We start from the raw sequence: 450646 nt of genomic DNA, 5'->3' as shown, positions 1-450646 counted from the left end.
CACCCCGAGCGCTGACGCGCGCCCGCGCGTCGGGCCGCGCCGGTCAGGCCATGCCCTCCGCGGTCTGCTCGAGCTGCGACTTCGGCCGTGCGCGCTGCGTTGCGAGTGCGGTGCCCGCCGCACCGCAGACGATGACGATCGCGATCACCTCGGTGGTCGAGAAGGTCTCCGAGAGCACGAGCCAGCCGAACACGGCTGCGATCACGGGGCCGAAGCTCGTGACGATGGCGTAGATGCGCGGCGAGATGCGGCGAAGGATCCAGGTGTCGAGGCTGTACGGCAACGCCGACGACAGCACGCCGACGCCGAGCAGGAGGCCCACGACGGCCCAGTCGATCGTCGCGGGATCGAAGGTCGCCGCCGCGAACGGCACGAGCAGCGCGAGGCTGACGATGCTCGCGACGGTGAGTCCTTCGAGTCCCGGCAGGCCGTGCGCGACCTTGCGCGTGAGCAGGATGTAGCCGGCCCAGGCCGCCGCGGCGGTCAGGGCGAGCGCCACGCCCCACGGGTCGATGTCCGCGGCATCCGACGCCCCGGGCCCGATCAGCAGCACCACGCCGGCGCCCGCGGCGAGTGCGCAGACCACGTCGAGCATGCGACGTGAGCTCGCGAGCGCGATGGCGAGCGGCCCGAGGAACTCGATCGTCGCGGCGATGCCGAGGCCGAGCAGGTGCACCGACTCGTAGAACGTGACGTTCATGACGGCGAGCACGACGCCGAGCGCGACCGCAGGCCAGAGCCGGCGCCATGTGAGCTCGGCGCGCTTCGGCCGGTAGAACGGGAGCACGGCGACGACCATCACGAGCTGGCGCACGGCGACCACGACGAACGATCCGACGATCGGGATGACGAGTCCCGCGAGCGAGGATCCGAAGTTGATGGAGACCTCGGTGCCGAGCTGCACCGCGGCTCCGGCGAGGTTCCTGCTGCCGGCCGCGCCAGGCGCGGGCGCGGGCGCCGGTGCGGGCGTCGTCTGGTCGGTCACCATACGACGATACGCGTCGATGAGCGGGCCTCAGAATCCGGCGAGGCGGGCCCGGGCCGCGTCGAGGTCGGCGCCCGTGCCGGGAGCGAGCACCTCGGCGACCACGAAGCCGTCGCGGCGCACGAGGTAGACCCGATCGGCCCGCAGCCGGGCACGTCGGGGCCTGCCGGTGTCGCGGCTGAAGACGTGCGCCTCGACCCCGAGCTCGGCGGCGATGCGCCGCACCGCCCGCTCGGGCACGCCGTAGCCGTGCACCTGCCACTGCATCGAACGCAGGGCGTCGAAGTTCTCGCCCGTCCACCGCAGCCGAACGCCCACGGCCCCGGCCCCGTCTCTGCGGGTGCCTGCGGCATCCGGCACCGGGTAGCGGATGCGAGTCTGCGAGAGGTAGCCGAACACGCGCCGACCGCCGACGAGCAGCGGCGCGAGTCGTACGACCACCGGTCCGACGAGCGGCACGACCCGGCCGCGCAGGAATCGCGCAGTGGGCGAGGCGGAGGTCACGACGGCGAACGCGCGATCCGTCGTCGCGACGAGCACCTCGCCGACCGGTCGACGCTCCGCCTCGTAGCGGTCGAGCCGGGCGTCGGGCATGCCGCCGACCACGACGTCGGCGAGCGCGCAGGCGAGACCGTGCGCCTCCTGCAACCCCGTGTTCATGCCCTGCGCACCGATCGGCGAGTGGATGTGGGCGGCGTCGCCGACGAGGAAGCATGGCCCGTCCCGGAAGCGCGCGGCGAGGCGGTGGTGCAGTCGATAGGTCGTGAACCACGCGGATGCCGCGTACCGCACGCCGAACTCCCGGTCGAGCATTCCGCGCACGAGCGCCTCCGGCAGGTCCCCGTGCTCGTCGCGGTCGCGATCGCGCACGACCCCGAGCAGGCGCGCGCGACCGGGGCCCATCGGAAAGGCGAGCAGGAAGTGCTCGGCCGTGATGCGCACGTTGATCGCGTCGCCGACGAGGCCGGTGACGCCCGAGGCATCCGAGACGTAGAAGGTGTGCTCGTTCGTCGCGCCCTCGAAGGCGATGCCGAGCGTCTCCCGTACGACGGAGTGGGCGCCGTCGGCCCCGATGCAGTACCGGGCGCGCACGACGACCGGCCCGTCGGGCCCGGCGAGCGTGGCAGTGACGGCCGGCGAGGCCCGATGCGATGCGACCTCGAGCCGCTCGAGGCGATGACTCCAGTGCACCTCCTGCCCGAGTTCGACGAGCGCGTCGACGAGCAGCCGCTCGTTGCGGCTCTGCTCGAACACCGTGATCTCGCGGTACGGCGTGACCCCGACGCCGAGCGCGCGCAGGCGGATGCGCCCGAACGGCCGCCCCCGACCCGCCCCCGGCACCACGGTCGTCGCCGTCGAGCGCTCGGCGAGCACGCGGTCGACGAGCCCGAGCTGGTCGTAGAGCTCCATCGAGCGCGCCTGCACGGCGAGCGCGCGCGACTCGCGGGTCGGTCCGTGCTTGCCGTCGACGATCGTCACGTCGACGCCGAGCTTCGCGAGGCACACGGCGGCCGTGAGTCCGCTCGGGCCCGCGCCGACGACGAGCACGTCGGTGTCGATGCGCCCTGCTGCCGCGCCCATGCCTCAACTGTCGCACCGCGCCGACCCGGATGCCAGACTCGAACCGGGGAGGCGTGCATGGGCGACATCGACATCGACACGGGCACGGGCACCGGCAGCACCGGCGAGGACGCTGCGGGCGAGAGCCTGCTCACGGTCGTCATCGCCCTCGTCGCGAACGCCCTCATCGCGATCGCGAAGACGGCAGCGGCGGCGATCACGGGTTCGGCGTCGATGGTCGCCGAGGCCGCTCACTCCTGGGCCGACACCGGCAACGAGATCCTGCTCGTCATCGCCGAGCGCCGCTCGCGGAAGCCGGCGGATGCGCGGCATCCGCTCGGCTTCGGCAAGGACGCGTACATCTGGTCGATGTTCGCCGCGTTCGGGCTCTTCACCGCCGGTGCGGTCGTCTCGATCCAGCACGGCATCACCGAGCTGCTCGACCCCGAGCCGGCGAGTGACTTCGGCATCGCCTACGTCGTGCTCGCCATCTCGTTCGTGCTCGAGGCGATCTCGTTCGTGCGGGCGTACCGGCAGGCCCATGCAGCGGCGCGCGAACGCAGCCTGCACACGATCGAGCATGTCGCGAGGAGCTCGAACCCGACGCTGCGGGCCGTGTTCGCCGAGGATTCGGCCGCGCTCATCGGCCTCGTGCTCGCGTTCCTCGGCGTGCTGCTGCACCAGGTCACGGGCTCCCCCGTCTACGACGCGCTCGGCTCGATCCTCGTCGGCGTGCTGCTCGGGGTGGTCGCGGTCGTGCTCATCGGCCGCAACCGGGCGTTCCTCCTCGGCGAGGCGATCGATGACGAGTCGCGCGACGGTGTGCTCGCCGAACTGCTCGAACGCCCAGAGGTCGATCGCGTCACCTTCCTGCACATCGAGTACACGGGCCCCGACACGGTCTTCGTGATCGCGGCGGTCGACCTCGAGGGCAACCGGGGCGAAGCGGATGTCGCGGCCGAACTGCACGCACTCGAAGACGCCCTCGAGCAGCACCGGCAGGTGGGTCGTGCACTCCTCACCCTCGCCGATCCCGCGAGCCCGCCGCTCCTCCCGCGCCCCCGCTCGCTATCGTGAGGCAAGACGCGCGTGCGCACCGTGCCGATCGGAGTCCTCATGTGGTGGAGCAGGAAGCGAACCGGGTCGAAGGCCGCGACGAACGCGACCGATGCCGAAGCCCTCGGCGCCGAGGTGCCGGGGGGTGAGCACCGCAACGCATTCATCCTGATCGGCCTCGGCGGGGCTGCCGTCGCCGCGTTCGGCATCGCCGCACTCGCGGGCATCATCGCCCCCGTGTTCTTCGCGCTCGTGCTCACGATCTGCGTGCACCCGCTTCGGGTGTGGCTCGAAGACCACGGCGTGCCCCGCGGCATCGCGACGGGCTCGGTCATCGCCGCCGTCACGTTGCTGCTCGTCACCTTCGGCTACGCCGTCATGGTCGCGTTCGGGCAGTTCGCGACCCTGCTGCCCGAGTTCGCCGGCGAGATCAAGGCCTGGGGCGCCGACTTCGCGCAGTGGCTCGTCTCGATCGGCATCAACGCCGACGAGGTGCACGCGCTCTTCTCCGACTTCCAACCCGGCACCGTGATCGGGTTCGTCGGCGGACTCGTCGGCGGCCTCGCCGGCTGGACGTCGACCCTCGTCGTGCTCTTCACGATGCTGCTGCTGATGGCCATGGACGCCGGCTACCTGCCGACGCTGCTGCGCCAGCTCCGGCCGCATCGTCCGCTCGTCGCGACCTCGCTCGTCAACTACGCGAGCAACGTGCGCCGGTACATGGTCGTCACCACCGTGCTCGGCGTGGCGCAGGGTCTCGTCAACTGGGTCGCGTTGACCATCATCGGCGTGCCCGGCGCATTCATCTGGGGGCTGCTCGCCTTCCTCTGCAGCTTCATCCCGAACATCGGCTACTTCATCGCGATCATCCCGCCGATCGTCTTCGGTGCGCTCGTCGGCGGCTGGCCGATGGTGATCGCGGTGATCGTCGTCTACGGGCTCATCAACGCCGTGATCCAGTCGGTCATCCAGCCGCGCGTCGTCGGCAACGCCGTCGCGCTGAGCCAGACGATCACGTTCTTCTCGGTGCTCTTCTGGGCGGTCATCATCGGACCGATCGGCGCGATCCTCGCGATTCCGCTCACCCTGCTCGTGCGCATGGTGCTCGTCGACTCGAACCCGAACTCCTTCTGGATCAGGCCGATGCTCGGCGAGCTCGACGAGACGAAGGCCCTCATGGCCGAGTCGGATGCCGCGGCGAAGGCCGCTCGCAAGGCCAAGCGCTCCCCCGTCGCGCCCTCGGCCGAGTAGCGCCCGCCCGGGGGCGCCACCTCACAACCGGATGGCGCCCAGCGACTCGAGCTCGCGCCACCCGGTGACCGCGACGGTCGACGGCATCACGTCGGCCGCCACGAGCTCGGGCATGACGAGGCCGGTGAGGCCCGCGACATCCGACACCGGCACCTGGAAGGTGCGGAACGGGCCGAGCGGTGGCGCCTCGCCGGGAGTCGGGGCGACGACCTCGCTCGTATCGACGAGCGGTGCCTGATCGACGACGAACGCCGTCGTCGCGAGCCGGCCGCCCGTGTTCCACGCGACGACCTTCCAGAATCGAAGGGGCACCCGGATGCCGCGATACGGCGGATCGCCCGCGCCGAGCACGGGCGCCGTGAAGACGCTGAGCCGCAGCCCGTACGCCTCGGCGTGCGCGAGCACGTGGTCTTCGAGGCCGAGCCACAGCTCTTTCGACTGGTTGAAGCCCGACGCCTGCGGCGCGGCGTTGGGATAGCGGAACGTCTCGGCGTTCGCCCGGGCCGCGATCTCGGGCGCGCCCCACACGGGGTCGCGCCGGCGCACGAGGTGGCCGCGATCGAAGTCGTTGCGGGCGTAGATCTCGGGGCCCGCCTGCCAATCGGCGGGGATGCGCTCGTCGAGCCTCCAGTCGTCGCCGCGAGGCAGGTCGATGAGCGACGGCCCGTCGACGTTGACGCCCGTGACCCGCGCAAATCGCCGCACGGTGTCGAGCACGACCGAGAAGTGGAGGTACTCGAGTTCGACGGCCGCGGAGGCGTCTGCCTCGCCCACTCGCGGCATCGCCGCCGGCACTCCGAGGAACTGCGCGTCGAATCCCATGCCACGAGTCGACCACGACCTGCCGACACTTCCGCAATGGGGAGGCCTCCACCCCCGAGTGGCCGGGACCCGCACATCGGCGCACCTAGGCTTGGCCACCGAAGGGGGAACATTGACTGACGATTCCCGGGGCGAAGAGCCCCAACAGACCATTCCCGAGACGGCTGACGCGGCACCCGCGCCGGCGGTGGTGTCCGAGCCCGCTGCTCCCGTGTACGCACCCGTCGCAACGGCACCCGTCCAGCCTGCTGCCGACGGTGCGGTGCCCCCGGCCAAGAAGGGCCTCGGCACGGGCGCGATCATCGGCATCATCGGCGGCGGGCTGTTCGTGCTCATCGCCCTGATCGTGGCGATCGTGATCGCCATCAGCGTCGTGCGAGGCGTCGCCGGCGGCGGAACTCCCTTCGCAGGTGGCGGCAGCGCCGAGGAGACCGCCGAGGGCTTCCTCACCGCGATCGCCGACGCCGACGCCGAGACCGCGCTCTCGTTCGTGTACGAGACGGAGTCGTCGAGCCCGCTGCTGACCGATGAGGTGCTCGCCGCGTCGCAGAAGCTCGCGCCCCTCACCGACATCGTGATCGGCGAGCCCGAGGTCACGGGCGGCTACGGGCAGGTGCCCGTGACCTACTCGATCGGAGACACGTCCGTCACCACCGACATCTCCGTCTCGCAGATCTCCGACGAGTGGAAGATCACGGGTGGCACCGGGCAGCTGGCCGTCCACCAGCTCGACGGCCTCGAGCCGACGATCAACGGGGTCCCGGTGAGCGGCGAGTACGTCGATGCGTTCCCGGGTGCGTACGAGTACGGCGTGACCGTCGACGGGTTCGCCCTCGAGGGCGAGAAGATCGTCGTCGTGACCGCGCCCAGCGAGTACCCCGACACGAGCGGGATGACCGCAGTGCTCTCGCCCGAGGCCGCCGCCGCCTTCCGGCAGGCCGTCTCGACGGCGATCGACGCGTGCATCGCGTCGACGACGCTCGATGCCGGCTGCGGGCTGGCGATCCCGGCGACGCTGAGCGACGGGACCCAGCTCACCGAGGGCACCATCACTCGTTCACTGTCCGCCGAGACCCGGGCGACGATCGCGGCCCTGGAACCCGAGGTCAGCTACGACGTGCCCACGCTCGTGAGCGGCGGATACCTCGGCTCGGTCGAGGTCACCGCCCAGTGCACGAAGGACGGTTCGACCGGCACGTGCTCGGTGCTGTTCGGCCCGTCGATCGGCACCCCGTCGATGAACTTCGCGACGGATGGCGCCGTCATCGAGTGGGACTGACCCGCTGACCCACTGACGCGCCGCACCCCGGCGCTCCACGCGAACGCGCGCATCGACCGACCGGTCGGTGCGCGCGTTCGCGTTCCGGCGCTACAGGAGCCAGTCGAAGAGCTGCAGCTCGACGGCGGCCGCCCGCGCGAGCAGGAACCCGATGATGCCGACGATCCATCCGGTCGTCTCGGCGGCGTTCTTCTCCATCCAGGCGCCGAGCCGCGCGAGCGGCCGCTCCATCGCCCGCGCAGCCATGATCCGAAGACCGAGCAGCACGAGGGCCGGCAGCACCATGACGACGCAGTAGCCCACGAGCACCAGGAACCGGGTGGCGGCGTCGAACTCCGACGTCGAGAGCAGCCCGATGCCGACGAGGTAGGGCAGCATCGACGCCACCTCGACCGCCGCGGCCGCCACCGCGAGACCCATGAGGGGAAGCAGGCTGCCCGCCTCGTCGCCCACGTCGGTGACCGCGCGCTCACGCCACCGTGCGAAGCGGCCGGGGCCCGAGCGCTTGCGCTTGCCGCCGATGAAGAACGAGCCGATGAGCAGGGCCGCGCCGACGATGAGCTGCGCCCAGAGGAACCCGGGGGTCGCGGCGAGCGTCATGAGCTGCGGGAGGGCGGTGGCCGCGATCGTCAGCAGCACGACGCCGACCAGGAGGTAGAAGCCGGCGACCGTCGCGAGGTAGATGAGGATGCGACCGGGCCGCAGCCGGCCGGGCGCCAGGAGCAGCCACGTGGGGATGAGCAGGGTGCCGAAGCTCGTGGAGTCGACGAGCGCCAGCAGCGCGAGTGCGCCGAGAAGGGCGGGGCCGGTGAGGGCGGCCCCGCTCAGTAGGTCAAGGTCCATCCGTCCAGCCTGTCGGATGCCGCACGCGTGCGGATCCCCCGCATGGCGGATGTCGGTTCGCCGCGGGCGACCCGATCAGGCGTGCGCGGCCGGCGCGGCGAAGACGTTCAGCACGATCACGCCCGCGATGATCAGGCCGATGCCGAAGAGCTTCGGCATCGTGAGGCTCTCACCGAGGAACAGCACGCCGATCGCCGCGATCGCCGCGGTGCCGACGCCCGACCAGATCGCGTAGACCATGCCGATCTCGAGCTCGCGCACCGCTTGCGCGAGCATCGCGAACGAGACCCCGTATGCGGCGAGCACGCCGACCGTCCACCACGGCTTCGTGAAGCCCTCGGTCTTGCCGATGAAGCTCGTCGCCGCGACCTCGAAGACGATCGCGAGGGTGAGGAACAGCCAGGCCATGGTGGATTCCGTTCTCGAGTGGCGGCATCCGACACTAGTGCAGAATGCTCACATGGACCTGCTCCTCGCGGGCGTGCTCGCACTGCTCGCCATCGCCGCCGCGACGGCCGTCGCACCGAAGCTCGGCGTCGCCGCGCCGCTCCTGCTCGTGCTCGTCGGCCTCGGCGTGGGGCTCCTGCCGGCGGTGCCGTCGTTCGAGATCGATCCGGAGTGGATCCTCGCGGGAGTGCTGCCGCCGCTCCTCTACTCGGCCGCGGTCTCGATGCCGGCGATGGAGTTCCGCCGCGACTTCGGTGCGATCAGCGGGCTGTCGATCGCGCTCGTGGTCATCACCGCCGTGCTGCTCGGACTGCTGTTCGCGTGGCTGATCCCCGGCCTCGGCCTCGCGTGGGGCATCGCCCTCGGTGCCATCGTCAGCCCCACCGATGCGGTCGCGACATCGATCGTGAAGCGCCTCGGCGTCTCGCCGCGGGTCGTCGCGATGCTCGAGGGCGAGAGCCTGCTGAACGACGCCAGCGCCCTCGTGCTGCTCCGGGCGGCGATCGCGGGCGCCGCGGCATCCGTCTCGATCTGGGGAGTGGCCGGCTCGTTCGTGTACTCGATCGTCGTGGCAGCCGTCATCGGCGTCGCCGTGGGCTGGGTCAACCTGCAGGTTCGCGCGCGCATCGCCAACCCGACGGTCAACACCGTCATCTCGTTCACGATGCCGTTCCTCGCCTCCATCCCGGCCGAACACCTCGGCGCCTCGGGCCTCGTCGCCGCCGTGGTCGCCGGACTCGTCACCGGCCGGGGTGCTGCGCGCTACCTCAGCCCGCAGCACCGATTGTCGGACGTCCAGAACTGGCGCACGATCGAACTCGTGCTCGAAGGTGCGGTGTTCCTCGTGATGGGACTCGAGCTCACGGCGATCGTCACCGACGTGGAGGCCGCCCACGCGGGTGCCTGGAACGCGGTCGGGCTCGCGGCGATCGCGCTGATGGCGACGGTGCTGATCCGCGCCGCCTTCGTCGCCCCGCTGCTCGCCGCCCTCTCGCGTCGGGCCAAGCGGGCCGCGACCATCAAGGGCGTGATCGCCGATCGTGTCGCAAGCGGAACGGCGAGCTTCGGCAGCGGCCCCGGAAGCGGGCGCGAACGCGGGCGCGCGGCCGTCGAGACCCAGCACCTCGAGCACCGGGCGTCGCGAGGCGAGGCACGACGCAGCCGGCAGCCCTCGGCGGCGACGACCGAGCGGTTCCGCACGATGTGGCGGCGGCGGGTCGCCGACATCGACTACCTGCTCGCCCAGCCGCTCGGCTGGCGCGAGGGCACGATCGTGGTGTGGGCCGGCATGCGCGGCGTCGTGACGCTCGCCGCCGCCCAGACCCTGCCGGCGGAGACCCCGAGCCGCTCGCTGCTCATCCTCATCGCGTTCGTCGTCGCCGTCGGCTCGCTGCTCGTGCAGGGCGGCACGCTGCCGTGGCTCGTGCATCGGCTGCTGCCCGCGCGCGACCCCGGCGAGAGCATCGCGGAGCGGCGCGATCTCGAGCGGGTGCTCCGCACGGCGGCGATGGCCGAGATGGCGGCCGATGACGACCCTGCGGTGCGGGAGATGGCCGAGCGCATGCGTGCGGCCTGGCAGCTCTCGAACGCCGAGGGCGCGAGTGACGACGACGAAACGGATGCCACGGCGGACGCGGATGCCACGGGCGAGTCCGGCACACCCGCCGACGCGAAGGCCGGCGCCCTCGCCCCGCCCGCGGGATCCGGCCGGCGCATCGACCCCGAGCAGGTGCGCCTGCTCCGGCTCCGCATGATCGACGCGGAGCGCACCGCACTGCTCGACGCCCGCGACGACGGCATGTTCAGCGCCGCCGCGCTCAGCGCCGCCCTCGAAGACCTCGATGCCGAGCAGATCAGCGTCGAGCTGAAGGGTTCCGAGAGCGCCTGACACCCGCCCCGACTCAGCGTCCGCCGGCTGAATCCTCGCGCATCGATCGAGCGATGTCCTCAGCGGTGAGATCGGCGTTGACGGCCCCGGCGATCAGCGACCCCGCGCCGAGCGACACCGAGACGTTCGAGCGTCGGTCGATCACGTTGCCGACCGCCCAGACGTGTTCCACGCTGGTACGGCCGTCGGGGTCCGCCACCACCCAGGAGCCGGCCTCATCATCGAGCGTTCGCGCACCCAGGTCGCGCAGCAGCCGGTCTCTCGGGTGCAGCGTCGTCGCGGTGAAGATCGTCTCGACCGCCACCGAGCGGTCGCCCAGCTCGACGGCCTCGACCCGCCCATCGCTCGAGCGGACCGCTCGCACCGGGCCCCGCTCGATCCGGATGTCGCGCGCCTCCAGTGTTCGCACCGCATCCGCCCCGGGCTCGCCGACGTCGTTCGGGAAGTAGACGATCCGGTCGGACCATTGGCGGAGCTGATGCGCCTGGTCGACGCCGTGGGGCCCGGCGGCGATGACGCCGATCGTGTGGTGGCGACGTTCCCACCCGTCGCAGTAGGGGCAGACGACGACGCCGCGACCCCACTGCTCCTGCAGTCCGATGATGTCCGGCAGCCGGTCCCTGAGCCCGGTGGCGACGATCAGCCGCCGCGCGGTCACGACCTCCGACGGTCCGTCGACCTCGATGCCGCCACGGCGCGCGCGAGCGGACTCGACCCGCCCTTCGACGACGACGCCCCCGTACTGCTCGACCTCGACGCGGCCCCGCTCGAGCAGCCGCGTCGGCGGCAGCCCGTCGTGGCCGAGCACGCCGTGCATGTGCTCGGCGACGCCGTTCCTCGGGTCGCCCGCATCGAACACGATCACGCGGCGGCGCGCCCGGGCGAGTGAGAGCGCCGCGCTCAGCCCGGCCGGACCACCGCCCACCACCGCGACGTCGAACGGATCGGCTGCCATGCTGCGTACCCTACGCTCACCGGGCGACGGACGCCTCCGCTCCGCCCGGGCGCCTCCTCACCCCGCTGGGCGCACGCGGAGCGTCGCGAGGATGGCGGCGGCGACGTCGTCGCGGCTCCGTTCGGGCTCGAAGACGAGCCACTCGAGCCCCGACATGAGCACCGCCCCGAAGACGCCCGACGCCATGATGCTGCTGCGCCCGGCCGCGGCATCCGTCTCGTCGATCGCCTCGGCGAACACGGCGAGCGCTTCGTGCCGGAGTGCGAACAGGGTCTGCTGCCAGGCGCGGTCGGTGCGGAAGATCTCGGAGGCCATGAGCCTCGCGAGCGCGCCGTTCTCGGCGACGATGTCGAGCAGCCGGATGACGAGCGCATCGACCGCGTCCCATCCGCGGAGCTCGCCCTTCGCGCTGCGGAGGGACTCGGCGAGCGCGCCGACCCCCTCCTGCAGCAGGGCCTCGAAGAGCTGGTCCTTCGAGCTGAAGTTGTAGTACAGGCTGCCCTTGGCGACGCCGGCGAGCTCGGCGACCTCGTCCATGGTCGTGCCGGTGATGCCCTTGGTGGCCGCCAGCTCGAGCGCGGCGTCGAGGATGGCGCGCTTCGTGGTGTTCGCGCGTGCCATGGTGTCTCCTCGTCGTTCGCTCGGGCCGGCGGTCGGGCCTGGCCGGCTAGATCGCCAGCTCGGGGTGCAGTCGGCTGACGCTCCACATGCGCTGCTTGCCGGCGCTCCAGGCGCTGATGGCGAGCGAGCCCACGAGGATGCCGGCCAGCACGAGCACCGAGAGCCACAGTCTAGAGTCCACGCCGCCGGTGATGAGCTCGCGCAGGCCGCTCACCACGTAGGAGGCGGGCATGTACGGGTGCAGCCACTGGAAGAAGGCCGGCGTCGTCTCGACGGGGTAGGTGCCGCCGGAGGAGCTGAGCTGCAGCATGAGCAGCACGAGGCTCACCACCCGGCCCGCCGCGGTGCCGAGCACGATGATGAACATCTGCTGCAGGGCGAGGAACGCGAGCGTGACGAGATAGATGAACGCCGAGGTGCCGAGCCAGTACGCGGGCTCGAGGCCGATGCCGTAGACCAGCACGAGCACCATGATCACGACCTGGCCGAGGCCGATCGCCATCGCGGGCAGGAAGCCGGTCATCACGGCGCGGAGGCCCGTGGCCGAGGCGGCGAGCGCCCGGGTCGGCAGCGCACGCAGGATGAGCCAGGTGATGAGGCCGCCGACGAAGGTCGCGAGCGCGATGAAGAAGGGTGCGAAGCCCTCGCCGAAGCTCTTCGACTCGTTCTGCCAGCTCTGGTCGAGCTGCACGGGCGCGGCCATGACGTCGGCCTTCGCCTCGATGTCGGCCGTTGTGAGCTGCGGCGCCGCTGCGGCGCCCTCGCCGAGCTTGTCGGCGAGCGTGCCCGCACCGTCGGCGAGTTGCGTCGCTCCAGAGGCGAGTGCGGTGCCGCCGTCGGCGAGCTGGCCGGTGCCGCTCACGAGGTCGTCGGTGCCCGAGCTGAGCCGGTCTGCACCGCTCGCGATGGTTCGGGCTCCGGATGCCGCTTCGCCCGACTTGGTCGAGAGGGTCGATGCGCCATCGCTCACCTGGGAGGCGCCGGCCGCGAGCTCGGCGGCCTTCGGCGCTCCGGCGGAGAGCCCGGCGGAGAGCTGGTCGACGGCCCCGGCGTACTGGCTGCTGAGGCCCGCGTATCCCTGCACGGTCGGCAGTGCGGCCTGCGCCGCGCCGTCGACACCGGCGGCGATCGCCTGGATCTCAGCGAGACGCGCGGTCACGTCGACCGTGGCGCCCTGCTCGCCGGCGAGATCGGCCTCGAGGCTCGCGATCTTCGCCGAGAGCAGTGCGGTGCCCTGCGTGAGTTCGCCGGTCTTCGTCGCGATCCCGCTCGCGCCGTCGGCGAGGCCGTGCGCCTTCTGGGCGAGCACGGCGGAGCCCTTCGCGGCGTCGGCCACCTTGCCCGAGAGCTCGGCCGCGCCATCCGAGACGCGGGTCGCCCCGGCCGAGAGCGTGCCGGCGCCCGAGGCGAGCTGTTCGAGGCCGTCGGCGAGGGTGCCGGTGCCGTCGGCGAGCTGCACGGCGCCCGCGTCGAGGGCGCCGGCACCGGTTGCGAGGTCGCCGAGGCCGACGACGAGGCGGCCGGCACCGTCGTTCGCGGTCGCGAGGCCGTCGGCGAGGGTGGTCGCGCCGTCGGCGGCCGAGCGGATGCCCGCGCCGGCGTCGTTGAGCCCGATGAGCATCGCGTCGGCGGTCTGCTGGCCGACCTGCTCGGCCACGGTGTCGCGCAGCTGGACCATCGCCTGCTGGCCGAGGGTGGAGGCGAGGAAGCTGTTGGAGTCGTTGTAGTCGACCTCGACGGTCGCGGGCTTCGGGTCGTCGGAGCCGACCGAGACGGCGCTGGCCGAGAAGTCGGCCGGGATCGTGACGGCGAAGTAGTAGTCGCCGTCGGTCACGCCGGTCGTGGCGTCCGCGGCATCCGTCACCTGCCAGTCGAGGTCGTTCCGGCTCGTGAGCTCATCGACGAGGTCGTCGCCCGCGGTGATCGCCTCGCCGTCGCGACTCGCCCCGGCGTCCTCGTTCACGAGTGCGACGGGGAGGTTCTTCAGCTCGTCGGTCGGCGCCCAGAACGCCCAGAGGTAGAGCGCGCCGTAGATGAGCGGGATGAAGAGGAGCACGACGAGCGCGATCTTGGGCAGCGTGCCCTTGCCGAAGCGGCGGAGCTCCGTGCCGGAGGAGAGGAAGGCGAACATCAGGCGTGCTCCAGGATGAGGTCGATGGCGTCATCGGAGTCGGCGGGTGCCGGAACCTCGGGCGCGATGGTGGTGAGGTCGAAGGCGAGCGGGGCGATGCCGAGCTCGTTCCAGATGGCGGTGTCGGGCGCGGCGGCGGAGGCCACGACGGCGGTGCCGGCCCGGGTGATCGAGTGGAGGCGCTGCCACAGCACGCGCCGGGCCGCGGGCGACTGCACCTGCTCGATCTGGTCGAAGAAGAGCACCTCGGGCTCGCTCATCATCGCGAGCGCGATGCGCAGCAGTACGGTCTGCACCTCGTCGAGGTCCCAGATGACGGTGTCGGTCGACGGCAGGGGCACATCGCCGAAGACGGGGGCGAGCACGCGGCGGAGCTCGGCGTCGTCGGTTCGGCGCACAATCGCCCACCAGGGCGCGAGCCACGCGGCGCGCTCGCGAACGGCGGCGCCGACCGTCACCGACTCCTCGAGCGTGTCGATGCCCTGGAATCCGGCGATCGCGGTCGCGCGCTGCACGGGTCGGGCACGGCGAGGCAACTCGTAGCCGAGCACCTCCGCAGTGCCGCTCGACGGCTTCATACGGCCGGCGAGGGTGAGCAGCAGGCACGTGCGACCGCTGCCGGCCGGGCCGTGCAGCACCGTGAGGCCGCGGTCGGCGACGAGGTTCACGGGGCCGTAGACGGGGCCGCGCTTGGAGTGGAGGGCGAGTTCGTGCGCCCGCACGATGATCGACACGATGCATCCTTCTCAATTTGTACTGACCAGTCAGTTTAGATCGAGAAGGCGGAATCTGCAACCCCGAGGCCCCGGCTGCGGGTCAGACGGGTCGGCGGGTGCTACTCGAGCTCGCGCAAGCGCGCCGCCACGCCGCCGCCCTGGTTGGTGCGCCGCTCGGAGCCGACGGCGATCGCGAGCAGCACGGCACCCGCCGTCGCGAGCGTGATCCACCACGGCATGGCCCCGACGGCGCGGTCGACCTGGGCGGAGAACACCACGATGTTCTCGATCGGCAGCACCGCGAGCCCGAGCACGAACGGCGCGGCGAGCTTGCGCGACGAACCGACGAGGATCGCGACGAGGGCCAGCGCGATCACGAGGATCGGCCGGTACAGCTGCGGATCCGTTCCGGTCGCGAGCACCGACGGCAGGAAGGTGAGCACGATCCCGGGCGCGAGCAACCGCCAGCTGCCGCGGAACCCGATCGGCCACGAATTCAACGATGGATGCGACGGCGCCGCGGCCGCCGGACGCATCGCGATGAGGCCCGCCGCCAGCACGGCGAGCCCGAGCGGCAGCGAGAACACCTCGACGCGGAGGTCGCGTTCGCTCCAACCGGTGACCCCCGTCGCCCAGGCGAGCCCGTAGGTGAACCAGAACGGCGGCAGCACCGGGCGGGCGCGGCGCGCGAGCGACACCGTGACGAGGGCGAGCGCGAGCAGCAGCACCATCAGCACCCACAGCGTCCAGATCGCGAACCACTCGCGCCGGATCGCCGTGACCGGCCCTGCGACGAGGAACACGAGCGCCGGCGCGAGGAGCCATCGCGTCTCGCGGAGCCAGATCTCGAGCGGAGTCTCCGCTGCCGGCGGCTTCGGCGCACCGTCGTGCAGTCGCCGCACCGAGGCGATCGCGAGCAGCACGCCGACGACGCTGATGCCGAGCACCGGCAGCATGACGAGGTCGGGGTCGGCGATGGCGACCACGTCGCGCTCGAGTCCCCACCGCATCGCCTGGATCGGCGCTGCGGCCGCGGCGACGAGCGCCCCCGCGAGGGCGGGCGTGCGAAGCATCCGCGTGTCCGAGCCGGCGGGCAGCCGGGTGAGCACGCGGCCGGAGACGAGCAGCACGACGGATGCCGCGAGGAGCGTCGCCGTGCGCCACGGGAACGCCCCCGGCTCCGACCCCCAGGCGGCGAGCAGCACGAGCGACGGCACGAGCGCGCACGCGAGCCCGGTCGCCGCGAGGGCGAGCCCACGTCGCCCGCGAGCGACGAGGATCGCACCGACGACGATCGCAGCGATCGCGGGCGGCAGCGTGTACGGCTCGACGACCATGATGCCGAGCATCGCCCACACGCACCAGAGCGCCCCGGTCCAGCTCGCCGCGGCGAGCCACCAGCCGTAGCGACGGCCGGCGACGATCCGCGTCGCGGCGAAGCCGAGTCCGAGCACCACGAGCACGGCCATCGCCGTGCCGAGCCCTGCGGCATCGCGCACGAGGGCGAGCAGCACCGCGATCGCCGCGGTCACGAGCGAGGAGATCTCGATCCAGAGGCGCACGGATGCCGCGGTGGCGGCATCGTGGCCATGGCGGACGAGTACCGCCCCGATCGCCTTCGTCGCCGGCAGCACGACGGCGACGATCGCGGCGATGACCGGCAGCACGACCGGCGAGCCGCTGACGTCGAGGAACTGCGAGCCGAGGCAGACGGCGACGACCGCGAGCGACGGCACGAGCAACGCGGCCGCCGCCGAGCGCACCAGACGGTTCAGGCCCGGGCGGCGGGTGAGCACGAGCGCGAGCGCGAGCAGGAACATGACCGCGGTCGACAGCGCTGTCCACCCGTTCGGCTCGCGCAGCACCGTGGCGACGCCGATGAGGAACGGCACGGCGGTGACGACGAGGATCGCGTACCAGGAGCGGGCGTCCACTCGTCGCACGAGCGTCGCCGCGAGCGCGCAGAGCGCCGCCGCGGTCGTCGTGAGGCAGAGCACGGCGATCGTCACGACGCCCAGGCGATCGAGCGCCGTCGCGAACACGACGAGGGCGTACGCGTAGGCGGCGCCGACGTGCACCACCCGGGCACCGGGCGCGATCGGTCGGACGACCACCAGGATCGCGGCGACGATCACGACGCCGACCGGCACCGTGATGTTCGGGTCGTTCCAGCTGAGGAGCGCAGCGACGACGAGTGCGGCATGGGCCAGCACGATGAAGGGAACGCGAACGCTGAGGCGGGCCCTGCTGAACCGCGATATCGGAACGATCACCATTGCGGTCGCGAGCACTGCCGCCGCGATACCGACCAACGCTCCACCGAGGGGGGTGAATGCCGGCCAGCCGACGAACGCCGCGGTGCCGAGCGCACCCGTCCAGAGGGCGAGCACGAGCATGTCGATCGGAAAGCTCGTGCGGTGGGCAGCGGGCTCGGTGCGGCGCGCGAGCGCAGCGAGCACGGCCGCGCCCGAGGCGGCGGCCAGGAGCCCGAGCACCGCAGCGAGCACCTGGTCGGGTGCCGGGCCGCCCGCGCCGACCGGGACGATCGGGTCGGACCCCGGCGAACGGAACGGGGCGAGCCCGTCACCGAGGAAGGCGAGCACGACGGAGCCGAGGGCTCCGAGGGCGATCGAAACGGCGGGCAGCGCGACCGCGAGGCCGACGGCCAACGCGCCGCTCTGCACCTCGCGGGCACGCACGACGCCGCCGGGGCGGATGGCACCGGATGCTCCGATCGCCACCGCACCGGCGAGCGGCATGAGCGCCGTCTGCCACACTGGGTCGAGCGTCGACGGGGCGAACGACGCCGCGACGAGCGCCGCCGTGCCGAGCGCCCCCGCGATGAAGCTCCAGCTCCGTGGGATCCCGTACCGGGTCGCCACGGCCGCCAGGGCGGCGAGCAGCGCGAGGATCGCGGCGCGAACGAGCACCGGTCCCTGTGTGTTCGCGGCCGGAAGGAACACCAGCTGCACGAGCACCACGACGGTCGCGAGCAGTTGCACGACCGTGAGCGTCAGGCGATCGGTGCGGAGTTCCGCGCCGAATCGTGGCGCAGCGACGCGAAGGAGCTGCTGCGCGCCGAGGGCGACGCCGATCACGCCCAGATGACCCCACGCCGTGCCCCAGCCGCCGGCGGCGTAGCCGAGGAACGCCGGCACGAAGGCGAGGCCCACGAGCGCGATCCACCACCAGGTGCGGATGCGCGCGCGCCAGGCGATCGCGAGCATCGCGGCGGCCGCGATCGCCGTGCCGAGCGCTGCGAACGCCCACCCGCTCACCTCTGCGGGCGCGAGCTCGGTGAACGCCCAGACGTCGAGGGCGAGGAAGACCATCCCGAGCGCGCCGATCGCCTCGGCCGAGAACTGCACGCCTCGTCGGCGGAGCATCCAGGCGGTCGCGAGGAAGATCACGGTGACGACGGCGATCACCGTCGTGCGCATGGCGAACCCGACATCGGGGTTCAGGAACGTGAAGACGATCGCGGCGACCGCGAAGAGGCCCGCGCCGGCGACGGCGAGCACCGATTGCACGCTCACCTGCGACGTCGAGGTCGACGTCGAGGCGTCAGGCTGCGGGGCTGATGCGGCCGAGACTGCGGGTGCGGGATCCGCTCGCGCCTGCTGCCGGCCGGCGGCGGACGTCGCGGTGCGATCGGCCCACGACGCGGTCGGCAGTGCCGCGATGAGCCGCGCGCGCTCGTGCACGGCCTCGGCAGCTCGCTGCGACGCCTCCCACAATTCACGCCCCTCGGCGCCGCGCAGGTCGGCGGCGCACTCCGGGCAGATCGCGCGGTCGCCGAGTTGCGCATCGCACCGCGGACAGTTCGTGGAGGCGAGCAGATATCGTGCGGCCTGCTCGTTCCATGCGCTCACCATTGGCGCAGTCTATTGACGCCGGCCGCAGAACCGCCCGCGATCGGCGCGGCCCTGTGCACAGCGGCACCTGCTGCGACGAGCACCCTGCCGCGGATCAGGCGGGTCGGGGCGCTACTCGGCGTCGGTGAACGCTCGCGGCGGCGCCCCGCGCCACGGGAAGGCCGGCGCTCCCCCGACCTCCACCTCGACGCCGAGCAGGGCGCCGTCGGCGTCGGCCGGATGCGGCAGCCCGATGCTCGCCGTCGTGATCACGAGCAGCCGGTCGACGAGCGCGACGGCCGTCGGCCGCTTCGACGGCAGCCCGATCGTCTCGAGCAGCACGCCCTGCGGCGAGTAGCGGCGCACCTCGGCGGCATCCCAGACCGCCACCCAGAGCATGCCCTCCAGGTCGATCGCCAGGCCGTCTGGGTTGCCGCCCTCGACCCTGCACACGGTGCGCCGGTTGCCGAGCCTGCCGTCGGGCGCGACGTCGAAGGCCTCGATGCTGCGATGCGGGAGCGTGTCGATGTAGTACAGGGTCTCGCCGATGCGATCGAACGCGAGCCCGTTGGAGACGGTCACGCCGTCGAGGCGCTCGGTCGCCACGCCGTCGGGGTCGATGCTCCAGAGCGAGCAGTGCGGCGCCCTCGGCATCGACTGGCTGCCCACCCAGAAGCGGCCGAACGGATCCCCGCCGCCGTCGTTCATGTAGTCGTCGCCCGAGGCGATGTCGACCGCGATCGGCGAGACGACCCCGTCGTCGCCCACGTGCACGACGCCCCGGTCGACGGCCACCGCCCACCCGGCGCCGGCCTCGGCGAGCGGCACGGGCGCGCCGATCCTCCTGCCGACCGTCACAGCGGGCCCCGGCACGACCGTTCCCCCGTCGAACCGCCCGCGATGGAACGAACCGGTCGCCATGTCGATCCATCCGAGACCGCCGTCGCGCCCGTCCCAACGGGGCGACTCGGCCTGGACGTACCGCTCGGCGGAGATGATCTCGACGGTTCGTTTGGGAGTTGAGCGCGACATCCGTGTCATCCTTCGGTGGTGGAGGTACCCGATATGTGGCAGGCTATCTCACAATATGAATGTCAGTTGCGAGACTGGCGAAGCAACGACGCTGAAGTGAGGAACTGGCCGATGGCCCCGATGCTCCATGGCTTGATGCCGATTCTTGCCACCCCGTTCGACGAATCCGGCGCGCTCGACCGCGCCAGCCTGCGACGACTGGTCGAGTTCCAGCTCGCCTCCGGCGTCGACGGCGTCGCCGTCTTCGGCATGGCGAGCGAGGGCTTCGCCCTCACCGCGGCCGAGCGCCGCACCATCCTCTCCGATGTCGTCGAGGTCGTCGCGGGCCGCGTGCCCGTCGTCGCCGGCGTCAACGGCACCTCGACGGCGACCTCGATCGAGCAGTCGCTCATCGCCCAGGAGGGCGGCGCCGATGCCCTCATGGTGCTGCCGCCGTTCATGGTGAAGCCGCCGGCCGCGAGCCTCGTCGACTTCTACGGCGAGGTCGCCGCGGCCACCTCGCTCTCGGTCATGGTGCAGGACGCCCCCGGCGTGACCGGCGTCGCCATGGCCCCGTCGCTCATCGCCGAACTCGCCCGCCTCGACGGCGTCGACTCGGTGAAGATCGAGGCGCCCCCGACGGCCCCGAAGGTCGGCGCGGTCGTCGATGCGATCGGTGACGCCGACTTCGCGGTGCTCGGCGGGCAGAACGCGCAGTTCTGCCTCGAGGAGTACGCCCGCGGCGCGGTCGGCACGATGCCGGCCTGCGAGTTCGCCGACCTGCTCGCGCCCGTGCTCGAGCAGTTCATCACCGGGCGCGTCGACGAGGCGCGCGCCGGGTTCCGACGTATGCTCCCCCTCGTGCTGGTGGGTCTGCAGGGCGGCATCGCGTGGGCGGTGCACAAGGAGGTGCTCGTGGCGCGCGGCATCATCGACCACGCCACCGTGCGCTACCCGGCCGCCCGCCTCGACGCCGGCAGCCGCGCCGCCGTCGACCTCGTCATCGAGGAGCTCGACCTCCCGCCGCTGCCGACCGCGGTGCGCGTGTGACCCGTCGCGGCGTCCTGCTGATCGGCGGCGGCTCCGACATCGGGCTCGCGATCGCCAGGGCCTTCGCCGAGCAAGGCGACGCGGTCGTCGGAGTGGGGCTCGAGGCATCCGCCGACCCCGTCTTCGAGCGGTACCTCACCGCCGACTGCAGCCGAGCGGATGCCGCGGCGCACGCCGTCGCCGACGCCGAGCAGGCGCTCGGCCGCCTCGACGTCGTCGTGCTCGCCGCCGCACGCATGCCGATCGGCCGGGCCGACGCCACGAGCGACGACGACTGGCGCGGCGCCCTCGGGGCGACGCTCGACTCCGCGTTCTTCGTGTCGCGTGCCGCGCTGCCGCGACTCGGCCCCGGTTCGTCGATCGTCGCCGTCACCTCGGTGAACGCCTCGCTCGCCGCACCGGGCCTGCCGGCCTACGCCGCAGCCAAGGCGGGGGTCGAGGGGCTCGTGCGGCAACTCGCGCTCGAGTACGGCCCTCTGGGCGTGCGGGTCAACGCCGTGGCGCCCGGCAGCATCTCGGCGACCGAGACCGGCGAGAGCGAGGGCTACCCGCTCGGCCGCATCGGCCGCCCAGATGAGGTCGCCGGCGTCGTGGCCTTCCTCGCCTCCGACACCGCGTCGTTCGTGACCGGCACGACGATCCCCGTCGACGGCGGCCTGTCGATCTCCTCCCCCGCCGCCTGGCTGAAGCCCGCACTGCGCGACCGCTGGCTCTGACGACGGGCTCCGCCGGCCGCCGGCCCGCAGCCTGATCCACCACCGGTTCCGAGCCTGATCCGCCACCGGTTGAACCGCCGCCCGCCGGCCGGTGCATATCGCACTCGGCCGGCGGGTTTCCGCCGTCAGTCCCCGACGCGAACGAACTGCGCGGCGCTGACGCGGTGGAACGCGGTATTGCGGACCTCGAGGCGCACCACGCCCACGGCGCCGGCGCCGTAGCGGAACGTGCCGAGCTGGCGCCATGCAGCCGCCCCCTCGGTCTGGTTCACGACGACCTCGGTGCTGCCGCCCTCGTGCTCGACGACGTAGGCGGCCGAGGTCGTGGTCGTCGGGTTCGTCGGGTACCAGACGGAGACCCGGTACTCGCCGGGCTCCGGCAGGTTCACCTGCCATGTGACGGTGCTGCCCACGGAGTCGACGTCGCTGTAGCGGGTCCGAGTGCCGTTCCAGCCGGTCAGTCCGCTCGGGAACCACAGGCCGGTCTCCAGGTAGCCGGGCCACGGCGACTGCGTGTGGGCGATCAGTCCCTCGTCGGCGACCCGCACCAGCACGCCCCGGCGGAGGGTCCCGTCGAGACGCGCCTCGAACCGGCTCGTCGATCCCGGCGTCACGGCCGATCCGGCCGTCACCGTCCAGGTGTGGGTCAGGTCGGAGCGCGGGGGCACCTCGATCACGACGTCCTTCTGGCCGACGCTCCATCCGGTCACGCCGAAGAGCGCGAGCGTGGCGCGGAGCGGTGTGACGCCGGTGTTGATCACCAGGGCGGTCAGCCGCGCGGTCGCGCCCGGTCCGGTGACGATGGCGGTGTCGGTGGTGAGCGACACCAGCCGGCGGCTGTCGATCACGTCGATCGCCGCCGGGCGCAGCACCACTGGCTCACCGTCGGCGACGGGCACGGATGCCTCGATCCGGACCTCGCCGGGCGTGGAGCCCGGCGCGATGATCGCCGCGGCGTCCACCCTGGTGGTCGCCTGCGCGGGCACCGAGACGGTCGGAACGCCGCCGTCGAGCTGCCAGCCGTCGGGCAGGGTCAGGGCGACGTCGCCGGCGAACGGCTCATCGGTGGCGTTGCGCACCTCGATGACGAGGGGCACCCGGTCACCGGCCGTGCCGGTCGCCTGGGCGACCACGTCGCCGGCGATCCCGGAGTCGGCGCCGCTGATGCGGCCGGGCAGGCGCAGGGTGACCTCGTCGGTGGTCGCCGAGCCGACGGTGATCGCGTAGCTGAACTCGTCGGCCGACGAGTCGACGGGGATCGTCCACTCGTAGGGGTAGCCCTTCGCCGCCGCCTGCTTCGCCGGCCCGTCGCCGATGCGGTAGCTGAGGGCGGCCGGCTCCTCCGTGTCGATCTGCACGTAGGCGTCGTAACCGGCGCGGTCGGGACGTACGAGCAGCACCCCGCGGGCGAGGCCGTAGTCGGTCGCCGGATCGGAGTCGACCTCGTGGAAGCTGTCGGGGCCGTGGTCGACGATGTCGTCGAACGGCAGTGCCGGTCGTTCGACCGTCACTCCCCTCACGACCAGTGCGACGAGCCCGTGGCCGGGCACGCGGACCTTGATGCGGCCTCGGGCGGCGGTCTGGGTCGAGCGGGTGCCGTCGGCGGCCACGACCTCGACCACCGGCGCATCCCCGGTCGAGAGCCCCGTCAGCTCGCCGGTGAGGTCGACGACCACGGACTGCGCGTCGGCCGCGGAGTTCGTGAGGCTGACGTACAGGGCGTCGTTGCCGACCCCGGTCATCCAGTTGACCAACGGGTTGTCGAGCGAGATGAGGCCGGCCGGGAAGTAGGGCCAGACACCGCCCTCGCCGAAGAAGGTGCCGGGGGCGTGGCCGAAGGCGAAGAACTTGAAGTAGGCGAAGTCGGCCTCGAACACGTGCGGGAAGTCGATCGCACCCGAACTGCGGTAGAAGCTCTCGTTGATGAGGTAGTCCATAGCGAGGCCGAGTTGGGCGGGCGCGTGGTGGAAGTAGTACCCGGTGATCCCGACCGGTCCGCTCGTGGCGAAGTCGGGCTTCATCTGCGCCACCTGGAACTGCCGGCTGTAGTACCCGGGATACGTGGTGAACCTGCCGATCACCATGTTGTGCGCGACGTCGGCCAGCATCGAGTCCCCGGTGTGGTGCGCGAGTCGCAGCAGCGCTCCGGCCCAGCACGGGTTGAAGACGTACCCGCCGCCCGGATCGGTGAGCGAACTGACCCCGAGCTTGAACGATGAGAGCGCTTCGAAGGTGAGGCCGGTCGGCGAGACGTACCAGGCGGGCACGGTCTCGGTCGCGACGTCGGTGGTCGGATACTCGGGCAGGGAGCTCCGCGACTCCCAGTCGTACTGCTGCGTGACCACGTGCCCCTCGGGCACCGTGACCCGCTGGTTCGGCACCGGGCGCACCGCGGTCTGGGTGATGAACCGCTGCGCCTCGCGATGCGCCCCCTCGAGGAAGAGGGCCTCGCCGGTCAGCTCGAACAGCACGAGCAGGTCGACCCAGTACTTGGAGAAGCTGTAGGCGAATCCGCCCGGCGGCTGCCCGTTGCCGCGATACGGCGTGAGGATCTCCTCCTGCACGTAGCGCCGGCCGATCAGGGTCGCCTCGGCGAGATAGGCCGGGTCTCCGGTGAGCTGGTACGTCGCCAGTGCGGTCGCGAACGGCGCCCGGCTCTGCCCGACGACGCCGGCCTTGGTGGCCTGCACCGCGAGGCGCTGGATCCCCGCGTTGCGGCCGTGGGTGAGCTGGGAGAGTGCCGTCAGGTTCACCGCGTCCGTGGGGATCCGGCCGATCCGGTACTGCGTCTTGTCGTTGTAGACCGAGCCGCCGATCACGGGCGAGTGTCCGATGCCCTTGCGCGAGAGCTGGTACTCGATGGCCGGGCGGGCGCGCCGGTCGTAGAGCGTGCCGTCCGCCGTGCCGGTCAGGTAGTGCGCCGAGAGCAGCACGCCGCTGGCCGCGGTGCGCACCGCATCCTCGTTCTCCACGTCGACGAACCCCTTGGCGCGGTTCCACCAACCCGAGTACGAGGGGATGTAGTCGACCGAGTCGTCGCCGTCGGGCTCGATGGCGATGAGCTCCGTCATCGCATGCACGGCGTCCGTCAGCGACCGGTCGTAGACGTTGCTCCGATAGGCGGTCAGCCCGTACTCGCCGCGGCACAGCTCGGTGTAGGTGTCGTACAGCGTTCTGGCGTGAGCCGCCAGCCCGAAGGCGAAGCCGCGTCGCTCACCGGCGGCCATGGCCGTTCGAAGGCCCGGCTGCGGCGCGTACACCGACGGCACGATGTCGAGGCTGTCGTTCCGGAGGCTCATCCCGTAGGGCTGGCGATCCGACATCAGTTGGCGCTCGTGCACGAACTCGGCCACCTCGGCGGGCAGGTACACCCCCGAGGTGACGGCGACGTCGGCGATCGCGTACTGGGTCAGCGCCATCGGCGCGAACAGCTCCCATGCGCCGAGCGGGGCCGAACCGTCGACCACGGTGAGCGCGTGCTGGTACGAGCCGCAGAGCACCTCGCTGAGGTCGTCGAGCGTCTTGGCGTCCTGGCTCTGGTAGCCGACGAGGTAGTCGCCGGCCGTCTTGGCCTTCAGCACGTAGTGCGCCTCGGGATGATCGCCGTCGAGCCGCCAGCGCACGATGAGCTCCACGTCATCGGTGCTGGTTCGCAATTCGATCGCCCGCCCGTTGAGGCGCCGATACGAGGTGAATCCCAGCCAGGCCGGCTGCAGCGGCCCGTACAGTTCAGGTGCGCTGCCCGAGGGGAGCGTGCCGGCCAGTACGACCCACTGCTCGTCGAAGCGGTGCTCGGGATCGGTCAACGACAGCCATCCGCCGTCGTGCTTGATCTCGAGATCGCGGACGATCGTCTCCCCGCCGTCCCACCGGGCCTGGAAGAAGGTCATGCGGTGATTGCGCCCGACGAGCCGCGCGATTCGCGTCAGGGCGAGGTTCGGCTTGTCGAGCCGGCGCAGGGCGTCGGCGTAGGCGCCGTTCGTGGCGCTGAACCCGGGATCCGCCGCCGCAGCCTCCGGGTGGCCGCCGAGCACCGCAGGCAGCACGCCCGCGGCCAGGAGCAGCTGGAGCGCTGAACGCCGGCTCCACAGCCCCGAGCCGGGGCCGGCTCCAGAGTCGTCATCGATCGCAGCATGGTCATTGGCCTGGCTCGTCGTTGAATCCATAATGCATATGATGCATTCGATATGCGAGAGTGTCAACGGTCATGCTGTCAGCGGTGCCGATAGCGTCGACCATGCACGCGTCCTGAGAGGAGCACACGGTGACCCCGAACCGATCCGAGGAACTGACGGAGTACTCGTTGACGGCGCTCCTGACGCCGCCTGCGCAGCCCGAGGAGCCCGTCGACTTCGACGAGTTCTGGCGGGGCACGTTCGATGAGTTCGGCACTGGCCCCGTCGCCTGGAAGCCCGTGCGGGACCTCGACGCCACCGCGACCCACCTTGTGACGGAGATCCGGTTCGAGTCGTCCGCCGATGAACAGGCCGTGGCGTTCCTCATGGTGCCGCGCGCCGAGTCATCCGTGCGCCGCGGCCTCGTGATCGGACACGGCTACGGCGGCCGCACCGCCCCCGACGTCGAGCAAGTGCCCGCCGACACCGCCGCTATCTTCCCGGCCGCTCCCGGCACGGCGCCGAACACCTCGAGTCGCTTCCCCGCACTGCCCGATGAGCACGTGCTCGCGGGCATCGCGCACCGCGACACCTACTCCCACCGCTTCGCCGCAGCGGATGTCTGGCGAGCCGCGACCGTGCTGCTCGACGCCGCACCGGCGGCCGCCGAGCAGCTCGACTTCAGCGGCGGCAGCTTCGGCGGCGGCATCGGGGCGATGGCCCTCCCGTGGGACGCCCGCTTCCGCCGCGCCTCGCTCGACGTGCCGAGCTTCGGACACCACTCGATCCGCCTCACCCGTCGCTGCACGGGCAGCGGCGAGGCCGTGCGCCGGCACCTGCAGCAGCACCCCGACGCGCGCCCGGTGCTCGGCTACTTCGACGCCGCCGTCGCTGCACGGCGCATCGAGGTACCGGTGCACGTCGCGGCGGCGGTGCTCGATCCCGCCGTCGACCCGCGGGGGCAGTTCGCCGTCTACCACGCGCTCACGTGCCCGAAACGGCTCACCGTGCGACCGAACGGGCACCTCGACGGGCCCGTCGCGGAGGTCGGGGAACGGATGGCGCGCAGCGCCGCCGCCGACTTCCTCGCCCTCCCGGCCGACCGCCTCAGCTGAACCGCACACCCCGAAGCGGCACGGCATCGCACGCGAGCGGATGCCGCGGGCGCGCCGAACGCCGGCCGCCTGCGGGTCCCTCCGCGGGCGGCCGGCGTCGAGGCGCTACGAGTTCGAGTCGAGCAGGTCCTGGACTTCCTTCTTCAGGGAGTTGAGGCCCGACTGCACGTCGACCTGGCCGGCGAGGATGTTCGCGACTCCCGCGCCGATGGCGGTGTCGATCTGCGCGGTCACGGGCACGCGGTCCCATGCGGCGCCGCGTGCGTGCTCGGAGACCTCGGTGCGGAACGTGGTCTGGTACTTGTCCGCGGCGAGCGACGGAATCTGGTCTGCGACGGACTTCGCGGCCGGCGCGACTCCCGACTGCTCGTACAGCGCGGTCGCGGCATCGAGGTTCGTCGCGGCGTAGGTGATGAAGTCACGGCTCGTGAGCTCGCCCTCGCCGGCACTCGCGAACAGGCCGCCACCCCACGCGCGGTTGTACGAGGGGTTGCCGTCGGCGGTGGGCCGGGTGATCGCGCTGATGTTGTCGATGATGTTCTGCGCGGCTCCGTTGGTCTTCACGAAGGTCGAGGCGAGCGGGGCGTCGTCGTAGAGGGCCGCGCGCCCGCTCGCGAACAGGATGCGCGCGTCGCTGCGTGCCACGTTCGTCTGGGTGAGGCCGTCGTCCTGCAGCGACTTGTACCAGGTGATCGCTTCGACGCTCTCCTTGTCGCCGATCGTGCACTCGAAGTCGTCGGTGACGACGGGGCTGCCCCAGCCCCACATCCAGTGCGCGGCATCCTTCAGGTCGGGGTTCTTCGTGACCGCCGCGTAGGGGATCAGCGAGGAGTCCTGCGACTTGATCTTCTCGAGCGCGGTCGCGAACTGCTCGACCGTCATGCCCGACTTGATGCCGACGCTCTTGGCGATCTCGCCGTTCGTGATGATGCCGATGCCCGACGCCGTGAGCGGCAGCACGAGGAGCTTGCCGTCCATCGTGTACGAATCGAGCACACCCTGCGGGATGCCGAGCCCCTTGGCGAGGTCGGTGAGGTCGGCGAGCACGCTCATCGGTGTGAGCACCTGCCACCCGCCCGACTGGCCGACGCCCATGAGCTTGCCGGAGCGGCCGGTGAGTGCGAGCTGCGTCGCCGCCTGGTCGTAGGGGTAGACGACGGGCGAGACCGTGACGCCCTCTTCCGCGGAGAAGTCCTTGAGCACCGCTTCCCAGGCGGGCCGGAGCGCCTCTTCGCCGAGGGAGTTGCCGTAGAAGTTGATGGTCTTGGCCTTGGTCGCCGCGTTGGCGCCGGCACCGGCGCCCGGCGCGGCCGGGGTCGCACAGCCGGCGAGCGCGAGCGCGCCGAACGCGGCGAGTGCCGTGCCGCCGCCGAGGAAGGCGCGGCGGCTGAGCTGCGAGGTCGTGAGGTTCATGGGGACTGCTCCTTCGTCGGAATGTGTGTTCGGTGCGGTGCGGTGGATCACGGGGCTACCCCTTGACGGCCCCCGACGCGAGGCCGGAGACGAAGTAGCGCTGGAGGAGGATGAAGATGATGGCGAGCGGCAGCGAGGTGATGAGGGATGCCGCCATGAGCGCCGGCCAGTCGGCCGTGCCCTCGCGGATGAAGGCCTGGGTGAGGCCGGCCGGCAGGGTCTGCTTGTCGGGCCCGGCGAGCGTGAGCGCGAAGAGCAGGTCGCTCCAGCCGCGCATGAAGGCGAACATCGCCGCCGTGATGAGACCGGGCACCACGAGCGGGAAGACGATCTGGAACATCGTCGCGATGCGCGAGAGGCCGTCGACCTTGGCTGCTTCGAGGATGTCGTCGGGCAGGCCGTCGATGATGCCCTTGAGCAGGAAGACGACGAGCGGCAGCGTGAACGTGGTGAACGAGATGATGAGCGCCGTGTAGGTGTACAGCAGGCCGGCCGAGCTCAGCATCAGGTACAGCGAGATCAGGAGCAGCGCCCCGGGGATGAGCTGCCCGATGAGGAACATGAACATGATCGCGTTGCGCCCGCGGTAGCGGAACTTCGAGAGCGAGTAGGCCATGATGCCGCCCACGAGCACGGAGAGCACGGCCGTACCCGTCGAGACGATGAAGCTGTTCGCGAGGTTCTGCAGCAGGGCGTCGTTCTGGAAGAACCCGACGAAGTTCTCGAGGGTCGGGTCGACCGGGAAGAGCGGTCGGTCGAGCGCGAACACCGCCTCCTTCTTCATGAACGCCGTCGACGTCAGCCAGTAGATCGGCAGGAGGCCGAAGAGGGCGAGCAGGGTGAGCCCGATGCGCCCGGAGATCGACAGTCTCGGGCGAACGATCGCCTCTCCGATGTCGCGGCCGTGACTCATCGCTTCTCCAGACGTCGGTTGAGCAGCAGGTATGCGCTCGAGATGATCGCGAGCAGGATGAGCCAGAGCACGCCCATTGCGGAGGCCTTGCCGAGCTCGTAGCTGCCGAACGCGAGTTGATAGAGGCTGACGGCGAGCGTCGTGGTCGAATCTCCGGGTCCGCCGCCCGTCATCACGAAGATCGTGTCGAAGTTGCCGAAGTTGTAGATGAACTCGAGCGTCGCGACGAGGGCGACCGGGCCGACGATGTGCGGCAGCGAGATGTAACGGAAGCGCTGCGAGCGCGTCGCACCGTCGATCGTCGCGGCCTCGAGCTGCTCGCTCGGAAGGGTCTGCAGCACCGAGAGGGCGACGACCATGATCCAGGGGAACGAGTGCCAGGTCTTCGCGATGACCACCGCGGCCATCGCGCCGGTGGGGTTGCCGAGCATGCTCACCTCGGGCAGGCCCACCATGGTCAGCAGGTGGTTCAGCACGCCGTAGCTGTCGTTGAAGATCCACGCCCAGAGGAAGGAGACGACGACGCCGGGCAGGAGCCACGGCAGCATGAGGGTGCCGCGCAGGATGTTGCGACCGCGCAAACGCGCGTTCAACAGCACGGCGAGCGCGACGCCGAGGAGCACGGGGAAGATCGTCGCGAGCGTCGCGAAGGTGAGCGTGGTGCCGAGGCGCGCCATGAACTCGCCGAAGATCGCCGTGTAGTTGTCGAAGCCGACGAACGTGCGGTCGGGGCGCAGCAACGATTGGTCGTAGAGGCTCGTGCCGATGCTCGAGACGAGCGGATAGATCGCGATCACGAGGAAGAGCAGGACCGCGGGGAGTGCGATCATGAATCCGAAGGTGCGATCCTTCGCGCCGAGGGTCGAACGCCGCCCGGATCGCGGCTCGGTCACCTCGCGTGTCGAGGGTCGTTCGAGGATGGCTTGCTGCATTGCGTTCACTTCCCGAGAGATGGCGACCCCTCATCAGGGGCCCCTGTGCGTCGTCGTCACAAGTGGTCAACGCTGACGTGCGGCCAGTAAACCACAATGCGGATTCGAAATCCACAAAATGCATAACTCACCCATATTTGGATTGCCTCGGCCGATTCCGCTCACTACACTGACGGCAACGGCGCAGCCCGAGCGGCTCGGAACGACGCGCGGCAACTGCATGGAGAAGGAGAGTCCCGATGGCATCGGAATCGGTCGGCGGCACACAGACCGTCGAACGGGCTATGTCCCTGCTGGCGTGCTTCACCGAGGAGGCCGGCGAGCTGCGGGTGTCCGAACTCTGCGCCCTCACCGGGCTCGGCCAGTCGACCGTGTCGCGCATGATGTCGGCGCTCGACCGCATGCGGTTCGTCGTGCAAGACGATCGGACGGGGCTCTATCGGCTCGGTCCGGCCGCCGTCTCGCTCGGCACGATCGCGCTCAACGGCTCCCCGGTCTTCCGCGCCTCGCGCCAGATCGCCCAGAACCTCGCCCACCGGCTCGGCATCGGCGTGAACGTCGCCGAACTCAGCGGCTTCACCTTCACCTATCTCTGCAACTTCGAGGGCGCGCTCGCGCCGAAGTCGTTCGCGATGGCCGGCCGCACGGCGCCGCTCCACGCCACGGGGCTCGGCAAGGCCCTGCTGTCGGGCATGCCGTCCGCGCTCGTCGACGAGTACTTCGCGAACACGCCCCAGCGGTTCACCCCGCACACGATCGTCGATCGCGACGCCATGGAAGTCGCCCTCCAGGAGATCCGCAGCCGCGGCTACGCCACCGAGATCGAGGAGCTCGCCTTCGGGCGGGCCTGCATCGCGGCACCCGTTCGCAACCGCGCCGGCGAGATCGTCGCCGGCCTCTCGGCGAGCGGCCCGCTCTCGGTGCTCGACCTCCAGGTCCCCCACCAGGAGATCGCCCTGCAGGTGATCGAGGCCGCCGACGAGATCTCCGTCGCCCTCGGCTACAGCCCCTCCCACTCCGCGACGGCGTTCGCGTCTCTCTGAAGCTCGCCTGAACCCGAACTGAACCCAGCCTGAAGTCCCGCCGCGGCATCCGTCGACGGCGTTCGATCATCCACGTCACCGGAGACCCAGTGAGAATCGCGCGCGTCCAAACGTTCCCCCTCTTCATCTCGAAGGAGGATGCCGACGACTCCTACGCGGGCGAGGCCGCGGTCGAGCACCGCGGCTACATGATCAGGCCGCCATGGCGGAGCCTCTACTCCCCCGGCTACGAGACGCTCATCGTGAAGATCGAGACCGACGACGGCCTGGTGGGTTGGGGCGAAGGACTCGCCCCCGTCGCCCCCGAGGTCGCCGCGGCGATCGTCGACCACCTGCTCACTCCGCTCATCATCGGCGAGGACCCGCGTTCGGTGCGCACGCTCTGGCACCGGATGTCGGAGTCGATGCGCGAACGCGGACACCTCACCGGACATCAGGCCGACGCGATGGCCGCCGTCGACATCGCACTGTGGGACCTCTGGGGCAAGGCGACCGGGCTCTCGGTGTCCGAGCTCGCGGGCGGACGGTTCGCCGAAGTGCTGCCGACCTACGTGTCGGGCGTGCGCGGCGCCGACGACGCCGAGATCGCCGAGAAGACCGCGGTGCTCGTCGAAGCAGGCGTGCGCCGGTTCAAGATGCACCTCGGTACCGACCTCCGCACCGACCTCGCGACCTACGACGCCGTGCGCGGCGCGCACCCCGACCTCCAGGTCGCGCTCGACGCGCACTGGAGCTACCGCCTCGGCGAGGCGAAGGCCCTCGGCCGCGAGCTCGACGAGCGCCACGCCTGGTTCTTCGAGGCGCCGCTCGCTCCCGAAGACGTCGAGGGCCACCGCGACCTCGCGGCATCCATCGAGACCCCGGTCGCGGTCGGCGAGGCGATGCGCAGCCGATTCGAGTTCACGGACTGGCTGACCCGCAGGGCCGTCGGCCTCACCCAGCCCGACATCGGACGCACCGGCATCACCGAGGGCCTCGCGATCGCGGCCATCGCCGACGCCTTCCACGCGCAGGTGGCACCGCATCACTCGGCCGCGTTCGGCATCGCGATGGCCGCCGGCCTGCACGTCGCAGCGAGCTCGCCGTCGCTCCTCGCGTTCGAGTACCAGCCGCTCACCCTGCCGGTCGCGAACCGGATCCTCACGACGCCCCTCGAGGTCGCCGCCAACGGCGACTTCACGGTGCCGACCGGCCCCGGGCTCGGCGTGAGCGTCGACGAGGACTTCGTGCAGGAGTTCGTGCGCCGCTGACCGGTGTCCCTTGCACCCTCGGGGGCAGCGCGCCGCCCCGCTCTCGCGGCGCGCTGCCCCCGCTCGGGTTCGACCGCTGCCCTCACTGCGATGATCGAGCGTGTGCGCGATCTTCGTCGCACGAATGGGGGAAACATGAACGACGTCCGACCGGGAACCGTGCTTCCCGTGCCCGACCGCCCGTATCAGGGACCGGTCGCGTACGACGCGAAGAAGCTCGACGAGAGGTTCCCGCCCATCGAGCCGGCGAGGCCGCCGGCCCAGGCGCCGAACGTCCTCGTGATTCTGCTCGACGACGTCGGCTTCGGGGCATCCAGCGCCTTCGGCGGCCCGATCCGCACGCCCACCGCCGAGCGCCTCGCCGGTGAGGGCCTGCGCTACTCGCGCTTCCACACCACCGCGCTCTGCTCGCCGACCCGCGCCGCGCTGCTCTCGGGCCGCAACCACCACGCCGTCGGCATGGGCCACATCACCGAGACCGCGACGCCCGCGCCCGGTTACCGCTCGACGCGGCCGAACACCGCAGTGCCGCTGCCCGAGATCCTCCGGCAGAGCGGCTACAACACCGCGCAGTTCGGCAAGTGCCACGAGGTGCCCGTGTGGGAGTCGGGCCCGACCGGCCCCTTCGACCACTGGCCCGCGCAGAGCGGCTTCGAGCGCTTCTACGGCTTCATCGGCGGCGAGACGAACCAGTACACGCCGGCGCTCATCGACGGGCTCACGACGATCGAGCCGCCGACCGACCCCGACTACCACCTGATGCCCGACCTCGCCGACAAGGCGATCGACTACGTGCGCCAGCAGCAGAGCCTGACGCCCGACAAGCCGTTCTTCGTGTACTTCGCGCCGGGAGCGACCCACGCACCCCATCACGTGCCGAAGGACTGGATCGCCAAGTACGAGGGCGAGTTCGACCTCGGCTGGGACGCGCAGCGCGAGCAGACCTTCGCCCGGCAGAAGGAGCTCGGCGTCATCGCCGCCGACTCCGAGCTGACGGCGCGCCCCGAGGGACTGCCCGCCTGGGACGACGTGCCCGACGAGCAGAAGCCGGTACTGGCCCGGCAGATGGAGGTCTACGCGGCCTTCCTCGAGTACGCTGACCACCACACCGGCCGGCTCATCGACGCGCTCGAAGAGCTCGACATCCTCGAGGACACGCTGATCTACTACATCATCGGCGACAACGGCGCCTCGGCCGAGGGCGGCATCAACGGCGCCTACATGCTGACCACGGCCTCGAACGGCGGCGGCCAGTTCGAGACGGTCGAGTTCTGGAAGGAGCACCTCGACAAGGTCGGCGGTCCCGAGGCGTACAACCACTATTCGGTCGCCTGGGCGCACGCGATGTGCACCCCGTACCAGTGGACCAAGCAGGTCGCCTCGCACTACGGCGGCACCCGCAACGGCACGATCGTGCACTGGCCGAGCCGCATCGCCGCCAAGGGCGAGGTGCGCGAGCAGTGGCACCACGTCATCGACCTCGCGCCGACCGTGCTCGACGTGGCGGGCCTCGCGGAGCCCCACACCGTCAACGGCGTCACGCAGGAGCCGATGCACGGCGTCTCGATGGCGTACAGCTTCGACGATGCATCCGCCGACGAACGCCACACGACGCAGTACTTCGAGCTCATGGGCAACCGAGGCATCTACCACCACGGCTGGACCGCCGTCACGAAGCACCGCACCCCGTGGGACGTCGTGTCGAAGGCTCCCGACTTCTCGCTCGACGTGTGGGAGCTCTACGACACGACCACCGACTGGACGCAGGCCAAGAACCTCGCGGATGAGCAGCCCGAGAAGCTCGCCGAGCTCCAGCGGCTCTTCCTCATCGAGGCGGCGCGACACAACGTCTTCCCGATGGACGACCGCGCCGCCGAGCGCATGAACCCCGTGCTCGCCGGCCGGCCGACGCTCGTGAAGGGCGACCGCCTGCGGCTCTACCCCGGCATGGTGCGGCTCGGCGAGAACGTCGCGATCAACGTGAAGAACCGTTCGTTCTCGGTGACCGCCGAGGTGCTCGTGCCCGACGACGGCTCGCTCGAGGGCGCGATCGTGGCCCAGGGCGGCCGCACCGGCGGCTGGTCGTTCTTCGCCGAAGACGGCAAGCTCGGCTTCCACTACAACTACTGCGGACTGCAGCGGTCGACGGCACTGTCGGATACCCCGATCGGCGCGGGTGAGCACCAGGTGCGGGTCGAATTCGCCTACGACGGCGGCGGCATCGGCAAGGGCGGCGACGTGTCGCTCTTCATCGACGGCAAGGCGGTCGGCACCGGGCGCGTGGAGCACACGCACGCGCTCTACTTCTCGTTCGACGAGGGAATGGACGCGGGCTGCGACACGGGCATGCCGGCGTACGAGGGCTACAAGGTGTGGGGCGGCGCGTTCAGCGGCACCCTGGAGTGGGCCGAGGTCGCACTCGGCGTCGACGACCACAACCACCTCGTCGATCCCGAGGAGCACCTGCAGGCGGCGTTGCGTCACCAGTAGTCTCCATTGCGTTCGCGCGCCGCTTCCTGCACGAAAGCGGCGCGCGACGCAGGAATCGTGAGGCTTTTTTGCGGTTCCGCCGAGGTATGTGAAACTTTCCCGTGGCCCGCCGGCTCCCCGGCTCGGCCGAGCCGAAAGGGACATCCGGATGCACCGCACAGAACCCGCCCGCGACGCGAACGAGCCGCGCGACCCCGCGACCCGCATGCACTCGACGAGCGACGAGACGAGCCACCTCGTCGACCTCGTGCTCGCGTACTCGCGCCGCCGCATCCTGAGCGACGACACCCCGCTCGACAAGCCCGTCACCGAGCCCGAGCTGCGCCGCCTCGCCGGCCGCACGATCGACGAGCAGGGCATCGGCGCCGCCCGTGCACTCGCGCTCTTCGAGCACGTGCTCGCCCCGGCGTGCATCACGACCGATCACCCGCAGTACCTCTCGTTCATCCCGACGGCGCCGACGAAGGCCGCGACGGCCTTCGACCTCGTGGTCTCGGCGAGCGCCCTCTACGGCGGCTCATGGCTCGAGGGCGCGGGCGCCGTCTACGCCGAGAACGAGGTGCTCTCGTGGCTCGGCCGCGAGTTCGGCCTGCCCGCGGGCGCCGGCGGCGTCTTCGTGCAGGGCGGCACGCTCGGCAACCTCTCGGCACTCGTCGCGGCCCGCGAGGCCGCGCGCCACCGGCTGAGCGACGGCGCAGCGGATGCCGCGGTGCCCGCGCCGCCCGGTGGTCGCTGGAAGATCGTCTGCAGCGCCGAGGCACACTCCTCGATCGCATCGGCCGCCCGGGTGATGGACGTCGACGTGGTGCCCGTGACCCCGGCCGGCGACGGCATGCTGCGGGGCGACGAAGTGCGTGCGGCGCTCGAGGAGCACGGGGCATCCGTCTTCGCCGTCGTCGCGACCGCCGGCTCGACGAACTTCGGCATCGTCGACGACCTCGCCTCGATCGCCGAGCTGAAGCGCGACTTCGACTTCTGGTTCCACGTCGACGGCGCCTACGGCCTGGCCGGCATGCTCTCGCCGCTCGCCCGGCACCGCTTCGCGGGCGTCGAGCACGCCGACTCGGTGATCGTCGACCCGCACAAGTGGCTCTTCGCACCCTTCGACGCGTGCGCCCTCATCTACCGCGACCCCGAGCAGGGTCGCCGCGCGCACACGCAGCACGCCGAGTACCTCGACACGCTCACCGAGGGCGGCGACTGGAGCCCGTCGGACTACGCCGCGCACCTCACGCGCCGCGCGCGCGGACTGCCGCTCTGGTTCTCGCTCGCGACCTACGGCGGCACGGCCTACCGCGAGGCGATCTCGACCTCGATCGCGCTCGCACAGCGCATCGCCGACGAGATCGACTCGCGCGAGGGGCTCAGCCTCGTGCGCTCACCGCAGCTGTCGGTCGTCGTGTTCGAGCGCGACGACTGGACGAAGGCCGACTACGACACGTGGTCGGCGCGCCTCCTCGACGAGCAGCGAGCGTTCGTGACGCCGAGCTCGCATGCCGGCCGGCCGAACACCCGCTTCGCGATCGTGAACCCGAACACGACATTCGAGCACCTCGTCGCGATCCTCGACACGATGGGCTGAGCGGGCCGGGAACGCGCCGGAACGCCTCGGGCTCGCGTGGGGCTCGTGCGCGTCAGACGCGCGCGACGGCGATGTGCGCCGCGAGCGCGCTCGTCGGCGCGACGTCGGCGAGCGCCGCGGCGCCGTCGAGCGGGTGCGCATCGCCGAGGCGGATCTCCGCCTCGGGGATCTCTGCGCGGATCGCCGCGACAAACTCGCGCCCGAGCACCTCGCCGAGGAACAGGCCGCCGACCCCGCGCACGTGCGAGTCGGGAGCGCCCGCTTCCCCGACCCGGCGGAGTCCTGCGAACGCGGATGCCGCGAGCTCCCGCGCCCCGTCGGTGATGATCCGCTCGGCGACCGCGTCGCCGGCGGCGGCGGCGTCGGCGACCGCCCGCGCATACGACGCGATGCGCTGCACGCGGCCGAGGTCGGCCTGCAGCTCGATGTACGCCGCTTCGAGGTCGGGGAAGTCGGCCCGCACGACCTCGGTCAGCGCGGTCGCGGCGCCACGGCCGTCGTGGGCGCGCATGACGGCTTCGAGCCCGGCCCGTCCGAGCCAGTACCCGCTGCCGGCGTCGCCCATGATGTAACCCCACCCGTCGACCCGGGCGATCTCGTCGGCGCCGACCGCGAGTGTCACGACTCCCGTGCCGGCCGCGACGACGACGCCGCGCTCGTCGCCGAGCGCACCGAGGTAGGCGGTGATGGAGTCGTGCGCGAGGTGCACGCTGCGAGCGCCGATCGGCGCAGCGGCGGCGAGCAGGTAGCCGGCGTCGAACTCGTCGTCGGTCAGTCCCGAGACCCCGAGCCCGATGCGTTCCGCCGTTCGGCCGCCCTCGTGCGCCTGCTCGATGATGCGCGCGAGCTGGGGCAGCAGCGGCAGGTCGGTGCGGATTCCGGGGGCCGACCATTCACCGGAGCCCGAGGCATCCGTGTGCCTGACCTTGATGCCCGACTGGCCGGCGTCGATCGCGAGAGTGCTCGTCGAATTCACGGCTGCGACGCTACCAGCTCACGGGCGCGCCGAGCCGTGGTGCGACTCCTACGCCGATCCGCCGGCGATCGGTGCGTCCGAGTTCGTGGGGTCGTCGGGCCCCACGGATGCCTCGGCGAGCAGCAGTTCGGTCTGCACGCTCCGCCACCGCGCCGTCGCGTTCAGCGCCCGCGCTGCCGAGAGCAGCAGCACGATGAGACAGACGAGTGCCGTGAGCAGTGCGAGGGCGAAGAGCACCCAGACGATCGGGTACATCCAGGAGATGCTGTAGCTCACCACGTCATACATCCCTCGACCGTAGCGGCGATCGACAGCCGGGCGGCCGCCCACGCGCAACTGTGGAGAACTCGCGCTCTACGGCGAGACGGGCACCGGCGCCGAGAGGTCGTCGATGATGCGGTCGATCTCGGTGAGCGCGTAGCGGGCGAGCTCGCGCTGCGCGACATCCGCTGCGCTGCCCGGCTCCTCCTCGAGGTCGCCGATCACGATGATGTTCTCGTCGTTCAGGGTGTTGGCGGGCGCCGTGTAGTTGAAGCTGCCGACGATGATGAGCCGTTCGTCGATGACCATGAGCTTGTGATGGAGCTTGCGCACGCCGGTGTTGCGGCGGTTGGCGAAGAGCTCGACGTCGCCGTGACCGAGGTCGCTCGTCGCCGCCCACTTCGCGGCGCCCTGGTCGCGGTCGAGCACGCCGCGGATGCGCGAGACGAGGGGTCGCAGGCGGATCATGGTGTCGTCGATGCCCGACGACTGGGCGAAGGTGAACATCGCGAAGTCGATCGAGTCCTTCGCCTTCAGCATCTGCTTCATGATCTCCATCTCGGGGCCGTGCCGCGGGGCGAACAGCGGCTTCACCCGCACCTCGGGCAGGTCGAACTCCTTCGGCCTCGGCTCGACGCGCTCGTGCAGGTCGCCGAAGGTGCCCGAGCGCATCCGCTCGAACTCGCGCAGGTACTCGGTGGCGGCGAGCTGGCCGGTCAGCACGACGACGTGGTTCAGGTTCTGGCCGGCCCCGATGCCGACCTCCTCGTTCTTCCCCGTGTCGGTGAGCGTGAAATTGGTCGAGCCGGTGAGCACTGCCGCCCCCGGCTTGCCCGAATCGCGCACGATGAACTTCTGGTGGAAGATCTTCGGATTCAGGTCGCTGATCACGTCGACGCGGGCTTTCAGCAGGGCGCCCATGATGACGCGGTTCTCCTCGTGCGCGCCGGTGACGCCCCACGGGTCTTCGAGGGCCTTCTCCTCGGTGAGGTAGTCGCCCTCGAGGATGACCCGCACCCGCACCCCGCGCAGCTTCGCCGCGAGGATCGCCTGTGCGATCGGCCGCGAGTCGATCTCCTGCACGGCGATGGCGAGGTTGTGCTCGGCACCGTCGATGAAGTCGCGGATCGCCTGGTCGAGATCGTCGGGGCCGCCGACCGCGGTCGGCCCCATGTAGAGCTCCACTCCCCCGATGCTGACCGACATGGCGCGCTCCTCTCATGAGGGAATCTCAGGAATATCGTCGCCCTCTCGATCCGGGGCGGCATCAGTGCCCGCCCGGAGCGACGGCGCACCGCCGCAGCTCCCACCGCCGCCGCTACGCTGGCCAACCATGAGCGCATCCATCGTCATCTCGGGACCGGCCGCCTGGAACCGCATCGTGTACCTCGAGCATCTGCCCGAGCCGGTGCCCCACATGCAGTTCGCGCTCGACGACTACGAGACGATCGGCGGCACCTCGGCCGGCAAGGCGCTCGGACTCGCGGGCCTCGGCCGCCCCGTGGTGCTGCACACCCTCATCGGCGACGACGTCGAGGGCCGCCGGGTGCAGAGTGCGCTCGAGGCATCCGGCATCGAGCTCTCGAGCCTCGCCGCCGCGCGCACCGAGAGCCATCTGAACCTCATGACCCGGCAGGGCGAGCGCGTCTCGCTCTACCTCAGCGCGCCCGCCGACCCGGGCGCGCCACCGTCGGCCGAACTGGCGCAGGCGATGGCGGATGCTCCGGCGATCGTGCTCGACCTCTCGGAGCGTTCGCGCGGGCTCATCGACACGGCGCGCGCCGCCGGCAGGCCGATCTGGACCGACATCCACGACTACGACGGCAGCGCCGACTTCCACCGCCCGTTCATCGACGCCGCCGACTGGATCTTCATGAACGCCGACCGCATCGGCGACGACCCGCGACCGTTCATGGAGCAGTGCGTGCTCGACGGGGCATCCGTCGTCGTCTGCACACTCGGCGCGCAGGGCGCGATCGCGGTCTCGCGCGGCGACGGCGACGGCGATCGGATGTCCCTGACCGAGGTCGCCGCCGTGGCCGTCGAGGTGCTCGACACCAACGGGGCCGGCGACGCGTTCATGGCGGGCGTGCTCGACGCGCACCTCGGCGGAGCCGCGCTCGGCGAGGCCCTCGAGGCGGGCGCCCGGCACGCGGCGACCGTACTGACGACGCGGCACCTGCACCCGGTGCTCGACGAGGTGCTCGCGGTCGCCTGAGCGACTCGCCGTCCCGCATTCGAGACGTCGCCGCCGGTTCGAAGCAGCGCCACTCCCCCTCCACAGGCGCTGCACGCCGGTCGTTCTCCACAGGCAGACAGGCTGATCAGAGTGGATTTCCGGTGATCCGAAATGTCGGTGGTCACCCATAGTGTCGATGACATGGAGCGCAGCCTCGCATCACTCGTCGCAGAGCTCGCCGATCGTGTCGGCGACCTGCTCGATGCCGCGAGCGTGCCGTCGGCACTCGCGGGCGCGCATGATCGCGACGTGCTCGCTGCCGTCACCGAGATCGAACGTCTGGGCCGCTTCACCGACGCCCTTCGCGTTCATGCCGCAGGTGAGATCGAACACCGTTCGCGTATCTCACTCGGTCGCGAGGGGCTCGCGGTGAAGAAGGGGTGCACGAGCGCCGTCGAACTCCTCGAACGCCTCACCCGGGTGTCGTCCCACACCGCGCGCGCTCGCCTGAAGCTCGGTGCAGCGGTTCGACGTACCTCCACACTGCTCGGCGATTCGATGCCGCCCCGCTTCGAACGCGTCGCCGAGGGCCTTCGCACCGGTGAACTCGGCATCGACTCGGCATCCGTCATCACGAAGGCACTCGACGCAGTTCTTCCTCGCCACGCCAACGGCGATCTCGACGGGGTGCGCGCCGCCGAGCACGAGCTCGTCTGCGCCGCGATCGGCGTCGCTGCCGCGCCCGGAGCCGCGGACGCCTCCCCCGCGACGGCCACCGAGACGCGCATGCAGGCCGCCGTGTGGGCCGAGGTCCTCGACCCCGATGGGGCCGAACCGACGCACCGGCAGTGGGCGAGCCGCGGCTTCGAACTCCTCCCGGCTCGCGACGGCCTCGTGCCCGTGCGGGGCGCGCTGCTGCCCGAAGTCGCCGGCATGGTGCGGCGCGTGTTCGACTCGATCACCAACTTCCGGCAGTCGACCGGGTTCATTCCCGTCGACGATCAGACCGTGACGCCGCTGGCCGGCGCCGGCACTCGCGCCGAGCAGTCCGGCAGGGCCGAGCACGGGGCGCCCGAGGCATCCGATCGCAGAGACCCACGCTCGCGCGCCCAACGCCAGCACGACGCGATCGCCACGGTGTTCGACATCGCGGCACGGGCCGATGAGCTTCCGACCCTCGGCGGCGCGTCCCCGACGATCGTCGTCACGGTGCTCGCCGACGACCTCCGCACCGGGCACGGCGTCGGTCACGTCGACGGCATCGACCAACCGATCTCGATGCGAGCGGTCGAGCAGCATGCGAGCGCGAACGGCATCCAGCGCGTCACGCTCGCCGCCACCGGTCGGGTCGTCGGCATCGGCACGTCCGAGCGATGCTTCAACCGCGCCCAACGCCGTTCCCTCGCCGCACGAGACGGCGGCTGCGTCATTCCGGGCTGCGACACCCCCGCATGGGCGACCGAGGTGCACCACGTCGTCCCCTGGTGGCACGGCGGCGCCACTCACACCGACAACGGCGTGCTGCTGTGCTGGTTCCATCACCGCAGCATCGACAGCTCGGGGTGGCGCATCCGAATGGCCAACGGTGCGCCCGAGGTGATGCCGCCGCCGGGCATGGGACCGCAGCAGTGGCGTGCGTCGACGGTGTCGCCGGCTCGGCGTGCCGCTGCGCTCGCCCGTCGACGGGCCGGCCCGACCGACACCACCCACACGGCCGGCGCAGTCGCAGTCGCAGTCGCCTGAGCGTCTGCGGCCCCGATGACCAGACGACGGAGTCAGGGCGGTGGTGACCAGGCGACGTGGCAGGGCGATGCGCCTGCGACGACGCTTCATGCGGCCGAACGTCGCCGGGTGTACCGTGTGCCCTGCGAAAGCGAGGAGCACACCATGGTTCTGAAGCATCAGCGCAGCGGCGTGGCCGAAGACGACGTCTACTGGCACGAGTCGATCGAAGGCACGACGATCGGTTCCGACGTGTCGCTCATCCTCACGTACAGCTCGAAGGTCGGCTCAGGGCCGCGCCTGCACCTGCATCCGTATTCGGAGACCTTCGTCATCCGGCACGGGCGCGCCCTCTTCACCGTTGGCGACGAACAGCTCGAGGCAGTCGGCGGCCAGGTGCTCGTCGTGCCGGCGCAGACGCCGCACAAGTTCGTGATCATCGGGCCCGAGGCCATGATCTCGACGCACATCCACGCCAGCCCGACGTTCATCACCGAGTGGCTCGAGTGACCGAAGTCGACCAGTCGGCCGGCCTCGCCGGCCAGCCGACCCTGTACGACCCGACTAGGCCGCGACGCGCTCCGCTCGCGCAAGGTTCGCCACGAGCTCCTCGCGGTTCTGCGGCGTGACGTACGCCGGCTGGTCGCGTTCAACGCGCCAGCTCTCGGCGAGCGTGCCGACGACGACCGAGTCGAATCCGAGGTCATCGAAGAGCGCGGTCACCAGCTCTGCAGCCTCGTCGAAGTCGCTCGCGGTCGACAGCGCTCGGCGACCCGGCGTTCCGGCGGGAGCGCCATCGGTGAGGATCGCCGCTGCGGCGATGTTGTTGAAGCCCTTCACGACCTTCGACTCGGGCAGGTGCGCCTGCAGCAGCCCCGAGACCGTCGCCTCACCCGAATCGAGTTCGGCGATGCGGCCGTCGCGCTCCCAGTAGTAGTTGTTCGTGTCGATCACGATCTTGCCGGCGAGCGGCTCGACGGGGATGTCGCGGTACGACTTCAGGGGCACACTCACGATGACGAACTCCCCGGCCTCTGCGGCCTCGGTCGGAGTGCCGGCCGTCGCGTTCGGGCCGAGCTCCGCCACGAGCTCGACGAGCGTCTCGGGGCCGCGCGAGTTGGCGATGGTCACACGGTGGCCGAGCTCGACGAGCTTTCGGGCGAGCGTGCCGCCGATGTTGCCGGCGCCGATGATTCCGATTTCAGTGGGAGCGAGGTTCGTCATGTCGGATGCAACGCGTGCGCCGCGATTTGATTCCGGCGGATTCGAATCAGGTCACGCCGGCTCGATGTTCGCGTTGTCGCGGAACACGTTGCCCGGATCGACCTCCGCCTTGATCGCGCGCAGTCGCTCGAGGGTGGCAGGCGGGTAGGCGGCGGAGACCGCGTCAGGCCCCGCCTCGGTCTCGAAGCTCACGTAGGCACCCGAGAAGTGCGGCGCCATGAGCTCGTTCCAGTGCTCGCTCGTCCGGTGCCGGCTCGAGCCGAAGGCGACGACCGAGAACTCGGCCGATCGGTGCGCGAACGCCGTGGCGTCGGCGGGCACGTCGTGCACGGCGCCGCCGACGGCGCGCAACTGGAAGAAGTAGGTGGCGCCGCTCGCGATGAAGCGCGCGGCATCGGCCGCGAACGACGGGGTGATGCGGCCGATGATGCCCGTGCGCGCCGTCGGCTCGCCCTCGGCGCCGTGGCTGCCGTCGGCGGCGTTCGCCATGATCGACTCGTAGCTCGTGAGCCGCACGTCCTGGCCGATGAGCGGAGCGACCTCGGCGAGGGGCTGCAGGCGAGCGATGACCGTGTCGGGGTCGTCGGAGTCGATCACCGCCATCACCTGCGCGACGGGCGGTTCGCCCGGGCGGGCTCCGCCCATGAGCAGGAAGCTCGTGACGTCGCGCGGCGACTCGACGACCCAGTCGCCCCATGCCTGGAGGAACCCGGCGGTGTCGCTCGCGTCGAAGGCGAGCTGCGCGAACCCGAGCGGCCCGACCTCGTCGACCTCGAACTCGAAGGCGGTGACGATGCCCATGTTCGCCCCGGCGCCGCGAACGGCCCAGAAGAGATCGGGATGCCGCGTGGCATCCGCTCGCACGACGGAGCCGTCGGCCAGCACCATCTCGACCGCACGAACGTGGTCGATCGTCAGCCCGTGCTCGCGCACGAGCCAGCCGATGCCGCCGGCCGTCGCGAGCCCGCCGACGCCCACTCCGCCGTAGTCGCCCGAGGAGAGCGCCCAGCCGTGCGGGGCGAGGAAGGCCGCGACATCCTGCCAGCGCGCGCCGGCCTCGACGCGAACGAGACGGTTCGCCTCGTCGAGCACCTCCATCGCATTCAGTCGGGAGAGGTCGATGACGATGCCGCCGTCGTTCGTCGAGCGACCGCTGATGCCGTGGCCGCCGCTGCGCACGCCGAGGGGGACATCGGGGTTCGACCGCGCGAAGTCGACCGCCTCGGCGACCTGGGGCGCATCGGCCGGGCGCAGCACGAGGCCGGGCGCTCCGCCGCGCATGTACGTCGACTTGACGCGCACGTAGCCGGCATCGCCCGGCTCGATCGCGTCGGCTGCGAGCGAGGCGGGCACGGCGTCGTAGTCGATGCCGTCACGCCGCTTCGCGCGGACCGTGGAACTGCGAACGATCGAGCTGCGCACCGGGGCGCCTGCCGCTGCCGGCGACCGCACTGTGATCGTGTCGGCGGATGCCGCGGCATCCGTCGTACGCAACTCCCGCGCCGCCGCTTCGCGAAGGGCCGGCGCGACCTCCTCGGCGAAGTGCACGATGGTGGCGGGGTCGTCGCTCGCGAGGATGAACGTGCCGACCCCGTCGTCGACGACGTAGGGCAGCAGCTGCTCGACCCACTGGCTTGCCGGACCGTTCAGGAACCCGGCACCCGCGCCGAACCGGCCGCCGACGTTGACGAGGCGCCGGATCTCGCGGGGGTCCCGGCCTGCGGCGATCGCCGCTTCGTCGATGCGGGCGTTGCCCGCCGCGTAGTCGCCGGGCTGCATGTACCCGAGCGAGGGGAGCCAGCCGTCGCCCTTGCGGCCGATGAGCCGGAGCATGCGGGGCTTCAGCGCGCCGATGATGATCGGGATGTTGTGGGCGGGCGCGGGCCCGCGCTTCGCGCCGTCGACCCGGTAGTAGGTGCCGTCGACCTGGAAGCGGGCACGCTCGCCCTGGTCCCAGATGCCGCGGATCACGTCGATGCCCTCGGAGAGCGCGTCGACCGCCTGCCCCGGCGTGAGCTTGCGGCCGCCCATGGCCTCGATCGCATCCCAGAATCCGCCGGCCCCGAGGCCGAGCTCGAAGCGCCCGCCCGAGAGCAGGTCGAGGCTCGCGGCGGCGCGGGCGAGCACGGCCGGCGGCCGCAGCGGGAGGTTCGTGACGTTGGCGGCGAGGTGGATGCGCTCGGTGCGCGCGGCGACCCAGCCGAGCAGCGTCTGCGTGTCGTGGAACGCGGGCTGGTACGGGTGATCCTGGAACGTGACGAGGTCGTAGCCCGACGCCTCGCTGAGCTCGGCGAGTCGCACGGCGAACTGCGGCGGGTCGTTCTTCGGCGTGATGAACGTGCCGAACTGCAGGTCGTGGCCGTAGTGCATCGTGCTCCGATCGGTCGTGGGCGCACGGGCATCCTGCGCCACTCCCCCATCCTGCGGCACGGACGACATCGATGCACGAAAGAGGTAAGCTACTTACCTATGGTAAGCCAGCATGAACCGGATGCCGCGGCCGTCGCGATGCTCGACGAGCGGCGCGCCCGCCTGCACGACCTCGGCCACATCGACGAGGCGGAGTGCCGGCGCTTCCAGAGCACGGTCGAGTTCGCCGGCCGCAAGTGGAACGCCGCGATCCTGCTCGCTGGCGTACGTGGAGCCCGCCGGTTCTCGGAGTACCGGGGCGCAGTCACTGGCATCTCCGATCGACTGCTCGCCGCGCGTCTCAAGGAGCTCGAGGACGAGGGCATCGTCGAGCGGCACGTGCGCGCGACGACCCCGGTGACGATCACCTACACGCCGAGCGCTGACGGCCTCCAGCTGATCGAGCTGCTGCAGCCGCTCGTCGAGTGGAGCCGCGCTCGGCCGGCCGAGACGGAGCGCTCGGCCGGCTGAAGGCCGGCTACTTCTGGTCGGACTCCGGAGCGGCCTTGTCGGCAGCGGCGGGCGCCTCGTCGACGACGGGCTCCGAGACGACGGTCTCCTCGACGACGACCTCCTCGACGACGGCCGGCGCATCGGCGACCGGCGCGACGGCGGCGGCTTCAGCGGCAGCCTCTGCCTCGGCGCGGTCGAGCTCCGCCTCGAACGCGGCGTCTTCCGCAGCGACGAGTGCGGCGGCCTGCGCCGATGCGGCGCGGGCGCTCCAGCCGAGTGCGTGCACGGCGAGGGCGATGACCACCGACAGCGCGCCGACGGCGAGCAGCAGGCCCGCGATCGTCGTGTTCGACTGCGCGCCGAGCAACCCGGCGACATCCTGCGAGCCCGAGGTGTAGAACTCGACCTGGGACGCGGTCGACGAGTTCAGGAGCCAGTAGCCCCCGCCGATCAGCGCCACTGCCGCGACCCAGAGCAGGATCAGCGGCACGTTGACCTTGGAGGCAGTTGTATTCACGGTGTTCGTCCTTCGTCATCGGGAGAGGCCGGTTCGGCCTCAGGGCACGGTATTTGCTGAGCCTATGCGTGTCCTATGCGTCAGGGGAACATCCCCCGGGAGACCGATTGGTCGCGACGCGACCGATCAGATCGCCCGATGGTCGACGAAGGCCATGCGGGGTCCGCGCCGGGGCCGACCGGGCACCCCCGCGGCGCCGAGCAACCGCACGACGCGATAGCGGTGGCCGCGCCACGGCTCGAGCGTCGCGAGCATCTCGTCATCGCTCATGTCCCGCCCGGCGAGGGCATGCCCGATGAAGTTCGAGAGGTGGTAGTCGCCGACCGAGAGCGCATCGGCGTCGCCGAGCGCACGCTGGGCCACCTCGGCCACGGTCCACGGGCCGACGCCGGGCATGAGGGTGAGGCGAGCCGCGGCATCCGCCGGGGTCATCGCGACGACGGCCTCGAGCTTGGGCGCGTAGCCGGCCGCGTTCTGCAGGGCGCGCGCCCGCTTCGGGTCGACTCCGGCCTGATGCCACTCCCAGCTCGGAATCGTGCGCCACACCTCGGGCGACGGCACCACGCGCATTGGCCGTGGCGTCGGGCCGGGGGCCGGGGCACCGAAGCGGGTCAGCAGTCGGCGCCAGGAATCGTGCGCCTGCAGCGTGATGACCTTCTGCTCGAGGATCGTCGCGGCGAGGGCCTCGAAGACCTGCCCCGTGCGCGGGATGCGCAGGCCGGGGTTGCGCCGGTGCGCGTTGTCGAGCAGCGGCAGCCGCGGCTCGAACCCTGACGGGTCGTCGGCATCGCCGAGCAGCGCGGGCGCCTGCGCCGCCGCCGCGCCTGCGCCGGGGCCCCACGCCTCGCAGCGCAGCGTGTCGGAATCGGGCTGGGTCAGGCGCAGGGTCGCGTCGCCCTCGACGGTGCGCGTCGTGCGCCACACGGCGCCGCTCGCGTCGAGCACGAACGCCGGGTCGCCACCGCCGCGCCGCAGCGCGCCGAGCGTCTGCCGCAGGTCGGTCGGATGCCGCGGCCGCCAGCTGAGGGCATGGTCGGCGATCACGGCTCCAGTGTGCCCCACGCACCTGACAGCCGCGATGCCGACGATCGCGGCCGCTCCGGGTGCGGGGGCCCTGTCGCCTACTCGGCGACCGGGGCGGCTGCCGCGAGCGGCGAGGCGGCGGGCGCCACGATGCGGCTCCGGAGCGCGAGGAAGAGCAGCACCATGCCCGCGGTGAGAGCGATGTGGCCGAGACCCGCGATGCCGGCGATCGCCGACGTCGACTCCTCGCCCATGACCGTGAGCGAACCGTGCCAGATGAGCATCGCCGAGGTGACGATGACGCCGGCGTTGTAGACCCAGAAGAACCACTCGAAGAGGTGGCTCTTCGAGATCGTGAAGACCTTCTCGATCACGAGCACGATGAGCAGCACGATGAAGCCGAGCGTCAGCAGGTGCGTGTGCGCGAGGCCGAGCTGGGTGAACTGCCCCTCGGGGAAGTCGTTGGCCTTGGTGAACTCGCGGTAGAAGAGTCCGGAGCCGACACCGACGATCATGTACGCGAACGCTGCGTAGAACAGTTTCTGCATGGCGGTTCCCTTCGAAGGTTGGCGAGGTGGTCGAGCCTCACCTCGATACTCCTCTCATGGAGCGCACCGACGCATCGAACGAAAGGTTGAACCCTCAGCCCGGTCGGACGACGACCGTCTGCTCGCGGTCGGCCGCGTCGATCGTGAACCGGAGGATGCGGAGCACCGGATCCCACGAGACGACCTCGCCGCCCTCGACGACGCCGCCGTCGGGGAACCCACCGGCCGGCAGGTACACCTCGCTCGGCGCAGAGCCGGCGCCCGCATCGCGGTCGGGAGTGACCACGATCTCGAGGGAGTCGGGCTCCGAGTTCCAGGTGCGCAGCTCGCCGGCGATCGCCCGGGGGTACGGCCGGTCGAGCAGCGCGATGAGGTTGCGCGGCGTGCCGTCGACCTCGTACGGGCCCCATGAGCCCGGGTCGCGCGACCAGTACGCGATGCCGATGCCCGAGGCATCCGATGTCGAATAGACGAGGTCGACGTAGTCGAGCGCGCCCGGGAGCGTGGTGTCGAGGCCGAACTCGCCGAGGATGATCGGCACGCCGCCGAGGGCCTCGGCAGTGCGCAGCGTGTTCGAGCGCCAGGCGGCGATCGTGGACTCGACGAGGTCGCGGGAGGTGCCGCTGAACCCGTCGCCGAGATCCATCGGCAGGGGGTAGAGGTGCGGGCAGAACGCGATGCGCGGGTCGCCCTCGCGCGGGTCGTCGATCGCGCCGATCGCGCTCGGCAGCCCCCAGTTGAATCCGAGCGCCTGGGGTTCGAGGCAGGCCCAGGTGTCGTCGTCGACCTCGCGGATCGCGTCGACGGACTTCTGGTAGAGCGCCGTGAGCGGCCCCGCCTCGAAGGCCGGCCCCTGCACGGTGCCGCCGTACGGCTCGTTCATGAGGTCGTACGCGACCACCACGTCGTCGTCGGCGAAGCGCTCGGCGACGGCCCGCCAGGCACCCGCGTAGTGATCGGTGAGCTCGGGGTGCTCGCCCGTCGTGTTCCAGAAGTTGTCGAACGCACGGATCACCCCGGGCTCGAGGTAGTAGAGCTCCCACTGGTCGTGGTGCGCGACCGGGAAGCCGTCGAGGTAGGTCGCCCATTCGGGCGCGCCGTTGCCGTTGTCGCCCTCGGGCGTGATGCCCGTGCCCCACAGGTCCTGGTGCATGTCGAGCATGACGTGGTAGCCGCGCTCCTCGTACCAGCCCACCCGCTCCTCGACGTCGTCGAGGTACCCCTGGTCGTAGACGCCGGGGCTCGGCTCGACCTTGCGCCACGAGATGAGGAAGCGCACGAAGTTCGTGCCCATGTCGGCCTGCTCCTGCACGAGCTGGTCTTCAGTGAAGTCGGGCATGCCGTCGGGCACGATCTTCGCGCTGCTCGCGGTCGAGAACCCGTGCTGCACGAGCGCCCGGCCATCGGAATCGGTGATGAACGAGGCGGCCTCCGCCGGCCCAGGAGTGCGCATCGCCGCGGCCGCTCCGCCCACCACGAGCAGCACTCCCAACCCTGCAGCGACGGTGCTTCGAGCGGCGAACATCCGGTCCTCCTTGACGTATGTGAGGGGGAGGCTATCATCGATCGCATGCCGACTAGGACAGTTGACCCACATCGCTCTCGCCGTGTGGAGTGGTCGGTGCTGGCGACGCTCGGCGCGCTCGCGATCCTCGTCGGCGTCTGGCCGATCACCGGGGTGCTCACGACCTGGGTGCCGCTGCTCGCGGTGCCCGCCGCCGCCGGACTTCCCTACCTCATCCCCGCACTCCGGCTGGTGCCGCTCGGCGACACGACGTGGGCCTTCTGGTTCGCGGACGTCGCGGGCGTCCTCGTCATGCTGCTCACCGCGTTCGTCATGCTCCGCGCCCCGAAGCGCCGCGCAGCGCCGAGCCCCGGCCGCGCGTTCGGCCGCGGGGTCTGGGTCACGATCGTCGCGGTCGTCGCCGGCAACCTCGTGCGCGGCGTGTTCGCGAGCTTCATGGTGCACGCCGACCTCGGCACCTACCTCGGCACGCTCGCGGCGAACGTCGTGGTCTCGGCGATCACGGGCGCGCTGATCGGCCTCCTGGTCGGCGCCGTCGCGGCGATCGTCGCGGCGACCGGGCGGCGCGGCTCCGACGGCGCAGGCGGCGACAGCGACAGCGACGAAGCGGATGCCGCAGCTGACGCCGAAGCGCCCGCCGTCGCAGACGACGCCGACGCCGACGCCGAGGCATCCGTCACCGTCTGACGCACGCCGCTCGCGTCAGCGCGGTGCGAACGCCGCGTGGAAGATGGCCCACGCCCGCCGGGCGACCCGCCGGCGGTCCTCGGCGCCGGTGCGCGCGAGCAGGTCGGCGAGCATCGACACCGCGAGCAGCACGTCGGCGTCTTCGACGGCCTCGCCGATGCGGCCCGCCGCGCGTTCGCGCACGACGACCGCGCCGACAATACCCGCGAGCCGCGTACCGAGGTGAGCGACCCGTTCGTCGTCCTGGTGCTGCCAGATGAGGTCGATGAGCGCGGTCGACACGACCGCTTGCCCGATGATCGCCTCGAGCAGGTCGTCGAGGGTCGCGCTCTCGGGCTCGACGGCGGCCTCGAGCTCGTCGATGTTCTCGTCGAAGACCGCGACCGCGAGCGAGAAGCGATCGGGGAAGTGGCGGTAGAGGCTGCCCTGCCCGACGCCGGCCCTCTTGGCGATCGCGTTGAACGGGCCCTGCAGGCCGTCGGCGGCGAAGACCTCCCGCGCGGCGGCGATGATCGCGCGGCGATTCCCGGGGCCGGCGCTCGGCCCTCGGTTGGCCTTGCGGGCCTCGGAAGTTCCCTTCCCACGTTCAGGCACGGGTGCTACCTTACTACCGGACAAGGATGTCCGGTATGGGCTTCGCACCACATCGAAGAGAAGGAACGACACACCATGAGCACCCCCAAGACCCTCTCGGGCGACGACTCCATCAAGACCTGGCTCGAGCACCCCGTCGGCGGGCCCATCATCCGCGACCTGCTCGCGCAGGCGGGTCAGAACCCCGACGTGCTGAAGCCCGTGCAGCGACTCGCGATCAAGCGACTCGTCAAGCTCAGCAAGGGCCAGTTCAGCCAGGAGATGGTCGATCAGCTCGTCGCGCGCGCGGCGGCCGGCGAGGTGCCGGCGGGCGCAACGGATGCCCCCGTCGAGGCACCCGAGCCCACGACCGAATCGGCCGACGCCGTCGATGCCGCCCCAGAGGTCGAGCGCCCCGAGTGGGTCGAGCGTCTCGACCAGGGCCGCTTCACGGGCAAGACCGTCATCGTCACGGGCGCCGGCTCCGGCATCGGCCGGGCCACGGCATCGCGCGTCGCCCGTGAGGGCGGCCGGGTCATCGCCGTCGACGTCTCGCAGGAGCGCCTCGACGACTTCGCCTCCGAGCACGAGGGCGCCGAGATCGTGACCCTCGTGGCCGACATCACCGACGACACGAAGGTCGCCGAGATCGTCGCCGCAGCGGGCGACCGCATCGACGGCCTCGCGAACATCGCCGGCATCATGGACGACATGACGCCGATCGGCGAGCTCACCGACGCCGTCTGGAAGCGCGTCTTCTCGGTCAACGTCGACGGCACGATGAAGCTCATGCGCGCCGTCGTGCCCGTCATGGTCGCGCGCGGCACCGGTTCGATCGTCAACACCGCCTCCGAGGCGGCACTCCGCGGCTCGGCAGCGGGCGTCGCCTACACGGCGTCGAAGCACGCGGTCGTCGGCCTCACGAAGTCGACGGCGTTCATGTACGGCCCGAGCGGCCTGCGCGTCAACGCGGTCGCCCCGGGCCCGACCATCACGAACATCGAGGCGAGCTTCGCCTCTCCGCTCGGCGCGGAGCGCGTGCAGCTGGCGATGACGATCCTGCCGGACGCCGCGGAGGCCGAGGCCCTCGCCGCGTCGATCACCTTCCTGCTCAGCGACGACGGCGTGAACATCAACGGCGTCGTGCTCGCGAGCGACGGCGGCTGGTCGGCGGCATGACCGCGGCAGCGCGCGACGAGCGCGACGTCCTCGTCGTCATCGGCGTCGGCGGGATGGGCGAGGCGATCGCCCGCCGGCAGGGCACCGGCCGCACCGTGGTACTGGCCGATTTCAGCGAGGCGTCACTCGACCGCGTCGGCGGGGCACTGCGCGGCGACGGCTTCGAGATCGTCACGCAGCTCGTCGACGTGTCGTCGCGGGGTTCCGTCGCCGACCTCGCGGATGCGGCGGCCGAGCTCGGCCGGGTGACCCAGGTCGTGCACACGGCCGGGCTCTCCCCGGTGCAGGCGCCGCGAGACGCGATCCTCGCCGTCGACCTGCTCGGGACGGCGATCGTGCTCGACGAGTTCGAACGCGTCATCGCCCCGGGCGGTGCGGGCCTCGTCATCGCGAGCATGGCAGGTCACTTCCTGCCGCCGCTGCCGCCCGAGGTCTCGCATGCCCTCGCAGCGACGCCGAGCGACGAGCTGCTCGGGCTTCCGGTGCTCGCCTCGATCACCGAGGCCGCGGCGGCCTACCCGTTCGCCAAGCACGCCAACCACTTGCGGGTGCGCGCGGCGAGCGCCGGATGGGGTGCGAAGGGCGCTCGCGTCAACAGCATCAGCCCCGGCGTCATCTCGACACCGATGGGCCAGCAGGAGCTCGCCGGCGAGTCGGGCGGGCAGATGCGCGCCATGATCGACGCGTCCGGCACCGGCCGGGTCGGCACCCCGTACGACATCGCGGATGCCGCGGCGTTCCTGCTGGGCCCCGATGCGAGCTTCATCACGGGCACCGACCTGCTGGTCGACGGCGGCGTTGTCGCCGCGGTCAGCACAGGGCGGCTCGACGTGCGCCGACGGTAGGCGACCGCTTGCGCGACTGCGGGGAGCGGGCGACTGCTCCCCGCAGTCATCCTGCGGAGGGGTGACGGCTCCGGCCAGCCCCCGTACGATTCCGAGGATGGGAACCCCTCGACCGTCGAACTCGGAACTCGTCGACGCCGCGCTCGACCACCTCGATCGCCTCTACGTCTTCCCCGAGGCGGCCGCCGCTGCGGGTGCCGCCGTTCGCGAACTTGAGCGGTCGGGAGCCCTCGCCGACCTCGACGAACCCGAGTTCTGCACCCGGCTGACCGACGAACTGCAGGCCCGCACCCACGACAAGCACCTGCGCGTGCGGACGCGGCAGACCGACGAGAACGCAGGGCGGAGCCAGGAAGAGGTCGTCGCCGCCCTCATCGCGCGATTCCGCAGCGACAACTGGGGCATCGCCAAGGTCGAGCGACTCGCCGGCAACATCGGCCTCATCGACCTCCGGATGATCGTGGACGCATCGCTCGCGGGGCCGACGATCGCTGCGGCGATGGAACTCGTCTCCCGCACCGACGCGCTCGTCTTCGACCTGCGGTCCTGCCTCGGCGGGTCGCCGAACGGCGTGCAGTCGTGGATCAGTCACCTCACGCCCGACGACGAGACGCAGCTGAGCTCCGTGGTGGAGCGCGAGAGCGAATCGACCCGCCAGTACTGGACGCTCGCCGACGTGCCGGGCCCTCGCTACCTCGACCGAGACGTCTTCGTCGTGACGAGCGGAGCGACCTTCTCGGGCGCCGAGCAGTTCGCCTACGACGTGCAGGCGATCGGCCGCGCGACGATCATCGGCGAGACGACGGGCGGCGGCGCCCACCCCACCCGCTTCATCCCCATCTCGGACACGATCGAGATCACCGTGCCGTTCGCCCGCGCCGTCAACCCGGTCACCGGCTCGAACTGGGAAAGCGTCGGCGTCGTCCCCGACATCGCGGTCGAACAGGGCGATGCGCTGCAGGCCGCCCTCGACGAAGCCCGCCGCCGAAGCGGCGAGCGAGCCGACGCCCCCGCCTGATCCGGCCGCTCCGCCCGTCGGAGCGAAACCCGGAGCCGTCGGCGCTCGCGCGATCCGCGCTCGCCCGCGGCATCCGCTCGGCACCGACTACGCTGCTCGGATGCGCTTCGGAACGCTCGACTTCACGCCCGCCGCAGACTCCCCCGATCTCCTCGGAGCGCCCACCGCCGTCGCGATCGCCGCGATGCCGGCAGCGGATGCCGCGGGCGTGCTGGTCTCGGCGATCGATCCGGGCCTCGCGGACACGGCCGCGTTCTGCGCGCACCACGAGATCTCGATGGGCGACGGTGCGAACTGCGTGATCGTGCAGGCCCGGCGCGGCGAGCGCACCTGGTACGCGGCCTGCCTCGTGCGCGGCGCCGACCGGCTCGACGTCAACGGCGCCGTGCGCCGGCACCTCGACGCGCGCAAGCTCTCGTTCGCCCCGATGGACGCCGCGGTCGAGCTCTCCGCCATGGAGTACGGCGGCATCACGCCGATCGGCCTGCCCGCCGACTGGCCGATCCTCATCGACGAGTCTGTCGCGGCGCACGAGCGGCTCATCATCGGCAGCGGCATCCGCGGTTCGAAGCTGCTCGTCTCGGGTGCGCTGCTCGCGAGCCTGCCGAACGCAGAGGTGCTGCCGATCGCGCAGCCCTCGGCGTAGCGCGCGGCTCGGCGCCGCCCGCGCAGCCGGCGGGACCGCTCAGCCGTGCGTCTCGGCGCTGCGACGGCCGCGACGCCGCACGATGAGCAGGGTCGCGACCGATCCTCCGATCGCGACGAGGAGCGCCACGACGGCGACGCCCAGGTAGCGCCACTCGGATGCCTCGCTGTAGGGGAACGTGTCGGCCCAGTCGAGCCCGACGCGCACGATGACCGCGCCGACAACCCAGCTCAGCAGGATGCCGCCGATGACGAACAGTGCGCGACGCATGCCCTCATCGTAGGAGCCTGCGCTGTCGGCACCGGGCGCTAGCCTCGTTGCGGTCCGCGATCACGGGCCGCAGACAGAGGACGCCATGCCGAAAGAAACTCGACCCAAGCCGCCCCGCATCGACGAGATCGTGCTCGCCGACCTCGTCGACGGCGAGATCGCCGAACTGGCCGCGGGAGACCGGGTCGAGGGCCGGCGCTATCGCGGCGGCGACGTCTCGGAGCGCGACCTCACCGGGGTCGCCATCGGCGAGTGCGAGCTCGTCGGGGTGTTCGCCCACGACACGCTGCTGCGCGGGGCGGTGCTGACCGAGACCGTGATCGAGCGGCTCGAGGCCCCGGTGCTGCGCGCGCCTCGCGCGACCCTTCGCGACGTGCTCGTCTCGGGCTCCCGCATCGGGTCGGTCGAGTTCTACGACAACCACTGGCAGTCGGTGCGCTTCGTGGGCTGCAAGCTCGGCTTCGTGAACCTGCGGGGGGCGGAGGTCCGCGACATCCGCTTCACCGACTGCACCATCGAAGAGCTCGACCTCGGCAACGCCAAGGCCGAACGCGTCGCGTTCGAGCAGTGCGACGTACGATCGCTCGACGTGACGGGTGCGAGGCTCGGCGACGTCGACCTGCGGGGGCTCGACCTCGCCGCGATCGCCGGCATCGAGGGCCTGAAGGGCGCCACGATGGACGGCATGCAGGTCGCGCTGCTCGCGACGACGCTCGCGAGCCACCTGGGCATCCACGTCGTGGACTGACCTCCGAACCGGCGGCCGTCGCCATCGATGCGGTGTCGTGATGGACCGGCTCTTCCCCGGGCCGCCGTTGGGAGCTAGGGTTGGCCGAACTGGGTCAAGCGACCCAGTTGGAGACAGCGAGGTTCCCGATGCACGACGCCCCCACGATGCAGCCGAACGACCAGGCGGATCGCTCGACCCCGGAGGCCGCCGCCGACCGTCCCGGCGGCCGTCGCGCCGCCCGTCGTCCCATCGTCGCCGTCGTCGCGATGCTCGCCCTGATCGTCGTCCAGGCCGTTGCCGACCCCACCGGACTGCTGGCGCTCGTCGGCTGGTCGGGTGCGATCCCGCAGGCGAGCGCCGGCATCTGGCCGTTCGCCCCGTACCTCGTCTTCGTGCCCGTCGTGCTCGGCGTCGTGTGGTGGGTCGCCGTGCGCGCGGGCGACCGGTTCTGGACGCTCACGGCGGGCGTCGTGCTCGCGGTGCTGCTCGCCCAGGCCGCGGCCTGCTTCGTCATGACGTGGGATCTCGCGGTGGCCGCATGGGCGGCCGGCTTCGTGACGGCGAAGGCCGTGCCCGCAGCCCTCATCGTCGCAGCGCTCGCGCGCTGGCTCGGCGGCCCGACGACCCGACAGTCGTACGACCGCGGGTCGATCTGGCCGGCCGCGGTGATCTTCGCCGTCGCCTCGCCGCTGCTCGCCGGCCTCTGGTGGACGGGGGCCGTCTACGCCGACGGCATCCCGGTCGCGCGTCTCGACCGCGGCATCCTCTCGATGGTCGTCGCGGTGGTGCTCATCGCCGGCGCGACCGCGCTGTGCCTGCGCTGGATGCGGGAGCGCGTGCCCGGCGTGCTCGGCGGCTGGCTCGCCGCGCTCGTCGCCGGCGGCCTCGTCGGCATCGTGCAGGCGGTCGTCGCGTTCCTCGTCGACGGCGGGTTCGCGGGCGACATCTGGCCGCTGATGGCGGGCTACGTGACGGTCGCCGACGGACTGGCCTTCGGCGCCTGCCTCGGCTGGATCGTCGGCGTGAGCACCGTCGTCTTCGATCGTGTGCGCGCTGCACGCACGGCTCGCGCCGCACGGGCGCCCGAGCTCGCGGCCGCTGCGGTCGCGGTGCTCGCCCTGGGCGCGGTGGCCGCGACCCTCGCCGTGCCGAGCGCCGAGGCTGCGGCCGCGACGGCCGGCACGACGACCGAGACCTCGCCCCCCGAGGGGTTCCTCCGGGCAGAGGGCTCGATCATCACCGACGGCGCCGGCAACCAGGTGCTGCTGCGCGGCGCCAACGTCAACCAGCTCGTCGACTTCTACCAGCACCAGCCCGACGTGCCCGCGACCCGACCGCTGACCGAAGACGACTACGCCGGCATGGCCGAGTACGGCTTCAACGTCGTGCGCCTCAACATCTCGTGGTCGGCCCTCGAGCCCGAGCGCGGCACGCTCGACCCCGAGTACCTCTCCCAGATCGAGGACGCGGTGGAGTGGGGTGCCGAGCACGGCATCTACACCGTGCTCGACATGCACCAGGACGGCTGGTGGAACGGCCCCACCGAGGAGGGCACCGCGTGCCGCCCCGGCACCGACGAGATGTGGGGCTTCGACGGCGCACCCGAGTGGGCGACGATCACGGATGGCGCGCCGCGCTGCCAGTTCACCGGTCGCGACATCTCCCCCGCCGGCGACCGGGCCTTCCAGAACTTCTACTTCGACACCGATGGCGTGCAGACCGCCCTCGCCGAGACCTGGGGCGAGCTCGCCGCGGAGTTCGCGGACGAGCCGATGGTCGCCGGCTTCGACCTCATCAACGAGCCCGGCTTCGGCGAGACCGCGCCCGTGACGACCTCGCACCAGCTCGGGAGGTTCTACGACCTGGCGATCGACGAGATCCGCGACGCCGGCGCCCCGCAGATCGTGTTCTTCGAGCCGAGCATCCTCTGGTCGGGGCTCGGCTTCGACACCGGCCCCACTCCCGGCTTCACGGAGGACGACAACATCGTCTTCTCGCCGCACCTCTACGCCGAGTCGATCACGATGGACCGCGACCTCGGCATTCCACCGATCGTCGGCATCGAGCGGCAGTTCGCACTCGCACAGCGCGTCGCCGACACCTACGACGCACCGCTCTGGTCGGGCGAGTACGGCTACTGGGGTGGTGAGGAGAGCTTCTGGGGCGAGGACGCCGACTCGCTCTCGCGCCTGAGCCGCTACGCCGACACCGAGGACGAGCGCATGCTCGGCAGCGCGTACTGGGTGTGGAAGCAGGCCTGCGGCGACCCGCAGAACGGCATCGGCCCCTACGGGAACGCCCTCATGATGCAGGAGTGCGAGACCGGCGGCGAAGCCCCGCCCAAGACCGGGCTCCTCGAGATCCTGAGCCGCGCCTACCCGCAGTCGGCGCCGGGAGCGCTCACGTCGCTCGAGGCCGAGGGCGGCGTCGTCGACCTCGCCGGCACGGCAGCGGGTCGCAGCTGCGACCTCGAGGTGTGGGTCCCCGGCACCGCGAAGCCCGACGTCGAGGTCTCCGGCATCACGAAGGTCGAGACGACCGAGGTGCCCGGCGGATGGATCGTGACGGGCTGCGTCGACGGCGACTACGCCCTCTCGACCAGGGGCTAGCCTCGGAGGCATGACCACCGAGTACGCGCTGAGCGGGCACGACGACGGCCGTCGCGCCTCGCTCACGGCCATGATCGCGGCGGAGCCCGACCGGCTCCGCCGCCGGAGCATCTCGCTCGGCGTCGCGCCCGATGACGCAGAGGATGTCGCGCAGACCGCCCTGCTCCGGGCCTGGCGCTCGATCGACCGCCTGCACGCGTCGGAAGCCGGTCAGATGTGCTCGTGGCTCGATGCCATCGCCCGGAACGCTGCGGCGGACCTCGCCCGCCAGCGAGCCCGTCGCCCCGTGGCCGTGCTCGACACCGACCTGCCCGATGGCGCGAGCGTCGCCGGCGACGTCGAGATGCGCGTGATCCTCGACGGCGCCCTCGGCGCGATCCAGCGCCTTCCCGATTCCCTTCGCGAACCGCTGCTCCTCAGCGTCGTCGACGAGCTCTCGGCCCCCGAGATCGCCGGACGCCTCGGGATCACGCCGGCCGCGGCGCGGCAACGCATCTCCCGTGCGCGGAAGTCGCTCGCCGAGTGCCGGGAGTCCGGCATGGCCGAAACTCCCTGACGTTCTCCCCGACGGGAAGGCCGGCCCTGTTCCCCCAGCGACCGGCCCTCCCGTGAGTCGCGTCAGGCGGTGCCGAACGGGTTGTCGACGCCGTAGCGCCATCCGTGCTGCTCGTCGTGCACTGCGACATCTGCGGTCGTGCCGGCCAACGCGATCTCCGAACCGTCGGGGCCGGTGCCGGTGATCGTCCAGTCGGCGATCGCGAGCCCCGTGTCGCCGCTCTGGAAGACGTGCCGAACCGTCATCGTGATCGGAAGGTTCAGGCCGAGGAACTGCTCGAGCGCGCCGCGCACACCCTCCTCGCCCCGTACGGGATGCCCCGGCGCCGGCACGAACACGACGTCGTCGATGTTGAGCGCCATCAGGCCGTCGAGGTCGCGCGCGTTGAACCGGTCGGCGAACGCGAGGTTCAGCTGGTCGAGTGAGGTGACGGGAGTCGCCATTCGGAGAGGGCCCTTCTTCGTGAGGCCGGCCTCGTGCAGGCCTCTACTGAGAAAGACGTCGCGGCACGCGAAGTGTGACATGCGGCTCGAACAGCGAAGGCACCGCTCCGGCGATGCTCCGGCGACGGGTCAGCAGGAACGCGCCAGCGCCGAGGATGAGGAGTGCGACCACGAGGGTTGCGACGGCATCGATGCCGAGCGCCGGGATCGCATCCTCGACCAGGGCTGACCAGGCGGGCGACGGTGTCGCCTTCGCACCCGAGGTCGGACCCGAAGACGACACGGCCTCGATGCGGCCGTCGTGACCGACCGTGAACCAGAGCTGCTGCGCGAGCACGGCACCGTCATCGACTGCGGTCGCAGTGAACGTGTGAGCTCCCGCATCCAGCTTCGGGAGCTTCGCCGTGCCTCGGAACCCACCGACGGCATCCGCTGCTCCGGTGAGGACCACGACCGGGGTCGACCTGACGGTCGCTTCGATCGGAGCACCGCTCAGGAGGTTGTCCGCGGCGACGCGGATCTCAGCCCCTTCGGCGATGTCCCCCTCCCCGAAGCCGGCGAGCACGGCGAGTGAAGCCCTCGGGAGGACCGCACCCGAGAACGTCCTCGTGCTCGTCTTGCCGGCGTTGCCGGCGATCACGGCGAACGAGAACGCCCCGGCTTCGGTCGGAGTGCCGGAGAGCACACCCGTCGCCTGGTCGAGCGTCAACCCGGCAGGCAGCAGTTCAGGAGCCGAATCGAACTCCGTCGCGTGATCGGCCTCGAATGCGAACGAGAACGGAGATCCGACCTGCAACCTCGGCAGGCTGGTGGTCACCCATGCCGGTGCAGGCTCGGCCACGGTGACGGTGAACCCCTGGACAGAGGTCCCCCACTGCCCGTTGGCCTGGACGGAGAAGCTGAACACGCCTGCGGCGTCAGGGGTTCCCGAGAGGGTTCCATCCGCGGAAAGGGTCAGCCATCCAGGCAGAGGCGATCCGGTGATCTCGTAGTCGGATGCGTTCATCGCCTGGACGGCCGAGTTGTACGGCGTCCCGACGGTTGCATCCGGCACTGTGGTTGCGACCCACGATGGTCTCCGGTCCACGACCGTGAGCTCGAATCGCTTCGAGAATCGGGTGCCGTCTCGTTCCACTTGCGCTTCGAAGAGGAACAGTCCGAGCTCCGTCGGTGTGCCGGTCAGGATGCCACCTGTTGACAGCGTGAGACCAGCTGGCAGAGTGCCGTCCTTCAGCGTGACCTTCCCGCCTGCAGCTCCGAGAGGAATGTCGTTCTGGACCCCGAAGATGGCTTGCTGCCTGCTCGAGGTCGCATCGAAACCGAGCACGCTGTCGTACACGGTGATCGTGAGGAAGGCGGTCACCCAGGGCCCGCTGACGCCGACAGCGCTGACGGTGACGTTGTAGACGCCGACCTGTGTCGCTGTCCCAGTGATCCTCACACCGTCGAACGTGAGCCCATCGGGCAGACCGCCAGCGCCATATGCGGTCGCCCCCGCGAACAGCGGTGGCGAGGTGAACGGAACCCCCGCGACGACGGACAGATCACCGAACCACAGAGGAACGGCCGGGCCTGGGTCGACCACGAGGTTGACGTTCGTGGTTGTGCCGCCGCCTCCGTAGGTGAGGAGGGAGATGTAGGCCCAATACGTTCCGGCCTGCAACGGGATGCCTGAGATCACACCCGTGTTCGGGTTCATGGTCAGGCCCTCCGGGAGCGACCCCGAATCGATGGTCGCTGTCGCGATCAACCAGGGGTTGCCGTCCTTGCCTGCCGGGTCGTAGCTGTACGGCACCCCGACGGTCGCGACAGGGGTCGGGAACGCCTGCGCTGGAGCGGCGACGACTCCGACACTCAGGACCGCTGCGGTTGCAGCCGTGGCCAGTACCTGGAACAGGCGCCGGCGCCGGCGGCGGGTCGATCGGGTGGGCGAACCCATGCCTCTCCTTCGTCGTGCGGGCAGGATCATTCACTTCATGCGCGGCGGAACGCGCAGCGGAGTGGCCGGCACGGTTTCGACGGTGCCGAGATGAGACGAACGCCCTCCGCCGAGGTCGTCATCCGCGTACGAAAACGGCCCGGGTCTCATTGAGACCCGGGCCGATTCGATCGTGGTGCGCGAGGGGGGACTTGAACCCCCACACCCTTGCGAGTACTGGCACCTGAAGCCAGCGCGTCTGCCAATTCCGCCACTCGCGCACGTGTGGTCGCACCGCAGTGCGTCCAACCACGAGAGACTAACATCTCGCGGCCGGCAAAGCCATTCGAGCACAGCGGATGCCGCGCGCCGCACGCCGAGTCGACGGACGAACGCCGCGACACGCCGCCGGCCCACGGCGTGTCGCGCGTTCTCTCCTGCGACTCGGCGTGCGCGGCCCGTCGCGGACCCGCCGACGCGCCTCGCGTCCGAGCCGCCGCGCGAAGCCCGCGCCTCCACGATTCCTCCGAGTCCGGCTCGCACCTCGCGCTCCGCCGACGCGCCTCGCGTCCGAGCCGCCGCGCGAAGCCCGCGCCTCCACGATTCCTCCGAGTCCGGCTCGCACCTCGCGCTCCGCCGCCACCCGGGAATACCATCGATCTGCGGGTTCCGTTGCCCCGACCGTCGCGACGAAAGGACCGCCATTTGACCTCCCCCATCGACTCCAGGCAGGCCCTCAGCGGCATCCGTGCCTATCTGTTCGACCTCGACGGCGTGCTGACGCCGACGGCGACGGTGCACATGCACGCGTGGGCGCGCCTCTTCACCCCCTACCTCGAGCAGCACGGCGCCGCGCCGTACTCCGAGGCCGACTACTTCTCGTACATCGACGGCAAGCCCCGCTACGACGGCGTGCGCAGCCTGCTCGAGAGCCGCGGCATCCGCGTGCCCGAGGGCGAGGTGACCGATCCGCCCGAAGCCGACACCGTGCACGGCCTCGGCAACCGCAAGAACGAGGCCTTCAACGAGACCCTCGCGGAAGAGGGCGTCGCGGCGTACCCGGCGAGCGTCGCGTTCCTCGACGCCGTACAGGCGAGCGGATGCCTCGTCGCCGTCGTCTCGAGCTCGAAGAACGCCCCATCGGTGCTGACGGCGGCGGGGCTCGCCGACCGCTTCGAGGTCGTCGTCGACGGCGCCGTCGCCGCGCGCGACGGCATCCCCGGCAAGCCGGCGCCCGACACCTTCGCTCGCGCGGCCGAGCTGCTCGGCGTGCCGACCATCGCTTGCGCCGTCGTCGAAGACGCCGAGTCGGGCGTCACGGCCGGCGCCACGGGCGACTTCGGCGTCGTGATCGGCGTCGATCGAGGCGTCGGCCGGGCAGCACTCGAAGCGCTCGGCGCCGACATCGTCGTCGACGAGCTCGACGAGCTGATCCCCCTGATCCCCGCCGACGCGAACACGAACGCGAACGCCGCCGAGGCCGAGCGCGCCGGCGCACACACGACCACCCCACGAGAGGACAGCGAATGAGGTTCGCCGACCACGACCCGCTGAACCGCACGCGCTTCCCGATCGACGAATGGGCGCTCGTCGAGACCGAGTTCGGCGACGCCGACATGGGCCGCACCGAGACGATCTTCGCCGTCGGCAACGGGTACCTCGGCCTCCGCGGCAACGTGGAGGAGGGCCGCGACGGCCACATGCACGGCACGTTCGTGAACGGGTTCCACGAGACGTGGCCGATCCGTCACGCCGAGGAGGCGTTCGGCTTCGCCCGCGTCGGCCAGACGATCGTGAACGCGCCCGACGCGAAGGTCATCCGCCTCTACGTCGACGACGAGCCGCTCGTGCTCACGGTCGCCGAGCTCCTCTCCTACGAGCGGCGGCTCGACTTCCGTCTCGGCGCGCTCAGCCGCTCGATCGTCTGGCGCACGCCGTCGGGCAAGCGGGTGCTCATCACGAGTCGGCGCATGGTGAGCTTCACCGACCGCCACCTCGCCGTGCTCGACTACGAGGTCGAGCTGCTCGACGCCGATGCCGCGGTGACGATCTCGAGCCAGATCCTGAACCGCCAGGACGGGCGCGACGAGTACCGCTCCGGCGTGCCGGAGGCCGTCGGCAGCTTCGACCCGCGCAAGGCCGAGCTGTTCAACGACCGAGTGCTGCAGCCGCGGGTGAATCGCGCCGAAGGCGGCCGCTACATCCTCGGCTACCAGACCACGAACTCGGGCATGACGATCGCAGTCGGCGCCGAGCACCAGATCGCGACCGAGAACCAGTTCAGCGAGTCGAGCTCGATCGGCGACGACCTCGCGAAGCACATCTATCGGGTGCACGCCAAGCAGGGCCGTCCGATCCGCGTGACGAAGACGATCAGCTACCACACGGCCCGGACCGTGCCCACGCGCGAACTCGTCGACCGATGCGACCGCACGCTCGACCGCGCCGCCGAGCTCGGCGTGGCCGAGCTGTTCGAGCAGCAGCGCTCGTGGCTCGACGACTTCTGGGCACGATCCGACGTCGAGATCGAGGGCCAGGCCGCGATCCAGCAGGCCACCCGATGGAACCTCTTCCAGCTCGCGCAGGCGACGGCGCGCACCGACGGCGACGGCGTCGCGGCGAAGGGCGTCTCGGGTTCGGGCTACGGCGGCCACTACTTCTGGGACACCGAGGTCTACGTGATGCCGTTCCTCAGCTACACGGCACCGGTCGTGGCGCGCAACGTGCTGCGGTTCCGGCAGCGGATGCTTCCTGCCGCCCGCGCCCGCGCACTCGAGCTGAACCAGCTCGGGGCGCTGTTCCCGTGGCGCACGATCAACGGGCAGGAGTCGAGCGCCTACTACGCGGCCGGAACCGCGCAGTACCACATCGACGCCGACATCTCCTATGCGCTGAACCAGTACGTACGCGCGACCGGCGACCAGGACTTCCTCGCCCGCGGCGCGATCGACATCCTCGTCGAGACGGCGCGCATGTGGGAGGACCTCGGGTTCTGGCGCTCCAACGCCGACGACGTGTTCCACATCCACGGCGTCACCGGGCCCGACGAGTACACGACGGTCGTCAATGACAACCTGTACACGAACGTGATGGCGCGGGCGAACCTCGCCGCAGCGGCGTCCGCCGTCGACGACCTGCAGGTACAGGACCCTGCCGCGTACGAACGCCTCGTCGAACGGCTCTCAGTGACGCCGGCCGAGGTCGCGAGCTGGCGGCGTGCAGCCGCCCATATGCACATCCCGTTCGACGAGCAGCTGGGCATCCACCCGCAGGACAGCGCGTTCCTGCAGAAGGAACTGTGGGACCTCGAGGCCACGCCCGACGACCGGCGCCCCCTGCTCCTGCACTACCACCCGCTCGTCATCTACCGCTTCCAGGTGCTGAAGCAGGCCGACGTGGTGCTCGCCCTCTACCTGCAGGGCGACCGCTTCTCGACCGAGGCGAAACGCGCCAACTTCGAGTACTACGACCCGCTGACGACGGGCGACTCGACCCTGTCGGCGATCGTGCAGTCGATCATCGCGGCGGAGGTCGGCTACCACGAGCTCGCGATGCGGTACTTCCGCTCCGCGCTCTTCGTCGACCTCGCCGACCTGCACAACAACACCGCCGACGGCGTGCACGTCGCCTCCACCGGCGGTGTCTGGAGCGCGCTCGTCTCGGGCTTCGGCGGCTTCCGCGACCACAACGGGGTCTTCGCATTCGATCCGCGGCTGCCCGACGGCTGGCAGCGGCTGACGTTCCGCATCACGCTCCGGGGCACACGGCTGCGCGTCGCCCTCGACCCCGATGCGATCTCGTTCGCCGTCGAGGACGGCGGCGAGGCACGGGTGCGGGTGCGCGGGGCCGAGGTGGTCGTGAGCACGGGTACGGATGTCTCGGTGCCGCTCGACGGCCACGGTCCGCGCCTCTACGGCGCTCCGACGATGCGGGATGTCACGGGCTCCCGCCGCGCCGACGGAACCCTGCTCACCGCGTCGATCCCGACCCTGTCGCTCGACGTCGACGAATCCGACTCGGCGATCCAGGTGGACTGATCACGAGTCTTCCCAGCCCTTCGGGCTACCATGTCACAAGTCATGACGGCGTCGGTGAGAAACGACGGCGTCGGCGCAAATCTGGAGCGGGAGACCTGTGGGCCTACTGGACAACTTCGAGAAGGGTCTCGAGCGCGCCGTCAACGGCGCGTTCGCGAAGACCTTCCGCTCGGGGCTGCAACCCGTCGAGATCACCTCGGCCTTGAAGCGCGAGATCGACACGAAGGCTGCGGTCGTCTCGCGCGACCGCGTGCTCGTGCCGAACAGCTTCGTCGTGCGCATGGCACCCGACGACTACGCGCGCATGTCGGGCCTCGGGCCGGCCCTCATCGACGAGCTCGTCGACCTCGTGCAGAAGCACGCCGCGAGCCAGCACTTCCAGTTCGCCGGCGGCATCACGCTCTCGCTCCACGCCGACCCCGGCCTCGCCGTGGGCATGGTGCAGGTGGATTCGCAGAACGTGAAGGGCGAGGTCGCCTGGACCCCGGTGCTCGACGTGAACGGCAAGCGCTATCCCATCATGAAGGGCCGCACCGTCATCGGCCGCGGCAGCGAGGCCGACGTCACGCTCGACGACTCGGGCGCGTCGCGGCGCCATGCAGAAGTGCAGTGGGACGGCAGTCGTGCACGCGTGCGCGACCTCGGCTCGACGAACGGCACCCAGCTCAACGGCTCCCCCGTGAAGGACGCCATCCTCGAACCCGACTCGGTCATCGCGATCGGCCGCTCCCGCATCACGTTCCGTGTGCTGGCGCAGGCATCGAACGGGAGCCCCGGCTCCCGCGGTCGCACCGACCCGGCCACCGAACGCCACGACATGGGCGGGTTCTGGGGGCCCGGCGAATGAGCGAACTCACCCTCCTCGTGCTCCAGCTCGGCTTCCTCGTGCTGCTCTGGGTGTTCATCTTCGCGATCGTCTACGCGCTGCGCAGCGACCTGTTCGGTCAGCGCGTGCGCAAGCTCCGACCCGAGGTCGCGGGGGCCGCCGCCTCGGCACCGGCGGCGGCATCCGCGTTCCCGAGCGCCCCGGTCGCAGCGGCAGCGCCGACCGCTCCCGTCTCGCATGCCGCGCCGAGCGGCGGCGGATCCGGCGAGCTCGCGTCGAGCGAGAACGCCACCAGGCTCGTCATCACGAGCGGCACGAAGAACGGGGCCGAGTTCCCCCTCGGCCACGACGAGATCACGATCGGCCGTTCGAGCGACTCGGCCATCATCATCCGCGACGACTACACCTCGACCCACCACGCGCGTCTCATGCAGTGGAACGGCCGATGGATGCTGCAGGACCTCGATTCGACGAACGGCACCTTCCTCAACGGCTCCCGAGTGACCGTGCCCACCCCGATCCCGCTCGGAGCCACCGTGAAGGTCGGAGCGACGACGTTCGAGCTGCGGCGGTAGCCATGGCGAACATCAAGGCGAGCGCTGCGGTCTCGCACGTCGGACGGATCCGCTCGAACAACCAGGACTCCGGATACGCCGGCCGACGCCTGTTCGTCGTGGCCGACGGCATGGGCGGGCACGCGGGCGGTGACGTCGCGAGCGCGATCGCCACCCGCCGCATCGCCGAGGCCGACATCGACTACGAGAACACGACCGAGGCCTCGGCATCGCTCGAAGGCGCCTTGATCGCGGCGAACCGTCAGCTCGCGGCGACCGTCGCCGACCACTCCGAACTGACGGGTATGGGCACCACGGTCAGCGCCGTGCTGCTCGTCGGCGACCGCGTCGTCATCTCGCACATCGGCGACTCCCGCATCTACCTGCTGCGGTCGGGTGAGCTCAGCCAGATCTCGACCGACCACACATTCGTGCAGCGACTCGTCGACGCCGGACGCATCACGGCCGAAGAGGCCATGGTGCACCCCCGCCGCTCGGTGCTCATGCGCGTGCTGGGCGACGTCGAGGCCTCGCCCGAGATCGACGCGCTGGTGCTCGACACCCGCGACGGAGACCGCTGGATGCTCTGCTCCGACGGCCTCTCGGGCGTCGTCTCCTTCGACGACATCCACGAGCTCATGTCGGCTGACGCCGGCGCCAAGCAGGTCGCCGATCGGCTCGTCAAGGCTTCCCTCGACGGCGGTGCTCCCGACAACGTCACCGTCGTGATCCTCGACATCGGGGAACCGCCCGCGCCGGCGACCCCGCCGCTCGTCGTCGGGTCGGCCGCGGCCCCGCCGGCGTTCGGCCAGGCATCGGAGCCGGTGCGGCCCCGCGGCATCCGACTCACGCCCTTCCGTCCGCACCCGGTGCAGGAGACGCACTTCGAACCGGATTCCGAGGACTTCTTCGACGAGATCATCGAAGAGGACGCGCGACGCCGACGCCGACGCCGCTGGGTGTGGAGCTTCTGGATCGTGCTGCTGATCGGGGCGATCGTTGCGACGTTCGCGCTCGGCTACCAGTGGACGCAGACCCGCTTCTACGTCGGCGAGTCCGACGGACGGGTCGCCATCTACCAGGGCATCCAGCAGAACCTCGGGCCGATCTCGCTGCACGAGCTGTACACCGAGACCGAACTCGACGTCGCCGACCTCCGCACCTACGACCAGCAGCGCGTCCAGCAGACGATCAGCGCCGGTTCGTACGCGGAGGCGTATCGCATCGTGCAGCGTCTGGAGGAATCCGTTGAGTGACCTCCAGTCCCAGGCCCTCACCGGCACGCCGCCCGAGGGCATCCGACGCATCCGGATCCCGCAGAAGCTCCGCAACCTCGAGTTCTGGCTGCTCGTCGTGGCGTGCTTCATCAACGCCTCGTCGATCGTGCTCGTGCAGCTCGGGGCGCTCGGGCGCGTCGACACGCAGCTCGTGCTGCTCGGCGCAGGACTCTCGCTGCTCGTGTTCGGCCTGCACGTCACGATGCGCTTCACGGCCCGTGATGCCGACCCGTTCCTGCTGCCGATCGCGACGGTGCTGAACGGCCTCGGCATCGCCATGATCTATCGCATCGACATCGCAGAGGGCGATGCCGGTTGGGAGAGCGCCGCAGTCAGGCAGATCGCCTGGAGCGCGATCGCGATCATCTGCGCGATCGCGACGATGCTCGTCATCCGCAATCACCGCGTGCTGTTCCGCTACACCTACCTCGCGGGGCTCCTTGCGATCATCCTGCTGCTGCTCCCGCTCGTGCCGGGCCTCGGGCGCGAGGTGTACGGGGCACGGGTCTGGATCGGAATCGGCGACATCGCGACCTTCCAGCCGGGCGAGATCGCGAAGATCGCGCTGGCCGTGTTCTTCGCCGGCTACCTCGTGCGCAACCGCGACTCCCTGTCGATGGTCGGCACGAAGTTCCTCGGCATGCAGTTCCCGCGTGCCCGCGACCTCGGCCCGCTCCTCATCGTGTGGGCCCTGTCGATGGCCGTCATCGTCTTCCAGCGCGACCTCGGCACCGCGCTCCTCTACTTCGGCCTGTTCCTCGTCATGCTCTACGTCGCGACGAGTCGGCTCTCGTGGGTCGTGCTCGGTCTCAGCCTGTTCATCGGCGGCGCGATCATCGCGAGCCAGACGCTCGACTACGTCGGCAATCGCTTCGCGAACTGGCTCGACCCGTTCAGCGCCGAGCGCTTCGACGCCGAGATCGGTGGCAGCTATCAACTCGTGCAGGGCCTCTTCGGGCTCGCCAACGGCGGGCTGATCGGCACCGGCTGGGGCCAGGGCCGACCCGACCTGACGCCCGTGCCGCAGAGCGACTACATCATCGCGAGCCTCGGTGAGGAACTCGGTCTCGCGGGGGTCTTCGCGATCCTCGCGCTCTACCTGCTCTTCGTGGCGCGCGGCTTCCGCATCGGCTTCGCCGGTCAAGACGACTTCGGCAAGCTGCTCGGCGTCGGGCTCGCGTTCGTCGTCGCGCTGCAGGTCTTCATCGTCGTGGGCGGCGTCACCCGCGTCATCCCGCTGACCGGCCTCACGACCCCGTTCCTCGCGGCGGGTGGTTCATCGCTCGTGGCCAACTGGATCATCGTCGCGTTGCTGCTGCGGCTCTCCGACACGGTCCGCAACCATCCGAGGCTGGTGATCGACGGATGAATCGAGAACTCAAGCGCGTCTCCATCGTCGCGTTCCTCATGTTCCTGACCCTGCTCGTCTCGTCGACGATCATCCAGTACGTGCAGGCCGATGCCCTCGCCGCCGACCCGCGCAACTCCCGCACGCTCTACGAGAGCTACTCGATCGAACGCGGCCCGATCCTCGTCGGCGGCGAGCCGATCGCGTACTCGCAGCCGTCCGACGACGACTACAGGTTCCAGCGCGTGTATGCGAACGGCCCCCTCTACGCGCCGATCACCGGATACCTCCCCGTCAACGGAGAGGCGACGGGGCTCGAGCGCTCGCTCAACGAGTACTTGAGTGGGCAGTCGTCGAGCCAGTTCTTCGACTCCCTCAATCGCCTCATCTCCGGACAGGACCCGATGGGCGCCTCCGTCGAGGTGGCGATCGACCCGGTCGCGCAGCAGGCCGCATGGGACGCGCTCGGGGACTACACGGGCGCGGTCATCGTGACCGAGCCGTCGACGGGTCGCATCCTCGCGATGGTGACGAAGCCCACGTTCGACCCGAACACGCTCGCCGTGCACAACTCGGCCGAAGTCACGGCGACCTACGACGGGCTCCTCGCCGACCCCGCCGACCCGCTCTTCAACCGCGCGACGGGCGGAGACATGAACCCGCCCGGTTCCGTGTTCAAGCTCGTCACCGTCGCCGCGGCACTCGAGTCGGGCAAGTACACGCCCGAGAGCCAGCTGCCGAACCCGTCCTCCTTCACGCTGCCCGGCACCGACTCCGTGGTGCGCAATACCGAGGGCGGCAACTGCGGCGGCGGCGAGACCGTCAGCATCGCGACCGCCCTGCGGCTCTCGTGCAACATCCCGTTCGCCGAACTCGGCATCGAGCTCGGCGACGCCGCCATCCGCGAGCAGGCCGAGAAGTTCGGATTCAACGACGAGTTCCTGATTCCGACGATCACGGAGGCGAGCGTCTACCCGCGTGCGCTCGACGACGCGCAGACGGCGCTGACGGCGTTCGGCCAGTACGAGGTCCGCGCGACGCCCATGCAGATGGCGATGGTGTCGGCCGCGATCGCCAACGGGGGCATCGTGATGAACCCGAATCTCGTCGATCAGATCACCGCTCCCGACTTCACTCCACTGCAGGAGTTCGAGGCCAAGGAGTTCGGCCGTGCGATCAGCGAGGAGACGGCGAACACGATGGTCGGCATGATGGTCAACGGCGTCGAGAACGGGGCCGCGAGTAATGCAAGAATAGACGGCGTCAGCGTGGCCGGTAAAACGGGTACAGCGGAGAACGGAGAGAGTGACCCCTACACTCTCTGGTTCACCGGTTTTGCCCCCGCCGACAATCCTCAGTATGCAATCACGGTACTCGTTGAGGATGGCGGGGGACTTGGCCAGGAGGGGTACGGCAATCTCATCGCCGCACCCATCGCAAAGCAGGTACTAGAGGCGGTGCTGAACAAATGAGACCGAGCGCAGGGCTCACCTTCGGAGGGCGCTACGAACTGCAATCCCGCATCGCGATCGGCGGGATGGGCGAGGTGTGGCAGGCCACAGACCTCGTCATCGGCCGACAGGTCGCGATCAAGATCCTGAAAGACGAGTACCTGGGTGACCCGGGCTTCCTCGAGCGCTTCCGCGCCGAAGCCCGTCACGCCGCACTCGTCAACCACGAAGGCATCGCGAACGTCTTCGACTACGGCGAAGAAGACGGCAGCGCCTACCTCGTCATGGAGCTCGTGCCCGGCGAGGCCCTGTCGACGATCCTCGAGCGTGAGCACGTGCTCTCGACCGACAAGGTGCTCGACATCGTCGCGCAGACGGCCGCTGCACTGCAGGCCGCGCACGCCGCGGGGCTCGTGCACCGCGACATCAAGCCCGGCAACCTGCTGATCACGCCCGACGGGCGTGTCAAGATCACCGACTTCGGCATCGCGCGCATCGCCGACCAGGTGCCGCTGACGGCAACCGGCCAGGTCATGGGCACGGTGCAGTACCTCTCGCCCGAGCAGGCATCGGGTCACCCGGCCTCGCCGACCACCGACATCTACTCGCTCGGCATCGTGGCGTACGAGGCCCTCGCCGGCCGTCGCCCGTTCACCGGCGAGTCGCAGGTCGCGATCGCGATGGCGCAGATCAACGAGACGCCGCCCGACCTGCCCGTCACGGTCTCAGAGCCGGTGCGCAACCTGGTCTACGGATGCATCGCGAAGAACCCGGCCGACCGGCCCCAGTCCGCCGCGCACCTCGCGCGTGCTGCGACGGCCCTTCGCCGGGGCGACGTGCAGGCAGCTGCCGCCGCCGTGCCCGCCGTGCTCGGCGCGGCCGGAGCCACCGCCGCGACGATGCTCATGCCCACGGCCGGCGCCACCGCCGCGACGACGGTGCTGCCGTCGGCCGCGGGTGCGCCGATCGACGGCGAGGAGCCCGTCGAGGAGGAGAAGAAGAAGCGCAGTCCGTGGACGTGGCCGCTCATCGTGCTCATCGCGTTGCTCGCGATCGTGCTGATCGGCACGATCATCGCGCTCGCACTCAACGGCGGAGAGAAGGAGGCGCCGTCCACGACACCTTCGACGCCGCCGTCGAAGACGGCCACGACGCCGCCACCGCCGCCCACCACCGAGGCCCCCACGAACGCGCAGGTCAACCGCGAGGACTACCTCGGCCTCACGGTCGACGAAGCGAGCGCGAAGCTCGGGGCCCTCGGCATGGTCGCGAACGCCGTCGAGGGCAACCCTGCCGCAACGGGCGACGAGGCGGGTCGCGTCTACGACGTCAACCCGACGGGCAACATGAAGATCGGCTCCGAGGTGACGATCACGTACTACGCCGCCCCTGAGACGCCGAGTGCGCCGACCTCCGCGCCGACCGCGAACCCGAACCCGTTCACGCCGTCGGACGACGTCAACGCGAAGGTGCCGGTCACCATCTCGTGGACCGCCCAGCAGTGCCCCTCGGGGCAGGAACTGACCGGCTACTCGGTACAGGTCACTGGCGACGCGACGGCACCCGGTCCGGTTCCGGCGGGAACGACGAGCGCGCAGGTCCTGGCAGGGCAGCAGGAGTTCCAGGTGACGTTCCTGTACTTCTGCGGTCCGGTGAGTTCGCCGGCCTCGCCGGCGCTCACGGTGAAGCCGGTCGTCAACAACTGACCCCGGCTGCGGGACACGAGAAAGGGCATGGAGCTGCACGGTGAACGATGAAGGACGAGTGCTCGCGGGTCGATACCGCGTCGGCGCTCTCATCGGGCGCGGCGGCATGTCCGACGTCCATGTCGGCACGGACACCCGGTTGGGGCGCCAGGTCGCGATCAAGCTGCTGAAGCCGCAGCTCGCGACCGACCCCGCGTTCCGCATGCGCTTCCGTCAGGAGGCGCAGTCGGCCGCCCGCATGGCGCACCCGACGATCGTGCGCGTCTTCGACGCCGGTGAAGAGACCGTCGTCGACGCAGCGGGGCAAGAGGTGCAGCTGCCGTTCATCGTCATGGAGTTCGTCGAGGGGCGGCTGCTGAAGGACATCATCCACGACGGGCCGCTCGAGGCGTCCGCCGCGGTGCGTGTCATCGATGGCGTGCTGACGGCCCTCGAGTACTCGCATCGAGCTGGAGTCGTGCACCGCGACATCAAGCCCGGCAACATCATGATCACGACCACCGGTCAGGTGAAGGTCATGGACTTCGGCATCGCGCGTGCCGTCTCCGACTCCTCGACGACCGTGGCGCAGACCACGGCGATCCTCGGCACGGCGTCGTACTTCTCGCCCGAGCAGGCGAAGGGCGAGACCGTCGATGCCCGCACCGACCTGTACTCGACCGGCGTGGTGCTCTTCGAGATGCTCACCGGTCGCCCGCCGTTCCGCGGCGACACCCCGGTCGCCGTGGCGTACCAGCACGTCAGCGAGCGCCCGGTCAAGCCGAGCGTCGTCAACCCGAAGGTCTCACCGGCCCTCGATTCCGTCGTGATGCACGCCCTGGCGAAGAACCGAGACCAGCGCTATCAGACGGCCGCCGAGTTCCGCACCGACGTCGACACCGCGGCAGCCGGTCGGGTGCCGGTGCACCGCGAGCCCGATCAGGCCACGATGCTCTTCGGGGCGCCGACCGGCTCGCTCTCGAGCTCCGAGCTCGCCCTGCGCCAGCTCGCCGAAGACGAGACGATGACGAGGACCCAGCGCCGCCCTCCGGCGATCTGGATCTGGTCGGGCATCATCGGCGTGATCGTGATCGTCATCGCCGTCATGTACTGGGCCTTCAACCTGGAGCCGAGCGCCGAGTTGCCGTCGAACGTCAAGGAGATCCCGGTACTCACCGGCGGCACCTACGAAGAGGCGGTCGACGCGCTGCAAGAACTCGGGCTTCCCGCCACCCCCGTCGAGAAGACCGACGATACGGTGCCGGCAGGCGAGGTGATCGGCACCGACCCGCCTGCAGGCGAGAAAGTCGACAACGGCACCGCAGTGACCGTGTTCGTCTCGACCGGCAGGCAGGCGGTCGCCGTACCCGACCTCCGGAACAAGACGCTCGAGCAGGCGAAGGCCGACCTCACCGCACTCGGCCTGGTGCCCGGTGTCGAGACCCGGGAGTCGTCGGCGACGGTTCCCGGTGACACGGTGCTCGGCACCACGCCCGAGGCAGGCGCAACGGCCGAGATCGGCTCCACGGTCGACTTCCGCATCTCGAGCGGCATGGTCACCCTTACCGACGTGACCGGTCAGACACTCGAAGCGGCGACCTCGTACCTCGCGGCCGAGAACCTGCAGCTCACGGCAGTGCCCAAGCCCGACCCCTCATGCAAGGCCGAACCCGGCTCGCCGGTCACCAAGCAGTCGCTGGCGCCCGGAGACGTGCCCCAGCACTCCACGGTCGAACTCACCTACTGCGCGGGCTGACGACGACATCGCGGGCTGACCGAGTCGGTCAGCTCGCCGTCGCCCGCACGAGCGGGCTGAGGCCGACCGCGCGTTCGCGCGCCTCGGGCAGCCCGGCGACCGCGAGCCAGTTGCCGAGCATGCGGTAGCCGCCCTCGGTCAGCACCGACTCGGGATGGAACTGCACCCCGAAGATCGGGGCGCTCTCGTGGCGCAGGCCCATGATGACCCCGCCCTGGGTGCGACTCGTCACGACGAGTTCGTCGGGCACGGTGCCGTCGACGACCGCGAGCGAGTGATAGCGCGTCGCCGTGAACGGCTGCGGTACTCCGTCGTAGAAGCCGCTGCCGTCGTGGGTGATGAGCGAGGTCTTGCCGTGCATGAGCTCCTCGGCGTTCGTGACGACCGCGCCGAACGCCTCGGCGATCGCCTGGTGGCCGAGGCACACGCCGAGGATCGGCTGGCCCGATGCGAGGGCCGCCTCGACGATCGGGATCGACACGCCGGCATCCGAGGGCTTGCCCGGCCCGGGCGAGATGAGCACGGCGTCGTACTCGGCGATGCGCGAGGGCACGTCGGCGACGTCGAACGAGTCGTTGCGCACGACGTCGGTCTCGGCGCCGAGCTCCTGCAGGTACCCGTTCAACGTGTAGACGAAGCTGTCGTAGTTGTCGACGACGAGCACACGTGTCGAGGGTCGTTGCATGTCAGTTCACTCCACCGTGACGTTGATCGGGTTCAGGACGCCGTCGACCCACGGGAACACCCATGTGAAGAGAGCGAACACGGCCGCTGCGACGAGCAGCAGCACGAGGATGATGCGCAGCCACACGGGGCCGGGCAGCACCCGCCAGAGTGCACCGTACATGGCTCAGCTCCCCCACTTCGCGACGATCGGCGCGATCTCGGCAGGAGCGCCCGCCGCGCTCGGCTGCCAGGACTCGAGCACGCCGTAGGCGATGATGCGTTCGGCGGTCGAGAACAGCGGGTTGCAGCTCGTGAGCGTCACGATGCGATCGGTCGGCGCGAGGTCGGGGTGGTGCGGAACCGGCGCGAGCACATCGACCGTCTCGGGCGTCACGTACTCGAAGTCGCGGAAGCGGTAGGTGAACCATCCGTCTTTCGTCTGGATGTAGATCGCATCGCCGAGCTGCAGCTGCTCGATCTCGTGCATGCCGCCGCCGTAGGCGCTGCGGTGCGAGGCGATCGCGAAGTTGCCGACCTCTCCGGGCCGCTGCGTCTGCGGATAGTGCCCGACACCGAGGTCGAAGCTGTTGAGCACGTCGAGGCCGTATCCTTCGGCGATGTTGCGCTGCGAGTCCTCGCCGAAGCGGGGCACGTACATGACCGCGAACGCGTCGCCGTTGGCGTACTCGCTCGTGTCGACCACAGGGTCCCCGTAGTCAGCCGGGTCGGGCGGAGGAGTGGTTCCCTGCGCCGCGCGAGCCTGCGCCTGCCATTCGCTGCTGAGCTCGGATGCCGCGGAGGACTGCTGACCGGCCATGATGGCGTCGTTCCACCAGAGCTGCCATCCGAGGAACAGGAGGATCAGCACGCCCGCGGTGAGCAGCAGCTCCCCGAGCACTCCGACGATGCTGACGCGCGGGCGACGACCGTCCGAGGAGCGGCGCGCGCGTTGCGCATCGGCCTGGGACTCGGACATGAGGGCGATTCTAGCCCGCCGAGCAGGGAACCGAATGTGTCCGCAGGCGTTCCCTCGGCTAGAATCACCCGCATGGCACGTACGAAATCATCGAAGCCCGCGCGCGCAGAACAGGCGAGCGGCGAAGAGGCTCCGAACCCGGTGTGGTTCAAGCCCGTCATGTTCGGCTTCATGCTCGTCGGGCTCGCCTGGATCATCGTGTTCTACGTGAGCCAGGGCGCGTTCCCGATCGCCGATCTCGGCTCGTGGAACATCCTCATCGGCTTCGGCATCGCCTTCATCGGCTTCCTCATGACCACACGCTGGCGCTAGCCGGCGCGACAGACACGCAAGAGGGGCGGATGCTGCGGCATCCGCCCCTCTTGTCGTACCTGCCGTTCGCCGTGGCACGTGCCGCCGCGATGCAGAGTTCTCCACAGGGTGTGGAGAACTCGATGACCCCGTGTCCCCCGTAATGACGACAATTACACGGGTGTAACTCTCCCCAGCTGTGGAGAGCGCTGTGGATAACTTCGAACGGCGTCAGACGATCGGGAAGAAGACGTAGCGCAGGCTCAGCAGCACGAGCACGGCGCCCACGGCGATCAGGAGCCACAGCTGCAGGCGCTGCTGCGACCGCTTGCGCGTCTCGACCAGGATGAAGCCGATGAGCGCACCGGCGGCGAGACCGCCGAGGTGCGCCTGCCAGGCGACGTTCATGCCGGGGATGAAGCCGATGACGAGGTTGATGCCGAGCAGCACGAACAACTGCGTCGCCTGCCCGCCGAGCCGGCGCTGGATGACGAGGAACGCGCCCATGAGACCGAAGATGGCACCGGATGCCCCGACGACCGGCACGTTCGGCGGTGCGAGCCAGAGCACGCCTACCGAGCCGGCGAATCCGGCCAGGAGGTAGAGCGCGAGATAGCGCCACCGGCCGAGCAGACCTTCGAGCAACTGGCCGAAGATCCACAGGGTGTACATGTTGAGCAGCAGGTGCAGGATGCTGCCGTGCGCGAACACCGACGTCATCATGCGCCACGGCTCGAGCAGGCCCGGGTGGGAGTAGACGCCCGCGTAGCGGATCGAGTTCGTGACGGCGAGGCCCGGAATCAGCTGCAGGAGGTACACCGCGACGGAGATGCCGATGAGGGCATACGTGACGACGGGTGCACCGCGGCCGGCCGCCGAGCGCACGCGCGTCAGCACGGCCGGTTTCGTGCGCGGGGCGCTGGCCCGCTGCTCGCGCATGCACTCGGGGCAGATGACCCCGACCGGGGCCTGGGTCTGGCACTCGGGGCAGATCGTGCGCCCGCACCGTTGGCAGAGGATGTAGCTCTGCCGATCGGGATGCCGGTAACAGAAGTTCGCCCGATCAGGCCCCGAGTCGCTCACCTGTCGGTCAGACCTGCTCGACGGTGATGCTCTCGATGACGATGTCCTCGAGCGGCTTGTCGCGACCGTCGGTCGCGACGGCGGCGAGCTTGTCGACGACGGCCTGGCTCGCGGCGTCGGTCACCTTGCCGAAGATGGAGTGCTTGCCCTGCAGCCACGTGGTGGGGCCGACGGTGATGAAGAACTGCGAGCCGTTGGTGCCGCGGCCCATCTGGATGCCGGCGTTGGCCATCGCGAGCACGTAGGGCTCGGTGAAGTCGAGCTCGGAGTTGATCTCGTCGTCGAACTGGTAGCCGGGGCCGCCGACGCCCTGACCGAGCGGGTCGCCGCCCTGGATCATGAAGCCGGGGATGATGCGGTGGAAGATCACGCCGTCGTACAGCGGGGCGGTGGACTTCTCGCCGGTGGCAGGGTGGGTCCATTCGATCTCGCCGGTGGCGAGGCCGACGAAGTTCTTGACCGTCTTCGGGGCGTGGTCGCCGTAGAGGTCGACCTTGATCGGTCCGTGGTTGGTGTTGAGCGTCGCGACTGCGGTAGGAATCGGCATCCTCATATTCTGTCACGGGTGGATTCGTCAAGCGGCATGCCGGATTCGGACTCCCACCTCGCTTCCAGCCGTTTCGGTGGCAAGATGGAGTGGTTCGCTGCACATCGATGGAGGTCGAGATGAGCCTGTCACGCAAGCGCCGGAAGGAACTCAAGCGACTGCAGAGCAACGCTGGGGAACTCTGGGAGAACCAGCAGCACGTGCTCGAGCACGCCAATGCCGTCGCCCGCGAGGCCAGCCGTCAACTCGGCCACCTCACGCGCGAAGAGGTCGTGCCACGCGTTCGCACGGGGTACGACAGCTATGTCCGTCCCAACGTCCAGCGGGCCGGCACCGTCGCGCGCGCAGCCGGTGACACCATGGAGCGCACGGTCGGCAACGCGCTCGGCTCGGTGCTCTCGATCGGCGACATCGCCAACGACGCCCGTGTGCGCCGCGCCCTCGAGCGCGTCTCGCCTCGTGCGGCCGTGGTCGTCAAGGAGAAGAGCGGCCCGGGCTTCGGCACCTACCTCGCGATCGGCGCAGGAATCATCGCCGCCGCGGGCGTGGCCTACGCCGTCTGGCAGACATTCCGGGCCGACGACGAGCTCTGGGTCGCCGACGACGAGCCGACTCCGGGTCCCGCCACCGCGGCCTGACCCGCGCGAGTTTCCGATGGCCCCGCCTGATCCAGGCGGGGCCATCGTCGTCTCCGCACGAGCTCTCGGTCAGTGCAGACCCTGAATCTCGACGAATCTGTGAAAACGCCTTGCGGTCGACGTGAAAGTCCCGCTAGTGTCGGAAACCGTTGCCGAACACGCATGCAGAGAGGAGTTGATACCCATGATGAAGCACATCTTCACGCCAGCATTTACTGCGGCCCACACGGGAGTCCTCCTCGCGCCTCGGGCCTGCTAGCAGTTCGCCCCGACGACACGCGCGTTCGCGCCTGATCGTCCACTCCGCCCTTCGGGCGTGACCATGCGGCTTCGGCCGCGCATCCTGTCTGCGACCCTCGTCGCCGGCCGTCTCCTGCGAGACGAGCGGATGTCCCGGCTCACGCCCTGCCCGCGGAGGCGCGCCCGGCACTCGCCACGAGTCCCTCGCGCGCCACCACGCCCGGATGGGCTGCGGAGCCGCCGTTGCGGCGCCCGCGGACCGACATCCGGAATCACGTCGGCTCGACCCGTCTCGACACTCGACCGGGTCGGCCGCTGCACCACCCGCACCACACACGCACGACCCACCAGAAGGAATCACCGTGAATACGAGCACCATCTCCGCCGGTCGCACCGCACAGATGCAGACCGTCACCCTCCGCGCCGACGCGCGACAGCTCAGCGACCGCCTCGCGCTCCGCGCAGGGCACGCGCTCCTCGCCTGGAGCCGACGTCGCGACGAGCAGCGCACGCACTCGGCGACCGCCGAGCGCCGCAGGAACGAACACGCCGCAGCACGCCTGCAGGCCGACGAGTTCCGGCGCATCACCCTGATGGCACAGCCGCTGATCTGAGCCACCATGCGCACCAACGACAGCACCACACCAGCCAGGCCCCCGCAGGTCGGCATCGCGACGCTCGCGATTCGCCGACCCGCGGGGAGCTCGGCCACCCGCGGCCGTGTCGCGAACGGTTCGGCCACTCGGCCGGAACGTCGGCGACACGGCCGCGGGCGCGTTCACACCGACCCCGCGAGGCGCTGAGCGGCGCTCTGCGCCCAGCTCTGAGCCCGCTGCTACTCCCGAGTGGACGGCGGCACGCCGTCGGCCGGCTCTGCCGCATTCAGTCGCAGGGCGACGTCGAGCAGGCTCACGCGCTTCAGGCGCGGCACCTCGTCGAGGTCGAACCAGCGAGCCTCGTCGCTCGATCCGCCGACCTCGTTCCGGAGTCGGCCGCCGACCACGGCCGCGCGATAGATGACGCGCATCGCGTAGAGCGGCACGGCTCCCGAGTGACGCTTCGACGCCGGCACCACCATGGTGTCGATGCCGAGCAGGCGATCGACGGATGCCTCGTAGCCGGTCTCCTCGAAGATCTCCCGCCGAGCGGCCACGACCGGGTGCTCGGCACCTTCGATGCCGCCGCCGGGCAACGTCCATCCGGAGCGACCGTGCTCGTTCCAGTGCGCGAGCAGAATTCGGCCCTCGCGGATGATGACCCCGTACGCAGCGATGCGGATGTCCATCAGCACACTGTAGCGGGGCCATCGACGTGCCCGCCGTGCGCCGCTATGGTCGAGGCACCCGAGTGAACGGAGCGCCATGATGACCGTGCCGTCCAGGATGATCGCCGCATCGCCCGAAGTCGACCGCTATCTCGACGGCCTCCCGCCCGACCTCGCAGGCACGCTCTCGCGGCTCCGCGACGGCATCCGGGAGGTCGCGCCCGTCGGTGCTGTCGAGAACATCAAGTGGAACGGGCCGAACTACGCGCTCGACGGCGTCGATCGCGTGACGGTCGGCACCGACCCGCGCGGCAAGGTGCGCATCGTCATGCATCGCGGTGTGAAGATCGTCGACTCCGACGGATTCAGCTTCGACGACGACACCGGGCTCGTACGCTGGGCGGCGGTCGACCGCGGGGTGATCGCGCTCGACCCGGCAGAGATCGACGCGCATCGCGACGAGATCATCGTGTTGATCGATCGGTGGCTGCAGCTGTGACCGCGCCGGGTCGATCGTCGATGCGTCGATCTGGAGTGCGGCGCTCGAGCGAACGAACACCGACGGGAAACTGTGGAGCCTAGGAGATTCGAACTCCTGACATCCTGCTTGCAAAGCAGGCGCTCTACCAACTGAGCTAAGGCCCCGGGCGGATGCCGAGGCATCCGTTTCTTCATGTTGAGTTATTCACAGTGGGGATACGAGGACTTGAACCTCGGACCTCTTCGTTATCAGCGAAGCGCTCTAACCGCCTGAGCTATATCCCCGAATTTCGGCCAGAGGAAAGACTACCGGACGTGCCGGAAATCTCCGAATCGGGCCGAGGACGGCGTCAGTTGTTGGTGAATCCGACGAGGATGCCGCCCGTGATCTTGACGCTCAGGTTGTAGAGCACGGCGATGATGGCGCCGAGCGCCGTCGTGACGACGAGGTTCAGGAGCGCCGCGACGACCGCGAAGCCCATGACGTTGCCGAGCGACAGGATCGAGGTCAGGTCGCCGCCGGCGCCCGCCACGTCTTGCACGAGCTCGTTGACCTTGTCGAAGATGCCGGTCGAGCCCAGCACCGTGTAGATCAGGAAGGTGGCGACGATGCTGACGACCGCGAGGCACACGGCGACGAGGAACGACAGCTTCACCGCCGACCAGAAATCGATGTAGACGAGCCGGAGGCGCACCTGCTTGGCAGGGGTCTTCCGGTTCGACTTGCGGGCCAGCTTCTCGGCGACGCTACTCATGTAGGGTTACTCCTCTCGCGCGGGCTCGGCCGCTTCGGACTCGGCGGCCTCCTCCACGAGATTCCGTTCGGAATTCTTCGCGATGGCGATGATCCTGTCGTCGTTCGCGAACTTCGCGAACACGACGCCCATCGTGTCCCTGCCCTTGGCGGGAACCTCGGCGACGTCAGAGCGTACCACCTTGCCACTGGCAAGAACCACAAGGACCTCGTCGTCGCGACCGACGATCAGCGCGCCCGCGAGGTCGCCTCGATCCTCACTCAACTTGGCCACCTTGATGCCGAGTCCGCCGCGGTTCTGCAGGCGATACTGGTCGACCGCGGTGCGCTTGGCGTATCCGCCCTCGGTGACGACGAAGACGTACCTGGCGTCGTCGTCGGAGGCGCTCGCCTCGGACTCGTCGCCTTCGGCACCGTCGGTGAGCGATGCGGCGACGACGGATGCCTCGAGCAACTGGTCGCCCTCACGGAACGACATGCCCTTCACACCCGAGGTCGAACGGCCCATGGGCCGCAGCGCCTCATCGGTCGCCTCGAAGCGCAGGGACATGCCCTTCTTCGAGACGAGGAGGATCTCGTCGTGCACGCCTGCGAGCATCGCCGAGACGAGCTCGTCGCCCTCGCGCAGGTTGATCGCGATGACACCGCGCGAGCGGTTCGTGTCGTACGCCGTCAGCTCGGTCTTCTTGACGAGGCCCTCGCGCGTGGCCAGCACGAGGTACTGGGCCACGCTGTAGTCGCGGATGTCGAGGATCTCGGCGATCTGCTCGTCGGGCTGCATCTCGAGCAGGTTCGCGACGTGCTGGCCCTTCGCGTCGCGGCCGGCCTCCTGGATCTCGTACGCCTTCGCCCGGTAGACGCGGCCCATGTTCGTGAAGAACAGCAGCCAGTGGTGCGTCGTGGTGACGAAGAAGTGCTCGACGACGTCATCGGCCCGCAGCTGCGCGCCCTTGACGCCCTTGCCGCCGCGGTGCTGCGAGCGGTAGTTGTCGCTCCGCGTGCGCTTGACGTAGCCGCCGCGCGTGACGGTGACCACCATCTCCTCTTCGGGGATGAGGTCTTCGACCGACATGTCGCCGTCGAAGCCCGGCATGATGTGCGTGCGACGCTCGTCGCCGTACTTCGCGACGATGTCGGCGAGCTCGGTGGAGACAATCGTGCGCTGGCGTTCAGGGCGGGCCAGGATGTCTTGATAATCGGTGATCTCGGCCTGGATCGACTCGGCCTCGTCGATGATCTTCTGGCGCTCGAGCGCCGCGAGACGACGGAGCTGCATCGCGAGGATGGCATCGGCCTGGATGTCGTCGATCTCGAGCAGGTTCTTGAGCCCGTCACGTGCATCGTCGACCGTCGCCGAGGCACGGATCAGGGCGATGACCTCGTCGAGCGCGTCGAGCGCCTTGAGGTAGCCGCGCAGGATGTGCATGCGGGCCTCGGCCTCGCGCAGCAGGTACTGCGTGCGACGAACGATCACCTCGATCTGGTGGTCGACCCAGTGCGCGATGAATCCGTCGATCGAGAGCGTGCGCGGCACGCCGTCGACGATCGCGAGCATGTTCGCGCCGAAATTCTCCTGCAGCGAGGTGTGCTTGTAGAGGTTGTTCAGCACGACCTTCGCGACGGCGTCGCGCTTCAGCACGATCACGAGTCGCTGGCCGGTGCGGCCCGAGGTCTCGTCGCGGATGTCGGCGATGCCGCCGACCTTGCCGTCCTTCACGAGGTCGGCGATCTTGATCGCGAGGTTGTCGGGGTTGACCTGGTAGGGCAGCTCGGTGACGACGAGGCAGGTGCGGCCCTGCAGCTCCTCGACCGAGACCACGGCGCGCATGGTGATCGAGCCGCGGCCCGTGCGGTAGGCGTCGTTGATGCCCTTGACGCCGAGGATCTGCGCGCCGGTCGGGAAGTCGGGCCCCTTGATGCGCTGGATCAGCGCCTCCTGCAGCTCCTCACGCGAGGCCTCGGGGTGCTCGAGGTACCACTGGGCACCGGATGCCACTTCGCGCAGGTTGTGCGGCGGGATGTTCGTCGCCATGCCGACGGCGATGCCGACGGAGCCGTTGACGAGGAGGTTCGGGAATCGCGCCGGCAGGATCGACGGCTCCTGCGTGCGACCGTCGTAGTTGTCCTGGAAGTCGACGGTCTCCTTCTCGATGTCGCGCACCATCTCGAGCGCGAGGGGGGCCATCTTCGTCTCGGTGTATCGAGGGGCGGCCGCACCGTCGTTGCCGGGCGAACCGAAGTTGCCCTGGCCGAGCGCGAGCGGGTAGCGCAGGCTCCACGGCTGCACGAGGCGAACGAGGGCGTCGTAGATCGCCGTGTCGCCGTGCGGGTGGAACTGGCCCATGACGTCGCCGACGACGCGGGCGCACTTCGAGAAGGCGCGGTCGGGGCGGTAGCCGCCGTCGTACATCGCGTAGATGACGCGGCGGTGCACGGGCTTCATGCCGTCGCGCACGTCGGGCAGCGCACGCCCGACGATGACGCTCATCGCGTAGTCGAGGTACGAGCGCTGCATCTCGAGCTGCAGATCGACCTGGTCGATCTTGCCGTGGATGCCGGGGCCCTCGACCGTGTCGTCGCCGCCGGGGTTGATCACATCAGATGTCAAGGAAACGCACGTCCTTCGCGTTCTTCTGGATGAAGTTGCGGCGGCTCTCGACGTCTTCGCCCATCAGGGTGGAGAAGATCTCGTCGGCGGCGGCCGCGTCGTCCATGGTGACCTGCAGCAGCGTGCGGGTCTCGGGGTTCATCGTGGTCTCCCACAGCTCCTGGTGGTTCATCTCACCGAGACCCTTGTAGCGCTGCACGCCGTTGTCCTTCGGGATGCGCTTGCCGGAGGCGATGCCTGCGGCGAGCAGCGCGTCGCGCTCCTTGTCGGAGTAGACGTACTCGTGGTCGGAGTTGGTCCACTTCAGGCGGTACAGCGGCGGCTGCGCGAGGTACACGTAGCCGAGCTCGATGAGTGGACGCATGTAGCGGAACAGCAGCGTGAGCAGCAGGGTCGTGATGTGCTGGCCGTCGACGTCGGCATCGGCCATGAGCACGATCTTGTGGTAGCGCGCCTTCTCGGTGTTGAAGTCCTCGCCGATGCCGGCGCCGAACGCCGTGATCATCGCCTGCACCTCGTTGTTGGCGAGTGCGCGGTCGAGTCGGGCCTTCTCGACGTTCAGGATCTTGCCGCGCAGCGGCAGGATCGCCTGCGTCTCGGGGTTGCGGCCCTGCACGGCGGAGCCGCCGGCCGAGTCGCCCTCGACGATGAAGATCTCGGAGATCGACGGGTCCTTCGACGAGCAGTCCTTGAGCTTGCCGGGCATGCCGCCCGACTCGAGCAGGCCCTTGCGCCGGGTCGCCTCGCGCGCCTTGCGCGCCGCAATGCGGGCCGTGGCGGCCTGGATCGCCTTGCGGATGATGTCGCGCGCCACCGTGGGGTTGCGCTCGAACCAGTCGCCGAGCTGGTCGGAGGTGACCTTCTGCACGAACGACTTCGCCTCGGTGTTGCCGAGCTTGGTCTTCGTCTGGCCCTCGAACTGCGGCTCGGAGAGCTTCACCGAGATGACCGCGGTGAGGCCCTCGCGCACATCGTCGCCGGAGAGGTTGTCGTCCTTCTCCTTGATGATGCCCTTCTCACGGGCGTACTTGTTGACGAGGGTCGTGAGGGCTGCGCGGAATCCCTCTTCGTGCGTGCCGCCCTCGTGGGTGTTGATCGTGTTCGCGTAGGTGTGCACCGACTCGGTGTACGACGTCGTCCACTGCATGGCGACCTCGAGCGCGATCTTGCGATCGGTGTCCTCGGACTCGAAGGAGATGATCTCCTCGTTCACGAGGTCGGACTTCTTCGAGCGGTTGAGGTACTCGACGTAGTCGACGAGGCCGCGCTCGTAGAGGAACGTGTCGGTGCGGGGGCCGGGAGTCGAGGCATCCGCTTCGCTCGCCGCCGTGTCTTCGGGGTCGATCTCGACATGGCCGCTGCGCTCGTCGGTGAGGGTGATGCGCAGGCCCTTGTTGAGGAAGGCCATCTGCTGGAAGCGGCTGCGGAGCGTCTCGTAGTCGAACTCGACGGTCTCGAAGATGTCGGGGCTCGGCCAGAACGTGATCGTCGTGCCGGTCTCGTCGCTCGCCTCGTCTTGCGAGAGCGGTGCGTCGGGCACGCCGACGGTGAACGACTGGCGCCACACGTGGCCTTGGCGGCGCACCTCGACGTCGAGCTTGGTCGAGAGCGCGTTGACGACGGATGACCCGACGCCGTGCAGCCCACCGGAGACCGCGTAGCCGCCGCCGCCGAACTTGCCGCCGGCGTGCAGCACCGTGAGCACGACCTCGACCGTCGAGCGGCCCTCGGTCTTGTGGATGTCGACCGGGATGCCGCGGCCGTCGTCGATGACGCGCACACCGCCATCGGGCAGGATCGTCACGTCGATGGTGGTGGCATGGCCCGCAAGCGCTTCATCGACCGAGTTGTCGACGATCTCGGAGACGAGATGGTGCAGGCCTCGTGGGCCCGTCGAGCCGATGTACATACCCGGCCGCTTGCGAACCGCTTCGAGCCCCTCGAGTACCTGGATCTCATCAGCACCGTAAGCCGGTGACTGCTGGGGGTTCGTCGGTTCCGCTGTCATGTGTGAATCGGGCTCCTGACCGTCATTCTGGCGACTCTCGATCCTATCAAATCGAGGGTCGACACAAGCCTCGAAGCGCCGTCTGGGGCGATTTCACGTTCCCAGTGACCGAATTTGCCTGCCTAGCCGTAGGTATCGCGCGGACCACGCCCTGGAACCGATCTGGGACCCTTTTTCCAGGTGGGGGCATCGGGGCCCTGAAAGCGGATCGTGTCGACCCCCGCTCCGGGGAATCTCGTCGTGATCTCGGTGACGAGCTGCGTGCGCATCATGCGAAGCTGCGTCGCCCATGCGGTCGACTCGCAGCGCACCTGCAGCACGCCGCCCTCGATCGCGATGGGTTCGGTGTGCCGGGCGGTCTCCTCACCGGCGATCTCGGCCCACGATGCCAGCACGTCGTGCTGCGACAGCGGCCCGCTCCATCCGAGCTGCGCGCTCAGCGAATCGATGGTGTCGCCGAGCGGCTTCGGGTCGCGGCCCGGGCTGAAGGGCTCGCTGCCGGATGCCTCGCGAGTGCGGACCCGACCAGGACGCCCGGTGCGTGTGCGGGGCTCGCCGCCGAAGATCTCGCGGAAGTGCTGGTAGACACGGGACGCCTCAGACATCGGCGACCTCGGGCTCGCTCGGAACCTCGGGCTCGTTCGAGATCTTGGGCTCCGCGGCCGCCGGTGATGTCTCGGCCTCGCCGTCGACGATTCGGCCGGCCGCGATGTGCACGACGCGAGCCGTCAGCGGAGCCGGAACGTCTTCGAGCACCGCGGCCGTCACGAGCACCTGCTCGAAACCGGCGATCGCATGGGCGAGGCGTTCGCGCCGCAGGCGGTCGAGCTCGGCGAAGACGTCGTCGAGCACGAGCACCGGGTCGCCGGTCATCGAGTCGCGGCGCAGGAGTTCGGCCGAGGCGAGGCGCAGGGCGAGTGCGAACGACCAGGACTCGCCGTGACTCGCGTACCCCTTCGCCGGCAGTCCGTTCAGGAGCAGCACGACGTCGTCGCGATGCGGACCGACGAGGGTGACGCCGCGCTCGAGCTCCTTCGGGCGAAGCATGCGCAGTGCCTCGGCGAACCGCTCACGAGTGCCGATCGCCGACTCAGCGGCCCCGATCACCTGTTCGGGATCGGAGTCGGGGTCGGCCCCGTCGATGGAGAGCAGCGGTGTCATGCCCGGCCCGTGGTCGGCGTCGACGATCGCACGGTACGCCGCGGCCAGAGGATCGCGGAGCTCGTCGACGAGCGCGAGTCGCTGATCGATGAGTTCGGATCCGAACGCGACGAGTCGCTCGTCCCAGATGTCGAGGGTCGTCAACTTCTCGACGGCGAGTCCGCGCGCCCGCGCGCTCTTCAGGAGCGAGTTGCGTTGCTTGAGCACTCGCTCGTAGTCGGCCATCACTCCCGAGAGGCGCGGCGTGCGCTGGATGAGCAGCTCGTCGAGCATTCGCCGGCGCACCGAGGGCTCTCCGCGAACGATCGCGAGGTCTTCAGGGGCGAAGAGCACGCTGTGGGCGTAGCGCGGCAGTTCTCGAGTCTTCACGGGCGAGCGATTGAGCTGAGCCCGATTGGCGCCCTGACGGTTGAGCTGCAGTTCGACGAGCAGCTCGCGGTCACCGTGCGAGAGCAGCGCCCGCACGATCGCGGCGTCTGCGCCGGCCCGGATGAGCGCCTGATCGCCCGAGACCCGGTGCGACCCGAGTGTGGCGAGGTAGCCGATCGATTCGACGAGGTTGGTCTTGCCCTGGCCGTTGCGCCCGACGAGCACCGTCGCGCCCGGCCCGAGTTCGAGTTCGGCCCGCTCGTAGTTGCGGTAGTCGGTCAATGAGAGCCGGGCGACATGCACGCTGGGCTCCCTTCAGCAGCGGGGCATCCGGATGCCCCGGAGCCGACGGATTCGCAATTGACCACGCTACCCCGCACCGCCGACGACGGGCTGGGCCCGCGGCGACGGACTAGCGCAGCAGCAGGTTCGGCTGCAGCAGGTAGCGGTAGCTGTCGGCGCCGGCCTGTTCGCGCGAGGACTGGCTCGTGATGAGCACGGGGCCCGGCTTGTTGGGGTTCTCGGTCTTCGTGAACGAGACGCGCACGAACTCCGAGTGCACGGCGCCGAGGCCGTCGAGCAGGAACTGCGGCTTCAGCGAGACGACCGTGTCGTCGCCCGTGAGGATCGCGTCGATCGACTCGGAGGCCTGGGCCTGCTCGCTGCCGATCGCCTCGAGGGTGAGGCCGTCGGCCGTGAAGCTGTAGCGGAGCGCCGCCTCGCGCTCGAGCACGAGGGCGACACGACGGGTCGCCTCGATGAGCTCAGCGGTGTTCACCACCGCGTAGTTGTCGACGGTCTCGGGGAAGAGCCGGCGCACGGGCGGGAAGTTTCCCTTGATGAGGAGCGACGTGACGGTCTTCTTCTCGGCGCTGAATGCGATGAGCTCACGGTCGTCGCGGCTCGTGATCGAGACCGAGATCGTGCCGGAGTGGCCGAACGTCTTGCCGACCTCTTGCAGGGTGCGGGCGGGAACGAGCGCCGTGACCGACTCCTCGCTCGCGACGGAGCCGCCGTCCCAGTCGAGTTCCCGCACGGCGACGCGGTAGCGATCGGTGGCGACGAGGCTGAGGTTGTTCTCGCGCACCTCGAGCTGCACGCCCGTGATGACCGGGGTGACGTCGTCGCGGGACGCGGCGACGGCGACCTGTGCGACGGCTGCAGCGAATTCCTCGGCGGGAACGACGCCCGACTGCTCGCCGATCTCGGGAATGGAGGGGTACTCCTCGACCGGCATCGACAACAGGGTGAAGCTCGCGGAGCCGCAGCTCACGGAGATACGGCTCTCTTCGGTCGCCACGCGCACGGGGGCGTTCGGCAGGCGGCCCGCGATCTCGGCGAGGAGACGACCGGAGACGAGCACGGTGCCGGTCTCTTCGACGTCGGCCTGGATCTCGGTCTGCGATGAGACCTCGTAGTCGAACGAGGAGAGCACGAGACCGTCGGCGTTCGCCTGGATCAGCACGCCCGAGAGGATCGGCAACGTGGTGCGCTGCGGCAGCAGCTTGACGGCGAATGAAACGGCCTCACTGAAGACGTCGCGGTTGACCTGGAACTTCACGGTACTCCCGTCGTGGATGTCGCTGGGTGGCTCCCATGCTATCCGCAGAGATCGCCCGAACGCGGGCGAATCGATCACGAACCGAGTCGCGAAGACCAGTTCGAGGTGCGCCGATCCACAAGGTTGTGGGAATCCCCACTTAAACCCTTAACTCTTAACAGTGTTAACCGCTGTGGAAACTGTGGATGGTGTTCGGAGACCCGCGGAACGACGCTGATCCGGGGGCATCCGATCTGTGCACAGTGTGTGGGTTCGTGAGCGGATGCCTCACTCCGATGCCGAACGCATGACACCGTTCTGCACAGGCGAGCACCCTGTCTCAACAGGCGCTGGGCGGTTGCTCGTTAACAATCCACAGGTTCTCCACAACTGTGGGAATCGGTCGTCAGAGGCCTGCACAAGGGCTGCAGACCTCGTTTCGGGGGTCTCCGCCGTCGCCGGAGGGCGCGACGAACACCGCCCGGAACGGACGGCGGTTCGCGCACTCGGGCGACGGCTCAGCGGTAGCGACTGACCTGCTTGATGCGCGCGGTGAGCTCGGTGACCTGGTTGTAGATGGAGCGACGCTCCTTCATGAGTTCCGAGATCTTCTTGTTGGCGTACATGACCGTCGTGTGGTCGCGGTTGCCGAAGAGCTGCCCGATCTTCGGCAGCGACAGGCTCGTGAGCTCGCGGCAGAGGTACATCGCGATCTGCCGCGCGGTGGCCACGGCCTGCGATCGGCTCGAACCGTAGAGGTCATCGACGGTCAGCTTGAAGTAGTCGGCGGTGGCCGTGATGATGTCGACCGGCGACACGACGTTGTCCGAGTCATCCGTGATGAGGTCTTTCAACACCGTCTGCACGAGCGGCATGTCGACCGGAGTGCGGTTGAGGCTCGCGAACGCGGTGACGCGGATCAGCGTGCCCTCGAGTTCGCGGATGTTCGACGAAACCTTCGACGCCATGTATTCGAGGATGTCGTCGGGCACCTGGAGCCGCTCGGACTGCGCCTTCTTGCGGAGGATCGCGATGCGGGTCTCGAGGTCGGGGGCCTGCACGTCGGTGATGAGACCCCACTCGAAGCGACTGCGCATGCGGTCTTCGAACCCCGTGAGGTGCTTCGGCGGCACGTCGCTCGTGATCACGACCTGCTTGTTGTGGTCGTGCAGCGTGTTGAAGGTGTGGAAGAACGCCTCCTGCGTCTCCGCCTTGCCCTGCAGGAACTGGATGTCGTCGATCAGCAGGATGTCGATGTTGCGATACCGCTGCTGGAAGAGGGAACCGCGGTTGTTCGCGATCGAGTTGATGAAGTCGTTCGTGAATTCCTCAGAACTCACGTAGCGCACGCGGATTCCGGGATACAGGCTCATCGCGTAGTGGCCGATGGCGTGCAGGAGGTGCGTCTTGCCGAGGCCCGAGTCGCCGTAGATGAAGAGCGGGTTGTACGCCTTCGCCGGCGCCTCGGCCACGGCGACCGCAGCCGCGTGGGCGAAGCGATTGGACTGGCCGATCACGAAGCTCTCGAACGCGTACTTCGGGTTGAGCCGGGTGTCGCGCGATGCGACGGGGCTCGTGTTCTCGAAGACCGACTGCGGGGATGCCGGCAACTCGACCGGATCGATCGCGTCATCGACGAATGGAGACTGCGGTTCGGGAGTCCTCGCCTCTTCGAGTTCGGGATTGACGACCACGTAGAACGAGGTCACGGGTGACGGAGCCTCGACCACGCTCATCGCCGAGAGCAACGAGACCCGCATGCGCTGATTGAGCATGCTCGCGGTGAAGTCGTTCGGCACCTCCAGATAGAAGGTGCCCGCCGCGATGCCCTTGGGTTCGACCAGGTTGAGGAAGCCCTGGAGCATCGGGGTGATCGCGTCGTCGTCTGACAGCCGATCGAGGATCGTCGCCCACGTATCCGTGATGGGCTGCTCTGTCATCGTTCCCCGCAATCATTCGGTGGCCGTCGTCTGTCCGCTCATCGATCCCCCGATCGACGGAGCAAGCGGCGCGACGCGCGTGTTCTCTGCGTTGTCCACGGCCTGTGGGGAGATTTCGGAAGAAGCCCGAGAATCCGCGCACCAAGCTGGGGATAACTGGTGTCAAACGCTATCCGAGGAAGGCGCTCCCGACAAATGCCGATTGAGGGATTCGACAGGGCGGGCGTGTCGTTCCACAGGCGATCCTGAGGTTCGAGCGATACTGTCTCTTTTGAACTGCGGCCGTTTCCGTGTCGGTTCGGTTTGACCCCGAGCCTTCGAGGCCGTAGTTTTAATCAGTTGACCCCAGCCCGTCAGGGCACCCAGTTTTCCCGCCTTCACGCAACCAGCGATTTTCGGCGAGGAGATCCGAACGCCGGAGAAGAAGAATGAGCAAGCGTACTTTCCAGCCGAACAACCGTCGTCGCGCCAAGAAGCACGGCTTCCGCCTTCGCATGCGCACCCGCGCCGGCCGTGCCATCCTTTCGGCACGCCGCGCAAAGGGTCGCACCGAGCTCTCCGCGTAGTTCTTCGGTGCTCGCCAAAGCCAATCGCATCACGAGCGCCGACGACTATCGAGTCATCGTGCGCCGTGGGGCGAAGGTCGCCGGTGCCCACACCGTGAGCTATGTGCGCTCACGGGAGTCGGGCACCGACGCACGCTTCGGCTTCATCGTCTCGAAGAAGGTCGGCGGCGCAGTCCGCCGCAATCTCGTGCGTCGACGCCTGAAGGCCGTCTGCCACGAGGCACTCGGCGACGGCATCTCCGATGTCGACGTCGTCGTGCGAGCACTGCCGTCGGCATCCCTCGCCGACTGGAACGAGATCCGCACCGAGGTACTCGGTGCACTCCAACGCCGACGCGCACGTGCGTCGGCCGCAGCAGCGCAGGAGAAGGGCGACTAGCGTGAAGAACGCCGTCCTGTTCGCCGCGCTGATCCCCCGCAATGCCGGGGTCCTCCTCATCCGCGGCTATCGCGCCGCGATCTCGCCGTTGTACGGCGATGTCTGCCGGTACTACCCGTCCTGTTCGGCCTACGGCCTGGGTTCGGTGCAGCAACGCGGCCTCGTCATCGGATCGCTGCTCACGGCATGGCGCATCCTCAGGTGCAACCCCTGGTCGGCCGGCGGCATCGACGACGTTCGCGCCGCAAAGCACTCCCGCTATCGCGTCACCCGGTTCGGGTGGGTCATCCCCGCCGGTTGGGCGGATGCTACGACATCCGCTGCGCTCGACGCGACCGCTCACGCTCACGCCCACGCCTCCGATTCCGCCGGCCACGATGCATCCGTCGGTCCTGCGGTCGCAGTCGTTCCGGCTCCAGACTCGCGCCGCGATGACGCGGCGCTCGCGCTTTCCTCCCCCGACCTGTTCCGAAAGGACTGACCCACCCAATGCCCGATATCATCAGCCTGGTCCTCTGGCCCATCAAATGGGTCATCGAGCTGATCCTCGTCGCGTTCCACTCGATGTGGACGTTCTTCGGGCTCAACCCCGACGCGGGTGTGACGTGGGTGCTGTCGATCGTCGGCCTCGTCATCGTCGTGCGGGCCGCGCTCATCCCGATCTTCGTCAGGCAGATCAAGAGCCAGCGCCGCATGCTCGAGGTGGCGCCGCAGCTCAAGAAGATCCAGGACAAGTACAAGGGCAAGAAGGACCAGTTCTCCCGCGAGGCGATGTCGCGCGAGACCATGGACCTCTACAAGAAGACGGGCACCAACCCGCTCTCCTCGTGCCTGCCGCTGCTGCTGCAGATGCCGATCTTCTTCGGTCTGTTCTCCGTGCTCAACGACGCCCAGCACGACAAGGCCGGCGTCGGCGTGTTCACGCAGGATCTCGCCAACTCGTTCGCGAACTCCGAGATCCTCGGCGCACCGCTGAAGGGCACCTTCATCGGTGCGATGAACGGCGAGTACCCCTGGCAGGTCATGGTCATCGCCGCGACGATGATCGTGCTCATGACCGCGTCGCAGTTCATCACCCAGCTGCAGATCGTCTCGAAGAACATGTCGCCCGAGACCAAGGCGAGCCCGATGTTCCGCCAGCAGCGCATCATGCTCTACCTGCTCCCCCTCGTGTTCGCCTTCTCGGGTGTCGCATTCCCCATCGGCGTCATGTTCTACTGGCTCGTCTCGAACTTCTGGACCATGGGTCAGCAGTTCGTGGTCATCCGCAACATGCCGACGCCCGGCAGCGAGGCCGCGAAGGCCCGCGAGGAGCGCCTCGCCCGCAAGGGCAAGCTCGTCGTCGAAGAGAAGAACCAGACCGAGATCGAAGCGCCTGAGGCGAAGAAGACTCAGCGCCAGCAGCCCGTGAGCAAGGCTCGCGCGAAGAAGCAGGGGAAGTAACCCATGACCGACGTACAGCACGACGCCGCAGAGCGCTCCACCTCGCAGCTCGAAGAGGAAGGCGACATCGCGGCCGACTACATCGAAGAGCTCCTCGACATCATGGACCTCGACGGCGACATCGACATCGATGCTCGCAACGGTCGCGCCTATGTCTCGGTGAACGCCGGTGAGGGCGCGAACCTCAACCTGCTTGCGAAGCCCGAGACGGTGAGCGCCTTCCAGGAGCTCACGCGCCTCGCGGTGCAGACCAAGACCGGCGCGTTCTCACGCTTGATCCTCGACATCGGCGGGTCGCGTGACGCACGTCGCGACGAGCTCGCCGGGCTGGTCGAGCGCGCAGCGGAGCGCATCGAGGGAGGGGCCGCTGAGGCATCCCTCCCCCCGATGTCGTCGTACGAGCGCAAGCTGGTGCACGATCTCGTCGCCGAGCGCGGCCTCCACTCGGAGTCGCGCGGCGAAGGCTCCGACCGTCACACGGTCATCACGCGCGTTGGCTGACGTTTCACGTGAAACGATGATCGACGGAGTCGAACCCGAGCCGGCCGCCGCAGTCGAGCTCTTCGGCGAGCACATCGAGGGCGGACGAGCGTTCACGGACGCACTCGCGCGCCACGGCGAGGAACTCGGGCTGATCGGTCCGCTGGAGCTGCCGCGCCTGTGGACCCGCCACATCCTGAACAGCGCACTGGTCGCACCTCTGTTGCGACCCGGGCGCGTGGGCGACGTCGGGTCCGGCGCCGGCCTGCCGGGTATCGTGCTCGCGATCATGCGGCCGGATGTCTCGTTCACCCTCATCGAGCCGATGGAGCGTCGAGTCGCATGGCTCGAGCGCCAGGCCGACGAGCTCGGCCTCTCGAACGTGACGGTCGTGCGTGCGCGCGCCGAGGAGTCCAAGCTGTTCGACTCGCTCGACCAGGTGACGGCACGTGCGGTGAGCGCACTTCGCACCCTGATTCCGGTGACCGCTCCCCTGTTGCGGCCCGGCGGTGAGCTCGTGCTCATGAAGGGCGCGGGGGTCGACGGCGAGATCGGTGCGGCCGAGAAGGTCATTCGCAGGTACCACCTGCATGACGTCGAGGTCCTCGTGCTCGGCGAAGGCGTCGTCTCCGAGGTCACGCGGGTGTTCCGCGCGACTGCGGGCTGACGCCACTCCCCCCCGGGTGTGCCGTTCTCGATTCACCCCGTGATTGCGGCGCTTGTCGTTCGTCGGTGCGCCCAGGTGCGATCGCACCTGGGTTGCTCGCCGCGGGGATGGAGGGCTGCGCTCACCTCTCACAGCTCGCCGCTGCGGTAGACCTGAGCGGTTGCCGCCGGTGTTGTGCATGATCGTCATTCCGCTGGGGCGCTCGATGGCGGATCGCTCGGCGTACCGCCCAATCTTCAGGCGGTGCGTCGGTCCGGTTCGATCGCGATTGGCGCTGCGCGCGACGACTGCGCCGCCGAACGGGCCATCTCTCGGCCTGCGCAGCCTTCGGTCGGAGGAGTCCGGTTGTGCTTCTTTCGATGCTCAGAGAGCCACGTTCGGGGGCGGACAGTCGCCGCGTGGTTCGGCGTGATCGGCGACCCGCTTCGTGACCATTCGGGCCGCCATCCCTTTCGGTGTTTCACGTGAAACCCCGTGCACTGCGACCGCTGAACTGGTGAGCTGCGGTCGGCTGGGGGCGGCGTCATCGTCGCTCACCGAATGCGTACCCGGCGCGTAGGCCCACGGCGGACGCGCACGGACATGCGGCGTTGCAGGAGGACGCGCCTTCAGCTCGCAGGTGTCACGCTCGAGACACGGTGTGGCAGTTCCTCCGTCAGGTCCGTTGGCGACCGAAGACGGAGTCGGCGGGGGCGCCGCGACATCCTCACGGTCTTCCCGTCGCGAACCGATCCATCCTCGGCGGATGGGAAGGCATCGCGCGGTGGTCGGTGCCGCCGTCGGGCTGAGCGGGCCGAGGGGTTGCCCATCGCACGAGATGCATCCCGGTGGTACGGCAGGTTCGCGCGGGCTTCCGCGCGAGGCGCTCGCGAGTGCGATGGTGCAGTGATCGAGATCGCTGGAGGCGTTCGATCGAGAAGGGTCGTTCGGCCTGATCGTCGGCGACGCGCCCGCGCTTCCAACTCGCGGATGCGGATGAACCGCACGCACACACCTGTCGCAGCTCGCGCGGGCGACTTCACGGTGGACGGCCCCCGATCAACGATTCGATCCCGTATTCGAACCACGCGGCACGAAGGCCGTTTCGGCGCCGCCTCCGCTCTGATGTCCCGTGGGTCGACGCGTCCAGTCCATGCGTCCAGCGAGTACTCCACCGTGGGCGGAGACGGGCTGGTCGCCTCCGTTCGGCTCGCGCACACCACCGCGGTGTCTTCCATCCCGACGATGTCATCGCATTTGATCCGGTGCCCGAGAGTGCCCTCTCTTCTGGGACCACACTCCCCACCGCACTCGGACGTCCTCAGCGTGCGGCCATGGACGGGGCAGGCTCTGCTCGATCCGGCGGTCCGTGCGGGCCAACGTCCGCGAACCACGCGACTGCACCGGGCGGATTCGCCGACATCGCTGAGCTGCGCTCCCGTACCGATGGCGACTGGTTCCCACGGGTGGCCGGCCTTCCGCACAGTTGGGGGATTCCGCCATCGGGTCGGGCCTCCCCCATCGAGTCCGTGCACCTCGACACTGAGTCACCACCCTGCAGTCGTCGGTGTCACAGACCGTTGACTCCTCTCTCGGCGTGAGTGATGGATCCCGCCCCCCGGGTCTCATCCGCCATATCGCGCGCTGGCATCCTGCGGTGGTCGATGCCACGGAGCGCTCATCGGGTTCAGTATCTCTTCGTCCTCGAGCTCGGGTTCAGATGCGGGTCGTTTGCGAACCCCGAGCTCGGATGCCCTGTCCGCCTTCTCGTCGATTCGTGTTCGGGAGAGACCTTCTGGATTGCTCTCCAGGGAATCGCAGTCCGACTCGCTCACCGCCCGGCAGTCGCTGGCTCATCGAAAGCCTTCGTTTCCATGACTCGGGTCGCGAGGTTGTGCGTTCGCATGGCTCCGTAGCTCATCGTTCGCGAAGGATCGGTGGCGGCTCTGGTTCATCACGATGGGAGCAGTTGGTGACGCGAGACAGGACTCCCCCGACGTGATCGTCCACGTCCGATCTGTGCCTGCTGCCCGAGCGTCGCTCTCCGTGACCCGGTCGGACTCGTCGGCACGGCGAGAGTCAGCGCAGGGGTCCGTCGTATGCAGCCGGGTCTCCGAGCTTCAGCGGGTCTCCGAGCCTCCCACGAAGGTCGACGCACGCCGAAGGGGGCTGAGGCGAACGGCTCGCCGCGGTCGATGCTGCCGATGGTTCGCCTGAGACCTCGCGGATGTCGGGTGTCGTCGGAGGCGAGCGGGATGACGGACGCGTGGCTGACTCTTCGCGTGAAGCGTCGGTGTGCCGAGCGAGCTGGAGCGAGCCGGATGACCGGACGGGTGGTGGACGTTTCACGAGAACATCGGCGCGTGTCGAACGTGGTCGAAGGCGAACTGGACGATGAGATGGGGCCGGGTGTTTCACGTGAAACGTCGCTGGCGTCGATCGAGCCGGAGGCGACTGCATGCCAGGCTGGTTGGCGGATGTTTCACGTGAAACGTTGGTGTGTTCGAGCGGACTGGCGGTGAGTCGCTTCGTGGGGTCGACGGGCAGGACGTTTCACGTGAAACATCGATCGGCTGAGGTGTTGCAGGAGACCTGGTCTCTTGCGCCGCGCACCAACGCGATGGGCTGCACGACGAGCGCGCGTAGGTGCGGCCAGTGCGCACGAGCACCTGGGCGAGACCCGGCGTTCGCGATGGCCCCGATGGGTCCGGGTCGACACTCAGTGATCTGGTTGCTGTCGCAGTGCCCAATTCAGACGCATCGCGTCGGCGAGCTGCTCGGATCGCTCGGACACGGCGCTGCGCTGCGTCCGTGCAGGCACCTGTCGATCCTGCTGTCTCCGCGGTGCTGAAGAACTGGCGCGTCCCCGTCGGGCGGAGGCGCGCTGGACCCGCCCAGCTGTGCCGGCCCTGTCGTCGCGATGAGAACATCGAGGCGCTTCCGGATCCTGCATCGCTCCACCAACGGATCGGAGCGCCTCGCGCGCCGGTGCTCGGTGAGTGCAACGGTTTGTGGATCGCTCGGGCATCACTGCTGCCGATGAGTTCATACACGCGTTCGTCGATCCAGGGTTGCGGCTGCAATGGCAGATCAGGCGGAGAGCTCCGGCGAGTCACGTCTGCTGTGCTGCCGGCACCGCCGGGTCATGCGGCTGCCCGATCCGCGTCATGACAGCTCTCGATCCCATTGCCGCGACTGGCGAGACAGCCACGATGAGCGCAGGCCTTGCCGTCATGTTTCACGTGAAACACTGCGAACCGGTCCCCGGGTCCCCGCCGGACGGAGGATGCTCGGGTCGATCGCGACTGGCTGCACGAGCGAACCTGTTTGACGCGCCGACACCGACCCGGCGCCGGGTGCGCGAACGGAGAGATCCCATCATCGAGTCGCAGCACACGAGCGGCTCCACTTCTGCTACGCAGAATCGCACGACGGAGTGACAATCGTCGGCTCGCCACTCATGCATCCCACCTCCTCGCGACGGCGGGGCTTGCAACTGGGCGCGTTTCAGGTGGTCGCGCCGATGTTGTTGCATGCCAGACCGCTGGACCTTCGGTCGCGTCGCGCTCGACGGGCATGCGTCCGATCGTTGCAGGCGGCCGCCACGTTGAGGATCTGGCGTGGAACGACAGCTCGTCCGGGAGCACTGCATGGGTGGTCGTGGAGCGTCCACTCTTCCACAGGACGATCGGTCCGGATCTGGCGGAGTTCGCTCGTGTTTCAACTTGAGAGTCGGTCGCGGCGGTTAGGCTTGACTCTCGGATCGAGGACTCCGCAGACGCGGCGATTCTCTCGAAAACCAAGGATTTGGAGCGTCGGCATGGCACAGGGCGGGGGACGTGGATGGTTTCACCGCAAGCGCCCTCAGCCCTCCCCTGACGAGCCCGCCGGTGGTACGACGCATTCGAAGTCCGCGCCGGCCACGCCGGCTGACGCATCGGATGGACTCTCGCGCCAGGCCGACCCGGCTGTCGATCTGCAGCGGCTCGCCGACTGGAGTCCTGAGTCTCGATCGAGCGCGACGCCGGCCGGTACGAGCGCTGCTTCCACTGCCGCACCCCACAGCACCGACGATGGGGCAGGCTCGATCGAGAGTGCAACGGTACGCATCGCCCATGGCGACGGCGCACAGAACACGGCCCATACGGCAGTCGCCGACGAGGTTGCAGTGGCTGCGCCTGCCGCAGCAGGCACCACGACAACGACCGGTGAACCTCCAGCACCTCGTGGAATCGACTGGGACGCCGAGACAGCTGCCGCTCTCCGAGCGGACGCCGATCCTGCAGGCGACCCCGCGGAGCACCATCCCGGCGGGCCCGACCGGCTTCTCGAAGACCTGATCCGCGAGATTGTCGGAGATGCAGCCGCCGACACTGCGTCGGCGCTCCATCCCGCACGTCCAGGTGAGTCCGCGGCTCCTGCCCAGGAAACGCCCGCTCCGACCACGCCTCCTCCGACGATGAACGTCACCTCGACGACGCCCGTTCCGACGATGAACGTCACCTCGACGACGCCCGTTCCGACGATGGACGCCACCTCGACGGCGCCCGCTCCGACCACAGCGCCCGCTCCGACCACAGCGCCCGCTCCGACCACAGCGCCCGCTCCGACCACAGCGCCCGCTCCGACCACAGCCGTTCCAAGCACTCCTGCTCCCGAGGCCGCAGTCCCCCAGGTTTCCCCCTTGGGGAACGACCAGAGCACGGGCGAGGTCCCGCCGGAACGCAGCGCCCTGCCACTTCAGCAGGCACTCTCGGTCCCATCGACCTCACTGTCTGTCGAGTCGACTCTTCCGCAGCACGGCGCCCGTTCGATCGTTCAACCCCCGGCCCCTGAAGCACCCCCCGCACCAACCGAAGCCCCCGATGTTTCACGTGAAACATCGTCAGATCACGGAGGAACTCCCCTGGCTTACGAACTCGCCGATGAGACCCGTCGGCGCACCGCACTCGACGAAGCGGTACTGCCGCTTCCGCCATCGACCCGCGTGCTGACGATCTCCAATCAGAAGGGCGGGGTCGGCAAGACCACCACCGCCGTGAATCTCGCCGCTGGGCTCGCCCGCGCAGGTGCCCGAGTGCTCGTCATCGACCTGGATCCTCAGGGCAACGCCTCGACAGCACTCGGTGTCGACCACCGATCAGAGCGCAAGAGCGTCTACGAGGTACTCGTCTCCGACGTCTCGCTCGCGGAGGTGGTGCAGCCCTCGACCGAACACGAACTGCTCGACTGCGTCCCCGCGACCATCCACCTCGCCGGCGCTGAGATCGAACTCGTCTCCCTCGTGGCGCGCGAGCAGCGACTGCGTCGAGCGCTCGATGCCCACCTCGCTTCGATGGATCGCCCATACGATTACGTCTTCATCGACTGCCCGCCGTCACTCGGACTCCTGACGATCAACGCATTCGTCGCAGCGCGTGAGGTGCTGATCCCGATCCAGTGCGAGTACTACGCGCTCGAAGGCCTGTCCCAGTTGCTCAGCAACATCGAACTGATCGAGAAGCACCTCAACCCCGAGCTGCGTCTCTCGACCATCCTGTTGACGATGTACGACTCGCGCACCAACCTCGCCCAGCAAGTGGCGCAAGAGGTTCGCGACCACTTCCCTGTTCAGACGCTCGAGACGATCATCCCCCGATCGGTTCGCGTCTCGGAGGCTCCGAGCTACGGCCAGAGCGTGATCAGCTACGACTTCGGATCAACCGGATCCCTTTCGTATCGCGAGGCGGCGGCAGAAATCGCTCGTCGCGGAGCGGCAACACCCGAGGAGTCGAACTGATGGCAACCAAACGAACCGGCCTCGGACGTGGGATCGGCGCGTTGATCCCGAGCGGTGAAGACAGCACTCGGGCGCGCCCGGTCGATGTGTTCTTCCCTGAATCAGACGCTCAGCAGACCACCGCGGTCGCTGTCGTCGAACCGGCTGCATCGGCGGAGGGCCTCGTCACGGTACCCGGCGCCCATCTCGCCCGACTTGATCCGAACGACATCCTGCCCAATGCGCACCAGCCGCGCAGCGTCTTCGACCCCGACGACCTCGCAGAGCTCGTGCACAGCGTGCGTGAGTTCGGTGTGCTGCAGCCGATCGTCGTTCGCCGTCATCCCGAGCTCGCCGGCAAGTACGAACTGGTCATGGGTGAGCGTCGTCTTCGCGCCACCAAGGCCGCCGGCCTCGACACGATTCCAGCAGTCGTCAAGGACACCGCGAACGAAGACATGCTGCGTGACGCGCTGCTCGAGAACCTTCATCGCTCGCAGCTGAACCCGCTTGAGGAAGCGTCGGCCTATCAGCAGCTGCTGGCCGACTTCGGCATCACCCAGGAGCAGCTCGCTTCGCGCATCGGCCGCTCGCGTCCGCAGATCTCGAACACGCTCAGGCTTCTGCGTCTCCCCGAGCCGGTCCAGCTTCGGGTCGCGGCTGGCGTGCTGAGTGCAGGTCACGCGCGCGCGATCCTGTCGATCGGTGACGACGTCGCCGAGATGCAGCGATTCGCCGACAAGATCGTGAATGAAGAACTGTCGGTTCGTGCGGCCGAGGCGGTGGCGACGAAGGAGCCGAAGGTGTCTCGCCCGAAGCCCGCTGCCGGCAAACGACAGGACTTCCTGGAGGATCTGGCCAGCCGCTTGGGCGATCGGCTCAACACTCGCGTGAAGATCGCTCTTGGTGCTCGAAAAGGCCAGATCACAGTCGATTTCGCAACCGTTCAGGATCTGCGTCGGATTCTCACCGAGTTGGGCGAGAATCTCGACGGCGTGTGATCACTGATCGCCCGGAGAATCCGTTCTGACGAACTGAAATCAATCGATTCGAGGGGCACGAGGAGTGCGCGCATCGCCTTTCCGAACGTGAAGAGGGTCGGCCCATTCGGGCCGACCCTCTTCACATCGACGTCCTCAGTTGGAACGTGCGTGTGCCGCTTCCACGAGTGCCCCGTAGATCGCAGCGGCACTCGTGCCGGATGCCTCGATGGCGAGCGGGACGAGCGACGTCTCGGTGAGACCGGGGATGACATTCGCTTCGAGGAACCAGGGGCGACCGTCGTCGTCGACGATGAAGTCCACGCGGGAGAGGTCGCGAAGGCCGAGTGTGCGATGTGCGAGCACCGCGGCGTCCGACACCGCCGACACCGTTTCCTCGCTGAGTCTCGATGGTGCGTAGAACGTCGTCTCACCGGCGTTGTATCGGGCTTGGAAACTGTAGACACCCGCGGTCGGTTCGATCTCGACGGCCGGAAGCGCGCGAGGGCCCTCCCCCGTGTCGACGACGGTGACCGCGATCTCGGTGCCGTGGATTCGGCGCTCGACGACCGCGATGTCGGCGTAAGTGAACGCCTCGACCATCGCTCGAGGAAGATCGTTCGTGTCCTCGACGATCGTGACCCCCTGAGCCGAACCGCCGGATCCCGGCTTCACGACGAGCTCCCCCTCGAGTGCCGAGCGCACAACCTTCAGCACGCTCGATGCGCCGAGCTCCCTGAACGCCTCATGCGAGAGCACGATCGACTCGGGAACGTCGACCCCGGCGGCGGCCAGCAACGAGCTCGCGACGGGCTTCGACCAGGCCCGCCGAGATGCGGCACCCGACGATCCGACCGTCGGCACGCCGATCGCCGCGAGGAGTTCGAGCAGCGACCCGTCTTCACCACTCGACCCATGCAGTGCGGGGAATACGACGTCGGGTCGCTCGTTCGTGAGGAAGGGCAGCAGCCCCGCATCAGGATCGCGGAGCACGACACGGTGGCCCGCGGCGGTCAATGCGTCGGCGACGCGACGCCCCGAACGCAGCGAGACATCGCGCTCGTGTGAGATGCCGCCGGCGAGAACGACAACGTAAAGCCCAGAAGAATCGCTCATGATCAGGGGTTTCTCCACTACTTCAGGTCGGACGGCGGTGCGGAGTCGTACCCCGCGCTCGGAGGCAGTTGCAGCGGGCCGGTGCCCGCGAAGGTGTCGAGCAGGTCGAGTTCGCCGTTGATCACGGTCGCGAGGCGACGGATGCCGAGTCGGATCGCACCGGGCGTCGGATAACAGAACGACAGTCGCATGGCGTGCCGACCGCGACCGTCGGCGAAGAATGCCGTACCGGGCGTATACGCCACGAGCTCCTTCACCGCTCGAGGAAGCATCTGCTTGGAGTCGAGCACGTCGGGCATCGTCACCCAGACGTAGAACCCGCCGTTCGGGTTGGTCCAGTTGAGCTGCGGAAGGTACTCCCCCAGCGCCTCGATCATCGCGTCCTTGCGTTCGCGGTACACGCCGCGGAACGTGTCGATCTGCGCGCGCCAGTCGGCGGTGGCGAGGTACTCCGACACCACCATCTGACTGAACGAACTCGGCGACAGGATCGCCGACTCCGCAGCGAGGATGAGCTTCTCGCGGATGGCGTGCGGGGCGAGCGCCCACCCGACCCGGAACCCGGGCGCCAGCGTCTTCGAGAACGAGCCGAGGTAGATGACCCCTTCGGGGTCGAGTGAACGGAGGGCGTTCGGCGCGGGTTCATCGAAGTGCAACAGCCCGTAGGGGTTGTCTTCGAGCACGAGGATCTCGTTCGAACGGCAGATCTCGAGGATCTCGGGTCGCCGATCGGCGGAGAGCGTGACGCCGGCCGGATTGTGGAAGTTCGGAATCGTGTACAGGAACTTGATTCGACGGCCCTGACCTCGGAGCGCGGCGATCGTCTGTCGTAGCGCCTCGGGGATCAGGCCGTGCTCGTCGGTCGCGACGTGGGCGACGTTCGCCTGGTAGGAGCGGAAGATCCCGAGCGCTCCGACGTAACTCGGCGATTCGGCGAGGATGACGTCTCCGGGATCGATGAAGAGCTTCGCGACGAGGTCGAGCGCCTGCTGGGAACCCGTCGCGGTCACGACGTTGTCGACGCTGCCATGGATGCCCTCGATCGACATCACCTCGAGAATCTGCTCGCGGAGTTCCGGAATTCCCTGACCAGAGCCATATTGCAGCGCCACGGCACCGCGTTCGCGCATGACCTTCTCCATCGAGGAGGTGATGAGGTCGTGCGGCAGCGCCGACACGTACGGCATGCCGCCGGCCAGCGAGACGACCTCGGGTCGTGAGGCGACGGCGAACAGGGCTCGGACTTCGGAGGCGGCCAGCCCGGCGGCTCGCTCGGCGTAGTTCGCGTACCAGGGGTCGAGATTGTTGCCGGTCCGCTGGGGGACGCCGTCAGATGTCACTGCGCTGCTTCCGTTCTGTTCAGGGTTTCCATGGTAGTTGCTGGGTTCCGGGTGGTCGTTCGGGGACGGGCGGCTGCGACATCCGCTCGCTTTCGGGGCCAGAAGCCCGGAGACGCGAAAGACCCGCCCGGCTTTCGCCGGACGGGTCTGAAGTTCGACCGCCGACTACGAGATGTAGGCGGCGAGGTCGGCCTCGAGTGCGGGCTTCGGCTTGGCGCCGATGACGGTCTTGACGACCTCGCCCTTCTCGAAGACCTTGAACGCGGGGATCGCGGTGATCTGGTACTTCATCGCGAGGCCGGGGTTCTCGTCGACGTTGAGCTTGACGATGTCGAGCTTGTCGGCGTGCTCCGTCGCGATCTGGTCGAGGATCGGGCTGACGGCGCGACACGGGCCGCACCACTCGGCCCAGAAGTCCACGAGGACGGCCTTCTCGTTGTTGAGGACCTCCTGCTCGAAGGTGGCCTCGGTCACTGCACGTGCAGTCATTGCGTTCTCCTTTTGGTGAAGCCTTCGGTGATCGGATGCCGCGAGTCAGCGCTTGCGGCGACCGTGATGTGCTCGCGAGAGCGACACCTGGTCAGTTGACGACGGCGAACTCACCCTCGAGCACGGCCTCTGCGGCGTTCTCGTTGCCGAGTGCCGCGAGGTAGTGCTCGGCGTCGAGTGCGGCGGCCGCGCCGGAACCGGCGGCGGTGATCGCCTGGCGGTAGTGGGGGTCGATGACGTCGCCGGCGGCGAAGACGCCCGGCTGGGACGTCTTCGAAGTGCGTCCCTCGAGTGCGATGGTGCCCTCGGGGGTGAGGTCGAGCTTGCCGTGCACGAGGTGCGTGCGGGGGTCGTTGCCGATCGCGACGAAGAGGCCGTCGAGGTCGAGCCCGCGCTCGTCGCCGGTCACGGTGTCGCGGAGGGTGACTCCGGTGACCGCCTCGGTGCCGTGGATCGCCGCGATCTCGGAGTTCCAGATGAACTCGATCTTCTCGTTGTCGAAGGCACGCTGCTGCATGATCTTCGACGCCTTGAGCGAGTCGCGACGGTGGATCACGTAGACCTTGCTGGCGAAGCGGGTGAGGAAGGTCGCCTCCTCCATCGCGGAGTCGCCTCCGCCGATGACGGCGATCTTCTTCTCACGGAAGAAGAAGCCGTCGCACGTGGCGCACCACGACAGGCCGTGTCCCGAGAGGACTTCTTCTTCGGGGAGTCCGAGCTTGCGATAGGCCGAACCGGTCGCGTAGATGACCGCGGTCGCCTCGTGCTCGTCGCCGTTGCCCAGCTTGACCCGCTTGACCGGCCCGTCGAGTTCGAGCTCGACGACGTCGTCGTAGACGACCTCGGTGCCGAACCGCTCGGCCTGTTCCTGGAGCTTCGTCATGAGGTCGGGGCCCATGATGCCCTCGGGGAAGCCGGGGAAGTTCTCGACCTCGGTCGTGTTCATCAGCTCGCCGCCGATCTCGACCGAGCTCGCGATGAGCAGGGGGTTCAGCTGCGCGCGAGCGGCGTAGATCGCAGCCGTGAAACCGGCCGGTCCCGAACCGATGATGATGATGTCGCGCAAACCCGCTCCCGTCGTTGCTGGTGATTCGTAGCATTCAACGAATCGGATGCCACGAGATGCTCAACACAGTCTAAGCGGCGACTATTCCGCCGGACGTCGCCGGTACAGCGTGTGACGGATGCCGCGTTGAGGCGGATGCCGCCTCGTGCACGCTCTGCGCGACTGCTAGCGCCGCCGGAGCTTCATGATGACGGCTTCGGCGAAGCCCCGGAATTCGGGGACCCGCGCGAACCAGAGGGTTGCGAAGTAGAGGAGTGCCATCGTGCCGCCGATCACGATCATCGAGATGATCGCGCCGACTCGGGTCTCGAGAGCGAAACCCCCATCGGTGGTGCCGCCGAGGAGCACGAGCAGACCGATGCCCGCAGCCACCGGGATGATCGCCGCTGCGATGAATCGGAGATAGGACCCGAGCACGTGCCGAAGATCGATGCCGCGGAGCTTGCGCCGCAAGAGCAGCGCGGCGAGGATCAGCTGGGCGGTGCCGGCCACCGTGGTGGTGAGGGCGATCGCGAGGGCGATCTGCGAGGTCGGCAGGGTGCCGGCGTACAGTGCGCCCGCGGTGAACAGCACCACCTGGAAGAGCGTGAAGAAGAAGGGCGTCTTGGTGTCGTTCAGCGAGTAGAAGGTGCGTTGCACGACGAACAGTGCAGAGAAGCCGATCAATCCGATGAGGTAGGCGATGACGATGTTGCCGAACGCGGCGATGTTCTCGAGGTCTCCGAGTCCGTACACCGCGCCGAACGGATATGCGACCACCATGATGACCGCCGTCGCGATCACGATGATCGACCCGATGCCGCGCAGGGCGCTCGACAGGTCGGCTCGCACCCGGTCGACGTCGGCGATGGCAGCGTGCTCGCTCATGCGGGTGAAGTAGGCCGTCGCGATCGAGACGGTGATCACCGAGTGCGGCAGCATGAAGATCAGCCAGGCGTTGTTGAGCGCCGCGACGGATGGGTCGCCGGTGTCGGCCGCGCCGCCGCTGACCCCGGTCTCGACGATGCCGGCGAACGTCGTCAGCAGCAGCATTCCGAACGTCCAGCCCGCGATCTTCCCGGCGGCGCCGAGGCCCACCCCGCGCCAACCGAAGTCGGGACGGAACCGCAGTCCGATGCGCTTCCAGAACCAGAAGAGGGTCAGCGCCTGGAGCGCCACACCGACTGTCGTGGCGCCCGCGAGGAGGGCGATCATGCCGGCGGTCCACTCCGACGGTGACCTCGAGCCTCCGGGATCGGCTCCGAAGATGAACGCGAAGACGAGCATTCCGCCGATGCCGACCAGGTTGTTGATCACCGGTACCCAGGTGAACGGTCCGAACGAACGCTTGGCGTTCAACACCTCGCCGAGCACCGAGTAGAGCCCGTAGAAGAAGATCTGGGGGAGGGACCAGAACGCGAAGAGCGTCGCGAGCTGGCGGGTCTCGTCGTCGAGTCTCGGGCCGTACAACAGCGTCAGGAGTGGAGCGGCGAGCGTGGCGATCACGGCGACCGCCGCGAGGATCACGAGCGCGACCGTGACGAGTTTGTTGATGTACTTCTCGCCGCCGTCGGCAGAGCGGCTCGCCCGCACGATCTGCGGCACGAGCACCGCCGAGAGCACTCCCCCGCCGACGATCGCATAGATCGTGTTGGGGAGCTGCGTCGCGATCGCGAACGCGTTGGCCCCCGAGCCGACCATGCCGATCGTCGCGGTGAGCACGATCGTCTTCACGAAACCGAGGATGCGGGAGACGATCGTGCCCGAGGCGAGGAATGCGCTCGCGCGCCCGATGCGGTCTTCAGCCATCGCGGCGATCGTCTCCCTGCTCGTCGGGTTGCTCGGTGTTCGTGGCATGGACGCCCTCCTCGGACTCCTCGCCACCGGTTGCACTCGAGGTCTCCGCGGCATCCGCTTGGTCGTTCTCCGCGGCCTCGGCGCGACGCTTGCGATGGCGGCGGATGTTGCGCCAGATGCCGACTCCGAAGAACACGACGACGATGACGCCGATGATGGCGGCCCCGAGGCCCTCCCAGTCGGCCTGCACGTTGACCGGGATCGAGACCGGGCTGCCGATCGGAACGCCCTCGGGCGAGGTGAGCGACACGGTGAGCGTCACGTCGCCATTGCCGATGCCTGCCGCGACCGGAACCGTCGTGGTGCTCCGTGATTCGGGGTCGATCTCGACGGTGATCTGATCTTCGACCACGAGGCGGCCGTTCGACGGCGTGACGTCGACGACGACGGTGACGGGGTACGGCAGCGCGTTGAGGATCGTGGTGGGTACGCCCGTCTCGGACGACACCACGTTGATGGGGCTGCTGGGCACGACCGAGACCGCGTCGAGTGTTCGGCGCTGCGCGACGAGCCATTCGCCGACCGCGGCGTCCCACGCCGGTCGATTGTCGAGCCAGGCCACGTCGAGCAGAGCGAGTGCGTCGCGCTGCGTCGGTCCGGTCAGATCACGGGGGTCGTCGAGCACGGTCGCGAAGGCCGCAACGTTCGCATCGGTGCGGAGGATGCGGTCGACGTTGTCGATCCGCTGCTGGTCTTCGGGTTCATCGACGAGCGCACGGTCCACCGGCGGTGCGCCGATCGCCTCGGTGAGGGAGGCGGCGGTGACGCGCGGGTTCGCGGCGAGCTGGTCGAGCGTGGCGCTTACGCGTGCCGACTGCGCTCCGGCGCCGCGCCCGAGCGTCGCCAACAGAGTCGCGGGCTGGTCGGGAGCATCGCCGTCGAGCAGTGCGAGTTCCGCCCCGAGCAGGCCGGCCGCCGCTCGCCATTCCGTGTCGGTGAGGGCCTCGGACGCCGCGCGCAACGGCGCGTTCAGTCGGGCATCGGCGGCGACGGCGGTGGATCCGTCGACGGTCGATGCCGCGTTGGCCCACTGGTCATCGGTGGCGACGTTGTCGGGGGCCAGGATCGACGTGGTCAGCCCGGCCGCATCCAGGAACGCGAGGTCGCCCGTTGCGATCGTGTCGTCAGCCGGCCAGGCGATGTCGGAACGGGTGTACGGCCAGGCGAGCAGCTCTTCGGCCGTCGGCAGCTCGCCCGTCGCCGGCTCCGTCGGAACGGGGGTGGGGCTCGGGGTGGCGTCGCCCTCCGCGACCTCCACTGAACCGGTGAAGTCGGCGGGGTCGAGGACATCGGCGAACGACGTCGGACCGAGCAGCGCCGACACGCCGAGCTGCGCCTGAGCCGCGACATCCGCATCTGCATACGCGAGAGGGAATATCTCGTTCGGGAGTCCGGCGAGGCGCTCGAGCCACGCCGTCGCAGTGCTCGGCGCCGAGGTGCCGAGCACGCGGATCGACGCGATGATGCGCGGGTCGATGCCGATCGCGACCGGGCGCCCCTCGACGGCGTCGAGCTGACGCGAGAGGAGGCCGAACGGCGAGGTCCAGGTGGCCAGATCGTCCGCTCCGAGCAGGCCGCTCGCGGATGGCGGCACGGTCAGGGGAACGGCGAGGGCGACCGACGTCGCACCCGTGATCGGTGCGGCCGCATTGGCGAAGGCATCGGCGGACGAGGAGACGAGCGTGTCGCCCACGATGAGCTCCGCACCGAATCCGAGCACCGGGGAGGTGTCGATCCCGTCGATGGCCTCGGGCGGCAGCGTGATCGACACGACCTCCACGGCGCCGGGGGCGATCGTCGTCGATGCGATCTCGGCGACGTCGACACCGTCGATCGCGGTGGCCTCGGGGACGGCGCCGTCGGCCGCGGATGCCTCTGGGTCGGGTGCTTGTGCGAGCCACGCGTCGAGCTCGGCCGTCTCGTCGATCGCACTCGCCGATCGGAGGAGGCGGAGCGTGCCGGCCTCGACGGGTTCCGACGTTGAGTTCTCGATCTCGACCTCGAGGGCGACGGGCGCATCGGGAGCGACGCTCGTGGTGACCGTCGGCGCGACCCGGAGGATGACGCCGCTGCTCGAGCGCGCTTCGGTCTCGGCCGACCGGGCGCCGGGCGCAGCGAATGCCGTCAGGGGTGCCGTCACCAGCACTGCGGCCGCCGCGACCGTCGCGCCGAACGCCGCGATGCCGCGCCGGCGGGACCGGGTGGACTGCGGCGACGAGGGCGACCGCCGGGCGCCATCCGTCGATTCGACCCGTGAGCACCGGCGGCGCGCAGGGTTCGACTCGGGCACCATGCTGGCGATTCTACGGCGTGGCGCCCGCGCATTCGCCCGGCATCCACAGGCGCTTCGGATGGTGCGCGGACCGGGGCATCCGTCGGCTGGCGCTTAACATGGGGGCATGCAGAGTGTCGCGGCAGCCCTCGACCGGCTGGGCGAGCTGGCGGCTTCGCCGACCGTTTCACGCCTTGCGGCGGCGTTCGAGGCGGCCGGCCACGAACTCGCGCTCGTCGGCGGCCCGGTGCGCGACGCGTTCCTCGGCCGTCCCGTCAACGACCTCGACTTCACCACGGATGCCACGCCCGACGAGATCCTCGCGATCGTCAAGCCGATCGCCGAGGCGCACTGGGACATCGGACGTGCGTTCGGAACGATCGGCGCGAAGATCGCCGGCGAGACCGTGGAGATCACGACCTACCGCGCCGATGCCTACGACGGCGCATCCCGCAAGCCCGAGGTCGTGTTCGGCACGAGCCTCGAAGACGACCTCACCCGCCGCGACTTCACCGTCAACGCCCTCGCGCTGCGCCTGCCGAAGCTCGAGCTCGTCGACCCGTCGGGTGGTGTCGAAGACCTCGTGGCGCGAGTGCTGCGCACGCCGGCCGCTCCCGAGCAGTCCTTCGGAGACGACCCGCTGCGGATGCTCCGTGCCGCCCGGTTCTCGGCACAGCTCGGCTTCACGGTCGACCCCGCGACCGCCCAGGCCATGACCGACGTCGCCGCCGAGATCGACCGCATCTCGGCCGAGCGGGTGCGCGACGAGCTCACGAAGCTGCTGTTGTCGCGAACGCCGCGCAGCGGCATCCGCTGGCTCGTCGAATCGGGACTCGCCGAACGCGTGCTGCCCGAACTGCCGGCGCTCTCGCTCGAGCGCGACGAGCACCACCGCCACAAGGATGTCTACGAGCACAGCCTCACCGTGCTCGACCAGGCGATCGAATACGAGATCGAGCGCGGGGTGCTCGACTCCCCCGACCTCATCGTGCGCCTCGCTGCTCTGCTGCACGACATCGGCAAGCCCGCGACCAGACGATTCGAGGGCGGCGGAGCCGTCAGCTTCCACCACCACGACGTGGTCGGCGCGAAGCTCGCACGCAAGCGCCTGCGTGCGCTGCGCTTCGACAACGACACGATCGCCGCGGTCTCGCGGCTCATCGAACTGCACCTGCGCTTCTTCGGCTACACCGACGGAGCGTGGAGCGACTCGGCCGTGCGCCGCTACGTGCGCGACGCGGGCGACCAGCTCGAGCGCCTCCACATCCTCGCCCGCGCCGACGTGACGACCCGCAACCGCCGCAAGGCCGACCAGCTCGCCTTCGCATACGACGACCTCGAGGAGCGCATCGCGGTGCTCGCCGAGGAAGAGGAGCTCGCCGCGGTGCGCCCAGAGCTCGACGGCGCCGACATCATGCGGCTGCTGAGCATCCCGCCGGGGCCGATCGTGGGCGAGGCCTATCGATACCTGCTCGAGGTGCGCCTCGATGAGGGCCCCATCGGCCCGGATGCCGCGACCGAGCGCCTGCTCGCCTGGTGGGCGTCGCGCGACGCCTGACGCGGGGCCTGTGCACAGGCGAGCCGGACCGGAGCCGGTAGTCGGTAGCATCGGCGCGGACACCGCACCGACCACCGGGGGAACACACGCATGACCGCGACGACCATCGACCGTTCACATCTCGCGACGTACACGAAGGCGCGGGCTCGCCTCAACGTGCTCTGGGCCGTGGTGCTCGTGATCGGCGTCGGGTTCTGGTCGTTGGTCTTCGTCGGCCCGGTCATCGCGCAGGCGACCGAGCGCACCGCGCAGGTCTCGGCCGTCGCCGTCGAGGAGACGACGGTGATGCAGACGCAGGGCTCGCGTCGGAACCGTCACATCGAAGAGGTCAGGGCGCTCGTGGTGGAGTTCGAGTTCGCCGGCACGCAGTACCGCGAGACGCTCGCGACCGACGACGAGAAGCTCGGCGACGTGACGGTCCACCTCAACACGAGCACCGATCGGGTGGCGTTCGAGGCGCCGAAGGCCATCGACTTCTGGGGCTGGTTCTGGGGTGTCGCCGGCGGGCTCGCGCTCGCGGGCGGCGTCATCGCGCTCGTCAGCTCGGTCGTGGGCACCGTTCGACTGTCGCGATTCGACCCGTCGTCGCGCGCGCCCGAGTTCGCGCTCGACGTCACCAGTGCGACCGTGCGGGTCGTCAACGAGAAGAAGGCCGCGACGCCGAAGAACACCGCGATCGACATCACGACGGTGGTCTCCTCGGCCAACGACGGGATCCCGACCGGCACCGAGCTGGTGCTGACGGCGAAGGCGGCCGCCGCGCCTGGCGTGCCGCAGGCGGGCGCACGCCTCGAGGGCATGTTCGTGAAGCCGGGCGCGAAGAGCGGTCTTGCAGTCGTTCGATCCGGTGCGGATGCCCCGTGGTGGCCGGTCTCCGCCGGCGAGAAGGCCCCGCAGGCCTGAGGCCCCGACGCTCGAGCAGGTGCCGGGCGGTCGCGCGGTGCCGAATGGCGCGGGTGCGGGGCATCCGCTATGCTGTCTAGGTTGCCCGTGTGCCGCGAATGTGCGGCCTCCACGGCGTGACGTATGCACAACCCTCCTGCTGCAGAGATCCTGTAGCCGTTTGAGTCCGAAGGAGGTGGGTTAGTCATGCACCAATACGAGCTGATGGTTATCCTCGATCCCGAGATCGATGAGCGCACCGTTGCTCCCAGCCTTGACAAGTTCCTCAACGTCATCCGTAATGATGGCGGCACCGTCGACAAGGTCGACATCTGGGGACGTCGTCGTCTGGCGTACGAGATCAACAAGAAGAACGAGGGCATCTACGCCGTCGTCGACTTCACCGCCGAGTCCAAGACCACCGATGAGCTCGACCGCCAGCTGAACCTCAGCGAGGCCGTCATGCGCACGAAGGTCCTCCGCGCCGAAGAGGCGATCGCACAGGTCGCCGCTCACGCGAAGGCCCAGGAGGCGAAGGCCGCGAAGAAGGCCGCCGCTCAGGCGAAGGCCGGCGCGAAGGCTGCGGCTCCTGCTGCCGCTGTCGCCGCCGCTCCCGCTGCTGCCGTCGCCGCGGCTCCCGCCACGGCCAAGAAGGACGACTAGTCCCCATGGCCGGCGAGACCATCATCACCGTGGTGGGCAACCTCACTGCAGATCCCGAGCTGCGTTACACGCAGAACGGCCTCGCGGTTGCCAACTTCACCATCGCTTCCACTCCTCGTACGTTCGACCGTCAGGCGAACGAGTGGAAGGACGGTGAAGCGCTGTTCCTGCGCGCGAGCGTCTGGCGTGAATTCGCCGAGCACGTGGCCGGTTCACTCACCAAGGGATCCCGGGTCATCGCTTCCGGGCGTCTCAAGCAGCGTTCCTACGAGACGAAGGAAGGCGAGAAGCGCACCACCATCGAGCTCGAGGTCGACGAGATCGGCCCGAGCCTGCGCTACGCCACCGCGTCCGTGACACGCGCACAGTCCAACCGTGGTGTCGGCGGCGGCAACAGCTCCTTCGGGGGCGGCGCCGGTGCCGACGAGCCGTGGGCACCCAGCGCCCCCGCAGCAGCCCCTCAGGGCGGCGGCGGAGACGTCTGGAACACCCCCGGCACGAGCTACGGCGACGAGACCCCCTTCTAGGCCCGGCCTGCTCGACAGGCACTGAGGCCGGTGAACGGATGCCGCAGGCATCCGCTCGCTCGAATCGTTTTCAATAGACAGGAAAGACAATGGCTGGAAAGTCGAGCGGCGATCGCCGCAAGCCGACCCGCGGGAAGGGCGCGAAGAACGCCGCCCCGGCGAAGTCCATCAAGGTCGGTGTCATCGACTACAAGGACGTCGCGACCCTCCGCAAGTTCATCTCCGAGCGTGGAAAGATCCGCGCCCGCCGTATCACCGGTGTCTCCGTGCAGGAGCAGCGCCTGATCGCCCGTGCCGTCAAGAACGCACGCGAGATGGCCCTTCTGCCCTACTCGGGCTCTGGCCGCTAAGGAGCACGACAATGGCTAAGGTAATTCTCACGCACGAGGTCACCGGCCTCGGCACGGCCGGCGACGTCGTCGAGGTCAAGAGCGGCTACGCTCGCAACTTCCTCGTCCCCCAGGGCTTCGCTGTGGCGTGGTCCCGCGGTGGCGAGAAGCAGGTCGAGCAGATCAAGGCGGCTCGCGCCGCTCGCGCCCTGCACTCGCTCGAAGACGCTCAGGCCCTCAAGGCCAAGCTCGAGTCGACCAAGGTCAAGCTGGCTGTCAAGGCCGGCCAGGGCGGGCGCCTCTTCGGCTCCGTCAAGACCTCGGATGTCGCGGCTGCGGTCTCGACCGCCGGTCTCGGCGAGCTCGACAAGCGCAAGATCGAGATCACGGCCCCCATCAAGGCGGTCGGCGATCACGAGGCCACGGTTCGTCTGCACGACGAGCTCTCGGCGACGATCACCCTTCAGGTGGTCGCAGCGAAGTAGTTCGCAGCAACGCACGAAAACGGCGGTTCGGGCTTCGGCCCGGCCGCCGTTTTCGTGTCTTCGCGTACACCTGCCGCGGTACTGCGCGCAAGTCGACATCGGTGTTTCCTGTGATGGTTGTACACAGGTCGACCCACAGGTGGAGTGGACTTCAAAAGAAGTTTTCCCCCACAGGTGTGAGTAGATAAAAATGCAGGTCAAGCTTGAATTCAACTCGTGTAATTCACCGAGTTTCCACAGTTATCCACAGGCGTAGTGCACACATTCCACGGCGTTTCGCCCAGTTTGTCCCCAGAGTTATCCACAGGCCGGGTTGTGTTGTGCACACCGGCTTCCCTATCGTGAAGCAGCGTCCATTCCACCCCATGCGAAATCCCGGTCCATCAGCCATGTCGGCGGCCTCCGGGACACTGGGTCATGGGCGCGGGTCGCTCACCCGTCTGAGCCGAACCGGAGGTCATGAAGTTGTCGATCGCGCACATCGGGCTCGCTGAACCGGTCGACGACGGTGACGCCCGACGGGGCGAGCGCGTTCCTCCCCACGACCTCCTCGCCGAGCAGAGCGCGCTCGGCGGCATGATGCTCTCGAAAGACGCCGTCGCCGACGTCATCGAGACCGTGCGCGGCGTCGACTTCTACGTGCCGAAGCACGAGGTCGTCTTCAACGCGATCCTGACGCTCTACTCGCACGGCGAGCCCACCGACGTCATCGCCGTCACCGACGAGCTGACGAAGACGGGCGACCTGCAGCGCGCCGGCGGCGTCGAGTACCTCCACACGCTCACGAGCATCGTGCCGACCGCGGCGAACGCCGGCTTCTACTCGTCGATCGTCGCCGAACGGGCGATGCTGCGCCGTCTCGTCGAGGCCGGCACCCGCATCGTGCAGATGGGCTACCAGGGCGAGGGCGAGGTCACCGACCTCGTCAACAACGCCCAGGCCGAGATCTACGCCGTGACCGGTTCGGTCGAGACCGAAGACTACGTGCCGCTCTCCGAGGCCGTGACCGTCGCCATCGACGAGATCGAGGCGGCGAAGCACACCGACGGCAAGTTCACCGGCGTGCCCACGGGTTTCGCCGATCTCGACGACCTGACCAACGGATTCCACCCCGGCCAGATGATCATCGTCGCGGCGCGACCGGCCATGGGAAAGTCGACCCTCGCGCTCGACTTCGCCAGGGCCGCGTCGATCACGAACGGGCAGCCGTCGGTCTTCTTCTCGCTCGAGATGGGCAAGAGCGAGATCGCGATGCGTCTGCTCAGCGCCGAGGCATCCGTGCCGCTGCAGATGATGCGAAAGGGCACCGTCGACTCGCGCGACTGGACCACGATCGCGGCGACTCGCGGCCGCATCAACGACGCCCCGCTCTACATCGACGACTCCCCCAACATGACGCTCGTCGAGATCCGCGCGAAGTGCCGCCGTCTCAAGCAGAAGGTCGGGCTGAAGATGGTCGTCATCGACTACCTCCAGCTCATGACGAGCGGCAAGCGCGTCGAGAGCCGCCAGCAAGAGGTCTCCGAGTTCTCGCGTGCGCTCAAGCTGCTCGCGAAAGAACTGCAGGTGCCCGTGATCGCACTGTCGCAGCTGAACCGTGGTCCCGAGCAGCGCGCCGACAAGATGCCCGCCATCAGCGACCTGCGCGAGTCCGGCTCGATCGAGCAGGACGCCGACATGGTGATCTTGCTGCACCGCGAGAGCGCCTACGAGCGCGACAGCCCCCGGGCCGGCGAGGCCGACCTCATCGTGGCCAAGCACCGCAACGGCCCGACCCGCACGATCACCGTGGCGTTCCACGGGCACTTCTCGCGCTTCGCGGACATGGTGCAGGGGTAGCCGGCTTCTCGAGTGCAAGCTCCACGCCGCACAGCGTGTCGGACGTCGAGTGAGCGCAGTTGGAGGCTTCGGCGATACTGGTGGGCGTGGAGTACGTGTCCAGGGTGCCCAGCCCGCCGTTGGACGGGCTGATCGGCGACCTCTACTACCTGGAGGGCGCCCCGCCGTACTCCCGGCTGATGCTGCCGGCGGCGCCTGCGCCGTTGCTCATCGTCAATCTCGGGGCGCCGTTTCTCATCCGCGCGGGCACCGACCTGGAGGCCGTGGAATACGCCGATGGCTGCGCGGTCACCACGCCCACCCGTGCGTGGGAGTTCGGCTACCCGACCCCGACGCGGTCAGTGGGCGTCCACTTCAGGCCGTGGGGGCTGGCACCGTTCCTTCCAGTGCCCGCGGCCGAGTTGTGCGACCGACCGGCGACGGTGGAGCAGATCTGGGGCCGGTCCGCTGTCGCCGAGTTGCGCCACCGACTGACCTCGGCCGACGCACCGCACGAAATGCTGAAGTTGCTCGAGGAGGAACTGATGCGACGACTGCGCGCGATCAACGGCCTGGACATCGTCCGCCACATGAGCAGCGCCATCGCGGAAACCCGCGGAGCGGTGCCGATCAGCGACCTCGGCGCGGCAGCCCGCGCCAGCAGCACCTACTTGGCGAAGCGGTTCAAGGAGATCATCGGCGTCACACCGAAGCGGCTGGCGCGCAGCTACCGGTTCACCGCCACCGTGTTGGCGATCGACGTGGCCGCACCTCTCGACTGGGGCGACGTCGCCGCCGACGCAGGCTACTTCGACCAGGCCCATTTCGTCCACGAGTTCCGGGAGTTCACCGGGCTCACGCCGACCCGGTATGTCGAAGTCCGGCAACGCTTCCTCCGCGAACATCCCGACCACGCGCTGGAGGGCTGGCCGCTGCCGGCCGATTGATTTCTTACAAGAGCGACGACTCACGACACACGAGACTTGGGACTCCGAACAGAGGAGGAACCCATGGGGAACGTGGTCATGAATGCGTCGGTCTCGGTGGATGGCTTCATTGCGGCTGAGAACGACGATCCCGGTCCACTGTTCGAATGGCTGGTCAGCGGTGACGTGCCGTTGGACGACAGCGGCGTACTGAACGTGTCGCAAGCGTCCTACGACCACATCCGACCGTACTGGGACCAGATCGGGGTGACGATCGCCGGCCGCCACGTGTTCGACATCACGGACGGTTGGGACGGGAAGCCGCCGAGCGGGATCGACCACGTCGTCGTCGTGACGCACCGGCCGGCGCCCGAGGGCTGGGACCTCGACGCGCCGTTCCACTTCGTCGACGGCATCGAGGCGGCCGTGACCATGGCGAAGGAGCTCGCGGGTGACCGCACAGTCGAGGTCGCCGCCGGCGACGTCGGCGGCCAGGTGCTCGCCGCAGGCTTGGTCGACGAGGTGCGCATGGACGTCGCACCCGTCGTGCTCGGGTCCGGCAAGCGCTACTTCGGTTCCGTCGACTCGCAGCACCTGCTGGAGGATCCCGACATGGTGATCCAGGGCAACCGGGTGCTTCACCTGCGCTACCGAGTGCGCCGTTGACGTCCGTCGCCATGCCGGAAGCGCGGCCGTGCCGACCTTGTCGAAAGTCGGAGCCGGTCGGCAGACTGGCAGCACTGACGCGAGGAGGCTGCCATGGCCGTGACGACATCGCACGTGATCAAGCCGCTCAGTCCCGAGACCTTCCCGGCGTGGCTGGCGCTCGCGCAGAAGCACAACGGGGTCTGGGGCGGGTGCTACTGCTCGTACTTCCACGACGACACGGAGCACACCGTCAAGGATGAGTACGACCGGCCGACGTTCAAGCAGCGACTCGTGGAGGAGGGCGTCGCGCACGCCGCGCTCCTCTTCGACGGCGACGACGTGATCGCGTGGTGCGAGTACGGCAGTCCGGTCGAACTGCCGAACATCTACCACCGCAAGCAATACGACGCAGGCGAGACCAGGCCGGCACCATGGCGCATCACGTGCTTCTTCGTCGACCGCGACCACCGACGATCGGGAGCGGCACGAGAGGTGCTGGATGGCGCACTCGAGCTGATCGCGCAGGCCGGCGGTGGCGAGGTGGTCTCGTTCCCCAATGAGCTCGTCCCCGGAAAGAGAACGTCGTCCTCATTCCTCCACAACGGCACGCGGGCCATGTTCGAGAAGGCGGGGTTCACGTTCGAGCGTCGTATCGGCAAGAGCAAGACCGTGATGCGCAAGACGGTCCCACCGGCCCGCGGCTGACGCCGAGTCCGCACGGGCCGTTCGACGGCGTCACTGCGAGATCTCGGCTCGATCCGCTCACGGCTGTACTTCGGAGACGGCGTCGCGTTCCTCGGACTCCGAGAGCGTTCATGGGTCTCATGCTCGCTCCACCCCTCCATCAGCACCACGTCAAGACGCCGCCAGTGAGCCCTCAGTGAGCCGTCAGTGAGCCGCCACTGGGCCGCCACCCCATTCTCATCGGTCTCCGGGCGGCCCGCAGGCCATTCCGCTTCCGGTCATGAGGCGTCGCAGTTGCGGCCTGACGAGCAGATCGACGTTGTCGGTGCGCTGCTCGATCGAACCGAGTCCCAGCGGCAGCGAGCGCACCTCCGGGTCCAGGATCCCGGCCATGAGCTGCTCCACGATCTCCGGCGCCGGATGCAGGTATGGGCGATCCCAGAAGGGGACCGTCGCGAGCAGTGCATCGCTCAATCCGAGTCGCTTCTGGCGCGAGAGCAGGACCTCGAGCGCGGCTGCCGCACCGTGCTCCCTCGACGCGTGATCGACGCCGGAGACCATCGCATCCACTGCGGGCCGCAGATCCTCCGCACCCGGCAGCGTGCTCCACAGCGTTCCGAACCACTTCGAATAGGGTGGCCAGCGCCGCTCGAGCAGGAACGTCAGATGCATGACGATCTGTGCCAGACGGGCGCTGATCACCCCGGAACCGACTTCGTCGCCCACGTCAGCGGCTCGACCCATGAACGGCATCTCCTGAGCCAGTCGAGCCCAGTCGCACGCGACCACGTACCGCCAGACGTCATCGGGATACCAGGAGAGCGCATCGCGAGCGCGGCCGAGCTCGCCATTGCCATCGAAGAAGACCGGCCCGGAGGTCACTTCGAGCGCCGCCTGGCCCGTGATTGACAGCCAATCGCCGGTCGTGGGATGCGCGCTCGGATCGAACCCGATCGTCGCGGACACGAACCGGGAAACGGTGAGGACGTCGACGTGATGTCGAGCGGCTCGTTCACCGGTGAATGCGAATCGGATCGGAAGACCCCGGAACGTCGCGGGGAGCTCCTCGTCGAGCGCGTCGACGGTCGCGTCGATCTGATCCTCCGCGGCAACGAAGACGCTCAGCCGAAGCCCCCAGTCGTGGTCCCGAGAGGTGTCGTCGTCCAAGCCGAGCGCATCGGAGCCGCCCCCGAGGCGTCCTGCAGCGAACGATCCCTCCGGCAATCGCGATTCGAGAACGGGTCTGACCAACTCGGTGAAGAACGCTCTCGACAGTTCGATTCCGGTGAAATCGCGGCTGGTCACGCTTGCAGTATGCCAGCGACCCGACCGGTGACCGATCGTCGTCGGCGACGATCGGGACTCGAGAGGCCAGTGTGGCGGAGGAGTTCGCCATTTCCGGTGAGATCCAGTTCGCCGGGCCGAGGGCGGCCAGCCGTTGTGGACGAACGTCTTCGCATCTAGCCGCGCGGGAACATCGAGCGTACCGTCGAGCCATGGCGAAGATCATCGAGAACCTGGCGGAATCCGTGCCCGCATGGGGCGCGAAGGTGGCATACGGCGAGAAGACCACGGTCGACGGGCGCGAACTCGTGCCCGTGGCACTCGTGGCGTTCGGCTTCGGTGGGGGCGAGGGCTCCGGCGACATGCCGGCATCGGAGAAGACCCCCGCCGGACGGGGTGAGGGAAGCGGCGGCGGCGGCGGTGGCTACTCCGTGCCGATCGGGGCGTACATCGGCGGCCCCGACGGGCTGAAGTTCCGACCCAACACGATCGCACTCGCCGTGGTCGCAGTGCCCTTGGTGTCCGCGCTCGGTGCGGCGCTGGCCGTCATCGTCGGTGCGGCCCGGTACGCCCGCAGGCGCTGACCGTCGGACCGACCGGTCATCCGGGCGGCTGCCATGACGGGGCCGCTACGGAGGAGGCGGCACCCGCAGGCGTGTACGGAGGATCCGATGACGACCGAGCTCTCGGCCCGGTTGTGCAGCCGTGGAGGACTTCGTGCTGGAGTCCGGTACTCCGCTCTTCGACGTCGCGTTCGCCTGCCGTGTCGGTGCACTCGACGGCCGCCATCCGAGGCTGTACGCCCCAGCCCTTGCCAACATCCGCAGCGCGCTCGTCTCGAATGGGACGCTGTACGTGGACACGGGGTCGCCGCTGAACGCAATCCCGCTCGGCTGAGCATCGGCCGGCGCCGACCCACGGTACCCGAGCCTCACTCGCGGTGCCCGTGACGTCACTCCCTGGTAGCACGAGGCCGATACCTCGGAGTGATGCGCCGCCGGCAGGGGTGTTCGTAGCGTCGAGAGGTGGACGTTCTCAACGACTTCATCCTGCAAGCCACGGCCTCGCCGTGGCTCCTCCTCGTCATGTTCTCGACGGCGGTCATCGACGGCTTCTTCCCACCCATTCCGAGTGAGATGGTGCTCGTGGCCGCCGCGGCGGTCGCTGCGTCTGCCGGCGACCCCGCCACCGTGCTGCTGCTGTGTCTCGTCGCCGCGGTCGGCGCCACGATCGGCGACAACATCGCGTACGCGATCGGCAGTGCCGTGGGCACGACGCGGTTCCGCTGGATGCGAGGCCCGCGGGTCGCCGCGGCCTTCGCTCGAGCAGAACGCGCGCTCGTGCACCGCGGCACGCCGGTCATCCTCGGTGCGCGCTACATCCCGGTCGGCCGAGTGGTCGTCAATATGTCGGCCGGTGCGCTGCGCTACCCCTGGCGCCGATTCCTGCCGATCAGCGCCGTCGCCGGCGTGACCTGGGCCATCTACAGCGCGTGCATCGGAATCCTGGCCGGACAGTGGCTCGAGGGCAAGCCGTTGCTCAGTGCCGTGCTGGGGGTGGCTTTCGCGCTCGTGATCGGACTTGTGATCGACCGCGTCGCCGCGGCCCGCCGGCGACGTGAGGCGGTCGCCACGGAGGGTGCCGCCGCCGACGTACTCGTCAGGGCGAGCCGGGCCTGAGCAGCAGCGCTACGCGCTCACATCGGGTGTGTCGGATGCATCCATGCTGACGAACCCGACCGCGGCGAAGTAGCTCTTCGAGAAATCGACTTCGGCATCGCCCAGCTGCGTGTTGTCGATGACGTACGCGATGTTGATCGGGAAGTCCTGCATGGCGAGGTGGATCGTCTCGCCCGCCACACGGGCGCACAGCACCAGCCCGAACACGACGAGGTCGGCCGATCCGTCGTCGTGCACCCTGATCATCTGCGGGTCAGCCGCGCTCGGGTCGACGCCGGCCTGATGGAGGGCGGCCACGGTGGTGTGGAAGTGGATCGGCTTCTTCGCGATGGCCAGGCTGTAGTCGGGCCGGTCGGAGCCCGGCAGAATCCGTACCAGCTCGGCGTACACGGGCAGCTGCGCCGCGAGATCCGCCGGCGCCGAGTCGACGCCGGTGATGACGATCTTGGGGCGCACGTTGGGCTGGGTCACGCTCGAAGCCTAGCTTCGCCGGCGCGCCGTCGAGCGATCGGCCGCCCTGTCCGGGAAGGGCGCCGACGCCGACGAACGAGCGGCCCCGTCGTCGCGTCCGCACGACGGAGTTGGCGGTCGCGGGAACACGGGCTTACACTGACTGCGCGATATGAGAATGGTCTGTTCCAATATCGAACACGAACGGTGATGCCCAAGGCCCCACCGAGACGTGCCCACAGAGCAGTGAGGAGAAGCTGTGCAGTTCCACCACTACGGCTACGTGTCCGGTGACCCGCGAGTGCAGCCCGCGGCCGGCATCGGCATCGATCGCCCACAAGAGCTTCCCGACGAGGTCGACGTGCTCATCGTCGGCGCGGGTCCGGCCGGCGTGGTGGCCGCGGCGCAGCTCGCCCAGTTCCCCGGCGTCTCGACGCGCATCGTCGAACGTCGCGGCGGCCGTCTGGAGATCGGGCAGGCCGACGGCATCCAGGCGCGCAGTGTCGAGACCTTCCAGGCGTTCGGCTTCGCCGAGCGCATCATCGCCGAGGCGTACCGCATCACCGAGATGGCGTTCTGGAAGCCGTCGCCCGAGAATCCGCGCGAGATCCACCGAGCCGCCGTCACGCCCGACGACCCGGCCGGCATCAGCGAGTTCCCGCACCTCATCGTCAACCAGGCCCGCGTGCTCGACTACTTCGCCGAATACGCGCGCAACTCCCCCGGCCGCGTCACGCCCGACTACGGGTACGAGTTCGTCGGCCTCGAGGTCGCCCGGCCCGGGGCCGACGGCTCGCTGCCCGAGTACCCCGTCACCGTCACGCTCGAGCGGGTCACCGGCGTCGGCGTCGGCGCCGGCGATGCCTCGCACGCCGCCGCGCTCGACGGAGAGCTCACCGGTGAGCGCCGCACGGTGCGCGCGAAGTACGTCGTCGGCGCCGACGGCGCACGGAGCAAGGTGCGCGAATCGATCGGCGCGAAGCACCTCGGCGCGCAGTCGTTCCACGCGTGGGGCGTCATGGACACGCTCGCCGTCACCGACTTCCCCGACATCCGCACGAAGTGCTCGATCCAGTCGGAGGCCGGGAACATCCTGCTGATCCCGCGTGAGGGCGGGCAGCTCTTCCGCATGTACGTCGACCTCGGCGAGGTCGCCGCCGACGATCACGGTGCCGTGCGCAAGACGACGCTCGACGAGATCATCGCGAAGGCGAACGACATCCTCTTCCCGTACGCGCTCGATGTGAAGAACGTGCCCTGGCACAGCGTCTACGAGGTCGGCCACCGTGTCACCGACCGGTTCGACGACGTGCCCCTCGAAGAGCACGGCACTCGCACGCCGCGCGTGTTCATCACCGGCGACGCCTGCCACACGCACAGTGCGAAGGCCGGCCAGGGCATGAACGTCTCGATGCAGGACGGCTGGAACATCGGCTGGAAGCTGGGGCACGTGCTCGACGGCCGCGCCTCCGAGGAGCTGCTCGAGAGCTACCACGACGAGCGCCACGTCGTCGCGAAGGATCTCATCGACTTCGATCGGGAGTGGTCGAAGCTGATGGCCACGAAGCCCGAGGACCTCGGCGACCCGGCCGAGCTCGAGGACTTCTACGTGCGGACCTTCGAGTTCCCGGCGGGGTTCATGACCCAGTACGCGCCGTCGATGATCGTCGGCTCGCCCGAGCAGCAGGCCCTCGCGACCGGGTACACGGTCGGCAAGCGGTTCAGGTCGGCGCCGGTCGAGCGCGTCTGCGACGGCAACCCGGTGCAACTCGGCCATCACCACCGCGCCGACGGTCGCTGGCGCATCTACGCCTTCGCGGATGCCGCGGCTCCCGCTCAGCACGGTTCGGCACTCGCCGACTGGGCGAAGTGGCTCGCGGAGGCATCCGACTCGCCGCTGACCGTTCACACGCCCGAGGGCGGCAACTTCGACGACTTCTTCGACGTGAAGGTCGTCTACCAGCAGCCGCACCTCGAGGTCGGCCTCGGCGACGTACCCGCGGTGTTCCTGCCGAAGAACGGCCCGTTCGGCCTGACCGACTACGAGAAGGTCTACGCGACCGACCCGGCGAGCGACATCTTCGAGGAGCGCGGTCTCGCGCGGGGCGGCGCGGTCGTGGTCGTGCGCCCCGATCAGTACGTCGCGCAGGTGCTGCCGCTGTCGGCGACCGGAGAGCTCGCCGAGTTCTTCCGCGGGGCGATGCTCGCGCGCTGAGCCGTCGCGTCGGGGTCTGCCGACTCGAGCGGGTCAGGCCCCGTACGCGCGCGTGACCGCCTCGGCGGCGAGCCGCAGCCGCTCGGCGATCTCGGCCTCGGGCCGAGCGAACGAGACGTGGATGACCGCGATCGACGCCGGCGGCTGCCCGGGCAGCGCGAGCGGCACGGCAACCGATGCGAGCGACGGCAGGACCTCGTCGTGGCTGAGGGCGTACCCGCGGCGCCGACTCTCGGCGATCTCCGCGCGGAGGCGGTCGGGCACCTCGGCCGGCCAGGCGCTCTCGGGCAGGCTCAGCAGGATCGCCTTGCCGGGCGCGCCGCGCGTGATCGGATGCCGGTGGCCCGGGCGGTACGACACGACGGCGACCGACTGGCGCGGCGAGGCGCTCACGAGCGTGACCGCCTCCTCGGCGTCGGCGAGCACGGCGAGCAGGCAGGTCATGCCGAGCTCGTCGGCGACCGCGTTGAGCTCGGGCACCGCGATGTTCTGCAGGTCGCGCGCGACGCCCGACGCGAGGGCAGCGAGCCCGGTGCCGAGGGCGAGGCGCCCAGCAGCGTCGCGCGTGACGAGGCCGTGGTGCTCGAGGGTGCGCACGAGGCGGTAGGCGACGGATCGATGCACGCCGAGCGCCGCGGCGACCTCGTCGATCGAGAGTGCGCGGTCGGCGTCGGCGAGCACCTCGAGAATCCGGATGCCGCGGCTCAGCGTCTGCGACCCGGCCCGGGTGGCATCGTCGGTGACCATCGGCCCGCCCTCCTGATGCCGGACGGCACCAACCCTGATCGTCCGATACTAGAACGCCGCGCTCGATCATCGGACGAACAGAATTCCGCGGCGCGAAAGAACCGCAGTTCCTTCGCCTCCGATTCGGGCGAATTCCTCCCATTCATCGCCACCTGCGTTCTACGCTGAGCGAGCGCAAGCGACCGGGCTTGCCGCTTCGATGGTGAAGCTGAGCGCTTCGATGGAGAAGACGAATGAGGAGTACCGCATGACGCGCATCGGGGTCGTCACCGAGCAGAGACCCGAGACCCGCGTCGCCGCCACACCGGCGACCGTCACGCAGCTGATCGCCCTCGGGTACGAGGTCGTCGTCGAAGCAGGAGCCGGAGCGCGATCAGCGTTCCCCGACGACGCGTACGTCGCGGCGGGCGCCATGCTCGTCGACGGCGCCGCCGCCTTCGCGAGCGAGCTCGTGCTGAAGGTGAACGCGCCGACCGAGGGCGAGATCGCACTGCTGAGCCCGGGTGCCACGCTCATCGCGCTGCTGGCGCCCGCATTCAAGCCCGAGCTGCTCGAGGCGCTCGCGGGCCGCGGCGTGACGGCGCTCGCGATGGACGCCGTGCCGCGCATCTCCCGCGCGCAGTCGATGGACGTGCTGAGCTCGATGGCGAACATCGCCGGCTATCGCGCCGTCGTCGAGGCGGCGCACGAGTTCGGCCGGTTCTTCACGGGTCAAGTGACCGCGGCCGGCAAGGTGCCGCCCGCCAAGGTGCTCGTCGCGGGTGCCGGTGTGGCCGGCCTCGCCGCGATCGGCGCCGCGTCGAGCCTCGGCGCTATCGTGCGGGCCACCGACCCGCGGCCCGAGGTCGCCGACCAGGTCAAGTCGATCGGCGGCGAGTACCTGAAGGTCGAGGTCGAGGTCGAGCAGTCGACCGACGGCTACGCGAAGGCGACGAGCGAGGACTACGACCGGCGCGCAGCCGAGATCTACTCCGAGCAGGCGGCCGACGTCGACATCGTCATCACGACCGCGCTCATCCCGGGCCGCGCGGCACCCCGCCTCATCACCGCGGCCGACGTCGCGAGCATGAAGTCGGGCAGCGTCATCGTCGACATGGCGGCGGGCATGGGCGGCAACGTCGAGGGATCCGTCGCGGGCGAGCGCATCGTCACGCCGAACGGCGTCGTGATCCTCGGCTACACCGACCTCGCGTCGCGCCTGCCCACGCAGGCGTCGCAGCTCTACGGCACGAACGTCGTCAACCTCGTGAAGCTCCTCACGCCCGCGAAGGACGGCGAGCTGGTGCTCGACTTCGACGACGTCGTGCAGCGATCGGTGACGGTCGCGAGAGACGGCGCCGTCACCTGGCCGCCACCCCCTGTGCAGGTTTCAGCAGCTCCCGGAGCCGCGGCATCCGCTTCGGCAGCGACCGGCGCGAAGCTTGACGCGGCCGCCCCCGAACCCAAGCGCCCGATGTCGCCCGTGAAGAAGGTCGTGCTCGTCGCGATCGGCATCGCGGCCCTCTTCGCCGTGAACGCGATCGCGCCGGCCCCGCTGCCGCAGCACTTCACGGTGCTCGTGCTCGCGGTCGTGGTCGGCTTCTACGTGATCGGCAAGGTGGCGCACGCGCTGCACACGCCGCTCATGAGCGTGACCAACGCGATCTCGGGCATCATCATCGTCGGCGCCATGGTGCAGATCACGAGCGACGCGCTCGTCGTGCAGATCATCGCGACCGTCGCCGTGCTGCTGGCCAGCATCAACATCTTCGGCGGTTTCGCCGTGACCCGACGCATGCTCGCGATGTTCGCGCGCGGAGCTGCCGACAACGCCAAGACTGGAGCCGAACGTGGCTGATCTCGTGACCGCCGCAGAGGCCACGACCCTGCTGACCCCGGCATCGATCGCCGGAGCCGCCTACATCGTCGCAGCACTGCTGTTCATCATGAGCCTCGCGGGGCTCAGCCGGCATGACACCGCCAGAGCCGGTGTCGGCTACGGCATCGCCGGAATGACGATCGCGCTCATCGCCACGGTGTACGCGACCTTCGCCGACGCCTGGGGCTCGCCGCAGGCGACGACCGGCCTCATCCTGCTCGTCGTCGCCGTGCTCGTCGGCGGCGCGATCGGCCTCTGGCGGGCGCGCGTCGTCGCGATGACCGGCATGCCCGAGCTCATCGCCCTGCTGCACAGCTTCGTCGGCCTCGCGGCGGTGCTCGTCGGCTGGAACGGCGCCCTCGAGGTCACCGGCATGAGCGGCGCCCTCCTCGACATCCACCATGCGGAGGTCTTCATCGGCGTCTTCATCGGCGGGGTCACCTTCACGGGTTCGATCGTGGCCTTCCTGAAGCTCTCGGCCCGCATGTCGTCGGCGCCCCTCATGCTGCCCGGCAAGAACGTGCTCAACCTCGGAGCCCTCGTCGCCTTCGTCGTGCTCACCGTCTGGTACGTCATCACCCCCGAGCTGTGGCTCCTCGTGGTGGTGACGGCCCTCGCCCTCGCGCTCGGCTGGCACCTCGTGGCATCCATCGGCGGCGGCGACATGCCGGTCGTCATCTCCATGCTCAACAGCTACTCGGGCTGGGCGGCGGCCGCGGCGGGCTTCCTGCTCAACAACGACCTGCTCATCGTCACCGGTGCGCTCGTCGGCTCCTCGGGTGCCTACCTCTCGTACATCATGTGCAAGGCCATGAACCGCTCGTTCATCTCGGTGATCGCGGGCGGCTTCGGCATCGCGGCGCCGACCGCGTCGAGCGACGGCGAGGAGGCCGGCGAGATCCGCGAGGTCACGGCACCGGATGCTGCGGAGCTGCTGCGCGACGCGGGGTCGGTGATCATCACGCCGGGCTACGGCATGGCCGTCGCACAGGCGCAGTACCCCGTGGCCGAGCTCACGAGCCGACTGCGCGAGCGCGGCGTCGACGTGCGCTTCGGCATCCACCCCGTCGCCGGCCGCCTGCCCGGGCACATGAACGTGCTGCTCGCGGAGGCGAAGGTGCCGTACGACATCGTCGAGGAGATGGACGAGATCAACGACGACTTCGCGAAGACCTCGGTCGTGCTCGTGATCGGCGCGAATGACACCGTCAATCCCTCGGCGGCCGAAGACCCGGGCAGTCCCATCGCGGGCATGCCCGTGCTGCGGGTGTGGGAGGCGTCGAACGTCATCGTCTTCAAGCGCTCGATGTCGGCGGGCTACGCCGGGGTGGCGAATCCGCTCTTCCACCGCGACAACGCGCAGATGCTCTTCGGTGATGCGAAGGCGCGGGTCGAGGACATCCTGCGGGCGCTGTAACCGGGTCGGGCGGTGAGCCTTCCCTCACCGCCCGACGGCGCCGGTTCACCGCCCGGCGAGCACGTCGAGGTAGTGCTGGTTGAACATCACGCCGAGGATGTTGCCGAACGGGTCGACGACCGACGCGGTGGTGAATCCGGGGCCGCGCTCCATCGGCGGCTGGTACGGCGCGCCGCCGAGTGCGAGCAGGCGTTCGTACGTCGCCATCACGTCGTCGACGGCCCAGTAGATGATCTCGCCCGCCGGGACATCCGATGCGGTGGGGCGGTAGGCCGCGTCGATGATGCCGAGCTCGTGCTGGAAGTCGCCGACGCGGAACTCCACGTAGCCCGGGCGGTGGAAGTACGGCTCGGCGCCGAGCATCTCGGTGTACCAGGCGGTGGCCGCCTCGAGGTCGGCGGCGTAGTAGCTGACGGTGGCGAATCCCCTGAGCATGAGCGGCTCCTTTCGAGCGGTTCCCCGGCGGTTCCGAGGTGATGAATACAGTCTCGAACGCAGAAGTGCTCACCTTCTGACTACTTTTCCGACGACAATGGAATCATGCGCGCAGACCGCCTCGTGGCAGTGCTCCTCACCCTGCAGGCGCGGGGCCGGGTGACCGCCGCTCAGCTCGCCGACGAGCTCGAGGTCTCGATCGCGACCGCCCGACGCGACCTCGAGGCGCTGTCGGCTGCCGGCATCCCGGTGTATCCCCAGGCAGGCCGCGGCGGCGGATGGCAGCTGCTCGGCGGCGCCCGCACCGACCTGAGCGGCCTGTCGTCGAGCGAGGCGCGCGCCCTGTTCCTGCTGGTCGGGCCCGCGGCATCCGTCGACTCGGAAGCCAAGGCCGCGCTGCGGAAGCTCGTTCGCGCCCTGCCCGAGACCTTCCGCACGCACGCCGAGGCCGCAGCGGAGGCGGTCGTCATCGACCCCGGGGAGTGGGGGCGGCCGACCCCTGCTCGACCCGCACTGCTCCCCGTCCTCGAAGCGGCGATCGTCGACCGAGTACGACTCCGCATCCGGTACGCCGCATGGAACCGGGAGCCCGCAGATCGCACCGTCGACCCGTGGGGACTCGTGCAGAAGCAGGTGCACTGGTACCTGCTCGGCGGGGTCGACGGCATCGAGCGCACCTACCGCGTCGATCGGATGCTCGACGCGGCGCGAACCGAGGAGCGTGCCGAGCGCCCCGACGACCTCGACCTCGCCGAGATCTGGGAGCGGGTCACCGCCGCGGTCGAACGGCAACGCGCCGCCGCGACCGCGACGATCATCGTCGACTCCGGCATCGTGCCGCTGCTGCACACGCAGTTCGGCCAGCGCGCGATCGACGCGACGCCGCTCGATCCCGGGCGCTCCCGCGTCGTCGTGACCGCCGCGACCGAGGTCATCATCGCGCGCGGCCTCGCCGGCTGGGCCGAGTACCTCGAGGTCGTCGAGCCCGAGTCGCTCCGGGGCGAGCTGCACCGGCTGGGCGCAGCCATCGTCGCCCGGAACGCGCCCGGCGGCGATGCTGCGCGGGCCCCGGACTCGGCGCCCGCGCCGCCAACGTAGGATGGATCGGTACCCCAACCGATGTGAAAGAGGTCAAGTGGCCATCGCAGCCGCTCCCGAAGGCGCCCGTTATTGGGTCGTCCCGGTCGTCCGCGGCATCCTGGCACTCGTGCCCGCCGCCGCAATCACCTTCTCGCAGAACCACTCCCCCGAGTTCGGGCTCCTGGTCTTCGGCCTCTGGGCCGTCGTCTCCGGGCTCGTCACCGGTGCGCTGTCGCTGCGATTCACCGAGGAGCGCGGCATCCGCTCGTTCTTCGTGATCGCGGCCGTCGTGACCGTCGCCGCCGGCCTGCTGGCACTCACCGTGCCGGGCGGGCTGCCGTTCCTGCTCTATCTCGTGAGCGTGTGGGCCGCCATCACCGGCGTCCTCGAACTGTTCGCGGGCCTGCGTGCGCGCGGCCGCACTCCTGCGGCACGCGACTGGATCGCCGCGGGCGCGTTCACCGCGATCCTCGCGCTCGTGTTCCTCGCGATTCCGCTCGACGCCGTCACCGCGGTCGGCCTGCTCGGTGGGTACCTCGTCATCCTCGGCGTCTACCTCCTGATCGGAGGGTTCTCGCTGAAGTGGGCCACCAGCCCAGCGGATGCCGCGCCCGACGCCCCCGGAACGGAGCAGACCTCGTGACCAACACCCCCGGTGAGTACAAGCCGAGCCGGCGCGACGTGCTCCGCCCCATCGAGTACGTCGGCGGCGCGGCGATCGCCGCGATCTTCACGGGCCTGGTCGTGCTGATCACCGCGCGCGAGCCCGTGCTCGCGCTGATCATCGCCGGCATCGCCTTCATCGTCGTGCTCATGACGCTCGCCTTGCTCTCGATGGCGATCAAGCCCAACGCCGAGGAGACGGCCGAGATCGACGGTGAGGATCCGGCCGGGCCGACGGCTCCCCCGTCGGAGCCCCCGACCTCGCCGGAGAACTGAGCCGAGTCGCGCTCGCACCTCGGCGGGGCCGATCCCCGCACCCCTCGGGTCAGCCGCTGATCGCGCCTTCGCCCGAGTTCCGCGCGGCCCGGGCCCGTCGAAGCGCACCCGGAGCGTCGATCCTGCGCTGGAATCGCCAGCTGTCGAAGGGCGCGGCGCCCGACCGCTGCGGACTCCGTCATGATCGGCGCCGACTTCCACGGATTCCGCGACGAGAACCTGGTCATGGCACCAGGGAGGCGTACCAAGATTGGGACTCCACCCAACGGGCGGTGAGCTGCAAAGGAGCATTGTGACGTCGATGACACGGGCGATCCAGTTGGGTCGCAAGGAGAAGCCGAAGCGCGGTTCCCTCCTGCTGCTCATCCCGGGCATCGCCTCGGTGGTGCTCCTCGGTATCCTGCCGCTGTTCATCGTCGCGCGGAACAGCTTCGCCGTCGCGGACGACTACGGCGGCATCACCGACGGCCTCACCTTCGAGAACTACGCGAAGTTGCTGGACCCCGTCTACTCCAAGACGTTGATGTACTCGCTCGGCCTCGGGCTCTTGAACACCGTGGTCTGCCTCGTCATCGGGTACATCACCTCCTACTACATCGTGTCGCGGCCGGCGGGCAGGCAGGGCTTCCTTCTCCTGCTCGTCATCATCCCGTTCTGGACCGACTTCCTCGTGCGCACCTTCGCGTGGATCACGATCCTCGGCTCCGGAGGCCCCATTGCGGGAGTTCTCGGCCTCTTCGGCATCGCCGGGTTCTCGCTGATCCCGAGCAACGTCGCCGTGGTGCTCGGCCTGCTGTACTCGTTCCTGCCGACCGCGATCTTCCCGATCTACGCGTCGATGCGCTCGATCGACGGCTCACTGAAGGAAGCCGCGACTGATCTCGGCTGCAGTTGGTGGGGCGTGCACCGTCGGGTGATCCTGCCGCTCTCGAGCCCCGGCATCCTGGGTGCCGCCCTGCTCACCTTCATTCCGACCATGGGCGTCTTCGTGATCCCGGTGCTCCTCGGAGGCGGCAAGGACCCGCTCGTGGGCAACCTGATCGTGACCCTGTACACCGAGTTCCGCAACCAGCCCATGGGGGCGGCGGCGTCGATGCTCCTCCTCATCCTCATGCTCATCTCGATGGCTCTGGTCGGACTCCTGCTCAAGCGTTCGTCGACCAAGAAGGGGGCGTAACGGTGGATCGCATCGTGAACGGCATCGCCCGTGGCGTCTTCGTCTTCCTCTACATCCCGATCATCGCGGTGATCGTCTACTCGTTCAACGCGGCGGGCACGAACACCCGCTTCGAGGGGCTCACCCTGCAGTGGTACGTCGAGCTCTTCCAGGACGCTGCACTCATGCAGACCCTGCAGACGAGCGCGATCGTGGCGGTCATCACCGCGACCGCCGCGACGGCCGTCGGCATCATGTTCGCGCTGGGCCTGGCTCGGTACCGCGGTCGCGGCAAAGCCGGCCTGATGGCCCTCATCGCCTTGCCGCTGATCGTGCCCGAGATCGTGCTCGGGGTGGCGCTGCTCAGCGTGTTCAGCACGACGAAGGTCCCGCTCGGCATCCTCACGCTCGTGTTGGGGCACCTGATCGTGTCGCTGCCCCTCGCGACGCTCGTGCTGATGAGCTCGGCGGCGATGCTCGACCCGAGCCTGCCGGAGGCCGCGACCGACCTGGGATGTTCGCCGTGGCAGACCTTCACTCGGGTGTACTTCCCGCTCCTGCGCCCCGCGGTCATCGCGGCCTGGCTGCTGAGCTTCACCACCTCGTTCAGCAACATCGTGATGTCGACGTTCCTCAGCGGCGTCGGTTCCACGACGCTGCCACTCAAGATCTACTCGAGTCTCAAGACCGGACTCACGCCGAGCATCAACGCTCTCGGGGCGCTGCTCATCCTCCTAACCCTCGTGATCGTGCTCCTCGTCGGCGTAAGCCAGATGCGTCGCATCCTCGTCGAGGCGCGCGGCTAGTCGTCCCGCAGTCCGTCCTGCACCCAGCATTCCCCAACCGAAAGGAACAGCAATGAAGAAGCTGACCACAGCAGCCGTCGGCATCGTCGCCGCCCTGGCGCTGACCTCGTGCAGTAGCGGGGGCGCCGATGGCCCGTCGACCGAGCTCAACGTCTACGCCTGGGCCGAGGAGATCCCCCAGTCGGTCTTCGATGCATTCACCGAAGAGACCGGCATCAAGGTGAACGTCGACAACTTCGACAGCAACGAGACGATGATCTCGAAGCTCGCGGCCGGAAACTCTGGCTACGACATCGTCGAGCCGAGCCAGTACGCCGTGCAGCAGCTCGTTGGCCAGGAGCTCCTCGAGCCGCTCGACAAGTCCAAGATCGAGGGCCTCGAGAACCTGGCACCGAAGTTCGCCGACCCGAGCTACGACCCCGGCCTCGAGTACTCCGTGCCGTGGGTGTGGGGCACGACCGGGCTGCTCTACAACTCGGCCTGCACCGGCGGCGAGGAGATCACGAGCTGGAAGTCGCTGTTCGACCAGAAGTGGAAAGGCAAGGTGAACATGCTGGACAACATGCTCGCCGCCTACATCGTCGGCCTGCAGGTCAACGGCTACGGTGCCGACAGCGCCGATGAGCAGGAGATCGCGAAGGCGACCGAGTCGCTCATCGAGCAGAAGGAGATCCTCGCCGGCTACAACTCGACGAACTACGGCGACCTGGTCGCGAGCGGCGACGTCTGCATCTCCGAGGCGTGGGGCGGCACGAGCACCGCGAAGCTGCTCGAGCAGAACCCCGACGTGCACTACGTGTTGCCCGAGGAGGGCGGCAGCCTCTGGGTCGACGGTCTCGCGGTCGCGAAGGGCGCTCCGCACCAGGATGCTGCGTACGAGTTCATCAACTTCCTCCTCCGACCCGAGATCGCCGCGATGGCGACGAACGACGGCGGACTCGCGAGTGCGAACGCCGCGGCGCAGGAGCACGTCACCGATCAGGGCATGCTCACCAACTCCGCGGTCTACGCGACCGATGAAGAGGTCGCCAATGCTGACTTCATCGTCGATCCGGGCAAGGCCATGAAGTTCTACCAGGACGGTTGGACCCGGGTGAAGGCCTCCTGAGGCCGGGTTTCAGCGAACAGCGAGAGGGATCCATGAACACGCAGACCACATCGATCGCAGCAGCGGCGGTCGAGATCCGGGGCCTCTCGAAGGAGTTCGCCGACCATCTCGCGGTGCATCCGCTCGACCTGCAGATCGGGGACAACGAGTTCTTCTCGATCCTGGGGCCGTCGGGGTGCGGGAAGACCACGCTGATGCGGATGATCACGGGGTTCGAGGCCCCCAGTTCCGGTCGCGTGCTGCTGGGCGGCGCGGACGTCACGGACGTGCCGACCCGCAATCGGGATCTCAACATGCTCTTCCAGAGCTATGCGCTGTTCCCGCACCTCACGGTGTTCGAGAACGTCGCGTTCGAGCTGCGGGTGCGGCGTGTCGCCAAGGAGGAGGCGAACCGCCGCACCCGGGAGGCGCTCGAACTCGTGAAGCTCGGTCACCTCGGGGACCGCAAGCCCGACCAGCTGTCGGGCGGGCAGCGCCAGCGCGTCGCGCTCGCTCGCGCCGTCGTCTCGGGCCCGAAGGTCGTGCTGCTCGACGAGCCGCTCGGAGCGCTCGACCAGCAGCTGCGCAAGGAGATGCAATACGAGCTCAAGCGGATGCAGCGCGAGGTCGGCATCACATTCATCTATGTGACGCACGATCAGGAGGAGGCGCTCACGATGTCGGACCGCATCGCGGTCATGTCGGAGGGCGTCGTGCAGCAGGTCGGCGGGCCGGAGGACATCTACAACCGACCTGAAACCCGCTTCGTTGCCGGGTTCATCGGCAGCTGCAACCTGCTCGACGTGACCGCGCCCGAGGGCTCCGAGGGTGCCGAGGTAGACGTGGTGCTCCCGGGCGTCGGCACGGTGCGCGGGGTGCTCGGCGAGACCGTCACCCACGAGCGCGCCGGCACCCTGCTGCTCCGCCCCGAGCGGATCGAGGTGCGCCGGGACGGCGAGGGTGTCGAAGGGGTCGTCGAGACCCTGACCTTCCTCGGCGAGGAGTGGCACCTGCACCTGCGCGTGGGCGCCCTGCTCTTCAAGGCCTCCCTCTCGAGCCTCGTCCGCGAGCGCGACCTGCCCGGACTCGCGACCGGAGACCCGCTCCGACTCTCCTGGCGTCCGCAGGACGCCCGGATCGTCGTCCGCTGATCAGACCCCACCGACCAGAAACGAATTCGAGGAGCCTCGCATGCGCGTAGCCGTCGTCCAGACCTCACCCGGGATCGACCCGGAGGCGAATTTCGCCACAATCCGCCGCTTCACCGCGGAAGCCGCCGCCGGCGGCGCCCGGCTCGTCGTCTTCCCCGAGGAGTCGATGCTCCTCGCGGAGGACGACCTCAAGCCCGAATTCCCACAGCTGCTGCCCGAGATCTGGCCCGCGTTCGAGACCTTGATCGCCGACCTCGCGCGTGAGCACGGCATCACGATCATCGCGGCGGGATACGAGCCGAATCCCGCGGGCAGCCCCTTCAACACCATCGTCGCCGTCGGCCCCGATGGCGACGAGCTGGCCCGGTACCACAAAATGCACACCTACGACGCGTTCGCCTACCAGGAGTCGGCATACGTGACGCGCGGCAACGAGCTCCCCCCGATCATCGAAGTCGAGGGTGTTCGGGTCGGGATCGCGAACTGCTACGACGTGCGGTTCCCCGAGCTCTTCCGCAGCCTCGCCGATCGCGGGGTCGACGCGATCGCGCTCTCCGCGGCGTGGGTATCCGGGAAGGGCAAGGAGGAGCACTGGACGGTGCTCACGCAGGCCCGCGCGATCGAGAACGTCAGCTGGTTTCTCGCCGCGGGAACCGTCGGCCCGGACTCGGCCGGCCTCAGCCGCATCATCGACCCGCTCGGGGTCGTGGTCGCCGGGTTGGACGCGCACGAGGAGGGCATCGCCTTCGCCGAGCTCGATGCGAAGCGCACCGCGACCGCCCGTCGCATGCTGCCGGCGCTCTCGAACCGCCGGATCGACCTCGCCTACAACGTGAACTAGCAGAGAGAGAGACCATTGTTCTTCCGCACCGGGAACATCCCCACTCAACTTCCGGCATCCCTTCGCGAGAAGCTCGAGCGCCTGAGCTTCCCCACGATCGGCCACTACCTCGAGGAGGGGTTCGTCGACCCCGAGATCCGGCGGTTGGTCGCGGCCGGCGGCCGCGTGATCGGCACGGCCTTCACCGTGCGCACGACGGCGGCCGATTCGACCGCCCTGCATCACGCGGCGGGCATGATCGAGGCCGGTCAGGTGCTGGTGGTCGACACCGGCGGAGACCGTCGTCACGCTCCGCTCGGTGAGGTCGTCGCGGCTCAGCTCGTCGCCCGGGCCGCCGCCGGCGCCGTCGTCGACGGTGTCGTCACCGACGTCGACGAGATCACGGGACTCGGCCTGACCGTGCACGCGCGCGGCACGAGCATGCTCACCACCAAGCTCCAGGGCATCGACGCCGGCGGGGTCAACGTGCCGGTCACCTGCGGCGGCGCGGTCGTGCGGCCCGGCGACGTCGTGCTCGCGGACGCGAACGGCGTGCTCGTGGTGCCGATCGAGGTCATCGAAGCGCTCGTCGACCTCGCCCTCGAGGACGACGCGGAAGAGCCTGCGCTGATCGAGGAGCTCCGAGCCGGTGCGCCGCTCGGCAGCCTCACGGGCGCGAGCGACACCGTCGCCGGTCTCCTCGCGAGCACGACGCCCCAGTAGCGCGCCCGATGCTCCGACCGGCGACCCGTGTCGCCGGTGTTCCAACGCGCCCGGATTCAGCTCCGCGCACCGCTCTACCCATGAAAGGCACTCGAATGCTCCTCAAAGCCGCGATCAACGGAGGCCGCCCGGTCTCCGAGCACCCGGCCGTCCCCCGCACCACCGAGCAGATCGTGGAGGCGAGCCGCGCCGCCATCGCGGCCGGTGCCGACGTCGTGCACGCCCACGTTCTCACTCCGGAGGGCGAGCAGACGATCCACCCCGACGCGATCGGCGCGTGGGTCCGGGCGATGCGCATGGCCGACCCCACGGTCATCATCGGCACGACCACGGGCCTGTGGACGGTCGAATCGCACGCCGAGCGGATGTCCCACCTCCGCGCCTGGCCGGCCGACGCGCTGCCCGACTTCGCTTCTGTCGCGTTCTGCGAGGACGGCGCCGCCGAGGCGGCCGAGCTCGTGCTCGAGCGCGGCATGATCCTCGAGTCAGCGGTCTGGACGATGGACGACGTGCCCGCGCTGTTGGCGTCGTCGACCCTCGACCGCAACGTGCGCATCCTGATCGAGCCCGAGACGGAGGACCCGGACGAGGCGGTCGCGCAGTGCCGACAGATCGCCGCCCTCCTTCGCGAGGCGGGCGTCGATGCGCCGATCCTGTACCACGGCTACGACGAGACGGTCTGGCCCGTCGTCGAGGCCGCGATCGCCGACGGTTGCGAGACCCGCATCGGCTTCGAGGACGGTGTGCTGCTGCCAGACGGCGGGATGCCCGCCGACAACGCCGATCTCATCCGGGCTGTGCGCACCCTCGAGCGCCGCTGAGTCGAGCATTGTGCCGGCCGGGAGGCGATAGCCTCGATCCGAGGGAAACGGCTGGCACAATGATCGACGAACTCGACAGAAAGCTCATCGAGCTGCTCGCTCGCGATGGCCGGCGCCCGTTCGCCTCTCTCGCCGAGGAGCTCGGCGTCTCCCAATCGACGGTGCGCGCTCGCGTCGCGAAGCTGCAGGAGGACGACGTCGTCACGATCGTTGCACTCTGCAATGCTCTGCTGCTCGGACACCAGGTCGTGCGTCTCCTCCTCCGCATCCGCAATCTGACGCCGAGGGCGGTCGCCGACAGCCTCGTCGGCATCAGCCAGATCAACCATGTCGCGCTTGTCGCCGGTTCGCACGATATCTACCTCGAGGCGACCTGCCGCGACCAACCGCATCTCATCGACCTGCTCGACGAGATTCGGCGCCACCCGGGCGTCGCCTCGATCCAGCCGATCATCGTGACTTCGCTCGCGAAGGACTACAGTGGCGGCGGCCTGCGCGGGACGCCAGGTCAGGGCGGCGACGCCGACCGCTGATCAGCCGTGCTGCTGAGAGAGTGGGGACGGCTCGCGGAATCCCTGCCAGAGGTAGGTGTCCTTCATCACCTCGAGCACGGTGAGCGTCTCGAGGTCTGAGATGCCGCGGATGCGGCGGAGATCCTGCAGCACGATCCGGCCGAGCGCCTGCGCATCGGGCGCGACCACGTCGAGGATGATGTCGTAGTAGCCGAGCGTGCAGGCGACGTACCTGATGTACGGGTGCTCGGCGAGCTGCTCGGCGACCTTCGCGACCGGGACTTCCGACACCCGAATGCCGACGTGCGCGGCGATGCCGCCGATCTTGGTCTCGTCGTACATTCCCGCGACGTAGATCACACCGAGCGACACCAGGCGGTTGTATCGCTGACGGACCGTCGGCTCGGAGTAGCCGATCCGGCGACCGATCTCCGAGAAGGACCGACGGCCGTCGACTCGGAGCTGGTCGATGATCTCCCGGTCCACATCGTCGAGGAGCGGGTCACTCGACTGACGGGCGGCTTCCACTCGGTCAGCGTATCGGAGGACCCCGCGCGGTGAACCCACCGCTGCTCGTGAGGCTGCTCCGGACCGGCGGTTGACGAAGTCGGGCCTGAACCCGGTGGAACACCGGATCCAGGCCCTTGCAGCGTCGTGCTGGACTACCAGATCAGCATCGGCACCGGTACCGCGGATGCATCGGCGAACTGCCCCGTGCCGTCGAACGTCGCCCGGAGCACGTGCACACCCCGGTCGAGTTTCGGCAGCTTCACGCTGAATCGTCCCTTGTCGCTCGCCGCGATCTCGACCGTGGCGAGAACGCGAGAACCCTCGGTGATGGTCAGCGTGCCGACCGGCTTCGAACCGTCGCCGGCGAAGACCTGACCCAGGTATTTCACCTGCGACCCGGACTTCGCGATGAGCTTGCTCGGCAGGCCGATCACGAAGGTGTCGACGGTGGCGCCCTCTTCGATCCTGACGGTGATGCCGACCTCTTCGGAGACGTTGCCGGCCGCGTCGGTGGCTCGTGCCGTGACCGTGGTGACACCGGGCTCGGTGATGATGATCGGCTCGGTGTACGCCTGCCATCCGGCTCCGGTCGAGTACTCGATCGCGGGGGCCGTGTCGATGTCGTCGGTCGCCGTCGCCGTGACGGTGACGTCTCCGGTGAACCACCCCGAGGCCGGCTCCGACGGCGAGGTCGCGAGCGTCACCTTCGGGGCTTCCACGTCGCCCGGCTCAGCTGCCGGGTGGGTCTTGAACGCATCCACGATCATGTAGTCGCCCGACTTCATCGTGCCCGTGATCGTGTGAACACCCGGAGCGAGATCGCCGATCGAGAGCACCGTCTGCTGGTGCAGCCTGCTGGCGTTGTGGAAGGACTGCGTGGTGAAGGGCTCCCCGTCGATGGCGATCTCGACGTCGCCGAGGTCGGTGTTGACCTGGGAGATGATGTCGATTCCCGTTCCATTGAACGCGAGCTCCCACGAGTCGCCGAGATTCTGCGTCGCGTCGATGTCGTCGAGCCAGGCGCTCGCGCCGCCGCGCCCGGCATCGCGCCAGATCCACGATTCCCGGGTCGGAGCCGCAGCAGTCCGATAGACGACGCCCGAGGTGTTGTTGAGGATCTCCGCCTCGGTGGGCTTGACGAGTTCGACCGCGACGTTCGTCGAAGCGCGGCGCACGTCGAGCGCGATCGATGCTCCAGCGGGCAGGGCGTTGTAGGCCTGCCAGAAGGAATTGCGCTGCTCGGTGACCTCGATGCCGTTGATCGAGCGCACGAGGTCGTCGGCCTGCAGACCGGCCACCGCGGCGAGGCTGCCGGCCGGAACCGAGTTGAACTTCACGCCCTTGTAGTCGCTGATCGCGTACGACGACTGTTCCGCCTTGGTGGTGATGTTCGTGATGGAGGAACCCCAGATCGTCTCCACGTACTTGCGTCGTGCGAGCTCGACGGGGTCGGGGCCGGTCGTGCCCGTCGGGAGCACGGCTTCGGGGGGCAGTGCACCACCGGGGGCGCCGAAGCCCGTCATCGGGATGTTCTGGTACCCGAGCGACAGGGCGGGCGAGGTGTCCGCGACCGTGAAGTCGTAGTTCGCCGTCGGGTCGCCGTCGACGAACACCGGGTCGCCGACCGCCGAATCCCGGTCCATCCCCGCGGCGTACCACGACGTGGCCGTGTTGATCGATGCGCCATCCGACGACAGCCGCTCTGAGGCGCCGCCCTTCGGTCGGACGTCGATCGCTGCGCCGGCGTTCCAGAAGAGGTTCTTGCCGATCGTGTACTTCGCGCTGACGGGGTCGTTCAGGACGTTGTTGTACGGGAGGCCGCCGAGGGTGACGTTCTGCTCGATGACGTCGCCGCCCGGCATGTAGCTCACCTGCTCGAAGGTCGATCCGTCGAGGATGAGGTTGTTGCGCAGGGTCCGGTCGAATCCGTCGCGGAGCTTGACGCCGCCCTTGAGCAGGACGTTGTTCGTCATCACGAAGTTGGATGAGCCGTCATCGAGGTCGATCGCCCAGTCGCCATCGTGCCAGAACCGGTTGTGGTCGATCGTGATCGGCTCGACGACGTCGAGCTTCATCATGGCCCGGGCCTGTTCGGCAGTCAGCGCCCCACCGGTGTTGCCCATGAACGTGACGCCGTCGGCGAGGCTCGCGAACGCGTTGTTGGCGGCTCCGGTCTTCCAGAACCGGCTGCGGCCCCACGAGTTGATCGAGCCGTTGTCGCCGGTCTCGCGCACGCAGTCGAAGATGTCGTTGTCCTGGATGAGGTGCCCGCCCCACGTGTTGTCGGAGAAGTTCAGGCACGCGCGGGGGCTGTCGGACAGCGAGTTCCCACGCACCGTGACGTCGAGGGCCATCGCGATGTTGACCGACGAGGTCTGCTTCTCGTACCGGCCGTTGTTGCGCATGACGTTGCCCTCGATGAGCACGTCGCGCGGGTAGTCCTCGGTCTTCGGTCCGCTCTCGAGGTCGGTGATGCGAGGGGTCGTGAAGTAGTTGTCGGCGTAGTCGCGCACCGCGTCGGGCGAGCCCGCGACGTGGACGTCGGTCGCGCCGTTGTTCTCGAACCGGCTGGCGGTGATCGCGGTGTCACTGTTGTAGCCGTCGAGGAAGATGCCGTTGCCGCCGAGATCGGTGAACGAGGACTTCGTGAACGTCACGCTCCGACTGTTCTTCACAGTGGCCGCGCCCTTGCGCACGACGGACCAGTCTCCCCGGGAGAGGTTGACGAACTCGTTGTTGAACAGCGTGCGGTGGGTTCGTTCGAAACTCAGGTTCTCGAACGTGATGTCGTGGATCGGGTCGGCCGCGGACGCGCCCGTCAGGGTGACGAGTTCGTCGAGCTCGCCGACCTCGATGGTGGTGGTCGTGAGGTCGACGCCGGGCGCGGGCTTCAGGTAGAGCTTGTCGGCGGCGCGGTCGAGGAACCACTCGTTCGCGGCATCGAGCTCCTCGCGGATGTTCTCCACCATGACCGCGTCGGCCTTCAGTGGCTGGGATGCGTTGCAGTCCTGCGGGCGGTTGTTGTCGCCGACGAAGCTCAGGTCGAGCGCATCGCCGGTTCGTCCGGCGATCGTGAAGGAGACACTGCCCCAGTCGTGGCAGTGCATCGCGCGAACGTAGCCCGTGGCCGGCTCGGCCCAGTCGGCGGAACGCGAGTTCAACGTCGACAACGTCGTCGTTCCCTCGAGGCGGGGCGCATCGTCGTCCCAGTTCGGGTACCGGGCCATGACCTGGCGGACATCGTCGACGAAGAGCTCGTCGAAGTCGATGCCCGCGGGCACATCCGTCACCATGACGCTCGGATCGGCCTCGGTCGGGCTCCACTCGCCCACGAGCTCGCGGCCGCCGTTGAGCGTGGCTCCCTCGCCGGCGCCGATCCAGCGCACCGGGGCTCCGGCGCTGCCCGAGTCGGCGTTCGTGAGGGCCAGCGTCGAATCGAGGTAGTAGTCGCCTTCGGCGAGTTCGACCGTGATCGGGCCGCCGCCGGTGACGGCCTCGCGAACGAGTTCCTGCGCCCGGGTCAGCGACTTCACGGGCGTCGCAGCGGACGTACCGGCAGCGGCGTCGTCACCGGTCGTGGCGACGAAGACGGTGACCGCTTCCGCCGCGGAGGCGGGGAGAGCGGGGAGTGCTGAGAGGACGAGTGCGGCCAGGCCCACGCCGGCGATCGTTGGATGAAGGACACGTCGTAATGGAGCGGCGTTCGCCCCGCGGGCAGGTTGGTCAGTCACGAGAACTCCCTTGTTCGTTGTGCACCAAGCTCGACATCGAATTAAACATCCGATCTCTAGCGGCCACGCTAAGAACGTTCTGTGAGAAAGTCAACCCTCCTCGCGGATGATCCTCTCGAAACCTCCGATGTCATCCGCGCGGATGTCGGGGAGCCGCTGGAGTCGCCGCGACCGTGGGGGCATGCTCGCGCGGGTGTGCGCACCCGAGGGAGGCGCGCATCCCGCGACGCGGGTTGAGCCGGAGGTCAGCCGAGGCGGTCGACGAGTTCCGAGGCGATGCCGGTGTAGGAGCCCGGCGTGAGCGCGAGCAGTCGCTGCTTCGCCTCGTCGCCGATCTCGAGCGCGTTCACGAACTCGGCGAGCTCGCCTGCGCCGACCCGCTTGCCGCGGGTGAGCTCCTTGAGCATGGCGTACGGGTCGGCGATCGTCGAGCGACCGGCGACGACCTCTGCTCGGATCACCGTCTGGATCGCCTCGCCGAGCACCTCCCAGTTGCCGTCGAGGTCGGCGGCGAGCACGGCGAGGTCGAGGTCGATCTCGCCGAGGCCACGCTGGATGTTGTCGAGTGCGAGCATCGAGTGTCCGAAGCCGACGCCGATGTTGCGCTGCGCGCTCGAGTCGGTGAGGTCGCGCTGCATGCGGCTCGTCACGAGGGTCGCGGCCAGCGAATCGAGCAGGGCGGAGGAGAGCTCGAGGTTCGCCTCGGCGTTCTCGAAGCGGATCGGGTTGACCTTGTGCGGCATCGTCGACGATCCGGTCGCGCCGGGCGCGGGGATCTGGCGGAAGATACCGAGCGAGATGTAGGTCCAGATGTCGGTGGCGAGGTTGTGCAGCACGCGGTTGGCATGCGAGATCTTGCCGTAGAGCTCGGCCTGCCAGTCGTGCGACTCGATCTGGGTGGTGAGCGGGTTCCACGTGAGGCCGAGCGACTCGACGAACTCGCGGGAGACCTCGGGCCACGAGACATCCGGAGCTGCGACGACATGCGCCGAGAACGTGCCGGTCGCACCGGAGAACTTGCCGAGGTACTCGGTCGCCTCGATCTGGCGCTCGATGCGCCGCAGGCGGTGGGCGAAGACCGCGAGTTCCTTGCCCATGGTCGACGGCGTCGCCGGCTGGCCGTGGGTGCGCGAGAGCATCGATGCATCGCGGTGCTCGCGGGCGAGCGCTTCGATCGTCTCGATCACGGCGCGGTACTTCGGAAGCCAGACGCCCTGCACGGCGTCGCGCACCGTGATCGCGTAGGAGAGGTTGTTGATGTCTTCACTCGTGCAGGCGAAGTGCGTGAGCTCGGCGATCGCGTCGAGGCCGAGGTCGCTGAGGCGGCGGCGCACGTAGTACTCCACTGCTTTGACGTCGTGCCGGGTGGTGGCTTCGAGGCCTGCGAGCTCGTCGATGTCGGGCTGGCCGAAGTCGGCCACGACCTGGCGCAGGCTCGACTTCTGGTGGTCGGTCAGCGGCGAGGTGCCGAAGAAGCCGCGGTCGGTCTGGGCGATCAGCCATTCGACCTCGACGTGCACGCGCGCCCGGTTGAGGCCGGCCTCTGAGAGGTGCTCGCCGAGCTCTCCGACCGCCGAGCGGTAGCGACCGTCGAGGGGGCTGAGCGGCTGGGGAGGCAGCGAAGTCATCGGATTCCTTGTCTGAGTGCTGGTGCGAGTTGCCGGAAGAGCGCCGACGTCGACCGTTCAATCATCTCAAGGACTCGATCGAACATCGGTTCGTCGGAGTAGTAGGGGTCGGGGACGTCGTGCAGCTCGGTCGATTCGGGCTCGAATTCGAGGAGCATCCGCACCTTCTCCTGCTCGGTGGGGCCCGGCGCCCAGTTCCGCAGGATGCGCGCCTGTCCGCGGTCGAAGGCCACGACGAGGTCGAGCCGCGGAAAGTCGGTCGCCTCGAACTGGCGGGCGCGGTGGTGGCGTCCGTCGTAGCCGGCGCGTTCGAGCGCGTCGATCGTGCGCCGGTCGGCGGGCTCGCCGACGTGCCAGTCTCCGGTCGCTGCCGACTCGATCGCCAGACGGTCGCCGAGCCCGGCCCGTTCGGCGTGCGCGCGCAACACCACCTCAGCCATCGGTGAGCGGCAGATGTTGCCGGTGCACACGAATGAGACCCGGAACGGCGGCGCGTCGTCCCCCGCGGAATCCGCTCGCGTCATGGGTTCCATTGTGGACGACATCGGGCGATCCCACAGCACCAATTCGGGGGCGGTACGCTGGGCGGTCGAGCGTGGCGGAGAGACGGGGGTGGGCACGATGACGGATGCCCCCGAGCCCGACATCGTCGTCGACGAAGCTCTCGCGGAGGCGCTGGTGGCGTCGCAGCACCCCGACCTCGCCGGACGGGTCGTGCTGGTCGCGAACGGCTGGGACAACGCGATGTTCCGGCTGGGCGAGCACCATCTGGTGCGGTTGCCGCGCCGCACGATCGCCGCGGACCTGGTGCTGCACGAGCAGCGCTGGCTGCCCTCGATCGCCGAGCGCGTCTCGGTGCCGGTGCCCGCACCCGAGCGGATCGGACGCCCGGCCCCCGAACTCGGATTCGACTTCCCGTGGAGCATCCTGCCGTGGTTCGACGGCGTGAGCGCGGCCGACGTGGAGCCTTCGGCGCGAGCCGGGGCTGCGACTCCGCTCGCGGCGTTCGTCGCAGAGCTCGGCGTCTCCGCGCCCGCAGAGGCCCCGCGCAATCCGTATCGCGGCGTGCCGCTCGCCGAGCGCGACGAGGTCGTGCGCGGAAGGCTCGAGCGCGGACTCGCAGTGCGGCCCGAGAGAATCGAGGCGCTCCGCGCCGTCTGGGACCGTGGAATGGCCGCGGCGGAATGGTCGGGACCGCCGGTGTGGCTGCACGGCGACCTGCATCCGGCGAACCTCGTGCTCGCGGCATCCGGACGCCTCGCGGCCGTGGTCGACTTCGGCGATGTCTGCGCCGGCGACCCGGCCTGCGATCTCGCGACGGCCTGGCTCGGCTTCGACGCGCTCGATCGCGCCGTCTTCCGCACGGAGGTCGATCGCCTTCGCGAGACGGATGCCGCGATGTGGGACCGCGCCCGTGCCTGGGCGCTCGTGCTCGGCAGCGCGATCGTCGACACGATCGGCACCGGCGGGCGACTCGGCCGGGTGGGCGTGCAGGCGCTGGACGCAGTGCTCGTCGACTGAGGCGACACTCCTCCTCCACAGGTGCGACCGGCGTCGCCGGTGCATGCAATGGCCGACGCGAGGTCGATCGGGTCAGCGGCTCCGCGACGCTCGTCGCATGCTCGATTCCGATCCGTACGCACTGGCTGCGAGGGGCACCGCGGTGACGCTCGCTCGCATCGACGACGCGAGGGCGCATCTCCTCATGCTCCGGTCGTTGCTGGCCGAGGTGCAGGAGTCCGTGCACCGGCTCGTGCCTCCGACGACCGGGGCCTGGAGGTCTGCCGCTGCCGATGGGTACGTGCGTGGTCTCGACGACCTCCGCGCCCGCGTGCTCGCCGCTCGCGATGGGCTGGTGGATGCCGAGGCGGCCCTCGTCGACCGCATCCGGCGCATGGAGCTCCAGCTCGAAGCGCAGCGCGCGACACTCGTCGAGCACACCGCCCCGGCCACGCGAATCGATGCCGCGTGGACGACGCACTGACCCTGAGCGGCGGCGGATCGACCGCTGTCGCGACCGATGAGCTCTTCGCCGATGCCGCGCGCCTGAGCGGCACCGAGGCCGTCGTGGCGGACTGGCACGAACGCGCGCGCGTCATCAGCCGCGGCCTCATCGAGCTCGACCTCGCGGAACCGGCGGCCGGGCCCTCGGACATGTCCTCCCCGACGTGGAGCATCGCGATGGCGAGAGCTCGACTGCGCGAAGCCACCGACGTCGCCGGGCGACTTCGAGAGGCGCTGATCGGGAGCGCCGAGCGCTACGGCGCCACCGAGGGTGCTGTGGCGGCGCTCTGGCGGATCGCCGGCGGACCGCTGGCATGGATGGTGGGCGGCGTGGTGGTGCTCCCCGGGGTCCTGATCGGTGGCGGTGCGCTCGCCGGCATCATCGCCGGCGCGAACGGACTCGGCTGGCGCACGCCGCTCGAGACGTGGCTCGCCGACCAGAAGGGAGTGCTCTCCGACCCGGTGTTCGTGCGTGCGGTGCGCATCGCGGTGGACTCGGCCGACGAACTCGTCGCCGGCGGCTTCCGCGTGCCGGCGGGACTCGGCGTCGGCGTCGGCGCCGAGATCCGGGCGCCCGAGTCCGCGTCGATCGCCCTCGGAGTCGCCGGGCTGTTCGGCGCCACGCGCGGCAGCCGGTTCCTCGTCGACGGGCCCGTGCGAGTGAGCCGCCCGATCCCCGACGGGCGCACCGATCAGAGCGCGGGCGCTCGCGCGGCTCGCACCGAGGCGCATCCGCTCGAGGGGCCCGTCACCGCACCCGCCGGCGTCGCCGACCTCGTCGACCGCATCCCGCCCACCGACGCCGGAGCGCAGGTCCGGGTCGAGCGCTACGGCGACCCGACCGATCCGCGGTGGATCGTCTACCTCGGTGGAACGGTCGACTTCACGACGACCGCCGGAGCGGAGACCAACGACATGACGAGCAACCTGCACGGCATCGCCGACGACTCGGCGCTCGATGCCCTGCGCATCGCCGGCGCCGACTCCGCGGCGCTCGAACGCGCCGCCCGTCTGGCCCTCGTCGAGGCCGGGGCGCAGTCGGGAGACCCGCTCCTGCCCGTCGGGTACTCGGGCGGCGGCATCGCGGTTGCTGCGCTCGCCGGAGACCCCGAGCTGAACGTCGTCGCCGCGGTGAACGTCGGCGGCCCGGTCGCGTCGGCGGAGCTCCGTGACGGGGTGCCCCTGCTCTCGGTCGAGCACGAGGAGGACCTCGTTCCCGCGATCGGCGGGTCGGGGCATCCGTCGCCCGACCGGCTCACCGTCTCGCGGAGCGTGCTCGAGGCGGGCGTCGTGTACGACGACGCGGTACCGGCCCACCGGCTCGAGCGCTATCGGGAGACCGCGGCACTGATCGACGCCTCCGACGAGGCGCGGCTCGCAGCGTTCCGCGAGCAGGTCGCGGAGTTCACCGGCGGTGGCGCAGGCGAGATGACCCGGTGGGTCGCGAGCCGGGAGCTCAGCCCTTCGACACCGGACGCAGCACGAGGCCGATGAGCCAGCTGATGAGGCCGAGCACGAGCGCTCCGAGCACGCCCCACCAGAAGCTCTCGACCACGAGGCCGAAGCCCATGAGGTCGCTGATCCAGTCGACGAGGAGCAGCAGGAGGCCGTTGACGATGAAGGAGATGAGGCCGAGGGTCAGCACGTACAGCGGGAACGCGACGATCCTGATGAGGTTGCCGATGAAGGCGTTCACGAGACCGAAGATGAGCGCGACGAGCAGGTAGGTGAGCACCGTCGCCACCTCGGTGTCTTCATAGGGCACGACGCTGACGCCCGACACGATGAGGGTCGTGAGCCAGAGGGCGAGCGCGATGACGATGACCTTGACGATGAACCGCATGGCACCACTCTGTCAGACGAGGCCGTCGAGAACGAAGGAGTACGGTGGAAATCGTGACCGCACCGGAGCCCACGGGGGCGCGCGTACGCCTGCGCCCCGAGATCGCCGCCCTTCCGCCGTACCGCCAGGGGCGCCCCGCGCCCGCCGACGGCTTCAAGCTCTCGAGCAACGAGAACCCCTTCGGCCCGCTGCCCTCGGTGGTCGACGTCGTCGCCGCAGCCGCGCACGACATCAACCGGTACCCCGATGCCACGGCGCTCGCCCTCCGCGAACGACTGGCCGAGCGCTTCGGCGTCACCGCCGACGAGGTGCTCGTCGGCGCCGGTTCGGTCGCGCTCCTCGCCCAGTTCATCCTCGCGGCGGCGGCTCCCGGAGACGAGGTGCTCTACTCCTGGCGCTCGTTCGAGGCCTACCCCGGCCTCGTCACGGTCGCGGGCGCCACGAGCGTGATGGTGCCGAACCGCGCCGATCACGGCCACGACCTCGACGCGATGGCCGACGCGATCACCGATCGCACGCGCGTCGTCATCGTCTGCTCCCCGAACAACCCCACAGGCGTCGTCGTGACCGCCGCCGAGTTCGAGGCCTTCATGGCGAAGGTGCCCGCCGACCGGCTCGTGCTGCTCGACGAGGCCTACGCCGAGTTCGTGCGAGGCGACGGCAGCGCCGCCGACGCCGTCGACGGCAGCACCCTCATCGGCCGTTACCCGAACCTCGTTGTGCTCCGCACCTTCTCGAAGGCCTACGGACTCGCGGGGCTGCGGGTGGGCTACGCGATCGGCCCCGTCGAGCTGCTCGATGCGGCTCGCGCGACCGCGATCCCCCTCGGGGTCACGGCTGCCGCGGCATCCGCTGCCATCGCATCGCTCGAGCCGGCCGCCGAGGCCGAGCTGCTCGAGCGCGTCGGCGCGATCGCCGACCGGCGCGACCGCGTGCACGCCGCCCTCGTGGCGCAGGGCTGGCCGGTGCCGATCGCCCGCAGCAACTTCGTCTGGCTGCCCGCCGGGGATGCGACCGTCGACGTCGCCGAGCGCCTTTTCGACGCCGGAATCGTGACGCGCGCCTTCGCTCCCGATGGCATCCGCATCTCGATCGGCGAAGAAGAATCTGTGGAGATCCTCCTCACGATTCTGGGTGAGCTTGTACCGGGCTCACAAGAAGGGCACCCGCAGTAGCGGGTAGCGTGGAACGGTGGCAGCCCGCGAAAGAGAGTTCACCGCACCGACGGTCCAGCTCCTGACCCCCGAGGGCGACCTTCGTCCCTCCCCCGAGGCCGAGGCCTACCTCCCGCTCGTCGAGGCGTTGAGCGATGCCGAACTGCAGCGCTTCTACCGCGACATGGCGGTCTCGCGCCGCGTCGACGTGGCGGGTGCGAACCTGCAGCGGCAGGGCCAGCTCGCCCTGTGGGTGCCGAGCCACGGTCAAGAGGCGGCGCAGGTCGGCTCAGCGCACGCGGCCCGACCGCAGGACCATCTCTTCCCGTCGTACCGCGAGCACATCGTCGGCATGATCCGCGGGCTCGACCTCGCCCGCATCTTCGCGCTGCTGCGCGGCGCCACCCTCGGCGGATGGAACCCCGAGGAGAACGGCAACTTCCACCTCTACACGCTCGTGCTCGCGTCGCAGACGCTGCACGCGACGGGCTACGCCATGGGGCTCCAGTTCGACGGCGCGACCGCGACGGGCGACCCCGAGACGGATGCCGCGGTGCTCGTGTACTACGGCGACGGCTCGACCTCGCAGGGCGACGCGAACGAGGCGCTCGTCTTCGCCTCGAGCTACCAGACCCCGCAGGTCTTCTTCATCCAGAACAACCAGTGGGCCATCTCGGTGCCCGTCGCGCGGCAGTCGCGCAGCCCCCTGTCGTTGCGCGGCGGCGGCTTCGGCATGCCGGGCGTGCGCGTCGACGGCAACGACGTGCTCGCGAGCTACGCGGTCACCCGCCAGTCGCTCGAGGAGGCGCGCGCCGGCGACGGCCCGAGCCTCATCGAAGCCGTGACGTACCGCATGGGCGCCCACACCACGGCCGACGACCCCACGAAGTACCGCACCGACGACGAGGTGGCCTACTGGGAGGCACGCGACCCGATCACGCGCTACCGCACGTGGCTCGAGGGCCGCGGGGCATCCGCTTCGTTCTTCGCCGACGTCGACGCGGAGGCGAACGACATCGCCGCCGACCTGCGCCGCCGCGCGCTCGAGCTGCCGGCGCCGACGCGCGAGGCGATCTTCGAGCACGTCTACAGCGAGCCGCACCCGCTCATGGTCGAGCAGGCCGCATGGCTCGAGAACTTCGAGACCTCGTTCGAGGGCCCGGCAGGGGGCGCGGCATGAGCGCCCGCACCGAAGAGGAGAACCACGTGACGGATGTCGCGAGCGACACGCCCTCGACCGGCGAGGCGCCAGTGCGCGGCGTGCAGACGCTCTCGATGGCCAAGGCCATCAACGCGGGCCTCCGCGAGGCGCTCCGCGTCGACGAGAAGGTGCTGCTCATGGGCGAGGACATCGGCCCGCTGGGCGGCGTCTTCCGCGTGACCGAGGGGCTCTCGGCCGAGTTCGGCGAACGGCGCATCCTCGACACCCCGCTCGCCGAGTCGGCGATCGTCGGCACCGCGATCGGCCTCGCGATGCGCGGCTACCGCCCGGTGATCGAGATCCAGTTCGACGGGTTCATCTTCCCGGCGTTCGACCAGATCACCACCCAGCTCGCGCGCCAGACGGTGCGCCACGACGGCACCCTCTCGATGCCCGTCGTGATCCGCGTGCCCTACGGCGGCCACATCGGCTCGATCGAGCACCACCAGGAGAGTCCCGAGGCGTACTTCGCGCACACCCCGGGCCTGCGAGTGGTGAGCCCGTCGAACCCGCACGACGCGTACTGGATGATCCAGGAGGCGATCCGCTCCGACGACCCCGTGCTGTTCTTCGAGCCGAAGAGCCGCTACTGGCCGAAGGGCCCCGTCGACCTCGACCACGCAGGCCTTCCGCTGCACGCGAGCCGCGTCATGCGCCAGGGCACCGATGTCACCGTGGTCGGCCACGGCGCGATGATCGCGACGCTGCTGCAGGCGGCCGACATCGCCGAGACCGAGGGCCGCAGCATCGAGGTCGTCGACCTGCGCTCGCTCTCCCCCATCGACTACGGGCCCCTGCTCGAATCGGTGCACCGCACGGGGCGTCTCGTCGTCGCACAGGAGGCGTACGGCAACGTCTCGGTCGGCTCCGAGATCGCTGCGACGGTCGCCGAGCGGGCCTTCTACTCGCTCGAGGCGCCGGTGCTGCGCGTGTCGGGCTTCGACACGCCGTTCCCGCCGGCCGCGCTCGAGACCGAGTACCTGCCGAGCCCCGACCGAGTGCTCGAGGCGGTCGACCGCGCCCTGGCGTACTGACACGGAGCGGCGCCGCGCCGCGCTGACATGACGATGACGGCATAGACCGACTGCGAGGGTAAAGAGTATGAGCGAGATCCGATTCCCCCTCCCCGATGTCGGCGAGGGCCTCACCGAGGCCGAGATCGTGCAGTGGCGGGTCGCGCCCGGCGATCGCATCGCCCTCGACCAGGTCTTCGTCGAGATCGAGACCGCGAAATCGCTCGTCGAACTGCCGAGCGCATTCGAGGGCGTCGTCTCGGAACTGCTCGTCGAAGAGGGGAACACGGTCGACGTCGGCACGCCGATCCTGGTCATCCAGACGGATGCCGCTGCGCCCGCCTCCGGCGCCCCGACTCCGCCCGACCCCGCCATCGTGGCCTCAGCGCCTGCGAGCACGGCGCCTGCGGTCCCGGCGCCCGCCGCCGAAGAGAGCGGCGCGGTGCTCGTCGGGCACGGCAGCTCGGGGCCGGCGGCGACGCGGCGCAAGCGCCATGTCACACCCGATGGAGCGCACGGTCATCTCGCACCCGTCACCGCTCCCCCGGTGACGCCGGCGAACCCGAGCCCCGCGGCCGCGGTCGGGGCCGCGGCATCCGCTGCCGTCGTTCCATCGCGGCCCGCGCCGCAGCTTCCGGTCATCGCGAAGCCGCCGATCCGCAAGCTCGCGAAGGACCTCGGCGTCGACCTGTCACGCGTCGCGCCCACGGGCCCGATCGGTGACATCACTCGGGACGACGTCATCCGCGAGGCCAGCCAGGCGAGCGTCTTCCGCAACATCCAGACGCCCGAGCGGCCCGAGGGCCGCGAAGAGCGCATCCCGGTGAAGGGCGTGCGCAAGGCGATCGCGAGCGCGATGGTGCAGAGCGCCTTCCAGGCGCCGCACGTGAGCGTGTTCGTCGACGTCGACGCGAGCCGCACGATGGAGTACCTGAAGCGCCTGAAGGCCTCCCCCGATTACGCGGGCGTGCGCATCTCACCGCTCCTGATCATGGCCAAGGCGATGATCTGGGCCGTGCGCCGCAACCCGACCGTCAACGCCCAGTGGACCGACACCGAGATCGTCGTGAAGAACTACGTGAACCTCGGCATCGCCGCGGCCACGCCGCGGGGACTCATCGTGCCGAACGTCAAGGAGGCGCAGGCGATGACGATGGTCGAGCTCGCCACCGCGCTCGAACAGCTCACGCTGACCGCGCGCGAGGGCAAGACGCAGCCCGCCGAGATGCAGAACGGCACGATCACGATCACGAACATCGGCGTCTTCGGCATGGACACGGGCACCCCGATCCTGAACCCCGGCGAGGTCGCGATCGTCGCGCTCGGCACGATCAAGCAGAAGCCGTGGGTCGTCGACGGCGAGGTGCGACCGCGATTCGTCACGACGATCGGTGCCTCGTTCGATCACCGCGTGGTCGACGGCGACGTGGCCTCGCGATTCCTCGCCGACGTCGCGTCGATCATCGAAGAGCCGGCGCTGCTGCTCGAGTAGGCGCTCGCGCCTCACCCGCCTCGCAGCGGCTACAGGTGCAGGTCGTAGGTGATCGCCTCGGCCGTGCGCGAGGACTGGGCGAAGCCGGCCCCCTCGAGCGCACGACGGGCCGGCAGGTTCGGCACCTCGGCCTCGGCGCGCAGAACGATCACGCCGGCCCTTCGGGCGAGCTCGACGACGGCCGCGACGGTGTGCGTCGAGAGCCCCTGCCCGCGCACGGCGGGCACGAGCCCGAACGCGAACTCGACGGCGCCGTCGTCGCCGGGCGGACCGAAGAGATTCACTCCCCCGATCGCCGGGCCGTCTTCGCCTCGTCGGACGAGGTAGGGGCCGTAGGGCGTCGGATCGCCGTTCTGCTGCACCATGCGGAGGTACTCGGCGAGCAGTTCGGGCTCGTCGGTGAAGGCGTACGCGCCTTCCCATCCGTCATGGGGGTCCACCTCGCCCGAGAGCACGCGCTCGGCATCGGCGACGGTGAACGGATGCAACGTGAGAGGAGCTGTCGTCGTATCCACGTGCTTCACTCTCCCACGTCGGTCGGACACTCGCCAGAGCTGTCCACAGGATGTCGCCGGAATACGGGGAGCATCGGCGGATGTTCACGAAGTGTGTCCGATTCCGTCGCTTCATGGTTTTGACAATCATTATCAATAAGACGTACGGTGGGATCATGACCAACCGAAGCAGAGCCCTCCGCCGGCTGCCCGCGACACTCGCCGGCGGTGCCGTGCTCGCGACAGCGGCGTTGGCCCTTGCGGGGTGCTCGGCGCCCGCGGCATCCGGTGCATCAGGCGACGGCCCGAAGATCGTCGCGACGACGACCCAGGTCGGCGACTTCACTCGCGAGCTCGTGGGTGACAGCGCTCCGGTCACCCAGCTGCTCTCCCCCGGGCAGAGCGCCCACAGCTTCGATCCGTCGGCGGCGCAGCTGCTCGCGCTGTCGCAGGCCGACGCCCTCGTCGTCAACGGGGGCGGCCTCGAGAGCTGGCTCGACGACGCCGTGCAGGCCTCGGGCTTCGAGGGCGCGCTCATCGACGCGAGCACGGGTATCGAACTCCACGGCACCGACGACCACGACCACGACCACGACGACGCCGCCGACGATCACGACGAGTCGGCCGAGCACGACGACCACGATCACGGCGCGGGCAACCCGCACATCTGGACGGATCCCGAGCTCGCGGAAGAGATGGTCGAGAACATCGCCGACGGGCTCGCCGCCGTGCCGGGTGTCGACACCGCCGTCGTCGCGCAGAACGAGACCGCCTACCTGGCGAAACTCGACGCGCTCGACGACTGGATCGCCGAGAACGTCGAGACCGTGCCGGTCGCCGAGCGACTGCTCGTGACGAATCACGACGCCTTCACCTACTTCGTCGACGCCTACGACGTCACCTTCGTCGGCAGCGTCATCCCGAGCTTCGACGACAACGCCGAGCCGAGCGCCGCCGAGATCGATGCACTCGTCGATCGCATCCGTGCGACCGGTGCCACGGCCGTGTTCTCCGAGGCATCCATCTCACCGAAGGCCGCAGAGACCATCGCCGCCGAGGCCGGCGTCACCGTGTACTCCGGACCCGACGCCCTCTACGGGGATTCGCTCGGCGTCGAGGGCAGCGACGGCGCCACCTACCTCGGCAGCCAGCTGCACAATGCGCGCCTCATCCTCGAGTCGTGGGGCGTCACGCCTACCGCGCTGCCCGAGGCGCTGCAAGGATGACAGCCATGAACGACTCCCCCGTGCTGCGCCTTCGCGGCGCCGCGTTCACCCACCCCGGCGGCACGGGCGTCAGCGGCCTCGACCTCGACATCGCGCCGGGTGAGGCCGTCGCGCTCATCGGGCCGAACGGCGCGGGCAAGTCGACCCTGCTGAAGGGGATCCTCGGGCTCGTGCCGCGCACCGCCGGCACGATCGAGTTCGGCACCCGTGCCTCGGACGGTGACCCCGCCGCTTCGCATGCCGCGAACGGCATGGTCGGTTTCCTGCCGCAATCGGCGGACCTCGACTCCGACTTCCCGATCAGTGTCGAGCAGGTCGTGATGCAGGGCCGCTACCGCGGACTCGGGCTCCTCCGCTGGCCGGGCCGCGCCGATCGCGCCGCCGTGCGGGATGCGCTCGAGACCGTCGGACTCGCCGAGCTCGCGAAGCGCCCGTTCGGCGAGCTCTCGGGCGGGCAGCGTCAGCGGGGTCTCCTCGCCCGCGCGCTCGCCTCCGATCCCAGGCTGCTGCTGCTCGACGAGCCGTTCAACGGGCTCGACCAGCCCAACCGAGACGCGCTCGTCGAGACGGTTCGAACGCTCAAGACCCGCGGCGTCGCGGTGCTCGTCTCGACGCACGATCTCGATCTCGCCCGACGCGTCTGCGACTCGGTCGTGCTCGTGAACGGCACCCAGCTCGCGAGCGGACCGGTCGACGACGTGCTCACCCTCAGCAACGTGCAGGAGTGCTTCGAAGGCGTCGAGGTCGAGATCGACGAGCACACCCTCGTCGTCCCCGGGCACGAGGGCCACTGAATGCCGCACGCGACATATAACGGTTCGATCCGGCCGGGCGGTGACGGATGCCGCTGACCGACGCGCTCTTCGGCGCATTCGCCATCCCGTTCATGGGCCGGGCGCTCCTCGTCATGCTCGTGCTGGCAGTGGTCGCGGGGTTCGTCGGCGTGCTCGTGAACCTCAGGGGGCTCGAGTTCATCAGCGACGGCCTGACCCACGCCGTGTTCCCCGGCCTCGCCATCGGTCTCGCGGTCGGCGGCAGCGCCGGGCTCCTGCCGGGCGCTGCGATCGCCGCGCTTGCGGGCGCACTCGCGCTGACCTGGCTCGATCGCGCGGGCATCACCTCCGATGCGGCGATCGCGATCGTGCTGACCGCGACGTTCAGCGTCGGCGTCATCGTGGTCTCGCGCAGCGACGACTACGCCGGAGAGCTCGAGGCGCTGCTCTTCGGCCGCGTGCTGACGATTCCGCCGGCGGAGGTGCTGCCGCTCGTGGTCGTGAGCCTGCTCGCGCTCTGCATGGTGCTGCTCACGTTGAAGCAGCAGCTGTACCGCGCCTTCGACGCGAAGGGCAGCCGCGCGGCCGGCGACTCGGCCCTCGTGCTCGACCTCGTGCTCAACTCGGCGATCGCCCTCGTCGTGGTCGCCGCCGCCAGCACGATCGGAACACTGCTCGTGCTCGCGCTCCTGATCGTGCCGGGCGCGGTGGCCCGGCTGACGACCGGGCGGATGTGGTGGCTGTTCCCCGTGGCTGCGGTCTTCGCCGCGGTCGCGGCATGGCTCGGCCTGGCCCTCGGCTTCGCGATCTCGGTCGGCGCCGGCGTCGACGTGCCGGCCGGCAGCACGGTCGTCGCGGTCTTCGTGGTCGGGTACGCGCTCGTGCTGCTCGTGAGCAGCGCGGTCGGACGCTCCCGCACCCGATCGGGCCGGCTCGATCCCGTCGCAGCGGGGGAGGGGCGCTGATGGGGTATTTCGAGCGGGCGCTCATCGCCGCGATCATCATCGGCGCCGGCGCAGGACTCGTGGGCAGCCTCGTGGTCGTGCGGCGTCGTACCTTCTTCGCACAGGCCCTGACGCATGGCACCTATCCCGGCGCCGTGGCGGCCGCCGCCGTCGGCGTGAGCGTGCCGGCAGGCGCTGCTGTGGCATCCGTCGTCCTCGTCGCCGTGATGGCGGGCATCGCCCGCGTGCGGCGGCAGGGCGCGCAGGTGGCCGCGGGCATCGTGCTGACGGGCGGCTTCGCCGCGGGTGCCCTGCTTCAGGCGCTGATCCCCGGCCTCCCGGTACGAGCCGAATCACTGCTCATGGGCTCGATCCTCACGGTCAGCGACGGAGATATTCTGCTCGCGGCATCCGTCGCGATCGTCGCGGTCGTCTGCATCGCCCTGTTCGGCAAGGAGATCGCCTTCTCGACCTTCGATCCCGCAGGATTCCGCGCCGCCGGCTACCGCGAGTGGCCGATCGAGCTGCTCGTGCTCGGCCTCACCGCCGCGTCGGTCGTCAGTTCGCTCCCAGCTGTCGGCGCCATCCTCGCGATCGCGCTGATCGCGGCGCCTGCGGCCGCAGCCCGGCTCATCGTGCGCTCGTTCCGGGGGCTGCTGTTCGCCGCACCCGTCATCGGTGCGGCGGCGGGCGTGCTGGGCGTGGTCTCGTCCCGGATGTTCGAGATCGCCGCCGGGCCGGCGATCGCCCTCGCGGCTACGGCGTTCTTCCTGCTCGCTCTGGGTATCTCCAAGCTTCGGGGACTACCGTTGAACCGAGTCGCCATACCGGTGGAGACCGCGGAGGACGCACGGATCGCATGAAGCGCAACACCTGGCAGCGAGAGGCCGTTCGCGAAGCACTCGACGGCACCGAGGGGTTCATCAGCGCGCAGGCGCTGCACTCGACCCTTCATTCGAGCGGGTCGCCGATCGGCCTGGCGACGGTGTACCGCGCGCTCGGCGACCTCGCCTCGAGCGGCGAGGCCGACTCGCTGCAGTCGCCCGAGGGCGAGGCGCTGTATCGCGCCTGCAGCACGACGGGGCACCATCACCACCTGATCTGCCGCAACTGCGGGCTGACCGTCGAGATCGCCGCCGACGAGGTCGAGGCGTGGGCGAAGGCGGTCGCGGCCGAGCACGGGTTCACCGGCGCGGCGCACGTCGTCGACGTGTTCGGCCTCTGCGCCAATTGCACCGAACTGCAGGCCGCGGGGGAGTAGCGCGTCAACGGGCGCAGCGAAATCCCTGATCACAGCGGTATTCACGCGGCACGATTTGGGTTTGTCGTGACGACCTCGATACGGTGGACGTGGTCCTGCAAAGACCGAATCGCCCAGTCCGCGCTTTTGCATTCCGAGATCGGCATGCAGAATCGTATGGTTCGGCGGCGTGGCATCCGGCCCCGATGGTCGGCTGCATGGAAGTCGTGTTTCGCCCGCGGTCGCAGCAAAGACCGGGGCTTGAGTCCAGACATCCGGATCGCCGTGAACCCGGCCGTGACCCACGAGTCAGCCCTGCCCGATTCCTGACCGCGCACGTCTTTCGTGCGCGGTGTTCGGCGTGCGCTCCGGGAGCCTGTCCATGTCCGAAACACCAGCACTCGAGTCCGGAGCACCAGCGCTCTCGGTTCGTCGCCTCACGAAGTTCTTCGGGCGCAAGCCCAGGGAGGCGCTCGAGCGCCTCCGTGCCGGCGCGGGCCGCGCCGAGCTCTCATCGCTCGGCACCGCCGCAGTGATCGACGCCGACTTCGATGTGCGGCGGGGCGAGATCTTCGTCGTCATGGGACTCTCGGGCTCGGGCAAGTCGACGCTCATCCGCACGCTGAACGGCCTGCTCGAACCGACCGACGGCACCGTCACGGTCATGGGGGAGACCATCACGGGCATGTCGCCGAAGCGGCTCCGCGAGGTGCGCCGTCGCCACGTGTCGATGGTCTTCCAGCATTTCGCGTTGCTGCCGCACCGCAACGTGCTCGAGAACGCCGCGTACGGGCTCGAGATCCAGGGTGTTGGCGCGACCGAACGGCGTGAACGCGCCGAGCACATCCTCGAACGCGTCGGCCTCGGCGGTTGGGGCGACAAGATGCCCGCCGAGCTCTCGGGCGGCATGCAGCAGCGCGTCGGGCTCGCCCGGGCGCTCGCGTCGGACACCGACATCCTGCTCATGGATGAGGCGTTCTCGGCACTCGATCCGCTCATCCGCAAGGAGATGCAGGAGCAACTCGTCGAACTGCAGCAGGAGCTCGGCAAGACCATCGTCTTCATCACGCACGATCTCAACGAGGCGATGTTCCTCGGCGACCGCATCGCCGTCATGCGCGACGGGCGCATCGTGCAGCTCGGCACCGCCGAGGAGATCCTCACCGACCCCGCCGACGACTACGTGGCCCAGTTCGTGCAGGATGTCGACCGCTCGCGCGTGCTGACGGCCGGCAACGTCATGGAGGCGCCGCGTGCCGTCGTCACCGCCTCGGCCGGTCCGAGGGCGGCGCTGCGCTCGATGCGCGACCTGCAGACCTCGATGGTCTTCGTCGTCGGCGGCGGCCGACGCCTGCTCGGCGTCGTGCACGACCGCGACGTGCTGCGCCTCGTGCAGCGCGGGGAGCGGTCGCTCGAGCCGGCCATCAGCGACGACCACCCCGTCGTCGGCGCCGACGAGCACCTCTCCGAACTCTTCGAGAGCGCCGTCGAGAGCCAGCTGCCGCTCGCGGTCGTCGACGACCAGGGGCGCCTGCTCGGCGCCGTGCCGCGCGTCACCCTGCTCGCGGCGCTCGGCAACGTCTCGTCGAACACGGGGGAGCATGCCGTCATCGAGACGCCCGCGACGATCCCGGTCGACGTCATCACCGCCACGCTGCACCGAACCTCTCGGCCCGACACGGCGATCGCCGATGCGGCCGACGCGACCGCCGTCGCTGCGGCGGCGGCCGAGGCCGCCGACATCCGGGCCGAAGCCACGCGAGCGGAAGCCGCGGGGGAGAGGAGCCCGGTGTGAACAACTTCCGCCTTCCCCTCGGCGACTGGGCCGACGCCGTCATCCACTTCATCACCGACGTCTTCGGCGGGTTCTTCACGGTCGTGCGGAACATCTTCGCCGGCTTCTACGACCTCGTCGACTTCGCCCTGCAGACGGCGCCCTTCTGGGTCGTCATCGTGGTGCTCGCGGCGATCGCCTGGCTCGCGAAGGGCTGGAAGCTCGCGACAGGCACCGCGCTCGGCCTCCTCGTGATCGTCGGCGTCGACCAGTGGGACAACGCCATGTCGACGCTCGCCCTCGTGCTCGTCGCCTCGCTCATCGCCGTGGTGATCTCGGTGCCGCTCGGCGTGCTCGCCGCCCGGTCCGACGTGGCGTCGAAGGTCATCCGCCCGATCCTCGACTTCATGCAGACGATGCCCGCGATGGTCTACCTGATCCCGGCGCTCATCCTCTTCCGCGTCGGCGTCGTGCCCGGCATCGTCGCGACGATCATCTTCGCGATGGCGCCCGGCGTCAGGCTCACCGAGCTCGGCATCCGCGGCGTCGACAAGGAGGTCGTCGAGGCCGGCCAGGCCTTCGGCTCCTCGCCGTGGCGCATCCTCCGCCAGATCCAGCTGCCGCTCGCGATGCCGAGCATCATGGCCGGCGTCAACCAGGTCATCATGCTCTCGCTCTCGATGGTCGTCATCGCGGGCATGGTCGGCGCAGGCGGGCTCGGCGGCCAGGTCGTGCAGTCGCTCACCCGCATCGACGTCGGTCTCGGCTTCGAGGCCGGGCTCTCCGTCGTGATCCTCGCGATCATCCTCGACCGCGTCACCGGTGCGCTCGGCACCCCGCGCAAGCCGGGGCGGCGACGCAGGCAGGCACCGACGACGGATGCGGCGGAGCCGCTCGGTCCCGAGGCCGAACGGCTGCCCGCGGCATCCGCCACCGCCTGACCCGCGACGAACGACTCGCCGTGCGGGACTCGCGCGGCGCTCCCCAACACCCGTGACACAGCACACGGGAGGAAAGGAACACACATGAAGAAGCGCACGCTCACCGGAGCACTCGCACTCGGAGCGGTCTCCGCGCTCGCACTCGGCGGCTGCGCCGCCGGTGCGGAGGCCGAGACCCTCGAGAACGGCGACGAGAAGTCCGTCACGATCGCCGTGTTCAACGGCTGGGACGAGGGCATCGCCGCGAGCGAGCTCTGGAAGGCCGTGCTCACCGAGCAGGGCTACGACGTCACGCTCGAGTACGCCGACCCCGCGCCGGTCTACTCCGGTCTCACGACCGACGACTACGACGTGACCCTCGACACCTGGCTGCCGATCACGCACGCCGACTACATCGAGCAGTACGGCGACGACCTCGTCGACCTCGGCGCCTGGAACGAGGACGCGAAGCTCACGATCGCCGTGAACGAGGACACCCCGGTCGACTCGCTCGCCGACCTCGCCGCCAACGCCGAGCTGTTCGACAACCGCCTCGTGGGCATCGAGCCGGGCTCGGGCCTCAACCGGGTCACGACCGACGAGGTCATCCCCGCCTACGGTCTCGAGAAGATGGACTACCTGACGAGCTCGACGCCCGCGATGCTGGCGGAGCTGACCGCCGCGACCGAGAACGGCGAGAACGTCGCCGTGACGCTCTGGCGCCCGCACTGGGCCTACGACGCGTTCCCCATCAAGGACCTCGAGGACCCCGAGGGCGCGCTCGGCGACGCCGAGGGCATCCACTCGTTCGGCGGCAAGGGATTCGAGGCGTCGCACCCGACCCTCGCGGGCTGGCTGAAGGACTTCACGATGGACTCCGAGCTGCTCTTCTCGCTCGAGAACGCGATGTTCAACGCCGACGGCTCCGACGACTACGCGCCGGCCGTCGAGCAGTGGATCGCCGACAACCGGGACTTCGTCGACACGCTGACGAAGTAGCTCGCGGCCCCGACGCGAACCGGCGGGTGAAGAGAGGGGGCGGATGCCGCGGCATCCGCCCCCTCTTTCACCCGCCTCTCTCGTCTCCGAGCGTCGAGGGCCTAGCCTCCGGGCGTCGACGTCCCGCCGCCCGCAGCGCTGGGCGGGGCCGCGGCCTCAGATTGCTCCGCTGCGGCGGGCGGGTTCACGAGCACGTCGTCGAACGTCGTCTTCTCCTCAGCGGTGCGCTGGTCCCATGACGGCTTCCGCGCCGCATAGAAGATGAGGGGCGGCACCCCCAAGGCGAGCACGACCACTCCGACGAGCACGGGATAGGTCCAGCCGGGCGCACCGCCGCCGAACCCCTCGGGCGGGATGAAGCCGAGGATGAACGCCGCCAGGCAGGCGATGAACCCGATCGTCGCGATCACGTACATCGCAGGAACCCGGTAGGTGCGCACGACGTGCGGCTGCTTCGCCCGCAGGCGCATGGCCGCGGCGAACATCATCATGTACATGATGAGGTAGAGCGCCGCCGCCATGTCGACGAGCAGGATGAACGCCGTGTTGATGTTCGGCACGAAGAGGAACAGCGATGCGAGCAGCGTCACGACGATGCCCTGCACGGTGAGGATGCCGACCTGGACGCCCGCCTTGTTGCGCTTCTGCAGGAACACCGGGAGGTATCCGCTTCGTGCGGCCGCGAGGAGACCGCGCGACGGCCCTGCGATCCAGGTGACGACCGAGGCGAATGCGCCCAGCGCGATGAGCAGCGACAGCACCGGTGTCAGCCATGACATTCCGAAGGCGTCGAAGTACGCCTGGAACGCGAGGTTGATGCCGGTCGTCAGCCCCAGCTTGTCGGACGGCACGACCAGGCCGATCGCGATCGTCGGCACGATGAAGATGCCGAGGATCAGGATCGACGCGATGAGCACCGTCTTCGGGTACTCCTTGCCCGGGCTCTTCAGATCGTTCGCGTGCACCGCGTTGACCTCCATGCCGGCGTAGGCGAGCACGTTCGACACGATGAGCACGATCGAGGCGAGTCCGGTGAACGGCGGGATCACCGACGCCGCCGTGAGCGGAATCTGGCTGGTCTGGCCCGTGGAGACCCAGATGACGCCGAAGATGATCAGCAGCAGGCCCGGGAAGATCGTTCCGGCGAGACCGCTCCAGGAGCCGACCTTCGCGAAGAGGTTTCCGCCCTTCAGCGTGATGAAGGTGGAGAACCAGTACAGCACCAGGATGACGATCGCGGTGTAGAGCCCCGAATTCGCCAGGTTCGGGTCGAGGAACACGAACGCGAGCGACGCTGCGATGAACGCGATCTGCGTCGGGTACCAGACGACGTTCTGCACCCACTGCAGCCAGATCGCCTGGAACCCCCATTTGCCGCCGAACGCCTCGCGAACCCACGTGAACACGCCGCCCTTCCATCCGGTCGCGAGTTCGGCGGCGACGAGCGCCGTCGGGATGAGGAAGAGGATCGCGGGGATGACGAACAACGTGATCGACCCGAGCCCGTAGCCGGCCATGGCCGGAAGGCTCCGCAGCGAGGCGACCGCGACGACGGTGAGGATCGCCAGCTGCATGAGCGACATGAACTTCTGCGAGGTCACGCCCGGTGCGCCGATGGCCGGCTTGTGCGGAACCTTCTCGAACGGATGCGGCTTCACGTGTTCGGGCGACGGCGCGATGGTGCCGTCGGCCCGCCGCGGTGCCGGTGACCCGGGCGAGGCGGCAGCCGAGTCCTTGATGTCGGTCATGATCGCCCCCTAGTGGGTGAACGAGGACACTTGGCCCTCGATCGGCATCGGCGACTCGAGGGCATCGAGGAACTCGGTGGCCTCCTTGATGTCGAGGAGCAGCGACTCCGCGAGGTTCCGGCTGAGTCCGTTGCGCACGACGATGCGCTGCACCACGAGGTCGGAGAGGTCGTCGGGCATGGGGTAGGCGGGGATGAGCCAGCCCTTCAGGCGGAGGCGCTCTGACAGGTGGTACAGGTTCCACTTGTCGGTGTGGCCCTTCTTGAGCTGCCACGCGAAGACCGGGATGTCCGTGCCGTCGTTCCAGAGCTCGAACGCGTCCATCTTCGCGATCTCGCCCGAGAGGTACACCGCGACATCCTGCGACGCCTGCTGCACCTTGCGGTACCCGTCCCACCCGAGTCGGAGGAAGAGGTAGTACTGCAGCAGCACCTGAGCGCCCGGTCGCGAGAAGTTCAGCGCGAAGGTGGGCATGTGGCCGCCGAGGTAGGTGACGTCGAACACGAGGTCCTCAGGCAGGTCGCCGACCGTGCGCCAGACCACCCAGCCGAGGCCCGGGTAGACGAGCCCGTACTTGTGCGCCGAGGTGCTGATCGACACGACCCGGTCGACGCGGAAGTCCCATTCGAGGTCGGGCTGGAGGAAGGGCGCGATCATGCCGCCGGATGCGCCGTCGACGTGGATCTTCACGTCGAGCCCGGTCTTCTCCTGAATCGCGTCGAGCGCCTTGGAGATCTGGGCGACCGGCTCGTACATGCCCGTGTAGGTCACGCCCATGATCGCGACGACGCCGATCGTGTTCTCGTCGACGTACTTGTCGAGGTCGTGGCCGTCGAGCACCTTGTGCTCGTCGCTGATCGGAACGTATCGGGCCTCGACATCCCAGTAGTTGCAGAACTTCTCCCAGCACACCTGCACCGCGCTCGAGAGCACGAGGTTCGGCTTCTCGGTCGACTTGCCCTCGGCGCGACGGGCGATCTGCCAGCGTCGCTTCAGCGCGAGTCCGCCGAGCATGCACGCCTCGGACGAGCCGATGGTGGAGGTGCCGATGGCGCCCTCCGCGCTCGGCGCGTTCCAGAGGCTCGCGATCATCTTCCAGCACCGGGTCTCGATGGCCGCCGTCTGCGGGTACTCGTCCTTGTCGATCATGTTCTTGTCGGCGGTCTCCGCGTAGAGCTTCGACGCGAACGAATCCATCCAGGTGCCGACGAACGTCGCCAGGTTCAGGCGGGCGTTGCCGTCGAGCATGGCCTCGTCATGCACGATCTGGTAGGCGGTCTCGGGCAGCGACTCGCCCTCGGGGAGGCGGTCCACCGGGAAGTCCGTGGCCTCGCCCTCTCGCGCGAAGATCGGATTCAACTGCGTGCGATCCGCGATGCCGGAGAACGCGTGACGCGATCGATCCGGAGTGATCGGAGTGCTGTCACCGCTGCCCGAGTGCGATCGTGGCTTGTTGTCGGTCATTGTTGATCCCCCGTGTTCTGCTTCGTCGTGCATGAACATGGGCGCGTCAAGGACGACAGCGCAGGGTGTCACCCCCCAGTGGACGGCCCAAACCCCGAGTGTGGCCCGAACCCCGATGGGCGTCAAGGGTGCGTGGCTACAGTGGGATCGGGCGGATGGCGCCCGGCACCCGGGACGAGAGGCGCATGGCCATGACCGACGGAAGCGCCGCGCACGACCGACGCGCACCGGATGCCGCCTCGGGTGCCGACACGACTCCGCTGCGCCTCCGACGCGAGGCATGGGGATTCGCGATCGGTTCACTCTGCTTCATGGCGGGGGCCTTCCCCGCCTACGCGGACTGGGCCGGCGCCGTGATGGTCGGCATCACGTTCTTCGTCGGATCGCTGTTCTTCACCGCTGCCGCGTTCATCCAGCTGAGCCTCAGCGGCCGCCGTCCGCCGCGGAGCCGCACCAACACGGCCGACCGTGCCGACTGGTGGTCGGCTGCCGTCCAGTTCGCGGGAACCCTCTGCTTCAACGTGAGCACCGGCGTCGCCCTCGCCGCCGCGATCGCCGCGCCCGAGAAGCTCGGCGCGGGGTGGCGGCCCGATGCGTTCGGCTCCATCGCCTTCCTCGTGTCCAGTGCGCTGGCGGTCGTGGCGACGAGGCATCGACTCGCGCTCTGGGACACGCATGCCCGTACCTGGCACGGCACGTGGTTGAACATGATCGGTTCGGTGGCATTCGCCGTGTCGGCCGTTGGCGCCTACGTGTCGCCGGTCACCGGCGACTTCGTGAGCCAGTTCTGGGCGAACCTCGGAACACTGCTGGGCGCGCTCTGCTTCTTCGTCGCGGCGGTGCTGTCGCGCCGCCCGCTCCAGCGGCATGAACGGGTCGTGGGCCCGGTCTGGGGCGACTGACGCAGGATCGTCCGTGCCGGCTGCGGCTGCGGCATCCGCTCGGTTCGGTCGCTGGCGCCTCGTCTGGTAAGCTGGCTCGTTGGCTGGGCACTTCCACTGCCCATGCCGCGACAATCCCCATCGAAACCACGCGAGAAATCGCGGGCTTCCGCATGGAGAGGGTCAGCAGACAAGAGACCTTGGGAGGGGCATCCGCCCCTCGGTATTGGAGGAAACCAATGGCAGCAGTGTGCCAGGTGACTGGAGCCGTTCCCGGCTTCGGGCACAACATCTCGCACTCGCACCGCCGGACGAAGCGCCGCTTCGACCCGAACGTGCAGAAGAAGACCTATTTCGTGCCGTCGCTGCGTCGCAGCATCACCATCAACGTGTCCGCCAAGGGCATCAAGGTGATCGACGCTCGTGGCATTGAGGCAGTGGTCAAGGACATGCAGGCACGTGGGGTGAAGCTCTAATGGCGAAGGCACAGGACATCCGGCCGATCATCAAGCTTCGGTCGACCGCCGGCACCGGGTACACCTACGTGACCCGCAAGAACCGCCGCAACAACCCCGACCGCCTCGTGCTCAAGAAGTACGACCCTGTAGTGCGCAAGCACGTCGACTTCCGAGAGGAGCGCTAAGACATGGCGAAGAAGAGCAAGATCGCACGCAACGACCAGCGCAAGGTCATCGTCGAGCGGTACGCCGCGAAGCGTCTCGAGCTGAAGAAGGCGCTCATCGACCCGAACGGCACCGACGAGAGCCGTGAGGCCGCTCGCAAGGGCCTGCAGAAGCTTCCCCGCAACGCGTCGCCGGTTCGCCTGCGCTCGCGTGACGCCATCGACGGCCGCCCCCGTGGTGTGCTCACCAAGTTCGGTGTCTCGCGTGTCCGCTTCCGCGACATGGCGCACCGTGGCGAGCTGCCCGGCATCACCAAGTCGAGCTGGTAGGCAGTAGCTTCACGCTTCACCGGAAGGGGCGTCCAGGGTTTCCCTGGGCGCCCCTTCCGTCGTGTGCGCGGCATGATCGGCACGGACTCGCAGCCTCGCGGGTCCTGACCGGCGGGGAGTTCTGCCCATAGCGGACGCACGTCTCCGCTTCGTACCGTGGGAACGCCGCCACTCTCGGCGCTCACGGAAGGATCTCGATGCACCCGCAAACTCCTGAATCCCCGCCGGCCCAGCGCCGACGACGGTACCTCGGAATACTCGGCGCGCTCGCGATGCTCGTCGGGCTCGCCGGGGTCGCGTCGCCCGCCGCTGCGGCCGAGTCCGAGACGACCAGTTCCATCGCCGGCGTCGTGACCGGGGAGGCCGGCGCGCCGCTCGAGGGCGTGCGCGTGCAGCTCTTCCTCTGCGACCCCGATTTCGACCCGCTGGAGCAGCGCGACTGCTGGAGCCTGCTCTGGGGCGAGGGCAAGGAGGGGGTGACCGCGGCCGATGGGACCTTCTCGATCGAGAACCTCGCCCCCGGCACGTATCGGGCCTCGATCAACCCGCAGGTGCAGACCGCGCAGTACGTCTACGAGTACTGGGACGCCGCCGGCGCCTTCGAGACCGCGACCGACATCACCGTGACCGCCGGCGAAGCGGCGACCATCGAGCCGACCCTCGAGCTCGGCGCGACGGTGTCGGGCACCGTCGTCGATGAGGCCGGCCAGCCGGTCGCCGGGGGGTTCGTCTACGCCTACCTCTCGTCGGACCTGACCGGGACCCGCGGCGGGGCGTCCGTCGCCCCCGATGGCAGCTACACGATCACGGGCCTGCCGACGGGCGAGTACGTCCTGAAGGCCGGACCCGGCTGGGGGAGCGAGTCCGAGCTCGTCGACGAGTACTGGCAGGACGTGTACGACGAGGATGCCGCGGCTCGCGTCGCGCTCGTCGGCGGGCAGTCGTTCGCAGCCGACTTCGAGCTGAACGCCGGTGCCGTCATCGAGGGCACCGTGTCCGCCGATGGCGCTCCGGTCGAAGGCATCGAGGTCGCCGCCTCCTACGCGGGCTCGTCCGACGACTACATCGCGACCGTGAAGGCCGTGACGGCCGCCGACGGCACCTACCGCCTCGCGGGCCTCGAAGCGGGCGAGTACGTCGTCGGCTTCTCCGATTTCGACGGTGAATGGGCGCACCAGTACTGGCAGGGTGCGGTCGACCGCGCATCGTCGACCCACCTCGACCTCAGCCCCGGTGATGTCGCCGAGGCCGTCGACGCGAACCTCACCGCCGGCGGCGCGCTCGCCGGAACCCTGACCGAACGTGCTGAAGCCGGCGGCGTGCCGTCGGCGCAGGCCTCCTTCGACGTGCTCCGCAAGAACTCGAGCGGCGTGTGGGAGACGGTCGTCTCCGAACAGGCCGACGCTTCCGGAGCATACGAGGTGTCGGGCCTGGCTCCCGGCGAGTACACCGTGATGTCGTACGGCTCATGGAGCGCGAACTGGGCGAAGACCTACTACGGCGGCGGCTTCTTCCATGACGAGGCGGCCGTGGCCGCGGTCACCGCGCAAGGGGTGACTCCGGGCGTCGACGTCGAGGCTGCGCCGGGCGTGCAGATCGCCGGCAGCATCATCGACGAGCACGGGGGACCGGCGACCGGGGCGAGCCTGCGTCTGCTGTTCGAACGCGCCCCCGGTGTGTGGGCGGAGCCCGAGCAGATCAGCGGAGCCGGCGACGACATCTCGTTCCGCATGGGCGGCCTGCCCCCGGGCGACTACATCGTCGAGTTCGCCGACCGGAGCGATGCGGCCGTGCCCTATGCCACCCAGTTCTGGGAGAACGCGTCGACCCGCGAAGCGGCCACCGTGCTCGAGGCGCCGAACGGCGGCGCGTTCACGGGCATCAACGCCGTCATGACGCGGACGGCACCCGAGCCCGAGCCGGCGCCGACCCCGACGGTGCACGGAGTCGCACAGGTCGGCCAGGCGTTCACCGTCGACGCGGGCGACTGGGGCGACGGCGCGGAGCTCGCCTACCAGTGGCTCGCCGACGGTCAGCCGCTCGCTGACGCGACGGGCACCGAACTGGTGCCGGGCGACGCCCTCGAGGGCGTGACGCTCGCGGTCACGGTCACCGGCACGCGCCCCGGAGCGGAGCCCATCTCGGCCACGTCCGAGGCGACGGCGCCCCTTGCGCCGCGATTCGCCGACCTGACGGCCGGCGGTCACACCACCAATGTGCGGTGGGCGGGTGGCACCGGGGTCATCGCCGGGATCCGCGGCGACGACGGCATCGTGCGGTTCGAACAGAAGGCTCCTGCGACGCGCGGCGTCACCGCGATCGCGCTGTACCGGCTCGCCGGCTCGCCCGAGTTCGAGGTGCCCGCAGTGCCGACGTTCGCCGACGTTCCGGCCGATCACGTGGCGTTCACGGCGGTCGAGTATCTCGTCAGCGTCGGCGGCACCGCCGCCAGCGGCAGCTTCGGCCCCGACGACAAGCTGACGCGCCAGCACCTCGCCGCATTCCTCTACCGGGCGTCGGCGCCGTCGTTCACCGCACCCGCCACGGCGACGTTCAGCGACGTCGCGGTCGGGTCGACGTTCTTCCGGGCGATCGAGTGGGTCGCCGCCGAGCGCCTCACCACGGTGAGCGGCGCGTTCCGCCCCGCGGCGACGACGTCGCGCGAGGAGCTCGCGACCTTCCTGAAGCGCTGGTCGGCGATCGACGACTGAGCAGCGTCCCGGCTGCGGCCGGACCGAATGGGAGCTGGAGAGAACGAGAACGAGAGCAGAGCGGATGCCCCGCACCGGGGCATCCGCTCTGCTCGTTCGTCTGCCGGCTCGCGTGCGCGACGCAGGCGGGATCCGGATGCCCGCCGACGGGCCTCGGCGCCGCCTCGGTGACGTGTTCGGCGCTCCCAGAGGTCGGAATTCGCTCCCAGCGGACGCGACACGCCGAAGCGAAGGTGTCGGAAAGTGCCGGAAATCCGCGGGATTCCGCGGAACTCTGTTACATTCGAGGCGGCCTGATCGGCCACGGGGGCGGTTGAACGATCGTTCCCGGGAACTCATAACTGCTGTACCGAACAGCGAACGTCCGAGGAGGACATTCAATGGCTGACAAGTCGCTCAACAAGACCGAGCTCGTCGCGAAGGTCGCAGCGTCGACCGGACAGAGCCAGGCTACCGTCGACGCCGTTCTCGGCGGCCTCTTCGAGGCGCTCGCCGAGTCCGTGGGCTCGGGCACGAAGGTCTCCATCCCGGGCTGGCTCGCCGTCGAGCGCACGCACCGTGCAGCTCGCACCGGCCGCAACCCGCAGACGGGTGCCGAGATCCAGATTCCGGCCGGCTACTCGGTCAAGGTCTCGGCTGGTTCGAAGCTCAAGGCTGCTGCGAAGTAACTGCGACTTCCCGAAGGGGCGTACGGCGCGAGCCGTGCGCCCCTTCGTCTGTTCAGACGGCACGGGCTGCGCCGTCGTTGCTGGTTCCCGTGATTCCTGAGCCCGCTCTGGGCGGACGCACGGGCTGCGCCGTCGTTGCTGGTTCCCGTGATTCCTGAGCCCGCTCTGGGCGGACGCACGGGCTGCGCCGTCGTTGCTGGTTCCCGTGATTCCTGAGCCCGCTCTGGGCGGACGCACGGGCTGCGCCGTCTAGGCTGGTTCGGTGCCCCGCTCCGTGCGAGTGCTCGGCCCCGCCGCACTCATCGTCGTCGCCATCGCCGCGACGTTCGCCGGCCTCGCCTACGGCGGGGGAGCGGCCGAACAGCTGATCCAGGACCCGGGCCCCATCGCCCGATACGGCGTTCCCATCGCGAAGCTCTTCGTCAACCTCGGCGCGGCGGGCATGATCGGCGCGCTCGTGCTCGCCGTCTGGGCGCTGAGCCCGAAGCGGCGAGAGTTCGACCTGGCACTCGACGTTGCCGCGGCATCCGCTGCGGTGCTGACCGTCGCGAGCGGCGCGACCGGTCTCTTCACCTTCCTGCTCGTCACGGGCGTGCCATTCGACCTGAGCGATGCGTTCGGGCAGAAGCTCGGCCAGTTCGTGACGACCATCGAGCTCGGGCAGGCCTGGCTCACGACGATGCTCGTGGCCGCCGCCGTCACGGTGCTGTGCTTCGCCGTGCGCAACCACACCGCCCTCGTCTTCGTGGCGGTGCTCGCGGTGGCCTCGCTCGTGCCGCTGGCCCAGCAGGGCCATGCGGCGGGTGCCGCCGGTCACGCGGCGGCCGTCACCGGGCTCGGCCTGCACCTCGTCTTCGCCTCGGTCTGGCTCGGCGGGCTCGTCACGATCGTGCTGCTGAAGGGCGAGCTCGGCGCGAAGCGGCTGCCCGTCGTGCTCGCGCGGTACTCGACCGTCGCGCTCATCAGCTTCATCGTCGTGGCGCTCTCGGGCTACGCGAGCGCTGCGCTCCGCATCGGCGACTGGGACCAGCTCCTCACGCCGTACGGCGGGCTCGTCGTCGTCAAGGTGGTCGCCCTCGTCGCGCTCGGCCTGTTCGGCGCCGCGCAGCGCCGGTTCCTGATCGGTCGGATGTCGCGTGGCGACGGGAGCCGCAACGGCTCGTTCTGGTGGCTCGTCGTCGCCGAGCTCGCCTTCATGGGACTCGCCTCGGGCGCCGCCGCCGCGCTCGCCCGCACAGCCACCCCGGTCTCCGAGGAGCAGGCGGGCTCGCTCGCCCGCACGCCCGCGGAGATCCTCACGGGTGAGCCGCTGCCGCCGTGGCCCGAGACGTTCCGCTTCTTCACCGAGTGGAACCCCGACCTCATCTGGCTGCTCGCGTGCGGCTTCGGCATCTTCTTCTACGTCGCGGGCGTGCGACGGTTGCGCAAGCGCGGCGACCGCTGGCCGATCTACCGCACGGTGCTCTGGATCTCGGGGCTGCTGCTGCTCGCCTACATCACCAACGGCGGCGTGAACGTCTACGAGCAGTACCTCTTCTCGGCGCACATGCTCGCGCACATGGTGCTCACGATGGCCGTGCCGGTGCTGCTCGTGCCCGGTGCGCCCGTCACGCTCGCGGCCCGCGCCATCCGCGCCAGGAAGGACGGCAGCCGCGGCGGCCGGGAGTGGATCCTGCTCGCCGTGCACTCGAGGTTCGCCGGGTTCATCGCGAACCCCATCGTCGCGGCCCTGCTCTTCGTCGGGTCGCTCTGGGTGTTCTACTACTCGCCGCTGTTCCGCTGGACGATGCTCGACCACATCGGGCACGAGTGGATGATCGTGCACTTCCTGATCACCGGCTACCTGTTCGTGCAGTCGCTCATCGGCATCGACCCCGTGCCCTACCGCCTGCCGTACGCATTCCGGCTGCTGCTGCTGCTCGGCACCATGGCATTCCACGCGTTCTTCGGCCTCGCGATCATGTCGAGCACCGGGCTGCTGCTCGCCGACTGGTACGGGGCGATGGGCTGGGGCACCGACGCGCTCGTCGACCAGCAGCTCGGCGGCGGTATCGCCTGGTCGATCGGAGAGATCCCGACGGTGGCGCTCGCGATCACGGTCGCCGTGCAGTGGGCGCGCAGTGACGAGAAGGAGTCGAAGCGCCGCGACCGGCACGCCGACCGCACCGGCGATGCCGAACTCGAGGCGTACAACGCGCAGCTGGCCGCGATCGCCGAGCACGACCGGCCGCAGTAGCGCCGCTACTTCAGCTGGATGGCGATGGTGTCGTCGGGCGTGATGACCGCCGCGAGGGCCAGGGTGAACGGGCGGTCTTCGTCGAGCGTGTAGTGATGCCCGTCGAAGAGCGACTGCACCTCGACCGTGATGTGGGCGACGCCCTCGGTGGGCGGCATGTCGAACGACGACTCGCCCGGCGTCAGGGTGACCTGGGGGGAGCTGACGATGCTCCATTGCGGTTCACCGGTCACTCGATCGTCGATCTCGATGCCGAAGGGGCACTCGGCCGGCTGCAGCACCGGTTGTGCGGCGCACTTGGCGAGGAAGTCGTCGACCTTGAACTGCACGCGCTCGACGAAGGCCGGGGTCGGCTGGGCGTCGACGGTGACGGCCGTGCGCGTCGAGACATCGGCCTGCAACGGGACGGGCACGGCCTCGAGCAGCTCCGAACTGTACGAGAACTCGTAGACGGCCGGCGCGATCGCGATGTACGGCGTCACCTGGGTGAAGGCGGCGAGTTCTTCGCCCGTCTTCAGCGCGCGCGCGTCGAGCGTGAGCGAGCCGACCGTGAACGTCGGGTTGTGCGCGGCGGTGACGTCGATCACGGCGAGCGGGCTGACAGCGAACTCCCAACGGTTCAGCACTCCGTAGAGCGGCTCGATGGGTCGCACGTCGAACGAGGACTGCACGATCGCGTCGGCGAGCCGGTAACTGGCGGTCACGGTGTGCATGCCGTCGGCCCGTGCGACGTCGCTCATGATGCGGATGTCTTCGGGCCCCGACTCGATGACGCCCGTTCGCAGCATCGCGGTCGAGACGTCGGCGGGCAGGCCGAGTGCCGCGAGTTCGGCTTCGTCGAGGGCGACACCGGGGGTCGTGGATGCCTCGGCGATGTCGTCGTTCGCGATGGCCGTGAGGTAGCGCTCGATGAAGCTCGACGAGCCGTAGATCGTCTGGTTCAGGGTGCCGAGCGCGGCGATGAAGGCGCCGACGAGAAGCACCGCGAGCCCGAGCCACCCGGCTACGGACAACGGCGAGATTCGACTGCTGCGCACTCCGGAGCTCCCCACCCGCACCAGTGTATGCGGCGCCGGCTGCGGGAACTGGGGGCGAGCTCCGAACGGCATGGCCTCAGCGCGGCTCGGCCCAGTGCCGAGGCGGTTACAGTGGGATCGCCGCGACCTCCGCCCCGCGGCATCCGCTCGCCGAATCGAAAGCGCCCCAGTGCAGAACGTCACCCTCAGCCGTGAACAGGCCGCGGTGTTCCAGGCCATCGAGGGAACGCGCGAGCACGTGTTCGTCACGGGTCGCGCCGGCACCGGGAAGTCGACCCTGCTGAACCACCTGAACTGGAACACGCAGAAGCAGATCGTGATCTGCGCCCCCACGGGTGTCGCGGCGCTGAACGTCGGCGGACAGACGATCCACTCGCTGTTCCGGCTGCCGATCGGGGTCATCGCCGATCACGACATCGAGCAGAACGACACCGTCCGCAAGATCCTGAACGCGATGGACACGCTCGTCATCGACGAGGTCTCGATGGTCAACGCCGACCTGCTGGACGCGATGGACCGGTCGCTCCGTCAGGCCAGGCAGCGCCCCTTCGAGCCGTTCGGTGGCGCACAGGTCGTGCTGTTCGGCGACCCGTACCAACTCGCACCCGTGCCGGGCGACGCCGACGAGCGCGCCTACTTCGCCGACACCTACGACTCGATGTGGTTCTTCGACGCGAAGGTGTGGCGAGAGACCGATCTGCGCATCTTCGAACTCGGCGAGATCCATCGCCAGCACGACGACGAGTTCAAGCACATGCTGAACGCGGTGCGCCACGGCATGGTGACCGCCGAGATCGCCGGGGTGCTCAACAGCGTCGGTGCGCGCCGGCCGCTGCCGGAGCACGGCGCCATCACGCTCGCGACCCGCAACGACACCGTCAACCGCATCAACCGCACGCAGCTGCACCGCCTGCCGGGGCAGTCCCAGGGCAATGAGGCCGAGGTGAACGGCGACTTCGGCGGCCGGGCGTTCCCAGCAGACGAGAACCTCGAGCTGAAGCTCGGCGCACAGGTGATGTTCCTCCGCAACGACACCGCGATCGGCCCCGAGGGCCAGCGATGGGTGAACGGCACGATCGGCACCGTCACCTCGCTCGACCGCGCGGTGCGCGTCGACGTCGACGGTGAGGAGCACGAGGTCGAGCAGGTGACGTGGGAGAAGTACAAGTACACCTGGGATCCGATCCGCAAGAAGCTCGAGAAGCAGATCGTCGCCGAGTTCACGCAGTTCCCGTTGAAACTGGCTTGGGCGGTGACCATCCACAAGTCGCAGGGTGCGAGCTACGACGCGGCGATCGTCGACCTCGGCCAACGGGTCTTCAGCCCCGGGCAGACGTACGTCGCACTGAGTCGTCTCACCTCGCTCGAGGGGCTCTACCTCGAGCGACCGCTTCGCCCGAGCGACATCATCGTCGACCGCGACGTCGAGCGCTTCATGTCGAGGGCCGATCGCGAGATCACAGCGCAGCAGCGCTGACTCGAGCCGTGCAGCTCAGGTCGGCCGCCCTCCGCTTCCGGCGCCACGACCGGCCCGAGACCGGCTTCGCCGCTTTACCGGGTTACACTTTCACCGGACACACGGCTGAGGGGAGCTAGGTGGCTGGCCAGATCAAGGTCGCACGGAGGCGGGCAGTCGTTGCCGTCCTCCTCGTCGGCGTGCTCGGAATGTCGGGCTGCACCGGCGGTTCCGTCGACCCGTTGGCGGAGCTCGACCCCGTCGGGTCCCCGTTCGGTGACGAGCTCGCCGGCCAATTGCAGGCGGTGCTCGACGAAGCCGTGGCGCTCAGTGGTTCGAGCGGCGGCATCGCCGGCGCGTGGTCGCCGTGGGCGGGCGAGTGGACCGGCGCGACCGGAACCGTCGACTTCGACGAGAAGTCCGAACCGGTCACCACCGACACCGAGTTCCGACTCGGAACCCTCACGAGCGAAGTGACGTGCACCGTGCTGCTGCGTCTCGTCGACGAGGGTCGAGTAGCCCTCGACGACCAGGTCGACGACTACGTCGACTGGGTGCCCGGCCTCGACGGCATCACGCTCGGGCAGCTCTGCGCGCACACCTCGGGAGTCGCCGACTACTACCCGGGGCTGCAGAGCCATTTCGTGGCGAACCCCGAGCGCATCTGGCCGCCAACCGAGCTGCTCTCGAGCGGGCTCGCCCTTCCGCGCACCGGGACGCCCGGCGAGCACTGGTCGCACTCGCGCACGGGCGTGCTCCTGTTGTCGATGGCCCTCGAGCGCAGCACCGGACGCGCCTGGGGCGATCTCGCAAAACAGTACGTCTTCGATCCGCTCGGGATCGAGGACACCACGCTTCCTGCGCCGACCGACACCGAGCTCGACGGTGCACTCGGCGCCTACTCGGCGGCGCTCGCCGCGAACGGAACGGCCGACTGCGCCGTCATCCGCGACGACACGGAGCAGTCGAGTTCGATGGGCGGTGCCGCGGCCGGCGCGGTCTCGAGCCTCGACGACACCCGCCGGCTGAGCGCAGCGTTCGCGACGGGCGCCCTGCTCGACGAAGGGACGGCGCGAAAGCAGTGGACGCCGATCCCGCTGGGCGGCGACGCGCCGGCCTGGCAGAGCTGGGGGCTCGGAGGAGCCGAGTTCGGCCCGATGCGCGGCCTCGCCGGCGAGTCGCCCGGCGCGCTGACGGCCGCGTTCACCGATCCCGACAGCGGGCTCACCATCGTCATCGCCCTCAACAACTCGACGTCGGGCGGCGATTTCGTGCGTGAAGCGGCGTTCGCGCTCGCCTCGCTGGCGTCGAAGGCGCCGGCCGCTCCCGAGCACGAGCAGCCGCTCGTCGAGCTGCCGTGGTCGTTCGAACAGGCGACGGCCAAGATGCACGAGCTGGCGAAGTGCCCGACACCGGAAGCGGCGCCCGAGCCGGCGCCGGAAGCAGCGCCCGCGGGCTGAGGCCGGTAGTCGCGGCAAACGCGCGGTCCGCCGTCGCCGAGCTGCGCTTCTCTCGACGTGGCAGGTGAGGAATGTTCACGGCAGCGCTAGGCTGACCGCATCCGCGCTCCGTGCCGGATGCGCGCTCCGATGCCGGACGAAGGAGCTGAGCCGCCATGTGCCGTTGGCTTGCCTATGCGGGAGAACCGCTTCAACCGTCACTCGTGATCCTCGACGCGCAGCATTCGCTCGTCGCGCAGGCGCTCGATTCACCGCTCGGCGCCGAGACCGTGAACGGCGACGGATTCGGGTTCGGCTGGTATCCCGTCGGCTCGACCGAGGGCAGCCTCCCGTCGATCTATCACAGCGTGGAACCCGCGTGGAACGACGAGAACCTGCGCGAGATCACCGACGCGGTCGAGAGCCCGCTGTTCTTCAGTCACGTTCGCGCGGCCGCCGGTCCGCCGATCCAGCGCACCAACTGCCATCCGTTCCGGTACCTCAACTGGCTCTTCATGCACAACGGGGTGATCAACGGATTCCACGAGCTGAAGCGGGATCTCACCTTCGCGGTCGACCGCTCGCTCTATCCGCACATCCTGGGCACCACGGACTCCGAGGTGCTCTTCCACCTCGCGCTGACCTTCGGTCTCCTCGAGGACCCGATCGCCGGCATGCGGAAGGCCGTGCAGTTCGTCGAGGAGATCGGTGGGGCGCACGGTATCGAGCATCCGATGCAGGGCACCGTCGCGCTCGCCGACGGTGCGACGATCTGGGCGTTCCGGTACTCCACCGAGGGCCGGTCGCGCACGCTCTTCCACTCCGTCGACGTCCCGACGCTCCAGGAGATGTACCCGGATGTCCCGCGCCTGAAGCTCTTCGGCGAGAACGCGCGAGTCGTGGTCTCCGAGCCGCTCAACGACCTGCCCGGCGCATTCCTCGAGGTGCCCGAGTCGTCGGTCGCGGTCCTCGGACCCGACGGGAACCACTACGAGCCGTTCATGGCGGGCGCCATGCCGGCCTGACGGGGGACGAAGAACAGAACAGGGGGAGCCGCATGACGCCGCACCACGGGGCATCCGAGACCGCTGCACCGGGCGCCGGGGCCGTTGCGCCGTCCGAAGCGCTCCCGGATCCCACCGACTTCGCGGCCAGGGCGGAGTGGGGGCGTGCGGCGCGCCGACGCTCGCCGCGTGCCGAGCACGCCGACTGGGTCCCGGCGGTCGACCGCCCAGATCCGGTGGCGCTGCTCGAGGAGCAGGCGGCGAGCCGCGTGCCCGAGCTCGTCCCGATCCGCCACGCGCGCATGCTGGTCTCGCCGTTCACGTTCTACCGCGGGGCGGCCCTGATCATGGCTGCCGACCTCGCACACACGGCCGACTCGGGCATCACGGTGCAGATCTGCGGCGACGCGCACCTGTCGAACTTCGGCATCTTCGGCACTCCCGAGCGCAAGCTCGCATTCGACATCAACGACTTCGACGAGACGCTGCCCGGCCCATGGGAGTGGGACCTCAAACGTCTGGCGGCGAGCTTCGAGATCGCCGGCAGGTCCCGTGGCTTCTCCGAAGCGGAGCGGCGCACGACGACGGTCGAGGCGGTGCGCGGCTACCGCGAGCGGATGCATCGGGCCGCCGAGTCGCGGGTGCTCGAAGCCTGGTACGACCGACTCGACGCCGACACGCTCGCCGAGTGGGTGCGGGCCGAGCGGCAGGCCGGCAAGGCCGAGAAGGAGCAGGTGAAGCGCACCGATTCCATCATCGCGAAGGCCAGAACCCGTGACAGCATGAAGGACTTCTCGAAGCTCGTGCGCGTCGTCGACGGTCGGCTGCGCATCGCCGCCGATCCGCCGCTCATCGTGCCGATCGAAGACCTCTCGCCGCTCGGCCGCACGCACGCCGACGACGAGCAGGCCATGCGCGAACTGCTGAGCGGATACCGCATGACACTGCCGCTCGCGAGGCATCCGCTCGATGAGTTCAGGTACCTGCACATGGCACGCAAGGTGGTCGGCGTCGGCAGTGTCGGAACCCGGGCCTGGATCGTGCTGCTGCGCGGTCGCGACGACGAGGACCCGCTCCTGCTCCAGGCGAAGGAGGCGGAGGCGTCGGTGCTCGAACGCTTCGTCGCGCCGAGCGCGTACGACCATCACGGAGAGCGAGTCGTGCGGGGGCAGCGGATCATGCAGGCCGCGAGCGACCTGTTCCTCGGGTGGCAGCGCGTGCAAGACGGCGGCGGCGAGATGCGCGACTTCTACCTGCGTCAGCTGCACGACTGGAAGGGCGCGTTCGACATCGAGAACGGCGTGCCGTCGGGAGCGAAGCTCTACGCGAAGGTCTGCGGCGAGACACTCGCGCGGGCCCACGCCCGCTCGGGCGACCGGGTCGCGATCGCCGGCTACCTCGGCGAGAGCGATCGCTTCGACGAGGCCGTCGCGGACTTCGCGGTCGCGTACGCCGACCAGAACGAACGCGACTACCGGTCCTTCGTCGCGGCGGTGGAATCGGGACGGCTCCTGGCGGCGCCCGAGGGGTGAGCGCGTGGCGGGGCAGCGCGCGCTCGTGAACGTCGCCGGGGAGCAGGCACGGCGTCGTCGTCCTTGACGCGCCGGATCGTCGTCGGCGAAGCTCTCGGAGGGGGACCGCTCGCACCGTCGAGCGGCGATGAGGGCGTGCGCGCCCTCGGAACGGGGGATCGATGAGGAATCGCCATGCCATCGGAGCTGGAATCGCGGTGACGGTCGTCGCCGCGTTGTCGTGTTCGGCAGCGGCGGCACCCGCGCTCGCGCTCGACCTGGACGGACCGGGCACGACCTCGGTGCCCGTCGAGATCGTCGAGTCGCCCGGCATCGGTCCGACGCCGACCATCACGATCACGGTCGGCGGCGCCGAGCTCACGCTCAACCTCGACACCGGGTCGAACGGCCTCGTGCTGCGGCCCGGGGTGGTCGTGCCCGACGCGGTCCCGACGGGCATCACGCACCACGCGAACTACGTCTCGGGCGGTGTCACCGGCGCGGTCGAGCTCGCGACGATCGAGTTCGGCGATCTCGCCATTCCGAAGGTCCCCTTCCTGCTCGGCAACGAGCTCACATGCCCCGACTGGGAACCGCAGCCATGCACGCCGCCCGAGCGGTGGCCGCTGCACCCGTCCGCCGTCCAATCCGACGGCATGCTCGGCATCGGCCAGGCGGGCGAGGCCGCCATCCTCGAATCGCCGCTCGGCTTCGCACTCGGCAGCGCGGGCGAGGGCTTCACGCTCGATTTCACGGATCCGTCGAACTCCCGGCTCGTGATCGGCCCGGTTCAGGTTCCCGACGGGTCGACCTGGGTGCATCAGGAGCCCGGCACCGGCCGCTACGCGAACGGGATGCCGCGCTACCAGAAGCCCGTCGGGATCACCTGGACGATCGGAGACGTCCGCTCGCACCACACGACCGTCTTCGACACCGGCGAACCGATCGCGCACGTCTTCGCCGACGTCTACGGCACGCTGCCGCAGCAGGCGCACCTGCTCGATCCCGGCCAGTCGGTCGCGCAGGCCGGAGCCGATGTCGCAGCGCCGTTCAACTCGTTCACGACGACGGCGATGGACGAGCCGGGCGGGGTGGTGAAGCTCGACACCACCACCGACAACGGCGGGCACTACAACACCGGGCTCGGCTTCTTCCTGCACCGTGCCGTGCACTTCGACTCGGTGAACGGGCGCATCGTGTTCCTCGCCGAAGCGCCGGCACCCGCCACTCCAGCCCCTGCGCCGGCAGCGGCCGGGGCCGAGCCCGCGCTCGCCGAATCGGGCCCGCCGCTCGACCCGCGTGCGGGCGTGTGGCTCGCGGTGCTCGCGCTGGGCCTCGGCGTCGTCGTCACATCGTCGCACCGGGTGCGACGCCGCCCGCGATCGGACGGCTGACCGGAGCGCGCTCGGGAGGGGGGTTACCACCCGGACGGATCAGGGGGACTGCTCGATGCCGGCGGCAGATCGCGATGGTCAGGATGGCGGCCATGAGCATCGGGAACCGGACCACGACCGCAGCAGCACCCCAACCGTCGGTATCGAAGGGGAAGCCGGCCCCGCCCGCTATCGCGACGCGTGCGGGGTGGACGTGGCTGCTGCTGTCATCGCTCGCGATCGCCGTCTACGCCGTCGTGCCCTACCTCACCGCGTCGCTCGCCGCGCTCTCGGAGGACGGGGTGGGCCTCGCGTCGAACTACGACGGCCGGCCCTGGTTCGTGCAACTCGCGTTCATGGTGCACATCATCGCAGGCGGCGTGGCGCTCGTCGTCGGGCCGCTGCAGTTCTGGCGCGGGCTCCGTTCGCGGCATCCGCGTGTGCACCGATGGACCGGCCGCGCCTACCTCATCGCCGTGCTGATCGCCGGCGTCGCCGCCCTCGTGATGGCTCCGTTCAACTCGGCGGGCCTGGTGGGCTTCTTCGGGTTCGGCGCCCTCGCCGTGCTGTGGATCGCGACCGGCCTGCGCGCCTATCGCGCGATCAGGGCGGGGGATGTCGCGAGCCACCGTGCCTGGATGATGCGCAACTTCGCGCTGACGTATGCGGCGGTCACGTTGCGCCTCTGGATCGGCGTGCTGCTCGGCGTGCAGGCGCTGCCCGGCGGCGAGTTCGAGTTCGAGGCCGCGTTCGACAACGCCTACGCCGCGGTGCCGTTCCTCTGCTGGATCCCGAACCTCATCGTGGCGGAGTGGCTGATCCGACGCCGAGGGCTTCCGTCGTACGCCCTGCCGGGGTGAGCCGCGTGGCCTCTCCCGTGCGGGGCGGGGGCTGCGCTAGGTTGTGACGGAAGGACCGAGGGCGCCGTCACGGTGCCGATTCTGCGCGCCGGGGATCCGGCACTGTCGAAGGGGCGATCACCATGTACTTCCTCAACAGCGTCTGGGACTGGTTCTGGTTCTGCTTCTGGATCTTCGCCTACGTCGCGTACCTGTTCGCGCTCGTCTACATCCTGATCGACATCTTCCGCGACCACAGCCTCAACGGCTGGTTCAAGGCGCTGTGGGTGCTCTTCCTCGTCTTCGTGCCGTTCGTCACGGCGCTGGTCTACCTGATCGCGCGGGGCAACGGCATGGCCGAGCGCTCCGCCCGCAAGCAGGTCGAGTACCAGGAGTACTCCGAGGAGGAGATCCGCGCGACGTCGTTCGCGAACCCGGCCGACGAGATCGCGAAGGCGCAGGCGCTTCGCGAGCAGGGGCTCATCACCGATGGCGAGTTCGACGCGCTGAAGAACAAGGCGCTCGGCGGCAAGTTCTGACCCGAGCAGTCCGGTTCGGGCCGGCGCCGTTCGCGCCCACCGGCGTCAGGCGATCGGCTCGATGAGGGTCGGGTCGCCGGGGTCGACGGCTCGGGAGTTGTTGACCCTCCGGTCGACCTCGTAGTTCGAGATCGATCGGGCCACGCGCTCGGATTCGGCCGTCATGAGTTCGAGCATCTCGGCCTTGCCGGCTTCGTCGAGCTTCACGGGCGCGAGGTACTCGTTCCAGGCGTCGCGCTCGAGGAAGACGGGCATGCGGTCGTGCACCTCGCCAGAGGCATCCCGAGCCTCGCGCGTGATGATCGACGTCGAGACCTCCCACTCGTCGCCCACCTTGCGCGCGGTGTAGATGCCCGCTGCGGCGAGCAGCGGTGCGTCGCCGTGCAGGAACCAGGCCTGCTTGCTGCCCGGCTCGCCCGTCCACTCGTAGTAGCCGCGCATGGGCACGAGGCAGCGGGACGAGGCGAAGGCGCCCTTCCACAGGCCGTTGGTGGCGACCGTCTCGATGCGCGTGTTGAACTGCGGGCGCTTCGACTCCTTCATGAACGAAGGGCGGAAGTTCCACACCGCAGGGTCGACCGAACGCCTGACCTCACCGGTCTCGCTGTTCTTGCGTTCGCGCACGATGGGCACGACCTCGGTCGGTGCGATCGAGAACTGGGGCCGCCAGTCGCGGTAGTCGCCGCCCTCGGCGACGAACTCCTGGATGAGCTCGTCGATCTTTGCGTCGTTCGCGAATCGTCCGCACATGCTGCCAGTCTGCACCAGGCCGCCGACACGCGGCCAGCGATCGCCGTCGTGCGGCAGGGCGAGGGCCGCCGGGCCGGTGAAGGGGTCTCACCGGCCCGGCCATCGATGACCTACGCGGGTAGGGTCGCGGTTCCATCGATGGCGCACGCACGAGCGCACGCGTCACTTAGAGGCGGAGAGCCGATGGCCCCCTCCTGCTCTCCGTCCGTCCATCACGACCGGTAATGAGGAGGCTGCGAACCCGAATCGCAGTCGCCGCCGATCGTGGTGGTGCATCGAGGCTATCACCAGATTCACCCCCGTTGGGGGGTAGGCGCGCGAGTGGCGACTTTCGCGTGTCGAGGTGGGAATCTGCAGCCGGTGATCGGGGCCATGCCGGTCGTGGAGCGGATGACGGGAATCGAACCCGCGCTATCAGCTTGGGAAGCTGAAGTTCTACCATTGAACTACATCCGCATGCGGCATCCTGAGGATGCAGCGATCACCATCGTATCAATGCTCCCGATGCGCTCCGCCACCCGGTCTCCGGATTCCTCCCGATCATGTGCTGCGAGGGGCATCCACGATGCGGCATGCTCGACCCATGGGGGAGCATCGGAGTCGTCTCATCGCCATGGCCGGCGTGTTCGCGGCCGTCGTCGCGTTCACCGCGTGCTCGACGCCGCCTTCGGAGCGCGGCCGCCTCGAGCGGCTGCTCGACGAACAGGCGATCTCTGCGGCCGGTGACGCGGGGTTCATCTCGCAGTCCACTGGTCTCGACGAACCCGCCGATGGCATCGCCGAGTACGCGCGCCGCATCGCGTTCGATCTCTCGCGCACGGGTGTGGAGCCGGCGCAGGGCGCCGGATGGCAACCGGGCTCGCCCGACCACGCCGATCCGTTCATGCTCGTCGGCATCGAATCGTACGATGACGCCTCCTGGCAGGAGCCGGTGGGCGCCCTCGTGCTGGGAAGCCGGCTCACCGAGGCATCCGTCGAGGGCGCGCCGCAGCGCGACTACTGCATCAGCCTCGAGTTCGATCGCTGGGGGTTCGTCGACGGCGGCGCGAGCACCGTCGACTGCTCGAGCCCGCTCGTCGCGGTCGCGCCCCCCGCGGACGCTCGCGCGGTGATCCCCGAGCAGGCCGAGTCGGTCGCGATCGCCGTGCTCGCGGCATCCGCCGCTGCACCGGCCGATGAGATCGCTGCCGCCGTCGCCGCGCAATTGCCGCAGGAGCCCGACGGGCCGCCGATCGCCGAGGTGCAGGTGGCGCGCGACGGCGACCGCGTCGGACTCGCGATGCGCGACGCCCACGACTGCCTGCTGGTGCGCAGCGAGAACGGGGTCGCCGAGCGCCTGTACGTGCCGGATGTCCTGCTGCAGCCGGGCGAGCTCGGATGCGGCGCCGAGACGGCGCTGATGCCCGACGAGGCGTTCCGCTCGCCGCACTGAGCGCCTCGGGTCGGCTCGCCCCCGGCCGCCCGGGGTCGGACCGCGTTGCTACGCTGGCAGCGTGCTGCTCTCAGATCGTGACATCCGGGCCGAACTCGACGCGAACCGCATCGGGCTCGAGCCGTACGAACCGGGCATGATCCAGCCCTCGTCGATCGATGTGCGCCTCGACCGGTACTTCCGTCTCTTCGACAACCACAAGTACCCGTTCATCGACCCGGCCGAAGACCAGCCCGAGCTGACGCACCTCATCGAGGTGCGGCCCGACGAGGCGTTCATCCTGCACCCGGGCGAGTTCGTGCTCGCCTCGACGTACGAGGCGGTCACCCTGCCCGACGACGTCGCCGCGCGCCTCGAGGGCAAGAGCTCGCTCGGCCGCCTCGGCCTGCTCACGCACTCGACCGCCGGCTTCATCGACCCGGGCTTCACGGGCCACGTCACGCTCGAGCTGAGCAATGTCGCGACCCTGCCGATCAAGCTCTGGCCGGGAATGAAGATCGGCCAGATGTGCTTCTTCCGCCTGTCGTCGCCGAGTGAGCGGCCCTACGGCTCGGCCGAGTATGCGAACCGCTACCAGGGTCAGCGCGGGCCGACCGCGTCGCGCTCCTTCCACCGGTTCCACCGCACGGATGTCGGTGTCACCGACGCCGGCTCGCGGGGAGACTGAGCCCTCGGGCGGTCAGAGAAACAGCAGCACGGCCGCGACGATCATCACCGTCGCCGTCGAGGCGTGGACGCCGAGGGCGATCGCCAGCCGGCCGTGGTTGCGGATGATCATGAGCGCATCGCCGATCGGGATGAGCGCCTCGATGAGCAGGATGACGGCCGCCGCAGCCGGCCCGAAGAAGACGAGCATCGCGACGACGACGAGCCCCGACACGATGTCGCGCGGCCCCTTGATGTGCTGCCACGGGGTCGTCTCGGGCGTGATCGCGCTCGTGAAGCCGAAGCCCTGCGCGGTCGCGGCCGGCACGATGAGGTACGAGATGCCGACGTAGACGATGCCCACTGCGACGACGAGCGCGAGGGCCGCGCCGATCCAGGTCGCCGGGGTGAACTGTGCGAGATCCATGTGATTCCTTTCGTTGAAAGATTTATTGCGACGCTAGCATTCCTTTCGATCGAGCGATAGTCTCGGTTCGTGGCAACGAGTGAACGCATGGCGCGGCGACGCGAGCAGCGGCGGGGTGCGATCCTCGCGGCGGCCCGCGAGTTCGCTGAGGCCGAGGGCTGGCCGGCGGTCACGTCGCGCCGCCTCGCCGATGCGATCGACTACACGCAGCCGGTCATCTACTCGCATTTCGAGTCGATGGACGCCGTGATCGACGCGGTCGCGGTCGAGGGCTTCGGTGAGATCGCCGACGCGCTCGCCCGGGCTCGTGCCGGCGCGCCGCACCCCGAGCAGGCGCTCGAGGCGGTCAGTCGCGCCTACCTGGGGTACGCCGCGGCGCATCCCGCCATGTACGACGCGATGTTCGTGCGCGGAACCGGGCTCGCATTCGCCGACGCGCGCACCCTGCCGCAACTCGTCGCGGGCTTCTCCGAGATCCGCGCGGCGGTGCAGCCGTTCACCGAGAACCCCGACACGCTCGCCGAGGTGCTGTGGGCGAGCCTGCACGGTTTGACGATGCTGCAGCGCACGCGTCGCGTTCCGGGCGACGGCGAGGATCGACTGGCCGCGCTGCTCGCGCTCATCACGAGCTGACGAGCTGACGAACCGTCTGGGGCCGGTCGTCCGCGGCGCCGCTCGTCAGGCGGCCGCGCGCGTCGCTTCGGGCTCCACGCTCGATACGTCACTCGAGACCAGGAACTCCATCACCGCGTCGAGCGTGGCGTCGGCGCGGAGCACCCGGTTGTGCCCGAGCCCCTCGGTCGCGAGCAGTCGGGCATGGTCGCGGTTCGCCGCGAGCAGCCGCTCGGACTCGGCGAACGGCACCCGCCGGTCGCCCCGGTCGTGCACGAGGAGCAGCGGCGTGGCGCTTGGCAGCGGATGCCGCACCGCCGAGTAGCGCTCGAACGGGTCGGGCTCTCCGGTGAGGACGCGGTCGGCGAACCGTGCCGCGAGGGCGTCGCGGGTGCGAGCGTCGAGGCCGAGCATCTCGCCGAATCCGTCGACGAAGATGCGCGGATCGGCCGCGCCGGCGATGCCGACGACCCGCGTCGTCGGAATGCCGTCGTGCGTCGCCACGAGCGCCGCGAGCGACCCGAACGAGTGCCCGACGAGCGCATGCCACGGCCCCTCGCGGCGGGTGAGCTCGGCGATGACGTCGAGGTGGTCGACGAGGTAGGTGCCGCGGCCGGGGGAGTCGCCGTTGGCTGGGGCGTCGAAGGCGAGCACGCGGAAGCCCTCGCTGCGGAGTTCGCGGATGAGCGGACCGAATACGCTCGCGCGCGACTGCCACCCGTGCGCGAGCAGCACCGTGCGTTCGCCGGCGCCCCATTCGTAGGTGACGACGTCGACGCCCGTTCTGCGCAGGCCCGGGATGCGCACGCTGCCGCGCCGGGCCGCCCGATGCGTCGCGAGGTCGGTGCCGGCGACCGGCGTGCGGCGGCCGACGCGCATGAAGAGCGGCAGGGCGAGGGCCGCGCCGAGATCGGGGGAGACGCGCGATGCGGCGCGTACTCCGGTGGCGATGGCGGATGCTGCTGACATCGTGCTCCTCGGATCTGCTCGGTAACAATACGAACGGTCGTACGCATACTATACGAACGATCGTGCGTACAATCAAGGCATGATCGAGACCGATGGGCGACGGCTGAAGGGCGATGCGTCGCGTCGCCTCGTGCTCGAGCACGCCGTCGACCTCGCCTCGGTCGACGGCCTCGACGGGCTCTCGATCGGTCGCCTCGCCGAAGCCGCGCACGTCAGCAAGAGCGGGGTCGCCACCCTGTTCGGCACGAAGGAGCGCCTGCAGCTCGCCACCGTCGAGACGGCGCGCCTGCGCTTCGTCGCGAGCGTCATCGAGCCGGCGCGGGTCGAGCCCCGAGGCATCCGTCGTATCGTCGCCCTGCTCGACGGCTGGATCGCCTACTCGCGCGGTCGCGTGTTCGCGGGCGGATGCTTCTTCGCCGGTGTCACCTCCGAGTTCGACACCAAGCCGGGGCCCGTGCGCGACGCGCTCGCCGCGGCCCTCACCGAGTGGAACGGCTACATCGCCGCCTCGTTCGGCTACGCCGTCGCCCAGGGCGAGGTCGGCACCGACGAGGACCCGCAGCAGTTCGCCTTCGAGGCGACCGCGTTGCTCGATGCCGCGAACACGCGCTCGCTCCTCAGCGGCTCGAACCAGCCGTACGTCTTCGCCCGCCGCGCGCTCGCCACGCGCCTCCGCGCCGCCGGGGCGGATGCAGTGGTCGTGGCACGGCTCGCCGACGTCGACGACCTCGCGGCCTGACGACCTCGCGGCCTGACGACCTCGCGGATCGGTGGTCGAGTCGCCCGGTCTCAGGCCGACGCGAACACGAGCGCGAGCGTCGTGTCGCCGCACGGGACGACGAACTGGCCGCCCGGCAGCACGCTCGCCGATGCCTGGCCCTGGTGCTCGTGCAGCGGCGCGAGCACCGAGGCGAGCCCGTCGAGCCGGAGCAGGGCTCCGGTCGCATGCCGCGAATCGGTCGAGGCGACGATGCGGCCCGACGCGTTCACGAGCGTGCACGGATGCCCCGACTCCCGCAGCACCGGCAGCAGCTCCTGCTCGAGGCGGGCGACGTACGCGTCGGTGCCCACGACTCCGGCCATCTCACCATCGACCATGACGGGGGTCGTGATCGTGACGGTGTAGTCGTCGGTGCAGAGGTAGTCGACGTAGGGGCCCGTGAGGTGCCGGGTGCCGGTGCGTGCCGGCGTGCGCCACCACTCGAGCGTCGTGTAGTCGCGGAACTGCTCGGCGTCGGGATCGCTCACCGCGTCGAGGCGGCGCACGCCCCCGTCGGCGGCCGCGCGGAAGGTGTTGGTGCCGCTCAGCCACCACGCGAGGTGCCACGGTGCATCGGAGAGGAATCCGGGCGCCGCGACGAAGCCCGCACCCGTGATCAGCGCTCTGGAGTCGTCGAGCGCCGGGCGCACGAGCTTCGCGATGACGGGGTCGAGCGCGGCAGCGGTCGGATCGGCCGCGACGGCGAGCCGGGCTTCGAGCACGTCGCGCCAGGTGTCGATGAGCGCGAACAGCGGATCGATCGTGGCGGCGATGCGGTGGGCGATGGTGTCGGCTGCGTTGGCGACGGTGGTGGTCATTTCCTCACCCCTTCCGGTCTACGGCACCCGGTGCCGGTTGCGGGCCCGGCTCGGGGGACTCGAGCCGAGCCTTCTCATCGATGAGCCACTCGGTGGCGGATGCGATGTGGTCGGTGGTCGCGCGGCGTGCGCGTGCGGGGTCGACCCCGCGGATCGCCTCGATCACCTCGACCCGTGCCTGCCTACTGCGGTCACGATACGCCTGTTCGCGCAGGCACAGCCAGAGCAGGGGGCCGGATTCCGCCTGCAGGCGGAGCTCCTCGTGCACGAGCCTGGGTGACTGGCTCACGGCGGCGATCTCGAGCTGGAACCTGCCCACCGCCCTCCGAGCGCCGCCGGGGGTGGCGAGGTCGGCGCGGGCGTCGATCTCGACGAGGCTCGCGAGGTCGTCGTCGCTCGCACGATCGGCGGCGACCTCGGCCGCCATGCCCGCGATCGCGGCGTAGTGCAGCGAGAGGTCTCGCAGTTCGATGCGGCTGAGCGCGCGCACGCGCGCGTCGATCATGCGCATGGCGGCGTCGCGGTCGTGGGTGACGAAGCTGCCGCCGTCGCGGCCGCGGCGGGTGAGCACGAGTCCCTTGTCGCGAAGGGCGACGAGCGCCTCCCGGGCGGTGACCACGGCGACGCCCAGGCTCTTCGCGAGCTCGGATTCGCTCGGCAGGCGCTCGCCGTCGCGGAGCACGCCCGCGACGATGGCATCCGTCAGTCGCTGTTCGACGAGTTCTGCGCGGCCGGCGCCCTCGAGGGGGGAGAACACGACCGCATGCGTCGCATCGGAGCGGCTGGTGGCCTGCGGCATCCGACCTCCCGTGCTCGTGTCGCTGCTGATCTGTGACACGACCGTAACACGAGGGTCTGGACATTTACATCTGGAGTCATATGATTTGGAATTGACGAACATCTGGAACCAGATGATTGAACCAGTCAGCATCGAAGGAGATGTCATGACCCAAGCGCAGCCGGCGATCCGACTCACGGGGCTCACGAAGGAGTTCGGCGCCGTCACGGCCGTCGACAATGTCGACCTCGAGATCGCGGCGGGCGAGTTCTTCTCGATGCTCGGCCCCTCGGGCTCGGGCAAGACCACCGTGCTGCGGCTCATCGCCGGGTTCGAACAGCCCACTGGCGGGGCCATCGAGCTCTTCGGCGAGGATGTCACGAAACGCGCCCCGTTCGACCGCGACGTGAACACGGTGTTCCAGGACTACGCGCTCTTCCCGCACATGAGCGTGCTCGACAACGTGGCCTACGGGCTGCGCGTGCGCGGCCTCGGCAAGAAGGAGCGCAACGAGCGCGCACGCCGCGCGCTCGCGAGCGTGCGGCTCGAGCAGCTGGCCGACCGCAAGCCGTCGCAGCTCTCGGGCGGCCAGCGCCAGCGCGTCGCCCTCGCCCGAGCCACCGTCGTCGAGCCGAAGGTGCTCCTCCTCGACGAGCCGCTCGGCGCCCTCGACCTGAAGCTCCGCGAGCAGATGCAGGTCGAGCTCAAGCAGATCCAGCGCGAACTCGGCATCACTTTCATCTTCGTCACCCACGACCAGGAGGAGGCGCTCACGCTCTCGGACCGCATCGCCGTCTTCAACGCCGGCCGGATCGAGCAGCTCGGCACCCCTGCCGAACTCTACGAACGGCCGGTCTCGCGCTTCGTCGCCGACTTCGTCGGCACCTCGAACCTCTTCGATCCCGAGCACTCGCTCGCCCTGCTCGAGCGCGTCGGCCATCACTCGCTGCGCCCCGAGAAGATGACGGTCGGCGCCGAGGCCCAGCACGGCGAGGGCGTCCGGAACGCGCCGGGCACCATCGTCGAGGCGATCTACCTCGGCAGCGGCGTCCGGCTCGTCGTCGACCTCGACGCCGGGCCCCGCGTGAGCGTCCTCGAGCAGAACGTGCGCGGCCGCGCGCACGACGACGAGCACGGCGACCGGGTCGTCGTCTCGTGGCACGACGGCGACGTGGTCGCGATCGACGGTACGGCCGTCGGCCCGCAGAACCCGACCCCGACCGCGTCGATCGGCGCGATGCTCCCCGGCACCGCCGGCTGACGCATCCCGACTGCACCACCAAGAGAAACAGGAGAGAACCATGATGCGAATGCGGAACGCGCGACGAGGCGCGACCGTCGGACTCGCGATCGCCTCGATCGCGATGCTCACCGCCTGCGGCACCTCGGGCGGCGGAGGCGGAGGCGGCGACGAGGCCGCGACCGAGCTCGGCGAGATGGAGGGTCAGCTCTCGGTGCTCGCATGGCCGGGCTACGCCGAGGACGGCGCGAACGACCCGGCCGTCGACTGGGTCACGCCTTTCGAGGAGGACACCGGCTGCGAGGTCACGGTCAAGACGTTCAACACCTCCGACGAGGCCGTCAACCTGATGAAGACGGGCGACTACGACGTCGTGTCGGCCTCGGGCGACGCCTCGCTGCGACTCGTCGCGGGCGACGACGTACAGCCTGTGAACATGGAGCTGACGCCGAACTACGAGAACGTCTACGACTTCCTCAAGGACAAGGCGTGGAACACCGTGGACGGCGAGAACTACGGCATGCCGCACGGCTACGGCGCGAACCTGCTCATGTACAGCACGGACGTCTTCACCGAGGCGCCCACGAGCTGGGGCGTCGTCTTCGACGAGTCCGACGCCTACGCGGGCAAGGTCACGGCCTACGACTCGCCGATCTACATCGCCGACGCGGCCATGTACCTCATGGCCACGCAGCCCGACCTCGGGATCGAGAACCCCTACGCGCTCGATGAGGAGCAGCTCGCGGCCGCCGTCGACCTGCTGAAGACGCAGCGGGCGAACATCGGCGAGTACTGGTCGGACTACCTCAAGGAGATCCAGGCGTTCACGACCGGCGACAGCGTCGTCGGCACGACGTGGCAGGTCATCCAGAACGTCGCCGCGGCCGAGGGCGCACCGACCGACGTCACCGTCCCCGAAGAGGGCGTGACGGGATGGTCGGACACGTGGATGATCTCGTCGGGCACCGAGAACCCGAACTGCTCGTACGCGTGGCTCGACTACATCGCGAGCCCCGAGGCGAACGGCCAGGCCACCTCGTACTTCGGCGAGGCGCCGTCGAGCGACGAGGCGTGCGACTTCCGCGAGGACTGCGAGGCCTACCACGCCGGTGACGCCTCGTACGCGGAGAACATCTGGTACTGGACCACGCCGATCGAGGAGTGCATCGACGGACGCACCGACGTGCAGTGCACCGACTACTCGGCATGGACCGAGGCCTGGCAGGAGATCAAGGGCTGACGCAGCCCGACCTTCGGGGCGGCCCGTCCGCCGGGCCGCCCCGTTCCCGCTCGACACGACAGGACACGCATGACGACGAACACCCGGGCGACCGCGCCCGCACCGGCGCACCCCTCGGTTCCGCGCCCGCGGCGCACGCCCGCGCGCGCGGCATCCGTCTTCCTCAGCACCCACCCGCGCACCAGGCTCGCGCTGCTGCTCAGCGCCCCGCTGTTCTGGCTCGGCGTGGTCTACATCGTGGCGCTCGTGCTGCTGCTCGTCACCGCGTTCTGGTCGGTCGACAGCTTCACGGGCGAGATCACGACCGAGTTCACGCTCGACAACATCGTCGAGGTCCTGACCGGGTCGCTGTACCAGACCGTCACGCTGCGCACCCTCGGCGTCGCGCTCGCCGTCACGCTCATCGACGTGGCGCTCGCGCTGCCGATCGCGTTCTACATGGCGAAGGTCGCGAGCCCTCGGATGCGGCGGGTGCTGCTCATCATGGTGCTGACGCCGCTCTGGGCGAGCTACCTCGTCAAGGCCTACGCGTGGCGCTCGGTGCTCTCGCAGGACGGCATCCTCGACTGGCTGGTCGCACCGTTCGGCGGCCAGACGATCGGGTACGGGCTGCCGGCGACGATCATCACGCTGTCGTACCTGTGGCTGCCGTACGTCATCCTGCCCATCTACGCGGGGCTCGAGCGGGTGCCCGACTCGCTGCTCGAGGCATCCTCGGACCTCGGTGGACGGACGTGGCCGACCATCCGCCTGGTCGTCTTCCCGCTCGTGCTGCCCGCGATCATCGCGGGCACGATCTTCAGCTTCGCGCTCTCGCTCGGCGACTACATCACGGTCAACATCGTGGGCGGGGCGAGCCAGATGCTCGGAAACCTCGTCTACACGAACGTGGGTGCGGCGAACAACCTGCCGCTCGCCGCCGCGATCGCGCTCATCCCGATCGTGATCATCTTCGGCTACCTCTTCCTCGTGCGCCGCACCGGCGCCCTCGACAACCTCTAAGGGACGAACGCATGCGATTGTCGCGGCCATTCCGCATCACCCTCGGCGTCATCACCACGGCGATCCTGATCATCATCTACGTGCCGCTGTTCGTCGTGCTCGTGAACTCGTTCTCGACGTCGACGTCGCTCACCTGGCCCCCGCCGGGATTCACGCTCGAGTGGTGGGGCAAGGCGTTCCAGAGCGCCGGCGCCCTCGACGCGGTCGGCACGAGCGTCGCCGTCGCGCTCGTCGCGACGGCCGTCTCGCTCGTGCTCGGCACGCTCATCTCGCTCGCGCTGCAGCGGTTCGAGTTCTTCGGGCGCGAGGCGATCAGTCTGCTGGTGATCCTGCCGATCGCCCTGCCGGGCATCATCACCGGTATCGCGCTCAACAACTTCTTCCGCACGATCATGGGGGTGCCGCTCTCGATCTGGACGGTCGTGATCGCGCACGCGACCTTCTGCATCGTGACGGTGTTCAACAACGTGATCGCGAGGCTCCGCCGGCTCGGCCTCAACCTCGAGGAGGCGTCGGCCGACCTCGGCGCCGGGGTCTGGACGACGTTCCGACTCGTCACCTTCCCCCAGTTGCGCTCCGCCCTCCTCGCGGGCGGCCTGCTGGCCTTCGCGCTGAGCTTCGACGAGATCATCGTGACGACGTTCACTGCGGGCTCGGGCGTGACGACACTGCCGATCTTCATCCTGAACAACATGTTCCGACCGAACCAGGCGCCGATCGTCTCGGTGATCGCCGTCGTGCTCGTGCTCGTGTCGATCATCCCGATCTACATCGCGCAGCGCCTGTCGGGCTCGGAGGCCGAGCGGCGCTGAGGTCGGGCGACGGATGCCGCGACAGACGAGGGACCCGCCGGCGGCGGTCCCTCGTGGTGTGGAGCGGTCCTGGTCAGGCGCGGTTGCGACCGCGGCCGTGGCCTGCGGGGCCGTGGCCCTCGTGACCGTGGTCGCCGTGCTCGCGCGGGTGGCCGTGCTGGCCGGCATCGCCGTGCACGTGCACGTGGACGTGCATGTCACTGCCGGCGGCGCCATGGCCGTGGCCGCAGCGGCCGTGGCTCTCGCCGTGGCCGCGACCTGGCCAGTCGCGGTGTCCGCGACCGTGCCAGTCGCCGTCGCGCGGGCCGAAGCCCTCGCCGTGGCGGCGGCCGAAACCCTCGCCGTGCTGACGGCGGCCGAAGCCGCGGCCGTGGCGACGCGGCATCCGCTCGCCTTCGACCCAGCCGAGCTCGCCGGCGATCGCCTCGAGCGAGGCCATCGTGGTGGCGAAGTCCTCGGGGCTGACGGCGCCGGCGACCTTCGCCCGCAGCGTTGCGACGCGCTCCTGCAGTGAGGCGCGGGCGGTCTCGCCGGCCTCGGTCAGGCGCCAGGCGCCGGGTTCGCCTTCGACCCAGCCGCGCTCGACGAGGGGCTCGACGCGCTCGGGGCGCGCTGCGAGCCGCTCGCTCATGCGCGGGTCGGTGACGGTGCCCGCCACGAGGTTGAGTCGCCGCCAGTCGCGGCGGGTGATGCCCTCTTCGGCGAAGAGCTCCCGCATCGCCTCGTCGAGGCGGCGGTCGATGACCCGGAGCCAGAAGCCGAAGGGGCGGGGGCTCGTGGAGTCGTCGGAGGTGTTCTGAGTGTTGTCGGGGGTGGTCATGGGTGTTCCTTTCCTGACGCGGTGCGCGTCGGTGTCGCGGGCGGCACTGGAGGCTCGCCCGCAGAGGGCGGGTGCGCTCGGGCGGCGTTCGCTCAGAAGGCGTTCGCACGGACCCGGGTGGAGCACCCGATCAATTGCATGCACTGTAGCATGTATATGTACAATGACATACATGAACGCATCGAGTCAAGTCCCTCCCGGAGGACACTCAGGGTCGGATGCCGCGGGCTCCGCCCCGAACGACCCGATCACGCTGATCGAGCAGGCCCTCGTGACGATGCGCCGCGATCAGGAGCGCCGACGGCTGCAGCGCAGGGCCGAGCACTTCGGCCAGGAGGGGCACGACGGGCACGGCGGCGACCGCGGGCACGGCCACGGGCGTCGCCCGGGGGAGCACCCTGAGCACCCTGAACACGATGAGCACGGCGACCCGTTCGGGCACGACCGTCGCGGCCACCGCGGCGGCCCCGACGGTTGGGGAGGCCGGGGCCGCGGGCGCGGCCCGGGCGGCGGACCCGGCCGGCACGCTCTCGCGCACGCGGCGCGCTTCCGCCTGCTCGACGCCCTTGCGGGCGCAGAGCACCCGCCGTCGGTGAGCGAACTCGCCGAGGCGATCGGCGTCGACCAGCCTCGCGCGAGTCGGCTCGTGCAGGCGGCGGTCGAGGCGGGCCACGTGCGCCGCGAGGCGGACCCGTCGGACGCCCGGCGGAGCGCCCTCGTGCTCACGGCCTCCGGCCGGAAGCTGCTCGAGAGCGCCCGCGACACGCGCCGCAGCGCGGTCGAGACCGCGCTCGCTGCATTCACGCCCGAGGAGACCGCCGAGTTCGCGCGCCTGCTCTCGCGCTTCATCGAAGCGTGGCCGCGCGACTAGACGCGCGGCTGCATCACCCGGCTCCGAGCTCGGAAGCGGCAGGCGGCAGGGGTCTCGAGATGTCTTCGGTCGCGGCGGCGCGGAGTTCTCTTCCCGAGCTCACCAGCACGTGGCCGTCTACCGCGAGGTCTTCCGGGATCGAAGCCGCCTGATCGTCCCTGACGATGCACACTCGCCCACCAATGGGCAGCACGACCCAGTCGCCGGCCACCGCTGCGTCGAAGATCACGTTCCAGGCAAGTTCACCCGCGATGCGAGTGAACATCAGCGAATGCAACGGCATCTCACTGGCGCCGTAGACGTCCGCCGAGCCGTCGGCAGTCACGACTCTGGCACCGCCAGTATCGAGCATCGGCCCGAGTACGAGCTTCCCGACCGACACGCTTCGGTCCGCAGGGGCATCCGAGAAGTCCTGCAGATAGACGTCGAAGCTCACGGTGTCATCATGATCGAATCCGGAGCCGTTGGGTAGATCGGCTCCGCCCCCTCACCTGACTGCGAGCTCCTCGGGCACCTCGACGGCGGGGAACCCGGCCGCCTCGACCCGGGCCGGGTCGTGCCGCAGGCACGCCACCGATCGTCGCGGGTCGTCGTCGACGACGTCGGGACGCACGAGCTCGGGCGTCACCGTCGTGCACGCGTCGAACGCGAACGCGCAGCGGTCGCGGAACGCGCACCCACCGCCGAGCTTCGAGAGATCGGGCGGCGAGCCGGGGATGCCGGTCAGCTCGCGTCGCGGTCCGCGGAGCGGTGGGAACGAGTGCAGCAGCGCCGACGAGTACGGATGCCGCGGCCGCTGGTAGACGTCGAGCGCCGCGGCATCCTCGACGATCTCGCCCGCGTACATGATGGCGATGCGGTCGGCGATCTCGATCAGCAGCGACACGTCGTGCGTGATGAAGATCACCGAGAAGCCGAGCCGCGCGCGCAGCTCGGCGATCTGCTCGACGATCTGGCGCTGCATCACGACGTCGAGCGCGGTCGTCGGCTCGTCCATGATGAGCACCTGCGGGTCGAGGGCGAGCGCCATCGCGATCATGACGCGCTGCCGCATGCCGCCCGAGAGCTGGTGCGGGTACGAGCGCAGCCGGTCGGGCGAGATGCCGACGAGTTCGAGCAGCTCGGCCGAGCGCTCGAGCGCCTCGGCCTTCGAGATGCCCGGTCGATGCGCCATGATGCCGTCGGCGATCTGCCGGCCGATGCGGAACACGGGGTTCAGCGAGTTCATCGCGCCCTGGAAGACGATCGCCATGTCCTGCCAGCGCGATGCGCGCAGCTGCGCGTCGTTCAGCCGCAGGATGTCGGTCTTCGTGCCGTCGCGGTCGGTGAAGAGCACCTCGCCGCCCGTGATGAGCCCGGGCGGCGGCAGCAGCCGGGTCGCCGCGTACGCGAGCGTCGACTTGCCGCAGCCCGACTCGCCCGCGAGCCCGAGCACCTCGCCGCGGCCGAGCGTCAGCGACACCTGCCGCAGCACGTGCACGGGGTCGTCGTCGTAGCCGTAGTCGACCGACAGGTTCCTGATCTCGAGCACGGGGTCGGATGCCGCTGCGGCACGCGTGCTCGCGGAGGCATCCGTCATCGTGGACGGGTCGAATGCGCCGGCGGCGGTCATGCGCGGTCCTCCTTCGCTTCGTGCACGACGGGCGTGAACCCGATGCGGGGGCGGATGCCGCGCTTGCGCAGCGTCTTCGCGTTCATGCCGGTCGAGCGCAGGCGCGGGTTCACGAACTCGTCGATGCCGAAGTTGATGAGGGTCAGGCCCATGCCGAGCAGGGCGATGCAGAGCCCGGCCGGGATGAACCACCACCACGCGCCGCGCTGCAGGGCGAGCTGGCTCTGCGCCCAGAAGAGGATCGTGCCCCAGTTCCAGTCGCTGCCGGAGCCGATGCCGATGAAGGCGAGCGTGATGAGCGAGAGCACCGCGAACGTCACGGTGCCGACGAAGCCCGAGGCGATGATCGCCGTGAGGTTCGGCAGGATCTCCCGCGTGATGATGCGCCAGGTGCCCTCGCCGTTGGCCCGCGCCGCCTCGACGAAATCGCGGCGGCGGAGCGAGAGGGTCTGGGCGCGCAGCACGCGCGCACCCCACGCCCAGCCGGTCACGGCGATGACGACGGCGACCGTCAGGCCGCCGGCGCTCGGCAGCTGGCCGGCGATGATGATGATGAGCGGCAGCTGCGGGATCACGAGGAACACGTTCGAGAGCGCCGAGAGCGTCTCGTCGCCGACACCGCCGAGGTAGCCGGCGGCGATGCCGACGATCACGCCGATGACGGTCGCCAGGATGCCGGCGACGAAGCCGACCACCATGACGCCCCGGGTGCCGACGATGAGCTGGGAGAGGATGTCCTGGCCGAGGTGGGTGGTGCCCATCCAGTGCTCCCACGACGGCGGCTGCAGCAGGTCGTCGCTCTGCGCGCTCGGGTCGTAGGGGGCGATCCAGGGCCCGATGATCGCGATGAGCGTGAAGAACCCGAGGATCACGAGACCGGTGACGGCCTTCGAGTTGCGGAGGAACAGGAACTTCGTGGGTCGTCGCCTGCCGGGTGTGCGTGCCGCCGAGACCACGCCGGTCTGCGGAGCCTGCGACGGGATCGCGAGCTCGTTCGTCTCTTCGACGATGCTGGAGTCGATGGTCATCTCAACCCTCCTGTCGGGTGCGCGGATCGAGGACGACGTAGATGAAGTCGGCGATGATGTTGGCCACGAGCACGGCGACCGTGATGACGAGGAAGCAGCCCTGCATGAGGGGGTAGTCCTTCGCGTTCACGGCGTTGAAGAGCAGGAACCCGATGCCCTGGTAGGTGAACACCATCTCCATGATGAGCGTGCCGCCCACGATGAAGCCGAGCGAGAGCGCGAAGCTCGAGACCTGCGGCAGCACCGCGTTGCGGGCGGCGTAGCCGAACATCACGCGGCGCTCCGAGAGGCCCTTCGCGTGGGCGACCGTCACGTAGTCCTCGGAGGAGACGGTCACGACCATGTTGCGCATGCCGAGGATCCAGCCCGAGATCGACGAGATCACGATCGTCAGCGCTGGCAGCGTGCCGTAGTAGATGACCGAGCTCACGAACTCCCAGTTCCAGCCGGGGATGAGCGAGCGGTCGTAGCTGCCGCTCGCCGGGAACCAGCCGAGGGTGACCGAGAAGACGAAGATCGCGATGAGGCCGAGCCAGAAGTAGGGCACCGCAGAGAAGAAGGTCGAGATCGGCAGCAGTGAATCCGCCCAGGTGCCGCGGCGCCAGCCGATTCCCGTGCCGATGAGCGTGCCGATCGCGAAGCTCAGGATCGTCGCGATGCCCACGAGCCCGACGGTCCAGGGGATCGCCTGCGCGATGACCTCGTTCACGGGCATCGGGAAGAAGGCGAAGGAGACCCCGAGGTCGCCGTGCAGCAGCAGGTTCCAGTACTCGACGTACTGGTCCCAGAGCGACGACTCCTCGTCGAGGCCGAACATCGCGTAGAGCGCCTGCATCGCGTCGGTCGAGATCTTGCCCTGGTTCTTCGCGATGAGGGCCTTGACCGGGTCTCCCGGAAGCAGCCGGGGGATGAAGAAGTTGATGGTGACGGCGGCCCATGCCGTGATCGCGTAGAAGAACAGGCGTCGAGTGACGAACTTCACGGCGCCACCTCCGTGTCGGTGTCGAGCACGGCATCGAGCGCGTCGGCGTCGAGGTGCGGGCGCTCGCCGAAGGCCTCGAGCACCGATCCGAGTTCGGGTCGGTCGGGGCGGTCGGCGTAGCCCCAGCACGCCGCCTCGCGGCCCTCGCCGACGGCGACGAGCGGCGGCACCTCGGTGCGGCACAGCTCGGTCGCGAACGGGCAGCGCGGGTTGAAGCGGCATCCGCTCGGGGGAGTCACGAGGCTCGGCGCCTCGCCGCGTGCGCCATGGGCGCGGGCCTCGAGGTCGTCGGGGTCGGGGGCCGAGCGCACGAGCAGCTGGGTGTACGGATGCTTCGGGTCCTGCGTGACCGACTCGCTGTCGCCGCTCTCGACGATGCGGCCGGCGTACATGACCATCGTGCGGTCGGCGAAGTAGCGGGCCGAGGCGATGTCGTGGGTGATGTAGAGGATCGCGATCTGCAGTCGGTCGCGCAGGTCCTTCAGCAGGTTCAGGATGCCGAGGCGGATCGAGACGTCGAGCATCGAGATCGGCTCGTCGGCGAGCAGCACCTCGGGGTCGGCTGCGAGAGCGCGGGCGATGGCCACGCGCTGGCGCTGGCCGCCCGAGAGCTCGTGGGGGTACTTGTCGATGTACCGCTCGGCGGGGGTGAGCTGCACGCGCTCGAGCAGTTCGTCGAGGGCGTCCTCGAGCTCGGCTCCGCGCAGTCGGCCACGATGGATGCGGAGGCTGCGGCTCAGCGTGTAGCGCACGGTGTTGACCGGGTTCAGCGAGCCGAACGGGTCCTGGAAGATCATCTGCACGCGCCCGACGTAGCGGCGGAAGGCGCGGCGGTGCTTGGCGGTCGCGTCGTCGCCGTGCAGCAGGATCTGCCCGCCGGTGACCGGCATGAGCTGGGCGAGGAGTCGCGCGATGGTGGACTTGCCCGAGCCGGACTCCCCGACGAGGGCGACGACGCGGCCGCGGTGCAGCTCGAGGTCGACGTCGTCGACGGCGTGCACCGCGCCTCGCGAGCGGATGCCGCCGATCGGGAAGTGCTTCTGCAGTTTCACCGTCTGCAGGACGGGGGCTTCGTTGCTCATCGGATCACCTGGGGCTCGGGAAATCGGTTCGGGTCGACGCGGGTGCCGAGCCCGTCGGGGAGACTCCCTCGACGGGCTCGGCGTGCTCGCCTCGGGCTACTTCGTCGGCTCGAGCTTCGAGAGGATGAGCGCCGCCTGCGGGCCCGTGGGCTGCGGGTTGGCGTAGGGGTCCTCGTCGGTCGGGAAGCCGGTGTAGTTGACCGTAGAGTACTGAGCCACCGCCGGGCGCGACCAGAGCACGAGGCCCGGGGCGTCATCGACGAAGGCCTGCTGGATCGTCGCCATCGCCGCGTCGCGGGCAGCGTCGTCGGAGGCGCCCTTGAACGCTGCGAGGGCCTCGGTCACCGCGGCGTTGTCGTAGCGGCCGAAGTTCCAGTTCGCAGTCTCGCCGAGCGGCACGTACGAGGCGCCGTCCATGATGTTCGAGTAGAGGTTCCACGGCGTCGAGCCGTTGTCGACCCAGTGCAGCGTCGCCTGGAAGTTGCCGAACGGGATGATGTCGTTGAACCAGGTGTCCTGCACCGCGGGCTCGACGCTCGCGGTGGCCCCGAGCTCCTCGGCGCCCGCCTTGATGATGTCGAGCGCGCTCAGGTAGTCGCTCCAGCCCGCAGGATTCGTGAGCACGAACGACACCGCCTCGCCATCGGGGTCGATGAGCTTGCCGGCCGAGTCCCACGTGTAGCCGGCGTCGGTGAGCACCTGCTTCGCGGCGTCGACGTCGACCGAGAGCTCCTCGCCCTGGAACTGCGGGGCGATGAACTCGTCACCGGTCGGCTGCGGCAGGCCCGTGACGTTCGAGATCGTCGGCCAGACGCCGTAGCCGGCCTTGGTCGAGATCTCCTCGCGGTCCATGGTGAGGTTCAGCGCCTGACGGAATGCGACGTTGTCGAACGGCTTCGTCTGGTTGTTCAGGAACAGCACGTCGGCACCGAAGCCGCCGCCGGCGACCTGGTGGAAGTGCTCGGGGTCCTTCGCGATGAAGGTGTTCTCGTAGTCGGGGATGAAGGTCCAGCCCCACTGCGCCTCGCCGGTCGTGAGCGCGGTCGTCAGTCCGTTGTTGTCGTTGAAGGTGTCGTAGCGCAGGGCGCCGACCTTGGGCTCTCCGCCCCAGTAGTCGGGGTTCGGCTTCAGCGACACCGACTGCGAGGTGAACGTGTCGAGCAGGAACGGCCCGGTGCCGATCATCTCGTCGTCGGTGAACTCCACCGGGTCGTCGACCTCGGCCCAGATGTGCTCGGGCACGATGAGCAGCTTGTAGAGCTTGTCGCGGTTCACGTACTGCGAGGTCGTGAAGTTCACGGTGACCTGGTTGCCGTCGACGGTGATGTCGCCGTACTGGTCGGGGAAGTCGGTGTTGAGTGCGGGCGTGTCCTTGCGGAGCTGGATCGAGAAGCCGATGTCGTCGGCGGTGAAGTCCTCGCCGTCCGACCACTTGACGCCCTCGCGAGCGGTGATGATCGCCTGGGTCGAGTCCTCGTTCCACTCGACCGAGTCGGCGAGCCAGGGCGTCGGGTCGTCGGTGGGGTGCAGCTCGTTGATCTGCATGAGCGACTCGTAGACGACGAACGCGTAGCCGAGCGAGAGCGAGGCAGAGCCGGTGGCGAGCGGATTCTGGTTCGGTGCCTGCGGGCCGTTCGGCATGCCGACGGTCAGCACCTTGGTCGAGCCGCCGCTGTCGCCGCCCGAGTCCGCGCTGCAGCCCGTGAACGCCAAGCCGGCGACGACCAGTACGGCGCCGGCGGCGAGGATGCTCTTTCTCATGAGAATGCCTCCTTGCATTTCTGTTGTGTGTGGTGCCTTGGATGGTGCGTGTGTTCGTGCGCGCCTCAGGGGTGAACCTGCAGCACGGCCTCCAGACGGAGATCTCTGCTGGAACGCCCGACGCGCACGCGGTACTCGCCGCGCGGCAGGCTCCAGTCTCCGCGTTCGAGATCCCAGATCTCGAACGCGCGACGCGGAATGGGGATGGTGACGGTGACGGATGCCCCCGCTGCGGCGTCGATGACCGCGGAACCGGCGAGCCAGCGCACCGGCCGCTCGATGCCGTCGTCGGGGCCCTCGAGGTAGACCTGCACGACCTCGCGGCCGTCGCGCCCGCCGACGTTCGAGACGGTGACGGATGCCTCCGCATGCGCGCCCGTGTCGGCCGGGGCGACCGAGAGCGCCTCGTACTGCCAGCTCGTGTAGCCGAGGCCGAAGCCGAACTCGCGGGCGGGCGTGCGCCCGAGCCGATCCCAGCCGCGGTGGCCGACGTGGATGCCCTCGGTGTAGTCGAGGTAACCGCCGACCGGCAGGCCGTTCGGCACCGGGGCATCCGCTTCGTCGACCGGGAGGGTCCACGGCAGGCGACCCGAGGGTTCGATCGCGCCCGTGAGCACCGCCGCGAGCGAGGTGCCCGCCTCCTGGCCGGGCAACCACCACCACAGCACGGCCGGCACCTCGTCGAGCCACGGCAGGATGACGGGTGCTCCCGCGTTCACGACCACGACGGTGCGGGGGTTCGCGGCGGCGACGCGGCGCACGAGCTCGTTCTGACGGCCGGGCAGGGCGAGATTCGGCCGGTCCCATCCCTCGGACTCGGTCTCGGAGTTCGTGCCGATGACGACGATCGCGAGGTCGGCGGAGGCGGCTGCGGCGACGGCGTCGTCGATCTCCTCGGCGACCGACCTGCCGGGCGTGCGCGAGCGGAGGTGCACGCGCACGAATCGGCCGTACGACTCGGCGTCGATGATCTGCAGCTCGGCGACGATCGTGACGGATCGCGTCTCATCGGTGTCGATGACGGCGGTGCGGCTCGGCGGGTTCGCGTACGAGGAGTCGAGCACCACCTCGGAGCCGACCCTCCGCTCCGATTCGCCGATGAGCTCGCCGTCGACCAGCACGCGATGCGCGCCCACCGGCGCGATCTCGATCTCGTGCCGGCCGGCCCCGGGCAGCTCGAGCTCGGCGACGAGGCGCACGCTCGCGGCATCCGGTCGCTCGACTGGGAACCAGATGCGCGACGGGTCGGTGACGGCGAACTGCTCGAGCACGTCACCGTCGCCGCCGAGCAGCTCGACCATGAGGCCGGGCTCGCCCGCCGGTGTCGTGAGCCGGTCGAGGGGCACGAGTGGTGCGGTCGCCTCTGCCGTGCCGCCGCGATGGAGCGTGACGGATGCGCCGGGCAGCGCCTCGACGAGAGCGGCGAGCGGGTCGGCGACGAGCGGGGGCGTGACGAACGCGCTGCCGCCGCCCTGGGTGAAGGGCTTCACGGCGTTCGGGCCGATGAGCGCGACGGATGCCCCGGCCGCAACGGCGAGCGGCAGCAGGCCGCCCTCGTTGCGCAGCACGACGGTCGAGCGGGCGGCGAGCTCGGTGAGGAGGCCCCGCACCTCGGGGGAGTCGGGAGCGGGGAAGTCGCCGGTGGGCGCCGACTCGACGAGTCCGGGCGTGCCGCTCAGGGCGCCGACCCTTGCGGCGAGCGTCACGATGCGCTCGACGTGCTCGTCGATCGCGGTCTCGCTCACCCGGCCGGCGCGCACGGCGTCGACGAGGGCGTCGCCCCACGGGCCGAGCGGGCCGGGCATCACGAGGTCGAGGCCGGCGTTGGCCGGGGCATCCGTCGTCTTCGTCGCGAGCCAGTCGCTGACGACGACGCCGTCGAAGCCCCACTCGGTGCGGAGGATGTCGGTGAGCAGCACCTCGTGCTCGGTCGACGTTGCTTCGACGCCGCCGACGGCGAGCCCGTTGTAGGCCGCCATGAGGGTCCAGACACCGGCCTCGACGACCGCCTCGAAGGGGGCGAGGTAGACCTCGCGCAGCGTGCGCTCGTCGATGCGGGCGAGGTACTCGGTGCGCTCGGTCTCGGACTCGTTCGCGATGAAGTGCTTGATGCAGGCGGCGACGCCCGCGGCCTGGATCGACTCGACGAACGCGACGGCGAGGCTCGCCGCGAGCGTCGGGTCTTCGGAGAGGCACTCGAAGTGCCGCCCGCCGACCGGGGTGCGCTGCAGGTTCACGACCGGCGCGAGCACGACGTCGACGCCCTTGCGGCGGGCTTCGGACGCCATGAGCGTGCCGATGCGGCGCTGGATCTCGGGATCCCAGGTCGCGGCGGTCGCCGAGGGGGCCGGCAGCTGCGCCGACGGCAGGCTCGAGGTGTCGTCGCCGCCGCGCACGCCGATCGGACCGTCGGAGACGGTGATCGTGCGGAGGCCGAGTTCGGGCAGCGAGTGCAGGGTCCACGTTCCGGCGCCGGTGAGCAGTCGCACCTTCTCGTCGAGCGGAAGACTGCGGGCGATCGCCGCGGGTGAGAGGGGGGCCGCCGTGTCGGCCGGTTCGGTCACCGTGTGGTTCGGGCTCACGCCTGCACTCCGTTCGTGTCTCGTCGTCGAGGGACTGCGGCCATGCTGACATACTTACTGACCTGTAAGTAAGTTGGAGTGGTAACGTTTCGATAACACCAGACGGTGAGCAGTGCCGGCGTCGCCGTGGAATGCTGCAATCGAGCGAGACGCGGGGCTGCGAGGCATCCGCACAGGAGGGAACCCCGTGGCCACAGCCCATGACGACGCGCGCGGCAAGCCGGCCGCCGAGCGCGCCCTGCGTCCGCAGGCCCGTACCACCGAGCGCCGCGAAGCCGTGCTGAAGGCCGCGATGAACGTCTTCGGTGCCCGCGGGTACAACAAAGGCGCACTCGTCGAGGTGGCCGAGCAGGCCGGCATGACCCATGCCGGTGTGCTGCACCACTTCGGCAGCAAGGAGGGGCTGCTCGTCGCGATGCTGAAGTACCGCGACGGCGAGGAGGTCGCCGGGGTGCCCGCCCGCGCGCAGACCGAGGGCCCGGCGTTCCTGCAGCACCTCGTCGACACGGTCGAGGAGAACACGCACCGCCGTGGCGTCGTGCAGGCGTACTCGGTGCTCTCGGGGGAGTCGGTCACCGACGGGCATCCGGCGCACGAGTACTTCGAGATGCGCCTCGACGTGCTGCGCGAGAAGATCGCCGGCGTGCTCGGCGAGGTCACCGGCAACACCGACCCCGACGAGCTCTCGGACTCGGCCTCGGCGCTCATCGCCGTCATGGACGGCCTGCAGGTGCAGTGGCTCCTGAACCCCGACGCCGTCGACATGCCCCGCATCGTGAGCCGCACGCTCGACGAGATCGTCGCCCGCCTGCGGGCGCGGGCGGGCGACTGATCGCTACTTCGCCGGCGCGCTCGCCTTCACGGGGATGAGGAGCGCGAGCCCGAGCGCGATCACGAGCACGATGCCGAGGATGCCGAAGTACGGCTCGCCGCCGATCGTGACGAAGAGCGCGAACGCGGTCGGCGCAAGGAAGCTCACCGCACGGCCGGTCGTGGCGTAGAGGCCGAAGACCTCGCCCTCCCGGCCGGCGGGGATGAGCCGGGCGAGGAAGGTGCGGCTCGCCGACTGCGCCGGGCCGACGAAGAGGCAGAGCGCCAGGCCCGCGGTCCAGAACACGATCTGCCCGCCGTCGTGCAGGAAGAACACGATGAGCCCGCTGATGACGAGGCCGATGAGGGCCGCCATGATCACCGGCTTCGCACCGAGCCGGTCGTCGAGCGCGCCGACCGCGATCGTCGAGATGCCCGCGACGACGTTCGCCGCGATCGCGAAGATGATGACCTCGCCGGCCGAGAAGCCGAAGACGGATGCCGCGAGCACGCCGCCGAACGTGAAGACGCCCGCGAGCCCGTCGCGGAACACCGCGCTCGCCAACAGGAACCAGACGGTGTTGCGCTGCTCCTTCCAGAGCCGCTTGATGTCGCGGCCGAGCCGCGCGTACGACGCGAAGAAGCCGATCTTCTCCCGCTCGACCGCCGCGGGGTTGCGGTACTCGGGCACCGCGAAGAGTACGGGCAGGGCGAAGAGGCCGAACCACAGGGCCGAGACGAGCATCGTCACGCGCACGTCCATGCCGTTGTCGCCGGTGACGCCGAAGAGGCCGACCTCGGGCTGGATGAAGCCGAAGTACACGACGAGCAGCAGCACGATGCCGCCGACGTAGCCCATGCCCCAGCCGAAGCCCGAGACCTTGCCGATCGATCGCGGCGTCGAGACCTGCACGAGCATGGCGTTGTAGTTGACGCCCGCGAACTCGAAGAACACGTTGCCGGCGGCCACCAGGAACAGGCCGAGCAGCAGGTACTCGGGGCCGGGCTGCACGAAGAACATCGCGACCGTGATGGCAACGACGATGTACGTGTTGACGGCGAGCCAGAACTTGCGGCGACCGCTCGTGTCGGAGCGCTGGCCCGTGATCGGCGCGAGCAGCGCGATCAGCAGGCCCGCGATCGCGAGCGCCCAGCCGAGCTGCGCCTCGACCGTGCCCTTCGGGCCGAACGACTCGCTCGTGAGGTACACCGTGAACACGAACGTCGTGACGACCGCGTTGAACGCCGCCGATCCCCAGTCCCAGAGGCCCCACGCGAAGATGCGCCCCTTGCGCGCGCCGGCTTCGGCGACCGCCTCGACCTGCCCGGTCGCGACCCCGATCGTCGCCGCGGCCCCGTCTGGCGGGGTGAGGTGGGACGGCGGGAAGTTGCGGGGCGCTTCGGGTGAGCGCGACGCGTCGGGATCGGTCATGGCTGCAGTCTCGTTCTCTCAGGTGAACAGCGGGTGGCGGATGCCGCGGCCGGGCGCTGCCCGGTCGGCACGCTCACGCGAGCCGGGGTCCTCATCGACCCGAGGGCACTGTATCGCTGCTGTGCACCCGACCGCTCGCGGCTCGCGGCCTGCGGTGCCGCGAGCCGGTGCGCTCCTACTGCAGCTCGAGCACTTCCTGGAGGATCGGGTTGTAGCTGCCGAAGTGCAGCACACCGGACTCGAGCTGCACCGACGGCTGGTAGTTCGAGTCGTAGTCGGCAGGAGCGAGGTAGGTGCCGTCGCCGCGCTCGGTGTCCTCGACCCAGCCCTCCGCCTGCAGTTGATCGAGCCATGCCTGACCCTCGTCGCCCACCTCGAGTCGCGCGTACCAGACGGCGACATCGCTGTTCGGCTTGGTCCAGACGCAGACGAGCGCTCCCGCATCCGCCATGCGCTCCATCACCGGCCCGAGCAGGAACGGTTCCGCCTCGAGTTCGTGGCCTTCGTCGCTGAGGCGCGCGTATTCGGCGTCGGTGAGCACGGTGTCGCAGCCCGCTGCCGCGGCCGGAGGATCGACGGTGGCGTCGGTGGCGGGGGCCGAGGGTTCGACGCTCGCCACGGTCTCCGCAGCGGCGCCGGAGGCGGACGGATCGGCCGCGCCCGCGCCGCAACCGGTCAGGACGAGGACGAGTGCGCCGGCGGCGATCGCCGCGAGGAATTCGGTTCGAGAAGCCATGCCCAGAGAATAGGAACATATCTTCCTATTCGCAACGGGTGTGCTCGATTCGTGACCCGCATTCAGGGGTAGCCCTGAGACGACCTCGCGACCGACCGCCCGCCGCTCAGCTGTAGACCTCGGCGATCAGCTCGCCGAACAACTGCTCAGCGTCGCACTCGAGGCGCTGTCGGGTGAACCAGTCGCAGACGTTCCGGCAGTCGCGGTGCAGCAGGTCGAAGCCCTGCGGATTCGACACCACATCGACGACCTGCGGCAGGTCGATCGCGACCATCCGCCCGTCGTGCACCAGCAGGTTGTACGGCGAGAGGTCGCCGTGGGCGAGCCCCGAGCGCGCGAGCGTGCGCATGAACTCGACGACCTGGTGGAACAGCTCGCGCAGCTCGTCGGGCGTCGCGCGCACCTGCGCGAGGCGAGGCGCAGCGACGCGGCCGTCGCCGATGAACTCCATGAGCACCTCGGTGCCGCTCACCTGCACCGGGTACGGCACCGCCGCCCCGAGCTCGGTGAGCCGCTTGAGCGCCTCGAACTCGGCGTAGGCCCACTGCACGCGGGCGACCTCGCGTCCGAACGTCGTGCCCTTCGCGAGTGCGCGGGCGTCACGGCTGCGGCGGGTGCCGCGCCCTTCGGTATAGACGGTCGAGCGGTGGAAGTCGCTGTGCTCGGTGCCACGGTACCGCTTCGCGGCGAGCAGCACGTGCGCGCCGAGGGTGCCGGGTTCGGCATCGGGCACGGCGCGTTCGATGAGGTAGAGGTCGGCCTCCTTGCCGGTCTTCACGACACCGAGTTCGGTGTCGATCGCCGCGGCATCCGTGACGAGCCACGCGGGCCGCGGCTGCGGGCCGCGTTCGAGCGGCGTGGTGGCCGGCCAGGTCGACCAGCGTTGGCCCTCGCCGGGTTCCGTGGTCTGGAAGGCGAGGTCGCCCGCGTCGAACCGCGGGGTCGTGAAGGCGATGGATGCCGTGTGCGCACGCACGACGGCGGATTCGTCGAGAGACGAGGTGATGTGCAAGGTGGATCTCCGAAGGTCGCGGAGGCCACCGGGCCGCTCAGCGGGTGGAGGCCTCGCAAGTGAAGGGAACGTGGAGGTTCACGACAACGACAGCCATGATCGACTCCTTTCTTCACCGGATGCACCGGAGCGGGTGCTGCGCGAAACGGCAACTCCGGCAGTCTAGGTGCGTTCATGCTCCACGTCCAGACCCGAGTTCGTCGCTGTGCCGGCGCGGGCGGAGTAGGGTCGGCGCCATGCAGGGCGACGTGGGGCACGAGGCATCCGCCACCGTGGTGCTCGTCGAGGGCGACAGCGACCGGCTCGCGGTCGAGGCGCTCGCGGCGCGGCTCGGGTGCGATCTCGCCTCGGCGGGTGCGCGCGTCGTCTCGATGCACGGCGTGACCAACCTGCACCGCCACCTCGGCGAGATCGCCGGACGGCACCGACCGCCGCGCGTGCTCGGGCCCTACGACGCCGCCGAGATCGGGTACGTTCGACGTGCCGTCGACGACGCCGGGCTCGGTTCTGCGGGCACGCTCGATGAGCTCGCCGCGCTGGGATTCTTCGCGTGCGAGCCCGACCTCGAGGGCGAGCTGATCCGCGCGCTCGGCGTCGATCGCATGCAGCAGCTGCTCGCCGAGCATGGTGAGATCGTGCGCTTCCGAGGGTTCCAGCACCAGCCCGCCCAGCGCCTGCGGCCGACGGATGCGCAGCTCCGGCGGTTCCTCGGCACCCACGCCGGGCGCAAGGCGCAGTTCGCACCGCTCATGATCGACGCACTCGACGAGCCCCGCATCCCCACGGCCATGCGGCGACTCGTCGAGACCGCGGTCGAGCGGGCGCCCGCCGCGCGCCAGTCAGCGCCGCGTCGCTGACAGGGCGACGCGCGGTGTCGGGACAGACTCCGTCACACGCGCCCCGACGCCGCGACCACGCTCGGATCGGCGACCTCGACGGCGATCAGCGACTTCGGCTCGACACCGTCGCCGGGAGCGGGAGTCCGCCAGATCCGAACCGGTGCACCGATGCCCGGAACCTGCGGTTGCAGCAGTCCACGGCTCGTCGCCGATCGCGGGCGCCACTCCGCGCGGAACATCGCCTGCTCGGCGCCCGACACCGTGAGGTCGAACGACGAGACCGTGCCGTCCTCCGAGAGTCGGATGTCGCGGGCGAGCACGACTCCGTGCTCGGCGTGCGCGCCGTCGCGCAGCATCGCCCACTCCGCCTGCATCGCACGCTCCTTCTTCGCCCCGGAGATCGATCCGACGAGGAGTGCCCAGAGGATCACGGGGATCGCGGCGAGCAGGATCGTGAAGACCGCGTCGAACCACCACCCGGGCGTTGCTCCGGACCAGAGCAGCATGAGGGCCGCGACGACGCCGATGGTCGCGACTACGTTCGCGACCGCGAACACCGAATGACCGACCGGGCCCAGCCGAGCTGGGAGTCCGAGCGACTCGGGCACGCTCTCGGAGGCGTCGAGTCGCTCGAGCAGGTGCACGACGTGGCCGGCGGTGTCGGCGGAGGGCGGCTTCGGCATGGCCGCATCGTAGCCCCAGCAGGGAAACACGTCGTGAACGGGCTCTTCCGTCGAGGACCGTGATGTGGTTCAGTGAGCCATGGACCCCAACGCAGCCGCCGGGGGGCGGTTCAACGGCAGACTCGCCATCCTGCTCGCGATGGCCATGTTCGTGCTGGTCGTCGACACCTCGCTCATGAACGTGTCGATCTCGGCGGTGGTGCGCGATCTCGACACCACCGTGAGCGGCGTGCAGGGCGCGATCGCGCTCGAAGCACTCGTCTCGGCGGCGTTCATCCTCATCGGCGGCAAGACCGGCGACCTCATCGGGCGCAAGCTCGCCTACATCCTCGGCCTGCTCGGCTATGCGATCGGGGCCATCGCGATGGTCTTCGCACAGGACCTCACCGCGATCATCATCTTCTGGGCGTTCATCGGCGGCATCGGCGCGTCACTGCTGCTGCCAGCGATGCAGTCGCTCATCCACGGCAACTTCGAGGGCGCCCATCAGACGCGGGTGTACGCGCTGGTCGGGGCATCCGCAGCTATCGCCGCCGCCGTCGGGCCGTTGCTCGGCGGGTTCATCACCACCTTCCTCTCCTGGAGGGTCGGCTTCGCCCTCGAGGCGGTCATCATCGCGGTCGTACTCGCGGGCATCGGGCTCGTGAAGGACGTGCCGTACCACGGCGATCGATCGATCGACCTGGTCGGGGCACTGCTGTCGATCGTGGGCATGGGCGGCGTCGTCACCGGCATCCTCGTCTGGCAGGAGGGCGGCGGGTACGTCGGCCTGATCATCGGCATCGGGGTGCTCGGCCTCGGCCTCCTGGTGTTCTGGCTGCGCAGCCGCAAGCGTCGCGGCAAGCCCACGCTGCTCGACCCGACGCTCTTCGATTCGAAGATGTTCCGGTCGGGCGCGAGCGGGCAGCTGCTGCAGCAGATCGCCCTCGGCGGCACGATGATCGTGCTGCCGATCTACCTGCAGATGGTCTTCGAGTACAACGCGCTGCAGGCGGGGCTGTCGATCGCACCGCTCTCGCTCAGCATGTTCGTCGTCGCGCTGCTCGCCGGCCGGGGACTCAAGCGCCGCCCGGCGAACATCATCCTCTGGGGGTTCGTCCTCGTCGTCGTGGGCATCGTCATCCTCGTGCCGATCGTGCCCATCGCCGACTCGGGTTGGTATCTCACGATCCCGCTCATCATCGCGGGCTGCGGCCTCGGCCTGCTCGTCTCGCAGCTGAACAACTACACGCTCTCGCCGATCTCCGACGAGCGCGTGAGCGAGGCGGCGGGCGTGAACTCTGCAGCAGGCTCGTTCGGCCTCTCGTTCGGGCTCGCCTTCGCCGGCGCGATCATGCTCGCGACGCTCGCCTTCACGTTCACCGCGAGCGCCGAGGCGAGCTCGGTGCTGAGCGCCGACGAGCAGCAGCAGGTCTCCACCGTGCTCGAAGAGGACGCCGAGATCATGACGAACACCGGCCTCGAGTCACTGCTCGTCGATCAGACGCCCGAAGTGCAGGAGGAGATCCTGCGCATCAACACCGACTCGCGTTTCATCGCCCTGCAGGTCGCCCTGCTGGTGCCGATCCTCGCGGGGCTCCTCGGTGTCGCGAACGCACTGCGGATGCGACGGCTGCCTGATCCGAAACCCTCCGCATCGGCCGAGGGCGCGGCGCTCGGCTGAGGCGCGGTCGGGCCTCGCCGAGGGCTCTGCCGCAGGCTATGCCGCGGGCGCGAGCATCGACGCGAAGGTGGGAGCGCTGACGAAGGTGAGCGACGCGTCGGTGAGCACGGCGATCGGGCTGATGCCGCTGCCCGGTTCCACCGGTCCGACGTAGGCACCGGGCACCGGGTCGTCGGTGAGGACGTATCCCGTCTCGCCGAGCGTCTCCGCCCAGGCGGCCCCGTCGGAGGGGGTGACGCCGACCTCGACGACGGTCAGCTTGATGTCGGTGCTCGGCTTCACCCAGGCGCAGGCGATGCCGTCGGCCTCGACCATCCGAATGGCGAGTGCATCGAACACGTGGGGCGTGGGGCGCGGCTCGACGCCGTCGTCGGCGAGCTTCTGGTACGCCTCGGCCGAGAGCACCGTTTCGCAGGTTGCAGCCGGAGCCGCAGTCGGCGTCGGTTCCGGTGGCGACGTCGGAGCCGATGTCGGCGAAGACGACGCCGACGGAGCAGCGTCGACGTCGGCCGCCGTGCAACCGCTGAGCAGGACGACGGCGAAGGCGGCGAGCAGAGCGCGGCCGGCGGAGAGGCGTCGGGTCATGGATGAGAGCCTATTCGTCGAGGGTCTGTTGCTCCGGAGCCGGGGCCGGGTTCCGTCAGCTGCCCGGTCCGCCGGCGATCGCGGCGATCGATCGCAGCGTCTTGCCGGGCTCGGCGAAGTACGTGACACCATCGACGTGCGCGATCGCCGGCTGGAGGTCCTCATCGAACTCCGGATACCGAACCAGCGCCTCGGGCAACGGGCGATCGACGGCGGTCCATCCTGAAGGCGCGAGCCCTGCGACGCGGGCGTTCCACAGCTCGTCCGATTCTGCGAGGCGAGCGATCCAGACCCGTTCGTCGCCCGCTGTCCAGAGGCACTCGAGTGCGCCTTCGGCGACGAGGTCGGCACCGGCGGGTGGTGGATAGCTCTCCGCGTCGGGACGAGCTTCGAAGCCCCGTTCGTCGAGGGCCGGGTACGTCTCCGCCGTCAGGATGTTCGCGCAATCCAGTACCGGGTCGGGTTCATCGGCAGGTTCTGTCGTGGGAGAGGGCTTCGGCTCGACCATCTCGGGAGACGCAACGGGCGTCGTCTCGGAGGTCGTCGCGCCTCCCGCGCTCGCGCACCCGGTCAGGAGCAGGATCGAGATGGCTGACGTGAGGATCGCGCCAGTCATAGGGGCTCGGGTCATGCCCGGAGCATACGTGGGCGAACCGGCACGAGTCCATCCCGGTCGGGCCTGATCGGGGGCCAGGTCGGCCCTTTGCCAGCAGGACGGGTGCGGTCGGCGGGCGCGCCGACCAGCGCTCCGATACCGAGAACGAGGCACAGCGGGCGGTAGCAGCGTGCGTCGAGCCTGCGGAACCGATCGCTCGGGTCGGGCAGGCCGAGTGCCCGACCTGCCACGACGCCACCGACTGCCGCTCGCGTCAGGAGTGCCAGCCCCGCAGTGCGCCGGGCGAGCACGGCGATCGGACGATCCCGGAGCGCTCCGCCGACGATGAGGCCGGCCGCCGTCGCCATCGCTGCGACCGTCGCGGTCGCGACGGGCGCCGGTGGGGCGGAGGTCGATCCGACCGTCGCGTCCGCCAGCTCGGCGCGGCTCTTCGCGGGCCAGCTCGAACCGCTCGCCCAGGCGGCGTGCAGCAGGCCGACGCCCACGAGTCCGACGGCCGCGACCGCCCTCGACGCCAGCCGCACCCCGGAAGCACCTCGCACGAGTCCCACCATAATCGCCTGCTGCTCCGGCGCGCGGTGGGCCCCGCTGTTCGAGGCGGCTGCCCGACGGCGTCGTCGCTACGGCGTCGTCCAGGTGGCCGGCGGCTTCACCTGGTCGTACAGCCAGATCTGGAAGAAGGCGTCGAGGTCCGCTCCCGAGGCCTCCTCGAAGACGGCCTGGAACTCGTCGGCCGTCGCGGCCGAGTCGTCGTAGCGCTCGAGCCAGAGTCGGGTGCCGGCGAAGAACGCCTCGTCGCCGAGCTCGACGCGGAGCGCGTGCAGCGTGCCGGCGCCGCGGTCGTAGATCTGGCCGGCGAAGAGGCCCAGTGGGCCGGGATCGCCGATCTGGAGTTGCCAGTACGAGGCCGGACGGGCCTGGTTGTACCAGTTGTCGTAGGCCTGCTGCGCGGTGGTGCCGCCCGTGTGCTCGGTCCACATCCGCGTCGCGTACGTCGCCCAGCCTTCATTGAGCCAGATGTCCTGCCAGCGTTCGGGGCTCACGGCGTCGCCGAACCACTGGTGCGCGAGCTCGTGCGCGACCGTGCCCTGGCTCGCCTGGCTCGAGTAGACCGGGCGGGTCTGCGTCTCGAGGGCGTATCCGACCGAGTCGTTGTCGACGATCGCTCCGAACGAGGTGAACGGATACGGGCCGAATCGACTCTCGAAGAAGTCGATCATCGCGACCTGTCGACCGAGGCTCGCGTTCGTGGTCGCGAGCCGGGTGGGGGACAGCTTCGTGTCGACGGCATCGATGATCGGCACACCGCTCGACGAGACGGAGGTGCGAAGTTCGAAGTCGCCGACCGACGCGGTCGTGAGGTAGCTCGCCTGCTGGTCGGGGGCGTCCCAGAACCACGTCGTCCATCCGCCGGCCGTCTCCTCGGGTCGGGGCTGCGTGCCGTTCGCCACGGCGACCTTGCCCTCCGGCACGGTGATCGCGAAGCTGTAGCTCGCCTTGTCGGTCTGGTGGTCGCTCACGGGGTACCACGTCATCGAGCCTTCGGGCTCGCTCACGACCATGGCGCCATCGCGCGTGGTCACCCAGCCGTAGAGCGCCTCCTCGATGTCGAGCGGCCGCGTGGTCGGCCCCCCGTATTCGACGACCACCCGTGCGCTCTGGCCCGCCTTGAGTTTCGGGCGGGGCTGCACCGTGAGCTCCCAGACGCGTTCTGCGTCGTTCTGGACCTGCCAGTAGGCGGCTCCCTCGACCACTGCTCCGGTGGCCGGAGGGGCGACGAGCTTCGCGGTCTTGCCGTTCACCGTCAGCGAGCTGACCGTCATGCCGCGGAGGTCGAGGTTGAACCGGTCGAGGTCCTGCGTGGCGACGAGGTCGATCGTTGCGGTGCCCTCGAACTGCCCCTCGAGGGGTGCGGGCGCGGCCGCGGGCGGCGAGTACGTGACGCCGAGGTCGTAGTGCTGCACGTCGTAGCCGCCGTTGCCGGCGTTCGGGAAGTACGCATCACCGGCCCCGGGTGCGCCCGCCGTGTAGCGCGGCCCACCCGCTGCTCCTGGCGCTGCGACCGCTCCGGTCGCCCCGAGCCCTCCGATCACCGCGAGCGCGACCGTCAGGCCGCCGACCAGCTTCATCCGTCTCCCGTTCACGATCGTTCCCCTCATCGTCTCCACGTGGCGCTTGCGCGAAACTCTAGGGATGCGCGGACGAGGCCGGTAGCCCCCGGCGCGGAATACTGGACGCCTGCTGTGAGTTGAGTCAAGTACACTCAAGTTTCACCGCCTCGACTTGACACGTTCACGGGGCGCTGAGAAGCTTGAGTCGGCAAGGCTCAAGTCTTGCCTCAGGTACTTCGGTTGCGGGCCAGGAAGGGTCGAACCGGTATCCGGCCAGCTGATCCACAGGCCGTGCGGCACTCGCGTGCGGCCCGGACCGCTGGCGGAGAGAAGGAGAACACACATGTCACGTGCAGTAGGAATCGACCTCGGCACCACCAACTCGGTCGTCGCGGTCCTCGAGGGCGGCGAGCCCACGGTCATCGCGAACGCGGAGGGTCTGCGCACCACTCCGTCGGTCGTCGCATTCACGAAAGACGGCGAGGTGCTCGTCGGCGAGACCGCGAAGCGCCAGGCCGTCACCAACGTCGACCGCACCATCGCGTCGGTCAAGCGCCACATGGGCACCGATTGGAAGACCGACGAGATCGACGGCAAGCAGTACACGCCGCAGGAGATCTCGGCGCGCATCCTGCAGAAGCTGAAGCGAGACGCTGAGCAGTACCTCGGCGACACCGTCACCGACGCCGTCATCACGGTCCCCGCGTACTTCAACGACGCCGAGCGCCAGGCCACCAAGGAGGCCGGCGAGATCGCGGGCCTCAACGTGCTGCGCATCATCAACGAGCCCACCGCGGCCGCGCTCGCGTACGGCCTCGACAAGGGCAAGGAAGACGAGCTCATCCTGGTCTTCGACCTCGGTGGCGGCACGTTCGACGTGTCCCTCCTCGAGGTGGGCAAGGACGACGACTTCTCGACCATCCAGGTGCGCGCCACCGCGGGCGACAACCGCCTCGGCGGCGACGACTGGGACCAGCGCATCGTCGACTGGCTCATCAAGAAGTTCAAGGAGTCGACGGGCGTCGACGTCTCGAACGACAAGATCGCGAAGCAGCGCCTGAAGGAGGCCGCCGAGCAGGCCAAGAAGGAACTCTCCTCGAACCTGAAGGCGTCCATCCAGCTGCCCTACCTCTCGCTCACCGAGAACGGCCCCGCGAACCTCGACGAGACGCTCACGCGCGCCGAGTTCGAGAACATGACGAGCGACCTGCTCGACCGCACCAAGAAGCCGTTCGAAGACGTCATCCGCGAGGCGGGCGTCAAGCTCTCCGACATCGCGCACGTCGTGCTCGTCGGTGGATCGACGCGCATGCCCGCGGTCAGCGAGCTCGTGAAGAAGGAGACCGGCCAGGAGCCCAACAAGGGCGTCAACCCCGATGAGGTCGTCGCCGTCGGCGCCGCCCTCCAGGCGGGCGTCCTGAAGGGCGAGCGCAAGGACGTTCTGCTCATCGACGTCACCCCCCTCAGCCTCGGCATCGAGACCAAGGGCGGCATCATGACGAAGCTCATCGAGCGCAACACGGCCATCCCCACGAAGCGCAGCGAGACCTTCACGACCGCCGACGACAACCAGCCGTCGGTCGCGATCCAGGTCTTCCAGGGCGAGCGCGAGTTCACGCGCGACAACAAGCCGCTCGGCACCTTCGAGCTCACCGGCATCGCGCCGGCGCCGCGGGGCATCCCGCAGATCGAGGTCACGTTCGACATCGACGCCAACGGCATCGTGCACGTGTCCGCGAAGGACAAGGGCACGGGCAAGGAGCAGCGCATGACGATCTCGGGCGGCTCGAGCCTCCCGAAGGACGACATCGAGCGCATGGTGCGCGAGGCCGAAGAGCACGCCGCCGAAGACAAGGCGCGTCGCGAGTCGGCCGAGACCCGCAACCAGGCCGAGCAGCTCGTCTACTCGATCGAGAAGCTCATCAAGGACAACGACGACAAGCTCCCCGCTGACGTCAAGTCCGAGGTGCAGGGCGATGTCGACGCGCTGAAGACCGCGCTCGCCGGCGACGATGACGAGGCCGTGAAGTCGGCCTTCGAGAAGCTCAACGCATCGCAGGGCAAGCTCGGCGAGGCGATCTACGCCCAGTCGCAGCAGGCCGACGCGAGCACCGCGGCCGGCGAAGACGCGAACGCGTCGGGCGCCGAGGGCGACCAGTCCTCCGACGAAGACGTCGTCGACGCCGAGGTCATCGACGACGAGGAAGAGAAGAAGTAGCCATGGCAGACGAGAAGGAGACTCCCGAGGTCCCCGATCCCGACGCCGGCGCCACCGACGAGGTGACGGATGCCGCGGCATCCGTCACCCCGGAGGGGGCCGACCTCGAGGTCGACGACGACGAGGTGCTCACGGTCGACGACATCCTGAACGCGGCGAACGCCGAGGTGCAGGAGCCGAGCGACGAGCACCTGGCCGATCTCAAGCGCATCACCGCGGAGTACGCCAACTACCGCAAGCGCACCGAGGCGAATCGCGAGCTCGAGCGCGAGCGCGCCGTCGGCGCGGCCGTGGCCGTGCTGCTGCCAGTGCTCGACGACCTCGACCGTGCCGAGAAGCACGGCGACCTCGAGGGCGACGCTCCGTTCGCGACCATCGCCGCGAAGCTGCGCGGCTCGGTCGAGAAGCTCGGCCTCACCGCGTTCGGCGAGGTCGGCGAGGCGTTCGACCCGCAGCGTCACGAGGCGATCTTCCAGCAGCCCTCGGACGACGTCGAGATCGACACGATCGCCGACGTCGTCGAGACCGGGTACACCCTCGGCGGCACGCTGCTCCGCGCAGCGAAGGTCGTCGTGAAGACCCCGCAGTAGACCCGACTCGGCCGGCCCGCGGCATCCGTTCGCGGATGTCGCCGGCCGGCCGACACGGTTTTCCGACAGACTCAAGACAGACTTCAGACACACACGAGAGAGGAGGTGCCGGTGGCCAGTCAGGATTGGTTCGACAAGGACTTCTACAAGGTGCTCGGCGTCTCCAAAGACGTGAGCGACGCGGAGCTCAAGAAGACGTACCGCAAGCTCGCGCGCAAGTACCACCCCGACTCCAACCCCGGCGACGCTGCCGCCGAGGCGAAGTTCAAGGAGATCAGCGAGGCGCACTCCGTGCTCGCCGACCCCGAGCAGCGCAAGGAGTACGACGCCGTGCGGGCCATGGGGTCCGGCGCCCGATTCACCGCGCCGGGCAGTGCCGGCGGCGCCGGCGGCTTCGAAGACGTCTTCGGCGGCATGTTCGGCCAGGGCGGCGGAGGCCGCAGCCAGTCGTACACGTTCCAGCAGGGCGGCGACTACGACGACCTGCTCGGCGGGCTCTTCGGCGGCGGTCGCTTCGGCCAGCCGACGGGCGGCTACCGCGGCGCCGGCGGCCCGACCAAGGGCCGTGATGTCACGGCGTCGACGACGCTCGACTTCGTCACCGCCACCAAGGGCGACCAGATCACCCTGCAGACCTCCGAGGGCAAGCCGATCACGGTGCGCATCCCGGCGGGCGTCGCCGACGGGCAGAAGATCCGCCTGCGCGGCAAGGGGATGCCCTCGCCCGACGGCGGCGAGCCCGGCGACATCGTGCTGACCGTGACCGTGCGGAAGCACCCCGTCTTCGAGCGCGACGGCCTGAACCTCCGGGTCACCGTGCCCGTCACGTTCGCAGAGGCCGCGCTCGGCGCGACCATCCAGGTGCCGACGCTCGGCGGCGATCCCGTGAAGCTGCGGGTCGCCCCCGGCACGCCGAGCGGTCGAGTGCTGCGCGTCAAGGGCCGCGGCGTCACGACATCGAAGGGCACCGGAGACCTGCTCGCGGTCGTGCAGGTCGCCGTTCCCTCGCACCTCTCGAAGGACGCGGAGGCGAAGCTCGAGGAGTTCGCCGCCCTGCTCCCCGACGAGAACCCCCGCGACGAGCTGCTCGCGAAGGCGAAGGGCTAGGCGATGGAGATGAACGAGAGGAGCCCGCTCTTCGTCATCTCCGTCGCCGCCGAGCTTGCGGGCATGCACCCGCAGACGCTCCGCCAGTACGACCGGCTCGGGCTCGTCTCACCGACCCGCACCGCGGGCAAGTCGCGCCGCTACTCGATGCACGACGTCGTGCAGTTGCGCGAGATCGCCCAGCTCTCGAGCGAGGGCGTGAGCCTCGAGGGCATCCGCCGGGTGCTCGGGCTCGAAGACGAGGTGGCGACGCTGCGCGCTCGCGTGCGCGAACTCGAGGGCGCGCTCGCCGACGAGATGCTGAACCGCCCCGGCCGCCGCGTCTTCGCAGCGGGTTCGGCCGGCGAGGTCATCTCCCTGAAGGCCGGCACGCGGGTGCGCCGCGAGAACGCGGTCGTCGTGTGGCGTCCGCTCGAGCGGGACTAGTCGGGCTCAGCGGGCCTGCTCGGTTCAGCGACCCCAGGCGGAGGCCGGAGCCTCGATGACCTCGTAGGGTCGTGAGCTCCAGTGGGTGCCGTAGCCGTAGTGGCTCGAGGCCCACGCCGAGGCCCAGATCGCCTGCGCGGTGGCATCGGCCGAATCGCCCTGAGCGAGTGCGGCGTCGACCTCAGGGTATCGACCCGACTGCAGGTTCTGGGCGGCGTAGAACGCGGCCTCGATGAGCGTCGGATAGCTGCCGAGGCCCGAGCCGCCGCCCGAACCCTGCCCGTTGTTCAACGGGTTGTTGCGGTTCCACCAGTTGTCGGCGCCGTTCTCCTGGCGCATCCAGCGCATCATGAAGGTGACGTTCTCCTCGGTCACCGGCCAGGCGCCCTCGACGAGCACGAGCTTGGCCCAGTCGACGTTCGTGCCGCCGGCGACGAGGGTCTGGGCGCCGGTGGTCGCGACATAGGACTCGTGCGAGACAGTCGGGGCCGTGACATCCGATGCGACCTTGAGGTCTTGCACATCGCCGAGGTGCGGAGCGCTCGCAGACGCGAACGACGCGAGACCGCCGGGCTGCGGCAGCGGCGCGAAGGCGAGTCCGGCGAGCAGGCCGAGCACCGAGAGCACTGCGGCCGCTGCGAGCGATCGGCGCGGCTGACGTGCACGCGACGGCACCGGCCGCCGGGGACGCGTCACGGGCGTCGCGACCTCATGTCGCGCCGCCCGTCGTCCCCCGGTCCGTGCGTCCTGCATGCGGCACCGAGGGTAGCAAACCCCGCCGAGAGCCGCACCCAGTGAAGAAATCGGTGGTGATCGACCCTCAGCGGATGCCGGCCGCCGCGGCCACAGGGGATGCAGCCTGACGGCGCGCGAGCCGGCGTCGCCGGAACCACTTGTCGCCCTCGACCACGACCAGGAGGACCAGGGTCAGCCCGATGCACTCGAGCCACTGCCAGCCCGTGAGCGACACGGTGCCGAGCATGCGCTGGAACAGCCCCAGCTCGGTCGAGACGACGATGAGCACGACCGGCCAGATCAGGATCTTCGCGACCGCAGCGATGGGCGGGAGCAGGCCCGACTCGGGCGTGCGGCGCATGAGCAGGGCGCTCAGCACGGTGGAGAGCCCGAGCACGACGTACGCCATCGTCATCGACGCGGTCGGCTCGACCGGGCTCGGCACGTCGGGCCCCCACACGAGCGGCACGAGCGCGATGAGGAAGATGACCGCGCCGTAGACCAGCCACTCCACGAGCGACACCCGGTTGACGACGCCGACCTTCGGATCGCGCGGCGGGTGGTTCATGATGCCGGGCGGATTCGCGTCGGCGGCGATCGCGATCACCGCGAACAGGGCCACGAAGAAGTTGATGAACAGCACCTGGGCCGGGAACAGCGCGACGCCCTCCGCGATCGAGAACGCGCTCGCGGCGAGGAAGAGCATGATCAGGCTCAGCAGCTGCGTCATCTGGAAGCGCAGGTACGCGGTGATCTTCGAGTAGACGATGCGGCCGAGCTCGACGGCGTGCACGAGCGTCGCGAAGTTGTCGTCGGTGAGCACGAGCTTCGCGGCCTGCTTCGTCACCTCGGATCCCGAGCCCATGGCGACGCCGATGTTCGCCTGCTTGATCGCCGCCGCATCGTTCACGGCGTCGCCCGTCATCGCGACGATGGCGCCGTCGGCCTGCAGGAGCCCGACCAGTCGCAGCTTGTCGTCGGGCGTGACCCTGCCGAAGACGTGCAGGTCGGGGAGGCGACGCGCGAGTTCCTCGTCGCTCATCTGCTTGAGGTCGGCGCCGCTGACGGCCCCGGTGCCGAGACCCAGCTCGGCGCCGATCGCGCCGGCCGTGACGGCGTGGTCGCCCGTGATCATGCGCACGTCGATGCCGGCCCGGTGCGCCACCTCGACGGCGGCCTTCGCCTCGGCTCGCAGCGGGTCGACGATGCCGACGATGCCGAGGAGTGCGAGATCGGACACCCACGACATCGGGTCGGCCGCGACCCTGCCCTCGTCGGCGTCGTCGAGGAATCGGGCGGCGAAGGCGAGCGTGCGAAGGCCGGTGGCCGACATGCGCTCGAGTTCCGCCGTCGCCGCGTCGGATGCCACGGGCACGATCTCCCTCGTCTCGCTCAGCATCGTGACGCAGCGCCCGAGCACCACGTCGGGCGCGCCCTTCACGATGAGCACGAGCCGCCGCTCACCCTGCACCGGGATGCGCTGCAGGGTGGCCATGAACTTGTAGTCGGAATCGAACGGCACCTCGGCGAGGCGCGGGTAGTCCTTGCGGGCCTGATCGGCGTCGATGCCGAGTCGCGCGGCGAGCACCACGAGCGCGGCCTCGGTCGGGTCGCCCACGACGTCGCCTTCCGGCGACACCTTCGCGTCGTTCGGCAGGCTGATCGCGAGTCCGAGGGTGGGCGCGTCGAGCGGCTCGTCGGACGTGCCGAGCACCTTCCCCTCGAACGAGTAGCCCTCACCGACGACCCGGTAGGTGTTGCCGCCGAACCAGGCGGTGCGCACCGTCATCTTGTTGAGCGTGAGGGTGCCGGTCTTGTCCGAGCAGATCGCGCTCGTGGCGCCGAGCGTCTCGACGTCGTTCAGCGACGTGACGATCGCACGCTCCTTCGCGAGCCGCGAGGCTCCCCAGGCGAGCAGGCTCTGCACGAACACCGGCAGGCCGGTCGGGATCGCGGAGATCGCGACGGCCGTGGCCAGGAACAGCAGCTCGTCGAGGCTCTGTCCCCGTGCGAAGCCGATGATCACGATCACGAGCACGGCGCTCCAGGCGATGATGCCGAGCACCTTCGTGAGCCCGTCGAGCTCGAGCTGCAGGGGCGACTTCTTGTCGCCCACCTGCGTGAGCAGCGAGGCGATGCGGCCCATCTGCGTGCGCATGCCCGTCTCGACGACGACGACGCGCGCGGTGCCGCGAGTGACCGACGTGTTCTGGAACACCATCGACGTGCGATCGGCGAGTGCGGTCTCGGCGGGGTTCTCGGCCGGGCCCTTGGGAATCGGCAGCGACTCCCCGGTGAGCGAGGACTCCTGGGTCTCGAGGTTCGCTGACCTGAGGATCCGGCCGTCGGCGGGCGCGAGATCACCCGACTCCAGCTCGACGATGTCGCCCGGGACGAGTCCCGTCGCGTCGATCTGGAGCAGTGCGCCATCGCGGATGACCCGTGCCTTCGGGGTCTGCAGCTTCGCGAGCGCATCGACGCTGCGGCGCGCCTTGACCTCCTGCTGCGTACCCGTGATCACGTTGAACAGCACCAGGATCGCCACGATGATCGCCGTGGTCACCTGGCCGATGAGGAGCGACACGATCGTCACCGCGATGAGCATCAGGGTCATGAGCTCGAGCACCTGGCTGAGCGCGATGCGCCAGACGCTCGGCGGCGGAGCGCTCTGGAGCGCGTTGGGCCCCGCTTCGGCGAGTCGCCGCTCGGCCTCGGCCGCGGTGAGCCCGCGGGTCGCATCGGTCTTCGCCTGCACGATCACGTCGTCGGGGGCGAGGGCCCACCATTCGACGGCGTGGTCGTCGGTCGTGCTGTGCTGAGCTTCGATGGTCATCGCGAACCCCCAGAAGTCATATCGACACTCGACAGGCTAGTCCGGCGGACACCGTGAGCGGGAGAGGGAGTCGACATCGATTCGACGCGTCGTACGCTGGGGTGATGCCCTTCGAGTTCGGTGCCCTGCGGCGCCACCCCGATGTCGAAGGCCCGGGACTCGAGGCATCGGATGCCGCGGACCGCCTGATCCTCGACGAGGCCGCGGCGCTCATCGGTGCCGCGGGGCCCGGCGAGGTCGTCGTCATCGACGACTCCTACGGGGCCCTCGCCCTCGCCGCTGCCGACGCCGGCGCACGGGGCATCCGCGTGCACCAGGATCTCGTGACGGGAGAGCGGGCGCTCGCCGAGAACGCGCGCCGGCTCGGCCTCGGGAGCGAGGTGCGTTCGCTGCCGCTCGGCCCCGCGCTCGTCGCGGGCGCGCGGGTCGTGCTCATGCGCCTGCCGCGCTCGCTCGACCGGCTCGACGAGGTGTCGCAGCTCATCTCGGAGCACGCCGACCGCGGGGTCGTCGTGGCCGCCGGCGGCAGGATCAAGCACATGTCCCTCGCGATGAACGACGTGCTCGGTCGCAGCTTCGCGCGGGTCGACGTGAGCCGCGCCCGGCAGAAGTCGCGCGTGCTGCTCGCGCGCGAGCCCGTCGTCCCGCCGCGTCCGCCGGCTCCGGTCGCCGTGCACTGGCCGCGCAGCGCCCGGCACGACGACCTCGGCCTCACGGTCGTCGCCCACGGCGGCGTCTTCGCCGGCACCGGTGTCGACATCGGCACCCGGTTCCTGCTCGAGCAGTTGGGCGACGCGGTCCCGGATGCCGCCACCGCCGTCGATCTCGCGTGCGGCACGGGCGTCGTGGCGGCATGGCTCGCACGAGAGCGACCCGCGCTGCGGGTCACGGCGACCGACCGGTCGGCATCGGCCGCGGCATCCGCTCTGCTGACGGCCGATGCCAACGGAGTCGGCGACCGCGTGCACGTCACCCGCGCCGACGGCCTCGAAGCGCTCCCCGATGCGAGCGAGCGCCTCATCGTGCTGAATCCGCCGTTCCACAGCGACGCGGCGATCTCGACCGGCATCGCGGCGCACCTCTTCACCGACGCGGCGCGCGTGCTCGCTCCGGGTGGCGAGCTCTGGTGCGTGTGGAACTCGCACCTGGCCTACCGGCCGCTCCTCGAACGGGTCGTCGGGCGCACTCGGCAGATCGCCCGGAACCCGAAGTTCACGGTCACGGCCTCGCGGCGGGCGGCGTGACCGACGAGGCACCTGTCGTGACCGCCCGGGCCCGAGCGGTCGGCCGGGAGGACGCTCGACAGCTCACGGCCGTCGAACAGGCCCTCGACCGCGGTGCGCATCGCCTGCTCGCCGGAGCATCGGAACGCGGCATCCGTGCCGGCCTCATCGAGTTCCTGGTGTTCGGGGCGAAGCAGGCCTGGGCCTGCATCTTCGGCGCTGCGCTGCTCGCCGTGATCGTCGCCGCGCGGCTCTGGTACCCCGACGACGCGGCGCTCGCACGCAACGACGCCCTCACGATCGCCGCGGTCGTGATCCAGGTCGTGATGGTCGCGACGCGACTCGAGTCGGGGCGAGAGCTCTGGGTGATCGTGCTCTTCCACATCACGGGCACCGTCATGGAGCTCTTCAAGACCGACGTCGGCTCGTGGTCGTACGACGGCGACGGGGTACTGCGCATCGCCGGCGTGCCGCTCTTCACGGGCTTCATGTACGCGGCCGTGGGTTCGTACATGGTGCGCGTGTACCGGCTCTTCGACCTCGGGTTCACGCGGTACCCGCGGCGCTGGCTCACAGTCGCGGTCGCAGCGGCGATCTACGCGAACTTCTTCACGCACCACTTCATCGTCGACCTGCGCTGGGTGCTCGTCGCGGCCGTCGTCGTGGTGTGGTGGCCGACGGTGATGCACTTCCGGGTGTGGCGGCGCACGCCGCGCATGCCGGTGCTCGTGAGCTTCCTGCTCGTCGCCCTCTTCATCTGGTTCGCCGAGAACATCGGCACGTGGGCGGGTGCATGGCTCTACCCCGACCAGCTCGACGGCTGGCACCTCGTGTCGCCGTCGAAGCTCGTGTCGTGGTTCCTCCTGATGATCATCTCGGTGGTGCTCGTGACGCTCGTGTACCCGCCTCGCCCGCCGGTGACGGAAGCGCCCGGCGGGGTGCGGACGCGAGCACATCGTGTCAGGCTTGGAGAATGACATCGACGCTCGAGCAACTCGACACCGACGGCGCCCTGCGCGTCGAGGTCGAGCTGCCGTGGCGCACGGTCGTGTGGGACGACCCGGTGAATCTCATGACCTACGTGAGCTACGTCTTCCGCAGCTACTTCGGCCTCCCGCGCGCCGAGGCCGAGCGGCTCATGATGCTCGTGCACACCGAGGGCCGCGCCATCGTGGCGACCGGGAACCGCGAGGCCATGGAGCGGCACGCGCAGGCGATGCACGGCTACGGCCTGCAGGCCACCGTCGAGCGGACCGAGCCGTGATCGTCGCAGGGCTCGGCGGCGGCGAGGGCGTGCGCATCGTGCTCGAGACCGAAGAGGCGATGCTCCTCTCGGAGCTCGCCGACCAGGTCGACTCGGTGCTGCTCCTCGGCGAGGCCGACGACCCCGCGCTCGGTCGGCTGCTGCCGAACGCGTACCCCGACGACCACGAGGCCGGCCACGACTACACCCGCTACACGCGGGACAGCCTCGTCGACGGCAAGCGGCAGGCGGCGCAGCGAGTGCGCGACGCCACCGCCGTCGAGGAGCACGGCGGGGTCGTGCAGATCGAGCTCGACCAGTCGGAGGCGTGGGGCTGGCTGACCTTCCTCACCGACCTGCGTCTGATCCTCGCCGAGCGGGTCGGCATCGTCGACGAAGACGAGGCCGACGCCGACGAGACCCGCGACGACTACCTGCGGGCGGCCTACGAATGGGCGGGGTTCGTGCAGGGCTCGATGCTCGAGGTGCTCGACCCCATCAAGGGCTGAGCGTGTCCGAGTGCGGGTCGCTCTCGAGCGACGGACCCGATCGCTGGCATGCTGATGCCGAATCACCGTCGCCGCCGGCGCAGCCGGGACCCGCGCGTGGTGCACATCTCGAGGAGCGCCAGTGAGCCGCAACACCATGACCATCGACTCCCCGGCGACGCCCGTCTCGATCGCTCCCACGTCGATCGGCCGGGTGCTCCGCCACCCGGCGGCCAACGCCGAGTCGCTCGAGTCGATCGCCCTGCTCATCGGGGCTGCCGTCTTCGTCGTCGGCGGACTCGTCGCGTGGTTCGTGTTCATGGGCAAGGACCTGCCGATCGCGGGCCAGGGCTCGCTCGGCGAGTTCGTCGCCTTCGGCTCCGCGATCGTCACCCTCATCGCCTTCCTGCTCGGCCGGCTCGCACTGCGCACCCGCAGCGCCGCGGGCTTCGCCGACGCCGCGCTCCCCGGCCTCGACGCGCCGGGCGCGCGCATCCACTGGTTCGACCTCACCGCCATCGCGCTGGCGCACGCGTTCATCGCGCTGCTCGGCTGGATCGGCCTCGCCGACCTGCTCGAGCAGAGCTTCCAGGGCGCGGTGGTCTTCACGATCCCCGGCGCCGTGCTCGCCGGCGTCGGCATGGCCGTCACCGCGTACGCCGTGTTCCTCTCGGCGGCGCACCTGACGCCGATGCTGCTCTCGTTCGTGCTCGCCCTGTTCCTCGTGGTGGGCGCGCTCGCGAGCATGCTGAGCTCGAGCGATCCGCTCTGGTGGCAGATGAACCTGAGTGCGCTCGGCATGACGAACGACATCTCGGCTCTCGCCTTCAACCTGACCCTCATCATCGCCGGCGTGATCGTCACGACGATCGCCCGCTACGCCACCGCCGCGGTGCCGACGACGACGCATGCCGAACTGCGCGGCCGCAACATCGTGCGCGTCGGCATGATCCTCATCGGCATCTTCCTCGCGTGCGTCGGCATCTTCCCGGTCGACCGGTTCTTCGTGCTGCACAACACGGTCGCCACCGGAATGGCGGTCGCCTACGCGGTGCTCGTGATCGGGCTGCGGTGGTTCATCCCGTCGATGCCGAAGGTCTTCATCCTGCTCGGCTACGTCTACGTCGGCGTGATCGTCATGCTCGCCGTCTTCTTCGCGACGGGCTACTACAACCTCACCGCGGTCGAACTCGTCGCAGCCGTGCTGATCTTCAGCTGGATCATCGTCTTCCTCCGCAACACCGGCGCCATGCACGGGCAGTCGACGGCGGATGCCGCGGCGACGCCGATCCCGGTCGGGGCATCGGCGTCGTCGCAGCAGTAGAGCGCCGAACGCTGCGCGGTGCTCAGCGGAGCCCGCGGAAGAAGGTGCGGACGTCGTCGACCAGGAGATCGGGGACCTCCATGGCCGGGAAGTGGCCCCCTCGATCGAACTCGGACCAGTGCACGACGTTGTTCTCGCGTTCGGCGATCGTCCGGATCCCGAAGTCCCCGGGGAACACGGCGACTCCTGACGGGACGCCGCTCGGCGCGGTCTCCTGCCCCCAGCTGGCGCGGCCCTCGCGATAGAGCCTGGCGGCCGACGTCGCCGTGCCGGTGAGCCAGTACACGCTCACGTTCGTGAGCAGCTGATCGAGGTCGACGGCGTTCTCGGGCAGCTCGGCCGCGGGGTCCGTCCACTCCTTGAACCGCTCCACGATCCAGGCGAGCTGTGCCGCAGGCGAGTCCGAGAGCCCGACGCCGATCGTCTGCGGCCGGGTCGACTGGATGACCGCGTAGCCGGTGCCCTCCTCCATCTGCCGCTGCATGGCGGCGAGCCGCGCCTGCTCCGCCTCGCTCATCGCAGCGAACTCAGCCGGATCCCCAGAGGGGAACCCGAGGCTGCCGTTCACGTGCACGCCGAGCACGTGGTCCGGCGCGATCCTCCCGAGCATCGGCGAGATCACCGCACCGGTGTCGCCGCCCTGGGCGCCGTATCGCTCGTAGCCCAGCCGGCTCATGAGCTCGGCCCATGCGCGAGCGATCCGCGACATGTCCCAGCCGGTCTCGTGCGTGGGCCCCGAGAACGCGAAGCCGGGCATCGAGGGTGCGACGACGTGGAACGCGTCGGCAGGGTCGCCGCCGTGTGCGCGCGGGTCGGTGAGCGGCCCGATGATCCGCAGGAACTCGACGATCGAGCCCGGCCACCCGTGCGTCAGGAGCAGCGGCATGGCGTCGGGTTCGGGCGAGCGGACGTGCAGGAAGTGGACGTTCTGGCCGTCGATCGTCGTCGTGAACTGCGGGTACGCGTTGAGCTCCGCTTCACGCTCGCGCCAGTCGAACGTCGTTCGCCAGTAGTCGGCGATGCCCTGCAGATAGCCCGTCGGCGTGCCGTACGACCATCCGACGCCCGGCAGTTCGTCGGGCCAGCGCGTCGCGGCGAGACGGCGGTTCAGGTCGTCGAGCTCCGCCTGGGGGATGTCGATGCGGAAGGGCCGGATCCCGGTGCTGTCGTGAGTCATGTGAGCGACGTTACGGAGTCATCCGGTCAGTTCTCGTCCGGTATTCGACTTCTTCACCTGGTGCGCACCGCGGACGCGAAGAGGGTCGGATGCCGAAGCATCCGACCCTCTCAGCTGCAGGTCTGGAATCAGACGGTCTGCGTGGGGTGCGCGAGCGCCTTGGCCTTCAGGAGCTCGAACTCCTGCTGGGTGATGCTGCCCGAGTCGAGCAGGCCCTTGGCCTTCGCGATCTCATCGGAGGGGCTGGCTGCCGCGCCGGCGGTCTGGCGGATGTACGCGTCGGTCGCCGCCTGCGCCTGCTTGTACTCCTTCTGCGAGCGCTCGGCCATGCCGTTGCCGCGTGCGATCAGGTAGACCAGCGCGGTGAGGAACGGCACGAAGATCAGGAAGATGATCCACACCGCCTTCCACCAGCCGTTCAGCTTCTGGTCGCGGAACAGGTCGCCGATGATGGCGAACAGCGCGAACAGGTAGGCGATGAACGCGAACGCCCAGAGGAACCACCAGATCAGGTCCCAGAAGCTTTCCCAGAAACTCATGTGTGTGCAGCCTTTCACTTTGCGCGCCCCCCAATGAGCGCCGCTGAGGCGAACCTATCGCTTGGCGTGGGCGCGCGTCCATATGCCGCGCGGGCGGCGGCTCGCGGCCTGACCCGTGCATCCCACGGCGTGCATCCCCACGGCGCGGCCGGTGCAGCGGTAGCCTCGGCACCGGGAGGGGACGTGGCGGACTGGGTGGGATCGCTCGACATCGACGGATGGAGCCTCGGCCTCGCGCTGCTCACGGCGATCGCGACGTGGCTGCTCGCGGTGCTCGCCCGCAAGGGCACGCGCAGGCTCCTCGCCAAGGTTCCCGCCCTCACCCCTGCGCTCCAGACGCTCATCGTCCGGGTCGTGAACTACGCCATCATCCTGCTCGGTGTCGGAATCGCCTTGAGCTTCTTCGGCGCCTCGATCCAGCCGCTCATCGCGGTCGCGCTCATCGTCGGGGTCGTGCTCGTGCTGGTGCTGCGCGGCATCGCCGACAACTTCGCCGCCGGCGTCGTGCTGCAGACCCGTCGACCGATCGCGATCGGCGACGAGATCGAGAGCGACGGGACCGTCGGGATCGTGCAGGAGCTGAACGGCCGGTCGGTCGTCGTGCGGACGGCCGACGGGCAGACCGTACACCTGCCGAACGCGAACGTGCTGCAGAACCCCCTCGTGAACAACTCGGCCCACGGCGCCCGCCGGAGCACCGTCGAGGTGCGCGTCGCCGCCGCAGCCGACGGGCCCTCCGCCGACGAACTCGGCACGGTCGCGATCGACGCCGTCAGGGCCGCGGCGGGGGTGCACCGCCACGAGCCGCTCGTCGTGCAGACCATCGCCCGCACCTCGACGCGCTCCGTGCTGCACCTCCAGTTCTGGCACCACCCCCTGCACGGCGTCGCCGTGCGCTCCGCGGTCGTCGACGCCGTCGCCGACGCGCTGGCATCCCGTTCGCTCGACGCCGTGGTGACGAGCGACGTGCCGACCGCACCCCTCACCCCCGCAGACAGGATCTGACCGTGAGCCTCGCCATACCGCCGCGCGACCCCGAGGTCACGCCGAAGCGCCTCCTCCTCCTCGCCATTCCGGCGCTCGCGATCGGCGTGGTCTCCGCGCTCATCCTGTTCGGGCTCGACCGGCTCGCCGCCGTGCTGCAGTCGGCACTCTGGGATGCCCTCCCCGACACGCTCGGCGTCGATCCCAACGGCTGGTGGATCGTCGTCGTGCTCACGCTCACGGGTCTCGCCGTGGGGCTCGTGCTGCGCTTCGTGCCCGGCCACGGCGGGCCCGACTCGGCGACGACCGAGCTCGTCGAGGAGCCGCAGCCGCTGCGGAACCTCCCCGGGCTCCTGATCGTGACGGTGCTGGCGCTCGCCGGTGGAGTGAGCCTCGGCCCCGAGAACCCGATCATCGCCGTGAACACGGCCCTCATGGTCTCGGTCATCGCGCGGCTCATCCCCTCGGTGCCGAAGCAGCTCACCGTGCTGCTCGCCGCCTCGGCCACGATCGGCGCGCTGTTCGGCACCCCCGTGGCCGCCGCACTCGTCTTCACGGGCATCGTCGCGGCGCTGAAGTCGGGCGGCGCGCTCTGGGACCGCCTCTTCCTTCCGCTCGTCGCGGCCGGTGCCGGCGCGTTCACGATGCGGCTCGTCGGCGCACCGCTGTTCACGTTCAGCCTGCCGCCGTACGGCGCACCGCAGGCGCTCGACCTCCTCACCGGCGCGATCGTCGCGACCGCCGCCGCGATCATCGGCCTCGCGATGCTCGCCGCCTTCCCGATCATCTACCGGGCGATGCACTCGCTCCGGCATCCGGTGCTCATCGCCACGGCCGGCGGGCTCCTGCTCGGGCTCCTGGGCCTGCTCGGCGGCCCGATCACGATGTTCAAGGGCCTCGAGGAGATCGGCGACCTCCTCAACGACCCCGACGCCTACGACGCGCCGCAGCTCGCGGCGATCGCGGGCATCAAGATCCTCGCCCTGCTCATCGCCGCGAGCTCCCTCTTCCGCGGCGGTCGCGTGTTCCCCGCCACGTTCATCGCCGTGGCGCTCGGCATGCTCGGGCACGCGCTCATCCCGTCGCTGCCGCTCGGCCTCGCCGTCGGCTGCGCGATCGTCGGCGTGCTGCTCGTCGTGACGCGCGACGGGTGGATCGCGATCTTCGTCGCGGTCGCCGTCGCCGGCGACATCACGATCCTGCCGATGCTGTGCGTGATCGTGCTGCCGGCCTGGCTCCTCGTGACGGGTGCCCCCGAGTTCCGGATCGCCGCTCCGAAGAAGGGCCCCGAGCCCATCGCGACTCCTGCGCCCACCGGCGCCGACTGACGGCGCCGCGACGCGGCGGGAGCCGAGCGGTGCTGCGAGGCATCCGCTCGCTAGTGTCGTTCTGAGCAGACGGAGGGGGACCGGTGCAGAAACCGCTGGCAGGACTCAACAGGAAGAACATCGCTCGCGAACTGACTGCGGGCGTCACGCTCCTCGCGATCGCGATCCCGCTGAACATCGGCTACGCCCAGATCGCCGGCCTGCCCGCGACCGCCGGCCTGTACGCGCTCATCGTGCCGACCATCGTCTACGCCCTCCTCGTCTCGTCCCGCCAGCTCATCGTGTCGCCGGACGCCGCGGCCGCCGCGCTCGTCGCCTCGTCGCTCGGCGGACTCGCGACCGCCGGCAGCGCCGACTACTCGACGCTCGCCCTCGCGCAGGCGATCATCTGCGGCATCCTCTTCGTGCTCATGTCGGTCTTCAAGCTCGGCTTCATCGCGAACTTCCTGTCGAAGCCGATCCTCGTGGGCTTCGTCGGCGGGCTCGCACTCGACATCCTCGTGAGCCAGATCGCGAAGATGCTCGGCGTGAAGATCGACTCGGGCGGGGAGTTCACCGACAAGGTCGTCGGGCTGGTCACCGGGCTCGGCACGGTCAACGGGTGGTCGCTGCTCATCGCGGCGCTCTCGGTCGCGGTGCTCATCGTCGGCCAACGGTTCCTGCGCCTCGTGCCGTGGGCGCTCGTCGTGCTCGTCGTCGCGACGATCGCGGTCGTCATCGGGGGGCTCGACGGTGCCGGTGTCGACGTGCTCGGGGAGGTGCCTGCCGGCCCACCGGCGCTCACCTGGCCCGTCATCGACTGGTCGATGTGGCTCATGCTCGTGCCCTCGGCGATCGCCCTCACGATGGTGACGACGGCCGAGGGCCTGCTCGTCTCCCGCTCCTACGGCGAGAAGCGCAACTACCCGACCCGGCCGAACCGCGACCTCTTCGCGTTCGGCGTCTCGAACGTCGCGGCGGGTGCGAGCGGTAGCTTCGCCATGGGCTCGTCGACCTCGCGCACGGCGGCCATGGACCAGGCGGGCTCTCGCACGCAACTGCCGTCGCTCGTGCTCGCGGTCGGCACGCTCCTGCTCCTGCTCTTCGGCACCGCCCTGCTCGCCGACATCCCGTCGCCCGCGATCGGCGCGATCGTCGGCGTCGCGATCCTGCCGCTGCTCGGCATCAAGGACTTCAGGATGCTGTGGAAGGCCGACCGGTTCGAGTTCGCCATCGCGGCGGTGTGCTTCCTCGTGACGCTCCTCATCGGTTCGATCCCCGGCATCGTCGTCGCGTTCGTGCTGGCCCTCATCAACCTCGCGAAGCGCGCGGCGAACCCGCCGATCGACGTGCTCGCGGCCGGCGACTCGCCCGCCGAGTCCCTCCTCGGTGAAGCACCCGTCGGCACGATGACCGCGCCGGGCATCATCGTCGTCCGCCTCGCTGCGCCGCTGTTCTTCGCGAACGGCTCGGTGTTCGACGACGCCGTGAAGAAGGCCGTCAAGGCGGTGCCAGAGGGCTCGGTGCGGCACATCGTCATCGACATGGAGGCGGTCACCGACGTCGACGTGACCGGCGCCGAGAGCTTCACCGCGCTCGTCGGCTGGCTCGACGCCAGGAGCATCGAACTCGAGTTCAGCCGGGTGCGGCCCGACGCGCGAGCGCGCCTCACCGACCTCGGCCTGCTCGGCGAGCACCGCATCTTCGACACCAACCGCTCGGCGATCGCGGAGCTCTCGAACACGCCGCAGCAGCGGTAGACGAACGGCGGCGGCAGCGTCGCCAGACAGGAGTACACAGATATGGGCGAGGTCATCGGCGGCATCCTGCCGCTCGCGCTCGGCATCGCGATCAGCCCGATCCCGATCATCGCGGCGATCCTCATGCTGCTCTCGCCGAAGGCGAAGGGCACGAGCGTCGGCTTCCTCATCGGCTGGGTGCTCGGCATCGTCGTCGCGGTCGTCGTGTTCACGCTGCTCGCCTCGATCATCCCCGAGCAGGACCCGGATGCCTCGAAGCCGATCGCCGGCGTGATCAAGCTCCTCCTCGGCGCCGGCCTGCTCTTCCTCGCGTTGAAGCAGTGGCGCGGGCGCCCGAAGGACGGTGAGGCGGCCGCGCTGCCGAAGTGGATGTCGGCGATCGACTCGATGACCACGGTGCGCGGTGCGGTGCTCGGGTTCCTGCTCTCCGCGGTCAACCCGAAGAACCTGCTCATGGCCGCCGGAGCCGGGGTACTCATCGGCACGGCCGGCCTGAACGGCGGCGAGATCACGCTCGTGATCGTGGTCTTCGTGGTCATCGCCGCGAGCTCCGTCGCGGTGCCCGTGATCGCCTACCTCGTCGCCTCCGAGAAGATGGCCGCCCCGCTCGAGTCGCTCCGCGGCTGGCTCGTGCAGAACAACGCGACCGTCATGGCGGTGCTCCTCCTCGTCATCGGCGTGGTGATGATCGGCAAGGGGATCGGGAGCTTCTGATGACGGATGCCGCCGAGCCGACCCCTCCCGCCGAACCGGTGCCGAACGGGGCGCCGGTCGAGGCGTCTGCCGTACCGGCTGCCGCTGTCGCAGCCTCCGACGACGCCCCGCAGCGACCCTCGATCGAGCCGATGCCCGCCCGCGGCACCGAGGGCGGGCTCGCCCACGGCACGCGGGTGCTCATCACGATCGCGGCGGCGGCCATCGTCTTCGCCGGGGTGTGGTTCGCCCGCGACATCCTCGCCCCCGCCGCCGTCGCCGCGGTCGTGGTGATCATCTCCCATCCGGTACGCCGCCCGCTCGAGCGGCGCGGCTGGCCGAGCTGGCTCGCGACGACCGCGGTGATCGTGGTCGCGTACCTGATCCTCGCCATCCTCGGCACCCTGCTCGTCGTGGCATCCGCGCAGTTCATCGGCATGCTGCCCGACTACGCCGACGAGCTGGCCGCGACCGTGCAGGCCGTGTACGACTGGCTCACATCGCTCGGCATGACGAGCGAGGCGGCCGAGTCGGCCGCCGCCGCGATCGACCCGAAGACGCTGCTCGCCTTCGCCGCCGGCGTCGCCGACGCCGTGCTCGGCGCAGCGACCGCCTTCTTCTTCGTGCTGGCCTACGTCATCTTCATGGCGGCGGATGCCTCGAGCCTCAGTCGTCGCGACCGGGTCTTCGGCACGGCGGCGGCCGACGTGATCGGCGCCCGGTACTTCTCAGGCGTGCGTCGGTACTACGTCGTGAACGCGAGCTTCGGACTCGTCGTCGCCGTGCTCGACGGTCTCTTCCTCTGGTGGGTCGGCGTGCCGATCCCGATCGTCTGGGCGATCCTCGCCTTCGTCACGAACTTCATACCGAACATCGGCTTCGTGATCGGCCTCATCCCGCCGGCGGTGCTCGCGCTCGTGGTCGGCGGCTGGCCGCTCGCCCTCGCGGTGGTGGCCGCGTACTGCGTCATCAACGTCGTGCTGCAGGTGCTCGTGCAGCCGAAGTTCGTGAGCGACGCGGTGGGTCTCAGCCTCACGCTGACGTTCTTCTCCGTGGTGTTCTGGACGCTCGTGATCGGCCCCATCGGGGCGATCCTCTGCATCCCGCTGACGCTGCTCGTGCGGGCGCTGCTGCTCGAGCCCGACGAACGATCGGGTCCACTTCGCCGGCTGTCGGGAGACCCGCACGCGGGACCCGCTCCAGTGGGCTGACGAACGGCCGCGTGCAGATCGGGCGTCGGACCTTGCCAGGTCCGACGCCCGATCGGTGTTCCGGGGGCGGCGCTACTCTCGCGCGAACGCCGCGAGCGCCTCGAGTTCGAGGTCGAGGTACTGCTCCTCGCTCACATCGACCGCGACGCCGAGCAGGGTGCCGCCCGTGAACGGGAACGGGTTCGTGTACTGCTCGCTCACCGCGTCGGCGCTGTCGTATCCGACGCAGAGGCCGTCGCCGCAGAGCGTGAACTTGCCGACCTGCGCACGCATCGGGCCCTCGGCCACGACCTGGTCGTCGACGTAGAGCCTGCAGGTGCCGATCGACTCGCCGTGCTCGCCGGCGCGCTCGCGAACGAACTCCATGCCGAGCGCGTGCTTGCCGGGCGCGAGCGTCGCCGACGTGAACGTCTGCTCCGGCGGGATGCCGAGGAAGTTGTACACGTAGTTGAGCCTGCCGTCCTTGATGAACAAGGAGTGACCGCCGAAGCGCGAGCCGTGCGCGAAGATCACGCCCTGCGTGCCCGCTTCGACGACGACGTCGGCGATGATCTTGAACGAGCGGCCGCGGACGTTCACCGCGACGGACTCGGGCACCGCCCCCGTGTCGGGGTAGTACACGTAGCGGGTGCGCGGCGGCTCGGACTGCGGCCGCTCGATCGTCAGCTGGTCGCGTGCCGAGCGGTCGTCGAGCGGCAGCACGTGGTTCTTCTCGGCCTCGACGAACCAGGCGTCGATGAGCTCCTGCAGCTTCTCGGGGTGCTCGTCGGCGAGGTCCTTCGACTCGGAGCGGTCGGACTCGACATGGTAGAGCTCCCAGCGGTCCTCGTCGAAGCGGCCGTGACCGGTGAGCGGGGCGTGGATGGCGGCGGCCTTCCAGCCGTCCTTCCAGATGCCGCGCGTGCCGAGCATCGCGTAGTACTGCACCGGCTTCTCGGTCGGCCCGTCGGGTGCTGCGTCGAAGCTGTACTTCATCGAGACGCCGTCGAGCGGGCGTTGCGCGACTCCGCGGAACACCTCGGGGAACTCGATGCCGATGATGTCGAGGATCGTCGCGACGATGTCGGTCGAGTGGTGGTACTGGTTGCGGATCTCGCCCTTGGCGGTGATGCCCGCCGGCCAGTGGATGACCATCGGGTCGCAGGTGCCGCCCGAGAACTGCGAGTAGCGCTTGAACATCTGGAACGGGGTCGAGAACGCGGCGGCCCAACCGGTGGGGTAGTGGTTGTACGTCTCGGGTCCGCCCAGCACGTCGATCTTCGACAGGTTCTCGGCCAGGTCGTCTGGGAAGCCGTTGAAGAACTTGTTCTCGTTGACCGAGCCGTCGGGCGAACCCTCGCCCGAGGCGCCGTTGTCGGCGCAGTAGAAGATGACCGTGTTCTCGAGCTGGCCGGAGGCCTCGAGGTAGTCGACGACGCGTCCGATCTGGGTGTCGGTGTACTCGCTGAACCCGGCGAAGACCTCGGCCATCCGGCTGAAGAGCCGCTGCTCGTCGGCCGAGAGCGACTCCCAGGGCTTCACGTAGTCGGCGGCGTTCGCCTGGTCGTCGGGCATCGGGTTGAAGGGCGTCAGCGCCGTGCCCTCGGGCATGACGCCGCGCTCGACCATGCGTTCGAGCACCCACGTGCGGTACGCGTCGTAGCCGTCGTCGAACTTGCCCCGGTACTTCGCGATGAACTCCTCGGGCGCGTGGTGCGGGGCGTGGTTCGCGCCCGGACACAACCAGGTGAACCACGGCTTGGACGGGTTCGACGACTGCTGGTCGCGGATCATGCGGATCGTCTGATCGGCGAGGTCCTTGGAGAGGTGGTATCCCTCCTCGGGCGTGGCGGGCGGCTCGATGAACCTGTTGTCCTCGACGAGATCGGGGTACCAGTTGTTCGTCTCCCCGCCGAGGAAGCCGTAGAAGCGGTCGAAGCCCATCGCGAGCGGCCACTGCGCCTTGCTTCCGCCGGCCGAGACGTCCTCTTCGGGGACGTTGTGGTTCTTGCCCACCCAGAACGTCGAGTAGCCGTTCTGCTGCAGCACCTGCCCGATCGTCGCGCACTCGGCGGGGATGTGCCCCGACAGGCCCGGGAAGCCGTTCGTGCCCTCCATGATGTTGCCCATGCCGTTCGCATGGTGGTTGCGTCCGGTCAGGAACGTCGACCTGGTCGGCGAGCACAGCGCCGTCGTGTGCCACTGGGTGTAGGTGAGGCCGTTCGCGGCGAGGCGGTCCATCGTCGGCATGTCGATCCGTCCGCCGTAGGGCGACCACGATGCCATGCCGGTGTCGTCGTACAGCACGACGAGCACGTTCGGCGCGCCGTCGGGCGCCTTCGGCAGCTCGTACGGCGACCAGTCGGGGACCGAGTCCCGGACGTCGAGCTTGATGGTCCCCCTGAATTCACCGGACATGCATTTCCCCCTCGGTACTGCGGCGGCTCCGCCGCATTCCTCGACGCTACCCGGGCACGTCCGGGTTCGGAAGCACGCGATTCGATTTCCGCTCTGGATTCGCCTGCGTCGCACGCGTAGTCTGCAAACACGTGAGATTGGGGAGATCATGGCGGAGTTCGAATACGGCCCGGTGGAGCTGTATCTGGTGGGGTTCGAGGGCGATCGGCCCGACCCGGGCACGCTCGAGGCGATCGGCGAACTGGTCGAGGGCGGTGAGATCCGGCTGCTCGATTTCCTCGTGATCTCGCGCGAGACCGACGGGTCGGTGCTGATCACCGAGTTCGAGCAGGTGAGCGACGAGTACGGCTTCGGCACGGTCGAGCTCGAGGCGATCGGCCTCGTCGCCGAGGAAGACGCCCATGAGCTCGCTCAGGGCATCCCGCCGGGAACCTCCGGCGCGCTGCTCGCGATCGAGCTCGTGTGGGCCAAGCGCTTGGCATCGAAGTTCGCCGCGTCGGGCGGCCTCGTGCTGCAGACCGAACGCATCCCGGCGCCCGTCGTCAACGCCGCGCTCGCCGAAGCAGAAGAAGCAGAAGAGGAGTAGGAAGATGCCGCTCAGAAGAATGGGACGCCCCGGGCTGATCGGCATGGCCGCTCGCACGGCCGTCGTCGCCGGCACCGCCACCGCCGTCAGCGGCAGCGTGCAGCGACACCAGCAGCAGAAGGCCCAAGACCAGTACGAGCAGCAGCAGTACGAGGCGCAGCAGCAGCAGGCGCAGATGGATGCCGCGGCGCAGCAGGCCCTTTCGCAGCAGCAGGCGGCGATGGGAGTCGCGGGGCAGCAGGCGGCTGCGGCGCAGGCAGCACCGGCGCCCGCGGTCGACATCGTCGCCGAGCTGCAGAAGCTCGCCGCGCTCCAGCAGCAGGGCATCCTCTCGCCAGAAGAGTTCGCCGCCGCCAAAGCGAAGCTCCTCGGCTGACCGGCCAGGGTCTGCGAGCCTCGTGCGATTTCCGTCGCGGCATCCGCTCGGCTGCCGGCGCTGAATCATGACCGTCACCCTGAGGGGTCTGTCCACCGCGGTGCCGGCGACGGTGCTCGTGCAAGACGAGGTGCGCGACGTGTTCGCGGCCCAGCCCGGCCTCGGCCGGCTGGGCCAGCGGATCGTCGCCACCTCGTTCAACGTCTCGGGCATCGAGCGCCGGCACTCGGTGCTCGACGAGCTGCGCTGGGATGCCCACCCGGAGAACCCGGTGTTCTTCGACAACGAGTCGGGCGAGCTGCTGCTGCCGGGCACCAAGGTGCGCAACGAGTTGTACGCCGAGCACGCGACCCGGCTCTACGTCGAGGCGGGGCGCGCGGCGATCGAAGCGACGCCGGGCATCGAGGCATCCGATGTCACGCATGTGATCACCGTCTCGTGCACGGGCTTCTACGCGCCCGGCCCCGACTTCATGATCGCCCGCGATCTCGGTCTGAATCCCGGCGTCGAGCGCTACCACCTCGGCTTCATGGGCTGCTACGCGTCGATCCCGGCGCTGCGCATCGCGTCGCAACTGGCCACGGCCGATGCCTCGGCGGTCGTGCTCGTCGTCTCGGTCGAGCTCTGCACGCTGCACCTTCGGGCGTCGAACGACCCCGACACGATCGTGGCGTCGTCGCTGTTCGCCGACGGCGCCGGTTCGGGCATCGTGACCGCCCGGCCCACCGAGCCGGGGGAGAAGGCCTTCGACCTCGATCGCTTCGCCACCCGCATCACGCCGGTCGGCGAGGGCGACATGGCGTGGAAGATCGGCGACCACGGCTTCGAGATGGTGCTCTCGAACGCCATTCCCGCGATCATCGACGAACACATCACGGGTGCGCTCGAGCCGCTCTTCGCACACGACGACGAACTCGCAGCGGCGCTCGCGAACGATGGGTCGAGCGAGGCGATCGAGCACTGGGCGATCCACCCCGGCGGTCGGAGCATCCTCGACAAGGTCGAGTCGCGGCTCGGGCTCACCGAGGCGCAGCTCGTTCCGGCGCGGGACACCCTGCGCGACTACGGCAACATGTCGAGCGCGACGGTGCTGTTCGTGCTGCGGAACATCCTGCACTCGGATGCCGCCGCCGACGGCGACCGCGTCGCCGCGATGGCGTTCGGGCCGGGGCTGACCGTCGAGTCGGCGCTCCTGACCGTTCGGCGGTGACCGTGTCTCCCGAGTCGCGGGTCGGCCTCGGTGCGCGCGACGCGGATGCGCGGGAGCTCATGGACGGCCCCGACGCCGACCCCGTGATGCTCGCGAAGACCTACGAGCGCTTCCGGCTCGTGAACGCCGTGGTGTCGGGGGAGCGTGCCGTGTACCTCCGCTGGATCCGGCCGCGGCTCTCGCCGGTGTGGCGCACCAGGCTGCTCGACATCGGCGCAGGCAGCGCCGACCTGCCCCGGCGCCTGCTGCGATGGGCCGAAGCGGACGGGCTGCGGCTCGAGATCACCGCGATCGATCCCGACGCACGGGCGATGGCCTGGGCATCGGCCAGGCCGCCGACACCGGGGCTGACGCTCCGCCGTGCACTGAGCAGCGACCTCGTCGACGAGGGCGAGCAGTTCGACCTCGTCGTCTCGAACCACGTGCTGCACCACCTCGACGGCCGCGAGTTCGGCTCGCTGCTGCGCGACAGCGAGCTGCTGCTCGGGCCCGGCGCGCTCGCGGTGCACGGCGACATCGAGCGCACGCGCCTCGGCTACGCGGGCTTCTGGCTCGGCACGCTGCCGTTCGCGGGCAACCTCCTCGCGGGCTCGTACATCCGGCCCGACGGGCTCACCTCGATCCGCCGCAGTCACACCGCGGCCGAGCTCGCCCCGGTGCTGCCCGACGGCTGGGCCGTGCGGCGGGCGTTCCCGTCGCGGCTCGAGGTGGTCTGGGGCGCGAATGCCTGAGGCATCCGTCGGCCCGACCGCCAGCGTCACCGACGGCGTCATGCGCGACGTCGCGGTCGTGGGCGGGGGGCCCGTCGGGCTGCTGCTCGCGTGCCTGCTCGCCCAGCGCGGGCTCGACGTCGTCGTGCTCGAGCGCCGCACCGAGCGTTCGGGTCGCTCGAGGGCGATCGGCATCCACCCGCCTGGACTCCGCGCCCTCGGCCGGGTCGGGCTCGAGGGCGAGGTGCGCCGGGCGGGCGTCGAGATCCTCGACGGCCGGGTCACCTGCCAGGGCAGCGTGCTCGGGTCGATGTCGTTCGCCCGGGCCGGCTCGGTGTGGTCATTGCCGCAGCTCGAGACCGAGGCGATGCTCGAGCGACGGCTCGGCGAGCTCGCGCCCGAGGCGCTCGAACGCGGCGTCGAGGTGCGTGCGCTGCGCGATCGCGGCACGCACGTCGAGGTCGGGGCCGACCGGGGCGGCGCGGCGGTCACGGTGCTCGCGCGCTACGTGGTCGGGGCCGACGGCGTGCGCAGCGGCATCCGCGATCTCGTGGGCATCGACTGGACCACGATGCCCGGCCGCGCGCACTACGTGATGGGCGACACCCGCGACGACACCGGCGAGACGTCGACGGCGCTGCTGCACTTCGAGCCGGCGGGCGTCGTCGAGTCGTTCCCGTTGCCGGGCGGCCTGCGGCGCTGGGTCGCGTGGGTGCGCCGACCGCCGCGCGACCCGGGCGCCGCGCAGCTCGCGACGATCATCGCGTCGCGCGTCGACGGGCGGTTCGACGTCGAGGCCGCCGCCGAGCCGAGCGTGTTCGAGGCCCGTCAGCACCTGGCCGAGCGGATGCACCGGGGCCGCGTCGCGCTCGTCGGCGATGCCGCGCACGAGATCAGCCCCATCGGCGGCCAGGGCATGAACCTCGGATGGCTCGACGCCGTGCTCCTCGACCGTGAGCTCGAGCATGCGATCCGATCGGGTGCCCCCTACGAGGCGTTCGAGCGCTATGAGCGGGCGCGGCGCGCGTCGGCGTCGCGGGCGATCCGTCAGGCCGCGTTCAACATGCGCATGGGCGCGCCTGCGGCGGGCGCCCGTCTGCGCGTGCGCAACGCCGCAGTGCGCACGCTCGCGGTACCGCCGCTGCGCGCGCTGCTCGCGCGGGCGTTCACGATGCGCTGGCTGTAGCGGGCGTCGCATCCCTGCCCGGTTTCACGGACGTCCTCCGGGGCTCAGAGCACGACGCGAGTGAGCTTGAAGACCGGGATCAGGCGCTCGGTCTTCACCTGATAGTCGGCGTAGGGCGGGTAGGCCTCGACGGCCCGTGCCCACCAGGTCTCGCGCTCTTCGCCCTCGAGTTCGCGTGCGTCGTAGTCGTGCTTCTCGCCGCCGTCCTGCAGCTCGACGTGCGGGTGCTTCCTCACGTTCCAGTACCAGACCGGATGCTTCGGCGCCCCGCCGAGCGAGGCGACGATGGCGTACTCGCCATCGTGCTCGACGCGCATGAGCGCGGTCTTGCGGAGCTTGCCCGACTTCGCGCCGACCGTGGTGAGCACGATGATCGGCATGCCCCTGAGGGTGTTCGACGTCTCGCCGTTCGACGCCTCGAACGCCTCGGCCTGCTTCCGCGCCCACGCGGAAGTGCTCGGCTCGTACTCGCCTACCAATGGCATGGATCCTCCTCGATGTCCCTCGACGATAACCCGGTGCCGTGCCGGGGCATTCCGACGGGGCATCCGCTCAGTGGCCGAGCGCGCGGATCGCGAGCCAGGCCGCGGTGCGATCGTCGGGGTTGCCCATCGAGAGGCCGGTGAGCTCCTCGACCCGGTGGATGCGGTTCGTGAGCGTCTGCCGGTGCACGCCGAGTTGCTCGGCGGCCACACCCCACGAGCCGTGCTCGGCGAGGTAGACGCGCAGCGTGCGGGTGAGCTCGCCGTGCAGGCCGTCGTCGCCGCGCAGCGGATCGAGCACCTCGGCGAGGTGGGCGGCATCGCCGGGGTCCAGACGGTCGAGCACGAGCGCGACCGTGGGCAGCGCGCGATAGCGCGACACCGTTCGACCGTCGGTGACGGCGATGTCGAGCGCCTGCCGCGCTTCGGCCGCGGTCCGGCCGAGGGCGTCGGATGCCGCGGGGGAGCCGAGCCCGAGGCGGAGCGGGGTGCGTGCATCGGCCGTCACGTCTTCGACGCGGCGCACGAGGTCGTCGACCCGATCGTCGCGGAGGAACCCGAGCAGGTGACCCGGTTCCACGGTGATGAGGTGCACGCTGCCGAGTTCGTCGAGCCAGCGCGTCACGAGTCGCTCGAGGTCGACGGACTTCGACCTGGCCGTGAGCGCGAACCCGGTGAGCGAGCTCTCGTGCACGCCCCACCGGCGAAGCAGCGCGGCGGCAGCGGGGCCGCCCTCGAGCAGGGTGTCGATCATGACCTCGCGACCGAGCCGCTCGGTCGTGGTGCGGTCGTGCGTGCGCAGGATGAGGTCGAGCAGCGCGGCCGCCTGCGAGGCGAGGTCGCGGCCGCGGCTCATCGACGCCTCGCGTGACGAGATGACGAGGTAGGCGCTGAGGTCTTCGCCCGTGCCGACGGGGTGCACCTGCAGGCCGGGATGCCGCACCCGCACCGGTCGGCTGAACGCGACGGCGACCGCGTCCTGCACGTGCAGCCCGCCGGCGCCCGCGGTCGAGATCACCTGTCCGTGCGGGTCGAGCAGCACCGCCCAGCCGTCGATGCGCCGGGCGAGTTCGGCGACGACCGCGCCGACGCCGCCGCGCCGCGCGACCTGGGTGAGCACCTTGGTTCCCGTGGTCACGAGACGGTCCTCCGCGGCCTGGTCGGTCGCGAGCAGGGCGACGAGCAGCGGGTGCAGCACGGTGTCGGATGCCTCGGCGCCGACGATCGCCGTGGCGCCCGTCGACTCGACCGCGCGCCGGAGCGCCCGCGTCGCCCCGTGGCTGACGAGCACGGCGCCGCGCAACGCATCGGAGCGGGGGCCGCCCGCGGTGATGGCGTTCGCGAGCCGCTCGGCGCCGGCGACGACGAGGGTCGCGAAACCGGGGTGGCCGACGACGCTGAACTCCTCGAGCCGGAGCGCCGCGTCGACGGGCGTCGCGGGCCGGACGCCGTCGCCGATGAGCTCGCCGCCGAGCACGCGGGCGATCGAGAGCACGTCACGAGCCATGCCTTCGAGTGTACGAAATGCCGCGTCATCCGCTGACCTCTCGACATTCTTCACAGTGACTCGAGGCATCGAGCCTGCCTAGCATCGGGCGTACCCCAGCACTGATCCAAGGGAGCATCATGAAAGCCATCGTCTTCCGCGCACCGGAGACGCCGATCGAGGTCGCCGATGTCGAGCTCGCCGCCCCCAAGGCCGGCGAGGTCCGCGTCAAGATCGCGGCGGCGGGCGTCTGCCACTCCGACCTGCACGTGAAGCGAGGGGAATGGGACGCCCCGGCTCCGCTCGTCATGGGTCATGAGGGGTCTGGCGTGGTCGTCGAGCTCGGAGAGGGCGTCACCTCGCTCGCCGTCGGCGACCACGTGGTGCTCTCGTGGGTGCCGCCGTGCGGCGAGTGCCGCTACTGCCGTTCGGGTCACGAGGCCCGCTGCCAGAAGGTCGCCACGGTCGTCGCGCCGAAGGGCGTGCTCTTCGACGGCACCTCGCGCCTCTCGCAGGGCGATGCGTCGCTGCACCACTACCTCGGCGTCTCGTCGTTCGCCGAGGAGGTCGTCGTGCCGGCATCCGGCGCCGTGAAGGTGCGCGACGACGCCCCCCTCGACGTCGTCGCGGTCGTCGGCTGCGCCGTGGCGACCGGAGTGGGCGCGGTGCTGAACACCGCCGCCGTCGAGCCCGGCTCGACCGTCGTCGTCATCGGATGCGGCGGGGTCGGCCTGAACGTCGTGCAGGGTGCCCGACTCGCGGGCGCCGAGCGCATCGTCGCGGTCGACGTGCGCGCCGACAAGACCGCGCTCGCCGTGCAGTTCGGCGCCACCGACCAGATCGACGCCTCGCAGGTCGATGCGGTGGACGCGCTCTTCGCCCTCATCCCCGACGGCGTCGACTACGCGTTCGACGCGATCGGGCGCACCTCGACGACCGAGCAGGCGATCCGCATGCTCGGCCTCGGCGGCGCAGCTGTGATCGTCGGCCTGCCGCCGACCGGTGCGAAGGCCTCGTTCGAGCCGCTCGTGCTCGCCGAGGCCGACCAGCGCATCCTCGGCTCGAACTACGGGTCGGTTCGCCCCTCCATCGACATCCCCGCGCTCGTCGACCGCTACATGGACGGCCAGCTCAAGCTCGACCCGCTGATCTCGGCGCGCCGCCCGCTCGCCGAGGCCGCCGAGGCGTTCGACGACCTCGAATCCGGCGAAGCGCTCCGCACGCTCCTCATCCCCTGACCGCTGCTGCACCCGACTCACTGGAGAGTTCCCCCATGACCACCCCCACCACCGAAGCGCCGGCCGCCCGAGCCGACGCCCCGACCGACGCCGGGCTCCGCCGCGGTGTCATGAGCGGACCCGAGCTCGCGGCCCAGGCGATCGCCAACATCGCCCCGAGCGCCGTCATCGCGTTCACCGCCGCCGGCATCTTCATCGGCGCCGGCAACGGAACGATGCTCTCGTTCGTGCTCGCCACGATCGTGATCCTCGCCGTCGGCTACTGCGTCGCCGTGTTCGCCAAGAAGCACGCGTCGGCGGGATCGCTCTACACCTACGTCGCGAAGGGCCTCGGCCCGTTCGGCGCGTACCTGGCGGGCGTCGCCCTGCTCATCGGCTGCTGGGGCATCGCCGCCGGTTCGCTCGGCGGCTCGGTCTCGTACTTCAACCAGTTCCTGCTGCTCATCGGCGTGCCGTTCGAGGGCGTCGCCGCGCAGATCACGCTCGCGATCGTGCTCGGCGGGCTCGCGACGCTCTTCACCATTCGCGGCATCCGCCTCTCTGCGCGCGTCTCGCTCGTGCTCGAACTCGTCTCGGTCGCGATCATCCTCGTGCTGCTGGTGCTCGCGCTCGTGTGGGCCGGCCCGAACGCATGGGACCCGGCGCAGTTCTCGCTCGAGGGCGTGCCGTTCCAGGGCGTCGCAGCGGGAATGGTGCTCGGCATCCTGGGCTTCGTCGGCTTCTCTTCGGCCGATGCCCTCGGTCGTGAAGCGAAGAACCCGTACAAGGCGATCCCGCGGGCGATCATGTGGAGCGCACTCGGCGTGGGCGTGCTCTACGTGTTCTCGGCCTACACGCAGATCGCGATCCTCGGCGACGACCTCGCCACGGTCGCGAGCCCGCTCGAGGCGATCTCGGCGCAGATCGGCATGCCCGCCTGGTTCGGCCCCGTGCTCACCTTCGGCGTCGGCGCCTCGTTCTTCGCCGTCGTCGTGGCCCCGCTCAACGTCGTCGGCCGCATCATCTACGTGATGGGCAAGGAGGGGGTCGTCGCCGAGCGCTTCGGCCGCACCCACGAGCGCCACCTGACGCCGCACCGCGTGCTGCTCGTCGCCGGCCCCGCCGCGATCGTGCTCGACATCGTGCTGCTCGCGATCGGGGTGCACCCGATGGACATCGTCGTGTGGGTCGACACCTACGGCACCTACGGCTACATGGTCGCCTACGCCCTCGTCGCGATCGCGTGCGTCGTCTACACGCGCCGCGAGCAGATGCGCAACGGCCTCGTCTGGGTGTGCGCCACGGTCGCCGTCGTCGCAATGGTCTACGTGTTCTTCGCGAACGTGTGGCCCGTGCCGGCATGGCCGCTGAACGTCATCCCGTACCTGTTCCTCATCACCATGATCGCCGCGCTCGCCTGGTACCTGCACCTCGCCAAGCGCCGCCCCGAGGTGATCGCGAACATCGGCAACACCGAGACCGACGCGCTCGAGGGCGTCGGCTAGGTCGCCGAGCGTATCCCGGGGCCTCGCCGCCGTCTCAAGCCCGGCGGCGGGGCTTCGGTGCAGACCCCGCGCCTCCCTGGGCTCCCCTACAGCCATCAGGGAGGCGCGGTTCTGTCGTTGCGGCGCGGCCTCAGGCTGAGAGTTGCGGCCGCGGCATGTCGTGACGCGTCTACAGCTCGAACTCCGAGCGGGTGAGGGAGTTGCTCTCGCGTGACGCCTCCACCAGGAACGTCACCGTGTCGGGGAGGTAGCGATCCTCGCCGTACTCGATCGGGGCACCGCCTGACGTGTAGCTGACGCGCCGGACTCGCAGCAGGGGACCCGCGCGGCGCACACCGAGAAGCTCGGAGTCGGCGCTGGACACCGGCACGACGTCGATCGCATGCTCGGCATGGGCGGTGACCACATCGAAGTCGCGGCTGAGAGCGTCGACGACGGATGCCTCGTCACCGGGTATCGCGGCGACCCGGTCTGCAATCCAACTCGGGTAGCAGGTGCGTTCGAGCATCACCACGCGTCCGTCGAGGCTGCGCGCCCTGGCGACCCGGAGTACCCGGCTGTGCAGGCTCACGCGGAGCCGGCGCGCTTCGCTGCCGGTGGCCTCGCCGAACTCGGAACTGTGGACCTGACCGCCGGGCGTCATCCCCTTGCTCCGTGCCCACTGCGCAAAGGAGCGCAGCTCATCGAACGACTGGTTCTGGCGAGCTGAGCGCACGACCCAGCCGGAGCCCTGCACCGGCGTCACCAGCCCCCTGGTCTCGAGCCCGGCGAGCGCACGTCGAACGGTGCCGCGAGTCGCACCGTAGCGCTGCGCCAGCTTCGTCTCCGACGGAAGTGTCGTACCGGGGATGAACTCCCCGTCGACGATCCGGGTCAGAAGATCGCTCATGATCTCGCGATGCGAGCGTGCGGATCCGGGTGGCACGGTCTCAGAGTAGGTCACTCGATCCAGCACGGAGCCCTCCCGGTGGACAACCGTTCACAGCTGTCCCCCCATCTCGGACGAAGAATCGGGACTGTTCAGATCTCATTCACCGGTTCGTCGCCCCCTGCACACCGACGGGAACGGGAATCGTTGGGTGATCCCGACAACGCACCTCTCCTCCGCCGCCGAGACCGCCGGGCCGGCCGCCGTGCTCTTCGATCTCGACGGCACCCTGGTCGACAGCGAGCGGCTCTGGCTCGAGGTGGTGCGAGGTCGCCTCGACAGCGCTGGACGATCGGCCTCGCCGGCCCTCCTCGCCGAGTTCGAAGGGCTCACGACGAGCGAGGCCGCTCGTCGGGTCATCGCCCTCACCGGCGAGAGCGCCTCCGGCGATCGCGTGGCCGAGGAGCTCGAGAGGTCGGCGATCGAGGTGTTCAGCGGGCGCTTGCCGTGGATCGCCGGGGCACCGGAGGCGCTGCGGAGTCTGCGTGAGGCGGGGATCTCGCTGGGCCTCGTGACGAGTTCGTCCCGACGGTGGGTCGCGGCGGTGGAGCGGAGCGTGCCGCTCGGGCGCTTCGATGCCGTCATCACGGCCGATGACGTGCAGCGCACGAAACCGCATCCGGAGCCCTACCTGCGCGCGGCTGAGCTGCTGGGTGCGGAACCGGGCGCCTGCATCGTGTTCGAGGACTCGGCGGTCGGCGCCACGGCGGCGACCGCCGCGGGATGCCGTCTCGTCCAGGTCGGCCCCGACCGCCATCGCGACCCGGGCTGCTCGGCAGACCACCTCTCCGACCTGCGCCCCGTGACCGCGCTGTGGGTGCGCGGCCTGTTCGCCATGGACGCCGCGCTCCGCTGACGTCCGCTCATCTCCCCTGACCATCCACCGATTCCCAGCACACACGAAGGAACCCCATGTCGCTCTCCCACCGCCCGCCGCGGGTGCGAACCCGTCCCGCGAAGATGTCACGCAGCGTCAGCGCAGGCGCGATCGTCGCGACCGCCGCGATCGCACTGCTCCTGCCTGCCATGCCCGCGGCCGCCGCGCCGGGCAGCGCGACGGGCGACGTACAGCCGATGACGCAGCAGCGCATCGATGCCGCCAACGATGCGTACAACGGCGCCGACACGAGGCTCGAGTTCATCACGATGTCCGACACCGAGCTCGGCGGCACCGCGACCGCCGACAAGACCTCGGAGGAGGTGGCATACGACGGGGTGAAGCAGCACTTCCAGAGCATTCGCGCCTGGGCCGATGAGAAGGCCTTCGACACTCAGGTGGTCGTCGACAACGGCGACGTGGTCGGGGCGAACGACCCGGAGTACTCAGCACACCTCGCCGGTGACAGTGAGAAGGTCGCCGGCTGGTACCGAGCGGTCGAACGAGTCATTCGCGAGAGCTTCCCCGAGTCGCAGGCGCTGTTCACCCAGGGCAACCACGACATCGCCGATCTGATGGGCGAGACGTTCGATTCGGCCAGGGCCGACAATGCGCCGGCCGATGCCCCGGCGTGGTTCTATCCGAACGCCGACACCGGGTACGTCAGCAACTTCCACACCACGATCAGCGGGATCGACTTCATCGGTCTCGACTACAACGGCACGAGCACGTTCGGGTACGGCGGGCAGCGAGCCGGGTACCAGGCCTTCCTCACCAGCGCGCTCCAGGAGATCGCCGCCAAGCCCGACTACGACCCGAGGAAGCCGATCTTCGTCTCGATCCACAGCGGCTACGGGGGCACCTCGCTCGGCGGCCCGTTCCACGGCGAGTACGACCTCGCCGGTCCCGACGTGCAGCGCATCCTCGCCGACTACCCGCAGGCCGTGCTCGGTTCGGCGCACACGCACTTCTCGTCGAACCCCGAGACGAGCATCTACCAGAAGGACTTCACGGTCTACGAGAACGCCTCGATGAACTACATCTATCAGGACGTCCCCTCGGACTTCGTCGGAGGCGGCTACTTCGGCGGCAACCAGGGCGACGCCGAGGGCGGGGTGCCGCAGAAGAGTGCGAACTTCATCAGCGTGCTGACGGACGGCACCACCGTGATCCGCCGCTTCGACGTCACCCACCAGCGCTGGATGGGCATGCCGTGGGTGATCGACACGACCAAGGGCAAGGACGGCTTCACCTACACCGACGCGCAGCGCAGCACCGTGGCGCCGTGGTGGGATGCCGCCGCGATCACAGCGACCGATGTCACCGAGAGCTCGCTCACCCTCAGCTTCGACCAGGCGAAGGATGACGAACTCGTGAACTTCTACGAGGTCGAGATCACCGATCAGGCCGGCACCCCCGTGCCGTTCAGCGTGAACCAGGTGCCCGACTTCGGGAACAACCCTCCCAAATCCCTCACCGGGACGTTCAAGGCGTACTCGCGGTTCTACATGACCCCGAGCACGATGGGCTTCGACATCCACGGACTGAAGCCGGCCAAGAACTACACGGTCAAGGTCACCGCCTTCGACGACTTCCAGAACAAGTCCCAGCCGCTCGCCGGCACCGTGCGCACCGCGGGCGAGCTCGTCTTCCCCGAGTTCCCCGAGGCGCCGGCTCCTGCGCCCGAGGGCGAGTTCCTCAGCCTCGCGTTCGAGGGCGACCTCCGTGACACCGGTGCGGCCGCAGACAGCGCGCCGACCGCGACTCCGGTCGGCTCGGTCTCGTATGTCGACACCGACCGCGTGGGAGCATCCGGCAAGGCCGTGCGCATCGGCGGCGGTGCCGGCAGTTACGTCGACCTCGGCTCTCGCCCGGAGTTCGATCTCGGTGCCGACAAGGACCTCACCATCAGCTTCTGGACGAAGGTCACCGGAGTGAGCGGGTACGGCTCGATCATCAGCAACAAGAACTGGTCGAACTGGTACCGCTCGGGCATCAACATCGCCCCCGAGGGCACGAACACGGGCAAGATCGAGTTCACCCTCGGCGACGGCACGAACGGCGTCTACTCGACCGGTACGGTCACCGACTACCGCAACAGCTGGCATCTGATGACCGTCACGGTGGACCGTTCGCGGAACGTCGCGAGCACGTACATGGACGGCGTGGCGACGAATGAGACGAGCATCGCGGGGGTCGGCAGCATGACCAGCGGTCTGCACATGCTGGTCGGCGTCGACGGCGGGAAGAACTACGGCATCGGTCTCGACATGGACGAGCTGCGGATGTGGGACAGCGCGCTGAGCGCAGACGAGATCGCCGGTCTCTTCGCGGCGGACGACTCCACCGCAGAGACCGAGGCACTCGCCCAGGCGGTCGAGTACGCGAAGGAACTGGCGAGCGCGAACGAGGTCGCAGCGTCGAACGGGCGCGTCTTCGATGCGGCGCTCGGTGAGGCGCTCGCGACCGCGACGAGCAACAGCGAGGTGCTTCTCGGCACCGGGGCGGGCGCGGAACGGCAAGCCGCCGGGGCTCCGACCAAGGAGCAGCTGCGTGTGAGCTTCGACGCCCTGCGGTCTGCGGTCGTCGCCGTCGAGGGACAGCCGGTTCGCTTCACGTACGAGACGGAGGTCGGCAACGGCACCGTCTCGCCCGCCGAAGGCGTCGCAGATCTGGGCGGTGTCGTGCGCCTGTCGCTGACCCCGGCGAGCGGCTTCCAGATCGCAGATTCGGCGATCAGCGTCACCGGGGTGGAGAGCTTCGCGATCGACGGCGAGGAGCTGGTGCTCACGGGCGTCGAGAGCAGGGTGATCGCCTCGGTGGTGTTCGCTGCGGTTGACGCGGGCGGCGATGGAGGCGCCGGCGGCGGAGACGCAGGCGGCACCGGATCGACCGGGGGCGACAACACCGGGAGCGGCAGTGCCGGCTCGACCGGATCGGACGGGCTCGCGACCACCGGTTGGGATGCGGCGAGGAGCTGGGCTCTCACCGGCTTCGCCGTGGCGCTGCTCGCCGGGGCGGCCGGACTGTTCTGGCTGCGCAGGCGCACGCACGGCGCGTAGCCGGGCACAGTCGCCGTTCCCTCGGACGGCGACGCCACGAACCCCGCGCCTCCTCGCCGTGACCCGGCGGGGAGGCGCGGACCATTTTCAGGCCGCACGCCGGCCTGACCGCCCGGCCTGATCGCCGCCGGCCGGGCCCGCCCGAACGGCTCGCCCCTACGGGTGCGGGCGCTCGAACTGGCGGCCGTGCACCTCGGCGGGCGTGATGCGCACCCACCGGTCCTTCGTCTCGGGAGCCCAGGGCTCCACGCCGAGCCGCTCGGCCTCGGCGATCTCGGACTGCCGATCGAACTCGACGGCCTCGCCCTTCACGACGACGCTGAACGCCTCACGGTCGTCGGCGCCGTCGACCTCGAAGGCGACATGGTGGTGGATCGTGAGTTCGAGCAGTTTCGTGCCCGGAGAAGTGCGGAAGACGATCGTGCGGTTGTCCGCGACCACGTGGTTCACCGGGAAGATGTCGATTTCGCCGCCGGCGGCCGCGGCGATTCGGCCGTACGGTGCGTCGGAGATGCGCTGCCAGCACTCCGCCTCCGTCAGGTGACGGGTCGGTGGGCGTTCGTCGAGTTGGTCGTCCATGCTTCGAGTCTGCTCCTGTCGTTCCCGAACCGCGAGAGGGGCGTGCCGAGGTCGGGCGTCGGGGCCTGCGATCGCGGCCTGCGCGTCGGGCCCGCGCCGCCGTCGACCGTCGCGGTCACCGGTTCGCCGGCTCCCAGCCGAGGCTCGGCGCGACGTGCTCGGCGAAGGCCGCGATCATCCGCAGATTGAATTCGACGCCGAGCTGGCTCGGAATCGTGAGCATGAGCGTGTCGGCCTCGCGGATCGCCGCGTCGCGGAGCAACTGCTCGACGAGCTTGTCGGGCGTGCCGGCGTAGGTCTTGCCGAACGTCGATCGCATGCCGTCGATGTAGCCGACGCCGTCGCCGTCCTGGCGGCCGCCGAAGTAGAGCTCGTCTTCGGCGGTCGTGATCGGGAAGATCGAACGGCTCACCGAGGTGCGCGGCTCGCCGGGGTGGCCGGCCTCGCGCCAGGCCGCGCGGAACGTCTGGATCTGCTGCGCCTGCAGCTCGTCGAAGGGCATGCCGCGGTCTTCCGTGAGCAGGGTCGACGACATCAGGTTCACGCCGCGGCGCCCCGCCCATTCGGCCGAGTCGCTGTTCCCGGCGCCCCACCAGATGCGCGATCGCAGGCCGGGGGAGTACGGCTCGATGCGCTGCAGGCCGCTCGCGCCGCCGCCGAACGGCGACGAGGCATCCGCTTCGGCGATGCCCTTGCCCTCGACGGCCTCGAGGAAGCGGTCGAAGTGCTCGCGGGCGATGTCGGCGCCGCGCGGGTCCTGCGAACCGGTGTAGCCGAACGCCTCGTAGCCGCGCACGACCGTCTCGGGTGATCCCCGGCTGACGCCGAGTGCGAGTCGACCGCCCGAGATGAGGTCGACGGCCGCGGCCTCCTCGGCGAGGTGCAGCGGGTTCTCGTAGCGCATGTCGACGACGCCGGTGCCGACCTCGATGTGCCGCGTGCGTGCGGCGATCGCGGCGAGCAGCGGCATCGGCGACGCCTGCTGGCGCGCGAAGTGGTGCACGCGGAAGTACGCGCCGTTCACGCCGAGCTCGTCCATGCCCTGGGCGAGGTCGATCGCCTGCAGCATGGAGTCGCCCGCCGAGAGTTCGCGGCCGCCGCCGAGCGGGCCGTAGTGTCCGAATGAGAGCGTTCCGAAGCGTTGCACGACTGGTGGAACGACCGGGCGATGGAGTCTATTCCTGTGCATGGATGCCGCAGCGAGCCGCCGTCCGCGGCAGGCGCCCCCGCGGCAGGCGCCCCGATCAGACCCGGTCGGTCATCGTGCGTTCGCGCGCTCGAGTTCCTCGGCTTCCTGCGCGAGGCGATCGATGCTCTCCGAGCCGAACCGGCGGAGTGGCGTGTTGTAGACGCCCGTGGCGACAGCGTGCGGGCAGTCGAGCAGCTCCCCGAGCCCGAGCAGCGCATCCGCGTCGGATGTCGCATTGGTCACCGTCTCAAGCACGGAACCGAGCAGCGCTCTCGCGGCGAGCAGCGCTCGGACTCCCTCCAGTCGCTCTTCCATCGCGTGACGGTGTTCTGCAGCTGGCAGGCGGGTTCGTCCGGGGCGCGGCTGGTGCTGTTCGATGAGTTCGGCGGTGAGGTGCACCTCGAGGGGAGTCTCGGTGCGTACGCCGAGGTCCATGAGCGTTGCGGTGATCTCGTGGTCTCCGGGTACTCGATCCCGCCACTGATTCGCATCGAGCAGCACACGGACGCGTGCGTACTCGCCCGGATCCAGCGCGAAGGCCGGCTCCTGGCCACCCGTGAAGCCGAACAAAGCCGGTCCCGGCTCCTCGCCGGCCCGGGCGAGGAAGCCGATCGCGACGAAGGAGTCGCCGTCGGGGCGCCACCGGTGTTCGCCCGTGTTGACGACGTCGACCACGAGGTGATCGAGGGCGGGCTCCGAACGGGTGACGTCGGGCCACCGCAAGACGAGGCCCCGGCTCCGCTCGGCCCGACTCGCTCGGAGTGGCTGCGGTTCGGGGTGGATCTGCACTTGCGCGGCACGCGACCGGTCGCGGGGCAGCGCGACCTGCGCGATGCGCCACCACTTCGAGCCGTCTTCGACCGGAGACCCGAGCACGACAGCGTGCTCGGGGCGGGCGAGCACCCTCCACCCCGACGCGGGTGCGTCGTTCGGCACGGCTGCAATCGACACCTCGAGATCGAGGGATTCGAGCAGGGAGGCAAGCTCGACCCCGGGCTTGGTCAGGGCAGTTCGGTCGACGGTGATCTGCCCGATCTGCGGTTGATCAGTCGATGCGTCCATCGCAGCAGACTGCCACAACGCCGCCGATCCACCTCACTCCCGAGCGAGCACGAGCGAGAACTCGACGAACCCGTCTGGCTCGACCGAGACGAAGCCGAGGTTCGGCGCCTCGACGCCGAAGTCGGCGAACGTGATCGGGATGCTGCCGGCGACCTGGCCGTCGCTGCCGTTCCAGACCGCGTCGAGGTCGACGGTCACGGTGCGCGTGACGCCCGCGAGCGTGAGCTCGCCGATCGCCTGCACCGTCTGCACCCCGCCGACGACTGGCGCGGTGTCGACCGTGATCGGCTCGGTCAGCACGAAGGTCGCCGTCGGGAACTGGTCGACGCGCAGCGCGTTCGAGCGGAAGTACTCGTCGCGGTTGCCCGAGTCGGTCGCGATCGACGCGACGTCGACCTCGAGCGACGCCGCGGTCAGGCTCAGCCCGTCGACCGTGAAGCCGCCCGTCACGTCGGAGGTACGCCCGGTGACCGTGACGTCGGTGCCGTTCAGCACCTCGTCGACGCGGTAGCCCGCGAACGAGCCGCCGGCCACGGTCCACTCGCCGGTGAGGTCGGATGCCTCGGTGCCCGCCTCGGCCGTCGCCGAGGGCGCAGCCGTCACCGCCGGGGCGGAATCGGCCTCGCCGACGATGAGGTCGCGATAGACGATCGGCGCCGCGATGGCGGCGGTCGCACCGAGCACGAGCACCCCCGCGACGATCGAGGCGGTGATGATCTTCGTACGCTTCTGCACTGCGGCTCCTCGGGGTCGGACTTCGAGCTTCACGCATCAACGTATGAGAAAGCATTGAATACGCCGCGACCCTGTCGAGATGACGGCGGATGACGCAGAATGTCGTGCATGAGCGACCCTCACGTGCTCGGGCCGGGCCTCCTGCCGACGCCGTTCACCGCCGACGAGATCCGCGACGCGAGCGGGTTCGGCAAGACCATCCGCATCCTCGTCGAGGAGCCCGGAGGTGAGACGTTCGAGCGCGTCAACCGCTTCAGCGCATGCGACGACGACGGCGCGATGCTCGAACGCTGGCGCGTCGCGCCCGATGGGGGAGTCGACGGCGAGGTCGCGGGCGGTCGGGTGACCTGGCGCGAGCTGCAGGGTCACGCCGCATTCCCGGCCGAGCGCACCATGCTGACCGAGGAGACGCTCGAGCTGCCGGTCGGTCGGGTCGAGTGCCTGCGCTTCGACACCCGCGACGAGGCGCCGGATGCGCCGGTGGAGACGTTCTGGTTCGCGCGGGCGCTGCCCGGCATGCCGGTGAGGTACGAGTCGCCGACGCCCGCCGGGATCGTGCGCACCACGGTGCTCGCCGTCGAGGTCGTGAGCTGACCGGCCGACCAGGGTCGGCCGTCTGATCGGTCGGCGGCGGGCCGTGGCACCCGCGGATCGCTGGCGCGCCACGCGGCATCCGTCTAGCGTGAGAGCCGGGGGAGATTCGGCGCGCAAGCCGGAATACCAGCCCTCTCGACAAAGTTGAGTTAAGTACACTCAAGTTTTGAACGAAGGGAGAGCCTGTGGCCAACATGCAGGGTGCGCCGAGCACGCAGGAAGAGCAGAAGTCGGCGCTCGAACAGTACGGCGTCAACCTCACCGAGATCGCGAAGGCGGGCAAGCTCGACCCCGTGATCGGGCGGGACTCCGAGATCCGTCGCGTCAGCCAGGTGCTCACGCGACGCACGAAGAACAACCCCGTGCTCATCGGCGAGCCGGGCGTCGGCAAGACCGCCGTCGTCGAGGGGCTCGCCCAGCGCATCGTCGCGGGCGACGTCGCGGAGTCGCTGAAGGGCAAGCAGCTCATCTCGCTCGACATCTCGGCGCTCGTCGCCGGTGCGATGTACCGCGGTCAGTTCGAGGAGCGGCTGAAGGCCGTGCTCAAGGAGATCAACGACGCCGAGGGCGAGATCATCACCTTCGTCGACGAGCTGCACCTGCTCATGGGTGCCGGCGGCGGCGAGGGGTCCGTCGCGGCCTCCAACATGCTGAAGCCCATGCTCGCCCGCGGTGAGCTGCGGCTCATCGGCGCGACCACGCTCAACGAGTACCGCGAATACATCGAGAAGGATGCCGCGCTCGAACGCCGGTTCCAGCAGGTGTACGTCGGCGAGCCGAGCGTCGAAGACACGATCGCGATCCTCCGTGGGCTCAAGGGCCGTTACGAGGCGCACCACGGGGTCACGATCTCCGACGCTGCGCTCGTCGCCGCGGCATCCCTGTCGAACCGGTACATCTCGGCGCGACAACTGCCCGACAAGGCGATCGACCTCGTCGACGAGGCGATGTCGCGCCTCAAGATGGAGATCGACTCGAGCCCCGTCGAGATCGACCAGCTGAAGCGCCAGGTCGACCGCATGAAGCTCGAGGAGCTCGCCCTCAAGAAGGAGAAGGACGACGCGTCGAAGGAGCGGCTCGCGAAGCTGCGCGAGACGCTCGTCGAGCAGGAGCGCGAGCTCGCCGGGCTCGAGGAACGCTGGGCACGCGAGCGGATGTCCCTGAACCGCGTCGGCGACCTGAAGAAGCAGCTCGACGACGCGGTCACGCAGCGCGACCGCGCCATGCGCGAGGCCGACTACGCGAAGGCGTCGAAGCTCGAATACGAGACGATCGCCCGGCTGCAGCGCGACCTCGAGGCGGCCGAGCAGGCCGAGCAGGCTCCCGACGAGCCCCGGATGGTCAACGAGCAGGTGACCGAGGAGGACATCGCCCAGGTGATCGCCGCGTGGACGGGCATCCCCGTCGGCCGGCTGCTGCAGGGCGAGACCGAGAAGCTGCTGCACCTCGAGCAGGAGCTCGGCAAGCGCCTCATCGGCCAGAAGCGCGCCGTCGCGGCGGTCGCCGACTCGGTGCGCCGCTCGCGGGCGGGCATCAGCGACCCCAATCGACCGACCGGATCCTTCCTGTTCCTCGGCCCGACGGGTGTCGGCAAGACCGAGCTCGCGAAGGCGCTCGCCGAGTTCCTCTTCGACGACGAGCACGCCATGGTGCGCATCGACATGTCGGAGTACGGCGAGAAGTTCTCGGTCTCCCGGCTCGTCGGAGCGCCGCCCGGGTACGTCGGCTACGACCAGGGCGGCCAGCTCACCGAGGCCGTTCGTCGTCGCCCGTACTCCGTGATCCTCTTCGACGAGGTCGAGAAGGCGCACCCCGAGGTCTTCGACGTGCTGCTCCAGGTGCTCGACGACGGGCGTCTCACCGACGGCCAGGGCCGCACGGTCGACTTCAGGAACACCATCCTGATCCTCACGTCGAACCTCGGCTCGCAGTACCTGATCGACCCGAGCCTCAGTTGGGATGAGAAGGAGCAGGCCGTGCTCCAGACGGTGCGGCAGGCGTTCAAGCCCGAGTTCGTGAACCGGCTCGACGACATCGTCGTGTTCTCCGCGCTCAGCGAGGCCGAGCTCGGCGAGATCGTCAACCTCTACATCGACCGGCTGTCGGCGCGGCTGCACGAGCGGCGACTCCAGCTCGGCGTCACTCCCGATGCCAGGGCCTGGCTCGCCGAACGCGGGTACGACCCGCTGTACGGCGCGCGGCCGCTGCGCAGGCTCATGCAGCACGAGATCGACGACCGGCTCGCCCGGGCGCTGCTCACGGGCGAGGTCCGCGACGGCGACAGCGTCGTGGTGGAGCTCGCGGACGACGGCGACTCGCTGTCGGTGACCCGGGCCGACACGCCGGTGCCGCACGCCGGTGGTGACGCCGGGTTCGACGACGACGTGATCGACGCCGAGATCATCGACGACGACCGGTAACCGGCCCTGCACGCCGAGCCCGCCGCGGATCAGTCCGCGGCGGGCTCGGTCGTGCTCGCGGTGGTGGTCGTCGTGCTGGTCGCGCTCGCTGGCACGCCGTTGGCGCTCGCCGGGATGCGACGCTCGAGGGCGAGGGCCAGCGCGCCGATGCCGAGGCAGCCGACGACCATGACGGCGATGTAGATCGCATCGAGGTCGTGGTCGAGCAGCAGGCCTGCTGCGATCGGCCCGGCGATCGCCCCGCCCTGGAACGCGGCCGAGTTGATCGCGTTGTAGCGGCCGCGGTTATGGTCGGAGGCGAGGTCGTTGTAGATCGCCGGCACAGTCGGCTGCAGCAGGGTCTCGCCGAAGGCGAAGACGCCCATGAACGCGAGCACGCCGATGGCCGCGGCGAGGGAGTCGGGCAGAAGGCCCGCCGCGCCGAGGATCAGCCACGAGAGCGCCCAGACGCCGGCCATCACCCACATCACCCGAGTGCGCCGCTTGCCGCTGATCTTCGCGAGCACGGTGAACTGCAGCAGCACGATGACCGCGGTGTTGACCGCGAACGAGAGTCCGATCACGCGGGTCGAGACCTCGGCCACTTGCCGCGCGTACGCCGGGAAGCCCGCCTCCATCTGGCCGTAGCCGATGAACATGGCGATGAAGGTCAGGAGCGTGAGCCAGAGCACCGCCGGCTGGCGGAGGATCTCGCGGTAGCCGCCCGCAGCTGCCGACTCCTCGGTCGGCTCGGACTGGGTGCGGACGTGGCGGAGCGGGCCGAGCAGCAGCGCCATGGGAATCAGTGCGCTGGCGGCGTCGATGAGGAAGATCACGGTGAACGTCTCGGGCGAGTCGACGTCGACGTAGAACCCGCCGATGATGCCGCCCACGCCGATGCCGAGGTTCACGAGCGCGAAGTTCACGCCGAAGTACTGCTGGCGCAGGTCGCCCGAGACCACGGCGGCGATGAGCGCGTTGAACCCCGGCCATGAGACGCCGAAGTTCACCCCGATGAGCACGAGGGCGACGGCCGCGACCGCCGGGTGGGTGGCGAAGGCGAGCAAGGTGCAGCCGGCGATCATCGAGACGAGGCCGGCGAGCAGCACGGCCTTCGCGCCGAAGCGGTCGATGAGCGTGCCGCCCGGGCCGGTGACGATGAGCCCGACCACGGCGATGAGGCTCATGAGCGCGCCCGACAACCCGAGATCGAAGCCGCGCACCTCGTGCAGGTAGATGATCGTGAAGGGCAGGGTCAGGCCCCGGCCGAGCGTCTGGATGGCGACGGTCGACAGCAGCCACCGACCCTCGGTGGGCAGGGCACTCCAGAACGTCCTCGCGCTGATCACTTCAGCATTCTGTTGCACCCGACCGACATCCCACCACCGGCGTGCCCCGGCACGGCTCTTCCGCCACTGGCGCCCGCGGCGTTAGTGTGGCGACAGCAGTGATGAACCCGGGGGAGGCGACATGTCTGCAGCGAACGGAGACGAGATCGGCGAGGTCGTGCTGACGCACGGCCAGCGACGCGGCATCCGTCTCATCGGATTGGCCGGCGTGATCGGCGGCATCCTGTTGATCGTCGTGGCGATCATCGCCTGGATCGGGGTCTCGAACCAGCTCCGGGCCGAGAACATCACGATCCCCGACGACTCCCCGTACTTCGCGGGCAAGGTCGTCGACGGACCGGTCGACGCCTTCATCCAGGCGGGCGTCATCAACGCGCACGCGCTCGAGGCGAGCGGCGGCAAGACGTACGCCGAGCTCGACCAGGACGACCCCGTGCGCGACACCGTGATGAACGCGTCGTTCCTGCGGGCTTCGCTCTTCACCTCGGTCGTCTCGTTCGGCGTCGCCCTGTTCGCCGCGGGGGTCGGAGTGGTGTTCGTGCTCTTCGGATGGGCGCTGCGCATGCTCGTGCCATCGCCGGCGCGCACATCGGCTCGCGCCTCGGCCGGCTGACGCCGAGCGCGCACTCCGGCGCAGACGACCGAAATCACCGTCGCCACGCGCGCATGTTGCGCGCTGATCGGCGAGCCCGACGGTATCCGCACCGTCGCCGTCAACCTCTTGTCGAGCGCTCGCGCGCCGTGGAAGGATCGCGCTCACCACGTCTCGTGAATGGAGCGTCATGCGCAAGTTTCGAACGATCGCCGCAACATCCGCTCTCGCATTGGCCATGACGGCACTCGCCGCCACTTCGGCCGGTGCGACGACCTCGACGGCCGGGGAGGTGACCGGCGAGCAGGAGTACGTCGTGCTCTTCGCCGAGGGCACTCCCAGCGAGGCCGCGCACGCCGCGGTCGCCGCGGCGGGCGGCACCATCGTCAGCGAGAACACGGATGTCGGCGTCGCCACCGTGGTCACGACGGCCACCGACTTCTCGGAGGTCGCCGCGGAGCAGGGGGTCATCGAGGGCACCGCCCAGAACCGGGTGATCGCCGACGTGCCCGCCGCACGTGCCGGCGGCGAGGCCAAGAAGCACGACGAGGCCGAAGCCGAGGTGCGCGCTGCGGGAGCCGGAGCATCCGCTGCGAAGCACGTCGCAGGCGGCAAGGGCAACGGCAACGGCAACGGCAAGGGCAAGCCCGTCGCGGAGCCGCTCGCACCGCTGCAGTGGGACATGCAGGCGATCGGGGCGACGGCCGACGGCTCCTACAAGTGGGAGACCGGGAAGAAGGGCGTGCTCGTCGGCATCATCGACACCGGAATCGACGGCTCGCACCCCGACATCGCACCGAACTTCAACGCCGAGCTCAGCCGGAACTTCACCGTCGACGTGCCGTTCGACGCGAACGGCGACCCGATCGACGGCCCGTGCGAGGAGGAGGCCGACCAGTCCTGCGAGGACGCAGCGGACGTCGACGAGGACGGCCACGGAACGCACGTCGCCTCGACGATCGGCGCACCCATCAACGGCATCGGCATCGCGGGCGTCGCGCCGAACGTCTCGCTCGTGAACCTCCGCGCCGGGCAGGACTCGGGGTACTTCTTCCTGCAGCCGTCGCTCGACGCGCTGACGTACGCCGGCAAGGTCGGCGTCGACGTCGTCAACATGAGCTACTACGTCGACCCGTGGCTCTTCAACTGCTCGAGCCACCCGGCGGACTCGCCCGAGGACCAGGCGGAGCAGCGCACGATCGTCGCGGCGATGCAGCGCGCGCTCGACTTCGCTCGACTCCGCGGCGTCACGCTCGTGTCGGCGGCCGGCAACGGCGCCACCGACTACACCAAGGCCATCAGCGATGCGTCGAGCCCCGACTTCGCCGACGTGCCGGGTGAGGTCGCGTACGCGCGCGACCTGCTCGACCCCGCGAGCTGCGTCTCGACGCCCTCCGAGGCCGACGGCGTCATCTCGGTGTCGAGCATCGGACAGTCGGGCCGCAAGGCGTACTACTCCGACTACGGCAACGGCTACGTCGACGTCGCGGCCCCGGGCGGCGACGTCTACGACACGGCCGGGAACACGCGCGACATCACGAAGGCGACACTCGCCGCGTACCCGAAGGCCCTCGCAGAGGCGAACGGCGAGATCGACGCCGACGGCAACCCGACGGTGGAGTACGTCGTGAAGAGCTGCGACGCCGCGGGCACGACCTGCGGGTACTACCAGTACCTGCAGGGAACGTCGATGGCCTCGCCGCACGCCGCCGGTGTCGCCGCGCTCATCGTGAGCCGGTACGGCCTGCCCGACGTCTTCCGCGGGGGCAAGTACCTGCCGCCGCGCGTCGTCGAGTCGCTCCTCGCGAAGAGCGCCGTCGACACGGCGTGCCCCGTGCCCGCCGCATTCACCTACACGCGCAACCTGCCGAGTGGGGCGACGGTGACGGCCACGCACACCTGCGAGGGGAGCACCGCGAACAACGGCTTCTACGGAGCCGGCGTGGTGAACGCCCGCAAGGCGATCGGACACTGATCGATCGATGACACGACGGGGCCGGGCTGCGCGAGCGCAGCCCGGCCCCGTCACGTTCACGCGCGGTTCGACGACCGGATGCCGGCGTTCACCCGACAGGCGTAGGCTCCCGGGCATGCTGCTGGGGGCAGGGGTGCGGGTCGATCGCGCGCTCGTCGTCGAGACCGAGACGGGCGCGGTACGAGGGGTGCTCAGGCACGGTGTGCGCTGCTGGCGGGGCATCCCGTACGCGTCGTCGACGGGAGGCGAGTTCCGGTTCCGTGCGCCCCGCGCGGCAGCGGGCTGGGACGGCGTGCGCGACGCCGTCGAGTTCGGTCCGGTCGCGCCGCAGCGGCGGAAGGGCCAGTTCATCGGCGCGGCTCCGGGCCTCGCACGGAGCGAGGACTGCTTGAGCGTGAACGTCATCGCACCCGACGACAGCGACTCGACGCCAGGGCGACCGGTCATGGTGTTCATCCACGGCGGCGCCTACAGCGTCGGCTCCTCGGGCGAGTATCCGCGCCAGGGCGAGCGGCTCGTGCGCGAGCACGGCGTCGTCTACGTCAGCATGAACTACCGCCTCGGGGCGCTCGGCTGGCTCGACCTGCGCGTCTACTCGACGCCCGAGCGCCCGATCGAGGCGAACCTCGGCCTGCGAGACCAGGTCGCCGCGCTCGAATGGGTGCGCCGCAACATCCGCTCGTTCGGCGGCGACCCCGACCGCGTGACGCTCTTCGGCGAGTCCGCCGGCGCGAACTCGGTGACGACCCTGCTCACGGCGCCCGCCGCCGGCGGGCTGTTCAGCCGCGCGATCGCGCAGAGCTCGCCCGCGAACGCCGTGTACCTGCCCGAGACGACGGCGCGCTGGGCCCGCGAGTACGTGCAGCTGCTCAGCCGGGTGGTCGACGACGACGACCTCGAGAGCGAGTCGGTCGAGGATGCCGCGGCGATGCTGTGCACCGCCGATGCCATGCAGCTCGCCGATGCGACGACGGCCCTCACGATCCGCACCCCCGATGAAGACCCCGGCACGATCTGCCTCGCGCCCGTGATCGACGGCGAGTTCCTGCCGCGCCGCCCGCTCGACGCGTTCCGCGACGGGCTCGCGCATCGGGTGCCGCTCATCATCGGCACGAACGATCGCGAGGGATCGCTGTTCGAGGGGCGTATCAGCATCCTGCCGACGACGAAGCCGCGCATTCGCGCGATCTTCGCGAACACGCGCAAGCGCTCGCGCAAGGCGATCAAACGTCAATACGCGGGTCTGCCCGAGCGCCGGCCGGCGGCTGACTTCGCCGGCGACTTCACGTTCTGGTTCCCGACGGTGAAGGTGGCGGAGCGGCATTCGCGGTACGCACCGACATGGATGTACCGATTCGATGCGGCCCCGCGGATGCCGCGGCTCCTCGGTCTCGATGCGACCCACGGGCTCGAACTCTTCGCCCTGTTCGAGAAGTTCGACACGCTGACCGGCGCGGGGCTCACGATGCTCGGCGGGCGACGCATGTTCCGTACGGTCGGGCGGCGCATGCAGGCGCACTGGGTCGCGCTCGCGGCATCCGGTGCGCCGCTCGACGGCTGGCCGCGATACGACGAGGAGGACAGGTGCACACTCGTCTTCGATCGGCTCGACCGCGTCGAACTCGATCCGCGGCGCGAGAAGCGGCTCGCGTGGCAGGAGTTCGTGCCGCACGTGTAGGCGGCCGGAGTCGACGCTCGGGCGAGGGTACCGAATGGCCCCCGCATTGGGGAGTTCTCCCCGGTGCGCCGTCGGAGGATGTCCACTACTCTCCTCTGAGAGCCGAGGAATCCCCGAGGACTCGCGTGCTCTCGATCCGACCGAGACCACCCGTTCGTGGACTGCGCTCCCGCGCCCCGGCCCTCATGGAGTTGACCAGAATGCCCGATCAGGTCCGTGAATTCGAGAGTCCGCAGCAAGAGCTCGCACGTCGCTTGAACCTCGTGCTCGACCTCGTGGTCGCCGAGGGCGGCACGCCGGTCACGTTCCGCTCCCTCGCCGGCGACCTGCAGCGCGTGGGCATCTCGCTCTCGCGAGGGCGGTGGGCGTACATGGTGAGTGGCAACGGCCCGTTGGTGACCGATCGACGGCTCCTCTCGGCGATCGCGGGCGTGCTCGACATCGACCCCGGCTACCTGGTCGGCGAAGCAGCGGTGCCCGAGCGCGTCGGCGCCAGGCTCGACCATCTCCGTGAGCTGCGCACCAGGCGGGTGCGCGAGTTCGCCGCACGGAGCCTCATCGACGTGGCACCCGACACGCTCCGCTCGATCACGCGACTGCTCGACGACGACCTGCGCAGGCTGGCCGTGACGGGCAGCTGAACCCCCGGCTCAGGCGGTCCGCTGATCCCACCCCGGGAGGTTCGCGTCGAGCCAATCGAGCTGCTCGCCGTGCAGGCGGTCGCGTCCTCGTGCGGCGATTCGGGTGAGCCACGCGTCGAGCGTCGCTTCGCGATCATCGATCCGTCGCACCCGATCGCGCGGCGGCGGCCCGTCGTCGGCTGCCCCGGTGCGCGTGCCCACGGGCCGCCCGACCGTCTCGGCGGTCGCCCACCCGGCCAGGTGCACGTCGAGCCACTCGGCCCTCCGGCTCTCGAGCGATCCGGCCCGATGTGCGGCGCGCTGCGCGTCGAGCCAGGCCCCGAGCCGCCGGGTGAGACGATCGGACGACCCGCCGTTCGGCAGATGTCCGACGGTGTCGCGATGGTCGACGATCGCACGGGCACGCACGAGCCAGGCCGAGAACCGCGGGTCGTCCCAATCGGGGAGCTGCTCGTCGAGCCAACGCTCGCGCTCCGGTGCGAGTCTGCCGGCCTTCGCGGCCGAACGCTGGTTGTTGAGCCAGACGGCGAGCTCGATCTCGAGGGGCGGTGCGTCGCTCCGGCGGGTCGGCAGGCGCTGCTCATCGCCATGGAATCGTGCGACCCGCTCGGCGGTCGCGAGCCACGCGCTGAGGTGGTGCGTGCGCCAGCCGGGCACCCGCAGGCGAAGCGCCCGTTCGCGTTCGGGAGCGAGGGCTCCCGCATTCGCCGCGGTGCGCTGCCTGCCGAGCCAGATGGCGAGACGGCGGGCCTCGCCGTCGGGCTCGGTGAGGCCCGGGAGCCGGCCGTGGGCGGCCGCGAACCGAGCGAGCGCATCGGCGTTGGCGCTCCAGCTCGTGACGCGAACAGAAGCCCAACCCGGCAGCGCCGCTCCGAGCTGCCGCCCACGGTCGGCCGAGAGATCGCCTCGCCGATTCGCAGCCCGCTGGTTGGCGAGCCAGATCGCAAGTCCGCGCTCAGCGCCGTCGGCCTCGGCGGATCGCGCCGGAAGCCGACCGTTCGCGATCGCGAAGGCGATGGTCGCCTCGAGCCGGCACGACCATTGATCGGTCGCCCGGGTGCGCCAGCTCGGGAGTCGTTCATCGAGCCAGACCACGTACCGCTCGGGCAGTCGCCCTGCGGCGTGCCGCGATCGTTGCCGGGAGAGCCAGGTGCCGAGCCGACGCTCTGCGGTGGCGGCGTCGGCGCCGGTGGCCGGCATCCGGCCGGCCGATGCCTCGAACGCGACGAGCGAGGTCGCGAGCGTGAACCAATCGGTCTCGTGCGGGCGATCCCACCCCGGGATCGCCTCGTCGAGCCACCGGCGTCGCTCATCGGCCATCCGGCCGCGTCGCGCGATCACGCGTTGGCCGCGGAGCCAGATCGCGAGGCGACGCTCGGCGGGATCGTCTGCTCCGCCCGCGGGAAACCTGCCGCCGTCGGCGACGTGCAGGGCGCACGACTCCGCATTCGCGTACCAGGCATCGGCGGCGGGGTCGTCCCAGCCGGGAAGGTTGAGGTCGAGCCACATGCCCCGCTCGGGGTCGAGCCGCCCCGATCGGAGTCGGCGGCGCTGGGTGTGCAGCCAGTTCCCGAGTCGTCGCCCGTCTTCGTCCGCGGCGTTCATCGTCGGCATGCGTCCGTGCTCGATGCGATGGATCGCCACCTGCACGGCGTGCGCCCGCCACCGCGTTTCGGATGGTCGACGCCAGCCCGTCAGATGCCGGTCGAGCCATTCGGCGCGCCAGCGACGGAGCGTGCCCGTGCGGGAGAGCTCGCGTTGGTGTCGCAGCCAGCGGGCGTGTCGGCGTTCGACGTCGTCGGCTTCGGCTCCGGCCGAGGGGAGACGTCCGGACCGCGACGCGAGTTCGACGACTCCCTTCGCTGTCCGCTCCCAGTCCAGGTCGTCGGCGTACGGCGTCGGGGCGGTCGTGGCCGTGGGCGGCGTCGCGCGCACGTCCGGCGCGGTGGGCAGACCTCGGCGGGGCGAGACGGTGCCGGATGCTCCGGAGCTGCGCGTGAGCATCAGTCGCCGGTCCCCGGCAGAGGCGGCAGAGACCGCACGACGACGGGGGAGAGCGCGGCATCCCGCACCTGCATCCCGTCGTCCACCATGCGATTCCCCGCTCGTTCGTTCTCCGTCGTGGCGCCACTGAGATACGTGGCGCATCGTGCGCGCCGCGTAACCGGGTGTTGCGCGGAGATCCGCCCCCCGACGGATCTCCGCACCACCGTGATCTCCCCCCGGGAAGCGGCCATCCCCGTGTCACTCGGTGGTACGTCGCGATTCTCACACGCTCGGGTTGGACATGTACAACGTTGATTTCGTGCGGAAAACGGAATCCGCCATGGTGCGGATACGCGCCGTATGCCCGGGATCCGCACGATTCGGGCGCAGCGTTCGTTCAGCCGGTTCAAAGAATGGGGGCAATGCCCCCCCGAAAGGGGGGTAGTCGGTCGGGGGCGATTCCCGTGTCGGGAGCCCTACCGATCCAGCAGTCCTGCAGCGCGCATTCCCGCGGCCCACGCCGTCGGGAAGGCGATCGAGAGCTCCCAGCTGCGTTCCCCATCGGGCGCGCTCGCCACGTACGCGGCGATCCGGGCGAACTGCGCGGCGTCGAGCGGGTGCGGCATCGGGTCGCGACCGGCGTCGTACCGCGCGACCGCGAGTGCCCTCGCGTCGCTCAGCAGCGCCTGCAGCGACTCCACCGGTTCGCCGTGCTCGAACCATCCGCATCGGAGCGCGCTCCCCGCGTCCTCGATCGCCGGACCGCCGATGCGATGCAGCCGCCATCCCTCGGCGTGGCGTTCGTAGTGGCGGCGCTCACCCGTGCAGAGCTCGCGCGTCAGCTGATGGCCGTGGCGCCAGTGCCGCTCGGGTTCGCCGTCGCGGTCGAGGAACCTCGTCTCGTCGACGCCTGCGGCGTTCCTGGAGCAGACGACGCGGAGGGTGCCCTCGCCGTCCGCCCACCGGAGTTCGCCGGACCGTGACTGCCCGGCGAACGACAGCGGGTCCGTGGGGGCGTGATCCGGGGTCGGGATCCGATGGCCGTACAACCACGCCTCCCGTGCACCGTCGCGGTCGACCGCCCAGCCGAGGGTGCGATGGCGTTCGCCGCGCCGCCAGTACGAGACGCCGTCGAGGTGGGCGCGCCGTTCGTCCCAGCCCTCGGTCGGGTGCGGGCGGACGCGTGAGGAGATGGTCATATCGGGTTCCATTCGGGTGGAGCCGTCGATGCTCGACGCACCCCGGGCGGGTCGTGCCGGGGTGGAGGTTCGGGCGCGCGAGGGCGCCATCGGGTGGTCCATCGGGTGTCGGGCGATGCGACGGGCGGGGAGTGGGGCACTGGTACTCATGCGCGGCAGCGGGCCGGATCCGCATGTGTCGGCGTCGGATTGCCTCCGGAAGCGCCTAACCGCTCGGCTGCGGTTGCCGATAGTCGTGTTCGCAGCCGTTCCGACCGGGCCGGCTGGATCCGGAGGAGGGCGCAGCCGATGGGCGTTCACGAACTCTCCGCCGTCCTCTGGCGGGAACGTGAACTGCTCGAAGTGCTGCACTACAAGCTCGACGTCGAGCGCCTCCTGCTCGCGACCGCTCAGCATCGATGGCTCGGGCGCGCCGCGCAGGAGATCGAGTACGTGACGACGCGTCTCAAGGAGGTCGGACTCGCCCGCGCGATGGAATCCGCCGAGCTCGCCGAGGAGCTGGAACTCGATGCCGATGCGACCCTGCGGGAGATCGTCGCCTCCCTCGACGACGCGGTCTGGAGCGACATCCTGGAATCGCACCTGACCGCGCTCGTGCGCGTCACCACCGAGATCGGCGGCGTCCGCGATGCGAACGAGCGGATGCTCCGCGAGGCCAACCGGGCGGCACAGGACGCGATGACCGTCGTGGGCGGCGCAGGAACCACGAGCGGCACGTACGACGCACGGGGATTCGCCCACGATGCATCCGGCGCCCGACTCGTCGACGAGGAGATCTGATGAGCACATTCGGCGGACTCAACACGAGTTTCACCGCGCTGAACGCCGCACGGACCGCGATCGAGGTCGCCGGCCAGAACGTCGCGAACGTGAAGACGCCCGGCTACACCCGCCAGCGCGCGGAACTCGTCGCGAACGGGGCGCTCGGGGCCGTCGGACTGCTGGCGCCGCCCCGACCGGGCATCGGCCAGGGCGTCACCGTGAGCGGAATCGCCCGGCTCGCCGACGAGATGCTGAACGGACAGGTTCGGGCGACGTCGTCGACGGCGGGCTACCACGCCGCTCGCGCGATCGCGCTCGGCCGGCTCGAGGGCGGACTGAACGAACCCGGTGCCAACGGCATCGCCGCGCAGTTGCAGGAGTTCTGGTCGTCATGGCAGGGACTCGCGAATGCTGCGGGCGACGGCGCCGCCACCGCCGTCGTGCTCGAGGAGGCGAACGCGCTCATCTCCCGCATCGCGCAGGGATACCGCGACGTCACCGCGCAATGGAAGTCCCTGCGGGCCGAGGCGAACACGATGGTCTCGTCCGTCAACAACGCCGCCGAACGCGTCGCAACGCTGAACGACACCATCCGCCGTGTCGGGCTCGCCGGCGGCAACACGAACGAACTCGCCGACGAGCGCGACCGGTACGCCGCCGAGCTCGCGAGCACCGCGGGCGGCGTCGTGCACGCGAACAGCGACGGAACCGTCGACGTGCTGATCGGCGGCAACCCCGTCGTGAGCGGCACGAGCTGGAACCGCGTCGTCCTCGCGGGTCCGACGACGCCGGACGGCGGTTCAGTGACCCTCGAGTGGGAGCGACGGCCCGGCACGCCCGTCGCCCTCGACGGGGGCGAACTCGCCGGCGCCGTCTCGATGCTCGCTCCGGCGACGGCCTCGGGCAACGGCGGACAACTCGCCGAGGCGCTCGCCTCGTACAACGGACTGGCGGAGGCGCTCGCGGTGCAGGTCAACACGCTGCACCGCAGTGGCAGCACGACGGGCGGGCAGACGGGCCTCGACTTCTTCTCGGTCGATCCGACCCGACCGGCAGCGCTCGGGCTCGGCGTCATCCCGACGGATGCGGCCGGCATCGCCTCGGGTGCGGTCGGCGCCGGTCCGCTCGACGGCTCGATGGCGGACGCCATCGCTCAGCTCCGGCTCGCCGACGACGCCCCTGACGCCCACTGGGCGACCTTCGTCGCCAAGGTCGGCGTCGCGGCGGGCGCCGAGCACGATCGCGCCGTCGTGGCAGAGCTCGCGATGACCAGCGCCGTCGCCCGCCAGCAGTCGTCGGCCTCGGTCGACCTCGACGAGGAGAACATGAACCTGGTGCTCGCCCAGACCGCCTACCAAGGTGCAGCCCGCGTCTTCACCGCCATCGACGAGATGCTCGACGTGCTGATCAACCGCACCGGCATCGTGGGGAGGTGACCTCGTGATCACCCGAGTCACGACCATGACGATGATGCACTCGTCGTCGCGGAACCTGCAGCTCGCGGCCTCGCAGCTCGCGCAGAGCCAGGAGCGCGCCTCCGGCTTCCGCGCCATCACGAAGCCGTCCGACGATCCGGCCGCGACCGTGGGTGCGATGAACGTGCGCAGCGCGCAGCGGGCCACCGAGCAGTACGGGCGCAACATCCAGGACGGGAACGGATGGCTCTCCGCCGTCGACGGTGCGCTCAGCTCCACCACCAAGCTCATGCAACGGGTGCGCGACCTGACCCTGCAGGGCGCCAACGACGGAGCGATGTCGCCGACGCAGAAGGAGGCGATCGCCGCAGAACTCGAATCCGTGCGGGAGCTGCTGCTCACCGAGGCGAACACGAGCTACCTCGGCCGCAGCGTCTTCGCCGGCAACTCCGATGCGGGGCACGCGTTCGCGGCCGACTACTCGTTCACCGGGGGGCAGGGCGCCGTCGAGCGACGGATCGGCGACGGTGCCACGGTGCGCGTCGACGTCGACGGTGCCGCCGCGTTCGGTCAGGGTCCGTCTTCGGTCTTCGCCACCATCGACGCGATCGTCGCCGACCTCCGGGGCGGGACGAACGTCGGCGGCCACGTCGCCGCGATCGACGTGCACCGTGAGCACATCTCCCGCGCCCACGCCGAGGCGGGCGCCAGGCACGGCACCGTGCTCGAGGCGGCATCCGCGAACCTGACCTCCGCGGTCGCGCTCGAGGCCACCCGGAGCAGCATCGAGGACCTCGACATCGGCCAGACCGCGATCGAGCTGAAGATGCAGGAGGTCGCCTACCAGGCCGCCCTCTCCGCCACCGCCCGCGCCGTGCGCCCGACTCTCATGGACTTCCTCCGATGACCCTCGTGACCTTCTCGCCCCCGCCCTACGGCCTCGGGCCGCAGACGCGCTTCGAACTCGAGCCGGTCGACGGGGCCCACGGGCTCTGCACCCTGACCGGTGCCGACGACGGTCCTCGCATCTTCCTGCTCGACGCCGGCGTACACCTCGCCGACTACCGCCCGGTCATCCCGAACTACGATCTCGGCGAGCTCGGTGCCGACGCCGCAGCGGTGCAGGTGTTCGTGGTCGTGAACCCCTCGGGCGAGCACACGACGGTGAACCTGGCCGCGCCCGTGCTCGTCGCGCCGAGCGGCGTCGCGCGCCAGGTCATCCTCGAAGGCTCGGCGTGGCCGCTGCGCACCCCGCTCGCGGGGCTGCTGACGCACGCCTGACGCGGGCGGAGCACCGCCCGGATCGACGTCGTGCCGCTCAGGCGCCGCCGAGCAGCCGCGTGAGCTCGCGCTCGGCCGTCGGCGACGCGCTCGCCGCGTGGCGGTTGGCGATCGCCACGTCGACGACGATCTCCTCGCGCTGGATGCGCCGGTCGCGCGGCGCCTCGATGCCGATGCGCACGGAGCTGTCGCCCCGCACCTCGAGGATCGTGATGACGACGTCGTCGCCGATCATCACGCGTTCATTCGACTTCCGTGTCAGTACCAGCATTCGCTGCCCTTCTCGGCCGCAGACTCCCCGACGGCTCACCACACTCATGCGCGGCGCGGTGCAGGATCGGCGCTCGTCCAGCCGATCGGGAGACCGAGGCGGTGCACCGCCTCGGCGTCGCGCGTGAGCGAGGTGCCGATCACGGCCAGTGCGTGCACCCCGACGGCGGCAGCGAGTCGCGACACCCACTCGGCGGTGTCGGCAGGTGTGCGACTGGCGTCGACGACGGCCCAGGTCTCGTCGGGCCGAAGCTCGGCGAGGGCGTCGAACCCCTCGTCGAGCGAGGCCGCGTGCGCCACGAACACGGCGCGGCCGTGCCCGATCGATTCGGCGCGTTGCACCAGCGCGTCGCGTCGGCCGGTGATCGCCGACTCCCCGGCGGTCGACCCCGACGTGCGATGGTCGATTCCGGTGCTCGTGCTCGTGCCCGAGGTCGCAGCCGACGACGCGATCGCGGCCGCCGTCGAGGCCGCGTCGTCGCCGAGGCCCACGAACAGCACGAGATCGCCGGGAGCCGGGTCGAGCGCGATCCGGCGGGGCGGCGGCCCCGCGGGTGTGCCGATGCCCGATCCGGCCGTGAGCTCGAGGAGACGAATCGGCGGGTCGGGATCGGGAAGGTACGCGACCGGCTCGGGCTCGCGCGCTGCCGAGGGGGCGAGGCCGAGGCCCCGCTCGACCGACTCGAGCAGTGCGGCGAACGCGGGGGACGCGGTCGACGGAGGGTCGACGGCGGCACCGTCATCGGCTCGATCGGCATGCGCGAGCAGGGCGGCGATGCCGGCCCGATCGATGCCGTCGCCCGAGAACCCGGCCGCGGCCGGCTGGGCCGCCGGGGCCGCAGTCCCGCGCAGTCCCGAGTACCCGGTCGCCGCAGGCGAGGTCGGGATCTCGATGGTGGCCTCCACCTCGTCGGCGGCGAAGAACCGCCCGACGCCCTTCCTCGTGATCCGCGTCGCGTCGACGATGCGGGCCGCGGGTCCGAAGTCGGCGAGCACCTCGTCTCGAAGCTCGTCGAGGTTCTTCGCCCTACGCCGGAAGCTCTGCATCGCTTCGGATCACCCCCACGGTCTCGATGGTGAACCCGCCCGATGTCGCCTGCTGGTACGACAGCACCGGCACGCTCGAGACTTGAGCGGCGACCAGGCGATGGATCGCCGGCCGCAGCGCAGGGGCGCATACGAGCACCGGTCGCGCGCCGTTCGAATCGGCGAGGGCGAGTTCATGCCGGATGCCGCCGAGCACATGCTCGATCGCATCGGGCGGCAACAGGATCTGGGAGCCGAGCTCACCGGGCCGCAGGCCCTCGAGCATCCGCTGCTCGAGGAGCGGGTCGATCATCACGACCCGGAGGATGCCGGCCTCGGCGTGCGCGGCCGGGAGCACCGCGCCGAGCGCATCGCGGGCCGCCTCGACCAGCGCCTCGGCATCCGTGGTGGTCTTCGCCTTCAGCGAGACAGCCTCGTAGATGCGCGGCAGGTCGTTGATCGGCACGCGCTCGGCGAGGAGCCCCTGCAGGACGCGCTGCACCTCGGCGAGCGAGAGCGGATTCGGCGTGAGCTCGTCGACGGCGGCGGGGTTGTCGGCCCGCACCCCGTCGGTGAGCACCCGCACGTCCTCTCGTGACAGCAGCCGGGCCGCGTTGTCGCCGACGACGCTCGAGAGATGGGTCACGATCACCGAGACGCGGTCGATGACGGTCGCGCCCGCGAGCTCGGCGCTGCGGCGTGCCTCGGTCGGGATCCACTTGCCGGCGAGGCCCCACACGGGCTCGACGGTGGCCTCGCCCGGCAACTCGTCGAGGCCGGTGCCGAGGGCCAGGACCCGCCCGGGCGGTGCGATCCCTCGGCCGGCCTCGACGCCGGCGAGGCGGATCGAGTAGTTCGATGGCGGCAGCTCCACGCTGTCGCGGGTGCGCACCGGCGGGATCACGAAGCCCATCTCGAGAGCGAGCTTCCTGCGGAGCGCCTTGACGCGGGCGAGGAGGTCGTCGGAGGAGCCGTTGACCACGTCGATCAGGTCGGGTGCAAGTCCGATCTCGAGCGCGTGCACGCGCGCCTGCTCGATGAGGTCGGCCGGCGTCTCGGCCTTCGGCGCCGTCGACTCCAACTCGGCGAGTCGTTCGTCGTTCGCGGCGACCGCCTCGCGTGCCCGCACCCGCTGGGCGAGCACGATCAGCACGATCGCCGCGACGAAGAAGGGGATGATCGGCATGCCGGGGATGAGGCCCATGAGCGCTGCGGCCCCTGCAGTGATGAGCAGGGCGGTGCGAGACTGCAGCAACTGCGTCGCGGCGTTCTGGCCCATGTCGGCGTCGGCGTTGGCGCGGGTCACGATCATGCCCGTCGAGACGGCCATGAGGAGCGCCGGGATCTGCGTCACCAGCCCGTCTCCGATCGTCAGCAGCGTGTAGGTGTCGATCGCGTCGACGAGTTCCATGCCGCGCTGCACCATGCCGATCGTGATGCCGCCGATGATGTTGATCAGGATGATGACGATGCCGGCGATCGCGTCGCCCTTCACGAACTTCGAGGCGCCGTCCATCGCACCGTAGAAGTCGGCCTCGGCGGCGACCTCGGCCCGGCGGCGGCGCGCCTCCGACTCGGAGAGCAGTCCGGCGTTGAGGTCGGCGTCGATCGCCATCTGCTTGCCCGGCATGGCATCGAGCGTGAATCGCGCCCCGACCTCCGCCACGCGCTCGGCGCCCTTCGTGACGACGACGAACTGGATCACGACGAGGATGAGGAAGACGACGGCGCCGATGATGATCGAACCGCCGACCGCGACGTGCCCGAACGCCTGGATCACCTGCCCCGCGTAGCCCTCGCCGAGCACGAGCCGGGTCGAGGCGACGTTCAGCCCGAGCCGGAACAGCGTCGCGACGAGCAGCAGCGACGGGAACACCGAGAAGTCCAGCGGCTTCTTCACGAACATCGTCGTGAGCAGGATGACCAGCGCGAAGAGGATGTTGATCACGATGAGCCCGTCGAGGAGCCACGACGGCACGGGGACGATGAGCAGCAGCAGGATCCCGACGACGCCGATCGGCACCGCGATCATGGACAGATTCCGATTCATCCGAGTCCCCCTGTTGGCATCGTCTGGAGCTGGTGGACGCCGCCCGTGGCCCCGCGGCGCTTGAGCGCCGCGATGAACGTGAGCACGATCGCGACCGCGTTGTAGAAGTCGACGGGGATCTCCTGCCCGATCGCGCACGTCGCATGCAGCGCCCGGGCGAGCGGCACGTCGCGCACGAGCGGCACGGCGTTGCGCTCGGCCTCTTCGCGGATGCGCGCGGCGATGAGGCCCTTGCCCTTGGCGACGAGTCGCGGGGCGCTCTTGCCGGGCTCGTACCGCAGGGCGACCGCGACGTGCGTCGGATTCACGATCACCACGTCGGCGTCGGCCACGGCCGCGATCATGCGGTTGCGACTCGTCGCGAGCTGGCGGGAGCGGCGCTGCGCCTTCACGAGTGGATCGCCGTCGGTGTTCTTCGTCTCGTCCCTGAGTTCCTTCTTCGTCATCATCGTGTGCTTGCGGTTTCGGCGCATGACGATGAACACGTCCGCCGCGGCGAGGATGAGGCCGGCCGCGATGGCCGCGATCAGCAGGGCGGTCGTGCCGTCCGCCGCGGCCTGCACGACGGCGCTGAGCTGCAGTCCGCCCGCGCCGAGGAGCAGCGGCATGAGCCCCTGCACGACGAGGAACAGCACCGCGCCCACCACGAGCGTCTTCAACAGCGCCTTCGCGCCCTGCCACAGCGCCTGCATGCCGAAGACGCGGGAGAACCCGGTCGCGATGTTGAACTGCTCGAACCGGAGGAGTTGCTTCTTCAGGTGCACCCCGCCCTGCAGCGCAGCCCCCGCGAGCACGATCACGGCGACGAGCACGAGGAGCCAGCCGATGCTCGGCAGGATCGAGCCGAGCCCGGCCTGGAGTGCCTCGACGGCGACGACCGGGTCGGGCGAGCTCGCGGCATCCGTCACCGTGAGGAACTGGGCGACCGCCGCATCGGTCGCGTTCACGATCGTGGCCGGCAGCGCGACCGCCGCTGCACCGATGCCGAGCCAGGCGGTGAGGTCCTGCGACTTCTGCAGGCGTCCCTTCTCGTGCACCTCCCGCATGCGCTTCTCGGTCGCCTGCTCGGTGCGCTCCTCTGCATCCGACACGGTCAGCCCGCCGTTCTCATCGCGGAGACGGCATCGCCGGTGAGCGCCTCGACCACGGCGGGAAGCGCGATGAAGACGGTGCCGCCGAGCGCGAGGGTCAACAGGATCTTGAGCGGGAAGCCGAGAGCGAAGGCGTTGAGCGCGGGTGCGACCCTCGTGAGCAGGCCGAGCCCGGCATCGGCGAGGAAGAGCACGACGATGAGCGGCCCGGCGATCTGGGCCGCCGCGACGAGCAGGCCCGTCACGGCGCCGATGAGCGTCTCGGCGGATGCCGCGGTGTCGATGCCCGACCCGATCGGCACGGCATCGAACGACTGGAACAACCCGGTGAAGAGCACGAGGTAGGCGCCGGAGGAGACCATGAGGGCCAGGGTCGCCATGTGGAACAACCGGGCGAACTGGGCGCCCTGCACCATGGACTGCGGATCGAATCCGAGGGCGAGCTGGAAACCGCCGAACACGTCGATCAGGTTGCCGGCGGACGCCACCGCGGCGAACACGACGTAGACGAGGAAGCCGAGGGTCGCCCCCGTCACGAGCTCGGTGAGGAGCGCGCCGAAGAACGCGGCGTCGCCGAGCGTCTCGTAGCCGTTCGCGACCCGCGGTGCCACTGCGACGCCGAGGCCGAGGGCCACCATCGCCTTCACCCGGCCCGGAATCGCCCGGTACGAGAACGGCGGTGCGATCACCACGAATCCGGCCATGCGCACGCTCGCGAGCATGACGGCCTCGATCCAGGCGAAGTCGAGCGGGATCGCCATCATGCGCCCCCGACGAGTTCGGGGATGCGGGCGAAGAGCTCCTGGGTGAAGCTGACGATCTCGCTGATCATCCAGTGACCGCACACGAGCAGTGCCACCGCGACCGCGAAGGCCTTCGGCACGAACGAGAGCGTCACCTCCTGGATCTGCGTGATCGACTGGATGAGCGAGATCGCGAAGCCCACCACGAGCGCGGTCACGAGGATCGGCGCGCTGAGCTTCGCGGCCACGAGGAGTCCCTGCAGGCCGATGTCGAGCACCGCGTTCGCGTCCACTCAACCTCCCCGGTAGCTCGAGATGAGCGTCGTGGTGAGCAGGCCCCACCCGTCGACGAGGATGAAGAGCAGGATCTTGAACGGCAGCGAGATCATGACCGGCGGCAGCATCATCATGCCCATCGACATGAGCGCTGCGGCGACGACGAGGTCGATCACGAGGAACGGCACGAAGACGACGAAGCCGATGATGAACGCCGCGCGCAGCTCGGAGATGAGGAAGGCGGGGATCAGGGTGATGAGGTCGACGTCGGCGGGGGAGTCGGGGTTCGGCAGCCCCGCGGCGCGGGTCATGAGCGCGAGGTCCTCCTCGCGCGTGAACGAGAGCATCCAGGAGCGCAGTGGCGCGCTGCCCGCCTCGAGCGCCTGCCCGAAGTCGAGTGTGCCTGCGAGATAGGGCTGGACGCCCGCCTCGTTCACCTCGGCGAAGACGGGTTGCATGATGAAGAACGACAGGAACAGCGCGAGCCCGGCGAGCACCTGGTTCGGCGGGATCGCCGGCAGCGACAGGGCGTTGCGCGCCATCGCGAGCACGACGAAGATCTTCGTGAACGACGTCATCATGATGAGCAGTGACGGGGCCACCGACAGCAGCGTGATGCCGATGAGGGTGACGACCGCCGACGACGGGGTGCCGTCGGGGCCGTTGATCTCGACGCCGAAGCCGCCGCCGCCCGGTCCATTCGGGTCGGCCGGCGGTGCCGGGTCGACGGGTTCGGCGAAGCTCGGAGCTGCGGAGAGCGCCACGAGTACGATCGCGACGACGGTGGAAGCCGCCGCGAGCGCGGCGATCCGCATGAGCTTCCCCGACCGGCTGGAACCGGCCGAGGGGCACGTCATATGCCGAGGCCCTCCTTCACCCCGGCGAGCGAGCGCTTCCATGTCTCGGCCGAGAGGATCGGCCCGCGGCGCAGTCCGTGCGTTGCGGGCATGATCGGGATGGTCTGATTCGCGACGGATGCCGCGGTGAGGGCCTCGTCGAAGGCGGGCGCCGCGACGGGCTCAGGGGCGGGCCGGTCGCTCAGCACCGAGACGCCGTGCTCGGTGACGCCGAGCATCAGGCGGCGGCCGTCGGCGTCGACGACCACCATCGAGGCCTTCGGGGCGAGCGACTGGCGGGCGACCACGGTGACGAGCTCGGCCTTCCTCGTCCGCGCGCGGGTCGCCGTGATGCGCCGGTGGGCGAACCAGATGACCGCGAGGACGACGCCGAGCGAGACGGCGACGCGCAGGACGAGGAAGAGGGTCTCCACTACTGCGCGCTGTCCTGGGTGTCGAGGATGCGGGTGACGCGCACCGCGTAGTCCTGGTCGACGACGACGACCTCGCCGTGGGCGATGACCCTGCCGTTCAGGAGGATGTCGGCAGGTGCACCCGCCGAACGGTCGAGCTCGACGACCGCGCCCGGCTCGAGGTTCAGGATGTCGCGCACCGTCATCCTCGTGCGGCCGATCTCGACCGCGAGCGACATCTCCACGCCGTTGATGCGGCCGAGGCGCTCGGATCCGCCGCCGGCTCCGCGGGCGTCGTCTCGTGCGCTGCGCTCCCGCGCGGCGAACCAGCCGACGAGCGACTCTCCGTCGAGCAGGGTGAACACGGCCGAGGACGGGTCCTCGAAGAGCGGTGACCGCTCGACTCGGCGCACGTCTCCGAGCACCCCGGTGCCGAAGCGGCGACCGGCGGCCTGGAGCGCCGGGTGCAGCAGGTTCTCGGGCGCGAGACCGTCGCCGGCGCCGAGCTCATCGGCCTCGAGGAAGGCCACCGCGAACTCGACGGATGCGGTGCCGATGTGGCTCGCCTCGAAGGTCTCCGCCGCGTCGATGGCGGCGGGTTCGTCGGAGACGGCGGTCAGCGTGCGTTCGCTCGGCAGGGTCCGCACGAGTTCGTCGGCCGCCGAAGCGGCGGCGGTCGTCGTCGAGGTGGTCATGTAGCGGTCTCCAGAGTCTCGGTGATGGTGCAGGCGAGTCGCCCGCCGGCGCGCCCGATCGCGGCGCGGCCGACGAACTGGCCGTCGACGGTGACATGGAACGGGGAATGCGCAGCGTGGGCGAGCGGGATCATGTCGCCGACCGCGAGCGCGAGGACGTCGCGCGGCTTGACCGCGATCGGCGGGAGCTGCACGGCGAACGGCATCGGCGTGAGCTCGAGCTGGCCGGCGATCAACGCTCGCGCGTGTTCGGTGGCGACGACCGGATTCGCGTCTCCGAGCCCGGCCAGCAGCAGTTCGGCGGGGAACGCGAGCGTCGCGGGCGCCGATCGGTCGCCGCACTCGACGAGGAAGGCGGCGACGATCATCAGCTCGGAGGTGGCGGCCGCCTGGGCGAACTGCGAGTTGTGGTGCACCGTGTCGACCTCGAGGTCGCCGGGCAGCAGGCGCCCGAGCGAGTACCGCAGGTCGTCGAGGAGGTCGTCGACGAGCGTACGCAGCAGCCCCTGCTCGATCTCGGTGAGCGTCCGCTCCGGCTCGGCGTGATCGCCCGTGCCGCCGAGCATGTGGGCGAGCCAGGTGAGGGCTGCGACGGCGGGGAACTGGATGACGACCTTCTCGGAGTCCGCGCCGACGCGGCACAGCACCATGGTCGTCGATGGCGGCAACGATGCCGCGTACTCGTCGTAGGTGTGCATCGTCACCTGGTCGAATGCGACGTGCGATCGCGCCCGCACGTTGGCGGTGAGCTGCGTGCCCCATTGGCGCGCGAACGTCTCGAAGGCGAGCTCGAGCACGCGCGAGTGCTCGCGGGCGAGCGTCGTCGGCCGTCGGAAGTCGTAGGCGTCGATCGGGCGCGGGGACTCGCGGTCGTCGGTGTCTGCGATTCGGGGCACGTCCGTCACTATCGGCGGTCGGCGGGGAACGGTTAGCCCCCGGTCGCGGACGCGCCCCTCGCCGGGGGTTCGCTGCCGACCTCGGCGAGGCGCTCGGCGAGCTCCGGTAGCAGCGCCCGCACCGATTCGGGCTGGTCGGAGACCACGACGACGTCGACGCGGCGGTTCAGGGCCATCGCCGATTCATCCGCCGCGCTCGTGACGGGGCGGGCGGAGCCGTACCCGATCGCGGCGGCGCGTTCGGGTCCGACTCCGGTGCGCTCGACGAGGTAGCGCACAACCTGCGTGGCGCGGCCGCTCGCGAGCTCCCAGTCGGTCGGGAACGGGCCGGACGATCCATGCGGATCGGCGTGGCCCTCGACGCTGACCTCGTGGTGGACCGTCGCGAGCACGCCGCCGACGACGCCGAGGATGGCCTCCGCCTTCCCGCTGAGGTCGACGCTGTTGCCGAGGAAGTAGGTCTCGGCGCCGATGAGGCGCACGATCAGGCCGCGTTCGTCGATGTCGTACGACACGGCGTGCTCGATGCCCTGCGCCGCGAGTCCGGCATCGATGCGGTCGCGGATCGCGAGGAGCGATTCGAGCTCCTGCCGGGCGAGTTCGAGATCGGTGAACTCCTCGTCGTCGCCCTCGAGCTCCGCGGGCACGATGATGCCCTCTGCCGTGTCGGCGAACGTCGTCGGATCCTGGCCGAAGCCCGTCGCGAGGGAGTCGCGGAGCGCCTCGAACTTGTCGGCATCGACCGAGGACATCGCGAAGAGCACGATGAACATGCACATGAGCACGGTGACCATGTCCATGTACGACGCCATCCAGCGTTCGTCGTTGTGGACCTCGGCGCCCTGGGTGCGGCGCCGGCCGAGGCGGGCGCTCATGCCGCCTCGAGCTGCTCCATGCCGGGCACGATGGCGCGCAGCCGCTCACCGAGCAGGCGGGGCTGGCTGCCCGCCTGCACGGCGAGCGCACCCTCCATCACGAGCGTCATGTTCTCGGCTTCGAGCGTGGTGAGGCGATGGATGCGGTCGCCGATCGGGAGCCAGAGGAAGTTCGCCGACAGGAGGCCCCAGAGCGTCGCGACGAACGCCGTCGCGATCGAGGGGCCGAGGGTGTCGGGGGAGTCGAGCTTCTCGAGCACGTGGGTCAGCGACACGACCGTGCCGATGATGCCGATCGTCGGCGCGTACCCGCCGAGCGACTTGAAGAATCGGGAGGCCTGGGTGCCGAGCTGTTCCTTCGAGTGGATCTCCTCCTCGAGGAGCTCGCGCAGCTCGTCGCCGTCGATGCCGTCGGCGATGTTCTGCAGCGCGTTCCGCAGGAACGGGTCGTCCGTCTCCGCTGCATCCTGCTCGAGCGACAACAGGCCTTCGCGACGCGCCTTCTCGGCGAGTTCGACGAGGCGGTCGATCGTGGCCTCCGGCTTCGCGGTCCTGCCGCGGAATGCCCGGGGCACGGCCTTGCAGGCGCGCCAGGCGTCCTTCACCGTGGTGCCGGCGAGCCCGACCGCGATCGTGGCGCCGAAGACGAGTGCCATGGGCGCCGGCAGGAGCAGGGCCTCGACATGCGCCCCTTCGAGCGTGATCATCGCGAAGAGCGAGCCGAACGCGAGGACGATGCCGATGAGCAGTGCGGGGTCCATGGCTACCGTCCCTTCGGTGTGCGTGCGAGGGGGATGACGTCTCGCGGCCGGGGCTCGCCGGTGAGCTCCTCGGTGCGGGCGAGCACGCGTGCGCGGAACTCGACGACCGCGGCGATCACCTCGTCGATCGTCTCGGTGACGATGTAGTTCGTGCCGTCGACCATCAGCAGCGTCGTGTCGGGGTTCGCGTGGATGCGCTCGACGAGATCGGTGTTCAGCGCGAACCGCGTGCCGTTCAGCCTGGTCAGCACGATCATGGGGATCCTTCGCGGTCGCGCGGCTCGCACCGAGCCGTCCCCCTCCACTCTCGGCAGCGGGCGGCCTCCCGTTAGGGAGACCGCCCGCCGGCGTCGAGTCCGTGCGGCTAGCGCTTCAGGTTCGTGAGCTCCTGGAGCACCTCGTCGGAGGTCGTGATGATGCGCGCGTTGGCCTGGAATCCGCGCTGGGCGATGATGAGGTTCGTGAACTCCTGCGAGAGGTCGACGTTCGACATCTCGAGGTAGCCGCTCGCGAGCGCGCCGTATCCGGCGTCGCCGGCCGCGCCGATCTCGGCGCCGCCGGTGTTCGCGGTGGCGCGATAGGTCGAGTTGCCGGCCTTCTCGAGCCCACCGGGGTTCACGAAGTTGGCGAGCGCGATGCGCCCGACGGCCTCGGTGGCGCCGTTCGAGAAGGTGCCGGTGACGGTGCCGTCCGGGCCGATGGAGTAGGCGTCGAGGGTGCCGGCGGCACGTCCGTCCTGCCCGGCGACCTTGACGGTGGAGAGGTCTGCGAAGCCCGTCAGCTTCGAGACGTCGACCGTGACGCCGCCGACGGCGATCGTCGCGGGCCCCGTCGGCTGCCCATCGACGAAGGTCAGGGTGTCGAGCACCGTCGCACCGTCGGAGACCTCCCATCCGGTGGTGTTCTTGGTGAAGGTGAGGCTGACGGTGGTGGCCGAGCCGCTCGCGTCGAACACGTCGATGTCGCGCACGATCTCGGTGCCGTCGGCGGCGTCCTCCGGCAGGTTGCCCGAGAACCGCACCGCGGTCGTCGCGATGGCGGCCGAGACCGCGCCGCGGGGCAGGGTCAGGTTCTGCAGGGCCCCGCCCTGGTTGATCTGGCCGCCCGCCGCGTTCCAGCCCATCACGAGGGCCCCGTCCTGCGTGACGAGTCGGCCTTGCGCGTCGAACTCGAACGAACCGGCGCGCGTGTAGAGCGTCTCGCCGCCCGACTGCACGACGAAGAAGCCGTCGCCCGAGATCATGAGGTCGCTCGCGCGCGACGTCGCCTGCGCCGACCCCTGCGAGAAGTTCGTGCTGATGCCGGCGAGCTGCACGCCGAGGCCGACCTGTGCCGGGTTGGTGCCGCCGATCGCGGCCCCCGGCGCCCCGCCGCCCTGGATGAGCTGGGACAGGGTGTCCTGGAACTGGGTCGCCGAAGCCTTGAAGCCCGCGGTGTTCACGTTGGCGATGTTGTTGCCCGTGACGTCGAGCATGGTCTGGTGCGAGCGGAGGCCGGAGATTCCGGAGAAGAGCGAGCGGAGCATGGTGGTCCTTTCGAGATGGCGCTAGGAGCGCACGGCGGAGATCGAGTCGAGCGCGACGGCCTTGCCGTCGATGTTGACGAGGGGCACCGGCCCCGAGAACGAGACGGAGGTCGCGACGCCCTTCACCGTCGCGCCGGTGGCGTCGAGGTAGTCGACCTCCTTGCCGATGAGGGCGGATGCCGCGGTGCGCATCTGGAGCGAGAACGACTCCTGCACCTGCGTGGCGAGTGCCGTGAGCCGCTCCATCGTCGCGAGCTCGGTGGTCTGGCTGATCATGGCGTTGGTGTCCATCGGGCTCGACGGATCCTGGTGGCTCAGCTGGGTGACGAGGAGCTTCAGGAACAGCTCGCCGTCCATCTCCTGCTTCGGCGCTCGTTTGGCGGTCGCCCCGGTGTAGAGGCTCGGGCCGGTGCCCGATCCTGTTGGTGCGGTGAGTGCGTCGACGGTCATCGGTCTCCTCAGGCGATCACGTCGAGGTCGGATGCCGGGCTCCAGCGCAGCTGCAGGCGTGGCGGTTCCTCCCTCGTCTCTCGGTGGACGGGTGCGGGGTCGGTCTCTGCCGACTCGTCGCGGGCGGGCGGCTGCCCGGTCGTCCCGGCTCCGGCGTCGCGGGGCGAGACGTCGAGCGTCGCCGTGAGTCCGGCGGCGACGAGGTCGCGGCGGAGGTCGCCCAGCACCTGGCGGAGGGCCTCGCGGCCGGTCTCGCCCGGAGCGAGGAGCTCGATGCGCACGCCCTCGGGTGAGACGGCGGCGCGCACGGACACGGGGCCGAGGTGTTCGGGGCTGACCTGCACGGTGACGTGCTGGATGCCCGTCGGCCCCTGTGCGAGTGCCACGACCGGCTTGGAGAGCTGGGCGGCGAAGGAGTCGGCCACGCCCCCGCGCACCGCATGGGCCGGCGACTGCACGGCCGCACGATCGCCCGCTGCGGTGATGGGTGCACTGATCGGCACCGGAACGGCGTCATCGACGAGGGTCGTCGGTGCGAGGGCCGCGGGAGCTGCCGGAGGAAGGCCGGTCCGGGGCTCCTCCGCAGGCATCGCGGCGTCGACGGAGGGTGCGGGTCGAGTGGTGGTCGCTCCCGTCGTCGGAACGGCAGCGGATGCCTCGGCGCCGAACGATGCGCGCCGGCCGCTGTCGGCCGGCGCGGGGTCGACATCGGCTTGTGGGCCTGCTGCACGCGACTCGGCCGCGTCGCCGAGCGGTGCGCGCGGGGAACCGTCGGTCACCGCAGTCGCCGCAGTCGCCGTAGTCACCGCAGTCGCAGCCGCAGCAGGGCTCGGCGAGCCGGCGGCGGGGGTCGCCGTGCGGGCGCCGGCCGCCGCCGCGATGATCGACGAGGCGCCCGGCGACGGTGCAGCGAGCGGTGCAGCCGCCGATTCGCCGAGCGCGTCGACCATCGTGGGCGCCGCCACCGGTCCGGCCGGGTCCTCGGACTCCGAGCTCGCAATCGCTGACGACGACGGAGCGTCGGCCGGCATGCCGACCGAGGCCTGGACCGGCGTCGCGGTCGGCTGCACGGTGAGCGGCAGGATCGGTGCGGGGGCGTTCGCCGCGGTGTCGGCCATGATTGCCTGCTCGGAAGCCGCATCGCCCGTCGGCGAGACCTCGACGAGCTCGCGGCCGAGCTCACGGCCGGTCTCGCCGGCGCCGCGCAGTGCCGCAGCGAACGCCGTGGCGCTGCCCGTCGCGGTAGTGCCCCGGTCGCTGTCTGATCGAGCAGCTGCCGGCCTCGGAAGGGTGGCGATCACCACGCCACCCGCCGCGCTCACAGTGCGCTCCGCGTGAGGGCGAGCAGCTGCGACGCGAGCAGGAGGTCGACGAGCCGGCTCGATGCCTCGGACCCCGAACCGGTGCCGGTGCCGGTGAGCGCGCCGAGCAATGATGCGAGCCCGTTCGTGCCACCGAGCGCACCGGCGAGGTCGACGCCGCCGCCGAGCGGCGTCGGGCCGGCCGCCGCCGTGACCGATGCATCCGTCGACGTCGCCGGGGGCACCGCGGAACCGCTCGGCACCACTCGCCGGATCGTCTGGATGTCGGCGTCGGTCAGGTAGTTCGGCTGGTACGACACCGTGCGCCCCTCGTAGGGTGCGTGCACGATCATGCCGTCACCGGCGTAGATGACGATGTGGTCGGCGTTGTGCGTCACGATGAGGTCGCCCGGCTGGGCCTCGGCGAGCGAGCCGACCTCCTCGCCGACCGATTCCTGCTGGGAGACCCGGCGAGGCACCTCGATGCCGAGTTCGCCGAGCACCCGCTGCACGAGCCCCGAGCAGTCGATTCCCGAGCGGTCGGTGCCGCCGAGCACGTACGGCACGCCCAGGTACTGCTTGGCCTGATCGACGATCGCCTGGCCGGTGACGCCTCCGGCGGTCGCGGTTGCGGCCGGGGTCGTCACCGGCGCGACCGCGGCGGGCTGCGCGGCGAGCGTCGTCTCGAACCGGGCCGCCGATGCCGCGTTGCCACGGCCTTCGAGCGTCGTGACGAGTGACGTGATCTCATCGATCCGTCCGATCGTGTCGACGATGGGCATGGTTACCGTCCCTTCCCGGTCGCGGTGCGCGAGGCGGTGAGCTCGTCGAGACGCGACTGCTCCGCCTTCAGGTCTGCTTCAGCCGCGTGCGCCGTGTGCGTGGCCTCGAGCCGCTCGAGTCCGCGAGTGCGTGCGTGCGCGGCTGCGTGCTCGACGCGAGCCTCGGCCGCGCTGCGCTCGAGCGATTCCTGGCGGATCTCCCACTCGCCGAGCATCGCCGCGCTCGCCGCACGGGCGGCCGCGACCGCCCTGAGCGTCTCGAGTGAGGTGCCGGGCTCGCCGAACGCCTCGAGGTGGCGGAGCGCTCGCTCGCGTACCGCCTCGTTGTCGCGGAGCCGCCCGTTGCGCGCGGCGAGCACGCCCTGCGCCTGATCCTCCTGGATCCGGCGCACCCGGAGCAGGGCGCTGAGGCTGAACGCGCGGCTCATCGTTCACCGCCGATCGCCCGGGCGAGTGCCGCGACGAGCCGACCGGCGTCGCCGGGCGCCGTCTGCTCGTCGATCCGCTGCCGGAGGAAGGCGTCGATCTCCCCCTCGTGCGCGATCGCCGCGTCGACCAGCGGGTTCGCCCCCGCCTGATAGGCGCCGACGTCGATGAGATCCTGCGCCTGCCGCCGAGCGGCCAGTGCACGACGAACGACGGCGGCATCGGCCATGGCGCTCGGCTCGGTCACCTTGGGGGCGACCCGCGAGACGGAGTCGAGCACGTCGACCGAAGGGAAGTGGCCCGACACGGCGAGGCGTCGGACGAGCACGACGTGGCCGTCGAGGATCGATCGCGCGGTGTCGGCGACGGGCTCGTTGTGGTCGTCGCCCTCGACCAGCACCGTGTAGACGCCCGTGATCGAGCCGGTGCCCGCGGTTCCCGCGCGCTCGAGCAGCCGCGCCAGCAACGAGAAGGTCGATGGCGGGTAGCCGCGGGTGGCCGGCGGCTCGCCCGCCGACAGGCCGATCTCGCGCTGCGCCATCGCGACGCGGGTCAGTGAATCCATCATCAGCACGACGTGCTCGCCGCGTTCCCGAGCCTCTTCCGCGATCCGAGTCGCGAGCTGGGCTGCACGCAGGCGCATCGGGGCGGGCTCGTCGGCGGTGGCGACGACCACGACCGATCGGGCGAGGCCCGCTGCGCCGAGATCGTCGTCGAGGAACTCCCGTACCTCGCGCCCGCGCTCGCCGACGAGGGCGATCACCGACATCGCGGCATCCGTGCCCCGTGCGACCATCGAGAGCAGGCTCGATTTGCCGACGCCCGACCCGGCGAACAGGCCGATGCGCTGGCCGCGGCCGAGCGGAACGAGCCCGTCGAGCACGCGCACGCCCGTGTGCAGCTGCATGTCGATCCGTGCACGGCTCATCGGCGCGGGGCTCCGGTTCGCGAGGTCGACCCGTTCGATGTCGGCGAGCGGGCCTTTGCCGTCGATCGGGCGGCCGAGCCCGTCGATGACGCGACCCAGGAGGCCGCGACCGACCGGAGCCGATGCCGTCTGCGCGAGTCGTCGCACTGGTGCGCCCGGCGCCGGAGCGGCATAGGACTCGAGCGCCATGCACGAGGCCGACCCGGGGCGGGACGCGGTGACCTCCGCCGCCATTCCGTCGTCGCCGATCTCGACGAGATCGCCGATCGCGAGATCGAGCCCCTCGACGTCGATGCCGAGGCCCACCGCACTGCGCACGCGTCCGATCCGCTCCGGCCCGGCGGACCGGATCGCGGCTGCGAAGCGGGGCGTTTCACGGATGTTCACGGCGCCCCCTCGAGGAGTGCGGCCCGTGCGCGTTGCAGGGCCTCGGCGATTCGTGCGTCGACGAGTCCGTCGGGCAGTTCGGCGATCGCATCGCCGGACTGCAGGGTCGCGTCGGCCGCGAGGGCGACCGGCGCCTCGACGCCGGCGGCGGCGAGCGCCGCGATGGACTCGGGCGGCATGCGGACGACGACGGTCGCCGGCGCCGCGGGGTGCCCGAGTGCGCGCGCCAGCGCGCTGCGCGCCGCGACCTCGGCGTTGGCCAGCTCGGTGCCCAGCACCGCCTCGGCGAGTGCGATCGAGGCTTCGAGGATCGCGCGTTCCGAGTCGACGAGCACCGGGGCGACGCGGCGTTCGAGCGCGTCCCGCGCGTCTTCGAGCCGCTGCAGCGCGATCACGATGCGCGCATCGGCGAGCCGGTTCCGCGCCTCGGCGTCGGCGTCGACTCGGGCCATGAGCTCGTCGCGTTCGAGCTCGGCGCGCCGTCGGCCTCGTGCGAGTCCCTTGGCGTAGCCGCGCTGCACGGCCTCGCGCACCGCGTCTTCCGCCCCGGCGGTCTGCAGGGCCGGGAAGACGAGCGGCGCGAACAGTTCAGTCGACAAAGTCGTCTCCCTCGGCTCGATGCACGGTGATCTGGCCCTCCTCGGCGAGTTCCCTGATCGCACGCACCAGATCGGCTCGAGCCTCCTCGACCTGCGACACGCGGAGCTGGCCCATCACTCCGGCCTCTCCGTCGAGCAGCTCGCGATTGCGCTCGGAGAGGTTCTCGCGGATCTTCTGCTCCACGGCGGCCGGTGCGCCGCGCAGCGCTCGAGCGAGCACCGCGATGTCGACGCCGCGCACCACTCGCTGCACGTCGCGGTCGTCGAACCGCACGATGTCGTTGAAGGTCAGCAGGCGGCTGCGCACCTCGTCGGCGAGCTCGGGGTTGCGGGCGTCGAGCGCTTCGAGCACGGCGCGCTCGGTCGCGACCGGCGCACGATTGATGATGTCGACGAGCGGCTGCACGCCGCCGACGACCTCGGCGGCAGTCCGGGGGGAGATCATCGAGGCGGCGCGCGACTTGAGGGTCGACGAGACGATCGCGATCGCCGCTGGAGTGGCGCTCGTCATCTGCGCGATGCACTCGGCGACGTCGGCGCGACGTTCGTCGGGTAGGCCGGCGAGGATGTTCGAGGCGTGCGAGGGCCGCAGATGGGTGAGCACGAGCGCGACGGTCTGGGGCATCTCCGCGTCGAGCAACGAGGCGACCTGCGCCGGCTCCGCGGCGTCGAGGAACTCGAACGACTTGCCTGCGAGCGAGGAGGCGACACGGTTCATGACGCCCGCAGCCTTCTCGGCGCCGAACGACGACTCGAGCAGGCCGGCTGCGATCTCGTGCCCGCCGCGTGCGGCGACCCGCCCCCGCACGGCGAGGTCGTGGAACTCGGCCAGTGCCTGGTCCGTCGTATCCGCGTCGACCCGCTGCAGGCGGATGATCTCGGCGGTGATCTCCTCGGCCTCGGGTTCGCTGAACTCCTTGAGGAGCTTCGCGGCCTGCTCGCGCTCGAGGTTCATGAGCACGACCGCGACCTTCTGCACCCCGGTCAGGGCAGTCGTCTCGCTCATGCCGGAGTCCGCTCATCGAGCATCGCCCGCAGCAGTTGCGCGGTCTTCTCCGGATCCTGCTCCGCCATTCGCGCGATGTCGGCTCGTCGAGCCTCGCCGTCGTCGGGGTCCGGCGGCTCGAGCTCGAGCGGCACGGTCGGCGCGGAGGCCGCTGCGCCATCGAGCACGTCGAAGTGCGGGTGCGACTCCTCGAGCTCGAGCGGCTCGCGGCGGGGTCGCAGGCGGCGTGCGATGACGATCGCCGCGATCACGAGCGGCACGAGCACGGCTACGGCGATGATGCCGGCCCGGATCAGCTCCGCGAGCCGTTCCTCCTCGGCCTGGCGCTCGGCCGCTCGCAGGGCCTCTCCGGCCGCGGCGGCATCGGCCGTGCTGAACTCGACGAGCTCGACGCTCAGCTCATCGCCGCGCTCGGCGTCGATGCCCGCGGCGCTCGCCACGAGGTCGCGAACCTCGGCGAGGCGGATGTCGCCGGCCGAGGCGCGGTCGATCGCGACGGAGACCGTCTGCTTGGCGACGGCACCCGCCGGGATCGTCCGCGTCTCGGTGACCTTGTCGACCGCGTTGTTGCGCACCGTCTCCTCGGATGTGTAGGTGCCGTCGCCGCCGGCTCCGCCGGGCACGGCGATGTTGTCCGGGCCGAGCACGCCGGCCGCCGCGCCATCCGTGCCCGTGTAGTTCTCGGTGTTCACGGACTCGTTGAGCGCCGGGGTCTCGGGCGCGGCCTCGAAGCGCTCGCTCGTGACCTCCGCGCTCTCCGAGCTGATCGTGGCCGCGACGGCGACGGTGGCGTTGCCCGAGCCGACGATCCGGTCGAGCATCTCCTGCACCGACGCCGAGACGCGCTGCTCGTAGTCTCCGGCCTTCGATTCCACCGTTCCCGACGGTCCGACGCCCACCGCCGAGAGCACGTTGCCTTCGGCGTCGATCACCGCGACCCCTTCCGCGTCCATGCCCTCGACGGCGGCGCTCGTGAGGTGCACGATCGCGTTGACCTGGGAGGTCGAGAGCGTCGCACCCGAGGCGGTCTCGACGAAGACGGACGCGGTGGGCTTCTGCTGCTCGGAGACGAAGACGGTCTCCTCTGGCAGGGCGAGCTGCACCGAGGCGGCGGAGACGCCCTGTATCGAGCCGATCGTCTTCGCGAGTTCGCCCTCGATCGCGCGCTTGTAGGTGACCGACTGCTGGAACGCCGAGGTCGTCACGCCCATGCTGTCGAGCAGCGCGTAGCCTCCCGTCGACGAGACGGGCAGGCCCGCCGAAGCGGCCTTGATCCGCTCCTCGTACACGACCTCTTCGGGAACGAGCACCGTCGAGCCGCCCTCGGCCAACTGGTACGGCACGTTGGAGCCGCGCAGCTGTTCGACGACGGCGCTCGCGTCGGCACCGGAGAGACCGGAGAAGAGCGGCGTGTACGCCGGCTTCGAGAGCCAGGCGCCGACCGCGACGATGCCGACCGCGAGCACGGCGATGCCGAGCAGCGTCAGCACGCGTTGGGCGATGCTGAAGCCGCCGACGATCGCTCCGAGCCGGGCGAGGCCCGCTCTGACCGGTGCGGGCATCAGGCCTGCATCCGCATGATCTCGTTGAACGCGTCGACGCCCTTGTTGCGCACGGCGGCGACGAGCTCGAGGGTCACCGCCGCGCGGGTGGACGCGAGCGTCGCGTCATGGATGTCGGTGAGGTCGCCGGTCACCGCCTGCACGGCGAGCGTCTTCGATTCGCCCTGCAGGGCCTGCGCGCCGTCGACGGCACTCGCGAGCACCTGGCCGAAGCCGTCGCCCGCCGGGGAGTTCGCCGCGATGGCCTCCGTCTCGGCGAGGTAGCCCGTCTGCCGCACACCCTGCACGGCTCCGATCGACTCGATCATGCTCAGCTCCGTCCGATCTGCAGTGCAGCCAGGTAGGTCTCGCGCGCCCGGTCGACGACCGCCGCATTGGCCTGGTAGCCGCGCTGGGCCATGATGAGCGAACCCATCTGCGCCGAGAGGTCGATGTCGGGGTAGCGCACGTAGCCGTCGGCGTCGGCGAGCGGGTGGTCGGGCTGGTATGCCAGACGTCCCTCGGCATCGCCGAAGGCGGCGCCCTGCACGTAGACGCCGCTCGTGCCCTCGCCGGCCTGCGCGATCACGTACCGCGCCTGGAACGCATCGCCGGCGGTCGACGTCGCAGTGTTCACGTTGGCGAGGTTGTCGGAGACGGCGTCGAGCCACTTGCGGTGCACGGTCAGTGCCGTGCCGGCGATGCCGATCGCGTCGAAGGTCATCGGTTGCTCCTCCGGGTCATCAGTTGGTTCGCATCGCGGTGCGAAGCGAGGTGAACTGGCCGTTCGCGGCCTGGGTGGCGAACTGGTATCGGAGCACGGTGTCGATGTTCGACAGGGTCTCGGTGTCGAGGTTGACGTTGTTGCCGTTCAGCTTCGTGGGCTCGAGCGAGTCCGCGACGCGGGCTGAGACGCGACCGTCGCCCGCTTCGACCGATGCTGCGAGCGCGGCCTCGAAGCTCACGCGCTGCGCCCGGTAGCCGGGTGTGTTCACGTTCGCGATGTTGTTCGCGATCGCGCGCTGCCGCTCGGCGAGGCCGTCGAGTGCGCTCGAGAGTGCGAGGGCGGTCACGGAATCCAGCACGGCGTCCCTCCGGTACGTCGGGTGGCCGATCCCTGGCCTGACTCGTCGAGCGTTCCCTGCTCGTGCATGGCTATCGGCAGTCGCACGGCATCCGTTAGCTGCAGGCGCTCAACCGACGGCGTCGAGGTAGACCGGGCGGCGTTCGGCGGGCGCTCGAGACGCCCGCGCGAGCTGTTCGAGCTCCCCGGCCACGCGGTCGCGCTCGCTCGCGATCTCGGCGAGCCGGCCACGGAGTTCCTGCAGCGCCCGGCCGACCGCCGAGGCGAGCTCGGGAGGCAGCGGCGGGAGCCCCGGGTCGATCGGAACGGCGAGCGGGCCGGTGAACCTGCCGTGGGACACGCCGTCGATGTCGATCGGCGCGCTCACCGCGGCGAGGTGGGCGACCCAGCGCTCGTACGACGACGCGGTGGTGGTGCTCGCGTCGTCAGCCGACACGGAATCCTCCTGCGGAACTCGGCGCCATGGCCGCTTCGTGCCAGGCCTGACGCAGTGGCTCGAGACGACGCGTGCACTCCCGGGTGAGCTCGACGTCGCGCCCGATGTTGGCCCTCACGAGAGCTTCGTACACGTAGTCGTAGATCGCCATCAGCCGCTTCGCGCCGTCCCACACCTCGAGGTCGAGGGAGCGCTGCAGCTCGACGACGATGTCCTGCGCGTGCATGAGCTGGGCCGTCGCGACGGGCCAGTTGCCCGCGGTCTGCGCCGCCTCGGCCCTGTGGAGGTCGAGCAGCAGCCGGTCGTAGAGCATCGTGAGCAGCTGCGCGGGCGTCGCGCTCATGATCGCCGTGCGCTGGTACTCGTCGAGGTGGTCGGTCACTTCGGGCTCCTCACTGGTGACGACGGCATCTTGCCGGTGGGCTCATTTGCTGGACTTCGCGTCCCACGAGGGAAGGCCGGCGAGCTGTGAAGCGAGGTAGCTCGACTGGTCGTTCAGCTTGCTCATGGCCACCTCGAGTGCGGCGTAGGTGCGCTTGAGCGTCGCCTCGCGCTGCTCGAGGCGGCGAGTCCAGCCCTCGATCTGCTTGTCCATGCCGTCGATGAGGGACTGCTTGCCCTCGATCTGCTTCGAGAGCTGGCCCTCGTACTTGTCGGAGTACCGGGTCGCGACCTCGCCGAGGCGCGTCGCGATGGTCGAGAAGGCCGCCTCGAGGTGTGCAGGGTCGTCGGTGAGTGCTGCCGCGAACTTCTCGGCGTCGAACTCGAGTTCGCCGGTCTTCGAGAAGCTGATGCCGAGCGGCGCGAGCGAGTTCCCGTCGATGGGCGCCTGGATCGCGTCGACGAGGGCTTGCCGGATGCCCCGGATGTTCGAGTCGCTCGTGAAGCTGCCGACATTCGTGATCGTGGCCCCGGTTGCATCCGTGGTCTTCGAGGTCGCCGACTTCTGGGAGATGAACGTCAGGATCGACCGCACCTCGTCGAGGAAGGCGGCCGCCGTGTCCGACGATGCCTCGAGGTCACGACCGATCGTGAGGCCGACCGGCGAGGCGGTGACCTTGGAGACCGTGACGTCGACACCCGGCAGCAGGCCGGTGAACGTGTTCGACGCCGAGGTGATCGACTGCTCGGCGGCGGTGCCCGCCCAGAGGGTGACGGCGGCGTCCTGCCCCTGCCGGATGACGGATGCCCCGGCCTCGGCGGCCACGTCGACCGCCGTACCGGCGGCCACGTCGGCCTCGCTGCCGCGGAACACCTGGAACGCCGAGGCCGCTCCAGTCTCGGTCGAGGCGAACTGCAGGCGGAAGAGCGGGGTGCCCGAGGCATCCGTTCCCGACTGCACGCGGGTGGCGGTGATGCCGAGTTCGGCGTTGTCGACGGCCCGCGCGATGTCGGCGAGGGAGTCGGAGGTCGCGGTGACCTGTGCGCGGGTGCCGTCGGGGCGCACGATCGTGAGCACCGGCGGAGAGCCCGGCCAGCTCGGCATCGCGGCGGAGACGATCACGTGCGGGCTGGCGACCCGGGTCACGGTGAGGTCGAGGCTGCCGGCTGCGGCGTCGGCCCCGGCCTTCACAGTGACGGAGGCGTCGGAGGTGCTCGCGGTGAACTGCTGGAGGCCGGTGGGGGCCGCGGCCTTGCCCGCCTTCTCGAGGAGGGCGGCGAGCCGGGTGTTGAGCGACTGGAAGTCGGTGAGGGCGCTGGCGGCCTTCGCAGCGGTGGCCTTCAGGAGCACCTGCGGGCGCGCCTCGAGCTGCATGAGCTTGGCGATGAGCACGGTCGTGTCCAGGCCGCTCGCGAGGCCGTCGAGGGAGAGTCCCATGGCGAGTTCCAATCGATTCGCGTCGAAACAGAAGAGACCCGGCGGTGTCGGGTGATGGCAGGGGACCTCACGCCGATCACCGCCAGGCCTCAGTCACTGGCGGCTGTTATCAACCGAGGAGCTTCAGCACGCCCTGGTTGGCCTGGTTGGCCTGGGCGAGCATCGCGGTGCCGGCCTGCGAGAGGATGCTGGCGCGGGTGTAGTTGACCATCTCCGATGCCATGTCGGTGTCACGGATCCGCGACTCGGCGGCCGACAGGTTCTCGGCCGACACGTTGAGGCTGCGGATCGTCGACTCGAACCGGTTCTGGTTGGCACCGAGTTCGGCGCGAGCCGTCGAGATGGCCGTGATCTGAGCGTCGAGCGCGGTGATCGACGTCGCGGCGTTCGCCGCGCTGTCGAAGGTCAGAGCGCCGACGGCGGTCGCGACGGTGGTGACGTTCGTCAGGCTCACGGCGATCTGGTCCTCCGCTGCGACGCCGCCGGCGCCGATGTGGAAGGTCAGGGACGCGTTCGAGCCGTCGAGGAGCTTGATGCCGTTGAAGTTCGCCGAAGCGGCGACACGGGTCAGCTCCGCGGCGAGGTCGTCGACCTCGGTCTTGATCGCCGAACGCGAGTTGGCGTTGTTCGAGTCATTACCGGCCTGCACGGCGAGGTCGCGCACACGCTGGAGGATCGTGTGCACCTCGGTCAGGGCGCCTTCAGCGGTCTGGATGACGCTGATGCCGTCCTGTGCGTTGCGAGCGGCGACCTTGGTACCGGAGATCTGCGAACGCAGGCCCTCCGAGATCGCGAGACCCGCCGCGTCGTCGGCAGCCCGGTTGATGCGCAGGCCGCTCGAGAGCTTCTCGAGGGACTTCGACAACTCGTTCTGCGTGTTGCTCAGGTTGCGGTGCGCGTTGAACGCCGCAACGTTCGTGTTGATCTGCATTCCCATGGGATGTTCTTCCTTGATCGTTGGGTCACCGGCCCATCCGTGGACCGGTATGCAGCACTGTCGGTCGTCGTGCGCGAGCCGTTAGGCGAATCGCGAGGAGTCGACGCGCGCGGCGAGCCGATCGCCGAGCTCCGCGAGGTAGCCGCGGGCCCGCGCGCTCGTCGGCGCCGTGATCGGGAGCTCCTGCTCCTCCTCGCGGAGATGGCCCTCGGCACCGAGCCGCATGAGCCGCAGCGCTTCGGCGCGCTGCTGGGAGATCGCGGAGTGGGTGACACCGAGTTCTGCGGCGAGCTCGGTCACGGTGCGGTCGTGGAAGTAGACCGCCTCCACGATGTACCGCATCCGGTCCGGAAGGGTCTGCACGGCCTTCCGCACGAACTCGACGCGCTCCTTGACGATCGCCTCCGTCTCGGGCAGCAGGACGGAAGAGCTCTCGTCGCCCGCGAATGCCTCGTCGAACGGGCCGATGCGGCGATTCGCGAGGCCCGTGTACTCGACGGCGGTCGCCTCGTCGACTCCGAGGGCCCCGGCCACCTCGAGCGTCGTCGGCCCCCGGCCGAGCGCCGAGGTCAACTGCTCCTGTACGGCGAGCGTCGCCTTGATCGTCTGTCGTGTCGAGCGCTTCGCCCAGTCGGCCGCGCGCATCTCGTCGCGGATCGCGCCGATGATGCGTTCACGCGCGTAGGCGCCGAACGGCACGCCTCTGGAGGCGTCGTACGCGTCGACGGCCTGCACGAGCGCCAGCGCGCCGGCCTGCGCCAGGTCGTCGCGCGACAAATGCGTCGCTCCCGCCATGACCTTCGACACCAGGAATCCGACCAATGGCAGGTGCTCGACGATGGTTCGATCTCGTGTTGTGGTGCTCACCGGGGTCCCCTCAGCTCTCGGTGCACGGTCTCCGGTCGTCGGCATACGCCGTCGACCGCAACCGACGCTGAGTACATGCGCGGCAGGGTTCGCAGCAGTGATCCGACGTCGCTTCCGGATGCCGCGGTCGACTCGCGCGAGTGCCGCGCACGAGTAGGACATGAGCCTCCCCGCCGACACCGTGCACGACCCCATGTGCCCCGAAGCGCACCGTCCGGGCGCTCATCTGCCGGTCTCGCGAACGCGGGTCGACTCCTGGGACAGCGCGATCGCCCGGATCGACGCCTGCATCGGCCGGGCCGAGTCGTACCTGGCCGAGCTCGCGAACGACCGTGGGTCGGCGATCTCGCTCGTGCCCTTGCTCAGCGGGCTCGCGACCGCGGTGATCGCCGCGCTCGTGCTCGTCGTGATGGCGACGATCGGCGCACCGCCGATCGCCGGATTCGCGATCCTCCTCGTCGTGGTGCTCATCGCGGCGGCGGCGACATCGTCGGGGTTCGGTCGCATGGCCACGGCGAAGGCGGCGACGCCCGTCGTCGAGCAGGTCCGTGCCACGCTGGAGCGCCATCTCGCTCTCCGGAGTCGGCTCGTGGCAGGCCGGCGGGCGCTGCTCGCCGCACTCGATCTGCAGGGAGCGTCGGCCCTGCGCGAGGGCTGAGCCGGGTGCCGAACGGCGACGCGCGGTGTGCGGCCGCCGCGGAACGCGAATTATCCCTTCGCGTCGCGGCATCCCGCGCTCGCCGGATACGGCCGTGCCGTGCGTCGAGGCCGGTCGGGGCTGAATCGCGAATCGCGCTCACGCTGCATGCATCGCGGCCGTCGAGAGACGAACCGTGCGGCAGTGCCGCCGCCGCACACGTGATCGGTATGACGACGATCGCCGAACTGCAGGACCACCGCATGCAGCCCCTGGATGTGCACCGGCCTCGGGACTTCCGTGCGGACCTCGTGAGCTCCGAACAGGACGTGCGTCGGGCTGCGGCCGCGGGACTCGTGGTCGAGGTCACGCGCGCGGTGCGAGGCCTGCGTCGCAGGGTGGGGCTGTCGGAGGCGGATGCCGAGGACGCGATCGGCGAGACCCTGCTCGAACTCGTCAAGCGGGTCGGCCAGGGCCACCCCGTCCCTGGGGCGGTGGTGCAACGGATCGCGACCGCCGTGTGCTCGCGGTTCGTCAATGGTCCGGTACGGCACGAGACCGCCAAGGCGCTCCGGATCCTGAAGGAGCGAGTGGCCGAAGCCGAGGCGCTCGCCGGCCACTCTCTCTCACGTGCCGCCGTCGCCGCACTCGCCGAGGAGGTGCGGCTCGGGCCCGACTTCAGCCCGCGACATCGCCCGGTCGAGCGATTCCACCTCGTCGAGGGCTTCACGAAGCCAACGTCGATCGACCAGCACTACGCGGATTTCATCGATGCCGCCGCGCTGCGCTCAGGTGCCGTGCTCGAGCGCGGGTACGCGGGCGCGGCCGGAGCGTGCGATCAACTGCTCGACGAGTTCGACCTCGGCCTGTCGACGAGGGCCGCGCTGCGCGTCGAGATCTGGGCAGCCGTGGCAGTCGACGAGGACCTGCCGATCGCGGTTGCGGGGCGCATCGAGCGACGGGTCGCTGCCGATCTCCGTGCGTACGTCGTCGGACTTCCCGAAGGGATCCTCACCGCATGCCGTGATCACCTCGAAGGTCGACGCTCGCGCGCCACGGTGGCGCTGTTCGCGCCGTTCGCCGATCCCGGAGAGCACGGGGAGGACGCGATCGCACGATACCTGTCATCGCGTGCAGCGTTCGCGACGCGTCTGTGGGATTCGGCGCTCGTGCTCGCGACGAGTCGCTCGTCGATGATGCCGGCGGGGCGCGAACCGGAACGCGAGGGCGTGCTCGCCTGCGCCGTCTCAGCCGAACGGTGAGGAGACGCCGAACTCGCTCTCGCCGATGAGCGTCGCGATGGTGCGGCAGCCGTGGAGAAGCCGCTCCGCCTCCTGCGGGGTCGCACCCAGTGCTTCGGCGATCTCTGCGGCGGTGCGGACCACGGGCGGGTCGGCGAGAGCCTGGCCGATCCAGAGTCGGGCGGCATCGCCCAGCGCAGGCGAGACGGCGCGGCTGACGTCGAGGGTGCGCGCGACGAGCCGTTCCGCGTCGAGCCGATCGAGGCTCGTGTCGGACTCGGTGGCACCGGTCGTGCTCGCGAGGTCGGCGAGCAGTTCGAGGGGCACGAACGCGGTCGGCGCGAGGTCGGCGCTCGTGGCGAGCGCGCCCTGCTTCGCCGGATCGCGTCGGCTCAGGTGGGCGCGACGGTTCACTTCGGCGATCACCTCGGCATCGGAGGGGTGGCGGCCGAGCTCGGCCGCGAGTTCGGCCCTCGTCGAGTGGATCGTCGAGGCGCGTCGGGCCGCCCCGTTCGCGCCGCGCACGCCGGTGTAGGCCGAGGAGTGGAAGTACGAGTATGCGGCTCGCGACGCGATGCGCCGGAACAGGGCATGGAAGTCGTCGATCGGAGCAGGGCTGACCGCCCCCAGGTGGGATCGGATCTTGAGTGCGATCTCGAGCCTGATCAGGTTGTGCACATCGTCGACGTGCGATCCGGTGCGATCCGCATGGGCCGCGCAGAGCGACCTCGCCCAACGGCGGGTGCGTTCGTCGAGTTCGCCGAGCAACGTCGAGATGGCGCGGTCGAGCCGGACGCCCTCGACCCCGCGCTGCGCGTCGAACCATTCCCGGAGCCGCTCTGCCGCCTCGGATTCCACCATCACCCCCACGATCGGCAGTTCCCCGTGCCGATGCGTTGGCGCGAGCATACGGCACCTCGACGAACGAGCGGGGAAGCGGCGCCCGCGCGCCTCACTCCGATGGAGGCGGCGACCAGTCCTCGAGTTGGCGGAAGAGCGCCGCGTGCGCGACAGCGGCCGCGATGAACCTCGTGCGGAGGCGACGCACGGCGGGGCGCTCTTCGATCGCGGCCTGCGCAGCTTCGAGTCGCCGCTGCATGGGACCGACTCGCGCGGCCAGCCGTCGCAGGGCGATGGCCGATCTGGGCACGGTTGCCGCGGCAGCGAGGTCGGCGGGCACGACGACCGCACCGTGGCTCTCGGTCTCGAGGATGCCCCAGGGCACCATGCCCTCGCTCTCGAACGTCGAGGCCGACTTCACCGTCAGCTCGCGGAGGAAGGCGTCGTTCCGCTCGCTCTGGCCGACCACGCCGATCGGGCGTCTGAGGCGGAGATAGGAGGACGTCGCCCGACGCGCCGATGCGTCGAGTCGTTCGGGGTCGTACCACCCCAGCCCGTGATCAGCAGCCACGATCGACGCGGGCTCGTTGCGTGCGCGTCGTTCGGAGCGGAATCGGGTCGGGGCACGGCATGCGGGGGAACATCTCTCCACTGAAACACAGTCCGGCCGCCGTCGAAAGCCGAGATGGACGGTCCGTGACGATCGGCATGCTCGGCGATGCGCGAGCGTAGGCTCGGTGCATGCTCGCCACTGTCATTCACGCACCCCGCGACATCCGTGTCGAATCCGTCCCCGACCCGGTGCTCTCCACCGGCGCCGACGCCATCGTGAAGGTCGTCGCCGCGTGCGTCTGCGGCTCCGACCTCTGGCCGTACCGGGGCGTGACCCCCACGCATGAGCCGCATCGCATCGGGCACGAGTTCATCGGTGTCGTCGAGGCGATCGGCGACGAGGTCACGGTGGTCGCCGTCGGCGACTTCGTGATCGCCCCCTTCTACGTGTGCGACAACACGTGCGCGAACTGCCGCAACGGCGTCTCGACCTCGTGCCTGAACGGCGGATGGTGGGGCTCGGAGGACCGCGTGGGCGCCTTCGCCGACGGCGGTCAGGGCGAGCGGGTTCGCGTGCCGCTCGCCGACGGGACGCTCGTCGTCGTGCCCGGACCCGTCGGCGACGACGAGGTGCCGGGCCTGCTGAGCCTCGCCGACGTGATGGGCACGGGCCACCACGCCGCGGTCTCCGCCGGCGTCTCGGCCGGCGACTCGGTCGCCGTGGTGGGCGACGGTGCGGTCGGCCTCTGCGCGATCATCGCGTCGAAGCGCCTCGGTGCCACGACGATCATCGCGATGTCGCGGCATCCCGAGCGACAGGCGCTCGCCCGCCGGTTCGGTGCGACGCACATCGTCGAGGAGCGCGGGGCCGAGGGTGTCGCGCGGGTGCAGGAGCTCACCGGGGGCATCGGCGCCGACCGGGTGCTCGAGTGCGTCGGCACGAAGGAGTCGATGGATCAGGCGATCCGTTCCACTCGCCCCGGCGGGATGGTCGGCTACGTCGGTGCACCGAACGGCGGGCCGGAGCTGCCGGTGCGCCCCCTCTTCAACCGCAACGTCGGCGTGAACGGCGGCGTCGCTCCCGTGCGCGGCTACATCGAGGAGCTGCTGCCCGATGTGCGGTCGGGCGCGATCGAACCGGGGCTCGTCTTCGACCTCGAGCTCCCGCTCGCCGAGGCCGCCGAGGCGTACGCCGCGATGGACGAGCGGCGCGCCACGAAGGTGCTGCTGCGCCCATGAGCGAGCTCCTCGAACGGCTCGTCGCCGAGGCATCCGAACTGCAGTTCGACCGGTTCACGCTCGACGACGCGTGGGTGCTCGGCGGGCGTCTCCGTGCGGCAGCCGCCGAGGCGGGGCATCCGGTCGCGATCGCGATCTGGTTCGGACAGCAGCGCGTGTTCCATGCCGCCCTGCCGGGCGCGACCGCCGACAACGACGCCTGGCTCGATCGCAAGCACCGCGTCGTCGAACGGTACGGACAGGCCTCGCTGCTCGTCGGCGAGGAGTTCCGCGCGAAGGGCGAGGACTTCGACGTGCACGCTCGCCTCGACCCGCGCGAGTACGCGGCGCACGGCGGGGTCGTGCCGATCCGGATCCGCGAGGTCGGGGTCATCGGCGCCGTCGGCGTCTCGGGGTTGCCCGAGCTCGCCGATCACGAACTCGTCGTCGAACAGTTGCGCGCGCACCTGCGGGACCGGGCGAACGACTGACGCGTCGTCGCGTGCCGGCGTGGTTGCGTCGGCGCGGTCAGGCGTCGATGTCGTCGAGTCGGGCGATGACGACCTCGAGCAGGCGCGCGAGCTCCGCGCGTTCGGCGTCGCCGAGGTCTTGCAGCACGTCGGACTCGACGACGTCGGAGTCGCGGATCGCCTGACTGAACAGCCCCCATCCCTCTTCGGTGAGGCTCACGAGGATGCGGGTGCGGTTGTCGGGGTCGGCCGCGCGCTCGACGAGGCCGCGCTCGGCGAGCTTGTCGAGGCGATGCGTCATCGACGACGGCGCCACGTTCGTGAGCTCGGCGAGCTGACTCGGGGTGAGCGCCTCCCCGGCCTTCGCGAGCGAGGTCACGACGGCCCATTCGCCCGAGCTCACGTCGAGGTCGGCGAGCTGCCTGACGTACCACTGGTCGAGCTTCTTCGTGAGCCCCTGCACGGCGGTGATCACCCGCTGCACGGACTCCTCGCCGCCCGCTGCGACGTAGGTCGCGACAGCGCGACGGTGCAGTTCCTGCGCTGACGGAGTGCGTTTGGCCATACGGGAATTCTCGCATGCGATGTTCGGTTGCTAATATTTCGATATCGAATAGTTCGTATTCGAATCATCGCCTCCCGTCCGGCCAGACAGGTGAGGCACCCGTCTCGTTCGAGACCATGACTCCCGGAAAGGTGGCGTGCCCATGCGCGCGAAGCTGCTCATTCTCGCATCGAGCATCGGCATGCTCGGCTGGGGCGCCGTGCTCCCGTACCAGTACGCCTACGCGGCCGACACGCGCGGCTGGGGCGCGCTCGTCGCGGCCGCCGCTTCGTCGCTCTTCTCCGTCGGCGCGCTCGTCGCCGCGCCGATCGCGGGCAGGCTCGCCGACCGGTACAACCCCGTGCACGTCGCCGTCGTCGCGCAGTTGCTCGGCGCCGCCGGCGCGGCCTCGCTGGTCTTCGCCGACGGCCCCGCCGTCTTCCTCGGCGGCATGCTCGTCTTCGGACTGGGGCTCGCCGCCGCGGTCCCTGCGAAGCAGGTGCTCGCGCTCGATTGGTCGTCGACCGACGACCGGCGCAAGGTCTTCGCGTACAAGTTCACGGGTGAGGCGCTCGGCATGGCGGCCGGCGCGTTCTTCGCCGGGCAGATCATCGACCTCGGCCGGCACGACGGACTCGACATCGGGTTCCTCATGGCCGCCGCCGGGTTCGCCGTGTCGTCGGCGATCATCGCGCTCGCCGGACGCGGTGCCCGGCGCAGTGCCGAGTTCACGGCCGACGCGGTCACCGGCCTGGCCGGTGAACGTCGACCGGGCGCCTTCCGGCTCGTGTTCGCGAACCCCGCGCTCCGGTGGACCTCGGTCATCATGATCGCGCTCGCGCTCGGGTTCTACGCGCAGTTCGAGTCGGGCATTCCCGCGTACGGCATCACCGTGCTCCAGGTCGACCCCGTCGCGGTCGGCACCGCGGCGGCAGTGAACTGCATCGTGATCGTGGCGCTGCAGGTCGTGGTCGTGCGGCTCACGGCGAAGGTCAGCGCGCCCGCCCTGCTCATGGCCGTCGGCGGCATCTGGGTCGTCGCGTGGCTCGTGCTCGCGAGCGCGCAGCTCGCACCGGGCGTCGCTTCGGCGATGTTCGTCATGACCTACGGCATCTTCGCGGTGGGCGAGACGATCTACAGCCCAGTGCTGAACCCGCTCATCGCTTCGCTCGCACGCAAGGGCATGGTCGGCAGCACGCTCGGTGCGATGTCGGCGCTGCAGACGGCGTTCACCGCGGCCGGCCCGCTCGTCGCCGGCGTGCTGCTCGGCGCCGGACTCGGCGACGCGTTCCTCGGCATGCACCTCGCGCTCAGCGTGCTCGCGGTCTTCGCGGCATGGCGCCTGAAGCGGGTGATCGCGGCGATGCCGGTGCGGCACGAGCCGCCGACGCGGCCGATCTCGGTCGTCGATCCGGTCGACGCATAGCGGCCTGGTCGACGCGTCACAGCACGGGCGACCGAAGACAAGAGCGCCGCGAGTCGAATCGACTCGCGGCGCTCAGGGTCTGCTGTGTGCGCTCGTCACTCGCCGACGAGCACGAGCTCCGAGAGCGGCTTGCGCAGGCGGGGGGCGCTCTCGCGCTCGCGAAGCGCGTCGGGCAGGGCGTTCACATCGCCGAGCACGCCGATCGCGGTGATCGAGACGACCTCGAGTCCGTCGGCGAGGCCGAATGCGGCGCGGATCTTCTCGGCCTCGAAGCCGCCCATCTGGTGGGTGTGCAGGCCCTCGTGCTGCGCCTGCACCGAGAGGTGCGCGACCGCCTGACCGAGGTCGTAACGCGCCCACGGGCGGGGCGTGCCCTCGGCGTCGACCGTCTCGGCGACATTCGCGATGAGCACTGCGGCGGAATCCGCCCACGCCTGGTTGAACCCGAGCATCGCATCGTGCAGCTTCGTGAAGGCGTCGGTGCCGCGGCGGCCCACGATGAAGCGCCAGGGCTGCACGTTGTTCGCCGACGGAGCCCAGCGCGCGGCCTCGAGGATCGTACGGATGACCGCGGGGTCGATCTCCGCCGTCGGGTCATACGCGCGGGGGCTGAAGCGCTCGACGAGCGGCGCGATGAGCGGCGCGTCGGTCTCGGCGCGGCGGGAGGTGATGTCGGTGATGAGGGTCATGCGCTTGCGGCTTTCACGAGAGTGGGACAGATGCCGGGGCATCGTCGACCCGAGGGATGCAACGCGCAGCGGCATCCGGTATTCCATGCTCACGCATGATTCTCAGCGAACCCGAGGTTCCCGCGCCGCGCGGAGGGCGGTCAGACCCGTGCGAGCTCCTCGCGGATGCCCGCGACGAACGCGTCGATGTCGGCCTCGCTCGTGTCGAACGAGCACATCCAGCGCACCTCGCCGCGCGCGGCATCCCAATCGTAGAAGCGGAATCGCTCGCGAAGCCGGTCGGCGACGCCCGCCGGGAGCGTCGCGAAGACGCCGTTCGACTGCGTCTGCTGCGAGAAGCCGAGACCCGGCAGCTCGCCGGCGGCGATGCCCGCATCGAGCGCGTCGCGCAGGCGCCGCGCCATCGCGTTCGCGTGCCGCGCGCTCTCGATCCAGAGGTCGCCCTCGTAGAGCGCGATGAGCTGCGCCGAGGTGAAGCGCATCTTCGAAGCGAGCTGCATGTTGAGCTTGCGCAGGTACGTGAGGCCCACGGATGCCTCGGAGTTCAGCACCACGATCGCCTCGGCGCCGAGCGCGCCGTTCTTCGTGCCGCCGACGCTCAGCACGTCGACGCCCGCGTCGCGGGTGAAGGCGCGGAGGGGGAGGTCGAGGGATGCCGCGGCGTTCGAGAGGCGCGCGCCGTCCATGTGCAGGGTCATGCCGCGCTCGTGCACGTGGTCGGCGATCGCACGCACCTCGTCGACGGTGTACGCGGTGCCGAGCTCGGTGGTCTGCGTGATCGACACGACGAGCGGCTGCGCACGGTGCTCGTCGCCCCAGCCCCACGCCTCGCGGTCGATGAGCTCGATCGTGAGCTTGCCGTCGGGGGCGGGAACCGTGAGCAGCTTCATGCCGCCGACCCGCTCGGGCGCGCCGCCCTCGTCGGAGTTGATGTGCGCGGTGCTCGCCGAGATCACGGCGCCCCAGCGGGGGAGCATCGACTGCAGGCCCGTGACGTTCGCGCCCGTGCCGTTGAACACGGGGAACGCCTCGACGCCCTCGCCGAAGTGCCGCGCGAAGACCTGCTGCAGTCGCTCGGTGTAGACGTCTTCGCCGTAGGCGACCTGGTGGCCGTCGTTGGCGGCGGCGATCGCCGCGAGCACCTCGGGGTGCACACCCGAGTAGTTGTCGGAGGCGAAACCGCGGACGGAGGTGTCGTGGAGCTGTTCAGTCACTGAACCATCCTCGCACTGCTGCGGAACGAGCGGATGCCGCGGGCGGATGCCGCCGTCGACACCCGCCCGCGGCATCCGCTCGCTCGTGCTCAGCTCTTCAGGGCCTCGCCCCACGGCACGCGAGCGCCGGTCTTCAGCAGCGAGCTGCGGTAGATGCGCTCGCCGACCACGACCGCGAGTGCCGCGGTGGCGAGCAGGATCGCGAGCGAGACGAACGGCTCCCACCATTCGGCGGTGCCGAGGAAGATCCGTATCGGCATGCCGACGGGTGCCGAGAACGGCACGTAGCTCATGATCGCGAGCACCGTCGGGTTGTCGTTGAAGAAGATGACCAGGAAGTAGGGGATCATCACGAGCATCGTCACGGGCGTCGTGACCGTGCCGATGTCCTCGGCTCGCGAGACGAGTGCAGCGGTCGCGGCGAAGAGCGCGGCGAGCATCACGAACCCGATCGCGAAGAACACGATGAACCACACGATCGAGGCGCCGAGCCCGCCGAGCAGCACCCGCTGGCCGGTGAGCAGCAGCCCGAGGAGCGCGAGCACCGCGATCGCGAGGATCTGACCGAACGCGAGCACGCTGTTGCCGATGACCTTGCCGGTCAGGAGCGCCCGTGCCGACACGGTCGACAGCAGGATCTCGACGACGCGGGTCTGCTTCTCCTCGACGACCGACTGCGCGATCGTCGTGCCGAAGGTGAGCGCCGACATGAAGAACACGATGCCGAAGCCGAACGCCACGAAGTAGGCGAGCATCGGGTCGACCGCGGCCGGGTCGAGCAGTTCGACGGTCGGATTCACCGAGAGCGCAGAGACGACCGAGTTCGGCGCCGACTCGAGGCCGATCACGACGATGCCGAGCGGTTCGGATGCCGCGGGGGCCACGATCGCGTCGACGTCGCCGTCGCGCAGCAGCTGCTCGGCCGCGTCCTGATCGGCGACGGGCACCGCGTCGAGGGCCGGGTTGCCCGCGACGACTTCGGTCGCGCCGTTGACCACGGCCACCTTGGGAAGGTCGGACTGCGATCCGAAGATGCTTCCGAGCACGACCGAGGCGAGCACGACGAGCATGAGCACGCCGGTCGAGATGAGGAAGGCCTTGCTGCGCATCTTCATCGAGATCTCGCGTCCGGCGATCAGGGTCACGTTGTCGGTGAAGCTGGGGGTGCGGCGCTCACCGTCGGGCCGGCCGCCGGTGCGGGATGCGTTCGTGTCGAGAGTCACTGCACGACCTCCGTGAAGATCTGGGCGAGCGTCGTGTGCTCGCGGGTGAAGCTGATGACGTCGCCGCGGGCGACGGCCTCGGCGAGGGCGGCCTGCCGCGCGGCATCCGACTCGGGTTCGAAGACGGCCCAGCCGCCGTCGAAGTCCGCGACCCGGATGCCCGGCTGCTGGCGCAGCCACCCGAGATCACCGGAGGTGAGGAGCTCCCAGCGGTCGGAGCCGTGCTCGGCGCGGAGGGCGTCGCGACTGCCAGCAGCCGCGATGCGGCCGCCCGCGATGATGACGAGGTCGTCGCAGAGCCGCTCGACGATGTCGAGCTGGTGCGAGGAGAAGAGCACGGGTGCGCCGGATGCCGCGGCATCCGCGAGCACCCCCTGCACCGTCTCGACGGCCATCGGGTCGAGGCCCGAGAACGGCTCGTCGAGCACGAGCACCTCGGGGCGGTGCACGAGCGCTGCCGCGATCTGCGCCCGCTGCTGGTTGCCGAGCGAGAGCGACTCGATGGTGTCGTTCGTGCGCTCGCCGAGGCCGAGTCGCTCGAGCAGTTCGAGGGCGTTGCGGTGCGCCGCGGCCGCGCTCCAGCCGTGCAGGCGGGCGAGGTAGACGGTCTGCTCGAGCACGCGCATCTTGGGGTAGAGGCCGCGCTCCTCCGGCATGTAGCCGAACCGGCGCCGGTCGGCGCTCGTGAGCGCCTCGCCGTCGAGGGTCACGGTGCCGCCGTCCGAGGCGAGCACGCCGAGGATGATCCGCATGGTGGTGGTCTTGCCGGCGCCGTTGCCGCCGACGAAGCCGGTGAGCCGGCCGTCGCCGACGGTGAAGCCCACCTGGTCGAGGGCGAGGCGCTCGCCGTAGCGCTTGGTGACGTCGTGGAGTTCGAGCATGCCCTCACGCTACGGATGCCGCGCGCTCGCGGCATCCGTCGTGCGACGGGTCTTCCGACGCCGCAGCAGGGCTGCGACTCCGCTCTGCGGGGGATGCGGCGGGTCAGACGCTCGGGTGGGCCCGGCGCTCAGGTGGGCCCGGCGCCCGGCGCTCAGGTGGGCCCGGCGCTCAGGTGGGCCCGGCGCTCAGGAGGCTCAGGCCGAGGCGGTGAACGGACGGGTCTCGAAGAGCGTGCGCAGCACGATCGTCGCGCGCACCTGCGCGGGGATGTCGGTGCGCAGGCGCACCAGCAGGTCGGCGAGGTCGGCCGTCGTCGCCACGCGGGCGACCGCGAGATGGCCGGCGTCTCCGGAGACCGCGTAGCAGGACTCGATCTCGGGGTAAGCGCCGAGCCGTGCGCCGAGGTCGCCGACCATGGCCGGGTCGAGCACGGAGATCTCGAGGAACGCGGAGACCGGCAGCCCGACGGCCTGCGGATCGATGACCGCGCGATAGCCGGTGATGACGCCGCGCTGCTCGAGTCGCTGCACGCGCGACTGCACCGCCGAGGTCGACAGGCCCGTGAGCGTGGCGAGCGTCGCGAGCGTCGTGCGCCCGTCGGCGGCGAGTGCGGAGACGATGCGCTGGTCGATGTCGTTGTCGAGACGTGGTGTCGCGGTCGGCTCGCTCATGCGCTCCACCATAGTGCGCGGGAACCGGCGGGGCTTCGACGAGGTTCGTCTCGCTCAACGCATGAGATAGGGTTCAGATGTTCAGCCTGGAGCAATGGAGCCCGGCTCGACCGACCAGAGGATCGAGCGACACTCCCCGCCACGAGCGGCCGTTGTGCCCCGGGTTGATTGTGACGCCCTCCGAGTGGCAAATTTCCGATCAGAGCCCTATGTTCTCGGATTTTCACCGTATCCGTATCGGATCTTGTGGAATGTTGCCGTTCTGTAAATTCCGATACGAATCGCATCTTTGTTGTTGACACTTCATCAGGTCATCATGTTCCCTTGCTAGAGATCCGAGTTCTGCACACATGTCCGTCCCCATCAGCGAAGGAATATGAAACGTATGCGTGCTACTTCAGCCCCAAGAAACGGAAAGGCGCGACGCGGGTTGTCCACCGTCGCCGCGGTGTCCCTCGCGGCGTGCCTCGCCATCGGCCCGGCAGCGACCTCGTTCGCGGCCCCGGTCTTCGCCGACGCGAGCCCAGAGGCGTCGGCGAGCGCCGATGCCAAGACGTTGCGCATCGCGACCGCCGGCTTCGTCGACACCTTCAACCCGTTCATCTCGATCTACCTGACGCCGACGAACATCATCCGGTACGTCTACGAGAGCCTCGTGCAGAACGACGCCGAAGACGGCTCCCCGACCGAGGGCCTCGCAGAGAAGTGGGAGGCCAGCCCCGACGGCATGACCTGGACCTTCACCCTGCACGAGGGCATGAAGTGGTCCGACGACGAGCCGATCACCTCGGCCGACGTCAAGTACACGTACGAGTCGATGATGAACGACCCGATGCTCGGCACCGCCAACGGCAACCTCGTGGCGAACTTCGACAGCGTCGAGGCGCCCGACGACCTCACCGTCGTCATCAACCTCAAGACACCGCAGGCGCCGAACCCCGGCACCGAGATCCCCGTGCTCCCCGAGCACATCTGGTCGGAGGTCGACGACCCCACGACCTTCGCCAACGACGCCGATGTCGTGGGCTCCGGACCGTACACGCTCGACAGCTACTCGGCCAACCAGTCGATCACCCTCAAGGCGAACCCCAACTTCTGGCGGGGCGCTCCCAAGATCGACGGCATCCAGTACATCTACTACACGAACTCCGACGCCCAGATCCAGGCGCTGCGCGCCGGTGAGGTCGACCTCGTCACCGGACTCACCGACACCCAGATGTCGGCGCTCGAAGGCGAAGAGGGCATCACGACCCACGCGGGCACCGGCCGTCGCTTCACGTCGATCAGCGTGAACGCCGGAGCGGAGACGCCCGAGGGCGTCCCCTACGGAACGGGCAGCCCGGTCCTCAAGGACCCGGCCGTGCGCGAGGCGATCCGCCTCGGCATCGACCAGGAGTCGCTCCTGAAGAACGTGCTGGGCGGCTACGGCGCTCCTGCGACGAGCTTCATCCCGATCGCGTTCGAGAAGTGGCACCTGCCCGACGACGACGAGGCGATCGTGTCGTTCGATCCCGACGCGGCGACGGCCCAGCTCGACGAAGCCGGCTGGGTGGCGGGCGCCGACGGCATCCGCGAGAAGGACGGCAACCGACTCTCGATCCGCCTGCTCGCCGACGCGGAGGACATCGTCGAGATGTCGACGGCCGAGTACCTCGTGCCCTGGATGGCGAACATCGGCGTCGAGCTGAAGCTCGAGACCACCGACAGCGACACGATCTCCGACCGCACGGCCGTGAGCGACTACGACCTGTACTTCTCCGGGTGGAGCGTCAACCCCGACCCCGACTACCAGCTCGGCATCAACCTGTGCTCCTCGCGTCCCGACGCCGAGGGCAACGGCGCGACGAGCCAGGACGGCTACTGCAACCCCGAGTTCGACGCCCTCTACGCCGAGCAGCACTCCGAGCTCGACGAGGGCAAGCGCGCCGAGCTCGTGCACGACATGCTCCGCATGCACTACGAGGACGTCGCCCAGATCACCCTCTGGTACGGCCAGTCGCTCGAGGCCTACCGCTCCGACCGCTTCACGGGCTTCACCACGCAGCCCGCCGACAACGGCATCATCGCGAACCAGGCCGGCTACTGGGGCTACTACACGGTGGAGCCCGTGTCCGACGAGGCATCCGCTTCGACCGGTGACTCCGGCCCCGCCGTCGGCCTCTGGATCGGACTCGGCGTGCTCGTCGTGGCCGCCGGCGTCGTGGCGATCGTGATCGTGCGACGTCGCAAGACCGCGGGCGACCGCGAGTAGCGTTCGTCGCACTGCCCGGTCGGATGCCGCACCCCGCGGCATCCGACCGGGCGACCGACAGGGCGCAGGAAGAAGGAGGACGGAGCGCAATGACAGACACGATCACCCCCGTGAACGCGGAGGTGCACGACCAGAAGCTCGCAGAGGAATCGCCGGCCCGTTCGTCGTTCCTGGGCTACTTCGGCACCAAGCTCGGCGGGGCGCTCATCAGCCTCGTGATGGTCGTGCTGCTCGGCTTCTTCGCCTTCCGGGTGCTTCCGGGCGACCCCGTGCGTCGCATCGCGCAGGAACGCCCGATGAGCCCCGAGCAGATCGCGGAGCTCCGGCGGCAGTACGGTCTCGACAAGCCCGTCACCCAGCAGTTCCTCGACTATCTCGTCAACATCTTCACCGGCAACCTCGGCGAGAGCTACGTGTACCGCACCCCGGTGAGCGAGCTCATCGGGCAGTACCTCGGCCCGACGCTCCTCCTCACCGGCACGTCCGCCATCATCGCGATCGCGCTCGGGCTGTGGCTCGGCCAGCGCGCGGCCTGGCGCAACGGCTCGCTCTTCGACAAGATCGCCACCGGCACCTCGCTCACGCTGTGGTCGGTGCCGACGTTCTGGCTCGCGCTGATCCTGCTCATGATCTTCGGCGGCACCCTCCGCTGGTTCCCGACGGGCGGCATGGTCAGCCCCGGCGTCGAGCCGGGCACGTTCGCCTACGTCATCGACGTCGCGCGCCACATGGTGCTCCCCGTGGTCACCATGGTCGCGGTGGTCTTCGCCCAGTACCTCATGGTCATGCGCGCGTCGCTCCTCGAGGAGAAGTCCTCCGACTACCTGACGACCGCCCGTGCGAAGGGCCTGCGCGACGACCTCGTGCGTCGCCGGCACGCGGTGCCGAACGCGCTGCTGCCCACCGTCACGCTCGTCTTCATGCACATCGGCGGTCTCGTTGCCGGCGCGGTCACGGTCGAGACCGTCTTCTCCTGGCCCGGTCTCGGCAAGCTCACGTACGAGGCCATCAGCGGCCCCGACATGCCCCTGCTGCAGGGCACCTTCGTCGTCTTCTCGACGATCATCATCGTCATGAATCTCATCGCCGACCTCATCTATCGGCAGCTCGACCCGAGAGTGAGGCGCGCATGAGCACCACCGAACAGGCGCGGCCCGTCGCGCAACTGACGACCCGGCAGGTCGCGAGCCGCCGGCGCCGTGCGTCCGCCGCGAAGCTGTGGCGCGAGTTCCGCGCGAGCGCCTCGGGCATGTCGGGGCTGATCTTCCTCGGCATCGTGATCCTCCTCGCGATCCTCGCCCCGGTCATCGCCGACCGCTCGATGCTCGACGTCACCCAGCTCACCGATCAGCCGCGCTTCGCGCCGCCGTCGTGGGAGCATCCGATGGGCACCGACCACCAGGGTCGCGAGCTGTGGGTGCGCATGATCTGGGGCGCTCGCACCTCCCTCCTCGTGGGCGTCGCCGCCACGGCGATGTCGATGGTCATCGGCACCCTCGTCGGCATGGCCGCCGGCCACTTCACCGGCGTCACCGGCGGCATCATCATGCGATTCGTCGACTTCTTCCTCGTGCTGCCCTCGCTCGTGCTCGCGATCGTGCTGTCGTCGGTGCTGAGCCGGGGCGTGCTCACGATCGTGATCGCGATCGGCGTGACCTCGTGGGCGGCCACGGCCAGGCTCGTGAGAGCCCAGACGCTCGCGGTCGAGGCCCGACCGTACGTCGAACGCTCCCAGGTGCTCGGCGCCGGGCACTGGCACATCATCGGCAAGCACCTCTTCCCGGCCGTGCTGCCGCTCGTGCTCGCCAACACCACTCTCACCGTCGGCTCGGCGATCATCGCCGAATCGACGCTCGCCTTCCTCGGCCTCGGCGACCCCACCCAGCAGTCATGGGGCACGATCCTGAAGGACTCGATGGACGTCTCCGCCGCGACGAGCGGCTACTGGTGGTACGTCGTCATCCCCGGCCTCGCGATCGTGCTCGTGGTGCTCGCCTTCACCCTCGTCGGGCGCACCTTCGAAGCCATCGTGAACCCGACCCTGAGGAGCCGTTGAGCATGCCGGATCTCGTTTTCGACGACGTCTCCATCACGTACCGCACCGCGGCGTCGCGGGGTCGCGGCGACATCGCCGCGGTTCGCAACGTCAGCCTCTCGCTGCCGGCCGGCGGCACCCTCGGCATCGCCGGCGAATCGGGCTCCGGCAAGTCGACGCTCGCGATGAGCGCGCTGCGGCTGCTGCCCGACAACGCCGTGATCGACGGTCAGGTGCGCGTCGGCGACCGGAGCGTCGCCGAGCTGAGCTTCGGCGAGCTGCGAGCGCTCCGCTGGTCGGAGGTCGCGATCGTCTTCCAGGGGGCGATGCACTCGCTGAACCCCGTTCGCACGGTGGGTCAGCAGATCATCGAGGCGCTCGAGCTGCACGTGAAGGACGGCTGGCGCACCGCGGAGGCGCGCAAGGCGCGCCTCGCCGAGCTGATGGACCAGGTCGACCTGCCGATCGCGAAGGCGGCCTCGTACCCGCACGAGCTCTCGGGCGGCCAGAAGCAGCGCATCATGATCGCGATGGCGCTCGCGTGCGAGCCCGACATCATCGTCGCCGACGAGCCGACCACCGCGCTCGACGTCATCGTGCAGGGCCAGATCCTCGAGGTCGTGAAGGACCTCGTGACCCGTCGGGGCATCTCGCTCCTCATGATCAGCCACGATCTCTCGGTGCTCGCCACCGCGTGCGAGCGCATCGCCGTCATGCGCAACGGCGAGCTCGTCGAGGTCGGCGAATCGCAGCAGATCTGCACCGAGCCGCGCGAGGCCTACACGAAGCAGCTCGCCGATGCCTTCCCGACGATCGGCGACCCGGCCTCGCGGCTGAAGCCGGTCACCCGCCGGAGCGATTCGGTCGCGACGGGTTCGATCGACGCGATCGGCGCAGCGGATGCCTCGGCGCCCGTGCGCGAGCCGGCGAAGGGCGACCTCGGGGCGACCGACGAGGTGCTGCTCGAGGCGCGCAACCTCAGCGTGACGTTCCGCGCCCGCGGCAAGAACGTGCGCGCGGTGCGCGGGGTCGACCTGGCGTGCCGTCGCGGCGAGATCGTCGCGCTCGTGGGTCAGTCGGGCTCGGGCAAGACCACCCTCGCGCGCACGCTGCTCGGCCTCGAGCGGCCCGATCAGGGCGGCCAGGTGCTCTTCCGCGGCACGCCGCTCGGTCGTTCGACGAAGCAGCTGCGCGAGTTCCGTCGCCAGGTGCAGCTCATCCTGCAGGACCCGTCGGCCGCCCTGAATCCGAAGCTCAGTGTCTACGAGTCGGTGGCCGAGGGGCTGCGCATCCAGCGCTACCCCGGGGACGAGCGCGACCAGGTCGCCGCGAGCCTCGAGAACGCCGAGCTCACGCCGCCCGAGCACTTCTTCGAGGCCATCCCGCACGAGCTCTCGGGCGGTCAGCGCCAGCGCGTCGTGATCGCGGGCGCCCTCGCGATGAATCCGCAGATGCTCATCGCGGATGAGCCGGTCGCGTCGCTCGACGCCTCGGCGCGCGGCGAGATCCTCGCGCTCATGCTCCGCCTGCGCGACGAGCTCGGCCTCTCCGCACTCGTCATCACGCACGACCTCGGCCTCGCCTGGAACATCGCCGACACGGTCGCCGTGATGTACCACGGCGAGATCGTCGAGCGGGGCGCGACCGAGACCGTCCTCCTCGACCCGCAGCACGAGTACACGAAGAAGCTGCTCGCAGCCGCTCCGAAGATCGTGGGGCGCGAGGGCGTGCTCGCGGCCGCCGAGTGAACCCGGCATGACCGTCCACGAGAATCCCGCGGTCTCCGGCCTGCCCTGGGTGGTCGTCACGGGTGACCGCGAGACGGTCTTCCGCGAGCTCGGCGAGCACTTCGCCGAGCGCATCCGCGACATCCGCGGTCGCGCCGACGCGCAGTGGTCGGCGCTCATGACCCGCGTCGAGCGAGAGGTCGTTGCCGAACGCATGCGGCGCATCGAGGCGTCGACACGTCGGCTCTGCCCGGTCGAGTCGCGCGAGCTCGACCTGCTCGCCGAGGGAGCGGGGCTGCCCGCGTTCGACCTGTGGGTCTACAACCTGCGCGGCGACCTCGGCCGCGACGGCACCGGGTGCAGCGACGTGTCGCTCGCGACATCCGATGCCCTCGTCGTCGGTCACAACGAAGACGGCGCAGGCGGCTCGGTCGACGACGTCTGCCTGCTGACCCTCGTGATCGAGGGCGACCCGAGCATGACGGTCGTCTGGTACCCGGGCTTCCTGCCCGCGAACTCCTTCGTCGCGACGGAGCCGGGCACGGTCTGGGGACTCGACCACCTGCCCGTCGTCGATCCCGACACGACCGGCGCCGGACGGCACTTCGTCGCGCGTCATGCGCAGCGGAGCCACTCGGGCCGCGAGGCGCTCGAGCGCGCCGCATCCATGCCATGCGCCGGCGGGTTCTCGTTCAACGTCGGCGACCGCGAGACCGGCCGGGTCGTCATGATCGAGAACGTCGCCGGCGTCATCGCGACGACGGATGCCTCGGCGGACGCGCCCTGCCTCTGGCACACGAACCACCTGCGGTTCGTCGGCGAGCCGGGCCCGGGCATGCAGCCTGAAGCCGGCGACGAGTCGCTCGTCGAGAGCCGCACGCGCGGTGAGCGCCTGAGCGGGCACTTCGATGAGCGGCAGGGCGCCACGCTCGACGCGGAGTCGGTGTTCGCGGCACTCCGGTCCGACGGGGTGCTGAACCGCTCCGCCGGCCTGTGGACGTTCGCGACGACGGTGGCCGACCTCACGAACGACCGCATCATCGTGCAGGGGCGCGGTGAGCCGACGGCCATGGGACTCGGTGCCTTCGTGGCCGGACGAGTGCTCGAGACGGAGGCGCGGGTATGACACAGGGCGGAACGGGGGAGCGCATGGAGTTCGCGACGGGATCGGGTATCACGTGGTCGGCCAAGGCGGTCGACCTCGACTCGGGCCACGTGCTCTTCGAGCAGGGCGAGCACCTCGCCCTCGACACGGCGAGCATCGGCAAGGTGTTCCTGCTGCACACGGTGCTCGAACTCGAGCAGCGCGGCGAGCTGCGCCTCGACGAGGCGGTGACCCGTCGGCCGAGCGAGTGGATGGACAACTCGGGGCTCTGGTACCTGCTGCAGGCCGACACGCTCAGCATCTACGACCTGTGCGCCCTCATCGGGGCGGTGAGCGACAACGCGGCGACCAACACGATGTGCCGACGGGTCGGCCTCGACGCCGTGCACGCGTCGACCGCGGCCCTCGGCTACACCGAGAGCTCGCTCGACGACATCGTGCGCTGGCCGATCCCCACGGGCTTTCCGCCGAACCTCTCCACGGGCAGCGCCCGGGAGCTCACCGACTTCGTCGCGCGAGTCGCGAAGAACGAGGTGCTGACCGAGGCCGGGTGCGACACACTGCGCCGTTGGCTCGGCGCGGGCATGGACTGCTCGATGGTGGCGTCGGCCTGGGGCCTCGACCCGCTCGCCCACTACTTCTACGACCGCGACATCTGGATGTGGAACAAGACCGGGACGACGAGCCGCGTGCGCGGCGACATCGGCGTGGTGATGTCGCCGGAGCGCCGCGTGGCGTACTCGGTGCTCGCGAACTGGGAGCGCGGCTCCGACCACCGCGACGAGGCGCTCGCGACGATGCGCGAGGCCGGCGACGTCATCCGCGACCACCTGCTGCACGGCTGAGGCGGGGAAGCATGACACGGCACGTGCAGTTCGACGCTGTGCGCGGGGCGGCCGGGTTCGCCCCGGGAACGCACGAGGGCACCGTCGTCGACGACGCAGGACGGCTGCGCCCCGGGTGGGCGGCGGAGGTCGCACCGGCACCGGCACCGGCTGCAGCGTCGGCTCGTTGGACCTCGGAAGCCGTCGAGGTGCCGTTCCCCGCGACCGAGGCGATCCTGTCGTGGCACGCGAGCACCCCGCCGGGCACCTGGATCGAGCTCGAACTCAGCGCCCGGATCGCCGACGGGTCATGGACCGCGTGGTTCGCGCTCGCCCGGTGGACGGAGCACGATGACGATGCGAGAGGTATCCGGCGCACGACCGTGTCGAGCCAGCGAGACGCCGATGCATCCGTGCTCGCCGACACCTTCGTCGCCGCCGAGGGTCGGGCGTTCACGGCGTACCGGCTTCGCGCGACCTTCGCCCGCGGTGAGGACGTCGAAGCCGATGCCGCCGCATCGCTCGCGATGGTGGGGGCGATGGTCTCCTCGATCGACGACGCGGCTCCCGGCGCGCCCGGTGCGCCTGGCGCTGACGGCGTCGCGCTCGAGGTGCCGCGCTTCTCGCAGCAGCTGCACCGCGGCACGCACGTCGAACTCGGCGGCGGCGGCGAGGCCTGGTGCTCGCCGACCGCGACCGCGATGGTGCTCGGCTTCTGGGGGCGACTGCCATCGGAGCAGGCCCTGGTCGGCATCGACGCGCCGAACGGCGACCCCCAGGTCGTGTGGGCGGCGACCGGATGCTACGACCACGACTACGGGGGCACGGGCAACTGGTCGTTCAACGCGGCGTTCGCAGCCCGCAGCGGGCTCGAATCGTTCGTCACCCGGCTGCGCTCGCTCGACGAGGCCGAACGGTTCATCGCCGCGGGCATTCCGCTCATCGCCTCGGTCTCGTTCACGCGCGACGAGCTCCCCGAGGCCGGCTATGTCACCGAGGGCCACCTGCTCGTGATCGCGGGATTCACGGCCGACGGCGACGTCGTCGTCAACGACCCGGCGGCGCCCGATGCCTCGGGCGTGCGCCGGAGCTATCCGCGCGCGGCCTTCGAACGGGCCTGGCTGCGGAGCGCCGGCGGCAGCGGCGGCGTCGTGTATGTGACGCGCCCGGCCGACGTGCCGCTTCCCGCCGCGGTCGGTGGGGAACGTAATTGGTGAGCGGGGTTCAGCGAGCCAGCACCGTCGTGAGCAGCTCGATGCGTTCGCGCAGCGACGAGAGCGACAGGTGCTCGGTCACCGCGTGGGCGCCACCGCCGCGCGGGCCGAAGCCGTCGATCGTCGGGATGCCGAGCGAGCCGACGAGGTTGGTGTCGCCGGCGCCGGCCGCGGGTCGGCCGCTCACCGACTGGCCGAGAGCGGATGCCGCGCGCCCGACCTCTTCGAGCAGTTCCGCATCGCCCGCGCCCGCCTGCCAGGCCGGCCTGCTCGTCAGGATGGTGGCGCGCACGACGGCGCCGGAGCGGATGGGTTCGAGTCGTGCGAGCGCATCGAGCACGTGCCGCTCCGAATCACCGTCGACGAAGCGGAGCCCGATCTCGGCGGAGGCCGCGTCGGGCACGACGTTCGCCCTCGCGCCCCCGGAGATGGTGCCGACGTTGCAGAGCACGGGCGAGGTCGCGGATGCCTCGGCGACGACCTCGCGCACGACGAGCAGCTGGTCGACGAGCTCGTCGATGGCCGAGACGCCGTTCTCGGGGTCGAGTGCGGCGTGCGCGGCCCTGCCCTCGATGTCGAGCCGGAGCCGCGTGCTGCCGGCACGCCCCACCTTGAACGCGCCGTCGGGGTGCGGCGACTCGAAGCCGATGACGCCGGCGACGCCGTCGAGCGCGCTCCGCACGAGCTCCTGCGAGGTGGGGGAGCCCACCTCCTCGTCGCAGTTGATGAGGATCCGCACCGCGCGCCTCGGCCGATCCCGCAGGATCTCGAGGGCGGTGAGCATGGTGACGAGTCCGCTCTTCATGTCGAAGGCACCCGGTCCGCGCACCACATCGCCCTCGACCGACCACGGCACCTCGCCCGTCAGCGTTCCGTGGTCCCACACCGTGTCGGAGTGGCCGAGCAGCAGGAGCGGCGCCTCGTCGTCCGTGCCGGGGACGTCGATGACGAGGTGCGTTCCCGCTTCGGTGACGACCGTGCGCAGCTCGCTCGCGAGCGGCTCGAACCACTCGGTGAGCACGAGCGCGATGCGCGCGCTCGCCACCGCATCGAACGAGGGGGTCTCGATGCGCACGAGCTGCTCGAGCCGCTCGAGCACCGTGTGCCACGCGGCATCCGCAGCTGCCTCGATCTCTGCTGGCGTCATCTCACTCCTTGTCGAAGATATGAAGCATATGGTAGCAACACCGTTCCACACGGTTCGAAGAATTCCGGGCGCGAAACGCGGTGATTCTGCTGGACGTGACAATTATATGATTCGTATAATGAGCAGTGTGACCGATGCGAAGGCGCGAGACAGTGGAGTGGACGAGCGACTCACCACCCATGAGCTCTCGAAGTACGAGGACTTCCAGCAGGCGAGTGCGCTGTACCGACGGGTCTTCGGCTACTCCTCGGAGGAGCTCGCGCTGAACAGCAACCTGCTGAGCGCGCTCGTGCGCAACGGCGGGTCCGCGGTCGGGGTGCGGAATGCCGACGGCGAGCTCATCGGCTTCGCATACGGCTTCCTCGGTTCCGACGATTCCGGTGTCTTCCACTACTCCCAGGCGGCGGTCGTCGAGCAGCACGCCCAAGGACGCGGTGTCGGCAGGCTGCTCAAGCTGCGTCAGCGAGAGGTCGTGCTCGCCTCGGGCGTCTCGACGATGCGCTGGGCGTTCGACCCCGCCCTGGGGCGCAATGCCCACTTCAACCTCGACATCCTCGGGGCGCACAGCTCCGCCTTCGTGCGCGACTACTACGGGCGGCCGGGCACCGATCGCCTGCTCGTCGACTGGCCGCTGGCGGCCGGAGGCGACCCCTACGCGGCAGTCCGCTCGGAGCGTCCGCCCGCCTCGCTCGCGGGTGCGGAGCCGGGCGCGTCGATCGCGCATGGAGCCGGGCGCTGGGTGGTCATCCCGACCGGCGAGGCCGGCACGGCTCGGTTGCACGACACGATGCACGAACTGCACGGTCAGGGCTTCGTACTCGTGAGCTGCCAGCGCATCGACGAAGCCGCCTCCGCCTACCTCGCCGTGCCGTCGGTGGCCGGAGGGCGAGTGCGATGACGATGCAGGCGCGCAGCGACGAACAGCTCGAGCACGAGCAGCTCGAGCACGAGCTCAACCGCACGTTGAGCTCGCCCGAGGCGCGGTTCGGCGTGCGCATGCGCAAGAACCTCTCGGCCGAGGGCCTCCAGGACCGCGTGATGGAGACCGAGGCCGCCTCGCTCGAGAGCACCTTCGCGCACCTCCGCGCGAGCGCGGCCGTGCCGCAGGCGGCCGCCATCATCCTCGGTTCGCGGCGCAAGTTCATCGCCGGAGCGGGCAAGTCGGCGGCCTACGCCGCGCTCCTGAACGCCGACCTCGCCGCGACGGTGCCGAACGTCTACCTGATCGACGGGCACGCGCTGAACCCGCTCGACGTGCTCAGCGACGTGCGCTCGACCGATGTGCTCATCCTCTTCTCGCTGCGCCGCTACCGCCGGGAGACCGTCACGCTCGGCCGCCTCTTCAGCGAGGCGGGCGGTCAGCTCGTCGTCTTCACCGACAGCGACGACGCGCCGCTGGCACCGTTCGCGACCTCGTTGATCGTGCTGCAGACCGGATCCGCGTCGTACGCCGACTCGCCGACCTCGGTCGCAGCCGTCTGCCACCTGCTCAGCACGCTCACTACCGCGAGTGCGAAGGGCGCCCGGCGGCGGCTGGCCACGCGCGACGAGCTGAACCACGAGATGAACCTGTACTTCGACCACCGAAACGACGAGGACGCACCATGAGGGTCACCCGCATCGAACTCTTCCAGGTGAGCCTGCCGCTCGTGCACGGCTTCCAGACGAGTTCGCATCGCAAGACCGGGCTCGAACACATCCTCGTGCGGTTCACCGATGACGCGGGTGCCACGGGATGGGGGGAGATCGCCTCTCCGAGCGACCCCTACTTCACGGCGGAGAACACCGAGACGGCGTGGTCGATCGCGACCCGCTACCTCGTGCCGCGCGTGCTCGAAGCCGACTGGAGCCACCCGAGCGCGGTCGATGCGCTCTGGGCGAAGATCCGCGGCCACGAGTTCACGAAGGCCGGTTTCGCCGGGGCCGCGTGGGATCTCTGGGCGACGTCGCGCGGCATTCCCCTCGCCGAGGCGCTCGGCGGCACCCGCACCGAGGTCGAGGCCGGAGTCTCGCTCGGCATCGAGCCGACGATCGACGAGCTGCTCGCGCAGGTGGGCGCGCAGCTCGACGCCGGCTACGGCCGGGTGAAGCTGAAGATCGCCCCCGGCTGGGACCTCGACCCGGTGCGCGAAGTTCGGCGCGCGTTCCCCGACCTCCAGATGCACGTCGACGCCAACGGCGCGTACTCGAGCGACGACGACACCATCGCCCGACTGGCCGAGTTCGACGCCGAGTCGCTCAGCATGATCGAGCAGCCGTTCGGGCCCGGCGACTTCGTGGGGCATGCCCGCCTGCAGGAGCGCATCGCGACGCCCGTCTGCCTCGACGAGTCCATCGTGCGCCTCGATGACCTGCAGACGATGATCGCGCTGGGCTCGGGTCGGGTGCTCAACATCAAGGTCTCCCGCATGGGCGGCCTGACCGTGGCGAAGGCCGCGCACGACCTCGCCGGCGCCGCAGGCATCCCCGTGTGGTGCGGCGGAATGCACGAGTTCGGCATCGGGCGCGCCGCGAACCTCGCGCTCTCCTCGCTCGAGCACTTCAGCTACCCCTCGGATGTCTCGGGCTCCGACAAGTACTACGCCCGCGACGTGATCACGCCGTCGGTCATCGCTCGTGGCGGCGTCGTGGCAGTGCCGACCGGCGTCGGCATCGGCTTCGAAGTCGACCTCGCCTGGATCGAGCAGAACCTCGAGCGCCGCTTCGACTCCGCCGAGCGCGCCTCGCCGAACGAGACGCGAGCCGCGGCATCCGCTGCCGTGCTCGTCATGGTCGACGACGCAGCCGAGGGCGGCCCCGGGACGCCGACCCCATTCCGCCTCGCCGACGTCGACGCGCCGCAGCTGAACGTGCGCGACCTGAGCGCGACGCGCGGCGACGGGATCTTCGAGACGCTCGGGGTGCACAACGGCAGGCCCCAGTCGATCGAGGAGCACTTGCGACGGTTCGCCCGCTCGGCGGCGCTGCTCGACCTGCCCGCGCCGAAGCTCGACGTGTGGCGCGACGCGATCCACGCCGCGATCGCGGCGCACGACAGCACCGCCGACGGCTTCGTCAAGTTCGTGATGACCCGCGGCATCGAGGGCACGGGCGTGCCCGTCGGCTGGGTCTGCATCGCCGATGCCGACGACTTCACCGTGCCGCGCTCGAAGGGCGTCTCGGTCGTCACGCTCGATCGCGGGTACCGGCACGACGTCGCGCGCACTTCGCCGTGGCTGCTGCAGGGCGCGAAATCGTTGTCGTACGCGGTCAACAAGTCGGTGCTGCGAGAGGCATCGCGTCGAGGCGCCGCCGACGTCATCTTCACGAGCATCGACGGGTTCGTGCTCGAGGGGCCGTCGTCGACGGTGCTGCTGCGGTTCGGCGACCGGTTCGTCTCCCCGCCGAGCGAAGACGGCATCCTCGCCGGCACCACGCTCGCGAGCGCGATCGAGCTGCTCGCCGAGCTCGGTCACGAGACGCACCGCGAGCCCGTGCGGGTCGAGCAGCTCGCGCTCGCCGACGACATCTGGCTGCTCTCGAGCACGCGTTCCGCGGTGGCCGTCGCTCAGCTCGACGGCGTGCAGCGGGTCTTCGACGCCGAACTGACGGCCCGGCTCCAGACCCACCTGATCAACCGAGAGCACTGAGGACGGCGTCATGCAGCACGAGCGTTTCGAGATCCCGGTCTTCGACGGCCACAACGACCTGCCGTGGACGGCGCGCACCGAGCGCGGCTACTCGGTCGAGGGGCTCGACGGCTCCGAGCCGACGCCGCTGCACACCGACATCCCGAAGCTGCGCGACGGCGGTGTCGCCGGTCAGTTCTGGTCGGTGTGGGTCGATTCGAAGATCGAGGGGGCGGCCGCCGTACGATCGACGCTCGAGCAGATCGACTTCGTGCACCGCATGGCGGCGCGCTACCCCGAGACGTTCGAGCTCGCGACGACCGCCGAGACGGCGAGGCGGGCGATCGAGGCGGGTCGGATCGCCTCGATGATCGGCGTCGAGGGCGGCGGCCAGATCGACAACTCGCTCGCAGTGCTGCGCGAGTACGCCCGGCTCGGTGCGCGGTACATGACGCTCACCTGGACGTCGACGAGCGACTGGGCCGACTCCGCGACCGATGAGGCGCGGCATGGCGGGCTCACCGAGTTCGGCCGCGAGGTCGTGGCCGAGATGAACCGCATCGGCGTGCTCGTCGACCTCGCCCACGTCTCGGTGGCCACGGCCGATGCAGCGCTCGACACGTCGACCCGGCCGACCCTCGTCAGTCACTCGAGCGCCGCGGCCCTGAACCCGCACCCGCGGAACATGCCCGACCGGATCATCCGCCGGGTCGCCGACGGCGGCGGCGTGTACATGGTCACCTTCGTGCCCTCCTTCCTCACGGCCGAGCGCCGGGAGTGGGTCGACGGCGGCGAGACCGGACCGAAGCCGCCGGTCACCGTCGCCGACGCCGCCGATCACGTCGAGCACGTGCGCAACGTCGCCGGCATCGACGGGGTGGGCCTCGGCGGCGACTACGACGGCACCGACGACATGCCCGAGGGGCTCGACGACGTCTCGGGTTATCCGGTGCTGTTCGCCGAACTGGCCCGCCGCGGCTGGACGGAGCCCGAGCTGCGCAAGCTCGGAACCGAGAACGTGCTGCGCGTGGTCGCGGCATCCGATGACGACTACCTGGGCTTCACGGGCGCCGGCTCGAGCCGACCCGTCGAGGCGTGAGAGAGCGAGAGCGCAGATGGTGACAGTGAACGACGGCCCGAAGGTGCTCGTGGTCGTGAATTCCCGCCCGAGCAGCCTGCGGCGCATGCTGCCGTGGCTCGAGGACGCGGGGCTCGACCTCGTGGTGGCCGTCGGCGAGGAGGGGTTGCCCGACGACCTGACCTCCTTCGACGGCCTGATCATGCTCGGCGGCGGACTCATGCCCGACGACGACGATCGCGCCCCGTGGCTCGCCCGGGAGCGCGAGCTCGCGACCGAGGCCATCGCGGCCGACATCCCCACGCTCGGAGTGTGCCTCGGTGCGCAGATCATCGCGCACGTCGCCGGCGGTGAGGTGCGGGCCTCGTACGGTACGCCCGAGCGCGGGGCCACTCCCGTCTTCGTCACGGAACAGGGCGGCGACGACGCCGTGCTCTCGTCGCTCTCACCGGTCGCGCACGTGATCGAGAACCACCAGGACATGATCACGCGCCTGCCCGATGCCGCCGTGCTGCTCGCCTCGAGCGAGGCGTGCGTCAACCAGGCATTCCGACTCGGTCGCCACGTGCGGGGGGTGCAGTTCCACCCGGAGGCGGGAGCGCGCGACCTCGAGAAGTGGGACGACGCCGCACTCGCCGCCGCCGGCATCGACAAGCAGCAGCTCGTCGATGCCGCACTCGTCCACGAGGAGGAATCCGCGGCACGCTGCGCCCGGCTCGCGACGGCGTTCGCCGCCGAGGTCGTCGCCGCTCGCGTCGCGCGCGTCGGCTGAGAGGGGTTCCGGATGTCGCAGGGGCTGGTTATCCTCGCAGGGTGACCGACGTGCCCGGCGGATCCGGACCGGGCGAGGCGCTGCAGGCTGCGCCCGCCTCGGGATCGCCTGCGTCGGGGCCGTCCGCACCGGTCGTGCCGCCGCCCGGTGGCATGCGCACCTTTGTGCAGGTGCTCGCGAACACGATGATCGCGAACGTCACGACGAGCTTCCTCTGGTTCGCGCTCACCTTCTGGGTGTACCTCGAGACCCGGTCGGTGCTCGCGACGGGCATCATCGGCGGCGCTTACATGCTGCTCATCGCGCTGTTCTCGATCTTCTTCGGCACGATCGTCGACCGGCACCGCAAGCAGCGGGTCATGGTCTTCTCGAGCCTCGTGACCCTCGGCTCGTTCACGGTGGCCGGTGTGCTCTACCTGCTGCAGCCCGAGTCCGCCCTGCTCGATCTCGGCGGCCCGTGGTTCTGGCTGTTCTCCGGCATCATCCTCTTCGGCGCCGTCGTCGAGAACATGCGCAACATCGCACTGTCGACGACCGTGACCCTGCTCGTGCCCGAGGAGCGGCACGCGAACGCCAACGGCATGGTCGGCACCGTGCAGGGGCTCGCATTCCTCGTCACGAGCGTCTTCAGCGGGCTCTCGATCGGCATGCTCGGCATGGGGTGGACGCTCGCGCTCGCCATCGCAGCGACCCTGGTCGCGCTCGTGCACCTGTTCTTCGTGCGCATTCCCGAGGCGCACCCGGTCCTCGACCGGGACCACTCGCCCGCGATCGACCTCCGCGGCAGCATCGCCGCGATCCGGGGAGCGCCGGGCCTCTTCGCCCTCATCGTGTTCTCGACGTTCAACAACCTCATCGGCGGCGTCTACATGGCGCTCATGGATCCGTACGGACTCACCCTGTTCCCGGTCGAGGCTTGGGGCCTCGTGCTCGGCATCTCCTCGTCGGGCTTCATCATCGGGGGCATCGTGATCGCCAAGTGGGGCCTCGGCCGCAATCCGATCCGCACGATGCTCCTCGTCGTCGTCGGCATGGGGCTGCTCGGGGCGCTGTTCACGATCCGCGAGTGGTGGGTGCTCTACGGGATCGGCATCTGGATCTACATGACCCTCATCCCCGCGGTGGAGGCGGCGGAGCAGACCGTCATCCAGAAGGTCGTGCCGTTCCGGCGGCAGGGCCGCGTGTTCGGATTCGCGCAGGCGTTCGAGGCGGCGGCCGCTCCGATCACCGCCTTCCTCATCGCCCCGATCGCCCAGTTCTGGATCATCCCCTACATGGAGTCCGCCGAGGGGCAGGCGACCTGGGGCTGGCTGCTCGGCGCCGGCGACGCCCGGGGGATCGCCCTCGTGTTCCTCTTCAGCGGGCTCGCGATGGTCGTGCTCGCCCTCCTCGCCTTCGGCACGCGCTCCTATCGGCTGCTGACGGCGGAATACCTGGACGGCGCGCCGGCTGAGGCATCGACGACGCCGGATGACGAGGCGACGACGCCGGACGGCGAGGCATCCGTCTCCGGCGCCGCCGAGGTGCCGGTGGAGCGCAGCTAGCCCGGGCCGGGTCAGCGAATCACGTAGGTCGTGCCGATGTGCCCGCTCGGGTGCGCGACGGTGTGGTCGAGGGTCAGCGGTCGATCGCCCAGGTCGGCCGGCGTGAAGGGGCGGCCCGCACCGATCAGCACGGGCACGATCCGCAGGCGCAACACGTCGACGAGCCCAGCTCGGAAGAGTGCATCGGTGAGCGTGAAGCTGCCCCACACGACGATCGAGTCCGTGCGCCGCTTCAGAGCTGCGACCGAGTCGGCGGCGTCACCGCCGAGGATCTCGATCTCGCCGTCGCCCCACGGCGCTCGCTCGAGCGAGTTCGAGACGACGAACTTCGGGAGGCGGTTGATCGGTTCGGCGACGGGCTCGGCCGCCGGGTCGGCGTTCGGCCAGTAGTCCGCGAACATCCGGTAGGTGTTGGCGCCGAGGAGGATCGCGTCGACCTGCTCGAGGAAGGCGATCTGGTCGGGGTCCGCCGGGTCGACGGAGCCGGCCGCGAGGAAGAAGTCCAGGCCGCCCGACTCGTCGGCCGCGTACCCGTCGGCGCTCACGATCTGCTCGACGGTGAGCCGGCCCATCAGCGCTGCCCTCCGTCGGCGAGCGGGCCATCGAGCGGGTGGCCGAGCGGAGCGTCGAGTCGCTCATCGAGCACGTCGAAGGCACTCGCCCAGCCGTCGTAGACGTTCTCGTCGCCGGGCACTCCTGCGATGCCGACGAGGTGGAACGTCATCTCGGTGCGCTCGCCGACCTCCACGAGCGTCACGGTGATGAGCGGAGCGTCGTCGTCGCCGGGCATGCCCCACGTGAAGACGAGCCGCTCGGGCTCGACGACCTCGCGGTAGACACCCGCCGTCGGATACTCCGAGCCGTCTGGGGCGATCATCGTGTAGCGGTAGCTCCCGCCGGGGCGCACGTCGAGCTCCACGGTCTCGCGTGGTGTCGCGACGCCGACCGGGTGCCACCACGCGGAGGCCTCGTCGGGGTCGGTCCACGCGCGCCAGATGACTGCTCGGGGTGCGTCGAAGACGCGCGTGATGGTGAACTGCTTCGTTGCGGAGGCGGTCTGCTCAGGCATCCGTCGGTCCCTTCCTCGTGCGGAGGTGCTCGTCGAGCTGGTCGAAGCGGGCGTTCCACTCGCCGCGATGGCGTTCGACCCAGGCGGATGCCTCGTCGAGCGGCTCGGTGCGGAGGGTGCAGGTGCGCCACTGGGCCGACGCGGTTCGCTCGATGAGCCCGGCGCGCTCGAGCACCTTGAGGTGCTGGGAGATCGCGGGCCGGCTCATCGAGAATGGCTCGGCCAGTTCGCCGACGGTCGTCGGGCCGCCGCGGAGTCGCGAGAGGATCTCGCGTCGCGTCGGATCGGCGAGCGCCTGGAACACGAGGCTGAGCTCGTCGGGCCCCTGCTGCATGTAAGCAACTCCTTAATTAATGATTCGCTTACATTACGTCGACGGTACGCCCGCGTCAAGAGGAGAATGACGCGATGACCGATGAAGCGAGCGATGTGCGCGATGTGCGCAACCTGCAGGCCGCCCTCGATTCCTTCTCCGAGCACTGGCAGCCGCACCGCCTCGCGAGCGTGAACGACTACGACGTGAAGGTCTTCAAGGCGCAGGGCGAGTTCACCTGGCACACGCATCCCGACACCGACGAGTTCTTCATGGTCGTCTCGGGCCGGCTCGTCATCCAGTTGCGCGGCGGCGACGTCGAGCTCGGCGCCGGCGACGTGTACGTCGTGCCCAGGGGAGTCGAGCACCGCCCACGTGCCGACGGCGAGGTCTCGGCGATGCTCATCGAGCCGCGCGGCACCGTGAACACCGGCGACACCCCGAGCGAGCGCACGGCGCAGCTGCGCGAGCTCGGCTGAGGCTCATCTCCACCAGGTCCGCGCTGCGACCTTGACTAAGACCGCTTCGAGTGCCGATCTGATGCGCTGCCGGTAGAACTCCGGATGCCACGACGGATAGCCGTCATCACCATCGACTCTGGTATCGGTCTCCGACCACGAGCTGCCGTCCCACCAGCGCAGCATGTCGGCCGCCTCGGGGTCTTGATACCAACCGGGTGCGGCCGTGGTGTCCTCGGCAGGCGGCGGCACGTCGATCATGCAGCGAGTATGCCAGTCAGGGGCGGCCCGGAACGGTCGCTGAGGCATCCGGTGAGCATGGCGCCTCCGTGATCGGGAGTCGACGAGGCATCCGTAGGCTGGCAGTCGTGCTCAGGACCATGCTGAAGTCGAAGATCCACCGCGCCACCGTCACGCACGCCGACCTCCACTACGTCGGCTCCGTCACCGTCGACCGAGACCTCATGGACGCCGCCGACCTGCTCCCCGGCGAGCAGGTCTCGATCGTCGACGTGACGAACGGCGCCCGACTCGAGACCTACGTCATCGAGGGCGAGCGCGGCTCGGGTGTGCTCGGCATCAACGGTGCGGCTGCGCATCTCGTGCACGAGGGCGACCTCGTCATCGTGATCTCGTACGCGCAGATGGAGGATGCCGACGCCCGCACCTTCCGGCCGCGCATCGTGCACGTCGACGCGGTGAACGCCGCAGTCTCGCTCGGTCACGACGCCGGCGATCCCGGTGCCGGCGGAGCGTTGCGCTCGCCGCAGTCGGTCTGACGGGGCCGTCAGCGCTGCACTCGCACGACCCCGTGCTCGTAGGCGTAGACGACGGCATGCACGCGGTCGCGCAGGCCGAGCTTCATGAGCACCTTCGACACGTGCGTCTTGACCGTCGCCTCGCCGACCCAGAGCCGTTCGGCGATCTCGGCGTTGGAGAGGCCGAGTGCGAGGTGCTCGAGCACCTCCCGCTCGCGGTCGGTGAGCGTGTCGAGCTCAGAGGCGGGCTTCGGCTCGCGCTCGGCGGGTATCGCGAGCTCGGCCGGTTCCGCCCGTGGACGGCTCGCCACGGCCTCGATCACGCGCCGCGTGACATCCGGCGACAGCAGTGCGTCGCCGCGCGCGACCACCTGCACCGCCTCGATGAGCTGTTCGGGGCTCGAGTTCTTCAGCAGGAACCCGCTCGCCCCGGCCTCCAGGGCGGCGAACAGGTAGTCCTCGCGGTTGAAGGTCGTGAGCACGAGCACGGCGGCAGCGGATGCCTCGTCGGCGGTGATGCGGCGAGTGGCCTCGAGTCCGTCCATGCCCGGCATCTGCACGTCCATGCAGACGACGTCGGGGGAGAGGTCCGCGACCGCGGCGATCGCCTCCTCGCCGTTCGCGGCCTCGCCGACGACCTCGATCCCGTCTTCGGAGTCGAGGATCGTGCGGAACCCGCCGCGCACGAGCGACTGGTCGTCGACCACGAGCACCCTGATGCTCACGCGGGCACCTCCTCGGCCCGGCGCAGCGGGAACTCGGCGCGCACGAGGTAGCCGCCGCGCGATCGCGGTCCGAGTTCGAGGCGGCCGCCGGCCGCGGCGACCCGCTCGCGCATGCCGACCTGGCCGAGGCGGCGGCTCGAGGCATCCGTCGTCGTGTCGCTCGTCGGGCGCATCACGGGGCCGGAGTTCGTCACCTCGACCTCGACCGACTCATCGGCCCAGCGCACGCGGACCTCTGCCGTCGCGGCGGCGCCCGCGTGCTTCCGAACGTTTGTGAGCGCCTCCTGCACGATGCGATACGCGCTGAGGTCGACGACCGCGGAGACGGGGACGGCGTCGCCGATGATCGCGAGCGTCGTCGGCAGACCGATCGCCGTCGACTCCGCGACGAGCTCGTCGAGGCGCGCGATGCCCCGTGTCGACGTGCTCGTGGTCGCCGGCTCGCGGTCGTCGCCGGCCAGCCCGAGGGCGTCATCGAGCACCGCGACCGGGCCGGTCTCCGTGTCGCCGCGGAGGGTGCCGAGCAGGCCGTGCAACTCGTCGACGGCGTCGCGGGCGCTCGACTCGATCGACGAGAGTGCGGTCGCCGCGGCGGCCGGATCCTTCGCGAGCACTCGGCGTGCAGCGCCGGCCTGCACGCCGATCACCGAGACGTGGTGCGCGACGACGTCGTGCAGCTCGCGGGCGATGCGCAAACGCTCGATCGCGACGGCCTGGGCGCGAGTGCGCTCGCGCTCCGAAGCGAGCTCGGCAGTGCGCTGCTCGAGCTCGGCGCGCGATCGCGCCGAGCGGTAGGCGGTGTCGCCGAAGTACCACGCGCCGCCGAAGTAGAGCAGGTTCGTGAGCACGTTGATCAGGCCGTACGCGAGATAGGGCGAGAGCGCTCCCTCGCGGGAGAAGTCGGGCAGGTAGTCCTGCACGGCGGAGTAGTAGATGAGCCCCCAGAAGAGCCACCCGAACATGCCCACGACGATGATGCCGCGCACGATCGTCGCCCGGCGACGGCTGCGACTCCATGCGCCGACCGTGTAGATCGCGACGAACAGGCAGATGTTGCTGAAGAGTGCGTCGCCGACGGGCACGACACCGCCGACGATGAAGGTCGCGGATGCCACGAGCGCCACGATCTCGGGCTGGATGCGTCGTGCCGCGAGCGGGAGGGTCATCGCGGCGACCCAGATCACCGAGCCCCACCACGGGGCGCCTTCGCCCTCCCCGTCGCCCTCGCCCCACCCGGCGAGGCGATACAGCACCACCGTTGCGGCCGTGCCGAGGGCGAGCATTACCGCGAGGATCAGATCGTTGCGGAGGGCGCGTCGCCCCGGCCGTGGGCGTATCCACTCGACGCCCTCGACGACGGGCGGAGTCGCGGCAGCCGTCACGCCAGTCATGCCAGTCATCCCACAACGCTAGCGAGTGGCCCCGCCGCGCGGATCCATCGGGCGACGGAGATGCTGGCGCGCGCCTCGAGATGCTGGTGGGCGCGGCATCCGGCTCGATACGCTCTCGAACCATGACCGCCGACTCGACGACCGCCCCGAACCTCAGCCTGCGCGAGCGCCCGTTCGACTGGTTCTTCATCGTGGTCTTCTCGCTCTTCACGATCACGAGCCTGATCAGCGACATGCTGCCGACTCTCGGCGTCGACATCTCGCAGCCGTCGTCGAACTTCTTCGTGAACTCGAACTACTGGTACGCGAGCGACACCGACCCGCTCTTCATGGAGCCGCCCGTGTGGATGCGCATCGTCACCGGGCTCTCGGCGTTCGTCTACATGCCGTTCTACATCGTGCTCGTGATCTCCCTGATCCGCGGCTGGAACTGGATCCAGCTGCCGAGCGTCATCTACGCGACGATGATCTCGACGATCACCGGCATCATCGTGTTCGGCGTCGAGTTCTTCGGCGAGCCCGAGTGGCAGACGACGAACCCCGTGAAGTTCCTCGCGTTCAACCTGCCGTACGTGCTCATTCCGATCGTGCTGCTCGTGCGCATGAGGAAGCCCGCGCCCTTCACGCGGCGGTTCTGAGCGGTTGCCGGGTTGCCGGGTTGCCGGGTTTCCGGGTTTCCGGTCACGCGATCGCTCACACCGAGGCGCGTTCGGGCGCTGCGGAGTGAAGGTCGCGTCGATCGGCGAGTCGGTCGGCGAGTCGGGTCGGTGAAGTGGTCGACGTGCGCCAGCCGCCGCCCGGGTCGAGCCACGCGGGTGGCCGGATCTCGGGCACTCCGCGCCGCATGCGAATCGCCCAGCCGGAGGTGTCGATCGAGCGATGGTGATACCAGCAGAGGAGCACGCCGTTGTCGGTGTGCGTCGGGCCGCCGCGGCTGTCGGGGGTGACGTGGTGGATCTCGCACCACGCGGCGGGCACGGTGCAGCCGGGGATGAGGCAGCCGCCGTCGCGGAGGGTGATCGCCCGGCGCTGGTGCGCGGTGAAGCAGCGTTCGGGTGAGCCGAGGCGGATGATGGGGCCGGCGTCGTCGGAGACCACGGTCTGGATGCCGCCGGTGCACATCATGTGCCGTACTGCGCGTATCGAGATGGGCAGCTCGACGCCGTCGGCGTGGCCCGCGCCCCGTGAGGCGTCGAGGTCGGATGCGCGGACGCTGACGAGGACGGTCGGGGCTGCCCCGCCGATGGTCGGGTGTTCGCCGGAGCGTGCGGCGGTGTCGATGATCGCGGCGAGCACGTCGTGTCGTTGCTGCTCGTTGGTGCGGGTCTCGGCCTGCACGGCGGGGTCGGCGCGCTCGGCGTCGGTGAGGAATCCGCCACCGCTGCGGGGCGAGAGGTGCGCGTCGAGGAGACGGGTGAGCTTCGCCGCGACCTCTGGCAGCAGCTCGCCCGAGATCGGGATGAGGCCTTCGCGCGCTCGACCGACACGGAAGCCTCGCCGGCGCATCGCCCGCTCGTCGTCGGGCTCAGGTCCGTCTTGATCGAGGAAGGCCGCCCATGCGCGCGCCTGCACGGCCAGTTCCTCGGCGCCGGCACGTACCGGTGCCGCGTCGCCGGTGCCGGTCGCCTGGTCGACGAGTTCGCGTTCGGCGACGTCGAGTCGACTGGGGTCGGCGACGGTGCGGGTGCGGCCGAGCTCGCGGATGATCGTGGCCGCCGCGTCGGCGCCGATCTCGCCTGCGCCCAGCGCGGCTGCGACGTGCGGGTGCTGCGCGGGCACGGGCTGCCCGGTCAGGCCGGTGCCGGCCCGGGTCGCGGCGCCGACGCTGATGCGGCGACGCGCCTCGGCGCCTGAGACCTGCGTCACCCGCTCGAGCAGTTCGGCCGCGGAACGGCACCCCTTGCGCGCCGACAATCGCTGACCGCCGAGCTCGACCCGGGAACGGTCCGCGATCTCACCCGCGACGCCTGCACGGTGCGCGTCGAGCAGTCGCCCGACGCGTTCGAGTGCGCCCGTCGCGAGGAGCAGCTCATCATCGCCGAGGCCACGTGGTGCGTCGAAATCGAGCGCCGCGTCGAGCGCCGAGCGAACCTGCTCGAGCGCCTCGCGGATGCCGGTCATGCCCACAACACTGCCACCACCCACCGACATTCGAACGTCGGGGAAATCCCGCTTCACCAGCCGTTTACCGGCCACTCATCCTCCACAGGAGTGGCCGGGTGGAAGTTCTCCACAGGTTGGCATGGCATGCGGGGAGTGGGCGGGCGGATGAGGAGGTTGGTGTCCGGCCGCTGGTACCGGCGGGCGGGTGAGTGTGCGGGCAGACGCGGTGCGCGCGGTTACACCTCGCTCGCGACCGCGATTCCGAGCACGTCCTCGATCGCGCGGTCGAGGCCCGCGAGACCTTCCGACTCCGCGATCTCCGCGCCGAGTCGCTCGCTCGCCTCCCGGTACGCCGGCTCGCGGAGCACGCGGTCGACCGCCTCGCGCACCTGCGCCGCCTTCGGCCGATTGGTGCGCAGGTTCACGCCGACGCCTGACCACTGCACGCGAGCCGTGACCTCGATCTTGTCCTCGGTCATGCCGGCGACGACGAGCGGCACCCCGTGCTCGAGTGCGTAGTGCACGCCGCCGTAGCCGCCGTTCGACACGAGCACATCGGTCAACGGGAGCAACCGGTCGTACGGCAGGAACTCGGCAGCGCGCACGTTGGCGGGCAGCGGATGCGGCAGGCTCGCGACCGCCCGCCCGCCCGTGCTGACCACGACGAGGGCTTCGGAATCCGCGAGCCCAGCGATCGTCGGGGCGATGAGCTCGTCGAAATCGGTGTTCGCGATCGTGCCCTGGGTGACGTGCACGACGGGCCGCGTGCCGTCGAGCTCGTGCCACCACTCGGGCACCGGGTGGTCCGAGGCGACCGTGCGCGAGACCGGTCCGACGAAGCGAACGGATGCCGCGAGCTCGCGCCGCGGGTACTCGAAACCGGGCACCGTGAACTGCACGACGGCGTCGGCGAGGGCGGCGGAGTTCAAGAAGAACTCCTCGAGCCGCTCGCCGGTGGACTCGAGCACGAAGTGCTCGGCGGTGCGCTGCACGCCCCCGAAGATGACGCGCTTCGCGGCGAAGCCGAGGGCGGCGTTGCGCACGCGGCCGGCGATGCCGGGCTTCGGCAGCACGCCGAGCCCGAACGGCGCGGTGTCGACGCTGTCGAGTCCGAGCGGGAAGATGCCGAGGTTCACCGTCTTCGGCCTCGCGTACGCGGGCCGCGAGAGCAGGCCGAGCATGCCGAGGAGAAGTCCTTCGAAGAGCACGACGTCGGTGGACGCTGCGACGAGGGCGTCATCGACCGCGCGCAGCTGACTCGCGGCAGGACCGAGGAAGATCGTCGACATGTCGTAGCGGATGCCGTCGGGGCCGGTGCGCCCGACACGGCCGGGGAAGGCGGCCTCGAGGTCGCGGTCGTCGTAGTCGGCGTCGGTGGGCAGCGCCAGGAACTCCGCTCCGGTCTCGCGCACTGCGGAGCGGAAGCGCGAGCCGGTGAGGAACCGGACGCGGTGGCCCCCGAGCACGAGGTGACGGGCGACGGCGAGCAGAGGCGTGACGTGTCCGTGCACGGGCGTGCTCGCGATGAGGATGGAAGGCATGGGACTCCAATAGGCTTGATCTGCCTTCCAGAGTATTCACTAACCCATTAGGATAGTCAATATGTCCATGTCGACCACGCCCTCGCGCAGCTATCGCTCGACCCTTCGGGCCGAGCAGGCTGCCGCGACCCGACGACGCATCCTCGCCGCGGCGGGCGCGAGCTTCGCCTCCGCTGGGTACGCCGGCACATCACTCGCCGACATCGCGCGCGAGGCATCCGTCTCGGTCGAGACCGTGAAGCTCAACGGCCCCAAGCGCGAGCTGCTGCTGGCGTCGTTCGAGCAGGCGTTCGCCGGGGACGAGGGGCATGAGGGCATCAACGAACGCGAGGTCGGCCGTCGCATCATGGAGGTCGGCGACCCCGACGAGCTGCTCGCCGCCTGGGCGCGGTTCGTCGCCGAGGCGAACGCGCGCGCCGGGAGGCTCTGGCGCAGTCTCGTGAGTGCCGGGACATCCGACCCGCTCGTGCGCGAGGCGCTCGATGCGCAGCAGGTGCGCCGGCACGCGGACTTCCGCGCGGCGATCGACCTGTTCGTCGAGCGGGGGATGCTCCGAGGTGACGCGCCGGGTGACGCCGAGCGAGATCGGCTCGCCGACGTGCTGTCGTTCCTCGCCTCGCCCGAGGGGTACGAGCAGCTCGTCGAAGGCGCCGGGTGGAGTCAGTCCGAGTTCGAGGCCTGGCTCAGCTCGGCGGTGAAGGCACTCGTGCTCGCCTGAGTCGAGCCGAAGCGACCGATCAAACGAGCGGATCGGCCTCGAGATCGCGCACGTGGTAGAACTCCTGGTCCCAGAGCGCGTAGATGAGCCACGTCGGCAGGATGTAGGACTCCTGCATGTAGTTCGACTGCGAGGAGTGGATCGTCCACCCCTCGTGCTTCTTCGCCACCTCGGCGCTCATCGCGTACTCGGGCTTCGGCTGGTTCGCGACGACGAACGCACCGGCCTCGCCGCCGAAGACCGAGAGGGCACCCGAGGGGCTGATCGTGTACACGAGATGTTCCGGCCCCGTGTATGAGCCGCCGGATGCCTCGAGCTCCGCGATCGCGAGCTCGGTGACCCTGCCCATCTGCATGTGATCCTTGTGGCCGGTCGCGCCGCTCTCGGGCCAGAAGCCGACGACGACATCGGGGCGCACGCGCTTCATCTCGGCGACGACGCGCGCGACGAGCTCGTCTTCATCGGCCTCGGGCACCCCGCCGTCGGGGTAGTCCCACACGACGTGCCGGTCGACGCCGAGGTTGAAGCTGTTCTTCAGCGCCTCGGCCTTGCGGATGTCGCCGAGGTCCTCCTGCCGCGCGACGACGGGGGTCTGGTGCCCGGCCTCGCCCTGCGTCGCGGTGATCATGGCCGTGTACGCCCCGCCCTGGTGGGCGCGGAAGAACAGTCCGTTGACGGTCTGCTCGTCGTCGGGGTGGGCGAAGACGCCGAGCACGCGCTCGCCGTCGAGCTCGGCGACGACCGAGTCGACGCCTTTCGCGGTGGGTTCGAAGAAGAGGTGACGACCCGCCCAGTAGGCCCCGCCGAGCAGGGCGAGGATGACGGCGGCGACGATGATGAGCGCGACGGTGCGCTTGCGCATGGGTGGGGGCTCCCGGTACGGATCCGCGTCGGGTTCGCGGATGGTGACGAGCAGGCTAACCCGAGGTGCGCCGAATTCCGAATCCTGCTCAGTATCGTGCGAGGCCTTGCCTTGGGGAAGGTATCTTCCTATTCTCATCCCATGGCGCGCAGACGTGAAGGACGGCTCGTCGACCTCGAGGTGGACATCCTCGCGGCCGGCATGGAGCTGCAGGGTGACGACGGCGAGTTCTACGGCTTCGCGCTCGCGAAGCGCATCGCCGAGCGAGCGGATGCCGCGGCGCTCACCGCGCACGGCACGCTCTACAAGGCGCTCGCCCGACTGAGCGAGCGGGGTCTGCTCGAATCCGTCTGGGAGGACGCCGAGATCGGTGCGGCCGAGGGGCGCCCGCGGCGCCGTCTGTACCGGGTCACGGGTGCCGGCGAACTCGCCTACCGCACCGAGCTCGACGCGCGTCGGGTCGCAGCTGCCGTGCCGGCGAAGGCGGCCTTCGCATGACCGTCGAGCGCATCGGCGGAGTTCTCGACGAGCGCGAGCGAGCGGCATCCGATGATCGACGCGACCGTGCCGTGCATCGCAGCGATCGCGCCGTGCTCGCGTGGGGCCGTTGGTACACGCGCGACCTGCCCGAGGATGTCGCCGCCGATCGTCTCGCCGAACTCGAGTCCGACGTCTTCGAGGAGCGGGCGGCGGCGGGCGATGCGCCGACCGCCGGTCGATCGATCGTCGGACGCGCGATCCGCGGCGTTCCCGCCGACCTCGCGTGGCGGGTCGCCCGGCTGCGCGGCGTCTCGCTGACGGCGCCGAGGGGCACGTTCCCGCTCGCACTGCCCGCACTGGCGCACGTCGCGACGGCGATGCTCGTGGCCTGGGGCGTGCTCATCGTCGTGCGGGTCGGCGCCGGGATGCTCGACGGCTCGTGGGCCGGGGCCTGGGATCTCGTCGCCGCCGGAGTCGTCGGACTCGGCCTCGCGCTCATCGGCTCGGCACTGACGATCGTGCCCGAAGCGCGCTGGCTCGGCGCGCTCTGGCTCGCCGTCGCGAGCTACGTGCTGCTCCGCTTCGGCATGTACGCGCTCATCGCCACGAGCACCACGCTCAATGCCGTCTACACCTCGGCGCTCGGCGACACGATCGTCATCAATCGCGTGCTGTCGGCCGGCGGTGTGCTCTTCTTCGTCTCGATGGCCGCCTGGTGGCTGCCGTCGGCCAGGGCCCTGTGGGCCGCACGACCCGAGCGGGCGCGCCGTTCGCCCGTCCTCGACCCGGAAGGAACCATCGCATGAACGTGCAACGCATCGCCGCGATCGCCGCGATCACGGGTGCAGTGCTCGGCGGGGCGTCCATCGTCGCGCTCGGTGCCGCCGCGTACAACGCCGGCCAGCCCCGAGCCGAGCTCGTCTCCTCCGAGGCCGACGGCAGTGTCGACCGGCAGGCCGAGCAGGCCTCGGCGGCAGGGCAGGGCGTGGAGGCGCAGGGCTCGCAGCTCGCCTCCGTCTCGGGAAGCGGCACGAACGCCGCCGACTACAACCCGTACCTGGACCCGCTGAACGACGAGTACGTCACGCCCGAAGCGCGCTCGGAATGGCTCGGCAAGCAGGTCGTCATCCGCGAGTGCATGGCTGACGCCGGCTTCGACTTCCTCGAATGGCAGTGGTGGCTCGGCGGCAGTCCGCAGCCGACCGGACTCGACTACGAGACCTCGGTCCTCTGGACGCAGGCCCTGTACGGACCCGACGTCAACCGACCGGGCGGGGGGTGCGCCGAGGCGGGCGACACGGCCGAGGCCGATGCCCGCGCAGCCGGGCAGCCGCTCGGCGCGGCGGAGACGCCCGTCGACCCCGAAGCGCCGACCGAGCGGGAGGTCTGGCTCGAGTTCCAGCAGCTCGTGCGCGACTGCATGGCCGAGGCCGGCCACGAGTACCTCTACTGGGAGTGGTGGAACCCCGACGGGGCGGGAGCCCAACCGCTGGATCTCACCGAGTCCGAGCGGGCCGAGTGGGCCCTCGCCCTCGACGGCAACGCCGGGCTCGGCGCCGCCTACCGCTGGGAGGACGCGGGCTGCTGGGGCCGCGCCGTGCACGAGTCGGGCAACGACAACATGCACTGAGTCCGCATGCTCGGTGAAGCCTCGAAGCGCTGAGCCCCGCGGATGCCGCGGCTCAGGCCTTGGCGCCCTTCGCCTTCTCCTTGAGGAAGATGAGGGGCAGGAGCCAGGTGCCGAGCGCCGTGATGATCCACACGGTGAGGGTCGCGAGCACCCAGGTCACCCAGCCGTCGATCGTGATACCGCCCGGGAAGAGCGAGGCGATGAGCAGCGCCACGAACGTCGAGACGAGGCCGATGCCGCCGAGGATCGCCGAGGCGTGCTGACGGGCGACGTTGAAGATGAACGGCCCGAGCACCGCCTGCGCGATCGTGAAGACGATGATCGCGATGAGGAACCCGCCCCACTCGATGTGGAAGTCCGGGAGGATCCACGAGGCGACGAGCAGGCCGAGGGCGGCGGTCACGAGCGAGATCGCCGTGCGGATGAGGAAGCGGATCATGCCGCGAGCGTAGCGGGCGACGGATGCCGCGTCGAGCAGCGCGCCGCAGCGGCATCCGCTCGCAGCGCGGCAACCGCTGACAGCGCGACAACCGCACGCGAACGTGACCGTGGCGGTGCACGCCCGAAGCGAGCAAGATGTGTCGCATGGCCGAACGCACGACGCGTGCGGAGACGACACCGAACCCGGCGGCGCGCCGGGTGCAGGCGACGTACTTCACCCTGCTCATCGGCAACACCCTCGCCGCCTCGTTCATCTGGGGCGTCAACACGCTCTTCCTGCTCGACGCCGGCCTCACGAACTTCGAGGCGTTCGCCGCCAACGCCTTCTTCTCGGTGGGCATGGTGATCTTCGAGGTGCCGACGGGGGTCGTCGCCGACACCCTCGGCCGGCGGGTCTCGTACCTGCTCGGCACCGTCACGCTCGCGGTGACGACCGTGCTGTACTACCTGCTCTGGGTCGCCCACTCGCCGTTCTGGATGTGGGCGATCGTGTCGGTGCTGCTCGGGCTCGGCTTCACCTTCTTCTCGGGCGCCGTCGAGGCGTGGCTCGTCGATGCGCTCGCCGCGACCGGCTACACGGGCGGGCTCGAGCGGGTCTTCGGGCGCGGCCTCGCGCTCGCCGGCGCGGCGATGTTCATCGGGTCGATCGCGGGCGGGGTGGTCGCGCAGGCCACGAACCTCGGGGTGCCGTTCCTGATCCGGGCGGGAATCCTCATCGTCATGTTCGTCGTCGCGGCGCTCGTGATGCGCGACCTCGGGTTCACGCCCGCTGGCCGGGCGCACCCGATCCAGGCGACGAAGGAGGTCTTCAACGCCTCGGTGAAGTACGGGCTCGGGCGGCGGCCGGTGCGGTATGTCATGTTCGCGTCGTTCTTCACGACCGGCGTCGGCTTCTACGTCTTCTACGCGCTGCAGCCCTACCTCGTCGAGCTCTGGGGCGACACTGAGGCGTACTCGATCGCGGGTCTCGCTGCAGCGATCCTGTCGGGCTCGCAGGTCGTCGGCGGCCTCGTGGCGCCCTGGGTGCGTCGGCGATTCCGCAAGCGCACGACGACCATCATCCTGAGCCTCGTCGTCTCGAGCCTCGTGCTGCTCGCGCTCGGCGTGAACCGCAACTTCTGGATCGCGCTCGTGCTCCTCACCGTGTGGGGGCTCGTCGACGCGGCGGCCGGCCCGGTGCAGCAGGCGTACCTCAACGACATGATCCCGTCGCAGCAGCGCGCGACCGTGCTCTCCTTCGACTCCTTGCTCGGCAGCACGGGCGGCGCCGTGATCCAGCCGGTGCTCGGCCGCTCCGCCGACCTCTGGGGCTATCCGGGGTCGTTGCTCGTCAGCGGCGGCATCCAGGCGCTCGCCGTGCCGTTCCTCTGGCTGAGCCGCAAGCAGGGGTCGCCGGCGGATGTCGCGACGGGCGAGTCGCCCGACACGCCCGAGGAGATCTCGGAGCAGGGGCCGGCGGCCGTCTAACTCCCGGGTTCGCCCCCCGTTCGGGGGGCGTGTACCATGGCTCGGACACCACCGAGCGGCCGAGCGGTCGTTCCCGAATCGCTGCGGGAGGTGCCCGATGCGCAAGACCGTCGTCTTCAGTGCCGTCGTCACGGCACTCTTCGTCGGGTCGATCTTCGTCGGCGTCGCCGCCGCCTCCACCGGCGCCCCGGTGCTCTACGACGCCCGCTCGCCGCAGCCGGTCGCGACGGGTTCGGACGCCTACGACGTCGACGCGGGCGAGGCGCAGGGCGACGCCTCCGGCGCCCCGGCCGACGGGGCCGACACCGACGACGCGCCGCTGCCGAAGCCGACGACCCCGCCCGAGGCGACTCGGCAACCGACTCCGGCTCCGACGCCGAAGCCGACGCCGAATCCCACGAGCCCACCGGTGCCCGACCCGATGCCGACGCCCGAGGACCAGCAGGCCTGGCTCGGCTTCCAGCAGCTCGTGCGCGAGTGCATGGTCGCGGCCGGCCACGAGTACCGCGAGTGGGAGTGGTGGACCACCGAGCCGCAGGATCCGACATCGACGGCCCCGGCGATGCCCGCCGGGCTCAGCGCTGAGGGCCAGGCCGCCTGGCGGCTCGCCCTCGAGGGAGACGGCGGCGAGAACGGCGGATGCCTCGGCGAGGCCGTGCGCGAAGACCAGTCGCGGCCGCCCGTTGCTGCCCCGCCGCCGCCCGCCGAGACCGAGGCGCCCGACGCCGGTCAGTCGCCTCAGGACTGACGTCGCTCGAGACGCCCCGATGCGTCGGGCGGTCGGCGCCCGGACGCGCCTGGTCGCGCCCGGTCGCGCGAACCGGTCGGCCTCAGGCCTCGGGTGACAGCGTCTCGACGCGCCCGTTCAGCTCTGCGGCATCCGTGCCCCAGAGGTCTACGACCGCGGTCGCGAGCCGGTCTTCGAGGCCGGCGAGCGCCTGCACGCGGAACGTGACCGCGGCCGCGGTGTCGCCCGCCTTGCCGAAGCCCTGTGCGAGCGAGCGCATCCACGACTCGCTCGCGGCCTTGACCGCGGTGTAGTTCGCGCCGCCCGCGGTGGGCCGCTCGACCGTCGTCGACGAGACGATCGCGATGCGGCCCGCGGGGGATGCGACGAGGTCGTCCCAGAACGCGCGGCTGACGTAGCGGAGCGCCGTGAACGAACGCTCGAGCACGCGGTAGTCCTCTTCGGTCTGGCCGGCGATGCCGCCACCGCCACGCCATCCGCCGACGAGGTGCACGACCCCGTCGACGTCGCCGACCCTCGCGTGCACGCGCATCGCGAGTTCGAGCACGTCGTCGCCGTCGGTGAGGTCGGCGCGCTCGCCGATCACGCCCGGCAGCTCTGCCTCGAAGGCGGTGAGGCGCTCCTCGTCGCTGCCGACAGCGACCACGCGGGCGCCCTCATCGAGCAGCGCGCGGGCGACCGCCCGACCGGAGGCGCTCGTCGCTCCCGCGATGAGCACCGTCCGGCCGGACAGGTCGCCTGCTGCCATGGACTCAGGCACTCGCTGCCGTGATGCCGACCGTCGACTCGATGACGGGCTTCATCTTCTTGTCGAGCGCCTCGTAGAACATCGAGAGCGGGAACTCGTCGTCCATCACGAGGTCGGTGTAGCCCTTCGGCGGGCCGGCGAGCACCTCGCGGGGCAGGCCCTCGGCCCACACGGACGCCGGGTTCGGCGTCACGACGCTCGTGACGAGGTCGTAGGCGGCGAGCCAGTGCACCGTCTTCGGGCGGTCGATCGACTTCCAGTACAGCTCGTCGATCGCGTCGCCGAGTTCGACGACCGCGTCGGGCACGGCGTCCCAGTCGAAGCTCAGGGAGACGTCCGTCCAGTCGAGCACGTGCTTCTGGTGCAGCCACGCGAACAGCAGCTGGCCGCCGAGCCCGTCGTAGTTGCGCACGCGCGAACCCGTGATCGCGAACCGGAAGATGCGGTCGAAGATCACGGCGTACTGCACGAGCTTGCCGGTCGAGCGCATCTGCTCCTCGACATCGGTGAGCTCCTCGCCGGCAGCGAGGCGCGCGTTCAGTGCGCGTTCGATCTTCACCGACTCGCGGAACGCCGTGAGGTCGCACCGCAGCTCCTCGAGCGAGTAGAGGAAGAACGGCATGCGCTGCTTGATCATGAAGGGGTCGAACGGCAGGTCGCCGCGCATGTGCGTGCGGTCGTGGATGATGTCCCACATCACGAACGTGCGCTCGGCGAGCTCCTGGTCCTCGAGCAGCGCCGCCGCATCGGCGGGCAGTTCGAGCTTCGTGATGTCGGATGCCGCGCGCACGACACGGCGGTAGCGCGCCGCCTCACGGTCCTGGAAGATCGCGCCCCACGTGAACGTCGGGATCTCGCGCATCGCGACGGTCTCGGGGAACAGCACCGCCGAGTTCGTGTCGTACCCGGGCGTGAAGTCGACGAGGCGCAGGCTCACGAAGAGCTTGTTGCCGTAGTCGCCGGCCTCGAGCTCTGCGATGAACTCGGGCCAGATCGTCTCGACGACGAGCGCCTCGACGTGCCGGTCCGACGAACCGTTCTGCGTGTACATGGGGAAGACGACGAGGTGGCGGATGCCGTCGATGCGGTGCCGCTGCGGCTGGAACGCCACGAGCGAGTCGAGGAAGTCGGGCACGCCGAAGCCCTCAGACTGCCAGCGGCGGAAGTCGACGACGGATGCCGCGAGGTACTCGGCCTCGTGCGGGAACCGCGGCGCAAGGGCCTCGATCGACTCGACGATCGCGTCGACGAGCGTCGACGCCTCGCCATGTGCATCGGGCACTGCGTCGGATGCCTCGGGCACCGAGCCGTCCTTCACCTGCAGCGCCTGGAGCGCGGTGGCCGACTCCTTGAGGCGGAGCCATGCGGCATCCGTCTCGACGCCCTCGGCGAGTGCGAGGTCGGCGGCGGTCACCGCGTCCTCGAGAACCTCGGGTTCGCCGATGATGGCGTCGATCGTGGTGTTGCTCGACATGTGAACCTCCGATCCTCGATGAGGGGTGGGTGTGCGTCTGGGACGTGCGCGGCGCGAATCGCCGTGCTCTTCAAGGCTACGAGCGGAGGCTCTGCGATTGGTTGTGCCCCGACGCGGGATTGTTGCGTGAGCGCAAGAATCCGCGGCGGAGATCGCCGTCGCACGCAGGCGTGTCGAATGAGCGACCGGGGTCGAGCCCCGTCTCGGAGCGCGTGCTGGCACTGAGTGCTGCCGGTGTGTACACGTGCCGGCCGGACCGACTGCACCGAGCCGGAGTCCGGTGCGGGTCCGGATGACGCGTCCCGCGCTGCTTCCTAACCTGAGGATTGTTCAGTTCAAGATGGAAGGAAAGAAGTCATGTACACCACGAAGACGGGAGCAGCAGCCATCGGTGCGGTGGCGCTCCTCGTCGCACTCAGCGCATGCGCAGGCGTGCGCGGCAACGACCCGGAGCCGGCCGCGGGTCACCAGCAGTCGCAGCAGCAGCTCCAGGACACGGCTCGGCGCGAGTCGGCAGCCATGCGTGCCGAGCTCCACGCCCGAGACGGCGCCGCATCCGTACCCTCGGCTGCGGTGGTCGAAGGCGTCCGTACCGCGAAGCAGGCCGAGGCTCGCAGTCATGCCGAGTCTTCGTCGGCCGCGGTGGTCGAAGGCGTCCGCACCGCGAAGCAGGCCGAGGCTCGCAGCGATGCCGAGTCGCTTCGTCAGCACCAGCTCGAGCACGGCGCATCATCGGATCGACTCCGGTGACGCGCTCGACCCGATGGGGCCCCGGCCGACGCCGGGGCCCCATCGCATGCGCGCACGCGGCGTGGGCGCGGTGGGGAGTGGGAGCAGTAGAGTGCGGCACATGTCCGACTCGCCCGCGCCGGCCCCGTCCGAGCTGACCGCGGCCGCGCTCGCCGCCGCGCTCGATGCCGCAGGCGACCCGGCGGACGCCGCGTTCCTCCAGCGCTTCTTCAAGACCGGCCCTGGCGAGTACGGCGAGGGCGACGTCTTCGTCGGCGTTCGCGTACCGGCGACCCGGGCGATCGTGAAGGGCTTCGAGCGGATGCCGCTGCCAGAGGCATCCGCCTTGCTCGCGAGCGAGGTCCACGAGCATCGGCTCGCCGCGCTCCTCGTGATGGTGCGGCAGCTGCAGCTCGCCATGAGGCCGCGCACGCGAGACGATGCCGCGGTCGCGTCGCTGCATCACGCCTACCTCGACGCGGTGCGGGCCGGGCGCGTGAACAACTGGGATCTCGTCGACGCGTCGGCGGAGTTCCTCGTGGGGCAGGTGCTCCTGGCCGACGACGGTGACGGATCGCCGCTGCTCGACGAGCTCGCGGCATCCGATGCGCTCTGGCAGCGACGGGTGGCGGTGCTCTCGACCTTCGCCTACATCAAGGCCGGCGACGGCGGGCCGATCCTCCGGCTCGCACCCCGGCTGCTCGCCGACCGCGAGGATCTCATGCACAAGGCGGTCGGCTGGATGCTGCGAGAGCTCGGCAAGCGAGTCGACCGCGGGGCGCTCACCGACTTCCTCGACGAATACGCCGCGAGGATGCCTCGTACGATGCTGTCGTACGCCACCGAGCACCTCGCCCCCGAGGCGCGCGCGGCCTTCCGCGCGCGCCGCTGACGTGACGCTGACGTGACGCAGGAAGCGACGCACGGAGTCGCACGGCGCAATACGGAGAGTTCTCTCCATTGACACCGACTCGCGGGCACTGTCAGTATTCGGTTCGGCAATTCGTCGACCACTAGAGCAAGGAAACCTCACACATGACCACTCCCGCTCCCGCCCCCGTAGCTGCAACGTCGGCGCCCGCCGAGAAGTGGAACGTCCTCTCGATCGTCGGCTTCGTGCTCTCGCTCGTCGGGTTCAACATCGTCGCGATCGTGCTCGGCTTCATCGGCCTGAACCAGGTGAAGAAGACCGGAGAGCGCGGCCGCGGCCTCGCGCTCGCGGCGATCATCATCGGCTTCGTGTCGATCGCCCTGATCGTCGTCATCTTCATCGTGGCGTTCGCAGTCGCGGCCTCGAACCCGAACATCTCGACCTACTAGGTCTCGCGGGCCATCCGCACGAAGTCCCCACACGGCGCTGCCGGTGGGGACTTCGTCGTCCATGGCTGTCAATGTACGGGATCGGCCTCGCGGATCCGGGAGCCGGGCGACGACGGCACGGCGCGCCCGGCGGGCAGCAGCAGGGCGATGAGCGCCGAAGCCAGCAGCACGGCCGCGCCGACGACGACAGCGGGCTGGGCGCCGATGCCGTAGTCGGTCGGCGTCAGCGCGCCGCCCGCCCCGGTGAAGACCGCCGTCGACACGGCGATGCCGAGCGCCACGCCGACCTCGCGCAGCATCGAATTGGTGCCGCTCGCCTTTGCGTGGTCATTCGGCTTCATGGTCGCGAGCACGGCCGTCGCCGACGGTGCGAACACGAGCCCCATGCCGACGCCCGCAAGGATGAACGGTGCGACGAAGGCGGAGAACTCGGTGGCCGCATCGAGCAACTGCGCCAACCAGAAGAGGGCGCCGGACAGGGCAACGAGGCCGGCGACGATGAGCGCGCGGGTGCCGATGCGTCCGGCGAACGCGCCCGCGAGCGGGGCGACGATCATCGGGGCGAGGGTCCACGGCGAGGTCTGCAGTGCCGCCTCGAACGGACTCGCGCCCTGCACGACCTGCAGGAACTGGATGAGGAGGAAGATCGAGCCGAACGCGCCGAAACTGAACCCGAAGCCCGCGAGGTTCGCCACGGTGAAGCTGCGGTCGCGGAAGAGGCGGAGCGGCAGGAGCGGCGCCGGCGTGCGCGCCTCCCATGCGATGAACGCGGCCAGCAGCGCACCGCCCGCGATGAGGCTGCCGAGCACCTCGAAACTCGACCAGCCGGCGTCGTTGCCGCGCACGATGCCGTAGACCAGGCCGAGGAGGCCGAGCCCGGACAGCACGAGGCCGACGACATCCGCCCGCAGTCGGGCGCCGAAGCTGTTCGGCAGGGCGACGAGTGCGAGCGCGATCGATGCGAGGCCGATGGGCACGTTGATCCAGAAGATCGCCTGCCAGGCCCAGCCCTCGATGATCGCGCCGCCGATGAGCGGGCCGACGGCGACGCCGAGACCGGAGACGCCGCCCCAGATGCCGATCGCGAGCGGTCGGCGCGCGATCGGCACCGAGCCCGCGAGCAGCGTGAGCGAGAGCGGCATGATCGCCGCGGCGCCGAAGCCCTGCGCGGCGCGCGCCGCGATCAGCTGGCCGGGATCGGTGGCGAGGGCGGCGAGGGCCGAACTCAGGGTGAAGACGACGATGCCGATCACGAAGACCGTGCGCCGCCCGAACCGGTCGCCGAGCGCGACGGCCATGAGGATCGTGCTCGCGAAGGCGAGCGTGTAGGCGTTCATGAACCATTGCAGTTCTTCGACTGATGCACCGAACTCCGAGTGGAGCACCGGCAGCGCGTTGGTCATGACGAGGTTGTCGAGCGTCGCCATGAACATCGGCAGCGCCGTGGCGACGAGGACGAGCCAGATCGGGCTCGGGCGTCGGGCGCCGGAACGGCGCTCGGCGGGACGAACTGCGGCATCGAGAGTGGTGGACACGACCGCGCTCCTTGTTGTTATCGGATGATTACTTCGAACTGTAGTAATCGACTGATAACATGTCAACCATGACGGTCGAATCGGTCCCCACGGCTCCGCGGATGAAGGCGGCCGACCGCCGCGAGCTCATCCTCGAGGCCGCCACCGCGGTATTCGGCGCGAAGACCTACGTCGGCACGACGACCGACGAGGTCGCCCGCGCCGCCGGCGTCAGCCAGCCGTATGTCGTGCGGCTCTTCGGCACGAAGGAGAAGCTCTTCGTCGAGGTCATCGAGCGGGCGTACGCGCGGCTGATCGGCGACTTCCGGGCGGCGCTGCCCGGCGCGGACGAGGGGCGCGGCGAGCGCATGGGCACCGCGTACACGGCGCTGCTGGCCGAGCGCGGCATGCTCTCGGTGATCGCGGGCTCGACCGCGCTCGGCGGAGAGCCCGTGATCGGCAGGGTCGCCCGCGCGGGGTTCAGCGCGATCTGGCGTTTCCTCCGCGAGGAGGCCGGGTTCTCCGAAGAGCAGTCCCGCGAGTTCATGGCCACCGGCATGCTCATCAACGCGATCGTCGGACTCCGCCTGACCGGCGACTACGGCGACGAGGTCTCGGCGACCGAGATCTTCGACGCGTGCTTCCCCGAGGGCGTCGCGAAGCTGCGAACCCTCATGCCGGCGGCCGACGAGCCCTGGTGATCACCGGGCAGTGAGTGAACGGATGCCGCGGCATCCGCCCGTCGGTCAGAGGGCCTTCTGCATGTGGATCGCCGCCGTCTCGTAGCCGAGGCCCTCGTAGAGGCGGATCGCCGGCGTATTGTAGCCGAAGACGTTCAGTCGCAGGTTCACCGCGCCGTGCTCGCGCGCGACCGCCTCGGCGAGCTGCATCGCGCGAGCGCCGAGTCCGCGCCGGCGGTGCGTCTCGTGGACCTCGACGTCGTAGACGTACCAGTTGGCCGGGTCGGCCATCGGGCCGACCCAGAGCCAGCCGGCGTCATCGCCGTCGGCCTCGATCGTGAAGAGCGCGTGTCCGTCGACAAGGCGCCCGCCGGGGAAGTACTGCTCCTCCGAAGCGCGCCGACCGGCGGCCGCCTGCTCTTCGGTGTCACCCGCGACCTGACGTGCCTGCTCGTACGCCGCCATCGCGACGGGCAACCAGGCAGCGGTCTCTGCGTCGGTCTTGGGGCGGAGTCGGACGTCGTCGGTCATCCGCCCATGGTGCCATGACGGTCGCCGCGTGTGGAAGGCCCGACCCTGTGCTGCCGTATGGCAGGCTTCGCTCATGACCGCCTCGCTCCGACCGCTCGATCGTTCCCGCCTTCCCGAGTGGATCGATCGCAGCGCCGCGGAGTACGCCCGCGACCTCGTCGCGACGGGCAGGTCCGAGGAGTGGGCGGCTCGCCATGCCGTGGACGGCATGGCCGACTCGTTTCCGGGCGGGGTGCCGATGCCCGGTCACGAGGCGATGCAGCTCGCCGAGGAGCATGCGCGATCGCAGGGCGCGCACTCGATCGGCCTCAACGTGTTCGCGTTCAACGCCGCCGCCCGCGGTTTGTACGAGTCGCTCGGCTACGAGACCGCCTCGATGCGGATGGCCAAGCGTTTCGACTGATCGAGTGCCGCGAGCGCCCGGCGCTTCAGGCTGCCGCTAGGCCCAGCGGCGCACCGCCCAGCGCTCGATGAGCGCCAGCACCGAGTCGGTGAGCTTGCCGAGGAGTGCCAGCAGGATGATCGCGAGGAAGATGCGGTCGATGCGCCCGTTCTGGCCCGAGTCGTTGAGCAGGAATCCGAGCCCCATCGACGAGGCGATGAGTTCGGCCGCGACGAGGAACAGCCACGACTGCGCGAGGGCGAGCCGCAGCGCCGAGAGCACCGAGGGCACGACCGCGGGCAGTTGCACGGTCGCGAACAGGGCAGGGCCGTGCAGTCCGAACGCCCGCCCGGCCTCGATGAGCTGGCGGTCGACGTGCCGCAGCGACGCCGAGACGATCGTGTAGACGGGGAAGAACGCGCCGATCGCGATGAGGATGACCTTCGAGTCCTCGCCGATGCCGAACCAGAGGATGAGCAGGGGGATCCACGCGAGCGACGGCACCGCCCGGATGCCGCCGAGCGTCGGCGCGAGCAGGACGTCGGCGAGCCGCGAGAGCCCGACGACCGCTCCGAGCGCCAGACCGACCGCGGCGCCGAAGGCGAAGCCGAGGAAGACCCGCTGGGTCGAGATCGCGACGTAGAGGCCGAGCACGCCGCGCTGGGCGAGGTCGACCGCGGCGAGCCAGACCATCTCGGGGGACGGCAGCTGCGAGAGGGGCACGAACCCCGAGGTCGAGACCCACTGCCAGATGCCGAGCAGGGCGAGGGGAATGATCGCGCCGCCGACGATGCGGAACCAGCGGCGGTCGACGAGGCGGGCCCGCGGGCGCCCGCCGTCGGGCGAGGTGACGGATGCCCCATGGCCGGCCGCGATCGACGTCGAACCACCGTTCACGGCGACCCGCACGGCAGCGCCGTCGTGGATCGCCGCGCCCGTCGAGAGCGTCGTGTGCGAGGCATCCGTCATCGTCGTCTCCTACTCGAAGCGGCTCGCGTCGGCCTTCGTGACGAAGGTGTCGTTGACGATCGTCTCGAGTGCCTCGTCGACCTGGGCCTGCGTGGCGACGTCACCGAGCTCGACGAAGATCGGGCCGATCTTCTCGAGCACGGCCACCTGGGCGTCGCCCGGCACGGGGTCGACGTCGAGGTTCGAGCGCTCCTCGATGACCTTCGTCGCGACGGCGAGGTCGAGGCCTGCGACGTCGGCGAGGATCTGCGCGGTCTCCTCGGGGTTCTCCGCGGCCCAGGCGCGTGCCTGCTCGTAGGCGTCGACGACGGCCTGCGCGACCTCGGGCTTCTCGGCGATGAACGACTCGGTGGCGTTCAGGAAGCCGTAGCTGTTGAAGTCGACGTTGCGGTAGAAGAGGGTCGCGCCCTGCTCCTCGGCGCCGGCCATGATCGGGTCGAGCCCCGACCACGCGTCGACCGAGCCGTTCTGCAGGGCGGCCCAGCCGTCGGCGTGCTGCAGGTTCTGCACGACGATGTCGTCTGCCGAGAGGCCCTCGGCCTCGAGCGACTGCAGCAGGAAGAAGTAGGGGTCGGTGCCCTTGGTCGCCGCGACCTGCTTGCCCTTCAGGTCTTCGACCGAGGTGATCGGCGAGCCGTCGGGCGCCACGAGGGCCGCCCACTCGGGCTGCGAGTAGATGTCGATCACCTGGATGGGCGAGCCGTTCGAACGCGCGAGCAGCGCGGCCGAGCCGGCGGTCGAGCCGACATCGATCGCTCCGGCGCGGAGGGCCTCGTTGGCCTTGTTCGACCCGGCCGACTGCACCCAGTTGACCGTCAGACCGGCGTCCTCGAGCCAGCCCTGGTCCTTGATGACGAGGCTCAGCGGGTTGTACGTCGCGAAGTCGATGTTGAGCGTCTGGCCCTCGAGCGAGACGGTCTCCCCGGTCTCTGCGGGGTCGGGCTCGGCCGCCTGGCCTTCGCCGGCGACGCAGCCGGAGAGCAGCAGGGCGGCGGCGGCCGCGCCCGCGACGAGCGCGGAACGGAGGAACGGGGTGCGTGGCACGGGGGACTCCTTCAATGGTGGTGGCTTCGGTGGTGGCGCCGCGTGCTGTGCGCGCCGGTCAGAACGGGTAGTGCGGGATGGTCGTGGTGGTCTCGATGCCGCGGGCGGCACCGTGACGATCGATGCCGAGGCCGTCGAGGAGACGGCCGCGCAGCTCGGCGAGCTCGGCCGAACCGCGGTCGCGCGGCCGGGAACCCGGCACGACGACGATCTGGCGGATGTCGGCGCCGGGCCGCTCGCCGTCGTCGCCGAGCAGGATGACCCGGTCGGCGAGCTGCAGGGCCTCGTCGACGTCGTGCGTGACGAGCAGCACCGTCGTGGGCGCGGCGGCGTGCACGTCGAGCAGGAGGTCCTGCATCTTCAGCCGGGTGAGCGCGTCGAGCGCGCCGAACGGCTCGTCGAGCAGCAGTACGCCGGGGTTGCGGGCGAGGGCCCGGGCGAGCGAGGTGCGCTGGGCCATGCCGCCCGAGATCTCGCGAGGCCGATGCCCGGCGAAGTCGGCGAGGCCGACGAGTTCGATGAGTCGGGCCACCTTGTCGCGGCCGGCGGACTTCGACGTGCCGCGCGGCAGCCCGAGTGCGACGTTGCCGGCGACGGTGCGCCACGGCAGCAGCCGCGGCTCCTGGAAGCCGACGGCCGAGCGCGGGTCGAAGGGTGCGACGACGGTGCCGTCGACCGTGACCGAGCCGCCGCTCGCACGGTCGAGCCCGCCCGCGATGCGGAGGAGCGTCGACTTGCCGCACCCGCTCGGGCCGAGGATCGCGACGATCTCACCCGCTCCGACCTCGAGGTCGATGTCGCGCAGCACCTGGCGGCGACCGGCCGTCGTGTCGAAGGCGCGACCGACGGCGCGGAACGAGACGGATGCCGCGGTCATGGCGCCTCCTCGACGGTCCGTGGTGGATGGGGTGCTTCGACGCTATCCATCGCAGGGAACACTGTCAGGCGGGTCCGACCCGGGACGTAATACGGGAATTCCTCGGTGATTCCGCTGATGCTCGAACTTCCTGCGACCCGGCACTCCATCCGGTCATCCCGTGTCGATGCTCCGGACGCAGCACCGCGCCGGCACGGCGAGTGCGAGCGTGGGCGAGAATGGACGGATGACGAGAACGGTTCGCGGTGCCAGTGTGCTGATCACCGGGGCCGCGGGCGGCATGGGCCGCATGTACGCCGAACGAGCGGTGGCCGAGCACGCGGCATCCGTCACGCTCTGGGACCGCGACGCGGCTGCGCTCGCCCGCGCCGTCGACGAGCTCGGCGCGATCTCGCGCGGGCGCACCCGCATCCAGTCGTACGTCGTCGACGTCGGCGACCTCGGCGCGATCGCGAAGACCGCGCAGCGGGTGCGGCGCGAGGTCGGCAACCCCGACGTGCTGATCAACAACGCCGGCATCGTGCGCGGCAACCGCTACTTCTGGAACACCGACAACGGCGACGACACCCGCACGACGATGCAGGTCAACGCGCTCGCGCCGATGTACATCGCGCGCGAGTTCCTGCCCGGCATGATCTCGAACGCGTACCGCGCGGCGCGCATCGTGAACGTCGCGAGCGCGGCCGGCACCCTCGCGAACCCCCGCATGGCGGTCTACGCCGCATCGAAGGCGGCGCTCATCGGCTGGAGCGATTCGCTGCGCCTCGAGCTCGAACAGTCCGACCACGGCAACGTGAAGGTGACCACGGTCACGCCGAGCTACATCGCGACCGGCATGTTCGCCGGTGCTCGAGGTCCGGTGCTCGCGCCGGTGCTCGATCCCGAATACGTCGTCGACCGCGTCTGGCGGGCGATGCTCGAGGGCCGGCCCCTGCTCGAGCTGCCGAGGAGCGTCCGCTTCTCACGGGCACTCCGGGCGCTGTTGCCGACGCGCGTCTTCGACCTGGTCGTCGGCGACGGCTTCGGTGTCTACCGCTCGATGGAGCGGTTCACCGGTCGGCGCTGAGCGTCGTCAGAGCCCGTGCCGTTCGAGCCAGTCGAGCAGCACGCGCGTGAACTCCTCGGGGCGCTCGACGCTCGGCAGGTGGGCGGTGTCGGCGAAGCGAGCGCCCGTCGCGCTCGGCAGGTGCGCGAGCAGGTGGTCGTACGCCGCGAGCTCGATGCTGAGGTCGTACTCGCCCACGGTGACGAGCGCGGGAACGCGGATGTCGCCGAGACGCTCGTACGCCGGCGGTTCGAGCGGGAGCACGGTGCCGTCGTCGGTCGCGTGCGCGGCATTCGGGGCGTTCAGCTCGCGCGCCCGTCGAACGAACGCGGGGTCCACTTCGGCCTCGGTGCGAGTGGGCCCCACCGCCCAGACGTCCGCCTCGAGGCGCATCAGCAGCGCCGCGTCGATCGCGGGGTCGATCGCCTCGATCTCGTCGAATCGGCGCTGCTCCTCGTCGGTGAGCGGCAGGTCGGGAAACCCGCCCGGCTCCGAACCGATCGTCATGACGCCGCGCACGCGGTCGGGGAAGGCGAGGGCGGTGTCGAGCGTGATGCGTCCGCCGCGGCTCGCCCCGATCACGGTCGCCTCGGCGATGCCGAGGTGGTCGAGCACGGCCGCCGCATCGGCGTGATTCGCGAACGGCACCGCCTCGTCATGGCGCGTGCCCCCGAAGCCCCGCGGGTCGAACCGGGCGACGAGGTGGTCTTCGGCGAGGGCGTCGATCTGCTCGTCCCACATGCGCAGCGTCGCGATGCCCGCAGGGATGAGGAGCAGCGCCGGGGCGGATGCGCGGCCCGTCGACTCGTAGCGGAGTTCGGCGCCGGGAACGGTGAGCGTGGGCATCCCACGAGACTACGCACTTGCGGGTCGCAGGTGCGCTTCGGGCGAGCGCTCAGTCGTCGTCGCCCTGCTCGTGCTTCTTGTCCTTGTTCTTGTCCTTGTTGCCGTTGTTGTTGCCCGGGCCGCGGTTGTCGTCGTCGTCCTCCGATGGCGTCGGCGTCGGCGTGACGGAATCGGCGGCCTCGGCCGCCTCGAGGTCGGCCTGCACCAGGGCGATCGCCTCCCCGATGTCGGCGGCCTGCTCCTCGTCGATGGCGCCCGAGTCGACGGCCGCGGACACGTCGTTCTCGAGCAGCGCGAGGGCGGCGATCGCGCCGAGGTAGTCGCCGCTCGCCGCTCGCTTGGCGACCTGCACGACCGAGGAGTGGAGATCGGCACTCACCGCCTCGGGAGCCTGACCGCAGGCGGCCAGCCCGAACACGAGCGACCCGGCCAGGAGGCCGGCGCCCACGGCGGTGCGGAGTCGCGCGCGCGTCATCGCGTCACCGCCTCCTCGAGCTGCTCGAGATGCACGCCGAGCTCGCCGGGCAGGGTCGGCAGCGTCTCGGTGGGAGCCGTCTGCGGCTGGGTGAGGCTCGCGATGACGGGCGGCACGAGCAGCGCGATGCCGATCGCGATGACGATGAGCAGCCCGACGGCGATCGCCGGACGCATCCAGCGTCGCGACGGGGCCGGGGCGGGCTGGAACGCCGCGGCCACGGCGCGGGCGGCGACCGCGCCGTCGCCCGCCTCGGGCGCGCCGAGCACGAGCGTGGGGGCATCGGATGCCTCGAGCACGGCCGTCGCTGCGACATCCGTCTGCGCGGTGGCGGCCATGGCCGGCGCCGTCGACAGCTGCCCGGCCGCCATCGCGACGTCGAGCGCAGTCGGTCGGGCGGATGCCTCGCGAGCGGTCATTCCGCGGAGCAGCTCGACCCAGTCGGCGCCGAGTTCGGCGGGGATCTCGGGGTCGCCCACGAGGCGTGCCGCCGTCGCCTCGTACGCCGTGCCGGGGAATGCCGACCGCCCGGTGCGCGCCTCGAGCAGCAGGAGTCCGAGCGAGTAGATGTCGGACGCGGTGCCGGGAGCGCGGCCGCCGACCTGCTCGGGGCTGAGGTAACCGGGGGTGCCGACGTACGCGCCCGTGCGGGTGAGGCGCGCGTCGTCGATGAGCCGGGCGATGCCGAAGTCGGCGAGTTTCGGATTCCAACTGCGGGTCGGCAGGTGCGAGGGTGCGAGCAGCACGTTCGCGGGCTTGACGTCGCGGTGCACGATGCCGCGCGCGTGGATCACGTGCAACGCCTCGGCGAGGTCGGCGGCGAGCCACGCGGCATCCGCTGCGCTGACGGGGCCGGCCTGCAGGGTCTTCCGCAGGTCGCGGCCGTCGACGAGTTCCATGACGAGGTACTCGCGATCGATGCCACGGTCGTGCGCGGCGTCGTAGAGGCGCACGAGCGCGCGGTGCTCGACGCTCGCGAGCAGTGCCGTCTCCGAACGGCGGCGCGCCGCGTCGTCGATGCCCTCGGCCGCTTCGGCGAACACCTTCACGGCGACCCGGCGACCGAGGCTCAGGTCTTCGCCGCGATAGACGCTCGCCATGCCGCCGCGGCCGATGAGTCCGTCGAGGCGGTATCGGCCCCCGAGCGTCACGCCCGTGAAGGGGCCGTCTGCGAGGAGGTCGGGGGAGCTGGTCACGTGTTCGAGCGTATCGCCGCAGGCTGGGAGGCGGAGGAACTGCGGGCCCGCTCAGCAGCAGTCGTCGGACTCGGCCCCGCGCTCGCCCGTCAGCACCGAGACCGGCACCGTGCACGCATCGCCGCGCCAGGCCTCGACGCCCTCGCGTACCGCGAACGCGGCGATGACGAGGGCGGCGACGGAATCGGCCCACGCCCAGCCGAGCAGGCTGTTGAGCAGGAGTCCCGCGAGCAGCGCGGCCGAGAGGTAGGCGCAGATCAGGGTCTGCTTCGAGTCGGCGACGGCGGACGCCGAACCGAGTTCGCGCCCGGTGCGGCGTTCGAACCACGACAGCAACGGCATGATCGCGAGGCTCACCGCGGCGAGCACGATGCCGACGGGGGAGTGCTCGGGCTCCGACGCGCCGAGCAGCGCGCGGGCCGCGTCGATCGAGACGAAGAGCGCCAGGCCGAAGAACGAGACGGCGATGAGGCGCAGGGCGGCGCGTTCGCGCCGGTGCGGGTCGGGGGCCGCGAACTGCCAGGCCACCGCGGCGGCCGAGAGCACCTCGACGATCGAATCGAGGCCGAAGCCGATGAGGGCCGCCGACGACGCCACGGATCCCGCGGCGAGGGCGACGATCGCCTCGATCACGTTGTACGTGATGGTCGCCGCGACGATGAGCCGGATGCGTCGCACGAGCACGGTACGGCGCTCGGGGGCGAGCGGGGTGAGCGGGGTGAGCGGCCCGGGTTCACCGGGTCCGGGCGTGAGCGGCACCGAAGTCATGCGCAGGTGCAGTCGTCGCTCGAGCAGCACGCCGGATCGACGACGAGCACGAGTCGGAGCAGGTCGCCGAGGGCCGGGGCGAGGTGATCGCCCGCGAGGCGGTACGAGGTGCGCCGCCCGTCGGGCACCGCCTCGACGAGGCCGCAGCCGCGCAGGCAGGCGAGCTGGTTCGACATGACCTGCCGCGAGACGCCGAGCGACTCCGCGAGGTCCGACGGATACGCGGGCGCTTCGCGGAGCGAGAGCAGGATGCGGGCGCGGGTCTCATCGGAGAGCGCGTGCCCGAGGCGCGCGAGCGCCGCGGTGTGGGTCAGGGTCGCCGTCTCGGTCACATCGACGACGATACAGAGGATCGTGTATTCACGAAAGGCTGTATCGACCGGGAAGTCCGCTCGTCAGGGGGTGTCGGGTCCGAGTCCGTCGAGAATCAGCGCGAGGCCGAACTGGAACTCGTCGTCGGCCGAGGGGGCTGCGACGCCGGCGTCAGCTCGTTCCCGGGCGATCTCGGCGAGATGCGGGTAGTCGGCGACCGGGAGGCTCGCGATCAGCTCGGCCGCCGCGTCGCCGAGATCCCGGCCGTCGCGAAGCGGGAGGCTGGCCTCCTGCAGCAGGCTGCCGTAGACGTAGCTGTCGAGCGCCGACACGGCGTGCACCGACATCGTCGTCGAGAACCCCGCCCGGCGCAGGGCACCGAGCACCGTGTCGTGGTGGCGCAGCGTCGCCGGCCCCGGCGTGCTTCGCGAGTCCAGCATTCCGATCGCCCATGGGTGTCGCTGCAACGCCGTGCGGGTCGAGACGGCGAGGGCGTGCATCTCGCCTCTCCAGTGGCCCGAGGCATCCGGGAGCCCGATCTCCGCGAACACGGCATCGACCATGCCGTCGAGGAGATCGGCGCGGTTCGCCACGTGGTTGTAGAGCGACATCGCTTCGACGCCGAGCGACGCCGCCACGGCCCGCATCGTCACACCTGACGGGCCGGCGGTGTCGGCCAGTCGGACCGCTGCCTCGACGATGCGCGCTCGATTCAGCGGCGTTCGGCGGGTGTCCCGGCCGGCCTCGGTGGGAATGTTCATGCGTGTGCTCCGTTCGAGGCTTGCGCTACTTACAATGTAAGTATACGGTACTTACATTGTAAGTACACGTGCGAGGGCGGAGCAGGACATGACGGCAGGCAACCGCAGAGTCGCGATCATCGGCGCGTCGGGCAAGCTCGGCCAGCACATGGTCAGGCTTGCGCTGGACCGCGGGTTCGAGGTCGTCGGCGTCTGTCGAGAGCGAAGCGTCGGCAAGCTCGGCGACCTGTCGAACCGGATCACCGTTGTGCCCGGCGACACCGACGACCGGCAGGTCATCCGGAAGGCGATCGCCAGGTGCGACGGGGTGCTCGTGGTGCTGGTTCCCTGGGGCGTCCGGCAGTACGCTTCCGGCACCGCGCAGGCGGTGCTCGATTTCGCGGAGCCCGGGGCGCGCCTGATCTTCTCGTGCGGGTGGCACGTTCCGCGTGACGATCGTGATCAGTACTCGCCGTCGACCCTCCGCGCGCAGGCCGCGATGACGAAGCTCATGCGTGCGCTGCGCATCATGGACATCGACGACCAGGTCGAGGCCGCTCGCCGGATCTACGCGAGCCGCACCCGGTGGACCCTGGTGCGGGCGAGCACGCTCGAGGAGGGCGAGAGTCAGGGGCTCCCCGTCTGGACCGATCACGTCGGCGACCCCGTGCTCGCGAGCGACCGAACCCGACGGGTCGACTACGCGCTCTTCATGATCGAGGCGCTGTCGAACGACGCCCTCGTCGGGAAGGCACCGGCGATCGTCGGGCGCCTCACGCCGAGCGCGCTCGCACACGCGGCGACGTCGTGACGTCGGGTTCGCGGCCATCGCAGATCGAAATCAGAGAGGGGCACCGCCAATGACCGAACCCGGAATCCGAGCACGACTCGCCACGTCGCGCGACGCCGCAGTGATCGTCGAACTGTGCGCGTCGGCATTCGACGATGACGCACTCACCGGGTGGATCCATCCCGACCAGCGCTCCCGCCTCGAGATCCTGCGCTTCATGTTCGACGCGTCGCTGCGCGAGGCGATCGCGTCCGGCAGCGTGATCACCGCGGCGGTACCGGACGGCATTCCGCTGGGTGCGTCGATCTGGCAGCACTCGTCGAGCGTGATCACAAGTGAGATCACCGGACGCGATCCGCTGTCGCAGCGAATGCGCCTGCTCCAGCACGCGACCGACGCGAGGCGCCCGCGATCGCCGCACGTCTACCTTCCGTCGATGGCCGTGCACCCGGCACGACGGGGAAGCGGCATCGGCGGCATCATGCTCGCCGCGGTCATCGACCGAGCCGAGACGCAGCAACTGCCCGTCTACCTCGAGGCGTCATCGCCCGACAATCGTCGCTTCTACCTGCGTCACGGGTTCCGCGACCTTGGAACGCCGATTCGTGTTGCCACCGACGCCCCGGCGCTGCAGCCGATGTGGCGAGCGCATCGCTGACACGAGAGCCCGCTAGAAGATCATCGGGCGATCGTCGTCGTCATCGCCGATCGCGAGCTCGACCAGCACCGGCACGTGGTCGCTCGGGGCGTCGCCCTTGCGTTCGTTGCGGTGGATCGAGGCATCCGTCACTGCCTCGGCGAAGGCCGCCGACCCGAGGATGAAGTCGATGCGCAGCCCCTCGTTGCGCGGGAACTTCAGCTGCTTGTAGTCCCAGTAGGTGTAGCCCTCGGGGATGCGCGGGCGCACGACGTCGGTCACTCCCGCGTTCTCGAGCGTGAAGAACGCCTGCCGCTCGGCCGGGGAGACGTGCGTCGTCTGCCCCTCGACGACCGCGGGGTCGCCGTTGTCCTCATCGAGCGGGGCGATGTTGAAGTCGCCCATGAGCGCGAACGGCACTTCGGGCCGAGAGGATGTCTCGGCGCGCGTGTACTCGGTCAGCGCGGCGAGCCAGTCGAGCTTGTACGTGTAGTGCGGGTCGCCGAGCGAACGGCCGTTGGGCACATAGAGGCTCCACACCCGCACACCGTTGACGGTCGCGCCGATTGCGCGCGCCTCCTGCGGCTGGTCGGGGCCCTCGAGCCCCTTGAGGAAGCCCGGCATGCCGGGGAAGGAGGTCTCGACTTCGCCGATCGGCGAGCGGCTCGCGATCGCGACGCCGTTCCACTGGTTCAGTCCGTGGATCGCGACCTCGTAGCCGGCCTCCTCGAACGCCTCGATCGGGAACTGCTCGGGCTTGCACTTGATCTCCTGCATCGCGAGCACGTCGACGTCTTCGCGCACCATCCAATCGACGGTGCGCCCCACGCGGGCGCGGATCGAGTTGACGTTCCAAGTGGCGATGCGCATGTCGTCAAGCCTATTCGGGCGCGGCGACACGAATGGGTCGACGGCAGTCGTTCGAGCGGGAGTTCAGCCCGCTCTCGCCACCGCGCTCACGATCGCCGCTTCGCGAGCCGCGGCACCACGACCCAGAGCAAGGCGGCGGCGACGAGCGCTGCGCCGAGTGCGATGAAGCCGGCGACGCGGCCGAGCGCGATCTCGAAGATGAACCCGGCCACGCCGACCGCGAGCAGCGTCGCCACGAGCAGGTGCGCCCGCAGCAGTCGGTTGCCGCGGCGCACGATCTGCTCCTTCTGCCGGAGTCCGAACAACTGGCGATGCAGGATCACCGGCGCGAGGCCGAGCAGGGTCGCAGCGCACGCGAGCGCGACGAGCACGAGGTAGAGCCAGAGCTCGTAGCCGTCGAGGTCGAGGAAGCGGGGCTGGAATGCCGCCGCGAGCAGGAAACCCGTCATGATCTGGGTGCCGGTCTGCGTCGCCCGCAGCTCCTGCAGGATGTCGTTCCAGTTGCGATCGAGGCGCTCGATGCGGGTCTCGTCGCGCCCGTCGTCTCGGTCGTCGACCGAGGGGTCGGTACCGTCGATGGCCATGCCGGGAGCGTAGCGCACGGTGCCTCGGTCGGGCAGGTTCTGGCGGCCCGGCACCCGAAGCTGCGAAGATCGACGTACGCGAGATCCCGGGGGTGGCCGTGAAGTTCAGCATCGAAGGCGTCGAGGGCCTGCCCGAGATCGTGAAGGGCGCCGACCTGGCAGCGCTCATCGTCGACGCGGCGGCGCTCGAAGACGGCGACATCCTCGTCATCACCTCGAAGATCGTCTCGAAGGCCGAGGGGCGCATCGTCGCGGCCGTCGACCGCGAGCAGGCCATCACCGACGAGACCGTGCGGGTCGTCGCGAGCCGCGAGTACGACGGCGGCGTGACCCGCATCGTCGAGAACCGCCAGGGCATCATCGGCGCCGCGGCCGGCGTCGACGCGTCGAACACGCCCGACGGCACGGTGCTGCTGCTGCCGGTCGACCCGGATGCCTCCGCGCGAGCGCTCGCCACCGGCATCCGTGCGCTGACCGGCGCCCATGTCGGCGTCATCCTCTCCGACACGCTCGGCAGGCCGTGGCGCGAGGGCCAGACCGACCTCGCGATCGGGGCGGCCGGCGTGCACGTCTTCGACGACCTGCGCGGGTCGACGGATGCCTCGGGCAAGCCCCTCGCCGTCACCATGCCGTGCGTCGCCGACGAGATCGCGGGCGCCGCCGAGCTCGTGAAGGGCAAGTCGTCGGGCGTGCCCGTCGCCGTGGTGCGCGGGCTCGGGCACTTCGTCGGCGACCTCGACCTGCCCGGTGCACGCTCGATCCAGCGCCCGGCCGAGCGCGACCTCTTCCGTGTCGGCGCCGACGAGGCGTACAACGAGGGCTACCGAGACGGCTTCGACGAGTCGCAGTCCGAGGGGCCCTTGGCCGCCGCGGAGTGAACCGCCCGCCGGCGCACGACCGCCCGCCGACGCGCGAAGATGGAGTCGTGTCAGCACACATCGGCTACGCCGCCATGCTCGAGCGGTTCCCGCCCGCAGAGGCCGTCGCGCTCAGCGCGCTCGCCGAGTCGCACGGGTTCACCGGGGTGATGGCGAGCGACCACTTCCAGCCGTGGATCCCCGCGCAGGGCGAGTCCTCGTTCGTGTGGAGCGTGCTCGGCGCGATCGGCGAACGCACGCGCGGCGACTTCGGCCCGGGCGTGACCACCCCCGGGTTCCGGATGCATCCGGCCGTCGTGGCCCAGGCGAGCGCGACGCTCGCGGCGATGCATCCGGGTCGGCACTGGCTCGGCCTCGGTTCCGGCGAGGCGCTCAACGAACACGTCGTCGGGCCGTACTGGCCAGAGGCGCCCGACCGCATCAACCGCATGTTCGAGGCGGTCGACGTGATCAAGAAGCTCTTCGCCGGTTCGCTGGCCGGGCGCGACGTGCGCCATGCCGGCCAGCACTTCAAGCTCGAGGCCGCGCGGCTCTGGACGATGCCGGCGGTCGCGCCCGAGATCCTCGTCGCCGCCTCGGGGCCGGTGACCGCGAAGCGCGCGGGCCGCACCGTCGACGGCATGATCACGATCGGGGCGCCCGCCGAGAAGCTCGCCGCCCTGCTCACCCGCTTCCGCGAGGGTGCGCGCGAGGTCGGCCGCGATGCCTCGCGCATGCCGAAGGTGCTGCAGCTGCACCTCTCGTGGGCGCCCACCGATGAGGAGGCGATGCGCGGCGCGCTCACCGAGTGGCCGAACGGCGGGCTCCGCATCCCGCGCGGGGACATCCGCTCGCCCTTCGAGTTCGAGCAGCTCGCCAGAACCGTGCGCCCCGAGGACTTCGCCGGGCGCATGGTCGTCTCGGCCGACCCCGACGTGCACCGCGCCGACATCCAACGCCACCTCGACCTCGGCTTCGACCGCATCTACCTGCACAACGCCGGGCGCGACCAGGCCGCGTTCCTCGAGGTCTTCGGTCGCGACGTGCTGCCGGGGCTCCGGGCATGACCGCACGAGGTCCGCGTCGGAGTGAGCGGATCGCGTCGGAGGACGCGAACTCGTTGCCTCCGGCGAGCTCCGTTCACTCCGAGGGCGGGCGCACAGCGGATGCCTCGGCAGGGGCGGTCTGGACCGTCGTGATCCCCGTGAAGGCGCCGGCCGGGGCGAAGACTCGGCTCGCTGCGGCCGTGCCGCCGGCCGAACGGGAGGCGCTCGCCCGGGCGTTCGCGCTCGACACGGTCTCCGCCGCGATGGCCGCCCGGTCGGTCGCGCGCGTGATCGTCGTCGGCGACGATCCGGCGCTCGCCGGCGCAGCCGAGTTCCTGCCCGAGCCGGCCGACGGGCCGCGGGGGTTGACCCGGGCGATCGCGTACGGCATCGCCCATGCTCGGGTCGGCGACGACGAGGCGGGCCTTCGGCCCGTGGCCGTGCTGCTCGGCGACCTGCCCGCCCTCGCGCCCGAAGAACTCGACGCCGTGCTCGACGCCGCGTCGCGGCATCCGCTCGCCTACGTGCGCGACGCCGACGGCACCGGCACGACGCTCGCGACCGCCTCGGCCGGGGTCGGGCTCGCGCCGCACTTCGGCGCCGACTCGGCCGCGCGGCATGCCGCCGCCGGGTTCGTCGAACTCGAGGCATCCGCCGGCCTCAGACGCGACGTCGACACCATCGACGCGCTCGCCGACGCGCTCGCGCTCGGCGTCGGGCCGCTGACGCGGGTTGCAGCTGCGGGCATTCCGTTGCGGGGCGGCGCCGGCGCTCGTTAGTCTCCGTGAATGGATCACGCCGAGGACGTCGAAGACACCGCGCCGCCGTCCGACGCGGCACCGGCGAATCCAGCACCGCCTGCCGACGCGGGAGCCGTCGCCGGCAGCGCCGTGATCTCGATCGTGATCGCCTGCACGGCGCTCGCTTCCCTCTTCGCGGGACCGATCGCGATCGTCCCGGCCATCGCCGGCATGATCGTCTCCCTGCGCGCCCGCAAGCAGTTGCAAGGTTCGCCCTACCGCGGCTACGGCATCTCGCTCCTCGCATTCCTGATCTGCGTCGGCGTCTTCGCCGTGACGGCCGTGCCGATCATCGTGCCGATCGCGTCAGTGCTGCTGTTCACGCTGCTTCCCTGAGCGATCGGCGCCGAGCCGCGCCGATCGTGCGAGGATCGGAGTATGACGCTCACCCTCGGATACAAGGCCTCAGCCGAGCAGTTCGCCCCGCGCGAGCTCGTCGAGATCGCGGTCGCGGCCGAAGCCAACGGCTTCGAGTCGGTGTTCACGAGCGACCATTTCCAGCCGTGGCGGCACGACGGCGGCCACGCGCCGTTCTCGCTCACGTGGATGGCCGCGGTCGGAGAGCGCACCTCGAGCATCCGCATCGGCACGAGCGTCATGACGCCGACGTTCCGCTACAACCCCGCCGTGCTCGCGCAGGCGTTTGCGAGCCTCGGCTGCCTCTACCCGGGGCGCATCATCGCGGGCTTCGGCACCGGCGAGGCGCTCAACGAGATCGCGACCGGGTTCCGCGGCGCAGGCGAGCAGCAGTGGCCCGAGTTCCGCGAGCGCTTCGCGCGGCTCCGCGAGTCGGTGCGCCTCATGCGCGCGCTCTGGACCGACGACGAGCAGGTGAGCTTCGAGGGCGAGTACTACTCGACGCACGACGCCTCCATCTACGACCGACCGGATGTCCCGGTGCCGGTGTACATCGCCGCCGGCGGGCCGACCGTGGCGAAGTACGCCGGGCGCGCGGGCGACGGCTTCATCTGCACCTCGGGCAAGGGCATGGAGCTCTACACCGAGCAGCTCATTCCGGCCGTGAAGGAGGGCGTCGCAGCGGGCGGCCGCTCCTACGACGACCTCGACCGCATGATCGAGATCAAGCTCTCGTACGACACCGACCCCACAGCCGCGCTCGAGAACACCCGGTTCTGGTCGCCGCTCTCGCTCAGCCCCGAGCAGAAGCACGACATCACCGACCCGGTCGAGATGGAGCGGGCCGCCGACGCGCTGCCGATCGAGCAGATCGCCAAGCGCTGGATCGTCGGCAGCGACCCCGACGAGGTCGTCGCCGGCATCAAGCAGTACGTTGACTGGGGCTTCAACCACCTCGTCTTCCACGCGCCGGGTCACGACCAGGCTCGATTCCAGGAGCTCTTCGCGCGCGACCTCGCGCCGCGACTGCGCGCGCTCTGACCCCGGCGTCCGACCAGACTCAGAGCACCGGCCGGCTCGACCAGCCGTCGGTGCGGCCGCTGAGTTCGCGGTCGAGCGTCTCCTGCGCGCGCCGCATGGACTCCTGGTAGCGCGGCTCGCCGAACCGCCGCACCATCTCGTCGGGGGCGACGTCTTCGACGTGCTGCACGACCCACCAGATGTTGTCGAGCGGATCGCGCAGGCGGCCGCCGCGATCGCCCCATGCTGCGTCGTCGAGCTCGGTGACGATCCTCGCGCCGGCGGCGACGCCGCGTTCGAAAGTCGCTGCAGCGTCATCGACGAAGACTCGGAGCATCGAGGGAGTGTCGGTCCAATCGGGTTGCGCATCGAAGGCGAGGAACCAGGTGTCTCCGATCGCGAATTCGGCGTGTCCGATACCGCCGTCCTCGGTCGGCACGCGAGCGATCTCAACGGCGCCGAACACCTCAGTTGCGAAGGCGAGGAGGCGCGCGGTGTCGCGCGTGACGATCCACGGCTGGGCGGCCCTGTTGACGACGGGGTGCTGTGATTCGATGTCCATATCGGCCACGCTACGCAATCATGCGGTCAGTTTCCGTCCGTATTGTCTCGCCCCTCGACCGGCGGGGCGGCAGCTCAGGGAGCCGGTTCGACCACCAGCCCGGTGCCGCCGCCTCGGCGCACGGGTTCGGCCACCGCGGTCATGAGCCCGTCGGCGTCGACCTCGATGGCCGCCACCGCACCGATCTCAGCCGGTGGCCCGAACGTGTGTCCGTATGGCGCGAGCACGGCGGCGTAGGCGTCGAGGAACGCCTGCTCGGCCGAGACGTTGACGGTGTTGCGCTGCGATGCCCGCGGTGCCGCGACCGCCTCGGGCAGGGTCATGCCGAGGTCGATGCGGTTCATGAGCACCTGCGCGACGGTCGTGATGATCGTCGACCCTCCCGGAGAGCCGACCACGTAGCGCACGTCGCCGCCGTCGAGCACGATCGTGGGCGACATCGACGAGCGCGGGCGCTTGCCGGGTTGGACGGTGTTCGGGTCGGCGGGGTTCGGCACGAAGTTGAAGTCGGTGAGCTCGTTGTTCAACAGGAATCCGCGCCCCGGCACGGTCATGCCCGAGCCGCCCGTCTGCTCGATCGTGAGGGTGTAGGCGACGGCGTTGCCCCACTGGTCGACGACGGAGAGATGCGTCGTCGAGATGTTCTCGGTGTCGACGGGGTCGGCGACGGCGGCCGTCGCGCAGCCCGCCGCGTCGAGCGGCGCAGGCGCCACGGGCTTAACCGAAGCGGCATCCGGATCGATCGCGCATGCGCGTGCGTCAGCGAAGTCCTGGCTCAGCAAGGTCTCGGTCGGCACGTCCACGAATGCCGGATCGCCGACGTAGGCGTTGCGGTCGGCGAAGGCGTGGGCGGTGGCCTCGAGGGAGAGGTGCAGGGCCTGCGGCACCTCCTCGGACCCGAGGTCGTAGTTCTCGAGGATGTTCAGCGATTCGCCGACCGTCGTGCCGCCCGACGACGACGGGGCCATGCCGTAGACGTCGAGTCCGTGGTACTCCATGTGCGTCGGGTCCTGCTCGACCACCTCGTAGTCGGAGAGGTCGTCGGCAGTCAGGTAACCGGGGAACGCGGGCAGTGTCGCCGCCGGATCGGTCTGCGGATCCTGCGCGATCGCGGCGATCTCGTCGGCGAGGGCGCCCTCATAGAAGACGTCGGTGCCGTGCACCGCGATCGCTCGAAGCGTCTTCGCCAGGTCGGGGTTCTTGAACGTCGACCCGACCACTGGCGGCGCGCCATTCGGCAGGAACAGCTCGGCCGTGGCGGGGAACGCCGCGAACCGGGCCTGGTTCGCGGCCGTCTGCTGGGCGAACGTCTCGTCGACCCGGAACCCGCGCGTGGCGAGCAGGATCGACGGCTTGAGCATGTCGTGGAGCGACTCGGTTCCGAACCGGTCGAGCGCCGCCTCCCAGGTGGCGAGCGTGCCGGGCACGCCGACCGACAGGCCCGATGACACGGCCGCGGCGAACGGGTACGGCTGGCCCGTGGCCGGATCGACGAACGCATCGGTCGGCATCGACGCGGGGGCGGTCTCGCGTCCGTCGATCGTCGTGACCTCGCCGGTCGCCGCGTCGAAGTACACGAAGTAGCCGCCGCCGCCGATGCCGGCGCTGTAGGGCTCGGTGACGCCGAGCGCGGCCGCCGTTGCCACGGCGGCGTCGGCGGCGTTGCCCCCCTTGCGCAGCACCTCGAGACCTGCGGCGCTCGCCTCGGAGTCGACCGAGGACACGGCCCCGCCGTGCCCGATCGACGTCGGCGGCGCCGGCGGCGCTGGCCGCCCGCCGGCCGTCGCAGGTGCGGCGGCCGCGATGCCGGCGACAGCCAGCGCAGCACCGAGCACGAGGCTCAGGCCGCGAGACGCGGAACGATGGGTGACGTCGACCATGAGAACCCCCCGAATCGGGTACATCAGTTGCGGTTGCCCTCACGGTAGACCGCCGGGCGGCCGACGGCAACGGTCCTCGAGGAGCGACGGGCACCCGGATCCTGTGGGTTCATGACCGGGTGATGACGGATGACGTCACTCGGCGTAGCCTGAGCGCATGCGCGCCCAAGACGGCACCGGGGCGTCCCGTCGGCTCAGCCGCTGGATCCCCGCCATCGCCGCGCCGATCGCGATCGGCGTCGCCGTCGTGCTCGTGCCGATGCAGGCGAACGCGGCCGTCGACCTTCCCGACCTGACCCCCGCCGAGCTGCTCGAATTCGCGGCTGGGAGCGAGGTCGACGCACTGTCGGGCACCATCGAGCAGACCTCCGAGCTCGGGCTCCCCGACCTCTCGGGGCTCACCGGGGCGATGGGCGGCACAGGCGGTCCCGGCGGCGATGCCACCGACGACGCGGCATCCGCCACTGATCTCGACGACCTGATCTCGCTCGCGACCGGAACGCACACCGCGCGCGTCTACGTCGACGGCGCGAATGCCCGCCTGCAGGTGCTCGACCCGCTCGCCGAACGCGACGTCTACCTGTCTGCCGACGGCGCCTGGATCTACGACTCCGCCGAGCAGGCGGCCACGCACGCCACGGTCGATCGGGCGGCACTCGACGCCCTGAAGGCCGAGGTCGAAGCAGAGGCCCAAGCGCACGCCGACGAAGCACGCGACCGGCTCGAAGCCGAACTCGGCACGTCGCTGCCGACGCCCGACGAGGTGCTCGACCAGGCGCTCGCGAAGCTCGACGAGACCACCGAGGTGAGCGTCGGCACCGATTCCCGCGTCGCGGGCCGCGAGGTCTACGAGCTCGTGCTCGAACCGCGTGACGCCGACACCCTGATCGGCGAGATCTCCGTGGCGATCGACGGCGAGACGGGCGTCGCGCTCGCCGCGTCGGTGACGGCGCGCGGGGCTTCGGAGCCCGCGTTCAGCGTGGCCTTCACCGAGGTGTCGTTCGACTCGCCCGATGCGTCGGTGTTCGCCTTCGCTCCGCCCGAGGGCACCACGGTGACGGAGCACGAGGTGCCGATCCCCACGCTCGCCGAACTCGAGCAGCTGCGGGCCGAGCAGGCAGCGGGCGGCGGCGAAGCGAGCGATCGGATGCCGCAGCCCGACGTCGTCGGCGAGGGCTGGTCGGCCGTGGTCGTGCTGCCGGCGGCGACCCCCGGTGCGCCGGGCGCCGACGCCACGGACGGGTTCGGCGCCGAGGCATCCGCTCTGCTCGGCACGATCGCCGAGCCGGTCGACGGCGGGCGCGTCCTGCAGACCTCGCTCGCGACCGTGCTCTTCACCGACGACGGGCGCGTGCTCGCGGGTGCCGTCACCGTCGACCGCCTGCTCGACGTCGCGGCGAGCGGTCGTTGACCGGCGGATCGCCGGAGGCCGCGACTGCGGCCGACGTGGCCGACGTGGCCGACTCCGCCGACCGGCGCGATCTCGCGATCGAGACGTACGGACTCACCAAGCGCTTCCGCTCGCAGCTCGCGGTCGACGGCGTCGATCTCGCGGTGCCGCGCGGCGCGGTCTTCGGATTCCTCGGCCCGAACGGATCGGGCAAGACCACCACGATCCGCATGCTGCTCGGGCTCGTCGGGGCGAGCGCCGGCGGCGCCCGGGTGCTCGGCGCCGACATGCCGCGGCACGTCGACTCGGTGCTGCCCCGGGTCGGTGCGCTGGTGGAGGGCCCGGCGTTCTCGCCGTACCTCTCGGGGGTCTCGAACCTGCAACGGTTCGACGCCGCAGACCGGCACGCACCCCGACGAACGCGTGCGGCACGCGTCGACGAGGCGCTCGATCGCGTCGGACTCTCGCACGCGGGCGGCAAGAAGGTCCACGCCTATTCGCTCGGCATGAAGCAGCGGCTCGGCATCGCCAACGCCCTGCTCATGCGCCGCGAGCTGCTCGTGCTCGACGAGCCCACGAACGGACTCGACCCGCAGGGCACTCGCGAGGTGCGATCGCTCATCCGCTCGCTCGCCGATGACGGCACGACCGTGTTCGTGTCGAGCCACCTGCTGGCCGAGGTCGAGCAGGTGTGCTCGCATGTCGGGGTCATGAGCGCCGGACGGCTCGTGGCGCAGGGCACGCTCGCGGAGTTCCGCGACGCCGGTGAGGCGCGCGTGCTCGTGCGCACGCCCGACGCGGCGGCGGCGCGACGGGTGCTGCAGCGACTCGGCATGCACGTCGACGGGGGCCTCGACGGCGCAGGCGACGACCTCGTCGCGGCCCGCATCGGGTCGTCGGAGGTCGCGTCAGAGGCCGTCGTCGCCGCGCTCGTCGCCGATGGTGTGCGGGTGCGGGGCTTCGAGGTCGAACGGGCGAGTCTCGAGCAGCGGTTCGTCGAGCTCACGGGCGAGGGGTTCGACGTTGTCCAGTGAGGGTGCACGCGAACCGGCCCGCGGCGGCACCCTCTCGCTCTTCGCGTCGGAAGTGCTCACGCTCTTCCGCCGTCGTCGCACGTGGGCGCTCCTCGGCGCGCTCGCGCTCATCCCGATCCTCATCGCGGTGGCGATCCGGGTCGCGGGCGATGCCCCGAGCGGTCGTGGCCCGGCGTTCCTCGGGCAGATCACCGAGAACGGGCTGTTCGTCGGGCTCACCGCGATGGTCGTGGCGATGCCGCTGTTCCTTCCGCTCACGATCGGCGTCGTCGCGGGCGACACCATCGCCGGGGAGGCGAGCCACGGCACGCTCCGCTACCTCCTCATCGCTCCGGCGGGGCGGGTGCGCCTGCTCGTCGTGAAGTACGCGGCGACCGCCGTGTTCTGCGCGGCGGCGACGCTCACGGTCGTGGTCGTCGGCAGCCTCGTCGGCTGGGCGCTGTTCCCGGTCGGACCGGTGACGCTGCTCTCGGGGGCGACGGTGAGCGTCGGCGAGGGACTGCTGCGCTTCCTCGCCATCGCCGCCTACGTCACCGTGTCGCTGCTCGGCATGTCGGCGATCGGACTGTTCCTGTCGACGCTCACGACGGTGCCGGTCGGGGCGATGGCCGCGACGGCCATCCTGGCCGTGGTCTCGCAGATCATGGGGGCGCTGCCGCAGCTCGAGTGGCTGCATCCGTGGCTGTTCACGCAGTACTGGCTGGGCTTCGCCGACCTGCTCCGCGAGCCGCCCGTCTGGGACTCGTTCCTCGACAACGCCGTGCTGCAGGCCGGCTACGTGGTCGTGTTCGGGGCGCTCGCCGTGAGTCGCATGCTGACGAAGGACGTGCTCTCGTGAGGCATCCGTTCGCTCAGTTCACGCTCGGCGGCAAGGCGCAGTAGTCGTAGAAGAAGCGCTTCGGCGATGCGGCGTCGGTGACGTCGACGATGACGGATGCCCCGGAGTGCGGCAGCTCGTCACCCGCGAGCAGCCACAGCGAGAAGTGCCAGATGCCGCGCGCACCGCCGTCGAGCAGGCCCCGTCCGTCGACGACGAGCACCGCGTCGTCGGATGCCCCGGGCAGCGCGCCCGTGCGGAACGGCTCGATCGTGTCGGCGCGCAGCACGGCTTCGCCGGCGTCGCCGACCGAGGCGCGCACGACGGTCTGGTCGTGTGCGGCGAGCACCGCCGCGAGGTCGTCGGCGAAGCCCGCCGCATCGTCCAACGCCAACCCCTCGACCGCGATGAGCCGGCGACCGCGTGGCGCGTTGTGCAGGAACTCGGCGGCGATGCCGTCGAGCAGACGATCGTGGGGCTGCGCCTCGTAGGCCGTTCGCGTCATCCCCTCAGGCTACGCGCCGCCGCACGCCTCGAGGGAAGTCGAGCGGCCCTATGCTCGCCGCATGGACTTCTTGACGGTCGCCTTCGCGCTCTTCCTCTTCTTCGCCGTGATCAGCGTCATCGGCGCGTTGCGCCGGATCGCGGCCGCCACCGAGGAGATCGCACGGAACACCCGCGACCGCGCGGATGTCGACGCGCCCATGTAGGCGCAGGGTCCAACGGCTCGAACGTCACGGGCGCGCGTCGAGCGCGACATCGGGTGGATGCGGCGCCGCGACGCCCGAGTAGGCGATGAGCGGTCGACCCGTCGACGGGTGTGCAAGCACCTCGGCCTCGACGCCCCAGACCTCGCGGATGAGCCCCGGTTCGAGCACGTCGGCCGGGGGACCGGATGCCACGACCCTGCCGCCGTCGAGCACGATGACGTGATCGGCGTACGCGGCAGCGAGGCCGAGATCGTGCAGCGCGGCGAGCACCGTGCGGCCCGAGGCGGCGAGCGCGCGGAGCAGTTCGAGGCTCGTGAGTTGCGCGCGCACATCGAGGTGGTTCGTCGGCTCGTCGAGCAGCAGCAGCTCGGGCTCCTGCGCGAGCGCCCTGGCGAGGTTCACCCGCTGGCGTTCGCCGCCCGAGAGCGTCGCGTACTCGCGCGTCGCGAGCGGCTCGAGGCCGAGTGCCGCGAGGGACTCCGCGACGACGGCGTGATCGCGATGGCCGAGTCCCGACCACGGCCCGAGGTGCGGGGTGCGCCCGAGCGCGACGACCTCATCGACGCGCAGTTCGGGGGCGTCGTGCGTCTCCTGCTCGGCGAGGGCGATGCGGCGCGCCCGGTCGCGACGGCGCAGCGCGGCGAGGTCGCTGCCGGCGAATGCGAGCGCACCGGCATCCGCTCGCTCGATGCCCGCGATGAGGTGCAGGAGCGTCGACTTGCCGGCGCCGTTCGGGCCGAGCAGGGCGCCGAGGGAGCCCGCGGGAACTGTGACGTCGACGTCGTCGACGATGAGGCGGCCGGTGCGCGAGAAGCGCACGCGGGAGAGGTCGAGTCCGTCGGTCACGAGACCCTCCGTCGCATGAGGAGCAGGGCGAGTGCGTTCGAGTCCGTCGGTCACGAGACCCTCCGTCGCATGAGGAGCAGGGCGAACACCGGACCGCCGACGAGCGCGGTGATGATGCCGACGGGCAGCTCTCGGGGATCGAAGAGCGTGCGCGCTGCGGTGTCGGCCCAGACCAGGAAGAGGGCGCCGGCGAGCGCCGACAGCGGCAGCAGCGCGCGGTGGCGCGACCCCACGAGCAGGCGCACGCCGTGCGGCAGGATGAGGCCGATGAACCCGATCGACCCGCTGACGGCGACGAGGGCGCCCGTGAGCAGGGCGGTGCCGCCGAGCAGCAGCACCCGGCTGCGGCCGACGTGCACGCCGAGGGCGGATGCCGCGGCGTCGCCGAACGCGAAGGCGTCGAGCGTGCGGGCGCTCGCGACGAGCGGGATGCCGATGGCGAGGAGCGCCCCGCCCGCGATCGCGACCGAGACCCAATCGGTGCCCGCGAGCGAGCCGAGCAGCCAGTTGAGGATCTCGCGGTAGCTGTCGCCGGTGGCGCTCCAGAAGATGACGAGGCTCGTGATCGCTCCGAACATCGACGAGACGGCGAGCCCCGCGAGCACGGTGCGTGTGGGGGAGAGTCCGCCGCCCGAGCCGCCCGCCCCGCGACCCGCGGCCCCCGCGAGCGCGAGCGTCGCGACGAGCGCGGCGAGGGCGCCGGCGAACGCGGCGAGGGGCAGCAGCAGGCCGACGCCGAGCACGATGACGATCACCGCGCCGACGGATGCGCCCGACGAGAGGCCGAGCAGGTACGGGTCGGCCAGCGGGTTCCGGGTCAGCGCCTGCATGACGGCGCCGCAGAGGGCGAGTCCCGCGCCGACGGCGGCGGCCGTGAGCACGCGGGGCATCCGGAGCTCCCAGACGATGCCGTCGCGGAGCGGGCTGAGCGTCGGTTCGCCGATGCCGAGGTGCGCCGCGATGCTCGCGACGACGTCGGCCGGTGCGAGACCGGCAGGGCCGATCGTGACCGCTGCGACGACGGATGCCGCGAGCGCCGCGCCGAGCGCGACGGCCCAGAGCCACACCCGCCCCCGGGTTCGCCGCGTCACGGAGACGGGAACGGGCGCGCCGGAGCGACCGGGGCCACCTGTTCCCGGCGCCGACCCGGCGGGTCGTCCTGTCTCCGTGACGCCGGTCATCAGCCGAGCGCCCCGAGCTGGTCGACGAGCGACGCGACGGCGCCGACGTTGCGCACGCCCGCCTCGGTGGCGGGGAAGTCGACGACGAGGTACCGCTGCTCCTGCACGGCCGGCAGGGCCGCGGTCGCGGCGTTCGACTCGAGGTGCGCGATCTTCTGCTCTGCGGTGTTCCACGCGGCGTCGACCAGCACGATGACGTCGGGGTTCGCGGCGACGATCGCCTCCCAGCCCATCGAGGTCCAGGTGTCCTCGACGTCGGCCGCGATGTTCTCGAGGCCGGCGGCCTGCATGATCATCTGCGGTGCGCCGATGCCGGCGCCGACGAACGGGGTCTCGTCACCGGAGCTGTACCAGAGCGCCGTGAGGCCGTCGGAGTTCGGCTCGATGGCGTCGAGCTCGGCGCGCTGCGTCGTGACCAGGTCGGCCGCGGCATCCGGAACGCCGAAGATGTCGCCGGCCTCCTCGAACTCGCGGAAGACCTCGTCGAAGGTGAGCGGGTTCGGCATGTAGCCCTCGCCCTTGCAGGCCGCGGGGGCGACGTACGTCGAGACGCCGAGCTTCGCGAGCGTCTCGCGGTCGCCGGCGCCCTCGGCCGTGAGGTTCGACTCCCACCCGGCGAAGACGAGGTCGGGCTCCGCCGCGAGCGTCGCCTCCTGCGACGGCACCTTGTCGGAGAGCACGTCGATGCCCGATGCGGCGTCGGCGTACGCCTCGGGCGCCGGCCCGTCGCTGAAGGCAGAAGCGATGACGCGGTCTTCGAGGCCGAGGGCGAGCAGCAGTTCGAGGGTCGACGACTTGATCGTCACGACGCGCTCGGGCGCCGAGTCGAAGGTGACCTCGGTGCCGCAGTTGTCGATCGTGAGCGGGTACGCCGATGCGGCGGACTCACCCGCGGCATCGGTGCCGGCAGGACCGGCGGCACTGCCGCTCGCGCACCCCGCGAGGAGCAGCGCGACGGCGAACGGCACAGCGAGAAGGGGGGAACGGAACGCGGGCATGTGGCCTCCGGATGGCGTGCGAGCAGGACACCGACGTTGTCGGGGACTCGCAGCCCAATGCCGGGCCGCACACGCCGATCAGATCCAGATCGGCGGGTCGGCCACCATCCTAGACCGGGAGATCGAGCGCCGCACCGGCGAGATCGGCCGAGGTGTCGAGGTCGCGCATCCAGAGGGGCACGGATGCCGCGGTGAGCCCGATCTCCTCGAGGGGCGCGAGCGCCGCGGCATCCGCCTCGTCGACGAGCCAGCCGTCGAGCAGGCCGCCCGTCGACCGCGAACCGTAGTGCCGGCCGACCGCCTCGGCGCTCGTCTCGACGCCGATGACGGGCAGGCACGCGTCGGCCATGCCGCGCACGACCTTGCCGCCGATGATCGGCGAGACGCCGACGACGGGTGCCGAGGTCTCGGCGAGCGCCTCGCGGATGCCGGGGACGGCGAGGATGGTGCCGATCGAGACGACCGGGTTCGACGGGGCGACGAGCACGATGTCGGCCCCGATGATCGCCTCGACGACACCGGGAGCCGGGCGCGCCGCCGCGATATTCCGCTGACGGAATGCGATCGCGGGGAGGGTGGCGCGATAGCGAGTCCACCACTCTTGGAAGTGCATCTCGCGCTCGCCGTCGAGCTTGTCGGGGTCGGCCACGAGCACGTCGGTGTCGACCTCGGTGTCGGTCGCCGGGATGAGGTGCACGCCGAGCGGCCAGCGCAGCTGCAGGCGACGCGCCACCTCGGACGGCGCCGCGCCCTCGCGCAGCCACGCCGTACGCGCGAGGTGCGTGCCGAGGTCGAGGTCGCCGAGGGTGAACCACGGCCAGCCGACGCCCCACTCGCGGAGCTCGGCGGCGACGCGCTCGGTCTCGCCCGCCCGGCCCCAGCCGCGCTCGGTGTCGTTGACGCCCGCGAGCGAGTAGAGGAGCGAGTCGAAGTCGGGCATGAGGCGCACGCCCGCGAGCCAGATGTCGTCGCCCGTGTTGACGATCACGGTGATGGATGCCTCGGTGCCCCCGTCGCCGTCGGGCCAGCGACGGGCGCACTCCTCGCGCACGCCGCGCACGAAGCGCGAGCCTCCGACTCCGCCCGCGAGCACCGTGATCTGCACCTAGCCACCCTACGTCGACGGCGGATCGTGCCGACGGCTCGGGACCACTCGTATCGCACGGGCCCGGGATATCGGCGGTCCCGTGCGACATGAGCGGTCCGGTGATCAGGCGGCGGCGAGCACCGGGATCTCGTCGATCGAGCGGTACACCGGGATGCCGCGCGCCTCGGCGATCCGCACGTCCTGGTCGGCGCCGTGCGAGGCGCCCTCGAGGCGCAGCACGGCGTCGCAGTGCTGCAGCAGGCGGTGGGCGGTCGTGTACATCACGTCGCCCTCGATGGGCGCGGCGTCGTCGGGGGATGCCTCGGGGCCCGAGGCATCCGTCGACCCGACTCGCAGGATCGGCAACGCGACCCATTCGCCGATCATCGGCACGTGACCGCGTTCGTAGATCGGCCACGACGCCTCCTCGAGGCGTTCGAGGTTGCGGGCGATGCGGGCGGGGTCGCCGTCGGTGCCCGAGCGGTACGGGCCGGCGATGAGGATGAGGAGTGGTTTCGACATGTCGGCCACCATAACGTGCAAGAATGTAAAGAAACAAGGAGGAACGTGCATGCTTGCCGCACAACGCCGTGAACTGCTGCTCGAACTGCTGCAGCGCGACGGCCGAATCGTGGCCGCCGATGCCGCGGCTGATCTGGGCATCTCCGAGGACACGATCCGCCGCGACCTCCGCGAACTCGCGGCGGCGGGCCTCTGCCAACGCGTGTACGGGGGAGCACTGCCGGCGTCGCCGGCCACCTCGCCGTACGAGGCGCGCACCCGCATCGAGCCCGAGAGCAAGCACCGCATCGCGGCGGCCGCAGCGGGCCTCATCGAGCCCGGCGCGACCGTGCTGCTCGACGGCGGCACGAGCACCCTCGCGCTCGTGGGTGCGTTGCCCCGATCGCTGCATGCGACGGTCATCACGCACAGCCCGACGATCGCCGTGGCGCTCGCCGAGCACGAGCACGTCGAGCTGCAGCTCATCGGCGGTCGGGTCTACCGGCACTCGATGGTCACGTGCGGCGCGATCGCCGTCGAGGCGCTGCGGGACGTCAGCGCCGACCTGTTCTTCCTCGGCGTCACCGGCGTGCACGCCGAGGCGGGCCTCACGACCGGCGACGCCGAGGAGGCGGCGATGAAGCGCGCGCTCGCGCGGTCGGCCGCCGAGACCTACGTGCTCGCGAGCACCGAGAAGATCGGCGCCGCCTCGACCTATCGCGTGCTGCCGCTCGACGAGGTGGCCGGCGTCGTGACCGATGCCGATGCGGCGTCGCCGGCCATGCGCGGACTCGAGCGCGCCGGGGTGCGGATCATCCCGGGCTGACCGCCGACTGCGGCCCGCCGAGGGCTGGCGCTCATCGCCCGCCGGGTACACCATTGGACGGACAGCACCGCACCGGCGCGGGAGGCCCAATGAACTCGGCATCGACCCCGACCCACCGGACCGTCGCCCTCGTGGGCGGAGCGGGTTCCGGCAAGACGACCCTGCTCGAAGCGCTCCTGCTGCGCGCCGGCGCGATCCCGCGGGCGGGCAGCGTCGAGCAGGGCACGACCGTCGGCGACCACGAGCCCGAGGAGATCGCGAGGGGCATGTCCCTCGGACTCTCGCTCGCGCACCTGGCGTGGACCGCGCCCGACGGCGGCGAGCACGCCATGACCCTCGCCGATGCGCCGGGGCATCCCGATTTCATCGGCGGCCTCGACACGGCACTGGCGGTGGCGGATGTCGCGGTGCTGACTGTGAGCGCGATCGACGGCGTGACCGCGGGCACGCGATCCGCCTGGGCCGCTGCGCAGGCGGCGGGGGTGCCGCTCATCGTCGTCATCACCCAGGAGGACAAGGCCCGCGCCGACTTCCGCCGGGTGCTCGACGAGCTGCGCGAGGCGTTCGGCGATCGCCTCGTGGCGCTCGAGCTGCCGCTCGGCGAGGAGCACGACTTCACGGCGCTCGCTGACGTGCTGAGCGAGCGGGCCCTCGTCTACGACGAGGCGGGGCGTCATCACGACGAATCGCTTCCGCCCGCGGTCGAGGCCGAGGAGCATCGCCTGCACGTCGAGGTGACCGAGGAGATCGTGTCGCACGACGACGAGCAGCTCGAGGCGTACCTCGATGGGCGCGAGCCCGCGGCATCCGACCTCGAGCGCACCCTCGCCCGCGAAGTGGCGACCGGCGCGGCGATCCCGGTGGTCGTCTGCTCCGCGGTGACCGGCACCGGCGTCGACCGGGTCGCCGATCTCGTGTGCGCGCTGGCGCCGTCGGCGCTCGATCACGACAGCCGCATCGTGATGGGCGGCACCGCGGTCGCCGTCGCCCCGAACCCCGACGGCGAGACCCTGCTGCACGTCTTCCGCACCGTGGCCGACCCGTTCGTCGGGCAGGTGTCGACGTTCAAGGTGCTGTCGGGCGTCGTGCACCCGAGCGACCGGCTGACCAACGCGACGACCGGTGCCGACGAGCGGCTGCACGGGCTCTTCCGGCTGCGAGGAGCCGAGCACCTGCCCGCCGACGTGCTGCGTGCCGGTGACGTCGGCGCGGTCGCCAAGCTCACGGGATCGCCGTCGGGCACGCTGCTGTGGACCCGCGCCAACGGCACCGCGCAGCCCGCTCCGCTGCCGCGGCGCGACCCGGTGTACGCGGTGAGCCTCGAGCCCGTGACCCAGTCCGACGATGAGAAGCTCATGGCCTCGCTCGGCCGCATCGTCGCCGAGGATCCCACGCTCGTGATCGACCGCACTGGCGGCGCGGCGATCCTCCGAGGGCTCGGCGACACGCACGTCGCCGTCGCGATCGAGCGGCTCGCCCGCGTGTTCGGGGTGCACGTCACGACCTCGCCGTCGCCGATCGCCTACCGGGAGACGATCGCGGGCCGGGCCGAGGTCGAGGGGCGGCTGAAGAAGCAGTCGGGCGGCCACGGCCAGTTCGCCGTGGTGCAGCTGCGAGTGTCGCCGCTGCCGCTCGGCGGCGGGTTCGAGTACGTCGACTCCGTCGTCGGCGGCGCCGTGCCGCGTTCCTACATCCCGGCCGTCGAGAAGGGCGCGCGCGACGCCCTCGCGGCTGGCGGGCCGCAGGGGCATCCGGTGGTCGACGTGCGGGTCGAGCTGGTCGACGGCAAGGCGCACTCGGTCGACTCGTCGGACATGGCCTTCCGCACGGCCGCGTCGATCGGCGTGAAGGCGGCGCTCGCCGAAGCGGGCACGGTGCTGCTCGAGCCGGTCTCGCTCGTGACCGTCACGGTGCCGAGCGAGCTGCAGGGCACGGTGCTGACCGACCTGTCGGGCCGTCGCGGGCGGGTCACGACGACCGAGGTCGTCGGTGACGGTCGGGCGCGCATCGTGGCGAACGTGCCGGAGGCCGAACTCGGCCGCTACGTGCTCGACCTGCGCTCGATCACGGCGGGCCACGCCGAGCTCACGATGAGCCCCGACCACTATGCAAGGGTGCCGGGCGGCGCGAGGTCGTGACTGGCGCCTCGATCACTCCAGCGCGCTGAGGATCTCGCGACGGGAGAAGCTCGCGGTCGGCAGCGCGCTCGTCCGCTGCGCGAGCACGCGACCGGTGCCGTCGACGACGAAGGTGCCGCTGTGCTGCAGGGTGAGGAACCGGCCGAGTCCGACGTCGCGGTGATGCTCACCCGACGCGAACACTCCGAGGGTCGTGCGCCGGGCGACGGCAGCGGCCTCGGCCGCACCGCCCGGGGTGATGACGATTCCGCGTGCGCCGCGCAGCAGGCCGGCGTCCGACATCCGCTGCAGCTCGCGCACGTGCGCGCGGCACACCGGGCACGTGCTCGACCGCATGAAGAAGACGACCGCGCCGCGGGCGCCGAGGCCGTCCAGCACGCGCGAGGAGGCGCCCGTCCCATCGACCAGCGGAATGTCCGGAAGCGTGTCGCCGAGTGCGGGAACGGTGATCGTGTCTGACATCGATGACCTCGAATCTGGGAGGATCGCCGGTAGGAAACCGGGTTGCGTTAATAGTCAACCCCGTTGCCTATCTTGTCAAGGAGGTTGCCTATGTACGGCGATGCGCTGCGCGAGTTCGAGGAGGCCAGCCGCCACGATCTCACCCACACGATCGGCGCGGTCTCGCGGACGCTGACGGCTGCGATCTTCGAGCGACTGGCCGAGCGGGGATTCGGCGACGTGCACCAGGCGCATGTCGCGGTCTTCTCCGCGCTCGATCCCGACGGGACCCGGGTCTCGACGCTCGCCGCCCGAGCCGGCATCAGCCGCCAGGCGATGAGCGCCCTCGTGCGCACCGTCGCCGCGGCCGGGTACGTCACGACGGAGTCCGACCCGACCGACCAGCGCGCCACGATCGTGCGACTGGGTCGGCGGGGCGCCGAGTTCTGCCGCGCGGCGGTCGTGGCGTCGGCCGAGGCGAACGCCAGGATCGAACAGGCGCTCGGCCCGGCCGAGACGGCCCGCCTCCGGGACATCCTGCGTCTTCTCGGCGCGTAGGCGCCCGGGTCAGTACCCGCCCGCCACCACGTGCTGCGCGGCCGTCGCGAGCGCATCGGCGACCTCGTCGACGTCGTCGCGCACCATGCCGACGGTGACCCGCACGAAGTCGCCGCCGGAGCGTGAGCGCCCGTTGCCCGCACCCGCCGCGCCGTTGCCCGATGCCGCGAGGAACGGTGTGCCCGCCGCCACTCGCACGCCCGACGCCGCGAGCTGCACGAGCGCCGAGCGCTCGCTGAGCACCGGCATCCACAGGTTCACGCCGTCGGCGGCCGCAACCGGAACGCCGCGCACCCGGAGGGCGTCGCCGAGTGCGCGCTGCCTCGTGAAGTACTGCCGCCGTGCCTCGGCGACGTCGTCGAGCGAGGTGCCGTCGGTGAGCAGGTCGAGCAGGATCGTCTGGAGCATCCGCGAGGTCCAGCCCGGGCCGAGCATGCGGCGGGCGGCGATGCGGTCGACGAGGTCGCGGGGGCCGCCGACGGCGGCGATGCGGAGGTCGGGACCGTGCGACTTCGAGAAGCTGCGCACGTGCACGACCTGCTCGGGGAGCCACGTGCCGAGCGTCACATCGCCCGCGGTCGAGATCATGCCCGAGTGGTCGTCTTCGATGACGACGACCTCGCCGGCCCGTTCGGCCGAGCGGATGACCCGCGCCAGCGCCTCGGCTCGGCCCAGCGTCATCGACGCTCCGGTGGGGTTCTGCGCCCTCGGCTGCAGCAGCACTGCGACGGGCTGTTGATGCAGCGCTCGGGCGAGCCCCTCAGGTGTCATGCCCGCCTCATCGACCGCGACCGGCACGGCTTCGGCGCCGAGCAGGTCGAGGAGGTCGAGGAACGGCGGGAACCCGGGGCTCTCGACGACGACCCGGTCGCCGTAGCGCACGACCTCGTCGAGGGTGCGCGAGATCGCGTCGAGGGCGCCGTCGACGACCATGATCGTCTCGACGTCCGACGGCCAGGAGTCGGCGAGTACGGCGGCGAGCCCCGGGATCACGGGCTCGGCCTGGTAACTGCCGGTCTCGGCGCGCGCCGACACCCGGGAGAGCGCCGGGCCGAGTGCCGGCAGCAGGAGCGGATCGGGCGTGCCGCGTGAGAGGTCGAGGCGCACGGGGTCGTTCGGGGCGGCCATGCCGCGCATTCGGGGGGCCAGCCAGCCCTGCGAGAGCGGCCGCACGAAGCTGCCGGCACGCCCGCGCGACTCGATGAGCCCGGTGCGCGAGAGCGCCTGCCAGGCCTGGCTCACGGTCGCCGGGCTGACGCCGAGCTCGCTGGCGAGCTCCCGCACGGTCGGCAGCCGAGTGCCTGCGGCCAGCTCGCCCGAGTTCACGAGCCGCGCGATCACCCCGGCGATGCCGCGCGGGGTCGTCTCGCCGAACTCCGCGAGTGCGATGAGCTCCGCGCCCTCCAGCCGAACCGCCGTCATTCGTGATCCATTCACATGAATACCTGACACGACCATTGCCTCCTCACGACGTGAGGGACAAGATAAGTAACCACAACGTCACAGTGTGAAACACAAGAGAAATGTTCACGCCGAACAATAACAGAACGGGTCGCGCACCCGTTCGGGAGCTCCGGACGAAGCGGTCCGCGAGCACAGCCTCGGCGTCACAGCACCACCCGGTGAGCACCTCTGTTCCACGCCCATCGAGTGCACGGCAATGACGCCGACCGACTCAGGAGGCAACATGACGATCGTCCGAGCGGCCATCACGCAGACGACCTGGACCGGCGACAAGGAGTCCATGCTCGACAAGCACGAGCAGTTCGCCCGCGATGCGAAGGCGCAGGGCGCCCAGGTCATCTGCTTCCAGGAGCTCTTCTACGGCCCGTACTTCGGCATCACCGAAGACGTGAAGTACTACGACTACGCCGAACCGGCCGACGGCCCGATCGTGCAGCGCTTCGCCGCGCTCGCGAAGGAGCTCGGCATGGTCATGGTGCTGCCGATCTACGAGGAGGAGCAGCCGGGGGTCTACTACAACACCGCCGTCGTCGTCGACGCCGACGGCACGATCCTCGGCTCGTACCGCAAGCACCACATCCCGAACCTCGACAAGTTCTGGGAGAAGTTCTACTTCCGCCCCGGCAACCTCGGCTACCCCGTGTTCGACACGGCCGTCGGCCCGATCGGCGTGTACATCTGCTACGACCGGCACTTCCCCGAGGGCTGGCGCGAGCTCGGCCTGAACGGCGCGCAGATCGTCTTCAACCCCAACGCGACGAAGCCCGGTCTCTCGAACCGCCTCTGGGAGATCGAGCAGCCGGCCGCCGCCGCCGCGAACGGCTACTTCGTGGCCGCGGCCAACCGCGTCGGCCTCGAGGACAACGAGTACGGCGACCTCGCCGTGAACTTCTACGGCAAGAGCCAGTTCGTCGACCCGCAGGGCAACATCGTCGGCGAGTACGGCTCGGAGTCCGGCGAAGAGGTCGTCGTGCGCGACCTCGACCTCGACATGATCCGCAACGTGCGCAACGCCTGGCAGTTCTACCGCGACCGCCGCCCCGACTCCTACACCTCCATCCCCAAGCCGTAACCCGACGAGCCACGCGAAGGAGCGAACATGACCACCACCCTCATCACCGGCGGCACCGTCGTGAGTGCGACCGGTCGCGGCGCCGCCGATGTGCTCGTCGACGGCGAGACGATCCGCGCCGTGCTCGAGCCGGGTGCCGCATTGCTCGGCACGGATGTCGCGGCATCCGTCGACCGGGTGATCGACGCCACCGGCAGGTACGTCATCCCCGGCGGCATCGACGCGCACACCCACATGCAGCTGCCGTTCGGCGGCACCGAGGCATCCGACACCTTCGAGACCGGCACCCGTGCGGCCGCATGGGGCGGCACGACCTCGATCATCGACTTCGCGGTGCAGACCTACGGGCAGCGCATCGAAGACGGGCTCGCGGCGTGGCACGAGAAGGCGGCCGGCAACTGCGCGATCGACTACGGCTTCCACCAGATCGTCGGCGACGTGAACGAGGCGTCGCTCGCGACACTGCGGCGGCTGCCCGACGAGGGCATCACGAGCTTCAAGATGTTCATGGCCTACCCGGGCGTCTTCTACTCCGACGACGCCCAGATCCTGAAGGCCATGCAGGTGTCGCGGGACACCGGCATGCTCACGATGATGCACGCCGAGAACGGCCCGGCGATCGACGTGCTCGCCGCCCAGCTCGTCGAGCAGGGCCGTACCGACCCGTTCTACCACGGCGTCGCCCGCGCCTGGGAGATGGAGGAGGAGGCCACGCACCGCGCGATCATGCTCGCGAAGCTCACCGGCGCCCCGCTCTACATCGTGCACGTGTCGGCGAAGCAGGCCGTCGAGCAGCTCGCCTGGGCGCGCGACAAGGGCCAGAACGTCTACGGCGAGACCTGCCCGCAGTACCTCTACCTCAGCCTCGAAGACCAACTGGGCGCCAAGGGCGAGCAGTGGGGCTCGTTCGAGGGGGCGAAGTGGGTCTGCTCGACGCCGCTCCGCTCTCGTGAAGAGGGCCACCAGGACTCGATGTGGCAGGCGCTGCGCACGAACGACCTCCAGATGGTCTCGACCGACCACTGCCCGTTCTGCATGAAGGACCAGAAGGAGCTCGGCCTCGGCGACTTCCGCAAGATCCCGAACGGCATCGGATCGATCGAGCACCGCATGGACCTCATGTACCAGGGCGTCGTCACGGGCGAGATCACCCTCGAGCGCTGGGTTGAGCTCACGAGCACGACGCCCGCCCGCATGTTCGGCCTGTACGGCACCAAGGGCGTGATCCAGCCGGGCGCCGACGCCGACATCGTCGTCTACGACCCGAACGGCCACACCTCGATCGGCCTCGCACTGGATTCATCCGGTGCCCCTACGGGGCGGGCCCACCACATGAACATGGACTACTCCGCGTGGGAGGGCTACGAGATCGACGGCCACGTCGACACGGTCCTCAGCCGCGGCAAGGTCATCGTCGACGGCGACCAGTACCTCGGCGCGAAGGGCGACGGCCGGTTCCTGAAGCGCGGCCTGAGCCAGTACCTCATCTGACGCCGGCGCCGCGCCGACGCAAAACCCGACACGAAGGAAGGGAGCACGGATGGAATTCGGAGCGGTCCTGCAGACCAACCCCCCGGCATCGCGCACCATCCAGCTCGCGAAGCTCGCCGAGAACCACGGGTTCACGCACGTGTGGACCTTCGACTCGCACCTGCTCTGGCAGGAGCCCTACGTCATCTACAGCCAGATCCTCGCCGAGACCCGCAAGGTCAAGGTGGGGCCGTTCGTCACCAACCCGGCGACGCGCGACTGGACGGTGACGGCGTCGATCTTCGCGACCCTCAACGAGATGTACGGCAACCGCACGGTCTGCGGCATCGGCCGCGGCGACTCGGCGGTGCGCGTCACCAACGGCAGGCCGACGACGATCGCCGAGCTCCGCGAGGCGATCCACGTGATCCGCGAGCTCGCCAACTCCCGCCCGGTCGAGTACCACGGCTCGCAGCTCCAGTTCCCGTGGAGTCACGGTTCGGAGCTCGAGGTGTGGGTCGCCGCGTACGGCCCGATGGCGCTGAAGCTCACGGGCGAGGTGGGCGACGGATTCATCCTGCAGCTCGCCGACGTCGACATCGCCGAGTGGATGATCAAGCACGTGCGCGACGCGGCGGAGGCCGCCGGGCGCGACCCGATGTCGATCAAGTTCTGCGTCGCCGCGCCCATGTACATCGGCGACGACTGGGAGCACATGCGCGATCAGTGCCGCTGGTTCGGCGGCATGGTCGGCAACCACGTCGCCGACATCGTCGCGAAGTACGGCGCGCACGGCGCCGTGCCCGATGCGCTCACCGACTACATCAAGGCCCGCGAGGGCTACGACTACAACGAGCACGGCCGCGCAGGCAACGTGCACACGAGCTTCGTGCCCGACGAGATCGTCGACCGGTTCTGCGTGCTCGGCACCGCAGACCAGCACATCGAGAAGCTCGAGCGGTTGAAGGCGCTCGGCGTCGACCAGTTCGCCGGCTACCTCCAGCACGACAACAAGGAGGAGACGCTGCGGGTCTACGGCGAGACCGTGATCCCGGCGCTCTCCGAGCACCTCACGGCGAAGGCATGATCGAGACCGGCGTGCGCGAGACGAGGGCGACGGATGCCGCGGCGCCGGCGTCGGGCCCGCGTGCGCCGCGTCGCCTCGGGCGGGCGGGCCGGGAGCTCGGCCGCTGGGCATGGGGCCTCGCCGGCATCCTCGTCATCGCGCTCGTGTGGGAGGGCTACAAGCTGCTGGGGCCGGCCGACGGCGTGGTGCTCGGCGGCCTCCGGGTGCTGCCGCGCACGACCGACCTCGCGATGCCCCACGTCTGGGACATGGGCGCGCGCCTCGCCGCGCCGGTGACCCGGGCCGACGACGCGCTGCCGCTCTGGAGCGTCGTCGCGCTCGCCGCGCTCACGACGCTCGGCATCGCCGCGGCCGGATGGCTCGTGGGGGTCGTCGTCGGCATCGGCCTCGCACTCGTGATGCAGCGCTGGCGCATCGCGGAGTGGGGACTGCTGCCGTGGATCGTGCTCAGCCAGACCGTGCCGCTCATCGCCTTCGCGCCCGTCGTGAAGAGCTGGGGCTCGCGCGTCGAGATCGGCTCGTTCGAGTGGCAGGACTGGATGTCGGTCGCCCTCATCGCGAGCTACCTCGCCTTCTTCCCGATCGCGATCGGAGCCCTGAAGGGACTGCAGTCTCCCGACCGGATCCACACCGAGCTCATGCAGACCTACGCCGCCGGCTACTGGCAGACGCTCGTGAAGCTCCGCTTCCCGGCATCCGTGCCCTACCTGCTGCCCGCGCTCCGGCTCGGTGCCGCGAACGCGGTGATCGGCGCCGTCGTGGCCGAGGTGTCGACGGGCCTGCAGGGCGGCATCGGCCGCATCCTGATCCAGTTCGCGGGGCAGGCGTCGGGCGACCCGGCGAAGGCGTGGGGGCCGATCTTCGGCTCGATCGTGCTCGGGCTCGTGGCCGCTGGGTCGGTCGCGCTCCTCGGCGTGATCCTCAGGAACTACCGACGAACGGAGGAGGCGGCATGACGGACGAGACGCCCGCAGGGGTGCAGGTCGGCGCAGTCGAGATCAGCGGGGTCGACAAGGTCTTCGAGACCCGATCCGGCCAGGTGCAGGCGCTCGACGCGGTCGACCTTACGGTCGCGCCCGGCGAGTTCGTCTCGCTCATCGGCCCGAGCGGCTGCGGCAAGTCCACGCTCATGCGCCTCGTGGCCGATCTCGACCAACCGAGTGCCGGCCGGGTCTCCGTGTTCGGCAAGACGGCGAAGCAGGCGCGGCTCGACCAGGAGTACGGCATCGCGTTCCAGCAGGCGGGCCTCCTGCCGTGGCGCACGGTCGCGGGCAACGTCGCGCTGCCGCTCGAACTGCACGGTGCGGCCTCCGCTGCTCGCAGTGCCCGTGTGGCCGAACTGCTCGACATGGTCGGGCTCTCCGACTTCGCCGACCGCTACCCCGACCAGCTCTCGGGCGGCATGCAGCAGCGCGTGGCGATCGCCCGTGCGCTCGCCGAGCAGCCGCGGCTGCTGCTCATGGACGAGCCGTTCGGCGCGCTCGACGAGATGACGCGCGAGAAGATGCAGACCGAACTCGTGCGCATCTCGGCCGAGACCGGGGCGGCCGTCGTCTTCGTGACGCACTCCATCCCCGAGGCGGTGTTCCTCTCCGATCGGGTCGTCGTGATGTCGCCCCGCCCCGGCCGCATCCAGGAGATCGTGCCGATGCGCCTCGGCGCCGACGCGCAACGGGCCGCCCGCACCGAGGAGCTCCGCGAGGAGCGCGGTTTCTTCGACATGGTCACCGCGGTGCGCGAGGCGCTGCACGGCGGCTCGCCGGTCTCGGCGGGCGCGCGCGGAGTGGAGAACCGCTGATGTCGACCGTCGTCGCGCGAACGGGCATGAGCCCCCGCACCGAGACGACGCTGCGCATCGTCGCCCCGATCTCGGTCGGCCTCATCGTGCTGGGCCTGTGGCAGTTCCTCGTGAGCGTCGTGGGCGTCAGCGACTACCTGCTGCCGAGCCCCGCGTCGATCGTCGAGGAGCTCATCGCCTACTGGCCGTCGGTCGTGCAGGCGACACTGCTCACGGGCACCAACGCCCTGCTCGGCCTTCTCGTCGGTTCGATCTTCGGCATCGCGGTCGCCGCGCTCGCCGCGAGGTGGCGGCCGATCGACCAGATGAGCGCGCCCGTCGTCGCCTCGCTCGCCGTCATCCCGATCGTCGCCCTGGCCCCGGTGCTGAACTCGATGTTCGGCGCCGACAGCCAGTTCGGGCGCCAGGCGATCGCCGCACTCGCCTCGTTCGTGCCGGTCTTCATCAACACCCTCCGCGGGTTCCGGCAGACGACGCCCGTGCATCGCGACCTGATGAAGGCGTACGCCGCGAGCTCCGGCCAGGTGCTGCGCGCGCTCACCCTGCCGACCGCGCGGCCATTCATCCTCACCGGCATCCGCATCGCCTCGTCGCTCGCCGTGATCTCCGCACTCGTGGCCGAGTACTTCGGCGGGCCGCGCGGCGGGCTCGGCGGGCTCATCTCGACGTCGGCCGCATCGAGCGCCTATGCGCGGGCCTGGGCGTACGTCGTGGCATCCATCGCCCTCGGCCTCCTCTTCTACCTCGCGACACTCGGCCTCGAACGGCTGCTGCAGCGTCGCGGCCCGCGGGAGCAGCGCAGCCCCTGACTCCAGACCCCCGGGCTCGCCCGGACGGAACCGCACCACCACCGCACCGCACCACGAAAGGACCGACATGAACCACAGCAGACGTCGCTTCGCGACGATCGGCGGCGCGCTCGCCGTCTCGGCGGCGCTCGTCCTCACCGCATGCTCGGGCTCCGGCGACGGGTCCGACGGCGCATCCGACGACGCGTCGGGCTCCGGCGACCTCACCTCGGTGAAGCTCCAGCTCCAGTGGCTGCCGCAGGGCCAGTTCGCCGGCTACTTCGCGGCCGTCGACCAGGGCTACTTCGAAGAGGAGGGGCTGGACGTCGAGATCATCCCCTCGGGCGGCGACATCGTGCCCCAGGACGCGCTCGCCAACGGCGACGTCGACTACGCGATCGCCTGGGTGCCGAAGGTGCTCGGCTCGATCGAGCAGGGCGCGAACCTCACCAACATCGCCCAGATCTTCCAGAAGTCGGGCACCCTGCAGGTCTCGTGGGCCGACTCGGGCATCGACTCCGTCGCCGACTTCGAAGGCAAGAAGATCGGCTCGTGGGGCTTCGGCAACGAGTGGGAGATCTTCGCGGCGATGGCCGCGGAGGGCCTCGACTCCTCGACCGTGCAGATCATCACGCAGGACTTCAACATGAACGCCTTCCTGCAGGGCGACATCGACGCGGCCCAGGCGATGACCTACAACGAGTACGCGCAGCTGCTCGAGACGCCGAACCCCGACACGGGCGAGCTCTACCAGCCCGAGGACTTCAACGTCATCTCGTACCAGGACACGGTCGGCGCGATGCTGCAGGACGCGATCTGGGCCGACACCGAGCGCCTCGAGAGCGATGAGGCCTACCAGGACACGACGGTCGCGTTCCTGAAGGCCGTCATCAAGGGCTGGATCTACGCCGCGGAGAACCCCGAGGAGGCGTCGGAGATCACGATCGCCGAGGGCTCCGGCTGGGGGCCGAGCCACGAGCTCTGGATGGTCAACGAGACGAACAAGCTCATCTGGCCGGCACCCGACGGCATCGGCATGATCGACGAGTCCGCGTGGGACGCGACCGTGAAGGGCGCGCTCAGCGCAGTGAACGAGTCGGGCGCGAGCCCCATCACCGAGGAGCCGCCGGCGTCGGCCTGGTCGAACGAGTGGATCACGAAGGCGCTCGACGAGCTGAAGGCCGACGGCGTCGACGTCACCGGCGAAGGCTTCGAACCGATCGAGGTCGAACTCACCGAGGGCGGCAACTAGCGAGCGGATGCCGCGTGGTCGGCGCACACCGGCCGGCCGCGCGGCATCCACCCCGCGGCATCCGACTCACCGAACGGAACGGACAGGAAGGCACCGAAGCCATGACCGACACGAACACCGGAGGCAGCCTCACCGACGGCCTCGACGAGCTCGCTCGCGCGCTCGACCGCGAGCATGTCTTCCACTCCTGGTCGGCGCAGGCGAATCCGTCGGGCCTCGTGATCGCGAGCGGTCGCGGCAGCCGGGTCTGGGATCACGCGGGCCGTGAGTATCTGGACTTCTCGAGCCAGCTCGTGAACGTCAACATCGGACACCAGCACCCTTCGGTGGTGCAGGCGATCCGGGAGCAGGCCGAGCTCCTCACCACGGTCGCCCCGTCGACCGTGAACCTCGCCCGCGGCGAGGCCGCCAAGCGCATCGTCGAGCGCGCGCCATCCGGATTCCGCAAGGTGTTCTTCACCAACGGCGGCGCCGACGCCAACGAGAACGCGATCCGCATGGCGCGCCTGCACACTGGCCGTGACAAGGTGCTCTCGACCTACCGCTCGTACCACGGCAACACGGGTGCGGCCATCGTCTCGACGGGCGACTGGCGCCGCATCCCCAACGAGTTCGCCCGGGGTCACGTGCATTTCTTCGGGCCCTATCTCTACCGCTCCGAGTTCTGGGCGACGACGCCCGAGCAGGAGTCCGAACGGGCGCTGCAGCACCTCCGCCGGGTGATCGAGGCCGAAGGGCCCTCGTCGATCGCCGCGGTGCTGCTCGAGACGATCCCCGGCACCGCCGGCATCCTCGTGCCGCCGCCCGGATACCTCGCCGGCGTGCGCGAGCTCTGCGACCGGCATGGCATCCTCCTGATCCTCGACGAGGTGATGGCCGGGTTCGGCCGCACCGGCCGCTGGTTCGCCTTCGACGGCTACGACGTGCGACCCGACCTCATCACCTTCGCGAAGGGCGTGAACTCGGGCTACGTGCCGGTCGGCGGCGTGATCATCTCCGACCCGATCGCAGCGACGTTCGACGACCGCGTGTTCCCCGGCGGGCTCACCTACTCGGGGCATCCGCTCGCGATGGCCTCGATCGTCGCCGCGCTTGACGCGATGGCGTCGGAGGGCATCGTCGACCACGCCCGCGAGATCGGCGCGACGGTCATCGGCCCGGCGCTCGTCGAACTCGCCGGGCGGCACGCCATGATCGGCGAGGTACGCGGCGAGGGCGTGTTCTGGGCGATCGAGCTGGTCGCCGACCCCGCGACCCGCGAGCCGCTCCCCGCGGCGGCGATGGGCCGTCTCAAGTCCGCGCTCGTCGAGCGCGGGCTCCTGCCGTTCGTGCAGGACAACCGCATCCACGTCGTTCCGCCGTGCGTCGTCACGGCCGACGAGGTCGCCGACGCGATGGCGATCTACGACGACGTCTTCCGCACCGCACTCGAAGGAGAGGGCTGACCCATGAGCCAGACAGACCAGACACAGCAGGCAGACCAGAACGACCGGACGGGCCGAACGGCTGCATCGCTCGCCGAGACCCAACCGCTCGAGGGCGAGCTCGTCACGATCGAGCACTGGATCGACGGGGCATCCGTCGCCGGCGACTCGGCCCGCAGCGGCCCCGTCTACAACCCGGCCCGCGGCGTCGAGCAGAAGCGCGTGCGCTTCGCGTCGACCGACGACGTCGACGCGGCCGTGGCAGCGGCGGCCCGCGCGTTCCCCGCGTGGCGCGACACCTCGATCGCCAAGCGCCAGCAGGTGATGTTCGCCTTCCGCGAGCTGCTCAACGCCCGCAGCGGCGAGCTCGCCGCGATCCTCACGAGCGAGCACGGCAAGGTGCTCTCCGACGCGGCCGGCGAGATCGCCCGCGGCCTCGAGGTCGTCGAGCTCGCGTGCGCGATGCCGGGCTACACCAAGGGCGAGTACTCCGAGAACGTGTCGACCGGCATCGACGTGTACTCGACGAAGCAGCCCGTGGGCGTCGTCGGCATCATCAGCCCGTTCAACTTCCCGGCGATGGTGCCGCTGTGGTTCTTCCCGCTCGCGATCGCGACCGGGAACACGGTCGTGCTGAAGCCCTCCGAGAAGGACCCGTCGGCGGCGATCTGGCTCGCCCGGCTCATGCAGGAGGCCGGGCTGCCCGACGGCGTGCTGAACGTCGTGCACGGCGACAAGGTGGCCGTCGACGCGCTGCTCGAACACCCCGTCGTGCGTTCGATCTCGTTCGTCGGCTCGACCCCGATCGCGAAGTACATCTACGCGACCGCGACCGCGAACGGCAAGCGCGTGCAGGCCCTCGGCGGAGCGAAGAACCACATGCTCGTGCTGCCCGACGCCGACCTCGACCTCGCGGCCGACGCTGCGGTCAACGCCGGCTTCGGCTCGGCGGGGGAGCGCTGCATGGCGGTCTCGGTCGTGCTCGCGGTCGACTCGGTCGCCGACGAGCTCGTCGCCAAGATCAGCGAGCGGATGTCGCGGCTCACCACCGGCGACGGCACCCGCGGCTGCGACATGGGGCCGCTCATCACCCGCGAGCACCGCGACAAGGTCGTCGGCTACCTCGACGTCGCGAAGACCGACGGTGCGACGGTCGTGGTCGACGGTCGCGAGACGCCGATCGACGGAGACGACGCCGGGTTCTGGCTCGGCCCGACCCTCGTCGACAAGGTCTCGCTCGAGTCATCCGTCTATCGCGACGAGATCTTCGGGCCGGTGCTCGGGATCGTGCGCGTCGACGGCTACCAGGAGGGGCTCGAGGTGATCAACGCCTCGCCCTACGGCAACGGCACGGCGATCTTCACGAACGACGGCGGGGCCGCCCGGCGGTTCCAGCGCGAGGTGACGGTCGGCATGATCGGCATCAACGTGCCGATCCCCGTGCCGGTCGCGTACCACTCGTTCGGCGGCTGGAAGGACTCCCTCTTCGGCGATGCCAAGGCCTACGGCGCGCGCGGTTTCGACTTCTTCACGCAGGAGAAGGCGGTCACGTCGCGCTGGCTCGACCCGAGCCACGGCGGGCTGAACCTGGGGTTCCCGCAGCACGACTAGGTCAGGCGCCGGTCGAGCATCGGGCCCACCCGGCCTCGCCGGCGCGCCGACGGTCGAGCAGCTCGTCCGAGCGCTTCGGGTGCAGGCGAGCCGCGGCCAGCTCGAACGGCCGGACGCTGCGAAGCGGGCGCTCGCCTAGCTCGATCGGTTCGATCGCCCGAACGCCGCGATCCGGGCGCTCGCCTCGGGCGTCGCGAAGGCTGCGCCGATCGTGCGCGCCTCGTCGTCGAGGGCGACCTGGAAGTCGCGGCTCAGGCCTGAGCGCACGAGGCGCTTCGCCTGTCCGAAGGCGGCGGTGGCTCCATCGATCCAGGATTGCGCGACCTCGCGGGCTCGTGCCTCGAGCCGGTCGGCGGCCACGACCTCGGCGACGAGTCCCCAGTCGAGCGCCTCGGCGGCGGTGAGGGTGCGCGAGGTCAGCGTGAGCTCGAGCGCACGCCGGGTTCCGACGGCCTCGGGCAGCAGGGTGCTGACGCCGCAGTCGGGCGTGAGCGCGACATCCGCATACCGGCTCGCGAACGTCGCGTGCTCGGAGGCGACGATGAGGTCGGCGACGAGCATGAAGCCGAGCCCGCCGCCCGCGACCGGACCCTGCACGGCGGCGACGATCGGCTTGGAGCTCTCGCGGAGCGTGCGGTGGCCGTCGTGGATCGCGTCGGCGAGCGCCGTGATCGTCGCGGCGGCGGACTCCTCGCCGCTCGACTCGGCAGCGGCTGCCAGCTCGGACATCGCCCGCACGTCGCCCCCCGCGCAGAACGCCCGGCCGTTGGCGTCGAAGAGCACGGCGCCGATGTCGTCGCGCTCGGCGATCTCATGGGCGAGGCTCTGCCAGCGACGGATCGCCTCGGGGTCGACGGCGTTCAGCCGACTCGGCCGGTTGAGGGTGAGGCGGGCGAGCCCACCCTCGACTTCGAACAGGATCGCGTCATCGCTCATGAACGGGGAGTCTACTTCGCAGCTCGGGACCCTTCGTGTCGCACGGGACCACCGACGACCGGGGTCCGCAGCGACAGGGGTGGACCCGAGCAGGTGGCCCGAGCGGCATCCGCGCGGTTCAACCGGTCGTGGCGTGCGCCTGCTCGAGCCGCGAGGCGCGCGCCACGAGCACGTCGAGCACCGTGCGCACGGCGAGGCGCTCCGCGACATCCGGCCGCACCAGCGCCACGATCTGCCGAGCGGATGCCACGCCGCGCAGCGGCTTCAACACGATCGAATCGGGCACGGCGCCGCTCGTGAACCGCGGCACGAACGCGATGCCGAGGCCCGCCTCGATGAAGGCCTCGATGATGCGCATGTCGCTGAACCGCTGGCTGACGTTCGCCCGCTGGCCCGCCTGCTGCTCGATCGCGTGCAGGATGCGTTCGAACGGGAAGCCGGGCGGCACGCCGAGCCAGGTCTCGTCGACGAGATCGGCGGGGGTCAGGTGCGCTCGCCCGGCCAGGCGGTGGTCGGCGGGCAGGCCGATGTCGAGCGGTTCGGTGAGCAGCGGCACGGCCTTCAGGCCGCGGCCGCCCCACGGCAGCACTCCCGGCATGGTGTGCGCGAGCACGATGTCGAAGTCGGAGGTGAGGTCGGCGAACTCGGCGAGCTCGGGGTCGAGGTCGGTGGCGTGCACGACGAGCCCGGCGACCTGCGCGAGGTCGGTCAGCACCGCGGGAAGGAGCGTCGCACCGACCGTGGGGAAGGTGAGGAGCGAGACCTCCCCGCTCGGGTGGTTGCGGAACTCGTCCCACAGGGCGGTCGCGCGCTCGAGGGCGATCGCGACATCTGCCGCGCTGCGGGCGAGCGCGTGCCCGGCGCTCGTGAGCACGACGCCGCGGCCGCTGCGCTCGGTGAGGGGCATCCCTGCCTCGCGCTCGAGCACCTTGAGCTGCTGCGACACCGCCGACGGCGTGCGCCCGGTGGCCTCGGCGACGGCCGTCACGCTGCCGCGTTCTGCGAGCTCTCGCAGCAGGTCCAATCGCCGCACGTCCATGTAGCCAGACTACATCGTCGTTGTAGAATCGTAAGCTTGTGCTGCACTATCATTCGCGATTCAATTGAGATATCGAACTCGTGCAATGGGGCATCGATCGCTCGATCTCCCGCTCGTACTTCGAAAGGAATCACCATGTTCAGTGTCATCGTGCTTCTCGGCGCCGTCTCGGTCGCCGCCATCATCGGCTCGATCGTCGTCACCGCTCGTGACGGTTACCGTCGCCAGCCGCGAGAGACGTTCGCGCGCACCGTCTAGGTCCGCGAATTCCGGGGGTCCGTTCCCCGGATTGCCGGACCGTTGCACGGAAGAGGGGCAATCCTCTTCCTGATGCACGGTCCCGCTGCAGGGCCGCCGCGCGGGGGAGGGACACCCCGCGGGGCGGCCCTTCGTCATGCGTATCGGGATGGGATGGGGGGATCCCGATGCGTGCCGTCGCGCCTCTCGACACGGCTGACGATCTCCCGCTAGCGTGTGCCCGAAGGCTCGACGTTTGGGGGAACGATGGCGCATGTGGTTGCGACCGGCGCAGGCAAAGCGATGATGGAGCGTCGGGCCGACCCGACGCACGACTACATCCTGAAGCTCACCGGCAAGGAGCGCCCGCGCGTGCTCTTCGTCGGCACGGCGACCGGCGATGACGCCGCGTACATCGTGAGCTTCTACACGACGTACGACTCCGACCGCTGCGCTCCGCATCACCTGCCCCTCTTCCATCGCGCGGTCGACGACCTCGCAGGCTTCGTGAAGGGCTTCGACGTGATCCACGTCGGCGGCGGCAACACCGCCAACATGCTCGACGTCTGGAAGCGCCAGGGCCTCGACGAGATCATGCGCGAGATGTGGGAGGACCCGAACTCGAACACGGTCTTCACCGGCGGCTCCGCCGGTGGCATCTGCTGGTTCGAGGGCGGCACGACAGACAGCTACGGACCCACCCTGCAGGTGCTGCCCGAGGGGCTCGGCTTCCTGCACGGCAGCTTCTGCCCGCACTACGACGCCGAAGACCAGCGCCAGCCCCTGTTCCACGCCTCCCTGCTGAGCGGTGAGCTCGCGACGGGCTACGCGGTCGGCAACCTGCAGTCGCTGCACTTCGAGGGCTCCGAGTTCGTGACGGCCATCAGCCCCGTCGACGACCCGCTGGCGCTGAAGGTCGAGGCGATCGACGGGAAGATCGTCGAGACGCCCCTCCCGACGAAGGTGCTGGCCAGTACCGGCCCCATCGTGAAGGGACCCTCGTCGTGAACGACAACGTCTGGATCCTCGTCGCCGAACTGATCGTCGTCATCCTCGCGATCTACATGGGCACCCGCACGAGCGGGATCGGCCTCGGCGTGTGGGGCCTCGTCGGTGTCGCGGTGCTCGTGTTCGTCTTCGGCGAGGCGCCCGGCAACGCGCCGGTCGACGCCGTGTTCATCGTCATCACCGTCATCACCGCGGCATCCGTGATGCAAGCCGCCGGTGGCATCGACTGGATGGTCTCGATCGCGTCGAAGGTCATCAAGAAGCGACCGAAGTCGGTCGTCTTCCTGGCGCCGGCCATGTCGTTCCTGTTCACCGTCGGCGCCGGTACCGGCAACATCTTCTACCCGCTGCTCCCCGTGATCTACGACGTCTCGTACCAGCAGAAGATCCGCCCCGAGCGGGCGCTGTCGGTCTCAGCCGTGGCCTCGCAGGTCGGCATCCTCTGCAGCCCGGTCTCCGCGGCCACCGCCTCGATGGTCGTGCTGCTCGCACCGCAGGGCGTCGACCTCGGCAAGCTGCTGCTCATCATGTGGCCCGCCTCGATCATCGGCCTCGGCATCGCCGCGCTCGTCATGGTGAAGCACGGCAAGGACCTCGAGGACGACCCCGAGTTCCAGCGCCGCGTCGCCGAGCACCTCGTGAAGCCGGCCGTCGTGGTCGACACAGACAAGAAGCTGCCGCGCAGCGCCGTGCTCTCGGCGTCGATCTTCCTCACCGGCGTCGGCGTCATCGTGCTCTTCGGCCTCTTCGAAGGCCTCCGCCCGGTGATCGGCACGGATGACTCGGGCGACCCCGTGCGGGTCAGCATCACCGTCATCATCGAGGTCATCATGGGCGTCATCGCGGCGCTCATCTTCGTGACCTGCAAGGTCAAGGCGGCGGATGTCCCGAAGCAGTCGACCTTCCCCGCCGGCATGGTCGGTGCGATCGCCCTCTTCGGCATCGCGTGGCTCGCGAACACCTTCGTCGCCGCGAACAACACGCTCATCGTCGACGGTCTCGGCTCGCTCGTCTCCGGGTCGTCGGCGTTCCTCGGCGCACTCCTCTTCGCACTCGCGCTGTTCCTCGTCGCGATGCTCACGACGAGCCAGTCGAGCGCCACGAATGCGATCGTGCCGATCGGCATCACGATCGGCCTGCCGGCGTCGCTGCTCGTCGGCCTCTGGCCTGCCGCGATGGGCATCTACACGCTGCCCGCGAACGGCAGCCAGGTCGCCACGGTCGCGTTCGACCAGACCGGCACGACCAAGATGGGCAAGTTCGTCTTCGACCACTCGTTCCAGCTGCCGAACCTCGTCTACATCATCGTCGCGATCCTCGTGGGCGTGGCGCTCTCCTTCGTCATCGTCTGATGGCGGAGGCGGCCGACCAGGCGCTGCTCCGCAGATTCCTCCTCGGGCTCGCGGAGGGGATGAACGCGGCCGCCGACTCGACCGACAAGATCCGCGACACGCTCGTGAAGGTCTCGGGCGCCTACGGGCGCGACGACACCGACGTGGTCGTGCTGCCGACCGTGATCCTCATCGAGACGGGTGCGGGCGATTCGGGCAGGGTCGCGATCCGGTCGTCGGTGAACGCCTCGTTCCGCTTCGACCAGATCGCGGCGCTCTACCGCCTGATCGACGCGGCCAAGCGGGCCGAGGTCACCCCGCTCGACGGCATCACCCGGCTGAACGAGATCGGCGCGATGAAGCCGTCGCACGGCTGGGTCGTGCGCACCTTCGGCCATGCCGTGCTGACCACCGGGCTCGCGCTGCTGCTCGCGCCGACGTGGCAGGGCGCGCTCGTCGCCTTCGTGCTCGGCGCGTTCATCGGCGTCGCGAAGCTCGTGCGCTCGCCGACGCTGCAGATCGTCTTCCCGGTCTTCGCGGCGTTCGTGTGCGCGACCGCGGTGTTCCTCATCGCACCGTACTTCGCGGTGGGCGATCCCATCAGGCTGCTCATCGCCCCGCTCGCGACCTTCCTCCCCGGCGGGGTGCTGACGACCGCGGTCGTCGAGCTCGCGGCGGGCCAGATGCTCGCGGGTGCCTCCCGTCTCGTGTTCGGGCTCGTGCAGCTCTCGCTGCTCGCCTTCGGAATCCTCGCGGCGGGCACGCTCGTCGGGGTCGCCAGCTCCTCGTACGTGCCGCTCGACTCCGGCGAGGTCTTCCCCTGGTGGGTCGCAGTGTTCGGGGTGCTGCTCTTCGCGATCGGCAACTACCTGCACTTCTCCGCGCCACCGCGCACATTCGGCTGGGTGCTGCTCGTGCTGCTGGTCGCCTACAGCGGCCAGGTCGTCGGCGGCGCGCTCATCGGCGCCTCCGTGAGCGGGTTCGTCGGGGCCCTCGCGATGACCCCGGTCGTGCTGTGGGTCGCGACGCTGCGGCACGGCGCACCCTCGCAGCTCACCTTCCTGCCGGCGTTCTGGCTGCTGGTGCCCGGAGCCGCCGGCCTCGTCGGCCTGACGGAGGCCATCGGCACCACCCGCGGCTACGAGGACTTCGCCGAGGCACTCATCTCGATCATGTCGATCGCCCTCGGCGTGCTCATCGGCACGGCGCTCTACCGGGTCGTGCATCAGGGGGCGGAGGAGATCGCCGAGTTCCACATCGACGTGCCGGCGGGCCTCGTCGAGGAGAAGGAGCCGCCGTTCTGGGCACGGCTCGTCCCCGGCACTCCGCGTTCGTTCTGGGGGCGTCGGCCGCGACGCTCCACGGGCGATCGGCGGTCGGATGCCTCGTCGCCGTCGACGTCCGTCGCCGAATCCTCCCCTTCCTCTCAGCCAACCGGGTCGTAGAGTATTCGGGTGACCCTCCGAGAGCCTCAGCCCATCGACGCCGCGCGCGCCCAGTTGATCGACTTCATCGCGGCCGACGCCGTGTTCCATGGGGACTTCACCCTCACGAGCGGCAAGAAGGCGACGTACTACGTCGACCTCCGCAAGGTGAGCCTCGACCACCGCGTCGCCCCGCTGATCGGACAGGTCATGATCGATCTCATCAAGGACGTGCCCGACATTGCCGCCGTCGGCGGCCTCACGATGGGCGCCGACCCGATCGCCGCGGCGATCCTGCACCAGGGCGCAGCCCAGGGCCTCGCCTACGACGCCTTCGTCGTGCGCAAGGAGCCGAAGGACCACGGCCGCGGCAAGCAGGTCGAGGGCCCCGACCTCGCCGGCAAGCGCGTCATCGTGCTCGAGGACACGTCGACCACCGGCGGTTCGCCGGTCAAGGCGATCGAGGCGCTCCGCAAGGTCGGCGCCGAGGTCGTGGCCGTCGCAGTCGTCGTCGACCGAGCGACCGGTGCCCGCGAGGTCATCGAGGCCGAGGGCGTGCAGTACCTGTACGCCATCGGGTTGGAAGACCTGGGGCTGGCCTGATGAGCGGCGACGGGCAGGGTCTGGGGGGCGACGGAGCCGATTGGCTGCTCGCCCAGCTGGCGGACGGCGAAGCGCCGCGCCGCGACGTCCAGCCTCCGCCCGTCGCATCGCCCGCACAGCCCGTTCAGCAGGCCGCGCCCGCGGCTCCCTCCGTGCCGCGGACTCCGGCGCCGCGACGTGAAGAGGTGCTCGACTGGTTCTCCGAGGCCCCGGCTCCGGGCACGGATGCCGTCACCGCCGCCCTTCCCGTCGTCGGTTCGCCCGCGCTGCGCCCCTCCGAACAGCCGCAGCAGTACGCGCCGACGGCCGATGCGGCCGGCCAGCCGGCCCCTGCTCCGTCATGGACTCCGCCGTTCGCGGTCGGGCTGCCGCATGAGCCGCCGGCCGCTGCACCGGTCTACCTGACCGCAGTCGAGCCGCCGGTCGGCACGCCCGCGGTGCCGCCGGTCGCACCGGCTGCGTACGCCGCTCCGGTTCCGCCTGCGACTCCGGCTGCGCCCGTTGCTCCCGCTGCGCCCGTTGCGCCTGCTGCGCCTGCTGCGTCCTGGCCGCCTGCCGCCCCGAGTGCCGCCTGGCCGCCCGCCGCCCCGAGTGCCGCGTGGCCGCCGGCCGCACCTGCCGAGCCGGTCCAGCAGGCATGGCCGGCAGCTGCACCCGCCGAGGCGCCGCCGACTCCGCCCGGGCCCGTGACACCGACCGCGCCGTTCGCGCTCACTTGGGGTGCTGATGAGGGGCTCTCCTCGGAGGACGCGATCCGTGCGGCCTTCCGAAGCCTCTCCGAACCGCCGACCGCGACGTCCGACGTCGACGGGCGCGGCCACGGTGCTGCTGCGCCCGCGGCACCGGTGGCGCCCGCGGCCCCGGTTGCACCGGCGGAGCCCGCCGCGCCGCTCGCCCCCGCTGACTCCCCATTCGCCGGATTCGCGCCGCCACCGGTGGCCCGGCAGTCGTTCACCCCGGTGCAGCCGGCCGATTCAGTCGCGCCTCCCGTGCATCCGACGGCTCCGTCGACCGCACCGGCCGGATGGGATGCACGCCAGCCCGTCGCGCCGCAGCCGGCCTCCTATGACGACGAACTGTGGGCAGCGCTCAACGAGCCCGAGCAGGCCTCGGCGCCCCAGGCCTCGGCGTTCCAGTCGCAGACCCTGCCCCCGGCTCAGCCGATGGCCCAGCCGCAGCCCGTGGTGCCCGTGCAGCCCGTGGCGCCGGTGCAGCCGGTGGCCCAGGTCGCCCCCGAGCCGCCGGTCCAGCAGGCGCCGCGCCCCGAACGCGACCGGTTCGCCGCGTTCGCCGCAGACACGACCGATCCGTTCGCCGCCCTCACCGAGACGAGGGCCGTTCCGATCCAGTCCGCGGCTGCGGCAGCTCCGGCCCCCGTGCAGCCCGATCCCGTGGCGCAGCAGCCCGCGGCGACACTGCCCGCGGCGCCGCAGTTCGAGCGGAACAGCAGGGCCGTGCCCGACGCCGAACCCGATGCCCGCAGCGGGTTCCCGTTCCTCGAGGTGCGCGGCACGGCCGCGGCGCAGGAGAACGCAGCGGTCGGGGCTCCGATCCGCGAGGCGAGCGCGTTCAACACGACGCCGTTCCCGGCCTTCGCCTCTGCGAGCGGCGGAGATGACGACCCGACGCGGGAACCGCCGGCTCCGGTCGACGACCTCCTCGCGTCGCTCGGCGGAGGTGCGCCTCGAACACGCGGCGCAGAACCGACGCCGCCCGCGGGTGGGTCCGGCACGACGCCGCCGACCCCGCCCGCGCCGACGGGTCTCGACGCACTGGGCCTGGACTTCGACGACGACGACGACGAGACCGTCGACGCTCCGGCGAGCGACGCCGACGAGCGGGAGTCATCCGGCATCCGTGGTCGATTCTTCGGCGCCCGCTTCGGCGAGCCCGAGCCCGACGCCGACCAGGACCGTGGCGACGCGGGAGACGAGCAGGAGATGGCCGAGACCGGCTACATCTGGAACCTGACGCCCGATCCGAACGCGGAAGACCCGAAGGACAGCCCCGCATCCGTGGCGACCGCCTTCCTCGGAGAGAGCGCTGCCATCGGGTCGAACACGGCCGACGTCTTCGCCGCCGATGACGCGTCCCCGGCGTGGGACGACGAGCCCGCGCTCGAGGCCGCCGGGCCGGAGTGGGCTTTCCCGAGCGACGCCGACCCTTCGGACACCCAGGTCCTCTCCACCGACACGGCCCCCTATGGCGACGATCTGCGCTTCGCCGCATCGTCGGCAGCGACGAATCACGATGCGTCCGACGACGATGCGATGGGCGCCCTCTTCGGGGCGGCCGCCGCGAACGACCCGTTCGGAGCCCCGAGCGGTGGCCAGGCCTCCGGATCCGGCTTCCCGGCGAATCCGGTGCAGGGAACCGGCAGCGGCATCGGTCCGCAGCGCACCGGCGGCGGTGGCACCGGCGGTCCGGGTTCAGGCGGCGGTGGCGGCCGTGGCGGCGGCACCGGCGGATCGCCCGCCCCGAAGGGCGGCAGCCGCACCACGCGCACGCTGATCTGGGTCGCCGGCGGCCTCGTCGTGCTGCTCGTGCTCGCCGGGCTCTACTTCCTCGGCACGCAGCTCACCGGCGGGGGAGGGGAGCAGGCGAGCGGCGGCCCGTCCGCGAGCTCCTCCGAGACGCCCGTGGCGGCACCGACAGCGCCGCAGCCCGCGGGCGTGCACGCGTGGGACACCCTCTTCGGCGGCGAGTGCATCGACCCGTTCGAGTCGGTCTGGGCCGAGGAGTTCACCGTCGTCGACTGCGCCGCACCCCATGCCGCGCAGCTCGTGTACCGGGGCACGTTGCCCGGCGACGAGGCGGCGCCGTTCCCGGGCGAAGCCCAGCTCGTGGCCGAGATGCCGGCACTGTGCCGGGCCGCGGGCGTCTTCGAACCCACGCTCGTCGCCGGCATCCCCGACCTCCAGGTGCAGGGCAGCTTCCCCGTGACCGAGGAGCAGTGGGCCGAGGGCCAGCGCAACTACTACTGCTTCGCGAATCGTGCGGGTGGCGAGCCGCTGACCGGACCGATCAACGGCCCCGGCCCGACGGCCTGACCGCATGGCGTCTGAACTCGACGACACCGGCACGGGCGCGGACACGGGCGCACCGGGCCGGGTCGTCGTCATCGGCTCGCTGAACGTCGACTCGACGAGCTACGTCGATGCGTTCCCCGCACCCGGCGAGACCATCCTCGCGCGCGAATTCCACGTCGCACTCGGCGGCAAGGGCGCGAACCAGGCGGTCGCGGCGCACGTCGCCGGTGTGCCGGTCGAGTTCGTGGCCTGCATCGGCGATGACTCGAGCGGCGCATTCGCGTGCGAGACGCTCGAGCGGCTGGGCCTGCCGACCGCCGCGATCCGTCGTGTTCCGGATGCCCCGACCGGCGTCGCCCAGATCACCGTCGTCGCCTCCGGCGAGAACACCGTGATCGTCACCGGTGGAGCGAACCTCGCCCTCACGCCCGCGCTCGTCGACACGGAGCGCGAACGCGTGGCGGCCGCGACCGTCGTGCTCACGCAGGGCGAGCTCGCCGTCGCCACGATCGAGCACGTCGCCCGGGTCGCGAACGAGCTCGGGGCCCGGTTCGTGCTGAACCTCGCCCCGCCGGCCCCGGTCTCGGCCGCGGCCCTCGGCGTCGCCGACCCGCTCGTGCTGAACGAGCACGAGGCCCGCGCGGTCGGCATCGGCACGGATGCCGCGCCGGGCGCGAACCTCGACGAGTGGCGGGTGCTCGCGGCATCCGTTGCCGGCGGCATCGCCCGCTCGGTGGTCGTGACGCTCGGCGCGGCCGGTGCCGTCGCCGCCGATGCGACCGACTCCTGGACGGCGGCTGCACCGCGCGTGACCGCGGTCGACACGACCGGCGCCGGCGACGGGTTCACGGGCACGCTCGCGGCGTTCCTCGCCGAGGGGCGGCCGCTGTCCGAAGCGCTCCGCCTCGCGGTCGCCGCCGGCGCACTCGCCGTGCAGGCCCGGGGAACGGTCGACTCGTACGCACCCCGCATCGACGTGCTCGCCGCCGCGGGCCTCGCCGACTGAGTCCTCCCGACCACCCCACCCGAGAGAACGAGCCCGACACATGACCATTCCCGTCGTCATCGACTGCGACCCCGGCCACGACGACGTGTTCGCCCTGTGGCTGGCCGCGGGGCATCCGTCGCTCGAGCTCCTCGCCGTCACGACGGTCGGCGGCAATGCGCCGCTCGAGCTCACGACGCGCAACGCCCGCATCGCGCTGTCGGTCGCCGGTGTGACCGACGTGCCCGTCGCGGCCGGTGCGCCCGGGCCGCTCGTGCGGCCGCTGCAGACCGCCGAATGGATCCACGGCGACAACGGACTCGGCGGGCCGGAGCTTCCGGAGCCGACCGTGCCGCTCGACGCCCGCAGCGCGACCGAGCTCATCGCCGACACCCTCATCGCCTCGGACGAGCCCGTTGCGATCATCGCGACGGGGCCCATCACGAACATCGCGATCCTGCTGCGCGAGCGACCCGAGCTCGCCGGCCGCATCCGCGAGATCGTCTGGATGGGCGGCTCGACCGAGCGCGGCAATGCGACGCCGTACGCCGAGTTCAACGCCCTCGTCGACCCCGAGGCGCTCGACCTCGTGGTGCGGAGCGGCGTGCGATTCACGATGGTCGGCCTGAACGTCACGCACACGGCGCTCGTCACGCCCGCCGTGCGCGAGCAGATCGCATCCATCGGCACCGCCACGGCGGCCTTCGGCGCGGAGCTCTTCGACTTCTTCTGCCGCACGAACGACGAGGTGTTCGGCATGCCCGACGGGCCGCTGCACGACCCCGTCGCGGTCGCGGTGCTCGCCGACCCCGGCTGCGTCGGGCTGCGGCGCACGCGCCTCGACGTGGAACTCCTCGGCATCGAGACGGCCGGGGCGACGAGCGTCGACCTCGACGGCATGCTCGGGCGGGAGCCGAACGCGTGGGTCGCGGTCGAACTCGACGTCGAGCGGTTCTGGGCCGGCGTCGCGGCATCCGTCGCCCGACTCGCCTAGCTGATCCGACGGACGCCCGGCCGGCACGTCCGCGGAACCCGGCCGAACGTCCGGATCACCCGGATCGAGGCTCCCGACGATGCGTAGGGTGACGGGTATCGGGGAGGAGGGCCGAGCATGAGTGGGACATTCTGGGTCGGCATCGCGGTCGTCATCGTCGTCGCCCTCGTGACGGTGTCGGCGATCGTGTACGTGCGCGTGTCCGGCAAACGGCTCGGTACGGACCGCGAGGGCGCCGATGCGAGGGACGAGGCCGAGCGACTCAAGGACCAGGGGCGTCGCGACAGCGGATGGACCGTCTGACGATGCCCCGGCCGCCGGGATCGGCCGGAGCCGGATTCGCCCGGCCGCCGGGATCGGCCGGACCCGGATTCGCCCGGCCGATCGTGCCGCACGCGCGTAGAGTGACGCGTATCGAGTGAGGGGGCGCCCATGGACTGGACCTTCTGGCTGGGCATCGTCATCATCGCCGTGCTGTGGGGCGTGACGCAGTGGGCGTTCTCGCTACGGCGGCACTCCGAGAAGACGCGCGGAACCGATCGTGAAGCCGCCGACGCGATGAACGACATCGAGCGCGGCAAGGAGCAGGGCCGCTACTGGTCGGGCTTCGGGGACTGACCCGGCGCATCGACACCTGCCGGCTCCGGTACCGAACTCGCGACGTGGATCGTGGCGCCGCCGGCCACGCAGACCAGCACGATGTCGGCGATCGTGAACGCGTCGAGCATCTGGCCGAGCAACAGCATGCCGATGATCGCGGCGAGGGCGGGGTCGAAGGAGAACAGCACGGCGACGGTGCGTGACGAGGTCAGGCGCACCGCGAGCATGTCGCAGGCGAACGCGATCAGCACCCCGAGGACCGCGGCCATGCCGAGCGGTGCGAGATCGCCCGGCTCGACCGACGGGAGCGCGGCGACGCCGAACGGCGCCGTGAGCAGCGCTGCCACGATGACCGCGATGGTGAGGTCGTGCAGCGCTTCGGCCCGCGGTCGGTCGGCCGGGGCGGTGCGCCCGATGCGTTCGGCGAGCAGCGTGTACGCGGCGAGCGAGACGCCGGTCACGGCGGCGGCGACCAGGCCGATCGGGTTGATCTCGGGCGTCGGGCGGGCGATGAGGGCGACCCCGCCGAGCCCGAGGAGCGGGAAGATCACGAGGCGCGGGCGCCGTACGCCCAGGGCGGCCACGAGGAAGGGGCCGAGGAACTCGATCGTGATCGCGACCCCGAGCGGAACGAAGTCGAGTGCGACATGGAAGCACATGCCGTGCGAGATGACGGCGGCCACCTGCACCGAGGTCGAGGCGATGAGGAGCACGCCGAACCCGAGCAGGGCACGGCGGAGAGTCGTTCGCGAAGTTCGCATGAGTCGAGCCGGATTCGTCGAGTAGGGTCAACGGGCCCGGGGTCACCGGGGTGCTCGCTGTGCAGGGGAACCGGTCGTTCTCGAGTGGAGAGCCGGACGCAACCCGTGCGACGCTACGTGCCGGGCCAGCGACCGGCGTCGGGGTCGACCCGGGCGCCGGTTCAGGGCAGGCACTGAGGCATCGGGTTTCACCCCGTTCGCAGCCGTCGCCGTCGCAGTCGGCGCCGATCGGCTCAGGCGAGCGAGCGGATGACTCCGGCGAGCCGCGCGACCGCCTCGTCGACGAGCGCGTCGGAGAGGTTGCCGTAGCCGAGCACGAGCGCCTGGGGGTTCGGCATGGCGGCCGAGACGCGGTATCCCGTCAGATCCGACACGGCGATCTCCGCGTCGGATGCCGCGCGCCGCACCGCGCCGGCATCGACCCCGGCCGGAAGTTCCAGCACGGCGTGCATGCCCGCCGCGATGCCGGTGACCGCGAGGCCGGGGAGCTCGCGTTCGAGCGCCGCCAGCACGGCTGCCCGACGGCGGCTGAACCGGCCGCGCGCGGCGCGCAAGTGTCGTTCGAGGTCGCCGGCGGTGATGAACTCCGCGAGCGCGACCTGGTCGAGTGTCGACGGCCGCGATCGATCGGCGAGGGGCACCCGCTCACGCAGGGAGTGCGGCATGACCGCCCACCCGAGCCCGAAGGCCTGGGCCATCGACTTCGAGAGGGAGCCGACCAGCACGATGCGCTCGGGCGCGAGCCCCTGCAGGGCGGCGATCGGCCGGCGGTCGTACCGGAACTCGGCGTCGTAGTCGTCTTCGATCAGCACTCCGTCGACGTCGCGGGCCCACCGCACGATCGCCTCGCGGCGTGCGGGCGAGAGCGCTGCGCCGAGTGGGAACTGGTGGGCCGGCGTGATGAGTGCCGCACGGGCGCCGGTGCGCCGGGCGGCCTCGACGACGGCGTCGACGTCGATGCCGGAATCGTCGACCGGCACGGGCACCGGGGTGAGCCCGGCCGCAGCGGCGATCTCGCGGAGTCGCGACCAGCTGGGGTCCTCGACGAGGAGCGCCGTGTGGCCGGCGGCGCGCAGCCCCGCGACGACCCCGGCCATGCCGTCGGTCGCTCCGTGCGTGATCACGATGTCGTCGGGCGTCGCGCTCGCGCGTCGCGATCGCGAGAGGTACTCGGCCACGGCGATGCGGGCGAGCGGATGCCCCAGGCGGTCGACCACCGCGAACTCGGCATCGGGCAGTCGATCGAGGCCGCGGCGGACCGCCGCGGCCCACCGCGCACGGGGCACGTGACGCAGGTCGGGCACGCCGGGGCCGAGATCGAGGCGCGGTCGACGATACTCCGCCCGGAGTCGCACGACCGGAGGAGCAAGGTCGGCGGCGTGCGAGGTGTGCGAGTCGTGCGAACGCGGCGACGCGATCGGATGCCGCCGGCCCGCAGGCACTCGCGTGCCCGAGCCGGTCGTCGCCTCGAGGAACCCCTCGGCGACGAGCTGCCCATACGTCTCGGTCACGACCCAGCGCGAGACCCCAAGGGTCTCGGCGAGCGTGCGGCTCGGCGGGAGGAGTGCTCCGGGAGGGAGTCGGCCCGAGTGCACGGCGTCGCGGATCGCACGATCGAGTCGATCGCGGAGCGGGGCTGGGCCGTCGCCGAGGTCGAGCATCGTCTCCCAGGCGAGCACGGGGCCTGACCGAGACATCCCACCCCCTCGTCGCCGATGTGCGCAGACGGTGCCACCGTGAAAATTGGTCTGGTGAAGCATCCGCTGGTTGGAGTGTAATGCCGAGCCGAATGATTCGTACGCTCGATTCCGTCACCCACCACTTCACGGAGGAAACCATGCGATACCGCACGATCGGCAACGGCCGCACGAGCTTCGATGTCTCGACGATCTGCCTCGGCACCATGCAGATGGGCACGAAGATCGACGAGGGCACCTCGTTCGCGATCCTCGACCGCTTCGTCGAGGCCGGCGGCACGTTCATCGACACCGCCAACAACTACAGCTTCTGGGATCGCGGCCACGGTCGTGACAGCGAAGACGTGATCGGCCGCTGGCTCGCGAGCCGTGGCGGCCGCGACCGACTGCGCATCGCCACGAAGCTCGGCGCCGCGAAGAAGGACCCGGCGCTTCCGCTCTCGAACACGGAGCCGACGAACTTCCAGGGCCTCGGCGCCGAGGTCATCGGCTGGGAGGCGCGCGAGAGCGCGAAGCACCTCGGCGTCGACCACCTCGACGTCGTGTACGGACACGTCGACGACCTCGAGACGCCGCTCGCCGAGACGGTCGGCGCGTTCGGCGTGCTGCAGGACGACGGGCTGATCGGCATCTCGGGCATCTCGAACGTCGCGCTGTGGCGCGTCGTCGAGGCGCGCGAGGAGGCGCTGCGCCAAGGCGTCGCGCCGTACGGCCTCGTGCAGCAGCAGTACAGCTACGTCTACCCGCAGCCGAAGCTCGGCCGCCAGAACTTCGTGACGCCCGAGCTGCTCAGCTACGCGGCCTCGACCGGGGTCGACGGGCGTCCGCCGCTCGCCGTCACCGCCTACTCCCCGCTGCACCAGGGCGCCCTCACGCGAACCGACAAGCCGCTCTGGGGCGGCGTGAACCACCCCACGACGGTGGCGCGGATCCAGCTGCTGCACGAGGTGGCACGCGACATCGGGGCGACCCCGAACCAGGTCGCGCTCGCCTGGCTGCTCGGGCGCGAGGTGCCCGTGATCCCCGTCGCGGGGCCCTCGACCGTCGCACAGCTCGAGGAGGTGCTCGGCGCCGCCGAACTCGACCTCGACCCCGAGGTGCGCGAACGGCTCGACGCCGAGCCCGAGGAGCGGCCCGCGGCGAAGCAGCGGGTGGAGCCCGATGCGGCCTAGCCGGCGTCGGGCCGCGGCTCGGAGCTGAGGTCGTCGCCCTCGTCGTCGTCTTCGTCTGCATCGGCGACGCTCAGGTCGTCGATCGCGAGCTGCTCGTCGAGCTGGCAGTACACGACCATGTCGGGGTACTGGGTCGGCGCCTCGTAGACGAGCACGAGCGTGGCGTCGGCCGAGACGATGACGCCCTGCAGCTCGAGTTCACGCGCGAGGACGTCGTAGTCGTCGGCCGTGACCTCATGGCCGGTGCCCTCGTACGCCGAATCGGTGAGCTCGCGCACGACGTCGGCGTCGATGCGCGAGAGGTCGTCAGCGGTCGGGCGGCTGAGCGCCTGCTCGGCGATGGAACGCATCTCGGCCGGGTCGACCGGCTCGTCCTCGACCGCGAACAGCACGGCGACGTTGCGGTCTCCTGGCAGCACGGCTGCGGCGACCAGCTCGCCGTCGTCGAACTCGATGTCGGTCAACTCGACCATGGTGTCTCCTCGTCTCGCTGGGCTGTGCTCGGCGGTACTACAGTTCGGTCTCGGCCGGCGTCGCCTCGACGAGGTCGGCGACGCCCGCGAGGATCTCGTCGGGCCGGAACGGGTACTTCTCGATCTCGGCCTGGTCGCTGATGCCCGTCAGCACGAGGATCGTGTGCAGGCCGGCCTCGATGCCCGCGACGATGTCGGTGTCCATGCGGTCGCCGATCATCGCGGTGTTCTCGGAGTGCGCGCCGATCTTGTTGAGCGCCGATCGGAACATCATCGGGTTGGGCTTGCCGACCACGTAGGGCTCCTTGCCCGTGGCCTTCGTGATGAGGGCGGCGATCGCGCCCGTCGCCGGCAGCGGGCCGTCGGCCGAGGGGCCCGTCGCGTCGGGGTTCGTCACGATGAACCGGGCGCCGTTGCCGATCAGGCGGATCGCCTTCGTGATCGCCTCGAACGAGTAGTTGCGCGTCTCGCCGACGACGACGAAGTCGGGCGCGGTCTCGGTCATCACGAACCCTGCATCGTGCAGCGCCGTGAGGATGCCGGCCTCGCCGATCACGAACGCGGTGCCGCCCGGCACCTGCTGCTTCAGGAAGTCGGCCGTCGCGAGAGCGCTCGTCCAGATGCGGTCCTCGGGAACGTTCAGGCCCGAGGAACGGAGCCTGGCCGAGAGGTCGCGTGCGGTGAAGATCGAGTTGTTCGTGAGCACGAGGTAGGGCGTGCCTGCGTCCTCCCACTGCTGCAGCAGCTCGGCAGCGCCCGGCAGTGCGTGGTTCTCGTGGACGAGCACGCCGTCCATGTCGGTCAACCAGCACTCGACTTCTTCACGTCGTGACATGCTCCCAGCCTAGGCCGCGCAGGTCACAGGGCGATGTCGAGCGGATGTCGCGTACTGGCGCATCGCGACCGATCAGCCTGCTTCGGCGAGCCGCCGGGCCTCGGCCGCCTCGGCGAGGCGTCCGAGCGCCTCGAGCGAGTCGGCGAGAGCGATGCGACCGATCGAGACCGCGTCGGCCTGCCCGTCGAACCGCTCGATCGCCTGGCCGATGAGCACGAGCGCCTCATCGTGCCGCCCTTCCGACTGCAGCACGCGGCCGGCGAACAGCATCGAACCGCCCGCCGGCCGGGGAGCGCCGGCCGCTTCGAACAGCTCGGCCGCGGTGAGCGCGGTCGACACGGCCTCCTCGGGGCGGGAGAGGGCGGCGAGCCCGCGCGCGCGGGAATCGACGACGTCGGCGAGCAGCCAGTCGGCGCCGTGCTCACGTGCGAGCGACGCGACCTCGTCGAGTCGCTCGAGGCCCGACGGTTCACCGTGCTCGAGGCTGACCTGGCCGAGCAGGTGCAGCGCATCCGCAAGCGAGGCCACCGTCTCGGGGTCGCGGCGGGCATCGGCGACGGCGCGCTCGAGCACGTCGATCGCCTCCTCGGCATAGCCGAGCCCCGCGAAGAGCCGGCCGAGGTCGAGCAGCACGGCGACGGCTCCCGGCCAGGCTTCGGCCTCCTCGAAGAGGTCGGCAGCGGCATGCCAGGCGGCGGATGCCGCGGCGAACTCCTCGTCGCCGCGGAATGCGGTGCCGAGCAGATGCAGCGTCTCGGCGCGTGCTGCCGGCGGGGCTCCCGCGGCGTCCTCGGCTTCGAAGACCTCCTGCAGCACCTCGACGGCCTCGCCGGAGCGGCCGGCGCGGAGCAGCTGGCGGCCGAGGCCGTAGCGCACGCCGACGAGCCCCGGCGACTCCGCGAGCTCGGCGTGCTGCACTGCGAGGCGGAGCCTCGCGACGGCGTCGTCGGGTCGCGCGAGGTCGTCGAGGATCGCAGCGGAGAGCTGGCAGTCCTCTACGACGCGCATCCGCGCGTCGGCCGCGAGATCGAATTCGAGTGCCGACTCGGCGGCGGCCAGGGCCGCCTCGAGGTCGGCGCCACCGGCGAGCAGTCGCGCGCGCAGCCGGTGCGACTCGGCGCGGCGAACCCGTGTCGGTTCTGCGGCGACGGCACGGTCGAGGAGGGAGAGGGCGGAGGATGCATCGCCGTCTTGCGCGGCGAGGAACGCCGCCAGCTGGAACGCCGCACCCGCGAGCGAGGGGTCAGGCGCGGTCGCCCGGTCGAGCACGGCGACCGCGGTGTCGGCGGCGGTACCGGCGCTCTCGGCATCGCCGGCCTCGGCACGGATCGAGGCGATGCGCAGGGCGATGCGTGCGGCGAGATCGTCGGCACCCGACTGCAGCGCGGCGCCGAGCTCCTGCTCGAGCTCGGGCAGGTCGGCGGCGGTGGCGGCGCCGGTGAGCAGCAGGCCCTGACGGGTGAGCGCATCGGCGAGGGCGTCGTCGCCGGTGGCGCGCACGGCCGCGATGCGCTCGGGCAGCACCTGCGCGGCCTCGTCGAGCCGTTGCGCCGCGACGAGCGCTGCGAGGCGGATGCCGATGAGTTCGGCACGTCGGTCGTTCACAGCTGCTGCCTCGGGGGTGCCGTGGTCGTGGGCGGGCTCCGTATCGGGCTTAGCGAGTCCGCGATCGGCGGCGGCGAGCGCCGCGTCGATCTCGCCGAGCACGGCGAGCTCGCGTGCTCGATCGAGCCAGCCGGCGACGTCGACGGGGTCTGCGGAGGCGGCGTGCGCCGGCGGCGCGAAGGTCTCGCCCGTGATGGGCACGTCGTAGCGCTCGGTGCGGAGTGCGCGCGTGGCCTCGAGCCGATCGGCGAGGTGCCGGTTGCCGTTCCGACGATCGAACTCGGCCCCGATGGCGGCGGCCGCCGCCCAGGCGACGGGGCTGAGGTCGGCGACGGTCCAGCGGCCGTCGTGCGGCCCGAAGAACGGCTCGAGCTCGACGGCGTCGGCGCCGCGCACGACGGTGTCGCCGTACCCGGCGTCGATGACGGTGTCGAGCAGCAGGCCGGCCGCGGCGAGCGCACTGAACTGGGCGCGCTGGTTCAGTCGGTCGTGCGCGATCCAGGCGATGTGGCGCTCGAGCATCGCGAGGCCGCGGGCCTCGTTGCCGGTGATCGCGCAGAAGATCAGGTGGTTCGCGATGATGCCGATGTTGTCGGCGTTGCCTCGCGCGTCGCGGTAGCTCCGCAGGTGGAAGGACTTCGCCCGTTCGAGTCGGCCGGCGCGGAGGTACGGCAGCAGTGCGTCGGAGAGGGCGTGCTCCGGCTCCTCGCCGCAGCTGAACCCGCCCTCGACGATCTCCTCGTAGAGGGCGATGGCCTCGTCTTCGCGTCCGGTGGCGGCGAGGTAGGCGGCGCTCTCGCTGCGCACGCACGCGTCGCAGTGGCTGTAGTCGTCGCGCTCGGTGGTCGTCAGCACACGGTAGGCGGCGGCGGCCTCGTCGAGCCATCCGTTCGCGAAGGCCGCACCGAATCGCGCCGTCGCGACCCCGCTCTGGCCGACGCCGGCACGCTCGTACCTCGACTGCATGTCGTCGAGCACGGCGCGGATGTCGGCGGCCGGGAACGCGGGGCTCGCCGAGAGCGTTCCGGCCATCCACTTGTACTGCCAGAGCAGGTCGGTGGCGTTGTCGTCGGGCTTCGCCGGGAAGCGGGCGGCGTCGGCGTCGTGCTTGCCGAGGCACCAGGCGAACGAGCTGAGCAGCGCGTCGGTGTCGCCGGTCATGTTCGCCGACGATGCGAGGCGCATGCGCGCGCGGTACTCCGAGAACTCGTCGCCCGACTCCACCGCGATCGCGATGGCCTCGTCGATGAGCGCCCGCTCCTCGGGTCCGAACGGCGTCTGGTCGACCTGCTCGAGCAGTTCGTCGATGCGGATGGCTTCGGACACGGTTCTCCCTTGACGGTCGATGATCGGGGGTTCGGGCTCGGGTCGGGTAGCGGCGCGGGGCCGGGTCAGCGGGCGAGGCTCAGCGCCACGAGGTCGGTGAGCGCGCCGGTCAGCATGGCTCGTTCGCTCGCCCGGAGCGGTCGATGGCCGGCCAGCAGCGCCTGCACGTAGAGCAGCCTGATGGTGCGGTCGAACACCGCGTCGTCGACATCGCCGGCGAGGGTGCGCACGAGGGGGTTGTCCCAGTTGAGGCAGAGCTTCGCGCGCGCAGGGCCGCCGCCCCCGAGGCTCGGCAGGTGCTCGTCGATGCGGCCGAGCACTCCGCTCCAGAGGGTGCCGGTCGTGTCCCGGGCGGCGCCGCGGGTGATCGAGCGCAGCACCTCGGCGTCGGCGAGGTAGAGGCTCGCGAGATCGCTCGGTGCGAAGCGGCGCACGCTCGGCTCGCAGCCGACCTCGGCGAGCACCGCGGCGGCGCGGTGCTCGAGTTCGAGCGCTGGCCCGCGATCGGCCAGCGGCGGCACGTCGAGCGAGTCGAGCTCGCCCGAGACCGTCACGCGTTCGACCGTGACGCCGTCGAACAGCAGCGGCAGTCGGCGCAGGATGTCGGCTTCGTGCACGTACCCGCCGTTGACGACGGCCCGCGATGCGGGCACGATCCCCGCGATCTGCCGGAACTCGTCGACGGTCTCCGTGAACCGCACGTGCGGGTGGGCCCGCACGAGCTCGTCGATGGTCATCACTCCGACCGAAGTCTCGACCGTGAGCCAGCGGGTGATGAAGCCCGCGAGTTCGTCGTCGTGCAGCAGGAGCGACTTCAGGCCGAGATGGTGGATGCCGACGAATTCGGCGAGTCGTGCGGGTCGCTCGACGGCGAGCCGCATCACCCACGCGCGGATCGCGGCGCCGAGCTCGCCCCGGGTCGCCTCGAGCGACTCGTCCTCGATGAGGTGCTCGCGCGACGCGGTCGGCCGCAGCCCGTTCGAATCCACGACCGCCCGCGCGAAGAACGACCAATCGGGCAGCAGCTCGTCGGCGCGCGGGTCGACGAGCATGCCGCCGAGGTAGACGCGGTTCGCCTGGCGGGCGCCGGGCGTCGGCGGGAACGGCAGCACGAAGGCGGTGCCGTGCGTGTCGGTCGCGGTGGAATGCAGCTCGATGACGTCGAAGGGCGTCGACCCGACGACCTCGCGCCCGAGTTCGGCGATGGCGTCGCGAACGTCGCTGCGCGCGTCGCCCGTGAGGGCGAACACCGCCGGCCGCCCGACGCTGTCGAAGCTGCCTTCGCCGGTGCCCACGAGGATCGGGATGGGAAGGTACTCGGCGTACCGGCGTGCGAGTTCGAGCAGGCTCGCCGGTGAGCAGAGCTCTGCCTCGTCGGGGCGCGGCACGAGCGAGACGGTGGTGCCGACGGCGATTCCGGATGCCTCGTCGCCCTCGAGCACCCGCACCGTGAAGGTGCCGCCGGTGCCGCCGACCCACTCGACGGGCGGGCCGCCGCGGGCCGACCGTGAGCGCACGACGATGCGATCGGCGATCATGAAGCAGCTGAGCAGGCCGATGCCGAACTGGCCGAGGAACCCCGCGCGGGGCAGGTCGAACAGGTCGCGCTTCGAGCTGCGGCCGACCGTGGCGAGCAGCTCGCCGACCTCGTCGGCGGTGAGGCCGACGCCGTCGTCCTCGAAGCGGAGCGCCGGGTCTGCGCTCGTCGGCGGGTGGATGCGGACGCCCCATGCGGCATCGCGGCGACCCTCGTGCTCGGCGCGGGCCGTGATGGCGTCGCGCCCGTTCTGGATGAGCTCGCGGAGGAACACGTGCGGGCCGGAGTAGATGTGGCGGCTCAGGAGATCGACCACCCCGCGCAGGTCGACGAGGAAGGGACGTGCCTCGGCGGTTGGATCGCCCGTCATGCGGACAGCCAGATCGCGCTGGCCGCGCCGTTCGGCAGCTCGTGCGTCTCGCCGGCGATGCGCACGCGTGCGTTCGCGTCGCCGTCGACGGACTCGATCTCGAGTTCCACCCCGGGGTGGACGCCGGCGGTCTCGAGGTCGCGCAGCAGGCCGGGGTCGCGATCGCTGATGCGGAGCACCCGCCCGACGTGGCCGTCGGCCGCCTCGTCGACGCGCACGAACGGCTCGGCGACGATCGAGCCGTCGGCGGTGGGGATGGCGTCGCCGTGCGGGTCGCGCAGGGGCCGGCCGAGCCGGGCGTCGATCGCCTCGAGCAGGCGGTCGGAGATGGCGTGCTCGAGGATCTCGGCCTCGTCGTGCACCTCGTCCCATCCGTAGCCCATCTCCTGCACGAGCCAGGTTTCGATGAGGCGGTGGCGGCGCACGACGGCGAGCGCCTGCACCGTGCCGGCGTCGGTGAGCCGCACCGCGCCGTAGGGCACATGGGAGACGAGCCCCTGCGCGGCCATCTTCTTCACCATCTCGGTGACCGACGACGGCGCGATGCCGAGCTTGCCGGCGAGCACGGAGGGCGTGATGGGGTCGGGCTGCCATTCGGTGTGCGAATACACCGTCTTCAGGTAGTCCTCGATCGCGGGATTCTTGCTGCTGGGCATCGGCCCCAGACTATCGGGCGGCACCGCAACTGCGCCGGGGTCAGGCCCCCGTGAACACGAGCCAGAGCAGCACGCCGTTGAGGGTGATCAGGAACACGGATGCCGCGATGCCCGCGGTCGTCGTCGCCCAGTGGTTCTTCCATCGTCCGAGCACGCCGGCCTTGGCCGTGAGTGCCACGAGCGGCACGAGGGCGAAGGGGATGCCGAACGAGAGCACGACCTGGCTCAGCACGAGCGAGAGGGTCGGGTCGAAGCCGAGCCAGAGGATCGTGAGGGCCGGGATCAGGGTGACGAGCCTCCGGAAGATGAGCGGCACCCGCACGTGCAGCAGCCCGTGCATGATCTCGGCGCCCGCGTAGGCGCCGACCGAGGTCGAGGCGAGGCCGGAGGCGAGCAGGCCGACGGCGAAGAGCGTCGCGATGACGGGTCCGAGCGCGGCGCCCAGCGCGGCGTAGGCGCCCTCGAGGCTGTCGGTGCCCTCGACACCCGCGAGGTTGACCGCGGCGAGCAGCAGGATGCAGAGGTTCACGGTGCCGGCGATCGCCATGGCGATCGAGACATCCCATCGGGTGGCGCGGAGCAGCAGCCCGGTCGGCACGTCGGTCGCCGTGCCCGGCAGGAGTTCGGGAGCCTCTGAGCGGCGGCTGATGCCGAAGCCGTGCCACGCGGGCTTCGGCGTCACCGCCCCGGGAGTGGTCGACAGCGACGCGGCACGGCGCGTGACGAAGCGGTCGCGGCTGAGCGCCGAGTGCGCGTAGATCGCGTGCGGCATGATCGTCGCGCCGAGGATGGACGCGGCGAGCAGTACCGAATTGGCGTCGGCGAAGCGCGGCACCAGGCCGCCGAGCAGCCCCGCAGGGTCGGGCGGTGCGACGAAGACGCCGACCGTGAAGCCGATCGCGATGATGATGAGCAGCCCCATGATCACGAACTCGAAGGTGCGCGGGCCGCGTCGCGACTGGAGTATGAGCAGCCCGATCGAGACGGCGCCGGTGATGAGTCCGCCCCACACGAGCGGCACGCCGAAGAGCAGGTTGAGCGCGACAGCGCCGCCGATGACCTCGGCGAGGTCGGTCGCCATCGCGACGAGCTCGGCCTGCAGCCAGTACGCACGACGGCCCCAGCGGTTGCGGATGGTGCCGCCCAGCACCTCGGGCAGGCTCCGGCCGGTGACGATGCCGAGCTTCGCCGACAGGTACTGGATGAGCCAGGCCATGACGTTGCCGAGCACGACGACCCACACGAGCAGGTAGCCGTACTGCGCGCCCGCGGTCATGTTGCTCGCGACGTTGCCGGGGTCGAGGTAGGCGACGCCCGCGACGAGGGCCGGGCCGATCAGCCAGGCCACCCGGGGCACGGATGCTGCGCGCCCCCGCTGCCCGGTGGCGTCGCCCGCGGGCACGGGCTCGTTCGTGGTCGTCTCGTCGTCGAGCGTTTTCGGCATACCGAAAACCTATCAAAATTTCGGTGTACCGAAAACCTCTGGACGCGTGTTTCGCCGGTCGGCTCACGACATGGATCGACTCGATCCGGCATCCACCGACAGGGCGGCGCCGTCGGTCGACCCGGAGCGAAAGCCCTCAGGAGGATTCAGGGGAGTGCGACGCGCCGCACCCGCACGGTGGAGACGAATTCGCCGCCGCCGGCGATGACCGTGCCGTCGCCGCCGCGCGTGCGCCCGCTGCTCGAGACGCCCTCGCCGGGCAGCACATTGCCGGGCTCCACGGCGATCGCGAACATGCGGCGGAACCACGGCCAGCCGGAGCCGGCGTTCGCCTCGATCCACAGCCACGCCACGGGGTAGTCCTCGCGCTGCCAGCTCAGTTCCATGCCGAAGCCGTGCGTCGGGCTGGCGAACAGCACGGCGGGCTCGGGCGAGGCGAAGTCGGTCAGTGCGCCGAACAGCGCCTGTCGTGAACCGGGGGCGGGCAGCGCGACGCTCGAGGCGACGGGTCCGACGGCGAGGATCGAGTCCGGCCGCCCCGCGACATCGGCGCCGGCGAGCGTGCCCGGGGCCGCGGCATCCGTGAGCAGTGCGCCCGCATCGGTGACCAGATAGCTGCGCTCATCGAGGAACGGCGTTCCGAAGGCGGGATGCTGCAGCATCCGTGCACTCGCATCGTCATCCGACAGGTTGCGCACCGTGTCGACCACGGTGAGCCCGTCGTCGGCGACGTCGATGCGGCGGTGCAGTTCGAAGGGCGCCGTGATGAGCCGGGCGGTCAGCTCTGCGGACGATTCGCCGAGCTCGAGCACCCGCCACGTCGAGAGCGCCGACTCGCCGTGGTAGCCCTGGACCACGCCGTCGTGCACGCGCTCCGGACCCGCGTTCGGGGTGAGGAACTGCCAGCCGCCGGGGTAACCGGTCGTCCATCGCGTCATCGAGTCGCCGCCGAATGCCGGGGGCGTCGTCGCGTCGGCCGTCGGCGAGACGCTCAGGGTCGGGATGCCGGTTTCGCGGTCGACGATCTGCACGATGTCGGCGCCGCGCTCCGGCGCGACGGCGACCTCGAACATCGACGAGGAGAGCGTGATCGTCATTGGTGAGTGGTGGACGCCGCTACTCGGCGAAGAAGGTCGGATTGGCCTCGCGCAGCCGTACGGTGTCGGTGAGCACGCGGTTGGAGTGCTTGTCGATCACCCGAGTGCCGAGGTCGAGATCCCGGGCGGCGAGGGCGTCGACCAGTTGCTGATGCTCGACGAGGAGCTCGCCGTTGGTGAGCGCCGCCTCGAGGTTCAGGCGGCGGAGCCGGTCGAGCTGGATCTTCGTGGCGCGGACGACGTCCCACAGCCGCGGCACGCCCGCGAGCTTGAACACCGTCTGGTGCAGGAGCTCGTCGGTGTCGAAGTACGCGTCGAGGTCGCCGGCGCCGGCCGCGGCGACGTTCGCGTCGACGTGGGCCTGGATCTCCGTGGTGTCGGGCGTGCCGTTTGCGATCGCCTGCTGGAAGGCGCTCGTCTCGAGTGCGCGGCGGATGAAGACCGCTTCCTCCACCTCGCGGATCGAGATCGGCGCGATGCGGCTGCCGACCTGGGGGACGACCGTGACGAGTCCGAGGTCGACGAGCCGGGTGATCGCCTCCCTGACTGGAGACCGGCTGACCTGGAGCGATGCGGCGATGCCCGGCTCCGAGATCGGGGAACCGGGCGGCAGGTGGAGGTTCCGGATGGATTCGCTCAGCGTCGTGAACACGGCGTCGGAGATGCGATACCGCGATCTCGGGGTCGCCAATGGCTGCAGGGCGGGGATCGAGGGTGTGTTCGTCATGGGTGCCTCCCCTCCGGAGTCTAGCTTGCGGACTAGTATACAAGTATGTAGAGTTATCGCCGCATCACATCCGAGCATTCGAAGGAGAACGTCCGTGAACGCCCGTGCCGACGCCGAACTGTTCGACCTGATGAAGACCGTGCTCTACACGCCCGTCGTGGGGGACATCCTCGACTCGATCGGCCGCACCCACCAGTTCCTCCCACCCGCCGTGCGGCCGATGCTGCCGCACATGAAGCTCGCCGGCCGGGCGATGCCCGCGCTCGTCTCCGACGTGTACGGGCCGCAGCAGAAGCCGTTCGGCCTGCTCACCGAAGCGCTCGACCAGCTCGAGCCCGGTGAGGTGTACGTCAGCACCCGCATCGTCCAGCCCGTGGCGATGTGGGGCGAGATCCTCACCGCATCCGCCCAGCGACGGGGTGCCGTGGGGGCCGTCGTCGACGGGTACCACCGCGACACGCCGCAGGTCCTGGCACGGGACTTCCCCGTGTTCAGCTGGGGCGGATATGCGCAGGACTCCTCCGTCAGGACCGTCGTCCGCGACTTCCGGGTGCCGGTCGACCTCGGCGGTGTGCTGGTCACCCCCGGCGATCTGATCTTCGGCGACGCGGACGGCGTGCTGGTCATCCCGCGCAGCGTCGAGGACGAGGTGATCGAGGCCGCCGTCGAGAAGGCGAGCACCGAGAACCTGGTCGGCACGGCGATCGATGCGGGCATGAGCGCGACCGACGCGTTCGCACGGTTCGGCGTGTTGTGAACCGGTGAAGGATTGCAGGACAGGAGAGGAGCGCATGATGCAGCGCAAGCATGAGGGCAGCGTCGTCGTCGTCACGGGAGGATCGGCGGGGATCGGTCGGGGTGTCGCCGAGGTGTTCGCCGCCGAGGGAGCTGCCGTGGTCGTCCACGGGCTCACGCAGGCCGACGTCGACGGGGTCGTGCAGCAGATCACCGCCGATGGGGGTGTCGCGATCGGCGTCGCCGGCGACGTCGCGCAGGAGGCGACCCATCGTGTGATCGCCGAGGCCGCGATGGCGCGTTTCGGCCGGATCGACCACCTCGTCACGTCGGCGGGCATCCAGACCTACGGCGACGCCGCGACGACGACGCCCGAGAGCTTCGACCACGTGTTCGCGGTGAACGTGCGCGGGGTGTTCCTCGCCGTGCACCACACGATCGAGCAGATCCGGCGCAACCGCGGCACCATCACGCTCATCTCCTCGACGCAGGGTGTCGCCACGCAGAACAACGTCGTCGGGTACACCTCGACGAAGGGCGCACTGAACGCGATGACCCGTGCGCTCGCCGTCGACGAGGCGGCCTACGGCGTGCGCGTCAACGCGATCCTGCCGGGGTCGATCGACACGCCCATGCTCCGCAGCTCGGCTCGCGAGTGGTCCGACGGCACCGATGCCGGCGAAGAGGCGGTGATCGCCGAGTGGGGGCGGATGCACCCGCTCGGCCGGGTCGGCCGAGCGGGTGAGGTCGGCACCGTGTGCTCCTTCCTCGCCGGCCCGGAGGCCAGCTTCGTCACCGGCGCCGAGCTCCGGGTCGACGGCGGGCTCCTCTCGCGCATCGCCGCATCGTTGCCCACGCGCGACTGACCCGCCCCACCACCGCAGATCCATCACCGGCCCCGGCCAACCTGACGAACGGAAGCAGACCAATGATCCAGCTCAGCGAGTTCCTTCCTCCGCGCCCGGAATCCTCGTGGAAGCTCATTCGTCAGGTCGGCGTCGACAACGTCGTCGGCGTGCTCAACGGCGGTGAGCAGGACCAGCGCATGTTCGCCTCGGTCGGCAGTGCGGGCTGGGAGATCGAGGACCGCGAGGAGGTGCCGTGGAGCCTGGCGGCGCTGCGCCACAACAAGGAGCTCTACGAGCAGTGGGGCTTCTCGCTGATCGCCACCGAGGACACCGCGCCGATGGACAAGATCCGGCTCGGGCAGGTCGGGCGCGACGAGCAGATCGATCAGATCATCGAGCAGGTCCGCGCGCTCGGCGCGCTCGGCGTGCCGACCTTCGCCTACAACTGGATGGCGCTGAGCAGCTGGGGCCGCACGGACGTGGCGCTCGAGGACCGGGGCGGCGCGCTCGTCACCGGGTACGACCGCGCCGTCGCCCAGGCTCGGCCCGCGCTCCTGCCGGAGGGCGAGGTCGTCGCGGAGGAGATGTGGAGTGCACTGGAGTACTTCCTCGAGGCCGTCGTGCCCGAGGCCGAGGCGGCGGGCGTGCGACTGGCCATGCACCCCGACGACCCGCCCCAGAGCATCGACCGCGGTGTGCCGCGCATCATGAGCTCGGTTGCCGGCTTCCGCCGGATGCTCGAGATCGTGCCGTCCGACTACAACGGCATCACGTTCTGCCAGGGAAACTTCGCCCTCATGCCCGAGGTGCTCGCCGGCGAGACGAGCATTCCGGCGCTCATCCGCGAGTTCGGCACTGCGAAGATCCCGTTCGTCCATTTCCGCGACGTCCAGGGCACGCCCGAGTCGTTCCGGGAGACCTTCCACGACGCCGGCCAGACCGACATGGCGGCCTGCGTCGAGGCCTATCACTCCATCGGCTTCGACGGAGCGATGCGGCCCGACCACGTGCCGACGCTCGAGGGGGAGTCGAACACGGCACCCGGGTACGAGACCCTGGGGCGCCTGTTCGCGATCGGCTACATCCGCGGTCTCGAACACTCCGCGTACGGGCACCCCGCTGCGCGGAGGGCCTGATCTCGTGGACTGCCGCTCGCAGCCCCGGTCGGACCGCTTCGGCGACCGCTGCTGATCGGCTCGACCGACGCGCGGGGGAAGGGGTTAGCGTTGGGTGCGTGCACGAACCTGCGAGTCCCGACGACGGCCGAGTCCCGCCCCTGACCCACGGCGTCGGGCCGTGGCCGGGCGGCGAGGCCGAATGGCCGGACGAACCGCATTTCGACACCGAGCTGCTCGAGCACGGCGACACGCGCAACGTCATCGACCGCTACCGGTACTGGCGCATGGACGCGATCGTCGCCGACCTCGACGAGCACCGGCACCCGTTCCACGTCGCCATCGAGAACTGGCAGCACGACATGAACATCGGCTCGATCGTGCGGAGTGCGAACGCCTTCGCCGCCGACACGGTGCACATCATCGGCCGCCGTCGCTGGAACAAGCGGGGGGCGATGGTCACCGACCGCTACCAGCACGTCGTCTACCACCCGGATGTCGCGGCGTTCGCCGAGTGGGCGCACGAGGCATCCGTGCCCGTGATCGCCGTCGACAACGTCGAGGGATCGGTGCCCATCGAGGCGTTCGCGTGGCCCGAGCGCTGCGTGCTGCTCTTCGGCCAGGAGGGGCCCGGGCTCTCGCCCGAGGCGACGGCGGCCGCCGATGCGATCGTCGAGATCACGCAGTACGGCTCGACCCGATCGCTGAACGCGAGCGCCGCGGCCGCGATCGCCATGCACTCCTGGGTGCTGACGCACGCGGTGCGGCCAGGTGATTGAGCCTGTCGGAACCCGCCGCACCGTGAGCTCGATGCCAGACTTGGCCCGATGACGGTCATCGACAACGCGATCTACCGCGACGGCGCGCGCGTCGCGACCCCGGCGACCCTCGACGAGACGTTCGAACGCCGCGCCGAGCACGGCGGCTTCGCGTGGATCGGGCTCTACCGGCCCACCGACGCCGAGCTCGACGCGCTCGCCGAGGAGTTCGGCCTCCACCCGCTGGCGGTCGAGGACACGCGCAAGGGGCATCAGCGAGCCAAGCTCGAGCGCTACGGCGACACGCTCTTCGTCGTGCTGCGGCCCGCACGCTACCTCGACGACGTCGAGCAGGTGGAGTTCGGCGAGCTGCACGTGTTCATCGGGCCCGACTTCGCGATCACCATCCGCCACGCCGAGTCGCCGAACCTCGCGCGGGTGCGCCACCGTCTCGAATCCTCGCCCGAGCTGCTCGCGAAGGGGCCCGAGGCCGTGCTCTACGCCGTGCTCGACGAGGTCGTCGACGAATACTCGCCGGTCGACCTCGGCCTCGAGAACGACATCGACGAGATCGAGGAGCAGCTCTTCTCGGGCGACCCGGTGGTCACGCGGCGCATCTACGACCTCGCGAGCGAGGTCATGGAGTTCCAGCGCGCGACCCGACCGCTCGTCGGCATGTTCGACGCCCTCGAGCGGGGCTTCGAGAAGTACGCCATCGACCTCGAGCTGCAGCGCTACCTTCGCGATGTGAAGGACCACGTCATCCGCATCGTCGAGCGCGGCGACACGTTCCGCCAGTTGCTCCAGAACGCCCTGCAGGTGCACTCGACGCTCGTGGCGCAGCGACAGAACGAGGAGACGAAGGTGCTCTCCGAGGCGGCCGTCGCTCAGAGCGAGCAGGCGAAGAAGGTCTCGAGCTGGGCTGCGATCATCTTCGCGCCGACGCTCGTGGCCGGCATCTACGGCATGAACTTCACGCATATGCCCGAGCTCGACAAACCATGGGGATACCCGTTCGCGGTCGCGCTCATGCTCGCCTTCGCGGGCGTGCTGTACGGGCTCTTCAAGCGCAAGGGCTGGCTCTGAGCCGACGGGTTCGCCTCTTCCCGCCATCACCGATCGCGGTTACCGTTGGGGCATGACCGAGATCACCGATGATCTGCCCGCTCGACTCATGCACGAGGAACACGCCGGATGGCGGGCGATCGTCGAGGGCCGGGGCGGTGAGCACTACCAGCGCGCGATGACCCGCGACGCACTCATGATCGTCGACGGCGCCGCATTCGGGCGCGACGAGATCCTCACGGCGATGCGGAGTGCTCCGCCATGGGACGAGTACCACCTGCACGAGCCGGCCGTGATCAGGCTCGGCGATCGCGCCGGCATCCTCGTCTACCGCGCCGTCGCTCGTCGCGGCGACGACACCGTGAACCTCCGGATGTCGACGACGTACCTCATCGAGGGCGGCTCATGGCGAGTTGCGGCGCACCAGCAGACCGCCGCCTGATCGGCGCTTCACGGTCTCTCGCGCGCCGTGCGGCCCGACCGGCCGCGTCCCCCGGTTTGGGGTACGCCGACCGCGCGGCAGCGGCCTACCCTTCAGGTGTGCGCGACGCCCACGACTCGGGCATTCCTCCGAGCTGAGCCACCGCCCGGCTCGGCGGTCGATCAGCAGGGGGAACGGATCGACAGCTCGGGTGGGCCGCCCGGGGGGACGGCTCGCCCGAGTGATCGCACTGTGCTGACAGCGCGCTCGTGCGCGTCGGCTCAGTCGGTGCCGAGGTCGAACGCGGAAGCCTCGTTCGCGGCATCCGTCGCTGCTTCGAGCTCGGACTCGGCCGGCCCGGCGAGGATCTGCGCGGCGTCGCCGACCGAGAGGTCCCCGACGAGCGCAGCGGTCGCACCGCCCACGAGGTTCAGGCGCGCGTACTGTTCGAGACGGGCGCGCGAGTCGGCGATGTCGAGGTTGCGCATCGTGAGCTGGCCGATCCGGTCTTCCGGGCCGAAGGCCTGGTCGCCGACGCGCTCCATCGAGAGCTTCTCGGGCTGGTAGCTGAGGGCGGGGCCGCTCGTGTTCATGATCGTGTAGTCGTCGCCACGGCGCAGGCGCACCGTGACCTCGCCCGTGACGGCCGAGGCGACCCAGCGCACGATCGACTCGCGCAACATGAGCGACTGCGGGTCGAGCCAGCGGCCCTCGTACATGAGGCGCCCGAGACGGCGGCCCTCGTTGTGGTAGTTCGCGATCGTGTCTTCATTGTGGATCGCGTTCACGAGACGCTCGTACGCGAGGTGCAGCAGGGCCATGCCCGGCGCCTCGTAGATGCCGCGCGACTTCGCCTCGATGATGCGGTTCTCGATCTGGTCGCTCATGCCGAGCCCGTGGCGGCCGCCGATGGCGTTGGCCTCGAGCACGAGGGCGACCGCGTCGTCGAACCGCTCGCCGTTGAGCGCGACCGGACGGCCCCGCTCGAACGTGATCGTGACGTCTTCGGCTGCGATCTCGACCGACTCGTCCCAGAACTTCACGCCCATGATCGGCTCGACCGTCGTGATGCCCTCGCTGAGCTCTTCGAGCACCTTCGCCTCGTGCGTCGCGCCCCAGATGTTCGCGTCGGTCGAGTAGGCCTTCTCGGCGGAGGCGCGGTAGGGAAGATCGCGCTGCTGCAGCCACTCGCTCATCTCGGCGCGGCCACCGAGCTCGGTGACGAAGTCGGCGTCGAGCCACGGCTTGTAGATGCGCAGGCGCGGGTTGGCCATGAGGCCGTAGCGGTAGAACCGCTCGATGTCGTTGCCCTTGTAGGTCGAGCCGTCGCCCCAGATGTCGACGCCGTCGTCGAGCATCGCGCGAACGAGCAGCGTGCCCGTGACCGCGCGGCCGAGCGGGGTCGTGTTGAAGTACGCCTTGCCGCCCGAGCGGATGTGGAAGGCGCCGCACTGCAGCGCCACGAGGCCCTCTTCGACGAGCGCGGCCCGGCAGTCGACGAGTCGCGAGATCTCGGCGCCGTACTCGATGGCGCGGCCGGGAACGGCCTCGACGTCGGGCTCGTCGGGCTGGCCGAGGTCGGCCGTGTAGGTGCAGGGCACCGCACCCTTCTCGCGCATCCACGCAACAGCGACAGAGGTGTCGAGGCCGCCGGAGAAGGCGATGCCGACGCGTTCGCCGACGGGCAGGCTGGAAAGGACTTTCGACATGCCCTCCAGCCTACTTGGCTGCGGGTTTCACTTGTCCCGTCGCTCCTCCTCGCCGGCGAAGGGCCCCACGATAAGGTGGAGTGTGACTCCAGACCAATCAGCACCGGAGCCCGAGGCCTCGCTCGCCGATGAACCAGAGGTGCGCCAGGCGCTCGCAGACGGCGATCGGGCGTCGGTCTCGGCGGTCGTCGCGGGGCATCCGTCGTCGCCGCTCGCCTGGACCGAACTCGCCGATCTCGCCGATTCCGAGGGCCGCACGATCGAGTCCTTCGCATTCGCGTCCGTCGCGGCCGACCTCGCACGAGAGCAGCTCCTCGCCGGTGGGTGGCAGTCGGGCGACCCCGTCTCGTGGTCCGACGAGCCCAATCGCGCCTACCTGCGCGCCCTCGACACCCAGCGCCGTGCTGCCGAGGGGCTCGGCCTCGTTGAGCGTGCCGGCCGCCTGGCCGAAGAGCTCGCGGTCGCCGACCCCGAGGCTCCCGCCCGCATCGCGTCGGAGTTCACCCCGACCCAGCTGATCACGATCGTCAGCGCCCACGACATCAGCGCCCACGACACCGCCGTCGACGAGGCCAGCAACCAAGCGACATCCGTCGCACAGACCGGCGACCTCGTCGCCGAACCCGCCGCGTCCGACGCGGCAGGAGAGGACTGACATGCCCGCGGCCGTACTCATCGGTGCACAGTGGGGCGACGAGGGCAAGGGCAAGGCGACCGACCTGCTCGGCTCGCGCCTCGACTACGTCGTCAAATTCAACGGCGGCAACAACGCCGGGCACACCGTCGTCATCGGCGACGAGAAGTACGCCCTGCACCTGCTGCCGTCCGGCATCCTGACGCCCGGTGTCACGCCGGTCATCGGCAACGGCGTCGTGGTCGACGTCGAGGTGCTCTTCGAGGAGCTCGAGGGCCTCGAGGCGCGCGGCGTCGACGTCTCGAAGCTGCGCATCTCGGCCAACGCCCACCTCATCACGCAGTACCACCGCACGATCGACAAGGTGACCGAGCGGTTCCTCGGCAAGCGCCAGATCGGCACCACGGGTCGTGGCATCGGCCCCGCCTACGCCGACAAGATCAATCGCGTCGGCATCCGCATGCAAGACCTCTTCGACGAGAACATCCTGCGGCAGAAGGTCGAGGGCGCGCTCGACCAGAAGAACCACCTGCTCGTGAAGATCTACAACCGGCGCGCGATCGCCGTCGACGAGATCGTCGACGAGCTGCTGGCGTACGTCGATCGGCTGCGCCCGATGGTCACCGACACCGCGCTGCTGCTGCACCAGGCGCTCGAGCGCGATGAGACCGTGCTCTTCGAGGGCGGTCAGGCGACCATGCTCGACGTCGACCACGGCACCTACCCGTTCGTGACCTCGTCGAACGCGACGAGCGGTGGTGCGATCACCGGCTCCGGCATCGCGCCCAACAAGATCGACCGTGTCATCGCGGTCGTCAAGGCCTACACGACCCGAGTCGGCGCCGGGCCCTTCCCGACCGAGCTCTTCGACGAGTGGGGTGACTTCCTCACCGAGCAGGGCCACGAGTTCGGCACCACGACCGGTCGCAAGCGCCGCACCGGCTGGTACGACGCTCCGATCGCCCGCTACGCGTCGCGCATCAACGGCGTCACCGACTTCGTGCTCACCAAGCTCGACGTGCTGACGGGCATCGAGCGCATCCCCGTGGCCGTCGCCTACGACGTCGACGGCGAGCGCTTCGACGAGGTGCCGGTCTCGCAGTCCGACTTCCACCACGCGAAGCCGATCTACGAGGAGTTCCCCGGCTGGACTGAAGACATCTCGGGCGCCCGCGAGTTCTCCGACCTGCCGGCGAACGCGCAGTCGTACGTGCGCGAACTCGAGGCCATGAGCGGCTCGCGCATCTCGGCGATCGGCGTCGGCCCCGGCCGCGACGAGATCGTCACCCTGCACGACCTCCTCGGCTGAGCGCGGTCGGCGAGCCCTTCCCTCCTCCTGCGAGCCCTCGATAGGGTCGAATCGGGTGCCCGACTCGACGGGCACCCGATTCAGCCCCGGGGGCGGCCAGACGGCCGGGGGCGAGAGGGGTCTCGATGTCGGTCATCCGTCGTACGCTCGCAGGAGTCGTGGCAGCAGTCTTCGCGATCGGGCTCACGGCTCCGGCCGCGCTGCCCGCCGTTGCCGCACCGGATGACGCCGTCTTCCTCCTCACGAAGACGGTCAATCCCGACACCTCGCCGTACCAGCCGGGCGAGCAGTTCAGCTACACGATCGAGCTGACCTGCAACAGCAACCTCGTCGACACCTGCCTCGATGCGCAGCTCAGCGACACGCTGCCGGCCCCCCTGATCTTCGATCCCTCCGTGACACCCCCTGTCTCGGTCAGCGGCGGCGGCACGAGCACGGTCACGTACAGCGGTTCGGACTTCACCGTCGACTTCACCACGCAGGGCGGCGAGGGCATCGGGCAGCCGGCCGGAACGAAGGCGGTCGTCACGGTCTTCGTGCAGGTGCCCGCCGACATCAGCGCCGACTACAACGACGCCGCCATCGTGAACACGGTCGCCGCGACCGGCTCCAATGCGCTGCCGACGGATGCCTCGGCGTCGATCACGATCGAGGTGCCCGAGGTGCTCGACTCGACCGTGCAGAAGTCGGTCGACGATCACCAGCCCGACGGCACGCCCGGCATCCCCGCACTGCCGGGCCAGCCGGTCGACTACACGATCGGGGGCGGTAACGCGTCGAACAGATCGGTCGAACAGATCGTCGTGCAGGACCCGGCCGACGGTGTCGCGAGCCCGTTCGACACCTACTTCGACTTCACCGGCATCACCTCGATCACTCCGCCGGCCGGTGCCGATCAGGTCCAGATCGAATGGCTCGACGAAGCGGGCGTCTGGCATGTCGCCTACGCGACGGGGCCGATTCCGACCGACTTCACGGACGTCCCGGATGTCGATCCGCTCTCCGACGTGAAGGGACTTCGCTTCACCTTCAGTTCCACGACCGGCCAGCTGCCGCCGACGCCTCCTGGAGCGGAGGCGGCCATCGGCATCGGCGCAGAGACGAACGACACCGTGGAGGACATCCCCGCCGATCAGTCGGTGACGGTGCCCAACACCGCGTCGTCGAACATCGTCGTGCACGGCGACTCGAGCACGCCGAAGACCGCCCCCGGCGACGCCGTCGTCTCGAACACTGGGCCGTTCGTCGACACCGAGAAGTCGTTCGCGAACCCCGAGCTGCTCGCCGGCGAGCAGACGACGGCGACGATCACGTCGACCAACGGGTTCCGCCCCGTCACGTCCATGGTCATCCAGGAACCGAGCCCCGGCTCACCCGATCTCGGCGAGCAGGGCCTCGATTTCGACGGATTCACGGACGGCGTCGTGTGGCCGCCGAACGCCACCGGCGCGACCGTCACCTACGTCTACGACGACGGCACAGAGGAGACGCTCACGGCGGGCGCCCCGAACACGCTGCCCGACCCGACGAGGGAGGGCGTCGTCGGGTTCACCGTGACGTTCACCGGGCCGATCATCCAGAACGCCGCCGCCACGCTGCCGTTCACCGTGACGGCCCAGCCCGTCGACACCGAAGACGTCGTGAGCACCAACAACACCACGTCGACCGTCACCGACGAGCTCGGCAAGCAGGGCGACGACGAGGATGCAGCCGACATCACGCGGCAGCCGGGTCGGGTCTCGACCACGATCGACAAGAACATCGCGCGTGACGAGATCTGGGCGGTGCCGGGTTCGACCACCGACGTGAGCTTCCTCGCGACGGTGAACAACGGGCAACCGAACCCCTCGACGATCGGCTCCGAGTACCTGATCGTGAGCGATCCGCCGAACCCGCAGCCGGGTGACCCGGCCACGCCGTTCTGGAACACCTTCGACGCAGACCAGATCGTGGCCGGGGTGCCGGCCGACGCAGATCTCCAGGTCCAGTACTGGGACGGGACCCAGTGGGTCGACTTGCCCGGCGGTCAGCTCGACGGCGAGGGCACCTTGGTGGTGACGATTCCCGATGACCTGAAGGACGACATCCAGGGCATCCGATTCGTCTACACCCCGAAGCCCGGTGAGCTGCTGCCGCCCGGCTTCCAGGTCGCCCCGACGGTCACGGTCGAGACGCGCGACGAGTTCCGCGACGGTACGGGATCGGTCGCCGACGCGGCCGAGGCGGCAGACCCGCTCACCGTCGAGAACACGGCAGGTTCTGCGGTCGAGAACCCCAACGACACGAGCCCCGACGACAACACGGCGACCGACGGCGACCAGATCGACCTGAACCCGATCGACGGCGGAGGCCCGGGCCCCGACCTGCTCGAGAAGCACTGGATCGTCGACCCCGCCGACCCCCTCTTCGCGTTCAGCGAAGACCGGCGCACGGCGCGCATCTCGTGGTCGACCGAAGGACTGCCGTTCGACTCGGTCGCGATCACCGACGACCCGACGGCCGGCCCCGGCTATGGCGACGCCGCGATCGCGCAGTCGACCTTCGACGCATGGAACCTCGTCGAGATCGCCGCGATCGACAGTGCGCTCGATCCGGCGATGCAGTACGACCGCATCGCCTCCGTCGAGCTCTTCAACGGCGACACCGGCGCATGGGACGACGTCACCTCGGCCGCCTGCGGTGACGGCACCGCGTGCGACGGGGCGTTCCCCGGCTACGTGCTGTCGGCCGGCGAAGTCCAGACCACTCGGGCGGTGCGGCTCACCTACGAGGAGGGCTCGCACCGCGGCGCCGGCACCGGCCCGGCCCCCGGCTCGGGGGTCGCCGCCTCGTACGACCACGACCGCCGCCTCGATCTCGTGTTCGAGCTGCGCGACTTCAAGCGGAGCGACGGCGGACCGGTGACGGGCACGCTGCACAGCGAGGACTTCAACTCGGGTCAGCCCGGCGTCGTGAACAACACGGCAGGTCTCGTCGGCGATGGCCCGGCGCCGATCGACGAGCGCGACGACGACCTCATCACGATCCTCGACGCCACCGTCAACGTCTCGGTGTCGAAGACCTTCGACCAGGACTCGCTGCCGATCCCGCCCATCACCGAACCGCAATCGCGCTACCCGCTCGTCACCGCCACGATCACGGCGCGCAATGAGACCGAGGCATCGGTGGCGACGCTGCAGATCACCGATCCGGCACCCGGCTCGGCGACCGACATGTACGAGTACCTCAACCTGTACCGCATCGACTCGATCACGGTTCCGGCCGATGCGACGCAGTCGACGGTGACGCTCACCCGTGAGGGCGGTGCGGACGACGCGCCGATCTCGATCGCCGCGGCGCTCGCGCTCGGACACGACGACGTCGACGACGTCATCGGCGTCACGGTGCTGCACACCGACCCCGCCGGCGTGGAGATCCTGTCCACGGAGCAGAGCACGGTGCTGCTCACCTACCAGCTCAGGAAGACGGAGCGCAGCAACCCCGCTGAACCGGTGACGACCGCGGATCTCGCGACCAACGTCGCGGGCGCGGAGGTCACGCGGCCCGGCGGCAACCCCGCCATCGACGAGGCATCCGGTACCGACACCGACACCCTTCCGTTCGTCGAGGCGACGTACGGCGTCGTCGCGCAGAAGAGCATCGACCCTGCATCGCGCTTCGAGGACGAACCTCGCGACGGGTACACGGTGACGCTCACCGGACAGCCGACCGGCAACGTGCGCACGACCGTGCTCTCCATCACCGACGCGGAGCCGACCTTCTGGAACGCCTTCGAGTTCGCATCGTTCCCGACCGCGACGCTGCCGCAGAACCTGCATCAGCTTCGCGTCTCGGCGCTCGTCGGCGTCGAGTGGGAACTCGATGCGGGCACGGGCGAGCTCGGCTACACCTGCAACGGGTCGGCCGACCTCACCGCGTGCTGGGTCGTCGGGGACTGGCAGAACACCGCTGCCGACGGCACCGTGCTGCCGGCGCTGCCGAGCGGCGTCGCGAGCCCGGCCGACGTGCGCGGATTGCGCTTCGAGGTTCGCGTCAACGACGACCAGTCGAACTGGGAGAACCCGGTCAACCCGATCGTGCCCATCGCGTTCACGGCCGACCGGCTCGAGTTCCTGCACTACGGTCCGACGGGCGAGGTCGACTCGGTGCCCGTGCCGACGACCCGGCCGGGTCAGCCGATCGCGCCGGGCGAGACTGCGGCGGGCACCATGACCGACGTCGTGGACGTGCACGGCACTGGAGCGTGGGATGCCGCCGGCGGCACGGTCTGGGAGGCCGACGCCGACGCGACCGACAGCACGCAGCTGCTGCACCTGCAGAATGCGATCAAGGTCGAGAAGGTCCCCGGCAACGGTTCGGACGGCTCGGCGTCGCAGCAGTTCCCTCCGGCAGGGGCCATCCCGTACCGCATGACGATCACGAACACCGGGGACTGGCCGATGACCGGCCTCGAGCTCACCGATCAGGTCGCGACCGACGCGAGCGGCTCGCTGCTCGTGCCGGTGCCCGACGCCGACCCGGTGTTCGGCTTCACCCTCACCGCCGGTGACGGCACGGTGCTCGATGCCAGTGGCTTCTCCGGCACGCTCGACACGACCACCGGTCTCGTCACGATCACGGTGCCGGCCGGATTCGTCTTCGAGCCCGGCGAGGTGCTCGTGATCTCGGCAGCGCTGCAGTTCCGCCCGAACCTCGCTCCCGGCACGCCGGTCGGCAATACGATCACCGCGACGAGTGATCGCACCTTCGACACCTGCGAGTCGACGGCGTTCGCCGAGGCCGTGCCGCCCACGCAGGTGGCCGACGAATGTGCGGCGAACACCACCGTCAACCCGACGGCGGCGGCGCCGATCTCACTGCAGAAGGCCGTGCGGGGGGTCGGTGCCGGCGTGCCCGGCGCGGACCCCGGCGACCCGAACTACGACGACCTGGGCGTGCTCGACACGAACGACCCGGCCTCGGCCGCCGACTGCGCAGCGTCCAACTCGGCCGTGCCGGGCTATTACCTCAACGGTTGCGTCCCCATCACGCGCCCGGGCGGCGTCGAACGATGGCTGGTCGGCTTCACGAACCTCGGCAACATCCCGGTGGAGTCGATCGGCGGCATCGACGTGCTGCCGGCCGTCGGTGACACCGGTGTGACCATCGGCACCAGCCGCGGCTCGGAGTGGTCGCCGACCTTCCTCGGCAACATCGACATCCTCGACCCGACCGTGACCCACACGTCGTACTACATGACCACGGTCCCGGCGGTGGACTGCAATGCGAAGGACATCGAGTTCAGCACCCGCACGACGGCCATGCCCGCCGATGACCCCTGCTTCGCCGACGTGAGCACCCGCGACTGGATCGAGTTCACCGATGCCACCCCGGCGGCGGAACTCGCCGAGGCCAGAGCGATCAAGATCGTCGTGTCCTGGCCCGAAGGCGGCGGCCTGCCGCCGGGCGCATCGGGTGCCCTCACCTTCGACACGCAGACGCCCTTCTCGAACCCCGCGGCTGTCGGCGACGGTCTGCCGATCGCGTGGAACGCCGTCGCGTCGGGCTCGCGGGGTGATTTCAACGATGCCGAGGTCTACCAGGGGCCGGTCGAACCGGTGCGAGCGGGCGTGGCCGTGCCGACCGGTGAGATCGCGCTCGAGAAGCAGGTCGTCGTGCCCGCCGACTGGCCGGACGACTGGGTGCTGCCGACCTCGTACGACTTCGACGTGCAGTGCACCTCGGGCGGCGAAGCCGTCTCGCTCGTCGACGGTTCCGGCGGCCCGGCATCGCCGGTGTCGGTGCCGGCCGACGGCACGCAGGTCGTCTTCGGCTCTGGCACGAGCCTGCCGATGTACTCCGAGTGCACCGTGCAGGAGGTCACCGCGCAAGGCTCCACCGTCACCTATAACCCTTCGGGGTCCGGCGGCCGCTCGGGCGAGGTGACCGCGCGTCGCGATCTGACCGTTCGCCCCGACATCCATCACCCCGCGCCTGCCGAGGGCGAACTCGAGCAGGTGACGGTCACGAACACGTACGAGATCGGCGGGTTCTCGGTCAGCAAGGCCGTCGACAACGGTGGCGCCGAGAATCAGGACGGTGAGTCGATCGAGTACGAGTCGGTCTTCCGCTTCAGCGCTCAGTGCGAATTCGAAGGCGCGACAGTGCTCGACACCGAGTTCGACTTGGCGGATGGCGCCGTGCAGTCGTTCCCCGACCTGCCGGTCGGCTCGGTCTGCACCGTCGAGGAGATCGAGCAGCGGGGTGCCGCCGACACGACGATCGTCATCACCGAGAACGGCGTCGACGACGACCTCGGCGCCGTCACGAGCGTCGAGTTCACCGTGCTGCCCGACGACGCTTCCGGACAATCGGTCACCCTCGTGGCCGTCACGAACTACTACACGGTCGGTTCGGTCGAGGTGGTGAAGTCGGTCACCGGCACGGGAGCGGATGCCTGGGGCGGCACCTTCGGCGACTTCGAGGTGCGCCTCGTCTGCACGCTCTTCGCGGCCGACCCCGACGTCGTCTACAACGGCACGCACACCCTGACGAAGGATGCCCCGGGCGATGTGTGGCTCGTCGAGAACCTGCCGACCGGTGCCTCGTGCCGGGTCACCGAGATCGACGACGGCGGTGCGACCGAGTCGACCGTCTCGCCGCCCGGCAGGTTCGTCGTGGGCGACGCATCGGCCGAGGAGCCCGTGCGGATCGACATCGAGAACGAGTTCCGCACCGGGGCGCTCGACGTGCTGAAGCAGATCGCAGGCCCTGGCGCACCGGACTTCTCCGAGGGCGAGTACGTGTTCGAGGTCGTCTGCACCTACGAGGGCGAGACGGTCGTCGACCAGGAGCTCGTCGTCGAGAGCGATGGCGGCGCAGGGCCGTTCCGGAGCGAGACGATCAGCGGCATCCCGGTCGGGGCCGAGTGCGTGGTCACCGAGACCGACGCGGGCAACGCGGACGAGCCCGCGCCGCCCGTGACCGTGACGATCGCCGATCAGGCCGAGGCGGGCGTCGAGACCGTCGTCACCGCCGGGTTCGTCAACGAGTTCTCGCTCGGCACCGTCGAGCTCACGAAGCAGGTCGACGGCGAGGCCGCCGACGCCGAGTACGTCGTCGACGCGGTGTTCACGGTGCAGCTCACCTGCCAGGTCGAGGTCGACGGGCAGCTCGTCACGGTCTACGACGGAGCGATCGAGATCACGGCGGGGGAGACGATCGAGGTCGTCGACGCGAACGGAGATCCGGTGGCGCTGCCGGGCGGCACGCACTGCTTCGCCGCAGAGACCGACGAGGGCGGCGCGTCGACCGCGACGGTGGACTTCGATTCCTACGAGAACGCGGCGATCATCGAGGCATCCGACACGGCGCAGCTCCTGACCATCACGGCGACGAACACCTTCGACGAAGGCAGCCTCGTGCTCGAGAAGACGGTGAGCGGCGACGCGTCGCAAGCGGCGGGCAAGATGTTCCGCATCGAACTCACGTGCGTGCTCGATCGCGGCGCCAACGACCCCTCTGTCGCCCTCGACGCCGAACCGGTGACGATCACGGCCGGTGAGACGAAGCGGATCGACGGGCTGCCGGTCGGTGCCGAGTGCTGGGCCGAAGAGGTCGAGAACGGCGGGGCGGTCGAGGTCACCGTGAGCGCGACGAAGGCCGCTCCGGTGGTCGTCGGCGACGACGAGATCGTCACGATCACCGTCGACAACCGCTTCGCCCCGCCGCTGCCGGCGACGGGCGTCGACGGTGATGCGCTCGCCGCACGCATGACGTGGGCCCTGCTCCTCACCGGCAGCGGCCTGGCGCTCGTTGCGTTCGTGCTCGTGCGCCGGCGACGCGGTCGGGCCGAGCTGAGGCACAGCGCCGGCTGAGCCCCGGCACCCGTTGACGCGGGGTGAACGACGAACGCCCGGCCGGGTCAACCGGCCGGGCGTTCGCGTCGAGCGCGGCGTTCGCTAGGGCGTGACGATGTCGAACGCGTCGTCGCCGGGGTCGATGACCCCGAGGAGCTGTTCGAGCACCGTCGCATCGCCGCCGAGGTCGACGCCGGCCGAGGCCGAATCGCCGCCGAGGAGCGCCAGGACGCGCCCCTTGGTGAGGCTGAGCGTCAGCTCGACGTCGCCTGCGCCGTCTTCGAGGTAGATGAGCACGCCGTTTCGGAGCGTCACCCGGAAACGCCGGTCGAGGTCGGTCAGCACGATCGCGAACGACAGGTCGAGGTCCCAGGCCTTCGGGCCGTCGATCTTGATCGCGATGGCATCGAGCAACTGCTCGGGGCTGAGCTGGGCCAGCATCGACGGAGCGGTCGTCTTCGTCGGCGTGCCGAAGTTGCCGACGCGCAGCTCGGTCGCTCCCGAGAGGAAGAAGTTGCGCCACGTGCCGTTCTCCGAGCCGTACGCGAGCTGTTCGAGCGTATCCGCGTAGAGCGCTCGCGCGCCCTCGTGGTGCTCGTCGACGAACACGGCGTGGTCGAGCAGGGTCGCCGCCCAACGGAAGTCGCCGCCGTCGAACGCGGCCTGCGCGAGCTCGACGACGCGATCGATGCCGCCGATCGCCTCGACGTAGCGCGTGGCGATCGCGGCCGGCGGATGCGGCCAGAGCCGCGCGGGGTTGCCGTCGAACCAGCCGAGGTAGCGCTGCACGATCGCCTTGACGTTGTGGCTCACCGAGCCGTAGTAACCGCGCGTGTGCCACGCCTGCTCGAGTGCCGGCGGCATCTCGAAGGTCTCCGCGGCCTCGGCTGCGGTGTACCCGCGGTTGACGAGTCGCAGTGTCTGGTCGTGCAGGTAGGCGTAGAGGTCGCGCTGCACCGACAGGAACTCGACGATGTTCTCGCGGCCCCACGTCGGCCAGTGGTGCGAGGCGAAGACGGCGTCGGTGCGGTCGGCGTACCGCGTGATCGCTTCGGTGAGGTACTGCGACCACACGTGCGGGTCGCGCACGACCGCTCCGCGGAGCGTCAGCAGGTTGTGCAGGTTGTGCGTGGCGTTCTCGGCCATGCACAGTGCGCGGTAGCGAGGGAAGTAGAAGTGCATCTCCGATGGCGCTTCGGTGCCCGGCGCCATCTGGAATTCGATCTCGACGCCGTCGACGGTGTGCGTCTCGCCCGTCGTCGTGATCTCGAGCGTCGGCACGATCATGCCGATCACGCCGGTCGATGTGGTCTGCCCGAGGCCCGCGCCCACGGCGCCCTGCGGCCCGCGCTCGAGTGCCGCGCCGTACATGTAGCCGGCTCGCCTCGCCATCGCCGTGCCGGCGTAGACGTTCTCGGCGACGGCGTGCTCGACGAAGCCCTCGGGTGCGATGATCTGCACCGAGCCCGAGTCGACCTCTGCCTGCGTCGTCACGCCGAAGACACCGCCGAAGTGATCGACGTGCGAGTGGGTGTGGATGACGGCGACGACCGTGCGGTCACCGCGATTCGCGCGGTACAGCGCGAGCGCGGCGGCCGCGGTCTCGGTCGAGATGAGCGGGTCGATCACGATGACGCCCGTGTCGCCCTCGACGATCGTCATGTTCGAGAGGTCGAGGCCGCGCACCTGGTAGATGCCCTCGACGACCTCGTAGAGGCCCTGCCGCGCGACGAGTTGCGACTGGCGCCAGAGGCTCGGATGCACCGTGGCGGGCGCCTCGCCGCCGAGGAAGGCGTAGCTGTCGTTGTCCCAGACGACCTCCGCGGCGTCGTTCCGCACGACACCCGGCTCGAGCGCGGCGATGAATCCGCGATCGGCGTCGTCGAAATCACGTGTGTCGTCGAACGGCAGGTGCGCGAGCGCGGCGGCCTGTTGCGCCCGGATGGTGTCCGTGGCCGGCTTGTGGTCCATTGAATGAAGTTCCCCCTTCACGGGCGGTGATCGCCCTCTGCCATCGTGACAACCGGCCACGGCCGATGCAAGGGAACGCGCGCAGGGGAACGTGCAGAACGCTCGAGTCCGGAGACGACGAAGGGGGCGGATGCCCGCGGCATCCGCCCCCTTCGAACCGCGAGGCTACTTCTCGGTCCCGATGGCCCCGTCGATGTTCTCGCGGACTCCGTCGACCTTGTCATGGTGCTCTTCGGGCAGCACCTTCTTGGCTGCCTCGGTCACGCCGTCGAGCAGCTTGTCGCTGATGTCCTCGGCCTGCTCGCTGTCGAGCGCGTCGGCGATCTTGTCCTTGTTCTCCTCGATGAAGTCTTGCGCCTTCTTCGTGATGTCGTCCAGAGAACCCATGGCCCCCACCTTTCGTTCGTCGTGGTCTTGCTGTGGTCATCGTAGGGGTGGCTCCCGTCGATGGGAAGGGCTGCGACGCGGGGTGACGATCTCTTCGCCGAACGGTCACCTCCGCGTCGTCGGCGCGTGGCACACTCGAACGGTGACTGCGACACGCCCTTCCGACGACGACCTCCTCGGCCGATTCATCCGCTTGAGCCCGTTCGACATCGCCGACATCCCCGAGCTGTATCGCGCCCTCTGCCGTCCCGAGGTCTTCGCCGGTGGCTACGGCGGAGGACCCGACGGGCTGCCCGCCGACGCCGTCGCCTACGACGCGTTCGCGCGGTCGTACTACTCGGCCGACGAGTCGGCGATGCCGTGGACGGTGCGGCTCCGCGGCGGCCCCGACGACGGCCGGGTGGTCGGCGCGACGAAGCTCGGCGACTTCGACCTGCCGAACGAGTCGACGCACATCGGGTGGACGGCCTACGACCCGGGCGTCTGGGGCACGGCGGTCAACCCCGAGGCGAAGCTGCTGCTGCTCGACCTCGCGTTCCGCAACGGGTTCGGCCGGGTGAAGATCCAGGCCGATGCGAACAACGCTCGGTCGCGCGCCGCGATCGAGAAGCTCGGCGCCCGCCTCGACGGAGTCATGCGCCGGCACAAGCGCCGCGCCGACGGCAGCTGGCGCGACAGCGCCGTGTACTCGGTGATCATCGACGAGTGGCCCGAGGTGCGGGTGGGCCTCGAGGCGCGACTCGCCGCGCACGGCGACCGCCCGGTCGAGGTGCGCCCGGGCGCCTAGCCCCAGAGCTGCAGTGCGCCGTCGACGATCGCGGCGGCGCCGCCGGCATACGCGATCACGATCACGGCGATGCGCGCGGCGTGATGGGGGATGCGGCGGTGCAGGAGCTCGCCGAGGCCGAGGCCGACGAGCAGCGCCCCGATGACGAGCGGCCAGGCGCCGGGTTCGAGCTCGGGCAGCGCCCACCCGGTCGCACCGAGCTTGCCGACGAGCGAGGCCGCGCCGATCACGACGAAGTAGGGCTGGGCGGTGGCGGCGAACCCGGCCTGCGGCCACCGTGTCGCTACCGCGTAGACGCTGAGCGCCGGTCCGCCGACGCCGGCCGAGGCGTTCATGAATCCGGATGCCGCGCCGGCGAGGATCGCCGGAACCGGCCCCGTCGCGACGTGGTCGGTGCGGGTGACGAGGAGCGAGACGGTGAGGGCGACGATGACGAGAACCCCGACGCCGAGCTGGAGCACCGGCCCGGGCAGGCGCGCAGCGACGAGTGCGCCGACGGCGGTGCCGACGAGCGCCGGCACGACGAGCCATCCGAACCTGGTCCAGTCGACGAGCTTCCACACCCTCGGCAGGATGAGGAGCGAGGAGAGCACGGCGCAGAGGTTCACGAGCACGACGCCGTCGAAGGGACCGAGCAGGATCACGAGCGCGGGCGCGGCGATGAGCGCGAAGCCCATGCCCGTGACGCGTTGCGCCAGTGCGCCGACGAGCACGGAGACGGCGACGGGCAGGAGCACCGGGCGAGTCTACCCGGGCGGCGTTCGGCGGGCTCGGCGGGGGGAGCCGACTCAGCGCGTCGAACGACGGCGGAGGCGGGTCGTCGAGAGCGCCGCGACTCCGGCGACGAGGGCGCCGAGTGCGATCCATGCGGCGACGCCGGAGGCGGGGTCCAGGCCGGTGGCCGGCAGCGTGCCCGCGGTCGTTCCGCCGCCTGCGGGCGGCGTCGGGGTGGGCGTCGGCGTCGGCGCATCCGCGAGCAGCACGAAGTCCTGGTCGCTGAACGCCTCGCCGGTCTCGGTGATGGTGACCGTGATCGTCGAGGGCCCGACGGCGGTGTATCCGGCCGGGACGGTGAGCGTCATCGTGTACTCGCCGGGCGGCAGGGTGCCGGCCGCGTACGTGCCGTCGGGGCCGCTCGTGAGGGGCGTCGCCCCGTCGGGCCCGGTGATCGTAACGGTCGCGCCGGGGAACGGCGTGCCGTCGTCGGTGGCAACGGTGCCCTCGATGCTGCCGGTCTTCGCGATCGCGAAGTCGACGCCCGTGACGTCGCTCGTGGTCACCGATTCGTTGCGCGTTGCCGGCCCGACAGCGACGGTGCCCTCGGGCGCCGTCATCGTGATCGTGTAGTCACCGGTCGGCAGAAGCGGGAAGCGGTAGGTGCCATCGGCGCCCGTGACGGTCGAGAGCGTACCGCCGGGGCCGGTCGCGGTGACGGTGACGCCGGGCACGCCGGCACCGGCGGCGGTGACGGTCCCAGAGAGCGAGGGATTCGCCGCGACCACGAAGTCGACACCGGTGATCGGCGTCTCGACGCCGTCGGGAACGGTGAACGGCGGCGGGCTCGACGTGATGGTGTACCCGTCGGGCGTCGTGATCGTCGCGGTATAGCTGCCCACCGGAACGGTGTCGAACAGGTAGTCGCCGTTCGAGTCGGTCGTCGTGGTGAGGCCGTCGATCGTCACCTGGACCCCGGGCATCGGGTTGCCCTCGGAATCCGAGACGTTGCCCGAGACCGCGACCGGCACGATATCGCGGATCGAGAAGTCGACCACGGCGTCGGCGGTCGACAGGTCGGCCGGCTTGCGGGAGGCGTCGACCGCGATCTTGCCCGCAGGCAGCACCGCCTCGACGGTGTACCCGTCGGTCGCGAAGAAGCCCGGGAAGCCGTAGAGGCCGCCGCCGGCCGTGGTCGCGGTGCCGACGACGGTTCCGTTGGCGTCGATGAGGTTGAGCGCGACCCCGTCGACGGGGCCCGTGCCGGTGTCGGTGACCGTGCCGGTGATGTCGCGCGCGAGCGAGGCGAACCAGGTCTGATAGACCGGCAGGCCCGAGCGGCGCGTGAAGAAGAACGAGAGCGAGCTGATCGGCACGGAGGGTTCGAACCATCCCGCCGCACCGTTCGTGTCGGCGGCGGTCGCGTTGCCCGTCAGCGTGAGGGTCGCGGGGTTCCAACTCGGCACGTCGGCCGCGTCGCCCGAGCACGAGGGCTTGCCGACGACGCCGGGCGCGCAGTAGTTGAACCCGCCCCGGAACCCGAGCTCGGCGGCCGTCAGCGCCGCACCGTTGGCCCCGACCGCGGCGATGCGCACCTGGTCGGCGTCGATGTCGCCGAGCACGAAGGTCCAGTTCGACGACGGGGTCGGGGTCGGGAACGAATAGGTCGTCGTCGAGGTGCCGGTGGGCGTGTCGGCCTTCGGCCGGAGGTTCAGGTACGGCTGGTTCAGGCTCGAGCCGTACTTCGCGCCGACCGGCGTGCCCTGCGCGAGCCAGTTGGATGCCCCGGAGATGACGCCGACCTGACCGGCCCGGGAGTCGCTCGTGACCGAGGCGGCGAGCGCCGGCTGCCCGGCGAGGGTCATCGTCGTCTGGAACGCACCCCCCGCACCGGTGAGCGGCGCCCACGTCGCCCAGCTCGCGGTCGTCGCGGCCGATGCCGGCGTGATCGCAACCGTCGTCAGCACGGCAGCGGTGATGAGGCCGGTCAGACCGGCGAAGAGCATGCGATTCCCCCGAGGCATGGCGCACAGCCTATTCGACCGACCCAGTCCGCGCACCCCCCGGCCAGTCAGCGCACGCGTCGCTCCGGAACGTGCAGTCGGGTGAGGAAGGCGTCGGTGCCGCGCGGGATGCCTCGGTGGTCGCCCCGGGAGACGAGCACGGTGACGAGCACCGCGAGGGGGACGGTCCACGCGGCGGGCTGTTCGAGGAACGGGCGGAGCACGGGCGCCGCGGCCGAGAGGAGCGGCCCGCCGAGGATGGCGCCGCCCGCGAGCAGCGCGCCGGTCAGCATGCCCGCGATCGCGCCGCGCGCCGTGAGTCCGCGCCACCAGATGCCGAGGATCAGCATGGGGCAGAGGGTCGACGCCGTGAACGCGAAGACGAGCCCGACGCTGCCCGCAAGGCCGGTCGACTCGGTCGACAGCGCCACGACGAGCGGGATGAGCGACGAGGCGACGGCTGCGATGCGGAATCCCCGCACGCTGCCGCCGAGCAGGTCCTGGCTGATGACGCCGGCGAGCGAGACGACGAGTCCCGAAGAGGTCGACAGGAACGCGCCGAACGCACCGGCGATGACGAGGGCGGTGAGCAGCTCGCCCCAGATGCCCGGCACGAGCCGCCCCGGCAGCAGGAGGATGAGCGCGTCAGCCTCGCCGGAGGCCGCGAGGTCGGGGGCGAACGCCCGGCCGAGCAGGCCGAACGCCGTCGGGAACAGGTAGAACACCGACAGCAGGGCGAGCACGATGACGGTCGTGCGCCGGGCCGCGACCCCATCGGGATTCGTGTAGAAGCGCACGAGCACGTGCGGCAGGCCGAGGGTTCCGAGGAGCAGCGCCACCATGAGCGAGACGGTGCGATAGACATCGAGGTCGGCCGGGCCGGCCGCCGGGGGGAACGCCTCGGCGGGCGTGAGCTGGGCGGGCGGCTCGCCGCCGCCGACGAAGAGCAGCAGCACGACGACCGGCACGGCCAGCGCGGTGAGCTTCAGCCAGAACTGGAACGCCTGCACGAAGGTGATCGAGCGCATGCCGCCCGCCGCGACGATGACCGCGACGAGCACCGCGACCGCGACCGACCCCACCCATGACGGCAGGCCCGTCGTGATCCGCACCGTGAGCGCCGCGCCCTGCAGCTGCGGCACGATGTAGAACCAGCCGACGACGATGACGAGCGTCGAGGTCACGCGCCGCGCCCACGTCGACTCGAGCCGCGCCTCGGTGAAGTCGGGGATCGTGTAGGCGCCCGAGCGGCGCAGGGGCGCCGCCACGAAGAGCAGGAGCATGAGATAGCCGGCCGTGTAGCCGATCGGGAACCAGAGGCCGCCCGAGCCCTGCAGCAGGATGAGTCCGGCGATGCCGAGGAACGAGGCGGCAGAGAGGTACTCGCCGCCGATCGCCGAGGCGTTCCACCACGGCCGCACGGTGCGCGAGGCGACGTAGAAGTCGCTCGTCGTACGTGAGACGCGCAGGCCGTAGAAGCCGATGAGGGCCGAGGCGAGCGCCACGGCGGCGATCGCCGAGTAGCCGATGACGGGGTTCACTCCGCCTCCGTCAGCGACCGGTAGCGTGCCTCGTTGCGTGCCGCGGCGCGCACGTAGAGCCCCGCGACCGTGAGCGTCAGGGGATACACCCCCATGCCGAGCAGCAGCCACGAGGCGGGAACGCCGAAGACGAAGCTCGAGTCGAGGGCGGGCACGAACGCGATGGCGAGCACGAAGAGCGTCGTGGCCGCCGCGAAGCCGACGGCGAACACGATCGCGAGCCGCAACTGCGAGCGGATCAACGAGCGCACGTAGACCCCCGCGATATCGCTCGTCGGCCCGCCACGCGCATGCGGTGGCAGCGGCCGAGCGGATGCCCCGCCACCGCCCGGTCGCGGAGCGGTGACGCGGACCCGGGGCGGCGGCCCCGCGGCATCCGCTCGCCCGCTCGACGGCTCGGTCACGCTACGTCCTCGGGCGGATGATCGTCTGGTCCAGCCGCTCGCGGAGGGCCGGCAGCAGTCGGCGGCTCACCGGCAGCTCTGCCTGGCCGACCGTGACGCTCGGGTGATCGGAGCCGAGCCGGATGCGGCTGATGTGGGCGAGCGACACGAGGTACGAGCGGTGCACGCGCACGAAACCGGCGTCGGCCCACTGGCGCTCGAGGTCGCTCATGGGCACGCGCACGAGGTAGCTCGCCTCTTCGGTGTGCAGCCGTGCGTAGTCGCCCTGCGCCTGCACGTAGCGAACGTCGTCGCGGCGGATCATGCGCGTGGTGCCGCCGAGGGTGACCGCGACCATCTCGGGCTCCGACGGTGCGCCGGCCGTCGTCTGGCTCGCAGCGCCCGCCTTCAGCGCCTCGACGATGCGGCCGACCGAGCGGTGCAGGCGTTCGGTGCGGACGGGCTTCAGGAGGTAGTCGACGGCGGCGAGGTCGAAGGCCTCGAGGGCTCCCTCTTCGTCGGCGGTGACGAAGACGAGCACGGGTCGGTGCTCGAACCGGGCGAGTGCTCGCGCGAGGTCGAAGCCCGTGAGCCCCGGCATGTGGATGTCGAGGAAGGCGGCGTCGACCGGTTCGCGCGTGAGCAGGCGGATCGCCTCGGCCCCGGATGACGCCTGGTGGATCACGCCGATGCGCGGGTCCTGCCCGAGCAGGAAGGCGAGCTCGTCGATCGCGGGCTGCTCGTCGTCGGCGATGAGCACGGAGATCATGGTTCAAGTCTCCCATCGGGGCTCGCTGCGGCAGAGGGGCGTCGTGGCCCCGACTTCGGCACCCGCATGCGCACGAGCGTGCCGGCGCCGACGTTGGTCTCGACCACGAGGCCGAGCTCGTCGCCGTAGACCTGGCGGAGGCGGGCGTCGACGTTGCGGAGTCCCACGTGCTCGCCGCCGGCCGGGGCCCCCGCGAGCACCCCGGCGAGCACCTCGGGGTCGATGCCCACCCCGTCGTCCTCCACGCTGATCTCGGCGAACGCGCCGGCGTCGGCGGCCGTGATCGTGATGTGCCCGCCGCCCTCCTTCGACTCGAGGCCGTGCCGCACGGCGTTCTCGACGAGCGGCTGGATCGAGAGGAACGGCACGACCGTCGAGAGCACCTCGGGGGCGATCTGCAGGGTCACCTTCAGGCGCTCGCCGAAGCGGGCCCGTTCGAGGCGCAGGTAGCTGTCGATCGACCGCAGCTCCTCTGCGACGGTCGTGAAGTCGCCGTGCCGGCGGAACGAGTACCGGGTGAAGTCGGCGAACTCGAGCACGAGTTCGCGCGCCTGCGCGGGATCGGTGTTGATGAACGAGGCGATCGCGTTCAGCGAGTTGTAGATGAAGTGCGGGCTGATCTGCGCACGCAGCGCACGCACCTCGGCCTCGGCGAGCGCCGCGCGCGACGCATCGAGCTCGCCGAGCTCGACCTGCGCGGCGACCCAGTCGGCCACCTCGCCGGTCGCCCGCACGAGACCGGCCCGCACGGGGGAGGCGAAGGCGACGATCGCGCCGAGCGGCCCCGTGCTGCCGACGATGGGGGCGACCACCGCGTCCGTCTCCCAGGCGCCGATGGGGATGCGGCGCTGCACCTGCTGCCGGCCCCCGGCGATCGCCGCCGCCGCGAGCCGCTCGGCGACCGGGCGCACGGCCTCGTCGCCGTCGATCGCGATGGTGCCCGAGCGATCGACGATCGCGAGGCTGTCGCAGCCGAGCAGGGCGCGCAGGTGCTTGCCGGCGCGGGCCGCGTCGAGTTCGTCGATGCCGCCGCGCAGGTGCTTCGCGGCCCGCGACGCGAGGTGGAGGGTCTGGTAGGTCGCCTGCTCGGCGTCGGTGCCGAGCTCCTTCGAGCTCAGCACGATGCGCCGCAGGAACACCACGAGCCCGACCGCGAGCGCCCCGCCGACCACGCCGAGGGCGGCGGCGAGCAGCATCGACTCGGGCATGCACGACAGCGTAACCGTTCGAGCTTCAGCGGCCCGCTCGCTCGTCGACCTCCGCTCGCCGCTCGTCGCACGATGGGTGCCGTTCGGCGACGACGAGCGGTATCGACCCCACGCCGACGTGCGAGCGCGCGAGAGTTGCCCCACTGCATCCCGCAGCGGCCGGGCCCCCCGCCCCGCCACGACCCCGAAGGAGACTCGCCATGGGCAACGATGCCCTGAGCGCGGAGACCGAGACGGCCCCACCCGTCGACTACCGCGCGGTGCAACAATCCGAAGAGTTCCAGCGACTGCGTTCGAAGCACCGGAGGTTCGTCTTCCCCGTGCTGGCCGCGTGCCTCGTCTGGTACCTCGCATACGTGCTGCTCGCCGGCTACGCGCACGACTTCATGTCGACGCCCGTGTTCGGCAGCGTCAACGTCGCCATCCTGCTCGGCCTCGCGCAGGTCGTGACGACCTTCGCCGTGACGACCTGGTACGTGCGCTACGCCAACAAGGAGCTCGACCCCATCGCCGAGGAGATCCGCGACGAGATCGAGACCGGCGCGACGTTCACCGCTGAGGAGGTGGCGCGCTGATGCTGCACTTCGAAGCCGCGAGCGCCTCGCCCGGCGAGCCCTGGCTCAACATCGCCATCTTCGGCGCCTTCGTCGCGATCACGATGATCATCGTGTTCCGCGCGAGCCGCAACAACAAGACCGCCGCCGACTACTACGCCGCGGGCCGCTCGTTCACGGGCGGCCAGAACGGCTCGGCGATCGCCGGCGACTACCTCTCGGCCGCGTCGTTCCTCGGCATCGTCGGCGCGATCGCCATCACGGGCTACGACGGGTTCCTCTACTCGATCGGCTTCCTCGTGGCGTGGCTCGTCGCGCTGCTGCTCGTCGCCGAGCTGCTCCGCAATACGGGCAAGTTCACGATGGCCGACGTGCTGTCGTTCCGGCTGAAGCAGAAGCCGGTGCGCATCGCAGCGGCGACCACGACGCTCGTCGTCTGCTTCTTCTACCTGCTCGCGCAGATGGCCGGGGCCGGCGGGCTCGTCTCGCTCCTCCTCGGCGTCGGCGACCAGCTCGGCCAGGCGCTCGTCATCACCGTCGTCGGCGCGCTCATGATCCTCTACGTGCTCATCGGCGGCATGAAGGGCACGACCTGGGTGCAGATCATCAAGGCGATCCTGCTCATCGCGGGCGCCGGCGTGATGACGGTCTGGGTGCTCGCGATCAACGGCTTCAACTTCTCGACCCTGCTCGACAACGCGGTCGCCGCGGCGGGCAACCCCGAGATCCTGAACCCCGGCATGAAGTACGGCGTCTCCGAGATCGCGAAGGTCGACTTCCTCTCGCTCGGCCTCGCGCTCGTGCTCGGCACCGCCGCGCTGCCGCACGTGCTCATGCGCTTCTACACGGTGCCCACCGCGAAGGAGGCTCGGAAGTCGGTCGTCTGGGCGATCTGGCTGATCGGCATCTTCTACGTGTTCACGCTCGTGCTCGGCTACGGCGCGGCGGCCCTCGTGGGCGCCGACGTCATCGCCGCGGCTCCGGGCGGCCCGAACTCGGCAGCACCGCTGCTCGCCTTCGAGCTCGGCGGACCGCTGCTCCTCGGCCTCATCTCGGCGATCGCGTTCGCGACGATCCTCGCGGTGGTCGCCGGACTCACGATCACGGCGGCGGCCTCCTTCGCCCACGACATCTACGCGAGCGTCGTGAAGAAGGGCAAGCCGGCACCGGGCGCCGAGGTCAAGGTCGCCCGCCGCACCGTCGTCATCATCGGCGTCGTGGCGATCATCGGCGGCATCGGGGCCAACGGCCAGAACGTGGCGTTCCTCGTGGCGCTCGCGTTCGCCGTCGCGGCATCCGCGAACCTGCCGACGATCGTCTACTCGCTGTTCTGGAAGCGCTTCACCACGCAGGGCGCCCTCTGGAGCATGTACGGCGGCCTCGCGTCGGCGATCATCCTCATCATCTTCTCGCCGGTGGTCTCGGGTTCCGAGACCTCGATGCTGAAGACCGAGGCGATCGACTTCGCGATCTTCCCGCTCTCGAACCCCGGCATCGTCTCGATCCCGCTCGCCTTCTTCCTGGGCTGGCTCGGCACGGTGCTCGACAAGAAGAAGGAGGACCCCGCGAAGCAATCCGAGATGGAGGTGCGTTCGCTGACCGGCGTCGGAGCCGAGAAGGCGACCCAGCACTGAGAACCTCCCGGCGGCGAGAAGTCCCACTCGTCGCCGGGAACCCACTTCGACGCGGCGGGAATGCCTGCCCGTGCCGTGTCGTCGAGTGAAGAGGCGGATGCCGCAGCAGCACGCTGCGGCATCCGCCCTCGTCGTTCGTGCTCGGTGCGGCTAGCCCGAGGTGATTGCGACGCCGACGGTGAACTCGCCGATGTGTTCTGCGCCGTCAGACCCGTCGTCGTTGATGCCGAGCTGCAGTTGCCCGTCTTGCGGGCAGGCCGTCTCTGCGCCGGTGCCGACGACGAACGGTGCCTGTCCGGCGATGTTGCCGATGAGGGCGGCGTGGTTGACGGACTCGAGTCCGTCGACGTTCCAGTCGGGCTCGAAGTCGGGTGTGCCACCCGGCCCCGAGCTGCGATCGGGTGTTGCACTGTCCTGCAGAGCGCCGCTCGCGACGAAGCGCAGGAGGTCGCCCGTGCTGCAGGCGAGGCCGACGTCGGTCCACGTCGTTCTCGCAGAAACGGGGACGACGGCCGTGCTCACGAGGTTCTCGACCGGCGTCATCACGACCGACGCCTCGAATGCGCCCGAGTTGCCCTCGAGGCCGACGTCGTTGATGCCCAATGAGAGGGGGCCGGTCGCGGGGCAGAAGCCGTGGAACTCGCTCCCGACGACGAAGTACGGCGCTTGCTCTCCGACGCGGCCGATGAGGGAGACGGTGTTGGCATCGGGAAGCCCGGCCACGTTCCACTGATGGAAGTGCGGGTCGGTGAGACCGTCTGGCGGAACGGTTGAAGCGGGGTTCTCCTCATGCAGCACGGTTCCGGTCGCAGTGATGTCGAGGTCGTCGCCGGCCGAGCAGTCGAGGCCGGTCGGAGTCCAAGCGTCGGCTGCCGGAACGGCGACGGCGGCGGTTTGGGAAGTGCGTGGAGCGGGCACCGCGCCGGAGCCGGTCTGGTCGTCGAGGGATGCGATGACACCCCACGTGGCGAGGCCGGCGATGACGACCGCGGCTGCGCCGAGCGCAATCGCGAGCGTGCGCCGCTTCGACGATGGTGTGCCGCCATCACCCTGAGGAGAAGTTTCCTTCAGATGGGGGGCTTCGGGCGGAGGTGGAGCCGGCACCGGTGCCGGCGTTGCGACAGGTTCGGGGACGACGGGTTCGGGGACGACCGCGGGTTCGGGGACGACGACGAGTTCCACCGCAACCGGTTCCGCCGGCTTCGGCGGGTCTGCTTCGGGGCTGGATCCGTCGTCTACCGCCGCCAGAGGGGTCGGTAGCTGCGTGATGTCGAAGATCCGGGTGTCATCGCCGCGAAGATAGAGCACCGGGGTGACCCACTCGAGGGTTCCCCGGCCGAGGCCGAGGATGCCGACGCGCCCGCTGCGGACGGCTTCGTCGATGCTGCGTCCGTGGGCGAGCGAGGTGTAGAAGCCGCGTGAGAACGCGATCGCGGCACGATCGGAGATCGCGAACTGCATGGCGGCCACCGCGTGGATCCCGCTGCGAACGAGGGCTGCGGCGGTGCCCGAGAACAGGTCGTCCGGGCTGGCCGCTCCCGACAGGCAGGAGTTGAGCATCACGAGGCGCGGCGTGGGCTCCGCTTCGTGCAGGAGATCCGCGAGACTGCTCGCGGAAACGAAATCCGGGCGACCGTTCTCATCGAGGAGCACCAGCTGACCTTCATCCGTCGCCGCATCGAATCCGCCGTGCCCGATGAAGTGCAGCACGTGCCACGACTGCTCGAGCAGCTTCTCGTGGACACCCGACCAGGTGACATCGTCGAGCCAGACCAGCTCCACCAGCCCCGCGTCGAGGTGCGGGCGCAGTGCTTCTTCGAGGCGGCCGCGCTCCGCGTCGGTGTCGAGCGGTTGGAGGCCGCGCGGCGATGCCACGATTCCCAGAATCCGGAGCGGCGGGTCGATGGCGAGCGCCGCGGGCGTGAACGGCGTCGGTACATTCCGCACGAGCGGTTCTTTCCGGCACAGGTAGGCGCCGGTCTCGGGGTCGTAGAGCGACTCCCACGGCAGGGCCGCCAGCCCCGGCGCGCTCAGTCGGAGCACGAGCTGCAGAGTCTGCCCGCGTTCCTGCGCGACAGCAGAGCTCATGCGATAGGCGGCGCCGACGGCGTCGTCGAAGACGGAGGTGAACAGGCTGCGCCCGACCTGCTGCACGGTCGCCTCCGCGTCGGAGACGATACGTCGTGCCGAGACGGCCGAGGCGAGCACGGTGGTCTCGAATTGCGAACGGCGCGAGAGCAGCGTATCGATGTCGAGGGCGAACTCGCGCGTCGGCTGACCTCCGCCGATCGAGCGGAGTACCCGTGCGACGAACACGCCTTCGCCTGAGCCCGGGCTGATCTCCAGTTCGAGGATCGCGTTCTTGGTGTTCTTGGCCTCCATGGCGTTCGCCGCCGTCGTTTCAGGATGTCGGACGGGGTGCTCAGGTCGAAGCGGCGGCGGATGTCCACCGCAGCTTGATCGAGAAGTTCGCCGTCGAGCTGGCTGCGGCGACGAATGCGCCCACTTCGGCACTCATCTGGATCCCGAAGGCGACCTCGATGTCGTCGGGTGCCGCGTCCGACGAACGGAGTTCGCTGAGGAGTGAACGCACTGCTGGTTTGATGCGAGCGATCGCGTCGTCGATGGTTTCGTTTGCGCGCTGGACGAGCGCGTCGCCGGTCATCCCACGCATCGCGACTCCCGTGAAGGGGTCGGCATCCTGCACCTGGACCGTGACTTCGCCGCCATCGGCGGACGGGAACGTGACCAGCTTCGGCATCGTGGGCTCCTTCCGGTCGTTGATCCGTGGGGTAGTCGTTCCCCTCGTTCGTTCGAACAGCCTGTGCCGATAGGCGAACTCTAGCCTCGAAGGCGCGAAGGCGCCATCGGTGCCAGCCCTGAACTGTTCGGCGCGCGTCGAAGGATCACCGCCGTGTTCAGGCGGATTCCGGACAAGCACCCCGTCGGAGGCTTTTGGCCGTGTGCGGCCGGGTTGGCTCGGCACGGCGCCCGACAAGAAGAAGGAGGACCCCGCGAAGCAATCCGAGATGGAGGTGCGTTCGCTGACCGGCGTCGGAGCCGAGAAGGCGACCCAGCACTGAGAACCTCCCGGCGGCGAGAAGTCCCACTCGTCGCCGGGAACCCACTTCGACGCGGCGGGAATGCCTGCCCGTGCCGTGTCGTCGAGTGAAGAGGCGGATGCCGCAGCAGCACGCTGCGGCATCCGCCCTCGTCGTTCGTGCGCGAGGCGCCGCGACTCGAGGCGGGCCCTTCAGCGCACCTCGACCTGGCTGCCCGACTTCACGTCGAGGCTCACCGAGACGTACGACGGCAGCTCGCCGGCGAGATCGTCGCGGTACGCCTCGAGGGGCGGCAGCTCGCCGCCGGGGCTCTCGACACCGACCGTGGCCTGCAGCCCGTTCCAGCTGACGCCCGTGACGGAGGCGCCCTTCGTGCCGTCGAGCCAGTCGCCGGTGACGGAGTGCAGGGTCATGGTCCACGAGGCGACGAACGCGATGACGAGCGAGTTCACGACGAGGGGGATCGCGACCACCGCGGTGAGCACGCCGACGATCGTGTACGCGCGCCGGCGGTTCGCATCGACGACGGCCTCGGGGTCGCGCGGGTAGCCGGCGAGCGTGAAGACGAGTGATCCGGCGATGATGAGCGCCACGACGTTCGAGAGGAACAGCATCGAGGCGCCGAATGCCGCGTCGAACTGGCCCTGGCCGAGGCTCACGCCGACCACGCCGAGCGGCGGCACGAGCGAGATCGAGATCGCGACGCCGGGCAGGATGTTGCTGAGATCGCGCCGGCACATCGCGAACGCCCCGGCGAGACCGGTCGCGAACGCGGCGAGGAGGTCCATGAGGGTCGGCGCCGTGCGGCTCGTGACCTGCGGATTCGTCGTGAGCTGCTGGGGGTCGGGCAGCGTGTACGAGAGCAGCATGCCGAGGATGACGACGGCCACGATGCCGCCGCCGAGCCACAGCACGGAGCGGCCGACGAGCGAGGCCCGGCCGGTCACGATCCCCGCGGCGATGCCGAGGATCGGCGTCGACAGGGGGGCGATGATCATGGCCCCGATGACGGTCGCCGTGGAGTCGCCGATGATGCCGGCGATCGCGATGATCGCCGAGAGCAGCAGCATGATCGCGAAGCCCGTGCGCTTGGCGCGCACGTCGCCGTGATCGAGGTCGAGCTGGTCGAGCAGCTCGACCGCAGGGTTCCGCCGGTTCTCGGGGATCAACAGGCCCGCCACGGTCGACATGCGCTGATGATCTCAGTCGAACCGGGCGGATGCCGCGGCGCAACGCCGGAGCGCCCGCGCCGCGGCATCCGATCACATGTTGATCATGTGCCCCGCGAGGCCGTGGAACCCCTCCTGCAGCGCCTCCGACAGGGTCGGGTGGGTGTGCACGTTGCGGGCGAGCTCGAGCGCGCCGAGGTCCCACTTCTGGGCGAGGGTCAGCTCGGGCAGCAGCTCGGAGACGTCGGGGCCGATGAGGTGGCCGCCGAGCAGTTCGAGGTGCTTCGCGTCGGCGACCAGCTTGACGAAGCCGATGGGCTCGCCGAGCCCGTTCGCCTTGCCGTTGGCGCTGAAGGGGAACTTCGAGACGACCACGTCGTAGCCCTCGTCGCGCGCCTGCTGCTCGGTCAGCCCGAAGCTCGCGACCTGCGGCGAGCAGAACGTGGCGCGCGGCATCATGCGGTAGTCGCCGAGTTCCATCGTCTCGGCGTCGCCGATCGTCTCGGCCGCGACGACACCCTGCGCCTCGGCGACGTGCGCGAGCATGAGCTTCGCGGTGACGTCGCCGATGGCGTAGATGTGCGGCACGTTCGTGCGCATGCGCTCGTCGATGCCGATCGCACCTCGCTCGGTGAGCTGCACGGCGGCCGCCTCGAGCCCGAAGCCCTCGACGTTCGGTGCGAAGCCCACGGCCATGAGCACCTTGTCGACCTCGAGGCTGCCCGCGTCGCCGTTCGACGCCGTGTACGAGACGGTGACCGACGACCCGTTGTCGACGACGGTCTCGACCTTCGTCGAGGCGAGGATCGGCACCCCGAGGTTGCGGTACTGGCGCGTGATCTCCTTCGAGACCTCGACGTCTTCGTTCGGCAGCGCCCGGTCGAGGAACTCGATGACGGTGACGTCGACGCCGTAGTTCTTCAGCACGTAGGCGAACTCCATGCCGATCGCGCCGGCGCCGACGATCGCGATCGATCGCGGAAGGTCGCGCGTGAGGATCTGCGACTCGTAGGTCACGACGTTCTGCGAGAGCGCGACGCCGGGCAGCAGGCGCACGCGCGAACCGGTCGCGATGATCGCGTTCGCGAAGGTGAGCTGCTCGGTCGTGCCATCGGCCTTCGCGATGTCGATCGCGTTCGGTCCGGTGAATGACCCGCGCCCGTCGAACTCGGTGATGCCGTTCTTCTTCATGAGGAAGTGCACGCCCTTGACGTGCTTCTCCGACACCTGGCGGCTGCGGTCGAAGGCGACGCCGAAGTCGAAGTGCGCGTCGCCCGTGATGCCGAAGGTCGCCGCCTGGTCGTGGAAGATGTGGGCGAGCTCGGCATTGCGCAGCAGTGCCTTCGACGGGATGCACCCGACGTTGAGGCAGACGCCGCCCCAGTATCTCTCCTCGATCACGGCGACGCTGAGACCGAGTTGGGCGGCGCGCACGGCGGCGACGTAGCCGCCGGGACCGGCGCCGAGGACGACGACATCGAAATGGCTGGTCATGCGTTCCAGCCTATGGTCGCGGCGGTGACGACGCACCGTGGAATCCGGAGCCGGCGGCCGGTGGTCCGCTGTGCCGAGCATTTCGATCCCATCCCGCGACTGCCGAGCTTCGGCGGATTCCGGACATGCACCCCGGCACCCGTGTCGGGCCGTCGGTGGTCGGGCGTACGCTCGACCGGTGAGCACCAGCACCACCCCGAGCGCCCAGGCCGGCGCGGCCGTCGCGGCAGCCGCATCGTCGCAGCCGAGCCGGCTGTCGACGTGGCTGCAGTTCCTCGGCATGGGCGTGGTCTGGGGCGCCAGCTTCCTCTTCATGAAGGTCGCGCTCGAGGGTGTCGGATTCACCCAGGTCGCGTGGTCGCGACTCGTGCTCGGCGGCCTCACCCTCGGCGTCATCGTGCTCGTCATGCGGCCGCGCGTCGCGTCGCCGACGGGGGAGCGGGGGCCCGTGCTGCCGAGGCAGCCGATCGTCTGGCTGCACTTCGCGGTCATCGCGATCAGCGGATGCGTCGTGCCCCACATGCTCTTCGCGTGGGCCGAACTGCACGTCTCGTCGAGCCTCGCGTCGATCTACAACGCCGTCACCCCCATCACGACGGCACTCATGGCGACCCTCGCGTTCCGCGTCGAGAAGCTCGCCGCAGGCCAGTGGGCCGGCGTGATCGTCGGCATCGCGGGCGTCGTCGTCATCATCGGGCCGTGGCAGTACGCCGCGCTGACCGGGAGCCTCCTCGGCCAGCTCGCGTGCCTCGGGGCGGCCGTCTGCTACGGCTTCACGTTCGGGTACACGCGCAAGTTCCTGAGCACCCGGCCGATCGCGCCGGCGACGTTCGCCTTCCTGAACATCGGCATCGCGGGCGCGATCATGCTCGTGCTCACTCCCGTGATCGCGTGGCAGCCCGTCGAACTCGATCTCGCGATCGTCGGCTCGCTCCTCGCCCTCGGCGTGCTCGGCACCGGCCTCGCCTACATCTGGAACATCAACGTGCTGCGCGCGTGGGGCCCGACGAACGCGTCGACCGTCACCTATGTCACCCCCGTGGTCGGCGTCGCTCTCGGGGTGCTGCTCCTCGGCGAGCGCTTCTCATGGCATGAGCCGATCGGTGCCGTGCTCGTGCTCCTCGGCATCCTGCTCGCCCAGGGACGCCTGCGCCTGCCGCGCCGCGCGCCCGCCGCTGCCGCCTGACCCGACCGAAACAGAACTCGGGGTTGACAGGCGTACACGTACATGGTTGGTTAGTTACACAAGTAATGAACCAACCAAGGTTCCTGCAGCAGTACACGGCACAAGAGTTGGGCGGGCATGGACGAATCGCGTCCGATCTTCATCCAGATCGCAGAACAGATCGAGAACGACATCATCGAGGGCAGCCTGCCGGAAGGCGGCCAGATCCCCTCGACGAACGAGTTCGCCGCGTTCCTGCGTGTCAATCCGGCCACAGCACTGAAAGGGGTGACCCGCCTTGTCGACGACGGCATCGTGGAGAAGCGAAGGGGCATCGGCATGTTCGTGACGACCGGCGCCCGCGATCGGCTCGTCGAACGCCGGCGGGCGGGCTTCGCTGCCGAATACCTCAGACCACTCATCATCGAGGCCGAGAAACTCGGCATCGGCATCGACGAACTCGCGGGCATGCTCCGCGCGGAAAGGATCGAATCATGACCCGCACAGTGGTGCACGCCACCGGGCTCACGAAGCGCTACGGCTCGTTCACGGCCGTCGACGCGGTCGACTTCACGCTCGAGGAGAACCGCATCTACGGTCTCCTGGGCCGGAACGGCGCGGGCAAGACGACGATCATGCAGCTGCTCACCGGCCAGCTGTTCCCCGATGCGGGCTCGCTCGACGTCTTCGGCCGCGAGCCCGCCGAGCACGCCGACGTGCTGCGTCGGATGTGCTTCATCGCCGAGTCGCAGCGATACCCCGACAGCTTCAAGGCCGCGCACGTCTTCAAGGCGGCGCCGTGGTTCTTCGAGAACTGGGATGCCGCGTTCGCCGAGCAGCTCATCGCCGACTTCCGCCTGCCGCTGAACCGATACATCAAGAAGCTGTCGCGTGGCCAGCTTTCGGCCGTCGGCGTCATCGTCGGCCTCGCGAGCCGTGCACCGCTCACCTTCTTCGACGAGCCCTACCTCGGTCTCGACGCGGTCGCCCGCCACATCTTCTACGACCGCCTGCTCGAGGACTACGCGGAGCACCCCCGCACCATCGTGCTCTCGACGCACCTGATCGACGAGGTCGCGAACCTGCTCGAGCACGTCATCCTGATCGACCAGGGCCGCATCCTCTTCGATCGCGATGCCGACGAACTGCGCGGCTCGGCGACGACCGTCGCCGGACCGCGAGCCGCGGTCGAGTCGTTCGTGGCCGACCGACCCGTCATCGGTCGCGAGGGCCTCGGCGGACTGGCATCCGCCACCATCGACGGCCGCCTCGACCAGGGCGACCGCGTCAAGGCTGCCGAGCTCGGGCTCGAACTCGCGCCCGTCTCGCTCCAGCAGCTCATCATCCACATGACCGGCACCGACCTGAGTGCCGACTCGACCGACCGGGAGGTCGCAGCATGAGCGCCGTCATCGATCAGCCGATCGTGCGCACCGAAGCCCGCTCGCGGGCCCATGAGATCTGGCGCATCGTTCGCCTGCACGCCATCAACCCCTCTGTGTTCTTCGGGATCCCGTGGATCATCCTCGGGTCCGCCTGGGCGGTCATGATGATCGTCGGGCTCATCATCACGGGTGCGGGCGGGCCGACCGAGGACATGGCCAAGGGCATGCGCTACAGCTGGGCGGTGCTCTCGCCCCAGTGGTACCTCGTCGTCGTCGGCGTGCAGGCGATCGGCCTGACGTTCTCGTTCGCGCTGGGCTTCGGCACCACCCGACGCGACTTCTGGCTCGGGACGAGCGCCATGTTCGGCATCGTCTCGTTCCTGAACGCCGTCGCCATCGCCACGCTCGTGCAGATCGAGAAGGCGACGAACGGCTGGGGCATCGGCATCGCCATGTTCGACTCGCTCTGGTACGGGCAGCAGGGGTGGCTCACCGACTTCTACTCGACGCTCGCGATGCAGATGCTCGTGCTATTCATCGGCGCGAGTGTCACGACGGTGTACATGCGCTGGCGTATGCGGGGCATGATGATCGTGACGTTCAGCGCGATCGCCCTGTTCCTGGCCTTCATCGCGATCTTCACGTTCAGCGGCAGCTGGATGGCCCTGTTCGAATGGTTCGGCAGCATCGGCGTCGTGGGCGGCTTCAGCATCGTGCTGGGGCTGGCGGTGGTCTGCGCCATCGGCGGGTACCTCGTGATCCGGCGGGCGACGCCCCGCTGATCGGAACGGGTTCTGCAAGCCGCGGCGCGGCATCCGAGGGGGTCGGATGCCGCGCCGCACCCGTCTGCCCCGGGGTGCGTGGTCATCCGGGAGGATGACGGCGGGGCCGCGCGAATACGGCGCGCGACCGACGCGCCGCCTCGGCCCGCCCCGGCAGGCTCGAGGGTATGAGTTCCTTCGTGATCGAGGCATCCGGCCTCAGCAAGTCGTTCGGTCAGACTCGCGCCCTCGCGGGCGTCGACCTCCAGGTGCGCACCGGGGAGGCGATCGCCATCATGGGCGCCTCCGGCTCGGGCAAGACGACCCTGCTGCACTGCCTCGCGGGCATCACCCGCCCCGATACCGGCACGGTCGGCTTCCAGTCGGGCGCCGGGCGGGTCGAGGTCACCGGGCTCAGCGAGCGCGAGCGCTCGCGGCTTCGCCGGGAGGCGTACGGCTTCGTCTTCCAGCAGGGCCTCCTCATTCCCGAGCTCACGGCGGTCGAGAACGTCGCGCTCGCCCTCATGCTGAACGGCATGCCGCGCGCCCGCGCCGAGGAGTACGGGCGAGGCTGGCTCGCCGCCCTCGGCCTCGCCGGCATGGAGGACCGCCGCATCGGCCAGCTCTCGGGCGGCCAGGCGCAGCGCGTCGCGATCGCGCGGGCGCAGGTGACCGGGGCATCCGTCGTCTTCGCCGACGAGCCGACCGGCGCGCTCGACTCGGCCACCTCGGCCGAGGTCATGCAGGCGCTCCTCGACTCGACCACCGGACAGGGGCGCACGCTCGTGCTCGTCACGCACGACGCGGATGTCGCGGGTCGATGCTCCCGCATCGTCGATATGCGCGACGGCCGCATCGTCGGCGAGCGGGTGCCCGGGGTGACCGCGTGATCGCCCGCGTCGCATGGCTGCTCGCCCGACCCGGCACCGCCGGTGCGGCGGCGAGCCTCCTGCCCGTCACGGCCTTCGCGATCGTCACCTCGCTCCTGCTCGTCGTGCTCGGCGGCGCCCAGTCGTTCTGGACGTGGACCGACGACATCGGCGTCACGTACCAGGCGCTCGCGGTCATCGCCCTCGTGCTGCTCGTGGTTCCGCTCGCCTCGCTCGGCGGCGCGGCCGCCCGCCTCTCGGCCCGCCGCCGCGACGACCGGCTCGCGACCCTGCGCCTGCTCGGCGCCACCCCGGCGACCGTGTCGGCGCTCGCCGTGCTCGAATCGGTCGTGCTCGCCGCTGCCGGCGCCATCGCCGGCGTCGTGCTGTACTTCCTCCTCGTGCCGCTCGTCGCGCTCATCCCGTTCCGGGGCGAGGCCCTCGGCATCGACGGCGTGCTGCTCGGCCTGCCCGCGCTCGCCGCGGTGGTCGCGGGGGTCGTGCTGCTCGCGGCGGCGAGCGCCGTGCTCGGCCTCAGGCAGGTCGTCATCTCGCCGCTCGGCGTGCGCACGAAGCAGGACGCCCCGAAGCTGCACTGGCTCCGCATCGTCATCGGCGTCGCGGTCATCGCGCTCGCGTTCCTCATGATGTCCGTGCTGCAGGTCGCCGGTTCGGTGATGGTCATCCTCGCGATGCTCGGCGCGGCCTTCGGCGGCACCATCGCGGTGCTGAACCTCATCGGCCCGTGGGTCATCCGCCTCGTCGCGCAGTCGCAGGCGCGACGCGCGAAGACGCCGGCGCGCCTGCTCGCAGCCCGCTCCGTGCTGGAGTCGCCGAAGGCGGCCTGGCGGCAGGTCTCGGGCGTCGCGATGACGAGCTTCATGGCGGTCTTCGCGGGCACCGGCATCGCCCTGCTCGGCTCCTTCGGCGAGGCCGCCGACACTCAGTCGCTGCAGCTCTTCGCCGACATCCGCACCGGCATCCTCATCACGGTCATCGGCTCGTTCCTCATGGTCGCGAGCTCGGTCGGCGTGAACCAGGCCGCGGGCATCCTCGACCGCGGCGAGCTGTACCGCTCGCTCGACATGCTCGGCATGCCGACCCCGACCATGGACACGGCGCGGCGACGGGCGGTCATGTCGCCCCTGCGCATCACCGCGATCGGCTCCGCAGTGACGGCGGCCGTCGTGATGCTGCCGCTCACGGGCGCCGCGATCATCGTCGCGCCGCTCTCGCTCGCGGTCATCGCCGGGGTGCTCGCGGCCGGCATCGGCGTCGTCTGGCTCGGCCTGCTCGCGACGAAGCCGATGCTCGAGCGGGCGGCGGCGGGCTGAGCCCGGTCCGCGCCCGGCCGAGACCAGCGGCCACGCGCCCGGCCGAGCCGTTGCGACCGGCTCGGCCGGCACCCGTCGCCGAAGGTAGGGTCGAAGCATGAGTGACGGGTCCTTCGACGAACGTGATGCTGCCATGAGCGAGCTGCTCGGCATCAGGTCCAGCATCGACAACATCGACGCGGCGCTCATCCACCTGCTCGCCGAACGCTTCAAGTTCACCCAGCAGGTCGGCCGATTGAAGGCGACGCACGGACTGCCGCCGAGCGACCCCGACCGCGAGCGACGCCAGATCGCGCGGCTCCGGAACCTCGCGATCGACGCGCACCTCGACCCGGCGTTCGCCGAGAAGTGGTTCAACTTCGTCGTCGCCGAGGTGATCCAGCACCACGAAGAGCTCGCCAACGGCGCGGCCTCAAGCTCCGACGAGCTGTGAGCTCCGAGCCGTGAACTGGTACCCGGCGGCGATGCCGTCGCAGGTGGGCAAGCGGTACCTCGTGACCGGGGCGAACGCCGGGCTCGGGTTCTTCACGGCGGCGCGGCTCGCAGGCGCGGGCGCGCACGTCGTGCTCGTCGGGCGCAGCCCCGAGCGGCTCGAGGCGGCGATGGCCGCGATCCGCGGCGCGCGCCCCGAGGCATCCGTCGAACCGCTCGTCATCGACCTCGCCTCGCTCGACTCGGTGCGCGCCGGCGCCGCCCGCCTGCTGCACCGCTCGTCGTTCGACGGCGTCGTCGCCAATGCCGGCATGGTGCACACGCCGAATGCGCGTCTCGAATCGCCCGACGGCAACGAGCTCGTGCTCGCGACGAACGTGCTCGGCCACTTCGCGCTGCTGGCGCGGGTGCTGCCGCACCTCGCGCCGGGTGCGCGCATCGTCGCGCTCGGCTCGCTGTCGAGCCGGCTTTCGACGTTCCGCGTCGACGACCTGCAGCTCGAGCGCGGCTACGACGCCTGGCGGGCCTACGCGCAGTCGAAGATCGCGACGCAGGTCTTCGCCTTCGAGCTCGACCGGCGGCTTCGAGCGGCCGGCGCCCCGATCTCGAGCATCGTCGCCCACCCGGGCTACTCGGTGGGCGGCAGAACGCCGCGGGTGCCGGGCGTCAACGAACCGTCGACCGGCAAGCGATTCCGCGACTCGCTGCAGGGGCTGTGGGCGCAGGGCAAGCATCGCGGCGCCGAGCCGACCCTGCACGCGCTCACGGCGCCGGG

428 protein-coding genes, 4 tRNA genes and 1 pseudogene (2 of these 433 running past the window's edge) are annotated in these 450646 nt (G+C 70.1%); 233 read left to right on the top strand and 200 right to left on the bottom strand.

Translation table 11 applies throughout. The features are described 5' to 3' along the window. Nucleotides 1-15: the end of a MarR family winged helix-turn-helix transcriptional regulator gene (locus ACFCVM_RS11380; RefSeq protein ID WP_375836278.1), read on the top strand. 492 nt of this gene lie to the left of the window's left edge; only the last 15 of its 507 coding nucleotides appear in the window; its start codon lies off the left edge, out of view; it ends in the stop codon at nucleotides 13-15. A 28-nt stretch (nucleotides 16-43) separates the two neighbouring features. On the opposite strand, the gene ACFCVM_RS11375 is transcribed toward ACFCVM_RS11380, so the two are convergent. Both ACFCVM_RS11375 and ACFCVM_RS11370 read right to left on the bottom strand, forming a co-directional pair. Next, the gene (locus ACFCVM_RS11375; protein ID WP_375836277.1) at nucleotides 44-985 is read right to left on the bottom strand and encodes a DMT family transporter; all 942 of its coding nucleotides are present in this window, start codon (nucleotides 983-985) and stop codon (nucleotides 44-46) included. Nucleotides 986-1015: 30 nt separating this feature from the next. Then, nucleotides 1016-2566, bottom strand: coding sequence for an FAD-dependent monooxygenase (locus tag ACFCVM_RS11370; RefSeq protein ID WP_375836276.1), 1551 nt, complete (start codon nucleotides 2564-2566; stop codon nucleotides 1016-1018). A gap of 57 nt (nucleotides 2567-2623) precedes the next feature. Between ACFCVM_RS11370 and ACFCVM_RS11365 the strand changes: the two genes are divergently transcribed. Both ACFCVM_RS11365 and ACFCVM_RS11360 read left to right on the top strand, forming a co-directional pair. Further along, nucleotides 2624-3622: a cation diffusion facilitator family transporter gene (locus ACFCVM_RS11365; protein ID WP_375836274.1), complete on the top strand. Its 999-nt coding sequence runs from the start codon at nucleotides 2624-2626 to the stop codon at nucleotides 3620-3622. 12 nt (nucleotides 3623-3634) lie between these two features. Next, nucleotides 3635-4852 carry an AI-2E family transporter gene (locus tag ACFCVM_RS11360; protein WP_375836273.1) on the top strand — a complete coding sequence of 406 codons (1218 nt, stop codon included), beginning with the start codon at nucleotides 3635-3637 and terminating at the stop codon, nucleotides 4850-4852. Nucleotides 4853-4873: 21 nt separating this feature from the next. On the opposite strand, the gene ACFCVM_RS11355 is transcribed toward ACFCVM_RS11360, so the two are convergent. Beyond that, entirely contained in the window at nucleotides 4874-5674 is an 801-nt protein-coding gene (locus ACFCVM_RS11355; protein WP_375836272.1) for a DNA/RNA non-specific endonuclease, read from the bottom strand. A gap of 112 nt (nucleotides 5675-5786) precedes the next feature. Here ACFCVM_RS11355 and ACFCVM_RS11350 point away from each other — a divergent pair, with 112 nt between their 5' ends. After that, nucleotides 5787-6953 (top strand): hypothetical protein, encoded by a 1167-nt coding sequence (locus tag ACFCVM_RS11350; protein WP_375836271.1) that lies wholly within the window; start codon nucleotides 5787-5789, stop codon nucleotides 6951-6953. A gap of 90 nt (nucleotides 6954-7043) precedes the next feature. Here the strand turns inward: ACFCVM_RS11350 and ACFCVM_RS11345 are convergent, their stop codons facing one another. Both ACFCVM_RS11345 and ACFCVM_RS11340 read right to left on the bottom strand, forming a co-directional pair. Next, complete coding sequence (locus tag ACFCVM_RS11345) at nucleotides 7044-7796, bottom strand: GAP family protein (protein WP_375836270.1); 753 nt, start codon at nucleotides 7794-7796, stop codon at nucleotides 7044-7046. A gap of 75 nt (nucleotides 7797-7871) precedes the next feature. Continuing rightward, nucleotides 7872-8204 carry a DMT family transporter gene (locus tag ACFCVM_RS11340; RefSeq protein WP_375836268.1) on the bottom strand — a complete coding sequence of 111 codons (333 nt, stop codon included), beginning with the start codon at nucleotides 8202-8204 and terminating at the stop codon, nucleotides 7872-7874. A 52-nt stretch (nucleotides 8205-8256) separates the two neighbouring features. Between ACFCVM_RS11340 and ACFCVM_RS11335 the strand changes: the two genes are divergently transcribed. Further along, nucleotides 8257-10131 (top strand): cation:proton antiporter, encoded by a 1875-nt coding sequence (locus ACFCVM_RS11335; protein WP_375836267.1) that lies wholly within the window; start codon nucleotides 8257-8259, stop codon nucleotides 10129-10131. A 13-nt stretch (nucleotides 10132-10144) separates the two neighbouring features. On the opposite strand, the gene ACFCVM_RS11330 is transcribed toward ACFCVM_RS11335, so the two are convergent. From ACFCVM_RS11330 to ACFCVM_RS11305, 6 genes are all read right to left on the bottom strand, one after another. Then, nucleotides 10145-11086: an NAD(P)/FAD-dependent oxidoreductase gene (locus tag ACFCVM_RS11330; protein WP_375836266.1), complete on the bottom strand. Its 942-nt coding sequence runs from the start codon at nucleotides 11084-11086 to the stop codon at nucleotides 10145-10147. Nucleotides 11087-11143: 57 nt separating this feature from the next. Beyond that, nucleotides 11144-11707: a TetR/AcrR family transcriptional regulator gene (locus ACFCVM_RS11325; RefSeq protein ID WP_375836265.1), complete on the bottom strand. Its 564-nt coding sequence runs from the start codon at nucleotides 11705-11707 to the stop codon at nucleotides 11144-11146. A 46-nt stretch (nucleotides 11708-11753) separates the two neighbouring features. Further along, a complete protein-coding gene (locus ACFCVM_RS11320) occupies nucleotides 11754-13838 on the bottom strand; it encodes a YhgE/Pip family protein (RefSeq protein WP_375836264.1) in 2085 nt (694 codons plus the stop codon). Further along, complete coding sequence (locus ACFCVM_RS11315; protein ID WP_375836263.1) at nucleotides 13838-14572, bottom strand: ATP-binding cassette domain-containing protein; 735 nt, start codon at nucleotides 14570-14572, stop codon at nucleotides 13838-13840. The genes ACFCVM_RS11320 and ACFCVM_RS11315 overlap by 1 nt, the downstream gene beginning before the upstream one ends. A gap of 101 nt (nucleotides 14573-14673) precedes the next feature. Next, nucleotides 14674-18429, bottom strand: a complete 3756-nt coding sequence (locus ACFCVM_RS11310) for an SCO7613 C-terminal domain-containing membrane protein (protein WP_375836262.1) — start codon at nucleotides 18427-18429, stop codon at nucleotides 14674-14676. A gap of 111 nt (nucleotides 18430-18540) precedes the next feature. Then, nucleotides 18541-19440 (bottom strand): SMP-30/gluconolactonase/LRE family protein, encoded by a 900-nt coding sequence (locus tag ACFCVM_RS11305; protein ID WP_375836261.1) that lies wholly within the window; start codon nucleotides 19438-19440, stop codon nucleotides 18541-18543. Nucleotides 19441-19575: 135 nt separating this feature from the next. Here ACFCVM_RS11305 and ACFCVM_RS11300 point away from each other — a divergent pair, with 135 nt between their 5' ends. Both ACFCVM_RS11300 and ACFCVM_RS11295 read left to right on the top strand, forming a co-directional pair. Beyond that, the gene (locus ACFCVM_RS11300) at nucleotides 19576-20469 is read left to right on the top strand and encodes a dihydrodipicolinate synthase family protein (RefSeq protein ID WP_375836259.1); all 894 of its coding nucleotides are present in this window, start codon (nucleotides 19576-19578) and stop codon (nucleotides 20467-20469) included. Beyond that, nucleotides 20466-21185 carry an SDR family NAD(P)-dependent oxidoreductase gene (locus tag ACFCVM_RS11295; protein ID WP_375836258.1) on the top strand — a complete coding sequence of 240 codons (720 nt, stop codon included), beginning with the start codon at nucleotides 20466-20468 and terminating at the stop codon, nucleotides 21183-21185. Before ACFCVM_RS11300 ends, ACFCVM_RS11295 begins: the two co-directional genes overlap by 4 nt. Before the next feature lie 125 nt (nucleotides 21186-21310). Here the strand turns inward: ACFCVM_RS11295 and ACFCVM_RS11290 are convergent, their stop codons facing one another. Continuing rightward, on the bottom strand, nucleotides 21311-25351 hold the full coding sequence (locus ACFCVM_RS11290) for a hypothetical protein (protein ID WP_375836257.1): 4041 nt from the start codon (nucleotides 25349-25351) through the stop codon (nucleotides 21311-21313). Between the two features lie 98 nt (nucleotides 25352-25449). Here ACFCVM_RS11290 and ACFCVM_RS11285 point away from each other — a divergent pair, with 98 nt between their 5' ends. After that, on the top strand, nucleotides 25450-26415 hold the full coding sequence (locus ACFCVM_RS11285) for an acetylxylan esterase (RefSeq protein ID WP_375836256.1): 966 nt from the start codon (nucleotides 25450-25452) through the stop codon (nucleotides 26413-26415). Nucleotides 26416-26520: 105 nt separating this feature from the next. Here the strand turns inward: ACFCVM_RS11285 and ACFCVM_RS11280 are convergent, their stop codons facing one another. The 3 genes from ACFCVM_RS11280 to ACFCVM_RS11270 are packed head-to-tail and all read right to left on the bottom strand — an operon-like array spanning nucleotide 26521 to nucleotide 29634. Continuing rightward, nucleotides 26521-27828, bottom strand: coding sequence for an extracellular solute-binding protein (locus ACFCVM_RS11280; protein WP_375836255.1), 1308 nt, complete (start codon nucleotides 27826-27828; stop codon nucleotides 26521-26523). A 55-nt stretch (nucleotides 27829-27883) separates the two neighbouring features. Further along, nucleotides 27884-28741: a carbohydrate ABC transporter permease gene (locus ACFCVM_RS11275; protein WP_375836254.1), complete on the bottom strand. Its 858-nt coding sequence runs from the start codon at nucleotides 28739-28741 to the stop codon at nucleotides 27884-27886. Beyond that, on the bottom strand, nucleotides 28738-29634 hold the full coding sequence (locus ACFCVM_RS11270; protein ID WP_375836253.1) for a carbohydrate ABC transporter permease: 897 nt from the start codon (nucleotides 29632-29634) through the stop codon (nucleotides 28738-28740). The genes ACFCVM_RS11275 and ACFCVM_RS11270 overlap by 4 nt, the downstream gene beginning before the upstream one ends. A 278-nt stretch (nucleotides 29635-29912) precedes the next feature. Here ACFCVM_RS11270 and ACFCVM_RS11265 point away from each other — a divergent pair, with 278 nt between their 5' ends. The 4 genes from ACFCVM_RS11265 to ACFCVM_RS11250 all read left to right on the top strand — a co-directional run bounded on the left by ACFCVM_RS11265 (nucleotide 29913) and on the right by ACFCVM_RS11250 (nucleotide 36038). Continuing rightward, nucleotides 29913-30716 carry an IclR family transcriptional regulator gene (locus tag ACFCVM_RS11265; protein ID WP_375836252.1) on the top strand — a complete coding sequence of 268 codons (804 nt, stop codon included), beginning with the start codon at nucleotides 29913-29915 and terminating at the stop codon, nucleotides 30714-30716. A gap of 89 nt (nucleotides 30717-30805) precedes the next feature. Continuing rightward, the gene (locus ACFCVM_RS11260) at nucleotides 30806-31966 is read left to right on the top strand and encodes a mandelate racemase/muconate lactonizing enzyme family protein (protein WP_375836251.1); all 1161 of its coding nucleotides are present in this window, start codon (nucleotides 30806-30808) and stop codon (nucleotides 31964-31966) included. Nucleotides 31967-32101: 135 nt separating this feature from the next. After that, the gene (locus ACFCVM_RS11255) at nucleotides 32102-34456 is read left to right on the top strand and encodes a sulfatase-like hydrolase/transferase (protein WP_375836250.1); all 2355 of its coding nucleotides are present in this window, start codon (nucleotides 32102-32104) and stop codon (nucleotides 34454-34456) included. A 148-nt stretch (nucleotides 34457-34604) separates the two neighbouring features. Beyond that, the gene (locus ACFCVM_RS11250) at nucleotides 34605-36038 is read left to right on the top strand and encodes a pyridoxal phosphate-dependent decarboxylase family protein (protein WP_375836249.1); all 1434 of its coding nucleotides are present in this window, start codon (nucleotides 34605-34607) and stop codon (nucleotides 36036-36038) included. A 52-nt stretch (nucleotides 36039-36090) separates the two neighbouring features. Here the strand turns inward: ACFCVM_RS11250 and ACFCVM_RS11245 are convergent, their stop codons facing one another. From ACFCVM_RS11245 to ACFCVM_RS11235, 3 genes are all read right to left on the bottom strand, one after another. After that, nucleotides 36091-37014, bottom strand: a complete 924-nt coding sequence (locus ACFCVM_RS11245) for a BadF/BadG/BcrA/BcrD ATPase family protein (protein WP_375836248.1) — start codon at nucleotides 37012-37014, stop codon at nucleotides 36091-36093. 48 nt (nucleotides 37015-37062) lie between these two features. Beyond that, nucleotides 37063-37302 carry a hypothetical protein gene (locus ACFCVM_RS11240; RefSeq protein ID WP_375836247.1) on the bottom strand — a complete coding sequence of 80 codons (240 nt, stop codon included), beginning with the start codon at nucleotides 37300-37302 and terminating at the stop codon, nucleotides 37063-37065. 66 nt (nucleotides 37303-37368) lie between these two features. Continuing rightward, the gene (locus ACFCVM_RS11235; protein ID WP_375836246.1) at nucleotides 37369-38481 is read right to left on the bottom strand and encodes a phosphatidylserine/phosphatidylglycerophosphate/cardiolipin synthase family protein; all 1113 of its coding nucleotides are present in this window, start codon (nucleotides 38479-38481) and stop codon (nucleotides 37369-37371) included. 127 nt (nucleotides 38482-38608) lie between these two features. On the opposite strand from ACFCVM_RS11235, the gene ACFCVM_RS11230 reads away from it, so the two are divergent. The 3 genes from ACFCVM_RS11230 (at nucleotide 38609) to ACFCVM_RS11220 (ending at nucleotide 41686) form a co-directional block, all read left to right on the top strand. Further along, nucleotides 38609-39493 (top strand): carbohydrate kinase family protein, encoded by an 885-nt coding sequence (locus ACFCVM_RS11230; RefSeq protein ID WP_375836245.1) that lies wholly within the window; start codon nucleotides 38609-38611, stop codon nucleotides 39491-39493. A 162-nt stretch (nucleotides 39494-39655) separates the two neighbouring features. Continuing rightward, the gene (locus ACFCVM_RS11225; protein WP_375836244.1) at nucleotides 39656-41197 is read left to right on the top strand and encodes a DUF222 domain-containing protein; all 1542 of its coding nucleotides are present in this window, start codon (nucleotides 39656-39658) and stop codon (nucleotides 41195-41197) included. Between the two features lie 144 nt (nucleotides 41198-41341). After that, a complete protein-coding gene (locus ACFCVM_RS11220) occupies nucleotides 41342-41686 on the top strand; it encodes a cupin domain-containing protein (RefSeq protein ID WP_375836243.1) in 345 nt (114 codons plus the stop codon). A 54-nt stretch (nucleotides 41687-41740) separates the two neighbouring features. Here the strand turns inward: ACFCVM_RS11220 and ACFCVM_RS11215 are convergent, their stop codons facing one another. Both ACFCVM_RS11215 and ACFCVM_RS11210 read right to left on the bottom strand, forming a co-directional pair. Then, nucleotides 41741-42400 (bottom strand): NADPH-dependent F420 reductase, encoded by a 660-nt coding sequence (locus ACFCVM_RS11215; RefSeq protein WP_375836242.1) that lies wholly within the window; start codon nucleotides 42398-42400, stop codon nucleotides 41741-41743. A gap of 51 nt (nucleotides 42401-42451) precedes the next feature. Further along, a complete protein-coding gene (locus ACFCVM_RS11210) occupies nucleotides 42452-44812 on the bottom strand; it encodes an LLM class flavin-dependent oxidoreductase (RefSeq protein WP_375836241.1) in 2361 nt (786 codons plus the stop codon). A gap of 57 nt (nucleotides 44813-44869) precedes the next feature. Here ACFCVM_RS11210 and ACFCVM_RS11205 point away from each other — a divergent pair, with 57 nt between their 5' ends. Next, a complete protein-coding gene (locus ACFCVM_RS11205) occupies nucleotides 44870-45280 on the top strand; it encodes a winged helix-turn-helix transcriptional regulator (protein ID WP_375836240.1) in 411 nt (136 codons plus the stop codon). A 7-nt stretch (nucleotides 45281-45287) separates the two neighbouring features. On the opposite strand, the gene ACFCVM_RS11200 is transcribed toward ACFCVM_RS11205, so the two are convergent. The 4 genes from ACFCVM_RS11200 to ACFCVM_RS11185 form a co-directional block, all read right to left on the bottom strand. Further along, complete coding sequence (locus ACFCVM_RS11200) at nucleotides 45288-45779, bottom strand: hypothetical protein (protein ID WP_375836239.1); 492 nt, start codon at nucleotides 45777-45779, stop codon at nucleotides 45288-45290. A 126-nt stretch (nucleotides 45780-45905) separates the two neighbouring features. Then, entirely contained in the window at nucleotides 45906-46823 is a 918-nt protein-coding gene (locus ACFCVM_RS11195; RefSeq protein WP_375836238.1) for a DNA-3-methyladenine glycosylase family protein, read from the bottom strand. Between the two features lie 77 nt (nucleotides 46824-46900). Further along, the gene (locus ACFCVM_RS11190; protein WP_375836237.1) at nucleotides 46901-47350 is read right to left on the bottom strand and encodes a DUF2871 domain-containing protein; all 450 of its coding nucleotides are present in this window, start codon (nucleotides 47348-47350) and stop codon (nucleotides 46901-46903) included. 94 nt (nucleotides 47351-47444) lie between these two features. Further along, on the bottom strand, nucleotides 47445-48875 hold the full coding sequence (locus tag ACFCVM_RS11185) for a cellulase family glycosylhydrolase (protein ID WP_375836236.1): 1431 nt from the start codon (nucleotides 48873-48875) through the stop codon (nucleotides 47445-47447). A 96-nt stretch (nucleotides 48876-48971) separates the two neighbouring features. Here ACFCVM_RS11185 and ACFCVM_RS11180 point away from each other — a divergent pair, with 96 nt between their 5' ends. Then, nucleotides 48972-49562: a hypothetical protein gene (locus tag ACFCVM_RS11180; RefSeq protein WP_375836235.1), complete on the top strand. Its 591-nt coding sequence runs from the start codon at nucleotides 48972-48974 to the stop codon at nucleotides 49560-49562. 15 nt (nucleotides 49563-49577) lie between these two features. On the opposite strand, the gene ACFCVM_RS11175 is transcribed toward ACFCVM_RS11180, so the two are convergent. Then, the gene (locus tag ACFCVM_RS11175) at nucleotides 49578-50156 is read right to left on the bottom strand and encodes a TetR/AcrR family transcriptional regulator (RefSeq protein WP_375836234.1); all 579 of its coding nucleotides are present in this window, start codon (nucleotides 50154-50156) and stop codon (nucleotides 49578-49580) included. A gap of 75 nt (nucleotides 50157-50231) precedes the next feature. Between ACFCVM_RS11175 and ACFCVM_RS11170 the strand changes: the two genes are divergently transcribed. The 4 genes from ACFCVM_RS11170 (at nucleotide 50232) to ACFCVM_RS11155 (ending at nucleotide 53823) form a co-directional block, all read left to right on the top strand. Beyond that, nucleotides 50232-51314, top strand: coding sequence for an SDR family NAD(P)-dependent oxidoreductase (locus ACFCVM_RS11170; RefSeq protein ID WP_375836233.1), 1083 nt, complete (start codon nucleotides 50232-50234; stop codon nucleotides 51312-51314). Then, a complete protein-coding gene (locus tag ACFCVM_RS11165) occupies nucleotides 51311-52159 on the top strand; it encodes an SDR family oxidoreductase (protein ID WP_375836232.1) in 849 nt (282 codons plus the stop codon). The genes ACFCVM_RS11170 and ACFCVM_RS11165 overlap by 4 nt, the downstream gene beginning before the upstream one ends. Before the next feature lie 97 nt (nucleotides 52160-52256). Beyond that, a complete protein-coding gene (locus ACFCVM_RS11160) occupies nucleotides 52257-53177 on the top strand; it encodes a S41 family peptidase (protein WP_375836231.1) in 921 nt (306 codons plus the stop codon). Between the two features lie 100 nt (nucleotides 53178-53277). After that, the gene (locus tag ACFCVM_RS11155) at nucleotides 53278-53823 is read left to right on the top strand and encodes a YbaK/EbsC family protein (protein WP_375836230.1); all 546 of its coding nucleotides are present in this window, start codon (nucleotides 53278-53280) and stop codon (nucleotides 53821-53823) included. Nucleotides 53824-53862: 39 nt separating this feature from the next. Here ACFCVM_RS11155 and ACFCVM_RS11150 read toward each other — a convergent pair whose 3' ends face one another. Further along, nucleotides 53863-54093, bottom strand: coding sequence for a hypothetical protein (locus tag ACFCVM_RS11150; protein WP_375836229.1), 231 nt, complete (start codon nucleotides 54091-54093; stop codon nucleotides 53863-53865). An 85-nt stretch (nucleotides 54094-54178) separates the two neighbouring features. Here ACFCVM_RS11150 and ACFCVM_RS11145 point away from each other — a divergent pair, with 85 nt between their 5' ends. The 3 genes from ACFCVM_RS11145 to ACFCVM_RS11135 all read left to right on the top strand — a co-directional run bounded on the left by ACFCVM_RS11145 (nucleotide 54179) and on the right by ACFCVM_RS11135 (nucleotide 57988). Further along, complete coding sequence (locus tag ACFCVM_RS11145) at nucleotides 54179-54841, top strand: pentapeptide repeat-containing protein (protein WP_375836228.1); 663 nt, start codon at nucleotides 54179-54181, stop codon at nucleotides 54839-54841. Nucleotides 54842-54969: 128 nt separating this feature from the next. Next, nucleotides 54970-57432, top strand: coding sequence for a glycoside hydrolase family 5 protein (locus tag ACFCVM_RS11140; protein ID WP_375836227.1), 2463 nt, complete (start codon nucleotides 54970-54972; stop codon nucleotides 57430-57432). Between the two features lie 10 nt (nucleotides 57433-57442). After that, nucleotides 57443-57988 (top strand): RNA polymerase sigma factor, encoded by a 546-nt coding sequence (locus tag ACFCVM_RS11135; protein ID WP_375836226.1) that lies wholly within the window; start codon nucleotides 57443-57445, stop codon nucleotides 57986-57988. A gap of 62 nt (nucleotides 57989-58050) precedes the next feature. Here the strand turns inward: ACFCVM_RS11135 and ACFCVM_RS11130 are convergent, their stop codons facing one another. The 3 genes from ACFCVM_RS11130 to ACFCVM_RS11120 form a co-directional block, all read right to left on the bottom strand. After that, the gene (locus ACFCVM_RS11130; protein WP_375836225.1) at nucleotides 58051-58431 is read right to left on the bottom strand and encodes a YybH family protein; all 381 of its coding nucleotides are present in this window, start codon (nucleotides 58429-58431) and stop codon (nucleotides 58051-58053) included. 43 nt (nucleotides 58432-58474) lie between these two features. Next, entirely contained in the window at nucleotides 58475-60370 is a 1896-nt protein-coding gene (locus tag ACFCVM_RS11125; RefSeq protein ID WP_375836224.1) for an Ig domain-containing protein, read from the bottom strand. Nucleotides 60371-60543: 173 nt separating this feature from the next. Continuing rightward, nucleotides 60544-60630: transfer RNA gene (locus ACFCVM_RS11120), tRNA-Leu, on the bottom strand. Nucleotides 60631-61054: 424 nt separating this feature from the next. Between ACFCVM_RS11120 and ACFCVM_RS11115 the strand changes: the two genes are divergently transcribed. From ACFCVM_RS11115 to pknB, 9 genes are all read left to right on the top strand, one after another. Then, nucleotides 61055-61879: an HAD family hydrolase gene (locus ACFCVM_RS11115; RefSeq protein WP_375836223.1), complete on the top strand. Its 825-nt coding sequence runs from the start codon at nucleotides 61055-61057 to the stop codon at nucleotides 61877-61879. Beyond that, nucleotides 61876-64386 carry a glycoside hydrolase family 65 protein gene (locus ACFCVM_RS11110; RefSeq protein WP_375836222.1) on the top strand — a complete coding sequence of 837 codons (2511 nt, stop codon included), beginning with the start codon at nucleotides 61876-61878 and terminating at the stop codon, nucleotides 64384-64386. The genes ACFCVM_RS11115 and ACFCVM_RS11110 overlap by 4 nt, the downstream gene beginning before the upstream one ends. A gap of 97 nt (nucleotides 64387-64483) precedes the next feature. Further along, nucleotides 64484-65233 carry an FhaA domain-containing protein gene (locus tag ACFCVM_RS11105; RefSeq protein WP_375836221.1) on the top strand — a complete coding sequence of 250 codons (750 nt, stop codon included), beginning with the start codon at nucleotides 64484-64486 and terminating at the stop codon, nucleotides 65231-65233. Continuing rightward, entirely contained in the window at nucleotides 65230-65787 is a 558-nt protein-coding gene (locus ACFCVM_RS11100) for an FHA domain-containing protein (RefSeq protein WP_375836220.1), read from the top strand. The genes ACFCVM_RS11105 and ACFCVM_RS11100 overlap by 4 nt, the downstream gene beginning before the upstream one ends. 2 nt (nucleotides 65788-65789) lie before the next feature. Continuing rightward, nucleotides 65790-67022: a PP2C family protein-serine/threonine phosphatase gene (locus ACFCVM_RS11095; protein ID WP_375836219.1), complete on the top strand. Its 1233-nt coding sequence runs from the start codon at nucleotides 65790-65792 to the stop codon at nucleotides 67020-67022. Beyond that, entirely contained in the window at nucleotides 67015-68412 is a 1398-nt protein-coding gene (locus tag ACFCVM_RS11090; protein WP_375836218.1) for an FtsW/RodA/SpoVE family cell cycle protein, read from the top strand. Before ACFCVM_RS11095 ends, ACFCVM_RS11090 begins: the two co-directional genes overlap by 8 nt. Next, nucleotides 68409-69863, top strand: coding sequence for a peptidoglycan D,D-transpeptidase FtsI family protein (locus tag ACFCVM_RS11085; RefSeq protein ID WP_375836217.1), 1455 nt, complete (start codon nucleotides 68409-68411; stop codon nucleotides 69861-69863). Before ACFCVM_RS11090 ends, ACFCVM_RS11085 begins: the two co-directional genes overlap by 4 nt. Next, nucleotides 69860-71548: a protein kinase gene (locus tag ACFCVM_RS11080; protein WP_375836216.1), complete on the top strand. Its 1689-nt coding sequence runs from the start codon at nucleotides 69860-69862 to the stop codon at nucleotides 71546-71548. The genes ACFCVM_RS11085 and ACFCVM_RS11080 overlap by 4 nt, the downstream gene beginning before the upstream one ends. 40 nt (nucleotides 71549-71588) lie before the next feature. After that, nucleotides 71589-73283: a Stk1 family PASTA domain-containing Ser/Thr kinase gene (gene pknB, locus ACFCVM_RS11075; RefSeq protein ID WP_375836215.1), complete on the top strand. Its 1695-nt coding sequence runs from the start codon at nucleotides 71589-71591 to the stop codon at nucleotides 73281-73283. Nucleotides 73284-73311: 28 nt separating this feature from the next. Here the strand turns inward: pknB and ACFCVM_RS11070 are convergent, their stop codons facing one another. The 3 genes from ACFCVM_RS11070 to ACFCVM_RS11060 are packed head-to-tail and all read right to left on the bottom strand — an operon-like array spanning nucleotide 73312 to nucleotide 74925. Further along, on the bottom strand, nucleotides 73312-73968 hold the full coding sequence (locus ACFCVM_RS11070; RefSeq protein ID WP_375836214.1) for an anthranilate synthase component II: 657 nt from the start codon (nucleotides 73966-73968) through the stop codon (nucleotides 73312-73314). Between the two features lie 6 nt (nucleotides 73969-73974). Beyond that, nucleotides 73975-74130: a hypothetical protein gene (locus ACFCVM_RS11065; protein WP_375836213.1), complete on the bottom strand. Its 156-nt coding sequence runs from the start codon at nucleotides 74128-74130 to the stop codon at nucleotides 73975-73977. A 3-nt stretch (nucleotides 74131-74133) separates the two neighbouring features. Further along, nucleotides 74134-74925 carry a class E sortase gene (locus ACFCVM_RS11060; RefSeq protein ID WP_375836212.1) on the bottom strand — a complete coding sequence of 264 codons (792 nt, stop codon included), beginning with the start codon at nucleotides 74923-74925 and terminating at the stop codon, nucleotides 74134-74136. Nucleotides 74926-74961: 36 nt separating this feature from the next. On the opposite strand from ACFCVM_RS11060, the gene ACFCVM_RS11055 reads away from it, so the two are divergent. Then, the gene (locus ACFCVM_RS11055; RefSeq protein ID WP_375836211.1) at nucleotides 74962-75237 is read left to right on the top strand and encodes a cell division protein CrgA; all 276 of its coding nucleotides are present in this window, start codon (nucleotides 74962-74964) and stop codon (nucleotides 75235-75237) included. A gap of 210 nt (nucleotides 75238-75447) precedes the next feature. Here ACFCVM_RS11055 and ACFCVM_RS11050 read toward each other — a convergent pair whose 3' ends face one another. Together ACFCVM_RS11050 and ACFCVM_RS11045 are read right to left on the bottom strand one after the other, a co-directional pair. Further along, nucleotides 75448-76113 carry a rhomboid family intramembrane serine protease gene (locus ACFCVM_RS11050; RefSeq protein WP_375836210.1) on the bottom strand — a complete coding sequence of 222 codons (666 nt, stop codon included), beginning with the start codon at nucleotides 76111-76113 and terminating at the stop codon, nucleotides 75448-75450. 193 nt (nucleotides 76114-76306) lie between these two features. Beyond that, the gene (locus ACFCVM_RS11045; RefSeq protein ID WP_375836209.1) at nucleotides 76307-76846 is read right to left on the bottom strand and encodes a peptidylprolyl isomerase; all 540 of its coding nucleotides are present in this window, start codon (nucleotides 76844-76846) and stop codon (nucleotides 76307-76309) included. A 119-nt stretch (nucleotides 76847-76965) separates the two neighbouring features. Here ACFCVM_RS11045 and ACFCVM_RS11040 point away from each other — a divergent pair, with 119 nt between their 5' ends. Beyond that, nucleotides 76966-77484 (top strand): hypothetical protein, encoded by a 519-nt coding sequence (locus ACFCVM_RS11040; protein WP_375836208.1) that lies wholly within the window; start codon nucleotides 76966-76968, stop codon nucleotides 77482-77484. 602 nt (nucleotides 77485-78086) lie between these two features. Then, on the top strand, nucleotides 78087-78338 hold the full coding sequence (locus ACFCVM_RS11035) for a hypothetical protein (RefSeq protein WP_375836207.1): 252 nt from the start codon (nucleotides 78087-78089) through the stop codon (nucleotides 78336-78338). A gap of 221 nt (nucleotides 78339-78559) precedes the next feature. Here ACFCVM_RS11035 and ACFCVM_RS11030 read toward each other — a convergent pair whose 3' ends face one another. Continuing rightward, nucleotides 78560-79009 carry an NUDIX hydrolase gene (locus tag ACFCVM_RS11030; protein WP_375836206.1) on the bottom strand — a complete coding sequence of 150 codons (450 nt, stop codon included), beginning with the start codon at nucleotides 79007-79009 and terminating at the stop codon, nucleotides 78560-78562. Between the two features lie 76 nt (nucleotides 79010-79085). On the opposite strand from ACFCVM_RS11030, the gene ACFCVM_RS11025 reads away from it, so the two are divergent. Further along, on the top strand, nucleotides 79086-79487 hold the full coding sequence (locus tag ACFCVM_RS11025; protein ID WP_375836205.1) for a hypothetical protein: 402 nt from the start codon (nucleotides 79086-79088) through the stop codon (nucleotides 79485-79487). Nucleotides 79488-79560: 73 nt separating this feature from the next. Here ACFCVM_RS11025 and ACFCVM_RS11020 read toward each other — a convergent pair. The 9 genes from ACFCVM_RS11020 to dnaA form a co-directional block, all read right to left on the bottom strand. Then, nucleotides 79561-79633: transfer RNA gene (locus tag ACFCVM_RS11020), tRNA-Ala, on the bottom strand. A gap of 46 nt (nucleotides 79634-79679) precedes the next feature. After that, nucleotides 79680-79753: transfer RNA gene (locus ACFCVM_RS11015), tRNA-Ile, on the bottom strand. Between the two features lie 65 nt (nucleotides 79754-79818). After that, nucleotides 79819-80223 (bottom strand): DUF3566 domain-containing protein, encoded by a 405-nt coding sequence (locus ACFCVM_RS11010; protein WP_375836204.1) that lies wholly within the window; start codon nucleotides 80221-80223, stop codon nucleotides 79819-79821. Nucleotides 80224-80229: 6 nt separating this feature from the next. After that, entirely contained in the window at nucleotides 80230-82815 is a 2586-nt protein-coding gene (gene gyrA, locus ACFCVM_RS11005; protein ID WP_375836710.1) for a DNA gyrase subunit A, read from the bottom strand. 4 nt (nucleotides 82816-82819) lie between these two features. Beyond that, nucleotides 82820-84838: a DNA topoisomerase (ATP-hydrolyzing) subunit B gene (gene gyrB / locus ACFCVM_RS11000; protein WP_375836203.1), complete on the bottom strand. Its 2019-nt coding sequence runs from the start codon at nucleotides 84836-84838 to the stop codon at nucleotides 82820-82822. A gap of 122 nt (nucleotides 84839-84960) precedes the next feature. Further along, nucleotides 84961-85443 carry a DUF721 domain-containing protein gene (locus ACFCVM_RS10995; protein ID WP_179551617.1) on the bottom strand — a complete coding sequence of 161 codons (483 nt, stop codon included), beginning with the start codon at nucleotides 85441-85443 and terminating at the stop codon, nucleotides 84961-84963. Next, on the bottom strand, nucleotides 85436-86671 hold the full coding sequence (gene recF, locus ACFCVM_RS10990) for a DNA replication/repair protein RecF (protein WP_375836202.1): 1236 nt from the start codon (nucleotides 86669-86671) through the stop codon (nucleotides 85436-85438). The genes ACFCVM_RS10995 and recF overlap by 8 nt, the downstream gene beginning before the upstream one ends. A 109-nt stretch (nucleotides 86672-86780) precedes the next feature. Next, a complete protein-coding gene (gene dnaN / locus ACFCVM_RS10985; RefSeq protein WP_375836201.1) occupies nucleotides 86781-87929 on the bottom strand; it encodes a DNA polymerase III subunit beta in 1149 nt (382 codons plus the stop codon). Nucleotides 87930-88426: 497 nt separating this feature from the next. Continuing rightward, entirely contained in the window at nucleotides 88427-89848 is a 1422-nt protein-coding gene (gene dnaA / locus ACFCVM_RS10980) for a chromosomal replication initiator protein DnaA (protein WP_375836200.1), read from the bottom strand. Between the two features lie 428 nt (nucleotides 89849-90276). Between dnaA and rpmH the strand changes: the two genes are divergently transcribed. The 8 genes from rpmH to ACFCVM_RS10940 all read left to right on the top strand — a co-directional run bounded on the left by rpmH (nucleotide 90277) and on the right by ACFCVM_RS10940 (nucleotide 100121). Further along, entirely contained in the window at nucleotides 90277-90414 is a 138-nt protein-coding gene (gene rpmH / locus ACFCVM_RS10975; protein WP_022889115.1) for a 50S ribosomal protein L34, read from the top strand. 7 nt (nucleotides 90415-90421) lie between these two features. Next, nucleotides 90422-90793: a ribonuclease P protein component gene (rnpA, locus tag ACFCVM_RS10970; protein ID WP_375836199.1), complete on the top strand. Its 372-nt coding sequence runs from the start codon at nucleotides 90422-90424 to the stop codon at nucleotides 90791-90793. A gap of 1 nt (nucleotide 90794) precedes the next feature. Beyond that, on the top strand, nucleotides 90795-91274 hold the full coding sequence (yidD, locus tag ACFCVM_RS10965; protein ID WP_375836198.1) for a membrane protein insertion efficiency factor YidD: 480 nt from the start codon (nucleotides 90795-90797) through the stop codon (nucleotides 91272-91274). A gap of 8 nt (nucleotides 91275-91282) precedes the next feature. Further along, nucleotides 91283-92236 carry a membrane protein insertase YidC gene (yidC, locus tag ACFCVM_RS10960; RefSeq protein WP_375836197.1) on the top strand — a complete coding sequence of 318 codons (954 nt, stop codon included), beginning with the start codon at nucleotides 91283-91285 and terminating at the stop codon, nucleotides 92234-92236. 3 nt (nucleotides 92237-92239) lie between these two features. Continuing rightward, nucleotides 92240-92737 (top strand): R3H domain-containing nucleic acid-binding protein, encoded by a 498-nt coding sequence (locus tag ACFCVM_RS10955; RefSeq protein WP_129231534.1) that lies wholly within the window; start codon nucleotides 92240-92242, stop codon nucleotides 92735-92737. 16 nt (nucleotides 92738-92753) lie between these two features. Further along, nucleotides 92754-93383, top strand: coding sequence for a 16S rRNA (guanine(527)-N(7))-methyltransferase RsmG (gene rsmG / locus ACFCVM_RS10950; protein ID WP_375836196.1), 630 nt, complete (start codon nucleotides 92754-92756; stop codon nucleotides 93381-93383). Nucleotides 93384-98268: 4885 nt separating this feature from the next. Continuing rightward, entirely contained in the window at nucleotides 98269-99141 is an 873-nt protein-coding gene (locus ACFCVM_RS10945; RefSeq protein ID WP_375836708.1) for a ParA family protein, read from the top strand. After that, nucleotides 99141-100121 carry a ParB/RepB/Spo0J family partition protein gene (locus tag ACFCVM_RS10940; RefSeq protein WP_375836195.1) on the top strand — a complete coding sequence of 327 codons (981 nt, stop codon included), beginning with the start codon at nucleotides 99141-99143 and terminating at the stop codon, nucleotides 100119-100121. The genes ACFCVM_RS10945 and ACFCVM_RS10940 overlap by 1 nt, the downstream gene beginning before the upstream one ends. A 135-nt stretch (nucleotides 100122-100256) precedes the next feature. Here the strand turns inward: ACFCVM_RS10940 and ACFCVM_RS10935 are convergent, their stop codons facing one another. The 6 genes from ACFCVM_RS10935 to ACFCVM_RS10910 form a co-directional block, all read right to left on the bottom strand. Then, nucleotides 100257-101216 (bottom strand): D-alanine--D-alanine ligase, encoded by a 960-nt coding sequence (locus tag ACFCVM_RS10935; protein WP_375836194.1) that lies wholly within the window; start codon nucleotides 101214-101216, stop codon nucleotides 100257-100259. 17 nt (nucleotides 101217-101233) lie between these two features. Next, a complete protein-coding gene (locus ACFCVM_RS10930) occupies nucleotides 101234-102556 on the bottom strand; it encodes a PLP-dependent aminotransferase family protein (protein ID WP_375836193.1) in 1323 nt (440 codons plus the stop codon). Nucleotides 102557-102721: 165 nt separating this feature from the next. Continuing rightward, nucleotides 102722-103045: a thioredoxin gene (gene trxA, locus ACFCVM_RS10925; RefSeq protein ID WP_056007113.1), complete on the bottom strand. Its 324-nt coding sequence runs from the start codon at nucleotides 103043-103045 to the stop codon at nucleotides 102722-102724. Nucleotides 103046-103136: 91 nt separating this feature from the next. After that, entirely contained in the window at nucleotides 103137-104111 is a 975-nt protein-coding gene (gene trxB / locus ACFCVM_RS10920) for a thioredoxin-disulfide reductase (protein WP_375836192.1), read from the bottom strand. 165 nt (nucleotides 104112-104276) lie between these two features. Further along, nucleotides 104277-105947: a murein biosynthesis integral membrane protein MurJ gene (gene murJ, locus ACFCVM_RS10915; RefSeq protein ID WP_375836191.1), complete on the bottom strand. Its 1671-nt coding sequence runs from the start codon at nucleotides 105945-105947 to the stop codon at nucleotides 104277-104279. Next, on the bottom strand, nucleotides 105892-108240 hold the full coding sequence (locus tag ACFCVM_RS10910; RefSeq protein WP_375836190.1) for a DUF6049 family protein: 2349 nt from the start codon (nucleotides 108238-108240) through the stop codon (nucleotides 105892-105894). Before ACFCVM_RS10910 ends, murJ begins: the two co-directional genes overlap by 56 nt. Before the next feature lie 106 nt (nucleotides 108241-108346). Between ACFCVM_RS10910 and ACFCVM_RS10905 the strand changes: the two genes are divergently transcribed. The 10 genes and pseudogenes from ACFCVM_RS10905 (at nucleotide 108347) to ACFCVM_RS10860 (ending at nucleotide 116760) form a co-directional block, all read left to right on the top strand. Continuing rightward, nucleotides 108347-109777, top strand: coding sequence for a CCA tRNA nucleotidyltransferase (locus tag ACFCVM_RS10905; RefSeq protein ID WP_375836189.1), 1431 nt, complete (start codon nucleotides 108347-108349; stop codon nucleotides 109775-109777). Nucleotides 109778-109867: 90 nt separating this feature from the next. Further along, on the top strand, nucleotides 109868-110680 hold the full coding sequence (locus ACFCVM_RS10900) for a hypothetical protein (protein ID WP_375836188.1): 813 nt from the start codon (nucleotides 109868-109870) through the stop codon (nucleotides 110678-110680). Between the two features lie 186 nt (nucleotides 110681-110866). Then, nucleotides 110867-111226, top strand: a pseudogene (gene rpsF / locus ACFCVM_RS10895) (30S ribosomal protein S6); the annotation flags it as partial. 101 nt (nucleotides 111227-111327) lie between these two features. After that, entirely contained in the window at nucleotides 111328-111849 is a 522-nt protein-coding gene (locus ACFCVM_RS10890; RefSeq protein ID WP_179551603.1) for a single-stranded DNA-binding protein, read from the top strand. Between the two features lie 89 nt (nucleotides 111850-111938). Then, nucleotides 111939-112199 carry a 30S ribosomal protein S18 gene (rpsR, locus tag ACFCVM_RS10885; RefSeq protein ID WP_022892391.1) on the top strand — a complete coding sequence of 87 codons (261 nt, stop codon included), beginning with the start codon at nucleotides 111939-111941 and terminating at the stop codon, nucleotides 112197-112199. Between the two features lie 11 nt (nucleotides 112200-112210). Beyond that, complete coding sequence (rplI, locus tag ACFCVM_RS10880; RefSeq protein WP_375836187.1) at nucleotides 112211-112663, top strand: 50S ribosomal protein L9; 453 nt, start codon at nucleotides 112211-112213, stop codon at nucleotides 112661-112663. Nucleotides 112664-113128: 465 nt separating this feature from the next. Next, nucleotides 113129-114502 (top strand): replicative DNA helicase, encoded by a 1374-nt coding sequence (gene dnaB, locus ACFCVM_RS10875; RefSeq protein ID WP_056007924.1) that lies wholly within the window; start codon nucleotides 113129-113131, stop codon nucleotides 114500-114502. A gap of 86 nt (nucleotides 114503-114588) precedes the next feature. Continuing rightward, complete coding sequence (locus tag ACFCVM_RS10870) at nucleotides 114589-115428, top strand: AraC family transcriptional regulator (RefSeq protein WP_375836186.1); 840 nt, start codon at nucleotides 114589-114591, stop codon at nucleotides 115426-115428. A gap of 63 nt (nucleotides 115429-115491) precedes the next feature. Further along, nucleotides 115492-116073, top strand: coding sequence for a dihydrofolate reductase family protein (locus ACFCVM_RS10865; protein WP_375836185.1), 582 nt, complete (start codon nucleotides 115492-115494; stop codon nucleotides 116071-116073). A gap of 93 nt (nucleotides 116074-116166) precedes the next feature. Further along, nucleotides 116167-116760: a GNAT family N-acetyltransferase gene (locus ACFCVM_RS10860; protein WP_375836184.1), complete on the top strand. Its 594-nt coding sequence runs from the start codon at nucleotides 116167-116169 to the stop codon at nucleotides 116758-116760. Nucleotides 116761-116976: 216 nt separating this feature from the next. Here the strand turns inward: ACFCVM_RS10860 and ACFCVM_RS10855 are convergent, their stop codons facing one another. Then, the gene (locus tag ACFCVM_RS10855) at nucleotides 116977-117906 is read right to left on the bottom strand and encodes a DUF4037 domain-containing protein (protein ID WP_375836183.1); all 930 of its coding nucleotides are present in this window, start codon (nucleotides 117904-117906) and stop codon (nucleotides 116977-116979) included. Nucleotides 117907-118235: 329 nt separating this feature from the next. Here ACFCVM_RS10855 and ACFCVM_RS10850 point away from each other — a divergent pair, with 329 nt between their 5' ends. From ACFCVM_RS10850 to ACFCVM_RS10840, 3 genes are all read left to right on the top strand, one after another. Then, the gene (locus ACFCVM_RS10850) at nucleotides 118236-118607 is read left to right on the top strand and encodes a hypothetical protein (RefSeq protein WP_375836182.1); all 372 of its coding nucleotides are present in this window, start codon (nucleotides 118236-118238) and stop codon (nucleotides 118605-118607) included. 121 nt (nucleotides 118608-118728) lie between these two features. After that, nucleotides 118729-118920: a hypothetical protein gene (locus ACFCVM_RS10845; protein WP_375836181.1), complete on the top strand. Its 192-nt coding sequence runs from the start codon at nucleotides 118729-118731 to the stop codon at nucleotides 118918-118920. A gap of 128 nt (nucleotides 118921-119048) precedes the next feature. Beyond that, a complete protein-coding gene (locus ACFCVM_RS10840; RefSeq protein ID WP_375836180.1) occupies nucleotides 119049-119702 on the top strand; it encodes a DedA family protein in 654 nt (217 codons plus the stop codon). Nucleotides 119703-119711: 9 nt separating this feature from the next. Here ACFCVM_RS10840 and ACFCVM_RS10835 read toward each other — a convergent pair whose 3' ends face one another. Then, the gene (locus ACFCVM_RS10835; protein ID WP_375836179.1) at nucleotides 119712-120173 is read right to left on the bottom strand and encodes a hypothetical protein; all 462 of its coding nucleotides are present in this window, start codon (nucleotides 120171-120173) and stop codon (nucleotides 119712-119714) included. Between the two features lie 238 nt (nucleotides 120174-120411). Here ACFCVM_RS10835 and ACFCVM_RS10830 point away from each other — a divergent pair, with 238 nt between their 5' ends. Next, nucleotides 120412-122367, top strand: coding sequence for an FAD-binding monooxygenase (locus ACFCVM_RS10830; RefSeq protein WP_375836178.1), 1956 nt, complete (start codon nucleotides 120412-120414; stop codon nucleotides 122365-122367). A gap of 33 nt (nucleotides 122368-122400) precedes the next feature. Here the strand turns inward: ACFCVM_RS10830 and ACFCVM_RS10825 are convergent, their stop codons facing one another. Further along, nucleotides 122401-123114, bottom strand: coding sequence for an IclR family transcriptional regulator (locus tag ACFCVM_RS10825; protein WP_375836177.1), 714 nt, complete (start codon nucleotides 123112-123114; stop codon nucleotides 122401-122403). A 247-nt stretch (nucleotides 123115-123361) separates the two neighbouring features. Here ACFCVM_RS10825 and ACFCVM_RS10820 point away from each other — a divergent pair, with 247 nt between their 5' ends. Continuing rightward, nucleotides 123362-124951 carry a Re/Si-specific NAD(P)(+) transhydrogenase subunit alpha gene (locus ACFCVM_RS10820; protein ID WP_375836176.1) on the top strand — a complete coding sequence of 530 codons (1590 nt, stop codon included), beginning with the start codon at nucleotides 123362-123364 and terminating at the stop codon, nucleotides 124949-124951. A gap of 88 nt (nucleotides 124952-125039) precedes the next feature. Next, entirely contained in the window at nucleotides 125040-126389 is a 1350-nt protein-coding gene (gene pntB, locus ACFCVM_RS10815; RefSeq protein WP_375836706.1) for a Re/Si-specific NAD(P)(+) transhydrogenase subunit beta, read from the top strand. Between the two features lie 45 nt (nucleotides 126390-126434). Here pntB and ACFCVM_RS10810 read toward each other — a convergent pair whose 3' ends face one another. Then, nucleotides 126435-126824 (bottom strand): VOC family protein, encoded by a 390-nt coding sequence (locus ACFCVM_RS10810; RefSeq protein WP_375836175.1) that lies wholly within the window; start codon nucleotides 126822-126824, stop codon nucleotides 126435-126437. Nucleotides 126825-126929: 105 nt separating this feature from the next. Here ACFCVM_RS10810 and ACFCVM_RS10805 point away from each other — a divergent pair, with 105 nt between their 5' ends. The 11 genes from ACFCVM_RS10805 to ACFCVM_RS10755 all read left to right on the top strand — a co-directional run bounded on the left by ACFCVM_RS10805 (nucleotide 126930) and on the right by ACFCVM_RS10755 (nucleotide 135940). Beyond that, complete coding sequence (locus ACFCVM_RS10805; RefSeq protein WP_375836174.1) at nucleotides 126930-127922, top strand: helix-turn-helix transcriptional regulator; 993 nt, start codon at nucleotides 126930-126932, stop codon at nucleotides 127920-127922. Between the two features lie 37 nt (nucleotides 127923-127959). Continuing rightward, nucleotides 127960-128547 carry an HdeD family acid-resistance protein gene (locus tag ACFCVM_RS10800; protein ID WP_375836173.1) on the top strand — a complete coding sequence of 196 codons (588 nt, stop codon included), beginning with the start codon at nucleotides 127960-127962 and terminating at the stop codon, nucleotides 128545-128547. Further along, nucleotides 128544-128843, top strand: coding sequence for a hypothetical protein (locus tag ACFCVM_RS10795; protein ID WP_375836172.1), 300 nt, complete (start codon nucleotides 128544-128546; stop codon nucleotides 128841-128843). Before ACFCVM_RS10800 ends, ACFCVM_RS10795 begins: the two co-directional genes overlap by 4 nt. Before the next feature lie 301 nt (nucleotides 128844-129144). Next, on the top strand, nucleotides 129145-130020 hold the full coding sequence (locus tag ACFCVM_RS10790) for an ABC transporter permease (RefSeq protein WP_375836705.1): 876 nt from the start codon (nucleotides 129145-129147) through the stop codon (nucleotides 130018-130020). A gap of 2 nt (nucleotides 130021-130022) precedes the next feature. Then, nucleotides 130023-130805, top strand: a complete 783-nt coding sequence (locus ACFCVM_RS10785; RefSeq protein ID WP_375836171.1) for an ABC transporter permease — start codon at nucleotides 130023-130025, stop codon at nucleotides 130803-130805. A gap of 52 nt (nucleotides 130806-130857) precedes the next feature. After that, entirely contained in the window at nucleotides 130858-131913 is a 1056-nt protein-coding gene (locus ACFCVM_RS10780) for a PotD/PotF family extracellular solute-binding protein (RefSeq protein ID WP_375836170.1), read from the top strand. A gap of 32 nt (nucleotides 131914-131945) precedes the next feature. Further along, the gene (locus ACFCVM_RS10775) at nucleotides 131946-133043 is read left to right on the top strand and encodes an ABC transporter ATP-binding protein (RefSeq protein ID WP_375836169.1); all 1098 of its coding nucleotides are present in this window, start codon (nucleotides 131946-131948) and stop codon (nucleotides 133041-133043) included. 40 nt (nucleotides 133044-133083) lie between these two features. Further along, on the top strand, nucleotides 133084-133884 hold the full coding sequence (locus tag ACFCVM_RS10770) for a carbon-nitrogen hydrolase family protein (RefSeq protein WP_375836168.1): 801 nt from the start codon (nucleotides 133084-133086) through the stop codon (nucleotides 133882-133884). A gap of 15 nt (nucleotides 133885-133899) precedes the next feature. Next, on the top strand, nucleotides 133900-134586 hold the full coding sequence (locus tag ACFCVM_RS10765; protein ID WP_375836167.1) for an RraA family protein: 687 nt from the start codon (nucleotides 133900-133902) through the stop codon (nucleotides 134584-134586). 95 nt (nucleotides 134587-134681) lie between these two features. Continuing rightward, the gene (locus tag ACFCVM_RS10760) at nucleotides 134682-135407 is read left to right on the top strand and encodes a 3-keto-5-aminohexanoate cleavage protein (protein ID WP_375836166.1); all 726 of its coding nucleotides are present in this window, start codon (nucleotides 134682-134684) and stop codon (nucleotides 135405-135407) included. A 59-nt stretch (nucleotides 135408-135466) separates the two neighbouring features. Then, the gene (locus ACFCVM_RS10755; protein WP_375836165.1) at nucleotides 135467-135940 is read left to right on the top strand and encodes an Lrp/AsnC family transcriptional regulator; all 474 of its coding nucleotides are present in this window, start codon (nucleotides 135467-135469) and stop codon (nucleotides 135938-135940) included. Here ACFCVM_RS10755 and ACFCVM_RS10750 read toward each other — a convergent pair whose 3' ends face one another. The 4 genes from ACFCVM_RS10750 to ACFCVM_RS10735 all read right to left on the bottom strand — a co-directional run bounded on the left by ACFCVM_RS10750 (nucleotide 135941) and on the right by ACFCVM_RS10735 (nucleotide 142312). Beyond that, the gene (locus ACFCVM_RS10750; protein WP_375836164.1) at nucleotides 135941-136447 is read right to left on the bottom strand and encodes an Lrp/AsnC family transcriptional regulator; all 507 of its coding nucleotides are present in this window, start codon (nucleotides 136445-136447) and stop codon (nucleotides 135941-135943) included. Nucleotides 136448-136581: 134 nt separating this feature from the next. After that, the gene (locus ACFCVM_RS10745) at nucleotides 136582-140088 is read right to left on the bottom strand and encodes an OmpL47-type beta-barrel domain-containing protein (RefSeq protein ID WP_375836163.1); all 3507 of its coding nucleotides are present in this window, start codon (nucleotides 140086-140088) and stop codon (nucleotides 136582-136584) included. Between the two features lie 317 nt (nucleotides 140089-140405). After that, nucleotides 140406-141788, bottom strand: a complete 1383-nt coding sequence (gene purB / locus ACFCVM_RS10740; protein WP_375836162.1) for an adenylosuccinate lyase — start codon at nucleotides 141786-141788, stop codon at nucleotides 140406-140408. Continuing rightward, nucleotides 141785-142312: a low molecular weight protein-tyrosine-phosphatase gene (locus ACFCVM_RS10735; RefSeq protein WP_375836161.1), complete on the bottom strand. Its 528-nt coding sequence runs from the start codon at nucleotides 142310-142312 to the stop codon at nucleotides 141785-141787. Before ACFCVM_RS10735 ends, purB begins: the two co-directional genes overlap by 4 nt. On the opposite strand from ACFCVM_RS10735, the gene ACFCVM_RS10730 reads away from it, so the two are divergent. From ACFCVM_RS10730 to ACFCVM_RS10720, 3 genes are all read left to right on the top strand, one after another. Continuing rightward, entirely contained in the window at nucleotides 142311-143309 is a 999-nt protein-coding gene (locus tag ACFCVM_RS10730) for an aminoglycoside phosphotransferase family protein (protein ID WP_375836160.1), read from the top strand. The two genes, ACFCVM_RS10735 and ACFCVM_RS10730, sit on opposite strands and share 2 nt — an antisense overlap. A 97-nt stretch (nucleotides 143310-143406) precedes the next feature. Further along, nucleotides 143407-143772 carry a hypothetical protein gene (locus ACFCVM_RS10725; RefSeq protein WP_375836159.1) on the top strand — a complete coding sequence of 122 codons (366 nt, stop codon included), beginning with the start codon at nucleotides 143407-143409 and terminating at the stop codon, nucleotides 143770-143772. Then, nucleotides 143757-145286, top strand: coding sequence for a hypothetical protein (locus ACFCVM_RS10720; protein ID WP_375836158.1), 1530 nt, complete (start codon nucleotides 143757-143759; stop codon nucleotides 145284-145286). The genes ACFCVM_RS10725 and ACFCVM_RS10720 overlap by 16 nt, the downstream gene beginning before the upstream one ends. Here ACFCVM_RS10720 and ACFCVM_RS10715 read toward each other — a convergent pair. Further along, nucleotides 145249-145635: a phage holin family protein gene (locus tag ACFCVM_RS10715; RefSeq protein WP_375836157.1), complete on the bottom strand. Its 387-nt coding sequence runs from the start codon at nucleotides 145633-145635 to the stop codon at nucleotides 145249-145251. The two genes, ACFCVM_RS10720 and ACFCVM_RS10715, sit on opposite strands and share 38 nt — an antisense overlap. A gap of 50 nt (nucleotides 145636-145685) precedes the next feature. On the opposite strand from ACFCVM_RS10715, the gene ACFCVM_RS10710 reads away from it, so the two are divergent. The 4 genes from ACFCVM_RS10710 to ACFCVM_RS10695 all read left to right on the top strand — a co-directional run bounded on the left by ACFCVM_RS10710 (nucleotide 145686) and on the right by ACFCVM_RS10695 (nucleotide 150495). Beyond that, a complete protein-coding gene (locus tag ACFCVM_RS10710; protein ID WP_375836704.1) occupies nucleotides 145686-146810 on the top strand; it encodes a histidinol-phosphate transaminase in 1125 nt (374 codons plus the stop codon). A gap of 16 nt (nucleotides 146811-146826) precedes the next feature. Then, entirely contained in the window at nucleotides 146827-147969 is a 1143-nt protein-coding gene (locus ACFCVM_RS10705) for a thiamine pyrophosphate-dependent dehydrogenase E1 component subunit alpha (protein ID WP_375836156.1), read from the top strand. A gap of 95 nt (nucleotides 147970-148064) precedes the next feature. Beyond that, the gene (locus ACFCVM_RS10700) at nucleotides 148065-149024 is read left to right on the top strand and encodes an alpha-ketoacid dehydrogenase subunit beta (RefSeq protein WP_375836703.1); all 960 of its coding nucleotides are present in this window, start codon (nucleotides 148065-148067) and stop codon (nucleotides 149022-149024) included. A 67-nt stretch (nucleotides 149025-149091) separates the two neighbouring features. After that, nucleotides 149092-150495, top strand: a complete 1404-nt coding sequence (locus tag ACFCVM_RS10695) for a dihydrolipoamide acetyltransferase family protein (protein WP_375836155.1) — start codon at nucleotides 149092-149094, stop codon at nucleotides 150493-150495. 29 nt (nucleotides 150496-150524) lie between these two features. Here the strand turns inward: ACFCVM_RS10695 and ACFCVM_RS10690 are convergent, their stop codons facing one another. After that, the gene (locus ACFCVM_RS10690; protein WP_375836154.1) at nucleotides 150525-151010 is read right to left on the bottom strand and encodes a GNAT family N-acetyltransferase; all 486 of its coding nucleotides are present in this window, start codon (nucleotides 151008-151010) and stop codon (nucleotides 150525-150527) included. A gap of 155 nt (nucleotides 151011-151165) precedes the next feature. On the opposite strand from ACFCVM_RS10690, the gene ACFCVM_RS10685 reads away from it, so the two are divergent. From ACFCVM_RS10685 to ACFCVM_RS10650, 8 genes are all read left to right on the top strand, one after another. Continuing rightward, nucleotides 151166-152215: a metal ABC transporter substrate-binding protein gene (locus tag ACFCVM_RS10685; RefSeq protein WP_375836153.1), complete on the top strand. Its 1050-nt coding sequence runs from the start codon at nucleotides 151166-151168 to the stop codon at nucleotides 152213-152215. A 5-nt stretch (nucleotides 152216-152220) separates the two neighbouring features. Next, the gene (locus ACFCVM_RS10680; RefSeq protein WP_375836152.1) at nucleotides 152221-153009 is read left to right on the top strand and encodes a metal ABC transporter ATP-binding protein; all 789 of its coding nucleotides are present in this window, start codon (nucleotides 152221-152223) and stop codon (nucleotides 153007-153009) included. Nucleotides 153010-153056: 47 nt separating this feature from the next. Beyond that, a complete protein-coding gene (locus ACFCVM_RS10675; protein ID WP_375836151.1) occupies nucleotides 153057-153953 on the top strand; it encodes a metal ABC transporter permease in 897 nt (298 codons plus the stop codon). Then, entirely contained in the window at nucleotides 153953-154795 is an 843-nt protein-coding gene (locus ACFCVM_RS10670) for a metal ABC transporter permease (protein ID WP_375836150.1), read from the top strand. Before ACFCVM_RS10675 ends, ACFCVM_RS10670 begins: the two co-directional genes overlap by 1 nt. Further along, complete coding sequence (locus tag ACFCVM_RS10665) at nucleotides 154792-155193, top strand: Fur family transcriptional regulator (RefSeq protein WP_375836149.1); 402 nt, start codon at nucleotides 154792-154794, stop codon at nucleotides 155191-155193. The genes ACFCVM_RS10670 and ACFCVM_RS10665 overlap by 4 nt, the downstream gene beginning before the upstream one ends. A gap of 361 nt (nucleotides 155194-155554) precedes the next feature. Next, nucleotides 155555-156967, top strand: coding sequence for a glycine betaine/L-proline ABC transporter ATP-binding protein (locus tag ACFCVM_RS10660; RefSeq protein WP_375836148.1), 1413 nt, complete (start codon nucleotides 155555-155557; stop codon nucleotides 156965-156967). Beyond that, a complete protein-coding gene (locus ACFCVM_RS10655; protein ID WP_375836147.1) occupies nucleotides 156964-157887 on the top strand; it encodes an ABC transporter permease in 924 nt (307 codons plus the stop codon). The genes ACFCVM_RS10660 and ACFCVM_RS10655 overlap by 4 nt, the downstream gene beginning before the upstream one ends. An 84-nt stretch (nucleotides 157888-157971) precedes the next feature. After that, nucleotides 157972-158865 carry a glycine betaine ABC transporter substrate-binding protein gene (locus ACFCVM_RS10650; RefSeq protein WP_375836146.1) on the top strand — a complete coding sequence of 298 codons (894 nt, stop codon included), beginning with the start codon at nucleotides 157972-157974 and terminating at the stop codon, nucleotides 158863-158865. A 101-nt stretch (nucleotides 158866-158966) separates the two neighbouring features. Here ACFCVM_RS10650 and ACFCVM_RS10645 read toward each other — a convergent pair whose 3' ends face one another. Together ACFCVM_RS10645 and ACFCVM_RS10640 are read right to left on the bottom strand one after the other, a co-directional pair. Beyond that, nucleotides 158967-160613, bottom strand: coding sequence for an amino acid permease (locus ACFCVM_RS10645; RefSeq protein ID WP_375836145.1), 1647 nt, complete (start codon nucleotides 160611-160613; stop codon nucleotides 158967-158969). Between the two features lie 9 nt (nucleotides 160614-160622). Continuing rightward, the gene (locus ACFCVM_RS10640) at nucleotides 160623-162077 is read right to left on the bottom strand and encodes a glutamate decarboxylase (protein ID WP_375836144.1); all 1455 of its coding nucleotides are present in this window, start codon (nucleotides 162075-162077) and stop codon (nucleotides 160623-160625) included. A 191-nt stretch (nucleotides 162078-162268) separates the two neighbouring features. On the opposite strand from ACFCVM_RS10640, the gene ACFCVM_RS10635 reads away from it, so the two are divergent. The 7 genes from ACFCVM_RS10635 to ACFCVM_RS10605 all read left to right on the top strand — a co-directional run bounded on the left by ACFCVM_RS10635 (nucleotide 162269) and on the right by ACFCVM_RS10605 (nucleotide 169525). Continuing rightward, nucleotides 162269-162979 (top strand): hypothetical protein, encoded by a 711-nt coding sequence (locus ACFCVM_RS10635; RefSeq protein ID WP_375836143.1) that lies wholly within the window; start codon nucleotides 162269-162271, stop codon nucleotides 162977-162979. Nucleotides 162980-163197: 218 nt separating this feature from the next. Next, nucleotides 163198-163434, top strand: coding sequence for a 50S ribosomal protein L28 (rpmB, locus tag ACFCVM_RS10630; RefSeq protein WP_056654700.1), 237 nt, complete (start codon nucleotides 163198-163200; stop codon nucleotides 163432-163434). Then, nucleotides 163434-163601, top strand: coding sequence for a 50S ribosomal protein L33 (gene rpmG / locus ACFCVM_RS10625; protein WP_022892462.1), 168 nt, complete (start codon nucleotides 163434-163436; stop codon nucleotides 163599-163601). Before rpmB ends, rpmG begins: the two co-directional genes overlap by 1 nt. A 3-nt stretch (nucleotides 163602-163604) precedes the next feature. After that, nucleotides 163605-163910 carry a 30S ribosomal protein S14 gene (rpsN, locus tag ACFCVM_RS10620; RefSeq protein WP_375836142.1) on the top strand — a complete coding sequence of 102 codons (306 nt, stop codon included), beginning with the start codon at nucleotides 163605-163607 and terminating at the stop codon, nucleotides 163908-163910. Between the two features lie 197 nt (nucleotides 163911-164107). Beyond that, nucleotides 164108-166621 carry a collagen binding domain-containing protein gene (locus ACFCVM_RS10615; protein ID WP_375836141.1) on the top strand — a complete coding sequence of 838 codons (2514 nt, stop codon included), beginning with the start codon at nucleotides 164108-164110 and terminating at the stop codon, nucleotides 166619-166621. A 380-nt stretch (nucleotides 166622-167001) separates the two neighbouring features. Further along, a complete protein-coding gene (locus ACFCVM_RS10610) occupies nucleotides 167002-167289 on the top strand; it encodes an HU family DNA-binding protein (protein WP_056007305.1) in 288 nt (95 codons plus the stop codon). 262 nt (nucleotides 167290-167551) lie between these two features. Further along, entirely contained in the window at nucleotides 167552-169525 is a 1974-nt protein-coding gene (locus ACFCVM_RS10605; RefSeq protein WP_375836140.1) for a cytochrome c oxidase assembly protein, read from the top strand. 5 nt (nucleotides 169526-169530) lie between these two features. On the opposite strand, the gene ACFCVM_RS10600 is transcribed toward ACFCVM_RS10605, so the two are convergent. Then, nucleotides 169531-170538 carry a hypothetical protein gene (locus tag ACFCVM_RS10600; protein ID WP_375836139.1) on the bottom strand — a complete coding sequence of 336 codons (1008 nt, stop codon included), beginning with the start codon at nucleotides 170536-170538 and terminating at the stop codon, nucleotides 169531-169533. A 193-nt stretch (nucleotides 170539-170731) separates the two neighbouring features. On the opposite strand from ACFCVM_RS10600, the gene ACFCVM_RS10595 reads away from it, so the two are divergent. The 7 genes from ACFCVM_RS10595 to ACFCVM_RS10565 all read left to right on the top strand — a co-directional run bounded on the left by ACFCVM_RS10595 (nucleotide 170732) and on the right by ACFCVM_RS10565 (nucleotide 178723). Beyond that, nucleotides 170732-172039, top strand: a complete 1308-nt coding sequence (locus tag ACFCVM_RS10595; protein ID WP_375836138.1) for an ATP-dependent RecD-like DNA helicase — start codon at nucleotides 170732-170734, stop codon at nucleotides 172037-172039. A 119-nt stretch (nucleotides 172040-172158) separates the two neighbouring features. Further along, nucleotides 172159-173478, top strand: a complete 1320-nt coding sequence (locus ACFCVM_RS10590) for a serine hydrolase domain-containing protein (protein WP_375836137.1) — start codon at nucleotides 172159-172161, stop codon at nucleotides 173476-173478. Between the two features lie 203 nt (nucleotides 173479-173681). Then, the gene (locus tag ACFCVM_RS10585) at nucleotides 173682-174482 is read left to right on the top strand and encodes a class II glutamine amidotransferase (protein ID WP_375836136.1); all 801 of its coding nucleotides are present in this window, start codon (nucleotides 173682-173684) and stop codon (nucleotides 174480-174482) included. 32 nt (nucleotides 174483-174514) lie between these two features. Next, a complete protein-coding gene (locus ACFCVM_RS10580; RefSeq protein WP_375836135.1) occupies nucleotides 174515-175993 on the top strand; it encodes a DUF2252 domain-containing protein in 1479 nt (492 codons plus the stop codon). Between the two features lie 161 nt (nucleotides 175994-176154). Next, nucleotides 176155-177366 carry a hypothetical protein gene (locus ACFCVM_RS10575; protein WP_375836134.1) on the top strand — a complete coding sequence of 404 codons (1212 nt, stop codon included), beginning with the start codon at nucleotides 176155-176157 and terminating at the stop codon, nucleotides 177364-177366. A 92-nt stretch (nucleotides 177367-177458) separates the two neighbouring features. Continuing rightward, nucleotides 177459-178205 carry a DUF2306 domain-containing protein gene (locus ACFCVM_RS10570; protein WP_375836133.1) on the top strand — a complete coding sequence of 249 codons (747 nt, stop codon included), beginning with the start codon at nucleotides 177459-177461 and terminating at the stop codon, nucleotides 178203-178205. A gap of 122 nt (nucleotides 178206-178327) precedes the next feature. Further along, nucleotides 178328-178723 (top strand): SHOCT domain-containing protein, encoded by a 396-nt coding sequence (locus ACFCVM_RS10565; protein ID WP_375836132.1) that lies wholly within the window; start codon nucleotides 178328-178330, stop codon nucleotides 178721-178723. A 45-nt stretch (nucleotides 178724-178768) separates the two neighbouring features. Here the strand turns inward: ACFCVM_RS10565 and ACFCVM_RS10560 are convergent, their stop codons facing one another. Further along, on the bottom strand, nucleotides 178769-179473 hold the full coding sequence (locus ACFCVM_RS10560; RefSeq protein ID WP_375836131.1) for an SOS response-associated peptidase: 705 nt from the start codon (nucleotides 179471-179473) through the stop codon (nucleotides 178769-178771). Between the two features lie 382 nt (nucleotides 179474-179855). After that, nucleotides 179856-179929, bottom strand: a tRNA-Gly gene (locus tag ACFCVM_RS10555). A gap of 127 nt (nucleotides 179930-180056) precedes the next feature. Here ACFCVM_RS10555 and ACFCVM_RS10550 point away from each other — a divergent pair. Both ACFCVM_RS10550 and dcd read left to right on the top strand, forming a co-directional pair. Further along, entirely contained in the window at nucleotides 180057-180905 is an 849-nt protein-coding gene (locus tag ACFCVM_RS10550) for a hypothetical protein (protein ID WP_375836130.1), read from the top strand. Between the two features lie 61 nt (nucleotides 180906-180966). After that, nucleotides 180967-181572, top strand: coding sequence for a dCTP deaminase (dcd, locus tag ACFCVM_RS10545; protein WP_375836129.1), 606 nt, complete (start codon nucleotides 180967-180969; stop codon nucleotides 181570-181572). 12 nt (nucleotides 181573-181584) lie between these two features. Here the strand turns inward: dcd and ACFCVM_RS10540 are convergent, their stop codons facing one another. Next, nucleotides 181585-181977, bottom strand: coding sequence for a DUF4267 domain-containing protein (locus ACFCVM_RS10540; RefSeq protein WP_375836128.1), 393 nt, complete (start codon nucleotides 181975-181977; stop codon nucleotides 181585-181587). Between the two features lie 69 nt (nucleotides 181978-182046). Between ACFCVM_RS10540 and ACFCVM_RS10535 the strand changes: the two genes are divergently transcribed. Further along, complete coding sequence (locus ACFCVM_RS10535; protein WP_375836127.1) at nucleotides 182047-182610, top strand: TetR/AcrR family transcriptional regulator; 564 nt, start codon at nucleotides 182047-182049, stop codon at nucleotides 182608-182610. A 45-nt stretch (nucleotides 182611-182655) separates the two neighbouring features. Here ACFCVM_RS10535 and ACFCVM_RS10530 read toward each other — a convergent pair whose 3' ends face one another. Continuing rightward, nucleotides 182656-183558, bottom strand: coding sequence for an alpha/beta hydrolase family protein (locus ACFCVM_RS10530; RefSeq protein WP_375836126.1), 903 nt, complete (start codon nucleotides 183556-183558; stop codon nucleotides 182656-182658). Between the two features lie 79 nt (nucleotides 183559-183637). On the opposite strand from ACFCVM_RS10530, the gene ACFCVM_RS10525 reads away from it, so the two are divergent. Continuing rightward, nucleotides 183638-184297 (top strand): TetR/AcrR family transcriptional regulator, encoded by a 660-nt coding sequence (locus tag ACFCVM_RS10525; RefSeq protein ID WP_375836125.1) that lies wholly within the window; start codon nucleotides 183638-183640, stop codon nucleotides 184295-184297. Nucleotides 184298-184347: 50 nt separating this feature from the next. On the opposite strand, the gene ACFCVM_RS10520 is transcribed toward ACFCVM_RS10525, so the two are convergent. Both ACFCVM_RS10520 and ACFCVM_RS10515 read right to left on the bottom strand, forming a co-directional pair. Beyond that, nucleotides 184348-185136: a hypothetical protein gene (locus tag ACFCVM_RS10520; RefSeq protein WP_375836124.1), complete on the bottom strand. Its 789-nt coding sequence runs from the start codon at nucleotides 185134-185136 to the stop codon at nucleotides 184348-184350. A 4-nt stretch (nucleotides 185137-185140) separates the two neighbouring features. Further along, the gene (locus tag ACFCVM_RS10515) at nucleotides 185141-185974 is read right to left on the bottom strand and encodes a FadR/GntR family transcriptional regulator (RefSeq protein ID WP_375836123.1); all 834 of its coding nucleotides are present in this window, start codon (nucleotides 185972-185974) and stop codon (nucleotides 185141-185143) included. A 106-nt stretch (nucleotides 185975-186080) separates the two neighbouring features. Here ACFCVM_RS10515 and ACFCVM_RS10510 point away from each other — a divergent pair, with 106 nt between their 5' ends. From ACFCVM_RS10510 to ACFCVM_RS10495, 4 genes are all read left to right on the top strand, one after another. Beyond that, nucleotides 186081-187175, top strand: a complete 1095-nt coding sequence (locus tag ACFCVM_RS10510) for an ABC transporter ATP-binding protein (protein WP_375836122.1) — start codon at nucleotides 186081-186083, stop codon at nucleotides 187173-187175. A gap of 40 nt (nucleotides 187176-187215) precedes the next feature. Next, nucleotides 187216-188394, top strand: a complete 1179-nt coding sequence (locus ACFCVM_RS10505; protein ID WP_375836121.1) for an ABC transporter substrate-binding protein — start codon at nucleotides 187216-187218, stop codon at nucleotides 188392-188394. A gap of 69 nt (nucleotides 188395-188463) precedes the next feature. Beyond that, nucleotides 188464-189396, top strand: coding sequence for an ABC transporter permease (locus ACFCVM_RS10500; RefSeq protein ID WP_375836120.1), 933 nt, complete (start codon nucleotides 188464-188466; stop codon nucleotides 189394-189396). Between the two features lie 11 nt (nucleotides 189397-189407). Then, nucleotides 189408-190208 carry an ABC transporter permease gene (locus ACFCVM_RS10495; RefSeq protein WP_375836119.1) on the top strand — a complete coding sequence of 267 codons (801 nt, stop codon included), beginning with the start codon at nucleotides 189408-189410 and terminating at the stop codon, nucleotides 190206-190208. A 73-nt stretch (nucleotides 190209-190281) separates the two neighbouring features. Here ACFCVM_RS10495 and ACFCVM_RS10490 read toward each other — a convergent pair whose 3' ends face one another. Continuing rightward, nucleotides 190282-191028, bottom strand: coding sequence for a MarR family winged helix-turn-helix transcriptional regulator (locus tag ACFCVM_RS10490; protein ID WP_375836118.1), 747 nt, complete (start codon nucleotides 191026-191028; stop codon nucleotides 190282-190284). Between the two features lie 208 nt (nucleotides 191029-191236). After that, nucleotides 191237-191611 (bottom strand): hypothetical protein, encoded by a 375-nt coding sequence (locus ACFCVM_RS10485; RefSeq protein ID WP_375836117.1) that lies wholly within the window; start codon nucleotides 191609-191611, stop codon nucleotides 191237-191239. Between the two features lie 9 nt (nucleotides 191612-191620). Between ACFCVM_RS10485 and ACFCVM_RS10480 the strand changes: the two genes are divergently transcribed. Continuing rightward, a complete protein-coding gene (locus ACFCVM_RS10480; RefSeq protein ID WP_375836116.1) occupies nucleotides 191621-191899 on the top strand; it encodes a MarR family winged helix-turn-helix transcriptional regulator in 279 nt (92 codons plus the stop codon). 13 nt (nucleotides 191900-191912) lie between these two features. Here the strand turns inward: ACFCVM_RS10480 and ACFCVM_RS10475 are convergent, their stop codons facing one another. The 7 genes from ACFCVM_RS10475 to ACFCVM_RS10445 form a co-directional block, all read right to left on the bottom strand. Next, the gene (locus ACFCVM_RS10475) at nucleotides 191913-192335 is read right to left on the bottom strand and encodes a hypothetical protein (protein ID WP_375836115.1); all 423 of its coding nucleotides are present in this window, start codon (nucleotides 192333-192335) and stop codon (nucleotides 191913-191915) included. Between the two features lie 51 nt (nucleotides 192336-192386). Next, entirely contained in the window at nucleotides 192387-193511 is a 1125-nt protein-coding gene (locus ACFCVM_RS10470) for an ABC transporter ATP-binding protein (protein ID WP_375836114.1), read from the bottom strand. Next, nucleotides 193508-194539: an ABC transporter permease gene (locus ACFCVM_RS10465; RefSeq protein ID WP_375836113.1), complete on the bottom strand. Its 1032-nt coding sequence runs from the start codon at nucleotides 194537-194539 to the stop codon at nucleotides 193508-193510. The genes ACFCVM_RS10470 and ACFCVM_RS10465 overlap by 4 nt, the downstream gene beginning before the upstream one ends. Before the next feature lies 1 nt (nucleotide 194540). Continuing rightward, a complete protein-coding gene (locus ACFCVM_RS10460) occupies nucleotides 194541-195521 on the bottom strand; it encodes an ABC transporter permease (protein ID WP_375836112.1) in 981 nt (326 codons plus the stop codon). Then, entirely contained in the window at nucleotides 195518-196603 is a 1086-nt protein-coding gene (locus ACFCVM_RS10455; RefSeq protein WP_375836111.1) for an ABC transporter ATP-binding protein, read from the bottom strand. The genes ACFCVM_RS10460 and ACFCVM_RS10455 overlap by 4 nt, the downstream gene beginning before the upstream one ends. Before the next feature lie 96 nt (nucleotides 196604-196699). Beyond that, entirely contained in the window at nucleotides 196700-198364 is a 1665-nt protein-coding gene (locus ACFCVM_RS10450) for an ABC transporter substrate-binding protein (protein ID WP_375836110.1), read from the bottom strand. Between the two features lie 65 nt (nucleotides 198365-198429). Beyond that, nucleotides 198430-200946: a beta-glucosidase gene (locus ACFCVM_RS10445; RefSeq protein ID WP_375836109.1), complete on the bottom strand. Its 2517-nt coding sequence runs from the start codon at nucleotides 200944-200946 to the stop codon at nucleotides 198430-198432. Nucleotides 200947-201133: 187 nt separating this feature from the next. Here ACFCVM_RS10445 and ACFCVM_RS10440 point away from each other — a divergent pair, with 187 nt between their 5' ends. Further along, nucleotides 201134-201778, top strand: coding sequence for a TetR/AcrR family transcriptional regulator (locus ACFCVM_RS10440; protein WP_375836108.1), 645 nt, complete (start codon nucleotides 201134-201136; stop codon nucleotides 201776-201778). A gap of 3 nt (nucleotides 201779-201781) precedes the next feature. Here ACFCVM_RS10440 and ACFCVM_RS10435 read toward each other — a convergent pair whose 3' ends face one another. The 3 genes from ACFCVM_RS10435 to ACFCVM_RS10425 form a co-directional block, all read right to left on the bottom strand. Then, complete coding sequence (locus ACFCVM_RS10435) at nucleotides 201782-203188, bottom strand: MFS transporter (RefSeq protein ID WP_375836107.1); 1407 nt, start codon at nucleotides 203186-203188, stop codon at nucleotides 201782-201784. A gap of 175 nt (nucleotides 203189-203363) precedes the next feature. Beyond that, nucleotides 203364-203924 (bottom strand): hypothetical protein, encoded by a 561-nt coding sequence (locus tag ACFCVM_RS10430; RefSeq protein WP_375836106.1) that lies wholly within the window; start codon nucleotides 203922-203924, stop codon nucleotides 203364-203366. Between the two features lie 106 nt (nucleotides 203925-204030). After that, on the bottom strand, nucleotides 204031-204936 hold the full coding sequence (locus ACFCVM_RS10425) for a serine protein kinase RIO (protein WP_375836105.1): 906 nt from the start codon (nucleotides 204934-204936) through the stop codon (nucleotides 204031-204033). A gap of 236 nt (nucleotides 204937-205172) precedes the next feature. Here ACFCVM_RS10425 and ACFCVM_RS10420 point away from each other — a divergent pair, with 236 nt between their 5' ends. Beyond that, entirely contained in the window at nucleotides 205173-205793 is a 621-nt protein-coding gene (locus tag ACFCVM_RS10420) for a TOPRIM nucleotidyl transferase/hydrolase domain-containing protein (protein ID WP_375836104.1), read from the top strand. A gap of 32 nt (nucleotides 205794-205825) precedes the next feature. Here ACFCVM_RS10420 and ACFCVM_RS10415 read toward each other — a convergent pair whose 3' ends face one another. Further along, entirely contained in the window at nucleotides 205826-206458 is a 633-nt protein-coding gene (locus ACFCVM_RS10415; protein WP_375836103.1) for a hypothetical protein, read from the bottom strand. Between the two features lie 79 nt (nucleotides 206459-206537). On the opposite strand from ACFCVM_RS10415, the gene ACFCVM_RS10410 reads away from it, so the two are divergent. After that, nucleotides 206538-208121, top strand: a complete 1584-nt coding sequence (locus ACFCVM_RS10410; RefSeq protein ID WP_375836102.1) for an MFS transporter — start codon at nucleotides 206538-206540, stop codon at nucleotides 208119-208121. Between the two features lie 36 nt (nucleotides 208122-208157). On the opposite strand, the gene ACFCVM_RS10405 is transcribed toward ACFCVM_RS10410, so the two are convergent. From ACFCVM_RS10405 to ACFCVM_RS10390, 4 genes are all read right to left on the bottom strand, one after another. Continuing rightward, the gene (locus ACFCVM_RS10405; RefSeq protein ID WP_375836101.1) at nucleotides 208158-208706 is read right to left on the bottom strand and encodes a hypothetical protein; all 549 of its coding nucleotides are present in this window, start codon (nucleotides 208704-208706) and stop codon (nucleotides 208158-208160) included. Nucleotides 208707-208761: 55 nt separating this feature from the next. Continuing rightward, nucleotides 208762-209337, bottom strand: coding sequence for a hypothetical protein (locus ACFCVM_RS10400; RefSeq protein ID WP_375836100.1), 576 nt, complete (start codon nucleotides 209335-209337; stop codon nucleotides 208762-208764). Beyond that, nucleotides 209334-209864 carry a DUF3995 domain-containing protein gene (locus ACFCVM_RS10395; protein ID WP_375836099.1) on the bottom strand — a complete coding sequence of 177 codons (531 nt, stop codon included), beginning with the start codon at nucleotides 209862-209864 and terminating at the stop codon, nucleotides 209334-209336. Before ACFCVM_RS10395 ends, ACFCVM_RS10400 begins: the two co-directional genes overlap by 4 nt. Before the next feature lie 78 nt (nucleotides 209865-209942). Next, nucleotides 209943-211466 carry a M1 family metallopeptidase gene (locus ACFCVM_RS10390; protein WP_375836098.1) on the bottom strand — a complete coding sequence of 508 codons (1524 nt, stop codon included), beginning with the start codon at nucleotides 211464-211466 and terminating at the stop codon, nucleotides 209943-209945. A gap of 310 nt (nucleotides 211467-211776) precedes the next feature. Between ACFCVM_RS10390 and dnaK the strand changes: the two genes are divergently transcribed. The 4 genes from dnaK (at nucleotide 211777) to ACFCVM_RS10370 (ending at nucleotide 215774) form a co-directional block, all read left to right on the top strand. Continuing rightward, nucleotides 211777-213651, top strand: a complete 1875-nt coding sequence (dnaK, locus tag ACFCVM_RS10385; protein ID WP_375836097.1) for a molecular chaperone DnaK — start codon at nucleotides 211777-211779, stop codon at nucleotides 213649-213651. 2 nt (nucleotides 213652-213653) lie between these two features. Continuing rightward, on the top strand, nucleotides 213654-214241 hold the full coding sequence (locus ACFCVM_RS10380; RefSeq protein WP_375836096.1) for a nucleotide exchange factor GrpE: 588 nt from the start codon (nucleotides 213654-213656) through the stop codon (nucleotides 214239-214241). A gap of 111 nt (nucleotides 214242-214352) precedes the next feature. Beyond that, nucleotides 214353-215348, top strand: a complete 996-nt coding sequence (locus tag ACFCVM_RS10375) for a DnaJ C-terminal domain-containing protein (RefSeq protein ID WP_375836095.1) — start codon at nucleotides 214353-214355, stop codon at nucleotides 215346-215348. A gap of 9 nt (nucleotides 215349-215357) precedes the next feature. Beyond that, a complete protein-coding gene (locus ACFCVM_RS10370) occupies nucleotides 215358-215774 on the top strand; it encodes a heat shock protein transcriptional repressor HspR (RefSeq protein ID WP_375836094.1) in 417 nt (138 codons plus the stop codon). 24 nt (nucleotides 215775-215798) lie between these two features. Here the strand turns inward: ACFCVM_RS10370 and ACFCVM_RS10365 are convergent, their stop codons facing one another. Together ACFCVM_RS10365 and ACFCVM_RS10360 are read right to left on the bottom strand one after the other, a co-directional pair. Then, nucleotides 215799-216527: a hypothetical protein gene (locus ACFCVM_RS10365; protein ID WP_375836093.1), complete on the bottom strand. Its 729-nt coding sequence runs from the start codon at nucleotides 216525-216527 to the stop codon at nucleotides 215799-215801. A gap of 67 nt (nucleotides 216528-216594) precedes the next feature. Next, complete coding sequence (locus ACFCVM_RS10360; protein ID WP_375836092.1) at nucleotides 216595-219342, bottom strand: cation-translocating P-type ATPase; 2748 nt, start codon at nucleotides 219340-219342, stop codon at nucleotides 216595-216597. Between the two features lie 104 nt (nucleotides 219343-219446). On the opposite strand from ACFCVM_RS10360, the gene ACFCVM_RS10355 reads away from it, so the two are divergent. The 5 genes from ACFCVM_RS10355 (at nucleotide 219447) to ACFCVM_RS10335 (ending at nucleotide 223620) form a co-directional block, all read left to right on the top strand. Beyond that, a complete protein-coding gene (locus ACFCVM_RS10355; RefSeq protein WP_375836091.1) occupies nucleotides 219447-220586 on the top strand; it encodes a class I SAM-dependent methyltransferase in 1140 nt (379 codons plus the stop codon). Further along, nucleotides 220583-221542, top strand: coding sequence for a DUF817 domain-containing protein (locus ACFCVM_RS10350; protein ID WP_375836090.1), 960 nt, complete (start codon nucleotides 220583-220585; stop codon nucleotides 221540-221542). Before ACFCVM_RS10355 ends, ACFCVM_RS10350 begins: the two co-directional genes overlap by 4 nt. Beyond that, nucleotides 221539-221829, top strand: a complete 291-nt coding sequence (gene clpS / locus ACFCVM_RS10345) for an ATP-dependent Clp protease adapter ClpS (protein ID WP_375836089.1) — start codon at nucleotides 221539-221541, stop codon at nucleotides 221827-221829. Before ACFCVM_RS10350 ends, clpS begins: the two co-directional genes overlap by 4 nt. Then, nucleotides 221826-222317: a DUF2017 family protein gene (locus ACFCVM_RS10340; RefSeq protein WP_375836088.1), complete on the top strand. Its 492-nt coding sequence runs from the start codon at nucleotides 221826-221828 to the stop codon at nucleotides 222315-222317. The genes clpS and ACFCVM_RS10340 overlap by 4 nt, the downstream gene beginning before the upstream one ends. Before the next feature lie 121 nt (nucleotides 222318-222438). Then, a complete protein-coding gene (locus ACFCVM_RS10335) occupies nucleotides 222439-223620 on the top strand; it encodes a hypothetical protein (RefSeq protein WP_375836087.1) in 1182 nt (393 codons plus the stop codon). 22 nt (nucleotides 223621-223642) lie between these two features. Here the strand turns inward: ACFCVM_RS10335 and ACFCVM_RS10330 are convergent, their stop codons facing one another. Further along, nucleotides 223643-224797 (bottom strand): epoxide hydrolase family protein, encoded by a 1155-nt coding sequence (locus ACFCVM_RS10330; protein ID WP_375836086.1) that lies wholly within the window; start codon nucleotides 224795-224797, stop codon nucleotides 223643-223645. A gap of 128 nt (nucleotides 224798-224925) precedes the next feature. After that, nucleotides 224926-225336 (bottom strand): SHOCT domain-containing protein, encoded by a 411-nt coding sequence (locus ACFCVM_RS10325; protein ID WP_375836085.1) that lies wholly within the window; start codon nucleotides 225334-225336, stop codon nucleotides 224926-224928. 183 nt (nucleotides 225337-225519) lie between these two features. Between ACFCVM_RS10325 and ACFCVM_RS10320 the strand changes: the two genes are divergently transcribed. The 5 genes from ACFCVM_RS10320 to ACFCVM_RS10300 all read left to right on the top strand — a co-directional run bounded on the left by ACFCVM_RS10320 (nucleotide 225520) and on the right by ACFCVM_RS10300 (nucleotide 231291). Beyond that, complete coding sequence (locus tag ACFCVM_RS10320) at nucleotides 225520-226341, top strand: mechanosensitive ion channel family protein (protein ID WP_375836084.1); 822 nt, start codon at nucleotides 225520-225522, stop codon at nucleotides 226339-226341. Between the two features lie 2 nt (nucleotides 226342-226343). Further along, on the top strand, nucleotides 226344-227648 hold the full coding sequence (locus ACFCVM_RS10315; protein WP_375836083.1) for an ion channel protein: 1305 nt from the start codon (nucleotides 226344-226346) through the stop codon (nucleotides 227646-227648). 83 nt (nucleotides 227649-227731) lie between these two features. Next, nucleotides 227732-229387 (top strand): SulP family inorganic anion transporter, encoded by a 1656-nt coding sequence (locus ACFCVM_RS10310; RefSeq protein ID WP_375836082.1) that lies wholly within the window; start codon nucleotides 227732-227734, stop codon nucleotides 229385-229387. A 42-nt stretch (nucleotides 229388-229429) separates the two neighbouring features. Then, nucleotides 229430-230101, top strand: a complete 672-nt coding sequence (locus ACFCVM_RS10305; RefSeq protein ID WP_375836081.1) for a GAP family protein — start codon at nucleotides 229430-229432, stop codon at nucleotides 230099-230101. Further along, complete coding sequence (locus ACFCVM_RS10300) at nucleotides 230101-231291, top strand: AI-2E family transporter (protein WP_375836080.1); 1191 nt, start codon at nucleotides 230101-230103, stop codon at nucleotides 231289-231291. The genes ACFCVM_RS10305 and ACFCVM_RS10300 overlap by 1 nt, the downstream gene beginning before the upstream one ends. Before the next feature lie 72 nt (nucleotides 231292-231363). Here ACFCVM_RS10300 and ACFCVM_RS10295 read toward each other — a convergent pair whose 3' ends face one another. Beyond that, nucleotides 231364-233688 (bottom strand): arylsulfatase, encoded by a 2325-nt coding sequence (locus tag ACFCVM_RS10295; protein WP_375836079.1) that lies wholly within the window; start codon nucleotides 233686-233688, stop codon nucleotides 231364-231366. 148 nt (nucleotides 233689-233836) lie between these two features. Here ACFCVM_RS10295 and ACFCVM_RS10290 point away from each other — a divergent pair, with 148 nt between their 5' ends. The 5 genes from ACFCVM_RS10290 (at nucleotide 233837) to ACFCVM_RS10270 (ending at nucleotide 237756) form a co-directional block, all read left to right on the top strand. Beyond that, entirely contained in the window at nucleotides 233837-234274 is a 438-nt protein-coding gene (locus tag ACFCVM_RS10290) for a DUF6325 family protein (RefSeq protein WP_375836078.1), read from the top strand. 4 nt (nucleotides 234275-234278) lie between these two features. Further along, complete coding sequence (locus ACFCVM_RS10285; protein WP_375836077.1) at nucleotides 234279-234650, top strand: SHOCT domain-containing protein; 372 nt, start codon at nucleotides 234279-234281, stop codon at nucleotides 234648-234650. Between the two features lie 67 nt (nucleotides 234651-234717). Next, entirely contained in the window at nucleotides 234718-235860 is a 1143-nt protein-coding gene (locus ACFCVM_RS10280) for a type III polyketide synthase (protein ID WP_375836076.1), read from the top strand. Further along, nucleotides 235857-236591, top strand: a complete 735-nt coding sequence (locus tag ACFCVM_RS10275; RefSeq protein ID WP_375836075.1) for a methyltransferase — start codon at nucleotides 235857-235859, stop codon at nucleotides 236589-236591. The genes ACFCVM_RS10280 and ACFCVM_RS10275 overlap by 4 nt, the downstream gene beginning before the upstream one ends. Further along, on the top strand, nucleotides 236584-237756 hold the full coding sequence (locus ACFCVM_RS10270; protein ID WP_375836074.1) for an FAD-dependent oxidoreductase: 1173 nt from the start codon (nucleotides 236584-236586) through the stop codon (nucleotides 237754-237756). Before ACFCVM_RS10275 ends, ACFCVM_RS10270 begins: the two co-directional genes overlap by 8 nt. Before the next feature lie 44 nt (nucleotides 237757-237800). On the opposite strand, the gene ACFCVM_RS10265 is transcribed toward ACFCVM_RS10270, so the two are convergent. Then, the gene (locus ACFCVM_RS10265) at nucleotides 237801-238241 is read right to left on the bottom strand and encodes a nitroreductase family deazaflavin-dependent oxidoreductase (protein WP_375836073.1); all 441 of its coding nucleotides are present in this window, start codon (nucleotides 238239-238241) and stop codon (nucleotides 237801-237803) included. A 67-nt stretch (nucleotides 238242-238308) separates the two neighbouring features. Further along, nucleotides 238309-239745 carry a PucR family transcriptional regulator gene (locus tag ACFCVM_RS10260; protein ID WP_375836072.1) on the bottom strand — a complete coding sequence of 479 codons (1437 nt, stop codon included), beginning with the start codon at nucleotides 239743-239745 and terminating at the stop codon, nucleotides 238309-238311. A 119-nt stretch (nucleotides 239746-239864) separates the two neighbouring features. On the opposite strand from ACFCVM_RS10260, the gene ACFCVM_RS10255 reads away from it, so the two are divergent. Continuing rightward, nucleotides 239865-240962, top strand: a complete 1098-nt coding sequence (locus tag ACFCVM_RS10255; protein WP_375836071.1) for an alcohol dehydrogenase catalytic domain-containing protein — start codon at nucleotides 239865-239867, stop codon at nucleotides 240960-240962. A gap of 110 nt (nucleotides 240963-241072) precedes the next feature. Further along, a complete protein-coding gene (locus ACFCVM_RS10250) occupies nucleotides 241073-242446 on the top strand; it encodes an APC family permease (RefSeq protein WP_375836701.1) in 1374 nt (457 codons plus the stop codon). 169 nt (nucleotides 242447-242615) lie between these two features. Here the strand turns inward: ACFCVM_RS10250 and ACFCVM_RS10245 are convergent, their stop codons facing one another. Next, nucleotides 242616-243335 carry a GntR family transcriptional regulator gene (locus ACFCVM_RS10245; RefSeq protein ID WP_375836070.1) on the bottom strand — a complete coding sequence of 240 codons (720 nt, stop codon included), beginning with the start codon at nucleotides 243333-243335 and terminating at the stop codon, nucleotides 242616-242618. Nucleotides 243336-243525: 190 nt separating this feature from the next. Between ACFCVM_RS10245 and ACFCVM_RS10240 the strand changes: the two genes are divergently transcribed. Together ACFCVM_RS10240 and ACFCVM_RS10235 are read left to right on the top strand one after the other, a co-directional pair. Continuing rightward, nucleotides 243526-244230, top strand: coding sequence for an HAD family hydrolase (locus ACFCVM_RS10240; RefSeq protein ID WP_375836069.1), 705 nt, complete (start codon nucleotides 243526-243528; stop codon nucleotides 244228-244230). A gap of 56 nt (nucleotides 244231-244286) precedes the next feature. Continuing rightward, nucleotides 244287-247313: a LamG-like jellyroll fold domain-containing protein gene (locus ACFCVM_RS10235; RefSeq protein ID WP_375836068.1), complete on the top strand. Its 3027-nt coding sequence runs from the start codon at nucleotides 244287-244289 to the stop codon at nucleotides 247311-247313. 156 nt (nucleotides 247314-247469) lie between these two features. On the opposite strand, the gene ACFCVM_RS10230 is transcribed toward ACFCVM_RS10235, so the two are convergent. The 4 genes from ACFCVM_RS10230 to ACFCVM_RS10215 form a co-directional block, all read right to left on the bottom strand. Beyond that, nucleotides 247470-247892 carry a pyridoxamine 5'-phosphate oxidase family protein gene (locus ACFCVM_RS10230; protein ID WP_375836067.1) on the bottom strand — a complete coding sequence of 141 codons (423 nt, stop codon included), beginning with the start codon at nucleotides 247890-247892 and terminating at the stop codon, nucleotides 247470-247472. A 115-nt stretch (nucleotides 247893-248007) separates the two neighbouring features. Beyond that, on the bottom strand, nucleotides 248008-249039 hold the full coding sequence (locus ACFCVM_RS10225; RefSeq protein WP_375836066.1) for an LLM class flavin-dependent oxidoreductase: 1032 nt from the start codon (nucleotides 249037-249039) through the stop codon (nucleotides 248008-248010). A 111-nt stretch (nucleotides 249040-249150) separates the two neighbouring features. Then, nucleotides 249151-250143: a hypothetical protein gene (locus ACFCVM_RS10220; protein ID WP_375836065.1), complete on the bottom strand. Its 993-nt coding sequence runs from the start codon at nucleotides 250141-250143 to the stop codon at nucleotides 249151-249153. Nucleotides 250144-250176: 33 nt separating this feature from the next. Further along, nucleotides 250177-250878 (bottom strand): YceI family protein, encoded by a 702-nt coding sequence (locus ACFCVM_RS10215; RefSeq protein WP_375836064.1) that lies wholly within the window; start codon nucleotides 250876-250878, stop codon nucleotides 250177-250179. A gap of 108 nt (nucleotides 250879-250986) precedes the next feature. On the opposite strand from ACFCVM_RS10215, the gene ACFCVM_RS10210 reads away from it, so the two are divergent. Together ACFCVM_RS10210 and ACFCVM_RS10205 are read left to right on the top strand one after the other, a co-directional pair. Next, nucleotides 250987-251472, top strand: a complete 486-nt coding sequence (locus ACFCVM_RS10210; protein WP_375836063.1) for a hypothetical protein — start codon at nucleotides 250987-250989, stop codon at nucleotides 251470-251472. Between the two features lie 185 nt (nucleotides 251473-251657). Further along, nucleotides 251658-253892, top strand: coding sequence for an ATP-dependent Clp protease ATP-binding subunit (locus ACFCVM_RS10205; protein ID WP_375836062.1), 2235 nt, complete (start codon nucleotides 251658-251660; stop codon nucleotides 253890-253892). 29 nt (nucleotides 253893-253921) lie between these two features. Here ACFCVM_RS10205 and ACFCVM_RS10200 read toward each other — a convergent pair whose 3' ends face one another. Continuing rightward, the gene (locus ACFCVM_RS10200; protein WP_375836061.1) at nucleotides 253922-255220 is read right to left on the bottom strand and encodes an MFS transporter; all 1299 of its coding nucleotides are present in this window, start codon (nucleotides 255218-255220) and stop codon (nucleotides 253922-253924) included. 121 nt (nucleotides 255221-255341) lie between these two features. Here ACFCVM_RS10200 and ACFCVM_RS10195 point away from each other — a divergent pair, with 121 nt between their 5' ends. The 4 genes from ACFCVM_RS10195 to ACFCVM_RS10180 all read left to right on the top strand — a co-directional run bounded on the left by ACFCVM_RS10195 (nucleotide 255342) and on the right by ACFCVM_RS10180 (nucleotide 260106). Continuing rightward, the gene (locus tag ACFCVM_RS10195) at nucleotides 255342-255833 is read left to right on the top strand and encodes an aromatic ring-opening dioxygenase LigA (RefSeq protein ID WP_375836060.1); all 492 of its coding nucleotides are present in this window, start codon (nucleotides 255342-255344) and stop codon (nucleotides 255831-255833) included. A 169-nt stretch (nucleotides 255834-256002) separates the two neighbouring features. After that, on the top strand, nucleotides 256003-257787 hold the full coding sequence (locus ACFCVM_RS10190) for a S8 family serine peptidase (RefSeq protein WP_375836059.1): 1785 nt from the start codon (nucleotides 256003-256005) through the stop codon (nucleotides 257785-257787). Nucleotides 257788-257902: 115 nt separating this feature from the next. Next, nucleotides 257903-259465, top strand: a complete 1563-nt coding sequence (locus ACFCVM_RS10185; RefSeq protein WP_375836058.1) for a carboxylesterase/lipase family protein — start codon at nucleotides 257903-257905, stop codon at nucleotides 259463-259465. Between the two features lie 200 nt (nucleotides 259466-259665). Beyond that, on the top strand, nucleotides 259666-260106 hold the full coding sequence (locus tag ACFCVM_RS10180) for a hypothetical protein (RefSeq protein ID WP_375836057.1): 441 nt from the start codon (nucleotides 259666-259668) through the stop codon (nucleotides 260104-260106). A 9-nt stretch (nucleotides 260107-260115) separates the two neighbouring features. On the opposite strand, the gene ACFCVM_RS10175 is transcribed toward ACFCVM_RS10180, so the two are convergent. Both ACFCVM_RS10175 and ACFCVM_RS10170 read right to left on the bottom strand, forming a co-directional pair. Beyond that, nucleotides 260116-262110: a Helicase associated domain protein gene (locus ACFCVM_RS10175; RefSeq protein ID WP_375836056.1), complete on the bottom strand. Its 1995-nt coding sequence runs from the start codon at nucleotides 262108-262110 to the stop codon at nucleotides 260116-260118. A gap of 458 nt (nucleotides 262111-262568) precedes the next feature. Next, a complete protein-coding gene (locus ACFCVM_RS10170; protein WP_375836055.1) occupies nucleotides 262569-263291 on the bottom strand; it encodes a hypothetical protein in 723 nt (240 codons plus the stop codon). Between the two features lie 288 nt (nucleotides 263292-263579). Here ACFCVM_RS10170 and flgN point away from each other — a divergent pair, with 288 nt between their 5' ends. The 4 genes from flgN to fliW are packed head-to-tail and all read left to right on the top strand — an operon-like array spanning nucleotide 263580 to nucleotide 266749. After that, nucleotides 263580-264071 (top strand): flagellar export chaperone FlgN, encoded by a 492-nt coding sequence (gene flgN / locus ACFCVM_RS10165; protein ID WP_375836054.1) that lies wholly within the window; start codon nucleotides 263580-263582, stop codon nucleotides 264069-264071. Beyond that, nucleotides 264071-265489 (top strand): flagellar hook-associated protein FlgK, encoded by a 1419-nt coding sequence (flgK, locus tag ACFCVM_RS10160; RefSeq protein ID WP_375836053.1) that lies wholly within the window; start codon nucleotides 264071-264073, stop codon nucleotides 265487-265489. Before flgN ends, flgK begins: the two co-directional genes overlap by 1 nt. Before the next feature lie 4 nt (nucleotides 265490-265493). Then, nucleotides 265494-266375 (top strand): flagellar hook-associated protein FlgL, encoded by an 882-nt coding sequence (gene flgL, locus ACFCVM_RS10155; RefSeq protein ID WP_375836052.1) that lies wholly within the window; start codon nucleotides 265494-265496, stop codon nucleotides 266373-266375. Then, nucleotides 266372-266749, top strand: a complete 378-nt coding sequence (gene fliW / locus ACFCVM_RS10150) for a flagellar assembly protein FliW (RefSeq protein WP_375836051.1) — start codon at nucleotides 266372-266374, stop codon at nucleotides 266747-266749. Before flgL ends, fliW begins: the two co-directional genes overlap by 4 nt. A gap of 37 nt (nucleotides 266750-266786) precedes the next feature. Here the strand turns inward: fliW and ACFCVM_RS10145 are convergent, their stop codons facing one another. The 30 genes from ACFCVM_RS10145 to ACFCVM_RS10000 all read right to left on the bottom strand — a co-directional run bounded on the left by ACFCVM_RS10145 (nucleotide 266787) and on the right by ACFCVM_RS10000 (nucleotide 290769). Next, nucleotides 266787-267020, bottom strand: coding sequence for a carbon storage regulator (locus ACFCVM_RS10145; RefSeq protein ID WP_375836050.1), 234 nt, complete (start codon nucleotides 267018-267020; stop codon nucleotides 266787-266789). A gap of 44 nt (nucleotides 267021-267064) precedes the next feature. After that, a complete protein-coding gene (locus tag ACFCVM_RS10140) occupies nucleotides 267065-268066 on the bottom strand; it encodes a hypothetical protein (protein WP_375836049.1) in 1002 nt (333 codons plus the stop codon). Continuing rightward, the gene (locus ACFCVM_RS10135; protein ID WP_375836048.1) at nucleotides 268047-270095 is read right to left on the bottom strand and encodes a flagellar biosynthesis protein FlhA; all 2049 of its coding nucleotides are present in this window, start codon (nucleotides 270093-270095) and stop codon (nucleotides 268047-268049) included. Before ACFCVM_RS10135 ends, ACFCVM_RS10140 begins: the two co-directional genes overlap by 20 nt. Then, complete coding sequence (locus ACFCVM_RS10130; RefSeq protein WP_375836047.1) at nucleotides 270092-271186, bottom strand: flagellar biosynthesis protein FlhB; 1095 nt, start codon at nucleotides 271184-271186, stop codon at nucleotides 270092-270094. Before ACFCVM_RS10130 ends, ACFCVM_RS10135 begins: the two co-directional genes overlap by 4 nt. A 2-nt stretch (nucleotides 271187-271188) precedes the next feature. After that, entirely contained in the window at nucleotides 271189-271947 is a 759-nt protein-coding gene (locus ACFCVM_RS10125; RefSeq protein WP_375836700.1) for a flagellar biosynthetic protein FliR, read from the bottom strand. Further along, entirely contained in the window at nucleotides 271947-272222 is a 276-nt protein-coding gene (gene fliQ, locus ACFCVM_RS10120) for a flagellar biosynthesis protein FliQ (protein ID WP_375836046.1), read from the bottom strand. The genes ACFCVM_RS10125 and fliQ overlap by 1 nt, the downstream gene beginning before the upstream one ends. Beyond that, entirely contained in the window at nucleotides 272223-273020 is a 798-nt protein-coding gene (gene fliP, locus ACFCVM_RS10115) for a flagellar type III secretion system pore protein FliP (protein WP_375836045.1), read from the bottom strand. Between the two features lie 38 nt (nucleotides 273021-273058). Further along, a complete protein-coding gene (locus ACFCVM_RS10110) occupies nucleotides 273059-273475 on the bottom strand; it encodes a FliO/MopB family protein (protein WP_375836044.1) in 417 nt (138 codons plus the stop codon). Further along, nucleotides 273475-274149, bottom strand: coding sequence for a flagellar motor switch protein FliN (fliN, locus tag ACFCVM_RS10105; protein WP_375836043.1), 675 nt, complete (start codon nucleotides 274147-274149; stop codon nucleotides 273475-273477). Before fliN ends, ACFCVM_RS10110 begins: the two co-directional genes overlap by 1 nt. Further along, on the bottom strand, nucleotides 274146-275045 hold the full coding sequence (locus ACFCVM_RS10100) for a flagellar motor switch protein FliM (RefSeq protein ID WP_375836042.1): 900 nt from the start codon (nucleotides 275043-275045) through the stop codon (nucleotides 274146-274148). Before ACFCVM_RS10100 ends, fliN begins: the two co-directional genes overlap by 4 nt. A gap of 32 nt (nucleotides 275046-275077) precedes the next feature. Then, nucleotides 275078-275920, bottom strand: coding sequence for a flagellar motor protein MotB (locus ACFCVM_RS10095; RefSeq protein WP_375836041.1), 843 nt, complete (start codon nucleotides 275918-275920; stop codon nucleotides 275078-275080). Beyond that, nucleotides 275917-276681, bottom strand: a complete 765-nt coding sequence (locus ACFCVM_RS10090) for a motility protein A (RefSeq protein WP_375836040.1) — start codon at nucleotides 276679-276681, stop codon at nucleotides 275917-275919. Before ACFCVM_RS10090 ends, ACFCVM_RS10095 begins: the two co-directional genes overlap by 4 nt. A 2-nt stretch (nucleotides 276682-276683) precedes the next feature. Next, nucleotides 276684-276938 (bottom strand): flagellar FlbD family protein, encoded by a 255-nt coding sequence (locus ACFCVM_RS10085; RefSeq protein WP_375836039.1) that lies wholly within the window; start codon nucleotides 276936-276938, stop codon nucleotides 276684-276686. A 107-nt stretch (nucleotides 276939-277045) separates the two neighbouring features. After that, nucleotides 277046-278206: a flagellar hook protein FlgE gene (locus ACFCVM_RS10080; RefSeq protein ID WP_375836038.1), complete on the bottom strand. Its 1161-nt coding sequence runs from the start codon at nucleotides 278204-278206 to the stop codon at nucleotides 277046-277048. A 21-nt stretch (nucleotides 278207-278227) separates the two neighbouring features. Continuing rightward, nucleotides 278228-278656 (bottom strand): flagellar hook capping FlgD N-terminal domain-containing protein, encoded by a 429-nt coding sequence (locus tag ACFCVM_RS10075; RefSeq protein WP_375836037.1) that lies wholly within the window; start codon nucleotides 278654-278656, stop codon nucleotides 278228-278230. Between the two features lie 8 nt (nucleotides 278657-278664). Then, nucleotides 278665-279978, bottom strand: a complete 1314-nt coding sequence (locus ACFCVM_RS10070) for a flagellar hook-length control protein FliK (RefSeq protein ID WP_375836036.1) — start codon at nucleotides 279976-279978, stop codon at nucleotides 278665-278667. After that, complete coding sequence (locus ACFCVM_RS10065) at nucleotides 279975-280739, bottom strand: C40 family peptidase (protein WP_375836035.1); 765 nt, start codon at nucleotides 280737-280739, stop codon at nucleotides 279975-279977. Before ACFCVM_RS10065 ends, ACFCVM_RS10070 begins: the two co-directional genes overlap by 4 nt. Before the next feature lie 2 nt (nucleotides 280740-280741). Beyond that, a complete protein-coding gene (locus tag ACFCVM_RS10060; RefSeq protein WP_375836034.1) occupies nucleotides 280742-281167 on the bottom strand; it encodes a flagellar export protein FliJ in 426 nt (141 codons plus the stop codon). Then, a complete protein-coding gene (locus tag ACFCVM_RS10055; RefSeq protein ID WP_375836033.1) occupies nucleotides 281164-282480 on the bottom strand; it encodes a FliI/YscN family ATPase in 1317 nt (438 codons plus the stop codon). Before ACFCVM_RS10055 ends, ACFCVM_RS10060 begins: the two co-directional genes overlap by 4 nt. Continuing rightward, on the bottom strand, nucleotides 282477-283079 hold the full coding sequence (locus ACFCVM_RS10050) for a FliH/SctL family protein (protein ID WP_375836032.1): 603 nt from the start codon (nucleotides 283077-283079) through the stop codon (nucleotides 282477-282479). The genes ACFCVM_RS10055 and ACFCVM_RS10050 overlap by 4 nt, the downstream gene beginning before the upstream one ends. Next, nucleotides 283069-284085, bottom strand: coding sequence for a flagellar motor switch protein FliG (gene fliG, locus ACFCVM_RS10045; RefSeq protein ID WP_375836031.1), 1017 nt, complete (start codon nucleotides 284083-284085; stop codon nucleotides 283069-283071). The genes ACFCVM_RS10050 and fliG overlap by 11 nt, the downstream gene beginning before the upstream one ends. Next, nucleotides 284082-285647 carry a flagellar basal-body MS-ring/collar protein FliF gene (gene fliF / locus ACFCVM_RS10040; RefSeq protein WP_375836030.1) on the bottom strand — a complete coding sequence of 522 codons (1566 nt, stop codon included), beginning with the start codon at nucleotides 285645-285647 and terminating at the stop codon, nucleotides 284082-284084. Before fliF ends, fliG begins: the two co-directional genes overlap by 4 nt. After that, complete coding sequence (gene fliE / locus ACFCVM_RS10035) at nucleotides 285647-285955, bottom strand: flagellar hook-basal body complex protein FliE (RefSeq protein ID WP_375836029.1); 309 nt, start codon at nucleotides 285953-285955, stop codon at nucleotides 285647-285649. Before fliE ends, fliF begins: the two co-directional genes overlap by 1 nt. Before the next feature lie 2 nt (nucleotides 285956-285957). After that, nucleotides 285958-286350, bottom strand: a complete 393-nt coding sequence (locus tag ACFCVM_RS10030) for a flagellar basal body rod protein FlgC (RefSeq protein ID WP_375836028.1) — start codon at nucleotides 286348-286350, stop codon at nucleotides 285958-285960. A gap of 19 nt (nucleotides 286351-286369) precedes the next feature. After that, nucleotides 286370-286711, bottom strand: coding sequence for a flagellar basal body rod protein FlgB (locus ACFCVM_RS10025; protein WP_375836027.1), 342 nt, complete (start codon nucleotides 286709-286711; stop codon nucleotides 286370-286372). A 108-nt stretch (nucleotides 286712-286819) separates the two neighbouring features. Continuing rightward, entirely contained in the window at nucleotides 286820-287146 is a 327-nt protein-coding gene (locus ACFCVM_RS10020; RefSeq protein ID WP_375836026.1) for a hypothetical protein, read from the bottom strand. Further along, nucleotides 287136-287528 carry a flagellar export chaperone FliS gene (fliS, locus tag ACFCVM_RS10015; RefSeq protein ID WP_375836025.1) on the bottom strand — a complete coding sequence of 131 codons (393 nt, stop codon included), beginning with the start codon at nucleotides 287526-287528 and terminating at the stop codon, nucleotides 287136-287138. Before fliS ends, ACFCVM_RS10020 begins: the two co-directional genes overlap by 11 nt. A gap of 42 nt (nucleotides 287529-287570) precedes the next feature. Continuing rightward, nucleotides 287571-288965, bottom strand: coding sequence for a flagellar filament capping protein FliD (gene fliD, locus ACFCVM_RS10010; RefSeq protein WP_375836024.1), 1395 nt, complete (start codon nucleotides 288963-288965; stop codon nucleotides 287571-287573). 109 nt (nucleotides 288966-289074) lie between these two features. Further along, the gene (locus ACFCVM_RS10005; RefSeq protein ID WP_375836023.1) at nucleotides 289075-289902 is read right to left on the bottom strand and encodes a flagellin; all 828 of its coding nucleotides are present in this window, start codon (nucleotides 289900-289902) and stop codon (nucleotides 289075-289077) included. An 81-nt stretch (nucleotides 289903-289983) separates the two neighbouring features. After that, on the bottom strand, nucleotides 289984-290769 hold the full coding sequence (locus ACFCVM_RS10000) for a sigma-70 family RNA polymerase sigma factor (RefSeq protein WP_375836022.1): 786 nt from the start codon (nucleotides 290767-290769) through the stop codon (nucleotides 289984-289986). Between the two features lie 160 nt (nucleotides 290770-290929). Between ACFCVM_RS10000 and ACFCVM_RS09995 the strand changes: the two genes are divergently transcribed. Further along, nucleotides 290930-291427 carry a hypothetical protein gene (locus tag ACFCVM_RS09995; RefSeq protein ID WP_375836021.1) on the top strand — a complete coding sequence of 166 codons (498 nt, stop codon included), beginning with the start codon at nucleotides 290930-290932 and terminating at the stop codon, nucleotides 291425-291427. 209 nt (nucleotides 291428-291636) lie between these two features. Continuing rightward, nucleotides 291637-292668, top strand: a complete 1032-nt coding sequence (locus tag ACFCVM_RS09990) for a hypothetical protein (protein ID WP_375836020.1) — start codon at nucleotides 291637-291639, stop codon at nucleotides 292666-292668. On the opposite strand, the gene ACFCVM_RS09985 is transcribed toward ACFCVM_RS09990, so the two are convergent. Then, the gene (locus ACFCVM_RS09985) at nucleotides 292654-293508 is read right to left on the bottom strand and encodes a hypothetical protein (protein ID WP_375836019.1); all 855 of its coding nucleotides are present in this window, start codon (nucleotides 293506-293508) and stop codon (nucleotides 292654-292656) included. The genes ACFCVM_RS09990 and ACFCVM_RS09985 overlap by 15 nt on opposite strands. A gap of 91 nt (nucleotides 293509-293599) precedes the next feature. Beyond that, a complete protein-coding gene (locus ACFCVM_RS09980) occupies nucleotides 293600-294058 on the bottom strand; it encodes a hypothetical protein (protein ID WP_375836018.1) in 459 nt (152 codons plus the stop codon). Nucleotides 294059-294228: 170 nt separating this feature from the next. Here ACFCVM_RS09980 and ACFCVM_RS09975 point away from each other — a divergent pair, with 170 nt between their 5' ends. Beyond that, nucleotides 294229-295278 (top strand): zinc-dependent alcohol dehydrogenase family protein, encoded by a 1050-nt coding sequence (locus ACFCVM_RS09975; RefSeq protein ID WP_375836017.1) that lies wholly within the window; start codon nucleotides 294229-294231, stop codon nucleotides 295276-295278. Then, a complete protein-coding gene (locus ACFCVM_RS09970) occupies nucleotides 295275-295748 on the top strand; it encodes a heme-degrading domain-containing protein (protein ID WP_375836016.1) in 474 nt (157 codons plus the stop codon). Before ACFCVM_RS09975 ends, ACFCVM_RS09970 begins: the two co-directional genes overlap by 4 nt. A gap of 37 nt (nucleotides 295749-295785) precedes the next feature. Here ACFCVM_RS09970 and ACFCVM_RS09965 read toward each other — a convergent pair whose 3' ends face one another. After that, the gene (locus ACFCVM_RS09965) at nucleotides 295786-296292 is read right to left on the bottom strand and encodes a MarR family winged helix-turn-helix transcriptional regulator (protein WP_375836015.1); all 507 of its coding nucleotides are present in this window, start codon (nucleotides 296290-296292) and stop codon (nucleotides 295786-295788) included. A 142-nt stretch (nucleotides 296293-296434) separates the two neighbouring features. On the opposite strand from ACFCVM_RS09965, the gene ACFCVM_RS09960 reads away from it, so the two are divergent. Next, nucleotides 296435-297697: an MFS transporter gene (locus tag ACFCVM_RS09960; RefSeq protein WP_375836014.1), complete on the top strand. Its 1263-nt coding sequence runs from the start codon at nucleotides 296435-296437 to the stop codon at nucleotides 297695-297697. Nucleotides 297698-297792: 95 nt separating this feature from the next. Here ACFCVM_RS09960 and ACFCVM_RS09955 read toward each other — a convergent pair whose 3' ends face one another. From ACFCVM_RS09955 to ACFCVM_RS09935, 5 genes are all read right to left on the bottom strand, one after another. Next, a complete protein-coding gene (locus ACFCVM_RS09955) occupies nucleotides 297793-298386 on the bottom strand; it encodes a nitroreductase family protein (RefSeq protein ID WP_375836013.1) in 594 nt (197 codons plus the stop codon). A gap of 140 nt (nucleotides 298387-298526) precedes the next feature. Then, nucleotides 298527-299600 carry a threonine aldolase family protein gene (locus tag ACFCVM_RS09950; protein WP_375836012.1) on the bottom strand — a complete coding sequence of 358 codons (1074 nt, stop codon included), beginning with the start codon at nucleotides 299598-299600 and terminating at the stop codon, nucleotides 298527-298529. Between the two features lie 89 nt (nucleotides 299601-299689). Further along, nucleotides 299690-300823 carry an ABC transporter permease gene (locus ACFCVM_RS09945; RefSeq protein ID WP_375836011.1) on the bottom strand — a complete coding sequence of 378 codons (1134 nt, stop codon included), beginning with the start codon at nucleotides 300821-300823 and terminating at the stop codon, nucleotides 299690-299692. Beyond that, entirely contained in the window at nucleotides 300820-301704 is an 885-nt protein-coding gene (locus ACFCVM_RS09940; protein ID WP_375836010.1) for an ABC transporter ATP-binding protein, read from the bottom strand. The genes ACFCVM_RS09945 and ACFCVM_RS09940 overlap by 4 nt, the downstream gene beginning before the upstream one ends. A 195-nt stretch (nucleotides 301705-301899) precedes the next feature. Next, nucleotides 301900-302376, bottom strand: a complete 477-nt coding sequence (locus ACFCVM_RS09935; protein ID WP_375836009.1) for an Lrp/AsnC family transcriptional regulator — start codon at nucleotides 302374-302376, stop codon at nucleotides 301900-301902. A 430-nt stretch (nucleotides 302377-302806) separates the two neighbouring features. Here ACFCVM_RS09935 and ACFCVM_RS09930 point away from each other — a divergent pair, with 430 nt between their 5' ends. The 7 genes from ACFCVM_RS09930 (at nucleotide 302807) to ACFCVM_RS09900 (ending at nucleotide 311535) form a co-directional block, all read left to right on the top strand. Beyond that, a complete protein-coding gene (locus ACFCVM_RS09930; RefSeq protein WP_375836008.1) occupies nucleotides 302807-304627 on the top strand; it encodes an ABC transporter substrate-binding protein in 1821 nt (606 codons plus the stop codon). Nucleotides 304628-304716: 89 nt separating this feature from the next. After that, on the top strand, nucleotides 304717-305760 hold the full coding sequence (locus ACFCVM_RS09925) for an ABC transporter permease (RefSeq protein WP_375836007.1): 1044 nt from the start codon (nucleotides 304717-304719) through the stop codon (nucleotides 305758-305760). Next, nucleotides 305757-306683, top strand: coding sequence for an ABC transporter permease (locus ACFCVM_RS09920; RefSeq protein ID WP_375836006.1), 927 nt, complete (start codon nucleotides 305757-305759; stop codon nucleotides 306681-306683). The genes ACFCVM_RS09925 and ACFCVM_RS09920 overlap by 4 nt, the downstream gene beginning before the upstream one ends. Nucleotides 306684-306685: 2 nt before the next feature. Then, a complete protein-coding gene (locus tag ACFCVM_RS09915; RefSeq protein ID WP_375836005.1) occupies nucleotides 306686-308410 on the top strand; it encodes an ATP-binding cassette domain-containing protein in 1725 nt (574 codons plus the stop codon). A 7-nt stretch (nucleotides 308411-308417) separates the two neighbouring features. After that, a complete protein-coding gene (locus ACFCVM_RS09910; RefSeq protein ID WP_375836004.1) occupies nucleotides 308418-309515 on the top strand; it encodes a C45 family autoproteolytic acyltransferase/hydolase in 1098 nt (365 codons plus the stop codon). Then, nucleotides 309512-310339, top strand: coding sequence for a serine hydrolase (locus ACFCVM_RS09905; RefSeq protein ID WP_375836003.1), 828 nt, complete (start codon nucleotides 309512-309514; stop codon nucleotides 310337-310339). The genes ACFCVM_RS09910 and ACFCVM_RS09905 overlap by 4 nt, the downstream gene beginning before the upstream one ends. Nucleotides 310340-310350: 11 nt before the next feature. Then, nucleotides 310351-311535 carry a peptidase C39 family protein gene (locus ACFCVM_RS09900; RefSeq protein WP_375836002.1) on the top strand — a complete coding sequence of 395 codons (1185 nt, stop codon included), beginning with the start codon at nucleotides 310351-310353 and terminating at the stop codon, nucleotides 311533-311535. A gap of 7 nt (nucleotides 311536-311542) precedes the next feature. Here the strand turns inward: ACFCVM_RS09900 and ACFCVM_RS09895 are convergent, their stop codons facing one another. After that, nucleotides 311543-312679: a M20/M25/M40 family metallo-hydrolase gene (locus tag ACFCVM_RS09895; protein WP_375836001.1), complete on the bottom strand. Its 1137-nt coding sequence runs from the start codon at nucleotides 312677-312679 to the stop codon at nucleotides 311543-311545. A 127-nt stretch (nucleotides 312680-312806) separates the two neighbouring features. Here ACFCVM_RS09895 and ACFCVM_RS09890 point away from each other — a divergent pair, with 127 nt between their 5' ends. The 6 genes from ACFCVM_RS09890 (at nucleotide 312807) to ACFCVM_RS09865 (ending at nucleotide 319681) form a co-directional block, all read left to right on the top strand. Then, entirely contained in the window at nucleotides 312807-313577 is a 771-nt protein-coding gene (locus tag ACFCVM_RS09890; RefSeq protein WP_375836000.1) for a hypothetical protein, read from the top strand. Further along, entirely contained in the window at nucleotides 313574-314287 is a 714-nt protein-coding gene (locus ACFCVM_RS09885; protein WP_375835999.1) for a MurR/RpiR family transcriptional regulator, read from the top strand. The genes ACFCVM_RS09890 and ACFCVM_RS09885 overlap by 4 nt, the downstream gene beginning before the upstream one ends. Continuing rightward, nucleotides 314284-316308 carry an o-succinylbenzoate synthase gene (gene menC, locus ACFCVM_RS09880; protein ID WP_375835998.1) on the top strand — a complete coding sequence of 675 codons (2025 nt, stop codon included), beginning with the start codon at nucleotides 314284-314286 and terminating at the stop codon, nucleotides 316306-316308. Before ACFCVM_RS09885 ends, menC begins: the two co-directional genes overlap by 4 nt. Before the next feature lie 10 nt (nucleotides 316309-316318). Then, nucleotides 316319-317386, top strand: a complete 1068-nt coding sequence (locus ACFCVM_RS09875; protein ID WP_375835997.1) for a dipeptidase — start codon at nucleotides 316319-316321, stop codon at nucleotides 317384-317386. Between the two features lie 16 nt (nucleotides 317387-317402). After that, nucleotides 317403-318137, top strand: coding sequence for a type 1 glutamine amidotransferase (locus tag ACFCVM_RS09870; RefSeq protein ID WP_375835996.1), 735 nt, complete (start codon nucleotides 317403-317405; stop codon nucleotides 318135-318137). A 152-nt stretch (nucleotides 318138-318289) separates the two neighbouring features. Continuing rightward, nucleotides 318290-319681: an MFS transporter gene (locus tag ACFCVM_RS09865; RefSeq protein ID WP_375836699.1), complete on the top strand. Its 1392-nt coding sequence runs from the start codon at nucleotides 318290-318292 to the stop codon at nucleotides 319679-319681. An 11-nt stretch (nucleotides 319682-319692) separates the two neighbouring features. Here ACFCVM_RS09865 and ACFCVM_RS09860 read toward each other — a convergent pair whose 3' ends face one another. Genes ACFCVM_RS09860 through ACFCVM_RS09850 form a run of 3 tightly spaced genes read right to left on the bottom strand, consistent with a single transcriptional unit; the run spans nucleotide 319693 to nucleotide 321084 of the window. Then, nucleotides 319693-320253: a dihydrofolate reductase family protein gene (locus tag ACFCVM_RS09860; protein WP_375835995.1), complete on the bottom strand. Its 561-nt coding sequence runs from the start codon at nucleotides 320251-320253 to the stop codon at nucleotides 319693-319695. Continuing rightward, nucleotides 320253-320750 carry an SRPBCC domain-containing protein gene (locus tag ACFCVM_RS09855; RefSeq protein ID WP_375835994.1) on the bottom strand — a complete coding sequence of 166 codons (498 nt, stop codon included), beginning with the start codon at nucleotides 320748-320750 and terminating at the stop codon, nucleotides 320253-320255. The genes ACFCVM_RS09860 and ACFCVM_RS09855 overlap by 1 nt, the downstream gene beginning before the upstream one ends. After that, nucleotides 320743-321084, bottom strand: a complete 342-nt coding sequence (locus ACFCVM_RS09850) for an ArsR/SmtB family transcription factor (RefSeq protein WP_375835993.1) — start codon at nucleotides 321082-321084, stop codon at nucleotides 320743-320745. The genes ACFCVM_RS09855 and ACFCVM_RS09850 overlap by 8 nt, the downstream gene beginning before the upstream one ends. Nucleotides 321085-321158: 74 nt before the next feature. On the opposite strand from ACFCVM_RS09850, the gene ACFCVM_RS09845 reads away from it, so the two are divergent. Further along, nucleotides 321159-321542, top strand: coding sequence for a cupin domain-containing protein (locus ACFCVM_RS09845; protein ID WP_375835992.1), 384 nt, complete (start codon nucleotides 321159-321161; stop codon nucleotides 321540-321542). 3 nt (nucleotides 321543-321545) lie between these two features. On the opposite strand, the gene ACFCVM_RS09840 is transcribed toward ACFCVM_RS09845, so the two are convergent. Beyond that, nucleotides 321546-321782, bottom strand: coding sequence for a DUF2510 domain-containing protein (locus ACFCVM_RS09840; protein ID WP_375835991.1), 237 nt, complete (start codon nucleotides 321780-321782; stop codon nucleotides 321546-321548). 107 nt (nucleotides 321783-321889) lie between these two features. On the opposite strand from ACFCVM_RS09840, the gene panD reads away from it, so the two are divergent. Next, nucleotides 321890-322300, top strand: coding sequence for an aspartate 1-decarboxylase (panD, locus tag ACFCVM_RS09835; protein WP_375835990.1), 411 nt, complete (start codon nucleotides 321890-321892; stop codon nucleotides 322298-322300). An 8-nt stretch (nucleotides 322301-322308) separates the two neighbouring features. Here the strand turns inward: panD and ACFCVM_RS09830 are convergent, their stop codons facing one another. Together ACFCVM_RS09830 and ACFCVM_RS09825 are read right to left on the bottom strand one after the other, a co-directional pair. After that, on the bottom strand, nucleotides 322309-323004 hold the full coding sequence (locus tag ACFCVM_RS09830; protein ID WP_375835989.1) for a response regulator: 696 nt from the start codon (nucleotides 323002-323004) through the stop codon (nucleotides 322309-322311). Next, nucleotides 323001-324404, bottom strand: coding sequence for a sensor histidine kinase (locus ACFCVM_RS09825; protein ID WP_375835988.1), 1404 nt, complete (start codon nucleotides 324402-324404; stop codon nucleotides 323001-323003). Before ACFCVM_RS09825 ends, ACFCVM_RS09830 begins: the two co-directional genes overlap by 4 nt. A gap of 113 nt (nucleotides 324405-324517) precedes the next feature. On the opposite strand from ACFCVM_RS09825, the gene ACFCVM_RS09820 reads away from it, so the two are divergent. Next, nucleotides 324518-325033, top strand: a complete 516-nt coding sequence (locus ACFCVM_RS09820; protein WP_375835987.1) for an EXPERA domain-containing protein — start codon at nucleotides 324518-324520, stop codon at nucleotides 325031-325033. Between the two features lie 55 nt (nucleotides 325034-325088). On the opposite strand, the gene ACFCVM_RS09815 is transcribed toward ACFCVM_RS09820, so the two are convergent. After that, nucleotides 325089-326516 (bottom strand): DUF222 domain-containing protein, encoded by a 1428-nt coding sequence (locus tag ACFCVM_RS09815; protein ID WP_375835986.1) that lies wholly within the window; start codon nucleotides 326514-326516, stop codon nucleotides 325089-325091. A gap of 218 nt (nucleotides 326517-326734) precedes the next feature. Beyond that, nucleotides 326735-328039, bottom strand: a complete 1305-nt coding sequence (locus ACFCVM_RS09810) for a glycosyltransferase (RefSeq protein WP_375835985.1) — start codon at nucleotides 328037-328039, stop codon at nucleotides 326735-326737. Nucleotides 328040-328106: 67 nt separating this feature from the next. Between ACFCVM_RS09810 and ACFCVM_RS09805 the strand changes: the two genes are divergently transcribed. Further along, nucleotides 328107-328757 carry a TetR/AcrR family transcriptional regulator gene (locus ACFCVM_RS09805; RefSeq protein ID WP_375835984.1) on the top strand — a complete coding sequence of 217 codons (651 nt, stop codon included), beginning with the start codon at nucleotides 328107-328109 and terminating at the stop codon, nucleotides 328755-328757. 19 nt (nucleotides 328758-328776) lie between these two features. Here the strand turns inward: ACFCVM_RS09805 and ACFCVM_RS09800 are convergent, their stop codons facing one another. After that, nucleotides 328777-329619, bottom strand: a complete 843-nt coding sequence (locus tag ACFCVM_RS09800) for a PIG-L deacetylase family protein (protein WP_375835983.1) — start codon at nucleotides 329617-329619, stop codon at nucleotides 328777-328779. 141 nt (nucleotides 329620-329760) lie between these two features. On the opposite strand from ACFCVM_RS09800, the gene ACFCVM_RS09795 reads away from it, so the two are divergent. From ACFCVM_RS09795 to ACFCVM_RS09785, 3 genes are read left to right on the top strand one after another with little or no spacing between them, the layout of a single operon-like run. Next, nucleotides 329761-330117 carry a PadR family transcriptional regulator gene (locus ACFCVM_RS09795; RefSeq protein ID WP_375835982.1) on the top strand — a complete coding sequence of 119 codons (357 nt, stop codon included), beginning with the start codon at nucleotides 329761-329763 and terminating at the stop codon, nucleotides 330115-330117. After that, complete coding sequence (locus ACFCVM_RS09790; protein ID WP_375835981.1) at nucleotides 330114-330905, top strand: hypothetical protein; 792 nt, start codon at nucleotides 330114-330116, stop codon at nucleotides 330903-330905. Before ACFCVM_RS09795 ends, ACFCVM_RS09790 begins: the two co-directional genes overlap by 4 nt. Then, nucleotides 330902-331729, top strand: coding sequence for a hypothetical protein (locus ACFCVM_RS09785; protein WP_375835980.1), 828 nt, complete (start codon nucleotides 330902-330904; stop codon nucleotides 331727-331729). The genes ACFCVM_RS09790 and ACFCVM_RS09785 overlap by 4 nt, the downstream gene beginning before the upstream one ends. A 52-nt stretch (nucleotides 331730-331781) precedes the next feature. On the opposite strand, the gene ACFCVM_RS09780 is transcribed toward ACFCVM_RS09785, so the two are convergent. Beyond that, nucleotides 331782-332168, bottom strand: coding sequence for a phage holin family protein (locus tag ACFCVM_RS09780; protein ID WP_375835979.1), 387 nt, complete (start codon nucleotides 332166-332168; stop codon nucleotides 331782-331784). 146 nt (nucleotides 332169-332314) lie between these two features. Between ACFCVM_RS09780 and ACFCVM_RS09775 the strand changes: the two genes are divergently transcribed. Together ACFCVM_RS09775 and ACFCVM_RS09770 are read left to right on the top strand one after the other, a co-directional pair. Next, nucleotides 332315-333637: an MFS transporter gene (locus ACFCVM_RS09775; protein ID WP_375835978.1), complete on the top strand. Its 1323-nt coding sequence runs from the start codon at nucleotides 332315-332317 to the stop codon at nucleotides 333635-333637. A 97-nt stretch (nucleotides 333638-333734) separates the two neighbouring features. Then, nucleotides 333735-334385, top strand: a complete 651-nt coding sequence (locus tag ACFCVM_RS09770; protein ID WP_375835977.1) for a hypothetical protein — start codon at nucleotides 333735-333737, stop codon at nucleotides 334383-334385. 82 nt (nucleotides 334386-334467) lie between these two features. Here ACFCVM_RS09770 and ACFCVM_RS09765 read toward each other — a convergent pair whose 3' ends face one another. Both ACFCVM_RS09765 and ACFCVM_RS09760 read right to left on the bottom strand, forming a co-directional pair. Next, the gene (locus ACFCVM_RS09765) at nucleotides 334468-335133 is read right to left on the bottom strand and encodes an SDR family NAD(P)-dependent oxidoreductase (RefSeq protein WP_375835976.1); all 666 of its coding nucleotides are present in this window, start codon (nucleotides 335131-335133) and stop codon (nucleotides 334468-334470) included. 4 nt (nucleotides 335134-335137) lie between these two features. Then, nucleotides 335138-336607, bottom strand: coding sequence for a DUF6421 family protein (locus ACFCVM_RS09760; protein ID WP_375835975.1), 1470 nt, complete (start codon nucleotides 336605-336607; stop codon nucleotides 335138-335140). A gap of 357 nt (nucleotides 336608-336964) precedes the next feature. Here ACFCVM_RS09760 and ACFCVM_RS09755 point away from each other — a divergent pair, with 357 nt between their 5' ends. The 3 genes from ACFCVM_RS09755 to ACFCVM_RS09745 all read left to right on the top strand — a co-directional run bounded on the left by ACFCVM_RS09755 (nucleotide 336965) and on the right by ACFCVM_RS09745 (nucleotide 338656). Then, nucleotides 336965-337357, top strand: coding sequence for a hypothetical protein (locus ACFCVM_RS09755; protein ID WP_375835974.1), 393 nt, complete (start codon nucleotides 336965-336967; stop codon nucleotides 337355-337357). A gap of 100 nt (nucleotides 337358-337457) precedes the next feature. Next, nucleotides 337458-338228: a DNA alkylation repair protein gene (locus ACFCVM_RS09750; protein WP_375835973.1), complete on the top strand. Its 771-nt coding sequence runs from the start codon at nucleotides 337458-337460 to the stop codon at nucleotides 338226-338228. Nucleotides 338229-338371: 143 nt separating this feature from the next. Next, the gene (locus ACFCVM_RS09745; protein WP_375835972.1) at nucleotides 338372-338656 is read left to right on the top strand and encodes a DUF4190 domain-containing protein; all 285 of its coding nucleotides are present in this window, start codon (nucleotides 338372-338374) and stop codon (nucleotides 338654-338656) included. A gap of 68 nt (nucleotides 338657-338724) precedes the next feature. Here ACFCVM_RS09745 and ACFCVM_RS09740 read toward each other — a convergent pair whose 3' ends face one another. Next, complete coding sequence (locus tag ACFCVM_RS09740; RefSeq protein ID WP_375835971.1) at nucleotides 338725-340191, bottom strand: DHA2 family efflux MFS transporter permease subunit; 1467 nt, start codon at nucleotides 340189-340191, stop codon at nucleotides 338725-338727. A 59-nt stretch (nucleotides 340192-340250) separates the two neighbouring features. Here ACFCVM_RS09740 and ACFCVM_RS09735 point away from each other — a divergent pair, with 59 nt between their 5' ends. Then, complete coding sequence (locus tag ACFCVM_RS09735; protein WP_375835970.1) at nucleotides 340251-340871, top strand: TetR/AcrR family transcriptional regulator; 621 nt, start codon at nucleotides 340251-340253, stop codon at nucleotides 340869-340871. Between the two features lie 45 nt (nucleotides 340872-340916). Here ACFCVM_RS09735 and ACFCVM_RS09730 read toward each other — a convergent pair whose 3' ends face one another. After that, on the bottom strand, nucleotides 340917-341381 hold the full coding sequence (locus ACFCVM_RS09730; RefSeq protein WP_375835969.1) for a GNAT family N-acetyltransferase: 465 nt from the start codon (nucleotides 341379-341381) through the stop codon (nucleotides 340917-340919). A gap of 73 nt (nucleotides 341382-341454) precedes the next feature. On the opposite strand from ACFCVM_RS09730, the gene ACFCVM_RS09725 reads away from it, so the two are divergent. Beyond that, nucleotides 341455-341784, top strand: coding sequence for a GNAT family N-acetyltransferase (locus tag ACFCVM_RS09725; RefSeq protein ID WP_375835968.1), 330 nt, complete (start codon nucleotides 341455-341457; stop codon nucleotides 341782-341784). Nucleotides 341785-341820: 36 nt separating this feature from the next. Here ACFCVM_RS09725 and ACFCVM_RS09720 read toward each other — a convergent pair whose 3' ends face one another. The 3 genes from ACFCVM_RS09720 to ACFCVM_RS09710 are packed head-to-tail and all read right to left on the bottom strand — an operon-like array spanning nucleotide 341821 to nucleotide 344653. Further along, nucleotides 341821-342732: an ABC transporter permease gene (locus ACFCVM_RS09720; protein ID WP_375835967.1), complete on the bottom strand. Its 912-nt coding sequence runs from the start codon at nucleotides 342730-342732 to the stop codon at nucleotides 341821-341823. Nucleotides 342733-342741: 9 nt separating this feature from the next. Continuing rightward, entirely contained in the window at nucleotides 342742-343776 is a 1035-nt protein-coding gene (locus ACFCVM_RS09715) for an aliphatic sulfonate ABC transporter substrate-binding protein (RefSeq protein WP_375835966.1), read from the bottom strand. Nucleotides 343777-343834: 58 nt separating this feature from the next. After that, nucleotides 343835-344653, bottom strand: coding sequence for an ABC transporter ATP-binding protein (locus tag ACFCVM_RS09710; RefSeq protein WP_375835965.1), 819 nt, complete (start codon nucleotides 344651-344653; stop codon nucleotides 343835-343837). 226 nt (nucleotides 344654-344879) lie between these two features. Between ACFCVM_RS09710 and ACFCVM_RS09705 the strand changes: the two genes are divergently transcribed. Beyond that, the gene (locus ACFCVM_RS09705) at nucleotides 344880-345719 is read left to right on the top strand and encodes an SDR family oxidoreductase (RefSeq protein ID WP_375835963.1); all 840 of its coding nucleotides are present in this window, start codon (nucleotides 344880-344882) and stop codon (nucleotides 345717-345719) included. A 6-nt stretch (nucleotides 345720-345725) separates the two neighbouring features. On the opposite strand, the gene ACFCVM_RS09700 is transcribed toward ACFCVM_RS09705, so the two are convergent. The 6 genes from ACFCVM_RS09700 to ACFCVM_RS09675 form a co-directional block, all read right to left on the bottom strand. Beyond that, a complete protein-coding gene (locus ACFCVM_RS09700; RefSeq protein ID WP_375835961.1) occupies nucleotides 345726-346544 on the bottom strand; it encodes an alpha/beta fold hydrolase in 819 nt (272 codons plus the stop codon). A gap of 49 nt (nucleotides 346545-346593) precedes the next feature. Then, the gene (locus ACFCVM_RS09695) at nucleotides 346594-347019 is read right to left on the bottom strand and encodes a hypothetical protein (RefSeq protein WP_375835959.1); all 426 of its coding nucleotides are present in this window, start codon (nucleotides 347017-347019) and stop codon (nucleotides 346594-346596) included. Beyond that, a complete protein-coding gene (locus ACFCVM_RS09690) occupies nucleotides 347016-348215 on the bottom strand; it encodes a serine/threonine-protein kinase (RefSeq protein ID WP_375835957.1) in 1200 nt (399 codons plus the stop codon). Before ACFCVM_RS09690 ends, ACFCVM_RS09695 begins: the two co-directional genes overlap by 4 nt. 51 nt (nucleotides 348216-348266) lie before the next feature. Then, a complete protein-coding gene (locus tag ACFCVM_RS09685) occupies nucleotides 348267-348983 on the bottom strand; it encodes a cation transporter (RefSeq protein WP_375836698.1) in 717 nt (238 codons plus the stop codon). Then, nucleotides 348980-349315 carry an ArsR/SmtB family transcription factor gene (locus tag ACFCVM_RS09680; RefSeq protein WP_375835955.1) on the bottom strand — a complete coding sequence of 112 codons (336 nt, stop codon included), beginning with the start codon at nucleotides 349313-349315 and terminating at the stop codon, nucleotides 348980-348982. Before ACFCVM_RS09680 ends, ACFCVM_RS09685 begins: the two co-directional genes overlap by 4 nt. A gap of 63 nt (nucleotides 349316-349378) precedes the next feature. Continuing rightward, on the bottom strand, nucleotides 349379-350056 hold the full coding sequence (locus tag ACFCVM_RS09675; protein ID WP_375835953.1) for a TetR/AcrR family transcriptional regulator: 678 nt from the start codon (nucleotides 350054-350056) through the stop codon (nucleotides 349379-349381). 88 nt (nucleotides 350057-350144) lie between these two features. On the opposite strand from ACFCVM_RS09675, the gene ACFCVM_RS09670 reads away from it, so the two are divergent. Together ACFCVM_RS09670 and ACFCVM_RS09665 are read left to right on the top strand one after the other, a co-directional pair. After that, entirely contained in the window at nucleotides 350145-350846 is a 702-nt protein-coding gene (locus ACFCVM_RS09670) for an NAD(P)-dependent oxidoreductase (protein ID WP_375835951.1), read from the top strand. A 49-nt stretch (nucleotides 350847-350895) separates the two neighbouring features. After that, nucleotides 350896-351483, top strand: a complete 588-nt coding sequence (locus tag ACFCVM_RS09665) for a GNAT family N-acetyltransferase (RefSeq protein WP_375835949.1) — start codon at nucleotides 350896-350898, stop codon at nucleotides 351481-351483. A gap of 12 nt (nucleotides 351484-351495) precedes the next feature. Here the strand turns inward: ACFCVM_RS09665 and ACFCVM_RS09660 are convergent, their stop codons facing one another. Then, complete coding sequence (locus tag ACFCVM_RS09660; RefSeq protein WP_375835947.1) at nucleotides 351496-352332, bottom strand: exodeoxyribonuclease III; 837 nt, start codon at nucleotides 352330-352332, stop codon at nucleotides 351496-351498. A gap of 86 nt (nucleotides 352333-352418) precedes the next feature. After that, complete coding sequence (locus ACFCVM_RS09655) at nucleotides 352419-352916, bottom strand: DUF6328 family protein (RefSeq protein ID WP_375835945.1); 498 nt, start codon at nucleotides 352914-352916, stop codon at nucleotides 352419-352421. Between the two features lie 98 nt (nucleotides 352917-353014). Here ACFCVM_RS09655 and cofE point away from each other — a divergent pair, with 98 nt between their 5' ends. The 5 genes from cofE to fgd are packed head-to-tail and all read left to right on the top strand — an operon-like array spanning nucleotide 353015 to nucleotide 357017. After that, entirely contained in the window at nucleotides 353015-353794 is a 780-nt protein-coding gene (cofE, locus tag ACFCVM_RS09650) for a coenzyme F420-0:L-glutamate ligase (protein ID WP_375835943.1), read from the top strand. Between the two features lie 47 nt (nucleotides 353795-353841). Beyond that, on the top strand, nucleotides 353842-354840 hold the full coding sequence (locus tag ACFCVM_RS09645; RefSeq protein WP_375835942.1) for a TIGR03557 family F420-dependent LLM class oxidoreductase: 999 nt from the start codon (nucleotides 353842-353844) through the stop codon (nucleotides 354838-354840). Then, nucleotides 354837-355598: a 2-phospho-L-lactate guanylyltransferase gene (cofC, locus tag ACFCVM_RS09640; RefSeq protein ID WP_375835940.1), complete on the top strand. Its 762-nt coding sequence runs from the start codon at nucleotides 354837-354839 to the stop codon at nucleotides 355596-355598. Before ACFCVM_RS09645 ends, cofC begins: the two co-directional genes overlap by 4 nt. Before the next feature lie 9 nt (nucleotides 355599-355607). After that, on the top strand, nucleotides 355608-355955 hold the full coding sequence (locus tag ACFCVM_RS09635; protein WP_375835938.1) for a hypothetical protein: 348 nt from the start codon (nucleotides 355608-355610) through the stop codon (nucleotides 355953-355955). A 42-nt stretch (nucleotides 355956-355997) separates the two neighbouring features. Next, on the top strand, nucleotides 355998-357017 hold the full coding sequence (fgd, locus tag ACFCVM_RS09630; RefSeq protein WP_375835936.1) for a glucose-6-phosphate dehydrogenase (coenzyme-F420): 1020 nt from the start codon (nucleotides 355998-356000) through the stop codon (nucleotides 357015-357017). A 19-nt stretch (nucleotides 357018-357036) separates the two neighbouring features. Here fgd and ACFCVM_RS09625 read toward each other — a convergent pair whose 3' ends face one another. Next, nucleotides 357037-357558: a VOC family protein gene (locus ACFCVM_RS09625; RefSeq protein WP_375835934.1), complete on the bottom strand. Its 522-nt coding sequence runs from the start codon at nucleotides 357556-357558 to the stop codon at nucleotides 357037-357039. Between the two features lie 74 nt (nucleotides 357559-357632). Continuing rightward, a complete protein-coding gene (gene ggt / locus ACFCVM_RS09620; RefSeq protein WP_375835932.1) occupies nucleotides 357633-359438 on the bottom strand; it encodes a gamma-glutamyltransferase in 1806 nt (601 codons plus the stop codon). 157 nt (nucleotides 359439-359595) lie between these two features. On the opposite strand from ggt, the gene ACFCVM_RS09615 reads away from it, so the two are divergent. Genes ACFCVM_RS09615 through ACFCVM_RS09605 form a run of 3 tightly spaced genes read left to right on the top strand, consistent with a single transcriptional unit; the run spans nucleotide 359596 to nucleotide 362700 of the window. Next, nucleotides 359596-360849: an outer membrane lipoprotein carrier protein LolA gene (locus tag ACFCVM_RS09615; RefSeq protein WP_375835930.1), complete on the top strand. Its 1254-nt coding sequence runs from the start codon at nucleotides 359596-359598 to the stop codon at nucleotides 360847-360849. Nucleotides 360850-360884: 35 nt separating this feature from the next. Beyond that, nucleotides 360885-361862, top strand: a complete 978-nt coding sequence (locus ACFCVM_RS09610; RefSeq protein ID WP_375836696.1) for an ABC transporter ATP-binding protein — start codon at nucleotides 360885-360887, stop codon at nucleotides 361860-361862. Next, nucleotides 361768-362700, top strand: coding sequence for an ABC transporter permease (locus ACFCVM_RS09605; protein ID WP_375835929.1), 933 nt, complete (start codon nucleotides 361768-361770; stop codon nucleotides 362698-362700). The genes ACFCVM_RS09610 and ACFCVM_RS09605 overlap by 95 nt, the downstream gene beginning before the upstream one ends. Nucleotides 362701-362713: 13 nt before the next feature. On the opposite strand, the gene ACFCVM_RS09600 is transcribed toward ACFCVM_RS09605, so the two are convergent. Continuing rightward, complete coding sequence (locus ACFCVM_RS09600; RefSeq protein WP_375835927.1) at nucleotides 362714-363184, bottom strand: hypothetical protein; 471 nt, start codon at nucleotides 363182-363184, stop codon at nucleotides 362714-362716. 61 nt (nucleotides 363185-363245) lie between these two features. Here ACFCVM_RS09600 and ACFCVM_RS09595 point away from each other — a divergent pair, with 61 nt between their 5' ends. Continuing rightward, on the top strand, nucleotides 363246-363389 hold the full coding sequence (locus tag ACFCVM_RS09595) for a hypothetical protein (protein WP_375835926.1): 144 nt from the start codon (nucleotides 363246-363248) through the stop codon (nucleotides 363387-363389). A gap of 24 nt (nucleotides 363390-363413) precedes the next feature. Here the strand turns inward: ACFCVM_RS09595 and ACFCVM_RS09590 are convergent, their stop codons facing one another. From ACFCVM_RS09590 to ACFCVM_RS09570, 5 genes are all read right to left on the bottom strand, one after another. After that, a complete protein-coding gene (locus tag ACFCVM_RS09590; RefSeq protein ID WP_375835924.1) occupies nucleotides 363414-364289 on the bottom strand; it encodes an ATP-binding cassette domain-containing protein in 876 nt (291 codons plus the stop codon). Next, on the bottom strand, nucleotides 364286-365416 hold the full coding sequence (locus ACFCVM_RS09585) for a putative F420-0 ABC transporter permease subunit (RefSeq protein ID WP_375835922.1): 1131 nt from the start codon (nucleotides 365414-365416) through the stop codon (nucleotides 364286-364288). Before ACFCVM_RS09585 ends, ACFCVM_RS09590 begins: the two co-directional genes overlap by 4 nt. Beyond that, a complete protein-coding gene (locus ACFCVM_RS09580) occupies nucleotides 365416-366414 on the bottom strand; it encodes a putative F420-0 ABC transporter substrate-binding protein (protein WP_375835921.1) in 999 nt (332 codons plus the stop codon). The genes ACFCVM_RS09585 and ACFCVM_RS09580 overlap by 1 nt, the downstream gene beginning before the upstream one ends. Nucleotides 366415-366523: 109 nt before the next feature. Next, nucleotides 366524-367519 carry a 2-phospho-L-lactate transferase gene (gene cofD, locus ACFCVM_RS09575; protein ID WP_375835919.1) on the bottom strand — a complete coding sequence of 332 codons (996 nt, stop codon included), beginning with the start codon at nucleotides 367517-367519 and terminating at the stop codon, nucleotides 366524-366526. A 105-nt stretch (nucleotides 367520-367624) separates the two neighbouring features. After that, nucleotides 367625-368023 (bottom strand): DUF4406 domain-containing protein, encoded by a 399-nt coding sequence (locus tag ACFCVM_RS09570; protein WP_375835918.1) that lies wholly within the window; start codon nucleotides 368021-368023, stop codon nucleotides 367625-367627. Between the two features lie 49 nt (nucleotides 368024-368072). Between ACFCVM_RS09570 and ACFCVM_RS09565 the strand changes: the two genes are divergently transcribed. Next, the gene (locus ACFCVM_RS09565) at nucleotides 368073-368828 is read left to right on the top strand and encodes a DeoR/GlpR family DNA-binding transcription regulator (protein ID WP_375835916.1); all 756 of its coding nucleotides are present in this window, start codon (nucleotides 368073-368075) and stop codon (nucleotides 368826-368828) included. Between the two features lie 89 nt (nucleotides 368829-368917). Next, complete coding sequence (locus tag ACFCVM_RS09560; protein WP_375835914.1) at nucleotides 368918-370966, top strand: elongation factor G; 2049 nt, start codon at nucleotides 368918-368920, stop codon at nucleotides 370964-370966. 12 nt (nucleotides 370967-370978) lie between these two features. Here ACFCVM_RS09560 and ACFCVM_RS09555 read toward each other — a convergent pair whose 3' ends face one another. Next, complete coding sequence (locus ACFCVM_RS09555; RefSeq protein ID WP_375835912.1) at nucleotides 370979-371428, bottom strand: redoxin domain-containing protein; 450 nt, start codon at nucleotides 371426-371428, stop codon at nucleotides 370979-370981. Between the two features lie 90 nt (nucleotides 371429-371518). Here ACFCVM_RS09555 and ACFCVM_RS09550 point away from each other — a divergent pair, with 90 nt between their 5' ends. Continuing rightward, entirely contained in the window at nucleotides 371519-371965 is a 447-nt protein-coding gene (locus ACFCVM_RS09550) for a MarR family winged helix-turn-helix transcriptional regulator (RefSeq protein WP_375835910.1), read from the top strand. Between the two features lie 9 nt (nucleotides 371966-371974). Here ACFCVM_RS09550 and ACFCVM_RS09545 read toward each other — a convergent pair whose 3' ends face one another. Then, complete coding sequence (locus ACFCVM_RS09545; protein ID WP_375835908.1) at nucleotides 371975-373387, bottom strand: aminotransferase class I/II-fold pyridoxal phosphate-dependent enzyme; 1413 nt, start codon at nucleotides 373385-373387, stop codon at nucleotides 371975-371977. A 265-nt stretch (nucleotides 373388-373652) separates the two neighbouring features. On the opposite strand from ACFCVM_RS09545, the gene ACFCVM_RS09540 reads away from it, so the two are divergent. The 9 genes from ACFCVM_RS09540 to ACFCVM_RS09500 all read left to right on the top strand — a co-directional run bounded on the left by ACFCVM_RS09540 (nucleotide 373653) and on the right by ACFCVM_RS09500 (nucleotide 383931). Next, nucleotides 373653-374501: a nitrilase-related carbon-nitrogen hydrolase gene (locus ACFCVM_RS09540; RefSeq protein WP_375835906.1), complete on the top strand. Its 849-nt coding sequence runs from the start codon at nucleotides 373653-373655 to the stop codon at nucleotides 374499-374501. 27 nt (nucleotides 374502-374528) lie between these two features. Beyond that, on the top strand, nucleotides 374529-375992 hold the full coding sequence (gene hydA, locus ACFCVM_RS09535) for a dihydropyrimidinase (protein ID WP_375835904.1): 1464 nt from the start codon (nucleotides 374529-374531) through the stop codon (nucleotides 375990-375992). A gap of 49 nt (nucleotides 375993-376041) precedes the next feature. Beyond that, complete coding sequence (locus ACFCVM_RS09530) at nucleotides 376042-377058, top strand: TIGR03842 family LLM class F420-dependent oxidoreductase (RefSeq protein ID WP_375835903.1); 1017 nt, start codon at nucleotides 376042-376044, stop codon at nucleotides 377056-377058. Next, complete coding sequence (locus ACFCVM_RS09525; RefSeq protein WP_375835901.1) at nucleotides 377055-378014, top strand: ABC transporter permease; 960 nt, start codon at nucleotides 377055-377057, stop codon at nucleotides 378012-378014. Before ACFCVM_RS09530 ends, ACFCVM_RS09525 begins: the two co-directional genes overlap by 4 nt. Further along, nucleotides 378011-378856: an ABC transporter ATP-binding protein gene (locus tag ACFCVM_RS09520; protein WP_375835899.1), complete on the top strand. Its 846-nt coding sequence runs from the start codon at nucleotides 378011-378013 to the stop codon at nucleotides 378854-378856. The genes ACFCVM_RS09525 and ACFCVM_RS09520 overlap by 4 nt, the downstream gene beginning before the upstream one ends. After that, nucleotides 378856-379665 (top strand): ABC transporter permease, encoded by an 810-nt coding sequence (locus ACFCVM_RS09515; protein ID WP_375835897.1) that lies wholly within the window; start codon nucleotides 378856-378858, stop codon nucleotides 379663-379665. The genes ACFCVM_RS09520 and ACFCVM_RS09515 overlap by 1 nt, the downstream gene beginning before the upstream one ends. Before the next feature lie 67 nt (nucleotides 379666-379732). Then, the gene (locus ACFCVM_RS09510; protein ID WP_375835896.1) at nucleotides 379733-380896 is read left to right on the top strand and encodes an ABC transporter substrate-binding protein; all 1164 of its coding nucleotides are present in this window, start codon (nucleotides 379733-379735) and stop codon (nucleotides 380894-380896) included. A 101-nt stretch (nucleotides 380897-380997) separates the two neighbouring features. Further along, nucleotides 380998-382341, top strand: coding sequence for an aspartate aminotransferase family protein (locus ACFCVM_RS09505; protein WP_375835895.1), 1344 nt, complete (start codon nucleotides 380998-381000; stop codon nucleotides 382339-382341). A 3-nt stretch (nucleotides 382342-382344) separates the two neighbouring features. Continuing rightward, nucleotides 382345-383931, top strand: a complete 1587-nt coding sequence (locus ACFCVM_RS09500) for a CoA-acylating methylmalonate-semialdehyde dehydrogenase (RefSeq protein WP_375835893.1) — start codon at nucleotides 382345-382347, stop codon at nucleotides 383929-383931. 135 nt (nucleotides 383932-384066) lie between these two features. On the opposite strand, the gene ACFCVM_RS09495 is transcribed toward ACFCVM_RS09500, so the two are convergent. Further along, nucleotides 384067-384867 (bottom strand): enoyl-CoA hydratase/isomerase family protein, encoded by an 801-nt coding sequence (locus ACFCVM_RS09495; protein WP_375835892.1) that lies wholly within the window; start codon nucleotides 384865-384867, stop codon nucleotides 384067-384069. 118 nt (nucleotides 384868-384985) lie between these two features. After that, nucleotides 384986-385906 (bottom strand): LysR family transcriptional regulator, encoded by a 921-nt coding sequence (locus ACFCVM_RS09490; protein ID WP_375835891.1) that lies wholly within the window; start codon nucleotides 385904-385906, stop codon nucleotides 384986-384988. Between the two features lie 135 nt (nucleotides 385907-386041). On the opposite strand from ACFCVM_RS09490, the gene ACFCVM_RS09485 reads away from it, so the two are divergent. From ACFCVM_RS09485 to ACFCVM_RS09440, 10 genes are all read left to right on the top strand, one after another. Next, a complete protein-coding gene (locus ACFCVM_RS09485) occupies nucleotides 386042-386164 on the top strand; it encodes a hypothetical protein (RefSeq protein WP_375835889.1) in 123 nt (40 codons plus the stop codon). 246 nt (nucleotides 386165-386410) lie between these two features. Further along, on the top strand, nucleotides 386411-387151 hold the full coding sequence (locus ACFCVM_RS09480; protein WP_375835887.1) for a Type 1 glutamine amidotransferase-like domain-containing protein: 741 nt from the start codon (nucleotides 386411-386413) through the stop codon (nucleotides 387149-387151). Beyond that, a complete protein-coding gene (locus ACFCVM_RS09475) occupies nucleotides 387148-388503 on the top strand; it encodes an anaerobic C4-dicarboxylate transporter family protein (protein WP_375835885.1) in 1356 nt (451 codons plus the stop codon). The genes ACFCVM_RS09480 and ACFCVM_RS09475 overlap by 4 nt, the downstream gene beginning before the upstream one ends. Next, the gene (locus ACFCVM_RS09470) at nucleotides 388503-389927 is read left to right on the top strand and encodes a threonine/serine exporter ThrE family protein (RefSeq protein ID WP_375835883.1); all 1425 of its coding nucleotides are present in this window, start codon (nucleotides 388503-388505) and stop codon (nucleotides 389925-389927) included. The genes ACFCVM_RS09475 and ACFCVM_RS09470 overlap by 1 nt, the downstream gene beginning before the upstream one ends. A 33-nt stretch (nucleotides 389928-389960) precedes the next feature. Further along, nucleotides 389961-390509, top strand: coding sequence for an orotate phosphoribosyltransferase (gene pyrE, locus ACFCVM_RS09465; RefSeq protein WP_375836695.1), 549 nt, complete (start codon nucleotides 389961-389963; stop codon nucleotides 390507-390509). Beyond that, on the top strand, nucleotides 390509-393559 hold the full coding sequence (locus ACFCVM_RS09460; protein WP_375835881.1) for a hypothetical protein: 3051 nt from the start codon (nucleotides 390509-390511) through the stop codon (nucleotides 393557-393559). Before pyrE ends, ACFCVM_RS09460 begins: the two co-directional genes overlap by 1 nt. A 4-nt stretch (nucleotides 393560-393563) precedes the next feature. Next, complete coding sequence (locus tag ACFCVM_RS09455) at nucleotides 393564-394544, top strand: ribokinase (protein ID WP_375835879.1); 981 nt, start codon at nucleotides 393564-393566, stop codon at nucleotides 394542-394544. Between the two features lie 40 nt (nucleotides 394545-394584). Continuing rightward, complete coding sequence (locus ACFCVM_RS09450; protein WP_375835878.1) at nucleotides 394585-395517, top strand: nucleoside hydrolase; 933 nt, start codon at nucleotides 394585-394587, stop codon at nucleotides 395515-395517. Nucleotides 395518-395634: 117 nt separating this feature from the next. Continuing rightward, complete coding sequence (locus ACFCVM_RS09445; RefSeq protein ID WP_375835876.1) at nucleotides 395635-395820, top strand: hypothetical protein; 186 nt, start codon at nucleotides 395635-395637, stop codon at nucleotides 395818-395820. A 129-nt stretch (nucleotides 395821-395949) separates the two neighbouring features. Beyond that, complete coding sequence (locus tag ACFCVM_RS09440) at nucleotides 395950-396135, top strand: hypothetical protein (RefSeq protein ID WP_375835874.1); 186 nt, start codon at nucleotides 395950-395952, stop codon at nucleotides 396133-396135. On the opposite strand, the gene ACFCVM_RS09435 is transcribed toward ACFCVM_RS09440, so the two are convergent. Both ACFCVM_RS09435 and ACFCVM_RS09430 read right to left on the bottom strand, forming a co-directional pair. After that, nucleotides 396111-396878 carry a DMT family transporter gene (locus ACFCVM_RS09435; protein ID WP_375835873.1) on the bottom strand — a complete coding sequence of 256 codons (768 nt, stop codon included), beginning with the start codon at nucleotides 396876-396878 and terminating at the stop codon, nucleotides 396111-396113. The two genes, ACFCVM_RS09440 and ACFCVM_RS09435, sit on opposite strands and share 25 nt — an antisense overlap. Nucleotides 396879-397111: 233 nt before the next feature. Further along, nucleotides 397112-398575, bottom strand: a complete 1464-nt coding sequence (locus ACFCVM_RS09430; RefSeq protein WP_375835871.1) for a PLP-dependent aminotransferase family protein — start codon at nucleotides 398573-398575, stop codon at nucleotides 397112-397114. 140 nt (nucleotides 398576-398715) lie between these two features. Between ACFCVM_RS09430 and ACFCVM_RS09425 the strand changes: the two genes are divergently transcribed. Then, on the top strand, nucleotides 398716-399747 hold the full coding sequence (locus ACFCVM_RS09425; protein ID WP_375835870.1) for an aldo/keto reductase: 1032 nt from the start codon (nucleotides 398716-398718) through the stop codon (nucleotides 399745-399747). On the opposite strand, the gene ACFCVM_RS09420 is transcribed toward ACFCVM_RS09425, so the two are convergent. The 8 genes from ACFCVM_RS09420 to ACFCVM_RS09385 all read right to left on the bottom strand — a co-directional run bounded on the left by ACFCVM_RS09420 (nucleotide 399744) and on the right by ACFCVM_RS09385 (nucleotide 409817). Then, a complete protein-coding gene (locus ACFCVM_RS09420; RefSeq protein WP_375835869.1) occupies nucleotides 399744-400220 on the bottom strand; it encodes a hypothetical protein in 477 nt (158 codons plus the stop codon). The genes ACFCVM_RS09425 and ACFCVM_RS09420 overlap by 4 nt on opposite strands. A 37-nt stretch (nucleotides 400221-400257) precedes the next feature. Next, a complete protein-coding gene (locus tag ACFCVM_RS09415) occupies nucleotides 400258-401055 on the bottom strand; it encodes an HAD-IIA family hydrolase (RefSeq protein WP_375835867.1) in 798 nt (265 codons plus the stop codon). Between the two features lie 72 nt (nucleotides 401056-401127). Continuing rightward, nucleotides 401128-403986 (bottom strand): hypothetical protein, encoded by a 2859-nt coding sequence (locus tag ACFCVM_RS09410; protein WP_375835866.1) that lies wholly within the window; start codon nucleotides 403984-403986, stop codon nucleotides 401128-401130. Between the two features lie 65 nt (nucleotides 403987-404051). Continuing rightward, complete coding sequence (locus tag ACFCVM_RS09405) at nucleotides 404052-405893, bottom strand: HSP90 family protein (RefSeq protein ID WP_375835865.1); 1842 nt, start codon at nucleotides 405891-405893, stop codon at nucleotides 404052-404054. After that, nucleotides 405890-406549 carry a metal-dependent transcriptional regulator gene (locus tag ACFCVM_RS09400; RefSeq protein ID WP_375835864.1) on the bottom strand — a complete coding sequence of 220 codons (660 nt, stop codon included), beginning with the start codon at nucleotides 406547-406549 and terminating at the stop codon, nucleotides 405890-405892. The genes ACFCVM_RS09405 and ACFCVM_RS09400 overlap by 4 nt, the downstream gene beginning before the upstream one ends. 40 nt (nucleotides 406550-406589) lie before the next feature. Continuing rightward, on the bottom strand, nucleotides 406590-407993 hold the full coding sequence (locus ACFCVM_RS09395) for an Nramp family divalent metal transporter (protein ID WP_375835862.1): 1404 nt from the start codon (nucleotides 407991-407993) through the stop codon (nucleotides 406590-406592). 146 nt (nucleotides 407994-408139) lie between these two features. After that, on the bottom strand, nucleotides 408140-409090 hold the full coding sequence (locus ACFCVM_RS09390) for a DUF4432 family protein (RefSeq protein WP_375835861.1): 951 nt from the start codon (nucleotides 409088-409090) through the stop codon (nucleotides 408140-408142). 19 nt (nucleotides 409091-409109) lie between these two features. Then, a complete protein-coding gene (locus tag ACFCVM_RS09385) occupies nucleotides 409110-409817 on the bottom strand; it encodes a GntR family transcriptional regulator (protein WP_375835860.1) in 708 nt (235 codons plus the stop codon). A gap of 94 nt (nucleotides 409818-409911) precedes the next feature. Between ACFCVM_RS09385 and ACFCVM_RS09380 the strand changes: the two genes are divergently transcribed. The 6 genes from ACFCVM_RS09380 (at nucleotide 409912) to ACFCVM_RS09355 (ending at nucleotide 414780) form a co-directional block, all read left to right on the top strand. After that, nucleotides 409912-410574 carry an RraA family protein gene (locus tag ACFCVM_RS09380; RefSeq protein ID WP_375835859.1) on the top strand — a complete coding sequence of 221 codons (663 nt, stop codon included), beginning with the start codon at nucleotides 409912-409914 and terminating at the stop codon, nucleotides 410572-410574. 37 nt (nucleotides 410575-410611) lie between these two features. Then, on the top strand, nucleotides 410612-411418 hold the full coding sequence (locus ACFCVM_RS09375; protein ID WP_375835858.1) for an SDR family NAD(P)-dependent oxidoreductase: 807 nt from the start codon (nucleotides 410612-410614) through the stop codon (nucleotides 411416-411418). 62 nt (nucleotides 411419-411480) lie between these two features. Further along, nucleotides 411481-412536 carry a mannonate dehydratase gene (locus tag ACFCVM_RS09370; protein ID WP_375835856.1) on the top strand — a complete coding sequence of 352 codons (1056 nt, stop codon included), beginning with the start codon at nucleotides 411481-411483 and terminating at the stop codon, nucleotides 412534-412536. Nucleotides 412537-412634: 98 nt separating this feature from the next. Next, a complete protein-coding gene (locus ACFCVM_RS09365; RefSeq protein WP_375835855.1) occupies nucleotides 412635-413294 on the top strand; it encodes a TrmH family RNA methyltransferase in 660 nt (219 codons plus the stop codon). 48 nt (nucleotides 413295-413342) lie between these two features. After that, on the top strand, nucleotides 413343-414359 hold the full coding sequence (locus ACFCVM_RS09360; protein ID WP_375835854.1) for a magnesium and cobalt transport protein CorA: 1017 nt from the start codon (nucleotides 413343-413345) through the stop codon (nucleotides 414357-414359). Nucleotides 414360-414411: 52 nt separating this feature from the next. Further along, entirely contained in the window at nucleotides 414412-414780 is a 369-nt protein-coding gene (locus tag ACFCVM_RS09355) for a nuclear transport factor 2 family protein (protein WP_074259632.1), read from the top strand. Nucleotides 414781-415040: 260 nt separating this feature from the next. Here ACFCVM_RS09355 and argG read toward each other — a convergent pair whose 3' ends face one another. Continuing rightward, nucleotides 415041-416468, bottom strand: a complete 1428-nt coding sequence (gene argG, locus ACFCVM_RS09350) for an argininosuccinate synthase (protein ID WP_375835852.1) — start codon at nucleotides 416466-416468, stop codon at nucleotides 415041-415043. Between the two features lie 82 nt (nucleotides 416469-416550). On the opposite strand from argG, the gene ACFCVM_RS09345 reads away from it, so the two are divergent. The 3 genes from ACFCVM_RS09345 (at nucleotide 416551) to ACFCVM_RS09335 (ending at nucleotide 426267) form a co-directional block, all read left to right on the top strand. Beyond that, nucleotides 416551-417123, top strand: coding sequence for a DUF3151 family protein (locus tag ACFCVM_RS09345; protein WP_375835850.1), 573 nt, complete (start codon nucleotides 416551-416553; stop codon nucleotides 417121-417123). Between the two features lies 1 nt (nucleotide 417124). Next, nucleotides 417125-418411 (top strand): adenylosuccinate synthase, encoded by a 1287-nt coding sequence (locus tag ACFCVM_RS09340; RefSeq protein WP_375835849.1) that lies wholly within the window; start codon nucleotides 417125-417127, stop codon nucleotides 418409-418411. Nucleotides 418412-418536: 125 nt separating this feature from the next. Continuing rightward, nucleotides 418537-426267 carry a DUF5979 domain-containing protein gene (locus ACFCVM_RS09335; protein WP_375835848.1) on the top strand — a complete coding sequence of 2577 codons (7731 nt, stop codon included), beginning with the start codon at nucleotides 418537-418539 and terminating at the stop codon, nucleotides 426265-426267. 84 nt (nucleotides 426268-426351) lie between these two features. On the opposite strand, the gene ACFCVM_RS09330 is transcribed toward ACFCVM_RS09335, so the two are convergent. Both ACFCVM_RS09330 and ACFCVM_RS09325 read right to left on the bottom strand, forming a co-directional pair. Continuing rightward, on the bottom strand, nucleotides 426352-428220 hold the full coding sequence (locus ACFCVM_RS09330) for an alkyl/aryl-sulfatase (RefSeq protein WP_375835847.1): 1869 nt from the start codon (nucleotides 428218-428220) through the stop codon (nucleotides 426352-426354). Between the two features lie 165 nt (nucleotides 428221-428385). After that, entirely contained in the window at nucleotides 428386-428607 is a 222-nt protein-coding gene (locus ACFCVM_RS09325; RefSeq protein WP_332063898.1) for a hypothetical protein, read from the bottom strand. A gap of 142 nt (nucleotides 428608-428749) precedes the next feature. Here ACFCVM_RS09325 and ACFCVM_RS09320 point away from each other — a divergent pair, with 142 nt between their 5' ends. Next, a complete protein-coding gene (locus ACFCVM_RS09320; protein WP_375835846.1) occupies nucleotides 428750-429394 on the top strand; it encodes a GNAT family N-acetyltransferase in 645 nt (214 codons plus the stop codon). On the opposite strand, the gene ACFCVM_RS09315 is transcribed toward ACFCVM_RS09320, so the two are convergent. From ACFCVM_RS09315 to ACFCVM_RS09290, 6 genes are read right to left on the bottom strand one after another with little or no spacing between them, the layout of a single operon-like run. Continuing rightward, entirely contained in the window at nucleotides 429391-430131 is a 741-nt protein-coding gene (locus ACFCVM_RS09315; RefSeq protein WP_375835845.1) for a sulfite exporter TauE/SafE family protein, read from the bottom strand. The genes ACFCVM_RS09320 and ACFCVM_RS09315 overlap by 4 nt on opposite strands. Before the next feature lie 51 nt (nucleotides 430132-430182). After that, nucleotides 430183-432132 (bottom strand): collagen binding domain-containing protein, encoded by a 1950-nt coding sequence (locus ACFCVM_RS09310; RefSeq protein ID WP_375835843.1) that lies wholly within the window; start codon nucleotides 432130-432132, stop codon nucleotides 430183-430185. A 47-nt stretch (nucleotides 432133-432179) separates the two neighbouring features. After that, on the bottom strand, nucleotides 432180-433652 hold the full coding sequence (locus tag ACFCVM_RS09305) for a cation acetate symporter (RefSeq protein WP_375835842.1): 1473 nt from the start codon (nucleotides 433650-433652) through the stop codon (nucleotides 432180-432182). After that, nucleotides 433649-434056: a DUF485 domain-containing protein gene (locus ACFCVM_RS09300; protein ID WP_375835841.1), complete on the bottom strand. Its 408-nt coding sequence runs from the start codon at nucleotides 434054-434056 to the stop codon at nucleotides 433649-433651. Before ACFCVM_RS09300 ends, ACFCVM_RS09305 begins: the two co-directional genes overlap by 4 nt. 1 nt (nucleotide 434057) lies before the next feature. Next, a complete protein-coding gene (locus tag ACFCVM_RS09295; protein WP_375835840.1) occupies nucleotides 434058-434804 on the bottom strand; it encodes a LytR/AlgR family response regulator transcription factor in 747 nt (248 codons plus the stop codon). Next, complete coding sequence (locus ACFCVM_RS09290; protein ID WP_375835839.1) at nucleotides 434801-436012, bottom strand: sensor histidine kinase; 1212 nt, start codon at nucleotides 436010-436012, stop codon at nucleotides 434801-434803. Before ACFCVM_RS09290 ends, ACFCVM_RS09295 begins: the two co-directional genes overlap by 4 nt. Before the next feature lie 200 nt (nucleotides 436013-436212). Between ACFCVM_RS09290 and ACFCVM_RS09285 the strand changes: the two genes are divergently transcribed. Beyond that, nucleotides 436213-436587 carry a DUF485 domain-containing protein gene (locus tag ACFCVM_RS09285; protein ID WP_375835838.1) on the top strand — a complete coding sequence of 125 codons (375 nt, stop codon included), beginning with the start codon at nucleotides 436213-436215 and terminating at the stop codon, nucleotides 436585-436587. Continuing rightward, the gene (locus ACFCVM_RS09280; RefSeq protein ID WP_375835837.1) at nucleotides 436587-438200 is read left to right on the top strand and encodes a cation acetate symporter; all 1614 of its coding nucleotides are present in this window, start codon (nucleotides 436587-436589) and stop codon (nucleotides 438198-438200) included. Before ACFCVM_RS09285 ends, ACFCVM_RS09280 begins: the two co-directional genes overlap by 1 nt. A 150-nt stretch (nucleotides 438201-438350) precedes the next feature. Here the strand turns inward: ACFCVM_RS09280 and ACFCVM_RS09275 are convergent, their stop codons facing one another. From ACFCVM_RS09275 to lpdA, 4 genes are all read right to left on the bottom strand, one after another. After that, nucleotides 438351-440582 carry a CHAT domain-containing protein gene (locus ACFCVM_RS09275; protein ID WP_375835836.1) on the bottom strand — a complete coding sequence of 744 codons (2232 nt, stop codon included), beginning with the start codon at nucleotides 440580-440582 and terminating at the stop codon, nucleotides 438351-438353. A 40-nt stretch (nucleotides 440583-440622) separates the two neighbouring features. Further along, complete coding sequence (locus ACFCVM_RS09270; RefSeq protein WP_375836694.1) at nucleotides 440623-440961, bottom strand: CU044_2847 family protein; 339 nt, start codon at nucleotides 440959-440961, stop codon at nucleotides 440623-440625. Between the two features lie 492 nt (nucleotides 440962-441453). Continuing rightward, nucleotides 441454-442452 carry a TIGR00341 family protein gene (locus ACFCVM_RS09265; RefSeq protein ID WP_375835835.1) on the bottom strand — a complete coding sequence of 333 codons (999 nt, stop codon included), beginning with the start codon at nucleotides 442450-442452 and terminating at the stop codon, nucleotides 441454-441456. 72 nt (nucleotides 442453-442524) lie between these two features. After that, the gene (lpdA, locus tag ACFCVM_RS09260; RefSeq protein WP_375835834.1) at nucleotides 442525-443925 is read right to left on the bottom strand and encodes a dihydrolipoyl dehydrogenase; all 1401 of its coding nucleotides are present in this window, start codon (nucleotides 443923-443925) and stop codon (nucleotides 442525-442527) included. A 253-nt stretch (nucleotides 443926-444178) separates the two neighbouring features. Here lpdA and ACFCVM_RS09255 point away from each other — a divergent pair, with 253 nt between their 5' ends. The 8 genes from ACFCVM_RS09255 to ACFCVM_RS09220 form a co-directional block, all read left to right on the top strand. After that, complete coding sequence (locus ACFCVM_RS09255) at nucleotides 444179-445111, top strand: DMT family transporter (RefSeq protein WP_375836693.1); 933 nt, start codon at nucleotides 444179-444181, stop codon at nucleotides 445109-445111. 117 nt (nucleotides 445112-445228) lie between these two features. Next, the gene (locus ACFCVM_RS09250) at nucleotides 445229-445588 is read left to right on the top strand and encodes a GntR family transcriptional regulator (RefSeq protein ID WP_375835833.1); all 360 of its coding nucleotides are present in this window, start codon (nucleotides 445229-445231) and stop codon (nucleotides 445586-445588) included. Next, complete coding sequence (locus ACFCVM_RS09245) at nucleotides 445585-446493, top strand: ABC transporter ATP-binding protein (protein ID WP_375835832.1); 909 nt, start codon at nucleotides 445585-445587, stop codon at nucleotides 446491-446493. The genes ACFCVM_RS09250 and ACFCVM_RS09245 overlap by 4 nt, the downstream gene beginning before the upstream one ends. After that, the gene (locus tag ACFCVM_RS09240; RefSeq protein WP_375835831.1) at nucleotides 446490-447257 is read left to right on the top strand and encodes a hypothetical protein; all 768 of its coding nucleotides are present in this window, start codon (nucleotides 446490-446492) and stop codon (nucleotides 447255-447257) included. Before ACFCVM_RS09245 ends, ACFCVM_RS09240 begins: the two co-directional genes overlap by 4 nt. A 167-nt stretch (nucleotides 447258-447424) precedes the next feature. Beyond that, entirely contained in the window at nucleotides 447425-448126 is a 702-nt protein-coding gene (locus tag ACFCVM_RS09235) for an ABC transporter ATP-binding protein (RefSeq protein ID WP_375835830.1), read from the top strand. Continuing rightward, nucleotides 448123-449439, top strand: a complete 1317-nt coding sequence (locus ACFCVM_RS09230; RefSeq protein WP_375835828.1) for an FtsX-like permease family protein — start codon at nucleotides 448123-448125, stop codon at nucleotides 449437-449439. The genes ACFCVM_RS09235 and ACFCVM_RS09230 overlap by 4 nt, the downstream gene beginning before the upstream one ends. 97 nt (nucleotides 449440-449536) lie before the next feature. Continuing rightward, on the top strand, nucleotides 449537-449872 hold the full coding sequence (locus ACFCVM_RS09225; RefSeq protein ID WP_375835827.1) for a chorismate mutase: 336 nt from the start codon (nucleotides 449537-449539) through the stop codon (nucleotides 449870-449872). A gap of 10 nt (nucleotides 449873-449882) precedes the next feature. Beyond that, a protein-coding gene (locus ACFCVM_RS09220; RefSeq protein WP_375835825.1) for an SDR family NAD(P)-dependent oxidoreductase crosses the window boundary here: on the top strand, nucleotides 449883-450646 show its 5' portion. 157 nt of this gene lie beyond the right edge of the window; only the first 764 of its 921 coding nucleotides appear in the window; the start codon lies at nucleotides 449883-449885; its stop codon lies beyond the right edge, outside the window.

Origin of the sequence: Agromyces sp. NPDC056389, from assembly GCF_042262385.1 — a bacterium.
GTDB lineage: Bacteria > Actinomycetota > Actinomycetes > Actinomycetales > Microbacteriaceae > Agromyces.
This window is presented reverse-complemented; position numbering and strand designations above follow the sequence as displayed.

What these genes read in the sequence shown, in the direction of transcription:
- ACFCVM_RS10230 (WP_375836067.1), bottom strand. Translation starts at nt 247,892, where the DNA reads ATGGACGACCAACTCGACGAACGCCCACCGACCCGTCACCTGACGGAG.
- ACFCVM_RS09560 (WP_375835914.1), top strand. Translation starts at nt 368,918, where the DNA reads ATGAACTCGGCATCGACCCCGACCCACCGGACCGTCGCCCTCGTGGGC.
- ACFCVM_RS10860 (WP_375836184.1), top strand. Translation starts at nt 116,167, where the DNA reads ATGGCCGTGACGACATCGCACGTGATCAAGCCGCTCAGTCCCGAGACC.
- ACFCVM_RS11160 (WP_375836231.1), top strand. Translation starts at nt 52,257, where the DNA reads ATGGGAACCCCTCGACCGTCGAACTCGGAACTCGTCGACGCCGCGCTC.
- ACFCVM_RS09375 (WP_375835858.1), top strand. Translation starts at nt 410,612, where the DNA reads ATGCAGCGCAAGCATGAGGGCAGCGTCGTCGTCGTCACGGGAGGATCG.
- ACFCVM_RS10185 (WP_375836058.1), top strand. Translation starts at nt 257,903, where the DNA reads ATGCTGCTGGGGGCAGGGGTGCGGGTCGATCGCGCGCTCGTCGTCGAG.
- ACFCVM_RS10370 (WP_375836094.1), top strand. Translation starts at nt 215,358, where the DNA reads ATGAACGAGAGGAGCCCGCTCTTCGTCATCTCCGTCGCCGCCGAGCTT.
- ACFCVM_RS09860 (WP_375835995.1), bottom strand. Translation starts at nt 320,253, where the DNA reads ATGGGCCGGCTCACCGTCGAGCAGATCGTGAGCGCCGACGGGTACGCG.
- ACFCVM_RS11230 (WP_375836245.1), top strand. Translation starts at nt 38,609, where the DNA reads ATGAGCGCATCCATCGTCATCTCGGGACCGGCCGCCTGGAACCGCATC.
- ACFCVM_RS09820 (WP_375835987.1), top strand. Translation starts at nt 324,518, where the DNA reads ATGACCGCCGACTCGACGACCGCCCCGAACCTCAGCCTGCGCGAGCGC.
- ACFCVM_RS10890 (WP_179551603.1), top strand. Translation starts at nt 111,328, where the DNA reads ATGGCCGGCGAGACCATCATCACCGTGGTGGGCAACCTCACTGCAGAT.
- ACFCVM_RS10805 (WP_375836174.1), top strand. Translation starts at nt 126,930, where the DNA reads ATGCGCGCAGACCGCCTCGTGGCAGTGCTCCTCACCCTGCAGGCGCGG.
- hydA (WP_375835904.1), top strand. Translation starts at nt 374,529, where the DNA reads ATGACCACCACCCTCATCACCGGCGGCACCGTCGTGAGTGCGACCGGT.
- ACFCVM_RS11325 (WP_375836265.1), bottom strand. Translation starts at nt 11,707, where the DNA reads ATGGCACGCGCGAACACCACGAAGCGCGCCATCCTCGACGCCGCGCTC.
- ACFCVM_RS10570 (WP_375836133.1), top strand. Translation starts at nt 177,459, where the DNA reads ATGAGCATCGGGAACCGGACCACGACCGCAGCAGCACCCCAACCGTCG.
- ACFCVM_RS11215 (WP_375836242.1), bottom strand. Translation starts at nt 42,400, where the DNA reads ATGACGAACCTCGCTCCCACTGAAATCGGAATCATCGGCGCCGGCAAC.
- ACFCVM_RS09555 (WP_375835912.1), bottom strand. Translation starts at nt 371,428, where the DNA reads ATGTCAGACACGATCACCGTTCCCGCACTCGGCGACACGCTTCCGGAC.
- dnaA (WP_375836200.1), bottom strand. Translation starts at nt 89,848, where the DNA reads ATGACAGAGCAGCCCATCACGGATACGTGGGCGACGATCCTCGATCGG.
- ACFCVM_RS11070 (WP_375836214.1), bottom strand. Translation starts at nt 73,968, where the DNA reads ATGCAACGACCCTCGACACGTGTGCTCGTCGTCGACAACTACGACAGC.
- ACFCVM_RS10380 (WP_375836096.1), top strand. Translation starts at nt 213,654, where the DNA reads ATGGCAGACGAGAAGGAGACTCCCGAGGTCCCCGATCCCGACGCCGGC.
- ACFCVM_RS09995 (WP_375836021.1), top strand. Translation starts at nt 290,930, where the DNA reads ATGAGCCTCCCCGCCGACACCGTGCACGACCCCATGTGCCCCGAAGCG.
- ACFCVM_RS11185 (WP_375836236.1), bottom strand. Translation starts at nt 48,875, where the DNA reads ATGTTCGCCGCTCGAAGCACCGTCGCTGCAGGGTTGGGAGTGCTGCTC.
- cofC (WP_375835940.1), top strand. Translation starts at nt 354,837, where the DNA reads ATGACCGCACGAGGTCCGCGTCGGAGTGAGCGGATCGCGTCGGAGGAC.
- ACFCVM_RS09360 (WP_375835854.1), top strand. Translation starts at nt 413,343, where the DNA reads ATGACGGTCATCGACAACGCGATCTACCGCGACGGCGCGCGCGTCGCG.
- ACFCVM_RS11080 (WP_375836216.1), top strand. Translation starts at nt 69,860, where the DNA reads ATGAGACCGAGCGCAGGGCTCACCTTCGGAGGGCGCTACGAACTGCAA.
- ACFCVM_RS10305 (WP_375836081.1), top strand. Translation starts at nt 229,430, where the DNA reads ATGGGCGAGGTCATCGGCGGCATCCTGCCGCTCGCGCTCGGCATCGCG.
- fliG (WP_375836031.1), bottom strand. Translation starts at nt 284,085, where the DNA reads ATGAGCGAGACGACTGCCCTGACCGGGGTGCAGAAGGTCGCGGTCGTG.
- ACFCVM_RS11125 (WP_375836224.1), bottom strand. Translation starts at nt 60,370, where the DNA reads ATGGGTTCGCCCACCCGATCGACCCGCCGCCGGCGCCGGCGCCTGTTC.
- ACFCVM_RS10260 (WP_375836072.1), bottom strand. Translation starts at nt 239,745, where the DNA reads ATGGCTCGTGACGTGCTCTCGATCGCCCGCGTGCTCGGCGGCGAGCTC.
- ACFCVM_RS11370 (WP_375836276.1), bottom strand. Translation starts at nt 2,566, where the DNA reads ATGGGCGCGGCAGCAGGGCGCATCGACACCGACGTGCTCGTCGTCGGC.
- ACFCVM_RS11365 (WP_375836274.1), top strand. Translation starts at nt 2,624, where the DNA reads ATGGGCGACATCGACATCGACACGGGCACGGGCACCGGCAGCACCGGC.
- ACFCVM_RS10430 (WP_375836106.1), bottom strand. Translation starts at nt 203,924, where the DNA reads ATGGCTTCTCGAACCGAATTCCTCGCGGCGATCGCCGCCGGCGCACTC.
- ACFCVM_RS09665 (WP_375835949.1), top strand. Translation starts at nt 350,896, where the DNA reads ATGACCGAACCCGGAATCCGAGCACGACTCGCCACGTCGCGCGACGCC.
- ACFCVM_RS09355 (WP_074259632.1), top strand. Translation starts at nt 414,412, where the DNA reads ATGACCGAGATCACCGATGATCTGCCCGCTCGACTCATGCACGAGGAA.
- argG (WP_375835852.1), bottom strand. Translation starts at nt 416,468, where the DNA reads ATGTCGAAAGTCCTTTCCAGCCTGCCCGTCGGCGAACGCGTCGGCATC.
- ACFCVM_RS11265 (WP_375836252.1), top strand. Translation starts at nt 29,913, where the DNA reads ATGGCATCGGAATCGGTCGGCGGCACACAGACCGTCGAACGGGCTATG.
- menC (WP_375835998.1), top strand. Translation starts at nt 314,284, where the DNA reads ATGAGGGTCACCCGCATCGAACTCTTCCAGGTGAGCCTGCCGCTCGTG.
- ACFCVM_RS11330 (WP_375836266.1), bottom strand. Translation starts at nt 11,086, where the DNA reads ATGGCAGCCGATCCGTTCGACGTCGCGGTGGTGGGCGGTGGTCCGGCC.
- ACFCVM_RS09405 (WP_375835865.1), bottom strand. Translation starts at nt 405,893, where the DNA reads ATGACGGGCGATCCAACCGCCGAGGCACGTCCCTTCCTCGTCGACCTG.
- ACFCVM_RS09705 (WP_375835963.1), top strand. Translation starts at nt 344,880, where the DNA reads ATGACGAGAACGGTTCGCGGTGCCAGTGTGCTGATCACCGGGGCCGCG.
- ACFCVM_RS10540 (WP_375836128.1), bottom strand. Translation starts at nt 181,977, where the DNA reads ATGGATCTCGCACAGTTCACCCCGGCGACCTGGATCGGCGCGGCCCTC.
- ACFCVM_RS11190 (WP_375836237.1), bottom strand. Translation starts at nt 47,350, where the DNA reads ATGCAGAAACTGTTCTACGCAGCGTTCGCGTACATGATCGTCGGTGTC.
- fliE (WP_375836029.1), bottom strand. Translation starts at nt 285,955, where the DNA reads ATGATCGAGTCGATCGGAGCCGTGCAGGGTGTGCGGCAGACGGGCTAC.
- ACFCVM_RS10550 (WP_375836130.1), top strand. Translation starts at nt 180,057, where the DNA reads ATGGGGGAGCATCGGAGTCGTCTCATCGCCATGGCCGGCGTGTTCGCG.
- ACFCVM_RS09615 (WP_375835930.1), top strand. Translation starts at nt 359,596, where the DNA reads ATGCGCGCCCAAGACGGCACCGGGGCGTCCCGTCGGCTCAGCCGCTGG.
- fliP (WP_375836045.1), bottom strand. Translation starts at nt 273,020, where the DNA reads ATGCGGATCGCCGCGCTCGCGGCGGCTTCCACCGTCGTCGCGATCGTA.
- ACFCVM_RS09455 (WP_375835879.1), top strand. Translation starts at nt 393,564, where the DNA reads ATGGCGTCTGAACTCGACGACACCGGCACGGGCGCGGACACGGGCGCA.
- ACFCVM_RS09420 (WP_375835869.1), bottom strand. Translation starts at nt 400,220, where the DNA reads ATGGTCGAGTTGACCGACATCGAGTTCGACGACGGCGAGCTGGTCGCC.
- ACFCVM_RS10645 (WP_375836145.1), bottom strand. Translation starts at nt 160,613, where the DNA reads ATGACCGACATCAAGGACTCGGCTGCCGCCTCGCCCGGGTCACCGGCA.
- ACFCVM_RS09780 (WP_375835979.1), bottom strand. Translation starts at nt 332,168, where the DNA reads ATGATCCGCTTCCTCATCCGCACGGCGATCTCGCTCGTGACCGCCGCC.
- ACFCVM_RS10410 (WP_375836102.1), top strand. Translation starts at nt 206,538, where the DNA reads ATGGACCCCAACGCAGCCGCCGGGGGGCGGTTCAACGGCAGACTCGCC.
- ACFCVM_RS10640 (WP_375836144.1), bottom strand. Translation starts at nt 162,077, where the DNA reads ATGACCGACAACAAGCCACGATCGCACTCGGGCAGCGGTGACAGCACT.
- yidC (WP_375836197.1), top strand. Translation starts at nt 91,283, where the DNA reads ATGCCCGATATCATCAGCCTGGTCCTCTGGCCCATCAAATGGGTCATC.
- ACFCVM_RS09265 (WP_375835835.1), bottom strand. Translation starts at nt 442,452, where the DNA reads ATGTCGACCGTGGCGGGCCTGTTGATCCCCGAGAACCGGCGGAACCCT.
- ACFCVM_RS09425 (WP_375835870.1), top strand. Translation starts at nt 398,716, where the DNA reads ATGCGATACCGCACGATCGGCAACGGCCGCACGAGCTTCGATGTCTCG.
- ACFCVM_RS10760 (WP_375836166.1), top strand. Translation starts at nt 134,682, where the DNA reads ATGCTCCTCAAAGCCGCGATCAACGGAGGCCGCCCGGTCTCCGAGCAC.
- ACFCVM_RS10755 (WP_375836165.1), top strand. Translation starts at nt 135,467, where the DNA reads ATGATCGACGAACTCGACAGAAAGCTCATCGAGCTGCTCGCTCGCGAT.
- ACFCVM_RS09825 (WP_375835988.1), bottom strand. Translation starts at nt 324,404, where the DNA reads ATGACTGGCATGACTGGCGTGACGGCTGCCGCGACTCCGCCCGTCGTC.
- ACFCVM_RS10405 (WP_375836101.1), bottom strand. Translation starts at nt 208,706, where the DNA reads ATGACCCGACGCCTCTCCGCCGGCCGCGCTCTGCTCGCCGCCTTCGCC.
- ACFCVM_RS09415 (WP_375835867.1), bottom strand. Translation starts at nt 401,055, where the DNA reads ATGTCACGACGTGAAGAAGTCGAGTGCTGGTTGACCGACATGGACGGC.
- ACFCVM_RS09965 (WP_375836015.1), bottom strand. Translation starts at nt 296,292, where the DNA reads ATGGCCAAACGCACTCCGTCAGCGCAGGAACTGCACCGTCGCGCTGTC.
- ACFCVM_RS10435 (WP_375836107.1), bottom strand. Translation starts at nt 203,188, where the DNA reads ATGACCGATCCCGACGCGTCGCGCTCACCCGAAGCGCCCCGCAACTTC.
- ACFCVM_RS11085 (WP_375836217.1), top strand. Translation starts at nt 68,409, where the DNA reads ATGAATCGAGAACTCAAGCGCGTCTCCATCGTCGCGTTCCTCATGTTC.
- ACFCVM_RS09695 (WP_375835959.1), bottom strand. Translation starts at nt 347,019, where the DNA reads ATGACGCGCGCGCGACTCCGCACCGCCGTGGGCGCCGGCCTCCTGGCC.
- ACFCVM_RS10140 (WP_375836049.1), bottom strand. Translation starts at nt 268,066, where the DNA reads ATGCAGAGCTTCCGGCGTAGGGCGAAGAACCTCGACGAGCTTCGAGAC.
- ACFCVM_RS11025 (WP_375836205.1), top strand. Translation starts at nt 79,086, where the DNA reads ATGATGACCGTGCCGTCCAGGATGATCGCCGCATCGCCCGAAGTCGAC.
- ACFCVM_RS09760 (WP_375835975.1), bottom strand. Translation starts at nt 336,607, where the DNA reads ATGTCGAGCAACACCACGATCGACGCCATCATCGGCGAACCCGAGGTT.
- ACFCVM_RS11110 (WP_375836222.1), top strand. Translation starts at nt 61,876, where the DNA reads ATGAGGTTCGCCGACCACGACCCGCTGAACCGCACGCGCTTCCCGATC.
- ACFCVM_RS09925 (WP_375836007.1), top strand. Translation starts at nt 304,717, where the DNA reads ATGACAGACACGATCACCCCCGTGAACGCGGAGGTGCACGACCAGAAG.
- ACFCVM_RS10455 (WP_375836111.1), bottom strand. Translation starts at nt 196,603, where the DNA reads ATGAGCAACGAAGCCCCCGTCCTGCAGACGGTGAAACTGCAGAAGCAC.
- ACFCVM_RS09725 (WP_375835968.1), top strand. Translation starts at nt 341,455, where the DNA reads ATGACCGCCTCGCTCCGACCGCTCGATCGTTCCCGCCTTCCCGAGTGG.
- ACFCVM_RS10715 (WP_375836157.1), bottom strand. Translation starts at nt 145,635, where the DNA reads ATGCGGTTCATCGTCAAGGTCATCGTCATCGCGCTCGCCCTCTGGCTC.
- ACFCVM_RS10330 (WP_375836086.1), bottom strand. Translation starts at nt 224,797, where the DNA reads ATGACTCACGACAGCACCGGGATCCGGCCCTTCCGCATCGACATCCCC.
- ACFCVM_RS11150 (WP_375836229.1), bottom strand. Translation starts at nt 54,093, where the DNA reads ATGCGTCGCGCACTGTTCGTCATCGGCGGCATCCTGCTGAGCTGGGTT.
- ACFCVM_RS09990 (WP_375836020.1), top strand. Translation starts at nt 291,637, where the DNA reads ATGACGACGATCGCCGAACTGCAGGACCACCGCATGCAGCCCCTGGAT.
- ACFCVM_RS10415 (WP_375836103.1), bottom strand. Translation starts at nt 206,458, where the DNA reads ATGCCGAAGCCGCCCTCCGCCGACACCGCCGGCCACGTCGTGCACCTG.
- lpdA (WP_375835834.1), bottom strand. Translation starts at nt 443,925, where the DNA reads ATGACCAGCCATTTCGATGTCGTCGTCCTCGGCGCCGGTCCCGGCGGC.
- ACFCVM_RS11250 (WP_375836249.1), top strand. Translation starts at nt 34,605, where the DNA reads ATGCACCGCACAGAACCCGCCCGCGACGCGAACGAGCCGCGCGACCCC.
- ACFCVM_RS09625 (WP_375835934.1), bottom strand. Translation starts at nt 357,558, where the DNA reads ATGGACATCGAATCACAGCACCCCGTCGTCAACAGGGCCGCCCAGCCG.
- ACFCVM_RS09295 (WP_375835840.1), bottom strand. Translation starts at nt 434,804, where the DNA reads ATGATCTCCGTGCTCATCGCCGACGACGAGCAGCCCGCGATCGACGAG.
- fliF (WP_375836030.1), bottom strand. Translation starts at nt 285,647, where the DNA reads ATGCCCGCACCGGTCAGAGCGGGCCTCGCCCGGCTCGGAGCGATCGTC.
- ACFCVM_RS10450 (WP_375836110.1), bottom strand. Translation starts at nt 198,364, where the DNA reads ATGAGAAAGAGCATCCTCGCCGCCGGCGCCGTACTGGTCGTCGCCGGC.
- ACFCVM_RS11235 (WP_375836246.1), bottom strand. Translation starts at nt 38,481, where the DNA reads ATGTCGGTCAGCATCGGGGGAGTGGAGCTCTACATGGGGCCGACCGCG.
- ACFCVM_RS10490 (WP_375836118.1), bottom strand. Translation starts at nt 191,028, where the DNA reads ATGACCACCCCCGACAACACTCAGAACACCTCCGACGACTCCACGAGC.
- ACFCVM_RS11290 (WP_375836257.1), bottom strand. Translation starts at nt 25,351, where the DNA reads ATGGATTCAACGACGAGCCAGGCCAATGACCATGCTGCGATCGATGAC.
- ACFCVM_RS09275 (WP_375835836.1), bottom strand. Translation starts at nt 440,582, where the DNA reads ATGGAGGCCAAGAACACCAAGAACGCGATCCTCGAACTGGAGATCAGC.
- ACFCVM_RS09285 (WP_375835838.1), top strand. Translation starts at nt 436,213, where the DNA reads ATGGGCAACGATGCCCTGAGCGCGGAGACCGAGACGGCCCCACCCGTC.
- ACFCVM_RS10220 (WP_375836065.1), bottom strand. Translation starts at nt 250,143, where the DNA reads ATGGACGCATCGACTGATCAACCGCAGATCGGGCAGATCACCGTCGAC.
- ACFCVM_RS11205 (WP_375836240.1), top strand. Translation starts at nt 44,870, where the DNA reads ATGGTAAGCCAGCATGAACCGGATGCCGCGGCCGTCGCGATGCTCGAC.
- ACFCVM_RS11335 (WP_375836267.1), top strand. Translation starts at nt 8,257, where the DNA reads ATGGACCTGCTCCTCGCGGGCGTGCTCGCACTGCTCGCCATCGCCGCC.
- ACFCVM_RS10700 (WP_375836703.1), top strand. Translation starts at nt 148,065, where the DNA reads ATGGCCAAGGCCATCAACGCGGGCCTCCGCGAGGCGCTCCGCGTCGAC.
- ACFCVM_RS09570 (WP_375835918.1), bottom strand. Translation starts at nt 368,023, where the DNA reads ATGTCGAAACCACTCCTCATCCTCATCGCCGGCCCGTACCGCTCGGGC.
- ACFCVM_RS09395 (WP_375835862.1), bottom strand. Translation starts at nt 407,993, where the DNA reads ATGCCGAAAACGCTCGACGACGAGACGACCACGAACGAGCCCGTGCCC.
- ACFCVM_RS10255 (WP_375836071.1), top strand. Translation starts at nt 239,865, where the DNA reads ATGAAAGCCATCGTCTTCCGCGCACCGGAGACGCCGATCGAGGTCGCC.
- ACFCVM_RS10520 (WP_375836124.1), bottom strand. Translation starts at nt 185,136, where the DNA reads ATGACCACCACCGTCGCCAACGCAGCCGACACCATCGCCCACCGCATC.
- ACFCVM_RS09940 (WP_375836010.1), bottom strand. Translation starts at nt 301,704, where the DNA reads ATGCTCGAACTCCACGACGTCACCAAGCGCTACGGCGAGCGCCTCGCC.
- ACFCVM_RS11010 (WP_375836204.1), bottom strand. Translation starts at nt 80,223, where the DNA reads ATGAGTAGCGTCGCCGAGAAGCTGGCCCGCAAGTCGAACCGGAAGACC.
- rpsR (WP_022892391.1), top strand. Translation starts at nt 111,939, where the DNA reads ATGGCTGGAAAGTCGAGCGGCGATCGCCGCAAGCCGACCCGCGGGAAG.
- ACFCVM_RS09905 (WP_375836003.1), top strand. Translation starts at nt 309,512, where the DNA reads ATGACACAGGGCGGAACGGGGGAGCGCATGGAGTTCGCGACGGGATCG.
- ACFCVM_RS10670 (WP_375836150.1), top strand. Translation starts at nt 153,953, where the DNA reads ATGGGGTATTTCGAGCGGGCGCTCATCGCCGCGATCATCATCGGCGCC.
- ACFCVM_RS11345 (WP_375836270.1), bottom strand. Translation starts at nt 7,796, where the DNA reads ATGGACCTTGACCTACTGAGCGGGGCCGCCCTCACCGGCCCCGCCCTT.
- ACFCVM_RS09525 (WP_375835901.1), top strand. Translation starts at nt 377,055, where the DNA reads ATGATCGAGACCGGCGTGCGCGAGACGAGGGCGACGGATGCCGCGGCG.
- clpS (WP_375836089.1), top strand. Translation starts at nt 221,539, where the DNA reads ATGACATCGACGCTCGAGCAACTCGACACCGACGGCGCCCTGCGCGTC.
- ACFCVM_RS09850 (WP_375835993.1), bottom strand. Translation starts at nt 321,084, where the DNA reads ATGCAGCAGGGGCCCGACGAGCTCAGCCTCGTGTTCCAGGCGCTCGCC.
- ACFCVM_RS09435 (WP_375835873.1), bottom strand. Translation starts at nt 396,878, where the DNA reads ATGCGAACTTCGCGAACGACTCTCCGCCGTGCCCTGCTCGGGTTCGGC.
- ACFCVM_RS10090 (WP_375836040.1), bottom strand. Translation starts at nt 276,681, where the DNA reads ATGGACCCCGCACTGCTCATCGGCATCGTCCTCGCGTTCGGCTCGCTC.
- ACFCVM_RS09495 (WP_375835892.1), bottom strand. Translation starts at nt 384,867, where the DNA reads ATGAGCGATGACGCGATCCTGTTCGAAGTCGAGGGTGGGCTCGCCCGC.
- ACFCVM_RS11170 (WP_375836233.1), top strand. Translation starts at nt 50,232, where the DNA reads ATGAGCACCCCCAAGACCCTCTCGGGCGACGACTCCATCAAGACCTGG.
- ACFCVM_RS09955 (WP_375836013.1), bottom strand. Translation starts at nt 298,386, where the DNA reads ATGACCCTCATCACCGACATCACCTCCCGCCGCGCCGAGACCGACGCG.
- ACFCVM_RS10580 (WP_375836135.1), top strand. Translation starts at nt 174,515, where the DNA reads ATGACGCCGCACCACGGGGCATCCGAGACCGCTGCACCGGGCGCCGGG.
- ACFCVM_RS11300 (WP_375836259.1), top strand. Translation starts at nt 19,576, where the DNA reads ATGCCGATTCTTGCCACCCCGTTCGACGAATCCGGCGCGCTCGACCGC.
- flgK (WP_375836053.1), top strand. Translation starts at nt 264,071, where the DNA reads ATGAGCACATTCGGCGGACTCAACACGAGTTTCACCGCGCTGAACGCC.
- ACFCVM_RS09805 (WP_375835984.1), top strand. Translation starts at nt 328,107, where the DNA reads ATGTCGACCACGCCCTCGCGCAGCTATCGCTCGACCCTTCGGGCCGAG.
- rpmH (WP_022889115.1), top strand. Translation starts at nt 90,277, where the DNA reads ATGAGCAAGCGTACTTTCCAGCCGAACAACCGTCGTCGCGCCAAGAAG.
- ACFCVM_RS09885 (WP_375835999.1), top strand. Translation starts at nt 313,574, where the DNA reads ATGACGATGCAGGCGCGCAGCGACGAACAGCTCGAGCACGAGCAGCTC.
- ACFCVM_RS09755 (WP_375835974.1), top strand. Translation starts at nt 336,965, where the DNA reads ATGTACACCACGAAGACGGGAGCAGCAGCCATCGGTGCGGTGGCGCTC.
- ACFCVM_RS10680 (WP_375836152.1), top strand. Translation starts at nt 152,221, where the DNA reads ATGAACGACTCCCCCGTGCTGCGCCTTCGCGGCGCCGCGTTCACCCAC.
- ACFCVM_RS09720 (WP_375835967.1), bottom strand. Translation starts at nt 342,732, where the DNA reads ATGACGGATGCCTCGCACACGACGCTCTCGACGGGCGCGGCGATCCAC.
- ACFCVM_RS11130 (WP_375836225.1), bottom strand. Translation starts at nt 58,431, where the DNA reads ATGGCGACTCCCGTCACCTCACTCGACCAGCTGAACCTCGCGTTCGCC.
- ACFCVM_RS10695 (WP_375836155.1), top strand. Translation starts at nt 149,092, where the DNA reads ATGAGCGAGATCCGATTCCCCCTCCCCGATGTCGGCGAGGGCCTCACC.
- ACFCVM_RS11095 (WP_375836219.1), top strand. Translation starts at nt 65,790, where the DNA reads ATGGCGAACATCAAGGCGAGCGCTGCGGTCTCGCACGTCGGACGGATC.
- ACFCVM_RS10575 (WP_375836134.1), top strand. Translation starts at nt 176,155, where the DNA reads ATGAGGAATCGCCATGCCATCGGAGCTGGAATCGCGGTGACGGTCGTC.
- ACFCVM_RS10030 (WP_375836028.1), bottom strand. Translation starts at nt 286,350, where the DNA reads ATGACCTTCGACGCGATCGGCATCGCCGGCACGGCACTGACCGTGCAC.
- rpsN (WP_375836142.1), top strand. Translation starts at nt 163,605, where the DNA reads ATGGCGAAGAAGAGCAAGATCGCACGCAACGACCAGCGCAAGGTCATC.
- ACFCVM_RS09800 (WP_375835983.1), bottom strand. Translation starts at nt 329,619, where the DNA reads ATGCGCAAGCGCACCGTCGCGCTCATCATCGTCGCCGCCGTCATCCTC.
- ACFCVM_RS09340 (WP_375835849.1), top strand. Translation starts at nt 417,125, where the DNA reads ATGCCCGCGGCCGTACTCATCGGTGCACAGTGGGGCGACGAGGGCAAG.
- ACFCVM_RS10510 (WP_375836122.1), top strand. Translation starts at nt 186,081, where the DNA reads ATGACCCAAGCGCAGCCGGCGATCCGACTCACGGGGCTCACGAAGGAG.
- ACFCVM_RS11240 (WP_375836247.1), bottom strand. Translation starts at nt 37,302, where the DNA reads ATGTATGACGTGGTGAGCTACAGCATCTCCTGGATGTACCCGATCGTC.
- ACFCVM_RS11135 (WP_375836226.1), top strand. Translation starts at nt 57,443, where the DNA reads ATGACCACCGAGTACGCGCTGAGCGGGCACGACGACGGCCGTCGCGCC.
- ACFCVM_RS10180 (WP_375836057.1), top strand. Translation starts at nt 259,666, where the DNA reads ATGCCCGATCAGGTCCGTGAATTCGAGAGTCCGCAGCAAGAGCTCGCA.
- rsmG (WP_375836196.1), top strand. Translation starts at nt 92,754, where the DNA reads ATGATCGACGGAGTCGAACCCGAGCCGGCCGCCGCAGTCGAGCTCTTC.
- fliD (WP_375836024.1), bottom strand. Translation starts at nt 288,965, where the DNA reads ATGGGACTCTCCCTCGACGGCCTCGCGAGCGGCCTGGACACGACCGTG.
- ACFCVM_RS10775 (WP_375836169.1), top strand. Translation starts at nt 131,946, where the DNA reads ATGAACACGCAGACCACATCGATCGCAGCAGCGGCGGTCGAGATCCGG.
- ACFCVM_RS10210 (WP_375836063.1), top strand. Translation starts at nt 250,987, where the DNA reads ATGAGCGACCCTCACGTGCTCGGGCCGGGCCTCCTGCCGACGCCGTTC.
- ACFCVM_RS10685 (WP_375836153.1), top strand. Translation starts at nt 151,166, where the DNA reads ATGACCAACCGAAGCAGAGCCCTCCGCCGGCTGCCCGCGACACTCGCC.
- ACFCVM_RS10935 (WP_375836194.1), bottom strand. Translation starts at nt 101,216, where the DNA reads ATGAGCGATTCTTCTGGGCTTTACGTTGTCGTTCTCGCCGGCGGCATC.
- ACFCVM_RS09250 (WP_375835833.1), top strand. Translation starts at nt 445,229, where the DNA reads ATGGACGAATCGCGTCCGATCTTCATCCAGATCGCAGAACAGATCGAG.
- ACFCVM_RS10265 (WP_375836073.1), bottom strand. Translation starts at nt 238,241, where the DNA reads ATGCCATTGGTAGGCGAGTACGAGCCGAGCACTTCCGCGTGGGCGCGG.
- fliW (WP_375836051.1), top strand. Translation starts at nt 266,372, where the DNA reads ATGACCCTCGTGACCTTCTCGCCCCCGCCCTACGGCCTCGGGCCGCAG.
- ACFCVM_RS09845 (WP_375835992.1), top strand. Translation starts at nt 321,159, where the DNA reads ATGACCGATGAAGCGAGCGATGTGCGCGATGTGCGCAACCTGCAGGCC.
- ACFCVM_RS09520 (WP_375835899.1), top strand. Translation starts at nt 378,011, where the DNA reads ATGACGGACGAGACGCCCGCAGGGGTGCAGGTCGGCGCAGTCGAGATC.
- ACFCVM_RS10245 (WP_375836070.1), bottom strand. Translation starts at nt 243,335, where the DNA reads ATGAGCGATCTTCTGACCCGGATCGTCGACGGGGAGTTCATCCCCGGT.
- ACFCVM_RS10675 (WP_375836151.1), top strand. Translation starts at nt 153,057, where the DNA reads ATGCCGCTGACCGACGCGCTCTTCGGCGCATTCGCCATCCCGTTCATG.
- ACFCVM_RS09500 (WP_375835893.1), top strand. Translation starts at nt 382,345, where the DNA reads ATGAGCCAGACAGACCAGACACAGCAGGCAGACCAGAACGACCGGACG.
- ACFCVM_RS09935 (WP_375836009.1), bottom strand. Translation starts at nt 302,376, where the DNA reads ATGAGCGAGCCGACCGCGACACCACGTCTCGACAACGACATCGACCAG.
- ACFCVM_RS10280 (WP_375836076.1), top strand. Translation starts at nt 234,718, where the DNA reads ATGACCGTCACCCTGAGGGGTCTGTCCACCGCGGTGCCGGCGACGGTG.
- fgd (WP_375835936.1), top strand. Translation starts at nt 355,998, where the DNA reads ATGACGCTCACCCTCGGATACAAGGCCTCAGCCGAGCAGTTCGCCCCG.
- ACFCVM_RS10065 (WP_375836035.1), bottom strand. Translation starts at nt 280,739, where the DNA reads ATGCCCATCGTCGACACGATCGGACGGATCGATGAGATCACGTCACTC.
- ACFCVM_RS09685 (WP_375836698.1), bottom strand. Translation starts at nt 348,983, where the DNA reads ATGACTTCGGTGCCGCTCACGCCCGGACCCGGTGAACCCGGGCCGCTC.
- ACFCVM_RS11155 (WP_375836230.1), top strand. Translation starts at nt 53,278, where the DNA reads ATGCGCTTCGGAACGCTCGACTTCACGCCCGCCGCAGACTCCCCCGAT.
- ACFCVM_RS11030 (WP_375836206.1), bottom strand. Translation starts at nt 79,009, where the DNA reads ATGGACATCCGCATCGCTGCGTACGGGGTCATCATCCGCGAGGGCCGA.
- ACFCVM_RS09960 (WP_375836014.1), top strand. Translation starts at nt 296,435, where the DNA reads ATGCGCGCGAAGCTGCTCATTCTCGCATCGAGCATCGGCATGCTCGGC.
- ACFCVM_RS09450 (WP_375835878.1), top strand. Translation starts at nt 394,585, where the DNA reads ATGACCATTCCCGTCGTCATCGACTGCGACCCCGGCCACGACGACGTG.
- rpmG (WP_022892462.1), top strand. Translation starts at nt 163,434, where the DNA reads ATGGCGAAGGCACAGGACATCCGGCCGATCATCAAGCTTCGGTCGACC.
- ACFCVM_RS09765 (WP_375835976.1), bottom strand. Translation starts at nt 335,133, where the DNA reads ATGGCAGCAGGCGACCTGTCCGGCCGGACGGTGCTCATCGCGGGAGCG.
- ACFCVM_RS09240 (WP_375835831.1), top strand. Translation starts at nt 446,490, where the DNA reads ATGAGCGCCGTCATCGATCAGCCGATCGTGCGCACCGAAGCCCGCTCG.
- ACFCVM_RS09855 (WP_375835994.1), bottom strand. Translation starts at nt 320,750, where the DNA reads ATGCCTGAGCAGACCGCCTCCGCAACGAAGCAGTTCACCATCACGCGC.
- ACFCVM_RS10325 (WP_375836085.1), bottom strand. Translation starts at nt 225,336, where the DNA reads ATGAGTTTCTGGGAAAGCTTCTGGGACCTGATCTGGTGGTTCCTCTGG.
- ACFCVM_RS10955 (WP_129231534.1), top strand. Translation starts at nt 92,240, where the DNA reads ATGACCGACGTACAGCACGACGCCGCAGAGCGCTCCACCTCGCAGCTC.
- purB (WP_375836162.1), bottom strand. Translation starts at nt 141,788, where the DNA reads ATGACTTCGCTGCCTCCCCAGCCGCTCAGCCCCCTCGACGGTCGCTAC.
- ACFCVM_RS11310 (WP_375836262.1), bottom strand. Translation starts at nt 18,429, where the DNA reads ATGGTGAGCGCATGGAACGAGCAGGCCGCACGATATCTGCTCGCCTCC.
- ACFCVM_RS10095 (WP_375836041.1), bottom strand. Translation starts at nt 275,920, where the DNA reads ATGAGCGCCCGCCTCGGCCGGCGCCGCACCCAGGGCGCCGAGGTCCAC.
- trxA (WP_056007113.1), bottom strand. Translation starts at nt 103,045, where the DNA reads ATGACTGCACGTGCAGTGACCGAGGCCACCTTCGAGCAGGAGGTCCTC.
- ACFCVM_RS09895 (WP_375836001.1), bottom strand. Translation starts at nt 312,679, where the DNA reads ATGACGCCAGCAGAGATCGAGGCAGCTGCGGATGCCGCGTGGCACACG.
- ACFCVM_RS09600 (WP_375835927.1), bottom strand. Translation starts at nt 363,184, where the DNA reads ATGACGCGAACGGCCTACGAGGCGCAGCCCCACGATCGTCTGCTCGAC.
- ACFCVM_RS11355 (WP_375836272.1), bottom strand. Translation starts at nt 5,674, where the DNA reads ATGGGATTCGACGCGCAGTTCCTCGGAGTGCCGGCGGCGATGCCGCGA.
- ACFCVM_RS10730 (WP_375836160.1), top strand. Translation starts at nt 142,311, where the DNA reads ATGGGTTCCATTGTGGACGACATCGGGCGATCCCACAGCACCAATTCG.
- ACFCVM_RS11275 (WP_375836254.1), bottom strand. Translation starts at nt 28,741, where the DNA reads ATGAGTCACGGCCGCGACATCGGAGAGGCGATCGTTCGCCCGAGACTG.
- ACFCVM_RS09540 (WP_375835906.1), top strand. Translation starts at nt 373,653, where the DNA reads ATGACGATCGTCCGAGCGGCCATCACGCAGACGACCTGGACCGGCGAC.
- ACFCVM_RS10900 (WP_375836188.1), top strand. Translation starts at nt 109,868, where the DNA reads ATGACCGCGACGACCATCGACCGTTCACATCTCGCGACGTACACGAAG.
- ACFCVM_RS11225 (WP_375836244.1), top strand. Translation starts at nt 39,656, where the DNA reads ATGGAGCGCAGCCTCGCATCACTCGTCGCAGAGCTCGCCGATCGTGTC.
- ACFCVM_RS10190 (WP_375836059.1), top strand. Translation starts at nt 256,003, where the DNA reads ATGCGCAAGTTTCGAACGATCGCCGCAACATCCGCTCTCGCATTGGCC.
- ACFCVM_RS09565 (WP_375835916.1), top strand. Translation starts at nt 368,073, where the DNA reads ATGCTTGCCGCACAACGCCGTGAACTGCTGCTCGAACTGCTGCAGCGC.
- ACFCVM_RS10195 (WP_375836060.1), top strand. Translation starts at nt 255,342, where the DNA reads ATGTCTGCAGCGAACGGAGACGAGATCGGCGAGGTCGTGCTGACGCAC.
- ACFCVM_RS10940 (WP_375836195.1), top strand. Translation starts at nt 99,141, where the DNA reads ATGGCAACCAAACGAACCGGCCTCGGACGTGGGATCGGCGCGTTGATC.
- ACFCVM_RS10850 (WP_375836182.1), top strand. Translation starts at nt 118,236, where the DNA reads ATGGCGAAGATCATCGAGAACCTGGCGGAATCCGTGCCCGCATGGGGC.
- ACFCVM_RS10635 (WP_375836143.1), top strand. Translation starts at nt 162,269, where the DNA reads ATGACCGACGGAAGCGCCGCGCACGACCGACGCGCACCGGATGCCGCC.
- ACFCVM_RS11220 (WP_375836243.1), top strand. Translation starts at nt 41,342, where the DNA reads ATGGTTCTGAAGCATCAGCGCAGCGGCGTGGCCGAAGACGACGTCTAC.
- ACFCVM_RS10270 (WP_375836074.1), top strand. Translation starts at nt 236,584, where the DNA reads ATGCCTGAGGCATCCGTCGGCCCGACCGCCAGCGTCACCGACGGCGTC.
- ACFCVM_RS11040 (WP_375836208.1), top strand. Translation starts at nt 76,966, where the DNA reads ATGAGCCTGTCACGCAAGCGCCGGAAGGAACTCAAGCGACTGCAGAGC.
- ACFCVM_RS09840 (WP_375835991.1), bottom strand. Translation starts at nt 321,782, where the DNA reads ATGATCGACGTGCCGCCGCCTGCCGAGGACACCACGGCCGCACCCGGT.
- ACFCVM_RS09795 (WP_375835982.1), top strand. Translation starts at nt 329,761, where the DNA reads ATGGCGCGCAGACGTGAAGGACGGCTCGTCGACCTCGAGGTGGACATC.
- ACFCVM_RS09485 (WP_375835889.1), top strand. Translation starts at nt 386,042, where the DNA reads ATGTTCAGTGTCATCGTGCTTCTCGGCGCCGTCTCGGTCGCCGCCATC.
- ACFCVM_RS10810 (WP_375836175.1), bottom strand. Translation starts at nt 126,824, where the DNA reads ATGCTCAGGGGATTCGCCACCGTCAGCTACTACGCCGCCGACCTCGAG.
- ACFCVM_RS09865 (WP_375836699.1), top strand. Translation starts at nt 318,290, where the DNA reads ATGCGCACCTTTGTGCAGGTGCTCGCGAACACGATGATCGCGAACGTC.
- ACFCVM_RS09390 (WP_375835861.1), bottom strand. Translation starts at nt 409,090, where the DNA reads ATGACGATCACGCTCTCCTCGTCGATGTTCGAGGTCGCCGTCGCGCCG.
- flgN (WP_375836054.1), top strand. Translation starts at nt 263,580, where the DNA reads ATGGGCGTTCACGAACTCTCCGCCGTCCTCTGGCGGGAACGTGAACTG.
- ACFCVM_RS11340 (WP_375836268.1), bottom strand. Translation starts at nt 8,204, where the DNA reads ATGGCCTGGCTGTTCCTCACCCTCGCGATCGTCTTCGAGGTCGCGGCG.
- ACFCVM_RS10470 (WP_375836114.1), bottom strand. Translation starts at nt 193,511, where the DNA reads ATGACCGCCGCCGGCGCATTCGACCCGTCCACGATGACGGATGCCTCC.
- rplI (WP_375836187.1), top strand. Translation starts at nt 112,211, where the DNA reads ATGGCTAAGGTAATTCTCACGCACGAGGTCACCGGCCTCGGCACGGCC.
- ACFCVM_RS09700 (WP_375835961.1), bottom strand. Translation starts at nt 346,544, where the DNA reads ATGCCCACGCTCACCGTTCCCGGCGCCGAACTCCGCTACGAGTCGACG.
- ACFCVM_RS10125 (WP_375836700.1), bottom strand. Translation starts at nt 271,947, where the DNA reads ATGGCGATCCCGCTCGACTTCGCCTGGATCGAGGCCGTCATGCTCGCG.
- ACFCVM_RS10505 (WP_375836121.1), top strand. Translation starts at nt 187,216, where the DNA reads ATGATGCGAATGCGGAACGCGCGACGAGGCGCGACCGTCGGACTCGCG.
- ACFCVM_RS09290 (WP_375835839.1), bottom strand. Translation starts at nt 436,012, where the DNA reads ATGCCCGAGTCGATGCTGCTCGCCGCCGCCCTCGGCGTGGTCGGCGGG.
- ACFCVM_RS09550 (WP_375835910.1), top strand. Translation starts at nt 371,519, where the DNA reads ATGTACGGCGATGCGCTGCGCGAGTTCGAGGAGGCCAGCCGCCACGAT.
- ACFCVM_RS10285 (WP_375836077.1), top strand. Translation starts at nt 234,279, where the DNA reads ATGCCGCTCAGAAGAATGGGACGCCCCGGGCTGATCGGCATGGCCGCT.
- ACFCVM_RS09585 (WP_375835922.1), bottom strand. Translation starts at nt 365,416, where the DNA reads ATGACCGGCGTCACGGAGACAGGACGACCCGCCGGGTCGGCGCCGGGA.
- ACFCVM_RS10080 (WP_375836038.1), bottom strand. Translation starts at nt 278,206, where the DNA reads ATGCTCCGCTCGCTCTTCTCCGGAATCTCCGGCCTCCGCTCGCACCAG.
- ACFCVM_RS09710 (WP_375835965.1), bottom strand. Translation starts at nt 344,653, where the DNA reads ATGACCGCGGCATCCGTCTCGTTCCGCGCCGTCGGTCGCGCCTTCGAC.
- ACFCVM_RS09970 (WP_375836016.1), top strand. Translation starts at nt 295,275, where the DNA reads ATGAGCGAGCTCCTCGAACGGCTCGTCGCCGAGGCATCCGAACTGCAG.
- ACFCVM_RS10005 (WP_375836023.1), bottom strand. Translation starts at nt 289,902, where the DNA reads ATGGGAATGCAGATCAACACGAACGTTGCGGCGTTCAACGCGCACCGC.
- ACFCVM_RS10770 (WP_375836168.1), top strand. Translation starts at nt 133,084, where the DNA reads ATGCGCGTAGCCGTCGTCCAGACCTCACCCGGGATCGACCCGGAGGCG.
- ACFCVM_RS09400 (WP_375835864.1), bottom strand. Translation starts at nt 406,549, where the DNA reads ATGCCCAGCAGCAAGAATCCCGCGATCGAGGACTACCTGAAGACGGTG.
- ACFCVM_RS09545 (WP_375835908.1), bottom strand. Translation starts at nt 373,387, where the DNA reads ATGACGGCGGTTCGGCTGGAGGGCGCGGAGCTCATCGCACTCGCGGAG.
- rpmB (WP_056654700.1), top strand. Translation starts at nt 163,198, where the DNA reads ATGGCAGCAGTGTGCCAGGTGACTGGAGCCGTTCCCGGCTTCGGGCAC.
- ACFCVM_RS11140 (WP_375836227.1), top strand. Translation starts at nt 54,970, where the DNA reads ATGCACGACGCCCCCACGATGCAGCCGAACGACCAGGCGGATCGCTCG.
- ACFCVM_RS09440 (WP_375835874.1), top strand. Translation starts at nt 395,950, where the DNA reads ATGGACTGGACCTTCTGGCTGGGCATCGTCATCATCGCCGTGCTGTGG.
- ACFCVM_RS10660 (WP_375836148.1), top strand. Translation starts at nt 155,555, where the DNA reads ATGTCCGAAACACCAGCACTCGAGTCCGGAGCACCAGCGCTCTCGGTT.
- ACFCVM_RS09770 (WP_375835977.1), top strand. Translation starts at nt 333,735, where the DNA reads ATGCGCAAGACCGTCGTCTTCAGTGCCGTCGTCACGGCACTCTTCGTC.
- ACFCVM_RS10780 (WP_375836170.1), top strand. Translation starts at nt 130,858, where the DNA reads ATGAAGAAGCTGACCACAGCAGCCGTCGGCATCGTCGCCGCCCTGGCG.
- ACFCVM_RS09225 (WP_375835827.1), top strand. Translation starts at nt 449,537, where the DNA reads ATGAGTGACGGGTCCTTCGACGAACGTGATGCTGCCATGAGCGAGCTG.
- ACFCVM_RS10905 (WP_375836189.1), top strand. Translation starts at nt 108,347, where the DNA reads ATGCAGAGTGTCGCGGCAGCCCTCGACCGGCTGGGCGAGCTGGCGGCT.
- ACFCVM_RS10525 (WP_375836125.1), top strand. Translation starts at nt 183,638, where the DNA reads ATGATCGAGACCGATGGGCGACGGCTGAAGGGCGATGCGTCGCGTCGC.
- ACFCVM_RS09470 (WP_375835883.1), top strand. Translation starts at nt 388,503, where the DNA reads ATGGCGGAGGCGGCCGACCAGGCGCTGCTCCGCAGATTCCTCCTCGGG.
- ACFCVM_RS10610 (WP_056007305.1), top strand. Translation starts at nt 167,002, where the DNA reads ATGGCTGACAAGTCGCTCAACAAGACCGAGCTCGTCGCGAAGGTCGCA.
- ACFCVM_RS10820 (WP_375836176.1), top strand. Translation starts at nt 123,362, where the DNA reads ATGACGCGCATCGGGGTCGTCACCGAGCAGAGACCCGAGACCCGCGTC.
- dnaK (WP_375836097.1), top strand. Translation starts at nt 211,777, where the DNA reads ATGTCACGTGCAGTAGGAATCGACCTCGGCACCACCAACTCGGTCGTC.
- ACFCVM_RS10400 (WP_375836100.1), bottom strand. Translation starts at nt 209,337, where the DNA reads ATGACCCGAGCCCCTATGACTGGCGCGATCCTCACGTCAGCCATCTCG.
- ACFCVM_RS10530 (WP_375836126.1), bottom strand. Translation starts at nt 183,558, where the DNA reads ATGTCAGCAGCATCCGCCATCGCCACCGGAGTACGCGCCGCATCGCGC.
- ACFCVM_RS09900 (WP_375836002.1), top strand. Translation starts at nt 310,351, where the DNA reads ATGACACGGCACGTGCAGTTCGACGCTGTGCGCGGGGCGGCCGGGTTC.
- ACFCVM_RS10085 (WP_375836039.1), bottom strand. Translation starts at nt 276,938, where the DNA reads ATGATCGTGCTGACCAGGCTGAACGGCACGCGGTTCGCGCTGAACACC.
- ACFCVM_RS09670 (WP_375835951.1), top strand. Translation starts at nt 350,145, where the DNA reads ATGACGGCAGGCAACCGCAGAGTCGCGATCATCGGCGCGTCGGGCAAG.
- ACFCVM_RS09530 (WP_375835903.1), top strand. Translation starts at nt 376,042, where the DNA reads ATGGAATTCGGAGCGGTCCTGCAGACCAACCCCCCGGCATCGCGCACC.
- ACFCVM_RS11305 (WP_375836261.1), bottom strand. Translation starts at nt 19,440, where the DNA reads ATGTCGCGCTCAACTCCCAAACGAACCGTCGAGATCATCTCCGCCGAG.
- ACFCVM_RS09815 (WP_375835986.1), bottom strand. Translation starts at nt 326,516, where the DNA reads ATGACCGGCATCCGCGAGGCGCTCGAGCAGGTTCGCTCGGCGCTCGAC.
- ACFCVM_RS09335 (WP_375835848.1), top strand. Translation starts at nt 418,537, where the DNA reads ATGTCGGTCATCCGTCGTACGCTCGCAGGAGTCGTGGCAGCAGTCTTC.
- ACFCVM_RS10365 (WP_375836093.1), bottom strand. Translation starts at nt 216,527, where the DNA reads ATGCAGGACGCACGGACCGGGGGACGACGGGCGGCGCGACATGAGGTC.
- ACFCVM_RS10250 (WP_375836701.1), top strand. Translation starts at nt 241,073, where the DNA reads ATGAGCGGACCCGAGCTCGCGGCCCAGGCGATCGCCAACATCGCCCCG.
- ACFCVM_RS09750 (WP_375835973.1), top strand. Translation starts at nt 337,458, where the DNA reads ATGTCCGACTCGCCCGCGCCGGCCCCGTCCGAGCTGACCGCGGCCGCG.
- ACFCVM_RS10355 (WP_375836091.1), top strand. Translation starts at nt 219,447, where the DNA reads ATGCCCTTCGAGTTCGGTGCCCTGCGGCGCCACCCCGATGTCGAAGGC.
- ACFCVM_RS11045 (WP_375836209.1), bottom strand. Translation starts at nt 76,846, where the DNA reads ATGCCGATTCCTACCGCAGTCGCGACGCTCAACACCAACCACGGACCG.
- ACFCVM_RS10060 (WP_375836034.1), bottom strand. Translation starts at nt 281,167, where the DNA reads ATGAGCCGCGCGTTCAGCCTCAGCGCCCTGCTCCGGGTGCGCCGGATC.
- ACFCVM_RS10735 (WP_375836161.1), bottom strand. Translation starts at nt 142,312, where the DNA reads ATGACGCGAGCGGATTCCGCGGGGGACGACGCGCCGCCGTTCCGGGTC.
- ACFCVM_RS10825 (WP_375836177.1), bottom strand. Translation starts at nt 123,114, where the DNA reads ATGGTCACCGACGATGCCACCCGGGCCGGGTCGCAGACGCTGAGCCGC.
- ACFCVM_RS10560 (WP_375836131.1), bottom strand. Translation starts at nt 179,473, where the DNA reads ATGTGCGGACGATTCGCGAACGACGCAAAGATCGACGAGCTCATCCAG.
- ACFCVM_RS10360 (WP_375836092.1), bottom strand. Translation starts at nt 219,342, where the DNA reads ATGACCATCGAAGCTCAGCACAGCACGACCGACGACCACGCCGTCGAA.
- ACFCVM_RS09605 (WP_375835929.1), top strand. Translation starts at nt 361,768, where the DNA reads ATGGTGTGCGGGTGCGGGGCTTCGAGGTCGAACGGGCGAGTCTCGAGC.
- ACFCVM_RS11100 (WP_375836220.1), top strand. Translation starts at nt 65,230, where the DNA reads ATGAGCGAACTCACCCTCCTCGTGCTCCAGCTCGGCTTCCTCGTGCTG.
- ACFCVM_RS10175 (WP_375836056.1), bottom strand. Translation starts at nt 262,110, where the DNA reads ATGCTCACGCGCAGCTCCGGAGCATCCGGCACCGTCTCGCCCCGCCGA.
- ACFCVM_RS09580 (WP_375835921.1), bottom strand. Translation starts at nt 366,414, where the DNA reads ATGCCCGCGTTCCGTTCCCCCCTTCTCGCTGTGCCGTTCGCCGTCGCG.
- ACFCVM_RS09730 (WP_375835969.1), bottom strand. Translation starts at nt 341,381, where the DNA reads ATGACCGACGACGTCCGACTCCGCCCCAAGACCGACGCAGAGACCGCT.
- gyrB (WP_375836203.1), bottom strand. Translation starts at nt 84,838, where the DNA reads ATGACAGCGGAACCGACGAACCCCCAGCAGTCACCGGCTTACGGTGCT.
- ACFCVM_RS09370 (WP_375835856.1), top strand. Translation starts at nt 411,481, where the DNA reads ATGATCCAGCTCAGCGAGTTCCTTCCTCCGCGCCCGGAATCCTCGTGG.
- ACFCVM_RS10170 (WP_375836055.1), bottom strand. Translation starts at nt 263,291, where the DNA reads ATGACCATCTCCTCACGCGTCCGCCCGCACCCGACCGAGGGCTGGGAC.
- ACFCVM_RS09745 (WP_375835972.1), top strand. Translation starts at nt 338,372, where the DNA reads ATGACCACTCCCGCTCCCGCCCCCGTAGCTGCAACGTCGGCGCCCGCC.
- ACFCVM_RS09785 (WP_375835980.1), top strand. Translation starts at nt 330,902, where the DNA reads ATGAACGTGCAACGCATCGCCGCGATCGCCGCGATCACGGGTGCAGTG.
- ACFCVM_RS09790 (WP_375835981.1), top strand. Translation starts at nt 330,114, where the DNA reads ATGACCGTCGAGCGCATCGGCGGAGTTCTCGACGAGCGCGAGCGAGCG.
- ACFCVM_RS09910 (WP_375836004.1), top strand. Translation starts at nt 308,418, where the DNA reads ATGACCGTCCACGAGAATCCCGCGGTCTCCGGCCTGCCCTGGGTGGTC.
- ACFCVM_RS09875 (WP_375835997.1), top strand. Translation starts at nt 316,319, where the DNA reads ATGCAGCACGAGCGTTTCGAGATCCCGGTCTTCGACGGCCACAACGAC.
- ACFCVM_RS11060 (WP_375836212.1), bottom strand. Translation starts at nt 74,925, where the DNA reads ATGTCCGAGTCCCAGGCCGATGCGCAACGCGCGCGCCGCTCCTCGGAC.
- ACFCVM_RS10910 (WP_375836190.1), bottom strand. Translation starts at nt 108,240, where the DNA reads ATGGTGCCCGAGTCGAACCCTGCGCGCCGCCGGTGCTCACGGGTCGAA.
- ACFCVM_RS10790 (WP_375836705.1), top strand. Translation starts at nt 129,145, where the DNA reads ATGACACGGGCGATCCAGTTGGGTCGCAAGGAGAAGCCGAAGCGCGGT.
- ACFCVM_RS09985 (WP_375836019.1), bottom strand. Translation starts at nt 293,508, where the DNA reads ATGGTGGAATCCGAGGCGGCAGAGCGGCTCCGGGAATGGTTCGACGCG.
- ACFCVM_RS09920 (WP_375836006.1), top strand. Translation starts at nt 305,757, where the DNA reads ATGAGCACCACCGAACAGGCGCGGCCCGTCGCGCAACTGACGACCCGG.
- ACFCVM_RS10865 (WP_375836185.1), top strand. Translation starts at nt 115,492, where the DNA reads ATGGGGAACGTGGTCATGAATGCGTCGGTCTCGGTGGATGGCTTCATT.
- ACFCVM_RS09430 (WP_375835871.1), bottom strand. Translation starts at nt 398,575, where the DNA reads ATGTCTCGGTCAGGCCCCGTGCTCGCCTGGGAGACGATGCTCGACCTC.
- ACFCVM_RS10615 (WP_375836141.1), top strand. Translation starts at nt 164,108, where the DNA reads ATGCACCCGCAAACTCCTGAATCCCCGCCGGCCCAGCGCCGACGACGG.
- pntB (WP_375836706.1), top strand. Translation starts at nt 125,040, where the DNA reads ATGAGCCTCGCGGGGCTCAGCCGGCATGACACCGCCAGAGCCGGTGTC.
- ACFCVM_RS09445 (WP_375835876.1), top strand. Translation starts at nt 395,635, where the DNA reads ATGAGTGGGACATTCTGGGTCGGCATCGCGGTCGTCATCGTCGTCGCC.
- ACFCVM_RS10465 (WP_375836113.1), bottom strand. Translation starts at nt 194,539, where the DNA reads ATGACCATCGACTCCAGCATCGTCGAAGAGACGAACGAGCTCGCGATC.
- ACFCVM_RS09635 (WP_375835938.1), top strand. Translation starts at nt 355,608, where the DNA reads ATGGATCACGCCGAGGACGTCGAAGACACCGCGCCGCCGTCCGACGCG.
- ACFCVM_RS09480 (WP_375835887.1), top strand. Translation starts at nt 386,411, where the DNA reads ATGGCGCATGTGGTTGCGACCGGCGCAGGCAAAGCGATGATGGAGCGT.
- ACFCVM_RS10420 (WP_375836104.1), top strand. Translation starts at nt 205,173, where the DNA reads ATGCAGGGCGACGTGGGGCACGAGGCATCCGCCACCGTGGTGCTCGTC.
- ACFCVM_RS09270 (WP_375836694.1), bottom strand. Translation starts at nt 440,961, where the DNA reads ATGCCGAAGCTGGTCACGTTCCCGTCCGCCGATGGCGGCGAAGTCACG.
- ACFCVM_RS11280 (WP_375836255.1), bottom strand. Translation starts at nt 27,828, where the DNA reads ATGAACCTCACGACCTCGCAGCTCAGCCGCCGCGCCTTCCTCGGCGGC.
- ACFCVM_RS09775 (WP_375835978.1), top strand. Translation starts at nt 332,315, where the DNA reads ATGGCCGAACGCACGACGCGTGCGGAGACGACACCGAACCCGGCGGCG.
- ACFCVM_RS09870 (WP_375835996.1), top strand. Translation starts at nt 317,403, where the DNA reads ATGGTGACAGTGAACGACGGCCCGAAGGTGCTCGTGGTCGTGAATTCC.
- ACFCVM_RS09310 (WP_375835843.1), bottom strand. Translation starts at nt 432,132, where the DNA reads ATGCCTCGGGGGAATCGCATGCTCTTCGCCGGTCTGACCGGCCTCATC.
- ACFCVM_RS10500 (WP_375836120.1), top strand. Translation starts at nt 188,464, where the DNA reads ATGACGACGAACACCCGGGCGACCGCGCCCGCACCGGCGCACCCCTCG.
- ACFCVM_RS09490 (WP_375835891.1), bottom strand. Translation starts at nt 385,906, where the DNA reads ATGGACGTGCGGCGATTGGACCTGCTGCGAGAGCTCGCAGAACGCGGC.
- ACFCVM_RS09505 (WP_375835895.1), top strand. Translation starts at nt 380,998, where the DNA reads ATGACCGACACGAACACCGGAGGCAGCCTCACCGACGGCCTCGACGAG.
- ACFCVM_RS10075 (WP_375836037.1), bottom strand. Translation starts at nt 278,656, where the DNA reads ATGACCGTCGACGCACTCACCGCACCAACAGGATCGGGCACCGGCCCG.
- ACFCVM_RS09330 (WP_375835847.1), bottom strand. Translation starts at nt 428,220, where the DNA reads ATGGACCACAAGCCGGCCACGGACACCATCCGGGCGCAACAGGCCGCC.
- ggt (WP_375835932.1), bottom strand. Translation starts at nt 359,438, where the DNA reads ATGGTCGACGTCACCCATCGTTCCGCGTCTCGCGGCCTGAGCCTCGTG.
- ACFCVM_RS10665 (WP_375836149.1), top strand. Translation starts at nt 154,792, where the DNA reads ATGAAGCGCAACACCTGGCAGCGAGAGGCCGTTCGCGAAGCACTCGAC.
- ACFCVM_RS10565 (WP_375836132.1), top strand. Translation starts at nt 178,328, where the DNA reads ATGTACTTCCTCAACAGCGTCTGGGACTGGTTCTGGTTCTGCTTCTGG.
- ACFCVM_RS09280 (WP_375835837.1), top strand. Translation starts at nt 436,587, where the DNA reads ATGCTGCACTTCGAAGCCGCGAGCGCCTCGCCCGGCGAGCCCTGGCTC.
- ACFCVM_RS10995 (WP_179551617.1), bottom strand. Translation starts at nt 85,443, where the DNA reads ATGTCTGAGGCGTCCCGTGTCTACCAGCACTTCCGCGAGATCTTCGGC.
- ACFCVM_RS09235 (WP_375835830.1), top strand. Translation starts at nt 447,425, where the DNA reads ATGAGTTCCTTCGTGATCGAGGCATCCGGCCTCAGCAAGTCGTTCGGT.
- ACFCVM_RS09660 (WP_375835947.1), bottom strand. Translation starts at nt 352,332, where the DNA reads ATGCGCATCGCCACTTGGAACGTCAACTCGATCCGCGCCCGCGTGGGG.
- ACFCVM_RS09655 (WP_375835945.1), bottom strand. Translation starts at nt 352,916, where the DNA reads ATGGCCATCGACGGTACCGACCCCTCGGTCGACGACCGAGACGACGGG.
- ACFCVM_RS10650 (WP_375836146.1), top strand. Translation starts at nt 157,972, where the DNA reads ATGAAGAAGCGCACGCTCACCGGAGCACTCGCACTCGGAGCGGTCTCC.
- ACFCVM_RS09675 (WP_375835953.1), bottom strand. Translation starts at nt 350,056, where the DNA reads ATGAACATTCCCACCGAGGCCGGCCGGGACACCCGCCGAACGCCGCTG.
- ACFCVM_RS10290 (WP_375836078.1), top strand. Translation starts at nt 233,837, where the DNA reads ATGGCGGAGTTCGAATACGGCCCGGTGGAGCTGTATCTGGTGGGGTTC.
- ACFCVM_RS10145 (WP_375836050.1), bottom strand. Translation starts at nt 267,020, where the DNA reads ATGCTGGTACTGACACGGAAGTCGAATGAACGCGTGATGATCGGCGAC.
- ACFCVM_RS10295 (WP_375836079.1), bottom strand. Translation starts at nt 233,688, where the DNA reads ATGTCCGGTGAATTCAGGGGGACCATCAAGCTCGACGTCCGGGACTCG.
- ACFCVM_RS09385 (WP_375835860.1), bottom strand. Translation starts at nt 409,817, where the DNA reads ATGACGAACACACCCTCGATCCCCGCCCTGCAGCCATTGGCGACCCCG.
- ACFCVM_RS09510 (WP_375835896.1), top strand. Translation starts at nt 379,733, where the DNA reads ATGAACCACAGCAGACGTCGCTTCGCGACGATCGGCGGCGCGCTCGCC.
- ACFCVM_RS09515 (WP_375835897.1), top strand. Translation starts at nt 378,856, where the DNA reads ATGTCGACCGTCGTCGCGCGAACGGGCATGAGCCCCCGCACCGAGACG.
- ACFCVM_RS10725 (WP_375836159.1), top strand. Translation starts at nt 143,407, where the DNA reads ATGCTCGATTCCGATCCGTACGCACTGGCTGCGAGGGGCACCGCGGTG.
- fliN (WP_375836043.1), bottom strand. Translation starts at nt 274,149, where the DNA reads ATGACCACCTCGACGACGACCGCCGCCGCTTCGGCGGCCGACGAACTC.
- ACFCVM_RS09460 (WP_375835881.1), top strand. Translation starts at nt 390,509, where the DNA reads ATGAGCGGCGACGGGCAGGGTCTGGGGGGCGACGGAGCCGATTGGCTG.
- ACFCVM_RS10300 (WP_375836080.1), top strand. Translation starts at nt 230,101, where the DNA reads ATGACGGATGCCGCCGAGCCGACCCCTCCCGCCGAACCGGTGCCGAAC.
- ACFCVM_RS09810 (WP_375835985.1), bottom strand. Translation starts at nt 328,039, where the DNA reads ATGCCTTCCATCCTCATCGCGAGCACGCCCGTGCACGGACACGTCACG.
- ACFCVM_RS10135 (WP_375836048.1), bottom strand. Translation starts at nt 270,095, where the DNA reads ATGAATCGGAATCTGTCCATGATCGCGGTGCCGATCGGCGTCGTCGGG.
- ACFCVM_RS11320 (WP_375836264.1), bottom strand. Translation starts at nt 13,838, where the DNA reads ATGTTCGCCTTCCTCTCCTCCGGCACGGAGCTCCGCCGCTTCGGCAAG.
- ACFCVM_RS11065 (WP_375836213.1), bottom strand. Translation starts at nt 74,130, where the DNA reads ATGTACGGTGCACTCTGGCGGGTGCTGCCCGGCCCCGTGTGGCTGCGC.
- ACFCVM_RS09595 (WP_375835926.1), top strand. Translation starts at nt 363,246, where the DNA reads ATGGACTTCTTGACGGTCGCCTTCGCGCTCTTCCTCTTCTTCGCCGTG.
- ACFCVM_RS09735 (WP_375835970.1), top strand. Translation starts at nt 340,251, where the DNA reads ATGTCAACCATGACGGTCGAATCGGTCCCCACGGCTCCGCGGATGAAG.
- ACFCVM_RS09915 (WP_375836005.1), top strand. Translation starts at nt 306,686, where the DNA reads ATGCCGGATCTCGTTTTCGACGACGTCTCCATCACGTACCGCACCGCG.
- murJ (WP_375836191.1), bottom strand. Translation starts at nt 105,947, where the DNA reads ATGCCACGAACACCGAGCAACCCGACGAGCAGGGAGACGATCGCCGCG.
- ACFCVM_RS11255 (WP_375836250.1), top strand. Translation starts at nt 32,102, where the DNA reads ATGAACGACGTCCGACCGGGAACCGTGCTTCCCGTGCCCGACCGCCCG.
- ACFCVM_RS09245 (WP_375835832.1), top strand. Translation starts at nt 445,585, where the DNA reads ATGACCCGCACAGTGGTGCACGCCACCGGGCTCACGAAGCGCTACGGC.
- ACFCVM_RS09325 (WP_332063898.1), bottom strand. Translation starts at nt 428,607, where the DNA reads ATGGGTTCTCTGGACGACATCACGAAGAAGGCGCAAGACTTCATCGAG.
- ACFCVM_RS10495 (WP_375836119.1), top strand. Translation starts at nt 189,408, where the DNA reads ATGCGATTGTCGCGGCCATTCCGCATCACCCTCGGCGTCATCACCACG.
- ACFCVM_RS09975 (WP_375836017.1), top strand. Translation starts at nt 294,229, where the DNA reads ATGCTCGCCACTGTCATTCACGCACCCCGCGACATCCGTGTCGAATCC.
- ACFCVM_RS11145 (WP_375836228.1), top strand. Translation starts at nt 54,179, where the DNA reads ATGCCGAAAGAAACTCGACCCAAGCCGCCCCGCATCGACGAGATCGTG.
- ACFCVM_RS11165 (WP_375836232.1), top strand. Translation starts at nt 51,311, where the DNA reads ATGACCGCGGCAGCGCGCGACGAGCGCGACGTCCTCGTCGTCATCGGC.
- ACFCVM_RS10235 (WP_375836068.1), top strand. Translation starts at nt 244,287, where the DNA reads ATGTCGCTCTCCCACCGCCCGCCGCGGGTGCGAACCCGTCCCGCGAAG.